This is a genomic window from Ornithinibacillus jepli (genome assembly GCF_047228935.1).
Taxonomy (GTDB): domain Bacteria; phylum Bacillota; class Bacilli; order Bacillales; family Amphibacillaceae; genus Ornithinibacillus.
Window position 1 is genome coordinate 1 of record NZ_JBFEGG010000002.1, and the last position, 461,373, is coordinate 461,373.

471 protein-coding genes, 4 pseudogenes, 5 riboswitches and 2 other annotated features (1 of these 482 only partly in view) are annotated in these 461,373 nt (G+C 37.4%); of the genes and pseudogenes, 131 read left to right on the forward strand and 344 right to left on the reverse strand.

The features are described from left to right. Positions 1–816 precede the first annotated feature (816 nt). The 35 genes from spoIIID to AB1K81_RS08155 all read right to left on the reverse strand — a co-directional run bounded on the left by spoIIID (position 817) and on the right by AB1K81_RS08155 (position 35,704). Positions 817–1,083, reverse strand: a complete 267-nt coding sequence (gene spoIIID, locus AB1K81_RS07985; RefSeq protein WP_412976135.1) for a sporulation transcriptional regulator SpoIIID — start codon at positions 1,081–1,083, stop codon at positions 817–819. 703 nt (positions 1,084–1,786) lie between these two features. Beyond that, complete coding sequence (locus tag AB1K81_RS07990) at positions 1,787–2,791, reverse strand: AimR family lysis-lysogeny pheromone receptor (RefSeq protein WP_412976136.1); 1,005 nt, start codon at positions 2,789–2,791, stop codon at positions 1,787–1,789. A 314-nt stretch (positions 2,792–3,105) separates the two neighbouring features. Continuing rightward, a complete protein-coding gene (spoIIQ, locus tag AB1K81_RS07995; protein WP_489685622.1) occupies positions 3,106–3,972 on the reverse strand; it encodes a stage II sporulation protein SpoIIQ in 867 nt (288 codons plus the stop codon). A gap of 248 nt (positions 3,973–4,220) precedes the next feature. Next, positions 4,221–5,366, reverse strand: coding sequence for a stage II sporulation protein D (gene spoIID / locus AB1K81_RS08000; protein WP_412976137.1), 1,146 nt, complete (start codon positions 5,364–5,366; stop codon positions 4,221–4,223). 161 nt (positions 5,367–5,527) lie between these two features. Continuing rightward, positions 5,528–6,538, reverse strand: a complete 1,011-nt coding sequence (locus AB1K81_RS08005) for an ABC transporter ATP-binding protein (RefSeq protein WP_412976138.1) — start codon at positions 6,536–6,538, stop codon at positions 5,528–5,530. Continuing rightward, positions 6,531–7,487 carry a C40 family peptidase gene (locus AB1K81_RS08010; protein WP_412976139.1) on the reverse strand — a complete coding sequence of 319 codons (957 nt, stop codon included), beginning with the start codon at positions 7,485–7,487 and terminating at the stop codon, positions 6,531–6,533. The genes AB1K81_RS08005 and AB1K81_RS08010 overlap by 8 nt, the downstream gene beginning before the upstream one ends. A 20-nt stretch (positions 7,488–7,507) precedes the next feature. Then, positions 7,508–8,605 (reverse strand): dipeptide epimerase, encoded by a 1,098-nt coding sequence (locus AB1K81_RS08015; protein WP_412976140.1) that lies wholly within the window; start codon positions 8,603–8,605, stop codon positions 7,508–7,510. Continuing rightward, positions 8,586–9,524 (reverse strand): S66 peptidase family protein, encoded by a 939-nt coding sequence (locus AB1K81_RS08020; protein ID WP_412976141.1) that lies wholly within the window; start codon positions 9,522–9,524, stop codon positions 8,586–8,588. Before AB1K81_RS08020 ends, AB1K81_RS08015 begins: the two co-directional genes overlap by 20 nt. Before the next feature lie 245 nt (positions 9,525–9,769). After that, positions 9,770–11,425, reverse strand: coding sequence for a peptide ABC transporter substrate-binding protein (locus AB1K81_RS08025; protein ID WP_412976142.1), 1,656 nt, complete (start codon positions 11,423–11,425; stop codon positions 9,770–9,772). Between the two features lie 16 nt (positions 11,426–11,441). Further along, positions 11,442–12,443 carry an ABC transporter ATP-binding protein gene (locus AB1K81_RS08030; RefSeq protein ID WP_412976143.1) on the reverse strand — a complete coding sequence of 334 codons (1,002 nt, stop codon included), beginning with the start codon at positions 12,441–12,443 and terminating at the stop codon, positions 11,442–11,444. An 8-nt stretch (positions 12,444–12,451) separates the two neighbouring features. Next, positions 12,452–13,405 (reverse strand): ABC transporter permease, encoded by a 954-nt coding sequence (locus AB1K81_RS08035; RefSeq protein ID WP_412976144.1) that lies wholly within the window; start codon positions 13,403–13,405, stop codon positions 12,452–12,454. Between the two features lies 1 nt (position 13,406). Beyond that, the gene (locus tag AB1K81_RS08040; RefSeq protein WP_412976145.1) at positions 13,407–14,339 is read right to left on the reverse strand and encodes an ABC transporter permease; all 933 of its coding nucleotides are present in this window, start codon (positions 14,337–14,339) and stop codon (positions 13,407–13,409) included. A 105-nt stretch (positions 14,340–14,444) separates the two neighbouring features. Beyond that, positions 14,445–15,254: a serine hydrolase gene (locus AB1K81_RS08045; protein ID WP_412976146.1), complete on the reverse strand. Its 810-nt coding sequence runs from the start codon at positions 15,252–15,254 to the stop codon at positions 14,445–14,447. 11 nt (positions 15,255–15,265) lie between these two features. Beyond that, the gene (locus AB1K81_RS08050; RefSeq protein ID WP_412976147.1) at positions 15,266–16,090 is read right to left on the reverse strand and encodes a M55 family metallopeptidase; all 825 of its coding nucleotides are present in this window, start codon (positions 16,088–16,090) and stop codon (positions 15,266–15,268) included. A 395-nt stretch (positions 16,091–16,485) separates the two neighbouring features. After that, a complete protein-coding gene (gene murA, locus AB1K81_RS08055) occupies positions 16,486–17,796 on the reverse strand; it encodes a UDP-N-acetylglucosamine 1-carboxyvinyltransferase (RefSeq protein WP_412976148.1) in 1,311 nt (436 codons plus the stop codon). Between the two features lie 34 nt (positions 17,797–17,830). Beyond that, complete coding sequence (locus AB1K81_RS08060) at positions 17,831–18,544, reverse strand: YwmB family TATA-box binding protein (RefSeq protein WP_412976149.1); 714 nt, start codon at positions 18,542–18,544, stop codon at positions 17,831–17,833. Between the two features lie 98 nt (positions 18,545–18,642). After that, positions 18,643–18,873, reverse strand: a complete 231-nt coding sequence (locus AB1K81_RS08065) for a DUF1146 family protein (RefSeq protein ID WP_412976150.1) — start codon at positions 18,871–18,873, stop codon at positions 18,643–18,645. Between the two features lie 310 nt (positions 18,874–19,183). After that, on the reverse strand, positions 19,184–19,582 hold the full coding sequence (locus tag AB1K81_RS08070) for a F0F1 ATP synthase subunit epsilon (protein ID WP_339213154.1): 399 nt from the start codon (positions 19,580–19,582) through the stop codon (positions 19,184–19,186). 51 nt (positions 19,583–19,633) lie between these two features. After that, entirely contained in the window at positions 19,634–21,037 is a 1,404-nt protein-coding gene (atpD, locus tag AB1K81_RS08075; protein ID WP_339213153.1) for a F0F1 ATP synthase subunit beta, read from the reverse strand. Positions 21,038–21,068: 31 nt separating this feature from the next. After that, positions 21,069–21,923, reverse strand: a complete 855-nt coding sequence (gene atpG / locus AB1K81_RS08080) for an ATP synthase F1 subunit gamma (RefSeq protein ID WP_186868334.1) — start codon at positions 21,921–21,923, stop codon at positions 21,069–21,071. 101 nt (positions 21,924–22,024) lie between these two features. After that, positions 22,025–23,536, reverse strand: coding sequence for a F0F1 ATP synthase subunit alpha (gene atpA, locus AB1K81_RS08085; RefSeq protein WP_339213149.1), 1,512 nt, complete (start codon positions 23,534–23,536; stop codon positions 22,025–22,027). Between the two features lie 18 nt (positions 23,537–23,554). Continuing rightward, entirely contained in the window at positions 23,555–24,100 is a 546-nt protein-coding gene (locus AB1K81_RS08090) for a F0F1 ATP synthase subunit delta (RefSeq protein ID WP_339213147.1), read from the reverse strand. After that, positions 24,097–24,612 (reverse strand): F0F1 ATP synthase subunit B, encoded by a 516-nt coding sequence (atpF, locus tag AB1K81_RS08095; protein WP_412976839.1) that lies wholly within the window; start codon positions 24,610–24,612, stop codon positions 24,097–24,099. Before atpF ends, AB1K81_RS08090 begins: the two co-directional genes overlap by 4 nt. 128 nt (positions 24,613–24,740) lie before the next feature. After that, a complete protein-coding gene (gene atpE / locus AB1K81_RS08100; RefSeq protein WP_412976151.1) occupies positions 24,741–24,956 on the reverse strand; it encodes a F0F1 ATP synthase subunit C in 216 nt (71 codons plus the stop codon). Positions 24,957–25,048: 92 nt separating this feature from the next. Next, a complete protein-coding gene (gene atpB, locus AB1K81_RS08105) occupies positions 25,049–25,771 on the reverse strand; it encodes a F0F1 ATP synthase subunit A (protein WP_412976152.1) in 723 nt (240 codons plus the stop codon). A gap of 17 nt (positions 25,772–25,788) precedes the next feature. After that, positions 25,789–26,163 carry an ATP synthase subunit I gene (locus tag AB1K81_RS08110; RefSeq protein WP_412976153.1) on the reverse strand — a complete coding sequence of 125 codons (375 nt, stop codon included), beginning with the start codon at positions 26,161–26,163 and terminating at the stop codon, positions 25,789–25,791. Between the two features lie 3 nt (positions 26,164–26,166). Next, complete coding sequence (locus tag AB1K81_RS08115; RefSeq protein WP_412976154.1) at positions 26,167–26,385, reverse strand: AtpZ/AtpI family protein; 219 nt, start codon at positions 26,383–26,385, stop codon at positions 26,167–26,169. 395 nt (positions 26,386–26,780) lie between these two features. Continuing rightward, the gene (locus tag AB1K81_RS08120; RefSeq protein ID WP_412976155.1) at positions 26,781–28,979 is read right to left on the reverse strand and encodes a S8 family serine peptidase; all 2,199 of its coding nucleotides are present in this window, start codon (positions 28,977–28,979) and stop codon (positions 26,781–26,783) included. Between the two features lie 94 nt (positions 28,980–29,073). Next, on the reverse strand, positions 29,074–30,189 hold the full coding sequence (wecB, locus tag AB1K81_RS08125; RefSeq protein ID WP_412976156.1) for a non-hydrolyzing UDP-N-acetylglucosamine 2-epimerase: 1,116 nt from the start codon (positions 30,187–30,189) through the stop codon (positions 29,074–29,076). Between the two features lie 22 nt (positions 30,190–30,211). Beyond that, complete coding sequence (upp, locus tag AB1K81_RS08130) at positions 30,212–30,841, reverse strand: uracil phosphoribosyltransferase (protein WP_412976157.1); 630 nt, start codon at positions 30,839–30,841, stop codon at positions 30,212–30,214. A gap of 574 nt (positions 30,842–31,415) precedes the next feature. Further along, positions 31,416–32,651, reverse strand: a complete 1,236-nt coding sequence (gene glyA, locus AB1K81_RS08135; protein WP_412976158.1) for a serine hydroxymethyltransferase — start codon at positions 32,649–32,651, stop codon at positions 31,416–31,418. Between the two features lie 28 nt (positions 32,652–32,679). Further along, entirely contained in the window at positions 32,680–33,255 is a 576-nt protein-coding gene (locus tag AB1K81_RS08140; RefSeq protein WP_412976159.1) for a TIGR01440 family protein, read from the reverse strand. A 52-nt stretch (positions 33,256–33,307) separates the two neighbouring features. Beyond that, on the reverse strand, positions 33,308–33,754 hold the full coding sequence (gene rpiB, locus AB1K81_RS08145) for a ribose 5-phosphate isomerase B (RefSeq protein WP_412976160.1): 447 nt from the start codon (positions 33,752–33,754) through the stop codon (positions 33,308–33,310). A gap of 26 nt (positions 33,755–33,780) precedes the next feature. Beyond that, on the reverse strand, positions 33,781–35,073 hold the full coding sequence (locus AB1K81_RS08150) for a methyl-accepting chemotaxis protein (RefSeq protein ID WP_412976161.1): 1,293 nt from the start codon (positions 35,071–35,073) through the stop codon (positions 33,781–33,783). A 31-nt stretch (positions 35,074–35,104) separates the two neighbouring features. Beyond that, a complete protein-coding gene (locus tag AB1K81_RS08155) occupies positions 35,105–35,704 on the reverse strand; it encodes a low molecular weight protein arginine phosphatase (RefSeq protein ID WP_412976162.1) in 600 nt (199 codons plus the stop codon). A 344-nt stretch (positions 35,705–36,048) separates the two neighbouring features. Here AB1K81_RS08155 and AB1K81_RS08160 point away from each other — a divergent pair, with 344 nt between their 5' ends. Then, positions 36,049–36,243 (forward strand): DUF2187 family protein, encoded by a 195-nt coding sequence (locus tag AB1K81_RS08160; protein ID WP_412976163.1) that lies wholly within the window; start codon positions 36,049–36,051, stop codon positions 36,241–36,243. Between the two features lie 50 nt (positions 36,244–36,293). Here AB1K81_RS08160 and AB1K81_RS08165 read toward each other — a convergent pair whose 3' ends face one another. The 28 genes from AB1K81_RS08165 to AB1K81_RS08300 form a co-directional block, all read right to left on the reverse strand. After that, entirely contained in the window at positions 36,294–36,830 is a 537-nt protein-coding gene (locus AB1K81_RS08165; protein ID WP_412976164.1) for a manganese efflux pump MntP, read from the reverse strand. 164 nt (positions 36,831–36,994) lie between these two features. Then, positions 36,995–38,026, reverse strand: a complete 1,032-nt coding sequence (locus AB1K81_RS08170) for an L-threonylcarbamoyladenylate synthase (RefSeq protein WP_412976165.1) — start codon at positions 38,024–38,026, stop codon at positions 36,995–36,997. 226 nt (positions 38,027–38,252) lie between these two features. Further along, on the reverse strand, positions 38,253–38,654 hold the full coding sequence (locus AB1K81_RS08175) for a GNAT family N-acetyltransferase (RefSeq protein ID WP_412976166.1): 402 nt from the start codon (positions 38,652–38,654) through the stop codon (positions 38,253–38,255). Between the two features lie 86 nt (positions 38,655–38,740). After that, positions 38,741–39,340, reverse strand: a complete 600-nt coding sequence (gene spoIIR, locus AB1K81_RS08180) for a stage II sporulation protein R (protein WP_412976167.1) — start codon at positions 39,338–39,340, stop codon at positions 38,741–38,743. Positions 39,341–39,488: 148 nt separating this feature from the next. Then, entirely contained in the window at positions 39,489–39,959 is a 471-nt protein-coding gene (locus AB1K81_RS08185) for a GNAT family N-acetyltransferase (protein ID WP_412976168.1), read from the reverse strand. Between the two features lie 92 nt (positions 39,960–40,051). Continuing rightward, positions 40,052–40,909 (reverse strand): peptide chain release factor N(5)-glutamine methyltransferase, encoded by an 858-nt coding sequence (gene prmC, locus AB1K81_RS08190; protein WP_412976169.1) that lies wholly within the window; start codon positions 40,907–40,909, stop codon positions 40,052–40,054. Position 40,910: 1 nt separating this feature from the next. Continuing rightward, positions 40,911–41,981, reverse strand: a complete 1,071-nt coding sequence (prfA, locus tag AB1K81_RS08195; protein WP_412976170.1) for a peptide chain release factor 1 — start codon at positions 41,979–41,981, stop codon at positions 40,911–40,913. Positions 41,982–42,213: 232 nt separating this feature from the next. Further along, entirely contained in the window at positions 42,214–42,837 is a 624-nt protein-coding gene (locus tag AB1K81_RS08200) for a thymidine kinase (protein ID WP_412976171.1), read from the reverse strand. Positions 42,838–43,014: 177 nt separating this feature from the next. Then, complete coding sequence (locus tag AB1K81_RS08205) at positions 43,015–43,260, reverse strand: type B 50S ribosomal protein L31 (protein WP_412976172.1); 246 nt, start codon at positions 43,258–43,260, stop codon at positions 43,015–43,017. A 158-nt stretch (positions 43,261–43,418) separates the two neighbouring features. Beyond that, positions 43,419–44,699 carry a transcription termination factor Rho gene (rho, locus tag AB1K81_RS08210; RefSeq protein ID WP_412976173.1) on the reverse strand — a complete coding sequence of 427 codons (1,281 nt, stop codon included), beginning with the start codon at positions 44,697–44,699 and terminating at the stop codon, positions 43,419–43,421. A gap of 497 nt (positions 44,700–45,196) precedes the next feature. Next, positions 45,197–46,168, reverse strand: coding sequence for a class II fructose-bisphosphatase (gene glpX / locus AB1K81_RS08215; protein ID WP_412976174.1), 972 nt, complete (start codon positions 46,166–46,168; stop codon positions 45,197–45,199). A gap of 338 nt (positions 46,169–46,506) precedes the next feature. Continuing rightward, complete coding sequence (murA, locus tag AB1K81_RS08220; RefSeq protein WP_412976175.1) at positions 46,507–47,793, reverse strand: UDP-N-acetylglucosamine 1-carboxyvinyltransferase; 1,287 nt, start codon at positions 47,791–47,793, stop codon at positions 46,507–46,509. 160 nt (positions 47,794–47,953) lie between these two features. After that, entirely contained in the window at positions 47,954–48,601 is a 648-nt protein-coding gene (gene fsa, locus AB1K81_RS08225; RefSeq protein WP_412976176.1) for a fructose-6-phosphate aldolase, read from the reverse strand. 125 nt (positions 48,602–48,726) lie between these two features. Further along, a complete protein-coding gene (fba, locus tag AB1K81_RS08230; protein WP_412976177.1) occupies positions 48,727–49,581 on the reverse strand; it encodes a class II fructose-1,6-bisphosphate aldolase in 855 nt (284 codons plus the stop codon). A 123-nt stretch (positions 49,582–49,704) separates the two neighbouring features. Continuing rightward, positions 49,705–50,067, reverse strand: coding sequence for a response regulator (locus tag AB1K81_RS08235; RefSeq protein ID WP_412976178.1), 363 nt, complete (start codon positions 50,065–50,067; stop codon positions 49,705–49,707). 253 nt (positions 50,068–50,320) lie between these two features. Continuing rightward, a complete protein-coding gene (gene pyrG, locus AB1K81_RS08240) occupies positions 50,321–51,928 on the reverse strand; it encodes a CTP synthase (protein WP_412976179.1) in 1,608 nt (535 codons plus the stop codon). Positions 51,929–52,068: 140 nt separating this feature from the next. Continuing rightward, positions 52,069–52,209 carry a hypothetical protein gene (locus tag AB1K81_RS08245; protein ID WP_412976180.1) on the reverse strand — a complete coding sequence of 47 codons (141 nt, stop codon included), beginning with the start codon at positions 52,207–52,209 and terminating at the stop codon, positions 52,069–52,071. A gap of 101 nt (positions 52,210–52,310) precedes the next feature. Next, positions 52,311–52,871 (reverse strand): DNA-directed RNA polymerase subunit delta, encoded by a 561-nt coding sequence (gene rpoE, locus AB1K81_RS08250; protein ID WP_412976181.1) that lies wholly within the window; start codon positions 52,869–52,871, stop codon positions 52,311–52,313. 482 nt (positions 52,872–53,353) lie between these two features. Beyond that, entirely contained in the window at positions 53,354–56,596 is a 3,243-nt protein-coding gene (gene icmF, locus AB1K81_RS08255; protein ID WP_412976182.1) for a fused isobutyryl-CoA mutase/GTPase IcmF, read from the reverse strand. Next, positions 56,574–57,236, reverse strand: coding sequence for a TetR/AcrR family transcriptional regulator (locus AB1K81_RS08260; RefSeq protein ID WP_412976183.1), 663 nt, complete (start codon positions 57,234–57,236; stop codon positions 56,574–56,576). Before AB1K81_RS08260 ends, icmF begins: the two co-directional genes overlap by 23 nt. A 4-nt stretch (positions 57,237–57,240) precedes the next feature. Further along, entirely contained in the window at positions 57,241–58,173 is a 933-nt protein-coding gene (gene meaB, locus AB1K81_RS08265) for a methylmalonyl Co-A mutase-associated GTPase MeaB (protein ID WP_412976184.1), read from the reverse strand. Positions 58,174–58,189: 16 nt separating this feature from the next. Then, positions 58,190–59,329 (reverse strand): acyl-CoA dehydrogenase, encoded by a 1,140-nt coding sequence (locus AB1K81_RS08270; RefSeq protein WP_412976185.1) that lies wholly within the window; start codon positions 59,327–59,329, stop codon positions 58,190–58,192. A 12-nt stretch (positions 59,330–59,341) separates the two neighbouring features. After that, positions 59,342–60,475, reverse strand: coding sequence for an acyl-CoA dehydrogenase (locus AB1K81_RS08275; RefSeq protein ID WP_412976186.1), 1,134 nt, complete (start codon positions 60,473–60,475; stop codon positions 59,342–59,344). Between the two features lie 37 nt (positions 60,476–60,512). Then, a complete protein-coding gene (locus tag AB1K81_RS08280) occupies positions 60,513–61,358 on the reverse strand; it encodes a 3-hydroxybutyryl-CoA dehydrogenase (RefSeq protein WP_412976187.1) in 846 nt (281 codons plus the stop codon). A gap of 518 nt (positions 61,359–61,876) precedes the next feature. Then, entirely contained in the window at positions 61,877–63,064 is a 1,188-nt protein-coding gene (locus AB1K81_RS08285; protein ID WP_412976188.1) for an acetyl-CoA C-acetyltransferase, read from the reverse strand. A 106-nt stretch (positions 63,065–63,170) separates the two neighbouring features. After that, a complete protein-coding gene (locus AB1K81_RS08290; RefSeq protein WP_412976189.1) occupies positions 63,171–65,276 on the reverse strand; it encodes a (Fe-S)-binding protein in 2,106 nt (701 codons plus the stop codon). Between the two features lie 282 nt (positions 65,277–65,558). Continuing rightward, on the reverse strand, positions 65,559–67,229 hold the full coding sequence (gene argS / locus AB1K81_RS08295; RefSeq protein WP_412976190.1) for an arginine--tRNA ligase: 1,671 nt from the start codon (positions 67,227–67,229) through the stop codon (positions 65,559–65,561). Continuing rightward, on the reverse strand, positions 67,229–67,657 hold the full coding sequence (locus tag AB1K81_RS08300) for a YwiB family protein (RefSeq protein WP_412976191.1): 429 nt from the start codon (positions 67,655–67,657) through the stop codon (positions 67,229–67,231). Before AB1K81_RS08300 ends, argS begins: the two co-directional genes overlap by 1 nt. Positions 67,658–67,808: 151 nt before the next feature. On the opposite strand from AB1K81_RS08300, the gene AB1K81_RS08305 reads away from it, so the two are divergent. Beyond that, positions 67,809–69,854 carry a transglycosylase domain-containing protein gene (locus AB1K81_RS08305; RefSeq protein ID WP_412976192.1) on the forward strand — a complete coding sequence of 682 codons (2,046 nt, stop codon included), beginning with the start codon at positions 67,809–67,811 and terminating at the stop codon, positions 69,852–69,854. 471 nt (positions 69,855–70,325) lie between these two features. Here the strand turns inward: AB1K81_RS08305 and AB1K81_RS08310 are convergent, their stop codons facing one another. The 4 genes from AB1K81_RS08310 to AB1K81_RS08325 all read right to left on the reverse strand — a co-directional run bounded on the left by AB1K81_RS08310 (position 70,326) and on the right by AB1K81_RS08325 (position 73,311). After that, entirely contained in the window at positions 70,326–70,823 is a 498-nt protein-coding gene (locus AB1K81_RS08310; protein WP_412976193.1) for a hypothetical protein, read from the reverse strand. A 106-nt stretch (positions 70,824–70,929) separates the two neighbouring features. Further along, a complete protein-coding gene (locus AB1K81_RS08315; RefSeq protein ID WP_412976194.1) occupies positions 70,930–71,430 on the reverse strand; it encodes a YwhD family protein in 501 nt (166 codons plus the stop codon). Between the two features lie 72 nt (positions 71,431–71,502). After that, positions 71,503–72,006, reverse strand: a complete 504-nt coding sequence (locus AB1K81_RS08320; protein WP_412976195.1) for a YwgA family protein — start codon at positions 72,004–72,006, stop codon at positions 71,503–71,505. Further along, complete coding sequence (locus AB1K81_RS08325) at positions 72,007–73,311, reverse strand: HD domain-containing protein (RefSeq protein WP_412976196.1); 1,305 nt, start codon at positions 73,309–73,311, stop codon at positions 72,007–72,009. A 99-nt stretch (positions 73,312–73,410) separates the two neighbouring features. Between AB1K81_RS08325 and AB1K81_RS08330 the strand changes: the two genes are divergently transcribed. Beyond that, a complete protein-coding gene (locus AB1K81_RS08330; RefSeq protein ID WP_412976197.1) occupies positions 73,411–74,268 on the forward strand; it encodes a lipoate--protein ligase family protein in 858 nt (285 codons plus the stop codon). On the opposite strand, the gene AB1K81_RS08335 is transcribed toward AB1K81_RS08330, so the two are convergent. After that, complete coding sequence (locus AB1K81_RS08335) at positions 74,265–74,912, reverse strand: Type 1 glutamine amidotransferase-like domain-containing protein (RefSeq protein ID WP_412976198.1); 648 nt, start codon at positions 74,910–74,912, stop codon at positions 74,265–74,267. The two genes, AB1K81_RS08330 and AB1K81_RS08335, sit on opposite strands and share 4 nt — an antisense overlap. Before the next feature lie 85 nt (positions 74,913–74,997). Further along, entirely contained in the window at positions 74,998–75,966 is a 969-nt protein-coding gene (pta, locus tag AB1K81_RS08340; protein WP_412976199.1) for a phosphate acetyltransferase, read from the reverse strand. 293 nt (positions 75,967–76,259) lie between these two features. On the opposite strand from pta, the gene hemQ reads away from it, so the two are divergent. The 4 genes and pseudogenes from hemQ (at position 76,260) to AB1K81_RS08360 (ending at position 78,560) form a co-directional block, all read left to right on the forward strand. Next, the gene (hemQ, locus tag AB1K81_RS08345) at positions 76,260–77,009 is read left to right on the forward strand and encodes a hydrogen peroxide-dependent heme synthase (RefSeq protein ID WP_412976200.1); all 750 of its coding nucleotides are present in this window, start codon (positions 76,260–76,262) and stop codon (positions 77,007–77,009) included. Between the two features lie 476 nt (positions 77,010–77,485). Then, a pseudogene (locus AB1K81_RS08350) lies at positions 77,486–77,598 on the forward strand (cell wall hydrolase); the annotation flags it as partial. A gap of 168 nt (positions 77,599–77,766) precedes the next feature. Beyond that, positions 77,767–78,240 carry a spore coat protein GerQ gene (gene gerQ / locus AB1K81_RS08355; RefSeq protein ID WP_412976201.1) on the forward strand — a complete coding sequence of 158 codons (474 nt, stop codon included), beginning with the start codon at positions 77,767–77,769 and terminating at the stop codon, positions 78,238–78,240. A gap of 68 nt (positions 78,241–78,308) precedes the next feature. Beyond that, positions 78,309–78,560, forward strand: coding sequence for a hypothetical protein (locus AB1K81_RS08360; RefSeq protein WP_412976202.1), 252 nt, complete (start codon positions 78,309–78,311; stop codon positions 78,558–78,560). On the opposite strand, the gene AB1K81_RS08365 is transcribed toward AB1K81_RS08360, so the two are convergent. The 3 genes from AB1K81_RS08365 to AB1K81_RS08375 all read right to left on the reverse strand — a co-directional run bounded on the left by AB1K81_RS08365 (position 78,555) and on the right by AB1K81_RS08375 (position 79,524). Then, complete coding sequence (locus tag AB1K81_RS08365) at positions 78,555–78,923, reverse strand: DUF423 domain-containing protein (protein ID WP_412976203.1); 369 nt, start codon at positions 78,921–78,923, stop codon at positions 78,555–78,557. The genes AB1K81_RS08360 and AB1K81_RS08365 overlap by 6 nt on opposite strands. Positions 78,924–78,937: 14 nt before the next feature. Further along, positions 78,938–79,246: a YwdI family protein gene (locus AB1K81_RS08370; protein ID WP_412976204.1), complete on the reverse strand. Its 309-nt coding sequence runs from the start codon at positions 79,244–79,246 to the stop codon at positions 78,938–78,940. A gap of 146 nt (positions 79,247–79,392) precedes the next feature. Further along, complete coding sequence (locus tag AB1K81_RS08375; RefSeq protein WP_412976205.1) at positions 79,393–79,524, reverse strand: hypothetical protein; 132 nt, start codon at positions 79,522–79,524, stop codon at positions 79,393–79,395. A 306-nt stretch (positions 79,525–79,830) separates the two neighbouring features. On the opposite strand from AB1K81_RS08375, the gene AB1K81_RS08380 reads away from it, so the two are divergent. Next, complete coding sequence (locus AB1K81_RS08380) at positions 79,831–81,177, forward strand: YjiH family protein (protein WP_412976206.1); 1,347 nt, start codon at positions 79,831–79,833, stop codon at positions 81,175–81,177. Positions 81,178–81,282: 105 nt separating this feature from the next. Here the strand turns inward: AB1K81_RS08380 and AB1K81_RS08385 are convergent, their stop codons facing one another. Then, a complete protein-coding gene (locus tag AB1K81_RS08385; protein WP_412976207.1) occupies positions 81,283–82,296 on the reverse strand; it encodes an acyltransferase family protein in 1,014 nt (337 codons plus the stop codon). 639 nt (positions 82,297–82,935) lie between these two features. Beyond that, entirely contained in the window at positions 82,936–83,775 is an 840-nt protein-coding gene (gene ku, locus AB1K81_RS08390) for a non-homologous end joining protein Ku (RefSeq protein ID WP_412976208.1), read from the reverse strand. Between the two features lie 107 nt (positions 83,776–83,882). Between ku and AB1K81_RS08395 the strand changes: the two genes are divergently transcribed. Both AB1K81_RS08395 and AB1K81_RS08400 read left to right on the forward strand, forming a co-directional pair. Continuing rightward, positions 83,883–85,694 (forward strand): DNA ligase D, encoded by a 1,812-nt coding sequence (locus AB1K81_RS08395; protein WP_412976209.1) that lies wholly within the window; start codon positions 83,883–83,885, stop codon positions 85,692–85,694. A gap of 58 nt (positions 85,695–85,752) precedes the next feature. Continuing rightward, positions 85,753–86,259 carry a hypothetical protein gene (locus tag AB1K81_RS08400; protein WP_412976210.1) on the forward strand — a complete coding sequence of 169 codons (507 nt, stop codon included), beginning with the start codon at positions 85,753–85,755 and terminating at the stop codon, positions 86,257–86,259. Here the strand turns inward: AB1K81_RS08400 and AB1K81_RS08405 are convergent. From AB1K81_RS08405 to chrA, 4 genes are all read right to left on the reverse strand, one after another. Beyond that, the gene (locus tag AB1K81_RS08405; protein ID WP_412976211.1) at positions 86,256–86,516 is read right to left on the reverse strand and encodes a hypothetical protein; all 261 of its coding nucleotides are present in this window, start codon (positions 86,514–86,516) and stop codon (positions 86,256–86,258) included. The genes AB1K81_RS08400 and AB1K81_RS08405 overlap by 4 nt on opposite strands. 139 nt (positions 86,517–86,655) lie before the next feature. Beyond that, positions 86,656–88,050 (reverse strand): L-cystine transporter, encoded by a 1,395-nt coding sequence (locus AB1K81_RS08410; RefSeq protein ID WP_412976212.1) that lies wholly within the window; start codon positions 88,048–88,050, stop codon positions 86,656–86,658. Between the two features lie 200 nt (positions 88,051–88,250). Continuing rightward, complete coding sequence (locus AB1K81_RS08415; RefSeq protein WP_412976213.1) at positions 88,251–88,691, reverse strand: OsmC family protein; 441 nt, start codon at positions 88,689–88,691, stop codon at positions 88,251–88,253. 38 nt (positions 88,692–88,729) lie between these two features. Next, positions 88,730–89,905, reverse strand: coding sequence for a chromate efflux transporter (gene chrA, locus AB1K81_RS08420; RefSeq protein WP_412976214.1), 1,176 nt, complete (start codon positions 89,903–89,905; stop codon positions 88,730–88,732). Between the two features lie 148 nt (positions 89,906–90,053). Between chrA and AB1K81_RS08425 the strand changes: the two genes are divergently transcribed. Further along, entirely contained in the window at positions 90,054–91,022 is a 969-nt protein-coding gene (locus tag AB1K81_RS08425) for a DUF4003 family protein (protein WP_412976215.1), read from the forward strand. A 43-nt stretch (positions 91,023–91,065) separates the two neighbouring features. Here AB1K81_RS08425 and AB1K81_RS08430 read toward each other — a convergent pair whose 3' ends face one another. Then, entirely contained in the window at positions 91,066–92,793 is a 1,728-nt protein-coding gene (locus AB1K81_RS08430; RefSeq protein ID WP_412976216.1) for a phospho-sugar mutase, read from the reverse strand. 185 nt (positions 92,794–92,978) lie between these two features. Here AB1K81_RS08430 and AB1K81_RS08435 point away from each other — a divergent pair, with 185 nt between their 5' ends. Beyond that, entirely contained in the window at positions 92,979–94,061 is a 1,083-nt protein-coding gene (locus AB1K81_RS08435) for an AI-2E family transporter (RefSeq protein ID WP_412976217.1), read from the forward strand. Positions 94,062–94,197: 136 nt separating this feature from the next. On the opposite strand, the gene AB1K81_RS08440 is transcribed toward AB1K81_RS08435, so the two are convergent. Further along, on the reverse strand, positions 94,198–95,046 hold the full coding sequence (locus AB1K81_RS08440) for a GNAT family N-acetyltransferase (RefSeq protein WP_412976218.1): 849 nt from the start codon (positions 95,044–95,046) through the stop codon (positions 94,198–94,200). A 98-nt stretch (positions 95,047–95,144) separates the two neighbouring features. Between AB1K81_RS08440 and AB1K81_RS08445 the strand changes: the two genes are divergently transcribed. Continuing rightward, the gene (locus AB1K81_RS08445) at positions 95,145–95,324 is read left to right on the forward strand and encodes an SE1832 family protein (RefSeq protein WP_412976219.1); all 180 of its coding nucleotides are present in this window, start codon (positions 95,145–95,147) and stop codon (positions 95,322–95,324) included. A gap of 125 nt (positions 95,325–95,449) precedes the next feature. On the opposite strand, the gene AB1K81_RS08450 is transcribed toward AB1K81_RS08445, so the two are convergent. Then, complete coding sequence (locus AB1K81_RS08450) at positions 95,450–97,276, reverse strand: cation:proton antiporter (RefSeq protein WP_412976220.1); 1,827 nt, start codon at positions 97,274–97,276, stop codon at positions 95,450–95,452. Positions 97,277–97,564: 288 nt separating this feature from the next. Between AB1K81_RS08450 and recQ the strand changes: the two genes are divergently transcribed. Next, positions 97,565–99,712 carry a DNA helicase RecQ gene (gene recQ / locus AB1K81_RS08455; protein WP_412976221.1) on the forward strand — a complete coding sequence of 716 codons (2,148 nt, stop codon included), beginning with the start codon at positions 97,565–97,567 and terminating at the stop codon, positions 99,710–99,712. A gap of 115 nt (positions 99,713–99,827) precedes the next feature. Here recQ and AB1K81_RS08460 read toward each other — a convergent pair whose 3' ends face one another. From AB1K81_RS08460 to AB1K81_RS08470, 3 genes are all read right to left on the reverse strand, one after another. After that, on the reverse strand, positions 99,828–100,256 hold the full coding sequence (locus tag AB1K81_RS08460) for a hypothetical protein (RefSeq protein WP_412976222.1): 429 nt from the start codon (positions 100,254–100,256) through the stop codon (positions 99,828–99,830). Positions 100,257–100,511: 255 nt separating this feature from the next. Further along, positions 100,512–101,585 carry a DUF4179 domain-containing protein gene (locus AB1K81_RS08465; RefSeq protein WP_412976223.1) on the reverse strand — a complete coding sequence of 358 codons (1,074 nt, stop codon included), beginning with the start codon at positions 101,583–101,585 and terminating at the stop codon, positions 100,512–100,514. Beyond that, positions 101,585–102,157: a sigma-70 family RNA polymerase sigma factor gene (locus AB1K81_RS08470; protein ID WP_412976224.1), complete on the reverse strand. Its 573-nt coding sequence runs from the start codon at positions 102,155–102,157 to the stop codon at positions 101,585–101,587. The genes AB1K81_RS08465 and AB1K81_RS08470 overlap by 1 nt, the downstream gene beginning before the upstream one ends. Positions 102,158–102,345: 188 nt before the next feature. On the opposite strand from AB1K81_RS08470, the gene AB1K81_RS08475 reads away from it, so the two are divergent. Beyond that, entirely contained in the window at positions 102,346–102,666 is a 321-nt protein-coding gene (locus tag AB1K81_RS08475) for a hypothetical protein (RefSeq protein WP_412976225.1), read from the forward strand. Positions 102,667–102,876: 210 nt separating this feature from the next. On the opposite strand, the gene AB1K81_RS08480 is transcribed toward AB1K81_RS08475, so the two are convergent. The 3 genes from AB1K81_RS08480 to AB1K81_RS08490 all read right to left on the reverse strand — a co-directional run bounded on the left by AB1K81_RS08480 (position 102,877) and on the right by AB1K81_RS08490 (position 105,305). After that, positions 102,877–103,656, reverse strand: coding sequence for a class I SAM-dependent methyltransferase (locus AB1K81_RS08480; protein WP_412976226.1), 780 nt, complete (start codon positions 103,654–103,656; stop codon positions 102,877–102,879). A 57-nt stretch (positions 103,657–103,713) separates the two neighbouring features. Further along, positions 103,714–103,917: a hypothetical protein gene (locus AB1K81_RS08485; protein WP_412976227.1), complete on the reverse strand. Its 204-nt coding sequence runs from the start codon at positions 103,915–103,917 to the stop codon at positions 103,714–103,716. A gap of 113 nt (positions 103,918–104,030) precedes the next feature. Beyond that, a complete protein-coding gene (locus AB1K81_RS08490; protein ID WP_412976228.1) occupies positions 104,031–105,305 on the reverse strand; it encodes an aminopeptidase in 1,275 nt (424 codons plus the stop codon). A gap of 191 nt (positions 105,306–105,496) precedes the next feature. On the opposite strand from AB1K81_RS08490, the gene AB1K81_RS08495 reads away from it, so the two are divergent. Beyond that, the gene (locus AB1K81_RS08495) at positions 105,497–105,814 is read left to right on the forward strand and encodes a winged helix-turn-helix transcriptional regulator (protein ID WP_412976229.1); all 318 of its coding nucleotides are present in this window, start codon (positions 105,497–105,499) and stop codon (positions 105,812–105,814) included. A 52-nt stretch (positions 105,815–105,866) separates the two neighbouring features. Here the strand turns inward: AB1K81_RS08495 and hutG are convergent, their stop codons facing one another. The 7 genes from hutG to cls all read right to left on the reverse strand — a co-directional run bounded on the left by hutG (position 105,867) and on the right by cls (position 115,543). Continuing rightward, positions 105,867–106,817 carry a formimidoylglutamase gene (gene hutG / locus AB1K81_RS08500; protein WP_412976230.1) on the reverse strand — a complete coding sequence of 317 codons (951 nt, stop codon included), beginning with the start codon at positions 106,815–106,817 and terminating at the stop codon, positions 105,867–105,869. After that, positions 106,814–108,022 (reverse strand): imidazolonepropionase, encoded by a 1,209-nt coding sequence (gene hutI, locus AB1K81_RS08505; RefSeq protein ID WP_412976840.1) that lies wholly within the window; start codon positions 108,020–108,022, stop codon positions 106,814–106,816. The genes hutG and hutI overlap by 4 nt, the downstream gene beginning before the upstream one ends. Before the next feature lie 50 nt (positions 108,023–108,072). Continuing rightward, on the reverse strand, positions 108,073–109,725 hold the full coding sequence (gene hutU / locus AB1K81_RS08510) for a urocanate hydratase (protein WP_412976231.1): 1,653 nt from the start codon (positions 109,723–109,725) through the stop codon (positions 108,073–108,075). Next, positions 109,722–111,245: a histidine ammonia-lyase gene (gene hutH / locus AB1K81_RS08515; RefSeq protein ID WP_412976232.1), complete on the reverse strand. Its 1,524-nt coding sequence runs from the start codon at positions 111,243–111,245 to the stop codon at positions 109,722–109,724. Before hutH ends, hutU begins: the two co-directional genes overlap by 4 nt. Positions 111,246–111,980: 735 nt before the next feature. Continuing rightward, positions 111,981–113,402, reverse strand: coding sequence for an alanine/glycine:cation symporter family protein (locus AB1K81_RS08520; protein WP_412976233.1), 1,422 nt, complete (start codon positions 113,400–113,402; stop codon positions 111,981–111,983). Between the two features lie 154 nt (positions 113,403–113,556). Then, positions 113,557–114,072: an acyl-CoA thioesterase gene (locus AB1K81_RS08525; protein ID WP_412976234.1), complete on the reverse strand. Its 516-nt coding sequence runs from the start codon at positions 114,070–114,072 to the stop codon at positions 113,557–113,559. A 34-nt stretch (positions 114,073–114,106) separates the two neighbouring features. Then, on the reverse strand, positions 114,107–115,543 hold the full coding sequence (cls, locus tag AB1K81_RS08530) for a cardiolipin synthase (protein ID WP_412976235.1): 1,437 nt from the start codon (positions 115,541–115,543) through the stop codon (positions 114,107–114,109). 145 nt (positions 115,544–115,688) lie between these two features. Here cls and AB1K81_RS08535 point away from each other — a divergent pair, with 145 nt between their 5' ends. After that, complete coding sequence (locus AB1K81_RS08535) at positions 115,689–116,246, forward strand: Rossmann-fold NAD(P)-binding domain-containing protein (protein WP_412976236.1); 558 nt, start codon at positions 115,689–115,691, stop codon at positions 116,244–116,246. Here AB1K81_RS08535 and megL read toward each other — a convergent pair. Next, a complete protein-coding gene (megL, locus tag AB1K81_RS08540) occupies positions 116,218–117,432 on the reverse strand; it encodes a methionine gamma-lyase (RefSeq protein ID WP_412976237.1) in 1,215 nt (404 codons plus the stop codon). The two genes, AB1K81_RS08535 and megL, sit on opposite strands and share 29 nt — an antisense overlap. Positions 117,433–117,787: 355 nt before the next feature. Here megL and rarD point away from each other — a divergent pair, with 355 nt between their 5' ends. The 5 genes from rarD to AB1K81_RS08565 all read left to right on the forward strand — a co-directional run bounded on the left by rarD (position 117,788) and on the right by AB1K81_RS08565 (position 123,451). Further along, positions 117,788–118,699: an EamA family transporter RarD gene (rarD, locus tag AB1K81_RS08545; RefSeq protein WP_412976238.1), complete on the forward strand. Its 912-nt coding sequence runs from the start codon at positions 117,788–117,790 to the stop codon at positions 118,697–118,699. A 56-nt stretch (positions 118,700–118,755) separates the two neighbouring features. Beyond that, positions 118,756–118,873: riboswitch (SAM riboswitch) on the forward strand. 98 nt (positions 118,874–118,971) lie between these two features. After that, positions 118,972–120,675 carry an O-acetylhomoserine aminocarboxypropyltransferase/cysteine synthase family protein gene (locus AB1K81_RS08550; protein WP_412976239.1) on the forward strand — a complete coding sequence of 568 codons (1,704 nt, stop codon included), beginning with the start codon at positions 118,972–118,974 and terminating at the stop codon, positions 120,673–120,675. Positions 120,676–120,698: 23 nt separating this feature from the next. Next, positions 120,699–121,742 (forward strand): homoserine O-acetyltransferase MetX, encoded by a 1,044-nt coding sequence (gene metX, locus AB1K81_RS08555; protein WP_412976240.1) that lies wholly within the window; start codon positions 120,699–120,701, stop codon positions 121,740–121,742. Between the two features lie 176 nt (positions 121,743–121,918). After that, positions 121,919–122,803 (forward strand): SGNH/GDSL hydrolase family protein, encoded by an 885-nt coding sequence (locus AB1K81_RS08560; RefSeq protein WP_412976241.1) that lies wholly within the window; start codon positions 121,919–121,921, stop codon positions 122,801–122,803. A gap of 18 nt (positions 122,804–122,821) precedes the next feature. Further along, the gene (locus tag AB1K81_RS08565) at positions 122,822–123,451 is read left to right on the forward strand and encodes a YpmS family protein (protein ID WP_412976242.1); all 630 of its coding nucleotides are present in this window, start codon (positions 122,822–122,824) and stop codon (positions 123,449–123,451) included. Between the two features lie 60 nt (positions 123,452–123,511). Here AB1K81_RS08565 and AB1K81_RS08570 read toward each other — a convergent pair whose 3' ends face one another. Next, positions 123,512–124,117 carry a hypothetical protein gene (locus AB1K81_RS08570; protein ID WP_412976243.1) on the reverse strand — a complete coding sequence of 202 codons (606 nt, stop codon included), beginning with the start codon at positions 124,115–124,117 and terminating at the stop codon, positions 123,512–123,514. 215 nt (positions 124,118–124,332) lie between these two features. Here AB1K81_RS08570 and AB1K81_RS08575 point away from each other — a divergent pair, with 215 nt between their 5' ends. After that, a complete protein-coding gene (locus AB1K81_RS08575; protein WP_412976244.1) occupies positions 124,333–125,955 on the forward strand; it encodes an ABC-F family ATP-binding cassette domain-containing protein in 1,623 nt (540 codons plus the stop codon). A gap of 292 nt (positions 125,956–126,247) precedes the next feature. Here the strand turns inward: AB1K81_RS08575 and AB1K81_RS08580 are convergent, their stop codons facing one another. Next, on the reverse strand, positions 126,248–127,129 hold the full coding sequence (locus AB1K81_RS08580) for an AraC family transcriptional regulator (protein ID WP_412976245.1): 882 nt from the start codon (positions 127,127–127,129) through the stop codon (positions 126,248–126,250). Positions 127,130–127,382: 253 nt separating this feature from the next. On the opposite strand from AB1K81_RS08580, the gene AB1K81_RS08585 reads away from it, so the two are divergent. Beyond that, positions 127,383–127,640: an Atu4866 domain-containing protein gene (locus tag AB1K81_RS08585; RefSeq protein ID WP_412976246.1), complete on the forward strand. Its 258-nt coding sequence runs from the start codon at positions 127,383–127,385 to the stop codon at positions 127,638–127,640. Positions 127,641–127,933: 293 nt separating this feature from the next. Here AB1K81_RS08585 and AB1K81_RS08590 read toward each other — a convergent pair whose 3' ends face one another. Then, complete coding sequence (locus AB1K81_RS08590) at positions 127,934–128,875, reverse strand: L-threonine 3-dehydrogenase (protein WP_412976247.1); 942 nt, start codon at positions 128,873–128,875, stop codon at positions 127,934–127,936. 32 nt (positions 128,876–128,907) lie between these two features. Continuing rightward, a complete protein-coding gene (locus AB1K81_RS08595; RefSeq protein WP_412976248.1) occupies positions 128,908–130,098 on the reverse strand; it encodes a glycine C-acetyltransferase in 1,191 nt (396 codons plus the stop codon). Between the two features lie 361 nt (positions 130,099–130,459). Here AB1K81_RS08595 and AB1K81_RS08600 point away from each other — a divergent pair, with 361 nt between their 5' ends. Beyond that, a complete protein-coding gene (locus AB1K81_RS08600; protein ID WP_412976249.1) occupies positions 130,460–130,594 on the forward strand; it encodes a hypothetical protein in 135 nt (44 codons plus the stop codon). Between the two features lie 35 nt (positions 130,595–130,629). Here AB1K81_RS08600 and AB1K81_RS08605 read toward each other — a convergent pair whose 3' ends face one another. The 17 genes from AB1K81_RS08605 to AB1K81_RS08685 all read right to left on the reverse strand — a co-directional run bounded on the left by AB1K81_RS08605 (position 130,630) and on the right by AB1K81_RS08685 (position 151,238). Beyond that, the gene (locus AB1K81_RS08605) at positions 130,630–131,364 is read right to left on the reverse strand and encodes a 3D domain-containing protein (RefSeq protein ID WP_412976250.1); all 735 of its coding nucleotides are present in this window, start codon (positions 131,362–131,364) and stop codon (positions 130,630–130,632) included. A 228-nt stretch (positions 131,365–131,592) separates the two neighbouring features. Then, complete coding sequence (opp4A, locus tag AB1K81_RS08610) at positions 131,593–133,470, reverse strand: oligopeptide ABC transporter substrate-binding protein (RefSeq protein ID WP_412976251.1); 1,878 nt, start codon at positions 133,468–133,470, stop codon at positions 131,593–131,595. Between the two features lie 192 nt (positions 133,471–133,662). Then, the gene (locus AB1K81_RS08615; RefSeq protein WP_412976252.1) at positions 133,663–134,565 is read right to left on the reverse strand and encodes an ABC transporter permease; all 903 of its coding nucleotides are present in this window, start codon (positions 134,563–134,565) and stop codon (positions 133,663–133,665) included. A gap of 27 nt (positions 134,566–134,592) precedes the next feature. Further along, positions 134,593–135,555: an oligopeptide ABC transporter permease gene (gene opp4B / locus AB1K81_RS08620; RefSeq protein ID WP_412976253.1), complete on the reverse strand. Its 963-nt coding sequence runs from the start codon at positions 135,553–135,555 to the stop codon at positions 134,593–134,595. 4 nt (positions 135,556–135,559) lie between these two features. Beyond that, positions 135,560–136,492, reverse strand: a complete 933-nt coding sequence (locus AB1K81_RS08625) for an ABC transporter ATP-binding protein (protein WP_412976254.1) — start codon at positions 136,490–136,492, stop codon at positions 135,560–135,562. Further along, the gene (locus tag AB1K81_RS08630) at positions 136,479–137,495 is read right to left on the reverse strand and encodes an ABC transporter ATP-binding protein (protein WP_412976255.1); all 1,017 of its coding nucleotides are present in this window, start codon (positions 137,493–137,495) and stop codon (positions 136,479–136,481) included. The genes AB1K81_RS08625 and AB1K81_RS08630 overlap by 14 nt, the downstream gene beginning before the upstream one ends. A gap of 465 nt (positions 137,496–137,960) precedes the next feature. Continuing rightward, the gene (gene opp4A / locus AB1K81_RS08635; protein ID WP_412976256.1) at positions 137,961–139,787 is read right to left on the reverse strand and encodes an oligopeptide ABC transporter substrate-binding protein; all 1,827 of its coding nucleotides are present in this window, start codon (positions 139,785–139,787) and stop codon (positions 137,961–137,963) included. 83 nt (positions 139,788–139,870) lie between these two features. Next, positions 139,871–140,776, reverse strand: coding sequence for an ABC transporter permease (locus tag AB1K81_RS08640; RefSeq protein WP_412976257.1), 906 nt, complete (start codon positions 140,774–140,776; stop codon positions 139,871–139,873). 24 nt (positions 140,777–140,800) lie between these two features. Continuing rightward, positions 140,801–141,763, reverse strand: coding sequence for an oligopeptide ABC transporter permease (gene opp4B / locus AB1K81_RS08645; protein ID WP_412976258.1), 963 nt, complete (start codon positions 141,761–141,763; stop codon positions 140,801–140,803). A 4-nt stretch (positions 141,764–141,767) separates the two neighbouring features. Continuing rightward, entirely contained in the window at positions 141,768–142,700 is a 933-nt protein-coding gene (locus AB1K81_RS08650; RefSeq protein ID WP_412976259.1) for an ABC transporter ATP-binding protein, read from the reverse strand. Then, a complete protein-coding gene (locus tag AB1K81_RS08655; protein WP_412976260.1) occupies positions 142,687–143,700 on the reverse strand; it encodes an ABC transporter ATP-binding protein in 1,014 nt (337 codons plus the stop codon). The genes AB1K81_RS08650 and AB1K81_RS08655 overlap by 14 nt, the downstream gene beginning before the upstream one ends. Positions 143,701–144,179: 479 nt before the next feature. After that, a complete protein-coding gene (locus AB1K81_RS08660; protein WP_412976261.1) occupies positions 144,180–145,160 on the reverse strand; it encodes an ABC transporter ATP-binding protein in 981 nt (326 codons plus the stop codon). Next, a complete protein-coding gene (locus tag AB1K81_RS08665) occupies positions 145,153–146,181 on the reverse strand; it encodes an ABC transporter ATP-binding protein (protein WP_412976262.1) in 1,029 nt (342 codons plus the stop codon). Before AB1K81_RS08665 ends, AB1K81_RS08660 begins: the two co-directional genes overlap by 8 nt. Before the next feature lie 15 nt (positions 146,182–146,196). After that, positions 146,197–147,120 (reverse strand): ABC transporter permease, encoded by a 924-nt coding sequence (locus tag AB1K81_RS08670; protein WP_412976263.1) that lies wholly within the window; start codon positions 147,118–147,120, stop codon positions 146,197–146,199. Further along, complete coding sequence (locus tag AB1K81_RS08675; RefSeq protein WP_412976264.1) at positions 147,120–148,055, reverse strand: ABC transporter permease; 936 nt, start codon at positions 148,053–148,055, stop codon at positions 147,120–147,122. The genes AB1K81_RS08670 and AB1K81_RS08675 overlap by 1 nt, the downstream gene beginning before the upstream one ends. 311 nt (positions 148,056–148,366) lie before the next feature. Further along, positions 148,367–150,052 carry a peptide ABC transporter substrate-binding protein gene (locus tag AB1K81_RS08680; RefSeq protein WP_412976265.1) on the reverse strand — a complete coding sequence of 562 codons (1,686 nt, stop codon included), beginning with the start codon at positions 150,050–150,052 and terminating at the stop codon, positions 148,367–148,369. Between the two features lie 277 nt (positions 150,053–150,329). Beyond that, positions 150,330–151,238 carry a DUF1002 domain-containing protein gene (locus tag AB1K81_RS08685; protein WP_412976266.1) on the reverse strand — a complete coding sequence of 303 codons (909 nt, stop codon included), beginning with the start codon at positions 151,236–151,238 and terminating at the stop codon, positions 150,330–150,332. Between the two features lie 228 nt (positions 151,239–151,466). Between AB1K81_RS08685 and AB1K81_RS08690 the strand changes: the two genes are divergently transcribed. The 3 genes from AB1K81_RS08690 (at position 151,467) to AB1K81_RS08700 (ending at position 154,469) form a co-directional block, all read left to right on the forward strand. Beyond that, entirely contained in the window at positions 151,467–152,663 is a 1,197-nt protein-coding gene (locus AB1K81_RS08690) for an MFS transporter (RefSeq protein WP_412976267.1), read from the forward strand. A gap of 121 nt (positions 152,664–152,784) precedes the next feature. After that, entirely contained in the window at positions 152,785–154,137 is a 1,353-nt protein-coding gene (locus tag AB1K81_RS08695; protein ID WP_412976268.1) for an MATE family efflux transporter, read from the forward strand. Positions 154,138–154,223: 86 nt separating this feature from the next. Continuing rightward, on the forward strand, positions 154,224–154,469 hold the full coding sequence (locus AB1K81_RS08700; protein ID WP_412976269.1) for a YuzB family protein: 246 nt from the start codon (positions 154,224–154,226) through the stop codon (positions 154,467–154,469). A gap of 63 nt (positions 154,470–154,532) precedes the next feature. Here AB1K81_RS08700 and AB1K81_RS08705 read toward each other — a convergent pair whose 3' ends face one another. From AB1K81_RS08705 to AB1K81_RS08735, 7 genes are all read right to left on the reverse strand, one after another. Continuing rightward, on the reverse strand, positions 154,533–155,705 hold the full coding sequence (locus AB1K81_RS08705; RefSeq protein WP_412976270.1) for an iron-containing alcohol dehydrogenase: 1,173 nt from the start codon (positions 155,703–155,705) through the stop codon (positions 154,533–154,535). Positions 155,706–155,718: 13 nt separating this feature from the next. Beyond that, a complete protein-coding gene (locus tag AB1K81_RS08710; RefSeq protein WP_412976271.1) occupies positions 155,719–156,096 on the reverse strand; it encodes a RidA family protein in 378 nt (125 codons plus the stop codon). A gap of 95 nt (positions 156,097–156,191) precedes the next feature. Then, positions 156,192–156,788, reverse strand: a complete 597-nt coding sequence (locus AB1K81_RS08715) for a lysozyme family protein (RefSeq protein ID WP_412976272.1) — start codon at positions 156,786–156,788, stop codon at positions 156,192–156,194. Between the two features lie 177 nt (positions 156,789–156,965). Then, entirely contained in the window at positions 156,966–158,315 is a 1,350-nt protein-coding gene (locus AB1K81_RS08720) for an MATE family efflux transporter (RefSeq protein ID WP_412976273.1), read from the reverse strand. 101 nt (positions 158,316–158,416) lie between these two features. Next, positions 158,417–160,426 (reverse strand): TRAP transporter permease, encoded by a 2,010-nt coding sequence (locus tag AB1K81_RS08725; RefSeq protein ID WP_412976274.1) that lies wholly within the window; start codon positions 160,424–160,426, stop codon positions 158,417–158,419. Further along, positions 160,419–160,949: a DUF1850 domain-containing protein gene (locus AB1K81_RS08730; RefSeq protein WP_412976275.1), complete on the reverse strand. Its 531-nt coding sequence runs from the start codon at positions 160,947–160,949 to the stop codon at positions 160,419–160,421. The genes AB1K81_RS08725 and AB1K81_RS08730 overlap by 8 nt, the downstream gene beginning before the upstream one ends. 90 nt (positions 160,950–161,039) lie before the next feature. Then, entirely contained in the window at positions 161,040–161,981 is a 942-nt protein-coding gene (locus tag AB1K81_RS08735; protein ID WP_412976276.1) for a TAXI family TRAP transporter solute-binding subunit, read from the reverse strand. Between the two features lie 212 nt (positions 161,982–162,193). On the opposite strand from AB1K81_RS08735, the gene AB1K81_RS08740 reads away from it, so the two are divergent. Next, entirely contained in the window at positions 162,194–163,813 is a 1,620-nt protein-coding gene (locus AB1K81_RS08740) for a long-chain fatty acid--CoA ligase (protein WP_412976277.1), read from the forward strand. 245 nt (positions 163,814–164,058) lie between these two features. Then, entirely contained in the window at positions 164,059–165,351 is a 1,293-nt protein-coding gene (locus AB1K81_RS08745) for a hypothetical protein (protein ID WP_412976278.1), read from the forward strand. Between the two features lie 195 nt (positions 165,352–165,546). On the opposite strand, the gene AB1K81_RS08750 is transcribed toward AB1K81_RS08745, so the two are convergent. The 6 genes from AB1K81_RS08750 to AB1K81_RS08775 form a co-directional block, all read right to left on the reverse strand. After that, on the reverse strand, positions 165,547–166,248 hold the full coding sequence (locus tag AB1K81_RS08750) for a class I SAM-dependent methyltransferase (protein WP_412976279.1): 702 nt from the start codon (positions 166,246–166,248) through the stop codon (positions 165,547–165,549). 194 nt (positions 166,249–166,442) lie between these two features. Then, positions 166,443–167,219 (reverse strand): helix-turn-helix transcriptional regulator, encoded by a 777-nt coding sequence (locus tag AB1K81_RS08755; protein ID WP_412976280.1) that lies wholly within the window; start codon positions 167,217–167,219, stop codon positions 166,443–166,445. Between the two features lie 24 nt (positions 167,220–167,243). Then, positions 167,244–167,819 (reverse strand): LysE family translocator, encoded by a 576-nt coding sequence (locus AB1K81_RS08760; protein ID WP_412976281.1) that lies wholly within the window; start codon positions 167,817–167,819, stop codon positions 167,244–167,246. A gap of 384 nt (positions 167,820–168,203) precedes the next feature. After that, positions 168,204–171,374, reverse strand: coding sequence for a DEAD/DEAH box helicase (locus AB1K81_RS08765; RefSeq protein WP_412976282.1), 3,171 nt, complete (start codon positions 171,372–171,374; stop codon positions 168,204–168,206). A 194-nt stretch (positions 171,375–171,568) separates the two neighbouring features. Next, positions 171,569–172,783 (reverse strand): MFS transporter, encoded by a 1,215-nt coding sequence (locus AB1K81_RS08770; protein WP_412976283.1) that lies wholly within the window; start codon positions 172,781–172,783, stop codon positions 171,569–171,571. 615 nt (positions 172,784–173,398) lie between these two features. After that, on the reverse strand, positions 173,399–173,983 hold the full coding sequence (locus AB1K81_RS08775; protein ID WP_412976284.1) for a superoxide dismutase family protein: 585 nt from the start codon (positions 173,981–173,983) through the stop codon (positions 173,399–173,401). 101 nt (positions 173,984–174,084) lie between these two features. On the opposite strand from AB1K81_RS08775, the gene AB1K81_RS08780 reads away from it, so the two are divergent. Then, positions 174,085–174,459 carry a PH domain-containing protein gene (locus AB1K81_RS08780; RefSeq protein WP_412976285.1) on the forward strand — a complete coding sequence of 125 codons (375 nt, stop codon included), beginning with the start codon at positions 174,085–174,087 and terminating at the stop codon, positions 174,457–174,459. 53 nt (positions 174,460–174,512) lie between these two features. Here AB1K81_RS08780 and AB1K81_RS08785 read toward each other — a convergent pair whose 3' ends face one another. Next, positions 174,513–175,019, reverse strand: a complete 507-nt coding sequence (locus tag AB1K81_RS08785; RefSeq protein WP_412976286.1) for a DoxX family protein — start codon at positions 175,017–175,019, stop codon at positions 174,513–174,515. 340 nt (positions 175,020–175,359) lie between these two features. Between AB1K81_RS08785 and AB1K81_RS08790 the strand changes: the two genes are divergently transcribed. Together AB1K81_RS08790 and AB1K81_RS08795 are read left to right on the forward strand one after the other, a co-directional pair. Further along, a complete protein-coding gene (locus AB1K81_RS08790; protein WP_412976287.1) occupies positions 175,360–176,292 on the forward strand; it encodes an ABC transporter ATP-binding protein in 933 nt (310 codons plus the stop codon). After that, positions 176,285–177,514: an ABC transporter permease gene (locus AB1K81_RS08795; protein ID WP_412976288.1), complete on the forward strand. Its 1,230-nt coding sequence runs from the start codon at positions 176,285–176,287 to the stop codon at positions 177,512–177,514. The genes AB1K81_RS08790 and AB1K81_RS08795 overlap by 8 nt, the downstream gene beginning before the upstream one ends. Positions 177,515–177,761: 247 nt before the next feature. Here the strand turns inward: AB1K81_RS08795 and AB1K81_RS08800 are convergent, their stop codons facing one another. After that, entirely contained in the window at positions 177,762–178,553 is a 792-nt protein-coding gene (locus tag AB1K81_RS08800) for an RDD family protein (protein WP_412976289.1), read from the reverse strand. Between the two features lie 78 nt (positions 178,554–178,631). Between AB1K81_RS08800 and AB1K81_RS08805 the strand changes: the two genes are divergently transcribed. Then, positions 178,632–179,609: a stage II sporulation protein M gene (locus AB1K81_RS08805; RefSeq protein ID WP_412976290.1), complete on the forward strand. Its 978-nt coding sequence runs from the start codon at positions 178,632–178,634 to the stop codon at positions 179,607–179,609. Here the strand turns inward: AB1K81_RS08805 and AB1K81_RS08810 are convergent. From AB1K81_RS08810 to AB1K81_RS08835, 6 genes are all read right to left on the reverse strand, one after another. After that, positions 179,587–180,945 carry a DUF58 domain-containing protein gene (locus tag AB1K81_RS08810; protein ID WP_412976291.1) on the reverse strand — a complete coding sequence of 453 codons (1,359 nt, stop codon included), beginning with the start codon at positions 180,943–180,945 and terminating at the stop codon, positions 179,587–179,589. The two genes, AB1K81_RS08805 and AB1K81_RS08810, sit on opposite strands and share 23 nt — an antisense overlap. Further along, complete coding sequence (locus AB1K81_RS08815; RefSeq protein ID WP_412976292.1) at positions 180,896–181,825, reverse strand: AAA family ATPase; 930 nt, start codon at positions 181,823–181,825, stop codon at positions 180,896–180,898. The genes AB1K81_RS08810 and AB1K81_RS08815 overlap by 50 nt, the downstream gene beginning before the upstream one ends. Next, positions 181,822–182,946, reverse strand: a complete 1,125-nt coding sequence (locus tag AB1K81_RS08820) for a DUF4350 domain-containing protein (RefSeq protein WP_412976293.1) — start codon at positions 182,944–182,946, stop codon at positions 181,822–181,824. The genes AB1K81_RS08815 and AB1K81_RS08820 overlap by 4 nt, the downstream gene beginning before the upstream one ends. Positions 182,947–182,961: 15 nt before the next feature. After that, positions 182,962–183,606 (reverse strand): DUF4129 domain-containing protein, encoded by a 645-nt coding sequence (locus AB1K81_RS08825; protein WP_412976294.1) that lies wholly within the window; start codon positions 183,604–183,606, stop codon positions 182,962–182,964. A gap of 24 nt (positions 183,607–183,630) precedes the next feature. Continuing rightward, complete coding sequence (locus AB1K81_RS08830) at positions 183,631–184,545, reverse strand: hypothetical protein (protein WP_412976295.1); 915 nt, start codon at positions 184,543–184,545, stop codon at positions 183,631–183,633. 199 nt (positions 184,546–184,744) lie between these two features. Next, on the reverse strand, positions 184,745–185,521 hold the full coding sequence (locus AB1K81_RS08835) for a 3-hydroxybutyrate dehydrogenase (protein WP_412976296.1): 777 nt from the start codon (positions 185,519–185,521) through the stop codon (positions 184,745–184,747). A 151-nt stretch (positions 185,522–185,672) separates the two neighbouring features. Between AB1K81_RS08835 and AB1K81_RS08840 the strand changes: the two genes are divergently transcribed. Continuing rightward, positions 185,673–186,509 carry an N-acetylmuramoyl-L-alanine amidase family protein gene (locus tag AB1K81_RS08840; RefSeq protein WP_412976297.1) on the forward strand — a complete coding sequence of 279 codons (837 nt, stop codon included), beginning with the start codon at positions 185,673–185,675 and terminating at the stop codon, positions 186,507–186,509. A 47-nt stretch (positions 186,510–186,556) separates the two neighbouring features. Here the strand turns inward: AB1K81_RS08840 and AB1K81_RS08845 are convergent, their stop codons facing one another. Both AB1K81_RS08845 and AB1K81_RS08850 read right to left on the reverse strand, forming a co-directional pair. After that, positions 186,557–187,024, reverse strand: a complete 468-nt coding sequence (locus tag AB1K81_RS08845) for a GyrI-like domain-containing protein (RefSeq protein WP_412976298.1) — start codon at positions 187,022–187,024, stop codon at positions 186,557–186,559. 57 nt (positions 187,025–187,081) lie between these two features. Further along, entirely contained in the window at positions 187,082–188,113 is a 1,032-nt protein-coding gene (locus tag AB1K81_RS08850) for a MerR family transcriptional regulator (protein WP_412976299.1), read from the reverse strand. Positions 188,114–188,233: 120 nt separating this feature from the next. Here AB1K81_RS08850 and AB1K81_RS08855 point away from each other — a divergent pair, with 120 nt between their 5' ends. Continuing rightward, positions 188,234–189,484: a hypothetical protein gene (locus tag AB1K81_RS08855; protein ID WP_412976300.1), complete on the forward strand. Its 1,251-nt coding sequence runs from the start codon at positions 188,234–188,236 to the stop codon at positions 189,482–189,484. 585 nt (positions 189,485–190,069) lie between these two features. After that, positions 190,070–190,945, forward strand: a complete 876-nt coding sequence (locus AB1K81_RS08860; RefSeq protein WP_412976301.1) for a TerC family protein — start codon at positions 190,070–190,072, stop codon at positions 190,943–190,945. A gap of 90 nt (positions 190,946–191,035) precedes the next feature. Here the strand turns inward: AB1K81_RS08860 and AB1K81_RS08865 are convergent, their stop codons facing one another. From AB1K81_RS08865 to AB1K81_RS08880, 4 genes are all read right to left on the reverse strand, one after another. Further along, on the reverse strand, positions 191,036–192,001 hold the full coding sequence (locus AB1K81_RS08865; protein WP_412976302.1) for a hypothetical protein: 966 nt from the start codon (positions 191,999–192,001) through the stop codon (positions 191,036–191,038). Positions 192,002–192,351: 350 nt separating this feature from the next. Beyond that, positions 192,352–193,395 carry a ribonucleotide-diphosphate reductase subunit beta gene (locus AB1K81_RS08870; protein WP_412976303.1) on the reverse strand — a complete coding sequence of 348 codons (1,044 nt, stop codon included), beginning with the start codon at positions 193,393–193,395 and terminating at the stop codon, positions 192,352–192,354. Continuing rightward, on the reverse strand, positions 193,376–193,801 hold the full coding sequence (locus AB1K81_RS08875; protein WP_412976304.1) for a flavodoxin: 426 nt from the start codon (positions 193,799–193,801) through the stop codon (positions 193,376–193,378). Before AB1K81_RS08875 ends, AB1K81_RS08870 begins: the two co-directional genes overlap by 20 nt. After that, positions 193,798–196,017 (reverse strand): ribonucleoside-diphosphate reductase subunit alpha, encoded by a 2,220-nt coding sequence (locus AB1K81_RS08880; protein WP_412976305.1) that lies wholly within the window; start codon positions 196,015–196,017, stop codon positions 193,798–193,800. The genes AB1K81_RS08875 and AB1K81_RS08880 overlap by 4 nt, the downstream gene beginning before the upstream one ends. A gap of 131 nt (positions 196,018–196,148) precedes the next feature. Beyond that, a riboswitch (cobalamin riboswitch) is annotated at positions 196,149–196,333 on the reverse strand. Positions 196,334–196,636: 303 nt separating this feature from the next. On the opposite strand from AB1K81_RS08880, the gene AB1K81_RS08885 reads away from it, so the two are divergent. Continuing rightward, positions 196,637–197,356 carry an NAD-dependent deacylase gene (locus AB1K81_RS08885; protein ID WP_412976306.1) on the forward strand — a complete coding sequence of 240 codons (720 nt, stop codon included), beginning with the start codon at positions 196,637–196,639 and terminating at the stop codon, positions 197,354–197,356. Between the two features lie 210 nt (positions 197,357–197,566). Here the strand turns inward: AB1K81_RS08885 and nhaC are convergent, their stop codons facing one another. The 18 genes from nhaC to paaA all read right to left on the reverse strand — a co-directional run bounded on the left by nhaC (position 197,567) and on the right by paaA (position 215,225). Next, positions 197,567–198,973, reverse strand: a complete 1,407-nt coding sequence (nhaC, locus tag AB1K81_RS08890) for a Na+/H+ antiporter NhaC (protein ID WP_412976307.1) — start codon at positions 198,971–198,973, stop codon at positions 197,567–197,569. A 52-nt stretch (positions 198,974–199,025) separates the two neighbouring features. Continuing rightward, positions 199,026–199,218, reverse strand: a binding site (T-box leader). 54 nt (positions 199,219–199,272) lie between these two features. Continuing rightward, positions 199,273–199,467: a binding site (T-box leader), on the reverse strand. Between the two features lie 77 nt (positions 199,468–199,544). Beyond that, a complete protein-coding gene (locus tag AB1K81_RS08895; RefSeq protein WP_412976308.1) occupies positions 199,545–200,339 on the reverse strand; it encodes an ABC transporter ATP-binding protein in 795 nt (264 codons plus the stop codon). Beyond that, positions 200,339–201,319 (reverse strand): ABC transporter permease, encoded by a 981-nt coding sequence (locus AB1K81_RS08900; protein WP_412976309.1) that lies wholly within the window; start codon positions 201,317–201,319, stop codon positions 200,339–200,341. The genes AB1K81_RS08895 and AB1K81_RS08900 overlap by 1 nt, the downstream gene beginning before the upstream one ends. 122 nt (positions 201,320–201,441) lie before the next feature. Beyond that, the gene (locus AB1K81_RS08905) at positions 201,442–202,428 is read right to left on the reverse strand and encodes an ABC transporter substrate-binding protein (protein ID WP_412976310.1); all 987 of its coding nucleotides are present in this window, start codon (positions 202,426–202,428) and stop codon (positions 201,442–201,444) included. Positions 202,429–202,599: 171 nt separating this feature from the next. Continuing rightward, positions 202,600–203,613: an alpha-ketoacid dehydrogenase subunit beta gene (locus AB1K81_RS08910; RefSeq protein ID WP_412976311.1), complete on the reverse strand. Its 1,014-nt coding sequence runs from the start codon at positions 203,611–203,613 to the stop codon at positions 202,600–202,602. A 1-nt stretch (position 203,614) separates the two neighbouring features. Continuing rightward, positions 203,615–204,670, reverse strand: a complete 1,056-nt coding sequence (pdhA, locus tag AB1K81_RS08915; RefSeq protein ID WP_412976312.1) for a pyruvate dehydrogenase (acetyl-transferring) E1 component subunit alpha — start codon at positions 204,668–204,670, stop codon at positions 203,615–203,617. Between the two features lie 138 nt (positions 204,671–204,808). Continuing rightward, a complete protein-coding gene (locus AB1K81_RS08920) occupies positions 204,809–205,777 on the reverse strand; it encodes an NAD(P)H-dependent flavin oxidoreductase (protein ID WP_412976313.1) in 969 nt (322 codons plus the stop codon). 9 nt (positions 205,778–205,786) lie between these two features. Then, positions 205,787–206,563 carry an enoyl-CoA hydratase-related protein gene (locus tag AB1K81_RS08925; RefSeq protein WP_412976314.1) on the reverse strand — a complete coding sequence of 259 codons (777 nt, stop codon included), beginning with the start codon at positions 206,561–206,563 and terminating at the stop codon, positions 205,787–205,789. A gap of 119 nt (positions 206,564–206,682) precedes the next feature. Continuing rightward, positions 206,683–207,882, reverse strand: coding sequence for a thiolase family protein (locus tag AB1K81_RS08930; RefSeq protein ID WP_412976315.1), 1,200 nt, complete (start codon positions 207,880–207,882; stop codon positions 206,683–206,685). After that, entirely contained in the window at positions 207,879–208,754 is an 876-nt protein-coding gene (locus AB1K81_RS08935; RefSeq protein WP_412976316.1) for a 3-hydroxyacyl-CoA dehydrogenase, read from the reverse strand. The genes AB1K81_RS08930 and AB1K81_RS08935 overlap by 4 nt, the downstream gene beginning before the upstream one ends. Before the next feature lie 335 nt (positions 208,755–209,089). Further along, positions 209,090–210,610, reverse strand: coding sequence for an aldehyde dehydrogenase family protein (locus AB1K81_RS08940; RefSeq protein WP_412976317.1), 1,521 nt, complete (start codon positions 210,608–210,610; stop codon positions 209,090–209,092). Between the two features lie 13 nt (positions 210,611–210,623). After that, complete coding sequence (locus AB1K81_RS08945) at positions 210,624–211,400, reverse strand: enoyl-CoA hydratase/isomerase family protein (protein ID WP_412976318.1); 777 nt, start codon at positions 211,398–211,400, stop codon at positions 210,624–210,626. Positions 211,401–211,404: 4 nt separating this feature from the next. Next, the gene (locus AB1K81_RS08950) at positions 211,405–212,175 is read right to left on the reverse strand and encodes an enoyl-CoA hydratase/isomerase family protein (protein WP_412976319.1); all 771 of its coding nucleotides are present in this window, start codon (positions 212,173–212,175) and stop codon (positions 211,405–211,407) included. Then, positions 212,168–212,473 carry an EthD family reductase gene (locus tag AB1K81_RS08955; RefSeq protein ID WP_412976320.1) on the reverse strand — a complete coding sequence of 102 codons (306 nt, stop codon included), beginning with the start codon at positions 212,471–212,473 and terminating at the stop codon, positions 212,168–212,170. The genes AB1K81_RS08950 and AB1K81_RS08955 overlap by 8 nt, the downstream gene beginning before the upstream one ends. Before the next feature lie 11 nt (positions 212,474–212,484). Continuing rightward, positions 212,485–212,991, reverse strand: coding sequence for a 1,2-phenylacetyl-CoA epoxidase subunit PaaD (paaD, locus tag AB1K81_RS08960; protein ID WP_412976321.1), 507 nt, complete (start codon positions 212,989–212,991; stop codon positions 212,485–212,487). A 54-nt stretch (positions 212,992–213,045) separates the two neighbouring features. Further along, the gene (gene paaC / locus AB1K81_RS08965; protein ID WP_412976841.1) at positions 213,046–213,861 is read right to left on the reverse strand and encodes a 1,2-phenylacetyl-CoA epoxidase subunit PaaC; all 816 of its coding nucleotides are present in this window, start codon (positions 213,859–213,861) and stop codon (positions 213,046–213,048) included. A gap of 2 nt (positions 213,862–213,863) precedes the next feature. Beyond that, positions 213,864–214,217, reverse strand: coding sequence for a 1,2-phenylacetyl-CoA epoxidase subunit PaaB (gene paaB / locus AB1K81_RS08970; protein ID WP_412976322.1), 354 nt, complete (start codon positions 214,215–214,217; stop codon positions 213,864–213,866). An 18-nt stretch (positions 214,218–214,235) separates the two neighbouring features. After that, entirely contained in the window at positions 214,236–215,225 is a 990-nt protein-coding gene (gene paaA / locus AB1K81_RS08975) for a 1,2-phenylacetyl-CoA epoxidase subunit PaaA (protein WP_412976323.1), read from the reverse strand. A 319-nt stretch (positions 215,226–215,544) separates the two neighbouring features. Between paaA and paaX the strand changes: the two genes are divergently transcribed. Then, positions 215,545–216,378 carry a phenylacetic acid degradation operon negative regulatory protein PaaX gene (gene paaX, locus AB1K81_RS08980; RefSeq protein ID WP_412976842.1) on the forward strand — a complete coding sequence of 278 codons (834 nt, stop codon included), beginning with the start codon at positions 215,545–215,547 and terminating at the stop codon, positions 216,376–216,378. Positions 216,379–216,471: 93 nt separating this feature from the next. Here paaX and AB1K81_RS08985 read toward each other — a convergent pair whose 3' ends face one another. Beyond that, positions 216,472–216,888 (reverse strand): PaaI family thioesterase, encoded by a 417-nt coding sequence (locus AB1K81_RS08985; protein ID WP_412976324.1) that lies wholly within the window; start codon positions 216,886–216,888, stop codon positions 216,472–216,474. Between the two features lie 360 nt (positions 216,889–217,248). Between AB1K81_RS08985 and AB1K81_RS08990 the strand changes: the two genes are divergently transcribed. After that, a complete protein-coding gene (locus AB1K81_RS08990) occupies positions 217,249–218,241 on the forward strand; it encodes an NAD(P)/FAD-dependent oxidoreductase (RefSeq protein WP_412976325.1) in 993 nt (330 codons plus the stop codon). A gap of 54 nt (positions 218,242–218,295) precedes the next feature. Here AB1K81_RS08990 and AB1K81_RS08995 read toward each other — a convergent pair whose 3' ends face one another. From AB1K81_RS08995 to AB1K81_RS09010, 4 genes are read right to left on the reverse strand one after another with little or no spacing between them, the layout of a single operon-like run. Next, positions 218,296–218,499 carry a hypothetical protein gene (locus tag AB1K81_RS08995; RefSeq protein ID WP_412976326.1) on the reverse strand — a complete coding sequence of 68 codons (204 nt, stop codon included), beginning with the start codon at positions 218,497–218,499 and terminating at the stop codon, positions 218,296–218,298. Positions 218,500–218,511: 12 nt separating this feature from the next. Beyond that, positions 218,512–219,243, reverse strand: a complete 732-nt coding sequence (gene cuyB, locus AB1K81_RS09000; protein WP_412976327.1) for a cysteate racemase — start codon at positions 219,241–219,243, stop codon at positions 218,512–218,514. A 38-nt stretch (positions 219,244–219,281) separates the two neighbouring features. Next, positions 219,282–220,775: a Mur ligase family protein gene (locus tag AB1K81_RS09005; protein WP_412976328.1), complete on the reverse strand. Its 1,494-nt coding sequence runs from the start codon at positions 220,773–220,775 to the stop codon at positions 219,282–219,284. A 12-nt stretch (positions 220,776–220,787) separates the two neighbouring features. Continuing rightward, entirely contained in the window at positions 220,788–221,969 is a 1,182-nt protein-coding gene (locus AB1K81_RS09010) for a carboxylate--amine ligase (RefSeq protein WP_412976329.1), read from the reverse strand. Between the two features lie 291 nt (positions 221,970–222,260). Here AB1K81_RS09010 and AB1K81_RS09015 point away from each other — a divergent pair, with 291 nt between their 5' ends. After that, positions 222,261–223,517 (forward strand): GGDEF domain-containing protein, encoded by a 1,257-nt coding sequence (locus AB1K81_RS09015; RefSeq protein WP_412976330.1) that lies wholly within the window; start codon positions 222,261–222,263, stop codon positions 223,515–223,517. Between the two features lie 227 nt (positions 223,518–223,744). Here AB1K81_RS09015 and AB1K81_RS09020 read toward each other — a convergent pair whose 3' ends face one another. The 4 genes from AB1K81_RS09020 to gltB all read right to left on the reverse strand — a co-directional run bounded on the left by AB1K81_RS09020 (position 223,745) and on the right by gltB (position 231,940). Next, complete coding sequence (locus AB1K81_RS09020; protein WP_412976331.1) at positions 223,745–224,389, reverse strand: DUF421 domain-containing protein; 645 nt, start codon at positions 224,387–224,389, stop codon at positions 223,745–223,747. A 197-nt stretch (positions 224,390–224,586) separates the two neighbouring features. Then, a complete protein-coding gene (gene rlmN / locus AB1K81_RS09025; RefSeq protein ID WP_412976332.1) occupies positions 224,587–225,654 on the reverse strand; it encodes a dual-specificity RNA methyltransferase RlmN in 1,068 nt (355 codons plus the stop codon). A 146-nt stretch (positions 225,655–225,800) separates the two neighbouring features. After that, on the reverse strand, positions 225,801–227,285 hold the full coding sequence (locus AB1K81_RS09030) for a glutamate synthase subunit beta (RefSeq protein ID WP_412976333.1): 1,485 nt from the start codon (positions 227,283–227,285) through the stop codon (positions 225,801–225,803). Between the two features lie 17 nt (positions 227,286–227,302). Next, the gene (gene gltB, locus AB1K81_RS09035) at positions 227,303–231,940 is read right to left on the reverse strand and encodes a glutamate synthase large subunit (protein WP_412976334.1); all 4,638 of its coding nucleotides are present in this window, start codon (positions 231,938–231,940) and stop codon (positions 227,303–227,305) included. A gap of 231 nt (positions 231,941–232,171) precedes the next feature. Here gltB and AB1K81_RS09040 point away from each other — a divergent pair, with 231 nt between their 5' ends. Beyond that, complete coding sequence (locus AB1K81_RS09040) at positions 232,172–233,188, forward strand: LLM class flavin-dependent oxidoreductase (RefSeq protein ID WP_412976335.1); 1,017 nt, start codon at positions 232,172–232,174, stop codon at positions 233,186–233,188. Positions 233,189–233,336: 148 nt separating this feature from the next. On the opposite strand, the gene AB1K81_RS09045 is transcribed toward AB1K81_RS09040, so the two are convergent. The 12 genes from AB1K81_RS09045 to AB1K81_RS09100 form a co-directional block, all read right to left on the reverse strand. Next, positions 233,337–233,510, reverse strand: coding sequence for a hypothetical protein (locus AB1K81_RS09045; RefSeq protein WP_412976336.1), 174 nt, complete (start codon positions 233,508–233,510; stop codon positions 233,337–233,339). Positions 233,511–233,640: 130 nt separating this feature from the next. After that, positions 233,641–234,276, reverse strand: coding sequence for a pentapeptide repeat-containing protein (locus tag AB1K81_RS09050; protein WP_412976337.1), 636 nt, complete (start codon positions 234,274–234,276; stop codon positions 233,641–233,643). Positions 234,277–234,335: 59 nt separating this feature from the next. Then, positions 234,336–235,121 carry an ion transporter gene (locus AB1K81_RS09055; RefSeq protein WP_412976338.1) on the reverse strand — a complete coding sequence of 262 codons (786 nt, stop codon included), beginning with the start codon at positions 235,119–235,121 and terminating at the stop codon, positions 234,336–234,338. A 124-nt stretch (positions 235,122–235,245) separates the two neighbouring features. Beyond that, positions 235,246–235,851: an NAD(P)H:quinone oxidoreductase gene (wrbA, locus tag AB1K81_RS09060; protein WP_412976339.1), complete on the reverse strand. Its 606-nt coding sequence runs from the start codon at positions 235,849–235,851 to the stop codon at positions 235,246–235,248. Between the two features lie 77 nt (positions 235,852–235,928). Continuing rightward, positions 235,929–236,939: a C45 family autoproteolytic acyltransferase/hydrolase gene (locus tag AB1K81_RS09065; protein ID WP_412976340.1), complete on the reverse strand. Its 1,011-nt coding sequence runs from the start codon at positions 236,937–236,939 to the stop codon at positions 235,929–235,931. Then, entirely contained in the window at positions 236,917–237,699 is a 783-nt protein-coding gene (locus AB1K81_RS09070) for a MerR family transcriptional regulator (RefSeq protein ID WP_412976341.1), read from the reverse strand. Before AB1K81_RS09070 ends, AB1K81_RS09065 begins: the two co-directional genes overlap by 23 nt. A 105-nt stretch (positions 237,700–237,804) precedes the next feature. Next, on the reverse strand, positions 237,805–238,722 hold the full coding sequence (locus AB1K81_RS09075) for a pseudouridine-5'-phosphate glycosidase (RefSeq protein WP_412976342.1): 918 nt from the start codon (positions 238,720–238,722) through the stop codon (positions 237,805–237,807). Beyond that, entirely contained in the window at positions 238,722–239,837 is a 1,116-nt protein-coding gene (locus tag AB1K81_RS09080) for a carbohydrate kinase (protein ID WP_412976343.1), read from the reverse strand. The genes AB1K81_RS09075 and AB1K81_RS09080 overlap by 1 nt, the downstream gene beginning before the upstream one ends. Positions 239,838–240,034: 197 nt before the next feature. Then, a complete protein-coding gene (locus AB1K81_RS09085; protein WP_412976344.1) occupies positions 240,035–240,637 on the reverse strand; it encodes a response regulator in 603 nt (200 codons plus the stop codon). Next, positions 240,634–241,767 carry a sensor histidine kinase gene (locus AB1K81_RS09090; RefSeq protein WP_412976345.1) on the reverse strand — a complete coding sequence of 378 codons (1,134 nt, stop codon included), beginning with the start codon at positions 241,765–241,767 and terminating at the stop codon, positions 240,634–240,636. Before AB1K81_RS09090 ends, AB1K81_RS09085 begins: the two co-directional genes overlap by 4 nt. Positions 241,768–241,859: 92 nt before the next feature. Continuing rightward, complete coding sequence (desA, locus tag AB1K81_RS09095) at positions 241,860–242,912, reverse strand: Delta(5) desaturase DesA (protein ID WP_412976346.1); 1,053 nt, start codon at positions 242,910–242,912, stop codon at positions 241,860–241,862. 177 nt (positions 242,913–243,089) lie between these two features. Beyond that, complete coding sequence (locus AB1K81_RS09100; protein ID WP_412976347.1) at positions 243,090–243,602, reverse strand: DUF3231 family protein; 513 nt, start codon at positions 243,600–243,602, stop codon at positions 243,090–243,092. A 195-nt stretch (positions 243,603–243,797) separates the two neighbouring features. Here AB1K81_RS09100 and AB1K81_RS09105 point away from each other — a divergent pair, with 195 nt between their 5' ends. Then, entirely contained in the window at positions 243,798–244,415 is a 618-nt protein-coding gene (locus tag AB1K81_RS09105; protein WP_412976348.1) for an NUDIX hydrolase, read from the forward strand. Positions 244,416–244,537: 122 nt separating this feature from the next. On the opposite strand, the gene AB1K81_RS09110 is transcribed toward AB1K81_RS09105, so the two are convergent. Beyond that, the gene (locus AB1K81_RS09110; protein WP_412976349.1) at positions 244,538–246,472 is read right to left on the reverse strand and encodes an ATP-dependent DNA helicase; all 1,935 of its coding nucleotides are present in this window, start codon (positions 246,470–246,472) and stop codon (positions 244,538–244,540) included. Positions 246,473–246,631: 159 nt separating this feature from the next. Between AB1K81_RS09110 and AB1K81_RS09115 the strand changes: the two genes are divergently transcribed. Next, positions 246,632–248,071, forward strand: a complete 1,440-nt coding sequence (locus AB1K81_RS09115; protein WP_412976350.1) for a potassium/proton antiporter — start codon at positions 246,632–246,634, stop codon at positions 248,069–248,071. A 218-nt stretch (positions 248,072–248,289) separates the two neighbouring features. Here AB1K81_RS09115 and scpC read toward each other — a convergent pair whose 3' ends face one another. From scpC to AB1K81_RS09135, 4 genes are all read right to left on the reverse strand, one after another. Beyond that, positions 248,290–249,807 carry a succinyl-CoA:acetate CoA-transferase ScpC gene (gene scpC, locus AB1K81_RS09120; RefSeq protein ID WP_412976351.1) on the reverse strand — a complete coding sequence of 506 codons (1,518 nt, stop codon included), beginning with the start codon at positions 249,805–249,807 and terminating at the stop codon, positions 248,290–248,292. Between the two features lie 123 nt (positions 249,808–249,930). After that, the gene (locus AB1K81_RS09125; protein WP_412976352.1) at positions 249,931–250,557 is read right to left on the reverse strand and encodes a LytTR family DNA-binding domain-containing protein; all 627 of its coding nucleotides are present in this window, start codon (positions 250,555–250,557) and stop codon (positions 249,931–249,933) included. 34 nt (positions 250,558–250,591) lie between these two features. Beyond that, positions 250,592–250,882, reverse strand: coding sequence for a DUF3219 family protein (locus tag AB1K81_RS09130; RefSeq protein WP_412976353.1), 291 nt, complete (start codon positions 250,880–250,882; stop codon positions 250,592–250,594). 5 nt (positions 250,883–250,887) lie between these two features. After that, positions 250,888–251,379 (reverse strand): PaaI family thioesterase, encoded by a 492-nt coding sequence (locus tag AB1K81_RS09135; protein WP_412976354.1) that lies wholly within the window; start codon positions 251,377–251,379, stop codon positions 250,888–250,890. Positions 251,380–251,520: 141 nt separating this feature from the next. Here AB1K81_RS09135 and htpX point away from each other — a divergent pair, with 141 nt between their 5' ends. Both htpX and AB1K81_RS09145 read left to right on the forward strand, forming a co-directional pair. After that, positions 251,521–252,396 carry a protease HtpX gene (htpX, locus tag AB1K81_RS09140; RefSeq protein ID WP_412976355.1) on the forward strand — a complete coding sequence of 292 codons (876 nt, stop codon included), beginning with the start codon at positions 251,521–251,523 and terminating at the stop codon, positions 252,394–252,396. Between the two features lie 126 nt (positions 252,397–252,522). Then, complete coding sequence (locus AB1K81_RS09145) at positions 252,523–253,197, forward strand: SIMPL domain-containing protein (protein WP_412976356.1); 675 nt, start codon at positions 252,523–252,525, stop codon at positions 253,195–253,197. 354 nt (positions 253,198–253,551) lie between these two features. Here the strand turns inward: AB1K81_RS09145 and AB1K81_RS09150 are convergent, their stop codons facing one another. After that, complete coding sequence (locus AB1K81_RS09150) at positions 253,552–254,322, reverse strand: hypothetical protein (RefSeq protein WP_412976357.1); 771 nt, start codon at positions 254,320–254,322, stop codon at positions 253,552–253,554. A gap of 237 nt (positions 254,323–254,559) precedes the next feature. On the opposite strand from AB1K81_RS09150, the gene AB1K81_RS09155 reads away from it, so the two are divergent. Next, the gene (locus AB1K81_RS09155; RefSeq protein WP_412976358.1) at positions 254,560–255,621 is read left to right on the forward strand and encodes an NAD(P)/FAD-dependent oxidoreductase; all 1,062 of its coding nucleotides are present in this window, start codon (positions 254,560–254,562) and stop codon (positions 255,619–255,621) included. 345 nt (positions 255,622–255,966) lie between these two features. Here the strand turns inward: AB1K81_RS09155 and AB1K81_RS09160 are convergent, their stop codons facing one another. The 3 genes from AB1K81_RS09160 to AB1K81_RS09170 all read right to left on the reverse strand — a co-directional run bounded on the left by AB1K81_RS09160 (position 255,967) and on the right by AB1K81_RS09170 (position 258,796). Beyond that, the gene (locus AB1K81_RS09160) at positions 255,967–256,719 is read right to left on the reverse strand and encodes a hypothetical protein (protein WP_412976359.1); all 753 of its coding nucleotides are present in this window, start codon (positions 256,717–256,719) and stop codon (positions 255,967–255,969) included. A gap of 186 nt (positions 256,720–256,905) precedes the next feature. Continuing rightward, positions 256,906–257,052: a hypothetical protein gene (locus AB1K81_RS09165; protein WP_412976360.1), complete on the reverse strand. Its 147-nt coding sequence runs from the start codon at positions 257,050–257,052 to the stop codon at positions 256,906–256,908. Between the two features lie 49 nt (positions 257,053–257,101). Continuing rightward, complete coding sequence (locus AB1K81_RS09170) at positions 257,102–258,796, reverse strand: FAD-binding dehydrogenase (protein WP_412976361.1); 1,695 nt, start codon at positions 258,794–258,796, stop codon at positions 257,102–257,104. Positions 258,797–258,998: 202 nt separating this feature from the next. Between AB1K81_RS09170 and AB1K81_RS09175 the strand changes: the two genes are divergently transcribed. Next, positions 258,999–259,592, forward strand: a complete 594-nt coding sequence (locus AB1K81_RS09175; protein ID WP_412976362.1) for a sigma-70 family RNA polymerase sigma factor — start codon at positions 258,999–259,001, stop codon at positions 259,590–259,592. Continuing rightward, entirely contained in the window at positions 259,585–260,739 is a 1,155-nt protein-coding gene (locus tag AB1K81_RS09180; RefSeq protein WP_412976363.1) for a hypothetical protein, read from the forward strand. The genes AB1K81_RS09175 and AB1K81_RS09180 overlap by 8 nt, the downstream gene beginning before the upstream one ends. Positions 260,740–260,779: 40 nt before the next feature. Here AB1K81_RS09180 and AB1K81_RS09185 read toward each other — a convergent pair whose 3' ends face one another. The 3 genes from AB1K81_RS09185 to AB1K81_RS09195 form a co-directional block, all read right to left on the reverse strand. Beyond that, positions 260,780–260,983 (reverse strand): CDGSH iron-sulfur domain-containing protein, encoded by a 204-nt coding sequence (locus tag AB1K81_RS09185; protein WP_412976364.1) that lies wholly within the window; start codon positions 260,981–260,983, stop codon positions 260,780–260,782. A 70-nt stretch (positions 260,984–261,053) separates the two neighbouring features. Next, positions 261,054–261,965, reverse strand: coding sequence for a fumarylacetoacetate hydrolase family protein (locus AB1K81_RS09190; RefSeq protein ID WP_412976365.1), 912 nt, complete (start codon positions 261,963–261,965; stop codon positions 261,054–261,056). A 203-nt stretch (positions 261,966–262,168) separates the two neighbouring features. Then, positions 262,169–262,750: a GNAT family N-acetyltransferase gene (locus tag AB1K81_RS09195; protein ID WP_412976366.1), complete on the reverse strand. Its 582-nt coding sequence runs from the start codon at positions 262,748–262,750 to the stop codon at positions 262,169–262,171. 189 nt (positions 262,751–262,939) lie between these two features. Between AB1K81_RS09195 and AB1K81_RS09200 the strand changes: the two genes are divergently transcribed. Next, entirely contained in the window at positions 262,940–263,740 is an 801-nt protein-coding gene (locus AB1K81_RS09200; protein WP_412976367.1) for an N-acetylmuramoyl-L-alanine amidase, read from the forward strand. Positions 263,741–263,785: 45 nt separating this feature from the next. On the opposite strand, the gene AB1K81_RS09205 is transcribed toward AB1K81_RS09200, so the two are convergent. Continuing rightward, complete coding sequence (locus AB1K81_RS09205) at positions 263,786–264,352, reverse strand: DJ-1/PfpI family protein (protein WP_412976368.1); 567 nt, start codon at positions 264,350–264,352, stop codon at positions 263,786–263,788. Positions 264,353–264,562: 210 nt separating this feature from the next. Here AB1K81_RS09205 and AB1K81_RS09210 point away from each other — a divergent pair, with 210 nt between their 5' ends. The 3 genes from AB1K81_RS09210 to AB1K81_RS09220 are packed head-to-tail and all read left to right on the forward strand — an operon-like array spanning position 264,563 to position 266,863. After that, on the forward strand, positions 264,563–265,162 hold the full coding sequence (locus AB1K81_RS09210; protein ID WP_412976369.1) for a TetR/AcrR family transcriptional regulator: 600 nt from the start codon (positions 264,563–264,565) through the stop codon (positions 265,160–265,162). A 1-nt stretch (position 265,163) separates the two neighbouring features. Continuing rightward, positions 265,164–266,090 carry an ABC transporter ATP-binding protein gene (locus AB1K81_RS09215; protein WP_412976370.1) on the forward strand — a complete coding sequence of 309 codons (927 nt, stop codon included), beginning with the start codon at positions 265,164–265,166 and terminating at the stop codon, positions 266,088–266,090. Continuing rightward, complete coding sequence (locus tag AB1K81_RS09220; protein ID WP_412976371.1) at positions 266,087–266,863, forward strand: ABC transporter permease; 777 nt, start codon at positions 266,087–266,089, stop codon at positions 266,861–266,863. Before AB1K81_RS09215 ends, AB1K81_RS09220 begins: the two co-directional genes overlap by 4 nt. A gap of 73 nt (positions 266,864–266,936) precedes the next feature. Here AB1K81_RS09220 and AB1K81_RS09225 read toward each other — a convergent pair whose 3' ends face one another. Beyond that, a complete protein-coding gene (locus AB1K81_RS09225) occupies positions 266,937–267,476 on the reverse strand; it encodes a D-glycero-alpha-D-manno-heptose-1,7-bisphosphate 7-phosphatase (protein WP_412976372.1) in 540 nt (179 codons plus the stop codon). Positions 267,477–267,614: 138 nt separating this feature from the next. Between AB1K81_RS09225 and AB1K81_RS09230 the strand changes: the two genes are divergently transcribed. Together AB1K81_RS09230 and guaC are read left to right on the forward strand one after the other, a co-directional pair. Beyond that, positions 267,615–268,268 carry a YdeI/OmpD-associated family protein gene (locus AB1K81_RS09230; RefSeq protein ID WP_412976373.1) on the forward strand — a complete coding sequence of 218 codons (654 nt, stop codon included), beginning with the start codon at positions 267,615–267,617 and terminating at the stop codon, positions 268,266–268,268. Positions 268,269–268,445: 177 nt separating this feature from the next. Beyond that, complete coding sequence (gene guaC / locus AB1K81_RS09235) at positions 268,446–269,429, forward strand: GMP reductase (protein ID WP_412976374.1); 984 nt, start codon at positions 268,446–268,448, stop codon at positions 269,427–269,429. 650 nt (positions 269,430–270,079) lie between these two features. Here guaC and spxA read toward each other — a convergent pair. Together spxA and AB1K81_RS09245 are read right to left on the reverse strand one after the other, a co-directional pair. Beyond that, complete coding sequence (gene spxA, locus AB1K81_RS09240) at positions 270,080–270,475, reverse strand: transcriptional regulator SpxA (RefSeq protein WP_186868124.1); 396 nt, start codon at positions 270,473–270,475, stop codon at positions 270,080–270,082. A 387-nt stretch (positions 270,476–270,862) separates the two neighbouring features. Beyond that, positions 270,863–271,948 (reverse strand): metallophosphoesterase, encoded by a 1,086-nt coding sequence (locus AB1K81_RS09245; protein ID WP_412976375.1) that lies wholly within the window; start codon positions 271,946–271,948, stop codon positions 270,863–270,865. Between the two features lie 223 nt (positions 271,949–272,171). Here AB1K81_RS09245 and AB1K81_RS09250 point away from each other — a divergent pair, with 223 nt between their 5' ends. The 6 genes from AB1K81_RS09250 to AB1K81_RS09275 all read left to right on the forward strand — a co-directional run bounded on the left by AB1K81_RS09250 (position 272,172) and on the right by AB1K81_RS09275 (position 278,764). Then, on the forward strand, positions 272,172–272,729 hold the full coding sequence (locus AB1K81_RS09250; RefSeq protein ID WP_412976376.1) for a CDP-alcohol phosphatidyltransferase family protein: 558 nt from the start codon (positions 272,172–272,174) through the stop codon (positions 272,727–272,729). A gap of 310 nt (positions 272,730–273,039) precedes the next feature. Continuing rightward, a complete protein-coding gene (locus AB1K81_RS09255; RefSeq protein WP_412976377.1) occupies positions 273,040–274,056 on the forward strand; it encodes an ABC transporter ATP-binding protein in 1,017 nt (338 codons plus the stop codon). After that, positions 274,031–275,008, forward strand: a complete 978-nt coding sequence (locus AB1K81_RS09260) for an ABC transporter ATP-binding protein (RefSeq protein WP_412976378.1) — start codon at positions 274,031–274,033, stop codon at positions 275,006–275,008. Before AB1K81_RS09255 ends, AB1K81_RS09260 begins: the two co-directional genes overlap by 26 nt. Positions 275,009–275,046: 38 nt before the next feature. After that, positions 275,047–276,732 carry an ABC transporter substrate-binding protein gene (locus AB1K81_RS09265; protein ID WP_412976379.1) on the forward strand — a complete coding sequence of 562 codons (1,686 nt, stop codon included), beginning with the start codon at positions 275,047–275,049 and terminating at the stop codon, positions 276,730–276,732. 88 nt (positions 276,733–276,820) lie between these two features. Then, entirely contained in the window at positions 276,821–277,822 is a 1,002-nt protein-coding gene (locus tag AB1K81_RS09270) for an ABC transporter permease (protein ID WP_412976380.1), read from the forward strand. Between the two features lie 93 nt (positions 277,823–277,915). After that, positions 277,916–278,764, forward strand: a complete 849-nt coding sequence (locus tag AB1K81_RS09275; protein ID WP_412976843.1) for an ABC transporter permease — start codon at positions 277,916–277,918, stop codon at positions 278,762–278,764. Between the two features lie 51 nt (positions 278,765–278,815). On the opposite strand, the pseudogene AB1K81_RS09280 reads toward AB1K81_RS09275, so the two are convergent. From AB1K81_RS09280 to AB1K81_RS09290, 3 genes and pseudogenes are all read right to left on the reverse strand, one after another. Continuing rightward, positions 278,816–278,869: pseudogene (locus tag AB1K81_RS09280) on the reverse strand (YvbH-like oligomerization domain-containing protein); the annotation flags it as partial. A 5-nt stretch (positions 278,870–278,874) separates the two neighbouring features. Then, positions 278,875–279,366 (reverse strand): DUF4188 domain-containing protein, encoded by a 492-nt coding sequence (locus AB1K81_RS09285; RefSeq protein ID WP_412976381.1) that lies wholly within the window; start codon positions 279,364–279,366, stop codon positions 278,875–278,877. A gap of 12 nt (positions 279,367–279,378) precedes the next feature. Next, positions 279,379–279,921: a PadR family transcriptional regulator gene (locus tag AB1K81_RS09290; RefSeq protein WP_412976382.1), complete on the reverse strand. Its 543-nt coding sequence runs from the start codon at positions 279,919–279,921 to the stop codon at positions 279,379–279,381. A 171-nt stretch (positions 279,922–280,092) separates the two neighbouring features. On the opposite strand from AB1K81_RS09290, the gene AB1K81_RS09295 reads away from it, so the two are divergent. Then, entirely contained in the window at positions 280,093–281,340 is a 1,248-nt protein-coding gene (locus AB1K81_RS09295; protein ID WP_412976383.1) for an MFS transporter, read from the forward strand. 34 nt (positions 281,341–281,374) lie between these two features. Here AB1K81_RS09295 and AB1K81_RS09300 read toward each other — a convergent pair whose 3' ends face one another. Together AB1K81_RS09300 and AB1K81_RS09305 are read right to left on the reverse strand one after the other, a co-directional pair. Next, entirely contained in the window at positions 281,375–281,653 is a 279-nt protein-coding gene (locus tag AB1K81_RS09300) for a hypothetical protein (protein WP_412976384.1), read from the reverse strand. A gap of 9 nt (positions 281,654–281,662) precedes the next feature. Then, a pseudogene (locus AB1K81_RS09305) lies at positions 281,663–281,899 on the reverse strand (hypothetical protein); the annotation flags it as partial. An 86-nt stretch (positions 281,900–281,985) separates the two neighbouring features. Here AB1K81_RS09305 and AB1K81_RS09310 point away from each other — a divergent pair. Both AB1K81_RS09310 and AB1K81_RS09315 read left to right on the forward strand, forming a co-directional pair. Continuing rightward, on the forward strand, positions 281,986–283,797 hold the full coding sequence (locus tag AB1K81_RS09310) for a LysM peptidoglycan-binding domain-containing protein (protein ID WP_412976385.1): 1,812 nt from the start codon (positions 281,986–281,988) through the stop codon (positions 283,795–283,797). A 130-nt stretch (positions 283,798–283,927) separates the two neighbouring features. Beyond that, a complete protein-coding gene (locus AB1K81_RS09315; protein ID WP_412976386.1) occupies positions 283,928–285,628 on the forward strand; it encodes a methyl-accepting chemotaxis protein in 1,701 nt (566 codons plus the stop codon). 378 nt (positions 285,629–286,006) lie between these two features. On the opposite strand, the gene pstB is transcribed toward AB1K81_RS09315, so the two are convergent. From pstB to AB1K81_RS09335, 4 genes are all read right to left on the reverse strand, one after another. After that, positions 286,007–286,807: a phosphate ABC transporter ATP-binding protein PstB gene (gene pstB, locus AB1K81_RS09320; protein ID WP_412976844.1), complete on the reverse strand. Its 801-nt coding sequence runs from the start codon at positions 286,805–286,807 to the stop codon at positions 286,007–286,009. Positions 286,808–286,859: 52 nt separating this feature from the next. Further along, positions 286,860–287,744: a phosphate ABC transporter permease PstA gene (gene pstA / locus AB1K81_RS09325; RefSeq protein WP_412976387.1), complete on the reverse strand. Its 885-nt coding sequence runs from the start codon at positions 287,742–287,744 to the stop codon at positions 286,860–286,862. Position 287,745: 1 nt separating this feature from the next. Next, entirely contained in the window at positions 287,746–288,651 is a 906-nt protein-coding gene (gene pstC / locus AB1K81_RS09330; protein WP_412976845.1) for a phosphate ABC transporter permease subunit PstC, read from the reverse strand. 159 nt (positions 288,652–288,810) lie between these two features. After that, entirely contained in the window at positions 288,811–289,833 is a 1,023-nt protein-coding gene (locus AB1K81_RS09335) for a phosphate ABC transporter substrate-binding protein PstS family protein (protein WP_412976388.1), read from the reverse strand. A 252-nt stretch (positions 289,834–290,085) separates the two neighbouring features. Between AB1K81_RS09335 and AB1K81_RS09340 the strand changes: the two genes are divergently transcribed. After that, on the forward strand, positions 290,086–290,649 hold the full coding sequence (locus AB1K81_RS09340; protein WP_412976389.1) for a YpjP family protein: 564 nt from the start codon (positions 290,086–290,088) through the stop codon (positions 290,647–290,649). A gap of 33 nt (positions 290,650–290,682) precedes the next feature. Here the strand turns inward: AB1K81_RS09340 and AB1K81_RS09345 are convergent, their stop codons facing one another. Together AB1K81_RS09345 and AB1K81_RS09350 are read right to left on the reverse strand one after the other, a co-directional pair. After that, positions 290,683–290,862: an H-type small acid-soluble spore protein gene (locus AB1K81_RS09345; protein WP_412976390.1), complete on the reverse strand. Its 180-nt coding sequence runs from the start codon at positions 290,860–290,862 to the stop codon at positions 290,683–290,685. A gap of 13 nt (positions 290,863–290,875) precedes the next feature. After that, a complete protein-coding gene (locus AB1K81_RS09350; protein ID WP_412976391.1) occupies positions 290,876–291,067 on the reverse strand; it encodes an H-type small acid-soluble spore protein in 192 nt (63 codons plus the stop codon). Between the two features lie 170 nt (positions 291,068–291,237). Here AB1K81_RS09350 and AB1K81_RS09355 point away from each other — a divergent pair, with 170 nt between their 5' ends. After that, a complete protein-coding gene (locus AB1K81_RS09355) occupies positions 291,238–291,711 on the forward strand; it encodes a hypothetical protein (protein ID WP_412976392.1) in 474 nt (157 codons plus the stop codon). Positions 291,712–291,732: 21 nt separating this feature from the next. On the opposite strand, the gene AB1K81_RS09360 is transcribed toward AB1K81_RS09355, so the two are convergent. From AB1K81_RS09360 to AB1K81_RS09370, 3 genes are all read right to left on the reverse strand, one after another. Further along, entirely contained in the window at positions 291,733–292,875 is a 1,143-nt protein-coding gene (locus tag AB1K81_RS09360) for a glycosyltransferase family 4 protein (protein ID WP_412976393.1), read from the reverse strand. An 18-nt stretch (positions 292,876–292,893) separates the two neighbouring features. Next, positions 292,894–293,418, reverse strand: coding sequence for a phosphatase PAP2 family protein (locus AB1K81_RS09365; protein WP_412976846.1), 525 nt, complete (start codon positions 293,416–293,418; stop codon positions 292,894–292,896). 265 nt (positions 293,419–293,683) lie between these two features. After that, entirely contained in the window at positions 293,684–294,088 is a 405-nt protein-coding gene (locus AB1K81_RS09370; protein ID WP_412976394.1) for a hypothetical protein, read from the reverse strand. A 143-nt stretch (positions 294,089–294,231) separates the two neighbouring features. Between AB1K81_RS09370 and AB1K81_RS09375 the strand changes: the two genes are divergently transcribed. The 3 genes from AB1K81_RS09375 to AB1K81_RS09385 all read left to right on the forward strand — a co-directional run bounded on the left by AB1K81_RS09375 (position 294,232) and on the right by AB1K81_RS09385 (position 297,124). Then, positions 294,232–294,705, forward strand: coding sequence for a GyrI-like domain-containing protein (locus tag AB1K81_RS09375; protein WP_412976395.1), 474 nt, complete (start codon positions 294,232–294,234; stop codon positions 294,703–294,705). Positions 294,706–294,825: 120 nt separating this feature from the next. Next, entirely contained in the window at positions 294,826–296,340 is a 1,515-nt protein-coding gene (dacB, locus tag AB1K81_RS09380; RefSeq protein ID WP_412976396.1) for a D-alanyl-D-alanine carboxypeptidase/D-alanyl-D-alanine endopeptidase, read from the forward strand. A gap of 229 nt (positions 296,341–296,569) precedes the next feature. Then, positions 296,570–297,124, forward strand: coding sequence for an NADPH-dependent FMN reductase (locus tag AB1K81_RS09385; RefSeq protein WP_412976397.1), 555 nt, complete (start codon positions 296,570–296,572; stop codon positions 297,122–297,124). 77 nt (positions 297,125–297,201) lie between these two features. Here AB1K81_RS09385 and AB1K81_RS09390 read toward each other — a convergent pair whose 3' ends face one another. Both AB1K81_RS09390 and AB1K81_RS09395 read right to left on the reverse strand, forming a co-directional pair. Next, the gene (locus AB1K81_RS09390; RefSeq protein WP_412976398.1) at positions 297,202–297,321 is read right to left on the reverse strand and encodes a DUF4023 family protein; all 120 of its coding nucleotides are present in this window, start codon (positions 297,319–297,321) and stop codon (positions 297,202–297,204) included. A gap of 149 nt (positions 297,322–297,470) precedes the next feature. After that, the gene (locus tag AB1K81_RS09395) at positions 297,471–298,289 is read right to left on the reverse strand and encodes a pentapeptide repeat-containing protein (RefSeq protein ID WP_412976399.1); all 819 of its coding nucleotides are present in this window, start codon (positions 298,287–298,289) and stop codon (positions 297,471–297,473) included. 210 nt (positions 298,290–298,499) lie between these two features. Between AB1K81_RS09395 and AB1K81_RS09400 the strand changes: the two genes are divergently transcribed. Beyond that, positions 298,500–299,363, forward strand: a complete 864-nt coding sequence (locus tag AB1K81_RS09400; protein WP_412976400.1) for an AraC family transcriptional regulator — start codon at positions 298,500–298,502, stop codon at positions 299,361–299,363. Positions 299,364–299,574: 211 nt separating this feature from the next. On the opposite strand, the gene AB1K81_RS09405 is transcribed toward AB1K81_RS09400, so the two are convergent. The 6 genes from AB1K81_RS09405 to AB1K81_RS09430 all read right to left on the reverse strand — a co-directional run bounded on the left by AB1K81_RS09405 (position 299,575) and on the right by AB1K81_RS09430 (position 304,550). Beyond that, a complete protein-coding gene (locus AB1K81_RS09405) occupies positions 299,575–300,822 on the reverse strand; it encodes a hemolysin family protein (protein WP_412976401.1) in 1,248 nt (415 codons plus the stop codon). 92 nt (positions 300,823–300,914) lie between these two features. Continuing rightward, on the reverse strand, positions 300,915–302,081 hold the full coding sequence (locus tag AB1K81_RS09410; RefSeq protein WP_412976402.1) for a TraB/GumN family protein: 1,167 nt from the start codon (positions 302,079–302,081) through the stop codon (positions 300,915–300,917). Between the two features lie 582 nt (positions 302,082–302,663). Next, complete coding sequence (locus AB1K81_RS09415) at positions 302,664–303,080, reverse strand: Spx/MgsR family RNA polymerase-binding regulatory protein (protein ID WP_412976403.1); 417 nt, start codon at positions 303,078–303,080, stop codon at positions 302,664–302,666. Positions 303,081–303,120: 40 nt separating this feature from the next. Continuing rightward, positions 303,121–303,408, reverse strand: a complete 288-nt coding sequence (locus tag AB1K81_RS09420) for a hypothetical protein (protein WP_412976404.1) — start codon at positions 303,406–303,408, stop codon at positions 303,121–303,123. A 25-nt stretch (positions 303,409–303,433) separates the two neighbouring features. Beyond that, positions 303,434–303,859, reverse strand: coding sequence for a YwnF family protein (locus tag AB1K81_RS09425; RefSeq protein ID WP_412976405.1), 426 nt, complete (start codon positions 303,857–303,859; stop codon positions 303,434–303,436). A gap of 19 nt (positions 303,860–303,878) precedes the next feature. Then, positions 303,879–304,550 (reverse strand): zinc metallopeptidase, encoded by a 672-nt coding sequence (locus AB1K81_RS09430; protein WP_412976847.1) that lies wholly within the window; start codon positions 304,548–304,550, stop codon positions 303,879–303,881. Positions 304,551–304,928: 378 nt separating this feature from the next. After that, a riboswitch (TPP riboswitch) is annotated at positions 304,929–305,034 on the forward strand. Positions 305,035–305,116: 82 nt separating this feature from the next. Here AB1K81_RS09430 and thiW point away from each other — a divergent pair. The 5 genes from thiW to thiE all read left to right on the forward strand — a co-directional run bounded on the left by thiW (position 305,117) and on the right by thiE (position 308,679). Next, entirely contained in the window at positions 305,117–305,623 is a 507-nt protein-coding gene (gene thiW, locus AB1K81_RS09435) for an energy coupling factor transporter S component ThiW (RefSeq protein WP_412976406.1), read from the forward strand. Positions 305,624–305,630: 7 nt separating this feature from the next. Continuing rightward, positions 305,631–305,731: riboswitch (TPP riboswitch) on the forward strand. A 65-nt stretch (positions 305,732–305,796) separates the two neighbouring features. Further along, positions 305,797–306,480, forward strand: coding sequence for a thiaminase II (tenA, locus tag AB1K81_RS09440; RefSeq protein ID WP_412976407.1), 684 nt, complete (start codon positions 305,797–305,799; stop codon positions 306,478–306,480). A 2-nt stretch (positions 306,481–306,482) separates the two neighbouring features. After that, complete coding sequence (gene thiD / locus AB1K81_RS09445) at positions 306,483–307,307, forward strand: bifunctional hydroxymethylpyrimidine kinase/phosphomethylpyrimidine kinase (RefSeq protein ID WP_412976408.1); 825 nt, start codon at positions 306,483–306,485, stop codon at positions 307,305–307,307. After that, on the forward strand, positions 307,288–308,058 hold the full coding sequence (thiM, locus tag AB1K81_RS09450) for a hydroxyethylthiazole kinase (protein WP_412976409.1): 771 nt from the start codon (positions 307,288–307,290) through the stop codon (positions 308,056–308,058). Before thiD ends, thiM begins: the two co-directional genes overlap by 20 nt. Before the next feature lie 3 nt (positions 308,059–308,061). Then, positions 308,062–308,679, forward strand: coding sequence for a thiamine phosphate synthase (gene thiE, locus AB1K81_RS09455; protein WP_412976410.1), 618 nt, complete (start codon positions 308,062–308,064; stop codon positions 308,677–308,679). A 59-nt stretch (positions 308,680–308,738) separates the two neighbouring features. Here thiE and AB1K81_RS09460 read toward each other — a convergent pair whose 3' ends face one another. Together AB1K81_RS09460 and AB1K81_RS09465 are read right to left on the reverse strand one after the other, a co-directional pair. Further along, positions 308,739–310,100 carry a sensor histidine kinase gene (locus AB1K81_RS09460; RefSeq protein ID WP_412976411.1) on the reverse strand — a complete coding sequence of 454 codons (1,362 nt, stop codon included), beginning with the start codon at positions 310,098–310,100 and terminating at the stop codon, positions 308,739–308,741. Beyond that, positions 310,093–310,767, reverse strand: coding sequence for a response regulator transcription factor (locus AB1K81_RS09465; RefSeq protein ID WP_412976412.1), 675 nt, complete (start codon positions 310,765–310,767; stop codon positions 310,093–310,095). Before AB1K81_RS09465 ends, AB1K81_RS09460 begins: the two co-directional genes overlap by 8 nt. Before the next feature lie 155 nt (positions 310,768–310,922). Here AB1K81_RS09465 and AB1K81_RS09470 point away from each other — a divergent pair, with 155 nt between their 5' ends. From AB1K81_RS09470 to AB1K81_RS09480, 3 genes are all read left to right on the forward strand, one after another. Beyond that, positions 310,923–311,708, forward strand: coding sequence for a CAP domain-containing protein (locus AB1K81_RS09470; RefSeq protein WP_412976413.1), 786 nt, complete (start codon positions 310,923–310,925; stop codon positions 311,706–311,708). Positions 311,709–311,888: 180 nt separating this feature from the next. After that, complete coding sequence (locus tag AB1K81_RS09475; RefSeq protein ID WP_412976414.1) at positions 311,889–312,356, forward strand: DinB family protein; 468 nt, start codon at positions 311,889–311,891, stop codon at positions 312,354–312,356. A 246-nt stretch (positions 312,357–312,602) separates the two neighbouring features. After that, entirely contained in the window at positions 312,603–313,673 is a 1,071-nt protein-coding gene (locus AB1K81_RS09480) for a helix-turn-helix domain-containing protein (RefSeq protein WP_412976415.1), read from the forward strand. Positions 313,674–314,097: 424 nt separating this feature from the next. Here AB1K81_RS09480 and AB1K81_RS09485 read toward each other — a convergent pair whose 3' ends face one another. Next, positions 314,098–314,847 carry a class I SAM-dependent methyltransferase gene (locus tag AB1K81_RS09485; RefSeq protein WP_412976416.1) on the reverse strand — a complete coding sequence of 250 codons (750 nt, stop codon included), beginning with the start codon at positions 314,845–314,847 and terminating at the stop codon, positions 314,098–314,100. A gap of 147 nt (positions 314,848–314,994) precedes the next feature. Between AB1K81_RS09485 and AB1K81_RS09490 the strand changes: the two genes are divergently transcribed. The 3 genes from AB1K81_RS09490 to AB1K81_RS09500 all read left to right on the forward strand — a co-directional run bounded on the left by AB1K81_RS09490 (position 314,995) and on the right by AB1K81_RS09500 (position 316,609). Beyond that, positions 314,995–315,165, forward strand: coding sequence for a hypothetical protein (locus AB1K81_RS09490; protein ID WP_412976417.1), 171 nt, complete (start codon positions 314,995–314,997; stop codon positions 315,163–315,165). Between the two features lie 541 nt (positions 315,166–315,706). Next, positions 315,707–316,087 (forward strand): nuclear transport factor 2 family protein, encoded by a 381-nt coding sequence (locus AB1K81_RS09495; protein ID WP_412976418.1) that lies wholly within the window; start codon positions 315,707–315,709, stop codon positions 316,085–316,087. Positions 316,088–316,123: 36 nt separating this feature from the next. After that, entirely contained in the window at positions 316,124–316,609 is a 486-nt protein-coding gene (locus AB1K81_RS09500; protein WP_412976419.1) for a tetratricopeptide repeat protein, read from the forward strand. Positions 316,610–317,032: 423 nt separating this feature from the next. Here the strand turns inward: AB1K81_RS09500 and AB1K81_RS09505 are convergent, their stop codons facing one another. Genes AB1K81_RS09505 through AB1K81_RS09520 form a run of 4 tightly spaced genes read right to left on the reverse strand, consistent with a single transcriptional unit; the run spans position 317,033 to position 319,374 of the window. Beyond that, entirely contained in the window at positions 317,033–317,227 is a 195-nt protein-coding gene (locus AB1K81_RS09505) for a hypothetical protein (RefSeq protein ID WP_412976420.1), read from the reverse strand. A 16-nt stretch (positions 317,228–317,243) separates the two neighbouring features. After that, the gene (locus AB1K81_RS09510) at positions 317,244–317,738 is read right to left on the reverse strand and encodes a GNAT family N-acetyltransferase (protein WP_412976421.1); all 495 of its coding nucleotides are present in this window, start codon (positions 317,736–317,738) and stop codon (positions 317,244–317,246) included. Beyond that, entirely contained in the window at positions 317,728–319,017 is a 1,290-nt protein-coding gene (locus AB1K81_RS09515; protein WP_412976422.1) for an NAD(P)-binding domain-containing protein, read from the reverse strand. Before AB1K81_RS09515 ends, AB1K81_RS09510 begins: the two co-directional genes overlap by 11 nt. 18 nt (positions 319,018–319,035) lie before the next feature. After that, entirely contained in the window at positions 319,036–319,374 is a 339-nt protein-coding gene (locus AB1K81_RS09520; protein WP_412976423.1) for an ArsR/SmtB family transcription factor, read from the reverse strand. Positions 319,375–319,559: 185 nt separating this feature from the next. On the opposite strand from AB1K81_RS09520, the gene AB1K81_RS09525 reads away from it, so the two are divergent. From AB1K81_RS09525 to AB1K81_RS09560, 8 genes are all read left to right on the forward strand, one after another. Next, on the forward strand, positions 319,560–320,594 hold the full coding sequence (locus tag AB1K81_RS09525) for an NAD-dependent epimerase/dehydratase family protein (protein WP_412976424.1): 1,035 nt from the start codon (positions 319,560–319,562) through the stop codon (positions 320,592–320,594). Positions 320,595–320,637: 43 nt separating this feature from the next. Continuing rightward, a complete protein-coding gene (locus tag AB1K81_RS09530; protein ID WP_412976425.1) occupies positions 320,638–321,120 on the forward strand; it encodes a DinB family protein in 483 nt (160 codons plus the stop codon). Positions 321,121–321,189: 69 nt separating this feature from the next. Further along, positions 321,190–322,377, forward strand: coding sequence for an MFS transporter (locus AB1K81_RS09535; RefSeq protein WP_412976426.1), 1,188 nt, complete (start codon positions 321,190–321,192; stop codon positions 322,375–322,377). 92 nt (positions 322,378–322,469) lie between these two features. Continuing rightward, positions 322,470–322,697: a hypothetical protein gene (locus AB1K81_RS09540; RefSeq protein WP_412976427.1), complete on the forward strand. Its 228-nt coding sequence runs from the start codon at positions 322,470–322,472 to the stop codon at positions 322,695–322,697. 18 nt (positions 322,698–322,715) lie between these two features. Continuing rightward, positions 322,716–323,561, forward strand: a complete 846-nt coding sequence (locus tag AB1K81_RS09545) for a class I SAM-dependent methyltransferase (RefSeq protein WP_412976428.1) — start codon at positions 322,716–322,718, stop codon at positions 323,559–323,561. A gap of 221 nt (positions 323,562–323,782) precedes the next feature. Beyond that, positions 323,783–324,727 carry a type I pantothenate kinase gene (gene coaA / locus AB1K81_RS09550; RefSeq protein ID WP_412976429.1) on the forward strand — a complete coding sequence of 315 codons (945 nt, stop codon included), beginning with the start codon at positions 323,783–323,785 and terminating at the stop codon, positions 324,725–324,727. Between the two features lie 388 nt (positions 324,728–325,115). Next, positions 325,116–325,817 carry a class I SAM-dependent methyltransferase gene (locus AB1K81_RS09555; protein WP_412976848.1) on the forward strand — a complete coding sequence of 234 codons (702 nt, stop codon included), beginning with the start codon at positions 325,116–325,118 and terminating at the stop codon, positions 325,815–325,817. A gap of 18 nt (positions 325,818–325,835) precedes the next feature. Next, on the forward strand, positions 325,836–326,366 hold the full coding sequence (locus AB1K81_RS09560; RefSeq protein ID WP_412976430.1) for a hypothetical protein: 531 nt from the start codon (positions 325,836–325,838) through the stop codon (positions 326,364–326,366). A 334-nt stretch (positions 326,367–326,700) separates the two neighbouring features. On the opposite strand, the gene AB1K81_RS09565 is transcribed toward AB1K81_RS09560, so the two are convergent. Then, entirely contained in the window at positions 326,701–327,900 is a 1,200-nt protein-coding gene (locus AB1K81_RS09565; RefSeq protein WP_412976431.1) for a M20/M25/M40 family metallo-hydrolase, read from the reverse strand. A 148-nt stretch (positions 327,901–328,048) separates the two neighbouring features. Between AB1K81_RS09565 and AB1K81_RS09570 the strand changes: the two genes are divergently transcribed. Next, positions 328,049–328,378: an ArsR/SmtB family transcription factor gene (locus tag AB1K81_RS09570; protein WP_412976432.1), complete on the forward strand. Its 330-nt coding sequence runs from the start codon at positions 328,049–328,051 to the stop codon at positions 328,376–328,378. A gap of 52 nt (positions 328,379–328,430) precedes the next feature. Here AB1K81_RS09570 and AB1K81_RS09575 read toward each other — a convergent pair whose 3' ends face one another. Beyond that, complete coding sequence (locus tag AB1K81_RS09575) at positions 328,431–329,831, reverse strand: SpoVR family protein (protein ID WP_412976433.1); 1,401 nt, start codon at positions 329,829–329,831, stop codon at positions 328,431–328,433. Positions 329,832–329,988: 157 nt separating this feature from the next. Between AB1K81_RS09575 and AB1K81_RS09580 the strand changes: the two genes are divergently transcribed. Next, positions 329,989–331,032 (forward strand): metal ABC transporter solute-binding protein, Zn/Mn family, encoded by a 1,044-nt coding sequence (locus tag AB1K81_RS09580; RefSeq protein ID WP_412976434.1) that lies wholly within the window; start codon positions 329,989–329,991, stop codon positions 331,030–331,032. Between the two features lie 191 nt (positions 331,033–331,223). Here the strand turns inward: AB1K81_RS09580 and AB1K81_RS09585 are convergent, their stop codons facing one another. The 8 genes from AB1K81_RS09585 to htpG form a co-directional block, all read right to left on the reverse strand. Continuing rightward, positions 331,224–331,637, reverse strand: a complete 414-nt coding sequence (locus AB1K81_RS09585; protein ID WP_412976435.1) for a DUF3021 domain-containing protein — start codon at positions 331,635–331,637, stop codon at positions 331,224–331,226. Further along, a complete protein-coding gene (locus AB1K81_RS09590; RefSeq protein ID WP_412976436.1) occupies positions 331,634–332,092 on the reverse strand; it encodes a LytTR family DNA-binding domain-containing protein in 459 nt (152 codons plus the stop codon). The genes AB1K81_RS09585 and AB1K81_RS09590 overlap by 4 nt, the downstream gene beginning before the upstream one ends. Positions 332,093–332,496: 404 nt before the next feature. Then, entirely contained in the window at positions 332,497–332,649 is a 153-nt protein-coding gene (locus AB1K81_RS09595) for a hypothetical protein (RefSeq protein ID WP_412976437.1), read from the reverse strand. Between the two features lie 797 nt (positions 332,650–333,446). Continuing rightward, positions 333,447–334,010 (reverse strand): GNAT family N-acetyltransferase, encoded by a 564-nt coding sequence (locus tag AB1K81_RS09600; protein ID WP_412976438.1) that lies wholly within the window; start codon positions 334,008–334,010, stop codon positions 333,447–333,449. 76 nt (positions 334,011–334,086) lie between these two features. Next, entirely contained in the window at positions 334,087–334,755 is a 669-nt protein-coding gene (locus tag AB1K81_RS09605; RefSeq protein WP_412976439.1) for a DNA alkylation repair protein, read from the reverse strand. A gap of 263 nt (positions 334,756–335,018) precedes the next feature. Next, a complete protein-coding gene (gene vanY, locus AB1K81_RS09610) occupies positions 335,019–335,900 on the reverse strand; it encodes a VanY-A/VanY-F/VanY-M family D-Ala-D-Ala carboxypeptidase (protein ID WP_412976440.1) in 882 nt (293 codons plus the stop codon). A 111-nt stretch (positions 335,901–336,011) separates the two neighbouring features. After that, a complete protein-coding gene (locus AB1K81_RS09615) occupies positions 336,012–336,677 on the reverse strand; it encodes a VOC family protein (protein ID WP_412976441.1) in 666 nt (221 codons plus the stop codon). Positions 336,678–337,016: 339 nt separating this feature from the next. Next, positions 337,017–338,900: a molecular chaperone HtpG gene (gene htpG / locus AB1K81_RS09620; RefSeq protein ID WP_412976442.1), complete on the reverse strand. Its 1,884-nt coding sequence runs from the start codon at positions 338,898–338,900 to the stop codon at positions 337,017–337,019. Between the two features lie 162 nt (positions 338,901–339,062). Between htpG and ymzB the strand changes: the two genes are divergently transcribed. After that, positions 339,063–339,413 carry a protein YmzB gene (gene ymzB, locus AB1K81_RS09625; RefSeq protein WP_412976443.1) on the forward strand — a complete coding sequence of 117 codons (351 nt, stop codon included), beginning with the start codon at positions 339,063–339,065 and terminating at the stop codon, positions 339,411–339,413. A gap of 68 nt (positions 339,414–339,481) precedes the next feature. Here the strand turns inward: ymzB and AB1K81_RS09630 are convergent, their stop codons facing one another. From AB1K81_RS09630 to AB1K81_RS09655, 6 genes are all read right to left on the reverse strand, one after another. Then, positions 339,482–340,159, reverse strand: a complete 678-nt coding sequence (locus AB1K81_RS09630; protein WP_412976444.1) for an ABC transporter permease — start codon at positions 340,157–340,159, stop codon at positions 339,482–339,484. After that, positions 340,152–341,075, reverse strand: a complete 924-nt coding sequence (locus tag AB1K81_RS09635) for an ABC transporter ATP-binding protein (RefSeq protein ID WP_412976445.1) — start codon at positions 341,073–341,075, stop codon at positions 340,152–340,154. Before AB1K81_RS09635 ends, AB1K81_RS09630 begins: the two co-directional genes overlap by 8 nt. 138 nt (positions 341,076–341,213) lie before the next feature. Next, positions 341,214–342,149, reverse strand: a complete 936-nt coding sequence (locus AB1K81_RS09640) for an ATP-binding protein (RefSeq protein WP_412976446.1) — start codon at positions 342,147–342,149, stop codon at positions 341,214–341,216. A gap of 2 nt (positions 342,150–342,151) precedes the next feature. Then, positions 342,152–342,847: a response regulator transcription factor gene (locus tag AB1K81_RS09645; RefSeq protein WP_412976447.1), complete on the reverse strand. Its 696-nt coding sequence runs from the start codon at positions 342,845–342,847 to the stop codon at positions 342,152–342,154. A 311-nt stretch (positions 342,848–343,158) separates the two neighbouring features. Continuing rightward, positions 343,159–344,328 carry a sporulation protein YhbH gene (gene yhbH, locus AB1K81_RS09650; RefSeq protein WP_412976448.1) on the reverse strand — a complete coding sequence of 390 codons (1,170 nt, stop codon included), beginning with the start codon at positions 344,326–344,328 and terminating at the stop codon, positions 343,159–343,161. A gap of 267 nt (positions 344,329–344,595) precedes the next feature. Continuing rightward, on the reverse strand, positions 344,596–346,491 hold the full coding sequence (locus AB1K81_RS09655) for a PrkA family serine protein kinase (RefSeq protein WP_412976449.1): 1,896 nt from the start codon (positions 346,489–346,491) through the stop codon (positions 344,596–344,598). A 940-nt stretch (positions 346,492–347,431) separates the two neighbouring features. Between AB1K81_RS09655 and AB1K81_RS09660 the strand changes: the two genes are divergently transcribed. Continuing rightward, the gene (locus AB1K81_RS09660; RefSeq protein WP_412976450.1) at positions 347,432–348,151 is read left to right on the forward strand and encodes a YebC/PmpR family DNA-binding transcriptional regulator; all 720 of its coding nucleotides are present in this window, start codon (positions 347,432–347,434) and stop codon (positions 348,149–348,151) included. 60 nt (positions 348,152–348,211) lie between these two features. Here the strand turns inward: AB1K81_RS09660 and AB1K81_RS09665 are convergent, their stop codons facing one another. Both AB1K81_RS09665 and AB1K81_RS09670 read right to left on the reverse strand, forming a co-directional pair. Then, entirely contained in the window at positions 348,212–348,838 is a 627-nt protein-coding gene (locus AB1K81_RS09665) for a hypothetical protein (RefSeq protein WP_412976451.1), read from the reverse strand. Between the two features lie 10 nt (positions 348,839–348,848). Then, positions 348,849–349,625 (reverse strand): hypothetical protein, encoded by a 777-nt coding sequence (locus AB1K81_RS09670; protein ID WP_412976452.1) that lies wholly within the window; start codon positions 349,623–349,625, stop codon positions 348,849–348,851. A gap of 334 nt (positions 349,626–349,959) precedes the next feature. Here AB1K81_RS09670 and AB1K81_RS09675 point away from each other — a divergent pair, with 334 nt between their 5' ends. Further along, the gene (locus tag AB1K81_RS09675) at positions 349,960–350,112 is read left to right on the forward strand and encodes a hypothetical protein (protein ID WP_412976453.1); all 153 of its coding nucleotides are present in this window, start codon (positions 349,960–349,962) and stop codon (positions 350,110–350,112) included. A gap of 89 nt (positions 350,113–350,201) precedes the next feature. Here AB1K81_RS09675 and AB1K81_RS09680 read toward each other — a convergent pair whose 3' ends face one another. The 4 genes from AB1K81_RS09680 to gccF are packed head-to-tail and all read right to left on the reverse strand — an operon-like array spanning position 350,202 to position 354,388. Continuing rightward, on the reverse strand, positions 350,202–350,612 hold the full coding sequence (locus AB1K81_RS09680) for a thioredoxin family protein (protein WP_412976454.1): 411 nt from the start codon (positions 350,610–350,612) through the stop codon (positions 350,202–350,204). Between the two features lie 26 nt (positions 350,613–350,638). After that, positions 350,639–352,774, reverse strand: coding sequence for a peptidase domain-containing ABC transporter (locus tag AB1K81_RS09685; RefSeq protein WP_412976455.1), 2,136 nt, complete (start codon positions 352,772–352,774; stop codon positions 350,639–350,641). Between the two features lie 32 nt (positions 352,775–352,806). After that, positions 352,807–354,132: a glycosyltransferase gene (locus AB1K81_RS09690; protein WP_412976456.1), complete on the reverse strand. Its 1,326-nt coding sequence runs from the start codon at positions 354,130–354,132 to the stop codon at positions 352,807–352,809. A gap of 43 nt (positions 354,133–354,175) precedes the next feature. Next, positions 354,176–354,388: a glycocin F family RiPP peptide gene (gene gccF, locus AB1K81_RS09695; RefSeq protein ID WP_412976457.1), complete on the reverse strand. Its 213-nt coding sequence runs from the start codon at positions 354,386–354,388 to the stop codon at positions 354,176–354,178. 154 nt (positions 354,389–354,542) lie between these two features. Between gccF and AB1K81_RS09700 the strand changes: the two genes are divergently transcribed. Further along, positions 354,543–354,944, forward strand: coding sequence for a disulfide oxidoreductase (locus AB1K81_RS09700; RefSeq protein ID WP_412976458.1), 402 nt, complete (start codon positions 354,543–354,545; stop codon positions 354,942–354,944). A gap of 129 nt (positions 354,945–355,073) precedes the next feature. Here the strand turns inward: AB1K81_RS09700 and AB1K81_RS09705 are convergent, their stop codons facing one another. From AB1K81_RS09705 to AB1K81_RS09725, 5 genes are all read right to left on the reverse strand, one after another. Then, positions 355,074–355,736, reverse strand: coding sequence for a GNAT family N-acetyltransferase (locus AB1K81_RS09705; protein WP_412976849.1), 663 nt, complete (start codon positions 355,734–355,736; stop codon positions 355,074–355,076). 20 nt (positions 355,737–355,756) lie between these two features. Continuing rightward, positions 355,757–356,611, reverse strand: coding sequence for a carbon-nitrogen hydrolase family protein (locus AB1K81_RS09710; protein ID WP_412976459.1), 855 nt, complete (start codon positions 356,609–356,611; stop codon positions 355,757–355,759). A gap of 128 nt (positions 356,612–356,739) precedes the next feature. Further along, positions 356,740–356,883 carry an anti-repressor SinI family protein gene (locus tag AB1K81_RS09715; protein WP_412976460.1) on the reverse strand — a complete coding sequence of 48 codons (144 nt, stop codon included), beginning with the start codon at positions 356,881–356,883 and terminating at the stop codon, positions 356,740–356,742. Between the two features lie 150 nt (positions 356,884–357,033). Then, positions 357,034–358,566, reverse strand: coding sequence for an alpha/beta hydrolase (locus AB1K81_RS09720; RefSeq protein ID WP_412976461.1), 1,533 nt, complete (start codon positions 358,564–358,566; stop codon positions 357,034–357,036). A 125-nt stretch (positions 358,567–358,691) separates the two neighbouring features. Next, complete coding sequence (locus AB1K81_RS09725; RefSeq protein WP_412976462.1) at positions 358,692–359,345, reverse strand: TerC family protein; 654 nt, start codon at positions 359,343–359,345, stop codon at positions 358,692–358,694. Positions 359,346–359,516: 171 nt separating this feature from the next. Between AB1K81_RS09725 and AB1K81_RS09730 the strand changes: the two genes are divergently transcribed. Both AB1K81_RS09730 and AB1K81_RS09735 read left to right on the forward strand, forming a co-directional pair. Next, a complete protein-coding gene (locus AB1K81_RS09730; protein ID WP_412976463.1) occupies positions 359,517–360,728 on the forward strand; it encodes a PLL family lectin in 1,212 nt (403 codons plus the stop codon). 137 nt (positions 360,729–360,865) lie between these two features. Beyond that, positions 360,866–362,245, forward strand: coding sequence for an amino acid permease (locus tag AB1K81_RS09735; protein ID WP_412976464.1), 1,380 nt, complete (start codon positions 360,866–360,868; stop codon positions 362,243–362,245). 57 nt (positions 362,246–362,302) lie between these two features. Here AB1K81_RS09735 and AB1K81_RS09740 read toward each other — a convergent pair whose 3' ends face one another. Next, positions 362,303–363,076, reverse strand: coding sequence for a tyrosine-protein phosphatase (locus AB1K81_RS09740; protein WP_412976465.1), 774 nt, complete (start codon positions 363,074–363,076; stop codon positions 362,303–362,305). 131 nt (positions 363,077–363,207) lie between these two features. Here AB1K81_RS09740 and AB1K81_RS09745 point away from each other — a divergent pair, with 131 nt between their 5' ends. Beyond that, entirely contained in the window at positions 363,208–363,915 is a 708-nt protein-coding gene (locus tag AB1K81_RS09745; RefSeq protein ID WP_412976466.1) for an N-acetylmuramoyl-L-alanine amidase, read from the forward strand. 44 nt (positions 363,916–363,959) lie between these two features. Here the strand turns inward: AB1K81_RS09745 and AB1K81_RS09750 are convergent, their stop codons facing one another. Next, positions 363,960–364,796 carry a manganese catalase gene (locus tag AB1K81_RS09750; protein ID WP_412976467.1) on the reverse strand — a complete coding sequence of 279 codons (837 nt, stop codon included), beginning with the start codon at positions 364,794–364,796 and terminating at the stop codon, positions 363,960–363,962. Positions 364,797–365,001: 205 nt separating this feature from the next. On the opposite strand from AB1K81_RS09750, the gene AB1K81_RS09755 reads away from it, so the two are divergent. The 3 genes from AB1K81_RS09755 (at position 365,002) to nadE (ending at position 368,422) form a co-directional block, all read left to right on the forward strand. Further along, the gene (locus AB1K81_RS09755) at positions 365,002–365,826 is read left to right on the forward strand and encodes a manganese catalase (RefSeq protein ID WP_412976468.1); all 825 of its coding nucleotides are present in this window, start codon (positions 365,002–365,004) and stop codon (positions 365,824–365,826) included. A 152-nt stretch (positions 365,827–365,978) separates the two neighbouring features. Continuing rightward, a complete protein-coding gene (locus tag AB1K81_RS09760) occupies positions 365,979–367,445 on the forward strand; it encodes a nicotinate phosphoribosyltransferase (protein ID WP_412976469.1) in 1,467 nt (488 codons plus the stop codon). A gap of 149 nt (positions 367,446–367,594) precedes the next feature. Further along, complete coding sequence (nadE, locus tag AB1K81_RS09765; RefSeq protein ID WP_412976470.1) at positions 367,595–368,422, forward strand: NAD(+) synthase; 828 nt, start codon at positions 367,595–367,597, stop codon at positions 368,420–368,422. Between the two features lie 276 nt (positions 368,423–368,698). Here nadE and AB1K81_RS09770 read toward each other — a convergent pair whose 3' ends face one another. The 4 genes from AB1K81_RS09770 to AB1K81_RS09785 form a co-directional block, all read right to left on the reverse strand. Further along, positions 368,699–369,682, reverse strand: coding sequence for an aminoglycoside phosphotransferase family protein (locus AB1K81_RS09770; RefSeq protein ID WP_412976471.1), 984 nt, complete (start codon positions 369,680–369,682; stop codon positions 368,699–368,701). A gap of 82 nt (positions 369,683–369,764) precedes the next feature. Continuing rightward, positions 369,765–370,154 carry a hypothetical protein gene (locus AB1K81_RS09775; protein ID WP_412976472.1) on the reverse strand — a complete coding sequence of 130 codons (390 nt, stop codon included), beginning with the start codon at positions 370,152–370,154 and terminating at the stop codon, positions 369,765–369,767. 23 nt (positions 370,155–370,177) lie between these two features. Next, entirely contained in the window at positions 370,178–370,909 is a 732-nt protein-coding gene (locus AB1K81_RS09780; protein ID WP_412976473.1) for a MerR family transcriptional regulator, read from the reverse strand. Between the two features lie 157 nt (positions 370,910–371,066). After that, positions 371,067–371,510: a YndM family protein gene (locus AB1K81_RS09785; RefSeq protein ID WP_412976474.1), complete on the reverse strand. Its 444-nt coding sequence runs from the start codon at positions 371,508–371,510 to the stop codon at positions 371,067–371,069. Positions 371,511–371,744: 234 nt separating this feature from the next. On the opposite strand from AB1K81_RS09785, the gene AB1K81_RS09790 reads away from it, so the two are divergent. Then, complete coding sequence (locus AB1K81_RS09790; protein ID WP_412976475.1) at positions 371,745–372,113, forward strand: hypothetical protein; 369 nt, start codon at positions 371,745–371,747, stop codon at positions 372,111–372,113. Between the two features lie 213 nt (positions 372,114–372,326). Beyond that, positions 372,327–372,827 (forward strand): universal stress protein, encoded by a 501-nt coding sequence (locus AB1K81_RS09795; protein WP_412976476.1) that lies wholly within the window; start codon positions 372,327–372,329, stop codon positions 372,825–372,827. Positions 372,828–373,022: 195 nt separating this feature from the next. Here the strand turns inward: AB1K81_RS09795 and AB1K81_RS09800 are convergent, their stop codons facing one another. Together AB1K81_RS09800 and AB1K81_RS09805 are read right to left on the reverse strand one after the other, a co-directional pair. Further along, positions 373,023–374,549 (reverse strand): malate:quinone oxidoreductase, encoded by a 1,527-nt coding sequence (locus AB1K81_RS09800; protein WP_412976477.1) that lies wholly within the window; start codon positions 374,547–374,549, stop codon positions 373,023–373,025. 166 nt (positions 374,550–374,715) lie between these two features. Then, positions 374,716–375,360, reverse strand: a complete 645-nt coding sequence (locus AB1K81_RS09805; RefSeq protein ID WP_412976478.1) for an RNA polymerase sigma factor — start codon at positions 375,358–375,360, stop codon at positions 374,716–374,718. A gap of 94 nt (positions 375,361–375,454) precedes the next feature. On the opposite strand from AB1K81_RS09805, the gene AB1K81_RS09810 reads away from it, so the two are divergent. After that, positions 375,455–375,883 (forward strand): VOC family protein, encoded by a 429-nt coding sequence (locus AB1K81_RS09810; protein ID WP_412976479.1) that lies wholly within the window; start codon positions 375,455–375,457, stop codon positions 375,881–375,883. A 538-nt stretch (positions 375,884–376,421) separates the two neighbouring features. Here the strand turns inward: AB1K81_RS09810 and AB1K81_RS09815 are convergent. Next, positions 376,422–376,754 (reverse strand): zinc ribbon domain-containing protein YjdM, encoded by a 333-nt coding sequence (locus AB1K81_RS09815; RefSeq protein ID WP_412976480.1) that lies wholly within the window; start codon positions 376,752–376,754, stop codon positions 376,422–376,424. Positions 376,755–377,014: 260 nt separating this feature from the next. Between AB1K81_RS09815 and AB1K81_RS09820 the strand changes: the two genes are divergently transcribed. The 5 genes from AB1K81_RS09820 (at position 377,015) to AB1K81_RS09840 (ending at position 382,731) form a co-directional block, all read left to right on the forward strand. Further along, the gene (locus AB1K81_RS09820) at positions 377,015–378,094 is read left to right on the forward strand and encodes an ABC transporter ATP-binding protein (protein WP_412976481.1); all 1,080 of its coding nucleotides are present in this window, start codon (positions 377,015–377,017) and stop codon (positions 378,092–378,094) included. A gap of 9 nt (positions 378,095–378,103) precedes the next feature. Beyond that, positions 378,104–378,997, forward strand: coding sequence for a carbohydrate ABC transporter permease (locus AB1K81_RS09825; protein WP_412976482.1), 894 nt, complete (start codon positions 378,104–378,106; stop codon positions 378,995–378,997). A gap of 15 nt (positions 378,998–379,012) precedes the next feature. Continuing rightward, positions 379,013–379,840, forward strand: coding sequence for a carbohydrate ABC transporter permease (locus AB1K81_RS09830; RefSeq protein ID WP_412976483.1), 828 nt, complete (start codon positions 379,013–379,015; stop codon positions 379,838–379,840). Positions 379,841–379,912: 72 nt separating this feature from the next. After that, positions 379,913–381,265 (forward strand): ABC transporter substrate-binding protein, encoded by a 1,353-nt coding sequence (locus AB1K81_RS09835; protein WP_412976484.1) that lies wholly within the window; start codon positions 379,913–379,915, stop codon positions 381,263–381,265. 71 nt (positions 381,266–381,336) lie between these two features. Next, positions 381,337–382,731 (forward strand): MBL fold metallo-hydrolase, encoded by a 1,395-nt coding sequence (locus AB1K81_RS09840; RefSeq protein ID WP_412976485.1) that lies wholly within the window; start codon positions 381,337–381,339, stop codon positions 382,729–382,731. Positions 382,732–382,849: 118 nt separating this feature from the next. Here the strand turns inward: AB1K81_RS09840 and yeiL are convergent, their stop codons facing one another. After that, positions 382,850–383,521: a transcriptional regulator YeiL gene (gene yeiL, locus AB1K81_RS09845; RefSeq protein WP_412976486.1), complete on the reverse strand. Its 672-nt coding sequence runs from the start codon at positions 383,519–383,521 to the stop codon at positions 382,850–382,852. Positions 383,522–383,601: 80 nt separating this feature from the next. Between yeiL and AB1K81_RS09850 the strand changes: the two genes are divergently transcribed. Beyond that, the gene (locus AB1K81_RS09850; RefSeq protein ID WP_412976487.1) at positions 383,602–384,774 is read left to right on the forward strand and encodes an MFS transporter; all 1,173 of its coding nucleotides are present in this window, start codon (positions 383,602–383,604) and stop codon (positions 384,772–384,774) included. Positions 384,775–384,836: 62 nt separating this feature from the next. Here AB1K81_RS09850 and AB1K81_RS09855 read toward each other — a convergent pair whose 3' ends face one another. The 21 genes from AB1K81_RS09855 to AB1K81_RS09955 form a co-directional block, all read right to left on the reverse strand. After that, complete coding sequence (locus tag AB1K81_RS09855) at positions 384,837–385,352, reverse strand: SRPBCC domain-containing protein (protein ID WP_412976488.1); 516 nt, start codon at positions 385,350–385,352, stop codon at positions 384,837–384,839. Positions 385,353–385,370: 18 nt separating this feature from the next. Continuing rightward, positions 385,371–385,697, reverse strand: a complete 327-nt coding sequence (locus AB1K81_RS09860) for an ArsR/SmtB family transcription factor (protein WP_412976489.1) — start codon at positions 385,695–385,697, stop codon at positions 385,371–385,373. 318 nt (positions 385,698–386,015) lie between these two features. Further along, positions 386,016–386,306, reverse strand: a complete 291-nt coding sequence (locus AB1K81_RS09865; protein ID WP_412976490.1) for an RNA polymerase alpha subunit C-terminal domain-containing protein — start codon at positions 386,304–386,306, stop codon at positions 386,016–386,018. A gap of 67 nt (positions 386,307–386,373) precedes the next feature. Beyond that, the gene (locus tag AB1K81_RS09870; protein ID WP_412976491.1) at positions 386,374–386,751 is read right to left on the reverse strand and encodes a hypothetical protein; all 378 of its coding nucleotides are present in this window, start codon (positions 386,749–386,751) and stop codon (positions 386,374–386,376) included. Between the two features lie 20 nt (positions 386,752–386,771). Then, the gene (locus tag AB1K81_RS09875; protein WP_412976492.1) at positions 386,772–387,206 is read right to left on the reverse strand and encodes a hypothetical protein; all 435 of its coding nucleotides are present in this window, start codon (positions 387,204–387,206) and stop codon (positions 386,772–386,774) included. 86 nt (positions 387,207–387,292) lie between these two features. Continuing rightward, positions 387,293–387,922 (reverse strand): class I SAM-dependent methyltransferase, encoded by a 630-nt coding sequence (locus AB1K81_RS09880; RefSeq protein ID WP_412976493.1) that lies wholly within the window; start codon positions 387,920–387,922, stop codon positions 387,293–387,295. A 37-nt stretch (positions 387,923–387,959) separates the two neighbouring features. Further along, the gene (locus AB1K81_RS09885; protein ID WP_412976494.1) at positions 387,960–388,130 is read right to left on the reverse strand and encodes a hypothetical protein; all 171 of its coding nucleotides are present in this window, start codon (positions 388,128–388,130) and stop codon (positions 387,960–387,962) included. A gap of 53 nt (positions 388,131–388,183) precedes the next feature. Continuing rightward, the gene (locus AB1K81_RS09890) at positions 388,184–388,447 is read right to left on the reverse strand and encodes a hypothetical protein (RefSeq protein ID WP_412976495.1); all 264 of its coding nucleotides are present in this window, start codon (positions 388,445–388,447) and stop codon (positions 388,184–388,186) included. Positions 388,448–388,664: 217 nt separating this feature from the next. Beyond that, positions 388,665–389,129 (reverse strand): glycine zipper domain-containing protein, encoded by a 465-nt coding sequence (locus AB1K81_RS09895; protein WP_412976496.1) that lies wholly within the window; start codon positions 389,127–389,129, stop codon positions 388,665–388,667. Between the two features lie 82 nt (positions 389,130–389,211). After that, a complete protein-coding gene (locus AB1K81_RS09900; RefSeq protein ID WP_412976497.1) occupies positions 389,212–389,430 on the reverse strand; it encodes a PspC domain-containing protein in 219 nt (72 codons plus the stop codon). A gap of 54 nt (positions 389,431–389,484) precedes the next feature. Continuing rightward, positions 389,485–390,018 (reverse strand): YfiT family bacillithiol transferase, encoded by a 534-nt coding sequence (locus AB1K81_RS09905; protein ID WP_412976498.1) that lies wholly within the window; start codon positions 390,016–390,018, stop codon positions 389,485–389,487. Between the two features lie 72 nt (positions 390,019–390,090). After that, on the reverse strand, positions 390,091–390,900 hold the full coding sequence (locus AB1K81_RS09910; protein WP_412976850.1) for a nucleotidyltransferase domain-containing protein: 810 nt from the start codon (positions 390,898–390,900) through the stop codon (positions 390,091–390,093). 38 nt (positions 390,901–390,938) lie between these two features. Then, positions 390,939–391,193, reverse strand: a complete 255-nt coding sequence (locus AB1K81_RS09915; RefSeq protein WP_412976499.1) for a hypothetical protein — start codon at positions 391,191–391,193, stop codon at positions 390,939–390,941. A gap of 277 nt (positions 391,194–391,470) precedes the next feature. Continuing rightward, positions 391,471–392,118 (reverse strand): uridine kinase family protein, encoded by a 648-nt coding sequence (locus tag AB1K81_RS09920; protein ID WP_412976500.1) that lies wholly within the window; start codon positions 392,116–392,118, stop codon positions 391,471–391,473. A 124-nt stretch (positions 392,119–392,242) separates the two neighbouring features. Then, positions 392,243–392,737 carry a hypothetical protein gene (locus AB1K81_RS09925; RefSeq protein WP_412976501.1) on the reverse strand — a complete coding sequence of 165 codons (495 nt, stop codon included), beginning with the start codon at positions 392,735–392,737 and terminating at the stop codon, positions 392,243–392,245. A gap of 73 nt (positions 392,738–392,810) precedes the next feature. After that, on the reverse strand, positions 392,811–393,446 hold the full coding sequence (locus tag AB1K81_RS09930; protein WP_412976502.1) for a FusB/FusC family EF-G-binding protein: 636 nt from the start codon (positions 393,444–393,446) through the stop codon (positions 392,811–392,813). 224 nt (positions 393,447–393,670) lie between these two features. After that, positions 393,671–393,943 (reverse strand): CD3324 family protein, encoded by a 273-nt coding sequence (locus tag AB1K81_RS09935; protein WP_412976503.1) that lies wholly within the window; start codon positions 393,941–393,943, stop codon positions 393,671–393,673. 305 nt (positions 393,944–394,248) lie between these two features. Next, positions 394,249–395,661 (reverse strand): polysaccharide deacetylase family protein, encoded by a 1,413-nt coding sequence (locus AB1K81_RS09940; RefSeq protein ID WP_412976504.1) that lies wholly within the window; start codon positions 395,659–395,661, stop codon positions 394,249–394,251. Positions 395,662–395,757: 96 nt separating this feature from the next. Next, entirely contained in the window at positions 395,758–396,234 is a 477-nt protein-coding gene (locus AB1K81_RS09945; RefSeq protein ID WP_412976505.1) for a methylated-DNA--[protein]-cysteine S-methyltransferase, read from the reverse strand. Continuing rightward, positions 396,218–397,135 (reverse strand): DNA-3-methyladenine glycosylase family protein, encoded by a 918-nt coding sequence (locus tag AB1K81_RS09950; protein WP_412976506.1) that lies wholly within the window; start codon positions 397,133–397,135, stop codon positions 396,218–396,220. The genes AB1K81_RS09945 and AB1K81_RS09950 overlap by 17 nt, the downstream gene beginning before the upstream one ends. Beyond that, positions 397,122–397,694, reverse strand: a complete 573-nt coding sequence (locus AB1K81_RS09955) for a bifunctional transcriptional activator/DNA repair enzyme AdaA (RefSeq protein ID WP_412976851.1) — start codon at positions 397,692–397,694, stop codon at positions 397,122–397,124. The genes AB1K81_RS09950 and AB1K81_RS09955 overlap by 14 nt, the downstream gene beginning before the upstream one ends. Before the next feature lie 264 nt (positions 397,695–397,958). On the opposite strand from AB1K81_RS09955, the gene AB1K81_RS09960 reads away from it, so the two are divergent. Next, positions 397,959–398,981, forward strand: a complete 1,023-nt coding sequence (locus AB1K81_RS09960) for a DUF2804 domain-containing protein (protein WP_412976507.1) — start codon at positions 397,959–397,961, stop codon at positions 398,979–398,981. Positions 398,982–399,087: 106 nt separating this feature from the next. Here the strand turns inward: AB1K81_RS09960 and AB1K81_RS09965 are convergent, their stop codons facing one another. Then, positions 399,088–399,522, reverse strand: coding sequence for a hypothetical protein (locus AB1K81_RS09965; protein ID WP_412976508.1), 435 nt, complete (start codon positions 399,520–399,522; stop codon positions 399,088–399,090). Between the two features lie 231 nt (positions 399,523–399,753). On the opposite strand from AB1K81_RS09965, the gene AB1K81_RS09970 reads away from it, so the two are divergent. Beyond that, complete coding sequence (locus tag AB1K81_RS09970; protein ID WP_412976509.1) at positions 399,754–400,113, forward strand: hypothetical protein; 360 nt, start codon at positions 399,754–399,756, stop codon at positions 400,111–400,113. 195 nt (positions 400,114–400,308) lie between these two features. Here AB1K81_RS09970 and AB1K81_RS09975 read toward each other — a convergent pair whose 3' ends face one another. Beyond that, the gene (locus AB1K81_RS09975; RefSeq protein WP_412976510.1) at positions 400,309–400,899 is read right to left on the reverse strand and encodes a LysE family translocator; all 591 of its coding nucleotides are present in this window, start codon (positions 400,897–400,899) and stop codon (positions 400,309–400,311) included. Positions 400,900–401,008: 109 nt separating this feature from the next. Here AB1K81_RS09975 and AB1K81_RS09980 point away from each other — a divergent pair, with 109 nt between their 5' ends. After that, complete coding sequence (locus AB1K81_RS09980; protein WP_412976511.1) at positions 401,009–401,563, forward strand: helix-turn-helix domain-containing protein; 555 nt, start codon at positions 401,009–401,011, stop codon at positions 401,561–401,563. 158 nt (positions 401,564–401,721) lie between these two features. On the opposite strand, the gene hpaB is transcribed toward AB1K81_RS09980, so the two are convergent. Further along, a complete protein-coding gene (hpaB, locus tag AB1K81_RS09985; protein ID WP_412976512.1) occupies positions 401,722–403,176 on the reverse strand; it encodes a 4-hydroxyphenylacetate 3-monooxygenase, oxygenase component in 1,455 nt (484 codons plus the stop codon). Between the two features lie 251 nt (positions 403,177–403,427). On the opposite strand from hpaB, the gene AB1K81_RS09990 reads away from it, so the two are divergent. The 5 genes from AB1K81_RS09990 (at position 403,428) to AB1K81_RS10010 (ending at position 406,841) form a co-directional block, all read left to right on the forward strand. Further along, a complete protein-coding gene (locus AB1K81_RS09990; RefSeq protein ID WP_412976513.1) occupies positions 403,428–403,742 on the forward strand; it encodes a hypothetical protein in 315 nt (104 codons plus the stop codon). Positions 403,743–403,878: 136 nt separating this feature from the next. Beyond that, complete coding sequence (locus tag AB1K81_RS09995) at positions 403,879–404,193, forward strand: hypothetical protein (RefSeq protein WP_412976514.1); 315 nt, start codon at positions 403,879–403,881, stop codon at positions 404,191–404,193. A 200-nt stretch (positions 404,194–404,393) separates the two neighbouring features. Further along, on the forward strand, positions 404,394–404,927 hold the full coding sequence (locus AB1K81_RS10000) for a GNAT family N-acetyltransferase (protein WP_412976515.1): 534 nt from the start codon (positions 404,394–404,396) through the stop codon (positions 404,925–404,927). Positions 404,928–405,433: 506 nt separating this feature from the next. After that, positions 405,434–405,958 (forward strand): sigma-70 family RNA polymerase sigma factor, encoded by a 525-nt coding sequence (locus AB1K81_RS10005; RefSeq protein ID WP_412976516.1) that lies wholly within the window; start codon positions 405,434–405,436, stop codon positions 405,956–405,958. Further along, complete coding sequence (locus tag AB1K81_RS10010) at positions 405,951–406,841, forward strand: LCP family glycopolymer transferase (protein WP_412976517.1); 891 nt, start codon at positions 405,951–405,953, stop codon at positions 406,839–406,841. Before AB1K81_RS10005 ends, AB1K81_RS10010 begins: the two co-directional genes overlap by 8 nt. A 185-nt stretch (positions 406,842–407,026) precedes the next feature. Here AB1K81_RS10010 and AB1K81_RS10015 read toward each other — a convergent pair whose 3' ends face one another. Both AB1K81_RS10015 and AB1K81_RS10020 read right to left on the reverse strand, forming a co-directional pair. Then, positions 407,027–408,088, reverse strand: coding sequence for an NlpC/P60 family protein (locus tag AB1K81_RS10015; RefSeq protein ID WP_412976518.1), 1,062 nt, complete (start codon positions 408,086–408,088; stop codon positions 407,027–407,029). 370 nt (positions 408,089–408,458) lie between these two features. Then, positions 408,459–408,692 (reverse strand): hypothetical protein, encoded by a 234-nt coding sequence (locus AB1K81_RS10020; RefSeq protein ID WP_412976519.1) that lies wholly within the window; start codon positions 408,690–408,692, stop codon positions 408,459–408,461. Positions 408,693–408,934: 242 nt separating this feature from the next. Here AB1K81_RS10020 and AB1K81_RS10025 point away from each other — a divergent pair, with 242 nt between their 5' ends. Continuing rightward, positions 408,935–410,440, forward strand: coding sequence for a glycine betaine uptake BCCT transporter (locus AB1K81_RS10025; RefSeq protein WP_412976520.1), 1,506 nt, complete (start codon positions 408,935–408,937; stop codon positions 410,438–410,440). Between the two features lie 65 nt (positions 410,441–410,505). Here AB1K81_RS10025 and AB1K81_RS10030 read toward each other — a convergent pair whose 3' ends face one another. The 4 genes from AB1K81_RS10030 to AB1K81_RS10045 all read right to left on the reverse strand — a co-directional run bounded on the left by AB1K81_RS10030 (position 410,506) and on the right by AB1K81_RS10045 (position 413,448). Then, a complete protein-coding gene (locus AB1K81_RS10030; RefSeq protein ID WP_412976521.1) occupies positions 410,506–411,045 on the reverse strand; it encodes a VUT family protein in 540 nt (179 codons plus the stop codon). Between the two features lie 12 nt (positions 411,046–411,057). Then, positions 411,058–411,558, reverse strand: a complete 501-nt coding sequence (gene queF / locus AB1K81_RS10035; protein WP_412976522.1) for a preQ(1) synthase — start codon at positions 411,556–411,558, stop codon at positions 411,058–411,060. 94 nt (positions 411,559–411,652) lie between these two features. Further along, a riboswitch (PreQ1 riboswitch) is annotated at positions 411,653–411,699 on the reverse strand. Positions 411,700–411,787: 88 nt separating this feature from the next. Beyond that, a complete protein-coding gene (locus tag AB1K81_RS10040) occupies positions 411,788–412,420 on the reverse strand; it encodes a copper homeostasis protein CutC (RefSeq protein ID WP_412976523.1) in 633 nt (210 codons plus the stop codon). A gap of 11 nt (positions 412,421–412,431) precedes the next feature. Beyond that, positions 412,432–413,448: an asparaginase gene (locus AB1K81_RS10045; RefSeq protein WP_412976524.1), complete on the reverse strand. Its 1,017-nt coding sequence runs from the start codon at positions 413,446–413,448 to the stop codon at positions 412,432–412,434. Between the two features lie 563 nt (positions 413,449–414,011). Here AB1K81_RS10045 and AB1K81_RS10050 point away from each other — a divergent pair. From AB1K81_RS10050 to AB1K81_RS10065, 4 genes and pseudogenes are all read left to right on the forward strand, one after another. Then, positions 414,012–414,332 carry a PadR family transcriptional regulator gene (locus AB1K81_RS10050; protein ID WP_412976525.1) on the forward strand — a complete coding sequence of 107 codons (321 nt, stop codon included), beginning with the start codon at positions 414,012–414,014 and terminating at the stop codon, positions 414,330–414,332. A gap of 20 nt (positions 414,333–414,352) precedes the next feature. Then, positions 414,353–414,694 (forward strand): DUF1048 domain-containing protein, encoded by a 342-nt coding sequence (locus AB1K81_RS10055; RefSeq protein WP_412976526.1) that lies wholly within the window; start codon positions 414,353–414,355, stop codon positions 414,692–414,694. 213 nt (positions 414,695–414,907) lie between these two features. Next, positions 414,908–415,680 (forward strand): annotated as a pseudogene (locus AB1K81_RS10060) (ABC transporter ATP-binding protein). After that, entirely contained in the window at positions 415,670–416,419 is a 750-nt protein-coding gene (locus tag AB1K81_RS10065) for an ABC transporter permease (protein WP_412976852.1), read from the forward strand. Before AB1K81_RS10060 ends, AB1K81_RS10065 begins: the two are co-directional and overlap by 11 nt. Before the next feature lie 118 nt (positions 416,420–416,537). Here AB1K81_RS10065 and AB1K81_RS10070 read toward each other — a convergent pair whose 3' ends face one another. Next, on the reverse strand, positions 416,538–416,747 hold the full coding sequence (locus tag AB1K81_RS10070) for a DUF4386 family protein (protein ID WP_412976527.1): 210 nt from the start codon (positions 416,745–416,747) through the stop codon (positions 416,538–416,540). 441 nt (positions 416,748–417,188) lie between these two features. Between AB1K81_RS10070 and AB1K81_RS10075 the strand changes: the two genes are divergently transcribed. After that, complete coding sequence (locus AB1K81_RS10075) at positions 417,189–417,794, forward strand: TetR/AcrR family transcriptional regulator (protein ID WP_412976528.1); 606 nt, start codon at positions 417,189–417,191, stop codon at positions 417,792–417,794. 66 nt (positions 417,795–417,860) lie between these two features. Next, complete coding sequence (locus AB1K81_RS10080; protein ID WP_412976529.1) at positions 417,861–419,240, forward strand: MFS transporter; 1,380 nt, start codon at positions 417,861–417,863, stop codon at positions 419,238–419,240. Positions 419,241–419,403: 163 nt separating this feature from the next. Here AB1K81_RS10080 and AB1K81_RS10085 read toward each other — a convergent pair whose 3' ends face one another. The 7 genes from AB1K81_RS10085 to AB1K81_RS10115 form a co-directional block, all read right to left on the reverse strand. Continuing rightward, on the reverse strand, positions 419,404–420,279 hold the full coding sequence (locus AB1K81_RS10085; protein WP_412976530.1) for an EamA family transporter: 876 nt from the start codon (positions 420,277–420,279) through the stop codon (positions 419,404–419,406). 81 nt (positions 420,280–420,360) lie between these two features. Further along, positions 420,361–421,062, reverse strand: a complete 702-nt coding sequence (locus tag AB1K81_RS10090; protein WP_412976531.1) for an AraC family transcriptional regulator — start codon at positions 421,060–421,062, stop codon at positions 420,361–420,363. A 111-nt stretch (positions 421,063–421,173) separates the two neighbouring features. Next, complete coding sequence (locus AB1K81_RS10095) at positions 421,174–421,863, reverse strand: N-acetylmuramoyl-L-alanine amidase family protein (protein ID WP_412976532.1); 690 nt, start codon at positions 421,861–421,863, stop codon at positions 421,174–421,176. Positions 421,864–421,972: 109 nt separating this feature from the next. Continuing rightward, on the reverse strand, positions 421,973–422,794 hold the full coding sequence (locus AB1K81_RS10100; RefSeq protein WP_412976533.1) for a polysaccharide deacetylase family protein: 822 nt from the start codon (positions 422,792–422,794) through the stop codon (positions 421,973–421,975). A gap of 165 nt (positions 422,795–422,959) precedes the next feature. Beyond that, a complete protein-coding gene (locus AB1K81_RS10105; RefSeq protein ID WP_412976534.1) occupies positions 422,960–424,807 on the reverse strand; it encodes a sensor histidine kinase in 1,848 nt (615 codons plus the stop codon). Beyond that, complete coding sequence (locus AB1K81_RS10110; protein ID WP_412976535.1) at positions 424,804–425,487, reverse strand: response regulator transcription factor; 684 nt, start codon at positions 425,485–425,487, stop codon at positions 424,804–424,806. Before AB1K81_RS10110 ends, AB1K81_RS10105 begins: the two co-directional genes overlap by 4 nt. A gap of 209 nt (positions 425,488–425,696) precedes the next feature. After that, positions 425,697–425,912 (reverse strand): hypothetical protein, encoded by a 216-nt coding sequence (locus AB1K81_RS10115; RefSeq protein WP_412976536.1) that lies wholly within the window; start codon positions 425,910–425,912, stop codon positions 425,697–425,699. 396 nt (positions 425,913–426,308) lie between these two features. Between AB1K81_RS10115 and mgtE the strand changes: the two genes are divergently transcribed. Further along, positions 426,309–427,667, forward strand: coding sequence for a magnesium transporter (mgtE, locus tag AB1K81_RS10120; protein WP_412976537.1), 1,359 nt, complete (start codon positions 426,309–426,311; stop codon positions 427,665–427,667). Positions 427,668–427,858: 191 nt separating this feature from the next. Here the strand turns inward: mgtE and AB1K81_RS10125 are convergent, their stop codons facing one another. The 17 genes from AB1K81_RS10125 to AB1K81_RS10205 form a co-directional block, all read right to left on the reverse strand. Continuing rightward, on the reverse strand, positions 427,859–428,281 hold the full coding sequence (locus AB1K81_RS10125; protein ID WP_412976538.1) for a VOC family protein: 423 nt from the start codon (positions 428,279–428,281) through the stop codon (positions 427,859–427,861). 21 nt (positions 428,282–428,302) lie between these two features. Continuing rightward, positions 428,303–428,842 carry a nucleotidyltransferase domain-containing protein gene (locus AB1K81_RS10130; RefSeq protein ID WP_412976539.1) on the reverse strand — a complete coding sequence of 180 codons (540 nt, stop codon included), beginning with the start codon at positions 428,840–428,842 and terminating at the stop codon, positions 428,303–428,305. A 25-nt stretch (positions 428,843–428,867) separates the two neighbouring features. Continuing rightward, positions 428,868–429,197 (reverse strand): hypothetical protein, encoded by a 330-nt coding sequence (locus AB1K81_RS10135; protein WP_412976540.1) that lies wholly within the window; start codon positions 429,195–429,197, stop codon positions 428,868–428,870. Between the two features lie 159 nt (positions 429,198–429,356). Further along, entirely contained in the window at positions 429,357–429,698 is a 342-nt protein-coding gene (locus AB1K81_RS10140; RefSeq protein WP_412976541.1) for an NIPSNAP family protein, read from the reverse strand. Between the two features lie 39 nt (positions 429,699–429,737). Beyond that, complete coding sequence (locus AB1K81_RS10145; protein ID WP_412976542.1) at positions 429,738–430,202, reverse strand: NUDIX domain-containing protein; 465 nt, start codon at positions 430,200–430,202, stop codon at positions 429,738–429,740. Between the two features lie 106 nt (positions 430,203–430,308). Further along, positions 430,309–430,533 (reverse strand): helix-turn-helix domain-containing protein, encoded by a 225-nt coding sequence (locus tag AB1K81_RS10150; RefSeq protein WP_412976543.1) that lies wholly within the window; start codon positions 430,531–430,533, stop codon positions 430,309–430,311. A 233-nt stretch (positions 430,534–430,766) separates the two neighbouring features. Then, a complete protein-coding gene (locus AB1K81_RS10155) occupies positions 430,767–431,498 on the reverse strand; it encodes an ABC transporter permease (RefSeq protein WP_412976544.1) in 732 nt (243 codons plus the stop codon). Continuing rightward, entirely contained in the window at positions 431,495–432,232 is a 738-nt protein-coding gene (locus AB1K81_RS10160) for an ABC transporter ATP-binding protein (RefSeq protein ID WP_412976545.1), read from the reverse strand. The genes AB1K81_RS10155 and AB1K81_RS10160 overlap by 4 nt, the downstream gene beginning before the upstream one ends. Beyond that, a complete protein-coding gene (locus tag AB1K81_RS10165; RefSeq protein ID WP_412976546.1) occupies positions 432,232–432,663 on the reverse strand; it encodes a helix-turn-helix domain-containing protein in 432 nt (143 codons plus the stop codon). The genes AB1K81_RS10160 and AB1K81_RS10165 overlap by 1 nt, the downstream gene beginning before the upstream one ends. Before the next feature lie 201 nt (positions 432,664–432,864). Further along, positions 432,865–433,602, reverse strand: a complete 738-nt coding sequence (locus tag AB1K81_RS10170) for an alpha/beta fold hydrolase (RefSeq protein WP_412976547.1) — start codon at positions 433,600–433,602, stop codon at positions 432,865–432,867. A gap of 79 nt (positions 433,603–433,681) precedes the next feature. Beyond that, positions 433,682–434,641, reverse strand: coding sequence for an acetamidase/formamidase family protein (locus AB1K81_RS10175; RefSeq protein WP_412976548.1), 960 nt, complete (start codon positions 434,639–434,641; stop codon positions 433,682–433,684). Between the two features lie 23 nt (positions 434,642–434,664). After that, positions 434,665–435,720 carry a hypothetical protein gene (locus tag AB1K81_RS10180; protein ID WP_412976549.1) on the reverse strand — a complete coding sequence of 352 codons (1,056 nt, stop codon included), beginning with the start codon at positions 435,718–435,720 and terminating at the stop codon, positions 434,665–434,667. A 462-nt stretch (positions 435,721–436,182) separates the two neighbouring features. Then, positions 436,183–436,890: a hypothetical protein gene (locus AB1K81_RS10185; protein WP_412976550.1), complete on the reverse strand. Its 708-nt coding sequence runs from the start codon at positions 436,888–436,890 to the stop codon at positions 436,183–436,185. Then, complete coding sequence (locus tag AB1K81_RS10190) at positions 436,887–437,738, reverse strand: ABC transporter ATP-binding protein (RefSeq protein ID WP_412976551.1); 852 nt, start codon at positions 437,736–437,738, stop codon at positions 436,887–436,889. The genes AB1K81_RS10185 and AB1K81_RS10190 overlap by 4 nt, the downstream gene beginning before the upstream one ends. A gap of 319 nt (positions 437,739–438,057) precedes the next feature. Beyond that, positions 438,058–438,429 (reverse strand): hypothetical protein, encoded by a 372-nt coding sequence (locus AB1K81_RS10195; protein WP_412976552.1) that lies wholly within the window; start codon positions 438,427–438,429, stop codon positions 438,058–438,060. A gap of 158 nt (positions 438,430–438,587) precedes the next feature. Continuing rightward, positions 438,588–438,869 (reverse strand): hypothetical protein, encoded by a 282-nt coding sequence (locus tag AB1K81_RS10200; protein ID WP_412976553.1) that lies wholly within the window; start codon positions 438,867–438,869, stop codon positions 438,588–438,590. A 282-nt stretch (positions 438,870–439,151) separates the two neighbouring features. Continuing rightward, on the reverse strand, positions 439,152–439,568 hold the full coding sequence (locus AB1K81_RS10205; protein WP_412976853.1) for an AAA family ATPase: 417 nt from the start codon (positions 439,566–439,568) through the stop codon (positions 439,152–439,154). A 448-nt stretch (positions 439,569–440,016) separates the two neighbouring features. Here AB1K81_RS10205 and AB1K81_RS10210 point away from each other — a divergent pair, with 448 nt between their 5' ends. Then, positions 440,017–440,223 carry a DUF4177 domain-containing protein gene (locus AB1K81_RS10210; protein ID WP_412976554.1) on the forward strand — a complete coding sequence of 69 codons (207 nt, stop codon included), beginning with the start codon at positions 440,017–440,019 and terminating at the stop codon, positions 440,221–440,223. 268 nt (positions 440,224–440,491) lie between these two features. Here the strand turns inward: AB1K81_RS10210 and AB1K81_RS10215 are convergent, their stop codons facing one another. From AB1K81_RS10215 to catA, 8 genes are all read right to left on the reverse strand, one after another. Continuing rightward, the gene (locus AB1K81_RS10215; RefSeq protein WP_412976555.1) at positions 440,492–441,028 is read right to left on the reverse strand and encodes a dihydrofolate reductase family protein; all 537 of its coding nucleotides are present in this window, start codon (positions 441,026–441,028) and stop codon (positions 440,492–440,494) included. Between the two features lie 564 nt (positions 441,029–441,592). Next, positions 441,593–441,811, reverse strand: a complete 219-nt coding sequence (locus AB1K81_RS10220) for a hypothetical protein (RefSeq protein ID WP_412976556.1) — start codon at positions 441,809–441,811, stop codon at positions 441,593–441,595. Between the two features lie 12 nt (positions 441,812–441,823). Next, positions 441,824–442,228: a PH domain-containing protein gene (locus AB1K81_RS10225; protein WP_412976557.1), complete on the reverse strand. Its 405-nt coding sequence runs from the start codon at positions 442,226–442,228 to the stop codon at positions 441,824–441,826. Between the two features lie 275 nt (positions 442,229–442,503). Next, on the reverse strand, positions 442,504–442,668 hold the full coding sequence (locus tag AB1K81_RS10230) for a hypothetical protein (RefSeq protein ID WP_412976558.1): 165 nt from the start codon (positions 442,666–442,668) through the stop codon (positions 442,504–442,506). 269 nt (positions 442,669–442,937) lie between these two features. Beyond that, the gene (locus AB1K81_RS10235; protein WP_412976559.1) at positions 442,938–443,387 is read right to left on the reverse strand and encodes a GNAT family N-acetyltransferase; all 450 of its coding nucleotides are present in this window, start codon (positions 443,385–443,387) and stop codon (positions 442,938–442,940) included. A gap of 306 nt (positions 443,388–443,693) precedes the next feature. After that, a complete protein-coding gene (locus tag AB1K81_RS10240; RefSeq protein WP_412976560.1) occupies positions 443,694–444,281 on the reverse strand; it encodes a hypothetical protein in 588 nt (195 codons plus the stop codon). A gap of 154 nt (positions 444,282–444,435) precedes the next feature. Beyond that, on the reverse strand, positions 444,436–444,816 hold the full coding sequence (locus AB1K81_RS10245; protein ID WP_412976561.1) for a hypothetical protein: 381 nt from the start codon (positions 444,814–444,816) through the stop codon (positions 444,436–444,438). A 253-nt stretch (positions 444,817–445,069) separates the two neighbouring features. After that, positions 445,070–445,720, reverse strand: coding sequence for a type A chloramphenicol O-acetyltransferase (gene catA / locus AB1K81_RS10250; RefSeq protein WP_412976562.1), 651 nt, complete (start codon positions 445,718–445,720; stop codon positions 445,070–445,072). Positions 445,721–446,088: 368 nt separating this feature from the next. On the opposite strand from catA, the gene AB1K81_RS10255 reads away from it, so the two are divergent. Next, complete coding sequence (locus AB1K81_RS10255) at positions 446,089–446,448, forward strand: DUF4180 domain-containing protein (RefSeq protein ID WP_412976563.1); 360 nt, start codon at positions 446,089–446,091, stop codon at positions 446,446–446,448. Between the two features lie 209 nt (positions 446,449–446,657). On the opposite strand, the gene AB1K81_RS10260 is transcribed toward AB1K81_RS10255, so the two are convergent. From AB1K81_RS10260 to AB1K81_RS10315, 12 genes are all read right to left on the reverse strand, one after another. After that, positions 446,658–447,494, reverse strand: a complete 837-nt coding sequence (locus AB1K81_RS10260) for a nucleotidyltransferase domain-containing protein (RefSeq protein WP_412976564.1) — start codon at positions 447,492–447,494, stop codon at positions 446,658–446,660. 267 nt (positions 447,495–447,761) lie between these two features. Further along, a complete protein-coding gene (locus AB1K81_RS10265; RefSeq protein ID WP_412976565.1) occupies positions 447,762–448,664 on the reverse strand; it encodes an aminoglycoside phosphotransferase family protein in 903 nt (300 codons plus the stop codon). 95 nt (positions 448,665–448,759) lie between these two features. Continuing rightward, the gene (locus AB1K81_RS10270) at positions 448,760–449,155 is read right to left on the reverse strand and encodes a hypothetical protein (protein ID WP_412976566.1); all 396 of its coding nucleotides are present in this window, start codon (positions 449,153–449,155) and stop codon (positions 448,760–448,762) included. Positions 449,156–449,275: 120 nt separating this feature from the next. Then, positions 449,276–449,542 (reverse strand): hypothetical protein, encoded by a 267-nt coding sequence (locus AB1K81_RS10275; RefSeq protein WP_412976567.1) that lies wholly within the window; start codon positions 449,540–449,542, stop codon positions 449,276–449,278. Positions 449,543–449,836: 294 nt separating this feature from the next. After that, positions 449,837–450,352, reverse strand: coding sequence for a GNAT family N-acetyltransferase (locus tag AB1K81_RS10280; protein WP_412976568.1), 516 nt, complete (start codon positions 450,350–450,352; stop codon positions 449,837–449,839). Positions 450,353–450,561: 209 nt separating this feature from the next. After that, a complete protein-coding gene (locus AB1K81_RS10285; protein WP_412976569.1) occupies positions 450,562–451,032 on the reverse strand; it encodes a DinB family protein in 471 nt (156 codons plus the stop codon). 226 nt (positions 451,033–451,258) lie between these two features. Further along, positions 451,259–451,507, reverse strand: a complete 249-nt coding sequence (locus AB1K81_RS10290) for a hypothetical protein (RefSeq protein ID WP_412976570.1) — start codon at positions 451,505–451,507, stop codon at positions 451,259–451,261. 67 nt (positions 451,508–451,574) lie between these two features. Beyond that, complete coding sequence (locus AB1K81_RS10295; protein WP_412976571.1) at positions 451,575–451,829, reverse strand: hypothetical protein; 255 nt, start codon at positions 451,827–451,829, stop codon at positions 451,575–451,577. Between the two features lie 311 nt (positions 451,830–452,140). After that, positions 452,141–452,569: a GNAT family N-acetyltransferase gene (locus tag AB1K81_RS10300; protein WP_412976572.1), complete on the reverse strand. Its 429-nt coding sequence runs from the start codon at positions 452,567–452,569 to the stop codon at positions 452,141–452,143. A 64-nt stretch (positions 452,570–452,633) separates the two neighbouring features. After that, the gene (locus AB1K81_RS10305) at positions 452,634–453,506 is read right to left on the reverse strand and encodes an aminoglycoside phosphotransferase family protein (RefSeq protein WP_412976573.1); all 873 of its coding nucleotides are present in this window, start codon (positions 453,504–453,506) and stop codon (positions 452,634–452,636) included. Between the two features lie 64 nt (positions 453,507–453,570). Next, on the reverse strand, positions 453,571–454,119 hold the full coding sequence (locus AB1K81_RS10310) for a hypothetical protein (protein WP_412976574.1): 549 nt from the start codon (positions 454,117–454,119) through the stop codon (positions 453,571–453,573). 43 nt (positions 454,120–454,162) lie between these two features. Continuing rightward, a complete protein-coding gene (locus tag AB1K81_RS10315) occupies positions 454,163–454,642 on the reverse strand; it encodes an immunoglobulin-like domain-containing protein (protein WP_412976575.1) in 480 nt (159 codons plus the stop codon). A gap of 261 nt (positions 454,643–454,903) precedes the next feature. Between AB1K81_RS10315 and AB1K81_RS10320 the strand changes: the two genes are divergently transcribed. Further along, positions 454,904–455,752 carry an MBL fold metallo-hydrolase gene (locus AB1K81_RS10320; protein WP_412976576.1) on the forward strand — a complete coding sequence of 283 codons (849 nt, stop codon included), beginning with the start codon at positions 454,904–454,906 and terminating at the stop codon, positions 455,750–455,752. 241 nt (positions 455,753–455,993) lie between these two features. Here the strand turns inward: AB1K81_RS10320 and AB1K81_RS10325 are convergent, their stop codons facing one another. The 5 genes from AB1K81_RS10325 to AB1K81_RS10345 form a co-directional block, all read right to left on the reverse strand. Beyond that, entirely contained in the window at positions 455,994–456,572 is a 579-nt protein-coding gene (locus tag AB1K81_RS10325) for a hypothetical protein (protein ID WP_412976577.1), read from the reverse strand. 187 nt (positions 456,573–456,759) lie between these two features. Next, positions 456,760–457,044, reverse strand: a complete 285-nt coding sequence (locus AB1K81_RS10330; protein ID WP_412976578.1) for a hypothetical protein — start codon at positions 457,042–457,044, stop codon at positions 456,760–456,762. A gap of 302 nt (positions 457,045–457,346) precedes the next feature. After that, positions 457,347–457,856 carry a DinB family protein gene (locus AB1K81_RS10335; protein ID WP_412976579.1) on the reverse strand — a complete coding sequence of 170 codons (510 nt, stop codon included), beginning with the start codon at positions 457,854–457,856 and terminating at the stop codon, positions 457,347–457,349. Between the two features lie 521 nt (positions 457,857–458,377). Further along, complete coding sequence (locus AB1K81_RS10340; RefSeq protein ID WP_412976580.1) at positions 458,378–459,235, reverse strand: hypothetical protein; 858 nt, start codon at positions 459,233–459,235, stop codon at positions 458,378–458,380. 180 nt (positions 459,236–459,415) lie between these two features. After that, the gene (locus AB1K81_RS10345) at positions 459,416–459,919 is read right to left on the reverse strand and encodes a DinB family protein (RefSeq protein ID WP_412976581.1); all 504 of its coding nucleotides are present in this window, start codon (positions 459,917–459,919) and stop codon (positions 459,416–459,418) included. A 188-nt stretch (positions 459,920–460,107) separates the two neighbouring features. Here AB1K81_RS10345 and AB1K81_RS10350 point away from each other — a divergent pair, with 188 nt between their 5' ends. Together AB1K81_RS10350 and AB1K81_RS10355 are read left to right on the forward strand one after the other, a co-directional pair. Further along, positions 460,108–460,932, forward strand: a complete 825-nt coding sequence (locus AB1K81_RS10350) for a VOC family protein (protein ID WP_412976582.1) — start codon at positions 460,108–460,110, stop codon at positions 460,930–460,932. Positions 460,933–460,950: 18 nt separating this feature from the next. Continuing rightward, a protein-coding gene (locus tag AB1K81_RS10355; RefSeq protein WP_412976583.1) for a MerR family transcriptional regulator crosses the window boundary here: on the forward strand, positions 460,951–461,373 show its 5' portion. Its footprint extends 333 nt past the window's final position; the window shows 423 of its 756 coding nt (coding positions 1–423); it begins with the start codon at positions 460,951–460,953; the stop codon falls past the right edge of the window.

Below are 461,373 nucleotides of genomic sequence, written 5' to 3' on the forward strand. Positions count from 1 at the left end.
TTCGGGGGCATCTCTCCCCTCCTCGGGCTCATCTACTCCTGCTTCGGGGGCATCTTTCCCCGCATCGGGCTCATCTCCTCCCGCATCGGGCGCTTCTCTCCCCTCCTCAGGCTCATCTACTCCCGCATTGGGCGCTTCTCTCCCATTTTCGGGCTTATCTCACCCCGCATTGGGCGCTTCTCTCCCATTTCCAGGCTCATCTCACCCCGCATTGGGGGCATCTCTCCCCTCCTCGGGCTCATCTACTCCTGCTTCGGGGGCATCTCTCCCCTCCTCGGGCTCATCTACTCCTGCTTCGGGGGCATCTTTCCCCGCATCGGGCTCATCTCTCCCACATTGGGCGCTTCTCTCCCCTCCTCGGGCTCATCTCACTCCGCATCGGGCGCTTCTCTCCCCTCCTCAGGCTCATCTCCTCCCGCATTGGGGGCATCTCTCCCCTCCTCGGGCTCATCTCACCCCGCATTGGGCGCTTCTCCCCACTTTTCGGGCTCATCTCACCCCGCATTGGGCGCTTCTCCCCACTTTTCGGGCTCACCTCACCCCGCATTGGGCGCTTCTCTCCCCTCCTCGGGCTCATCTCACTCCGCATCGGGCGCTTCTCTCCCATTTCCAGGCTCATCCCACATTAGAAGCACCTCTTTCATCACCCCAACACTAAAAAAAACGCACCTTCAAAGGGTGCGTTTTCATAGTTCTGCTGACATACCTCCCCATGTCAAAAGTACAATACCTGCTAACCAAAACCTTTCTATAACTTAAGTACTCTCCCTACCATTCACCTCCTTAAAGAGGATTATGATATATATTTGGAATTACTTAAACTGAGGCCTTGCTTTCTTCGGTTTTGTATTTTTTACGGGTTGCTTCTCCACCTCTTAAATGGCGGATGGATTTGTGATACTCTAGGATTTCTTTTACCTTTTGTGCTAATTCTGGGTTGATCTCTGGCAGTCTCTCTGTTAAATCTTTATGGACTGTGCTTTTGGAAACACCAAATTCTTTTGCTATCACCCGGACGGTTTTCCTCGTTTCCACGATATGTTCACCTATCCTGATAGTTCTTTCTTTGATGTAATCGTGCACACCGTTCGCCTCCCTATGTTGAATATTTCTGAGGTGTCAAATTTGAGACTAGGTGATCTGAAAAATGAGCACTTGTCATTTTCCGAGTGTCCACCTTTAGTTCGTATAAAGATGGAATTACAGTGGCTTAGTTGTATGTACAGTGATAGGGACTTAGTTACATATGTGGTAAAATTTTCTGAAATAAATATAGAGGCTGTTACGATAAAATGTATGTATATTTGTAATTGTGCTGGGAAATCGTTACGTTGTAATATGTAATCAAGCAAAAACGAATATATTATTGCGGAGCCACATAAGCTCTCACCTCAGACTTACTGAATGCTTGGTTTGTAACATTTTATTATCAGAACGGTTGGATTATGATTAAAAATCCTCGGAATCGCTTGGGGGACAAGATGTTTTTTTATTTTATTTCGAAAATTGCTTCAGTTAAGCGTAAGCAGGCAAAAAAATAACCAAAAGCACTAATAAGTACTTTTGGTTTTATATGAAAGGATTCAACTTAATATGTTCAAAACTTTCATTTAATCTACATCACCATACTCGGGGTCTGCCAACAATGGGCTCGCCGGTTGAATTAACGTGAAGAGTACTAATAAACCTAGAAACAGAGCAAACGTAAAAGTTTTAATTTTCTCCATTTTATTCCTCCTCTCCATTTTTGACATTAAAACAAAAAGCTGAATCCTATCATAACCATTTATGATTGAAGATTCTGGATCGCTGACATCGGTAATCGGCTAAAGAAATAATCACTTCTTTCAATGAACATTTTGCATGCTTCTGTTAAAAGATTTTTGTCCTGTTTTGCAAGTCCCATATAATACGTCTTAAATGGGCTCTTAGTATATATATCTTTTAATAACTCAATTGCCTTTTCACTATTTCCTCGTGCGATTTCGAGATGAGCTTGTTCACTAATGTCATCAGTTGTAACTCCATTTGTTTTGCCAAAATGGGCTGCTAAAAATGGGATGGAATAATTCTCTATTTTGCGGACATATTTTGTTAGATTATGTTGCTTGGCAATTTTCAAACCTTCCTTCATGTGATACATCCCTTGATAGTACGTATCAAATGTGTAGGTTAATCCTAGATTTATATGGAGGCTTGCTTTCGTTGATGGGTTATTTGTTTGATTTAATGCACGGAACGCATATTTTCTAGCCATAATTAATTCATTTCGTTTCCAATAATAGAAAAATAGTTTTTGAAACAGCCTTAAATTTAAGCTAGCTAGCATAAAATTGTCTTGTATTGGATCAAATAGTTCGTACTGTATTTCTAGGAAGTTACCTATTTTACCAAAATCCATTTGATTAAAGTAGGTATCTACAATGCTTAACTCGATTAAACATCTCAATTCAGGCTCTGATGTTTGAATTTCGAGCAATCTCTCTCTCATCTTTCCAGCAGAAGAAATATTATTATCTGTTCGTCGTTCTAACGTTATTTGATAAACTTCAGCCCATAATCGATTGGAATGATCATTGGAAAGTGAGTTTTTGGCGATTAAGATTCTTAGATCTTCATAAAATCCGTTAATATATAAAAACTCCATACCCTTTTTCTGGATTTCCTTTGAGGAGGATTGTAAACAGAATTTGCGGGTTAGTTCTAATACTTCCTGTTCATCATGTTCCTGAGATAGTAACAACATAACTTGTCCTATAGTCAACTCCGGACTATCCTCAATAGACTCCATGTTTTCCCTAATTAGGTTTATGTTTCCAAAACTCATTATTCGTTAGACCGCCCTTTCAAACTTGTACAATATATCACGGAATTCTATGTTGATCACATTTTGATAGAGTTAGATGTAAATGTAATATATTAAATTCTAGTATTTTTAATAACTTAATATTACCATAGAATCTACTTAAAAAGTTCCCTAATCGTTCGACATATTTTTCAAGAAAAATAGCGAACTGTTGAGATTTTTGGCGGATTGCTGTTTGCGTTTTTGGAGAATAAAAAAAGAAATCCTAGTCTTTCATTTACTAGGATTTCTTTTTAGATTTACTCTTCTGTGTCAGTGGATGAGTCGTCAGAAGGGTCTTGCGGATCTTCCGTATCTTCCCCTTCGCCGTCACTACCATTTTCAGTTGACGGTTCATCATCCGGATTTTCTGAATCTACTTCTTCAGATGTAATGCTAGAAGTATCTTGTTCTTCAGAAACGTCTTCTGTGTTTTGCTCTTCAGCTAGCTTACTTACAGGTTGATTGAAGAATGTTTCAGGGTTAAACACTTGATCATCTTTTCTAATTTCAAAGTGTACATGTGTACCATGGTTTTGACCGAAGATATTCTCTCCAGCTGTACCAATTACATCACCCTGTTTAACTTCATCACCTTGTTTAACGCCAACTTCTCCTAGACTAGCATAGTACGTTGTTACTCCATCGTTATGTGATAGAACAACAACATTACCTAGTAATGGATCCTCTTTTACTTCCATAACCGATCCACTAAGTGCTGCTAATACATCAAATGCTTCACCGTCCGGATAAACGATGTCAACACCTGTGCTTTGGTAATAGCGGTTGTTATGAAGGATCAGTGCATTTTCTTGATCTTCTTGGGATGCATTGTAATCAAAGAATTTCGTTACGATTTGCGCTTGTTCTTGATCGGCAACAGGTAACTTAATAACTTCTTCATTTTCCATTACTGGCTGTGCATCCTCATCATTTGGATTAGGAGAATAGTTGTCTCTTAATTCTTGGTCATCCCCAGCCTCTGGTAATTGATTATCCAAATTTTGATACCAAACTACTACTGCTAATAGAATTGCAGCAATCGTTAAGTACACTGCAGGGAAGAACCACTTTTTACGGAAAATACTTTGCCCGCCTTTTTTTGGCGCTTTGTTTTCCTCTTTCATCTATCATCACCTCAACAACCATTCTGAACAGAAAAAGAAAAAACTATACATTCCCGGAAAAAATTTTTATATTTTTATGCATTTTTTTGTTAATTTGGGGGATATTAAGCCTTTTTACAGGATGGTGGTAGGTTATTAAGGGATTAGTAGAGGGTGTTTAGTAGATTGGTTTGGGGGAAGGGTAACATTTTGTCGGGATGCTTCAACCAAAAAGTATAGCCCCCAGAAATCCATCTGGAGGCTACTTATTACTGCATTACCAACGCTGGAGCTGTATCATCCAGGTTACTTACTTGAACATCTTTGTAGTAATATTTCACGATTTCTTCATAAGTTTTTCCTTCTTTTGCCATTCCGTTCGCGCCATATTGACTCATCCCGACGCCATGACCGTTTCCTTTTGTTTTGAAAATCAAATAGTTATTTTTTTGTTCGATAGAAAAGTCGCTCGAGCGTAGTTTTAGTTTTTCCCGTACTTCTCGACCTGTAAACAAGCTTCCCACTAAGTTTAGTTCATCTACTCGATTACTTTCTGTTCTTGTTATTTCTATTGAAAGTTTCTCGTTATCTGGTAGATCAATTCCAAGAGCTGTTTCCACCTGTTTAAATGTAAATGTTTCTTGATCTAAATAATATGGGGAGGCTTCGTCCCATGGGCTTGGTACGCTTCGTAAATATGGAATCTCGTTTTTATAGTAGTCTTCAGAGTTCTCGGTATAGCCGTTACTTGTTGAGAAAAATTGTGGATCGATTGGTTTATCTTGATAGGTAATAATCTGACCTTTGGTGGCGAGTACTGCTTCGGTGATTTTGTCCATATTGTTTTGGTAGTTTTTCCCCCACTTAATCCGAAGCTCGGCGTCATTTTTATACACTTGGTCCTGAATGGTATCGGTCACGTCAGATGAAACTTCCTCTGATTTATACAGCAGCTTATTTACAACATAGGTTCTCGCTGCTAACGCTTGTGCCTTTAGTGCTTCCGTTTCAAATTCCACTGGCATCTCAGAGGCGACAACTCCAATAACATACGTTTCTAGTGGGACATTTTCAATTTGGTCGGTTTGTGTGCGCATCACGGCAACTTCCACCGCAGAATCATCTACTACCGCTTTCTCTTCGTCCGGTGAGCTCTGTTGATCAACGGATTGTGATAGCACTTCACTATTTGAAATAAACGGAAGGACAATTAATGTCGGAACAGCCAGAATGATAAATGCTACACTAAATATAAATGCAGCAGGGAATTTCCATTTGAAGCGCCCTTTAGTTAGTGCGATAGGCTTTGTTTTCGTTACGGTTGTCATTCGCTTCTGTAGTGCTTGATGTTTCATTATAGCTTTTTTCTTCTTCATTTTTTGAATTTGTTTGATGGAATTTTTACGATTTTTCAAGGGGCACCCTCCTATCCTAAACTTTTTCGTTTCTAGCAATCCTACTAATATACTTATACAGGTATCGAAAATAATAGAACTACAATTTTAAAAATCTAGTGATGGAAGATTTAGTAGGACAAGCTCATAAAAAAAGATGCCCAACTAACGGGACACCTCGGTTAACGAATATGGACTACGGGCTCATGCTGTTTATCCTTTTTCACATTTTCATTGTATAAATGGCATGCGACAAAATGGTTATTTTCTACTTCTTGCCAGGCCGGTTTTTCTTGTCCGCAAATCTCCATCGCGAATGGACAACGGGTACGGAATACACAGCCGCTCGGTGGGTTAATTGGGCTTGGTAACTCTCCTTGTAAAATAATTCTCTCGCGTGACTCTTCAATATCTGGATCAGGAATCGGTATTGCTGAAAGCAAAGCTTGTGTGTACGGGTGAAGTGGATTTTCATATAAATACTCACTTTCCGTTAGCTCTACCATGTTTCCTAAATACATCACTCCGATCCGGTCGGAAATTTGTTTCACCATTGATAAGTCATGTGCGATGAATAGGAAGGTTAGCCCTTTTTCCTCTTGCAATTGTTTTAATAGATTTACTACTTGTGCTTGAACGGACACATCAAGTGCCGATATTGGTTCGTCGGCAATAATGAACTCTGGATTCAAAGCTAAAGCACGGGCAATACCGATTCGTTGGCGTTGTCCACCACTGAACTCATGTGGATAGCGGTTGGCATGGTCCCGGTTTAATCCTACCTCTTCCAGCAATTCGTAAACTCGTTCCGTTTGCTCTTTTTTCGAATTATATAACTTGTGAACTTCCATCGGTTCGGAAATGACTTCACGAACTGTTGAGCGCGGATTTAATGATGCATAAGGATCCTGGAAAATCATTTGCATTTTTTTACGGAAATGGAACATATCACCTTCATTTAATTCATGAACGTTTTGTCCATTGAAAATCACGTCGCCATCCGTTTTATTATAAAGTCCGATAATCGTACGACCAATCGTGGACTTCCCGCAACCAGACTCCCCTACTAGGCCAAAGGTTTCTCCTTTATTCACATGAAAGGTCACATCATTAACTGCTTTTAATATCTGGTTTTTCCCTAAATGGAAGTGTTTCTTTAAATTATTGACTTCTAGAATTCTTTCTTCAGCCATTTGTTACACCTCCTCCTTCCCAGTATCGTCTCGCTATACAAAGCTCTTTTTCATATGTGGTATCTTTCAAACTAATAATCTCAATTCCTCTTCCCGTCATCGGGGAATGAATCATTTTTCCGTCCCCATAGTAAAGACCTACATGGTGAATACTACCTTTTCCTTCTTCATAGGCAAAAAATAGTAAGTCGCCAGGGAGGAGCTTATCAAATGGGATCTCTTTTCCAAACGCTGCTTGGTCGGATGCATCCCTACTAATTTGGTAGCCGTTTGCTTTGTGCATATTATAGGCAAAGCCTGAGCAATCATAGCCAAAGGAACTCATGCCACCCCACAGATAATCTAATCCAACATACTCTTTTGCTTTCTCAATAATACGAAGTCCATCCCCTTTTGGTCCGCCTTCTCCGGTAGGGAAAATTTCCACGTCCTCTACTGGTAAAAATCCTCGGGCAATTGGGGTTATCACCTCTACTCTTTCATTTCCGACCTGTACAACAGGCAAACAGGTCATATAGCTCAACTTTATCTGCTTTTCACCTAATTCATCTTCTAGCCAAGCATGTTTGGAGCTTATTGCGGCCGTTTCGGGTTTGAGCCAATCTTCTTTTGCCACTTTTTTCAGCTGATTAAGAGGTACCCAGCCCGGATAACCTAAAGCATCCTTTTTCGATGGCTGGCTTGGGATTGTCACCTTCGCCCAATCCCCATTTATCTCTGATACGATTACAACTTCCCCATATAAAAGCTGTGTCTGTACACGATTGTCATTACATAAAGCTACTTTTTCCTCATTAGATAAATAATCAAGCCATTTTTCTATATTTGTAGGATTAGTAATCCCTGGTTCGTCTATTTCTCTAGCAGATTCGGAATTAGTCCAGACGGTTGCGACTTGAACCGAAGCGACATAAAATGAATCTGGCAGTGAAAAATCATGTTTAAACATACGCTTTGTGCCCCCCCTTTTTAGCTTTTAACGATGTATTGCTCATTCAACCCGTGAATCCCTAGCCCTGTACTATCACCTAACGAGATAGCACTCTTTTCATAGGTGATCCCACCTTGGACTAAATCACCTGATAACATTAACGGTGCGTCAAAATCATAATATTTCACATTGGGCTGGCTTGTAGCAAAGTGGGCGGCTGCGGTAATGCCGATCTTCGTTTCAATCATACTACCAACCATACAAGTTACCCCGTAAACATCTGCTAGTTTTACAATCTTTACGGCCTCATGAATTCCCCCGGACTTCATTAACTTAATGTTAATTAAATCTGCTGCACCTTTTTCGAAAACTTCTCTAGCATCTCGTGCAGAGAAAACACTTTCATCAGCCATTATTGGAATGTGGGTATGATCCGTGACATATTTCAATCCTTCTAGGTCGTAGGCTTTTACTGGTTGTTCGATGAACTCTATTCCGAGTACTAAATCTTCCATCCTTTGAATTGCCAGAACTGCTTCTTTCGGATTCCAGCCTTGATTGGCATCTAACCTAATCGTAACTTCAGAGCCGACCCGCTCCCGAATTGCTTGTATACGTTCGATATCCTTGGCGATTTCGTCCTTCCCAACTTTTACTTTAAGAACGGAAAAGCCCTCCTTCACATAGCCCGCTGCATCATCCGCCATCTCTTCGGGGGTATTAACACTTACGGTATAATCTGTTTCGATATTCGATTCGTATCCACCTAATAATTGCGCTAGACTCATGTTAGCATGCTGAGCGAGGCAGTCATAAATAGCCATATCCACTGCTGCCTTTGCGCTTGTATTTCCGATTATCACCGCATTGATTTTTTCAAAAATTTGTTCCCGCTCTAGGCACGACATTCCTACAAGGGTTGGCGTAAGAATTTTATTTATGGTATAGGTGATACTCGCTAATGAATCTCCAGTAATTACATGGGTTGGAGGTGCCTCTCCATACCCTACGATTCCGTTATCACACGTAACCTTAACGACTATCGTTTCAGCAACAGTGACCGTTCGAAGTGCAGTTTTAAACGCTTTTTTCAGTGGTATGGCTGCCTTGAATGTTTCAATCTGCTTTATGAACATCTACTTGCACCCCCGGACATATTGTGAATGTTTTTTCTTTAGAACATACAGTTGCTTGAACACCAAGTGGTACAGCAAAATGCGGGAAGCAATGACCAATTTTAAACCCCAACACAACAGGACAAGGCAACTCGCCTAAGTAATGGCGGAAAACCTCTTCCAAGGTTAAGGATGGTTTATCTTTTGGGTCAGCTTTAGCAAAATCACCGACGACAACTCCTGCTAGCTTACTTAGTTTTCCTGCTAGCTTCAATTGATTTAACATTGCATCTATTTTGTATGGAGGTTCATAAATATCTTCAATCAAAAGGATTTTTCCATCCGTATCGATTTCGAATTCTGTTCCAAGTGTGCTAATAATGAGGGAGAGATTCCCTCCTACTAGTTGCCCTGAATCCGTTCCTTCTACTAGCACATCAAGCGGAGATATCGTTTCGTCATATAGTCTTATTTCTGGTTTAAATAATTGTTGAAAGGATGCTTGTGACACAGCATCAAAATTAGTGTCTGCGATATCGGATGCAAGCATTGGACCGTGGAAGGTAACAAGGCCCGCCTTCTGCATAATCGCTATATGTAAGAATGTAATATCACTATAGCCCCAAATAATTTTTGGTTTGTTTCGGATTAACTCATAATCAATTGATGCTGCAATTCGTCCGACTCCATAGCCACCTCGGGCAAAAATAATTGCTTTTACTTCATCATCTCTCATCATCTCGTGAAAATCTGCCAGACGCTGTTCATCTGTACCAGCTAAATAACCGTATTCTTGATCTATATATTTTCCTAATTTAACATGGAGGCCTAAATTAGTGAAAAAAGGAATTGCTTGTTCGAGGCGTTTCATATCAGGAGGACTACTAGGGGCAATCACACCAATGGTATCACCCTTACTTAAAGCATTAGGTAAAAGCATCGAAATACCTTCCTTCTGTGTAAGTAGTATGTATTTATTGAATGAAAAAGGAGCAGCTCATCTGATATGATGAGCTATTCCTTTTTACTGTCTAGCCAAGTCTCTAGCCTGAATATACGGAGAATCCCTTGAGGCAAGGTAACCATAGATGCGAATCCAAGATTTAGTCTGGCTTACCAGCCCCCTTAGGAAAGCGTAGTGTATTCAGACTCTTGTCGTTACCTCTTTCCCACATTCTCTAATCTTTATTTCTTATCCGCATACTTCAAATCAAAATATCCAACTGGGTGGCGTAAAATTCCTTCTACCCCATCCGCTTCAAGAACTACCGTATTGTAATAGCGAATCGGGAATGCTACCATTTCATCAGCTAGCATTTTCTCCGCTTCATATAATGCATTCCAACGCTCTTCTTCATTTGTCGCTGATTTACCCGTTGCAATTAACGCATCATACTCTTCACTAGAAAAGCCTGTACGGTTCATATAAGAATCCGTAATAAAACTTTCTAAGAAGTTAACCGGGTCATTGTAGTCATTAATAAATGAACTACGAGAGAACTGAAGCTCTAACGCCTGTTGTGCTTCTGAGAATACATTCCACTCTTGATTCTCTAATGCCACTTCCACACCTAAGTGTTCCTGGAACATGCCTTGTAACGCTTCTGCTACCGCTTTGTTAGAATCACTAGTATTATAAGTTAATTTGATTTCTGGTAGTTCATCGTACCCTTCTTCCGCCATACCTTCTTCTAGTAATTGTTTTGCTCTTTCTGGATCAAATGGTACAAGGTCACCATTTACTTCACGGAAATCTTCCCCTGTTGGGCTTGTATAACCAGGGTTAATAAAACCAAATGCTGGTTCTACACCATTTTTTACAACGTACTTAGCAATGTCTTCACGGTTAACCGCATAGGCGAATGCTTGACGTATCTTCTTATTTTGGAATGGTTCCATTGTTAAGTTGAAACGATAGAACTCTAGACCACCATATGGACCGATAAATACATTGTCGCCATTAATTAATTGGTCAGAAAGCTCTGCTGGAATACTCGCCGTATCAAGGTCACCACTTTCGAACATCTGATACTGTGTATTCGAGTCGTTAACCATAGCAAAGTTAACTTTGTCTAGCTTTACTGCACCAGCATCCCAATAATGTTCGTTTTTCGCGAATACCATTTCTACATCATGTTCCCATGACTCTAATTTGAATGGTCCATTACCAACAAATGTATCAGCTTCTGCATGCCAGTTAGGGTTTGCTTCAGCTACTTGTTGGTTGATAGGGAAGAAAGCTGGGTTTGTTAATACATCAAGGAAAAATCCTGTTGGCTGTGCTAACACTACCTCTAATGTCTTTTCATCAAGTGCTGTAACTTTTACATCATCAACAGAACCTTCACCACTGTTGTAGCTTTCAGCACCTTCAATAAAATAGCCTAAGAACGCTGCTGGAGAGCCTGTTTCCGGATTAAGCATATATTTCCATGCATATTCAAAATCACCTGCTAAAACAGGATCACCGTTTGACCATTTAGCATCTTCACGTAGATTGAATGTGTAAGTTAATCCATCTTCAGAAATTTTCCAGTCCTTCGCTACCCCTGGAGCTGCTCTATGATCTTCATCTAGTCTTGTAAGACCTTCCATCAAGTTATTAAGCGGATCCCAAGATACCGCATCGAAACCGATAGACGGGTCAAGCGAAGTTGGCTCAGTACCATTATTTAAATAAAGCACCTTTCCACTTGTTTCTTCATTCGTCGTTCCATCATCTTCACCCGGCTCATCAACGTTTTCTTCTACCGGATCTTCCCCTGCATCTTCATTGGCAGTACAAGCAGCAAGGACAAATAAGGTTAAAGCTGCCAATAATAAAAAGAGAAACTTCTTCATTCTTTTTCCCCCTTGTTTAGTTTGTGACCATCGTGGCCAATAATTGTTTAGCCCGTTCATCTTGCAACCAGCAATTCACGCTGTGTGAATCACTCAGAACGCTCGATTCTGGGTAAACTTTATTACACACCTCCATCGCCAAAGGACATCTAGGAGCAAATGGACATCCTTGTGGAGGTGAGAATAAATCTGGTGGTGTTCCATCAATTGGTTTTAACTTTCCTTTCGTATCCAATCTCGGAACAGAATTTAATAATCCTTTCGTGTATGGATGTTCTGGGTGATAAAAGATTTCTCGCTTTGTTCCTGTTTCGATAATTTTGCCTGCATACATCACCGCAATACGGTCAGCTATCTTTGCAACAACCCCTAAATCATGGGTAATCAGGATAATCGATACTCCTGTAACTTCTTGAATTTTTTCGAATAGCTCTAGAATTTGTGCTTGGATAGTTACATCTAATGCTGTTGTTGGCTCGTCTGCAATCAGTAATTCCGGTTCACAAATTAAAGCAATCGCAATGACAATTCGTTGTCGCATCCCACCACTGAACTGATGGGGATACTGTTTCATTCTTTCAACTGGATTAGGAATACCAACTAGTTCCATCATCTCCAGTGCTCGTCGTTTCGCTTCTACTGGCGAAATCTTTCGGTGTTGCTTTAAACCTTCTATAAGCTGCGTTTCTATTGTTAGCGTCGGATTTAACGCAGTCATCGGATCTTGGAAAATCATCGATATATCCACACCACGAATCGAACGTGATTGTTTTTCTGTTAGCTTCGTTAAATCTTTACCTTTAAACAAAATCTTCCCAGCGGTAATTTTACCTGGGGGGCTCGGAATAAGCCGCATGATAGCATTTGATGTAACACTTTTTCCACAACCAGATTCGCCAACGATTGCGAGTGTTTCGCCTTTATTTAAATGGAAGTCAACACCTCTTACTGCCTGTACGGTACCTCCATAGGTCGTGAAGGTCACGTGTAAGTCTTTTACTTCTAGAATTTTTTCCATCACAACACCTACTTCCTTAATTTCGGATCCAGTGCATCCTGTAATCCGTCTCCTAAGACGTTAAAGGCAAACATCGTAAATGATATGAAAAATGCTGGGAAAAATAATGTCCACCAATTTCCAGATAGAATCGCACCTAAGGAATCATTAGCCATTACTCCCCAGCTGGCATTCGGTGAAGAAATCCCAAGTCCAATAAAGCTTAAGAAGGCTTCTGCAAAAATGGCTGACGGTACGGTTAATGTCATTTGCACGATAATAGGTCCCATTATATTCGGTAATAAGTTCTTCCGGATAATTCGTGGCGTTTTCGTTCCAAATGATTTCGATGCGAGGACAAATTCATAATTTTTAATTTGCATGACCTGCCCCCGCACAATCCTGGCCATGCCCACCCACCCAGTGACGGTGAGGGCGATTATTATGGTTGAAAGACTCGGACCTAACACAACGAGTAGTAAAATAACCACTAATAAATACGGAATTCCGTATAAAATTTCTATAATACGCATCATGATATTGTCGGTTCGACCACCTTTATAACCGGAGATTCCCCCCCAGATTATCCCTATGGTGACGTCAATAAGTGCTGCCATGAACCCAACAAATAAGGATATTCTTGCCCCATGCCATGTTCGCGTAAACACATCTCTACCAGCACCATCTGTTCCAAACCAATGCTCTGCAGATGGTGGCTGAAATTGTTCAGATAAAGACTGTTTATTTGCTTCATAAGGTGACAAAATCGGGCCAAATATAGCCATAAAGATTAATAAAATTAAAAAAACTAGCCCTGCCATAGCTAAATAGTTTTTCTTAAGTCTCCGCCATGCGTCCCCCCAGTAGGAAAGGGACGGCCTTGCAACTAATTCTTGTTCGTTAGCATTTCTTTGACGCCATGTAAACCATTCGTCGGGTATATTTTCTCTACTATGTGTTTGGGGATTTTGATTTGATTTCATACTACTCCCCTTCCTTCTTGGACACTTTAATTCGTGGGTCTAATATTCCGTACGCTATGTCAACCAAGAAAAGCATGATGATTAAAAATGCACTATAAAATACCGTTGTTCCCATGATGACTGGAAAATCACGATGGTTTATACTTTCCACAAAATATTTCCCCATACCTGGAATAGCAAAAATTTGTTCGATAACAAATGATCCGGTCATTATACCAGCAACTAATGTACCCATAATCGTAATCACGGGCATGAGAGCGTTGCGTAGTGCATGTTTAAAAATGATTTTCCATGGGGCTAACCCTTTTGCTCGTGCCATTTTTATGTAATCTTGGGTTAAGACCTCCAGCATGGTCGATCTCGTTAACCTCGCTATAACTGCCATCGGACCAGTTGATAAGGCTAATACTGGAAGCACCATATGCATAGTGCTTTTCCAAGTCGCAACCGGGAAAATCTCCCAATCTACCGCTAATTTTTGAATTAACAATGTAGCTAGAATAAAGTTTGGTACTGATATGCCTAGAACGGCAATGCCCATTGCTAAATAATCGATTATCCCGTTATGCCTTAGCGCTGCCAAAACCCCTAATATAATCCCAGAAATGACCGCAACAATAATCGTCACAATCCCTAACTCCGCAGAAATTGGAAACCCTCTTCCTAATAAATCATTTACCGTCTGATTTGGTTGTTTAATAGATGGTCCAAAGTCTAATGTGACGATAGATTTTAAGTAAAGTAGGTACTGAATATGGTATGGTTTATCGAGATTATAATGCTTGGCTAAATTTTGTTGGACAATCTCGTTGGAGTTTCCCTCACTGTTAAAAGGTGAACCTGGGACCGAAACCATCAGTACAAATGTTAGCGTGACGATAATCCATAAAGTGATAATCATGATGAGTAGTCTTTTTAAAATATATTTGAGCATTGCCTCCAACTCCTGTATCTTTTACGCAACTAATGCGCAGATAATGTAAGAAAAGCTTCCCCTGAAAATAAGCTATGACAACTTCCCATTGTTTATGAGATAATCCTACTCTGTTTGTTTTAAGTATTGATAGATTTCCAGACCAACCTTCCCAATCCACTCTGGCGAATCAAGATCATTTAAACCTTTCGTTAATACCGACGCAATGAAATTTCGTTTTCCTACATAAAAAATCCCTATGTCATGACGTATTCCAGAAACATTTCCTGTTTTATTCGCAAGCTCCCATTCCGTTAGAGAACCAATAATCTCTTCCTCCGGCTCTGGAATTTTTACCGGTAATGAATTTCGGATTTGTTGTTTTTTCATGATTGCAATCATTTGCTCACAAGCATAAACCGAGATAACTTTTCCCGTAACCAGTTTCTTTAGCATTTCTGTCATTTCATGAGCTGTGATGATATTTCTTCCTTCACGATCTACCTCTACGGTCATCATTTTGTGATAAAATTTACTTTTTTCAAGACCTATATCTTTCATTACTTGTTGGATGTTCTTTACTCCAAGTAAATCAATTAGCATATTGGTAGCTGTGTTATCACTTTGGATGATCATGAAAGTGATTAGGTCATAGATGGTAATTTGGGTGCCTGGTGTGGTATGTTGCAATACCCCACTACCAGCTACAATATCCTCGCGCTTTAGCTCGATCTTCTCACTGAGTTTCATTTCACCTCGATGGCTTGCAGCAAATGCAGCGATCATAATTGGTACTTTAATGACACTAGCAGAGTAAAAAGGCTCCTGTTCATTAGTTTCCCATGATTCATCCGTATTTAGATCATAAAGTGATATTCCCCATGCTCCACCAGCTTCTTCGATTATCTGTTGAATTCGGTCTGTAAGCTTTTTCAAAGTCGCTCCCCCTATGCATATTTGGTATCGTAAGCAAGCTCAACCATCACGAGTAATGCCCGGTATGCCTCTAAAATATCTTTTGCCTGGTACTCTACTATTGTCGTACCAGGGATAATCTCTGTTCCTGGCATCATATGTGCAAGTTCTGCCGCCCCATAATTAACAAATTCCACTTTTAAATTCGGGTTATCTGGTGGGGTTAAAGGTTTGACAAGATGACGATTTTCAACTGCCTGTTTCACTTTTTCTTTTAGAAGCTCCCCAGCTTTCTTCGGCGTCAGACTTTTCGTAGCTGACCTAGAAACTGCTTCCTTCACAACAGCGGTCGTTATATTTGGAATAAGTGCTTCAGCTTCTTTTGCTGTTTCATCATCACCAGAAATAAGCAGAACTGGAACTCCGTGGTAGCCGGCAACCATCGCGTTCATACCGATTTCCCCAACCTGTAAATCATTAATATAAAAATTACGAACCATATGTATCATAGAATGAGACATCACTCCTGGCATTCCTGCTCTCGAATGATACCCGATAAACATTGCCCCGCTAAAACTACTATCAAGACCATGCACCATCGAATAGGTTTTGATACCTCCCGTGATCAGCTGTGCATCCGGGTGCAATTCATCGATTAAAATATTGTTCATTTTCATATGACTGTCATTAATAAGCACTTCTTGACAACCTGTTTGAAAAGCAGCATTCACGACAAAATTAGTTTCCTCGGTCATGATTCTCCTTGCACGCTCATAATTGTGCATGGAAGCGCTAACAAATGTATAATCTGGTAAACCAGTTATCCCTTCCATATCTACTGATAGATAAAGTTTCATAACATGTCTCCTTTAAATATGTTTGCTATATTATATGATTGGATTTACTGTTAAATGATTGGTTAAGTAGAGGAGTCTTGCATAAAAATAATAAGGAAAATCACGAGTTTAGGAGAGGATTTCAACATAGGTGATATGGCAAAACTCGACATATTTTCCACAGGATACTAATCTGTTAATTTGATAATATTTTACCTTTTATTCTATTTAATTGCAAGATAATTTGTAATATTTATCACAATTTAGAATTGGTAGAATATGGGTGTGGGTACGGTGTTGAATATACGAAATGGTTGGCGCGGTGGTGGTCCCGGTTGATGTCTTCAACCAAAACACTCTAACAAACTAAAAAGTGGAGCACTATTATGTGCTCCACTCTATCTATCTACTATTTATTATGACAATTCGGCTACATAGTCAATTTCGTATGGGTTAACAATGTCGCCATCTTCATTTACTCGTTCGATGTCTGCACCAAGGCTAGCTAGTTTACCGGCAAAGTTTACATAGCCACGATCTAAATGTTTTAGTTCGGTAACTCTTGTTAATCCATTTGCACGAAGGCCAGCAAGAATTAATGCAGCTGCTGCACGTAGGTCTGTCGCAGCGACTTCTGCACCTTGAAGTTCAGAAGGTCCGTCAATGATCACACTACGGCCTTCAATTTTCATTTTTGCATTCATACGGCGGAATTCTTCCACATGCATGAAGCGATTTTCAAATACTGTCTCGGTAATTACACTAGTTCCGTGTGCACATAACATTAATGCCATCATTTGTGATTGCATATCGGTTGGGAATCCTGGATGTGGTAATGTTTTAATATCAGTTGCTTGAAGAATATCTGGACCGATTACGCGGATTCCTTCTCCTTCTTCAATTATAGTTGCTCCCATTTCCTCCAACTTGGAGATAAGTGGACGTAAATGTTCACTAACTGCATTTTGAATTAAAACATTTCCTCCAGTAATCGCTGCTGCAACCATAAAGGTACCAGCCTCAATACGGTCAGGAATAATAGAATGCACTGCTCCTTGAAGTGATTCAACACCATCAATACGAATCGTTTCAGTTCCTGCACCTACAACGCGTGCACCCATTTTATTTAAGAAATTGGCTAAATCTACAATTTCTGGTTCTTTTGCAGCATTCTCAATGAAGGTTCTTCCTTCAGCTAAAGTAGCTGCCATCATAATATTTTCCGTTGCACCAACACTTGGTACATCAAGATATATTTTAGCCCCTTGAAGTCTTCCGTCAACCTCAACTTCAACAAATCCATTCCCAACATGAACTCTTGCACCCATTGCTTCAAAGCCTTTAAGATGTAAATCAATAGGACGTGAGCCAATTGCACATCCACCAGGCATTGCTACATTTGCATGACCGAAACGTGCTAATAATGGACCTAAAACAAGAACAGAAGCACGCATTTTACGGACATACTCAAATGGCGCTTCCGTTTTTAATTCCTGTGAAGCATCTACTATCACTTTATTATCTTTAAATTGAACATCTGCATTCATATTTCGTATTACTTCATTAATTGTATAAACATCAGCTAGAACTGGGACATCATGAATTACGCTACTGCCCTCACTAGCAAGAATACTCGCAGCAATTACGGGTAACACGGCATTTTTCGCACCCTCTACACTTACATTACCATTCAATTGCTGTCCGCCTCTTACGATGATTTTATCCATATTCCAAATCTCCTTCAGATCCAATTTCCCTATATTAATATTCATTTATTAGGATAGGTGTTCCAATCGTAAATTGGACATCACCACTAGCAAGTGTTTTCGTAACGAATTGTACGTTAACTGGCTTATCCTGAATGGCAATTTTCTGACCCCATAATGAGGTATACCCATATATATATTCTACATTTTTTGTCGATTTTAATGTGTCGTACTGTGTCTTTTTATAATGTAATTTAAAGTTTTTCGTAAAATTATCAACGATGTCATCTTTTTCAATTATAGCATCCGCTCTAGTAGTCATACAAGAAAATATTTTAACGTTTTTAGAAAAATATTTCCCAGTATAACTAGACACAAGCTTATTATATGTAGCTTCCACGTCTGGAGTCCAACTGTTACCATTAATTACTACTACTAACTCTGACTTATAACGCTTATCCTTTGGGAAAATTACATTATACTTTACGTTGATTGTACCCTTTTTGTGTGTGTCTTTAACTAAATAGATAATACTGTTTTTATTTTCTTGTCTTGTGACTGTATGACTAGTACTTAATCCCTTTACGATTTCTTGAAGCTCATTAGTTTCGATATATTCTTTCATTGTTACTTCCCATCCATCAATCTTTAGGTCGTTTTGTAACATAAAATTTGCTATATCCACTAATTCGTTTTGATGCAATTGTTTTGCTAAGGCAGTATTCGTAATACATAATATCATGAGACAAATAGCTAAAGCTCTTTTCATAACAAATCCCCCTTGTTCAACTTATCAACAGTATGAACAAGAGAGAAAAATATCATACATTATATTTCATAGTTTAATAGATTTAACCTTTTCTTTAGCTACAGAAGATATGATAGGTCAAGTGACCATTGTAAAAACTCAAGGAAAAATCTACTTACGCCAGTCCCAATTACGATGGTTATAAAAAGGATCAGAATTTTTGCTTCCATGCCTCTTCCTTTTCGGATTAATGGTTCAAAATTAATCGTCTGAATGAGCCGCCATGTAATATAGATAAATATGATATGTGAGATAATGCTCATCATTGCTAATTGTCCTATTGATAACATAAAAACCACCTTATATTCATTGTCTCTCTTAAGAAGATGCCATGTAACGCCTAAATTGTCAAATGGATTGAAGGTATATTTCTTCGACAAGATTTGGATAGGAAATATTTAATTTTCGCATTTCCCGGGAAATATCGACATGGATGATGAAGATTGTTTTATTTTTAGGTTGGAAATGAACTTTGATGTCTAATGTAGAACACTCACAACCCGTATACATTTCGTCTCACTTTTAGTTAAAAGAACCTCGAATTCTTTCCATAAGAAAAACCACACACAATAGTGCGAGGTTCTTCACGTACAATATTTATTATCTTTGAGCAACGTCCAATCGGTTCGCTGCTCTTCTGAGTGCTAATTCTGCCCTTACTCGATCGATATGATCTTCTTTTGATTGAAGACGGCGTTCTGCACGTTCTTTTGCTGCTTGAGCACGTGCAACATCAATATCTTGAGGTCTCTCTGCAGATTGAGCAAGAATTGTTACTTTATCTGGACGAACCTCTAAAAATCCACCGTTAATAGCTAGCTTGTCTTCACCTGAATCACGTTTAAGGCGAACGCCTGAGATTGCAAGTGGAGCAACCAATGGAATATGCCCTGGTAAAATACCGAGTTCACCATTTTCTGCTTTACAGCTAACCATTTCATACGTATCTTCTAAAACAGGGCCATCAGGAGTAACAACACTCACAGTTAGTGTTTTCAATGTAACCCCTCCTAGAGACTTACGGGGGATAATCCCCCTTTAGCCTACATATTATTCCATGCTTTTCGCTTTTTCAACTACTTCTTCAATACGACCAACTAGACGGAACGCATCCTCAGGAAGGTCATCATATTTACCTTCTAAAATCTCTTTAAATCCTTTTACAGTTTCTTTTACTGGTACATATGATCCTGGTTGACCAGTAAACTGTTCTGCAACGTGGAAGTTCTGTGATAAGAAGAACTGGATACGACGTGCACGAGCAACCGTTAATTTATCATCATCTGATAATTCATCCATACCTAGGATAGCGATGATATCTTGTAATTCACGGTACTTTTGCAGTGTAGCCTGTACTTCACGTGCAACTTCGTAATGCTCTTGGCCAACAATTTCAGGGTCAAGGGCACGAGATGTTGATGCAAGTGGATCCACCGCAGGATAGATACCTTGCTCAGAAAGTTTACGATCAAGGTTTGTTGTTGCATCTAAGTGAGCGAATGTTGTAGCTGGAGCCGGGTCAGTATAGTCATCGGCTGGTACGTAAATCGCTTGGATCGATGTAACAGAACCTTTATTAGTAGATGTAATACGTTCTTGTAATTGACCCATTTCTGTAGCAAGTGTTGGTTGGTAACCAACGGCAGATGGCATACGGCCAAGTAGGGCTGATACCTCTGAACCTGCTTGTGTGAAACGGAAGATGTTATCGATGAATAATAGTACGTCTGCACCTTGTTCATCACGGAAGTATTCCGCCATTGTAAGACCAGTTAACGCAACACGCATACGTGCACCTGGTGGTTCGTTCATTTGTCCGAATACCATGGCAGTTTTTGCGATAACGCCCGAGTCTTTCATTTCATAGTAAAGGTCGTTTCCTTCACGAGTACGCTCTCCTACACCAGCGAATACGGAGATACCACCATGCTCTTGAGCGATGTTGTTGATTAATTCCTGGATTAATACGGTTTTACCTACACCGGCACCACCGAATAAACCGATTTTACCACCTTTAATATAAGGTGCTAATAAGTCAACTACCTTGATTCCAGTTTCTAGAATCTCTGTTTCAGTAGATAGTTCTTCAAATTTAGGAGCAGGACGGTGAATTGGATCTAAACGGATTCCTTCTGGAAGATCTGGATCCAAGTCAATTTTATCTCCTAATACGTTAAATACACGTCCTAATGTTACTTCACCGACTGGTACAGAAATCGGTCTACCTAAGTTCTCGACTTCCATTCCACGTTTAAGACCATCTGTTGATGCCATCGCAATGGTACGAACAGAATTGTCACCTAGATGAAGAGCAACTTCTAGTGTTAACGTTCCACCACCATTTGCTTCTTCAAGTTGGACTGTTAATGCGTTATAAATTTCAGGAAGCTTGTCGTCATCAAATCTTACGTCAACGACTGGTCCCATTACTTGAGTAACGTGTCCTTTGCTCATCGATTTCCCTCCTAACTTACTTTCCTTAAGACTATTCTAGGGCGCTTGCTCCACCAATAATCTCGGTAATTTCCTGTGTGATTGCTGCTTGGCGAGCACGGTTGTAAGACAAGGATAAATCATCGATTAAATCAGATGCGTTATCACTTGCACTACGCATTGCCGTCATACGTGCAGCATGTTCACTTGCTTTTGCATCCAGTAATGCACCATAGATTAAACTTTCAGCGTACTGTGGTAAGAGCACTGCTAAAATTTCTTCTTCACCTGGTTCATATTCGTACTGGCTGCTAGATCCAGCAGTATTCATATTTTCTATTGGCAATAGCTGATTCGTTGTAACAACTTGAGATATTGCACTTACATAATGGTTGTAGATGATTACTAACTTATCAATTTCTTCATCACTGTACATTTGTACGGTTTCAGAAGCAATCTCTTTAATGAATGCAAATGACGGCTGATCTGGAAGACCAATAATACTTTTAGCCATTGGAAGATTGCGCTTCTTACAGAAGTCAACTGCCATTCGTCCGATTGCAATAATCGTATATTCATCAGAAGATTTGTGATTTTGTTGAATTGTATTGTTTAAATTACGTAAAATGTTCGCATTATACGCACCTGCTAAACCACTATCCGCAGTGATGGCAATATAACCCGTCTTTTTCACTTCACGTGTTTGTAGCATCGGATGAGTTGCATCGGTATTTTTAGCAATGTTTGCTACAACCTCTTGCATCTTTTCACTATAAGGAACAAATTTCTTCGCATTTTGCTCTGCTTTGTTCATTTTAGCTGCCGATACCATTTCCATCGCTTTGGTGATTTTTTTCATTTTCGTAGTTGAATCAATACGCTTTTTAATATCTCTAAGTGATGCCAAGCTCTTTCACCACCCTTTCGTAGGCAGAGTGCAGGAGGTAAAAAGCTTAAACGTTTCGGTAAACCCCTAAGCTTTTTACTCTTCACTCTTAAAGGTATTTATTAATTGTCAGATGTGATAAATGTCTTTTTAAATGCTTCAATTGCACTGTTTAAATCTTCTGTTTCTGGTAGGTTACCAGTGTCGCGAATTGTAGCAAGTAACTCTGGTTTATTAGAATCTAACCACACATTGAATTCAGACTCAAAACGAGTAATATCTTCAACTGGGATATCATCTAAGAAGCCTTTTGTTAGTGCGTAGATAATCATGACTTGATATTCTACTTTAAGTGGCTTATGTAAGCCCTGTTTTAATACTTCTACTGTACGTGCACCACGGTTAAGCTTTGCTTGTGTTGCCTTATCAAGGTCAGAACCGAACTGTGCAAATGCTTCTAGTTCACGGAATGAAGCTAAGTCAAGACGTAATGTACCTGCTACGCTCTTCATTGCCTTGATTTGTGCGGAAGTACCAACACGTGATACAGAAAGACCTGGGTTAATCGCTGGACGTACTCCAGAGAAGAATAGGTCAGATTGTAAGAAAATTTGTCCATCTGTGATGGAGATTACGTTTGTTGGAATGTATGCAGAGATATCGCCTGCTTGTGTTTCAACAAATGGAAGTGCAGTTAGTGAACCAGCACCAAGTGCGTCACTAAGTTTCGCTGCACGCTCTAGTAAACGTGAGTGTAAGTAGAATACATCCCCTGGGAATGCTTCACGACCTGGAGGACGACGAAGTAATAGGGAAAGCTCACGATATGCTGATGCTTGTTTAGATAAGTCATCATATACAACAAGTACATGCTTACCATTGTACATGAATTCTTCACCCATTGTTACACCTGCATATGGTGCTAGGTATAATAATGGAGCTGGGTCAGATGCACCTGCAGCTACAACAATTGTGTAGTCTAATGCACCATAACGGCGGAATGTTTCCACTGTTCCACGAACAGTTGATTCTTTTTGACCAATGGCAACATAGATACAGATCATGTCTTGGTCTTTTTGGTTAAGGATCGTGTCAACTGCAACAGTTGTTTTACCAGTTTGACGGTCCCCAATGATAAGCTCACGTTGTCCACGTCCGATTGGTACTAATGCATCAATCGCCTTAATACCAGTTTGTAATGGCTCATGAACGGATTTACGATCCATTACCCCTGGAGCAGGAGATTCGATTGGACGAGTTTTCGTCGTTTCGATTGGTTTACCACCATCAATGGCTTGCCCTAATGGGTTAACAACACGACCAATTAGCTCCTCACCAACTGGTACTTGCATGATACGTCCTGTGCGACGAACTTCATCGCCTTCTTTAATTTCTGTGTAAGGGCCTAGGATAACGATACCGACGTTAGACTCTTCTAAGTTCTGAGCCATACCCATTACACCATTCGAGAATTCAACAAGCTCTCCAGACATGACATTGTCAAGACCGTGAGCACGTGCGATACCGTCACCAATTTCAATAACTGTTCCGACATCACTTACTTCAATATCTGAATCGAAATTTTCGATTTGCTGTTTTATCAGTTTACTGATTTCTTCAGCTTTGATGCTCATACCATTTCACCCCTATCATCAAATGTTCGCAAGTTTAATGTTTTGCTCAATACGGCGTAATTTACCACTGATTGTTCCATCATAAATCGTATTACCCATACGGATTTTAACGCCACCAACCAAGTGTGGGTCTACTACGTTTTCAAGCTTGACCACTGATTTGTTTAAACGTTTGGCAAATGAGTTTTCAAGCTCCGTTTTTTCCGCATCCGATAACTCACGAACAGAATATACTTTTCCTTGCGCAACGCCGCTAGCTTCGTTAACAAGCGATTCGTACGTATCTACAACGTCAGAGATCCCACTTACTCGATGACGTTCAACAAGAAGCTTTAATGTATTTAGTACATCTGTAGAAACTCCCTTGAACACTTCATCTAAGAAGGCACGCTTTTTATCATTTGTAACACGTGGATGTGCTAAAAATGCTTGTAATTCCCTGTTCTCATTGAATACTTGTCTTACAACACGCAACTCTTCTAACACTTCATTAAGTGTTGCTTTTTCGCTTGCGAGTTGGAAAAGAGCATCTGCATAACGTTTGGCAACTACTGCTTCACTCATCGCTCTTCTCCTACCTCTTTAATGTATTCGTTGATCAACTTCTCTTGATCTTGTGCACTTAATTCTTTCTCAATTACTTTACTTGCAATAAGAACAGATAAGGACGCAACTTGATCTTGAAGTGCTTGTAGTGCTTTTTCTTTTTCGTTTTGAATTTCTTCTTGTGCTGCTTTTTTGATGCGTTCTGCTTCGTGTCTAGCAGCTTCGATAATATCTTGCTCCTGCTTCACACCTGCATTTTTAGCATCTTCAATTATTTTTTGTGCTTCTAATTTCGTTTGTTTTAACTGCTCAGTTGCTTCTTTTGCTGCCTTTTCAGCCTCTAGACGGCTTTGTTCTGCAGCTTCGATTTCACTTGCTACATATTCTTCACGCTTTTTCATCATGTTCATTACTGGTCCCCAAGCAAACTTGCGGAGTAAAAGTAATAATACTGCGAAGAAAAAGAGCTGTACTAACATGTCTCCAACATGAAATCCACCAAGCGATGCGTATATAGTGAATCCTTGCACTTTATTCACTCCTTTCAACCTGATTCATACATTCAATGTTCTATTAAAAACTAATCATTTCAATACTCAGGTAAAAACAACGGCGAAGTTTTATGGGAAAATCTTCGCCATTTTCTATTAACTATTAATTAGCTACCCATTACCATTAATGCGATAACTACTGCGATGATAGGCATTGCCTCTACTAGACCTACACCGATGAACATTGTAGTTTGAAGTTGACCTTTAAGCTCAGGTTGACGAGCGATCCCTTCAACTGTTTTACTTACGATTAAACCGTTACCAATACCTGCACCAAGTGCGGCTAAACCTACTGCTATTGCTGCTGCTAATGCTCCTGTCATAATATAAAATCCTCCTTAGAATATAAATATAATTTTTTAATAATAATTTCCGGTTTTAACAGATTACTATTAAAACTGGTTAATTAAAGAGTTTAATGTTCTTCACTTACTTTATGCGAAATGTATACCATCGCAAGCATTGTGAAGATGAATGCTTGGATACCTCCGATAAATACAGAGAATCCTTGCCATGCTAAGAATGGAATTGCTCCACCTAAGAATCCCCAAACTCCGTTAGCAGTTAAACCAACAAGTAATGCTAGTAATACTTCACCGGCATAAAGGTTACCGAATAGACGAAGACCTAACGTTAATGTGTTAGAAAACTCCTCGATAATCTTAATTGGGAATAGTGGCCATAGTGGTTGGAAATATGATTTAACATATTCTCTTCCACCACGTAGTTTGATTCCATAAAAATGTGATAGAATAATTACCATTGCTGCTAATGTTAGGGTAATACCTGGATCAGCTGTTGGTGATTTCCACCAAACTTCATGATTATATACTCCATTTGTAATAACACCTAGCATATTACCAACTAAAATGTAAGAAAATAGTGTCAATGCTAATGGTAAGAATAGCTTACCTGTTTTCCAATCCATAGTATCGTTTACGATTCCTTTAACGAAATCGAGAATCCATTCCATGACATTTTGTGCACCAGTCGGTTTCATTTGTAACTTTCTAGCACCAAGCACGGAAAGAATAAATACTATTAAGGATGTTACAATTATCATAAATACGTTCGACAAATTGAAATCAAGCCAGCTAATTCCAAAGACGTCGTGTACTATCGGCGCCCCATGATCCATACTTATTCACCCCTCTTTCAAGCGCTGTCCTTATTTTTGTACATCATAAAATCTATCATAATGACCAAATAAGAAGTCATTAATCCAATTATTACAGCAATCACATGAAAGTATTCTTCATAGCGTAGTGCTATGATGATTGCTAACGCAACTGCGGCAAACCTTGATATTGTACCTAGTCCTCGTGCCTTCTCTTTTTTCGCTATTGCTTCTGTAAATTCGATTGATTTCTTTTGTAAAAGGTATAGATTGTAGAAACTAATGGCACTTCCTAATAGAAGCCCGAGGAAAATACGTAAATAAGGAGTAAATCCTGCCCCAAGTACGAGAATTGCTAGAAGGTAAAACATCCACTTTCGCTGACGGGCATATTGTATTTTGATGTTGGTCATTCCCTACTCTTCTCCCGCTTCCGTGAATTTATTTACAGATTGAACCATTCCATAGATTCCCGCAAGTAGTCCTAGTAAGAGTCCAATTATCATAAAAATTGGTTTTGTAGATAGTAGTTTATCAACATACATACCTAGGAAAATCCCAAGAATCGTCCCACCTGCTAAACTAGCAGAAACCGTACTTACTAATACAATTGCCAGATGTGGTTTCTTCCCCATCCTGTCCACTCCTATTCCAGAGTTTTTCGGGGAGTTAATTTTTTGGAGGGGCTTTTATCAACATATCCATATGTAAGCAAAAAAAATTTGACCTAGTCAAGATATATTGATGAAAACCTTATCATTCCACACTAAGTCAGTTTACCTTAGCCAACCTTCTCTTGTCAATCGGTTTCCTTGGAATTTTGACATTTTTCATACATTCCAATTTTTGTATTGGAGATGGATGTTTTGAAGGTTTGTGAATGAGGTGCTTCAGTTTTATTATATCTGAATTAAGGTATATATTTGGTGACAGTTTTGTGAACATGAGCCACGTTTTTGTTCATTTTCATGGTGATTTCATGTAAAGTTCAATACCTGCAATCTAATCACCTCATTCACAAATTCCTTCACTACAAACCTGGTCCAATAATCAATTCTGTTTCATAGCTTTCAAAACTACCATCTTCTAGCTGTACGGTGATGACTGCTAAGTATCTACCTGGTTCGCCTAGGTCTCTCTTCTTTAGATAGCCTTCATTCATCCCGATTTGCATATCGTCCATTTTAATTAGAGTTCGGTCATAAATTAATGTTGTTGGATTGTATAACTCTACGGATACATTTCTTGTTTCTTCGGTCACATATAATCGGTAGACAAATTCGTCATCTGAAAATGGTTTTAATGTGAATTCAAACCCAGTTGCTTTTGGATAATCTGCCGTTTCATTGATAAACAAATATGGGAGATGATACGTTTCACCTTCTGATGTTAATTCCAGCCATCCTTGGTGGATTCCTTTTTCAACTTGCGGAGATGTAATGCTTAGCTCTACCGGTATTTCTACTTTCTCCCCTGCTTCAACTGAAAAAGACATGGGTAGATCCCAGCTTAATCCTTGTTGTTTCTTCGGTATATGAAAGTAATATTCCCGCTCATTCTTTGATGTGTTTTCAATCGTTAGTGTTATCGTTTCTGATTTCCGATAATCGTTTACTTTTCCAAAAGACAAGGATGGATTGTAAATAATCGTTGGTGTTTCGATAGCCCGCTTCGGATTTATTTTCCCGGTACCCTGCTCGATTGGGTCAACTGGTTTTCCAGTTTTATCCTCTATCCTTAGTGCTGTCGTTTTTAATGCACCAAAAATTTGTTCATTCGTCCACTTTGGTTTTGCTTCCTTCATTAATGCAATGACCCCTGCAACATGTGGTGCTGCCATTGATGTTCCTTGTAGTGGCATATATCCACCTGGAACGGTACTTAAAATATTCGTTCCTGGGGCGAGGACGTCGGGCTTAATTTCCCAATTAACTGTTACAGGCCCTCTCGAACTAAAAGAGGCAATTCCACTATCTGTATGTTCATAAATTGTATCGATATAAGGATATTTCTCTTTTTTTGCAAAGTCACGTAGCCACTTGCCATCTTCTTTCGATACCGACACTACCGGAATTTGAATTTGTTCCTCCCGACCGGAAATCGCTCCTTGAAAGGCTCCTTCTTCATTGTTATAAATAATAACCCCAATAGCTCCCTTTTCTTCTGCTTTCTTCGCTAAATCATAAAAAGGAATGTCCTCGCGTGGAATTAATGCTATTTTCCCTTTTAGTTCCTTTTCATCTTTAAGCGCGATTTCATAGTCTAAGGAAAAATCCCATGGATTAGAGCCTATCATCGAAGTAAGTGGTATTTTTTTACCTGAGAGAGTGTCATATAGCATCGGAATCGTTTGTGAATTAGCAAAAGCTCCTACGGCAAGTGCATTGGTTGCTGTTGCTGGAGCTCCTACTGTCCAATTATCTGGTCCACTATTTCCGTTAGCGATGACTACTGCTATTCCAAAATCGGCTGCGCGATTTACCGCAATACTTGTCGGATAATCTGGTCCATTTACAGAATTTCCGAGGGACAGATTAATTACGTCGACACCATCCTTCACCGCTTGCTCCATTGCGGCAATTACTTGTATCGATGTCCCACTTCCACCTGGCCCTAGTGCTCGGTAGGAGCGAATCTCTGCATTTGGAGCGACGCCTTTTAAATTTCCATTTGCCGCTATAATGCCTGCTACATGACTGCCATGGTTCGTAGGCATCCCTTCTGTTTCTAACGTTTCCATTGGATCTTCGTCTAAGTCTACTAAATCATAACCACCAGTATAATTAATCTTCAAATCTGGATGATTATAATCTATCCCGGTATCTACTACACCTACCGTTATTCCTTTACCGGTATATGAAGTGTTATTCAATGTAGAAGGGAGAACGATTTCTGGGCTGTTTTTCACGATATCCTCAATAGATTCAAATGGTTTTTCAGCTTGTGTTGTCTGGTAAGTTTGGACCGTATGTACGGCTTTAACGAAATCTAACGTCCCCATTTTTTCCAGGTCATCAGGAGAACCTTGTAATGCTAAGCCATTAAATAGTTTGTTATAAGTTGCTATAACATGAATATACGGATGATATGTTTCTAAGTACTGCTTATGTTCAAGCGGATCTCCTTCTACTTCGATAATAATAGACTGCTCTTTATCAATTGCTAAACTTTCATTAGGAATCAACATGATGGAAATGACCAGCGCAATGGTTAATACTAGATATCGCATTCAATCCCTCCTTATCGTTAGCATTTGTAAAAATCGGGTGATTGATACATCAGATAGACAAAGAGACTCCCAACGTTTGGAAGTCTCTTTTGAGTTACTTATTAAAGTATCCTATAATCGCATCAGCAATTCTACGTGATGCTTCCCCATCTCCATACGGATTAGAAGCCTTAGCCATTTTGTCATGGGCTTCATGGTCAGATAAAAGCTCATCTGCAAGACTAAAAATCGTATCTTCATCCGTTCCAGCAAGCTTTAACGTCCCTGCCTCTATCCCTTCAGGTCGCTCAGTCGTATCACGTAACACTAGTACTGGTACACCTAAAGATGGTGCTTCCTCTTGAACACCGCCAGAGTCAGTTAGAATTAAATGAGCTCGCGAAGCAAAGTTATGGAAATCAACTACATCAAGTGGTTCTATTAATTGAATCCGGTCATCATTCCCTAAAATCTCATTTGCTGTTTGGCGAACAACTGGATTTAAGTGAACGGGATAAACTACTTGAATATCTCGATGTTTTTCCACTAAGCGCTTTATTGCCCGGAACATTTGCTGCATATTTCCCCCTTGATTCTCCCTACGATGAGCTGTCATTAGCACAAGTCGCTTACCATTAAGGGCATCCAGGATAGGGTGTTGATAATTTTCATCAACTGTTGTTTTTAATGCATCAATTGCCGTGTTACCCGTAACAAAGATTTTTTCCTCTGGTTTGTTTTCATCTAGGAGGTTTTGCCTAGATTTCTCCGTCGGGGAAAAATGTAAATCCGCCATTACTCCCGTTAGCTGTCGATTCATTTCCTCGGGGTATGGGGAGTACTTATTCCATGTACGAAGACCTGCTTCCACATGGCCGACTGCAATTTGGTTATAGTAGGCTGCAAGGGACGCAGCAAATGTTGTGCTCGTATCACCGTGAACTAAGACGATATCTGGGCTTGTCTTTTTCATCACTTCGTCTAGCCCTTCTAGAGCACGAGTTGTTATTTGCGCAAGTGTCTGGTTTTGTTTCATAATGTTCAGATCAAAATCCGGTGTGATGTTAAAAATCTCTAAGACTTGATCAAGCATTTCACGATGTTGAGCCGTTACTGTAACGATTGGCTCAAATTCATCAACTCGCTTTTTCAATTCGAGAACAAGTGGTGCCATTTTAATTGCTTCTGGCCTTGTCCCAAAAATTGTCATAACTTTGATGCGTTTTGGCAACTGTATCCACTCCAACTATATATTATTTTGTACCAAATAAACGGTCACCAGCATCGCCAAGGCCTGGTACGATGTAGGCATGATCATCTAATTTTTCATCAAGGGCTGCAAGATAAATATCTACGTCTGGATGTGCTTCTTTAATCACTTCCACTCCCTCTGGGGCTGCGATTAAGCACATTAGGCGAATGTTTTTCGCTCCACGCTTTTTAAGTGATTCAATGGCATCATTTGCGGAACCACCAGTTGCTAACATTGGATCTATAACAATGAGTTCACGCTCTTCAATGTCAGAAGGTAATTTTATGTAATATTCAACAGGCTTTAATGTTTCTGGATCACGATATAACCCAACATGGCCAACCTTTGCAGCAGGAATTAATTTTAGCATTCCGTCCACCATTCCTAGTCCTGCACGTAAAATCGGCACTAAACCAATTTTTTTACCAGCTAACACTTTTGTTTTTGTTGTTGTTACTGGCGTTTCAATTGTCGTTTCTTCTAGTGGTAGATCACGGGTTATTTCAAACGCCATTAACATAGCAACCTCATCCACTAATTCACGAAATTCCTTCGTACCTGTATTTCTGTCACGAATAAATGATAATTTATGTTGGATCAACGGATGATCTAGAACATGTACATTTCCCATTTGGCGACCACTCCTTCAAGTTTTAATTATATCTTTAAAATTGTACTGAAAATCAGTTGGTTATTCAAGGTAAAGGTTGGAATTGTTAACAAGATGTCATAGAATCTGGTTTGAGGTTCGACAAGAAATGTTCTGGATGTGCCTTTTTCATTTTTGCATGTGACCTCTATAACTCAGCTTGTGCCCTTTTTCCTTTTGCATGTGACCACTATAACTCAGCTTGTGCCCTTTTTCCTTTTGCATGTGACCACTATAACTCAGCTTGTGCCCTTTTTCCTTTTACACGTGACCACTATAACTCAGCTTGTGCCCCTTTCTCTTCTACATGTGACCTTTCACTCAGCTTGTGCCTTTTTCATTTTTACATGTGACCACTATACAACAGCTTGTGCCCTTTTCCTTTTACATGTGACCACTTTCATCCAGCTTGTGCCCTTTTTCCTTTTGCATGCGACCTTTTCTCTTTTACATGTGACCTCTATCACCCAACATGCGCCCTTTCTGAATATTCATGTGACCGGAGCTCCAACCAAACCACCCAAAAAAGAGGACACCCTAAGGTATCCTCTAACGTTTAAGCATATAATGGTGACTTCTCTGTTAATGCTAATACTCGTTCCGCTGCTTCTTTTAATACGGCTTCATCTTCATGGTTCTTTAATGTCATTGAAATAATTGCTGCGATTTCACGCATTTCATCTTCTTTAAAACCACGTGTAGTAACAGCTGGTGTTCCGATACGGATACCGCTTGTTACAAATGGACTTGCTGTATCGAATGGAATGGTGTTTTTGTTAACGGTGATTCCAATCTCATCTAGCACGTGTTCTGCAACTTTACCGGTGATACCAAGTGGTGTTACATCAAGTAATAATAAATGGTTATCTGTTCCGCCTGAAACGACACGGATTCCCTCTTTTACTAACGCTTCACCTAGCGCTTTAGCATTAAGGATGATTTGCTTGCAGTACACTTTAAAATCATCGGCTAGTGCTTCTTTAAATGCTGTCGCTTTTGCTGCGATAATGTGCATTAATGGTCCACCTTGCATTCCTGGGAATACTGCTTTATCGATTTTCTTTGCAAATTCTTCTTTACAAAGAATCATACCACCACGTGGTCCACGTAATGTTTTATGGGTTGTTGTTGTAACAAAATCAGCGTATGGTACTGGGTTTGGGTGTAATCCAGCTGCAACAAGGCCTGCAATATGAGCCATATCAACCATTAAATATGCACCAACCTCATCCGCAATTTCCCGGAATTTAGCAAAATCGATCGTGCGTGAATAGGCACTAGCTCCTGCTACGATTAATTTGGGCTTTACTTCTTTTGCCTTTTCTAATACAACATCATAATTAAGCTGTTCTGTTTGTTGATCAACACCATAGTCTACGAAATTGTACAATGTACCACTGAAGTTAACAGGGCTACCATGTGTTAAGTGTCCACCATGGCTTAGGTTCATTCCAAGCACCGTATCACCTGGCTCAAGAATAGAAAAATAAACAGCCATATTCGCTTGTGCTCCAGAATGAGGTTGTACGTTAGCATGTTCTGCACCGAACAATTCTTTTGCACGGTTACGAGCTAGATTTTCTACCACATCAACATGCTCACAGCCTCCATAATAGCGTTTGTCTGGATATCCTTCTGCATATTTATTTGTTAAAACAGAACCCATTGCTTCCATGACCGCTTCAGATACAAAGTTTTCAGATGCAATCAGTTCGATTTTTGTTTGTTGACGTTTCTTTTCTGCTTCCATTGCTTCGAATAATTCCATATCTGTCTGCTTTAAATGTTCCATTGGTAAAATCCTCCCTGTTTTGACTGTATTATGTACAAGAATTTGTATCATTTACAACATCGTAAACTGCTCGCACACCGCCTATTAGTTTCGGACGGGTTTTTGCAGTGTTTACTCTTGCTGATCCAATGTAGCGCTGTTTTAGTCGGATAGGTACCGCTACATGTTTTAAATGCATACCAATCATCGTTTCCCCAATATCAATACCAGCATGTGCCTTAATGTGTTCCACTACTACCGGAGCTTCCATATGTTTATAAGCAAAAGAAGCCATAGAGCCACCTGCTTTTGGAACTGGAACGACGGATACTTCTTCTAAGTGATATTTTTCCGCTGTTTCCCGTTCGACGACAAGGGCACGGTTTAAGTGTTCACAGCATTGAAACGCTAGATGGATTCCTGTTTTCTTTTGTAAGTCTTTTAGCCCTGAAAACAGTACAGCAGCAATATCCTCACTACCTGCCGTTCCAATATGTTGACCTGCTACTTCACTCGTTGAACAGCCAACAACAAACATGGTGTCTTTCTTAAGATACGCTGCTTGTTCTAGCTCTGCTACAACCGCTTGCAAATCACGTTGTATTTCCTTAAGTTGTTCCTGCATACATATCACCTAACCTAATACGAGACGAAGGAAAAACCCTTCGTCCCATTCATTAAAAATTTTTATCTTCGTAGGCTTTAATTTTGTTCAGACGATTTTCATGTCGTCCACCTTCAAAATCGGTTTCTAGCCATGCTTTTGTAATTTCTCTAGCAAGTCCAGGACCTAGTACACGCTCACCCATTGCAATCATATTGGCATCATTATGCATACGAGTTAGTTTTGCACTATATACATCAGAAAGGAGTGCACAGCGAATTCCTTTTACTTTATTCGCTGAAATAGACATCCCAATTCCTGTTCCACAAACGAGAATTCCACGATCAAACTCGCCATTTGCTACACGTTCTGCGGCTGGAAGAGCATAATCAGGATAGTCTACAGATGTTTCACATGAGCAACCGATATCCTCATATTCGATACCCATTTCTTCTAATAAGTTCTTCACTTCATTTCGAATAGTCATCCCTGCATGGTCACCTGAGATAATAACTTTCATTCTATTAGCTCCTTTTCTAGGTTGTGTTAGTTTACTTTAAATTTTTGGATCTGTTTGTTTAACCCTTTTGCTTGTTCTTCTAAATCATGTACTAATTTATCTACTTTAACAATAGTTGCTGCTTGTTCATGAATAGAAGCATTTACTTCTTCTGCTCCTGCTGATGTTTCTTCTGCAATTGCTGCAACCTCTTGAGATTGGGAAGCAGTTGCTTGAATAGAAGCTAACTGTTTGTTTACGATTTCTAAAATAGCTTCGATTTCGTTTGCAACTTCTAAAGCTGAACCAGACATTTGCTCAATTGAAGCATTTGTCGTTACACCACTATCCGCTTCTTTCATCGCTAACTCTACATTTTCATTTATCTTCTTCACTACTCGATTCACATCATCTTGGATCGCGGTAATTAGTTCAGAAATACGCTGAACCGCTTGAGCACTTTGGTCAGCTAGCTTACGGATTTCTTCTGCAACAACAGCAAATCCTTTACCATGTTCTCCTGCTCTTGCCGCTTCTATGGACGCGTTTAACGCAAGTAAGTTCGTTTGCTCGGCAATTTCACCTACCATAGTAATAATTGACTCCACCTGAAGAGCATTTTCCTTCAAATGATCCACGTCTTTCAAGGATAATTCTTGATCATTAGCCAGCTTTTGAATGCCTTCTACTAATTGGTTAACGACTTTCTTACTATTATTTAATGTATCAAGCATGGTAATAGATTTTTCACGTGATTGACCAGCTTTTTCTTGAACATGTTCAGCTAACGTAGATGCTTCTTCAACTGCCTCCACCGTTTGTTGAATTGCTTCTGATGAATTTTCGGCACCTTTCGAAATATCATCTACTGATGCACTAATTTGTTCAGAATGCTGTGACACTAAACTGGAAGCTTCACGAAGCTGGATAACAGATTCATTCGTATTTTTGAAATGTGTATCTATATTATGTACCATTTCCTGCAAATTTGTTAACATCGTGTTAAATGAGGTACTAAGTGCACGGATTTCATCATCTGATTTTGGAATATCAACTTCTTGATTCAAGTTTCCATCTGCCACTTTTGATGCAACTTGTGCTAAACGATTTAATGGCTTCGTGATAAAACGAGCTGCTAAGTAAGCTAAAATTCCTGACCAGATAATACCTAATGATAACGTAATTATCGTGTAGACTTCCATGGAAACTTGCCAAAATTCCGTTACGTAATCATATAGAAAATAAAGGAAAAAAGCACTAGTCGTGTACGTTATGATTGCTAAAATAGTGGTAAATAGGACAAGTTTAATCCTTAGCCCAAAGCGATATTTTTTGTTCATCTCGTAATCCCCCAGATTTTTTTGTCTATTATTATATTTTTTTAATTAATAACGAAATGTAGTCCTCTAATTCTTCCAATGTTTTCTGGTATGTGCTTAAATCCCCTCCGAACGGATCAGATATATCATAATTAATTAAACTACTTTCTAGCTGATTAATTTTTTCTATATCTGGTTGAAGATGTCTTTTTAATTCTTCTTCTAATTGGCTAGAACTCATTTTTTGTTTATTTTGTTGAACAAATTGGGAACGCTTTAACTCATAATCTGCATAAAGCGATTTTAATTCGTCCCATACCTTTTTATCGGCTTCAGATACGAATTCTTTCAATGTAAAATACTTGTCCTGAAATTCCGGAAATTGCATCATTAAAGACTGCTTGTGCCCCGTTGTCATCGTTAACACGACATCTGCCCAATTTAGAAGCTTTTCTTCAACAGGCTGAGACTGATGATTTAAGATGATTCCTTTATTCTCAAGTGCAACGATTGCATTTTGACTGGCACGTTGATTTTTTGCTGCAAAAATACCTGCCGATTTTACTTCAACATCTGGCAGCTTACTCTTTAATAGAGCTTCTGCCATCGGACTACGGCACGTATTCCCTGTACAAACAAACAAAATCTTCATGAAAGGTCCTCCAATTCCAGGCAAGATGATGTTTCTACCTAAAATATAACATAGAATAAAGGGAGTTGACAGAAAAAGAATAAATGAATATTTCGAATTACGAAAGGTAGTACCTATGACAAATTACCTAGTTAAATTTGAGTAAATTGTCAAAAAATGATATAAAAGTATGGAAATTATATACTAATAGTATTACTATTAACATAATAAATTTAATACCTAAGATAATATTTATCTATACGCACACTAAACATGTCACTTTTCACTACATATTCATAGTAATTTTTTTATAGAATATAAAGAAGTCTCATTTAGGTATTATCCTTTGGGAGGGGTTTAATTTTATGAAGAAAACTGAAACAGCGAGTATTGGAGATACAGTTCTTTTTGACAGAAGAAACGGGCAGTATGAAGGAAAAGTATTTCAAGTAAGGGAAAATAGCGTTTTAGTAGAATTATCAAAGGATGCCGCAAAAATATTAGGCTATGAAATGCCTAACACGGTAGTGAGACATGGAAGATACAGTATTATTTCTTAAATAAAATTGATTAAAGAACGGACCCTCAGTTTTTAGGGTCCGTTTTGCTTTTAAAATATAATATATAATCCAAATCCACAGAGTATACTGCCTCCTAATATTTCACTATAAGCACCTAATACTCCATGTACTTTTCTTCCGATTATCATCCCCGCCCAAGTGAGAACCATGCTTGCCGCACCGAATAAGCAAATGGTGAGAACTGTTTTTACTCCAGATAGTCCAAGGCTTAATCCAACAGAAAAACTATCAATACTAACGCTTAAAGCGAATATGATTAGACCAAGTCCTGCTGTTTGCACCACTTTTCCTTCTTCATGATTAAATGCAGAAAAAAGCATATGTGCACCGATCCCAAATAACAAAAGGCCACCAGCTAATGTCGTCCATCCCCCAGTTTGGGTCGAGATTAACTGACCCCCAACTATTCCGAGAAATGGCATAATCATATGAAAAAGGCCAATGACAATGCCAATAAACGCAATTCTTTTTAATCTAATTCTCTGCATCCCCAAGCCTAGGCTAACAGAAAAAGCATCCATCCCAATTGCAATTGCCATAATGAATATAGATATAATTTCTCCCATGAATAATCCCCCTTGGACATGCTTTTACACTATATGCTTTGATTGAGGGGATTATGATTGATTTGGATGGGGTGATCGTTTTGTGATTATAGTTGATAGCAAATAGTATTCGGTTGATACACTAGTCCCTCTAATAATCATAAAAAAAGAGCAACCATAATTGGTCACTCCTCTATATAGCGACTAGCCGCTTTACGTAATCGGTTCATGATAGCTTGTCCGATACCGTGTTCAGGGTATGTATCACATAAAATGATATCCACTTCGGCTTTTCTAAACTTTCGTAAACCATCGTAAAGGTTTGCTGCAACATCTTCAGGTGTTTCACCAAGAGAGATAGCATACTCTACGTTCATTTTCTCTAATGTATTGCGATTAGCTAGCACTCCGACACGCTTACCACCTGTCACTAGCTCATTATACACATCTTGTATTTTCTCACTTCCACCTGCAACTAACCACATTGGCACTTCTGGTGCATAATGTGTATACTTCATTCCCGGTGCTTTTGGTGTTATTCTTTCATCCTCACCAGACAAGGCTGGATCGAATGATACCATTTCCACAACCTCTTCCAACTCTTCCTTAGATATTCCACCCGGTCTTAGGATAATGGGGATATCTTGTGTACAATCAATTACGGTCGATTCAACACCAACTCCTGTAGCTCCACCATCCACAACCCCGGCAATTTTCCCAGCAAGGTCCTCCCAAACATGGTCAGCTGTTGTTGGGCTTGGTTTACCAGAAGTATTTGCACTAGGTGCGGCAATTGGTATATTACAATTCTTCAAAAGGGAAAGGGCTACTGGATGGCTCGGAATCCTGACCCCCACTGTCTGTAAGCCAGCGGTCACATTTTCAGCACACGTTCCATTACTTTTCAACACATATGTGATAGGGCCTGGAGAAAAGTGATCAATTAATCTGTATACATAGTCCGGAATATCCTCCACTAAATTGATTAATTGTTCCTTTGTCGCCACATGGGCAATTAACGGGTTATCTTGCGGACGGCCTTTTGCTTGGAAAATTTTCTCCACTGCTTTTTCATTCGTTGCATCTGCACCTAACCCGTAAACGGTCTCTGTTGGAAAGGCAACTGTGTTACCATCCATTAGAAGTTGTGCTGCTTCTTTTATCATCGCTTCATTATTTTTACTTTTTATGACGTTCCAACGTTTTGTATCATTCATAAATACTACCTCTTTTCCTTTCCCCATTTTATCTAAATGAAGAAGGATTCGCAAAAAATTATGTTATCCACAAACAAAAAAGAAAACCCACGTCGTTATCCACAGGTTTTCTAAACAAACGTTTATTTAAATCACCTTATCCACAGTTAATCCACCAGAATTTGATTTATCGACAGTTTTTTCACAACTTGTTCACAAGAGCTTGTGGATTATGTGCATAATTTCATTAAGAAACTTCGTATGCCCACCAATTGCCTTTTCTCTGGTCCAATTTCAGCATACCAGACACTTCTTTATCTGGACGAAATTGCATTGCACCAAGTAATATATCCACAACCGGTTGGTGACTATGTACATATACCTTTTTTGCTTCCTTTGTTTTTGCTAAGACAATAATCGTTTCTAATAGAACTGGAAGTTTTTGTGCCTCTTCTTTTGCAATATACAATTGTTTCAGCCAGAACATACCATCTTCCACTGTTGACAAAACAAAGCATCCTTTAATTTCATTGCCAATCTCTACTACATAACCGTCTTTTAATAGACTTTCTTTGTTTACTTGATCTGTCGTACTTAAAAACTCATCCATTTTATCTTTCGGAACATCACTTGCGATAAATAATTTCATTCCTACACCCCTACTATAATAGAATTTTTTAGAACGATATTTAGTAGAATCTCGCTTTTCTATCATTTTATGCATGAGGTGATGACTTATGACAATCCGAGCCATTCAAATAGAAAAAACTTAATCTTTAGCCCTCTATCTTGTTCCACTTCATCTTCAAAGCCACCAGAACTTGCTTCTGCGACACTAATTCCATTGGCAAAGTCTAAAAAGCATAAGGGCGGAAAAAGTACACACCACCAATTGGCTCCTTCTCCTTCCCCAATTGTTATAAGAATGGCTTCATATTCACCAGCAGGATAAAGATAATTACCATACACTTTCGTTGGAAAGCTTACACTATCATTGTATTCCACATCGAAGTCACGATCTTCTCCTTCTTCTTCTAGCGTTTGTTTAACTATCTCACTTATTTCCGGAATCCTACTTTCTAATAAAGCTCTTGCTTTGTCTATATCCTCAATTTCTGCAACCCATTCTGTTATTTGAGCATTGACTTTATCTCGCACAACTCGCTTAATTTGCTGATCAGCTTCCTTATCACTATTGGCCAAAATGCGTAAGCGAATCGCATCATCCGGTATTACTTGATAATCATCAAAATTCCCCTCATTGCCCTCGCCATATACAGGTAAAGATATTGCGATTATAATTAAAACGATTAAAATAAGTACAAATTTTTTCATCACAATCCGTCCCCCACTTTTTGATTTAATCACAGTATGGACAGATGCGATGATATTTAAACTAGTAATCTAGTATTTTTTATATAATGTTATAGATTGGTACATGGAGTAGGTATGCAAAGATGATTATTTAGAGCATTCATTGTGATTACAGCTTCATACTCATAATCCACTGCTCACCAATTGGTCCCATTTTCCTTTTCCCTGTATCTTGAAAGCCAATGTTTAAATATAGCTGTTGTGCGGCAATGTTTTTGTGATTAACCGCCAATACAATCTCATTACAATTAGGAAATTCAGTGGTTACAAAATCTTTTAGTAATAACATAGCTTGTTTGGCATAGCCTTTTCCTTGTTCAACCCGATTGATAGAAAAGGAAGTTAATAGCATTGCCTTTGAATTAGATGAGTACTCCTTTACTCGTTCGGTTGCGTGTAGCAAAAAGAATCCTACTGGTACTAAATTGTTCAGAATTACAACCCGGTGCTGTCCTTCTGTTACTTCTATGTATTTACGTGGTAATGCTGTAAATTGTAATTGCTCATCAGGTAATTGAAAAGTGCTTAACGCCTCTATGTATTCCTTAGTATAATGGCTTAGTTTAATTGAATTGTCCAAGGCTAAATCTCCTCCTTATTTAAAGGATAATACAGGAACATACGTTTGTAAATATGGTATTTTAAAACCAGTCAATAGTGATCGACTGGTTTTTATAATGACAGATTTTTAGCGGAAACGATTCTATCTTTCCCGTTTATATCCTTTATCACAGATACACTACTATGAGGAAAAGTCCACTTGATTAGCCCTTTAACGGCATCACCCTGTAAATGGCCAATTTCAAAAGCGACGCTTCCTCCGGTTACGACCGTGTTAGGAAGTTGAGATACGATTTTTTTATATGCAATAAGCCCATTATCTTCTGCAAAAAGAGCTAATTCCGGGTCGTAGTTGACTACGGTGTCTGAAAGCTCTGCTCTTTCCTCTTCAGAAATATATGGAGGATTAGAGACTACGATGTCTGCTTGCAAGCCTTGATTGATAAACGGTTCTAAAAAATCTCCTTTTAAGAACGTGACATCGGCTTGTAAACTTTTCGCATTTTTCTTCGCCATCATCAGTGCCTCTTCTGAAATATCAATAGCATAAACCTTCGCATTCGGTAGTTCCAACGCCAACGTAATAGCAATGATTCCGCTACCTGTCCCAACATCTACAATGGTAATCGGTCTATCTTTTGGCGCATGGTTTATGACATGTAGAACGAGCTCCTCCGTCTCTGGACGCGGGATTAAAACATGATGATTAACGGAAAATTTTCTTCCATAAAACATTTCATATCCAGTTAAATGTTGGATTGGAACTCCTGTTTCGGCATGCATTTTTATATCCTTTTCGAATTTTTCCACGATATGCTCTGGAACTTCGTCACGCATTTGGGCAAAGTATTGTGTCCTCGTCACATTCAAATGGTGCTGCAATAGCAACTCCGCAACACGAGTTTCCCGGTTGTTTTTTTCTAAAAAAAGAGAAGCCCACTGAAGGACTTCGTATTGTTTTTTGGTCATGTTATTCACCAATTTGTTCTAATTTTTTTGCTTGTTCTTCCATGATTAAGGCATCAATGACTTCATCAAGCTTACCTTCTAAAATTTGATCAAGCTTTTGAATGGTTAGTCCAATACGGTGGTCTGTCACACGGTTTTGCGGGAAGTTATATGTTCGAATACGCTCCGAACGGTCCCCAGTACCAACTGCCGATTTACGGTTTTCATCAATTTCTGCCTGTGCTTCTTGTTGAAACTTATCATACACACGGGCACGAAGAATCTTCATCGCTTTTTCTTTGTTTTTAATTTGTGATTTTTCATCCTGCATAGAAACAACGATTCCAGTAGGTAAGTGGGTTAAACGAACAGCAGACATCGTCGTGTTAACACTTTGCCCTCCAGGTCCACTAGATGCAAATGTATCGACACGAATATCTTTCTCATGAATTTCTACTTCTACTTCCTCTGCTTCTGGAAGTACGGCTACAGTTGCAGTTGACGTATGGATACGGCCCCCTGATTCGGTTTCTGGAACACGTTGCACACGGTGGGCACCATTTTCATATTTTAGCTTGGAATAAGCGCCATTCCCTTTAACCATGAAAATGATTTCTTTATAGCCACCGACACCTGTCGTATGAGCTTCCATTACTTCCGTTTTCCAGCCTTGGCTTTCTACATAGCGGCTATACATACGGTAAAGGTCCCCAGCAAATAACGCAGCCTCATCTCCTCCTGCTGCACCACGAATTTCCACGAACACATCCTTATCATCATTCGGGTCCTTCGGTAAAAGGAGAATCTTCATTCTTTCTTCTAACTCTACTTTTGATTCGGATAGCTCTGCGATTTCGGATTTAACCATTGCATACATCTCTTGGTCCAAATCATCTTCTAGCATTTCCTTTGCATCTTTTAATTGTTCCGTTACATCTTTATATTCACGATAAGCTTGCACGACATCTTCCAGTCCCGCTTGCTCCTTCGAATAATCACGCAACTTTTTCGTATCACTAATAACTTCTGGATCACTTAATAACTCATTTAATTTATTATAACGATCTTCCAATGATTGCAAACGATCTATCATCACGGTCACCTCACTCAGATTAACATTATAATTATAGTATAGTCAGGGCTTTGGGTCAAAATTCTTTTTGGGATGGTTGGTGGAGTGGTGTGTTCTTGCGGGGTAATAGCGGTGTGGTTCGGCGATAATCAGTATAAATTCGGGCATTTCCTCGTTATCCTCGGCGATTTCCCCAACTGGTTTGGTGTTTCCCATCCCAAACAAAAAAGCACCCTATACTAGGATGCTCTTATTACATTTCCGTCACATTCAAAACCTTCTCCATCCCCGCACTTACTGGGCGATTCGGGACGTCATGGTGGTGGCGGCATCTTGGTTCATAGGATTCAGATGCGCCGACTAGTATGATCGGGTCGTTATAGGATGCTGGTTTTCCATTGATTAAGCGTTGCGTGCGGCTTGCGGGAGATCCGCATAGCGGACAGATTGCATTCAGTTTTGTTACAGATTCCGCAAGTGCCATTAAGACTGGCATTGGGCCGAATGGTTCACCGCGAAAGTCTCTGTCTAAGCCAGCAGCGATTACACGGATACCTTGGTCAGCAAGTTGTTCTGCTACATGGATGATGTCTTCATCAAAGAATTGTGCTTCGTCAATTCCAACGATTTCCACACCGTCTTGAATTTTGTTTAAAATATCTTCGGAAGAATCCACTGGGGTTGCCGTTACGGAATTACCATTGTGGGAAACGACAGCGACATCGTCATAACGATTATCAATTGCCGGTTTGAATACTTGTATCTTTTGATTTGCGTAGGTTGCTCGTCTTACCCGACGAATTAGTTCTTCGGATTTACCTGAAAACATGCTGCCACAGATTACTTCTAGCCAGCCACTTTGCTTCATAACATACATGTTTTTGGATCTCCCTTCATTTCTTCTATGTTTTTATAAGAATATTAGCCATTTATGTTGAAAAATTTAAATAAAAAACAGGCAAAGCATAATAGATTTGCCTGTTCTTTCGGCATGAGTAACCTCACCCTAATGTGTATCACGTAGGTTTCCTACTCAAAGTAGTGAAAGCCCATATTATTTCATATTATATTTCTTCTTGAAGCGATCTACACGTCCACCTACTGTATCAGCTTTTTGCTTACCAGTATAGAAAGGATGTGATTCTGAACTGATTTCCACACGAATTAATGGGTATGTGTTACCATCTTCCCACTCGATTGTTTCGTCTGAAGACTTAGTTGAACCGCTTAAGAATTTGAAGTCTGAGCTAGTATCAAGAAATACTACTTTTCTGTACTCAGGATGAATTCCTTCTTTCATGTCTTTCACTCCTTCTGCCCTGAATCCTTTGGAAACAGAGTTATTTTAAGAGCCACAATTAGGTATACACCTTTTCTAAACTCACTAGAAAATTATATCAATCAGTGGCACGATTTGCAAGTAGCTATTGTCATATTTAGTAGAGAAAATATTCTTTATTATCTGCTTGTACGTTTACGTTGCATTTCTTCTTCCAATTTTTGTAAAAACTCATCATTATTCTCAGAAGCTTTTAGTTTTCTTAAGAAACGCTCAAGGAAATCTGGCGAGTCTTGCATCGTCTTACGAATTGCCCACATTTTATCAAGCTGTTGCTTATCGACTAAAAGCTCTTCTTTACGCGTACCTGAACGTAAAATATCAATAGCTGGGAAGATACGGCGGTTTGCAAGGTTACGATCTAAATGTAATTCCATATTACCGGTCCCTTTGAATTCCTCGTAAATAACGTCATCCATACGAGAACCTGTATCAACTAGTGCTGTTGCTAAAATAGTAAAGCTCCCACCTTCTTCAATATTACGAGCAGCTCCAAAGAAACGCTTTGGACGGTGGAAAGCCGCTGGGTCAATACCACCAGATAACGTACGACCACTTGGTGGGATAACTAAGTTGTAAGCACGTGCTAAACGCGTAATACTATCCATCAGAACAATAACGTCACGCTTGTGCTCAACTAAACGCATTGCACGTTCAAGTACTAATTCAGATACTTTAATATGGTTTTCCGGTACTTCATCGAAAGTTGAGCTTACTACATCTACATCAGGGTGTACAGAGCGTTCAATATCGGTTACTTCCTCAGGTCGCTCATCAACTAGTAAAATGATTAGTTTTGCTTCAGGATGATTGATGGAAATACTATTTGCAATTTCTTTTAAAAGCATGGTTTTACCAGCTTTTGGTGGTGCAACAATTAAACCACGTTGCCCAAATCCAACTGGAGCCATTAAGTCCATAATTCTAGTAGAAAGCTTGTTTGATTTTGTTTCAAGCTTCATGATTCGGTCTGGATATAATGCAGTTAGTGCCGGGAAGTGAACACGTTCTTTTGAAGAATCTGGATCCTCACCGTTTACAGCATCTACGTGAAGTAATCCGTAATAACGCTCATTTTCCTTAGGTGGCCTTACTTTACCAGAAACTTTATCACCGTTACGCAAATCAAAACGACGAATTTGTGAAGCAGAGATATAAATATCCTCTGCACTTGGTGAATAATTTATCGGTCTTAAGAAACCAAATCCTTCTGACGGAATAATTTCTAATACACCATCCATAAATAAGAAACCGTCTTTTTCAGCTTGCGCCTTTAAGATGGAAAAGATTAATTCTTTTTTGGTTAGTTTTGCATAGTAAGATACTTTATATTCTCTTGCTAGTGCATAGATTTCTTTTAATGTTAGTTCTTGTAGCTTACTTAATGTTAATTCAGCCATATTCACCACGCCTATTCATATACATATTTACTATTTTGATAGATACGTCACTGATTATGTACCACATAAATACAGCAAATTATCTTTGAAAACGGAATTTTATTACTTGATAAGGCTTATCTGATTAGTATTAAAATGAAATTTTTGCTTCTTTGATGTGAAATCTTTTTTAGAAGGGAAGAAATGTTAGAAGCTAGAATAGAAGTTTTCGGCTTCTCTAGTAGTAAAGAAGGCGATAGATTTAATTTTTCTTATATTTTGTATATTAACCAAACAACACTTATCTTAAACATTTACAATGTTAACTGTTTTAATAGGATTATTCAATACTTTTTTTACGTTCGGAAATGGAATTTCTAATAGTAGGATAGCGTAATGAATGTTTTAAAGAGACTATTTAGGTATTTACGAGGAATGTTACCTACAGTCTAGCCTAACCTAAATAGGGTAGTTGGAAAACATTAACATACTACCAATGTTTTCCAACTAGGTTTTCATTAATCAGGCTGTATAACTAAATTTGGCTTTTTCTTCAAGCTATGTTCGCCGTCAATGAATCGAACGGTTCCACTTTTTGCCCGCATGACAACGGTTTGGGTTTTTGCTTTTGTACCTTTGAATTGTACGCCTTTCAGTAGTTCCCCATCGGTTACCCCTGTTGCTGCAAAGATCGCATCATCACCTGCACAAAAGTCATCCATATAAAATATTTTATCTATATTGGATATACCCATCTTATGGCAACGAGCAATTTCTTCATCATTTTGTGGAACAAGCTGACCTTGCATTTCTCCACCTAAACATTTCAATGCTATGGCAGCAATAACGCCTTCTGGAGCGCCACCTATCCCCATAAATAAATCAATACCTGTTTCATCAAATGCTGTATTGATTGCAGCTGCAACATCACCATCTTGAATAAGTCTAATTCTCGCCCCAGCTTCGCGAATTTCTTCGATAAGCTTATGATGACGTGGACGGTCTAATAAAATAACCACTAGGTCTTCTATATCTTTATTTTTCGCTTTTGCAACTGCTTTTAAGTTATTTATTGTTGGGGCATTAATATCTATTTTACCAACGGCTTCTGGTCCAACTGCAATCTTTTTCATGTACATGTCTGGAGCATGAAGGACTTTGCCATGGTCACCAATTGCGATGACGGTAAGGGCATTTGTGGTTCCTTTTGCTACGATATTGGTGCCTTCTAGCGGATCTACTGCAATATCTACTAAAGGTCCTGTTCCTGTGCCCAGCTTTTCTCCTATGTAGAGCATTGGTGCTTCGTCCATTTCACCTTCTCCAATGACGACTGTTCCTCGCATTGGTATGGTGTCAAAAACGTCGCGCATGGCGGTTGTTGCTGCATCGTCTGCTTCTTCTTTTTTTCCTCTTCCCATCCAGCGGGCGGAAGCTAGTGCTGCTGCTTCTGTGACGCGGACGATTTCCATTGTTAAGCTTCTTTCCATGGTTTTCATCTCCCTTTGATAAATAACCTCATCCCAAAAGGTATTTATTAGGGTATTTCTAGCCAGACCCGCGGTCCGAATACACTTCCGCTTTCCTGCGGGGGCTGGTGAGCCAGGCTGCTACTTGAGTTAACTTCTCTGAAGCCTTGCCCCGAGGAAGCTTACTGCGAAGCGATACTAGAAGACGCAGGGGCATCAACGGGGTCTCACCTAGGCCACTAGTCCCGGGAGAGTCTCCGTGTATTCGGACCGCTCAGTGCATTGGCAATAATCTATTTTTTCTCCTAGAATCCCTTGAAAAAATATCTATTTATCAAACATGTAAAGATAAATCTCACCTAAGAATTCTGGAATTGGATTATTTCTTCTTCGGACATGTCTTCTCGCCAAACGTTGGCGCCGAGGTTGTTTAGTTTTTCAGTCATGTTCTCGTATCCTCGGTCGATGTGTTCTAGTCCGGTTATTTCGGTGAGGCCATTTGCCATGAGGCCAGCAATGACGAGCGATGCTCCTGCTCTTAGGTCGCTAGCTTTAACTCGTGCTCCTTCAAGTTGCACAGGGCCAGTGACAATTACCGAACCACCTTCTACTTTAATATCCGCATTCATTCTTCTTAATTCATCTATATGTTTCAGCCTTGCTGAATATATCGTATCCGTTACAACTCCTGTATTACGTGCCTTTGTTAAAAGACTAGTAAACGGTTGTTGTAAGTCAGTTGGAAATCCAGGATACACTAATGTTTTAATATCCACGCTTTTTAATGGGTCCCTTGATGCTATATATAGTTGGTCGTCTGAATCTTCTACGGTAACTCCCATTTCACGTAGTTTTGCAAGTAGTGATTCTAAATGCTGTGGAATGACATTATCTAGGATAACTTCATTACCAGCTGCAGCAGCTGCAATAGCATATGTTCCTGCTTCAATTCGATCTGGTATGATCGTGTGTCTGCAACCATGCAACGATGAAACACCTTCAATACGAATTACATCGGTACCAACACCTTTAATCTTAGCACCCATATTCGTTAGTAGAGTTGCTACATCAATAATCTCTGGCTCTTTTGCAGCATTTTCGATAATGGTTTTACCTTTTGCTCGAACGGCTGCAAGCATAATATTTATGGTTGCTCCTACACTAACTACATCTAAATAAATTCGGGCACCTGTTAGTTCATTTGCTCGAAGATAGATTGCACCTTGTTCATTTGTTACTTCAGCACCTAATGCTTCAAACCCTTTAATATGTTGATCAATCGGACGAGGACCTAAGAAACATCCACCTGGTAAGCCAATTACTGCTTTTCCAAACTTACCAAGCATCGCACCCATGAAATAATATGATGCTCGAAGCTTCTTCACTTTCCCATTTGGTAATGGCATAGAGATCATGTTCTCCGGATCGATATGTACCGTTTGTCCATTCCAACGTACATTTCCTCCGATTTCTTCTAATAAATCACCAAGTGTATATACATCCGAAATTTGAGGCAGTCCTTCTATTGTAACCTCCGAATCAGCTAAAATAGCTGCTGGTAGGAGAGCTACTGCGCTGTTTTTTGCTCCACTGATGCGTACTTTACCATTTAAGACATGACCGCCCTCAACTATCATTTTCTGCATGTCAAAACCCCGCTTTTGAGGTGAGCGTGTATCTTCATACACCCTCCACTTATTTAAATATCATTTCAGCTATTTATACCCATATTTCTTTCATTGAAACGATAAGTAGACAATAGCTAGTTGCTTACTTTTAGTTTGTCTTAGGTGTCTATAATCATGCTTATTGATTTGCTTTATTCCAATCTGCTAAAAATCTTTCAATACCTTGATCTGTTAATGGATGCTTCACTAGTGAGCTTAATACGTTATATGGTACCGTTGCAATATGTGCACCGTGAAGTGCAGCATCCGTTACATGTAATGGATGTCTAATGCTAGCTGCAATAATTTCGGTTTCAATACCATGACGGTCAAAGATTTCGGAAATCGTAGCAATTAATTGCATTCCGTCATGACCGATATCGTCTAAGCGTCCTAAGAAAGGTGATACATATGTAGCCCCCGCTCTAGCAGCAAGTAGTGCTTGGTTTGCATTAAAAATAAGGGTCACATTCGTTGTAATACCTTTATCACTAAAAGCTTTTACAGCTTTTAATCCTTCCAGAGTCATCGGCACTTTAATTGTAATGTTTGGTGCAATAGCGGCAAGTTCTAGTCCTTCTTTAATCATTCCTTCAGCATCTTCGGCAATTACTTCTGCACTCACTGAACCTTCTGTTACTTCTTTGGTGATTTCTCTCAGTCGATCATGGAAGGATACCCCTTCTTTTGCGACTAAGCTTGGGTTTGTTGTAACACCAGCCAAAATACCTAACTCATTTGCAGATCGAATCTCTTCAATGTTTGCTGTGTCGATAAAAAACTTCATCATGTTACCTCCCCTAATTTGTGATTACTGCTTTTTTTACAGGAATAGCCCAATCTATTCTTCATCCTACATATAGTATACGTAGAATAACTCAAAACAGAGAGGGCATTTTTAATCATTTTTTATTAAGCTTTGTTAGATGATCCAAATTCTCGCATTTTACCGATTACCGTTTGCTTAATTGCTTCTGTACCTGGTCCTAAATATTTACGTGGATCATAAAGTTCCGTTTTTTCATTTAACACTTGACGAATAGCTTTTGTTTGAGCCATTTGATTCTCTGTGTTCACATTAATTTTAGCTGTTCCAAGAGAAACTGCTTTTTGAATGTCCTTAGTAGGAATTCCAGTACCACCATGTAATACTAATGGAACTTGTGTTAAGTTTAGAATTTCTTCCATTTCTTTAAATCCTAGGTTTGGTTCTCCTTGGTAAGGTCCGTGAACAGAACCTAATGCTGGTGCTAAGCAGTCAATTCCTGCTTCTTTAACAAGACGTAAACATTCTTCGGCATCTGCATAATTAATTCCACCGATAACACCGTCTTCTTCTCCACCAACTGTTCCAACCTCTGCTTCAACAGATACTCCGTGGATGTGAGCTAGTTCTACAACTTTTTTCGTTAATTCGATGTTTTGCTCAATTGGAGAATGAGAAGCATCGATCATAACAGAAGTAAATCCTGCATGGATAGCTTGGGCACATTTCTCAAAGCTTGAACCATGGTCTAAATGAATTGCTACAGGAACCGTAGTACCGTACTCTTCCATTAATGATTTAACCATCGCTACAACTACTTTGAAGCCGCCCATATATTTCCCAGCACCTTCAGATACACCTAGAATTACTGGTGATTTCTCTTCTTCTGCTGCTTGTAAAATAGCTTGTATGTACTCCAAGTTATTTATATTAAATTGCCCAACTGCATAACCATTGTCTTTCGCTTTATTTAGCATTTCTGTCATTGAAACTAATGGCATTTGACTTCCTCCTTTGATATATCAAAATCCTTAACTTAGTTGTTATTTCAGTATAAGAATACCAAAGTCCGTTAGCTTGGTGCAAGATTATAGCAGTTAGAGTGTTATTTTCAAATATTTGTACTAATCTGCAAGTAATTCATTTATGTATTTCCTTACTTCCATTACGTCAAATGGCTTGGATAAAACCTTCTTTATATTAGGGATTTTATAAATTTCATCTGGTAAATTTTCCGCTAGTCCACTCATTAACATGATCATTAGTTCTTTTTTATCTTTTTCTAATTGCTTGATCACTTCTATTCCGTCAATGATTGGCAGCTTATAATCAATCATCATTAAGTCGATAGGATGAGTTCCTATCATTTCTAAAGCCTCTTTACCGTTTTCCGCAGTATAAACCTTATACCCATCAGCTTCTAATAGATCTTCTAGTAAAAGTCTAATCCCTATTTCGTCATCTACAACCAATATAGTTTGCCTCATTTTGACAAAATCCCCCTCTGTGTTTATCTATTCGATATAAAGCACTTCAAACCCTTCTTTTTAACGAACAAAATGCATGGTATTATTTGGTAATATATCGGTAAAAAGGATTAAAATATAAAATGCCTCTTTTATATACCCTGTTGTCCAAAACATAAACTTTAATTTGAATATATCAAAAAAGCCGCGAATCGTACCAATTTGGGCACGAAATGCGACTTATTTACTAGTTTATTATGTTGATTTTTGTATATTACTGGTTACTTTGCTCTACAGCTGCCCCGATAAATCCTTTAAATAAGTTTTGTGGTCTTGTCGGACGAGACTTGAATTCTGGGTGGAATTGACATGCGACAAACCAAGGATGATTGGCAATTTCGATTGTTTCTACTAAGCGACCATCTGGGCTCGTTCCAGAGAAAATAAATCCTTTTGCTTCCATTTCTTCACGGTATTCATTATTGAACTCATATCGATGACGGTGGCGTTCTTCAATCAATTCTGCACCATCATATGCTGCTTTCGTTTTCGTTCCATCCTTCAGTTTACATGGATATAAACCTAGACGTAATGTACCTCCTAAGTCTTCTACATCTTTTTGCTCTGGAAGTAAATCAATAATCGGATGTGTAGTATTTGGATTAATTTCAGCTGAATGTGCATCACTATATCCTAGTACATTGCGTGCAAATTCTACAGTAGCTAGCTGCATACCTAAGCATATACCTAGGAATGGAATGTTATTTTCACGGGCATAACGAATTGCTTCGATTTTTCCTTCAATTCCCCGATCTCCAAAGCCACCAGGAACAATAATTCCGTCAACTTGAGATAGTTTTTCTTGAATAGCCTGTGCATCTAATTTTTCGGAATTAATCCAATGAACTTGTATATCAGCATCAAAAGCATATCCTGCGTGTTTCAATGACTCAACTACTGAAATATATGCATCTTGTAATTCAACATATTTTCCAACTAAACCGATATCGATTTTTTTCTTTAAATTACATACACGGTCAACTAGTTCTTTCCATTCACGCATGTCTGCAGGTCCAGCATCTAATCCAAAGTGATCACAAACGATTTGGTCTAGTTGTTGATTTTGTAATGCTAACGGAATTTCGTATAGATTTGCAGCATCACGCATTTCAATTACTGCTTCTTCACGAATGTCACAGAATAGGGCGATTTTTGCTTTCATATCTTCACTAATTTCATGCTCTGTACGTAATACGACTGCATCCGGTTGAATTCCTAGTGAACGTAGCTCTTTTACACTGTGCTGGGTAGGCTTTGTCTTCAGTTCTCCTGCTGCTTTAATATATGGAACTAATGTACAATGAATGTACATAACATTTTGCTTTCCAATATCACTTTTCACTTGGCGAATTGCTTCTAGAAATGGAAGAGATTCAATATCCCCAACTGTACCACCAATTTCCGTAATAACGACATCTGCACCTGTTGCTTCACTTGCACGGAAAACTTGGTCTTTAATTTCATTCGTAATATGTGGAATTACTTGAACAGTTCCACCTAAATAATCACCACGTCGTTCTTTACGAATAACATTAGAATAAACTTTACCAGTTGTAATATTACTATATTTATTTAAATTTTCATCGATAAAACGTTCATAGTGTCCTAAATCTAAATCCGTTTCTGCACCATCATCTGTTACAAAAACTTCCCCATGCTGATAAGGGCTCATTGTACCTGGGTCTACGTTAATATACGGGTCAAATTTTTGAATGGTAACTTTTAAACCACGGTTCTTTAATAAACGTCCAATTGATGCTGCTGTAATTCCTTTTCCTAAAGATGACACTACGCCACCTGTGACAAAAATATACTTAGCCACAACTAATCCCTCTTTCTATTTATGATAAGTAAAATAAGTACGACCACTGTTTACATTTATTGTGTGCACAATTTCTTATTAGAACCAGAAACAATAAAATAAACAGTGAACTGTTGGAATGGATTTTATGAGTTTCCCCTTTAAAATGACAACAACCCATGAAAATCTGCTTTTAAAAATAAAAACAAGAATCGTTGCCAGTATGTAGAAAAGAAACACAACTTCACTTCTTTTCCGCCACTAGGCTTTAGATTCCCATTAAAAGCTTGTTTAAAACACAAAAAGCGCCTCCCCATGTAAGGGGAAACGCTTTGAATAAGTAAATTTAAAGAGCCCAATACAAATTGTACTAACCTACTTACTAAAAGTCAAGCAGTCAAATTTATTTATCTTCGTCAAAATCCTCATCTATTTCTTCTTCAGCAATCTCATTTAAATCTTCTAACTCATCTTCTATTTCATCGTCATCATCATCAAATTCATCGAAGTCATCATCATCTAGATCTTCATCGAAATCTTCATCATCTTCGTCATCGATGTCATCAAAGTCGTCATCAACTAGAAGATCATCGTCGTCATCTAAATCAAGATCTAAGTCGTCATCGTCGATATCAAGATCATCATCGTCAATTTTCTTCTTCGCTTTTTTCTTCTTCTTCGGTTCATTATGGATGTCTTCGTCGATTTGTTCAAATGGATACCAACGCTTTAATCCCCACATATTAGCACCTAGCGTAATGAATCTGCCATCGACGTTTAGATCTGTGTAGAATTGTGCTAGCATGTCTTCTTTTTGACTTTCAGTGAAGCCTTTTAGTTCAGCAATTTTGTTGAAAATATCTTTAAAATCTAGTGCTTTTGTTTCTTCCATTAAAATTTCTTTTGCCAATTCTAGCATTGACATTTTTGTGATTTCCTCGCGGCTAAGATTATCCAAGCTCACAATACCGCACTCCCTTTTCATTAATATAACGATTTCTAATAAAAAGTGAATCCTTTGTAGGGATTACTCTTGTTGAATTAGGTTATGTATGTTGTTTTTAAAAGCTATGATACATTATAAACAAATTGTGTAGGAATTATCAAATTTATTTTCTTGATTCCTGAAGTTATTTGGAAAAACTTTTTATATTGGGCTAGCTGGATTATAAAGCCCGCGGCTGGAATACACTCCACTTTTTTGCGGGTGACCCGTGAGCCAGGCTGCTACTTCTTGAATTAACTTCTCTGCATCCTTGCCCCTAGGAAGCCCGCTGCGAAGCGTAACTTGCAGACGCAGGGGCATCCCAGGGGTCTCACTCTAGTCACTTCTCCCGCGAGAGTCTCCGTGTATTCCAGCCGCTCAGTGGTACTACTATTTTTTCTAAAAATCTTATATTCATTTCCCACAGCTTCCGGATTATCACAAATAACGTAACTTTAAACCTACATATTTCTTCTATACTTACCGCCGACTTCGTATAGGGCGGTGGTGATTTGGCCTAGGGAGGCTACTTTAACGGTTTCCATTAGTTCTTGGAAGATGTTTCCGCCGGTTGTGGCTACTTGTTTTAGCTTTTTAAGTGCTGGTTCTGCTTCGTGTTGGTGTTTGTCTTGGAATTTCTTTAGTTCGTTAATTTGGTGCTCTTTTTCTTCTTTTGTTGCTCTTGCTAGTTCCATGGAATCGATTTCTTCTTCTGATGGTGGGTTTGGGTTTAGGTATGTGTTTACACCAATGATAGGAAGCTCTCCTGAGTGTTTCTTCCCTTCATAGTATAATGATTCCTCTTGAATTTTACCTCGCTGATATTGGCGCTCCATAGCCCCTAATACGCCACCACGGTCATTAATCCGTTCGAATTCCTGAAGAACAGCTTCTTCTACTAAGTCGGTTAACTCATCGACAATGAAAGATCCTTGTAGCGAGTTTTCATTTTTCGTAAGTCCGAATTCACGATTGATAATCATTTGAATCGCCATTGCTCGGCGAACAGATTCTTCTGTCGGTGTTGTAATAGCCTCATCATAAGCATTAGTATGAAGTGAGTTCGTATTATCTTGGATCGCAATTAGTGCTTGTAAAGTTGTACGAATATCATTGAAATCAATTTCTTGTGCGTGCAAAGAACGACCTGATGTTTGAATATGATATTTTAACTTTTGGCTACGTTCATTTGCCCCGTATTTATCACGCATTGTAATTGCCCAAATTCTTCTCGCTACCCGACCAATCACCGTATACTCCGGATCTAAGCCGTTTGAGAAGAAGAAGGATAAGTTTGGTGCAAATTTATTAATATCCATTCCGCGGCTTAAATAATACTCTACGTACGTAAAACCATTCGCAAGGGTAAATGCTAGCTGTGTAATCGGATTAGCGCCAGCTTCTGCAATATGGTAGCCTGAAATCGACACGGAGTAATAGTTGCGGACATTTTTTTCGATAAAGTATTCTTGTATATCTCCCATCATACGAAGTGCAAATTCTGTAGAGAAAATACATGTATTTTGTCCTTGATCCTCTTTTAAAATGTCTGCTTGGACAGTGCCACGTACAACGGTTAACGTGTCTGCTTTTATTTTTTCATATTCTTCATTAGAAGGATTTCTTCCATTATCGGCTTTAAACTTTTCGACTTGCTGGTCAATTGCCGTATTAAAGAACATCGCAAGAATAATTGGAGCCGGACCATTAATCGTCATTGATACGGAAGTTAGTGGGTCGGTTAAATCAAAGCCTTTATATAGCTTCTTCATATCCTCTAGTGTACAAACATTAACACCACTCTCACCTATTTTCCCATAAATATCAGGACGATATGCCGGGTCCTCACCATATAATGTTACCGAATCAAAGGCAGTAGATAAGCGTTTCGCATCATCATTACGGGAAAGGTAATGGAAACGGCGATTCGTACGTTCTGGTGTTCCTTCACCCGCAAATTGTCGTGTTGGATCTTCACCCTTACGTTTGAAAGGGAAAACTCCAGCCGTAAAAGGGAATGCTCCTGGAACGTTTTCTTTTAACTGCCAAAGCAAACGGTCTCCCCAGTCTACATATTTTGGAAAGGCTACCTTAGGAATTTTTAAGCCTGCAAGTGATTCGGTTGTAAGCTCCATTGTAAATTCCTTATCACGAACTTTATAGGTATACGTATCACCAGTATAGCTTTCTTTTGTTTTGTCCCAAGATTCTAGTAATTTTTTTGCATCTGGAGAGAGCTTAGCCTCGTACGTTGTATATGTTGATTGTAACGTTGCCTTCGCATCCTCATCTTCCACTAATTGAACCGCACCATGAATTTGATACATCTTTCTAGCAATCTCACTTTGCTCTTTTGCTACCTGTTTATAGTTCCGAACGTGATTGGCGATCTCCCGTAAATAATGACGGCGCTCATTGGTTATAATTAGATTCTGCTTTTCCGAAATCGTATGACGGTCAAAGTCGACTTGTTCATTCCAACCGTACTTCTCGTTCAACTTATCAACTAATGCTGCAAACAGTGCATTTGTACCACTATCATTGAACTGACTAGCAATCGTTCCGAAAACAGGGAACAATTTCTTATCTTGGTGGAATAACATATGACTGCGTTCATATTGTTTACGTACTTGATTCAGCGCATCCTCAGAGCCTTTTTGTTCAAATTTATTAATGACAATAAAGTCAGCGAAGTCTATCATGTCTATTTTCTCAAGCTGTGTTGGTGCACCGAATTCTGAGGTCATCACATACATGGACATATCGGTAATTTCCGTGATTGCAGCATCACCTTGCCCAATTCCACTCGTTTCCACTACGATAAAATCATAGCCAGATGCACGAACGACTTGAATCACATCTTCAATTGCTTTTGATAACTCACTTCTTGAATCTCTTGTAGCAAGTGAGCGCATATAAACCCGGTCTGTAAAAATTGCATTCATGCGAATACGGTCACCTAATAGTGCCCCACCAGTTTTCCGCTTCGTCGGGTCAATGGAAATGATTGCAACTTTTCGATCTGGAATTTCGTTTAAATAACGACGAATTAGCTCATCGGTTAGCGAACTTTTTCCAGCTCCACCAGTACCAGTAATACCGAGTACAGGAATGTTCGGATTGGATACTTCCTTTAAAGCTTCTAATACTTTATCCTTTACAGAGTCCTCGATTTCTTCATTCTCCACAAAGGTAATCAGTCTCGCCATTGCCTGACGATCCCCCGCTTGCAATTGCTCTATCTGCTTTTCTAAATTAAATGGTGGTAAAAAGTCACATTCTTCTAGCATGAAGTTGATCATTCCTTGAAGACCTAATTTACGACCATCTTCAGGAGAGAAGATTCTCGTTACCCCATATTGATGGAGTTCCTTTATTTCACGAGGGATAATAACTCCTCCACCGCCACCAAATACGTTAATATGATCTGCTCCAAGTTCTTTTAGAAGATCCACCATATATTTAAAATACTCTACATGCCCACCTTGATAAGAGGAAATCGCAATTCCTTGTACGTCCTCTTGAATCGCGGCATGTACTACCTCTTCTACAGAACGGTTATGACCGAGGTGAATGACCTCTGCTCCACTTGATTGTAAAATACGACGCATGATGTTAATAGATGCATCATGGCCATCAAATAGACTCGATGCGGTAACAAAGCGAACAGGATGCTTTGTTTTAATAGGTGCTACTTGTACCATCATCAACCCTCCAATTTATTTGGTTTATATCTAAACCCATAGCAGCAAATGAATACGAAAGCTGCTTTTCGATATATTCCGCTAACGTGAATTCCTTTTGTAACATCCATCTACGGAAGCCCCACATATGACCTTGAATTAGTATGTTATTTGCGATAAGTGTAGTATCTTGTTTTGGCAATGGATCGGGAAGGCATGTCACAATGGCTTTTTCTAGCATTGCTGCCATCTCCCGTTCCTTATCTAAAATAGCGCTTCTCGTTTCTTTACTTAGTGATTTAACCTCTTGATATAAAATAAGAATTTCTTCCTGCATATCATCCATTAAACGGAAAAAAGAAGTAATCACATTACAGAGCTTTTCTGTTGAAGGTTGGTTTAGATCTACTACTTGCTCTAAACGCTTTTTTACTTCGCCATGAATCGATTCACAGACAAGATACAAAACATCTTCCTTCGTACGAATATATTCATAAAGGGTACCAATACTAAAGCCTGATTCTTTGGCAATTTCTCTAGTCGTTGTGCGGTGAAACCCTTTTTCCTTAAATAGGCTCAAGGCACCTTTAATCATTTGATCGCGCCTTTTCTTAATTAATTCTTCGTCCTTTACAGAAGATAGAACCTTATTCTCCTTCATACGGCTATCTCCCTTCTTTTTTCCATTTCATATATAAGCTACTTGCTAGATTGTACGGGTCAGTATTTGTGAGATTACTAGAAAAATCCGGATGGCTTTGGACATATTGATACACATCACGCCAAATTTCATCACGGATTAGTTCGAGTACTTCTAGCTTTCGCTGTTCTTCAAGACGTTTTTTGCCTTCAGAACTTGCATACACATAAGCATGATGTTCTTTCAGTTTTTCCCAAAGTGCTTCTATACCTTCGTTTTCCGTGGTGATGGTCTTCACAATCTGAGGCTGATATCTATCTTGTTTCGTCATGTGAATGAGCTCTCTAAGCATTGCTTTCAGCTTTCCAACCCCTGGTAAATCCGCTTTATTAATAACAAACAGATCCGCAATCTCCATAATTCCTGCTTTGAAGATTTGCAGGACGTCCCCACTATTTGGGGTTAAGACAACTGCTGTAGTGTCCACAATTTTCATAATATCGAGCTCAGATTGGCCTACCCCAACGGTTTCTACGATGATGACATCAAAACCAAATGCATCACAAAGTCTTAACGCGTCTTTGGTTGCACGGGCGAGGCCACCGAGACTTCCCCGTGTTGCCATACTCCTTATAAAAACCCCATCATCGGTAAAATGCTCATTCATGCGAACCCGGTCACCTAAAAGTGATCCACCACTAAATGGACTAGTAGGGTCAACCGCAATCACTGCTACAGTTTTCCCTTCAGTTCTGATTTGGGAAATAAGACGGTTTACTAGTGAGCTTTTTCCGGCACCTGGAGAACCAGTTAGTCCGATATACATCCCATTCTTCTTAATCGAATAGGCGTCTTGCATGATTTGTAGTTTTTCTATCGAATCATTTTCTACAAAGGTAATGGCTCTTGCTAAAGCACGTATATCTTGATTTGCAATCTGTTCGACTAACTGGTGCATCCGAATACCTCACTTTCTATTTCGTTACCATTCTACCAATGACAAGTCGTTGTACTTCTTGTGTTCCTTCATAGATTTGAGTAATTTTCGCATCACGCATGTAGCGCTCTACTGGATAGTCTTTTGTATAACCATAACCACCAAATATTTGCACCGCTTCAACCGTTGTTTTCATTGCTACATCACCGGCGAAAAGCTTAGACATCGCAGAAGCTTTCCCGTATGATTTACCAACAGACTCTAACCAAGCAGCTTGATAGGTTAATAGTCTTGCTGCTTCAATTTCGGTTGCCATATCTGCTAGTTTGAACGAAATACCTTGATTGTGAGCGATTGGCTTACCAAACTGTTCACGTTCCTTCGCATAGCTTGTTGCTGCATCTAGTGCACCTTGTGCTATGCCAACCGCTTGGGCAGCAATTCCATTACGTCCACCGTCAAGTGTTGTCATCGCAATTTTAAAACCCTCTCCCTCTTCACCAAGAAGGTTTTCCTTTGGAACACGGCAGTTTTCAAATATTAATTCTGTCGTAGGTGATGAACGAATCCCTAGCTTTTTCTCTTTTTTACCGAATGAAAATCCGTCTGTTCCTTTTTCCACGATAAAGGCACTGATTCCCTTATGACGGGCATCCACATCTGTTTTGGCAAACACAACATAAATATCAGCCACGCCACCATTGGTAATCCAGACTTTGCTTCCGTTTAACACATAATGATCACCATCAAGTCTCGCTGTCGTTCTCATGGATGCAACATCACTTCCTGCACCAGGCTCCGATAGTGCATATGCTCCTAACGCCTCTCCTGTTGCTAACCGATATAGGAAGTTTTTCTTTTGCTCTTCATTGCCGTATTTATAGATCGGCCAGCTCGCTAAGGAAAGATGTGCTGACAGGGTAACCCCGGTTGATGCACATACTCTTGACAACTCCTCCACTGAGATGACATAGCTTACGTAATCTGCACCGATTCCGCCATACTCCTCTGGCCAAGGAATGCCTGTTAATCCTAGTTCCGCCATTTTATTAAAAATTTCTCTGTCAAACCGTTCTTCCTCATCACGCTCAGCTGCTGTTGGTTCAACTTCATTTTTCGCAAAATCCTGTACCATTTTTCGTAGCATTTCTTGTTCTTCCGTTAGTTGAAAATCCATCTTCCTTGCCCCCTATTTCAGTAAGTTATTGGCTACAACCATATGTTGTATTTCATTTGTGCCTTCGTAAATTTGCGTGATTTTCGCATCGCGGAATAACCTTTCTACCGGATACTCCTCGGTATATCCATACCCTCCAAAAATCTGTACTGCTTCTATTGCCACTTGCATCGCGGTATCTGAAGCAAACATTTTTGCCATGGATGCTTCTTTTGCACACGGTATATCTCGTTCAATTAATGAAGCAGCACGATAGACTAGTAGTCTTGCTGCTTCAATTTTGGTAGCCATGTCTGCTAGCTTAAAAGATATCCCCTGATTGTGTGCAATCGGTTTTCCAAACTGTTCTCGTTCTTTTGCATAGTTTGCAGCATGCTCAAAAGCCGCTTCCGCAATCCCTAGAGCTTGCGCTGCAATTCCAACTCTACCTTTGTTTAAGTTTGCCATCGCAATTTTGAATCCGTCCCCTTCAAGCCCAAGCAACTGGCTTTTCGGAACGCGACAACCTTCAAAGGTGAGTTGGACGGTATTGGAGCCGTGTAGCCCCATTTTCTTTTCTTGCTTTCCGATTATGAAGCCTTCTGTATCTTTTTCCACGATAAAGGCACTAATGCCACTTGCACCTGGTGCTGTTCGAGCAAACGTAATATAAACATCCGCTGCTCCACCATTTGTAATGAATACTTTAGAGCCGTTTAGTATATAGTGATCACCATCAAGTTTTGCTGTTGTTTTCAGGCTTTTTGCATCTGAACCAGCATGTGGTTCGGTTAAGGCAAATGCACCTAGATATTCCCCTGTCGCAAGCTTCGTTACGTACTTTTGCTTCTGTTCTTCTGTCCCGAAGAACAGAATCGGGTTTGTTCCAACTGAAGTGTGCACCGATAAAATAACACCTAGTGCTGCACTTACCTTAGACAGCTCATGAATCGCGATAATATAGGAGGTGTAATCCATTCCAGACCCGTGATATTCTTCTGGAATTGGGATTCCCATAATACCTAGTTCCCCCATTTTACGAATTAGCTCTATTGGAAAACGCTCTTCTTTTTCCATTCTTTCTATTTCTGGTAACACTTCTTTCTGGGCAAAGTCTTGAACCATTTTACGCATCATTTCCTGCTCTTCAGTAAAATGAAAATGCATGTGGTTACTCCCTTTCTTTTGAAGTGTAGCTGTAGCGCTAGTCATACTGATAAAATCCTCTACCAGATTTTTTCCCAAGCCAACCTGCTTTTACATACTTTCTTAATAATGGGCATGGGCGGTACTTGCTGTCACCAAATCCTTCATGCAGTACTTCCATAATATAAAGACATGTATCTAGTCCGATAAAATCCGCAAGTTGGAGTGGCCCCATCGGATGGTTCATCCCAAGCTTCATCACTGTATCAATATCTTCAACTGATGCTACACCTTCATAAAGGGTATATATAGCTTCATTAATCATTGGCATAAGGATTCGGTTAGAAACAAAGCCAGGGAAATCATTCACCTCAACCGGTGTTTTGCTTAAGCTGTATGTCAGATCTTCAATTGCTTTATATGTTTCATCACTTGTTTGCAGTCCACGGATGATTTCTACTAGTTTCATAACTGGAACCGGGTTCATAAAATGCATACCGATGACCTTTTCCGGCCGTTTGGTAACGCTTGCAATTTCGGTAATAGGCAGTGATGATGTATTAGATGCAAGAATGGTATGTTCTGGTGTTATGTCATCTAGTTGCTTAAACACAGCTGTCTTAACATCCATATTTTCAACTACTGCTTCAATAACAAGATCACAATTTTTAGCATCTTGTAGGTCTGATGACGGTGTTAACCTGCCTAACGTTTCTGTCTTTTGGTCATCCGTTATACGACCTTTCTCAACCGCACGGGTTAAGAGCTTTTCAATATTTTTTAGCCCTTTATTTAAGGCCGTCTCGTTCATATCGTTTAAATAAACTTGAAATCCTGATTGAGCACAGACTTGAGCAATCCCTGATCCCATTTGTCCTGCTCCAATTACCATAATTGTTTTCATTAAATTAGCACCTCCTGAGAGTTGTAGGTTGCCAGAAAAGTAGATTTGTTACGTTTGGATGGCTTTTCTGGCTGGGTGTTTTTTGTTGTGACTTGGTGTATGTGACTATTATTGTATTGCATGTGCCCGTTTTGGTTTTGCATGCGACTGATTGTTTTCGGCATGTGCCCTATACTGGGGGACATGTGACCGGGGGCTCGCGGCATGCGACCTTTCCTGTGGTACATGTGACCGGGGGCTTGCGGCATGGGCCCTTTCACGCGGTACATGTGACCGGCGGCTTCTTACATGCGACCTTTTCCGCGGTACTTGTGACCAGGGGCTCGCGGCATGCGACCTTTCCTGCGGTACATGTGACCGGGGGCTTGCGGCATGCGACCTTTCCTGCGGTACTTGTGACCGGGGGCTCGCGACATGCGACCTTTCCCGCGGTACTTGTGACCGATTACTCGCGACATGCGACCTTAACTCAGGGACATGCGACATTTCTCCAGGGACATCAACCGTTATGCTAAAACTTACTCCCCTTTTACTTCAATTAAAATCGCATCACCTTGGCCGCCTCCGCTACAGATAGCTGCTATACCAAGTCCGCCTCCACGACGTTTTAGTTCATGGATTAATGTTAAGATAATGCGGGAGCCGCTTGCTCCGATTGGGTGGCCTAGTGCAACTGCTCCACCGTTCACGTTTACTTTTTCTGGGTCTAAGTCTGCGATTACACTACTTGCTAAAGATACAGCTGAGAATGCTTCGTTAATTTCATATAAGGCGATATCGTCTCTCGTGTAACCTGTTTTTTCTAGCAATGCATTTATGACAATTCCTGGTGTTTTCGGGAAGTCTTTTGCTTCTACAGCAACTTCGGCATGACCTAAAATAGTGGCTAAAGGTTTTTTACCAAGTTCTATAGCTTTTTCGTCAGACATGATAACAAATGCTGCAGCACCGTCATTGATTCCAGGTGCATTTCCAGCAGTAATTGTTCCGTCTTTATCAAACGCTGGTCTTAGTTTTGCTAATGCTTCCACACTCGTATCTTTTCTAGGTGCCTCGTCTTTTTCTACTAAAATTGGGTCACCCTTACGTTGAGGAATTTCTACTGCCACGATTTCTTCATCAAATTTTCCTTCTTCCATCGCTTTTACTGCACGCATATGGCTTCGGTATGCCCATTCATCTTGCGCTTCACGTGTTAAATTGAATTCATCTGCAGTGGAGTTTCCATATGTCCCCATGTGTACACCCGTAAAGGAACATGTTAATCCGTCGTGAACCATCATATCGACGACCCGTTTATCGCCCATGCGATTGCCCCAGCGTGCATCTGGTAGAAAATATGGTGCATTGCTCATGCTTTCCATCCCACCAGCTACAACAACGTCTTCTTCACCTAAACGAATTAATACATCTGCTAGCGTTACACTGCGTAGTCCTGAAGCACATACTTTGTTAATTGTTTCTGTCTTCACTTCCCACGGTAATCCTGCTGCACGTGCTGCTTGGCGTGAAGGAAGCTGTCCTTGACCACCTTGCAACACATTCCCCATAATAACCTCGCCTACCTCTTTTGGGTCCACTCCTGCTCGATCTAAAGCCGCATTAATTGCTCTCCCACCTAACTCAGAAGCAGTTAGTGGTTTTAATGCTCCACCAAATTTTCCAAATGGAGTTCTTGCGCCAGAAACTATTACAGATTTCTTCATTCTTTTTCCTCCTAATATGTTAAATATTAAATTATTACGATTGAACGCTCGCTCAGTTTCTATCTTGAAGTGAAGAGGGGCACACTCGGGAACCCCTCTTTTCAACTTAGGCTGTCTTTACTTCTTCTTCCACTAAAACAGATAATGCAAGAATTTCTGCAACATCCATTGTGCTGATATCTTCCTCTACCTCTTTTGCTTTTGTTCCATCACTTAGCATCGTTAAGCAATATGGACATGCACTAGAGATAACGGTCGGTTCAACTGCTAAAGCTTGCTCGGTTCTTGCTACATTAATTCTGTTACCAGTCGTTTCCTCTGTCCACATAAGACCTCCACCAGCTCCACAGCACATACCGTTATCACGGTTGCGATCCATTTCCACTAGCTCCAGTCCTGGGATAGCACGAAGAATTTCTCTTGGTGGATCATAGACACCATTATATCTTCCTAGATAACAAGAATCATGATACGTTAATCTTTCATTTATCGCTTTAGCCGGCTTTAATTTCCCTGCCATGACAAGGTCATAAAGTAGTTGTGTATGGTGATACACTTCACCCTCAAAACCAAAGTCCGGGTATTCGTTCTTGAAAATATTATATGCGTGAGGATCAATCGTTACGATTTTCTTCACATCATTTTTCTCAAATTCACTAATGTTCTTCTCTGCGATTTCTTGGAATAAAAATTCATTCCCAATACGTCTTGCCGTATCCCCTGAGTTTGCCTCTTTGTTACCAAGAATGGCAAAGCTGATTCCTGCTTGGTTCATTAATTTTGCAAAAGCAAGCGCGATTTTTTGGCTACGAGCATCAAATGAACCCATGGAGCTAACCCAGAATAAGTATTCAAAATCTTTTCCTTCTTTTTTCAGTTCTTTTACAGTTGGAATGTATGCAGATTCATCGATTTCACGCCATTTAATACGGTCTTTCTTCGATAATCCCCAAGGATTTCCTTGACGTTCAATATTCATTACCGCACGTTGCACTTCTGAGTCCATCTTTCCTTCTGTCATTACTAAATAACGGCGTAGATCAATAATTTTATCTACGTGTTCATTCATAACTGGACATGCTTCTTCACAGTTACGGCAAGTTGTACAAGCATTGATTTCTTCTTCCGTAATGACATCACCGATTAAGCTAATATTTTCAAATGTTGCTGCCGCTTCATTTCGAGCGCTTTTTGCTAGCTGGTTGCCTTGTGTGCTTGAGAATGCATAAGCTGGAACCCAAGGTGATTTACCAGTAACCGCTGCCCCTTTTTCAGTTAAATGATCACGAATTTTAATCATTAAATCCATCGGAGAGAGCATTTTTCCAGTACCAGCAGCCGGACATACATCTGTACAGCGACCACATTCTACACAGGCGTAGAAATCTATCATTTGGATTTGTTCAAAGTCTTCTACTTTCCCTACCCCAAATGATACTTCTTCTTCACTATCTTCATCAATCTCGAAGTCTAGCTTTTTTAATTTTCCAGGTACACGTTTACTTAAGAACACGTTGATTGGTGCTGCAATAAGGTGTGCGTGTTTGGACTGTGGCACATATACTAGAAATGTTAGTAATGTCAGGTTATGAATCCACCATGCAACAAAGAAGATAACGGTTGCTGCTTGTGGAGATAGAAATCCAAAGATTGTTGCGAAAAGACTTGCAACAGGCTCAGTCCATGTTGCGGACTCCCCGTGCCAAATCATCGCCATTCCATTTCCAAGTAAAACAGAAAGCATTAAAGTCCCGATGAAGATTAATACTAATCCTGCTTTTAGTCCGCGCTTTAAGCGAACTAGTTTTTCAATATAGCGACGGTAAAATGCCCAAATTACCGCTACAAGAATGGTTAATGTTACGATTTCTTGGAAGAATGTAAATCCAGGATATAAGAAGCCAAACGGCAAGTGATTTCCTGGAGATATTCCTTTTACAATAAAATCAATTGCGCCAAATTGCACTAAAATAAATCCATAGAACATCATGACGTGGATGGCTCCGGACTTTTTATCCTTAAGTAGCTTGGATTGTCCGAATACTATGGTGATAATTCGCTTTACTCTTTCCTTTATATCCCCATCAAACTCGGACTTTTTCCCTAATCGAATATAGGCTACCCGTGTTGCTATTACTCTACCAAACAAGTAAAATGCATACAGTGTGATGGCGATAAAAAATAACGTATTAATTAATATAAATGTGTCCATCAGCTGCTCCTCCTGACTGTCTCTAGTTCTTTTTCTTAATGTATTAATTCTTTTTTCAAGTATTACTCTCGAGCCCAAATGGTAGCGATTGCATTTTTCCGAAAATAAAAAAGAGTATTTCTTCTACTACTATAAATTATGAATGACTATTCAGTCAACCTATTTTTGAAGATATTAGACTTTGTATGGATGGTAAGAATTAACATATTACCAATAAAAAACTCGCACAGAATTTCATAGGCGAATTTTTCTGTGCGAGTATTACGTTCCATATTACTTTAATTACATTTTCTCAGGCGCATTGACACCGATTAATTTCAGGCCATTCGCAATCGTTGTACGAACTGCTTTCATTAAAGCAATTCTTGCATTCGTTAATTCTAATTTTTCTGTGTCTAGTACTTTTTCTGCATTATAGAAGCTGTGCAGTAATGATGCTAAATCAAACACATATTGGGTTATTTTTTGTGGTGCATGTTTTTCTGCTGCATCGACGATTACTTGTGGGAACTCTCCCATCTTCTTCATCAGATCAAGCTCTTTTTCAGAAGTTAATAAAGATGAATCAAACGTTTGTTTAAGTTCAATTCCTTTCGCTTCTGCCTGTTTTAGCATTGTACAAATACGAGCATGTGCATACTGTACATAGAAAACCGGATTATCATTTGACTCGGAACGAGCAAGCTCCACATCGAAATCAAGCTGAGAATCATTAGAACGAGCAACAAAGAAGTAGCGTACCGCGTCAACACCAACCTCATCCATTAATTCTCTAAGTGAAACTGCATTTCCTGTCCGCTTACTCATACGAAGCTTTTCTCCACCATCAAATAGATTTACCATTTGAATAATTTTTACGTCTAAACGTTCCGGGTCATAGCCAAGCGCTTGAATAGCCGCTTTCATCCTAGGGATATACCCATGATGGTCAGCACCCCATACGTTGATTAGCTTATCAAAGCCTCGATTCAATTTATTTTGATGATATGCAATATCTGGTGTCAAATACGTAAATGCTCCGTCATTTTTCACTAGTACGCGATCTTTATCATCACCGAAATCGGTTGAACGGAACCATGTTGCATCATCTTTTTCATAAATGTAGCCTGCTTCTTTTAACTTCTCGAGAACTTCTGAAATCTCATCATTTTTATATAAGCTTCTTTCTGAGAACCAATTATCAAAATAAACACCGAAATCATTAAGATCCGTTTTAATTTTACCTAGCGTATGCTCTAGGCCAAATTCTTTGAAGAAAGCTAAACGCTCTTCCTCTGATTTATTTGCCCACTCATCCCCATGTTCTTCAGCTAATTGCTTCCCAATTGCGATAATATCTTGACCATGGTAGCCATCTTCTGGCATTGCTACATCTTGCCCTAAGGCTTGTAAGTAACGAGCATTAACCGATAGAGCTAGATTATCAATTTGATTACCGGCATCATTAATATAATATTCACGTTCCACTTCATATCCTGCAGCACTTAGTACATTACATAGCACATCTCCATAAGCTGCTCCACGAGCATGTCCTAAGTGAAGATTTCCGGTAGGGTTTACCGAAACAAATTCAACTTGAACCTTTGTCCCTTTTCCGTGTTCTGTTTTTCCATATTCTTCACCCGCATCTAAAATAGTAGGGATTAAATCAGTCAGGAAATCATTTTTCATAAAAAAGTTTATAAAGCCAGGTCCTGCTATATCAACCTTTTCAACGGAAGCTTTTGATGCATCTAGACTTTCCACGATTGCCTCCGCAATTTGTCTTGGAGCTTTTTTGGCAACACGTGCCAGTTGCATGGCAATATTCGTTGCAAAATCACCATGGGATTTATCCTTTGGCTTTTCTAAAATGATATCCGGAATTTCCGTTTCTTGTGCTAATTCTGCATTTACTACAGCTGCACGTATTTGCTCTTTTAAATTATTCTCTGTTTGTGCTAAGACGTTCATTATTTATCCTCCTCGTTAATTTTAAGCGTAAGTGTATGATTACGTTCATCTTGTCCGTTCAGTTTTACTGTATATTCTACTTTTAAATGACCTTCTTGTTTTTCAACCGGTCTTTGATAATCGATCGATTTTGTAAAAGTTTCCATATGAATATGACCATGTGGATGGGAGTAAACATTCTCGGTCACTTTTTCTGAAAGAAATTGCTGATTCATCGAAACAACTCCGGACCGCTTAATATTCACCTTCCCTGGCTGGATAGTAATCATACTTTTAATCAATTGATTACCTTCCAGCTCTTCTTCAAAAGCAATAACATCCATATTATTCTTTTGAAAATAGTTACCCTTCTGTTTCACAGTACTTGCTTCCTCTAATCCGTTATCTTCAATTACAGTATGTAAATGAATGATCACTTCTTTTTTCATTTCGTCGCCCCTACTATTTGCTCATATTGTACTATTATAGCGACAATCTAAAGCATATTTCAATATATATAATTTGAAGTTTATTTCCTCTTTACTTTTCCCATAATGATATTAAATGACAATATACGACAAATCAATTGGAGATTCGCACATGGAGAAAACTATTCTATCTAAGAAAATCAAACGGCTTTTACTAAAAATGGTATTTGGTATGACATTATTTTGTATATCTGGATTGCTACTCATTTACCTTTTCGCCCTTTTACTTGGTCCACCTAACTTGTTAAATGATCAAAAAACGACCTATTACAGTGTTAGTGGTGAAGTCATTGGTGAGGAGCACGGAGTAGAAAATCGCCATTGGGTTGGACTTGAGAAAATGTCTCCTAATATAGTAGAAGCGACCTTGATGATTGAAGACCAACGTTTCTATAAGCATAACGGCTTTGATATAAAACGGATTATTGGCGCTATATTAAAAGATATCAAAACGATGTCCTTGAAAGAGGGAGCCAGCACACTTACCCAACAATATGCACGGAACCTATTTCTGTCTCATGAAAAGACATGGACAAGGAAACTGAAAGAAGCCTTTTACGCAATAAGGCTAGAAATGTTTTACTCCAAGGAAGAAATTTTGGCAGGCTATTTGAATACCGTTTACTACGGTCATGGTGCTTATGGGATTGAGGCAGCTAGTAACCATTTCTTCAATAAAAGCGCTGATGAACTAACAATTGCAGAAGCTGCCATGCTTGCCGGTATTCCTAAGGGACCGACTTATTATTCTCCACAGAACGATTTAGAACGTGCTCGGAATCGTCAACAGCATATCTTAACTATCATGCACGAAAAAGATGTCATTACAGATGAAGAGTATTTCTTAGCCAGCAGGGAGCACCTCACCTATGCTGATCCGAAAGATAGAGAACAGTTAAGTGTTGGCCCATACTTTCAAGACACCGTCCTATCAGAAGCTATGAATCGGTTAGAACTTGACCAAGAATCTATTCGCTCTGGTGGGTATGAAATTTATACGACATTAGATAGTAAGCTACAAAAAGAATTAGAGGAAAGTGTATCGAAGACGATTGCTGATTCAAGTGACATGGAAGTTGGAGCTGTGGCGATCGATCCGAAAAACGGTGCTATCCGTGCTTTAGTTGGAGGGCGGGACTATGCAAAGAGCCCTTTTAACCGAGCAATCCAAGCAAAACGAATGCCTGGCTCAGCCTTTAAGCCATTTCTTTATTATGCTGCTTTGCAAAATGGCTACACCGCAACAACCATGCTTATGAGTAAGCCGACTACCTTTGAAATTGGCAATGGAAAAGTATATCAACCGAGTAATTTTAATGGCTATTATGCAGACGAGCCAATTACGTTAGCACAAGCTATCGCTCTGTCTGATAATATTTATGCGGTGAAAACGAATATGTATTTAGGGACAGATACTCTTGTTAACACTGCTCGGAAATTTGGAATCAAGAGTAAACTACCTTCCGTTCCGTCTCTTGCGCTAGGAACTGCAACAGTAACCGTAGAAGAAATGGTATCTGGATATGGGATGCTAGCTAACGGTGGTTATTCAATAGACGGCTATACGATTGAAAAAATTGTTGATCGAGAAGGCAGAACAGTCTATGAGCGGGATCATGACAGAGAGTTAGCCTTAGATCCACAAAAAGCCTTTATCCTAACCCAGCTAATGACTGGTATGTTTGATGAGTCACTAAATGGCTATATGTCTGTAACTGGGGCTTCCATTGCCGATGATTTGAGCCGTACTTATGCTGGAAAAACCGGTTCCACCGATTCAGATAGCTGGATGATAGGTTATAGCCCATCTCTTGTTACTGGCATCTGGACTGGATACGATGACAATAGAACGATTACTTCGATACCTGAACGCTCCTATGCCAAGGAAATCTGGTCTGCGTTTATGGAAGAAGCACATGAAGGAAAGTCGGAAGAACATTTCGAGGCACCCGAAGGACTAGTCGCCGTACCAGTTGACCCTTCTACTGGTTTGCGTGCTACACCACAATGCCCAACTAGTACCGTCATGTTTTTCGAAGAAGGCACCGAACCTGACTTCCATTGCTCAGATCACTTTTATGGGGATGAGGAGGAGCATGGTCATGAGGAAGTAGAGGAAAAGGGGTTGTTTCAACGGTGGTTTGAGGTGTTTTTTTAATTAGCTAATTGCCTATACATGAGGAATTCTTGTATGTTATGGGTTGGAAATCTATTAGATCTTTTAGGAGCATGTGCCTTGCTATCGGGTACATGCTCTAAACAAATGGGCCCATGTGCTCCAATCTTAGGTGCATCTACTTTTTTATTGGTCTCATGTTCTTAACTAAGGGGCCAATGTATTCTATCTTCAGGTAGAAGTTCCTCTCTTTAGGGTCGATGTCCCCTTCTTCCAGGCACATGTTTTTTACCTTTAAGCCTTTTCATCCCATTATTCCACACGCCAAACAAAAGAAGCCGACAACCGCAAGTGTCCAGCTTGCAGGTGTCGGCTTCTTTTTTGTCCTAGTAATACATGAGTAAGCCCATGTAATAATTAGTTTACAAATTTCTGAAGCAAAGTACAAGATTTTATTAAAAGTTTCATTTTTCAGACACATTTTGTTCACTTTTCTGTTCTGTCGTATTAAAACTACTCTTCTATTATCTCAATGTCTTCAAAAAAATCTGGAATAATATAGGAATAAGCAATCCAATATGTCTTTTCAATAGTAACTCCTTCCATTAGATTATCATGATACAGTACCTTCCTTGCCGTCTTCCCAAATACATTCACTTCTTTTATATTTGATGTTTCCCGAGGTTGATATAAGGTTACGATAGGTGCATCTTCTTCTCCCACAATCAGCGTTACAGGAGAGCTACCATCTGCGTTATGTCTCAACTCTAGTCCATCTGTAGTGTTCTCAATACTAGCTACTCCTAAAGCATTTCCGATTTCATTTAGTTGATAGATGACAAAGATATAGTTATCTTTTAGGTCATATTCTATAATGTCTTTGTAGTTAATATCATTTTCTTCAAGTAAATTAATGACGCGTTGTTCAAGCGTTAACCCAGTCTCAAGTGTTTCTTCTGAACATCCAAACAATGCGAAAACTATACAAACCACGAAGAATCCTTTTATCAACTTAATTGATATCGCCCCCTTCCCTTTTTATTACGTATATGCAAGAAATTTGTTTCACCAAATAAAAAAAGACTAGCAACCAATTCTAGTTGCTAGTCTCTTAAACCTATTCTAATGCTTCTTTTAACTCATCAGTAGAATTCTCCCAGAAGTCAGGTTTGAATTCCTTTAAAAAGTCGCGTAATAAATGTCTTGATTTTTCATCCATATGTTCTACAATAACGTGTCCTTTCAGGGACTTTTCCATATGTTTCACATGCTCTGGCATGGATTTATAGGCTATTTTATTTGGACGGTCAACTAGTATTTCACAACCAGTTACCCCTGCATAATATGGACCATTCTCATTACGGGCAACATTTACCCAAACAATCCAGTATAACAGGCCATTTGGCACCTTCGTACGATCTGGTTGGAATTTCACTCGACGTTCAACATCACTTCGAGCATGCATTGCCCCCATATCCACATAGGCTTTATTTTCATTCGGATCCACAATAACCGATGACATGTTTTCCAGACTAATGGCCCCTACGCCATAGCCACCATGCCCGTCATTGGAATCATCTTTTATAATTGTAAATTGATTTTTATTATCCCCGCTCATTGGCAAACCTCCTAAGAAACTGATTATCCACTATTGTAGCACAGCTTGATAATCCATTTCACTCCTATAGGTTTAGTGAAGCTTTTTATTTAATTCATCCATTAACTTCCATGCATCAGCAATCTCTTCGTCACTAAACTTTTGTTTCGGTTTTACCGCATGTACTTTTTCTTCTACTTCATTCTTTGGTAAATCTTTAAAATATAGCATCGTAGATACGAGCTCAAGGAAACGAGAGCTTTTCCCCTGCAAAAGCTCAATACTCCCCGAACAGTTCGGCATATCCACTCCAAATTGATTTAAAAACGCTGTCCCGTCATTTGTTAACGTATAATGGTATTGAAAATAATTACTTTTCACTTCTTTTTCTTCTTGAATAAATCCTAAATTACACAACTCTTCTATACGTAAAGAGAGCTCTTCTGAATATGGCCCGTAGAAGTGAAATTGAAACTTTTCCTCAAAAGGAACACCAAATGATTGTAAAATATAGACCATTTTTTGTAGCTTTTTTCTCCCTGTAATCTTCTTTGCTTCGGAAAAAAACTGCATTAATTTTGCATGATTTTCAAGCATTTATTCCATCTCCTTGCCATATAGAATTTCTGTGATTTCTTGTACAATGGTTTCGTCTTTGATTGCGTATAAAAAGTCTTTCGGAAAATATAATTTATGATCAGTTCGTTTCTTACCTGAGATGGATTCCACTATATCTGACTGTCTAGAAAGCTCTTTTAAGGAGCCGTTTGGCATTAGTAAATGAATTGGAAGTCGTTCCTCTTCTTCACCTGGACGGTAAAAGTCATACGGTAAGTCGGAAGAAGAATCCACTACAAGATAATAATCAGGGTCAATCCCCGCTCCTTTAAACAACTCAATTAGGCGAAGTATATCGTTAAACTGTTTGTTTGGATTAAATTCCACATACTTAAATAAACGTCTATTCATAAATCGCTCACATAAATCACGTAATATCTCATCATCTTCCTCTTGCCATAGCTGGAAGTAATAATGCACGATAGACTCATCTAACTTTAAATATTCATTTAAAGACACATCTCCAGAAAAGAACGATAAAAAATGGGTCGGTTGTAACTTAAAGCTATACTCTGATTCATAGAGATGTTTAGCACGGTGCAGGATTTTCGTTAAGATAACCTCTGCACTTCTCGTTACCGGGTGGAAATATACTTGCCAGTACATTTGATAACGGCTCATGATGTAATCTTCCACCGCGTGCATCCCAGAAGATTTAATGACGACCTGGTCTTCCATCGGACGCATCACACGTAGAATACGCTCCATATCGAAATGACCGTAGCTAACCCCGGTAAAATATGCATCACGTTGTAAGTAATCCATTCTGTCCGCATCTATCTGACTGGAAATCAAGCTAACTACTAGTTTGTTAGAATGGGTTTTTGCGATGACATCTGCCACTTCTTGCGCAAAACCAGGACTCACGCGTTCTAAAATTTTATTTACACTTGTATCACCTAAAATAATAGCTTGGGTAAAATATTCATGATCCAGTTTAAATACTTTTTCAAAGGAATGAGAAAATGGACCATGTCCTAAGTCATGTAGTAATGCTGCAGACATACATAGTAATCGGTCTTCATTATTCCAATGTGGTCTATTTTGGAAATTTTCGATAATACGGCGGACAATTTCATATACACCTAAAGAGTGGTTAAAACGGCTATGCTCTGCCCCATGGAATGTAATATTCGTGGTTCCTAATTGCTTTATTCGACGGAGGCGTTGGAATTCAGGTGTTGCAATCAGATCCCAAATGACGCGGTCACGAACATGGACATATCTATGTACCGGATCTTTAAACACCTTTTCCTCATGAAGCTTTTCATCTTTGTAGGCCACAATGTTTCAACTCGTTTCTATTCGACGATTTTGTTATCATTATATAATAGATATTCAGGCGAAAAAAGACATTTTTCTGAAATAGCAAAGGAGAACAAAATGAAAAAATGGCAGGAAATCATACATCATACGACATTTCGCTACATTGACCATACGAAAGAAAATATTTTTCATAACGTGTCGAATACAGCCTTAACCGCATTTGCAATCGATGATGCACTTGCAACTTCTGTTAGTTTAGATAAGTCTCCACCAACTATGCGGCTTTGGGTGCATCCAAAAACCATTGTACTTGGTATTCCAGATGCTCGTCTTCCCTATGTAGAAGATGGGGTTAGGCTATTAGCTAGTCACGGTTATCACGTTATCGTCCGGAATTCCGGAGGGCTTGCGGTTGCATTAGATGAAGGGGTATTAAATCTTTCGCTCGTACTTCCGGGTGTTAAGCATTTATCGATTCATGAATGCTACGAGGCAATGGTTCGTTTTGTGCAATATATGTTGAAAGACGTTACAGAAGAAATTGAAGCATATGAAATTGTGGAATCTTACTGTCCTGGAGACTATGATTTAAGCATTGGCGGGAAAAAATTTGCAGGTATTTCCCAGCGTAGAGTTCGTGATGGGGCAGCTATTCAAATTTATCTTGATATTGAAGGGAATAGCCATGAGCGTGCTTCTCTCATACGGGAATTTTATAATGTTAGTATAAAAGGTGAAGAAACAAAATTTACTTATCCGAATGTAAATCCAGAAGTAATGGGTTCATTATCAAGTTTGACCGGATATCCGCTTTCAGTAAAGGACATGAAACAACGAGTTAAAGCTACGTTACTAGAATTAGGTGAAGTTGTTGAGATGGCGTTTTCTGATGACGAGATTCATGAGTTTGAAAAGCGTTTGGAACAGATGGTGAAAAGAAATGAGAAAATCATAGAAATGCTAAAGGAAGCTTAATGTAACTGGATTAAGCTTCCTTTTTCCAATGTGAAGACATGGCCACCATCAAATGCATGTATGATATCATTTTTAAAATAAATCCCAGTTTGCTCATCTATCCCATAGTTATAGATAGTTTCCATATCACTTGTAATCTTTCTAAGATGCTCTTCTTCATTCCACTCTGAGAAATGTACCGCAATTAATGTGTCCTTTAGTAAACCTAGTCCATTTCGCTTCAGATAGTGTTCCCAACCTCCATCTCGAGCAGAAATGACACATATTTCTGTGCTAATAAGCGCCCCAGCAGAAAAACCTGCAATTGGTATACCTTTCGCAAAAACATCACGCACCGCATCGGCTATCTTTGTATCAACAATACATTCTGCATATTTAGCAGATTCACCCCCACAAATAATAAGACCTGTACAACTATTTATTATGTTAATAGTGTTCTCCACTGATGTAGAAGGCATAGGTATGTAGGAAAAGTCTTCTTGCCCTAACTCTTCTAACCGGTCCGTATATCGATGGACGATTGGTTCTCCACCATCTAAGAAAAGAATCGCCACTTGACCACCTGAACTTAAATCTACAAATTTCTTGGCAAATCTTTCAGTAAAAGGTGACCCGCCACCAAATAGGAATAAATGCTTGTCCATCTCCCTTCCCCCTTTCTAAATATTTTGAACTAGTATAGCATAAAAAAAGCCTGCAACAGATTTTTCTATTGCAGACCACTATTGATTACAATGCTTGAGCAGCCGTAATCAATGCTAAATTATAAACATCTTCCGCACTACATCCACGAGATAAATCATTAACCGGTTTATTTAATCCTTGTAAAATCGGACCAACCGCTTCGAATCCACCTAGACGTTGGGCAATTTTATATCCGATGTTTCCAGCTTCAAGGCTTGGGAAAACAAATACATTCGCATCACCCTGAATGACAGCATCTGGAGCCTTTTTAGCCGCTACACTTGGAACAAACGCTGCATCAAATTGGAATTCCCCATCAATGACAAGAGATGAATCTTTTTCTTTGGCAATCTGTAATGCTTCCACTACTTTTTCTGTTTCAAGTGATTTAGCAGAACCTTTAGTAGAAAAGCTTAGCATGGCTACCTTTGGATCAACTCCAAATAGTTTTGCTGTAGTAGCTGATTCAACTGCAATCTCTGCTAAATCATTACTGTCTGGTGCAATATTAATCGCGCAATCTGCAAACACATATTTTTCATCACCACGTACCATGATAAAGACACCCGACGTTTTCTTCACGCCTTCTTTTGTTTTGATAATTTGTAGCGCTGGGCGTACAGTATCTGCAGTTGAATGAGCCGCTCCACTTACAAGCCCGTCTGCTTCATTCAAATACACTAACATTGTGCCAAAGTAGTTTTCGTCTAACAACAAGTTACGAGCATCTTCCTCTGATGCTTTTCCTTTACGACGTTCTACAAATGCTTGAACCATTTCATCAAATTTTTCATAGTTGTTTGGGTCAAGAACCGTAGTTGAGCCTAAGTCTAGATTGAGTTCATCCGCTTTTTTCTGAACAGCTTCTTTATCGCCAACTACAATGGGCTCAAGAATTCCTTCCGCTCCAAGCTTACTAGCAGCAGTTAAAACTCGTTCGTCTAACCCTTCCGGAAATACGATCGATTTATTTTTACCATTTACTTGTGATTTTACTTCATCAAATAAGTTCATATTATTACCTCCAATTGTTGTATGTACTTAATATGTATCAACTAGCAGGAAATGTTGCACATATCTCGATGTCTAGACCATTATCATCATAGTACAAATACTACTCGAATGAAAAGCAATGACACATCGGAAGAAATCGACAATATCGTGACAAACGGGCCGAAAACACCTATAAACGTTGATATATCGGGGTTTTTATATCACTTCAACAAAATGTCTCTTCCATGATTATGAGATTCATTTGTGATATAGTAAACTTATGATTATGATAATACTTTTAAGGAGAGATACATATGGTAGAAGCTGTCGAAACAATGGATGGTTGGTATAGCCTACATGATTTCCGCACAATAGATTGGACTTACTGGAAAACTGCAACTCCAGAAGATAAAAAAGAAGCGATAGAAAGCTTTGAAGCATTAATTGCAAAATGGGATGCTGTTGAAGAAGCTAAAAATGGCTCTCATGCTATGTATAAAATTGTAGGTCAAAAAGCAGATTTAATGTTTATGTTCCTACGTCCTACTATGGAAGAATTAAACGAAATCGAAACAGAGTTAAATAAATCTAAATTTGGTGAGTACCTTACTCCAGCACATTCTTATGTTTCCGTTGTCGAGCTGTCTAAATATCGCCCTGCAAAAGACGGTATTGATCCAGAAACATTACCAGAAACCCAAGCACGCTTAAAACCTATTTTACCAAAATGGGAGCATGCTTGTTTCTATCCAATGGATAGACGTCGTGTAGGTGAAGAAAACTGGTATACATTAGAAAAAGATGTACGTGGTAAATTGCTTTATGAGCACAGCAAAACAGGACGTAAATATGCTGGTAAAGTAAAACAAATCATAACGGGTTCTATCGGTCTAGATGACTGGGAATGGGGCGTTACATTATTCGCACATGAGCCACTTCAATTCAAAAAAATCGTGTATGAAATGCGTTTTGATGAAGTAAGTTCCCGCTATGGTGAATTCGGTGAGTTCTTCGTCGGCAATATATTTAAGAAAGAAGAAATTACTAAATTCTTGGAAGTTTAAATCGAACATTGGAGACTTTCTGTTTCGACAGGAAGTCTTTTTTTGTGCAAAATTTCAAGTGAATGCAAAAATAGTGAGGTTTTGTCGGATATTCTTCGGAGTAAAGCCGGTTAGTTTGAAGGTATCAGTTGTTTTAGAGTGAGCTTCAACTGAAATGGTTGGAACATCAACTAAGATTCTGAGACAATCCACTTTTTGGGAAAATCATCAACCGAAATAGCAAAATTTCAACCGTTCTAGGAACTTTTCAAGTTACTAGTTACCCTTAGTCATATTATGTAAACAATATCTTCCCCTACAATTTTTTCCTAATTATTTTCTCTAGGCATATCACTTTCCGCCTATACATACATATAATCATAGTAGACCTTGGATAAAGATGAGGTGTACGTGTGGAGTAATACCATTAAACAAAAGCGACGTATACCTATTAGCATGACTAATTTGAACTGGTAGAAGGTGATAGTGTTGAATAGATGCTAATGGTTGGAAACGTAGGAGTAAATCGAGTTATGGCAGATTGCCTTGATTTTGTAGTTATAAGAAGTACTAACATATGGTATATCAACAACCTGGAATCTTTGAAGCTAAAGGGTAAAGGTTTTATCCTGAAGTAATGTGTAATGGTTTTTAGACTTGAAGGGGAATGTCCTGCTCAGTGGTATAATCAGTGAAATATCCACTACCTTCGCTTCTTCTTCCGTCTGCAACTGATTATCCAATAGTCTTTTAAATAATTTTTAGGAGGTTTTATTAAATGACTGACAACAACCAAGGAAATTCACAACAAAATGCGAATTTTGGTTATCAACCGTATTACTACTTCCCACAATCCTCTCCAGCATTTTACCCAGCATTTAATTATCGTCAATTCATTCCACAAGGTCAACAGCCTGTGCAGCAGCAACAACCGCAATCGCCATTTATCGATGTTCCGGGAATGTTACCATCGGAACAATCATTTATTGAGAACATTTTACGTTTAAATCGTGGTAAGGTAGCGACTGTTTACATGACTTTTGAAAACAATCCTGATTGGAACTCTAAAGTATTTAGAGGTGTGGTTGAGGCTGCAGGTCGAGACCATATCATACTTAGCGATCCACAAACTGGAAAGCGTTACTTATTATTGATGGTTTACTTGGATTATATTACGTTTGATGAGGAATTAAACTATGAATACCCATACGGTGGCGGCAACCAAAACCTAGCAACATTTCCTCCAAGGTAATGAAGGATACTAAAAGGATGGTTTAACGTACCATCCTTTTTACATAATGTTAAGTGTGAGGCGATTTCATGCGACATCCATATGAAAAATTTATTCGGGGTGAATTAGTAGCAATAGTACTTGCTATACTATTTGGACTTATAGCATTAATCCAAGGAGTATTCTTACTCATCATTCTATGTCTATATCTAGTTGCAGTAAGTCTTATCTTCGATGGGCTAATTGCGATGAAAATGCGTCATCAAACCCATGGCATCAAACAAATGCTGAGATCTGCCATGCTGTTTTTATTTGCTACGTTTTTATTAATTTTCCTATAGAAATTTAACTATAGTATATCCAAGTATAATCCAAGCGATTAAAAAGGCAATCCCACCAAGAGGGGTAATCATCGCAAACGTCTTGATTCCGGTAGTAGAATAAATATATAGACTACCTGAGAATAGGACAATCCCTATTAAGAATAACCACCCAGCCCAAGAGAGACTTCCGGTTTGGATTTTCATTCCGATTAATCCTGTTACTAACAATGCCATAGTGTGGAACATTTGATAATTAACAGCCTTTTCCCACGTCCCTAATTGTTTTTCTGTTATTCTGCCTTCTAAACCATGTGCACCGAATGCCCCGAGGGCTACAGCTAGAAAACCATTAATCACACCTATTAGTAAAAAAATCTTCATATACTCTCGCTCCCTTAAAAATCAAAAATAGAATCTCCGTTACCTTCATCATCAAGCTCTATCGATTTCTTAAACTTTTGTTGAGAAGTGGAGATCGATTTACCCGTCTCCCCAACCATCGCTTTTAATTCCGCCTCATTAATTTCTGGTTTATTTAAAGTTTGTACTGGTGGTGAATCTTCACCTTCTGGTATAAACAAATCACATAATAAACGGATGTTTTCAATATGTTTAAGCATTTCGTTCTGGTTATGCAGATTATTATTTGCTTCTTTTAGTTCAGCCATCATTTTTTGCAAAATCCGCTCGTCACTAACTGCCACTTGCGACACCTCTCTTCTCTTAAAATCATCCTTCTATATCATACCGAAAAGTATTACCTTCTTAAAGAAAAATAGACTTTACATACAAATTAAAAAAGCCTTGATGATTCAAGACTTAACCGTTTTTCTATGGGGATATAACATTTTTAAGCACTTTGATCTTTATTCTCCTCTAAATAGCGACTAAAAACCCATTGCAAAAATTGAACTTCATCATTTGTTAGCCTACGATCTAATTTAACTTCTATGTCCTTGTGCATTTGCAAGTAGTTTTTCATACGCTACCCTTCCCCCTCTGTTATACCTATTAACTATATATTACAATTTTTTGAATATATACTCAACATGTATTTGATGAATTAGTTATTTATTACTACCCCGCCGATAAATAGCAACAAATTATTACATAAATCCATAGGATTTACACCTATTACTTTCATCATTTGTTGTTCTACTGCTATAAATCTAGCATTTTAATAAAAATACATTTTGACAAATATATATACAGTATTTATACTAATAAAAGTGATTTAAAAAATACCTATAATAATATACTAATAAAAATACACATAAGGTGGTTTATCATGAGAAAATCTTACTCTATTGGGGAGCATTTAAAATTTATCATCCCTTCCATAATAGGAATACTTCTATTTATTACTCCGATGAAAACCGAAGATGGCTTCACGATTCCGATTGCTATTTTAGCGAATTGGGTACAAGATCAACTTCAAGACCAATTGTCCCTAATCATGATGATCATTATTACAATAACAGCACTTTTAACTATTCTCGCTCGAGCCCTCGGTAATGAGAAGATGGCTAAAACACCATTTTTCCAGAAATTACTTTTCGTTAATTGGTTTTGGACCATTACGAGAGTACTTGCTGCTGTATTTGCAATAATGGTTTATTTCCGAATTGGACCAGAGGCTATTCATGGCGAAAATACAGGTCAGCTATTATTAGATAGTTTATTACATGTGTTATTTGCTGTATTTTTGTTTGCGGGTATTTTTCTTCCGCTGTTAATGAACTTTGGACTGATGGAGTTATTCGGTACGCTAACAACGAAAATTATGCGCCCATTATTTAAGTTACCAGGACGTTCTTCTATTGATGCTTTAGCATCATGGATTGGTGATGGTACGATTGGAGTATTACTGACTAGTAAACAGTATGAGGATGGCTATTATACGAAGCGTGAGGCTGCTGTAATTGGTACGACCTTCTCCATTGTTTCAATTACCTTTTCATTAGTTGTCATTGCTGAGGTCGGACTTAGCCATATGTTTTTACCATTCTATATTACTGTACTGATTGCAGGACTTGTGGCAGCACTAATTATGCCTAGAATTCCGCCATTATCTAGAAAATCAGATACGTACGTAAATGAACGAGCTACTGGAATAGAGGAAAAAATTCCAGAGGGGCATAATTCATTTACCTTTGGTTATGAGAAAGCGATTGGTCGGGCGAAAAAGGAATCAAGTTTTTATCAGTTTGTAAAAGAAGGATCTCAGAATGTTTTAGATATGTGGATGGGTGTTGCGCCTGTTGTAATGGCGTTTGGTATTGTAGCACTTATTATTGCGGAGTACACGCCTGTTTTTCAATGGCTAGGTACACCATTTATTCCGATATTAGAGCTGATGCAAGTACCTTTTGCACAGGAAGCGTCACAAACCATTCTAATTGGTTTTGCAGACATGTTCTTACCTGCTGTGATTGGAGCATCGATTGAAGCAGAAATAACAAGATTTATTATCGCTGCCTTATCAGTGACCCAGCTTATTTACATGTCTGAGGTTGGGGGACTATTACTAGGTTCAAAAGTTCCCGTTTCTTTTAAAGACTTAGTCTTTATTTTCTTACTACGTACGATTATCACATTACCAGTTATCGTATTGTTTGCTCATATTATTTTTTAATACAAACGGCTGTTTAAACCAAAGAGCCAAACCTACTTTTAATGAAGAAGGTTTGGCTCTTTTTATATTTCCTAGAAAAAGGGGGGCTACATATATATACGTATATTATCTCGAAAAAGTTTCATAGGTTCTATAACTTTTAACCATTTTTTTCATATTTGTCATTTTACATTCTATTAATGGCTGACTCATGGTTAGAACTGGTTTACTTGATAGTCCTAATACAATAAGCATGGAAACCCCCGCAAGCCCGATCACATCTAGTACATTATTTACTTCAAATACATCATATGCTCGGAAGTATTGAACGAGAAAGCCATGTAAGAGATAGACATATAACGTTCTTTCCCCTAGCTTCGTCATACTATTTCGCTTAAATGGTACCCATGCAAGGACACTAGCTGCCATTAATGTTGATGTCAAGTAAACAAGTAGTCTCGCTACCCCACCAAACTCTTGCATACCAAGATCAAAATACGATTTAGAGGCGAGTAACCAACCTGTATTAATTTCAGGGGCAAAATATATACAAATAGCGATAGTCACCATAACTACGACAGATAGAACTTTCGCACTGCGACGTTTCAACAGTAAAATATGCTCTTCTTTTAGCCAATATCCCAATAAGAAAAATGGGAAGAATACAAATGTCCTGGATAAACTAAATGAATGCCCAATTGCTGCTAAATATCCTACAGTTATCCCTAGTAATATAGCGACTAGTAAACTAGCATACACTGGTAGTCTTTTAAACAAAATTAATAACATATGCCAACTAAATAAACTGATTAAAAACCATAAAGACCAGTGTGGATAAAACATATCGGTTAACCAATTTGATTTACCGATAACGTAATAATAGGATGAATAGATTAACTGAAAGATAATATATGGAATTAAAAGCTTCTTTGCTAATTTTAAAATATATCCTTTATCTCCAAACCCTTTTGCGAAAAATCCTGATAAGAAAATAAATGCTGGCATATGAAACGTATAAATCCACGTATACAACGTATGCATTCCCGTTGATCCGTCAATATAAGGCTGGATTACATGCCCAAACACCACTAAGAAGATTAAGAGTACTTTTGCATTGTCAAAAAAGGCGTTACGTTCCAAGGTGCTCATTCCTTTACTATTTTTTTTACATGCAGAATCTATAATACTCCTTTACCCGCTGCAAAAAAATAATACGCATTATCTGACCAATTTTAGTAGGGTTGTTAATGACATGTAAAGGCAATGAAAGATTGAAAATGGAATGTAATGTATATAATTGGAAGTATTTGGTGGGGACTGATGTTAATTAGGAATTTTTGGGCTCTTCTGTGGCAACTCGGGCTTATCTTTTCGTTCTTAGGGCACATCTTGTTCAATAACGGGCGCATCTGCGGCAGCTTGGGCTTATCTTTTCGGGTTTTGGGTACATCTTGTTCATAAATGGGCGCATCACCACCATTTTTGGGCTCAACTGTGGCAACCCGGGCTTATCTTTTCTCCTTTTGAGCTCATCTTGTTTAAAAATGGGCGCATCTGCGGCAACCCGGGCTTATCTCTTCTCCTTTTGGGCTCATCTTGCTCAACAACAGGCGCATCACGGCCACTTTTGGGATCATCTGCCACCAACCCGGGCCCCTCTTTTCTCCTTACGGTCTCATCTTGTTCAACAACAGGCGCATCACGGCACTTTTAGACTCATCTGAATTTACTCCCTATAACGAAAAGCCCTAACCATAAAAAAGGTGAGGGCTTTTTTTATTATTTTGCAGCCTTTTTCTTTGCTGGGGCTTTCCGCTTCTTCGGCTGTGAGGGTTTTGGTTTATCCTTTTTAGCTCGATCTAGAGATGCTTGGAGTGCTTCCATTAAGTCTGTAACATTATCCGGCTTCGGCTTGTCCTTTGCGGTCGTCGTTTGATCTGTATTTTTCTTTTCTTCAATTAAATCTAGTAACGCAGTTCGGTATTCATCCTTATACTTTTCCGGTTCAAATTCTGTTGTTAATTGATCGATTAACATTTTCGCTGTATCTAATTCCTTCTTCGCAATTTCCACTTTCTCCGGGATATTCGGAACCTCTTTTACATCCCTAACCTCGTCTGGGTAATGGATGGTTTCCACAACTAAAGCATTTTGATAAATACGTATAACAGCAAGCTGCTCTTTGGAACGAATCATCATTTTAGCTACGCCGATTTTTCCACTTTCCTCTAGTGCTGCACGTAATAAACCATACGCCTTACCCCCACCTTCATTCGGTGATAGATAATAGCTCTTCTCAAAGTATATTGGATCAATATCTTCTAATTTCACAAAATCTATAATTTCTACTGCTTTATCCTCTTGTTCTTTCTTTAATTCGGCAAGGTCATCCTCGTCTAAAATAACAAATTTATTCTTTGCATATTCATACCCTTTGACAATATCATCAGTTCCGACTTCCTTTTCGCAAACTGGGCATACTTTTTCATATTTAATTGGTGATTTACATTCTTTATGGAGCTGCCTTAGCGAAACATCTTTATTTTCCGTTGCCGCATGCATTTTTACCGGGATATTCACAAGTCCGAAACTAATTGTACCCTTCCACATCGTATGCATTCGAATTCCTCCCTTTTCCATAGTTTGTCGTAGTTACCGATTTTTAATCCTAGCCTGATTATTTTACTCGTTTTTCATCCATCTTATTAAGGAAGGGAGTTATACGTATGGATGTTATGAAGCCTATTGCAACAAAAGATATACCTAAGGGAAAAGAGTGGCTCTATGAAGTGAAATATGACGGATTTCGTTGTGTACTTCATTGGGAAAAGAATGGTGATATTAAGCTAATTAGTAAAAATAAAAAAGATTTAACACCGCAATTTCCTGAAATTGTATCCTTTTGCAAGGAAAAAGAAGCTTCCTTAAAAAAGCTACTTCCCTTAAAACTAGACGGTGAACTTGTAATATTAAACAATCCATATCAGTCCAATTTTTCTAGTATTCAAAAACGTGGACGTTTAAAAAACAAAGATTCCATTCAAAAAGCTGCTTCCAGAAGGCCCGCGACACTGTTAGCCTTTGATCTGTTAGAAGTATCAGGATTAGATTTGTCCCAAAGGCCTTATGAGGTACGAAAGAATGAACTTCATTCCTTCTTTCAAAAGGGCGATTTCCAAATAGATGTGTGGGATCGCATTGGCTATGTGGAAGCTTTTCAGGATCCAAAGGAATTATGGAAGCTTATATTTGATCACAAAGGAGAAGGTATGATTGCGAAGAGCAAAAAGAGTACATATCGTGCCGGAAAGACCCACCAGGACTGGTATAAGATTAAAAATTGGAGGCTGATACACGGTTTCTTAACGGAATATGATAGTAAGAATGATTATTTCTCCGTGCAAGTTTACCAGGGAGAGAATCTATATTCCGTTGGCAAATGTAAGCATGGGTTAAGTGATACTGATTTTGATACAGTTAGGAAGCTTTTTGTAGCAAATGGAGATAAACAAGGAACAAACTTTAAACTACCTCCTGCAGTAAGTTGCGCTATTCATACGCTAGATATTTACCAAGGTGAGCTTCGCGAGCCTGAGTTTAGCCGGATTGCTCCTGATATAAAGCCAGAGGAATGTACGATTGAAAGATTAGAATTAGATTTAGCGATGCTGCCGAAATCAATTGATTTTGCTAATACGGATAAGTATTACTGGCCAGATGTTCACTTTACGAAGGGGAACTTCTTGCGTTATATGCGTGAGATTTCTCCTTATATGCTTCCATTTTTAGAAAATCGCGCCCTTACTACAATCCGATGTCCAGATGGGGTTCATGGAGAATCTTTTTTTCAAAAGCATCTTCCCGCCTATGCACCAGATTTTATTAAAGGGGTTGGAAAAGGTGATGAGAAATTAATGATTTGTGACTCGCTTGATTCTCTAATGTGGTTTGCAAATCACGGTGCATTGGAATTCCATGTACCATTTCAAAATATAACTAGTAAGCATCCTAAAGAGATTGTTTTTGACTTAGACCCACCTAACAAAGATGAATTTGCTTGGGCAATAAAAGCTGGATTAATTATTAAACAGCTACTTGATGACCTTCAGTTAATTTCGTTTGTAAAAACGTCCGGGAATAAAGGGCTTCAAGTTCATATCCCTATACCAGAAGGAAGCATGACTTATGAGGATACAGGGGTGTTTACTCAAGCAATCGCCTATACCGTGGAAGGTCAGCAGCCCGAGCTATTTACGACCGAAAGAATGAAAAACAAACGGAATGGAAGACTGTATATTGATTATGTCCAACACGGAAAGGATAAAACTTTGATTGCTCCCTATTCAACAAGGAAAACATTAGATGGAACAGTGGCAACACCGCTTTATTGGGAGGAAATAACGGAACAACTACGACCAGAAATGTTCACGATAGAAAATGTAGTGGATCGCGTGCAAACTAGTGGATGTCCATTTCGTAATTTTTTTCAAATCGGTGAAAAACAAAATATGGATTTAGTTAAGAAGTTAATTCATTAAAAAATTCCCTCTTTTCATGTATGATAGTAGCAAATAATGCTTTATTGGAGGAGCTAATATGTCTAGAGGGAAAATTTTTCTCCTTATATTACTTTTAACAACCATTATTTATAGTGTCATGTTCGTTATAAATGTAACGGCAGAACCTAAATTCATAACAGAAGCTACATTGTCTCATGTGGATAAAGAGATAATTGATCCTTACAAACAATTTAGTGATAACCCGAATTTAACTGTTGAAGATGTACGCCAGTTATCTATACAAGTAGAAGTGAAAAAGAACTGGAGTATGTCTAATATTGAAATAGAAATTCCTAATTTAGTGACCACAATCGATCACTATAACAATCAAATTCGTTCTTTGAAAGCGAGCTACCGTAAAGGTTCTACCGAAGCTATTTCATCGGTTATATTTAATTATCAACAACTAACGGTAGCTGATTTGAAAGAAATGTATCGAGATGATCTCATCAAGATAAAGTGGGTAGAAAACGGAGAAAATAAACAACAGGAAATTAGCATATCTAGCTTAATAACTGATGGACGAGGTGGAACTAAGGATTAGTTACCACCTTTCCTTATTTTCTTCTTTCTGTATACTAGAAACCACACTCTAGTTATTGCCCCAATTAACAACACCAAAATCGTAATCGTAATCATTTGGTACTTACCTATTTTTTCTTCTGAAGGTTCATTTATGCTTGCTTTTTCTGCTATGAATAAATTAGAAGAAGCCTCAAATTCATTAGTACTAGAAAAGCCTACAGGTAACCCAATCACAAAAATGAAAGCGAATAGTAACAGTATCACTTTCCTTTTCAAACACATCATCCTTTCTTTATTGATGTCATAGTTGAAAGTCATTTTGGTGAATTAAATTTTTGCTATGTTATGTATATATAGTTTATTTCAAAAAAAATATAACCGTTCCTGATAAGTCCAGGAACGGTTCATGTTAAAATTATAGTGATTTTGCTTCTTCTATTGCAGTTTTATCATTAAATACTTCAGTTTTAAAGTTACCTAGGATGCGAGATGTTAATGTTCCCGTAACCATTGCACCGTTAACATTAAGAGCCGTACGTCCCATGTCAATAAATGCTTCAATGGAAATCAATAGACCTGCAAGACCAACCGGTAATCCCATAGAAGAAAGAACGATTAGTGCAGCAAATGTTGCACCACCACCAACTCCAGCAATACCAAATGAGCTAAAGCCAATGATTAATACTAATGGTACTAAGAATTCCCATGTTAATGGATCAATTCCAACAGATGGAGCAATCATAACCGCAAGCATTGCTGGATAAATACCAGCACATCCGTTTTGCCCCATTGTCGCTCCGAATGATGCTGACATATTGGCAATCCCTTCTTCAACACCTAAAGCATTTTTCTGTGCAGAAACGTTAAGCGGAATCGTTCCAGCACTAGAACGTGATGTGAAGGCGAAGCTTAATACTGGTAATACTTTTCTCACATAATTTAATGGGTTTAGACCAAATACCCCTACTAAAATTAAATGAATAATAAACATAACTGCTAGTGCTAAATAAGATGCTAACACAAATTTACCAAGCTCTAAAATACCTGCAAAATCAGTAGTTGCTACTGTATTTGCCATTAAAGCTAAAATACCATATGGTGTTAAACGTAATACTAAAGTCACGATACGCATCACAACACCATAAACTGCATTAACCATTTTCGTAAAGGTTTCTGCTTGTTCTGGGTTTTTCCTACGTAACCCTAATACGGCAACCCCAACAAAGATAGAGAATATTACTACTGCAATAACGGATGTTGAGCGTGCACCAGTCATGTCTAAGAATATATTAGACGGAATAAAGTTTAAAATACGTTGTGGTGTAGAGACAGCTTCAACATCTGTTGAGTATCTTTCCTCTAATGAAGCAGCGCGTTGTTGTTCAGCTTCACCAACAGAGATTTCTTCAGCATTTAAATCAAAGATTGTAGCAGATGCTACCCCAACTAATGCTGCAATCATCGTTGTAACAATAAGTAAACCAACAATCCAACCAGCCATTTTTCCTAATTGGGCTGTTTTTTCTAGGTTAGTGATTGCTTGAATAATCGATACCATTACTAATGGTACAACAATCATCATAAGGAAGTTAATATATCCACGACCAACAACACTATACCAATCTGTTGTTGAAACTAGAGTTTCTGATCCACTTCCATAAATCCATTGTAGTAATGCTCCAAGTACTATCCCAAGACCTAGACCAGTAAATACACGTTTCGTAAAAGAAACATGTTTACGTTGCATGTATACTAATAACGCGATAATTGCTACTAAAACAGCAATATTTAAAATGACCATCCAATCCATTTATAATTCCCCCTTATTATTTTGTATAGAATATGCTTTCTAGATGGTTATCGTAACTAAAATATATTAATCCGATAAATTTAGTATGACTTTAATAAGATACATCGCATTTAATACGATGTCAAGAGAATGAATTCGCGTAGACTGACAAAAAGTAACTAAAAAGAGACACTACTTTAACTGGTAGTGTCTCCTTTTTTCTATAAAATATTTGCCTGTAACTCAAGCTCCACGTTCCCTTGAATTGCTCGGGAGATCATACAGCTCTTTTCTGCTTTTTCAACAAGTTTTTTTAATAATTCATAATTGGCTTCACTTGCTTCTCTAGTTAAGGAAACGGTCGGGCGATGGATAATTTTCTTATAGGTAAATACGCCATTTGTAACATCTACAATGCCTTCCGATTCTAGTGACATTTCTTGTAATGGCAGTTTCGCCCGTTCAATCATCGCAGCTAGGGTAATAATATAGCAAGTTGCTGCTGCACCAAGAAGCATTTCATCAGGATTTGTCCCTACTCCTGGACCATCCATTTCAGGAGGAATCGATATTTTGGTTTTCAAATTCCCTGCATCGATATATCCTTCACTATTACGTCCGCCTGGCCAATCCGCTTTCAAATGAAAATGATGTTCTGCCATCCTAACTCACCTCACGTCCATTCTAACGGATAACCGATTTAAATGAAAAGGTAATGCATAACTTCACCTAGTACAACACCAATAATGACAATTAGCCATGCAGGAGTTTTCCAGAAATAAAGTAATGCAAATAAAATAGCGGCTAATGAAAAGCTTGCAGCATTTGTAATAGAACTTGTAAAGACCGGATCGTAAAATGCAGCTAATAAAATTCCTACTACACTAGCATTTACTCCTGTTAAAATTCCTTGAAAGCTTTTATGCTTACGTAATTCACTTAAGAATGGTAGTGCACCTATGATTAGAAGGAATGATGGTAGAAACATTGCGATCGTTGCAATTATTCCACCTAAAAGACCACTCGTCATCGTTCCAATATAGCTTGAAAATGTAAATAACGGACCTGGTACCGCCTGAGCCATACCATAACCAGCAAGAAATTCACTGCTCGAAAGTAAACCCGGTACAACCTCTTGTTCTAATAATGGTAATACAACATGTCCGCCCCCAAATACAATCGAACCAACTCGGAAAAACGTATCAAAAATATTTACATATTGATTGTTCAAAAGCTGGGCTAACATTGGCAGACCAATTAATAAAACTACTAACAAGGATAACGATATAATACCTTGCGTTTTTGATATGGAAATGGAGAAAGTTTTTACTTTCGACTCCGCATTTTTAGAAAATAGAAAATAACCTATAATGGCAGCCCCAACAATAATGGCTATTTGCACAATTGCTGAAGGAAATAACAGCATGATTAACATCGCAACAACTGCGATAGCTATACGAGGCTTATCTGGTGTAAGCGTCTTTCCCATACCAAGGACAGCATGAAGCACAACGGCAACAGCTACAATCTTTAAACTAGTTATAAATGTCGCATCACCTAACGAAAAGGATTGAAATGCTAATGCAAAAAGAATAAGAATAAGGACAGATGGCATGGTAAAACCAAACCAAGATATGACACCACCTAATAATCCACCTCGTAACATTCCAATCGAGATACCAACCTGACTACTTGCGGGTCCCGGTAAAAATTGGCATAAGGCAATAATATCTGCATACGTCTTATCATCAAGCCACTTTCGCTTATCGATATATTCATTTTTAAAATACCCTAGATGTGCTATTGGTCCTCCAAACGAAGTTAAACCTAGTTTTAGAGACGTTCCCAAAATCTCTAGTAACGAATTTTTCTTCATTGTTACCTCCAAACATTTATTTTTTCTAAAGTAACATATTCTATTAAATTACGCTTTAAATTTACATAAAATTTACAAAGCAGTCTGTCTGAAACTTTTAATTCATGTATTTCGTATATAAATTAACCAAGTAAAAAGGAGCATACCTATGAATATGAAATTGGATAATTATATACAAACGTTTGAACTATTAAAAAGGAACTTGAAGTGGAAAGTTTCTGACAAACGGATTTTGATGACCATTTCTTCTATATATGTTCTTAACGGAAAAACATTAGATGTAGATCGATTTCTCCAATTAGCTGATGCTATCCAGAGTAGAGCTAGTCTCTTTTCTCCTTTACGTTCTTACTCTAGATTCACAACCGCTGCAATGTTAGATGTAAAGTTTGAAAACCCTGAGGATAAGATAGAGGAGCTCTTTCAGCTTTACGATTTATTCCGGGAAGAAAAATTTAGTAGTGGCGTGTTTACTTATATTGCGGCAACGATTTTATTAACTAATGAACAGAAAAATTCAAAGGCAACCATCCAGCTTACTAAAGAAATATATGATGGAATGAAAAAAGAGCATTCCTTTTTAACAACAAGTAGTGACTATCCATTGGCTACGCTTCTTGCTCTCGAGTCTAGATCAAATATTATCAGTCATATCGAAAGCTTCTATGATGAGCTTGCCAAACATGGATTTCGTAAAGGAAATGACCTTCAGTTTTTAAGTCACATTTTAGCGCTTGAAAAAGATGCTTCTAAAAATGTGTTAATTAATCGCGTTATTCAAGTGATGGATTCGTTTGTAACATCAGGAATACGGGCAAAACCAATGTATTATCCATTTATTGGGATGCTAGCTTTACTTCCACAAGAGGAATATAAAGTAGCACCTGTTCTTTCCTTGTATGAGGAGTTAAATAATCAAAAGGATTTTAAGTGGTATAAAGAGATGAATTTGATGATGGCAGCTAGCTTTTTTGTAAATGAAAAAACGGAACAAAAAGGGCTAGCTGAAACTAGTCTAAGCACCATACTAGAAGCTATCCTGCAAGCACAACAAGCGGTAATGATTGCAACTGTGGCAGCTACTGCAGCTGCAAGCTCTAGTAGTAGTGGGAACTAATAGAAAGAAGCCCTCATGTAGTATAAGGGCTTCTTGATTATTACTATGAAATAATCTCATTCATCACTTCGTTCATTTTTTCCTTTAATACTGCTAAGGTTTCTTCACTTTCTGCAAGACTATGACCACATGTTCCGAAATAGCATTTAATCTTCGGCTCGGTACCTGAAGGTCTTAAACAAACCCAGCTATTATCTTGTAACACAAATTTCAATACATTTTCTTCTGGTAGTTCGATTGTTTCCTTTTTACCCGAAGATGTGATTAAACGTTCCCTCACCAAGTAATCTTCAAACAGTTCTACTTTATATCCAGCAATTTCTTTAAACGGATTTTTGCGGATCGTATCCATAATCAGGGCTATTTTTTCCGTACCTTCTATCCCTTTTAATGTCAAGGATGACATACCTTCACGATAGTACCCATGCTTTTTATATAAATCTTCTAACGCATTGAGTAATGTTTTACCTTGCTTCTTCCAGTAGTATGCCATTTCACTCGCCATTACAGCGGCTTGTACAGCATCCTTGTCCCGAGAAAAGCTGCTAATTAAGTAGCCATAGCTTTCCTCATAGCCAAACGCAAACGCTTCACCTGTTGAATCAAATTGATGAATCTTTTCACTAATATATTTAAAACCAGTCAGAGTATTTATCGTTTCTACCCCGTACGATGTAGCTACCGCTTGCCCTAACTCAGAAGTAACAATCGTTTTTAAAACACGAGCATTAGGAAGGAGTACTTTATTCGTATGGAATAAAATGTAATCAATTAAAAGCGCTCCTAGTTGATTACCGGTTAATACGGTATAATCACCCATGTCATTTTTAACTGCTACGCCTAATCGGTCTGCATCCGGGTCAGTACCTAATAAAATATCAGCATCCACCTTTTTCCCTAGTTCAATCGCCATCGTAAATGCTTGGTGCTCCTCTGGGTTAGGAGATTCTACAGTAGAAAATTCAGGATCAGGCTTCACTTGTTCCTCTACGACAGAGACCTTTGTAAAATTTAACTGTTCCAACCCGTTAGTAACTAGATGATAAGCTGTCCCATGTAAAGGGGTGAAAACGATATTAACATCCTTTTCTTCTTGTATTTCTTCATCTGGAAGCTTGGAAATTTGTTTTAGGTTTTCTAAATAAGCATTATCGACTTCATCGCTCAGCCAGACGAGTAATTCTTTTTTCTCCACTTCATCTTGTTCTAAAACAGGAATCTCTAGCTCATTATCGATCTGTTGAATGGCTTTAATAATTTTATTCGCCTCATCTGGAACCATTTGTCCACCGTCTTCGTTATACACTTTGAAGCCATTATATTCAGGTGGATTATGGCTTGCGGTAATCATAATTCCTGCAGCCGTTCCTAAAAATCGTACCGCAAACGATAAGAGTGGTGTTGGTCTTAGCGATTTAAAAATGTACGTCCTAATTCCAAACATACCTAACGTTTTTGCCGCCTCAACAGCGAATTCATAGGACATATATCGAGAATCATACGCTACAACGACACCACGGTCTTTCACATTAACAGAATTATTTAGCAGATATTTAGCTAATCCGTAGACTGCTTTTCTTATCGTATATATATTCATTCGGTTTGTTCCTACGCCGAGTACACCGCGCATTCCGCCTGTTCCAAATGATAGTTCTTTATAAAAAGCATCTTCTAATAGATTAGATGGTAATGTTGCTAGCTCTTGTTTCAGTTGTGAATCTAAACCTTCATAAGCATTCCATTTTTCATACGCTGACTTCCAATTCATCATCAGAGTTATCCCCCAGTATTTATTATGACCAAATTTTATCATAAAAAGTTTTAATAATCTAATGGACAGTCATTCTAGTTTATTCTTCTTATTTTTAGGAAACAATTATATTTATAGATTTCATTAATGCGGAATGGTCTTTAATATTATATGATTACCTTATAAAGAAAGAAAGTGTGATGTTCATGTTTAGTAAGCGTTGGTTTCAAACGCTAGTAGCGTTTATATTAGTTTTTCTATTAATCTATTTAATGTATTTAACGCGCTTCATCTTTGATCCTGTCTTAAAATACATCGGAGCAGTAGCCTTTCCATTCATTGCTGCAGGACTACTTTTTTATTTAACGAGGCCATTACTTAGAATTTTAATGAAATATAAAATACCACGGCTAATAGCTATACTACTTGTGTTCATTACATTAATCGGTGTCGGGTATGTATTTACTATCTTCGTCATTCCTATTGCACAAGACCAATATACAAGATTCGTGGAAAACATCCCTGCCATGATGCGAGGGGCCGAGGATGTCATTAATTACGTTCAAGATAACCAGAGTATCATTCCAGATGAAGTGTATAACACGATTGATAATATTATTGATAATATGCAAACGTATATTGAAGGGTTTATGGCTTTCCTATTTAGTTTTATTAGTCAGCTGATTGGTTTTGTCTTTGTCCTTGTCTTAGTACCGTTCTTCCTGTTTTTCATGTTGAAGGATGGGGAAAAATTTGTACCATTTGTAACGCAAATATTCGAAGCTAAAAAAGCTAGTAATCTACGTAACCTATTACGTAAAATTGACCATACGCTATCAGCATATATTCAAGGACAATTGCTGGTAAGCTTAAGTATCGGGGTTATGTTGTTTATTGGGTATCTAATCATTGATTTGAATTACGCCTTATCTCTTGCACTTTTTGGCATGATTATGTGTGTCGTTCCGTTTATCGGGCCATTTATTGCTGTATTACCGGCATTAATCGTTGGTGTATTTGAAGATCCAATGAACGTGGTGTGGATTGCGCTTATTATGGTTATTGCACAACAAATTGAAGGAAACTTTATTTCACCAAATATTATGGGTCATGTCCTACGCATACACCCGCTAACGATTATCACTGTTATTTTAGCTGCAGGTAGTATTGCAGGATTTGTCGGCATTCTGCTAGCCGTCCCATTCTATGCAGTAGTAAAAGTTATAATAGTTCATTTCTATGAAACGTTTCAGGATACGAGGAAGAATAAAGAGGATGCCTTAATATAGAAAAAACAGCGACTTTAGGGGTCGCTGTTTTTTGTGTTTTGTAATTCGGTATGTAGGATGGTCGTTAATGTTCCGGCAAAGTTGGTATTTCTGTTGAAAGCCCACACCACTAGTCCAAGCTTTCCACTCCAGAAAATCATTCAAAATAAAACTCCACAGACTCCCCAACCTCATCAAATCCTATCTTACGGTAAATGCTGTTGGAAGTAGGGTTTGATAGATCTGTATATAAACTACAAAACTTATATCCGTCATCTAATAGTTTTTGAGATAAAGCTGCTACTACGTTCGTTGCATAGCCTTTTCGCTTATGTTTATCTGGTGTAAAAACAGCATTAATTGTCGCACCATTTTTCGTTTTCCTTGAGTTATTTGCCATGGACACTATTTCTTGCTCCACTTCCCAAAGGTAAAGAGACTGATTTTGGATATAGGTTCTAGCCATACTATCAGCTTGTGGTTTGGTAATGCTAACATTTGCTTGTTCCCCAAACTGATGTAGCCAATCTCTCACGATAGGCAAATGCTTCTCCAATGCAGGGATTAGTTTACCATCAGAACTCAGTGACACCTTCACCTCATCCAGTTGGTAGATTAATTGTTTCATATGTAAATTGGCATTTTTTCTCGATACATCTTTCCACAGGCTAACAAATTGATTCGCTTGTTCATGTTGTCCGATAACCCCTGGAACAGGATATTTATGTCGATATAAAAATTGAACGATAGCTGGAATAACATTTTCATCTATATCTTTTACACTTGCAAGAATCCACTTATTTGGAGGTGTCTGCATAAATGCATAAATTGGCTCCCCATTCTCCTCCACAATTCCTAGCCGAATTCCTTCTGAGAATACTCCTAGTGTCTCTTTTCCTCTTTCCAGCAAGCCTAACATGAGATTATTTAACACTTCTTGCTCTAGAAGTAAGGCCTCAACACGATCTAAGTACCGCTTAATCGATGTTTCCAATAGTACTTTCATGCATTTATGCTCCTTTATAAGATAATTTAATTTATTTTACACCAATCAGTTGTTTTGTAAAGAGGTACACGCTAAACTTAATATAAGAGGTGAATGTTATGAAGAAAAAAGAACTTCAAGATAAATTAGATGAACTTAAATCCGATTACGTTCGAATTCAAAGTGATTTAGATAAATTAGTATACGTACGTGGCAGAGCATCCTCTGCCCAAGAACAACTAGCCCGTATCGAAGACGAAATAGCAGAAGTCTATAAAAAACTAGAAGCCTTTGAATAATCCTGGGACAGGGGGACAGGTCCGTTGACCCACCCACCGACTATAAACGACAAAAAAACTCTGTAGATCTCATTCTACAGAGTTTTTTCAGAAAGTTGTGGGACAAGGAACCTGTCCCCCTGTCCCTAATTTCCTATTCTTGCTTGAATTCTAGCTTTTTCTTTGTTTGGTGGCATTAAGCTAACGATAATGTCTCCTGTGCTTGGTACGGTTCGCATTTCTTCTGAGTAATATTTGATTATTCCAGATGGCTTAATGATATATAAGAATACTGTCTCTTCATCTTTTTCATCTAAATATTGCTTATAAGAGTATTGCTCCGTGATAGTCGTTTGACGGAATACAAATCCGTTATTAATCTTCTCTATTAAATCCTCTAGATTAACTTCTTGTTTAAATAAAATTCTACCTCCGACTTTTGACACGATGTCAGTGGATTTGTAGACTTTATCATAAGGACTAACTTTAAATACATTCGTACGACCATATTCAGGCATGAAAGTAGTACATACTAATGAATTATACGAATTACTATCCGTAGCTGCGATTAAATACTCGTAAGGAATCGTATCTAAGTGATGCTCTGTTTGCTCAGAAAGAAATTCCTCATGGTAAAAAGGTACTCCAGCTTCTCGAGCGAGTTTCAAATTCTCCCAAGAACGATCTACAATAATTATCGGTACATTTACCTTCGCTAGTGATTTCGCTAACTCAACAGTAAACTTATTACTACCTACAATTAACGTACCAGGTCTACCTTCCATCGATAGATTTAATTTCCTAGCTAACCAACCAATGGAGAACCCATGGGCAATAACTGTAAAGAATACAAGACCGAACGTTAAGGTTATTAGAATCTCCGCCTCTTCATATCCAGCCTCCAGTAAAACAGTGGCAAAATAACTAGCTACCGTTAAGGCAACAATACCCCTTGGAGCAATCCACCCTACTAATAATTTCTCATTAAACGTAAGTCCGCTTCGGAAAGTAGAGAGGAATATCGATAGAGGACGAACTAAGAACATCATTAGTAATACATAACCAATAATATTTGGACTAAAGATTTGTAGAATCGTTTCAATTTGTAAGGAAGCTGTTAGCATAATAAAGATTGCTGAAATTAACAGAATCGATATATTTTCCTTGAAGTGACGCATATCATGAACAGATGAAATTCCCATGTTAGCAAGCGTAATCCCCATTGCTGTTACAGACAACAAGCCTGTTTCATGCATAATTTCATCAGCAACAGTAAAGCAAAGAATAACTACAGTAAATACTGCAGGAGATTTCAGGAATTCTGGTATATGTCCTCTTTCAAATATAAAACCAATTCCACGTCCACAAGCCCAACCAAATATCGCAGCAAAAAGAGAGGCCGCAAAGAACATAACTAGTGCTGTACCATCAGGATCACTAGCAGTTAAATAAACAATAATTTCAAAAGCAAAAACAGCTAGTAACGCACCAATCGGGTCAACAATAATTCCTTCCCACTTCAAAATCTTGGCTGGTCTCGGTTTTAGTTTAGACTGTCGAAGTAATGGCATAATAACAGTCGGTCCAGTTACGATGAATAAGCCACCTATAACAAATGCAACCGGCCATGGTAAACCAGCTATATAATGTGCTGTTAAAGAACCAAGAATCCATGCAATAAAGGCGCCTATCGTGGATATTCTAAAAACCGGTTTCCCTAATCCACGCAGTTCTTTGAAGCTTAAGTTTAGGCTACCTTCAAATAGAATGATGGCAACTGCAACAGATATAATCGGACTATAAAGATTACCAAAATCTTCTTCTGGGTTGATGAAACCAAATATCGGACCAACAACTAGACCCGTTACGGCCATGACAACAATTGCTGGCATACGATAACGCCATGCTACCCATTGTGATCCAATACCTAAAAAGAAGATTAACATAACCTCGAATAATAATGACGGTACCATCACATGCCCCCTTTTTTTAAATATACGGTCATTCTATATTCATAAGTAAAAAAAGTAAACTATAATCACCTTATATTTTCGATACAAACATGTAACAATGAATATTTATATACATAGTATCCTCATTATTCATAATTTCATTATACATAACTTTATTGAAGCATTTCTCTATTTTCTGCAAGAAAAATAGTCTATTATTCAGATAAGAATTTGCTATAAAATTAAATTTTACCAACTCGTTAACTACTAATTTTTATGGTAGGATTAACAAATGAGAGGTGGAAAGACATGATATTAGAGCAAGAAAAGATTCTAAAAACTTATTTCGGTTACGAAACCTTTAGGCCAGGTCAAAAGGAAGTAATTGAACGAGTATTGGACTCAACTAATACACTAGCTGTTATGCCAACTGGTGGTGGTAAGTCAATCTGTTATCAAGTCCCTGGTCTTACACTCGATGGAACAGCTATTATCATTTCCCCGTTAATTTCACTTATGAAAGACCAAGTTGACTCTCTCCTAGCATTAGGGATTCCCGCAACCTTTATCAACAGTTCATTATCTACGGAAGAACAAGAAACCCGTATGAGTGAAATTGCCGATGGACGCTATAAGTTTGTTTATGTTGCACCGGAACGCTTTGAATCAAATGGGTTCATTCACGTGATCAGACAAACTAAACTTTCCTTAGTAGCCTTTGATGAAGCACATTGTATTTCACAATGGGGCCACGATTTCCGACCAAGTTACCGGTCAATCGTTCCTAACTTGAGAAAGATTGGGAATATACCTGTATTTATGGCTCTAACAGCTACGGCGACAGAAGAAGTTATTGCTGATATTCAGGAGCTTTTAACTATTGAGAAGCCCAATGTGATAAACACTGGTTTCGCCAGAGATAATCTCGCATTTCATATTGTGAAAGGAAAAGATCGGACAAGCTATATTCGAGCATTTTTAGAAGAACATAAAGAGGAGTCCGGTATTATCTATACCGCTACACGTAAACAAGCAGATACACTTTTCGATCAACTATCTAGCCGCGGAATGGAAGTAGCCAAATATCATGCCGGCATGTCCGAGCAAGCTCGCAAACAGGCTCAAGCTGCCTTTATTCATGACGAAAAGCCAATTATGATTGCAACAAATGCATTCGGTATGGGGATTGATAAATCAAACGTTCGTTATGTCATCCATTATTCCATGCCTATGAATATAGAATCCTATTATCAAGAAGCTGGTAGAGCTGGTCGTGATGGGGAAGCAAGTGATTGTATTTTGCTATTCTCTCCACAGGATATTCAACTGCAAAAATTCTTAATTGAACAGTCCCTTATGGATGAAGCAGCGAAACAAAATGAATATATGAAACTACAAGCAATGGTAAATTACTGTCATACTCAAGGTTGTCTAAGTGCTTTTATTTTGGATTATTTCAATGACAAGTTAACCTATGAAACTTGTGGCAAGTGCAGTAACTGTGTAGAAAAAGTGGAAAAGACAGATATAACGGAAGAAGCACAAATGATCCTATCCTGTGTGAAGCGAATGGGCGAACGTTTTGGTGTCAGTATGACTGCAAAAGTATTAAAAGGATCCAATGACAAAAAGGTCCATGAATTCCGTTTACACATGTTATCTACGTATGGCCTTTTGTCCGCTTATACAGAAAAAGAAATAACTGAGCGAATTCATTTTTTAGTAGCAGAACAGTTACTTTCAACAGAACAAGGTAAATTTCCTACGTTAAAGCTAAACCAAAATTCTGTCGAGGTGTTAAAAGGGAAAAGGACAGTCGAAATGTATACCGCTCCTATTCCTACTGGAAAAGAAGAAGATTATTACAAAGACTTGTTTGAAGAGTTACGTGCTCTGCGTAAAGAGATGGCTGACGAACTCGATGTACCACCTTATGTTCTATTCTCAGATGCAACCCTAAAAGAACTCAGTCGATACTTCCCTGACACGAAGGAAGATATGCTGGAGATTAAGGGAATCGGTGAGAAAAAATATGAACAATACGGAGAAGCATTCCTGACAGTAATTCAAAAGTGGCGGGGAAAACATCCTGAAGCAAGGACTAGAGTGAAAATTTCTGGTGCAGCCGCTCCTCCGAAACCAAAGAAAAAAGAGGAGGAAGGACCAAGTCATTTAGTTAGCTATAAACTATTTCAGTCTGGGAAATCCATCAAAGATATTGCAGTGATCCGCGAAATGACAACGATGACAGTTGAAAATCATTTATTCAAAGCATTTCAAGAAGGTTATCCAATAGCTTGGAATATCTTTTTCAACGAGGAAGAAGAAGCTACTATTTTAGCTGCCAGAGAGAAGACTATAGAAGAACCAAAATTAAAACCGTTAAAAGAAGCTTTACCAGAGGATTATGATTATACGAAGATTAAGGCTGTGTTGGTGAAGAATGGTTTGATGTAAATAATAAAGCTGATTTGCATCGCCCCTACTAAGATTTTGAGGTGGCGGTGCAAAATTTTTATTTTCTACCAAACTTTAGATACCATTATTTATGAAGAATGAAATAGGGAAATTATTAACTTCCCGATATCGTATCAAACGTTGACTCAATCCCATTATGAAATAGCTTAATATATTCATAATCTTGATCTACATCCACCTTATAAAATAATTCGTATGCTAATGACGAATTATTACGTTCTGCCGTTTCTTCACTTTTATATAAGATGTTTAGGATGTCATGATCTCTTTCCACATCAAATCCAGTAAAGTGGATTGCTTCCTCGCCTTGTGTCACATTAAACCCGTTTAAGTACACATATACTGCTTCATTCTGATTGTCATAGTATAGGTGAACTCCATTTTCCTGTTTCACACGATCAAAAAATGACTGGATATCTTGATGAATACTTTGTTTACTAAGTTCTGAATATGTTAAAGATGACTCTAGATTACATCCTGACAACAAAGCAATCCCGATAAATAATACGAATATCTTTCTCAAATAGTCTTCCTCCTCCAAGGCTACTTAGTCCTTAGCTAAGTATACAATTTCACCGCTACTCAAATCTCAAACATTAGATGTTCTCGAAACTCTCACTACCATCTTATGAAAAATTCGATACTAACTATAGTTTAGCATTAACATAATTTCCCAAATAAAATTAACAAAAAATAAATAACTGAAATTAGATGTTATTATTTCTAGAGGCTTTCATTCTTGATAAGGCGACATGCAAACAGAAGTATCGCCTTATCATTAATTAATTTCATTACTATCCTTATCCCGAACAACAATTTTATAAGGTGTGTCGCCAACAACATCCTTTAATTCTTCCGATTGTAAAAATGTTTGAATTGCACTTTCAATTTTGTTTGCTAAGTCAGGTGCTTTACTGTCCGATTTTTTGATGGTAGTTGTAATATAAATATGCATCGTACCATCTTTAAAGGAATACCCGACACCTTTTGTTTTGTACTCTTTCTTATTTAACATGCCTTCCCAAATGATTGGGAGAATATCCGCGGTCCATTTCCTCTCGATTTCTCTATTCGTAACATTAAATGGATGAAATTTAACCGTAACCTCATTAACTAAATCCTGTTTATTAACACTTTCAAGTATAACTTTTTCGATTTCATCGGTACGCTTTTCCGTATCTTCAATATCTACATCTATCCGTATATCCTCGCTCTCTGGACTAGGATATCCAAGTCCATATTGATGAATTTTATAACCTTGCTTTTGTAATTCAGGTATTAACTCATTTAGTTCCTCAAGTAAAAACATCGATGCTTCCTTTCTAGGCTCATTTTCATGTTCAACCATATAATCCGTAACCTGCTCTTTCTCAACCTCAACTTTAAAACCGTCATAGCCCCTTGAAGAAATTATAGTTTCTACCAATTCCTCAAGCTCATCTTTTACTTGATCATAATAATCCTCTGTTCCCTTAACTTGTACAAAATATGTTTTTTCCCGGACACTGTAACCAGCCCCTGAGATTTGATATCCCTTATCAATCAAATCATTCATAAGGGTATCTGTAACCGGCTTCTGTTCAAAAATCTTATTCAAAAATGGTATTTTCGAGGCCACTTCTGCCATTGCAGGTGATACAAATGTAGAGCCTATAAAGATTCCTAGTAATACTACACAGGTTGCCGTTATATAAGAAATTCTTTTTGCTAGGGACTGTCGCTGTTTTTCCTTTGGATACGAATCGTTATTCCTAATCTTTTGCTGAACACCATCTTTTATTCTGCCATCGATTTCATCACTATAATAATTCTCTTGATAATGTTCATGAATCTTCTTAAGTTCGTCTTCCACTAAAGCACCTCCCCTTCCTTAGCAACTATTCTCCGCCTCAACAGCTCTCTTCCTCTCGAAAGTCTGGTTTTCACAGTGTTTGTATTTAATTCTATAACGGAGGAAATTTCATTTATTTTTACATCATAAAAATAGTAGAGCACAATAACTACACGATATTTCATAGGCAATGCTAAAATTGCTTGTAGCAGTTCCTCATAGCGGTTAGCGGTAAGAAACGCTGTTTCCGTACTTTCAGTTCCCTTGACATTTTCTAGCCAACTATTTTCCAATAGTAATTGCTTTAAGCTTCTTTTCTTCAGAAAGTCTTTGGAAGTATTAACGGTAATCCGATATATCCAAGATTTTAATGTTGCTTCTGCTCTGAAACTATCTAAGTATTTGAATACCTTAAGAAAAACCTCTTGCGAAATGTCCTCTGCTAAACTACGATCCTTCACAAAGGAATAAGCAAGTAGATAAACTTTTTCAGTGTAAAGCTCCATGAGTTTCTCCATCACCGTTTCTTTATCTAGTTTTTCGATATCGATATCATCAATTGAGTACATTGCATGTAATTCCTTATTTCCCACTGTGTACCCCCTTCCTTACACTTTTTAGACATAGTAATTTTATAATTAGTTTCATTTTTTATTAGCCTTTTGTTGTAACATCATACTTTACTTAATAAATATGGAAATTTGTTTTTTAGTAACTCTTACTTCTAATTTACAAGGAATGGATGTATAATATAGAGCACTACTTAAGAAGGGGTGATTTGGTGAAAAAACTTATTACCCTTTTGGTCCTATTAACGGTTACTGGACAATTTTATTATGCTAATATCGATGGAAAACACGAGAACCAACTATTCACGCAAGAGTACGAGGCCCCTACGAACTCATCTTCAGCTGACTTTTCTCCATTTTCTAGTGGAGATGGAAAACTAAAGATTTCATTTACGTTATTTGGGACCTTCCTTGTTTTTGTATCCATACTTTCATTATCATGTAGCCCTTTCGTTCTAATGGTTAAAAGGCGAACGGTGCTATGTCCAAAATTTTACCAAGCCAATTATCTCGTTCATTCTCCTTTAAAATAAAAACTTTATTTTAGAGAAGGAGGATGTCATATGATGTGGGCACGTTTCATTATGATGGGAATCTTTTCCGTAACTGCGGTTTTCTTGATGTCATACCAAGGTACAGAGATTTACCATGCGTTCGTAGATTATTTCCGAAAAAACTAATAGTCTCTACGTAACTAGTTACTGATTATCCCGTATCACTAATCATAGTGGTACGGGATTATTTTATTTGGGACACTTTACCGCTCTCGTCGCTATAAACGTCTTAATATGGTGATCTAGCATTCTTCTACCACCAAAATCATCCTCATAAAATCCCGTAATGACAAATCCTGCGTCAATCTGACCTTGAATTTGATCCTCTAACGAGTGACCGAATTCAAATGCTCTTTTCGATTCACGATACTCCGCTAATTTTTCCTCAGATAACACTTCCAAATCCGAGTAAGGAATTTTATGGCGAACAACTAAATTACCTTTGTCTTCCTCTTCTTCATCGAAAATATAAAGTAATGGATTCGTAATGCCGGCGATTAGGATACCTTTTTCCTTCAATACTCTTGAGGCTTCCTGCCAAACTGGTAAAATATTATCCACAAATACATTGGAAACTGGATGAACAATCAAATCAAAAGTCTCATTTTCGAAAAAGTGAAGGTCTAACATACTGCCATGAATCGTCTTTAACGTTAGCCCCTCTCGTTGTGCAACGTACCGATCCTGATCGAGCTGTTTTTGAGAAAGATCCACTACTGTAACATCTGCGCCTGCTGCAGCTAATATTGGTCCTTGTTGCCCACCACCAGATGCTAAACATAATACCTTCAATCCATCAAGTGACTCCGGAAACCAATTTCTCGGTACTTTTTTCGTTGTCGTTATCGAAATCTCAAAGTCTCCATTTCTACTTTTTTCAATCATCGCTTTACTAACTGGCTTTGTATAAGCTACTCCATCCTCTACCTTTTTATCCCAAGCAAGGCTATTTTGCTTTAAAATATCCATTCTGTTATTCTCCTTTAATTACCTCTAGTGCCTTCGTAATATATTCGTCTTTGCTTTTTAACTCCATTTATTGTCAAACGCTTCGATATTCATATACAGTTGTTCATCTGTAATTGGTATCTTTTCTGCTTGTCCATCTTCACTTTTTATATCGGTATGATTCGCTTCCTCCTCACCATTAACAGGAAAAACAAAAATAATTGTTACAATCGCTAGTATAAAAATTAATAATATAATCGATATTCGCGTATATCGCTTCATGTTGTAAACCCCTTTGTATTTTTTTCTGAGCCCCCTTCTTATTACGAATTAATCAATAAAATGTTTCAATATTATAAAAATATTCATTTTGGAAATAAAAAAACTGCTACACCTTAAAGTGTAACAGTTCTATTAACTCTTTTTAATTTACCTTTAATATCTAATGCCCATGTTCCATTACGGAATACTGGCTCGGTTGTACCATCATATTTTACACCATCAATGTTTAGCTCTTCTGAACCGAACATGAAGTCAACGTGAGTTAAGCTGTCATTTACTCCATGCTTATCAAGTTCTTCTTCACTCATACTAGAACCATCTTTAATGTTTGTTGGATATGCTTTACCTAACGCAACATGGCAAGATGCATTTTCATCAAATAACGTGTTATAGAATAGTAATCCAGATTGTGAAACAGGAGATTCATGTGGTACTAGTGCAATTTCTCCTAGACGGCTTGCACCCTCATCTGTTTCTAGTAGATGTTTTAATGTATCTTCACCTTGTTTCGCTTTGAAATCTACTACTTTACCGTCCTTAAATGTTAACGTAAAGTTATCGATTAAGCTTCCACCATAGTTTAATGGCTTCGTGCTAGAAATTGTTCCATTGACACCATATTTATGTGGCATTGAGAATACTTCTTCTGTAGGCATGTTTGGATTAAATGTAATACCTTTTTCAGAAACAGCAGATCCACCTTTCCAAATATGACCTTCAGGAAGTTCCATTTCTAGGTTCGTACCAGGAGCTGTAAAGATAAGTTTTTTATAATTTTTGTCATTTAAAATTTCGCGAGCTGTTTTTAATGTTTCGTTATGTGCATCCCAAGCTGCAATTGGATCTTCTTGGTCGACACGTACAATCTTCACAATGGATTCCCAAAGGCTTGCGACTGCATCCTCTTTAGACTTATCAGGGAAGATTTTTTGTGCCCAATCCCCAGTAGGAATACTAATGATAGTCCATGTAATTTTATCGTTCATTGTGTATTTACGGAAATTAGTCATCGCTTGCGCAGCAGCCTTATTCGCTTTTGCTACTCGAGTTGGATCTATATCTTTTAGAAGGTCTGGGTTTGTTGAACGAATGTTTAATACCGCTGCCCCATCCTCTGCAAACGTATCATGAAGCTTAACCTTCCACTCTGGATAATCTGCGATTACCTCATCTGGTGCATATTGATATTTTAATAATGTTAACTCATCATCCACCCAGTTAATATGTACATCTTTTGCGCCTAATTCATAAGCTTTACGCACAACTAGCTTCGTGAAATCTAATCCTTCTAAAGGAGCGTTAATCATTAGAGCTTGTCCTTTTTGTAAATTTACACCTGTACGTAAAGCTAGTTCTGCATATTTTTCTTGAATTTGTTGAGATACCATTTTGTAACCTCCATAATTAATTATTCACATATTGCTATTATTTCACAAATTAACAAAATATCCAACTACATGGCTTATATTCTAACGGTATTTTTTGGGTTTTACTCATAGATAAGGTTATGATACAATTTAATTAGTTACTTTTTGTAAGCTAATGAACCGTTTCGATTCCATATTAATGAGGTGATTTTATGAGTGAATTATGTCCACGCTTTGAAAAAGCTATGCAAATTATTAGTAAACGTTGGGTAGGATTAATTCTTTTTGAATTATTAGATGGACCGAAACGCTTTTCCGAGATGGAATCGAATTTACCAATAAGTGGAAGGCTTCTCTCTGATCGACTTAAGATGCTGGAAAAGGAAGGCATTGTTATTCGTGATATTTATTCCGAATTTCCAGTACGTATTGAATATTCCTTGTCTAAGAAGGGTGAGTCACTTCGTCCTGTTATTCAAGATATTCAAAATTGGGCTAACGATTGGATTTCAGAGAAGGAAGTAGAATAGACATAATAGGGGTCTGTCACCATAGTGGGGCAAGACCCCTTCTCACTATCCTTTAAGCACTTCTTTTCCCCTTCATATACTCAAGCAATACATATGCCGCTACTCTGCTTGTCATATTTCGAAAATCGATAGTAGGGTCAATTTCTACGATGTCTAACGCTTTTACCGATTGATGCTGACTTGCAAGGTTTATCCCTTCTAAAAGAGTGGAGCTATCCATCCCACCCGGGCCAATTGCTGGACATCCTGGTGCAAAGGCTTGGTCTAGAACATCCATATCGACAGATAAATAAATATGTTCTACACGGCTAGAAAGTTTCTCCAGTTCGCTCGTTAAAATTGTGTTTAGCCCTTGTCCTCTTACATCTTTCATCGTATATACCGTGACGCCATTTTCTACCGCATAATTGTGATAACCTGCTGCATTCGTGAAATCTCGTATACCAATTTGAACTAAATCTTCACCAGATATAACCCCATTTTCTAATAACCTTCTAAACGGTGTCCCATTTGTAGGTCCACCATCTTCCGTATTTCTTAGATCATGATGCGCATCAAACTGAATAATTCCTACTGAGCCGAACTGCTCTTTACATGCTTTAATTGCAGAATAGGTAACAGAATGATCCCCACCTAAGAGAAACCAATTTTTTGCGGCATCTGTCTTAAAAATATCGGATAGCCCTAGATAGATTCTCTCCTGACTACCTGTAATATCTGTCGGATGCATCTCAATGTCACCAAAGTCGATAATCTCCTCCTCTAAATCAAACGTTTGTTCACCAGAGTAAACTGTATAACTTTGTAAGGAATCTCGTATAGTACTTGGGGCTGTAGCTGCACCCGAATGACTAATCGATGGCTTCGATAAAGGAAGTCCGACAATGCCAAAGGAGGCTGTTTTCCCTGTTGACCATTCGGTTAATAACTCCTTAGCCTTTTTCGTATACCGATCTTTAAATATTGCTTTGCCAGCAGGCTTCAAATAACGAAATTTAGTCATCGGATACCCTGCCTTTCATAGATGACTTTTCCATTTTTAATAACCGTATTCGTATGATTCACCCCGTAATGATACGGTATATAAAGATAGTTCGGTGCATCCCACACGACAATATCAGCCTTTCTACCAACCGCAATCGAGCCAGCGACTTTTCCTCTTCCAATAGCGTATGCCGCATTTACTGTAACTGCATGCCAAATTTCTTCCGGAGAAAGTTTCAATTTAAGTGCTGCAATAGACATAATCAATTGCAAGTTCTCCGTCACAGAGCTTCCTGGATTAAAGTCTGTTGAAATAGCTATCGCTGCACCAGCATCAATCATCTCGCGCGCTCGAGCATAGTCATCTTTCCCGAGATAAAAACTAGTTCCTGGTAAAATAACACCAATTGTATTCGAGTTTGCTAATCTTTGAATTCCTTCATCCGAAGTCACCGCTAAATGGTCCCCACTTATAGCACCAAGCTCAACCGCAAGCTCCGTACCACCTAAAGGATCAATTTCATCTGCATGAATTTTTAATCCAAATCCCTTTTCCTTTGCTTTCATTAAGTATCGACGGGATTGGGGAACCGTGAATACTCCTGTCTCCGTAAAAATATCTACAAACTCAGCTAAATTTTCTTGCTTTATTTCATCCAATAGGTCACTCATCTCTTGCAAAAATGCTTCCGGGTTATCCTTAAAATGTGCCGGAATTGCATGTGCACCTAAGAATGTAGAGACAATATCTATCGGATGCTTTTCATTCGCTTCTTTCGCCACTTTTAATTGTTTTAATTCCGTTTCCCGATCAAGCCCATATCCGCTTTTCGCTTCAACGGTTGTAATTCCATATGAAGCCATTCGATCTAGATGGAATAATGCTTTCTCTAGTAGATCTTCAAATGGTGTTTCTTGTGTTGCTTTTACAGTGGATAAAATACCTCCGCCTTGCTTTAAAATCTCTAAGTAAGGTACACCTTGTTGTTTCAGTGCCATCTCTTTTTCTCTGGATCCACCAAATACTAGATGTGTATGTGGTTCAACAAGTCCTGGGGTTACTAATCTACCTTTAGCATCCATCACTTGATTAGCTTCTAGAATCGTAGCTTCTTCCGTTGAACCTAACCATACAACCGTATCCCCTTTAATCCCGATTGCCGCATTTTGCCAAACCGTTAATTCAGACATATCCGCACCTTTTACCGGGCCTTTTTTATCCATTGGTAAAAGCTCACCAATATTTGTTATTAATAAATCTACTTGCACTATGATTACCCCCTCATCGGTATCGTGATATCGTGTTCATCGGCAAATGATTGTGCATCCTCATAGCCTGCATCTGCATGTCGAATAATACCCATTCCAGGGTCTGTTGTTAATACTCTTTCTAGTCTTTCTTTTGCGAGATCTGTTCCGTCCGCTACCGCTACCATTCCGGCATGTAAAGAGTAACCCATGCCTACTCCTCCACCATGATGGAAGGAAATCCAAGAGCCGCCAGCTGCCGTATTAATTAGCGCATTCAGCACTGCCCAATCCCCTACAGCATCACTACCATCTTTCATGCCCTCTGTTTCCCGGTTCGGTGAAGCAACTGAACCACAGTCTAAATGGTCTCTACCAATAACTATTGGTGCTTTTAACTCACCATTTCGAACCAATTCATTAATTGCTAACCCCATTTTTACTCGTTCTCCGTAACCTAACCAACAAATGCGCGAAGGTAATCCTTGAAAGGCAACTCTATCTCTCGCCATATCAATCCAACGAATTAATGCTTCATTTTCTGGGAAAAGTTCTTTTATTAGCTGATCCGTACGATAAATATCCTCTGGATCACCCGAAAGTGCTGCCCAGCGGAACGGTCCTTTTCCTTCGCAGAACAATGGGCGAATATATGCTGGAACAAATCCAGGGAAATCAAAAGCATTAACAATCCCTTCATCCTTCGCCACTTGTCGGATATTGTTCCCATAGTCAAATACTATCGAACCTTGCTCTTGATAGGTTAGCATCGCATCAACATGTTTCGCCATACTTTGCTTTGCTAGAATCATATATTTTTTAGGATCTGCTTGTCGAAGTTCAGCCGCCTCTTCCACCGTATATCCCAGTGGAATATATCCGTTTAATGGGTCATGTGCCGATGTTTGGTCAGTAACAATATCGATTTTAATGTCCTTATTTAAAAGCTCATGATGAACCTCTGCGGCATTCCCAAGTAATGCGATTGACAAAGCTCTTCCTTCAACTTTCGCTTCATTCGCCAGTTTAATTGCTTCATCTAGACTATCTGTCACCACATCACAATATTTAGTCTTTATTCGCTTTTCAATTCTGCTATTGTCTACTTCTACGGCTATTACGACCCCTTCATTCATCGTTACCGCTAAAGGTTGTGCTCCACCCATTCCGCCAAGTCCAGCAGTTAAGGTAATTGTCCCTTGTAAAGAGCCACCAAAATGTTTTTTCGCCACTGCTGAAAACGTCTCATATGTTCCTTGCAAAATCCCTTGGGTTCCAATATAGATCCAGCTACCAGCAGTCATTTGTCCATACATCATCAGCCCTTTTTGGTCCAGTTCATGAAAATGCTCCCAATTTGCCCATTTCGGCACTAATACGGAATTAGACAGGAGAACTCTTGGTGCATGCTTATGGGTTTTAAATACCCCTACTGGCTTACCAGACTGGATAAGCATTGTTTCATCATTTTCTAACTTCCGTAATGTGTTTACAATCGCATGAAATGCATCCCAATTACGTGCCGCTTTTCCAATCCCCCCGTAAACTACTAGTTCTTCCGGATTCTCAGCAACTTCCGGATCTAAATTGTTATAAAGCATTCGAAGTGCTGCTTCCTGTTCCCAACCTTTACATTCTAATTCAAGCCCCTTTTTAGCACGTACCTCTATTCTTTTCATACACTCTTCACCTCTCCCTTTTGTTTTATTACATCACTTTCCTCTGATTCTTTTAACCAATGTGTCACGTTTTCAATATCCGTAGAAAAGACACGATCTTTTGTAATACTTGGGACAATTTTTCTAGCCTTGTTATAAAACTCCTTTGTTTTTGTGGCCATTTTTTCAACACCTCGGAATTCTACTGCTTGCATAGCACAAATAAGTTCAATGGCTATGACACGTCTAGTATTTTGCAACATTGTAAGTGCATGTCTTGCCGCAATTGTCCCCATACTCACATGGTCCTCCTGATTGGCAGATGAAGGAATCGAATCAACACTTGCAGGATGTGCCAACGTTTTATTTTCTGAAACAAGTGCTGCTGCACTATACTGCATGATCATGGCTCCTGATTCTAATCCTGGATTAGGACTTAAGAAAGCTGGAAGATCATTTAACTGTGGATTAACAAGACGCTCGATTCTTCTCTCGGCAATATTTGCTAGTTCAGCAATACCCAATTTTAAAAAGTCCATTGTAAATGCAATCGGTTGACCGTGGAAATTACCTCCCGATATCACTTTTACATCCTCTGAAAAAATTAATGGATTATCGGTTACGGCGTTTATTTCTGTCGTCAGTTTTTCTTCTGCATAATGAAATGTTTGCCAGCATGCACCAAGCACTTGAGGAATACAACGTAACGAGTACGCATCCTGTACCCGAACCTCACCTTGGGAAGTGATTAAATCACTATCTTGTAACATTACACGTATTCGTTCTGCAACATCCATTTGTTCCTGGTGACCTCTTACTCGGTGAATATCGGCATCAAAAGCATCAATAATGCCATTTAGCCCTTCCATTGTCATCGCAGCGGTTAACTCACTTTGGTGTAATAATTTTTCCAACTCTAAATAGGTAATGACTCCTGTCGCTGTCATCGCTTGGGTCCCATTAATAAGAGCTAACCCTTCTTTTGCTTTTAATGTAATTGGTTCTAACCCTACAAGCTGAAATGCATCCATAGTTGACATTTGTTCTCCATGATAAAAAACCTCACCTTCACCCATAACGACTAGGGCAAGATGGGATAACGGTGCTAAATCCCCACTTGCACCAAGCGAGCCTTGTTGTGGTATAACTGGATGAACATTCGCGTTCACTAAATCAATTAACGCCTGAACTAGCTCAGGACGTACACCTGAATATCCTTGCGCAAGGGCATTTGCCCGAAGCAGAACCATTGCCTTACTAATTTTTTCATGAAACGGCTTCCCGACTCCACAAGCATGGGAATGAATAAGATTTAATTGAAGTTCCTCTAAATCTTCATCTTGTATCCGTTGTTCACTTAGTTTTCCAAAACCGGTATTAATACCGTAAATGATTCTTTTAGCGGATAACATTTCTTCAACGATTTTTCTATTTTGCTTTATTTTTTTGTATTGCTGATCACATAGAACGACATGTTCATTTTGAAATACAACTTTTTTTATATCGTCTAGTGTTAACGAATTACCTGTTAAAACAACCATTCCCCTCACCCTTTCGTAGTATTACTTTACTAAGATAAAGTGCGCAAACTAAAAGGAGGCTAGGTACACTACCTAACCTCCTTGATATTTACACTCGAACTATATTGATTGTAATAGGATCTCATAACTATGCCCCATTTTTAAATATTCTCACTCTTTATTGTAAGCGTTTTCTGACAATGATGCAATAGAATATTGTAGTAATAATATCAGCACGAATAGATGGTTGCGTTCTATTGGGTTTCGCTGTCCACTCTGGGTTCGGCGATTTTTTCCTGATGTTCAGCCGGGGGCTCTTCTCTTCGGCGACTTTCTGGTTTACTTCGGTGATTCTTCCTGTGGGTTCGGCTCTCCGCTCCGGGTTCGGCGATTCTTTCCTGAGGTTCGGTCGGGGGGCTCTTCTCTGCGGCGAATTTCTGACTTACTTCGGTGATTCTTCCTGTGGGTTCGGCTCTCCGCTCCGGGTTCGGCGATTCTTTCCTGAGGTTCGGTCGGAGGACTCTTCTCTTCGGCGACTTTCTGGTTTACTTCGGTGATTCTCCCTGTTGGTTCGGCTCTCCTCTCGGGGTTCGGCGATTCTTTCCTGAGGTTCGGTCGGAGGGCTCTTCTCTTCGGCGACTTTCTGGTTTACTTCGGTGATTCTTCCTGTTCGGCTCTCCGCTCGGGGTGGTTTGGCTTTCTATTCAGTGAAACAAATAGGCATCCGCCAATTAGACGAATGCCCACTGATAAAAATTATTTTTTTCCTTCTACCTGTCCAGCTTCCCAGAATTCTACTCCACTTGGATCATCCAATATTTCTTTATTGAAGACTGGGTCTTTACCGGCACGGCGTTGATCGCGATAATCTTGTAACACGCGATGAACAATTTTATACAACCTTGTAATAGCATAAAGGTTAATTAATGCCATAATAGCCATCGTTAAGTCTGCCAATGCCCATACAAAATCGAAGCTTGCTAATGCTCCAAAGGCAACCATTGCTAACACCGCAACACGATAGACAAATAGCCATACTTTACTATCTTTTATATAGCCGATATTACTTTCACCATAATAATAATTTCCTAATATAGAGCTATAAGCAAATAGGAATATTGCAATGGCAATAAAGATTCCGGACCAATCACCAACATGTTGGGCGAATGCATTTTGCGTCAATTGAATACCATCTAAATCACTACCAGCATAACCACCTGCAGAAATAATGATAAAACCAGTTGCTGAACAGATTAATAACGTATCAAAGAAAACTCCTAACGCTTGTATTAATCCTTGTTTTACCGGGTGAGAAACCTCGGCAGTTGCCGCAGCATTTGGTGCACTACCCATACCAGCTTCATTGGAGAATAATCCACGCTTTATCCCCATCATAATCGCAGCGCCAAATCCACCACCAGCAATCTCCCTTAGCCCAAACGCATTGGCAAAAATAAGAGAAAAGATTTCTGGAATGGCAGTGATATTAACAAGTACAACATAAAAAGCGATAACTAGATAAATAATTGCCATTACTGGAACTATTACTTGTGAAACATTTGCAATACTTTTAAGTCCACCAAAAATAACTAATGCTACTAAAATTAATAACACAATCGCCATCGTAGATTCGGAAATATGAAATTCACCTTCAAATGCAAGACTAATCGTGTTCGATTGTACGGAGTTAAATACAAGACCATACGTAAACGTAATCGTAACGGCAAAAATAATTCCTAACCAACGACTGTTAAGCCCTTTTTCCATATAGTAAGCCGGACCACCGCGATATTGATTTTTATCTGGAACTTTATACACTTGGGCTAATGTACTTTCCACAAAGCCAGATGCTGCACCTAGTAATGCAATAATCCACATCCAAAAGATCGCACCAGGTCCACCTACTGCAATAGCTGATGCTACCCCAGCAAGGTTGCCAGTTCCTACTCTTGATGCCGCACTAATGGCAAAGGCTTGGAAAGATGACGTACCCTTCTTTTCCGAGGCATCGATACTTCGCTTATCAAAGATAACGCGAAACATTTCTGGTATGTTTAGAAACTGAACAAATTTAGTCCTAATTGAAAAATATAATCCTAACCCAATTAAAACGATGATTAATACATACGACCATAATATATTGTTGGCTTCACCAACTAGGTTTTCGATAAATGTCATTTATGTAACCCCTTTCTATGATGTCTTAACTACATACTTATTGCTTAGGATAACCAAATATGAAATTTTCCCTCATAATAAAGAAAGAAGCCCTAGATAAATAGACTCCTTTTCCTAGTAAAAACGCACATTTAATTATTTTACTTTAAAATCCTTAATTATTCCACGGATATGTTGTTCCAAACCTTTCCGCAAACTCTCTTGAATATTTTCTACGTTCCCTACGACGCTCTGCTCGTAGCGGCGCACCTTCATATAATAACTTCTCTGATTCAGTCTCTGGATAGACTTCGGGTACTGGAACAGGTCGTAAGTTTTCATCTACGGCTACAAAGGTTAAAAAGGCAGTTGCACATACTTTCCTATCCCCCGACAGCAAGTCTTCCGCTACAGCCTTTACAAATACTTCCATTGACGTGTTACGTGTCCAGGTTACAAATGCCTCAACACAAATAGAATTTCCTTGTTTGACTGGTTCTAAAAAGTCGACTGAATCGGTAGAAGCCGTAACGACTGCTTTACGACAATGGCGTACAGCCGCGATTGCTGCCACATCATCAATATGCGCCATCAGTATCCCACCAAATAAAGTACCATGGTAATTCGTGTCTGGTGGCAATACGTGTGAGGTTTTGACCGCTAATGAACTAGAACATGGTCTTTTTTCCATTTAATAATCACTCCAATTTAAAAAATTACTTAACCTATAGTATCGGCGATAATAACCGTGATATTGATTCTTTAATACGGATGCCTATCGAACGTTTGTTATAAAGTTTCTTCGTCATTTGGGTAGAGTTTTCTACATCTTCATGAAATGCTTCAACTAACTTGGAAGCTAGAGCTCGATCATATAGAAATGCATTTACTTCAAAATTTAAACGGAAACTACGAACGTCAATATTAGCTGTTCCAACTGAAGCTATTTTCCCGTCCACTACAATCACTTTCGAATGTAAAAAGCCTTTTTGGTATATAAAAACTTCTGCCCCTGCCTCTAGCATATCCCCTACATAGGAAAGGGTAGCCCAATAAACAAATGGATGATCTGGTTTATTTGGAATCATAATCTTTACCTTTACACCTGATAAAGCTGCAATGCGGATGGCATCCTTTAAACTTTCATCCGGAATAAAGTAAGGTGTTTGTATATACACATACTCTTTTGCTGACATAATCATTTTGATGTACCCGTTTTTAATCTGTTCCCAGTCGGAGTCAGGTCCACTCGAAACGATTTGCACACCAGCTTTACCATATGTTTCAGAAGAATAGAAACGGTCATGGTAATGAATATCATGTTTCGATGCTTGATTCCAGTCCAATATAAAGCGCGTTTGCATACCTTGCACAGCATCCCCACAAATCCGTAAATGAGTATCACGCCAGAAACCAAACTTTTTACTTTTCCCTACATATTCATCCCCTATATTAAAGCCACCAATGTAACCTATTTTTCCATCAATAATAGCAAGCTTCCGATGGTTACGATGATTTACTTTAAAATTAATCTTTGGGATTATCGATGGGAAGAAGGCTTCTAATTGTACACCAGCCTTTTTAAGAAGTTTGATAAATTTCGGCCGTAAATAACGGGTACCTAATGCATCATAAAGCACCCTAACTTCCACACCCTCTTTAGCCTTTTTCATTAACACGTTGGCAATTTTTTGCCCTAATTCATCATTGCGAATAATGTAATAGAGTAGATGAATATGATTAGTTGCCTTTTCCATATCGGCTAATAGTGATTTAAACTTCGATTCACCATCTACAAATATATCGATCTGATTGTTTTGGGTAAAGATAGCATCATCATTTCGTAAATGTAAATAGTATAAGTCCTTATATTCCTTCAAATCATGAAAAATAAATTCATCTTTTTCAATGGATCTAAGCTGTGATTGAACAATCTTTTTTACCCCAAGTTTTGCCTTTAAATCCCAAGTGAAGATTCGCTTTCCGCTTATTCTTCTTCCAAAAATCAAATAAACTAAGAACCCGACTACTGGGATAAAAAGTAATACCATTAGCCATGCCCAAGTAGCTGACGCATCCTTACGCTCTAGAAAAACAATAGAAATCCCTAATGCAATGTTAAAAATAATAATAGCAAATAACAAATATGGCATGAATTCCATACCAATTACCCCTTTGAGTTTTATTAATAAAAATTGATACTAGTTACCACACTAATTCATATAAGTAACTTTAGCATACTACTGGAATGCTCGATTATACAAAACTACTCATTATATAATAATATAACAGAAGGGAGATGAAATCATGAGTAAAGATTTATTTGCATTAGTAATTGGTGGAACTGGCATGTTAGAAAAAGTATGTCACTTTCTAGCCATAGAAGGCTATGATGTATATGTTGTACATCGGGATAAAACGAGATTTCAAGCGATGCAATCAAGGAGTACACATCCTGATAAGCTATTTTCTATTAGGGTTGATTACCATGATGAAAAGACACTTCAAAAGAAAATTCAAGAGACAATCCAAATTAAGGGTTGTTGCCCGGATATAATCGTAAGTTGGATCCATAATTCTGCACCGAATGCATTACCTACGATATTAAAAGAAGTTAGCGTGAGGAAGAAACCGTGGAAGCTCATCCATGTTCAAGGGAGCTCTTCATTTTTCGTAAAAGAAAACACGACTGTACCCGAAGTGTGCGAATACAGACGTGTCTATTTAGGCTTTGTTTTAGAAAATGAAAACGCTAGGTGGCTTACTCATGAAGAAATCGCAAATGGCATCATTAAAGTTATTCATGGTGATTATAAAGAAACCGTTATAGGCACGCTTAAGCCTTGGAATAAGCGTCCGAGTTAATATTAATTTGATTTAGGGCACTCTCTAAGTCTGCCCAAATATCTTGCCAAGCTTCAAGTCCTACTGACAGACGGATTAATTGATCCGTTATCCCCATCTTTTCCCTAGATTCTTCTGGTACTACTGCATGGGTCATCGTAGCTGGATGCTCAATTAATGTTTCGGTGTCCCCTAATGACACGGCTATTTTTAAGAATGAGAGCTGGTTTAAGAAGGCTTGTGCGTCTTGCTTTTCTCCTTTTATTTCAAAGGAAATGACTCCCCCACCACGCTTCATCTGTCTTTTCATAATAGAATAATCCGGATGAGCTTCATCACTTGGATAGTAAACATTCGTAACATTTGGGTGAGTCTTTAATCGCTTAAATATCTCTTCCGCATTATCACAATGTCTCTCCATCCGAACAGGCAACGTCTTTATCCCTCTTAATAATAACCACGCATCAAAAGGAGCCATGACACCACCGATGTCCTTTAATGTTGTCATGGCAACTTCATTTAAAAATTCCTTTTTCCCCACGGCAAGACCGGCTATGACATCTCCATGTCCACCAATATATTTCGTTGCACTATGAATGACCACGTCACAGCCCAACTCTAATGGATTTTGTAAATAAGGAGATGCGAAAGTATTATCCACGACAACTGGAATACTGTATTCTTTGGCAACCCTTGCTACCATTTGTAAGTCAATTAGCTTCATCGTTGGATTAATTGGAGTTTCTACATAAATACATACGGTTTCTGGTTTAATTTTGGAACGTATTTCTTCCTCTGTCTCCATACTGGAAAAGTCATGTGTAATATTATATTTTTCTTTCATCATCGTTAGTAATCCGAATGTACAGCCATAAAGTCCTGAAGAACAGAGAATATGATCATTAGCCTTTGTTAAGGCAATTAGAATAGCAGAAACCGCTGCCATTCCTGAACCAAATGCAAGTCCTCTTTCCCCGTTTTCTAACGCAGCAATCCTTTCTTCCAGTATGGTTACGGTTGGATTTCCGAGTCGTGAGTAAATATAGCCACCTTCGTCACCGGCAAAGCGTCTTTCCCCTTGCTCTGCAGTGTTAAATGTATAGGTTGAGGTTTGGAACAATGGTGGGGTAAGGCTTCCTAACATATCTTTTGAATCGTACCCTTCATGAATAACGGATGTTTCCATATGCTTATATGAACGTGCCATTTTTCTCCTCCTCTTAGTAATAAAATAGATTTTTTTAAAAATAAAGAAAAGGTATTTTGCTCTGAGCAGCCCGTATACACGGAGACTCCTGCGGGAGGATAGGCATCGGTGAGACCCCGCAGGAGCGATAGCTCTGAGGAGGCTCACCAGCCGCCCGCGGAAAGCGGAGTGTATACGGGCTGCGGACCCGGTAAGGAGATTCTTACCAAAGGACCTTTTCTAAAAATAACTCTACTAATATCATATTCTATTACACCTAAAAATGAAAGCGTTTTCTTTTTAAGCCTTTTGATTGCGTTTTTGTGAAATCAGTTCTACAATTGTCTTTATTTATTATTAGAAAAGAAGGGGTAAGATGGAGCAGAAAACAGATAAAATTGGGGTTCTTTATGCGGCCTTTGCGTACGTCGTTTGGGGGCTTCTTCCGATTTATTGGAAGATTATTGATGATGTCCCTGCTGGGGAGATTTTGGCACATCGAATTATATGGTCCTTTATTTTTATGATTGTTGTCGTGCTAGTGATGCGAAAGTGGCGTGGGTTTATTAAAGAATGTATTCGTATTATGAAGGATAAGAAAAAGCTAATCAGTATTACACTAGCTTCTGTCGTAATCAGTTTAAACTGGTTAATTTATATTTGGGCTGTTAACAGTGACCATGTACTCCAAGCGAGTTTAGGGTATTATATCAATCCATTAGTTAGTATTTTACTAGCAATCATTGTACTGAAGGAAAAGCTAACGAAGAGCCAAACGGTTTCCGTTATTTTAGCAGGTATTGGGGTTTTATATTTAACGATTAGTTATGGTGTTTTCCCATGGGTATCGCTCGTTTTAGCTTTTAGTTTTGCATTATATGGGTTATTTAAAAAGATGGTCGATATTCCAGCCATGTATGGATTAACAATTGAAACGATGATTGTAACACCGATTGCGCTAATCTATTTAGGATTCATACCAGTACATTCTTTCTCTGTACAAAATATCACATCAACGGAAAATCTCTTTTTAATCGGTGCTGGTGCCATGACCGCCATACCGCTGCTCCTATTTTCTAGTGGAGCAAAGCGTATTCCACTTGCAATGGTAGGCATCCTGCAATATATTGCTCCAACTTTAATGTTATTCATTGGTGTATTTATGTATCATGAAACATTTACTACGGAGCATCTCATTGCATTTAGCTTTATTTGGGTCGCTCTAGTTATTTATTTAGGATCGATTTATCGATTCCCAATCCGGAAACTGAAATTACCGGAGCGCTAAATTTATTATTGACATATCATAGCCATACCGATAATATAATATTCAATAAATTAAATCTCTTATCAAGAGTGGTGGAGGGAATAGGCCCTATGAAGCCCGGCAACCTTAGGTGAAAGCAAGTCTTTCCTTAAAAGGTGCTAAATCCTACAGGTCAATTGATCTGGAAGATAAGAGGAGGAACGGTTACTTTTAAATACGTGCCCTCTTCTTAGGAAGAGGGCTTTTTGTTTCTCTTCTACCTCCAGATAACTAATCTTAAGGAGGAATTTTTTATGGAAAATTTTCACGTTGAAAAACTAGAGACAACATTACTTCACGGAGGGCAATTTCCTGACCCGACAACCGGTTCAAGAGCAGTACCTATTTATCAAACTACTTCTTATGTATTCCGCGATACCGAGCACGCACAAAACCTGTTCGGTTTAAAGGAACCAGGAAATATTTATACGCGAATCATGAATCCTACAGTTGATGCTTTTGAACAGCGGGTAGCATTACTGGAAGATGGTGTAGCAGCAGTAGCGACATCCTCTGGTATGGCGGCGATTACACTAGCAATTCTGAATATTGCAGGTACTGGAGATGAGATTGTTGCAGATAGTAATTTATATGGTGGTACATATAATCTGTTTGCAAAAACCTTACCGAAATATGGTATTACCGTTAAATTCGTAGATGGCACGAAGCTTGATGAAATAGAACAGGCCATTACGGATAAAACAAAAGCGGTTTTTGGTGAAATAATTACGAATCCTAGCTTGAATGTATTTGATGTGGAACAGGTCGCAAAAGTATGTCATAAATACCATGTCCCTCTTATTATAGATAATACTTTCGGTACCCCTATTCTTTCTAAGCCACTTACTTGGGGGGCAGACATAGTAGTACATTCCGCTACTAAATGGATTGGTGGTCATGGCACTACGATTGGTGGAATCGTTGTAGACGGTGGACGGTTCAATTGGAATCATCCTCGCTTCCCAGAATTCACTGAGCCGGATGAAAGCTATAATGGCCTTCGCTATGCAGATATTGGGTTAGCTGCTTATGCTACTAAGCTCCGGGTGCAGTTATTACGTGATATTGGGGCAAGTTTAAGCCCGCAAAATGCCTTTTTGTTACTCCAAGGTTTAGAAACGTTACATTTACGAATTGAACGTCACGTTGAAAACGCGAAGCTTGTTGCCAATTATTTAAACGAACACCCAGCTGTTGAATGGGTAAACTACCCAGGTCTTGCTAATCACCCGTCCTATGAATTGGCCCAAAAGTATTTGAAAGGTAGCTTCGGTTCCATTATAACCTTTGGTATTAAAGGTGGTAGAGAAGCGGGAAGAACGGTAATCGATTCTGTTAATCTATTTTCCCATGTAGCAAATGTAGGTGATGCAAAATCATTAATCATTCATCCCGCTTCCACTACTCATCAGCAATTAAACGTAGAAGATTTGAAGAAAAGCGGTGTATCCGAAGAACTAATTCGATTGTCGATCGGGATTGAATCTGCGGAAGATATAATCCTTGATTTGGATCAGGCAATTGCCAAGGCAACAAAGATTTCAGCAAACGTATTAGACACTGAATCAACTGTCTTGGAATGGCTAACTTCATCTCCATTTGAAAGAGCTAATGGTTCAATTCGAAAAAAGGTGATTGCCACTCTAAGTAATAGTCAACCTGCTGAATTTAAACAAACGATTGAACGATTAACTCAATATGGCTATACGGTGACCGATTTAGCAGAAACCGATCAAGCTGATATCCTCTATGTTCATGACAATGCCCTACCTCCAACAGTAATTGAGGAGTTAATAAATAAACAAATAAAAATCCTTTGGGTTGAAAAAACAGATACACATGACATCGTATTACAAAACGCAAAAGCAGCGGGGATTACAATCATTTCAAATCGGTTCCTATTAGATGCAATTTATTCTTCACGAGGAATTGAAAACAATCCTATACCAGCCGGGTAAATAACGTTTGAGGAGCAATATTAGTGAATACAACCTCCAAAGTAGCAAATATTGATATCGGAACACTTTTACTCGATTCAAGAGAAGAATTACCTGCTGTAACGCTAACATATGAACAAGTAGGTACTAAACAAGCACCGGTTATTCTAGTCTGCCATGCCTTAACGGGGAATCATATAGCAGTAGGAACACATGAAGCACCTGGATGGTGGAGTGGATTAATCGGCAACCATTTATCAATTGATACTACGAAGTTTCAAGTAATCACCTTTAATGTGCTCGGTGGCTGTGATGGTTCTACCGGGCCATTATCCATCAATCCGATTACAAATAAACCTTACCGATCCGATTTCCCAAAGATTACCGTACGTGACATAGTTAGAGCCCAACAAATTGCCTTAAAACAATTAGGTATTGATTCTTTATATGCAGTCATTGGTGGTTCGTTAGGTGGCATGCAGGCAATGGAATGGGGACTACTATATCCTAATATGGTAGAGCGACTCATTCTTCTAGCAGCAACTCCTTATCTTTCTGATTATGGGATTGCCTATAATTATATTGCCGAACGCTCTATCAAATCGGATCCATTATGGCAGTCTGGACATTACGACTCTTCTAACCATTTGAAAGGTCTTGAAATCGCTAGAATGATTGGGATGGTAACATACCGAAGTCCGAAACTTTTTGAGGAACGCTTTCGTAGAGAGATTACCGATAAAGGTTATGAAGTTACTTCTTACTTGCAATATCAAGGTGAGAAATTGGTTAAACGGTTTGATGCGAATAGTTACTTGTATTTACTTGATGCGATGAATACACATGATATCGGAAGGGATCGCGGTGGATGGGAAAATGCTACTACATTATACCGCTCTCCAGTTTTAGCGATAAGTTATGAAGAAGATTTAATATATGAACCTACTTCGATTTCCGTTTTTGCATCACTAATCCCTCACTGTACGTATCATCATATTGATACGAGGTTTGGTCATGATGGATTTTTAACGGAGTACGAAAAATGGGGTAACAAAATAGCATCTTTTTTAACGAAAAGGGCAATATGATTGAGACGTCAGTTTTGACGTTTTTTTCTTTTATATGACAATTTCACCATCACGCTTTTAAAACGAACAAAAAATGGGTATATATAATAAAATCAGTAGATTTGTATTTTATGCTTTCATACATTAAAGTAAAAGCGAATTGTATACAAAATCGAACAGCATAGGTGTGTTCCTTTATGAAGAAAAAGAAAATCATCACGATTACTACACTTATTTTAACAATAGTTTTAATAGCCAGTGTCGGACTATACGCTAATAAAGAGTTATCTACTTCGCCTGTAAAAGAATCCAAAACAACACAAGAAGAAAGTCAGGAAGTATCTGATAAGGATACGGAAACGAATACAGAAGAGGAATCCTTCAGCCCTTTCAAAGAATTAAGCAAAGAGTTTAAAGAGGCGATACAAAGTACGGTGAGCTTATTCACCAGTGAAGAGAGGCACATCGTAGCTATAGGCGATTCTTTAACACAAGGAGTTGGAGATAATTCAGAGCAAGGTGGCTATGTGGGGATACTAGATAAGCATTTAAATGCGGATAAACAGGTGGTAACCTTTGAAAACTACGGAAAACGCGGAAATCGATCGGATCAATTACTGAAACGGTTGAATGACCCAGAAATTGCAGAATCGATAACCACCGCTGACATTGTCATTATCACCATTGGCGCTAATGATATTATGCAAGTATTGAAGGAAAACTTTACAAATATAACATACGAAGCCTTCTCTAAGGAGCGAGGAAATTATGAACAACGATTACAGCAGATTTTTAAGAAGCTAAATGAACTAAATCCTGAAGCAAGTGTATATTTGGTCGGCTTTTACAACCCTTTCGAGCAATACTTCAATTATATAAAAGAGCTAGATATGATTGTCGATGATTGGAATAATACAAGTAAACAAATTGCCGAGGAAAATGGGGCTACCTTTATTCCAACAAAGGATTTGTTTATGAGTACGGAAGAAGTAAATTTGTTTGCTGATGATCATTTTCATCCGAATTCGTATGGTTATCAGCTAATGGCAAAGAGAATATTAAACTACTTAGTTGTAGATTAGATTTGAAGGTGAAGCAGGATGGAACAAGGTAATATGAAAAAAAATAAGTGGAAATGGGCTTTTATTGTCCTAGTCCTTTTGAATGTTTCTGTACTGCTAATTATTGCTGTATTAATTTTTTGGCCAGTTGAACAAACGAAAGTTCCCACAACCGAACATCAGACAACCCAAGAAAGCTCTGAATTCATCATAAGAACAACTAAGAAAAATCTAAATGAACTTATTAATGCGTATATGTATGAGTATTTAAAGAACTCCAAACATAAATATAGTGTTTCCCTAGAGGAGGATGTCCAATTAGTTGGGGAGTTACCCGTTTTCTCTACAACGGTTCCCGTATCAATCCGGTTTGAACCGTTAGTCCAAGACAATGGTGATGTTGTCTTAAAGCAAAAATCTATCACACTCGGATTACTCGAGCTACCAAATAAAAAGGTAATGGAGTATATGAGTAAACATTTGCCGGTGCCGCAGTGGGTGACGATTAATCCAGATGAGGAAGAAATTTATGTCGCGGTCACACAAATGGATATAAAAAGTAATTTTCATGTAAGTGTAGAGCATATGGATCTTGATGCAAACAATCTTTCTTTTAAACTAAAAGTACCATATGAAACTTTAGGTATAGAGACATTTTTACAAAAGTAATAAAATGGGGTCGAGTCTCCTAACTTTACGTTAGAAAAACTAGACCCCACATAACTTTATCTATATAAATCGTTTTACTTTTTTTGTGATTAAGTTGATTAATGAATCCTTTGGTAAATCAATCACTTCCTCAGCTAGCCTATGCTTCGGATAGTCTCCTAATCTTCCTTGATAGATTAATTGTAATTCTGTATTTTCTCGGATGTCAGATGGTGTAACAAAGTTAGTTGGTTTAGATAGTTTAAAAGAATCGGTACCCTGCATAACCGTCGCAACAAATTGAGAACAGAAAAAAGCATTCTTTCTATGAATCTCAATTTTTAAGGCAACACCTAATAACCCAATAAAGTTATATTTATAGTTTGAAGCTTGTGATTCAAAATCTTTAACATGATGGCGAATTTTCAAATACTCATTCTCCGTTACATTTAGAGCATATATTGCACTCTTAGAATGCTTTAAAAATTCTCCTCTAATATCTTCCCGAACAAAACCACCACTAAACGGATTCTTTGGATTAACGCGACCAAAGCTATATACTTCTTTTAACTCATGATCAAAACCAATTGATACATGATTTAACGGTTGATTTGTATATAAATTAATCATTCTTGAAAGGTATGTCCCAGTATCTGTAAAGATAAAGTAGATAGTCCTTTCTCTCATGTTTTCCCCTCCACTTTGACACTTTCACCGAGCTTTTTCTCTATAAAAACGGATATATCAAAACTTTACCGAAAAAACAACAAATATACAAGATAATTTTGAAACTTTATTTCTGTAATTATGGTAAATACTAGATAAATCAACGTTTTACATTGACTAAAGTCCTTAAATCTCGTAAGCTTACGGTAGAAATATTATTGGAGGAAAACCTATACATGATAACTGTAACGAATGTAAGCTTACGATATGGCGATAAGAAATTATTTGAAGATGTTAACTTAAAATTCACTCCTGGAAACTGTTATGGCGTTATTGGGGCTAATGGTGCTGGAAAGTCAACTTTTCTGAAAATATTGTCCGGTGAAATTGAACCCCAGACCGGAAATGTTTCCATGTCTCCTGGAGAACGACTTGCTGTCCTTAAACAGGATCACTTTGCCTATGAGGAACACCCAGTATTAGAGACTGTTTTAATGGGACATGAAAAACTATATGCTGTAAAGCAAGAAAAAGACCAAATTTATATGAAAGCTGAATTCACAGAAGAAGATGGCATGCGTGCTGCAGAGCTTGAAGGTGAATTTGCTGAAATGAATGGTTGGGAAGCTGAATCTGATGCTGCAATCCTTTTAAAAGGACTTGGTATTGAAGAAGGCCTTCATGATAAGTTAATGTCTGAGTTAACAGGAGAGCAGAAAGTAAAAGTTTTACTTGCTCAAGCCCTATTTGGAAATCCTGATATCCTATTACTGGACGAGCCTACTAACGGTTTAGATATCCAAGCGATCCAATGGCTAGAAGAATTTTTAATTAACTTTGAAAACACTGTTATTGTCGTATCCCATGACAGACACTTTTTAAATAAAGTATGTACGCATATCGCAGATGTTGACTTTGGTAAGATTCAAATTTATATTGGGAACTATGATTTCTGGTATGAATCTAGCCAATTAGCAAGCAGAATGGCACAAGAGTCGAACAAAAAGAAAGAAGAAAAAATTAAGGAATTACAAGCATTTATTGCTCGATTCAGTGCTAACGCATCGAAATCAAAGCAAGCAACTTCTCGTAAAAAAATGCTGGATAATATTACATTAGATGATATTAAACCATCATCTAGAAAGTATCCTTATATAGCCTTTACTCCGGAACGCGAAATCGGAAATGATCTACTTCGCGTTGAAGGATTAACGAAAACTATTGGTGGAGAGAAAGTTTTAGATAATGTTAGCTTCATCATGAACAAAGACGATAAAATTGCTCTTGTTGGTAAAAATGATATCGCTAAAACAACTTTATTTAAGATTTTAGCTGGGGAAATGGAGCCAGATTCTGGTACGTATAAATGGGGCGTCACAACTTCCCAATCGTATTTCCCAAAAGATAACAGCGAATATTTTCAAAATGGTGATTTAACCCTAGTAGACTGGTTACGCCAATTTTCTCCAGAAGATGAAACGGAAACCTTCTTACGTGGATTCTTAGGAAGAATGCTCTTCTCCGGTGAGGAAGCATTGAAGAAAGCAAACGTACTCTCAGGTGGAGAAAAAGTTCGCTGTATGTTATCTAAAATGATGCTATCAAAAGCAAACGTCCTTCTTTTAGATGACCCAACGAATCACTTAGACTTAGAATCTATCCAAGCATTAAACAATGGTCTAATTAAGTTTAAAGGTTCTATTCTTTTCACTTCTCATGACCATCAATTCATCGATAGTATCGCAAATCGTTTAATCGATATTACACCAAACGGCATTATCGATAAAGAAATGAGCTACGATGAATTCGTTCAAGATAAGGAATTACAGAAACGTATTAAAGAGATGTATGCTAGTTAATATTGTTGGTGCCCCCCTGTTTAAGCAGGGGGTTTTTTATTATGACTTTAGTTTAACATCATATAGCTATTGCTTCTGCAAGGTCTGGAATTACTCATCTATATAATGATATAGTCAATGCCAGATTACACCAAGGAGTTAAATGATTGAACAATACTTGGAATAAGGCTGATGCACAACTTTTAGGGCGGCAATACAAGAGTAGGATTATAAAAAAACTAAATTGTCAGGGGATAAAATTGTTTAAAATGAGAAGAATCCATTGGAAAACTAGTGGCTATCCATTGGCTCTTTAAAACGTTTCTCGCAAACGTTCTAGGTCTCTCATGGGGGACAAACCGAACTTTCGGCTATATTCCCGACTAAAATGGGATGGGCTTTCATAACCTACCTGGAACGCAGCCTCAGCCACCTCTAAGTTTTCTGTTAAAAGTAGTCGGCGTGCTTCCTGGAGTCGGAGCTGTTTCTGATACTGGATCGGGCTCATCCCAGTAGCTTCTTTGAAGTAATTGTACAAGGATGAAGAACTCATTCTTGCTTCCTTAGCTAACTCCTCCACTCTCAACTGCTGAGCGAATTCACGGTTAAGGAGTTCAATTACCTTCGCGATTCGCTGTGCTTGACTACCAACCAATGCAAAATGCTTTAAAGTTCCATCCTGATCATTTTGAAGTACCCGATAAATAATCTCACGTTGGATACCAGAGGCAAGGACTGGAATATCGTCGGGAGATTCTATCAGTTTAATTAGCCTTAAAATTGCGTCAAGAAGTGAGTCATTCATTTGCTTAATTTCCAATCCACGTCCAGATAAACGTTTAGAAATCGCTGGATTCGATAATTGAATAACTTCGAAAACTTTTTTCATGTCCAACTGTAAATTTATACATAAATAAGGTTTCTCCAGTGAGGCATTTATGACCTGACCCGTAATTGGTAAATGAACAGAAGCAGTTAAATAACTAGCCGAATCATACTTATAACTCTCTTCTCCAAGTATAACCATTTTTGACCCTTGGGCTACCACACATAAAGATGGTTCGTAAACAGAATGAATTGGTTCAGAAACCCGAGATGTACGAACAATGCTTAAGCCTGGAATTGTAGTTTCATGCGTGCCATCCGATTTTACAAACCTTTCTATTAACTCTACTAATTCCTTTGTACGCTTCACGGCTACTCCTCCATCTTTTTCCTATTACTTTTTATACTATAATCTTTTGGAGGATTAGGCAATAATTGTATAACTTCCGACTACCGCTCTTTGTTCCTATCAGTTCATAATGAAGTTGTGGTCATACATTTTCATTTTTTGGGTAAGGAGTGACTAAAATTCTGCTAATGGCTATATTGCTAAACCTATTAAATATCGATCTTGCCAAGACAGAAGTACCAACCCCCATTAAAACACGAGAGGAGATTGTGAGATGAAAATAGGGTATCAAAATCTGCATCCATATGTCGGCATGTGGGTCACCGCGGATGGTTATATTCGACACGAACTACTACCTAACGGACGGTACGATGAAGCTCGTGGACACCGCAAAAGCGCTTATCAAGGCAATTATACCGTTAAAGGTAATTATATTGAATATGTAGATGATACAGGCTTTACTGCAGACGGTGAATTTGTCAATGGAGTGTTGTACCATGCAGGCATGGTACTATATCGTGAAGATAAGTAAAGGGGGCAAGGAATGATAAATTAAATGAAACCTTTGCAGTAGTATTGACATATGACTAAATTTTCAGGGGGCTAGGTGGATTATCCTCTTCTGGCCTGGGGTACATCTCAGGCTTCAAGAGGATCATCTGATTCTAACTTGGGTACATCCTCAGACTCTTGTGGGCTCATCATCTTTGGTAGGATGCATCTATCTAAGAGCCTAGGGTCTTGCTCTTGTTAATGTTGTAGCATTTCACTATTCATTACCAAATAAAAACGCTCCCACCTACATGGGAGCATTACTTCATATTATTAAACCTTCTCTGCAATTTTCTCTAGCATTTCCTTCGTCATACTATCAATATCGTATTTTGCTTTAAAGCCCCATTCCGCTTCAGCTGCGGACGAGTCAATATTGTTTGGCCAGCTATCGGCTATTTTTTGCCTAACTGGATCGACATCGAATGAAAGTTGAAACTCAGGGATATGCTTTTGAATAGCCTTTGCAAATTCCATCGGTTCAGCAGAAATTGCTGAAATATTAAATGCATTCCGATGAATAAGCTTGGTTGGGTCAGCTTCCATCAATTGAATAATTGCATCTAATGCATCTGGCATGTACATCATATCCATATATGTTCCTTCTGCTATATAGGATGTATACGCTTTTTGTTTAATTGCTTCGTAATAAATCTCCACTGCATAATCGGTTGTACCTCCACCTGGTGGGGCTACATACGATATCAAGCCTGGGAAACGGACACCACGAGTATCAACTCCGTAGCGTTCAAAATAATAATCACAAAGTAGTTCACCAGCTACTTTGTTAACACCGTACATTGTCGTTGGTCTTTGTAACGTGTCCTGCGGAGTATTATCCTTTGGTGTTGAAGGACCAAATGCCCCAATAGAACTTGGAGTGAAAAATTGTAAATTTAGTTCACGAGATACTTCTAAGGCATTAACTAGTCCACCCATATTAAGATCCCATGCAACTCGAGGCATTTTCTCTGCAGTTGCGGATAATAGAGCAGCTAAATGCATCATAGTATCTACTTGATACTCCTTCGCTACTTCATAGATGCGCTTTTCATCCGTTACATCTACTATTTCAAAGGGACCTTTAGCTATCTCCTCTTCTGATGAACGAATATCTGTTGAAATAACATTCGCATCCCCATAAATATTTCTTAACTTCGTAACTAGCTCAGATCCAATTTGTCCCCGAGCTCCTGTGACAAGTATCTTTTTCATAACTTTCTCCTCTACTCGATTCTAAAAGTTGCCTAAATTAATCCCATTTCTATTCCAACTTTTTCATAAGCAGCTATTGCTTCGTCAAGCATTTCCTTAGTATGTGCAGCAGTTGGCATGTTACGAACGCGACCAGTACCTTTAGGAACAGTTGGGAATACGATCGATTTCGCATAAACACCCGCTTCTAGTAGGCGTCTACTGAACTCTTGAGCTGCTTTTTCTTCCCCTATAATACATGGGGTAATTGGTGTTTCACTATCACCGATATTAAAACCTAGCTTTTGTAGCTCAGCTTTTAAATAATTTCCATTCTCCCATAGCTTATCATGTAGTTCTGTACTTTCCATTAAAATTTCCACCGCTTTTTTACTTGCAGCTGCGTCTGCTGGTGATACTGCAGTGGAGAATAGGAATGGACGAGAACGTACTTTTAACCAATCAATTAGATTTGCTTTACCAGCAACATATCCTCCAATTACACCGATTGCTTTAGAAAGTGTCCCCATTTGAAAGTCTACTTTGTCTTGTAGACCGAAATGTTTTACCGTACCGGCACCTTTACCTAGAACACCAGATCCATGAGCGTCATCTACATACGTAATTAAGTCAAATTCTTCCGCGATTTCTACAATTTCTGGAAGCTTAGCTACATCCCCATCCATTGAGAATACACCGTCTGTAATGACCATAATTTTATTGTATAATCCAGATTCTACTGCTTCCTTAGCCTTCTTTCGTAAATCAGCCATATCAGAATGTCCGAAACGGATGATCTTCGCTTTAGATAAACGACAACCGTCAATAATGGAAGCATGATTAAGCTCATCTGAAAGAATTGCATCATTTTTATCCATTACGGCAGAAATAGCTGCCATATTACAATTAAAACCTGATTGATAAGAAATTACTGCTTCTGTTCCTTTAAATTCTGCCAATTTCTTTTCAAGCTCAATATGTAAATCCAACGTACCGTTAATCGTACGTACGGCACCTGCACCTACTCCATGAGATTCCACTGCTTCTTTAGCTACTTTCTTTAATCGTTCATCAGTAGCTAATCCAAGATAGTTATTGGAAGATAAGTTAATTAGCTGTTTACCGTTAATCGTAATAACAGGACCATTTGCACCTTGAACTGGATCAATTTCATTGTATAGGCCATTTGCCTTTAAATCCGATAAATTATCATTCAAAAATTTATCTAGCGTTTTACTACTCATATTTAAATACCTCCTAATTATCTAACATTAAGTAAAATGTAAGCGTTACCAAGTTGCTAATCATATTAAGTTTATCACAATGCGCTTTAAATGTTTAGAAAGACATACATGATTTAAATATGAAATCTATCCCATATCCTATTATAATAGAAAAATACTTCTACGTAGACTAAAAAATGCCTCTATAAGCTTCTATTAATTCTAATAATCCTAGGTAATATTATGATTAAAAATCCTGTCTTTCCTATTAATTCATTTCTATGAAATTATTACCGAAAATATTTTTAATATAGTAATTGTCTAGTGTCTAGTCTATCTATTATACTATCATTATGTGACATATTTTATGGAGGAATTAGCTGTGAGAAAGATGTTAGTTGCGCTATTTTTAATCATAATAATCGGCTTTGGAATTGTTGGCGTAAACCAGCAACTAATTGAGCCTGAGGAAGTAATAAAGCCTGCCAATCCAAATACTTTACAAACACAATCATAGAAAAAGGAAGCATGTAACATGCTTCCTTCTACTAGTTATTCTACAATTGTTACCTTTACTTCTTTTACTCCCCAGTTCAACGCTTCTTCTGTAGTTGGAAGGTGAATATCAATTCTATTTCCTTTAATTGCCCCACCAATATCTCCTGCAATTGCATATCCATATCCCTCTACATACACTTTTGAACCTAATGGAATAACATTTGGATCTACCGCAATTACTTTCGCATTTCTATCCTCATTTAAGTTGATTCCAGTATACGTTATACCTGTACAGCCTTCACATTCAGCTGTATAAGCTGTAGCGACAACCGATAATGTCTTACCTTCTGGTTGTTGATTTTCATCCTTATTAGCAGTGCTTGATTTAACTTCGGTTGGTTGAATCGACTTTGCAGCAGCGACAGCCTTCTCTTCATTATTCTCTTCTGCTTGCTCAATAATTAGTTCTTGTCCAACTAATATTAAATCTGATGTTAGCTCATTCCAAGCTTTTAACTCTTCAACCGTTACATCATGCTGCTTCGAGATACCGTATAATGTATCTCCTTTTTCTACTAAATACTTTTTGTAAATAGCTAGTTTTTGTTTTGGATAGATTAAATCTGAATCAAGATTATTTAACTCATATAGTGAATCTACTGTAGTATCATATTCATTTGCGATTCCCCAAAGTGTATCACCTTTAATTACTTCGTAATCAAATGCATAAGCGTTTAGTGGGGATGCTAGGATAATTCCTGTAGCTAATGTTGCTACGATTTTCTTCATAGTAGTCCCTCCTTAATTTCCGGACAAAGCCTATCGTAACATAGGTTACTAGACTCTGCGGTTACAAGACTTTTAAAAGTCTGTTACAAGGATGGCCAAAACTACTAAATTTTATTACAAAAATATAGATTTTAATACAAAAGTAATAGTTTAGTACTTTTGTATTATGTATTTCTCTTGGAAAACAAAAAAAACGAAGAAGCATAAAGCTTCTTCGTTTTCTATCTATTAATCTTCGTGTTTAAACGGCTCTTCTTGAGTTACTGCAAGATCGTGAAGTCCATATGGGCTATCATAAGCGATTGAGTAGTTAAGAACACGATTATTAACTGGATTTAATACTGCACGATATAGAGTTGGGAATACTGGAATTTCATCAACCATTAGTTGTTGCCATTCCTTGTAAATTTGTTTACGGTACTCAATATCAAATGCTTCTAAAGAGTTACCAGCTTTAAGTAATTCACTATTCTTCTCTGACTCATAACGCGGGAAGTTGAATAATTGGTCTGGACCGTATAGACCATAAGGGTTTACGTCAGAACCAGTTCCCCATGCACCTTGGTATACATCAATATTAGGATCATCTTCACCATTTTGACCTACACGATCATAGAACGCGTTGAATTCAAGAAGACGACCATCAATTAATTGAACGTTTAGACCAACGTTTTTCCATGCTTGCATGTAGTATTGTGCTAATGGCTCAGCTACATCTCCACCTGACATAGATGCAAAGTTAATTACTAACTCTTCTCCATCTTTGTTTTCACGTAATCCATCACCATCAACATCTTTATAACCAGCTTCATCTAAAATACGATTAGCTTCATCTGGATCATAAGTTGGCGTTTCAATTGTTGGATCATGGTAATCAGCAAATGGTGGAATGATTAATGTCGTTGCATTCCAACGTAATCCATTATAGAACTGCTCACCTACTGCGTTATTATCAACAGCATACCACATCGCACGACGTAAGTTTACATCTGCCATCTTCTTATCAGGATCCATCACTACTTTTCCAGCTTCCGCATCCCAATGTCCTAATTTAAATCCTGTGTAAGAATATGCTAGGTCAGTAACACCTAACCATTCTACGTTAGACATATTAGCATTATCAACGAATTGATCTACTGGGAAGCTATCAACCATATCTACTTCACCAGTTTCTAAAGCTTGAACTACAGTTGCAGGAGAAACGACTTTAAGTACTACTTCATCTAGCTTAGGCTCTCCTTGCCAGTAGTCTTCGAATTTCTCAAATACTACAGACTCCCCAGGAGTGATACTTTTAACTTTAAATGCTCCCATACCAATTGGGTTTTTACGAACTAAATCGCTCTCAGCCATTTCTGCAACTGGGATATCCTTGAATAGATGCTTAGGCATTGCGTATGGCCAAACACCACCAGTTAGTAGAGATGGTTGAGATTCTTTATACGTAATCTTTAAAGTTTTTTCATCAACAATTTCAATACCAGAGATTGAATCTGCTTCTCCAGCATTGTACTCATCCATACCAATGATACCAGAGAAATCCGGGCCGTAACGTACACCAGTATAGTCAGGGTGTCCGATTACTTCAAATGAGAACGCCCAGTCTTCTGCTTTTACAGGCTCTCCATCGTGCCAGTTAACATTATCACGAATTTTGAATGTGAATGTTACACCGTTTGGATATTCTTCTGTCTCATAAGGCTCAGTTTCGTATGTTGCAGCACCATCATTTGTGTAAGTAAAGTTTCCATCCATATCAAGTAGTGATTCATCGAACCAAGATAGTACTTGTGAATCAGGGTCACCTGAGTAGAAGTTCCAGTTTAAAGTACCTTCAAATACAGTATCCGATACTAAACCGAAGTTTAAAGTTCCGCCGTCAATAGCTTCACCTTCGTTTGTTTTATCTGTTGGAAAATCATCGATGCTGTATAGACCATCTTCTGGCTCGTCAGCTGGCTCGTCATCACCAGGCTCTGTTTCACCATTACTTGGCTCATCAGCTGGATCAGCTGAGTCACCGTCGTCACCACTACATGCAGCTAATACTAATAATAAAGCAAGCATTAGTGCAAATAGCCATTTTGTTAAGTTTGTCTTGCTCATGCTAAATACCCTCCCTTTTTTTATAAACCCATTTGTTTGTCGAATATTCCGACAATTTATACTCAACATTAATACAATCTGTGTATTAATGTAGGTAACAATTAATACGACTTACCTTCACTTTTCCAAGCCTCACCTCCCTAAAAGGTTTGATAGTCTTAGCTGATTAGTTAAGAAAGCTTTGACTAAGAATTAGCCTCTTCTTTGTCTAGCATCTGTTGCACGTTTCAATGCTTGACCTACGTTATTAACACTTAACATTAATAGTAGAATCATTAATGAAGCCGGTACCCAGATCCACCATCTATGTTCCAATGTTTGTGGATTAGTTGCATAACTTAATAGTGTCCCTAAACTTGGAGTACTTTCAGGGAAACCAAATCCTAGGAAAGATAGACCTGATTCTAATCCAATATTCGAAGCTAAGTTTAATGTCATGGTTACAATTATAAGTGAGCTACAGTTAGGTAACACGTGTTTAAAAATAATTTTAATATTCGATGTACCTAATGTTTTTGCTGCTTGAATATAGTCTAACTCTTTCTCTTGTAACGCTCTTGATCTTATAAGTCGAGCAATTCCCATCCACAAGAAGGCAGTCATAATTAATGAAAAGGTCATAACACTATACTTTGGAACTATGGCAACGAAAGCAATAACAATCATCGTGAAAGGTAGTATTTGGAAGAAGTCCAACACACGCATCATGATGTTGTCAATATGTCCTCCAAAGTAACCAGATACTAAACCAAAGACTACACCAATAATCCCGATTAATGCCGTTACAATAAATGCTATAGCTAGCGAATTACGTGTACCGATAATTAACTGTCCAAAAACATCACGTCCACCATAATCGGTTCCTAAAATAAACTCGTCTCCCGGTGGTTCATATATAGCAAATAAATCAACTTTTACAATTTCTTCTTGATCAAGTACAAGTGATACTCCAAATACATAAGCCGTTATCCCTACTAAAAATATAAGAGAAATTAAAGCCAATTTATCTCGAACAAGTTCACGCCATATAATACTAAAGCCTGATGGACTTTTTATTACTTCCTTTTGTTTTACTTCAACAGCATTTGCTTCCAATTTTTTCACCTCACTGTTTACTAAGAGTTATTTTATTCGAATACGTGGGTCTATAATACTTAAGATTATATCTGAGAGTAATGCTCCAACAACGGCGGCAACTCCGAATAATAAAGTTGTTGCTGTAACTACACTGTAGTCTCGTAGTCTAATAGATTCTATTAACAATTGCCCCATACCTGGATACCCAAATATATTCTCAATAAAAATGGATCCACCGATTAGAAAAGTAATCTCATACCCGAAAAACGCTGCAACTGGTAGTAGTGAGTTCCTAAAAATATGACGATTATAAACTCGTCGTTCAGAAGCACCTTTTGCTCTTGCTGTTAAAATAAAGTCTCTCTGTTTTGTATCTACAATGTCATTGCGCAAATATTGAATGGTATTATAAGTAACTATAAGTGCTGTGGATATAGCAGGTAGCAATAAATGATAAAACTTACTCATAACGTACTCAAATGTTCCCGGTTCTAAACCAGGTTTAACACTTCCACTTGTTGGGAACCAACCGAGCTGGAAACCAAATATCCAAAGCATAACTAATGCAAATATAAATATTGGTGTAGCAAAACCTACGTAGGAATATCCAGTGATTAATTGATCTTTCCAAGTATCATTGTATCTACCACTAGTAATACCTAATGGGATTGCTATTAAGTACGTTAAAATTAACGTTGTTACTGAAAGCCAGAATGAATTGACCATTCGTTGTCCCATCAACTCCGTAACAGGCATTTTAAAACGGAAGGACTGGCCTAAATCTCCTTGAATTACTCCTCCAATCCATTTAGCATATTGCTCATGCCATGGATCGTACCAACCCATTTGAATGCGAAGTTCTTCAATACGCGCAGGATCGATATTCGGGTCAATTGTTCCTGATAGTGCGTCCCCTGGCATCATTTTTGCAAGAACGAATATAAGCATACTCAAAAGTACTAGTTGAGGAATCATTATTAAAATACGACGTAAAGAAAATTTCCACATAGTATCAACCTTTCTCTGGTAAAGCCACTAAATGAGAATCACTTATTGGTTTTAACCCATAAGCTAAACCTTCCTCATCAAAATAATCATTATAGGCTTGTTCATATTCTGTATTAACCTCTTCACGGAAACGTTTCATTTCATCTCGTTTTCTCGGGTCAATGTCTGGAATCGCTGCAACAAGTCGTTTGGTATAAATATGTTGAGGATCATTAAAGATCTCATCTGCGGTTCCTTCTTCAACAAAACGTCCTTTATACATAATGCCGATATGGTCACACATATGTTTGATAACGCCAAGGTCATGACTTATGAACATGTAAGTCAAATCTAATTCGTCTTGAATTTCTTTCATAAAGTTTAGGACTTGTGCTTGAACGGATACATCCAGTGCCGATACTGGTTCATCCGCAATGATTAGTTTTGGCTTTAAAGCGACAGCTCTTGCAATTCCGATACGTTGACGCTGTCCCCCAGAGAACTCATGTGGGTATTTCAAGATGCTTTCTGGATTAAGTCCAACAAGCTCTAAAAGTTCTTGTACACGAATTCTTTCTTCTTTTCTGCTTAGCTTTTCAAAGTTCCTTAACGGTTCTGCTACTATATCGATAACTCTTTTTTTAGGATTTAAGGAAGAATAAGGATCCTGGAAAATCATTTGAATATCTTTTCTAATATCTGTCTTAGCTCTTCTTATTCCAGTTATATCTTTATCTTCAAAAAACACTTTTCCACTAGTGATATGATTTAAACCAATGATTGCTCTACCAGTAGTTGACTTTCCAGAACCAGATTCACCAACTAGACCGTATGTTTTCCCTTTTTCCAAGTTGAAGGTAACACCATCTACAGCTTTCACATGTCCAACTGTTCTTCCAAAAATACCGCCCTTTATTGGAAAATGTACTTTTAAATCTTCTACTTTAAGAAACCCCATGGTGTTCTTCCTCCTTACTCTCTTCTGGGAAGCTAAAATGTTTGTAACAAGTACAACGTACGAAATGTCCTGGTTTTACTTCATGTAATGCTGGGTGCTCTTCGTGCGCCTTTTCTCCAACCCAAGGTATTCTTGGCGCAAAGCGACAACCTTCACGGGGTAAATTTTGTAAAGAAGGTACAATCCCTTGAATTACATGTAGCTTTTCTTGTCCCTCCTGCGCATTTGGTACTGAATTAAACAACGATCTTGTATATGGATGTAATGGTTCTTCAAATAGTGTCATGACGTCAGCTATTTCCACGATTTGCCCTGCATACATAACAGCAACTCTATCTGCCATCTCAGCTACTACTCCTAAGTCATGGGTAATAAGTACTATACCTGAATCCATGTCATCCTTTAAATCTTTAATTAAGTCTAAGATTTGTGATTGAATCGTAACATCAAGTGCAGTAGTTGGCTCGTCAGCAATTAATAATTCTGGTTCATTCGCTATTGCTGTTGCAATAACAACCCTTTGCCTCATTCCCCCGGAAAGCTCATGTGGGAATTGCTCATATACATGTTCTGGACGAGGTATACCAACTTTTGTTAGTAACTCTATCACTTTTTCCTTACGTTGATTTTTAGAAAGTTCTTTATTATGGAGAAGTAAAGCTTCCCCTATTTGGTCACCGATTTCCATCAAAGGATTTAATGCAGTTAATGGATCTTGGAAAATCATTCCCATATCTTTACCGCGAAGTTTATTCAATTTTGAAGTAGCCATTCCGACTATGTTTTCACCTTTGAATAATATTTCTCCTTCCATCTTTGCGCGATTATGTAGACCCATTATGGAGAAAGCTAAAGCACTTTTACCACATCCTGATTCCCCTACTATTGCTAACACTTCATTTTTGTTAACATTAAGAGAAACATCATCTACTGCAGCATAATAATCGTCCTTAATACGGAAAGATGTTTTTAAGTTTTTGATTTCCAATAACTTCTCTGCCAAATTAATCCCCCTAACTAAAAATTGCAAAAATTTAATATATAAAACTCTAGTAAATTAATGATTAACATAGTAAAGAGCAGAAATTCGTGGTGTCAATAATCTAGTATGTATCTGCCCCGTCTAATTAAAAAGTATTAATTTTCAAAAAAATTATGATTCAATTTATTATCGAATTTATGCCATATAGCCTATCTTCGTAATGAAATTGTAATATATGATTTATTTTTTTAAAGTATATATTATTTTCAGAGTTTTAACAAGCTTTTTTTAAACTTTTTATTAAAAGTATTTAGATAATTATTTCTATTAAAAATAGCATAAAACACTTTCATGATGAATTTAATAGGGGTTTCAGAACATTATTATGTGAAGTTTATGTAAAGAAATTTACAAGAGTAGATGGAGGAATTATCTATTTTCTACACAAAAAAAGAAGAAGCCGTGAAGGCTTCTTCTTTTACATAATTATTCAGCTACTACAGATTCAGCTTCTGTTACACCAATTTGGTAACGACGAAGATCTGAAGCAGGGTCAAGTGTGTAGTTCGTTACACGGTTGTTTACAGGAACAAGTACAGAACGATATAGAGTTGGGAACATTGGAATGTTATCAACCATTAGTTGTTGCCACTTGTCGTAAACTTCTTTACGATATTCAGTATCCATAGCTTGCATAGAAGCACCTTGAGCTAATAGCTCATCATTTTCTTCATTAGTCCAACGTGGATAGTTTGCAGGTGAATTACCAGCAAAGATACCTGCAGGGTTCACGTCAGTACCAGTACCCCAAGCACCTTGGTAAATATCGATAGCAGGATCGTCATCTTCTACACGATCATAGAATGAGTTGAACTCTAATAGACGACCATCAACTAATTGTACTTTAAGACCTACTTTTTCCCATGATTGGATGTAGTATTGAGCTAAAGGCTCAGCAGTGTCCCCACCAGACATAGATGCGAAGTTTATTACTAACTCCTCACCATCTTTGTTTTCACGGAATCCATCACCATCAACATCTTCATAACCAGCTTCGTCTAGAATACGGTTAGCTTCTTCTGGGTTGTATGTTGGTGTTTCAATATCAGGATTATGATATTCTGGGAAGAATGGAATGATTAATGTTGTAGCGTTCCAACGTAAACCATTGTAGAAGTTGTCACCTACAGCGTTGTTGTCAACCGCATACCACATAGCACGACGTAGGTTTACGTCAGCCATTTTAGCATTTGGATCTACTTCAACTTTACCTTCATCAGCATTCCATTTACCTAGTTTGAAACCAATATACGTGTAAGCAGCGTCTACTTGACCTAGGAATTCAACATTAGACATATCTGCGTTATCAACGAATTGATCTGTTGGGAATGAGTCAACCATGTCAACTCCACCAGTTTCTAATTCTTGTACTACAGTAGAAGGAGAAACTACCTTCACTGTAACTTTTTCTAAAGCAGGTGTACCTCTCCAGTAGTCTTCGTTTCTAGTTAAAACAACAGACTCACCAGGTACGATAGAATCAACTTTGTAAGGACCGAATCCGATTGGGTTTTTACGAACTGCGTCAGATTCAACCATTTCAGCTACTTCCATTTCACCGAAAATATGTTTAGGTAAAGCATATGGCCAGATTCCTCCAGTAATTAGAGAAGGACCGCCTTCTTTGTACGTAATTTGTAATGTTTTTTCATCGATTACTTCGATACCAGAAATTGTATCAGTTTCACCTGCATGGTATTCTTCCATACCTACAATGTTTTCGAAATCAGATCCGTAACGGATACCAACATAGTCTGGATGTCCAATAACATAATGAGCATAAGCCCAATCTTCAGCTGTTACAGGCTCACCATCATGCCAGTTAACGCCATCTTTAATTTGGAAAGTGTAAACTTTACCACTTTCATCAACTTCCCAAGTAGCAGCTCCATCTTGCGTGTAGGCATAGTTAGCATCAGAGTCGAATAAAGGCTCATCGAACCATGCAATTACTTCATAGTCAGGTGCAGCAGAATAGAAGTTGAAGTTAAATGTTCCTTCAAGTACAGTATCAGAAACGACACCGTAAGTAAGTGAACCATCTTCAAGTGCTTCACCATTGTTTGAAGCTGTCATGCTGAAGTCTTCAATATTGAAGATTCCATCTTCATTTGCTTCAGCACCTTTGTTATCTTCTGAAGTGTTTTCCCCTTTGTCATCAGAAGACTCATTATCGCTATCGCCGCCACAAGCAGCAAGTGCAAGCAATAATACTAGCATTAGAGCTAAAAGCCATTTGCTTGTCTTTTTCATCATAGTTGCCTCCCTATTTTTATAGATATGATTTCCTTGGCCTTTCTTTGGCGCGGCCAAGATTTATTTATTATAAAACCCCATTACCCTCTTCTTTGTCTTGCATCTGTTGCACGTTTAAGTGCTTGTCCAACGTTATTGATTGATAACATTAGAAGTAAGATTAATATTGACGCTGGTACCCAAATCCACCATCTACTTTCAAGTGTTTGTGGATTAGTTGCATAGCTCAACAATGTACCTAAACTTGGTGTACTCTCAGGAAAACCAAATCCTAAGAAAGATAGACCAGATTCAAGTCCAATGTTAGCAGCTAAATTAAGTGTCATCGTTACAATAATTAATGAACTACAGTTAGGTAATAACTGCGTAAAAATTATTTTGAAATTAGAACTACCGAGCGTTTTAGATGCTTGAATGTAATCCAGTTCTTTTTCCTGTAAAGCCTTGGATCTTATTAGTCGAGCTATCCCCATCCATAGGAACGCTGTCATAATAAGAGAGAACGTCATAACACTGTACTTCGGAACAATCGCTACGAAAGCAATAACAATCATCGTAAACGGTAAGATTAAGAAGAAATCTAGAATACGCATCATGATGTTATCAATATGGCCACCGAAGTAACCAGAAATTAAACCGTATGATATTCCAATGATTCCTGTCATTACAGTTACCAGTATCGCAATTGATAATGAGTTTTTTGTACCGATGATTAATTGTCCAAAGATATCACGTCCACCGTAATCAGTACCTAAGATGAACTCTTCACCAGGTGGTTCATAGATGGAGAACAAATCTACTGTAACAATTTCATCTTGATCTAAAATTATTGAAATACCGTATACAAATGCCATAATTAATATTAAAAAGATTAACGAGATTAAAGCTAATTTATCTCGAACTAATTCTCGCCAGATTATTCTAAAGCCAGATGGACTTTTTATCGGTTCATTCGATTTTACTTCTTCTGCTTTTTTGTTTCCCATTTATTTTCACCTCACTATTACCTATTATTTAATACGAATTCTTGGATCAACAATACTTAAGATAATATCCGATAGTAATGCACCTAGAATGGAAGCAACACCGAATAATAAAGTTGTTGCAGTTAAAACAGTGTAGTCACGTAGACTAATCGATTCCACTAATAGCTGTCCCATCCCAGGATAACCAAATATGTTTTCAATAAAGATGGAACCACCAATTAATCCCGTAATTTCAAATCCAAAAAATGCTGCGATTGGTAAAAGTGAGTTTCTTAAAATATGGTGATTATATACTCTTCTTTCAGATGCACCTTTTGCTCTTGCTGTTAATATAAAGTCTTTTTGCTTCGTATCAACAATCTCATTACGAAGATATTGAATCGTACTATATGTTGTTATAAGTGCCATAGAAAATGCTGGTAAAATTAAGTGATAAATTTTGCTCACCAGATAGTCGAACGTCCCTGGTTGAAGTCCTGGTGTCACACTACCGCTAGTTGGGAACCACCCAAGGTTAAATCCAAACAACCAAAGCATAACAAGGGCGAATATGAATAATGGTGTTGCAAACCCAACATACGTATATCCTGTAATTAATTGATCACGCCAAGTGTCATTGTAACGTCCACTAACAATTCCAAGTGGAATAGCAATTAAATAAGTAAAGATTAATGTAGCGACAGATAACCAGAACGTATTCATGATACGTTCTCCAATTAATTCTGTTACTGGCATTTTGAATCGGAATGATTGTCCTAAATCACCTTGCAGAACGCCACCCATCCATCTTGCGTATTGTTCATGCCAAGGATCATTCCATCCCATATTTTCACGAATTTCATCTAGTCTTGCCGGATCTACTTCTGGACCAACTTGACCAGATAAAGCATCCCCTGGCATTAATTGACCTAGTACAAAGATTAAGATACTAAGGACAATTAACTGAGGAATCATGATTAACGTTCGTCGTAATGTAAATTTCCACATATTATCAACCTTTCTCAGGTAAAGCCACTAAGTGTGTTTCCGAAACTGGCTGTAGTTTATAGGCTAAACCTTCTTCATCAAAGTAATCATTATAAGACTGTTCATATTCCGTTTTTACCTCTTCACGGAATTGACGCTTTTCTTCACGTTTTTTAGGATCAATATCAGGAATTGCTGCTACTAAACGCTTTGTATAAATGTGCTGCGGGTCATTAAAGATATCATCCGCAGTACCGGCTTCTACATAACGACCTTTGTACATAATACCGATATCGTCACACATATGTTTGATTACTCCTAAATCATGGCTAATAAATAGGTAGGTTAAATCAAGTTCTTTCTGAATTTCTTTCATAAAGTTCAGTACTTGTGCTTGTACTGATACGTCTAATGCTGAAACTGGTTCATCGGCAATGATTAGTTTTGGTTTTAAAGCAATTGCTCTTGCAATACCAATACGTTGACGTTGACCACCTGAGAATTCATGTGGATATTTCAAAATACTTTCAGGACTTAACCCTACTAATTCAAGCAATTCTTGTACCCTCTTACGTTCTTCTTTTCGAGTAAGATTTTCAAAGTTACGTATTGGTTCTGACACAATATCAACCACACGTTTTTTAGGATTTAGTGATGAATAAGGATCTTGGAAAATCATTTGGATGTTTTTACGCGCCTCAGAGCGACCACGTGCAATATCGGTGATATCTTGACCGTCAAACATTACTTTTCCGGATGTAATATTATTCAATCCAATTATTGCTCTTCCAGTCGTTGTTTTACCTGAACCAGATTCTCCTACTAAACCGTAAGTTTTACCTTTTTCTAATGAGAACGATACACCATCAACTGCTTTAACATGGCCTACGGTTCTCCCGAAAACACCACCCTTAATCGGGAAGTGAACTTTTAAATCATTTACCTCAAGATAAGACATGTTGTTCCTCCTTGCTTTCGTCAGGGAAGCTGAAGTGCTTATAGCATGTACAACGTACATGATGCCCTGATGATACTTCTTTCAGTTCCGGATGCGCTTCATGAGCAGATTCGTCAATCCATGGTATTCTAGCGCCAAAACGACACCCTTCTCTCGGTAGATTTTGTAATGAAGGAACAATACCTTGAATAACATGTAGTTCATCCTGTTTCGCATTTGCATTCGGTACAGAATTCAATAATGATCTTGTATATGGATGTAGTGGATTTTCAAATAATGTTTGCACATCTGCAATTTCTACGATCTGTCCAGCATACATAACTGCTACACGGTCAGCCATCTCTGCTACTACTCCTAAGTCATGAGTAATTAAGATAATACCGGAATCCATCTCATCCTTCAGCTTATTAATTAAATCAAGAATTTGAGATTGAATCGTAACATCTAGTGCTGTTGTCGGTTCATCTGCAATTAGTAGCTCAGGCTCATTAGCAATTGCCATTGCGATCATAACACGTTGGCGCATCCCACCTGATAATTCATGTGGAAACTGATTAATTACATGCTCCGCACGAGGAATACCAACTTTATTTAATAAATCTAAAACTTTCTCCTGACGCTCGTTCTTAGACATGTTCTTATTGTGTAAATATAATGTTTCTCCAATTTGCTCCCCAACTTCCATTAATGGATTTAATGAGGTTAACGGATCTTGGAAAATCATTCCTAAATCTTTACCACGAACTTTGTTTAACTCAGAAGGTGACATATTAGCAATGTTCTTTCCTTTATAAAGGATATCGCCTTCAATTTTCGCACGAGTATGAAGACCCATAATAGAGAATGCTAATGCACTTTTACCGCAACCTGATTCCCCAACGATTGCCAGAACTTCATTCTTATTAACAGTTAAAGATAAATTATCAACAGCAGCATGATAATCATCTTTTATACGAAATGATGTTTTTAAATTTTTAATTTCTAACAGCTTTTCCGACATTCTTAATCCCCCTATTTTTTAATTGTAGGCCCAAGACATTATGCCTTTTTAGGGTGTACTTTTTTATAGTATTTATGAGACACGTTAATCTTATCATTGTTTAAATTATTCTGACAATTTAGTGTTATTGGAATTACGTGATGAAAACTATTATACTACCATTTTTTTAAGATTGCACCAATAATTTAAAAAAAGATTTAAAAAACTTTTAAAAGTTTTTCGCATAAAATCCCCAAAACCCTTATAATTCAAGGCTTTTTGGGGTGTTTATTTTTCGACAAAAACCGATTATTTTTTTATGGTAGTTATATTTAACTACTTTTGTTTTGTAATGTTCAAAATTTTTAGTGTCGTTAAATAACTGTTTTTTCTAAATATTATTAACTGGCATCTAAACCTTTCCATCTTTTTTAAATACAAAAAAGCTAGTTCAAAAGCGATAAATTCGCCTTTGAACTAGCTAGCATACAAAGCTATTATTAATTTTTATTTCCATATAAATGGCATGCCACCCAATGATCTGGTTGATGTTCAATAAATTCCGGCTGGGCTTTGGAACATATCTCCATTGCCATTGGACATCTGGTACGGAATGGACAGCCACTTGGAGGATTTATTGGACTTGGTACATCACCTTCTAGAATTACCCTTTCTCTAGACCGTTCATACCCCGGGTCAGCAACAGGGATTGCACTTAAAAGTGCTTGTGTATAAGGATGTAATGGCTCTTGATACAATCCATCACTAGTTGCTATCTCCACCATATTACCTAAATACATGACCCCAACTCGATCACTAATATGTTTGACCATGGATAAATCATGAGCGATGAATAAATACGTTAATCCTCTTTCCTTTTGTAGTCTTTTCATCAAGTTAACTACTTGTGCTTGAATCGATACATCAAGAGCAGATATTGGCTCATCAGCTACAATAAAATCAGGATCTACTGCTAACGCCCTTGCAATCCCAATCCGTTGTCGCTGTCCACCACTAAACTCATGTGGATAGCGGTTTCTATGATCTGCATTTAAACCAACTGTCTCAAGTAGTTCAATGACTCTGTCTTCACGCTCTTTTTTAGTCTTCGCAAGACCATGAATATCGATTCCTTCTGCAATAATATCTTTTACCGTCATCCTAGGGTTCAAGGAAGCATAAGGATCCTGGAAAATCATTTGCATCCGTCGATGTATGTCTCTTTGTTCCTTTTTCGATCTTTTAGCATGGACACTAGCACCTTTAAATACTACTTCACCACCGGACGCTTGATATAATCCCATAATTGTTCTGCCAGCAGTAGATTTACCACAACCCGATTCTCCTACAAGGCCAAAGGTTTCCCCTTTAAAGATATCAAACGTGATACCGTTAACAGCTTTTAATTCATTTTTACGATCTACTTTAAAATGTCTTCTTAAATCTTTTATTTCGAGTAATTTCTCTTTTGTATTAGCCATGGACTTTCGAACCTCCTACATTTACATATTCTGGCGGTTCTACTTTTGGCGCTCGCTCATCTAGTAGCCAACAAGCTGTCTTTTGGGTTGCCGATAGTTCATAGTATTCTGGCATATGTTCATTACAAGCCTTCATTGCATATGGACAACGTGCCGCAAAAGGGCATCCTTTAGGTGGATCTGCTAAATCAGGCGGTGAACCAGGAATTGCTTTTAATTCTTCATCATTGCCGTCTACTTTAGGCATTGATCCTAACAGTCCCCATGTATACGGATGTTTTGGATTATAAAAAATTTCATCTACAGACCCGGTTTCTACTATTTTACCTCCATACATGACTACTACACGATGAGCCGAATTGGCAACTACACCTAAATCATGCGTAATAAGGATAATGGCAGTACCGGTTTCTTTCTGTATCTCTTTCATTAAATCTAGGATCTGCGCTTGAATCGTTACATCTAATGCAGTTGTAGGTTCATCCGCAATTAATATCTTCGGGTTACAAGCTAAAGCGATAGCAATCATAGCTCTTTGTCTCATACCACCTGAAAACTCATGCGGGTATTGTGTTATACGCTTTTCTGGGTTAGGTATACCAACAAGCTTTAGTAATTCCAATCCCCTGTTAAATGCTTCTTGCTTAGACATATTGTGGTGCTTAATTAATCCCTCTGCTATCTGTTTTCCAATCGTCATTGTTGGGTTTAGTGATGTCATCGGGTCCTGGAATATCATCCCAATTTCTTTTCCTCGGATGCTTTCCATTTGTTTTTCGGATTTTTCTATTATATCTTCACCGTTAAATGTAATCGATCCACCTACAAATTTACCAGGAGGCATAGGAATAAGACGCATTACAGATTGTGCGGTAACACTTTTACCTGATCCTGATTCTCCAACGATTGCTAGCGTTTCCTGTTCATGTAAATCAAAAGATATATCCCTTACTGCCTTCACTTCTGCATTGTACGTATTAAACGATACAGACAGATTCTTAACACTAAGTATTTTTTTCATTTCGCATCCTCCTTCCTACTTCCTTTCTTTCGGATCAAGTGCATCTCGCAGCCCATCACCGATAACATTAAACGCTAGCATCGTTAAACAGATGAAAAAGGCTGGAAAGAATAACTGATATGGATAATAGTGGAACGAACTTAGTGCCTCACTAGTCATAACACCCCAACTTGCAAGTGGTGCAGGTACTCCAAGTCCAAGAAAACTCAAGAATGCCTCTGTAAAAATAGCAGACGGAACTGTTAAGGTTAACGTAACAAGAATCGGACCTAATGTATTAGGAATCAAATGTTTAAATAATAATCTGGATTTACTAGCACCTAACGCTCTTGACGCTAATACATATTCCTCTGACCTTAGTTGCATTACCTGTCCTCGTACTATTCTGGCCATATTAATCCAGCCAGTAATAACCATGGCAATAATCATCGTCCATAACCCTTGGGGAAGTACTACCATTAGTAGAATTACAACGAGTAGGTATGGAACACTTGAGAGAATATCTGCAAACCTCATGATATACTCATCTGTTTTTCCACCGACAAAGCCAGCAAAAGCCCCTAATATTACACCAATGATTAAATCTAATGTCGCTGCCATTAGACCAATAAATAAAGAAATCTTCGCACCTTCCCATGTTCTCGTAAATATATCTCGACCTAAACTATCTGTACCAAACCAGTGCTCTGCAGTTGGAGTTTGGTTACTATTAATTAAATCATTAGCTTTATAGTCTTGTCCTGAAATAGTTGATCCCATTAAAGCCATAACTGCTAATAATACAATAACGACAATTCCAGCTATCGCAAGTTTATTTCTACCAAACCTTCGAAAAGCATCTCTCCAAAAGGAGGTACTTTTTCCAACGATACGTTCTGATTCTTCGTGATCAATATGAAGGGGTTCAAAATCTACGTTTGTTAACCGTGGTTGTGCCATTATTTTTCACCCGCCTTTGCAGCTACTTTAATTCTTGGATCTACTAATCCATAAATCAAATCGACAATTAGGATGGAGAATAATAGTAGCACACTATAGAAGACTGTAGTTCCCATAATTACCGTGTAATCACGATTCGTAATACTCGTCACAAACTCTCTACCTAGACCAGGGATACCAAAGATTTGCTCGATAACAAAACTACCTGTCAGAATACCTGCTACTAATGGTCCTACATAAGAAATAACTGGTAGCATCGCATTTCGAAGTCCATGTTTATAGGTCACAATACGTTGGCCCATTCCTTTTGCTTTAGCTGTTTTTATATAATCAGAGTTAAGGACATCCAGCATACTTGATCGCATTAATCTAGCAATAAAGGCTAGAGGTGTCGTTGCTAATGCTAATGCTGGTAGTATAGAGCCCCAGAATGTTTCCATTCTTGCAATCGGGAACCACTCAAGTTGGGTAGCAAAGATGTATTGCAAAATAGTCGCCATGATGAAGCTAGGGACCGAAATACCAAGTACGGCAATTACCATTGCAGAATAATCACCAAATTTATTATGTTTTAATGCAGCAAACACACCTAATACCACACCTATCGCAATTGCAACAAATATTGCCTCTAAACCTAAAACTAACGAGTAAGGAAGGCCACGTAAAATTATATCCATGACTTCTTGTCCTTCATATTTAAAAGATGGTCCGAAGTCAAACGTTATTGCCTTAACTAAGTAATCGGCATATTGAACATAAATCGGGTCATTTAAGCCGTAGGCATCATTCATTTGCTGCTCAATAGCAGGGGGAAGTTTTCGTTCAGAAGCAAATGGTCCACCTGGTGCAGCTTTCATGATGAAAAATGTTACTGTAATAATTAAGAAAAGGGAAAGTAGAATATATGCCAATCTTTTTAACAGATACTTCGCCAACAGGTACACCTCCAATTACTTGAAATAAAAAAAGGGGAGAATTAAGCCCCCCTTTCACTATTCTCTTTCATTTCAAAAAAAGAGAATAAGTTTTAAATATGCAAAGAAATACTATTGTTGCTGTATTTCTCATCGGGAGTCTAATTTTTGCGCTAATTACATATTCAATTGTTATTCTCAAAATATGAGGAAAACTTCGTAATATTATAAAAATTATTCCCATAAAGGAAGCAACCAAGATAGTAGACACATTTATCCATGCGTTTCCTATCTTGGTTATTTGCTTCTTGTTTTTAAATTGTCATTGGGACTTATTTTTCAATATAGCCCCACTTGTATTGAACCCCACCAAGTCCGGATACTTTCACGTTTTTCACATAATCTTGATTAATCCAAACGTTTGTATAGAAATAAACTGGTGCAATCGGCAATGCTTCCATAAAGATTTCTTCTGCTTGACGTAGAATTTCTTTACGAGCAGCAGGATCTGTTTCAGTTCTTGATTGAGCTAATAATTCTTGGTACTCAGCATCTTCCCAGTTCGTGTAGTTATTTCCACCAATAGAGTTGAAGATTTCTAGGAAGTTAATTGCATCGTTAAAGTCTGCAAGCCATCCCATACGTCCAACTTGGAAATTACCTGCTCCCATATTGTCTAGGTATACGTTCCATTCTTCATTGCTTAGTGTTACGTCAACACCTAGGTTAGTACTCCACATGTCTTGCACCGCTTGGGCAATTGTAGCATGTGCTTCACTAGTGTTATAAGAAAGTGTAATCGGAGGAAGTTCATCCAAACCAAGCTCTTCTAGTCCAGTTTGTAAGTACTCTTTTGCTGTTTCTACATCGTTATCAGCAAAATATCCTTCTGTGTTTTCTTCCCAGATTGAAGGAGGTACTAGCGCCATCGCTGGTTGCTGTTCCCCTTTCAAAATGTTTTCAACAATACCTTGACGATTAATTGCTAATGCAAATGCTTTACGAATATTTACATTGTTAAACGGCTCTTCTTCCGTGTTAAATGCATAATAGTACACTCCAGCAAGTGGAGAAATATTTAATGAACCTTCTTCTTTTAACGCCGGAATTGCAGCTAATGGAACTGAGTCAGTTGGTGATCCAACCCAATCTAATTCTCCTGCATTGTACATTTGAAGTGCGGTATTTTCATCATCAACCATAACCATATTAATAGTTTCAAGTTTTACAGTATCTGCATCCCAATAATCTGGGTTTTTCTTAAGTACAACCTTGTCATTGTGCGCCCAAGAGTCAAGTAAGAAAGGACCATTTGTCACATAATCATCACCTGCTTCAAGTGCCCAATCAGGGTTAGCTTCAGCAACACTTTGGTTAACTGGATAATAAGTATAGAAAGCTGTTAAATCTAAGAAATATGGAGTTGGCTGTTCTAGTGTAACTTCTAGCGTTTTTTCATCTAGAGCTTTTACACCTACATCATCTAAAGACGCGCCCTCTTCTTTTGCAGCTTGAGCGCCTTTAATTACATATAATTGATATGCGTAATCCGTATCTGGGTTATCTGGATTTAATACCCATTTCCAAGCAAATTCGAAATCGTTCGCAGTTACAGGGTCACCATTAGACCAAACTGCGTCATCACGGATTGTAAACGTATACGTTAATAGGTCCTCTGATACCTCTGGCTCACTTGCAGCCATTGCAGGTTCCACTTCACCTTCCTGATTAATACGCATTAATCCTTCAAACACTTGGTCTAATACTGCTCCAGATGTTGTATCTGATGCAAGACCTGGATGTAGCGAAGGTGGTTCTTCTCTAATATTTATATTTAGTACTTGTTCAGCTGTGTCGCCTGTTTCTCCTTCAGTATCACCTTCAGTGTCTCCACTAGGTTGTTCTGTTCCTTGATCTTCACTATCACTATCAGCATCTTCACCACCGCTACAAGCAGCTAAAAATAAGCCTATAGCTAGTAAAAGAACTAACAGTAATGACCATTTCTTAAACTTCATGTTAAGACCCTCCTATTTTTAAAAGATTGTTCAAACAATTCAAGATAGTCCAAATCTTGAACTTGTTTTTCCATTATACAACCTATTCAAAAAATTTTCATCATATTTTATTAAAAAATTTTATTTATTATAACTAATCTACCTATTTAATTAATACTAAATACTCATTATTACCCAAATAAATAGTTAATTCATCCTCGGTCAAATGGATTATTTTTAGTAAAAAAAAGACCACTTTCCTTATATAAGCCATAGGAAGTGGTCCTAAATTAATATTTTATTTAAATAAATTGGAAAAGAAGTTTCCAATAGCATCAAAGAGTTGCTTGAAAAAGTTACCAACATTATCCCAAAATCCCTCATCCGCCAAAATATCCTCAAGTTGTCCTTTAACTTTGGAAGCAATATCATTTAACTGGTTCTTCACTTGATTGAAATCAATATTTAAGTTTCGCATTTTCTCAAACAAGTCAATTAGTAACTGTCTATCAGCTTCACTTAATGTAATTTCTAGTTTATCAAGTTGTTCTTGAACAATTCGTTCAATGTCCTCTAATGAAGCTGGCTTTTGTTCTGCAATAGCTTGTTTAATTTGTGTTATTAATTCACTAACTTGTTCTGAAGTTAATCCTGAATCTTTTACTAGATCTGTGGCAACATTAAGCTCCTCATTCGCAAGTTCCATTCTTTCCTTATCAAGCTCTACACCTTCTGCATCATATGCTTTATAAATTCCTGTTAATGCAGAATGTCCTGTAACTTTAACCGGCGATGCAACAATAACAGTAGCATTTTCTACCCCTGCAGTTAATAATGCGTTCATATACATTTCACTTGTAACTTCAGTAATATTTTCTGGAGTGATAATGGAAACATTCAAACCAGTACCATTTTCTTCCATTGTAATTTTTGCAGAAGAAAACATTCGAGATTTAGCGTTCCCACCAATATATTTTGCAAGATCTTCACCAGTAACGGTATAGCTATCCACCATTTCCGGATCACTTATTTCTAATAGTTTTTCTGTTTCTACTTTTTGCTCATCCGTTAAATTCCCACCATATACAACAATTGGCACTCCGAGCTTCTCATTTATCCCTTCATCAGCACTTACAGGTATGACAAAGACTAGCAATAAACTCATTATCAATGTAAACACCATTGTTAGTTTCATCGATCTATTCATTTGATTAGCCCCTTTCCCTCTATCATTTCCACTACTTGTCTATCAAAATATTACTCTTTCACTTTGATTATACCCAATATCACAAAAATAACACCTTTTATCTAGGTAAAGTTTAACACTTTAAATTTATTTCGGTTTTCGGTATATTTAAGTTACGAAATAAATTTAAGAAGGAAGGCTTTTGCAATTAATACTGAAAACACCAATGTTAAACGCAATTTATTTATCATGTGGTTTGCCAATTTCTTTATAGCAGGTAGTACCACGATGGTAATACCGTTTTTATCCTTGTATATTGATTCTTTCGGTTCATTTTCCGATGTATATGTTCAAAACTGGTCCGGATGGGTATTTCTCGTTACATTTATCGCAGCTTTCATCTTTTCTCCTATTTGGGGTAGGGTTGGGGACAAATATGGTAGAAAAAAACTATTAATCTTCTTTGCTAGTGGTATGGGAGTATCCGTATTTTTAATGGGCTTTGCTACCAATGTATGGCAATTATTAATACTTAGATTATTAATGGGGATTTTTACTGGTTTTATCCCGATGTCCCAAGCGTTAATTGCAACAGAAACACCGAAAAATGTTGCTGGTAAAGTTCTAGGAACATTACAAACTGGTAGTATCACAGGTTCTTTAATGGGACCCTTACTGGGAGGAGCTTTAGCTGATGCGTTTGGTTTTTCCACTACCTTTAAATGGGTATCGATCGCTATTATACTTTCTGCACTTATCGTATTATTTGGTATTAAAGAAAACCGTTTGGAATATGCAGCAGATAAAGAACATAAACTTTACTCTCGTAAGGAAGTAATCCTGCATATTATTAAACATCCCGTACTACTTGTTGTCATGTTAATTTCAGCCCTAGTACAGATTGCTCACTTTAGTGTTCAACCTATATTATCTTTATATGTAGAAGAAATCCATGGGGCAGCTAACATTGCTTTTTTCTCAGGGATTGCGTTCTCAGCAGCTGGTGTTGGTAATTTGTTAATGGCTCGTAAATGGGGAAAACTAGGTGATCAATATGGATATATTAAATTCCTTATTGTTCTATTATTTGTAGCAGGGATTGTGTATATTCCAGGAGCATTTGTTTCCTCTATATGGCAATTAGTTATAGTTCGTTTCTTACTAGGTGTATCGATCGGTGGAATTATCCCACTTCGAATCGCTTATATACGGCAAGAAGCACCACTATCTATGCAAGGAGAAGTCCTTGGTTATAATACTAGTCTCCGATTCTTTGGGAATATTATAGGTCCAGCTATCGGAGGTTTTATTGCTGGATTATATGGAATTTCAACCGTATTCTTTTTCACTAGTGCTTTACTTCTATTAAGCGGGGGCTTCTTACTTGTAGCATGGTATAAGCATGAGTACGCTTCTCAGAAGAGCCAAACTATTTCTTCTCACTAAATTAACTACGAAGCTAGTACTAGTTTCGTAGTTTTTGTTTAATTTTTCAGATTCCCTCTTTTTATTTCTATCATCCCGTTGTAAACTATTCGTATTGCTTATTAAGAAAGAAGGTTACAGCTTGAATAATCATAATGCAAAAAAATTAACGTTGTTCGCTATTACTTGGCCTATCTTTATTGAAATATTACTCCATATGTTAATGGGAAATGCAGATACATTAATGCTAAGTCAATACTCTGACAATGCAGTTGCTGCGGTAGGCGTTGGGAATCAAATTTTATCCGTTGTTATAGTTATGTTCGGCTTTGTCGCACAGGGCGCCGCAGTATTAATCGCTCAAAATATAGGAGCAGAGAAACCAAAAACAGCTGGGCAAATTGCATTGAACGCTTTAGGAATGAATTTATTATTTTCACTTGCACTTAGTATTGCCTTATTTTTATGGGCAAAGCCAATCTTAACCATGATGGATCTGCCGCATGAGTTAATGGACGAAGGTTTAGCTTATATGCAAATTGTAGGTGGTTTAATCTTTGTTCAGGCTTTAATTATGACTACTGGGGCAATTCTTAGAAGCTACGGTCATACAAAGGATACGATGGTTGTCACTATCGGAATGAACATCCTCAATGTAATTGGTAACTACTTTGTTATCTTTGGACCTTTTGGTTTTCCAGTACTTGGTGTGGAAGGGGTTGCCTATTCCACTGCAATTAGTAGATTTATAGGATTTATTGCACTTGTGATTCTATTAATCAAACGAACAGATGGTGAGCTTAACTTTAACAATCTATTTCGTTATGAAAAAAGTCATGTTAAGAGTTTGTTAAAAATCGGTATCCCATCAGCTGGGGAGCAACTATCCTATAATGCTAGTCAAATGGTTATTACGTATTTTGTTGCACAGCTCGGAACTATTGCAATTACAACTAAAGTGTATACTCAAAACATCATGATGTTTATCTTTTTATTTTCCGTTGCCATTGGTCAAGGAACACAAATATTAATTGGCCATATGATTGGTGCAGGGAAAATAGAAGATGCCTATGAACGAGCACTTAAAAGTTTAAAGATTTCTATTTTTATTTCCCTAGCGACAGCTGGTGTTGTTTATCTAGTCGCAAAACCATTCTTAGGGATATTTACAGATAATGGATCCATTATTGAAGCAGGTACGATGTTATTACTTATGACGATAGTATTAGAACCAGGTAGAGCATTTAACTTAGTTATGATTAGCTCCCTGCGTGCTGCCGGTGATGTGAAGTTCCCTGTTTATATTGGTATAATGGTTATGTGGGGTATCAGCGTAACGTTCGCATGGTTCTTCGGTATTTTCCTTGGACTTGGATTAATTGGTATCTGGATTGGTTTTATTGCAGATGAATGGTTACGAGGCGTTTTAATGCTAAGACGTTGGAAACAACGTAATTGGGTTAGAATGAGTTTTGTAGAAAAAACTAACGACTGATGATAAGCATGAATATTGAAATGATGATTGGGCAATGCTATCATTCAATCATTCCATTTATTTTTTTGGAAAGAATGTGATACTACATGGGTATAGTCGTTGTTGAAATATGTGACGGTAATGCTATAACGGCATTAAACTTAGAAGAACTATTAGAGAAGGAATTTCCTGAGGTTGCAGTCCTTACCTCTGATTGCTTGTCTTTTTGTGGATTATGTCGTGTTAAGCCGTATGCATTAGTGAATAATAGACGTATCTTCGGAAAAACACCAGAAGAATGTTTAGATAAAATCCGTACAGCTATAAAAGAAGAACTAGCCGTTTATCAATAGGCTAGTTCTTTATTATTCGACATTCTTTATTCCCCGGGAAATATTTTGTCAAAATATCGTATTTTATAAGCTTGATTTAAATATTTCAACTGAATCTTGTTTCGTTAACTTTTTAAAATTGCCATATTCTACATTTGCCACGACAGTCTTCTCTGCCATTAACTCTACTGAACTTTCATCAATGTCGTAATCAGCTAGCTTAGATGGCGCGCCGATACTATTCCAAAATTCACGTAGCTTATCAATTCCCTCTAACGCAACTTCTTTATCAGTTTTTCCTTCCGTATCTACTCGGAATACTCGTACAGCCAGTTTCTTAAAGCGGTGTACATTATTTTCATCCAATACATGCTTCATCCAGTTCGGGAATAGGATGGCTAATCCGCCACCATGTGGAATATCATGAACGGCACTTACCGCATGCTCAAGATTATGGGTTGCCCAATCTCCTCGGAATCCTATGTTCAGCATATTATTTAGCGCTAACGTCCCTGCAAGCATAATGGTTTCTCTCAGTTCATAATTTTCAAGGTCGTTTAGTAATTTCGGTGCGGTTTCCATAACGGTAATTAGAATCGATTCACAGAATCGGTCCTGTATTAATGTATTTGTTTCTTGGTGGAAATAATGCTCCAATACATGAGACATCATATCCACAATTCCGTAAATTGTTTGATCTTTTGGCACAGAGAACGTATGAACTGGATCTAGAATAGAAAATTTAGGATAGGTGTAAGGAGCTAATCCCCAGCCGTGCTTTTCATTCGTTTCCCAGTTTGTAATAACAGAACCACTGTTCATTTCAGACCCTGTTGCAGAAAGCGTTAATACTGTACCGAATGGAAGTGCATCGTTTGCTGATGCTTTCTTCGTTACGATATCCCACATATCTACATCTGTCTTAGCGCCGACAGCTATAGCCTTTGTACAATCAATCGTACTTCCTCCACCTATGGCAAGTAGAAATTCTATTCCTTCTTGTTTACAAATCTCCACTCCCTTACGTACAGTTGAAATTCTTGGATTTGGTTCTACTCCAGGTAACTCAAATACTTGTGCATCAATTTCAGCTAATTTCGCTAAGACATTATCATAAATACCATTTCGTTTAATGCTTCCTCCACCATAAACAATCAGTACCTTCGTTCCATATTGTTTCACTTGCTCTGGAAGTGCATTTAATTGCCCTTTACCAAAAATTAATTTTGTTGGGTTGTAATATGTAAAATTATCCATTATCTTGTCCTCCTTATGATTTCACTACAATAGCATCGATTTCAACTAGCACATCCTTAGGTAGACGGCTTACCTCAATTGTTGCGCGTGCTGGATAAGGCTTTTGTAAATAACTACCATAAATTTCATTGATAGTTGCAAAATCATCCATTGAAGCTAAGTAGATGGTGAATTTTGCCACCTGTGAAAAGTCAGTACCTGCTTCTTCTAGAATATGTTTTAGATTATCCATAACTTGTTTAGTTTGTGCCTCAATTCCAGTTTCAACCAGACCAGTTTCTGGATTTATACCAATCTGTCCGGAAACAAAAATTAGGTTGCCTGCTTCAATTGCTTGTGAATATGGCCCGATGGCTGCTGGTGCTTTTTCTGTGAAAATTTCTTTTGTCATTTCAAACCTCCTTATCTTTTGCATTACAACTGTATTTCTTAATTTAATTCTATAAGCTGCAATTTATTAAAACAAATTTTTAGCTTATGAATGATTTAGTTGGAAGAATTAATCTCCTCTAGATAACTCATAACAGACTGTACATAGTAGATATCCCCATAACAAGCATTGTATTGTTTTGCTTCTTTACGTAAACAAGTATAAATTGACTTATCCGGGGCATTTTCATACATTTGTTTTGAAAATTGGATAGCTGCTTCTTGTGAATAAGTTCCAGCAGTGTTATGGACATATGATATAAAGCCCTTACCAAAATTGTAGGACTGTATAGCAAGTTCTAAATCGTAGCCTGCTGCTTTAAGCGTTTCTGAAAAGTAGTAGACTCCTTGCTTAATGGAAAGTTCTGGATCATCTATACAACCTATTTGTCCGCAATAGCTTTCAGAGGATTGCATAGGATCTGTTCCTCTACCACCTGATTCTTGCATCATCATGGCTAAAATGACATCCACATGAGTAGCTACTTGGTATTCTTCTGCATATTTTTCTACTAGTGGTTTATATTGAAGAACTTCTTCACTTACCATTGGTTCTCTGTCTTCTGAAAAAATAGAAAGTAATATAAATATGGCTATTAACCCAACAACTATATACATAGTTTGCTTAATTGCTTGTTTTGTTTTCTTCTTCATTTCCCTCAACCCATACGTATAATATAGTTATCCACAAATTCTTCTGGTTCACTGTCAATATCTCGTGTTTTTTGTCTATTTCCAATACAAAATATTGCGTTTATCCTCAAACTATCCACAAATTGTGTATAACTATCTTTTTATCTTGTACTAGCCGACCCCGCGAACGAAAACTTGTCACGATGTAGCCTTCTTTTTAAAGAGTACTTTTTCCCGCCATTTGCCGAATTTAAAGTAGAGAAAGGCAAAGACACTACTAATGACAAAACTAACGCCCATTCCGATTGCTATCCCTGTATCTCCTAGTAGCTTGGAGAATAGAAATGTTAGTGGATATCTTAACACCCAGAACGATAGAATGTTTAAAATAAGCACAGGATACATGGCACCCGCAGCTCGAACTACGCCGTTTAAAATGAAGTTTATCCCCAAGAACGGATAACATAAAGCAATAATCTGTAAGTATTTTGTAGCAAATTGTACTGCGTCTTCCTCTCGTATAAATAAGCGTACTGCATACTCTGCGAATAATACTACTAGTAGACCAACTATAACCATGACCGTAAAGTTATACACAACACCATTTCTTGCAATCTTATTAACACGGTCCCAGTTTTTCACTCCGATATTTTGACCAGCCATACTACCGACAGCTGTTCCTAAGGCATGCGCCGGAAGCATTATGATACTATCTAAACGCTGCGCAGCACCAAAACCACCAACAACAGATGGTCCAAATGATGTGACAACACTCATTATTGCTGCTGATCCAGCCGAGATAACGGACATTTGTAACCCTGATGGAATACCGAGATGAAGTATAAGTTTAATCTCCTCCCATCGCGGGAGCTTCGGTAAGGTAAATGGAGCTAATTTTTTCCTCAATACATGAATGATTCCATAAAGAAATGCAAATCCCTGCGAAATAATCGTCGCGAACGCAGCACCTTCTACTCCAAAATCTAAGACGGATATGAAAAGTGGATCCATCACTAGATTTAACAAGACCGCTATTGTTACAAATCGGAGTGGTGTTTTACTATCTCCTAACGCTCGTAAAACGGTACTAATAAAGTTATAACCAAATAAGAATAGCATCCCTAGGAAGTTAATTTGTAAATAAGATTTTGCTAAATGTAATATTTCCACTGGTGTACCTAATAGCTTCAGTAATTCTTCTGCAAAAATAAAACCAATTATACCTAAAGATATCGCCATGATTGAAAGTAGTACGACAAATGCATTTAAATATCGCTTTAAACCATCTGTATTTTTCTTCCCTTTTTGTTGGGAGAGAATGGTTAATGCCGCATTGTTTAGCCCAATGATAAATGCTAACACTGTAAAAATAAGCGTACCCGAAACAGCTATGGCACCTAATGCATCTGCACCTAATAGATTACCAACCCATAAACTATCTACTAATTGATAGGAGGTCTGTAGTAAATTAGCGAGCATGATTGGTCCAGAAAAGACCAGCAATTGTCTCCAGATATTCCCTTCCGTAAAATCATGTTGCTTTTTCAACGTAAAAACAACCTTTCATTATCATTTTTCATCATTATTGTAACACTTGAATTAGAAAAGGGAAGATTATCAGCTCTCCTGAAAATCTTCCCTTAGTTAAATTACTTATTTCTTCCCTGTACTTTCTCTACTGGTTCCCGGTTACCTTTAAAGATATACTGGTAAACCAATAACAGAACAAACGCTACTAGACCAATGATATCTGTATGACCTTCTGGATACATAAGTAAGAGACCCGTCAGTACTGATATCATTCTTTCAAATATATTTAAATGTTTGTACCAGAATCCGATAAGTCCAGCACCTATTGCAATCATACCGGTTAGTGCCGTAATTAATATCCAAATAACTCCACCGATAGTCGTTTCAATCATTAGCATTTCTGGATTCAATACGAACATATACGGAATAATAAACGCTGCTATCGCAAGCTTCGACGCATTAAATCCTGTTCGTATCGGCTCCCCACCAGATATTCCGGATGCAGCAAATGCGGCGAGCGCAACCGGCGGTGTGATGTCCGCTACGATACCGAAATAAAAGACAAACATATGGGCAGCTAATACTGGTATCGCAAATTCCAGCTGATCATTTAACGCCAAGATGGCAGGTAAAGCAATCGTTGATGTAATAATATAGTTCGCTGTAGTAGGTGAACCCATTCCCAATATGATAGAAGCAATCATCGTAAAGAATAACGTTAATAATAATTGGATGTTAATATTTGACGTTAATGCTCCAGCAATATCAACTATCCCATTACCTAGTTTTAATCCAAGACCAGTTTTTGTTACGACACCTACAATAATACCCGCACTCGCAGTAGCTGCTGCAACACCTAATGCTGTACGAGCACCTGATGTTAATGCATCTACAAACTTTCTAGGAGTCATTCTAGTCTCTTTTAAGAACATACTAACGATAATAGCCGATGCTATACCTAATAGAGCCGTTCTATTAATACTGTAGCCCATGAACAAGAACACAATAATTACTAGAATCGGAATTAGTAAGTGGATTTTCTTTAACACTTCTCTTTTAGGTGGTATCTCACTCTCTGGAAGTCCAGTTAATCCCGTTTTCTTCGCTTCCAAGTGAGTCATGATCCAAATTCCAGCGAAATATAAAATTGCAGGGATTAATGCCGCTTTAGCAATTTCCCAATACGCAACTCCGGCGAACTCTATCATTAGGAATGCAGCAGCACCCATTATCGGCGGCATAATTTGCCCACCAGTCGAAGAGGCAGCCTCTACCGCTCCAGCGAATTCTTTACGATAACCAAGGCGTTTCATTAACGGAATTGTATAAGAACCTGTAGTAACCGTGTTCGCTACAGAACTACCTGAAATCGTACCATTTAATGCACTAGAGAAGATCGCCACTTTTGCCGGTCCACCAGTTCGTCTTCCAGCAAGTGAAATAGCTAGATCGTTAAAGTACGTACCGACACCTGTTTTAACTAAAAATGCGCCAAACAACAGGAATAAGAATATATATGTTGAAGATACTTTCAATGGTGTACCTAGTATACCCTCTGTCGTAAAGAACATCGTATTTACTAATTGGTTTAAGCTTAGCCCTCTATGCCCTAACATACCTGGCATGTAAGGTCCTAATAAGGAATAAAGTAAAGCTGCACCAGCAATAATTGTAATCGGAAGTCCTACGGCACGTCTTGTTGCTTCAAGCGTCAAGAGAATCGCAATTCCACCGATAATGATTTGTGCTGTTGAAATCGAACCAATTTGTTGAACAATTTCATTATAAAATACTGGCCAATATAAGCAGACTATTAGCGATAAACCTGCTAATACATAATCGTACCACGCTATTTGCCGTTTATTTCCATTTTTCTTCGCAGGGAACAGTAGAAAAATTAATACTAATGCGAAGCCTAAGTGAATAGTACGTTGAATGTAAGCAGTATATGCCCCAAAGTAACCTGTATACAATTGGAATAATGAGAAAGATAATAAGAGAACAAATACAATAATGGCAGCCGCACCTTTTAGGTTACGAGTATTTGATTCTTGATCATATTTCTGCATTAAGGCTTCCTGTTCTTCCGCGGTTAATTCCGCTTTAACGTTTTCATTTTTTTCACTCATGAATTTTCACTCCTTTCAATATTTGCCATAAGGAAAGCTTATCTACTTTAAGAGTAAACTTAGCGCCTTTCTCAAAATAATCGTTAAACCACACCATATGTTCACCCTCTTTACCCCACACTAATCGATGTCTCGGAACTGTTTTTCCGTTGCGTAAATTAATATAAGGAAAAACTCTATTCATATCTTTTATATGAATCTTTTCATCTTCATATACAAATGTTCCACCATCTATATCATTAGCAGGCATACCAATACCATAATGCTCATAAATAATTTCATTTTGCCTAATCGAATCGTCCGGTAGAATCTCATAGATTTCGACTACGTCAGTCAAGTGTATGGAATGTGTAAATATAATTTGAAATGAGTCCCCTTCTTCTATTGGAAGGTATGCCTCAATGTGACTTGTATTTTGTGTGTAAAATACTAAGGCATTTCGGAAAGGAACGAAAAGTATTAATGATAGGACAAGCAGTAGGAGAAAACTAATAATATATCGTTTCTTCATAGACTTTTGCAAGCAATCACAACCTAAAAAAATGGGCAGCCGGCTATCAAGCCCTATTCAGGCAAAAAGCCGGCCACTCCATCATACTATATTTTAACTTTTTTAGTCTAGTAATCCTTCTTCTTTAAAGTACTTCTCAGCACCTGGGTGGAAGTCAATTCCAATCCCATCAAGTGCAGATTCTTTCGTAATCAACGCACCTTTAGCGTGTGTAATTTTATCCGCATTTTCATAGATAGCTTTCGTCATTTCATACACTTCATCTTCTGATAAACTATCTGTTACAGCTAGCATTGCTAGAACTGCAACAGTCGTTACTTCACTTTCCAGACCATATGTTCCAGCTGGAATTGTATCCGCTGCATAGTATGGGTAATCTGCAACTAATGCATCAATTTTATCTTGTGCAATTGGAACAATTGTAATATCTGTAGTAGCAGCTAAACCTTCTACACTACCAGTTGGTGTGCCAGCAGTAATGAATGCCGCATCGATATTTCCATCTTGAAGACCATCAGTAGACTCATCAAAGTCTAAGCTTTGAGGCTCTATATCTGCTTCAATGTCTAGTCCGTGAATTTCTAAGATTTGTTGAGCATTAACATACGTACCTGATCCTGGTGCACCAACAGATACTCGCTTACCTGCTAAATCCTCTACAGATGTAATACCAGAGTCAGCTGTTGTTACGATTTGAATAGTTTCTGGGTATAAAGATCCGATAGCTAATACGTTATCAACTGGATTTCCTTCGAATGAATTCGTTCCTTCTACTGCATTTGCCATTACGTCTGTTTGTGTAAATGCAATATCTGCCTCATTTTCTTGAAGTGCAGCAATATTATCAGCTGATGCACTAGAAGATGATGGAGTTACGTCTAAATCTGTTTCATCTGAAATAATACCAGCAATTTCGCCACCAAGCGGGTAATATGTACCACCCGTACCACCTGTTAGCATGGATAATTGTGTGCTACCACAAGCAGCTAGAACTAGTGATAGAACTAATAAAATGCTTATTGATAGAATATACTTCTTCTTCATTAAATTTCCCCCTTAATTAAATTCCTAAATTTTATTCTACTTAAAAGTACCTATTATTGTCAAACTATTAATAAAAATGAAAGCCGTTTCAACAGTGAAGTCTCTTGAAAAAACAACCTTTGAAGGTAAATTTTAATTTTATTACAAATTATCAAAATAATATGATATTATATAGGCAAATACCTATATTAAATTATAAGGAGATGATATGCATGATGCAAGTACCATTACTGGTCGGGTCATTATTAGAACATGCTGAACAGTTCTTTTCAAAGAAAGAAGTAATCTCACAGACCCATGATAAGCTTCATCGGTTTACCTACGGTGAAATTGGCCAACGAACGAGAAGATTAATGAGTACACTAAATGAACTCGGCATCAAAAATGGCGACCGGATAGGCACATTAGCATGGAACCATCATAGACATCTAGAAATCTATTTTGCCGCACCAGGTATGGGGGCTGTCTTACATACTATCAATATTCGCTTATCCCCTGAAGATATCATCTATATTATTAACCATGCCGAGGATAAGGTTTTATTTATTGACGAAGATATTCTACCTCTCATCGAACATATACACACGCATTTAACTACTGTTGAAGCTTTTGTTGTGATGACGGATAAAGCTGAACTTCCGGACTCTACTATTCAACCACTTTACTCCTATGAAGAATTACTATCAATTGGCGACCCAAACTATGAATTTGCAAAAGATATTGATGAAAACCAACCAGCAGGAATGTGTTATACGTCTGCAACAACTGGTAAACCAAAAGGTGTGGTTTATTCCCACAGAGCTATCGTCTTGCATAGCTATGCATTAGGACTTGTTGATACTGCAGCGATTTCAGAATCTGATGTTTCCATGCCTGTTGTACCACAGTTTCATGTCAATGCATGGGGGACTCCATTTGCTTGTACTTGGTTCGGCTCTACTCAAGTGATGCCTGGGCCACGCTTTACACCGAAACGATTAGCAGAATTTATTGAACGGTTCAAAGTCACGATTACAGCTGGAGTACCAACGATTTGGCTTGGATTACTAAAGGAACTAGAACAAGGAAACTATGATACCTCTAGTCTACGAGCTGTTTTATGTGGTGGATCAGCTGCTCCACTTGGCCTAATTAAAGCTTTTGAAGAGAAACATAAAATACCATTTTATCATGCATATGGCGCAACGGAAACTACTCCATTAGTAACGATTTCTCGTTTAAAAAGCTATCAACAAAATCTATCGAAAGAAGAGAAATTCGCCGAGCGTGCAAGACAAGGTATTCTCGTACCTGGTTTGCAAATGAAAGTAGTCGGAAATAATGGTGAAATCGAATGGAATGGGAAGGAAATGGGAGAATTACTATTAAAGGGCCCATGGATTGCAGACGAATATTATAATGATGCTAGAAGTGATGATGCTTTTATAGAAGGTTGGTTCCATACTGGTGATGTTGTAACAGTTGACGAAGAAGGAACGATTAAAATTGTCGACCGTACTAAGGATTTGATTAAAAGTGGTGGCGAATGGATTTCTTCGGTCGAAATTGAAAACGCTATCATGGCGCATGATGCTGTTTTTGAAGCTAGCGTAGTAGCTATTCCAGATGAAAAATGGCAAGAACGACCTGTTGCATGTGTTGTGTTACACGAAGGATTAGAAGAAAAAGTAACCAAAGAAAATATCTTAGCGTTTTTAACACCACATTTTCCAAAATGGTGGTTACCGGATGATGTTCTCTTCTTTGAAGAAATCCCTAAATCTTCAGTTGGCAAATTTCTAAAACGTGAACTACGCGAACAAGTAAAAGCAAGATACAGTCCACAAGGATAAAATAAATAGCTAGGGGTCACCTCGCAAGTTGACACCTAGCTGATTGTTTTCATAAAAAACCAAATCATTTATTAACTTGACAATATTGGGAAAATTTCTTAGAATAGGATAAATTAGCGAAGGTGTCGTTAATTAGTTCGCTAATTAAGCATGACGTACGAATTAAATTGACAGAATTTTCTTTACTATAAGATTACTATACTCATAAAAACATAAAAACATCTTACTCTAGGGAGGGAAGATTGGTGAAAATAAAGGTTGCTGTATTTGGAAGAGATATCTTAATCGATCGGTTTCAACAATACCTTTCGAACCAGGATGAAATGGAAGTAATTCCATTTATTTATAAAAAAGCAAGTGAAGCTTGTGAACTTATCGAAAAAGCATTCATGTGTGATGTTTATTTATTTTTAGAAAATCTCCCATATTTGTATGCAAGTAACAAGATTAAAAAGAAGCGTTTACCAACGGTTCAAGTTGATTTTGATGAATACATGTTACTAACGTCTTTCTACCATTTAAAAAACACACACAATCAACAACTTCGCAGATTATCAATTGACGTCCTTGATGACTGTAGTGTTACAGAGGTATTATCGGAGTTAAATTTAGCAAGTGATGGCATTTATACATATAGTTATAAACATGAAGATGATACGAATGTAAGTAAAATCGTGGATCACCATAAACAGCTTTGGGATGAAGGTAAGATTGATTATGTACTTACCTCTTTATATGAAGTAGGGAAAGATCTACAAGAACAAGGTATTCCTACCTATCAGATGGATATTCCAAAACGAAATATCGATAATGCGATAGAAGAGTGTAAAAACATGACAGTCTTAAACATGAGTAAAAGTGCTCAAATTGTTGCAGGTTATATTCGTATAAAAAATAGAGAAAAGATAAAGGAAGAAAAAGGAGAATTACACCTTAAGGAATTACATCTTCAACTGTATCAAATTTTACTGAAATTTGGACATAAAACATATGCATCCGTTTTAACGAATAATGAAAATCAATATGTTGTTTTCGGGACTAGGGGCGTCTTAGATCATATTACAAATCATTTTCGAGATTTCCCACTAATTAAAGAAGTCGAAAATGCCCTAAATACCCCAATTGAAATTGGGTTCGGTTTAGGTTTAACAGCAAAGCAGGCAGAGGATCATGCAAAAATCGCATTGGATGCATGTACACATAACACGAATAGCAGTTGCTATATTGTAAATGATCGTCAGGAGACAATTGGTCCTTTAGGTATTAAAAAGCATTTCGATACTTCTCGTCTTTATCAAGCACTTATTCATAAGGCGAAGTTAAATAACGAGCTCTCATATAATTTTATTGATTTTGTTCAACTACGTAATAACGAGCCTTTTTCTTCTAATGATATTGCAAATTATTATCGGGTTACGAAAAGAAGTGCAGAACGTACGGTGAATAAGTTATTAAACGGGAATGTGATTAAGATTGTTGGCGAAGAAAAGCCTTATGTGAAAGGTAGACCTAGGAAGCTTTTTCAAATAGATATTTGATAACTTGTTTAGCAAGTGAATTAGCAACGTAATTCACTTGCTTTTTTATTTAACAACGTTTTTACACATTTGACAACGAAATAATCGAACCGATAAGCCTATATTTGAAACGGACTCCAACAGTTTTTTAATTCTAACATAGAATCGAGGACTAATTTTACCGTTGTTATGATACCCTTTACTTAAATTCTACTATTAGTTTCTTACAACATAGGTAATAGCATTTGTTTTTAATAATACTTCTTTTTCATCACGAACAATTTTATATTCTAACGGCTTAACTAGCATGTTTAAGACTTCCCAACCTTCATAACTTCTATTTAATATATTTACCATATCTTCAGTATTGATATTTATCTCCATCATAGCATCTAGCTTTTTGTTTGATTCTATATCAATTTCTTCCACTTCTGAATTAATAATAATACAGTTTATTCCCTTATTTTTTGTACCTGATGCCATTTTTCTAATAACACATTCCAATATTTCTTCTGATTCTACGTGTTCTAAAGTCGATACAGCAACTATGAAGTCATATTCATTTTTTGTAATATCGTATTGTCCTATATCCGCTTTTTTTGTTTCGATTACGTCTGATACGTTATACTCTTTGCTATAAAATTTCAATTTGTCTAATGCTGAATCTAATATATCTACGCAAACGACTTTTCCATTCTTATTTTTTATTCCTTGAGCAATTGGGATACTATTTCTCCCCACTCCTGAACCTAAATCTAGTACCTGGATATTTTCTTGATTATGAAATAAAGGTAGTAAATCTATTACTGTTTTAACTGGTTTAAATAACCAAGAACCTTCTTCAAATAATTTGTAGTTCTCATAACAAAAATCATGATATTTCTTTTCTTCCTTACGAATTAATTCAAGCCTACTCAAGTGTACATCCCCCAATAATCATATAAATATTGCAGCTACAAAGTCTAAAATAGTATAGTAGCAGCATTTCCTGATTCTTATTTCGAACATTAATATGCATAACATAAAAATTATTCTGTATTTTTAAGTTGCAACTTTATCTTCATTACTCATTCACGCCTTAAGATTGGGGTCGTTATTCCATAATTCTAACTTCAACCTAAATGTGACATATATTCATATGCTGTAATTCCATATACTCGCTTAAAATGCTTATTTAAATGAGTTAAATCAACAAAATCACATTCAGCTACTGTTTGATATATATCTTTATGTTTATCTATTAATTGCTTGGCACGTTGAATCTTACAGTTAAGAAAGTATTGATATGGCGTTATACCAGTATGAGACTTGAACAAACGAATAAACTGAAATTTTGATAGATAAAGTTCCCTGCTTATCTCATCAAGTTTGAGAACATTCCCTAAATCAGAACGAAGCATATCTTTCGCTTTATTAATTAGCACATTATCTTTCGTAAAAGTAGTTGAGAGATTTGTTTGAATAAGCGTATCTGTGAGGGATATGAATAGTTCACTACATAATGCCTCATCTTGTTCTTTTAGTATGGCATTAGCTAGACTTAATACGCGTTGCTCAAGTGTATAATCATACACTACCGGGGTCTCGAAACTTACCATGTCTTTGTTTCCCGATACCTCTAAAAGCAACTGTGGATCAATATAAAGTATAACATAATCAAGACCCGTCTCATCGTGTGCCATTCCGTCATGTGTCTGTTCTGGATTAAAAAGCATTACTCCATTAGGATAGGATAATTGTAAACTGCCATCCAGGTTATAATGTTGAATACCACGCAAGGTTACACCAATTGCATACTCCATATGACAATGCTTTTTATACTTAAAATCAGTGATACTAGCAGACAGCGCTGTAATATTAGCAGCCTTTTTATAGAGAAATTTATCCACATTATTCACCTCTTTAAAATCTATCTATACCCATATCATGATGGTAGCATAGACTAATCCTAATGCCATGATTACATTAACAATCCTTGTATGCTTTTGTAAAAACTTTTTGAGAATTGTACCGAAAAGAAGCCATGAAAATAATGCTATAAATCCAATAATAGTTATCACGATAACACTTAACGTAACAGTAAGTGTATCGGTATGGTAGGTTAAAACAAAGCTAGGAATAACCGTCATAGTAAATACGATTACTTTCGGATTTAAAAACTGCATAAAGAACCCTGTAGAAAAAGTACCGGTTTTGTTGTCTGTTGATTCTGATGTATCCATTTTATAGATTTGATAAGAGAGGTATAGCATATAAACTGTACCGATAATCTGCATACCTATTATAATTTTTGGAATAACGGTTATCATCACTGTATTCAACATTGCAGATATCGCAAGTAATAAGCCAAAAGCGATTATTGCTCCACATGTATAATTCATTGCTTTTCTGGGCCCATAATTATGTACAGTAGATAAAATAACTATATTAGTCGGTCCTGGAGTGAAAGTTACAATAAAGCAGTATATTATAAATGATGTCATATCCATGGTGAAAACTCCTTTCAGTGTTTTCACATAAATATACTTCAAAAAATAAAATTGGATATAGTATATTATTGCAGAATTTAAGAAAAATCAATTAGATTACTACCTATTAATCCATTCTATTTCATTTGGTAAATATCTCTCGCCCATGATACCCCTCCCTTAAATATAAGATTTATATATAACGTATCCTCACCAATTGACAACTAGTAAAAAAAGGCTCCGTCATATTCTATGACGAAACCAAAGTTAAATGATTGTAGTACTTATTTCCCCTTCACAAAAAACTTAATTTCAGATTGTATGTTGCAATTTCAAATTTTTATTCTAACGGGGCTGTTCACTTTTTAATAATACGAAATACGAAGTTATTTTTTTAAAACCTTATTATATACTCAACAACTCTCTCACATCATCTTCACTTAAAGAGGATAACATCGTTTCTCCTGGTTGAATTACTTTGTCGATGAGTTCTCTTTTCTTTTGTTGTAATTCATATATTTTTTCTTCAATCGTTCCTTCGGTAATAAGGCGGATGACTTGGACGACATTCTTTTGGCCAAATCGGTGTGCCCTTCCTGTTGCTTGGTCCTCAACTGCTGGGTTCCACCATAGATCATACAAGATAACTGTATCTGCCCCAGTTAGGTTCAGACCGGTACCACCAGCCTTTAAGGAGATTAGGAATACGTTTCTTTCCCCATTATTAAAGCGTTCACTCATCTCGACTCGTTCACTAGAAGGGGTTTGACCACTTAAATAAAAATAATCAATTCCCGCTTCCGCTAACTTTCCGATAATAATTTCGTGCATGCTAGTAAACTGAGAGAAGACTAACATCCGCTTTCCATTTGCAATCGCATTGTGAATCGTTTCCATTAATAACTCAAGTTTCCCAGACTGCCCCTCATAATTCTCAATAAATAAAGCAGGGTGGCAGCAAATTTGTCTTAACCGAGTTAATCCAGCTAATATTTTCATTCGGTTTTGCTGGAAGCCACTTTCTTTGATTGACTGAGCCGTTTCCTGTTGTAGTTGTCTCAAATACCCAACATATAGCTCTTTTTGCTGGTTTGTAAGCTCTGACACACTAACCGTTTCAATTTTATCTGGTAGCTCTTTTAAAACATCCTTCTTTAATCGGCGTAAAATAAATGGCTTCGTGATAGCAGCAATTTTTTCATGTGGAAGCTGTTTGAACGTCTTTTGATTTGGCATTAGTCCTGGTAAAACAACTTGGAATATCGCCCATAGTTCATCAATCGAATTTTCAATTGGTGTCCCACTTAACGCGAATCTCCTACTTGCTTTTATTTCTCGGATCGCTTTTGATGTTTTCGTTGCATAGTTTTTTATAAATTGTGCCTCATCAAGTATTAACGCTTGGAAATCGAGTTCACGATAATGCTCAATATCCTGTCTCAATGTTGCATAGGAGGTAATCCACACATCTGAATCTTGATATTGATTGATTCGTTCATGACGTTCCTGTGGAATTCCCGTCATAATTGTCACTTTCAAACTAGGTGCAAACTTTTCAAATTCATTTTTCCAATTGTACACAACAGATGAAGGTACAACAATTAAATGTGGGTTTTCCCCAAGTTCTGATGCAAGATAGGCTATACTTTGCAAGGTTTTTCCTAATCCCATATCATCAGCCAGTATTCCGCCTAGACGGTAATGGCTTAATGATTTAAACCATTGATAACCGGTATTTTGATAGGTTCTTAATGATGCATTCAAATTACTAGGAAGCTCGTAATGCTGTTCTTCAGGTTCCTTTAATTGATGAAGTAATTGTCTAAAGGCAGGGTCGTAGCTTTTCTTCGTATCAATTAAATCGTCGATCTGTGTTCCTCTATAGACTGGCATATGAATTTTTCCGTCTTGCACATCACTTTTCTTAATGTCCATATCTCGGAAAAAGTTTTGAATGGATATGAATTCTTCCCCTTCAAGTGACAGCATTTCTCCACTTTGCAGGCGATAGTAACGTTTCTTCTCGATAACAGCATCTAGAATTTTGTTAATCTCCTCATCATTTAACCCTTCCATATCAAAGCCAATCTCTAACAGATTGCTAGACCCTTCCATTCGGACACTAGTTCTTGGAACAGGCTCATTTTCGATAATAAAGCTTCGGACCTCTGAAGTTAAGAATAGCTCAACATACTCATCTAACACAGGTAGAACTTTATAAAGGAAATCATATAGCTCCTCTTCATCTGCATCGATAAATAATTCCCTACCATTATAATGAAAGTTCGCATACTCAATGAGCTGCATAATTTGTTTTTCTTTATCCACATCTCGTATAATGATGACTTCATGATCATCGCGACCACTAAATGGATCAATGATATGATCTCCGTAGTGATATTCCAATCTTCCCGTAATCCATTCATCCTTCGCTTCCAAATACAATTTCGCTCGTAATGGGAGCTGGATAATCTCTGAAGATACTTGATCCGAAATTTCTACCTCCCCAACTTTTTTCAATGATGGGAGTACTTCAGATAGAAACGTATCAGCTTGTTTTTTTGAAATCGGTAATTTTTGATCAATCTTACCAAAGGAACTAACGAGCTCTAATATTGGGATTTGTTCTTTTAATGGGAAATAAAAAGTACCTTTATAGAACAATATCTCATAATTTTTTAAATATACACCGTCTTCAACCTCGTGCATTGTTAATAGCAAGTCATTCCGTTCATTTTTATTTAAGGCAAAGTGATATGGTAATTTCCCCTTCTCTATCGTTATATTAGAAAAGGTCTGGTTATTCCCTTCAACAGTAAAGTCACGGCTAATTAATTTTTCTATTAAGTTTTCAGCGACTAACGGGGGGACAATTAGTGACCGCTTATCGTTCACATTTCCTCTATAATGATAAACATGATAGCCATCGTATATCTTTTCATTCTTTTGAATCGATCCAAGGATTTCAAAAATCTCCCTATCTTGAGGAAGTAAATCGTGTTGACCAGGGGAATAACTAAACATTTTCGTAAAGAAGTGTTCATTCCCTTCTAGCACATCACGTAAAAATTCATGAATATCTTTTACTACGTAATCCCTATTCGTTCCAGCCTTTAATTCTATTAATAGATTTTTATCATAGGACCATTTCATAATGTATTCTACATGTAGTTGTTCTTTTTCTGGAAGAATGTCGGTCACATCTGAGGGATCCCCAATATTACTAAGCGCACGAATAAAACGATTCGTTAAGTCATAATCGTAGTTCGATAATGCTTTCATTTCGGGTACTTCCTTATTTACAATACCAATCAAGGTCGCGACAATATGCTTACAAGATCCGAATGATTCAAATGCTGGACAATCACAATAAGTATCCACAGAACCTCTCTCTAAATCTTTCATATTAATCTCAACAAAATAATCTTCCGTTCCACGAACCGTCGCCGTCCAGACATTATAATTCATGTCATATGCTAAGTCGGTCACATTACCACGATTATAATATTCTAATCCACGTTTATAGATTAAAGATGGGAACAGTCTTTGGATATTTATATCACTAAGTTTTTTCAAAATCTATTAACCTGCCTTTTAGAAAAGCTCCGAGTACCCGAAGCTAGACACCTCTGAATTTTACTTCTTGCTAATATGAATACAATGCTTTTCCCTATATTGTATAGGAGATTTCTATATTTTTAAACTATCTTATTCTATTAATTAGAATGGCGAAAAACGGGCTAGATTATACTAAAAAACGAAGCAAATAATTAAATTTGCTCCGTTTTCATTTTGTTTTGTTCATTTCTCGCTTTAAATACTAAAGCTAGGTAGACAATCATCGAAATGAAAATCGAACCAGCTCCAGTAATATAAATCGTACCGTAATTGAAAAGGTAGGCAATTTGCCCGAATGTTAACGCTCCAAATCCAATACCTAAATCGAAGAAAGAGAAAAAGGTCGCATTGGCCATTCCTTTTCGATTACCTGGCGCCTTTTCAACCGACCAAGCTTGTAATGCAGGTTGTACAGATCCAAATCCTAAACCATATAATCCCCCAGCAAATAGGAGTACAAAAGTGCTAGGTAACCAGGCTAATAGAATCATAGCTACTAGAATCATAAACGTTCCTGGTAAATATACATATAAATGCCCTTTTTTATCATAGATTTTCCCAGCAAAGGTGCGGGAAATAAATAGAAATGCAGCGTAAATAAAGAAGTATAGTTCAATACCATCAACTTTATGCTCGATAGCATGTAATGGTAAGAAGGTTGCTATTCCACCAAATGTAAAGGTAATAAAGAATACTAAAATAGATGGCTGTATTGCTGATTTTTCAAATATATCAAATCTAGGAGTAACTACTTTATCAGTTCTTTCTTCTACTTTTTTATACCGAACCTTTGAGGAAAGAAGAAGAGCAACTAACCCTAAGCCAGCACATATTAAAAATAATGTTGTAAAGGAAATTTTCCCTACTAATGCAAGTCCTAATCCTGGTCCGAACGCTAATGCGATATTTCCCGAAAGGCCAAAATAACCTAAACCTTCTCCACGTCTACTCGCAGGGACGATATCAGTTGCTATCGTTCCTGTCGCTGTGGTTGATAATCCCCAGCCAACTCCTTGGACCACTCGTACAACAAATAGTAATGCAATACTTGCAATAAATGCTAAAGAACCAACGGAGATAACAAATATCCCCAATCCAATCATATAGATAAATTGGCGACCTTTCGTCTCCAGTGCGTGACCTGCATATGGTCTTAATAATAATGCAGAAAAAGTAAAAATACCGACAATAATACCGACTAATTGATCACTTCCACCTAATTCTTTTACAAATAAAGGTAGTGTCGGCAATGTCATCTGAAATCCAAAAAAGATAAAAAAATTAGCCAGACATATTAGAATAAAGTCTCGCGTCCAAATCTTCTCTTTTATCACTTCATCTTGTTGTACTTCCAGTTGTGCACCCATCGTTATCTCCTTTCTTTCGATACTCGAAATATATTATACATGAGTAAGATTAGAATGAAAATGGGTAGGAAAAATAAATTTGGTTTACGTTCGTTATAATATATGTAAATTTATGGTATAATTAACTGTAAATTAAGAGCCCAGCGGCCACTGGACTCTTCGATAAGCGGTTCCCATTTGGGCTTAAGCTATTTAGACTGGAATAGACCCTCCTATAAGGTTGGGTCTATTTTAATTTCTGTTTATCATACTGAGAACTAACGCTATTAGCGTTAGCAGTAGTGTACCAAAGTTGCCAAGTACAATCATTACTTCATAAATCCTCAGTGGCATCACCTCCACTTAGTAAAGATGAGCTAAACCCACTATGGAACATTATCTTGTCCTTGATTATAGCACATCGAGAACAAAAACTCGAACATATATTCGTATTTTTGTTCTCGTTTTTTGTTTGTGTATGTTATCATCGGGTAAATTTATTACAACTTCGGGTAAACCTGGACAGTCTTCTGGTCTTTTATATTAAAATTCGGGTCATTTTCGAAAATCTTCGGGTTTTTTCATATCCAACCAGAATAAAAAAAGCCCCGAGCCAGATACTCGGGGACCTTACCTTTATTCCGCAATCACGCCACAAGCTATCCGGTCACCAGCATTACCGGAAGGCTGTGATTTATAATCGTCTGGGTTAGAATGAATCATAAGGGACGTACCACCTTCACGTAATAATGAATTATCTTTGCCCTTTTGTAATGTCACCATATCCGCTACCACTGTGGTTGTGACTGTACCATATGCCTTTACTTGAATATTAGGTAAATCTCCAGCATGTGGCCCTTCTGGATGGTCGAAACCATGCTTTGCTTTTGTTGGATTAAAATGGGCTCCAGCTGATTCAAATGTGGGTGTTTCACAGGATCCTTTCTCATGTATATGAAATCCATGTGTTCCTGGTGGTAAATTGGAAGCGTCTAAACTAATGCTTACGCCATCTTTTGTTTCTTCCAATTTTGCTTCACCAACTTTTTCACCATCGTTATTGATCAAGGTCACTAATAGGGGGCCCATTGTTTCCTTTAACATTCCAGTCGTTTCAATACTCGGATTCTCTTCTTGGCTAGGTTTATTGTTAGTCAAAATAAAAGCCAGAAATAATACAACTACTATTGAAAATAATACAACTATATTTTTTCCATTCATTTTTTTCCCTCCGGTTGTATGTAATCTTTTATATTGTTTACATGAATCAAATGTGCTAAACATATAATAAGAACGATTTTTTAAAATGGGGAGGGGATAATATGGGAATTTTTGATGGCTTGATGGGAAATGCATCGGAAATTGATAATAAAACCATAGAAAAAGAATTAGGAGAATTATTATCATCATCGGAACAGGTGGAGCATGCTTATAAACTGATTCGAGACCTTTTCGTGTTTACAAACAAACGTCTTATATTAGTTGATAAACAAGGGGTAACAGGGAAGAAAGTGGAATACCATTCCATTCCTTATAAAAGCATTACACATTTTTCCGTAGAAACTGCTGGTACGTTTGATTTAGAGGCGGAATTAAAGATTTGGGTCTCTAGTACCTCGACACCTATTGAAAAAACATTCAATAAGCAATTAAATATTTATAAAGTACAAAGTGTACTTGCAGAATATGTATGTTAAAAGGAAAGCTGGCCATCTAATTTGAAGATGACCAGCTTTCCTTCTTTAATTATTTATACAGCTGCAACTTTCTTTGTAGTTTTACCTACTGGTGTGTGTGCTTTTAAGAAGGGAACTACCCATCTATCTAAGCCGTATCTTCCTGCGTTGAATCCTGCTACTACTAAGAATACTGTAAGTAGAACCATTTGTGCGTTTGTGCTTACTGTTCCACTGAATAAGAATGCGAAGTTCATTGTCATACCCATTAATGCTGCGAAGTTAGTAAAGATGCCCAAGATAAGGGCTAATCCTACTAAGACTTCTCCCCACATCACCATAAAGCTAAAAAGCTCTGCATTTGGAAGCGCAACTTTTTCTAAAAATACTGCCCACCACCCTTGTACTGCAGGATGATCTCCACCTGCACTTGCGATGGCACCTTGTAAGAAACCACTTGCATCAAATCCACCACCACTAATTTTACCAATCCCTGCTGTTAACCATGCATAACCAATATAGATACGAATGATTGCTAGAATCCCTGCTGCTACTTTATTTTCTCTAATGAATTTTAACATTTGAATCCATCTCCTTTTATCCATTTTATTTGCTCACTATTTCACAATATATTGTAAGTGTGTTTCCTTATTACACTTTGATAATAGCACGTAAAATTTATTGTGTAAATATATTTTGTGCATTATTTCACATTATCCTTTACGAAATTGTGAACAAGTAAAAATAACCCATCTTTTACCACTCCAATTTAATTGTTAGAATAATAATTAATAGAACATCACTTTCTCTATTTATAGTAGAATGGGGTTGAAATTTTTTAGAAACCTTTTACGTTTCAATTCGTATTACATAACGGTCAAGAAAAAAAACTGTATATCCAAAATTAGGAGGAATACAAACATGGAAGTTATGCTTACAGTCGATGGATTGAAAAAATCCTTCAAAGACAAACAGGCACTTAAAGGAATTTCCTTTGAAGTAAGAAAAGGCGAAATCATGGCGATTCTAGGTCCAAATGGTGCCGGGAAATCTACTACAATTAGAAACATTATGGGGATTATGTATCCTGACGAAGGTTCCATCACCTTCCACAACCACCAAGGAAAAGAAATACCGCGCAACAAAATAGGATATTTACCGGAAGAACGTGGTTTATATAAGAATGTAAAAGTAATGGATATTTTATTATACTTAGCTGATTTAAAAGACTATCCATTAGATAAAGCAAAAGAGCGCGTTTTAATGTATTTAAAACGGTTTGATTTAGAAGGGAAAGAAAATGTTTCCATTGAAGAATTGTCAAAAGGTATGGGACAAAAGGTGCAATTTATTGGCTCCATTCTGCATGAACCAGAACTTTTAATTTTAGATGAACCATTTTCTGGGTTAGACCCTGTTAGCCAAGAGTTATTTAAAGAAGAGATTCGTAGTTTAGCTGATAAAGGCACTGCGATACTTTTATCTTCTCACCAAATGAATCTAGTGGAGGAAATGTGTGACCGCTTATTTATGATTCAAAATGGTCAAAAGGTCATATACGGAACATTAGATGAAGTGAAAACGAAATATGCTAATTTCAAATGTACGATTCGTGGAAAAAATGAACTTACAGTTTTAGAAGGCATTCCTTCTGTGCAACGTGTAGAGGAGAGAGATGAAACAGCGATTCTTTATCTGAATCCAGATGTTGAACCAACAAGCTGGCTAAAAAATCTACCAACAGGTTTACGTGTGCAGGAACTAAAAATTAATCGTATTTCACTACATGAAATCTTCATCGATATTGCGACGAACAGGAATTTAATTCAGGAAGCAGGTGATTTAGATGCGTAATTCCATGAAAGTAGCAAAATGGGAAATAAAACGGAACTTGAAAAATAAATCATTTATTATCGGGTTATTTTTGACACCAATCTTAATTTTAGGGTTTGGTTTATTAGGAAGTTTATTTGGATCTGATGGTGATAATGAAGAAATAACGATATTTGTTAATGATCAGATAGAAGTTTTTGATTTATTAGTAGAATCAACTGAACAATATGAATTGGACTGGGTGTTAAATCGAACTAATTTAGCTGAAAATGAAATTCAGGATGAGCTAGAAAAGGGGGAGAATACAGCATACATCTTCATTAATTCGGAAAGTTTAGAGTCAGGTAGCATTCCGGTTTACACGACTGAAGATATGCCATCAAGTTTCAGTGGGGAAGTTAACCTGCTAAGCAGTGCATTACAACAGTATAGATTATCTCAATTAGATTTATCTGAAGAGGAATTAACCATTATATCTACTGGGGTAATGTTTGAAGAAGTATCTGTCGATGATATTGCTAGTGGAGATGGAGAGCAATCTGTTATAGAGGAAAATCCTTTGGAAAAATTCGTCCCTGGTCTTTTTGCAGGAATTATTCTATTTGCTATCGTGGTAACTGGTATGATGATTTTCCAAAGTGCTTCGCAAGAGAAAAAAGATAAAATCGCAGAAATTATTCTTTCATCCGTTACACCTGGTGAATTAATGAACGGTAAAATACTCGGTTATTTTGTCCTTGGAATAATCCAAGTAGCTGTCTTACTTATATTTGTCGTACCATATGCAGCATTCCAAATAGATGAGCCGGTAATTGAGTATTTACTAGTTCCACAAACATTATTATTAGTATTAATCGCTATTTTAGGTTACCTACTATTTGCAGCAATTTTCGTTGGAATCGGTGCAACGATGGCTGATATGTCGACAAGTGGGAACTTCCAAGGATTAGTGATGATGCTTCCATTCTTATCGTTTGCTTTAATTGGACCTGTTATAGGTGATCCGAGTGGTATTGTTGCGAAAGTTGCATCTTTCGTTCCATTCACCTCTCCTGGTGTGCTCATTATGCGTCTAACTGTTTTAGATGAATGGCCGTGGATTGAAATTATGATTGCACTTGCTGTTCTAATTATTAGTATTGTTATCTTTATGAAGCTTGCTGGGAAGATCTTTAAGGTAGGAATTTTAATGTATGGTAAAAATGCAACACCTGGCGAGATTTGGAAGTGGATTCGTTCGTAAAGTTTTATAGCGGCTGAGACAAAAGTTTTTTAGTCAAACGAATAACCGAATGTAGTGCACCTACGACGCACCGGAAATATACTGCGCTTTCCGCGGGCGGCTGGTGAGCCTCCTCGTGCTAACGCACTTGCGGGGTCTCACCGATGCCTTTCCTCCCGCTGGAGTCTCCGTATATTTCCGGTGCTAGTATGGTGAATCATCCGGCTTTACTTCTGTACAATTTTGTTATGTCCCAGCCTCTATTTTTTTATAATTCATACTCCCACTCATCCCGAGCTATTAAATAAAGTGTAAGGAGGATATTTTCTTGTTCGGTAAAATGCTTACCACCAATTTCAATTCCTACTTTAGGAAAAAGCTTTTCAGCTAAATATTTAGTTAGCCGCATTCTTTCGGTTAGTTTGACGTTCAGGAATTTTCTACTATAGGCTTTTAATAATTCCCATTCTTTATCTCCTAAAGATTTTATTGCCCACTCCTCTAATTGGAGACTTTCTTTCGTTAGGCCACGTCTTTTAATTTCTTTATCAATTCTAGAAGTCTTTTCTTTTTTTGCTCTTCGTTCATGAACGACAATCGTGCCCGCGACAATATCGCCGAGTCGTTTATGCTTAGAATGGAAGAAGATGAAAATCATCCCTACGAAATAAGCAGATGGAAGCATATCGATAATGCGAAGTAGGTTTCGGATTAAACTGGATAAAAGGGTGAGGCTATGTCCATTTTCTTGGATAGCTCGAATTCCTACCCACTTTTTACCGAGCGTTTTTCCGCTGAAGAAATATTCACATACAAAGAAGTAACCCCAATTAATAAAAAATATAACCGCAATGGCGATCGCAATTGGTAGCCACGAATCCGCAAAGTAAAATGCATTGGAGAGGTTTGTCATCACTAAAACAAGATAGATTAGTATATTCGTTATAATAAGAAGAAGTTGATCAATAAGCATAGCTGCTCCGCGACTACCTAATCCTGCTACCTGATATTGAAGGGAAACGAATTCGGGTGTTTTTATATCGATTTGATCTTGGTACATTCTAAATCCCCCTGTTGATGTTTCGCTATTCTATAATTATACTTAATGTAATGATTATTCGGAAAGAAGGTTCTGCTTTTGGATATTAAACAATTTATTAAGCTCCATCGTGAGGATTGGAAAGAGCTTGAGCACTATATAACACTATTAAGTAAAAGTAGAAAACATATATCGAGTGCAACTATTTCAGAGTTTGACCGTCTATATCAGAAAGTAAGTCAGCATTTATCCTATAGCCAAACCTATTTCCCAGATGATGATGTTACCTTTTACATAAATGAGCTTGTTGGTAAATCTCATAATCTACTATATAAAAATCAAGTGACTAGTGGTAAACAAATTCGTGATTTTTTCACAAAAAAGTTTGTTGGTCTATTATTTGAGCAATGGAAGTTTATTATCACTGCTGCCTTCTTATTTTTTATCGGTGGTCTTGCTGGATTTCTTGCAATTATGGAGGACCCACTACATTTATACTCTGTTTTACCTTCTGATGTATCACAAAATGTTGATCCAGAACGTTTAGGTGAAGGTCATGATGCTGTTGATTCTTCGCTTATGTCCGCTGAAATTATGACCAATAATATTCAAGTTGCCATCTTAGCATTTGCTAGTGGGATTACCTTTGGTCTTTTGACTGTTTATTTAATGGTATATAACGGACTCCTCGTTGGTGCGCTAGCTGGGCTATTTTGGCATTATGATATGTCTTATGAATTCTGGGCTTATATCGTACCACATGGGATGATTGAATTAACGGCAATTTTCATCGCTGGTGGTGCTGGACTTCTTATGGGCTATAAGCTTTTTGTACCTGGTTCTTACTCCAGAGCCTACCAGTTAAAATATCACGGGAAACGGTCCGTCCAGCTCTTTCTCGGTACCGTTCCACTATTTGTGATTGCGGGTATCATTGAAGGCTTTATTACGCCAGCCTCTATCTCACTGGAAGCAAAATATATTGTTGCAGGAATTACCGTCATTGGTATGATTGCATATACCGCGTTAGGTAACGTATTACTTAATCAAAAGCCTAAAGTAGGCCTTGATTCATAATTTGGATGTATTGGGAGACGGCATCAGTTGCTAGCCGCTCTTCCTTTGCTTCTACCATCAAAAATCCTTGTTTTTCCCATTTTGCCTTTTGACGCTTCTTATATAGAATCTGTTGTTGGGCAACACCTTTAATCATCGCTTGATTAACATCATTTATTTCTGTTTTTGCCCGTTCCACTAGCAATTCATCTTGTACCGTTATTAATAAGAATAAATGACGCTTCTTAATTCCTTCAAAGTAAAACAAGGTCCGGTCTTCCTGAAGGAATGTTTGCATATCACTAAATAATAAAATTAAGCTGCGCTTTTTCTGTACGGCTTGTAAGTAGTTTAATGCTTGTAGATAATTAGACTCTGAAGCATCTACCTTCACGTTATATACAGCATCTAGTATTTTAGTAAGCTGCGCCATTCCTTTATCTGGTGGGACAAAGACAGATACTTGTTTAGAAAAAGCAATGACTCCAACATAGTCCCCATTTCCGAGTGCTGCAGCAGCCACTGTAATCGAAGCCTCGAGTGCCTTTTCTAAACGATTAGACTTTTTAAGCTCGGCTCCCATCATACGACCACAATCGATTAACAGCATCACGTGCTTCCCGTGTTCAGGTTCAAATTCGTTTGTCATCACTGCTTGTAATTTAGCCGTCTGACGCCAATTAATTTTTCTAGGGTCATCCCCTACTACATAATTTCGAATTTGCGAAAATTCACCTACACCACTTTTTCGTTTCCGAACTTTCATTCCTTCATGCATTAGGTAGTGTTGGGCGTCTTCCAAATACTTCTTCGTCTCCGTTAAATCTGGAATTACCTTGACCTCATCTACTATGGTTACTGCGGTTTGTTTTTGCCATAGTCCGAGAGAGCTAGTGAACCGAGCGTATAGTTTTTCTAATGGATATAAACCACGAACAGGAGCAACTATATCATAAGTCGCGGTCACCTTCTCTGAACCAGGCACCTCTATTTCCAAAGGAAAATTCGCCCTAAAAGATTGTGGTATTCCATCAATTAATACGATATGACAATTTTGAGTAGCATGATTTTCTATCTCGATCGCAACCTCATAAGGTAGACCTCTTTCCAGTTGCTTCGTTATGTTTCGTTTAAAAACTAGTTGGCTACGTTTTGGTGTGAACAAGACGTCTACTAAACTAATAAGCAAGAACACTATATTTATCAATATGACGGATATCCAGGATGAGCCACCAAGTGTTAACAACGTAACCATTAACGATATGACAGCATATCCGATAAGAAATTTTCGAGTTGGAACAATCCCTCTATCTTGGAACAGGAACCGATCCCACAAGTTCTTCAATAACTTGGTCAAGTGTAACTCCCTCCAATTCCATATGTGGAGATAGCTGAATACGGTGTCTTAGTGCAGGTTTTGCAACCATTTTTACATCGTCTGGTGTAACATAGTCTCGGTCAGATAAATATGCCCAAGCTCTTGCCACCTTACCTAATGCAATTGCTGCACGAGTACTTGCTCCAAACCTGATAGATTCGGATTCTCTTGTACGACGAACAATTTGCATAATATAAGCTAATACTTCTTCACTTAATGTAACAGCCGCAATCTCATTACGAATGGAAAGGAAGGTTTCCATATCTATAACCGATTGAACTTCCTCAAACAAGCTCTTATCTTCCAATACATGTAATAAAACCTTTGTCTCCTCTTCCAAAGAAGGAAACTGAATGTGTAATTTTAGTAGAAATCGGTCCTGTTGAGCTTCTGGAAGTGGATACGTTCCTTCAAATTCTATCGGATTTTGTGTAGCTACAACAAAGAACACGTTTGGTAGTGGGTAGGTTTCTCCTTGGATTGTAACTTGTTTTTCTTCCATCGCTTCTAAAAGTGCAGCTTGTGTTTTCGCTGGAGTACGGTTAATTTCATCCGCTAATAATACATTTGCAAAAATTGGTCCTTTTAATGTTTGGAATGAACTATCTTTCATATTGTAAATCGTACTTCCAGTAATATCACTAGGTAGTAAGTCTGGTGTAAATTGAATTCGGTTAAATTCGCCACCTAAAAGATTTGCTAGTGTCTTTACCATTTGTGTTTTACCAGTTCCAGGCACCCCTTCTAATAGTACATGCCCGCCTGACAATATAGCTGATAATAACAGACGTAGATTAGTAGATTGACCTAAAATACGTTTTTCATAGTTTTCGATTAAGGATGTTAACTCACTTCTCATCCTAACTCCACCTCTTTCCGTAAACGATCAATACGTTTTGACCATAATAAGTATTCTTGCTTTGTTACTTCATGTTTTTGTAGTACTGCATCTATTTCGAGTAAGAAGGAATTTAACTCCTCCTCCTTCATCATCGGTAACTTTAGCGATAGTTGCTCCTTCAAATCCTTCCAGTCCTTTTGGTAGGAAATCCCCCATTTTTCCCGAAGGATTAAGCGTAAGTACTCAGCCTGATCGTTTAATGATTCGATATAAGCTTTGCCTTTTTTATACCATGCAGCAAGTGCTGTTATTCGCTCATCACTATAGCGAACGTACTCTTCTCTTAGAACTCTAATTGGTCCAAACCGCTTGCCCTTATACCATAACCAAAGTAACGTAAATAGGATAAGCTGGATAGATGCTACTAGTAACCACATTGGATAAATGTCGGTAATAGACTGTGAGGCTGTGGAACGATGTGAATATTCATCGAAACGTATGCTGCTCCAGTTCTCCTCTTCCATTAAGCTAAATAGGACGTTTAGGTTTTCTGCTTCTACTATATATTGGTTCGTCACCCAATCTGGTGAGTTTACCGCAATAAGATTCCCATTACCATAAGCTCTCTTTATAGCTACGACTCCTTGATCGTCCTCTAATATAACTTCATCTTCACTACTTGGTAATATTCGCATTTCGGAAAACATCGTCGTTTCAAATATTGCTCCGTATTTATCTTCTATTACTACAGTATCTTCTGTTGGAGTCGCATATGTGGTACTAATTTGAAACATACCTTCTAAATTATTTTTCAATAAAAGAATCGTATTTCCCGCTTCCATAAAAGAAATATAGTCATTCATAATTCTTTGTTCGGAAATTAAAGAAGGTTCAACCATGATGAGAAGCTGATTATCACTATTTTTCAACTTACTAGGTACTCCTTCAAACCGATCAACGGAATCCACTTCTTCATTTAAATATGTATAAAAGCCTTTCACCCCTAATGGTGATGGGGATGTCGATAAGTAAGGTGGGTATTCCTTAAGCTGGTTTGCACTTAAAAAATAGCTTAATGTAACAAAAATTAATAGTACTACTAAGAGCAAGACCCACGTCTTCTTTATTGATTTTTGCAATATCGAGTGCCTCCCTTAGCCTTCTACCTTTTCTTGATCTGGTTCCGTAATCCACTTCATAATGGAATTTTTATACGAAACATAGGACGCTTTATTTACTTGTTGTTCCCCGTAAACAACTGCATCAAAGATACTCGCAAGCTTATAAAAGTTTTCTGCTCTATCGTTTTCTAGCTGTTTGATTTCCTCATAATACTCCCAGTTGGTTTTCCAGATGCGTGCTTCTACAAAACCTTTTTCATGGAAATTTAGTAGTAGCGCTAAAAATAAATGTCTAGTTGCAAGCTGGAGATTCTCATCTCCCTCGTTCTTACTAGCTTCAGACAAATGATCAAGGTATGTCCAATTCTTTTCCTCTTTCGTATAAAGAGATTTGCGTTCCTGATAATATAGCTTCCTCCGATAAGATCGCACAAGGAAAAAAACAGCACTTACTACTAAAATAATGACCACAACCGTCATGATAACCATTACACCTGTCGCCAACCCATTTGCTGGTGCTAAAGAGCCAAATACCTTACCAAGAAGCTCTTCTAACCATTCCAATACAGAGTCCCACCATCGTTCTATGAAATTACGATTATCCTCATAATAAATCTGGTATTCGTCAGTATGGATTATTTTTTCTATTTTATCTCTTGCTTGATCCAAATCAGTCATATTCATCACCTTAAAAGTTTAAGCTTATGCTTTAGGAGTATCATAGTCTTCAATCATATCCATTAAGTCATCACCATCATTACGAAGCTTTAAGTCAAAATAGATTAAACCATATCCTACGGAAAAGAGCATTGTTGTAATCATCGTAATGATATTGAGTAGCACCGTATATAACACACTATAGCCAAATAGCATCGTTAAAATCATTTCAAATACGGAGCTAATAATGATTGCAATCAGACCAATCACTACGATTAACCCAAAAGTACGCCAAAAGTTTCTTCTCGTTAGATCCCAACTTCTTCCAAGTCCTGGGGCACATCGTTCAAATACAACAGCTGGTAAGTACAATCCCCATCTTGTTAAAAGATAAGCAATAACAGCTGCAGCCCCAAGAAATAAAACTACACCAAATGTTATGCCTACTACTGGACTAAACACTGCCCCTATCGAAGAAATTATCGTAATAATTAATATTGGGAAGAAAATTAAGCCAAACACGATAACACCGAATAATAAAGAACTAGCAAAGATCGGCCAAAATCTACTAAATGCTTTTTTAATAACCGTACCTGCTGTAAATTCTTCTCCTTTTCTAATCGCTTTAATTGCTAAAATAACTGCCGCCTGTGCAATTGGATATAGCACTATCGTTGCAAGACCACTAACTATCGTACCTAAATCTTCAGCTATTGTTGTCGTTCCATACAACGCCTCATCTACTGTATTCGTAAGTTGCTCTAAGAAGGAGCCACCACTTGCCACATCTCGTATAAGACCAGATCCCCCTATTAATGAAATAAGTGCTTCTAATAATACAATAGGACCTACTACTATTAAAAAAATAAGAAAGAACGTAGCAAAGTGATTTTTACTAATTCTAAACGTAAGGTCTAGCACTGAACCAAAGCTCTGTGGTGTAGATGATTTATCTTTCATATGTATCCCCCTAAAATTGAAAAGATGAAATATTTTACATATACTATTTATTTTAACATTAATAGTAAATTTATTGAGAATTAATTGTTTGTAAAATTCTGTTTGAGTGGTGATAATTAATATTTATAATTACAATTGAGTCTCTACTAAAAACAATCCACATCACTAATAAAATGAAATGGATTGTTTAAGTCTAGTATTATTGCGCGGTGTAGCCTCCATCTAGTACTGCTGCTTGGCCGGTTATGCCTTTTGCTTTGTCGCTTGCTAGAAATATAGCGTAGTTGGCTATTTCTTCCACGTCTAGTAGTCGCTTTTGGGGAACGAGTGGGTAGATTACTTCTTCTAGTACTTGTTCTAGTGGGACGTTTCGTGTCTTCGCCAAATCTTCTAACTGATTTCGAACAAGTGGTGTGTCCACATACCCTGGACATATTGCATTTACCGTGATGCCTTCTTCAGCGCCTTCTAAAGCACTTACCTTTGTTAGCCCAATTAAGCCGTGCTTTGCGCTATTATACGCTGCTTTACCTGCAAAACCAATTAACCCATTTATGGACGCCATATTAATAATCCGTCCACTTCCCTGTTGTTTCATCAATGGAAATACATGCTTTGTAGCGATAAAAGGGCCGACTAACATGATTTTAATCATGCGTTCAAATGTTTCTGTCGGGAAATCTTCAATTCTGGATACATGCTGCATCCCGGCATTATTGATTAGAACATCTAACCGACCATATTCCTCTATTGACTGATCAATTGCGTCTTTTATTTCCGTTTCACTAGTGACATTACACTTCTTAGCCGAAACTTCAAGTCCCGTTTTCTTAAGATCCGATACTACTTGATGAAGTTTTGGTTTATTCATATCCGAAAATATTACTTTTGCACCATGCTTAGCAAACTCCGTTCCAATTGTATATCCAATACCACTTGCTGCTCCTGTTATAAATACTACTTTATTTTCAACCATCTTCATCCCCCTAGAAAGTTTTCCAAAAATCTATCCTTACCATTTCTCTCTAGACGGTGAAAAGTCCTGCCAATATAATGCAGAAAAAATTTGTTTAAATTTAGCGATTTAAGGAAAATCTTACATTGGAATACTTTTTAAGGAGTCTATCATGAAATATAGCAAATGTCTTATTTTATTTAGTACGTTTTTGTTTTTGTTTTTCTTTTCGTTTTCTTTACAAGCTCATGCAGAAATCTATGAAGTAGAAGTAGATTGGTTAAATATGCGAAGTGAGCCAACAACTACTGCCTCCATTGTTGGAAGGCTATCTCATGGCAATAAAGTTTCTATCTTTCAAAAAAGAAATGGTTGGGTTCAAACTTACTATAATGGGGAAAAAGTATGGGTAGCTGCACGACATTTAGCTCCTGCTCATGAGGAGAAAGTTTTTCTTGCAGAAGGATTATTATCCGGATATACGATTGTCATTGACCCTGGTCACGGTGGAAAGGACCCTGGAGCAATTGGGCATAATGGCGTATTGGAAAAAAACTTAATTTTGGAAACATCTTTAAAAATAGCGAAGGCTCTAGAGGATAATGGAGCTAAGGTGATTTTAACGAGGGCAGATGATTCCTTTGTCACGTTAAGCGATCGAGTTTTTATTAGTAATCAAAATTCAACCGATGCTTTTATCAGTATTCATTTCAATGCATTTGACGCTGACTATGTTGGTGGTATCAATACGTATTATCACATGAATGGCAAAAGGCTTGCCAATGAAATTCAGATGGCACTTTCTAAAGAGGTTCCTTTGAAAAATCGAGGAGTCATTCAGCATGATTATCGGGTGCTTCGAGATAATAAATATCCTGCTGTATTACTTGAACTGGGCTTCATAACGAATACAGCAGAATTAGCAACCTTACAAACGGATGATTACAAAGATAAAGTTGCCAGAGCGATTTCAATAGCTTTAATTAGCTATTTTTGGAATCAAAGATAAAGAGATGTCTCAAATAGGGAATCTTCCCTCTAAGACATCTCTTTCGATTATTTAATCGGAATATTTATGATTAATCTTGGTCGTTCATTGATTGGATGATAACCTGCTGGGTAAATTTCTAGATGTTCTAACGACGCTTTCTCATCTACATTGTACCCATTTTCTTCAATCCACTCATACACTTTCGTATAGGAATCACCAACATTTTCTTCTTCACTATGCTTATAAGTTGCATACGTCAAACCAGGAACTGTAATTCGTTCCATTCCGTCTGGGAGTTCCCCAACAGAATCTAGAACTTTACAGCAAAGATAGTATGTAAAACCTTCCGCTGAAACATCATAAGAAATACCGAAAACTGATGACGTATCTGTACCATTAGGTAGTTCCTCTAATCTCTCACGGAATTGTTGCATAAAAGTCCGAATCTCTCCAGCCTGAGCTTGCTTAAATGTACCTTCCCAGCGCACACCAATTGCATCAAAACTCACTCGCTCCGTTACCGTGATCTCCATCTTCTTCACTCCAGTGATATTTTATTTCTTTTATACTAACCTTGCATTTAGAATATTTCAACTATAAATACAGATTATTCCTAATATGTCGTTTAGTTGTTTGGTTTCTACTTTATAGCCATTTTCTTTTATCCATTCCACTAGTAGCGACTTATCGGCATAGTACTCATCCTCTATTGCGTCAATTGCAATACGATTACCCGATTTTTCAAATCCTTCTAGAACTACTTTGCGGTGGGTTTCATCTGCAAACATTAAATCGGCAATGCAGATTTGACCATGTGGCTTTAACACGCGAATCATTTCGGCTAAGGCAAGCAGCTTCTCCTCATCAGGAAGATGATGTAACGCATAGCTTGAAACAATGGCATCTACCGATTGATCTAATAATGGTAAAGCGTGGAAATGTCCTTTTCGTGTCTCTATTTCTGGATGCTTTTCTCTACATATTTCAAGCATTTTTTCAGATTGATCAATTCCTATAACCTTATTACCATTAGTTAAAAATCTAGAACCTAAATTCCCTGTCCCAATTCCGATATCTACAATAGTACTATTTGGCTCCAAACGGACTTTTTCAACTACTAAACTAAGTGCTTCATCATAGCCCTCATGTACATTAAAGATATGTCCTTCTTTTTTAATATGGTCATCATAATCTATTGCTTGTTCATCGAAATTCCAACGGTCATGCCATTTATTCCGAATCTCCTTCATATTTTTTAAATGATTGGCCAGTTGATGAATGGCTTCGAACGAATTGGGTGCAGTAGATTTTTCTAACATTTGATCAATTGTTTCAATCATGTCACGCATCTCTAACCACTGTTCAAAAAGTGCTGAACGTTGGATATCAAGATATTGTGTAATACTTAATTCTGGATTATCTAGTATCGTTTTTATATCTCTTATAGAAACTCCTATTTCTCTTAACGCTAAAATAGTACTCAGTCTATAAAGATCCGTTTCTGAAAAATCACGATATTGGTTGCTTTTATCTTTTTTCGGTGTGATTAACCCTTTCTCTTCATAGAATCGTAATGCCTTTGGTGTTGTATTTAAAAACTTTGCGACTTCTTTAATTTTCAACGTGACCGCTCCCTTCCCCTTCACTATAAACGTTACCCTTAGGGGAAGGTAAAGACTTTTTTTAAAAATAATTTCATCTCTGTTATAATGTTAGCGAATCCGACAAAGTGAGGGATAAGAATGAACGAGCAAATAAAAGAGATTGCTGAGACGGTTCAAGAAAAATATGGACTTGATCAATATGTTTTAAAAAGAAATCATATTTATATGGAAAAGAGTTTAGATAGTCAAACAAATTACATACTTTCACTAGAGTTATTCCCTAAAGAACATGCTGAAGGCGAAGGAGATTATAATCCAGCAGGAACGGCCGTCATAGAAATGAACCTTCATACGAAAGAGCTGAAGCAAATTATTTTTGTAAACAACGTATCCTTTGCAAGTGGTGATGGGTTTCCTTCTCCTGAAATCGAGGATGTGATCGAATGGGTAGAAGAAACGACTGGGATGATGTTCGGAAGACAATTTAAACTTGTCCATGAAGACGAGACAGATTTTGCTTTCCAGGCAACTGTAGATAATATGGAGGTTGCACCAACTGGTCATATTGAATTAACTTATAATGATGACAAGCAACTAACGCAATTTTCCATTGATGGTGTGTTCCCGTCAGAAGAAGATGTAGAATGGGAGCCATTTTCTTTAACAAAAGATGATTGCATAGAAGAGATTAAGCAGCATTTAGCGTTAATAGAAACGCCAATCGAGGTAGAAGAAAAATGGATGAAGCTTTGGACCTTTAAGCCTTTTTACATCCGAAATGATAAAACCAAGATTATTTTACCCGAAGCTGTTTATCAATTAGATACGTATAAAGATTTTCATTTAAAGTTAGAATGGAATGAACCTATTGAAAGAAAATTCGACCCTATGGAAATTGATTTTTCAACGGAGATTACGTATGAAGATGCCGTGGCAAAAAAACAGATTAAGCATTTGACCGATAAAGAAGTACAAGCATGTGTAGAGGAAACGCGAGACTTTTTAAGTAGTTTATATCCGGATGATTCCGGTAAATGGACACTTACTGGTATGTACCCAGAAAAGGATTTTATTATTTCTGAGCTTAAAACTGAATCTCTGAAAGCATTAGAGCGCAAAATCAAAATTATTATTCACCGAGAAAGCTTGAAAACAGCTAATTACTGGGACAGTAAGTTTCTTTTAGAGGTCTTTGAATCGTATACAGGGGCAGAGGAAGCTAAAATTGCGGAAGATGAAGCATTTGAAAAAATGATTAGCCATATTACCGTTACACCTGTTTATGTAAAGGAAGCTAATTCTGATCAATACTATCTTTGTGGAAAAGTAGATTGTGATGTAGTCTTGGATAGTGCGACTGGGGAAGTTATTGGAATAGATGATCTTTAGTTTGGTGCGTTTGGAGGTATCTGTTACCTTTTGGATGTGCTTTTCTCGGGATAAGGGCTTAGACAGCTGTTGTCAGTTACCTTATAAAAATGCTTTTCCTGGATAAGGACTTAGACGACCGTTTCTTGGTACCTTTTTATGCTGTTGTTTCCGATAATTGGGCTTAGAGCAATATTATCGTTTCTTTTTTCATCGGCTAAAATCCGAAAAGAGGCCAGAGAACTCTCTCCCCTATTTTTTAACTACCATTCCATTATTTACATTTGTTTAAGTGGGTACTCTTTGAATACAAAGAGGGTAAACTTCTAAAACTAACCATAGGTAAGGGCACTCACCCATTAACAAGACAATTTATTGACAGATTTTCGAATTAATGATTAAATTAAAATATAATTTCAAAGGGGAGTAGCTTTAACAGTTATGTCGTCATTTCAGAGTATCTTGTATACTCTCGGCATTTCTGGCAACTCGGTGTTGTTAGCAAGACCTTTGCCGACTTGGTAAAGGTCTATTCTTTTTTAGAGGCCTTTACCATGTCAGGTGGTTAAGACCTCTATTTTTTATGTTGGAAGGGAGAAATTTTACGTGGAGTCAATTTGGTTAGAGTATGCCTGGACCCTATTAATTTTAATTGGGCTAGAAGGTATATTGTCTGCTGACAACGCACTCGTTTTAGCAGTTATCGCAAAACATTTACCAGAAGATCAGAAGAAAAAAGCTATTAACTATGGTATTTTTATGGCGTTTCTATTCCGATTCGCAGCACTATTTGCTATATCTTTTATAGCTAATGTATGGCAGGTGCAAGCAATCGGTGCCGCTTATTTAATTTATTTAGGTTTAAAACATGTTATTCAAGATCACTTTGCAAAAGATAAAGGGGATAAGAAGGAAGCTGAGAAGGAATCTGCTGGTAAGGGTTTCTGGCCAACTGTAGGTAAAATTGGTTTAGCTGACCTTGCATTTGCTATCGATTCTATCCTAGCTGCGGTTGCACTTGCAATCGTTCTGCCAGAAACTGGCCTAGGTCACTTCGGTGGAATGGATACAGGACAATTCCTAATTGTTGTATTAGCCGGTATCGCCGGATTAATCTTAATTAAATTTGCAGCCGGATGGTTTGTTCAACTGTTGGATAAAAAACCTGGACTGGAAACAGTCGCTTATCTGATTGTTGCTTGGGTCGGGGTGAAATTAGCTGTTATTACTTTAAGTCATGACAGAGTACACATCCTACCACATGAATTCCCACATAGTACTGGATGGACAGTTGCTTTCTGGGGAGTACTACTTGCAATAGCCATTATCGGTTGGTTTGTGTCTGGTAAATCAGATGAGAATGTAGAAAACGGAGATAGTGAAGTAGTCGAAGAAGTTAAAGATGATGTAGTAAACGAAGAGAATGAAGAGAACAAAAATAATAAAGAAGTTTCAAATGAAGGTTCATCATCTGAAACATAAAATATCAAAAAACCAAACCCGTATTACAGTACAGGTTTGGTTTTTTTACATTGACTCTGTGGCTCTACTTAGCTTAAACACAGTTCTCCGTTATTTCTCTCTACTCAGTGCTCTCCGGCGATCATGTAATACCATCAAGATGACAGAACCCATTAATACTCCTAAAACACTACCTAATTCTGTAGAAATCACATGGGCTATCGGAGCTTCCAGTACAGGTTGTGCATCTGGTCGGGTCGAGGATAATCGATTGAAGAGATTAAATGAGAACAGCATTCCTGACGAAACCCACGCTGCTATCATAGGAGGATAAAAACTCCTCGAACCGCGGCCAGTTGTCAGAACCAACACTCCCCACGCTCCAGCAAGAGCCCAGACACCTGTACTAAGCGATAATAAGTGCCACCATAAATCACGACTTTCTAACAGGCTATGGTTCATGCCTATCGTTCCACCAAATGACCAGTATAGTTTGATCACTCCAAGTAGAACACAGCCTGTCGCAACAAGCCGGGCAATTGAAACTTGAAGTTTTTGGCTATTATGTGGAAGTGATTCCATGTGTAATGGACCGATAATTGACTCTGGCCAACGTTTTCTAACGTATCCAGCTACTGCGAAAGGTAGGCAGATTCCGACACCAACCAATGAGATCATTACCAAAACCTGCTCCAATATCCAAATATCAGCTGACCCTAGCTGCTGATCACGTATCATAGCAGCAGGACCAAGAACTGGTGCTAGCAATACCATAGGGACGAGCAAACCTGTACCTACCCATATAGGTAAGGCAACCAACCAAGCGGGTAGCTTTTCTCCCCATTTCATACTAAATGCTAAAGATAATAGGATACCAACAAGAGCAAGAACCAAGGTTACGGCATTTGCAGTTCGCCAACTAGGGTCACCCATATGATCTGTCGGCATGAAGAATCCAAATGTCCAAGCAATTTTTATTAACAGGTAAGGTGATATTGCTATTGCCGCAGCATAACCCCAATTAATTCTACGCTTTCCTACAAATTGATAACCACGCTTTTCTTTTACTATTGACATAGGAACACCTTGACTGGATCCCCATGACGGTTGATAATTTCTATCTCATTGCCCTTTAGAAACCTCTTTTCGACTGGTTCTAGTGTCATATCATGTAACGCATATACCATTAAATTCCCCCTCATTCTTCTTCCACTTATTTACCATTAGGTTAAATGTCTAATATTCAAAATCTTATACGTATTTTAACATATATTAACAGCCATCTATACTATATTTTTGAAAATCATTATTTGAATATAACCATAAAAAATAGCCCTCTGCGCTCATATGAGAACAGAGGACTATTTTTTATGAAATGGTGAAATTACACTTTTATTTAACCTTGAACAAGGGTTGAAGTACATTTTCTACAAATCGTCAAACCCATTCAAATCACTAGTTTTCGTATACTGCCTTGATTTTTGTTCAAAGAAATCTGTTTTCGTACCATCTATATTATCTACATAGGCACGAATCCATCTCATCGGATTTTCCACAAAATCTGGATATATCTCACTTAACCCAAGCAGACGCAACATTTTATTTGCGCGGTATTTTATATAGCCAAACATTTGATCAAGCTCAATTCCTTCCACATCTGCAAGTACATACGTTGACCATTCGATTTCCATATCGACTGCTTTTCGAAATTCTTCATATACCCATTCCATGAAGTCCGCATGATTATGTTCTGGGTATTCAGCTAATGTCGCACGGAACAGCTCCGAGATAAATTTACCATGCTCAAGCTCATCCCGGTTGATATAACTAATCATCGTTGACGTTCCAACCATTTTATTTTCCCGTGCAAGATGATAAAAGAAAGCAAATCCCGAATAGAAAAAGAGTCCTTCCAGTAGCGATGTGTAAATAAGTGTCTTTAATATATTTTCAACCGTAGGCTTTTCTACAAATGCATTATAACCTGTTATTAAACGTTCGTTCCGTTTTAATAAAATAGGGTTCTTTCTCCCTAATTCAAAGGCTTCCTTCTGCTCTTCTAATGAAACGACCGATGATAATACATAGGAATAGCTTTCATTATGAACTGCTTCCTGCTGCGAAATTACCGCCAGGATAGACTGAACAGATGGATCGGTTGCATATAATGACAACAATAATGCGGTTCTCGTTTGTGGTGCATCTAGTGTTGACAAAAGTCCTATAATTTTCAAATACGCATCCTGTTCTGTCCTAGTTAGCATCGGGAACTGTTTAACATCGGAAAACATATTGATTTCGTCTGCTTGCCAATAATTCCCAACCAATCGCTTATACATCTTATACCAATGGGGATATTTAATATCATTCCAATTAAGGATACCACTTGATTTTCCTCCAAATACTTTCGTTGCTTTATTCGGATTACGCGGCTCCATTGTTTTGGCTTTTTCAAGCAATGTTTCTGCCATACTGTAAAACTCCCTCCAGCCAATGGTCAATCTTAATCTCTTGTGACCCTCTTGGTGATTGTTCAATCTTTAATCCTTGCCACTTACTTCTGTAAAACTTCGTTAACTTATCTACAGCCCCACAAAAGTATTGAAACTGGGTATCTCCTGTTCCGAAAACAGCTATATTATCCGGCTTATAGCCTATTTCTAAAACGAAATCCTTTACTTCATCAGGTGTGCTGCCATTATCCCAAGTAAACGTCCCTAGAAAGACTACATCATAATGGCTTGGGTTAATTGGTGGATCAATACCAATTCGATGCATGTCCACCCACGCTCCCCTTGTTAAAAGCTTTCTTTGAATTAATTCCGCTGTTTCTTCGGTATTTCCGCTAAACGATAAATAAGCTATTAAAGTCCTCAACTTGAACACCACTCACATTCTTCTACATCATTAGAGGTAGAACGTACATAATAGGTTGTCTTCAAGCCTTCTCTCCATGCTTGAAGGTGTAAATCAAGTAGCACGCTAGCTCGAATCGTGTTTGGAACATAAATATTAAAAGAGATACTTTGATCAATATGCTTTTGGCGTGCTGCATTCTGCCTTACCGACCAGCGTTGATCTACAATATAAGCGGAACGACGATATACGTCGTACGTTCTATGATCTAACTCTGGTGCAGCCGTTGGAATTTTGAAGTCCTTTTTCTCTTCGTAATAAAACGGCTTAAAAATTGGATCGATACTTGCTGTTGAACCTGCTATCATCGCAGTCGTGGAGTTCGGTGCCACTGCCATTAGATATCCATTTCGGATTCCTTTTTCTTTTACAGCATTTTTTAATTCCTGCCATTCCTCATTTACATAGCCTTTTTCATTAAAATAAGCACCTGTATTCCACTTACTTCCAGGATATTCCGGGTAATGTCCTTTTTCTTCACTTAGTTCCATACTGCTTTTTATCGTTAGAAAAGCAATTTTTTCATAAAGCTCATCTGCAAACTGTACTGCTTCTTCTGATTCCCAAGCAATACGCTTTTTCGCAAGTAAATGGTGCCACCCAAATGTACCTAAACCAATTGCGCGATATTTTTGATTGGTTCTTTGTGTCTGAATAAGCGGCAATGTATTGATATCGATAACGTTGTCCAGCATGCGCACTTGAATTTTAATCAAGCGCTCTAGTACTTCATCTGGAACTGCTTTACCTAAGTTGATAGAGCTTAAATTACATACAACAAAATCACCCGGCTTATATCGTTTCATGATATAACCATTCTCATCAGTAAATTCTTCTAGAAATTCGGTAGGTGATTGGTTTTGCGTTATTTCTGTACATAAATTAGAACAATAAATAATACCAGTATGATTGTTACTATTTTGACGGTTCACTTCGTCACGGTAAAACATAAATGGTGTACCTGATTCTAGCTGAACCATCATAATTCGCTTCATAATTAAAATTGCTGGTATCTTTTTCTTGGACAGCTTCTCATTTTGAACACATTCTTCATACTTTTGTCTAAATGTGCCATTGCCTTTTTCCTCGTCATAGAAATCTTCAAGAGAGTATCCCATTACTTCACGAACCTCATGTGGATCAAATAGGTACCAATCCCCACGCTTTTCCACCTGTTCCATAAACAGGTCAGGGATACATACCCCAGTGAAAATATCATGGGCACGCATGCGGTCATCCCCGTTATTTAGCTTTAAATCCAAAAATGCTTCAATGTCTAGATGCCAAACATCTAAGTACACTGCAATAGCACCTTTTCTTGTCCCTAGCTGGTCAACACTAACAGCCGTATTATTTAATTGTTTAATCCATGGAACAACACCACTACTCATCCCTTTAAACCCTTTAATCGAGCTTCCACGAGCACGAATTTTGCCCATGTATACGCCTATTCCTCCACCATTTTTAGAAAGCTTGGCAATATCGGTGTTGCTATCGTAAATCGATTGCAGGCTATCATCGACAGTATCGATAAAGCAGCTTGATAATTGCCCATGGGTTTTACCTGCATTTGCTAAAGTAGGCGTTGCAACGGTCATATATAGGTTACTCAATGCCCAATAAGCTTCTAGTACAAGATCCAAACGTTTTGTCGAGTCTTCATCTTGCATTAAATGCATGGCAATAATCATCCAGCGTTCTTGTGGTAATTCATATGTATGTTTGTCGTGATTGGTTGCCAAGTATCGGTTTGCTAGTGTATATAAGCCTAAATAAGTAAATTGTAAATCTTGGTTTGGATTTATGTTTTTTGCTAAAGTATCAACTTCTTCTTTTGTATACTTTTTTAGTAAATTTGGTGTATAAATTCCTTCTTCAGTTAACGCTTCAATTAAGTGATAAAAGTTTCCATATTTTAATTCCGGGTCAAAATTACGATTATTCGCGGCCTGATAATATAGCTTTTGCAGTAAAAGACGCCCCGCTACAAAAGTCCAATTTGGATTTGCTTCATCTATATTTTCTAACGCTCTTTTAATCAGAACATCAATTGATTTTTCAAACGTGTAGTCATCGGAAATAGTTGTATTTAACTCCGATATGTTTATATGTAAGTTTTCTGTTGCAAATTGTAAAATGTGATTAAGATAATCTTTTGGTGATTTTACTGTTACCATGATATTTCCTCCTAAAAAATATATAAAAAACCGCTCACCTTAGGGATGAACGGCATAAATAAAAACGACAGAATTTATACAAAAATGTATGATTACTCCATCGTCTCACGCTCTTTCAACCCGAAGAATGATGAAACTATAAGTTAATGGCAGGTCTCCTGGCTTGCGCTTCACTCTACTAAAGTCCTTCCCATATCCTAGATGCATCGATACAGTGGATTTCTCTTTCGTCGGCACTTACAGTTGCGGGGACAGCTCCAGATTTTCACTAGATTCCCTATTAAGACAAGTATGTCACCATTGCTTATGGCACTATATATAGTATGTATATTTATTGAAATCACAATATATTGTATTATTACCCTATCATAGTTCTAATCTTTTTGCAATCTATATATTAATAGATTTTTAGATTTTTACATAAGAAAAACCTCCAAAGCTTGGTAGTAATAGGGTAAATAAAAATAATTTTATTTCTTACCATTCGATAAAATTTTCTCGATAGTAGAACATGTACAAATAAAAAAATACAAATCAACGTAATACCCTATCCCAATAAACTGGCAAGGCATAGTTTCATTCAGTACAATATTAAATAATACTCTCGGGTGGTGAAATAATGGAAAAGATCATCGATTTAATACAATCATCTAGTTACACGATTGTTTTCACAGGAGCAGGAATGTCTACCGAAAGTGGATTACCTGATTTTCGATCAAAAGATAGAGGGCTGTGGGAAAAATTTAACCCTGACGAATTAGCAAATGTACATGCATTGGAGCACAGCTTTGAAGAATTTACGGAGTTCTATCAATTCCGACTAGGTGAAATAAACAAATACAAGCCACATGAAGGTCATTATATTTTAGGAAGATGGGAAAAACAAGGTCTTATCAAAGGAATTATTACACAAAATGTAGATGGATTTCATCATGATGCAGGGAATGAAAATGTGATGGAGCTTCACGGTACATTTCGGAAGTTTTATTGTAATCGATGTAAAAGAGAACAGAAGAGAGAACGGTATATTAATGGGGAGCATCAATGTTCCTTCTGTGATGGATCTATTCGCCCAGGAATCGTTCTATTTGGGGAAATGCTTCCTGAGGATGTTTTTTATAAGGCAGAAATAGAGACTGGCAAGGCGGATTTGTTTATCGTCCTTGGGTCTTCGCTAACAGTTAGTCCAGCAAACATGTTTCCAATGATTGCAAAGGAACATGGTGCTAAGCTGATTATTGTCAATAGAGAGGTAACTCCGATGGATTACTACGCAGATTTTATTGTTCGGGATAAGAGTATTCGAGAGTTTTTGGTTGAGATGGATTTGAATTTGTAGGATCGGTTTTTCTTTTTTTCTCATTGGTAAGAATTAGCACGCGAGATATCAATATACCACACCGCGTACGCCTAATTTCTCTATCATTCCATTATTGATAGTTCAGGAAGTGACCTGTTACTCCTTGTCGCTTCCTGAATGGTTTAGTTTCCTTGTTTCGTCCATTATAATTGAGAACTATCAAATTAATTGTGAGACCGGTAGTTACAATTATCTTTGTTTTTCTACCTCGGCGTAAGTGGAGTAATCTTTTTTAGTAATAGTCCATCCAGTAAAACCTAATAGGATATTAATAAGTGGTACTAGAAAAACGAAGAATGCATATGGAATAAATTCCGCTGGGGTAATCCCATACATCCCCGCAATAAATACAGCTGGTACACCCCAAGGGACTAAATTGATACCTACTGTCCCAGCAGCCTCAACAGCTCTAGAAAGATTTATCGTATCGATATTCATGGACTTAAACTTGCCAACAAAGGTTCTTGCTGGCAAGATAATGGATAAATATTGTTCTCCTGTTGTAAATCCAACCAAGAAGCTGGAAAGAATGGTAGATCCTATCAAAGAACCAGTTGATTTTACTTTCTCCATGATTGTTCTTGTTAGCACTTGAAACGCGCCTGTTTCTTCTAATATTCCACCTAGAGCCGTTGCAAGTATTACCAGTGCAATCGTTTCAAACATCGCCATAAAGCCTCCACGGTTCAATAAGGAATCAATAGCTTCACTTTCTGATTCCCCAGTGAAGCCATTAGTCATCGTATGAATAATAGTAGAAACGGAGTCACCTTGTACTACGATTGCTAGTAAAGCACCTAGTAAGCTCACACCAATTAATGCTGGAATAGCTGGTACTCGCTTCAAAATTAAAATTATCGTAAGTATTGGCATGACAAATAATAACGGATGTATGACAAAAAGATTATCTAATCCTGTTTTTATTTCTGTAATAGTATTCACATTAGCATCACCATTACCAATACCGGAACTACTAATCACCCAAAATATGACGAAAGATAAAATAAATGCCGGAATCGTATCCCATAGCATGTGCCTAATATGACTAAATAGATTGGATTCTGCCACCGCGGGAGCAATATTCGTTGTATCGGATACTGGTGACAACTTGTCCCCAAAAAACGCACCTGATATAACCGCACCTGCAACTATACCAGCAGAAAATCCAAGTCCTTCTCCAATGACCATAAATGCCAACCCAATCGTAGCGATTGATGTAAAAGAACTTCCTAATGTCAACGAAACTATACCAGTTACTAGGGCAACCATCGGTAAAAATATGTCAGGCTTAATAAATGAAAGCCCATAGTAGATGATGGTTGGGATTACCCCACTTGCAATCCAAGAACCGATGATTGTACCGATAATCATTAATATAAATATAGCTGGCAAAGCACGTTTTACCCCACTTACCATCATGTTTTGAACGTCTTCCCATTTCCAGCCACAAAATATACTAATCATCGCTGCTATGATAATGCCAATTATTAATGGGAAATGCATACTAGTCTCCCAAATAAAAACAGAAAAAGACGCGCTCACAATAATAGTTATAATTGGTAGTAATGCGAGTAATACTGTCATATTCTTATTCATAAAAAATCCTCCTCAAAGATGCAGATAAATAAAAAAAGCTTCTATCCCCATAAAAAGGGACGGAAGCTCCGCGGTACCACCCTAGTTAGCAGAATACTCTGCTCACTTGTATTAGATAACGGCCGAAACCGGATTAAACAGCTCCCTATTTGTACTTCGTTATACACCTTGCCTGATTCACACCAACCATCAGGTCTCTGGTTTCAAGAATTGTAAAAACTACTATAATAGTTCATTGCTTTTTTACTATGAAATTGTTCAAAAGATAGAGTAGACAACAAAAAGAGCTTCCATCCCCAAAAAGGGACGGAAGCTCCGCGGTACCACCCTAGTTAGCAGAATACTCTGCTCGCTTGTATTAGATAACGGCCGAAACCGGATTTAATCTGCTCCCTATCTGTAATTCACCATACACCTTGCCTAGTTCACACCAACCACTAGGTCTCTAATTTTCAAGAGTCGTACAAGCTACTATGATAGTTCAACGCATTTCCTTCATGAAATTAGACTTATCATATTCCATCTTCTTAGATATGTCAATGGAATATTTCCTTCTCTTTCGAAAATTTGATTACCCCAACACTGCGCGGTCGCTTTCAAACTGCTCTCCACGGATGCGCTGGAATTCCTTTAATAAATCTTCAATCGTTAAATCTTGTTTTTTGCCACCGTTAATATCTAAAATAATTTGACCTTTATCCATCATGATTAACCGGTTGCCTAAATCAAGCGCTTGTTGCATATTATGAGTAACCATTAGTGTGGTTAATCCATGCTCCTCCACCACTTCTTTGGTAAGCTTCGTAATCAGTTCAGCTCGTGACGGGTCAAGGGCTGCGGTGTGCTCATCAAGCAACAAAATATTCGGGTTTGTAAATGTCGCCATTAGTAAGGATAATGCTTGTCGCTCCCCGCCAGACAAAAGTCCAACTTTAGCGTTTAAGCGGTCCTCTAATCCTAAATTCAATGTATTTAAATGTTCTCTAAAATCTTTCTTCCGCTGTTTCGTTACGCCCGGTTTTAGTTTTCTTTTCCGGATGCGTGAATATGCCATTGCTAGGTTTTCTTCAATAGTCATAGAAGGTGCCGTTCCTGCCATTGGATCCTGGAATACTCGGCCAATATAGGCTGAACGTTTATATTCAGGAAGTGTCGTTACGTCCTTGTCACCGATAATTACTTCCCCAACATCTGGAACTAAATTACCAGAAATCACATTCATTAAAGTTGATTTCCCGGCACCATTACTACCGATTACGGTGACAAATTCTCCTTCTTTAAGCTCCAAATTAATTCGTTGTAATGCTTTCTTTTCATCAGGAGTGCCTTCATTGAATGTAATCGCTACTTCTTGTATTCGTAACATTAGGCACCCTCCCTTAACTCTTTCAGTTCTGCACGTTTTTGTAGTCGCCGTTTCTTTTCTTTTCGAGCTTGAATGATTTTAGGGGAAACTAATGCAATGATTACAATAAAGGCTGTAATCATCTTCATATCTCCAGTATCTAGAAAATCCACACGAAGGGCAATCGCAACTACAATCCGGTATAGAATTGCTCCACCAATTACAGCTATCGTTGCAATAGCTATTGTCTTCTTACCAAATAATGCTTCTCCGATAATAACAGATGCTAAACCAATAACAATCATCCCAATCCCCATATTAACATCAGCAAAACCACCATTTTGGGCAATTAAGGCACCACTAAGTGCAACCATCGCATTAGATATCCCGACTCCTAATACGATTAAATTGTCTGTGTTGGCAGATAGACTTCTAATCATTCGTTTGTTATCCCCAGTTGCTCTTAATGCTAAACCAACTTCCGTTTTCAAGAATGCATCGGTGAAAAATTTAATGAACAATGTAACGATAATCATGATAAATAATATTACCCATGTTGCTGGTGCACGGCCTGTAAGAATTGCTGACCATATCCCGTTTAAAAACTCATCCATTCCCGCTGGCCAAATATCCCGAAGTTGTGAGAATACCGTTGATTGATTGTGTAATGATATGGTAGGCTGTCCCATTATTCGTAAATTTATGGAATATAATGCTATCATCATTAGGATCCCGGATAATAGGGCATTAATTTTCCCCTTCGTATGAAGAAGTCCTGTTAAACATCCTGCAATAAAGCCGGCGACGATAGCCATTAATGTAGCTATAATTGGGGAAATACCATTTGCGATCGAAATAGCCGCAACACCTGCACCGGTTACAAAGCTCCCATCAACGGTTAAGTCGGGAAAATCTAATACTCGGAAGGTTAAATATACCCCTAAAGCCATTAAGGCATAAATAACTCCAGATTCAATCGCATCAAATATAGATAAAGCCATGTTTCATTTACCTCCTTTTCCACTCACTTACAAAAAGTGGAAATAACTCATTCATTAGAATAGAGAAGCAGGCCAGTAGCCTGCTTCAAAATTGGACTTATATTAAGATAAATTCGTTTCTATTACTGTGCTGTTTCTTTAAATTGAGCGGTTTCATCCCATTCCGTATTCCACTCAACCCCTTGTTCTTCTGCAGCACCTTTGTTGATGAATAATTGAATTTCAGGTGGGTATTCAACTGGAATATCTTTTGTTGATTTACCATCTTTCAAGATTTCAACCGCCATTTCACCTGTACGATATCCAATTGTGTAATAATCAATTCCGAACGTTACGAATCCTCCCTTTTCTAATGAATCTGGCTCTCCTACTACTAATGGGATATCTTGCTCATTCGCAACTGCTACGACACTATCAAGAGCAGATACTACTGTGTTATCCGTTACAATATAGAATACATCTACTTCACTTACTAAAGAAGTTGCTGCTTGTTGAACTTCATTTGAGTTAGCTACCGTACGTTCTACAAAGCTTAGAGAAGTCCCTTCACCAGCTGCCCTTACAGCTTCAATTTGTGTGACAGAGTTTGATTCACCCGCATTATAAATTAAACCAACAGATGAATTCGGGAAGTACTGGTCAATAAAGTTCACTGTTTCTTGAATCGCGTCTGGATGCAAGTCGGTCACCCCAGTGATATTTTCCCCAGGTTCATCCATTGCTTTTACTATCTCAGATGCTACAGCATCTGTTACTGAAGTGAATACGATAGGAATATCTCTTGCATCTTTAGTTGCTTCAAGCGCCGATAATGCTGCAGGTGTTGAGTTAGCAAATATCAAATCCACATCATCTGCAACAAAGCCGTCCGAAATTGGCTTTAAGTTATTTGGATCACCTTGAGCGCTTTGATAGTCATACTCTACTTCAAGCCCCGCTTCTTCTAAGGCAGCTTGAAACCCTTCGTATGCCCTATCCAATGATGGATGCTCAACAATTTGCGATGCACCGATTTTAAATGTATCGCTACTTCCATTAGTAGTACCACATGCTGCTAAAACTACTAAACTAATAATTGCTAAAACGATTAATTGAAGCCCTCTTTTCACTCTCTACTCCCCCTTAGACTCTTCTAAACTATAAGTATAATTTGAGAAATTATAACATACTGAATACTTAAGTCAACCCTATTTTTTGATAATTCTTGCTATTTGCAAGCGCTTACTCTTTTATTCTGTTAATGCTTTTCATGATTTAATTTTATTTCTGATACCTCCTCATTAAAAATGGACTACTTTTTCAATACCTTTTATAATTCGCTCTGGTGTCGGTAAATAATGATTTTCTAAACTTGAGAATGGGACCGGTACATCAAAACCTGTCACCCTCTCCACAGGAGCTTTTAAATATAGGAAAGCCGTATCATTGATGATGGATACAATATCATTTCCTAGCCCACCTGTTTTTTGTGCTTCATGTATAATAACTGCTCTACCTGTTTTTTGAACAGATTCAGCAATTATCTCCTCGTCAATGGGATATAATGTACGGAGGTCAATCACTTCACAGCTAATGCCGTTTTCACCAGCCTGTTTAGCTACTTTCTCCACTAAAGGCACCATTGCTCCCCACGTGATTAACGTGACATCATCACCATCCAAACGCTTTTTACCCTTACCTAATTCAACCGTATAATAATTATCTGGAACCTCTTCTCGGAAGGAACGATAACTATGCATTGGTTCCATATAAAGTACTGGATCTGGATCCTCTACTGCTGCAATTAGTAACCCTTTTGCATCATACGGAGTTGCTGGACAAACTACTTTAATCCCTGGCATATGGGTAAATAAGCTCTCGGCACTATCGGAGTGAATTTCTGGCGCTCTTACCCCAGCTCCAAAAGGTGCACGAATAACCATTGGTACAGAGAACCTCCCCATCGTACGAGACCTAATTCGCGACACATGGGTCATGATTTGATCATACGCTGGGTATATAAAGCCCATAAATTGAATCTCTGCAATCGGTTTAAATCCGTTGACAGCTAGACCGACAGACGTTCCAATAATTCCGGACTCTGATAAAGGCGTATCGATTACCCGTTCTTCACCAAACTCCCCTTGTAGTCCATCTGTTGCCCGAAAAACACCACCATTTTTCCCAACATCTTCCCCCAAGATCAGGCTCATTTCATCTCGCTCTAAAATGGTTCGCATACCATCATTAATCGCTTGTATCATCGTCATCGTTCTTGTCGCTGTTTTCTTCGTTTCTGTAAAGTCTGTCGTCATTCTACTTCCCCCTTAACAGTTGAAGATAGGACTCTTTTTGTCTAACTAGCGAATCTGGGAGCTTTGCAAAAACATGGTTAAATAAATCTTCTACATTCGGCTTTGGATAATTCTCCATTTCTTTTACCGCTAATTCAATTTCATGCTCTATCTTTTCATGGGTAGATTGGATAAAGTTTTCTTCCCAAAATCCTTCATTTTTCATAAAACGCTCCAAACGAATTAAAGGATCCACAATATCTTTTCCTTTATCCTCCGGACGATATTTCGTTGGATCATCTGCTGTTGTATGGGCACCGGTTCTCCAGGTCACCGATTCAATTAATGTTGGACCGCCCCCATTTCTTGCACGTTCAGCTGCCTTTCGCATTTCAAAGTACACAGCAAAAAAGTCATTACCATCTACTCGTACACTTGGAATTTCATAAGCTACTCCTTTTTGAGCAACGGTTCTGGAATTCATTTGTCGCTCAAATGGTACTGAGATAGCATAGCCGTTATTTTGATTAAATAGTATGGTCGGTGTTTGAAATACACTAGCAAAGTTTAACCCCTCATGAAAATCCCCTTCTGATGTAGCCCCATCTCCAAAATAAGCGATTGCAATATTATTCGTTCCTTTTCGCTTCTCAGCCCAAGAGGCCCCTACTGCATGGAGTATTTGTGTGGCAATCGGGACAGCAGCAGGAAATATATTTTTCCCTTCTGGTGGAATACAACCTTCTAATCTACCATTCCAATATAAAAATGTCCGTGTCATATCTGCCCCAAACGTCAGCATCGCACCATGGTCACGATATGTAGGAAAAAGCCAGTCATTTTCTCGTAAGGCAAGCGCGCTACCTACTTGGGAGGCTTCTTGTCCTTGAAATGGTGGATAGGTTCCGATTCTCCCTTGTCGTTGTAAGCTTTTTGCCTTTTTATCAAATGTGCGAATGCGATACATATGGTAGTAAGCCTTTTGTACAAGTTCTTGATCAATCAAGGATTTACTAGCTGCATCAAGTAAATTACCTTGGTCATCGATGATTTGCTTTAATGGATATCCATTCTCCATCAAATAACCTCCAATACCGGTCTTTTAACCTATTCTTGTTAGCGCTTACACATAATAATATGACGTTATTTCAACGTAATTTTATCATTATGTAATATATAGGTCAATTCATTATTTGTAAAATATAAACTTTTCAAACTAATTATCACTTACTACTGTTTCTATTGATGTTAACCCGAATTTTAACTGTGCCTTTGCAGTCTGTATCATATTTTCCATTAATTCTTGCACACTTGGTATGTCTTCCATTAACCCTGCAACTTGGCCACCATTGATAAATCCTCTTTCTAGATCCCCATTGATAGCACCGATTAGGTGATGCTTTTCCGTCGTAAGTTCACTAAACTCCTGTAACGTAATACCATTTTTCTCTTTTTCTAATAGATTTCTAACGTAGGCGGTGTCTAGTACTCTTCTGATTCTGCCTAAACTTCTACCGATAATGACAGCATCTGTACCATTTGCTTGAATGAGCTGATTTTTGTAGTTCTCATGGAAAGGAGCTTCCTTCGTAGCGATGAAACGCGTCCCGATTTGTACTCCTTCTGCCCCTAACATTAGAGCAGCCGCTAATCCTTTCCCATCACCTATTCCACCGGCTGCGACGACTGGTTTGGTCACGTTTTGAACAACTTGCGGGATTAACGTGAACGTGGTTAGTTCTAAATTGGAATTGATTCCGGCAGCTTCATAACCTTCCGCTACTAATATATCTGCACCTGCAGCTGCTGCTTTTTGGGCATGTTTAACAGATGCTATAATCGCCATTACTACTTTCCCATGCTCGTGAAGCTTCGGTATATACGGGGCTGGATTTCCAGCTGAAAGAGAGATAACCGGCACGTTATGTTTAATACATAGTGCAATTAAATCATCTACAAATGGCGTCACATTTATTGCAATATTTACCGCAAATGGTTTAGTTGTTAATTGCTTCGTATCAAGGATGATGCTTTCCACCTGTTCAGGATGCATCGTTCCACAGCCGATCGTACCTAGTCCCCCTGCATTCGAGACAGCTGATGCTAGTTTAGCATTGGATATATTACCCATGCCTCCTTGTATAATTGGATACTTAATATGTAATAGCTCGGTAACGATGTTCATTTCTCCTTGCTACCTCCCCTTGAACTTAGGTGTTCGCTTTTCACTAAATGCTTGTAATGCTTCTAATCTATCTTCAGTAGGAATCGTGAGTTCATAGGCCTTTGCCTCAATATCTAAACCAGTCTTTAAATCGGTGTTCGTCCCAAGGGTTATCGCATACTTTGCTTGTGTTACTGCTACTGGGCCATTCTGTAAAATCTGCTTCGCCAACTGTTCACATTCTTTTAGTAAAGCGTCCTTTTCTACTACTTTTAATAAGATCCCCAGTTCCTTAGCCTCAATGGCTGTGATCTTTTTCGCAGTAAGAATAAGTTCTTTTGCCTTCATTTCACCTATTAATCTAGGTAGTCGCTGCGTACCACCAGCCCCCGGAATAATCGCCCAACTCGTTTCTGTAAGACCCAGTTTGGCATCCCTTGTTGCAAAGGCAAAATCACACGCTAGCATCAGTTCAAATCCCCCACCAAAGCAATATCCATTCACTGCTGCAATAGTTGGCTGTGGTAAATTAGCGATTGAATCAAAACAGTCACGGATCGCTTTCACATTTCTTCTGACTTCTGGTTCCGTTAACGTCTTTCTTTCCTTTAAATCTGCTCCCGAGCTAAATGCTTTCTCCCCTGCTCCAGTAATAATAACGGCTCTTATATCGCGGTCAAGGTGAACTTGATTTACTGTATTTTGTAGCTGTGTAAGCATTTGATAGTTAAACGCATTTAAGGCATCTGGACGGTTTAACTGGATATATGCGATATGGTTCTTTTTTTGGAAAAGGATGGTTTCCATTGGTTTCTCCTTTCTTTAGGTGTGGTTTTTCTCGTTGGTATTGGCTGCGAACTGTTGGTGTAGCATAATTCAGGTTGATCGTCTTCTCATTTCAGTTGACAGCTACACCAGTAAATAGACTACATCCCCTCTACAATCACCGAAATTCCCTGCCCAACCCCAATACACATCGTCGCTAACCCATACTGAACATTCCTTCGCTTCATTTCATGAACTAGTGTCGTTAATATCCTTGCACCACTAGCTCCAAGTGGATGGCCAAAGGCGATTGCTCCACCATTTACATTCACAATCTTTGAATCAAGTTCTAATTGACGGATGCATTCAATAGATTGAGAGGCAAATGCTTCGTTTAGTTCTACTAAACCAATGTCTTGAATAGATAGCCCTGCACGGGTTAACGCTTTTCTCGAAGAGTAGATTGGACCTAGCCCCATGATGGCTGGCTCAAGCCCTGCTGTTGCTCCTACCACATACCGAGCTAGTGGTTTAAGACCTAGTTCCTTCGCTTTATCCGCACTCATTAATAAAAGTGCAGATGCACCGTCATTGACTCCGGAGGCATTTCCTGCAGTTATCGTTCCATTCGCAAATAATGGCTTTAGTTTTCCTAACTTTTCTAGCGAAGTATCCAGACGCGGATGTTCATCATGATCAATCCGTATTTCCTTCCCTTTCCGGTCATAGTAGACAACCGGCACTAGTTCACGGGAGAATTTATTTTCCTCTATCGCTTTTTTCGCACGCATCTGACTTTGATAGGCAAACTGATCTTGTTCCTCTCTACTAACCCCGTAGTGCTTTGCTACATTTTCAGCAGTTTGCGGCATGGAATCGGTGCCATACATTTCCTCTAGTTTTGAATTAATGAATCGCCAGCCGATCGTAGTGTCATAGAGTTCCAAATTTCCTCTAGGAAAATCTTTATCTGGTTTCGGCATAACAAATGGTGCCCGCGTCATGCTTTCCGTACCACCCGCAATGAAGCAGTCACCTTCACCTACCGCTATCGCTCTTACCGCATACATGACCGCATCTAACCCTGACCCACATAGACGATTGATCGTTGTCCCAGAAACCTCGACCGGAAGTCCTGCAAGTAATGCAGACATTCTTGCTACATTTCGATTATCCTCGCCAGCTTGGTTCGCGTTTCCTAACACAACCTCTTCAATTTCATTTGGAGGTAAGGAAGGATTTCTATCTAACAATGATTTGATAGCTATCGCACCTAAGTCGTCTGGGCGGATATTCTTTAATACACCTTTATATTTACCAATAGGCGTTCTTAATGCATCGACAATTACAACGTCTCTCATTTTTTAATCATCTCGCCATCTTTAGAATAGTCATAGACCCCACGTCCTGTTTTTCGACCAAGCCTTCCTGCTTTCACATATTGCTCTAATAAAGGGGCTGGTCGGAATTTTTCTCCTAACGTTTCATGCAAGTATTTTAGGTTATTTAACCGCGTATCAAGCCCAACGAGGTCGCCAAGCTCAAGTGGCCCCATTGGGTAATTCAGACCCAGTCTAATCGCTTTATCAATATCCTCCGCACTAGCAACCCCTTCTTGAAGCATATAAAATGCTTCATTACCAACCATGGCGCTAATTCTGCTTGTCACAAATCCTGGAAACTCATTTACTTCCACCGTATCTTTATTCATTTTTTCTGCTACCTCGCGAATGACTTGGATGGATTCACTATTTGTTTCTAGCCCCTTTACTATTTCAACAAGTTTCATTCGATGAACTGGATTAAAAAAGTGCATTGCGGCTACTTGTTCTGGCCTCTTCGTATAGGATCCTAATTCGGTTGGGCTAATCGTAGATGTATTGGATGCAATCACGATATGGTTAGGTGCATGGGTATCGACTGTTTCTAACACATGCTTTTTTAATTCGCGTTTTTCAGGGACTGCTTCGATTACAAAATGGGTATCACGTACTGCAGTAGCTAATTCTAGTGAGGTATGTAAATGGTTAAATACATTGGTTACTGCTTGAGCAGTTAGTTTGTTTCGGTCAACTGCTTTTTCTGCTAGGTGGTGTAATTCGGTTAGGGCATTTTTTAGTTGTTGCTCGGATATATCTACTAATGTCGTTTGAAAGCCGGCAAGGGCAGAGACATAGGCTATGCCCCGCCCCATCACACCAGCTCCAACGACGGTTATTTTTTCGATCGTCATCAGTAAGCATTCCTTTCTTTTAGATCCTTCTAAAAGATATCTTTACATGGAGATATGCTTTTGGTAATTCTCTGAGCTGTCCGAACACACGGAGACTCCTGCGGGAGGATAGGCCTAGGTGAGACCCCGCAAGATGCCCCTGCGTCTGCAAGTAACGCTACGCTGCATGCTTCCTCGGGGCAAGGCAGCAAAGAAGTTTACTCAAGTAGTAGCCTGGCTCGCCAGCCGTCCGCGGCAAGGTAGACACTGCGAGGTAGTTTCGAGCAGATGTCGCCCCTGTGCTGGAAGTAAAAGCTGAGTGTGTTCGGACAGCGGATTCGGCAAGGAATCTATCTTTACACTCCAAACGGATTAATTGGTTTTGGTCCGTAATAAGCTAGGACGCTTTTGTCTTCCATGTATAAATCTAATGTTTCAACGGTTAGTTCTCTGCCGAATCCGGATTGTTTGTAGCCGCCGAATGGGGTTCCTGGGAAGGCGGAGAATGGGCTGTTAATCATGACAATCCCTGCCTGAATTTGGTGAGCTACACGAGTTGCTCTTGCTTGGTTTGTTGTCCAAACTGCAGATCCTAAGCCGTACTCCGTATCATTTGCCCGCTTAATTACTTCACGTTCATCAGAGAATTTCTCTACCACAACAACCGGCCCAAAAATTTCTTCGCGAACAACCTTCATATCTGGTGTAACATCGGCAATAATAGTCGGCTCATACCAATAGCCATTTTCAAAGCCTTCTATTTTCAGTTCTTTTCCACCAGTTAAAATTGTCGCACCATCTTCACGAGCAGATTGCACATAAGAATCAATCGTTTCTAACTGACCTCGGCTAATGATAGACCCAACATGAGTTCCTTTATCAAATGGATCACCTAGCTTTAACTTCTGTGTTCTTGCCACGAACTGATCCATAAATTCATCATATATATCTTCATGGACAAAAAGTCGTGATCTCGCTTCACAAGACTGACCTGTATTGAAGAAAATCCCAAATAAGGATCCTGCAACAGCCGCTTCTAAATCTGCATCTTCAAAAATAATGCTCGGTGACTTCCCACCTAACTCCAGTGTCAAACGCTTCAGCGTACTAGACGCCTTCTCCATAATGTCTCGACCAGTTGGTGTTGAACCAGTAAATGCCACCTTATTAACATCTTTATGGGTAACTAAGTAATCCCCAACAACTTGCCCAGCACCAGGAATGGTGTTTACCACTCCTTCTGGAACACCTGCCTCGTGACAGATTTCATTTAAAATTAGTGCTGTTATCGGTGTTAAGCTTGCTGGTTTTACAACAACCGAACAACCGGCAGCAATCGCAGGCGCAATCTTCCAAGCTGCCATCATCATTGGGTAATTCCACGGAATAATTTGGGCACATACTCCAACCGGCTCTTTATGTGTATAATTAAAAAATCCGTTCGGCATATTGTTTACCGTTCCTCTATGTCCAACAATTGCCCCTGCATAAAATTCAAAGTCTTCTATTGCTTGATTTATTTGGACTTGGGCAGCACCAAGCGCTTTTCCACTATTTAGCACTTCTAGTTCAACTAATTCATTAAAACGACTCTGCATAATCTCGGCAATTTTATTTAGTACACGAGCACGTCTACCTACTGGATATTTACGCCACTTCCCATTATCAAAGGAATTTCTAGCAGCTTGAACTGCTCTTTCTGCATCTTCAATTTGGGCTTTTGCTATAGTAGCAATTACTTCCCCTTTTGCCGGATCATACGTTTCAAACACTTCACCTGATACACTTTCTACTCGTTCACCATTAATAATCATCCCATAATGACTTCGTTTCATTTCTCCTACCGATGCAATTTTATCGGATACTACTTGTTCCATTTCGTTCTCCTCCTTATTTCCCTACAAAATTGGGTTTTCGTTTTTCGATAAACGCTTGGAGTCCTTCTTGGTGGTCCTGTGATAAGCCCGCAATTCTTTGGGCAAAGGCTTCTTGTTCTAAGAAAGTTTCATAGTTTGTGTGCATACTATCGAGCATATATCGTTTAATTTGGGAAAATGCTTTCGTTGGAAGACTTGCTATCTGTAAAGCAAATTTCTCTACTTCCACGTCCCATTCTCCCTCGTCCACTACTTTTGTAACTAATCCAAGTCCCATAGCTTCTTCAGCATTCATTGGTTTTCCTAGTGTAGCGATTTCTAATGCTTTGGCATAACCAACTATGCGAGGTAGCATATAAAGGAAGCCTGAATCCGGCACTAACCCGATATTCATAAAAGCACTAACCAATTTTGCCGTACTTTTCATCACTCGAAAATCACAGGCAAATGCCAAACTCATCCCTGCACCAGCGGCAGTCCCATTCATTGCTGCAATAACAGGCTTTAGTGTTTCCTTAAGTGTTTTTAGCATCGGATGATATCGTTCTCTTAAGAATTGTGCATGGTTCGTATTTTCATCCACTCCAGCTAAATCCTGGCCCGAACAAAATGCTTTCCCACTCCCAGTTATGACAATGCATTTCACTTCATCATCTTTTGCAGCCTGTTTTAATGCTTTGCCAATCTCCTGATTCATCTGTTCCGTAAACGCATTATAAGCTGTAGGGCGATTAAGAGTTATGGTTGCCACATGGGTATTTTTCTCATATACAATTGTTTTAAAGACCATACGATCACTTCCCTTTAAACGAAGGAGTGCGCTTTTCGGTAAATGCACACATTCCTTCTTTTTGGTCTTCTGAGGAAAAGGCGAGATAAAAGTTTTTCCGTTCTAATATTTTCCCCTCTTGCAGCGTTACATCCGCTGCTGCATGCACCGCTTCTTTAATTAGTCGTATAGCAATTGGGGCCTGCTTCGTCAGTTGGTGAGCAAGTCGCATCGTTTCCTCTACAACTAGTTCCGGTGCAACAATACGGTTAATTACACCATAATGTAAAGCTTCTCTTGCCGTCATTTGTTCCCCTAGCCATATCCATTCCAATGCCTTCCTAACACCCATCGCCCTTGTTAAAAACTGAGTTCCTCCTGCCCCCGGTAGGACACCTAGCTTCACTTCTGGAAAACCAAACTTGGCATCTTCACTGGCTATGATTAAATCACAATGTAGGGCTAGTTCAAAGCCACCGCCTAGTGCAAAGCCATTAACTGCAGCAAGTATCGGTTTTTTGATTAAACTTATTTTGTCCCATTCAGCAAATGGATTTAAGAGCTCTAGCGAAAGCGGTGTTTCGTTCATCATTTCTTCAATATCCGCACCTGCTGCAAACGCCCTTTCATTCCCCTTCAAGACGATTACTCGAACCGAATCATTACGATCAAAGCTTTCTAACTGGGAGACAATTTCATCCACCATCTGCCTGTTCAAGGCATTTAACACCTTTGGGCGGTCTAGTTGAATGATACCGACGCCATCTTCCGAATAAACGTTGATAAATTTATTCATGTACCTCTTCACCAATCATAAGCGTGACAATATCGCCCGCAAATTTCATGACATCTCTACCCGAAGCCTTCCCTTCATCCGTTCTCATAGCCTTTTGTAGGGACTCATGGTCGTCATAATACATTTCACACAAAAGGTAATACTCGCTTTCTCCCATTGGGGAACCTACTATTCTCGTAACCTCCATTTTCCTTAATCCTGGAATTTTACTTGTGATTGGTGCATGGGTGTTGAAGTAATGTTCATCAAACTTTTCCTTATCTGCTGGCTGCTTGTATAATGCAATAAGTTTTACCATTCTTTTTCCTCCTAATAATTAGTATGAAGTGGTTTTACCACTGGTTTCATTGCCTCAAAAGGATTCCTGCAAGCACTACAATATAAAATGCTCCTGCATGCCGTTGGCCCGAATACATTCTCCATCGAAGTGTAGTCAGAGTCACAGTACGGGCAGTTCACTGTCCATTCATCACCTGGGCGGTAATTTTCAGGAGGTGGTGCAATCCCGTGCTTCTTTAGCTCCTCTTTCCCTTTATCTGTAATAGCATCTGTTGACCATTGATGCTCCATCGTAAATTTCACCTTACATTCTGTAACCCAATCCAGTTCTTCAACTGCCCTTTTTACTTTACCCTCGATAAAATCTAATGCCGGACATCCCGCAAACGTTGGAACCATTTTAATTTCCACATGACTTTCATCAATCGTTATACCGTGTATCATCCCTAAATCATACACACTCACAGAAGGGAGTTCCGGGTCATCGACAGTTTTGAGCACGGCATAAGTTTCTTCTAATCTAGTAATCTCTTTCAAACGTCTCTCCTCCTCTCCTTCATATTTATTCCTTTCATGTCCAAGTAATGCTTATTACCAAGTTGCAGTTTTATCACTGTTATATACTTCTGCCAATGTATCAAGTGCCTGCTCTAAATCGGCCGTATGCTCTTTGTTTCGACCATTTCCATATTTCTTTCCAAGTGGTCGTTTTGGCATTTCCACTAGAACTTCTTCTACTTCCTTAATCCACCTATCCTTCATATCCTTTTCACCTATTGCAATTAATTGATATTTTTTCATATCTGATGATAAGGAACCTAGCTCTAGTACATCGGCAAATTCATCCCAAGCTTCTTCCACACGATCCTGAATCCGTTTCTTTGCTTCAACAGTTGCGTTCTGAAGCTGGCTCATCCAAATCTTCCAATGTGCCAAGTGATATGGATGCTCCATTAACACTTTTCTTGCTACATGAGCAAGTGGTAGATAGGAGCTGTTTGCAATCGCTTCCAATTTAATCTTTTTGAAAGTTTCATAGAAGTAATTCCTTACTACTGCTAATGCCCAGTCATAATATGGCTCTTCTAAATACTTCCCTTCACCATTGCGTTTTTCCAAGTAACACCCATTACGGCGTTCTTCTGGTTTACGATCATGTGCTAAAATATCTGCATTTCCTTCGCCTAAATCTTCTAACAGGTTATAGTACATGACCGCGTGCCCCATCGTATTTTGTGTGATGGAGGAATAAGCAACATCTTCTTCAATATGTGGTGCTAACCCTAGCCACTCTGATCCTCTAAAGGAGATTAGAAAGTCATCATCTGCTAGCTGAAATAATAGCTCTCTTAAAGCTTGATAATATGAAGCATCTTGTTTTGCTTGTTCTGGTGTTTCGATTATCATGCTCACTTTTTCTTCACCTCTTTCCAAGACATGATTTCTTTCTCATCTAACATGCCTTGCTCTTTCTCCTTCCACTTTTGCCGAAGATAGCCATATCCCTTCGTTGTACGATACTCCTTATTGTCCAAACGTTTAGTTATACTCTGTCTTTCTTCACTGCTCATTTTTCGGATATCACTTTGTTTCACGACCCAAATATCCACAACATCTTCCCGTCGCATGAAGTTTTCCTGTGCCATCATCATGGCCATTTCTCTATTTGGAGCTAATAAACTAAATTGGTGTTGCATTGGTGCTTTATTGCCTCTTCTACTAAACACTTCATAAACCTGATAAAAATCGGATTCCTTAGTCATTTACATTCCTCCCCCCAGTTACACCGTGACAGGTTCCTCTCTAAGTGCTTGACGTACCCAGCGGTTATTGCTGTATGCAATCTCCCTTAGGCGCAGGCGCTCTTTTGATTTCGGCCCTTTGTTGCGAATAATTTGCTTGAATTCATCCCAGTCAGGCTGTTTATACACCCATTTTTCTTCTTTTTCATCATAGTGAATCGTGTCATCCGGAACTGTTAACCCAAGTGAAAATACTCTTGGTAAATATTTTGATAAAAATGCTTGGCGTAATTCCTCATTCGTACTCTTACGAATCTTGTATTTAATCATGATGTCTTGTTTGGAGGACCCTGTTGTTTCAGCAGAAGCTGGTCCAAAGAACATCAGAAGTGCTGGCCACCAACGGTTCAGTGATTCTTGTAAAATACTACGTTGGTATTCGTTCCCTTCAGCCAGTGCCATAATAATGGATTCACCATGCTGTGCATGAAAAACTTCTTCCTGACAGATGCGTTGTAATGCCCGTTGGTATGGACCATAGGAAGCATCTAACATATTCGTTTGTGACATGATCGCTGCCCCATCAACTAGCCAGCCAACCATACCAGCATCAGCCCACGTTTTCGTCGGCATATGAAATACATTATGAAACTTTAAATCACCATTTAATAAATCTTCCATTAAGTCTTCTCGTGTCTTCTCGTAAGGTTTCATTAAATCTTCCGCAACACGCAATAATAATTGGCCATGCCCCATTTCATCTTGAACTTTAGCCATAATGCCAAGCTTTCTTTTCAAAGTTGGAGCCTTTGGAACCCACTCTTTTTCTGGTAGTGCCCCCATAATTTCGCTAATGCCATGCATGGAAATAAGCTTAATCAGTGCCTGACGATAATCAGCAGGCATCCAGTCATCTGCTTCAATTTTTTCACCTGCTTCAATTCGGGTCATAAATGCATCGTATTTCTCTTGATCGTGCTCTACATAAGCAGTTGTCTTGGAATCTCCATCTTCCACATAGTTATACATCGTACCACCCTTTCATAACGTATCTTTAACGTTATGATATCAAAGTGTCATATGTATGACAATACGATAATTTTAAATTTTCATAATTTAACCCGACACTATATGCTGTAATGGTTTTCTATATTACAAATTCCATCTCCATTGAATTAGCAGATGACAGATTTTTATAGAACGTTTTATATTTGTTATTTGACGAAGTTCTCGGAAATACCTATTCATTTCCCACCATTTTTGTTAAAATTTGAACAAATGAAGATTACATATGAAATGTACATAAGAGAGGACGTTTTAGTTGGAGAAGCAATTTAATACAAGGTCAATGATTTTTACTCTTTTCGGGGATTATATTAGACATCACGATAACGTCATTTGGATTGGAAGTTTAATACGATTGCTTGAAGAATTCGGGCACAATGAACAGTCTGTCCGTGCAGCAATTTCCAGAATGAGTAAGCAAGGATGGGTACAATCTGAAAAAATCGGAAACAAAAGCTACTATTCCCTGACCAAACGTGGTAAAGCAAGGATGGAAGAAGCGTCTAAAAGGATATATAAAACTGAGCACCCTTCTTGGGATGGCAACTGGCGCATACTCGTTTACACCATTCCAGAGAATAAACGCCATCTGCGTGATGAGTTAAGAAAAGAACTCGTATGGAGTGGTTTTGGCTTATTGTCTAATAGTTGTTGGATTACACCGAATCCTTTAGAAGAACAGGTCCACCTTCTAATTGATAAATACGATATTCATGAATATGTATCCTTTTTCCATGCATCATATATCGGCACGAATAACGAAGAAGAACTCGTTCAAAAATGCTGGAATCTTGATGAGGTGAATGATAAATACCAAGCATTTATTCAAGAATATAGTCAAAAATATGTTATCGACAAAAATAAAATCGAAAAAGGTGAACTTACAGATGGGAGTTGCTTTGTTAAATCAGCACTTTTAGTTCATCAATACCGTAAATTTCTATTCATTGATCCGAACCTGCCTCAAGAATTATTACCGAAAAAATGGTTAGGAGACTCTGCTGCTTCCTTATTTACGGATTACTATAAAATGTTAATCGATCCGGCTAGACGATTTTTCAAGGAAGTCTATGAGCAAGGGGAAATAGATAAATTACAAGAAAGCTTGAAAAAATAGGAGTACAGGATTGAACAGGATAATTTTTAAATGAATAAAACTGCATCTCCATTTAGAATATTTCTAACTTGGGGTGCAGTTTTTTTTATAAGATTATGTTTGTTGTACTAATAACGACGATACACAAGTAGCAACTTTTTTCTCATCCTGTATGAGGTCTGCTACTACATACGCTAATGTTCTCCCCATCTTTTCTACTTTAGCTATTACCTCTATTTCTCCCTCGAAACCTGGTCTATGGAACGTTGTATCTAAATCAATAGAAACAAACCCTTGTGTATCAGTTAGTTTCGAAGCAATCGCATATGCCATTAGGATATCTGCTGCAGATGATAGAAACCCACCCATGACAACTCCTAAACCATTTATAAATTTTTTATCGACTTTCCAAACACCCTTAGCCACACCGTCTTTTGCATAATCTACTCTCACCTGCATAGTTAGATCACAAGGTGGAGGAGTTAATCCGTTAGTTACTACTTGTTGCAAGTCTGTAATTGAATATTTCATTATTCCCACTCCTCTATTTCCTTACAATTAAACATAAAACAATAATTTAACAACCGTTTTATAAACGTTTACTAAAGTTTAAATTCTATATCATTCATTGTCAATATAATCTAAATTCAATTAACTTAATATGAATTCTATTTATTATGATAAACGGGTATTATTAACCGGTTACACCGCAAAAATACAGGTTAAATGTATGGAAAGGTGCTTTATTTTTAAAATTTCAGAAATATGATTGACTTTTATTTATAATATTCTTATTATTTATATATCGATATTTTGATTAACGTAAAAATAACGTTATAATTAATAATCGTGAAATTTAAGATATAATTTTATCAAAAGGGAGACATACAGATGGAAGAAATAGTCGATATCACCATAATCGGTGCAGGGCCAATTGGTTTATTCACTGCTTTTTATGCTGGGATGCGGGAAGCTAGTGTAAAAATGATCGACAGTATGCCTGAGGTGGGAGGACAATTGGCAGCTTTATATCCGGAAAAGTATATATATGATGTTGCTGGATTTCCTGGAGTTAAGGCGAAAGACCTCGTGAAAGAGCTTCATAAACAAGCATTAACCTTCTCACCAACACTATGCTTAAATGAGCAAGTACAGGATATTATCCGATTAGAAGATGGCACTTTTGAAATTCATACATCTAAAGCCACTCATTGGTCTAAGAGTATTATTCTATCTGCAGGTGCCGGAGCATTTGAGCCTAGAAAATTAAAACAGGACAATGCTTACCTTTTTGAAAACAATACACTGCACTACTTTGTGAAAAATTTGGAAAGTTTTCGTGATAAAAGAGTATTAATATGTGGTGGCGGAGATTCTGCAGTTGATTGGGCACTTGCATTAGAAGATATTGCCAGTTCCGTCACCATTGTCCATCGCCGAGATGCGTTCCGAGCACATGAGCATAGTCTAACACAGCTAAAAAATTCAACTGTCATGATTCAAACTCCCTATGAAGTTACTGAGATTATTGGGGATGCTGGTCAAATTAGTCGTGTTAAGATACAGAAAATCAAAGAGGATAATAGAAAGACTATTGAGGTAGACGAGGTTATTGTTAATTATGGTTTCATAACCAATATTGGTCCAATTAAATCTTGGGGATTAGATACCACTAAAACAGCTGTTATCGTAAACGGCAAAATGGAGACGAATATTCCGGGAATCTATGCTTGTGGAGATATTTGCTATTATGAAGGGAAACCGAAGCTGATTGCTACTGGATTTGGGGAAGCTACAATTGCAGTGAATCATGCAAAATCTTATCTAGATCCAAAAGCAAAACTAAGTGTTCATAGTACGCATCTATTCTCTACGGCTAAATAAAAACGAGGATGTTTCTATAAGGGGTAACCTTTCGAAACATCCTCTAATCCCTTCTTATTTTACACCTCGTGTATCTACTTCATACCATTCCTTCGATGATGTATTTAAGCAGTCTTGTATTTTCCGAAACTTTACTTTTGGAATTTTAATTTTAATGTAATTTGCCTCTTCTTGGGAAAGTCTTAATTCGCGTATGCTTCTTCCATCTTTGAAAGACTCGAGTAAGAATTCATCAAATGCTTCTTTATTAGATAACATGAATCTCCCCCCTTACGCTTTATTAGAGACTACTGCTCGATTTTTTATTTTCTTTCCCGAGAGAACTATGGATTCATTCACTAATACTTGCATTGCATCTACACAATACGGTCTTAAGTGATCTGAGATATCTATACAAGAAAGCTCTGTACATCCCAAAATGACACAATCACATTTCTCATTCTCCATCAGATTAGCAATAATTTGTTCAAATCCGTATACATCAACCGGTTTATCTGCTTTAAAGTCATAAATCGTCTGCATAACTTTTTGTTGGTCATGCACATTTGGAATATGAGCCTTCATATTATATTTATGACATTCTTCCTGATATATACCTGTATTTATCGTCCCATCAGTCGCTAAAATTCCTACTTTCGCATTACTTCCGAATTGCGTACGGATGAAGCTTACAGTTTCTTCAATCATATTAATAATATTGATGGAGGTCATTTCTTGCATTTCATCAATAAAATAATGTGATGTATTACACGGAATAGCAATATTATCTATTCCAGCTACTTCAAATATCTCAAAATCTTTTTTAACCGCCTGTAAAAATGGTTCTTTATTATCTTCCAGTATGGCCCTTGTCCGATCTGGAATCGTGGCATGGTTAAGTACAACCATGTCAATGTGGTCTTGGTCCTTTGAAGCTACTGTATTTTCAATCACTCTTTCAAAAAAAAGCGACGTTGCTGCAGGTCCCATTCCACCTAATACTCCGAGCTTTTTCTGTTTCAATCAATCCACCTGCTTTGTATTCTGCTGTTACTAGAAAGTTATTTTACTTCAACATTTTCTTTATTTAATGCTTCTAATGCAATACCAGCACCATAATCCATACCTTGGCAACCTGCAAGTAATACTAAATCACCTTTATTGGCATTAGATAGTGCCAAGTGAATCGCATCAGGTAATTCATCATATAAATGAACTGTAATATTAGCTTTATCCATCACTTCTAAAAATGCTTTTACTTCATCATCTGTTACTTCATCTTTGGAAGTAGTATGGGAAACACTTCTTGTTGCGATGACTTCTTTAATTTTTAGCTTATCAGCCCATTCTACAATAACCTCGGCATTTTCACGGTTAATAGTAGCTCCTCTTTGTCCACGGATAGCATAGACAAGCTGTAATTGTTCATAATCCATAAAGTCTAATGTTTGTAACGTAACATTAATATTCCCTGGGTTTGCGAAATGGTCATCTACTACTTTAATGTCTTGCTCATAAATAAATTCAAATCGGCGTGGAACCCCGGTAAACTCTTTTAATGTTTTTTGAATCGTACTTATTCTGACTCCACTTATTAGCCCAGCAATAATAGCCACCATTGCATTATAAACAGAATGCAAGCCAGGTACAGCCAACTCTACTTCAAATTCACTTGGCTCATACGTTATACCATTTGCTTCAAAAGGCTTTAATATTTCTACGGTAAATTTACCTCGACCAGTGGATAAGTCTAGGTTTTTACAATGAATATAACCATTCTTGTTTTCAATTCCGAATGAAATTACCTTAGCTTTTGTTTTATCCACTAATAATGCAGAATATTGATCATCTAAATTTAAAATTGCAAAACTATCCTCAGATGCATCACGAATTAAACTAGATTTCACTTCAAAATACCGTTCGAATGTACCATGCATCTCCATATGTTCTTTACTCATATTGTTTAACGAAACGATGTCATATTTTACGCCTTCCACACGATATAATTCTAATGCAGCTGAAGAAACTTCCATTGTCACATGGGTTACATCATTTTGAACCATATCATGTAAATAACGCTGTAAATCTAATGATTCAGGAGTTGTAAGCTCTGCTGGAATTGATTCATCACCATTTTTCACGATTACGGTTCCGATTAGCCCAGTACGTCGGCCTTCATTTTCTAAAATTGCATTTGTCATATAAGTGGTCGTTGTTTTTCCATTAGTTGCCGTAATTCCGATCATGTTTAGTTTAGATGACGGATCTTGATAAAAACGAGCACCAAGTCTAGCTAATGCTACACGACTATTCTTCACGACAAATTGCGGAATATCGATATTTTCTTGAACATCTTCTACTACAGCAGCAACCGCACCACGTTTCACTGCGTCTCCAAGGTATTTATGACCGTCTGTCTTATATCCTTTCACACAGACGAACAAATCTCCTTCTTGCACCTTCTGAGAATGATAGGAGACATTATGGATTTCTAATGGCTCAACTTCCCTACCATTTGTGATTTCGATTGCATCTAGTAATGCTGTTAATTGCATCTAAACTACCTCCTATCCTTTCCTTCGGTTGAATAGCTTTCCAACCCTTGTTTTCATAAATGACATTGCTGGCTTAGGGTCGCTAAAACTAAAAATCGCATAAGCTTTCGGGCGAAATAGTGATTTCAACACTTCTGAAGATTTCAGTTGTTTTGTTTTCACATAATCTTTCACGGCTAACATATCTTCATAGCCATACCAAAATGCTCGATTGGTCGTTTCTGTAACGGCCTTTGGTTCTAATGGTTCTCCAATCATTTCCCGGTACGTAATATAAGGGAAATTCAATCCAACCTTATATAGTAAATGATTAAAATTCGTAATCCTAGCATTGATTTCAATTAAATAGAATTCACCTGTTTCTTCATCTTTCTTAAACTCAATTTCAGCAAATCCTTTATAACCAATTTCCTCTAAAAACTTCGAGCCAATCTCGAAAATTTTAGGGGTGTACTTTTGAATTGTATATACACTAGCACCAAAATTAATTGGGTATTGACGTAACTTCTGACAAGTCGTCCAATGGGTTACTTTAGAATCTTGATTTAAATAAGCATCAAATGTGTACATATGGTCATCAAAACCAGGGATTATTCGTTGTACAAACACTTCCTGATTAGCTGATTTAGCTTTCTCCAGTGCTTCCTCAAGCTCTTCCATATTATGAACTTTAAAGATTTTCTTTCTAAATATCGATACAAAGGTCGGTGAATCAAAAGGTTTCACTAAACATGGAAACTTGATTTCCTCTTCAACTCGTTCTTTGAAATTCGGTTCATTGATCCTAACTGTCTCAGGCACTTTGACACCATGTTCTGTCGCTAAGGCATGTAACGTGTCTTTATTCATTACCTTTGTTGCTAAACCTTGTTCTGTTTGTGGAATTAAATAATATTCCTTAATCCGATGTAAATAAGCATCTATCACCTCTAGATATGTATCATGACACGGAATAAGAACTGGCTTTCTTTCTTGCTTTTTCGCATAGTCAATTAACGCTTCAATAAAACCTTCCGTATCCTTTTTATAGTGTGGTAATAGTATTTTTTCCGAGCAATATTTCGATGCGGCACCGTAGCGATCTTCCTCTGAATAATCAGCCGCTACCGTATGCACACCTTCCTTACCTAGACTTCTTATCGCACTTAGTCCTATATAATAATTATTTCCTAAAATAACTGCTTTATGATTCATATTCGCTACTCCTATATGGGTGTTAATATCCTATTCATCTATTTGTATTTTTATTTAGCTATGATTATTTCAATGAAGAGTATTCCTCTCATTATATACTCACCATTATACGCCTGTAAAAAGTTAACTTCAATCTACAATGTGAGCGAATTTCCACTAGTATTTACGCTTTACTTTTAAAACTATTAATTTTCCAAAAATTATTGCTGATAAGCCCAATAATTATGATATATTTATACTTAGGAAAATTTACCCATTAGTCTACTAGCTAAAGGAGGAGATAATTAGCCAATGCGTTTTGATAAAATCTTTATCACATTATTATTTATTATATCTGTTATCGTTGCATTTCACGATACTAGTATAAAAGTAGAGTTAAAAGATTATCTTATAGCTCTTTTTCTTTTCTATTCCTTTTCATCACTGTATTATCACTTAAAAGTAGCTGTAAAACAGGGTAATTCAACGATTGACTATACCATTCCTTATAGTCTTGGAATAGCACTATTTGTCGGTCCACTTGGTGTATTTATTTTTGAAGCCTTGTATATGTTTACGGTATTCGCGATTCGAAAGGTAACTAAAATCGCTGATAAAGAAGAATTATTACATACTTTCTATAATACAGCTGCCTTCGCTCTAAATGGTGCTATTGGATATTATCTTTTCCAAGCATTATATCCGATATTTGATCAAGTACTGTTCGGATTTTGGATTTTAATTATTGCCATTGTAATTGTAATGTCCTACTTATCTCATTCCTTTTTAGCAATCGTTTTTTTACTAAGTGGCGATATTAAAACACTTAATGAAGCATTTACGTTTATGAAAGGTAGAAGTATTTTAGATATCGGCAAAATAGCCTTTTCCAACGGTTTATTATTTGTATTCCTGGAAAGTAGACAATGGGAAATGGTTGTTGGACTATTCATGTTAAATTATCTCGTCAGTCGTTCTAACATCGCGATTAATCTATCCCTCAGGCATAAACTGGAAAGGGATAAGTATGAGCAAATGGCCTATACAGATTTTCTGACCGGAATACACAACAGAACCTTTATGGATAAAAAGATGGATGAATTGAATAATTCCAATGAACGAATTGGAATTATTGTTTGTGATATTGATTCATTCAAGAAAATCAATGATTCCTATAACCATGCGGTCGGTGATCTGGCAATTCAGCATTTCGCTTCCACAATAAAGAGCTACCTAAAGGAAGGTGATTATATATTCCGTAGTGGTGGTGAAGAGTTTACGATTTTTTTAAGGAATCGAGACTACGAGGAATGTCTTGCCTTAGTTGATGAAATCCGGGACGGAATTAAAAGAACACCCGCAATTGCTGAATATAATAATAAATCAATCCACATAACACTAACAGCATCATTTGGTCTTTATTATTACAGAACGAATGAATCACTAGATATTAAAAAGGCTTATGTATATGCTGACCAATTATTAATACAATCCAAGGATTTAGGAAAAAACAGAATTTCTGCAAAGAATGGGATGAGTAATGTACCATTGTCTCAGCGATTTGAATGAATCAAACCTTCTTCTCCATATGTAGATTAGACGTATTTTTTCTAGAATTGGATTCAGAAATTAGATTTTTTTATTATAGATAAATGAAATTGTTGGCACAGTGATAATAAGAGAACCTACAAACAGCAAACTAAATCTATCCGGAAATATGTTATCTTCCCTTCAGTACTCGAAAGAATCTTTTCTTTCCATCTCTGGTGTATGTCTATTTCCGGATTTAAGTTTCTTTATTGTAAATGTTTAGGTACCTGCTTTTCGTGACTACCATTAACTGATTCAGTAAATAATGTATCCTGCAAATCGAACTTCTCTAGCTGCTTTTTCACATTTTTTATTTGTTTATCCACTTCCATTACCTTTTCATTAGTGAAAGATATTGTTTCTATTAAGTTCAGAAGTTGCTCGAAATCCTTTTTCGTTACCGGTTGGGCTTCGGGCTTTAACGTGAATCCAATTTGTCCATTCGATTCGAGGGTAGCATATTGAACGTCGGATATTTTGGTAACATTTCTCTGACGCAAATTTGCTTCAAGCTGATCAACCGTTAATCGAACTTTCTTCAAATTTGTTTCATTGATAACACCATTTTGAATTAGCACTTTAGACCTTCCTGCAATGACTTTCTCAAACCAATCCCCTTTTATTTCGATGTACTCCATTATGATTAATGTTAGTACTAGAATTCCCCCCACACCGATAGTCACCCAAACATTTTTACCTGCTACGGGTTGAACTAATAAAGAGCCAATTCCAATCATAATGACAGTTTGCGGAAGCGTCATTTGAGAAATTGATTTTCTACCGGCGAATCGTAATAGAACTGTACCTGCAATCACAATGAGTACTGCTTTCCATATCCAATCTAGTTCCATTTTAATCTCCCTCAATTCATCTTATATACTCAGTTTCCTTAGTTGGGAGATTATTATTCAATAAGACTCAAAAATTGTTCTATATAGGGTACAACAATACCCGAGCAAAGCCTATGATTCTTTAACAACTTTAATTCATACAACATACAAAAAAAGACCAACTCAAGTTTACTTGAGTCAATCTTATTCTAAAATTGCTATACAATACTCTGCTTCTTAATTTGCTTACTTCGTAACTGGCCACATGCTGCGTCTATGTCAGCTCCGTTTTCCCAACGGACTCCACTGTTAATACCATTTTTCTTTAATACTTCGTGGAATGCTTGGATAACGTTCGTTTCACTTCGTTGATATTGTCCATGCTCTTCAACAGAGTTGTAAGGAATTAGATTCACATAAGAAAGATGGCGTTTACTACGTAATAATTTAGCCAATTGTAATGCTTCTTCTTCGTGATCATTAACATCCTTAAGCATAATATACTCGTATGTGATTCTTCGGTTTGAGTTTTCTAAATAATAATCTACAGCTTTCATAAGCTTCTCTATTGGAAAAGCTCGGTTAATTTTCATGATACTAGTTCTAAGCTCATTATTTGGTGCATGTAATGAAATGGCTAAGTTCACTTGTAAGCCAGTATCAGCAAATTCGTAAATCTTATGCGCTAAACCACTTGTTGAAACAGTGATATGGCGTTGGCCAATTTTAAGACCTTTTTCATCATTCACAACGGTGATAAAGTTAATCAGATTCGTAAAGTTATCAAACGGTTCACCGATACCCATAACAACAATATGGCTTACACGTTCGTCTTTACCTTGTTCATCTAAATGCTTTTGTACCTTCATAATTTGTTCAACGATTTCGCCTGCGTCTAAATCTCTAGACTTTCTTAACAATCCACTCGCACAGAAAGTACATCCGATATTACATCCGACTTGTGTCGTTACACAAACTGATAGACCATAATTGAATCTCATTAATACCGTTTCGATTAAGTTACCATCTGCTAGTTTGAACAGAAATTTAACTGTTCCATCTTTAGATACTTGTTTAATTTCTTCTTCTAATGTTTCAATAACAAAGTTCTCTTGTAAGAGTTCAATGGTTTCTTTGTTTACATTTTTCATATCTGAAAAATTACGAACACGCTTTTTATACAACCAATCCCACACTTGTTCTGCACGGAATCTTTTTTGACCTTTTTCAACTAACCAATCTGTTAGTTGTTCCATCGTTAATCCATAAATGGACTTTAATCCCATCATATATCCTCATCTCCAAATTACTATATCGAACTAGATAACTAGTATTATCTTTTCCTAAATTACTTACTAATCATACTTGATATAATGATGGGAATCAAATTAATTTTTTTCCTTTTTGCCTTATGGGATAAAGCTTTTCCGGTTTATGGTAAGTCTGATTCACCCATTAAATACTTGTCACATTCTTTAGCTACTTCTCTGCCTTCATGAATGGCCCAGACGATAAGACTTTGTCCTCTACGCATATCTCCCGCTGAAAATACGCCATCTACATTTGTCTTATATTCCCCGTAAGCTGCCTTTACCGTAGAATTGTTATTCCGTTCTAGGTTTAACTGATCAAGTAAATACTGTTCAGGTCCTGTAAAACCAATAGCGATTAACACTAAATCTGCTGGCCATACTTTCTCGGTACCCTTTATTTCTTCTCGAACTTTTTTACCGTTTTCTATTTTATTCCGCACATTGATAGTATGAACCTCTTTAATACGTCCGGACTCATCTCCAACAAACTTTGTTGTCATCACGGCAAATGCCCGTGGGTCTTTCCCTAAGCTACTAGCTGCTTCTTTATGACCATATTCCACTCGATGGATGATTGGGTATTGTGGCCATGGATTAGTCGCATCATCGCGTTCTGTGCCTTTCTTTTCATATATATCGAATTGTGTCAACGACTTGCAGTTATGACGAACTGCAGTCGCTAAACAGTCTGTACCTGTATCGCCACCTCCAATGACGATTACATCCTTCCCTTCCGCGGATATATATTGGTCATTGGAAAGATTCGAATCTAATAAGCTCTTCGTGTTTTGATGAAGAAAGTCCATTGCTAAATGAACTCCCTTCAATTGATTTCCTTCAACATCTATATTACGATGTACCGTTGCACCAGTTGCTAAAATGATTGCATCGAATTCACTTTTGAGCACCTTAACGGATATATCCTTTCCTACCTCTGTATTCGTTTTAAACGTTACTCCCTCTTGCTCCAAAATATCTACTCGTCTTTTTACTACCTGATAAGAGAGCTTCATTTCTGGTATACCATAAGTTAACAATCCACCGACACGGTCATCCCGTTCAAATACTGTAACATAATGTCCTGCCTGATTTAATTGTGCTGCAGCGGCTAAACCGGTAGGACCAGAACCTACGATGGCTACTTTTTTACCGGTTCTAAATTTAGGAGGGTTAGGTGTAATCCACCCTTCTTCAAACCCTTTTTCAACAATTGCTCTTTCGATAGACTTGATCGCAACTGGTGGGTCACTTATGCCGAGCACACAGGCACCTTCACATGGAGCAGGACATGCAATTCCGGTAAATTCCGGAAAGTTATTTTTAGCATGAGCACGGTCTAGAGCTTCACGCCATTTCCCCTCGTAAACTAAATGATTCCATTCTGGTATTAAATGATTTAATGGACACCCTGTCGTTACCCCATTAATCTCCATCCCAACATGACAAGTAGGTACGCCACAACTCATACATCGGGCACCTTGTATTTGGGCATCCTTATCATGAATCGGAGCGGTATAATCATTCCAATCCCTAATACGTTCCATAGGTTTTCTTTCGGGTTGTGCTTTCCGTTCATACTGCATAAAACCTGTATGATTTCCCATAACAATCCCCCTTCAGGTTAAAAGCTCGGAAGTATTTCTGACTTTATACGTTCGTTAGAATTTAACCGTTTTTCTTCCATAACCATACTGTTTTGTCCATGGATTTCTTGAAAGGCCTGCATCTCAGCTTCATTTTTACGTATGCCTTTTGCCATTAATTCTTTAATTCGATCTTGAATTTTCGCATATGATTTAGGGATAACACGGAGAAACTTCTCTGCATTATTTTCCCAATATGTTAAAATTCGCTCCGCATATATGCTGTTCGTATATCGGACATGCTTCTCTATTAATTCATACACTTCATCAGCTTCTGATAAATCTTGGAGTCCTTGGACATGAACCATATCTGGATTTACTTTATCTCGGAAACTCCCATCGACGTCATAAATATATGCAACCCCTCCGGACATACCCGCAGCAAAATTCTTTCCGGTGGATCCTAAAACGACCACTCTACCACCAGTCATATATTCACAGCCATGGTCTCCAACGCCTTCTACTACAACATTAGCTCCACTATTACGGACAGCAAATCGTTCTCCAGCAATACCTCTAATGAACGCTTCACCAGAAGTTGCACCATAAAATGCGACATTACCAATGATGATATTATCTTCTGGCTGGAAGGTTACAACAGGATCAGGGTGTACGATGATTTTTCCACCAGAAAGTCCTTTTCCAACAAAATCATTGGCATCTCCTATGAGCCTCAATGTAATACCCCGTGGTATAAAGGCCCCAAAGCTTTGTCCGGCTGAACCACTAAAGTTTAGTTTTATCGTATCCTCAGGTAAACCAGCATCTCCATATTTTTTGGAAATCTCACTACCTAGTAATGTTCCAGTTGCACGGTGAATATTGCGAATGGCAGTCGTAAACTCAATTTGTTTTTCTTCTTTAAATACTCGCTTACAATTCGGAATGAGCTCCTCATAATCTAGGGTAGAATGAATTCCGTGGTCTTGTTCTACTTGCTTATATCGGCCCGTCTTACCAGAAACAGACTCCGCTTGATACAAGAGCCCCTTAAGGTCAATCGTTTTTGCCTTCCAATGATCGATTTCTTCATTAATTTCTAATACATCTGTACAACCAACCATTTCTTCAATTTTTCTAAATCCAAGCTCCGCCATGATTTCCCGTGTTTCCATCGCAATAAATCGCATAAAATTGACGACATGCTCCGGCTTACCGGAAAACTTTTTCCTTAGTTCTGGGTTTTGTGTTGCAATACCTACTGGACATGTATCTAAATGGCAAACACGCATCATTACACACCCTAACGCGACTAACGGAGCGGTAGAAAACCCAAATTCCTCCGCCCCAAGTAGCGCGGCAATAACGACATCTCTACCGGTCATTAATTTCCCATCCGCTTCCACTGCAACTCGGTCACGTAACCCATTTAACATTAATGTTTGATGGGTTTCTGCTAGACCAATTTCCCAAGGAAGCCCTGCATGTTTTAAACTAGTATATGGTGCGGCACCTGTTCCACCATCATAGCCACTAATCAGAATGTGATCTGCACGTCCTTTTGCAACTCCTGCTGCAATCGTTCCAACACCAACTGCTGATACTAGTTTTACACTAATTCTTGCATTTGGATTGGTGTTTTTTAAGTTGAAAATTAATTCCGCTAAATCTTCAATCGAATAAATATCATGGTGTGGTGGTGGGGATATTAACTCCACGCCCGGTGTTGAATTTCGCACTTCGGCAACCCATGGATACACTTTCTTTCCTGGTAAGTGTCCTCCTTCACCTGGCTTTGCCCCTTGGGCTACTTTAATTTGAATTTCTTCTGCATTGACTAAGTAGTTACTCGTTACGCCAAATCTTCCTGAAGCAACCTGCTTTATTGCACTTTTACGAGAATCCCCATTTTCGTCTAATCGGTAGCGATCACTGGATTCGCCGCCTTCACCTGAATTACTTTTTCCACCGATTCGGTTCATCGCAATAGCAAGTGATTCATGTGCTTCCTTACTTAAAGCACCAAATGACATTGCACCGGTTTTAAATCGTGCACAAATAGATTCCACTGATTCTACTTCATCAATAGAGATTGGCTTTCGTTTTTTAAATTTCAACAAACCTCGTAAGGACTGAAGATTTTCCTCTTCATCCGTTAACATGTTTGTATACGTTTTAAACAAGTCATAATTTCCTGACCGTACAGCATGCTGAAGTGTGTAAATAGTTTTCGGATTGTATTGATGATCTTCCCCATTTGTACGGTACTGATAATCATCTCCGTCCTCTAAGACGGGTAATGATCCTCTTTTAAGCTTAAATGCTTTCTCATGCCTTAACCGCACTTCCTTCTCCATCACATCAAGACCGATACCACCTAAACGCGATGCCGTACCTGTGAAATATTGCATAATCACTTTATTGGAAATTCCAACAGCTTCAAAAATCTGTGCACCCATATAACTTTGAATCGTCGATATTCCCATTTTTGATAATACTTTTACAATGCCATCTGTTACGGAATGAATGTAATGGTTTGTAGCTTGTTCAATCGTACTTGAAGAAATTTCACCTTTTTCTAGTAATGCCTCAATTGTGTCAAAAGCGATATACGGTGTTATCCCTTCCGCCCCATAACCAATTAATGAGGCAAAATGATGAACTTCTCTTGGCTCACCGGACTCTATCAAAATACTTACCTTTGTACGTAGTCCTTGACGGATTAGATGATGATGTAGTCCACTTACCGCCAGAAGCGATGGAATTGCTACTTTAGATTTCGATATACCTCGGTCTGATAAAATAATAAAGGTTGCCCCTTTTTCAATTTCACGAACCGCTTTATCTAATAAATTAGTAATCGCCTGTTCCATATTTATATTTACGTCAAATAAAGTAGAAATCGTTTTAGCGCGATAACCGTGAACGCGATTATTACGTAACTTCTCTAGCTGCTTTTTAGTTAGGATTGGCGTATTTAAACGGATTTTTTTACAGCTATTTGCATCAGGACCTACAATATTTCCTTCTGGCCCGATAGTTGTCGTAGTCATCGTAATCATTTTTTCCCGGATGGCGTCAATTGGTGGATTGGTTACTTGGGCAAAGAGTTGTTTAAAGTAATCAAATAAAAGTCTCGGTTTCTTAGAGAGAATCGCTAATGGTGCATCATACCCCATTGAACCGATTGGATCCTTTCCTTCTGATACTAGTGGTTTAATAATCTTTTCTATTTCTTCACGTGTAAACCCGAATGCAATTTGGTTCTCTAATAATTTATTCCCTTTGTAGGTAGGTTTCTCGGTAGAAGAATTCGGAATATCATCAATATCCTTTAACTCCATTAACCATTCTTTATAAGGTTTTTCCGTAGCTACTTGAAGTTTAATTGTCTCATCTGGAACAATGATTCCTTTCTCTAAATCAATGAGTAACATTTTTCCTGGTTCCAGACGCTTTTTATATAAAATATCGTCCGCAAATATGTCTAATGCACCAACTTCAGACCCGAGTACAATCATGCCATTCTTCGTTACATAATAACGTGCAGGCCTTAAACCATTCCGATCAAGACATGCCCCGATTTGTACCCCATCGGTATAAACAATAGCACTCGGACCATCCCATGGCTCCATGAAGGTACTATGAAACTCATAGAAATCTCTTTTTTCATCGGCTATATGTGGATTGTTTGCCCACGGTTCTGGAATCATCATCATTGCTGTATGGGCTAAGGAATAGCCGGATAAGTGTAAGAATTCAAAGGTATTATCAAAGATGGATGAGTCGCTACCATCTGCATCGATAATTGGTAATATTTTTTCTAGATCATTGTCATCAAAATAGCTTGACACACATGCCTTCTCCCGCGCTTTCATCCAATTTACATTTCCTCGAATTGTATTAAATTCACCATTGTGGATAGTATACCGATTCGGATGAGCACGCTTCCAACTTGGAAATGTATTGGTACTAAAGCGGGAATGCACCAACGCTAACGCGGATTTGAATTCAGGGTGGTTTAAATCGATGTAGAAGGAGTCTAACTGTTCCGGAATTAACATCCCTTTATATACGATTGTTCTAGATGATAAGCTGCATATGTAAGTATCGTTATAAGAGGTATTCTGATTCATTGCTTTTTCTATTCGTTTGCGAATAACATAAAGCTTTCGTTCAAAACTTTTACTATCTGTAATCTCTGGAGCTTTTTGGATAAAGCCTTGTCTAATGGTTGGCTTTGTTTTCATAGCTAGTGTTCCGATAAAGGAGTCATTGAGTGGAACCGGTCTCCATCCGAGGAATGTTTGGCCTTCTTCCTCAACAATAGTCTCGATTATTTCTTTGCATTCCACACGGGTTTCTAATTCATTGGGTAGGAAAATCATTGCAATGGCATACTCTCCTGCTCGTGGTAATGTTACACCTTCTTTTGCACATTGCTTTTGGAAAAAACGATCCGGTATTTGGGTTAATATCCCGGCTCCATCCCCAGTACTTGTATCAGCCGATTGACCACCTCTATGTTCCATATTACAAAGCATATTTATCGCATTTTGGACAATGTTATGCGTTCGTTTTCCATTAATATTGGCAATCATTCCAATACCACAAGCTTCATGCTCAAATGCTGGGTTGTATAACCCTTGTGCTTCAGGGTACTTGAAGTCTATCATATTTTTGCTCCTTTCTGGATAAACCTTTTTTTGCGCCAAAGTAATTTATATTATAGCATAATTACAGTCAATACACAATATTCAGAAAGTTATATTTATACAAATCCTTTTATATCGGGCATTGTAAACGCTAACACAATATGTTTTTTTGCTTTAAGCGTTTAATTGGACTCTATCATTTTTTATATTTATTATTGCTTACTAAGGAGAGTTAATAAGGAGTGAATAAACTTGAAATCCAATCATGCAAAGATATTTAATCATATACCACTTTCTGTTTTAGACCTTGCACCAATCACAGAAGGCAGTAATGCCAGTGAATCTTTCAAAAACAGTGTTGAATTAGCGCAACATGTGGAAAAATGGGGATTTAACCGTTACTGGTTAGCTGAACATCATAACATGGCTGGGATTGCTAGTTCTGCTACCTCTGTAGTAATTGGTCATATTGCTGGAAAGACGGAACATATACGTGTAGGAGCAGGTGGTGTTATGCTACCAAACCATGCGACTCTTGTAATTGCTGAGCAGTTCGGAACACTAGATGCCCTGTATCCAGGAAGAATTGACCTTGGATTAGGGAGAGCACCTGGAAGTGATCAGGCAACTGCCTATGCATTACGAAGAACGTTAAATGCTTCTGTTGATGATTTTCCAATGCAAGTAAATGAATTACAGGATTATTTCTCAGATGAACCTGTCTCACGAGTGAAGGCAATACCTGGCCAGGGAGCTAATGTACCGCTTTGGTTACTTGGATCAAGTGGGTTTAGTGCACAGCTTGCTGCACACAAGGGACTACCATTTTCTTTTGCGAGTCACTTTGCACCAGCATATTTACATCAAGCATTAACATTATATCGTGACAACTTCAAACCTTCTGAAGCTCTAGAGAAACCTTATGTTATGTTAGGTATTAATATTATCGCTGCCGATACAGATGAGAAAGCGAACTTTATCGCCACATCTCAAAAGCAACAGTTCTTAAATTTACGACGAGGTAATCCTGGAAAACTACAGCCTCCAGTTGATAATTTAGAAGAATTGTATTCACCAGCTGAAATCGCGGCAGTGGAGGAAACTTTAAATCCAAAAACTACTATTGTCGGTAGTGCTGACACGGTACGAAGAGGGTTAGAGAGCTTTATCGAGGAGACAGGGGCAGATGAGTTAATCATCGGGTCACAAATTTTCCATCAAGAAGACCGGTTGCGTTCATTCGAGATTGTAGCTGGGATGATGGCGTAAAAAAAGGAGGCCCCTGCTTTAAAACGTACGACAAGGCTTGAGCCAATGCAAATAGCACAAAAAGCTTGAGGAATTTTCCAACCTCAAGCTTTTTGATTTAAAGTAGTATGTTGGTTCATTAATTCATGCACCTATTGATTCATGATGATTAACTTCCCATTTTACGGCGGGTCATACTCGGTTTCTTCGCGAGTTGACTTTTCATATGCTTTGCTGATCCATTGTTATTCATGGCATTTCTATTGTTTGCTTGCGCCTGCTTTTTCCGTTCCAGCTGCTGTTGAACAATTTCTTTGGTACTAAGCTTCTTTTGCTCGGACATGTTATTTGCCCCCTTCATTCATCATTCTTTTATTATAATGACTTTTGTAACTTATAGCTACCTTATATATTTAAAGTTTAGGGTACAATAAATTAAGGATGTAATCGCATTTACGAGATAAAGATTTTAATTACTCCTTAATCTCTAACCCTAACAATCTCGCAAATCCTAATGCTTGTTCGGTGGATACGATGCAGCCTTGCATGCTTTCCAGGGAGACTTGTAACCTCTCAAATTTACAAGTAGATAGGTCCACACCACTTAGCTTCGTATTCGTAAAATTTGCCTCATCAATATCTGATAGTTGTATATCTACCTTTTGAAACGTACACTCGTAAAAATCACTAGTCTTCATCATGCATTCTTTAAATCGAACTTGCTTTAGTTCCGAATAACCAAAGGAACTAAAATTCAACTGACTATTATCAAATAGAACATTACCTAAAGTTGATTCTGACAACCCTGCTCCGATTAGTTTAGAATGGTTAAATTCTACTCGATGAATGATTGTTTTGGAGAAATCAACATTGGATAAATTGCATTGATTAAATATACAATCGGTTAATTCCATGTTCGAAAAGTCCCCTTCAAATGTAACCCGGTCAAACTGCACTTGATCAAATCGGATCCGCTCCAAATCATCCCTGGTTATGACACAATCTTTAAACGTGCAATTATCATAATACCCGTCTTCGTTTACTTGAAAGAGTACAATTGGCAACTCAACTGGAAGCTTAGGTTGTTTTATTTTTATTTCTTTCCCCATCATATCCTCCTTATAATAAATTCCCTCTTATGTTTATCATTTAGAGGGAATTATGATTATTAAGATTTCTTTTTTAAAAGTTCTTTAATTTCGGCTAGTTCCTGTTGAAGTTCGGCTAGCTTAATATCAGTTGGAGATGGGCTTTCTTCTCTTGATGCCTCTTCAACATTATTCACAATAACACCAACAAATAAATTTACTATAACAAAAGCACCAATCATAATAAAGGATACGAAATACCACCAAGCAGTTGGATCTAGTGCTAATATTGGCCTCATGACACCACTAGCCCAAGATTCTAATGTTATCACTTGAAAAAGAGATAGTAGGGAATCATGTAATGTTCCAAAATATTCTGGTGCGATATCGTTAAATAACATCGTACCGATAACGCCATATATATAAAAGAATAAACTAAGTAACAGCACGATCGTTCCCATCGAGGGGATCGTTAGAATTAAGGCATTAACCATTTTTCTGAGGGAAGGAATAATAGATATTGCTCGGAGTACACGCAATACTCTAATAATCCGAAGTACTGTTACATAATGACTTCCAACTAATACATGACCTAATCCTACAATGACAATATCAAATATATTCCAAGGATCTCTTACAAAATCTTTAATCGATTTCCTACCAATTAGGCGGATTATAATTTCAATTGTAAATACCCAAAGTAATAGCCTGTCCGCAAAATAAATCCAGTCGTAATATTTACTTGCTATACTTGAATAAGTCTCAAAACCTACTAATATAGCATTTATCATTATTAACACAATTATTGTATTCGTAAAAATAGAATGTTCAGATATTCTAGCACATGTTTTTCTTATATGATTCATTGTAGCATCCTCCCTTATAACATTTTACGGAATACACGATGTTCTGTCATCTTTAAAAGAATCTAGAAAATAAAAAGTGGCATAAGGATGTCAATCCTTATACCACTAGTTTCGCTATCTATAATTAACTTCCAGCTACCTTTTGCGCGATTTCAACTGTTCGCCTTGCCTGATGTTTAACAGCAGCTTGCACATCTTCCACCATTTTTCCATCCTGCCCCTGTGAAACACTCGTACCATATGGATTACCACCAGCACCGAACAATACTTGATCGGTATAACCAGGTGGTACGATAATCGCTCCCCAATGCATCATGGAGGTATATAACGCTAAGACAGTAGCTTCTTGCCCACCGTGCGCGTTTTGTGCAGAAGTCATCGCACTGACTACTTTATTAACCGTCTTACCTGATGCCCAAAGCCCACCTTGCATATCTATGAACTGCTTCATTTGGGAAGCTACATTTCCAAATCGCGTTGGTACACTAAAGATGATAGCGTCTGCCCATTCTATGTCATCACTTGTTGCTTCTGGTACATCCTTGGTCTCTTCAACATGCGCTTTCCATGCAGGGTTGGATGCAATAGCCGCTTCTGGAGCAAGCTCTGGTACCTTTACAACTTTTACCTCGGCACCTGCTTCTTTACCAGCCTCCTCTGCCCATTTAGCTAGCTGATAGTTCGTACCAGTAGAGCTATAATAAATCACCGCTAATTTAACCATATACATTCTCCTTTTTGTAAAATCATTTTCACGCTTCTATTATTTGCCATAAGAAATCATTTACTCATAAGGAGAGAATTTTTTTAATAATCGATTTCTCCAATTATCGTCCCTTTTACCTTGATATCACCATTTAGCCACTTGTCCAAAGAAAACGTTATTGGATTAGCATTTCCACCTATTCCAACAATCACCTCTAAAGTATTCGGCAAATAAATTACGGTGTGTAAGGTCCCAAAAAATTGACGATATTCGTTATAGAACAGTGGGGAATTTTCATTGTTGAATTTTTTAAATGCAACCTCTAGTGGATAAGCATTGGATGATAATGTTTGGAGAAATTCTTTTCGATGTATGGAGCCTGCAATAGTAGTTCTATTTTTTACTTTTAACAGATCGGTTTCAAAGTGATTCGTACACATCAAAATAGGGCTCTCGTGTACGATTTGTTTTTCCGGAGACGCTTCAACGATACATTTTCTTCCCTGTTTATCAACAAGAGAATAATTATAACAATATCCATGAGGAAGCTTCATGATCAAATTTACGGCTTCTTCCGCATTCCTACACTGCTCTAATACTAGCCGTACAATCGTTGTAGCTATAAAACCAGTTCCAGTATAGTGCTCATTTACTAAATGTAATCCCACCATAAGTCCATGCTCATTCATACCATCAAGTCTGCCTACAATCTGATCACTAAATCCTACACTTGCGTAACCTTCCTCTGGCTTATGAAAAACGAACCGAGCATCATATATCTCTGGGGTAAAATCGTAATTTCGAATATAGTAGTTGTCATGAGAAAAAGAAGTACATCCCATTGGCGGCACTGGCAGATTATAGCCACTATACATTCTGAGGACTGTATCAAAATCTATTTTCAAGCCATCAGCTATTCCTCTTAGCTCATCTAAAAAGCCAGGTGAAATGTCTTGTAGAATCACTTTAACCTCTTTCGAATTAGTATTTTTGGAGATGGCTTTTAGCAAATAAAAATGATCATTTATTGCTATCTGGTCACCTTGCTCTACCCCGATTTGATAATTCGATCCGATAAATTCTTCCACATCAACTTGAAGCTCCCGTTTCATTATCTTTCCCTCCTAATCTCATCACTGGTATTAGAATCGTAACACTATCCATATTCGTCCCATGGTACATCTCCATCAAAGAACCAGTTGGAATATAGTGATGCTCACTAACGTACTTCACAAGTTCTCGGTATGCTATTTCGATCTTCGTAAAATCGCCTTGAAAAGATGTCGCTACACATAAGGAATAAGGTAATCTTTCTTCCCTTTCAAATAAGCTTAAAGTTGAAATATCACAATCAGAAGCAATCCCAAAGCCAATCCATACTTGAATTTTTTCCATTCCCGATACATATTGGAGATAGCAATGTTTAATGGTTATAGCATTCTTTTTTAATTCCTCTTTTCCTTTTAAAAAATACGGGGCAAATTCCCCTTTATTACCTTCTGCGAATAGCCACACAACCCTTTCAGATTGCCTTTCCATTAAATAGATTTGTTCACCTAAGATGTCACTTTCTAGGAATGTTATTTGGATGTCCAGTAGTTGTCTTTGTTGTTTCAACGAATAAATCCAAGCTTCTTTTATGTCCTTCTGTTCCTGTCTATTCGCCATGATATAGTTTTGAATTTCACGTAACGGTACGTTTGCTGCGCGAAGACTAGCAATGAATCTTGCTAGTTCAATTTGCTCTTCTTCATACAGTCGATATCCATTTTCCTTATCTCGGATTGGAATTAAGAGTTCTTTTTCTTCATAAAAACGTAAAGTGCTTTTAGGTATACCGGTTCTATGTGAAAATGCTTGAATACTTAACATCTCTCTCCCTCCTATCTATAAGATAAACCTTAAAGTAACTTGAAGGTCAATAGAAAAATAAAAAAGACCAAATAATATCCGAACTATTATTTGGTCTATACTTCATTATTTATTTAAATTCTGCAACTCCACAGCCAATTTAGCCCCTAATACCGCATTATTTTTTACTAAGTCAATATTGGAATCTAAGCTTTTACCTGCAGTTATTTCTTTTATTTTCCCTAATAGGAATGGGGTCGTATCTTTGCCTGCAATTCCTTTGTCATCAGCTTCTTTAAGGGCTGAGGCAATTGCCGTATTAATTACTTCTTCAGGCATGGCATGCTCTTCTGGAATTGGGTTTGCGATTACTGCACCACCTTGAAGATTTAAGTCCCATTTTGCCTTTAATGTATTTGCGATTGTTTCTACTTCATCAGCTCTGAAATTAACTGGATAATCGCTTCTTCTCGTATAGAAAGCAGGTAATACATCTGTCTCATATCCAATCACTGGTACACCTTTAGTTTCTAAATACTCCATTGTTAAACCTAAATCAAGAATAGATTTAGCTCCGGCACATACTACTGCCACATTTGTTTGTGCTAGTTCTTCTAAATCAGCAGAAATGTCCATCGTTGTCTCTGCTCCACGGTGAACACCACCAATTCCACCCGTTACAAATATTTGAATTTCTGCAAGTTCTGCACAGATCATTGTAGCGGCTACCGTGGTTGCCCCCTTTTGTTTTGTCGCCAAAATATATGGGAGATCGCGACGTGAGACTTTTGCTACACCTTGACTATTTCCAAATTGTTCTAATTCATCATCTGTTAAACCGATTTTTATTTTGCCATCGATTAAAGCTATAGTAGCTGGTACTGCACCATTGTCTCGAATTATTTGTTCTACTTCTCTTGCTGTTTGCACGTTTTGTGGGTATGGCATTCCGTGTGAAATGATTGTCGATTCTAATGCAACGATTGGCTTTCCTTGTTCTTTAGCTTGTTTTACTTCTTTAGAGATTTCTAGAAAGTTTTTCATTATAATTCCTCCATATCTAATGTCAATTGTTGAGGGGATAGATTTTGTCTTACGGTATAATTGGTTTGTATCGTTTTTGCAGAATTAACGGCTCCTGTCTTAGCAATGTATAGAAGGCTTTTCCCTTCTAACCACGCGTATATAACGCCTGCAGAAAAAGCATCTCCAGCACCCGTTACGTCGCGAACGTTAGCTACTTCTAAAGCTGGAATATGGTGAATTCCTTCTTCTTTATTCCCAATTAACGCTCCATTTTTCCCATTGGTAACGACTACATTTTCAATTCCTAATTGAAGCCATTTGTGAACAGCCTTTTCCCAGTCTTCATCATTTTCAATATCCATATCGAAATAGGACGCTGTTTCTTCACAATTCGTAATAAGCCAGGTTAAGCCTTGTAAGTCCTTCGGCAGCCTGTCCATTTTTGGTGCAGATACGGTAATAAAGACTAAGGGAATATTCCTACTTAAAGCAAATTGTTTAATATAGGCTAACGTTTCTTTAGGCAAATTTAAATCAACTACGAAACATTTAGCTTGTGCATACTTCGTAAGTTTAGGTTGTAAAACTTCCGGTGTTATCGCATCATAAATATCCATATCGGCTAAAGCTAATACTAGCTCCCCAGAATGATCAATTACTGCTGAATAGGAACCAGTTGTTTCTCTTACTAATGGAATGACATCGGATAAATTGATATAGGTAGAAGAAGCTTCCTCAATAAAGTTCCACTCCGCATCAATACCACTAGCAGTTAGCATGGATACGTTCTTTCCAAGACGCCCTAAGTTTTCTGCTACATTTCTAGCTACACCACCAGCACTTTGCACCGACCTTATCGGATTGGAAGTTCCATACTGTAGCTTCCCTTTTATGTAAAACTTCCTGTCCACATTTGCTCCACCTATACAGACTATTTGTTCATTGTCCCCTACAATATAAGCCTTACCGTGGATGTATCCCTTTTTCACCAAGCCAGAAATGAGGTTCGCAACCGATGGTCTTGATAAGTCCATCTCGTCTGCTAGTTCTTGCTGAGAAATGAAAGGGTTTTTCTTTATCAAATTGAATAGTTTTTGCTCATTATCATTAAGTGAATAATTCATGTTTACCACCTAACTAAACTTTTGTTTATGTTTTAAACTTATGTTTACAATATATTCTTTGATTTGAAAAATGTCAATTATAAAATAAAAGAGTCTTAGACAAAAGTATTTTAGGCAAACAAAAAACCGAATATAGTGCACCTACAACGCATTATTTCGGCTATAAATCTGTACTATTTTGTTATGTCCCAGTCTCTTTACTAAATTTATTTAAACCAACCCTTTTCCCTAAACCGGGAAATAGCTTCAATTCGATTGCTAACTTCTAATTTATCTAGGATTATGGAAACATAATTTCGGACAGTTCCTTTTGAAAGATAGAGTTGCTTTGCTATTTCTTCTGTATTCTTACCTTCTGCGATTAAATGAATGACTTGATCTTCCCGCTCTGATAGTGGGTTTTCCTCTTTTTCAAATGCAATATCGATTAACTCAGGAGAGTAAATTTTTCTCCCTTCCATAATGACACGGATGGAGTGTGCTAATTCTTCACTCGGGCTATCCTTTAATAAATATCCACTTACATTTGCATTTCGTGCACGTTCAAAATACCCTGCTCTTGCGAAAGTGGTTAGGATAATGATTTTACATGATGCATCCTTTAATTCCTCCGCTACATCTAGACCACTCTTTAAAGGCATTTCAATATCCATCATACAAATGTCTGGGTCAAACTGCTTTACTAATTCAAGCGCCTCTGCCCCATTTTTGGCTTTTCCCACTACTTCCATATCATTCTCTAAGTCTAGTAAAGACCCTAATGCTCCGAGTAGCATCTGTTGATCCTCTGCAATAACTATTCGAATCATGATAACCTCACCTCTGATTGAGCTTGAATAACATTGGGCACCTTTATAGAAAGGATAGTACCGTTATGATTATCGATTTCCAATGTTCCGTTTACAAAATCTAATCGTTCTTTCATACCACGTAACCCATTTCCGTGTAAAGTTGTTATATCCTTCATTCCAATACCACTATCATGTACAATAATACAAACCTCACTTGGCGACTGGTCAATAATGACTTTGCAGGACTTGGCATTGCTATGCTTTACAACGTTCGTTACTGCTTCTTTTAAACACATGCTTAGTACACCTTCTACTAATAATGGTGTATGTTGAAGCTTTGGATCACCTTCTAGAGTGTATTCCATTTCCGCCGCCTCTAGCACTTGTTGAACATGTCTTACTTCATCTACTAACCTCGTACTACGCATATCAGATACCATTTCTCTCACTTCTTTTAGCGCGGTTCTCGCTGTTTGATGAATATCGAGAATCTCTTTATGCACCTTATCAGGGTACTTGTATAGTAGTTTTCCTGCCAAATCACTTTTCAAACCAATTAAGGAAAGTTTCTGCCCTAACGTATCATGTAAATCCCGAGCAATACGCTGTCTTTCTTCTAACACCATCAATTGGGAAATTCGTTCATTTGCATCCTCTAACTGGCCTTCCAGCTTTTCCCCTTTAATCCGATAAAACATATTAACTGGAACGAGTATGACGCCAATAAGACTTATAATAATAAACGGTAATTGTGAAAAGAAAATTTGGCTTTGAATAATAAATCCTAGGATGGTTGCTGAAACAGTGGTGACTAGATGAACAACATATAACGTAATAAAGCCTGCTTTATTTTGTATATTCCCTATAAAAAATGCAAGGAATAGGGAAAAGTAAACAAATCCAAACGATATTGTCATTCCAATGCTAATTGCCATCTCAATCGCAATAGAAAGATACACGGTCCAGCCTTTCTTTATAAACGATACTCGATAAGCAGTAAAAAACAAAGCTACCATGATTACTCCAACTAAAATTCCGACCGGTGTGGAGTACCGAATGATGAAATAGAAGGGTAGAATACAAAATACTATCCACATATAAATGCTAAGTCCTGTATTCTTGTATATAATTTGGTACCATTTTTGCATTTCTTTCCCTCCTATGTTCTATTCCCCTGAGTATAGCAGATTACTTGTAGCACAAAAACCCTTTCATTTGGAATAAAAGGGCTTTTCTAACATTATTTTTCTTCCACACTAGTACGTCTAGTAGATAACTGCAGGTTAGACTTCTGTGCTTTTACTTGATCTTTAATTTCTTTAAAGCTAACAAAAGTTTTACTTCTTTCATCATACAAACGAAAACGTATCGATTTTAAGCTAGTCGCTAACGTAATGGTCGTTGCTTTCTGTAATGGAGGCGTCGATACATGGGCTTTTTCTAAATTATAATTCGGTACTCTCGGGCTCAAATGATGGACATGATGATAACCGATACTACCTGTTAACCATTCGATTACTTTCGGAAGTTTATAATAAGAGCTTCCGTCTACAGCAGCTTTTACATAATCCCATTCCTCTTCATTTTCAAAATAGGAATCTTCAAACTGATGTTGAACGTAAAACAGCCAAATACCCGCGGCTCCTGCGATAAACAGAATCGGTAATTGAATAATTAAGAACGCTTGCCAACCTACCGCCCAGATTAACAGGGCATAAATTGCAGCAATGGAAAAATTAATTAAGTACGTATTGAACCGTTCTTTACGCTTGGCACCTTTACGATTAAATCTATTGGAGATTAAGAATAGATAAAGCGGCCCAAGTCCAAACATGACGATTGGATTTCTGTAAAGACGATAGGAGATTCTTTTCCAAACGGATGCTTCTAAATACTCATCCACCGTCATAACCCAAACATCACCGATTCCGCGTTTATCTAAATTACTACTTGTTGCATGATGGATGGAGTGACTCCATTTCCATTTTTCGAAAGCAAAGTGGGTTATAATACCGGCAATTGTTCCGACAATACGGTTTGCCTTTTTATTCTTGAAGAAGGACATATGGGTACAGTCGTGGAAAATGATAAAGGTGCGTACGACAAATCCTGCTGCAACTATGGTTAGAGCAATTGTTAGCCAAATCGATATGGAAAGACTTTGATATGCTAGGAACCAAAGAAGAAAAAATGGAATAATCGTGTTTAGAATTTGAATAATACTTGCCTTTGTATCGGACTTTGCAAATGGTGTAACACTTTTTCTTAATTGCGCTTGTTTTTCTTTACTCATCATGTGCCTCCCAATTTTTCTTAGATTATTATCATAATAGGTGTAAAGGCATCATTTTATAAGTCATATCCGTCAGTAATTTTATATGACAAGTGTCATGTTTTAAAAATCGCCAAGCATAAATGAAAAGGCGATGATTTTCATCACCACCTTTTTTCATCACTTTCTATGCTTTAACTATTCTTCATTCCCACTCGATGGTTGCAATGGTGGCGGTACGAGCCAGCCTTTTTCTTTATTCAATCGAAGTAGTTTTGCACAAAACGTTGCTTTTTGGGTATGAATAGTTCCAAAGAGTGTCGCAATATCTTCACGTATGGATTGACCAATCATCGTACTAGCAGCTACTAATCCTGCAGCAACATCTGCTGACATTTTGGCAGCAATTTCATTGTCCATAAAACGAGCACCCGTAGGAATAGATTCTAAATCCGCATTCGGGCGTTCCGGAGGCGTAGGCGGTAATCCGACTCCATTGTCCTTTAGTAGTTGCTCAATACTAGCTGATTCCTGTTTTCCAAGCTCAATCGCTTCTTGTAATAGTTTTCTTAAATCTTCGTCACCCGCATGGTTTAGTAATGTTTGATACGCCACAATCATGGCTTTACATGTACTAACCGCAACCCATGCACCATATACTTCTCCATAATGCATTGGTTCGTCTTGTGGATTTCCACTTAAAATTCCCATTGTCATCCTCCTTATTATATTCATGTATTGTACCACCTTCCTTACTTCCTTAGGTTGTCTATTCTCATAGAAAAAAAACATAAATTTATTTACTTCCTTTATCCCTTATTCCATTGGAAAAGATGAATATCATTGGTTTTCTATGACCATAAATTAGTATAATGATGAAAAGAACAAAGTACTGGAGGGGAAAGCATGAATATCCAAGATATATTAAATCAATTGGCCTATAAGGAGCCTGGTATTATGGGAAGAGAGAATTTTAAACAATCTGCTGTTCTCATTCCGCTTGTTGAAAAAAATAATCAAGCACACTTATTATTCGAAGTTCGTTCGATGAATTTACGTCGACAGCCTGGGGATATCTGCTTTCCTGGCGGGCGGATTGATCCAGATGATTCGACACCTATGGACTGTGCTATAAGGGAAACTACAGAAGAGTTGGGGATTCATTTTAATCAGATAACAGATGTAACTCCTATCGACTATGTTGTCGCTGACATGGGGAGAATCATTTATCCTTATGTAGGCAGGATTTCTGACATTAATACTATTAGACCAAACGAGGCTGAAGTGGGGGAAGTGTTTTATGTTCCAATTTCCCACCTTCGACAAACGACACCTGAATCCTACAAAGTGAACATAGAGGTAATCCCAGAAGATAACTTCCCCTTTGACCTAATCGTAGGTGGAGAAAAATATAACTGGCAGACGAGGCATTTTGAAGAGTTATTTTATCGTTATGAAGATAAAGTAATTTGGGGATTAACAGCGAAGATATTGAGTCACTTTTTATATTTGTTAGAAGACTAAATTTAGTTTTTTTACATCAGTTAAAACCTAAACCCCACCTGTCAACACATACAAATAGGTGGGGTTTTTCTCTATCGTTTTAACTTTCCTTCAGGTAATTTTCAATAACTTGGAGAGTTACCTCAAGAATTCCAGCGCATCGCAACTGGAACTACTCCATTGATTACCTCTTCATATTTCTCTCTTTCTTCTTTTTTCATCCATATATGTACAGAACCATAATCATCGCTTGTCCGGATTAGCCGACCAATTCCCTGGCGAAGGCGCAGTAACATATATGGACCATCGACTTCTTTTTCTGGGTCTAGTGCATGTTTTCTTTTTGCCTTGAACACTGGATCTTTAGGCGGAAACGGTAAAGAAGCGATAATGACTTTTGTTAATGCTTCACCTGGAATGTCTAAACCTTCCCATAAATGATATGCACATAGAACGGATTGTTTGTTTTCCTGGAAAGCTTTTACCGTTACACTAATTTCCTGTTCTCCTTCAAAATACATGTCAAACGGCCATGACCTCCCGTTAGCCCAACTTCTGAATTCATCCATTTCTTCTACATTTGAAAATAACACGAGACTACTCCCTGTATTTTGTTCCATTTGCTTTTGTATCGTATGCCATTTATCTTCTTTTGTTTCTTCAATATGGCCATAGAGCTTCATTTGCTCGGCATAATCGAATGGTGAATCAACAGAAAACGACTCATAGGAGTCTATCCCTAAGCTATTAGCTAAATAAGAAAAGTCTCCACCTTGTGAAAGTGTTGCAGATGAAAATATAAATGGAATATCCTTTGAAAACACTTCTTTCTTCAACACTTCTTCCACTAATCGAGGCATCATGACAAGTGTTGTTGTATCCGGCGTCTCCTCTATCCAAAAGATCCCTTCATCTTCTTTTAAAAAGATGGATAACCCGTAATGATAGAATTCTAAATACTCCTCAATAATTTTAAGGTGATATTCATCTATCGTAAACATCTCGGAATCAAACACGAGCTGGTCTAGAAGTTTTTCCACTTTATCAAATAGTTTTGAAGCGATACTCAACATACTTTCGGACAGTTCTATTTCTTTTCGATTAGAGCCGACTACGCCTTTTGCCACATCACTCAGTAGGTCAAACCAATCTTCATGCAAGGTTAAAATATCCTCAATTAAATACAGTGACTCTTCTCGCACGTCCTGCCCCATATATCCAGTTAGAACATTATGTAATGTCTCTGAATGGAAGCGATAGGTTAACCCTTTTTGCGCTGCAAACTCTAACAGATGTCCCTCATCAAAAATGACCGTACATGCTTCTGGTAATAACGGAATTTGCCCTTCACGTTTACGTGATTCTTTCGTCCATACATGTTCCATATAAAAGTCATGAGAACAGATAATTAAATCTTTAGCATGTCTGTAGTATTCCCTGTTTAATGTTTGACCACTGCGGTGTCTTAACTCACATGTTGAACATTGCTGCAAAGGATCCCAAGCAATTTTCTCCCACGTTTCATCAGATACCCACGGATATTCCTTCCTATCACCATATCGCTCAAAGGTTTTCTTGGAAGAAGTGTAGTCATAAACAAATTCAGGAATTTCATCATGAACTCGGATGATATCCTCGTTTTCTGTTATTTCTACGATACGATCTAATTTTCTAGCACAAACATAATTTTCCCTGGCCTTTGCAAGTCTTACATCCACTTCAAGACCAAGTGCTTTTTCAAGCTTTTCAATATCTCCGCCTTTTTTCACAAGCTGCTCAATAAGTGTTTCATCGGCACAGGAAATGATTGCAGGGATTCCTTTATATCTTGCATAACATATAGCATATAATAAATAAACAAAGGTTTTTCCGGTTCCAACTCCCGCTTCCGCAAAGATAGTTGTCTTTTTCTTAAATGCTTGTTCCAATTGAAAAGCCATATAAATTTGTTCATCCCGTAATTCATAACCTTGTTCTGGTAAAATATCATAGAAAACATCTCCAACATAATCTCCTAGACGGTCAAAGAAATTCTCCGTTTTCGAAATAGTGAATGGTAGTGCATTAATTTTCGTCATATTTACGTCCCTCTTTACGGTTTATCATGAATCATATTGTACCATGTCGGCGGATAGTATTCTCGAAATAACAATTATCCTATAAAAAGTTGCTTATAATTTATTTTTTATCAAAAATTGTTTATCATAAATATAGTACCTATGCATCGGAGGAATCATATGGACTTAAGTATTGATACGTTAATCTTTTTATTTTCCGCCATGTTAATCATCGGTGTTTTAGCCACTAAATTCTCTTCTCGTCTTGGTTTACCTGCACTAATTCTGTTTCTTATCGCTGGAATGCTTCTAAATAATTATTTCTATTTTGATGATGTTAAACTAACACAATTAATTGGGATTATGGCATTAATTGTTATCTTATTTGATGGTGGTACACAGACGAAGTGGACCAGCATTAGACCAATTATTGGACCAGCAAGTGTTCTAGCTACATTTGGTGTGCTACTCACTACAGTTATAACAGGCTTTGCTGCTATGTATATTTTTAATCTCTCTTTATTAGAAGGCATGCTGTTTGGAGCCATTGTTGGTTCCACAGATGCTGCTGCCGTATTTTCCGTATTAGGAAATACGAACTTCAAAAAGCGTTTAACGGCAACACTAGAAGCAGAGTCTGGATCAAACGACCCGATGGCTGTGTTTTTAACTGTGGCACTAATTGAAATCATACAGACACCTGATGCTTCTATTTGGCTTGCTGTAGGTAGTTTCTTCCTTCAAATGGGGTTAGGATTAGTTCTCGGTTTAATCTTTGGAAAGCTGACAGTTTCCGTAATCAACAACATTAAACTCGATACGTCTGGGTTATATCCGGTTCTTGCGATGGGATCTGCTATCTTTACGTATGCACTAACAGATTCTTTAGGTGGTAGTGGGTTACTTGCTGTTTACGTGATGGCTGTATTCGTTGGAAATAGTGATTTAACCTATCGCTTTACCATTACCCGTTTTAATGAAGGATTTGCATGGATGATGCAGATTGTCATGTTTACATTACTCGGACTACTAGTATTCCCTAACCAGCTAGTATCTGTTATATGGCAAGGAATACTGCTTGCATTAATTTTAATGTTTGTTGCTCGTCCGGTGGCTATATTTATTAGTATGCTGTTTATGAAATATGACTTAAAAGAAAAAGTTTTCATTTCTTGGGCTGGGTTAAAAGGTGCTGTGCCAATCGTTCTAGGTACATATCCAATTATTGCAGGGATAGAGAACAGTGAATTGATTTTTAATGCTGTTTTCTTCGTCGTTTTCTTCTCTGCACTTATTCAAGGTGGTACACTTTCTTGGCTTGCGAAAAAGCTTGGACTTGATCATGATCAGGAGGAAACAGCTCCTAGTATTGAATTGATCAATCTTGGAACGACAGAGTCTGAAATCATGAAAATGACGATTGTAAAGGGAAGTCCTGCGAACGGTGTTTCACTGCATGCTCTTTCATTACCAAAGGATACGTTGATTATTGGCGTTACGCGGGATAATAAACTTATCACACCTACTGGAGATACGGTTATCCAAAAAGGCGATACAGTGTATGTCCTTAGTGATAAGGAAAGTAGGCCAAAGGCGAAGGAGGTTTTGGTTGGGAAATAAGGTATATATTCTTGATATTCCCTTACCCCTCAGATGCTTTTTAAAAGCATACAGAATTAAAAACCGATTTTCTCTCTCCCCAGAAAGAAAATCGGTTTTTTCGTTCTATATGAAACAAACCCCTTATGTAAGCAATCAAGCTGCCCACAAGATTGCTTTTTAACTTATAATTGGCTACTTTCAAGGTAGCCAATTATCCTGCCCCTTTTTCTATCAAACTATTTTGTTACTGTTCCTTTTTCAAGCATGGATCCGTGTTTCGCATAGTTTTCATGCCATGAGAATGCTTTTTCAAGCACATGTGGGGTCTGCCCACCCCGTTCTAGTGCTTCCTCGTAATACTGCCAAAGCTGTGCGCGATACATTGGATGTGCACAGTTTTCAATGATTAACGGTACACGTTCACGTGGAGCAAGACCACGTAAATCTGCATATCCTTGCTCTGTAACAACTACATCAACATCATGTTCTGTATGATCCACGTGGGATACAAACGGAACAACACTTGAAATGTCTCCGCCCTTTGCAATGGATTTCGTAACAAAGATTGCTAGTCTGGCATTACGGGCAAAATCACCTGAGCCACCAATACCATTCATCATTTTCGTACCAGATACATGTGTCGAGTTTACGTTCCCATAAATATCAAATTCTAGTGCTGTGTTGATGGAAATGAGTCCGAGACGTCTAATAATTTCTGGATGATTGGAAATTTCTTGTGGACGCATAATCAACTTGTCACGATATTTTTCGAAGTCATTATATACTTGATGCATCTTTTCTTCTGATAATGTAATAGAACAACAAGATGCAAAGTCTACCTTTCCAGCATCAATTAAATCGAACACAGCGTCTTGTAGCACTTCCGAATACACTTCCAAATGCTTAAATTCGGATTCAACCATGCCATGTAATACCGCATTCGCTACAGAGCCTATACCAGATTGTAGTGGTGCTAACTTTTCGGTTAAACGACCTGCAGCTATTTCTTTACGCAGAAAGTCCAGTAAGTAGTTGGCCATGATTTGTGTTTCTTCGTCTGGTGGAACGATCGTTGATGGCGAGTCTAGTTGATTCGTAAATACGATACCTTTTATTTTGCTACTATCTATAGGAATACCTATTGTTCCAATTCGGTCATTTGCCCTTGTTAACGGAATTGGATCTCGATCTCCCTGTTTACCTGGGCTGTACAAATCGTGCAGGCCTTCTAGTAGTTCGGATTGTGCAAGATTAATCTCCACAATAATCGACTTCGCATTTTCCGTAAATGCCATCGAATTTCCAATCGAAGTAGTGGGTATAATCATACCATCTTCCGTAATTGAAATTGCTTCTAAAATTGCGTAATCCACTTGCTCAATTACATTCCCTCGAAGCAATTCTGCCGTGTGTGATAGATGATGATCAACAAACAAATGCTCCCCAGCATTTATCTTTTTCCTCATGGTTGGGTCAGCTTGGAAAGGAAGACGTTTATTAATGATTCCAACTTCTGCAAACAATTTATCCACATCAGACCCAAGTGAAGCACCAGTGAATACATTCACTTTGAACTTTTCGCCCACTTTAGCACGTTTTACTAATGCCATAGGCACTGCTTTAACGTCTCCAGCACGGGTAAATCCGCTTAACCCTAATGTCATACCATCTTGTATCCAAGAGGCCGCTTCTTCAGCCGAGACCACCCGTTCTAACAAGCGAGGATTTTTAATTCTTTCTTGAAATTTCTCCATACCGAACCCCCATTAAAGCGTTTTCAAATATTTTAACGCATTAAATTCAGAATTCGGGGAATTTTGGTGGAATAACTAAAATTTTGTTTAAAGCAGAAAAATAGGATTCTAAAACAGCATATTTTAGAATCCTAGCATTTTCCTAAAATAACTAGAATAGGATTGACTGACCGGTATACTATCGCCATTTTCTATTTCTAGTAAGAAAGTAGAATGTGTATCTGGAAATATCTCCCTTATATAATGGACATTTACAATAAAGGAACGATGACAACGGATAAACATATCTCTAGGAAGGTTATATTCAAATTCTTGTAACGTATTTTTATGTGTCCCGGAAAACTGTTTTGCATAAACATGGGTTTTTCTATCCTTTACTTCTAAATAATAGACTTCTTGAAACGGAATTGGCTTCCATCCGTCATGAGATTTCAAGGTTATAACGGACTTTCCATCGGTGTATGTAGGATAAATTGCAAGTACACATCCAGCGACTTTACCATTTTCATGAAACGGTACGGCCATTCCATGATAAGGCACTCCAAATACATTACGGTCAATGAATTCCGATACTTTTTGATTCGTTACAAATGCTTTATGGGCAATCGTTCCTTCTTTAACCGGATCTCCTGGACTAATTTTCAAATCTATCCGCTTACTAGGTCGATAATAAACGTATTCTTGTCCATTGGAAACGGCAATCGATATTTCATCTGAAAAAAGCTCCCCGATTATGTCTAAAATCTCCATCTGACTTAGCCCCCTAGTTGAATCGATTAACCATTTATTTTTCTATTAATGTTAAACTAAAATCGCCTACCGCATTTTCTTCGTATAAATTCGTAACAGAAGTAGAATAATGCTGAATCTCCGCATGAAATTCTAGCCTTTCTGATGGAACTTTAACTAGAAAATCATTTTTATATAATTCAACGGTAACATCATGGTAATCCTCATGTGTTACTTTAAAATCTAGCTTTACAACGGTTAAAGCCTTTCCATTTACTTCCACCTTCGACACATCCACACTGTCAGGGTTAATCTTAAGTTCGTTAATCCAGATGGTATTTTTCATGCTGCTCACCCCTCTTCATTTTTAAGAAATGTATTCGGCATAATAACTGCAATTACTTCGCCCTTTGCACAACAATTGTCCGCTGCATAAACTTCCGTAGTGACTTTCCATTTTTTCGGATGAATTTCTTCTATTATGCCAATTGCCTTTAATGGTACACCATGTGGAGTAGGTTTTACAAAGTCTACCTTTAAGGAGGCCGTAACAAAGCGAGGAGGCTCTATTCCATCTCCAGGTTCATACCCATTTTTACGGTGTAATGCAAGTGAAGCTGAACCTGTCCCGTGGCAATCAATTAGTGAAGCAATGAGTCCACCATAAACAAATCCAGGTATTGCCGTTTGCTCTTTAAGAGGAGTATAAATCGTGATCGTCCTTTCTCCGTCCCAACCAGTTCGAAGCTGTAGCCCTTCTTGATTTAACCGTCCACACCCATAGCACCAAGCATAATCATCTGCATATTCATCTTGAATTGCGTGGATAACCTTTTCCATCATAAACTTTTTCCCCTTTCTGAATAACTTGTCTTATCGTTTCATATATTGATTCCAAAGATGACAACAACTGTGTTTGCCTATATAATATATGTAATACTGTTGTGAATACAATTTTAAAATTTCAAATAGAAAGGTGAGAATATGGGAAAGAGAATTTTTTATTTCTTACTAACTAACGTACTAGTTTTACTGACAATCAGTATAATTTTTAGCATTTTACCAATTGGAAGCTATATTGGTAGTGATGGAACACTTCAATTAGGAACTCTTCTTATCTTTAGTGCAGTAATTGGTTTTACAGGTTCCTTCATTTCTCTAGGTATGTCCCGCTGGATGGCTAAGAAAATGATGGGCGTTAAAGTCATTGATCCAAATGGTCCAATGAACGAATATGAAAAAGCAGTTGTGGAAAAAGTACACCGTTTATCAAGAGCTGCTGGCTTAATGCATATGCCTGAGGTTGGCATCTATCAATCTCCTGAAGTGAATGCTTTTGCTACTGGTCCATCTAGAAAACGTTCTTTAGTTGCCGTTTCTACTGGTTTACTACAAGAAATGGATGACGATGCAGTTGAAGGCGTTATTGCCCACGAGGTTGCCCATATCGCAAATGGTGACATGGTAACGATGACACTTCTACAAGGTATTGTGAATACATTTGTTGTGTTCTTATCTCGTATTGTGGCGTTTGTTGCATCCCGCTTTGTAAAAGAAGAGCTTGCTCCAATCGTACATTTCATTGCCATTATCGTGTTCCAAATTGTCTTCTCTATTCTAGGAAGCATTGTCGTATTTGCGTACTCTAGACATCGTGAATACCATGCAGACCGTGGTGGTGCTGATTTAGCAGGTAAAGATAAAATGCGTCATGCGCTAGAAAGCTTAAAAGCTTACACAAGCCGCATTAAGGGTGAAGATGATACATCCATTGCAACATTAAAAATTAACAACAAACGTAAATCATCACTATTCTCTACACACCCGGATTTAGATGAAAGAATTAAACGATTAGTATAATAAACAATGGAAATGCTCATTTTAGGGGGGCATTTCCTTTTTATTTATCAATTACTATATTTATGAGTCTATTTTTACACTTTTATCCAACTAGAAACATATAGTTAACCTAAAAGAGGTGAAAATATGTACTATTATCCTAATCTGTTCAACCGAGGGCAAGTTCCGGTAAGAGAAAGTGACAAAGTGATTAAGGTGTTTGGAGAAGGTGTCGTCTTAGCAAGACCCGACCAGGCAATCGTCACCTTAGGGGTTATTACAGAGGATAACAATCTTCAGCAAGCACAACAAAAGAATGCACAAGATTCTACTAACGTTATCAATGCAATCGTAAATAGTGGCGTTTCTCGTGAAAACATCCAAACGACGGATTACCGAGTCGATATCCAATACGATTTTCAAAATGGGCAACAAGTATTTCGGGGATATCGGATAACTAGTATACTTACAATCAAAATAGAAAATATACAATCAGTCGGGGAAATTGTGGATATAGCTGTGGATAGCGGGGCAAACACAGTACGAAATATTGATCTTACGATTTCCAATCCAGATCGATATTACCATCAAGCATTCGAAAAGGCGATTCAAAATGCGAAAGCCAAAGCCGATACTGCAGCATCGACACTTGGAGTTATAGTCCCAGACGTACCTGCACGTTTAAAAGAGTTATCTAATTTAACACCTGAACCCCCTAGACCATATGTTTTAGGAGTATCCACGGAAAGTGCCGTCACTACACCAATTGAAGCAGGCCAAAATCAAATTCGAGCATCTGTTGAGGCAACATTTAACTATTAAAAAATTGGCTGGGCAAAAGTATTTTAGTCAAACGAATAACCGAATATAGTGCACCTACCACGCACCGGAAATATACTACGCTTTCACTTCCAGCACAAGTGCGACATCTGCTCGAAAAGACCTCGCAGTGTCTTCTTTGCCGCGGGCGGCTGGAGAGCCAGGCTACTACTTGAATAATCTTCTCTGTAGCCTTGCACCGAGGAAACCTGCTGCGTAGCATTACTAGCAGACGCAGGTGCATACTTGGGGTCTCACCGTTGCCTTTCCTCCCGCAGGAGTCTCCGTATATTTCCGGTGCTGTTAATGTGCATTACTCGGCTTTACATCTGTACTACCTAGTTATTGCCCAACCTCTTAATCCCTATCTTCCATATAATGTTCCAAATAAAACTTATCTTTATTATCTTCAAAAGGAAATACTTTTAACTCCTTCGCTTTGCCTACATAATCGTTAAAGATTTCATTTAGAATATCTTCCGGATTTTTTCCTTCTGTATCGATTCCTAATTTTTCAGCCGCTTCATAAATTTTTGCCTCATGGATTTCCATGACAATTTCATGTTCCTCTTTCCCATCTGTATCCACGTTATAGGCTTTTGCTTCGTTTTCCAATATAGCAGTTTTTACTTCCTCCAGTAATTCTTCCTTCTCTTTTCCCTCTGTACCGATTCCTAATTCTTCCGCTTTCTTCTGAAGCTTAACTTCCATGACTTCTTCTGCTAATTGCTTAGAATCTTTTCCTTCTGTATCAACCCCTAGCTTCTCCGCTTCTTTCATTACTTTTTTATGATGAATTTCTTTTGCGAGATTGGCTAAGTCCTTGCCCTCCGTTTCAATCCCTAATTCCTCAGCCTTTTTCAGTAGTTTTGCTTCTTTTACTTCTTTAGCCAAGACATGAAGATCTTTACCATCAGCTTCAATTCCTAATTCTTTCGCTTTATATTTAATCCAAGCTTCATGTTTATGTAGACCTTTATGTTCCTCATGTTTCTGCTCCACTTTTTCCTCATCCTTTTTGAAAAAGTCGAACCAAGCCTCGTCCTGTTTTTCCCCAAACACGGTGGAAACCTGCCATGATCCGGCTATAATAAGAGCTACCATGATTAATATGAATTTATTTTTCATTTGTTATCTTCCTTTCAGTATTCTTTATTTTTCATAAAATCATTAGTTACTATTTCCAAAAAATGAAAATACATGAATAAAACTTTCGGATGTTTTGGTCTGTTTTTTTCAAAGTCTTTAGTATTTCTACTAGTCTAACAGGCATTTCTTTGATACTCTTAAAGATGGAAAGCGTTTCCGGATATAAAACCCAAAATACTAGCATTCTGATTTCTAGCAGGGGATGGGGGTAAAACAATGAGAAATTTAGTAATACTAGGTGGTGGCTATGGAGGCATCAAGGTTGCATTAGGTTTGCTTGATAAAGGCTTACCAGAAGATGTAACGTTAACAATTGTCGATCGCAATCCATACCAATCATTAAAAACAGAATTCTATACAATTGCAGCTGGCACAGTTGCTGATCGAGACGTGCGAGTTGATTTCCCGAAAGATGACCGTATCCAATATGTGTTTGCCGAAGTGGAAAAAATTGATGTAGAAAACAACCAAATCGTGTTCCAGGATATTAGAGAAGTAGTTTCGTATGATTATTTAGTTGTCGCATTGGGGTGTGAAGATAACTATCACGGTATTGAAGGGGCAGATCGTTATACAGAGAGTGTACAAACTTTTTCGAAAGCCCGAAAAGCTGGACTTGCAGTCGGAAACTTAAAAGCAAATGGAAAAGTTACGATTGTTGGTGCAGGCTTAAGTGGAATAGAGGTAGCTTCCGAAATACGTGAAAGTAGAGAAGATCTAAATATCCGTTTACTTGATCGCGGAGGCTCTGTCTTAAGAGCATTTGACCCAAGAATTCAAGGATATGTTGCCGATTGGTTTAATAAAAATGATGTAGAAGTATTACATCACGCAAATGTAGAATATGTAGAAAAAGATGGGGTTTGTAACAACGGGGTTTGTTATGTCAATGATGTAACGATTTGGACGGCTGGTGTTCGTCCTAATAGGGTCGTAAGAGAATTACCCTTCCAAAAGGACCAACACGAAAAGATTGTAGTGAACGACCTTTTCCAAGTACCAGAAGAGCCAAATGTATATGTAATTGGTGACTGTGCTTCTTCTATTCATTCGCCAAGTGCACAGCTAGCTGGTATTCAAGGGGAACAGACAGCGGCAGTGTTACATTGTATTTTACGAAACAAAGAACCGAAACAGCCAAAAGAAATTCGCTTAAAAGGAACTTTAGGATCACTTGGTAAAAATGATGGCTTTGGTAGTATGATGAAGCAGCCTATGACTGGAATAGTTCCTAGACTTGTGAAATCAGGTGTATTATGGTTAAATAAACGCCACTAATTATGTTGCAAGGATTAAAAGAATAGAACTTGATACAGCCGAATACTGCACCTTACTAGCACCAGAAATAAACGAAGACGCAAGCAGGCATCGGTGAGACCCATTGATGCCATCTAGTCTGCAAGTGATGCTCCATACGTAAGATTCCTCGGAGCTGCACCCGGGGCAAAGAAGACACTGCGAGGTACTTTCGAGCAGATATCGCACTTGTGCTGGAAGTAACCGCAAGTATATTTCCGGTGCGGGGCAGGTGCACTATATTCGGTTATTCATTTGACTAAAAATACTTTTTTTAGCCAATCCCCTTTTCCTTAAATTCCTTAGAATATGTCTTATTCTCCGCTTCTACTCATTATTTTTCTTTTCCCGATTTTGATCCATCATAAGTAATGTTAGTGGTTTGTCGCTTCCGGATAAAAATTTATACAAAGCAGATGAGGTTAGCTGATAGCTTTCTTCTATTTTTTCCGCAACGAAGCTTGTTCTTTCAAACAATATAGATCGTAATGTACTTAATTGGCGGTATGATTTCTCCATTAATGCTTCTTGATTTTCTAACCGGTCTATTACGTTATTTTGCTTGTCATCTTGTTTCATAACTTGTTCTGCTATTGATTTTTGTTGGTCAGACAGTTCATCCATTTTGTTGGAAAATTGTTCATTTGCTTGATAAACATTCATGATTTTCTGCATAATCTGCTCATTTGATTGATGAATTTGATTGATTTCCTTTAAAATATCTTCATTAATTGTACTATTAGCCTCCACAATACGATGAAGTTCCTGACTGTTACGTTCTAACATTATCATCCACTCCCTCGTTTGTTTCTCAAAAATTTGGTGTTGTTTATTCTTTTCCTTTATAAGTTCCAGATTCTTTGAAACTTCTTGCCATCGTTTTGACTCACTTATTTGGTGGCTTTGTAAGGATCGTCGTAAATCCTTCATCGATTTTTGAAAGGAATGATTCACTTTGTCCTGCTCTCTTAATAACTCCTTTAAATAGTCACTTTTATAATAAGATTGGTTTGGTTCTGACAGCCGGTCATTATTTTTAAAAAGATTTGGATGTGTTTGTGTGTTCATAAATAGACTCAAAGCTTTTCCTCTCTCCCTTCTCCTTCATTCCATTACATTATCCTATGCTTACGTGGAAAAAACCGGGACAGAAATCCATGTAAATTGTTGTAGTTTCGAGAAATAATAGTAGTTGTGGGTAATTGTTTCCAGTACATGACAAAAGGGCATTCACTTATCGTTAGCGAATTGCCCTTTCGATCCTCATTAATCTTTTCGATTTAAGTACTCATCTGGCTTATCTCCACCATGTGCGGAGCTATTTTTATATTGACTTTTTCTTCCATTACGGTGCTCACCATGATTTTTATTTTCCTTAAACATATTATTAAATTCTTTTTCTTTATTAACCAAGCTATTCCCTCCTTCTTATTTCACTTTAGTTTTTGAACAAAGGAATAACTTATACATTCAGCTTTTCTTTACTTTCCTGATCCTTACTCTCTTCTAAATACTTTGCGACGCTTCTTCCTGCCGTTCTCCCGGAGAATAAACAACCGCCGAGGAAGGTTCCTTCTAGGGAACGGTAGCCGTGTACACCACCACCACCAAAACCAGATACTTCTCCCGCCGCGTATAGACCTGGGAGTGGATTTCCTGCCTCATCCAGCACTCGAGCAGATAAGTCAGTCTGCAAACCTCCAAGCGTTTTTCTACTTAAAATATTTAAGCGAACTGCGATTAATGGACCATTTTTCGGGTCTAAAATCTTATGCGGTGGTGCTACTCGGATGAGTTTATCTCCTCGATAATTTCTTGCACCTCTAAGCGCTGTAACTTGGAGATCTTTTGTAAACGTATTATCTATTTCACGGTCTCTTGCAATAATTTGACTTTCTATTTCTGTTGCATCTAATAAATTCTCCCCTGTTAATTCATTCATACCTTTTACTAGATCAAGGATATTATCCGCAATAATAAAATCTTCACCATGATCCATAAACGCTTTTACCGGTGCTGGTGGTCCTGGTAAAATTCGTTGTAAAATTTTGCGGATACTCTTTTCGGTTAAGTCCGGATTTTGTTCTGATCCAGATAAGGCAAACTCTTTTTCAATGATTTTCTCGGTCAAAATAAACCAGGAGTAATCATAACCAGTCTTCTTGATTGCTTCAAGCGTTCCTAATGTATCAAAGCCTGGGAAATTTGGAGATGGGAATCTATTTCCTTTTGCATCTAGCCAAATCGATGATGGACCAGGTAATATCCTAATCCCATGGGCTGGCCAAATGGGATTCCAGTTTTTTATTCCTTCTGTATAATGCCACATCCTGTCACGGTTTACGATTCGGCCACCTGCTCGTTCAGTAATTTCCAACATCCGACCATCCACATGAGCAGGGACTCCGGATATCATACGTTCAGGAGGATTACCCAACCGCTCTGGCCAATTTTTGCGGATTAATTCGAAATTCGCTCCAATTCCACCACTTGCTACGATGACAGCTTCGGCATAATATTCAAATTCACCAATGACTTCTCGAGAACTTGCCTCACCTCTTTCAACATCACTCGGTTCCAAAATAGACCCTCCTGCCCCAGTTACACGATTCTCCTCCTGAATGAGGCGATCAACACGATGTCTAGGTAAATATGTTACATTTTCCTTTTTAATATACTCACGTACTTTATTAGCAAATGGCTCTACAACTCCCGGACCGGTTCCCCAAACAATATGAAATCTCGGAACTGAATTGCCGTGTCCATCAGCAAGATATCCACCACGTTCTGCCCAGCCTACAACTGGAAAGATTTTAATGCCTAGACTTCTTAGCCACTCTCTTTTTTCACCTGCCGCAAAGTCAACATAAGCTTTTGCCCACTGTTTTCCCCAATAATCCTCATCCTCTTCTCGGTCGAACCCTGCTGTTCCAAGCCAATCCTGCCATGCTAATTCTTTAGAATCTTTTATCCCCATTCGACGTTGCTCTGGTGAATCCACTAAAAATAACCCACCGAAAGACCACCAAGCCTGTCCACCTAAAGAAGCTTCCGGTTCTTGGTCTAGTAATAATACTGTTTTCCCTGCATCAGCAAGCTCAGTGGTTGCGACTAAGCCTGCAAGTCCTGCCCCAACTACTATTGCATCATATTTCATCTAAATCCCCCCGTTACGCAATTCTTTACTATCTAGTATATTCGTTGGAAAGCGCTACCACAATAATTTTAGAAAATTTAAAACAGAATTACATTTCTCATACAGTATGGTAGACTACAAATAACAATAATTTGTACCGAGATGAAACATATTGTGCAACGATTACGTCTTATAAAAGAATAGCAAGTTAGGAGGAAATAGAGTGGGCCACTCGAAAGCTTTCCATCCGACGTACGATAATGAGGGCATTAAGGAACTGCAGTCCAACCCTGCCCAGGCCATTGAAACAATTATGGATACGTATGGAGATGAAATAAAGCGCTTAGTATTTGCATATATGAAAAATTCCGCAGACACCGATGATGTCACACAAGAAGTTTTTGTGACAATCTATCAAAAATTACATTCTTTCCAAGGCAATTCTTCCTTGAAAAGCTGGATTTATTCGATTGCGATTAATAAATGTAAGGATCATTTACGAAGCTGGCAATCAAGGAATAAACGGTTAATGGAAAAATTAATCACGTCTTCTCATACGAGTATAAAAGAAGAAATAACGCCAGAAGAAATGGCGCTGCAAAAAGATAGTTCTAGTGCGCTGTTCCAAACAGTAATGAATTTACCAATAAAATATCGTGAAGTTATTATTTTATTCTATTTTAAAGATTTCTCTACAAAGGAAATTGGAGCGATATTGAATCTGAAAGAGTCTACCGTGCGCACCAGACTAAACCGAGGTCGAGAGAAACTGAAAGAATGCTTATCTTCTGAAAAAGGTGGTGTTAGCCATGGATAAGCAATTGAAAGAAGCAAAAATACAATTTGAACAAATTCCAACATCTTTTACAGAAAAGGACAAAAAAGCGATACGACATAAATTGGATCAACTCGATTCTAGCCCAAAAAGGAAAGTATTTCGTTTCTATCCAAACCTATTAACCGTTGCGGTATTGGCAGCTGCCTTCCTTATTTTCATTGTTACCATCAATGATCAGACAAACTTATTTTTAACTAATAATGATTCTGCTGACAGTAGCATGGAAATGGCTGTTGAGAAAAATTCTTTAGAAGGCGAAGCTGGAGCATATGAATCAGAAGTCTCAAGCTTAGACGATGGATTAGGCAACTCTTCCATGAATGATGAAGCGTTTAGTGGGAATGTTTTCCACCCTGACACTGTTAAATATAACAGTAATTTCCCTGTCCGTAATGTGGAGGAAGATGGCGATACTACGATTATTACTTTTGAAGGGTACCAATTAAACGGTAGTTTCCTTCATGATACGCCACTATCATTTGAACCTAGCGAAGAATCTTGGAGTCAGATTCCCATTGCAGAGGGAGATATAGATAACGATATCCCAATCTACATTTCCAATGAAGAATTTGTTCGAAGCGCCTTTCTACTAGGAAATGAGGACCTAAAAGATATCTCCATTTTTGTTTCCGAGTTAACGTACCATTATTCGCCAGATGGTTCTAGCATTTATCTGAAAGTAGCTGACTCATCTGGATTGGTTGGTATCTCCATGAATGTTCACAATGAATCTATAGCATTATCGGATTCTTTGATGGAACGGTATGAACAATATAAGGAAACGTTACATGATAACGATTTAAAAGGTCTCACTGCTTTCGAGATTTTTAAATTATACCACTATGCAACATACCAAGGTGATTTGGAAGTAGAGTATGCGCTTTTCTTTAATAAAGAGAATCATTACGTCCCAGATAAAGATACTTTCTTAGCAGAAGCTAATTATTCCGAAAAGCAAGCAGAAGATTTTTATAATGCGATGTTAGAATTGGAACGATACGAGGAAATTTTCCTTACCGAAGACGAAGTGATTATCCGGTATACATTGGACCATACCATTGGATTTAGACTGTATAGGGATAAAGAGTTAGATGTTTGGAAAGTATCTTGGATGCCCATACAATAAATAAGAAGATCCGTAACCCGACAAAGGATTACGGATCTTTTTATTTTGCCCTTGGAGCACTTTCGAAATCGATTTTCCGATGTGTTCCATCACAAAATGGTTTATTAGCAGAATGACCACAACGACATAAGGAAAAACTTTTCTTCGTTTCAAACACATTACCGTCAGCATCGACTAGTTCCACATCACCGGTAATACGGTATGAACCATTATCATTTACTTTAATGACGACTTTTTCACTCACGTTGTCCCTCCTTCGTTAGGTTAACCTTACTACCATCATACGTTTCACATGTTAGAATATGATGTTTAGATTAACGGCTATCACGAACGACATTTTCCATACGACCGATTCGTTCGATTTCTAACGTAACCATATCGCCGTCCTGTAAAAACTTCGGTGATTCCATTCCAAATGCCACCCCATCTGGCGTCCCTGTCATAATGATATCTCCTGGATTTAACGTAATTAAACTCGAAATAAATTCTATTAAATAAGGAATATCAAAAATGAGCTTTTCTGTATTGGAAGCTTGACGCTTTTCCCCATTAACATAGCAGCTGACATCGAGCTTACCCGGGTCCCCTACTTCATCATGTGTTACAACCCAAGGTCCGATTGGGGTTGAATTATCGATTGTTTTCCCTTGTAGCCACTGTGGGGTACGTTTTTGTAAATCGCGCGCTGAAATGTCATTACCAATCGTATAGCCAGCAATATAATGAAAGGCATCTTCTTTTTTCACCTTAGTAGCTTCTTTCCCAATAACAACTGTTAGCTCCACTTCATAATCGAGTTTATCAGTAAAGGCTGTTTTTTCAATCGCGTCTTCTGGCCCAATTAATGCATTGGCAAATTTCGCAAACAATACCGGATAATCTGGTACATCGCTTTGCATCTCTAAAGCATGCTCTACGTAGTTTTTTCCAACACAAATTATTTTCGACGGTTCTGGAATAGGAGTACCTAGATATACCGCTTCTCTATCATACTTTACCATTCGTTCTTGCGCTGTATTAATAAAAGCTTCACGCGCCTTTTCTATCACAGGAAAGCCTAATTTAAAGAATACAGTCGGGTCGGCAGGTATCAAACTATCACTAGAGGATTCTAGCTGATGGTAAGACTGATATAACTTTTGAGCATCCACTATGTAGTTTTCCAATGCAATACCTATACGTAGGGGACTTGTTTCATTTTTTAATCGATAGCTAACTAGTTTCATTATGCACCTCTCATACTTCTATTTGGATAATCTATTTAATGCGCTTAACCCAAGTTTAAACAAATTACTACTAATAGATATATACAGCGATAAGCTCTGTAAAAAACTAATTCATCTTTAGGTCTTCAATCCAAAGGAGCCATTTAATTTATTATATAGTTATCTAATAATTATGTAAATTATCCAATAGCTCTTGGTACAAGCTAGCTAAGTTTATTCTTTCTTACCTCATACTCTTCTTTTAACATAGAATATACAACTGTATCGTGAAACGCTTCACCATCAAAGTCTGTATCTCGGAGAACGCCCTCTTTTGTAAACCCGAATTTTTCTAATAGCTTTCTTGATCCATCATTTCGTGCAAAAATATCCCCTACTAGTCTATTGAGCTTTAAGGAATCAAACACAAATGGTAGAATCACCTGTATGATTTCCGTCATCACACCACGGTTTTGATAGTCGTCTCGAATCACCGCTCCCATTTCTGCTTTTCGGTGCCATAGATGTACCTTATGTAAACGGAACTGTCCGATAAGATCCCCATCTTCTTTGTGGATAATGACCCATGGGATTTCCTTCTGGTTATCAAATTTTGTTAATGATTCTTTGATTGCCTCTTTTACTTCTTCTTCACCCTGAACCGGATGGGGTGTAATATTTTTCATCGTTTCTTTATCACGTAAAAATCTATAAAGATTACTAGCATCCTCTATTTCTATTCCCCTCAATAGATACTTTTCCGTCTCTAAAGTTGGGACTCTAGTAAACCACTCACTATTATTCATATTCATCCTCCAAGTCATATTGAATTACCTTTAGAATAATCTTACTGTTCTTCGTTATAATTTTCCATCCATTAAAGTAATCCTTTCCTACAAACGTGGAAATTAAGGAAACACGAGACGTTTGTCCAAAAAAATAACTACGTACTCGAATATTCTATTACTGTAATAAAAAAATTAATAGGAGGGAAAATGATGAAACTATATCTTGACCCTGGCCATGGTGGATCTGATCCTGGCGCACAAGGAAATGGATTAGTAGAAAAGAATATAACCCTTGATATTGCACTTAAGATTAGGAATATCATTACATCCCGGTATGAAGGCGTCACAGTAAGAATGAGTCGTACCAGTGATACTACAAAAAGCCTATCAGAGCGGACGAATGACGCAAATGCTTGGGGTGCAGATTATTATGTTTCTATCCATTGTAACGCCTTTAATGGTTCAGCAGAAGGGTATGAAGATTATATTCATAGCAATCTATCCGACACTTCACAAACTGCTAGATACAGAGATATTCTTCATGAAGAAATTACTAGAGTAAACGGATTACGAAATAGAGGAAAGAAAAAGGCAAACTTTCATGTATTGCGTGAAACAACAATGCCCGCTATTCTTACAGAAAATGGCTTTATTGATAATGCTCATGATGCAGCATTAATGCGAGATAATTCATGGAGACAACGTGTTGCCGAGGGACATGTAAATGGAATTGCTAGAGCATTTAATCTTCAAGCCGCTTCCCCTGACCCATCTATCATGTACCGCATTATCGCAGGTTCCTTTCAATCCCGAGAAAACGCAGAAGAACGCGCAAATTATTTGAAGCAAAATCAAATTGATGCTTTCGTCATTCCGGTTACCGTTTCAGGCAACCAATGGTACAGAGTTCAAGCCGGGGCCTTTACGGATCGCGAGAATGCAGAAAGCCACCTAGAAAAAGTTAGACGTTATGTTCCGGATGCATATATCGTTCAAGAAACTGCATAAAAAAAGTAGGAGTAGCTCCTCTTTTGCTACTCCTACTTCTATTTTTTAGGCCTCTACCCCAACACCATTCACTTGCTTTACAAATTCTTTCATTAAACCAGGTAAATCTGGCCAAGCATGACCTGATATTAGATTACCATCCGTATGGTTTGGTTCACTCACATAAGTAGAACCAAGCGCCTCCACTTCCGGCTTACAAGCGATATAAGCAGTTAATTCTCTACCTTTCATATGCTCCTTCACCGTCGTTAACACTTGAGCCGCATGACAAACTGCCGCAATCGGCTTATCCGCTTCAAAGAAATGACTCACAATTTTCGGTACATCCTCATTTAAACGCATAAACTCCGGAGCACGACCACCTGGAATTATTAAGCCATCATAGTCCTCCGGCTTAATATCAGCAAAGCTCGCTGTTGCTTCAATTAAGTATCCTTCTTTCTCTGTATATGTTTCCCACCCGATGAAGTCATGTACAACAGTATGCAATTTCTTAGGTGATGATGCTGCAATCGTCGTTTCATACCCTTCCTCTAAACAACGAAAGTATGGATAATAAATCTCCAATGCTTCTACTGCATCTCCAGCAAGAATTAATACTTTTTTGGACATGTTAACTCCTCCTTATTATTTTTACTACATATAAATACTATATTCTATCTACACGTTTCATAATCCTTCTCAAAACTTTAATTCCAAAAAAGTTAATCTAATTCGATTGGTTTCTACATTTTTTATTGGAAATTATTAGAAGTTCATGTTATATTATTTGTGAATATAAAAATAAATTATTCATATATTCAATTAGAGGGGTGGGAACATATGCCAAAGGGATTCAATAATCACGAAAAATCAGTAATAAAAGAGGCATTAATCGAGCATGGGAAAACTTTGTTTCGTTTATATGGTCTACAAAAAACTAGTGTTCAAGATTTAACGAAAAAAGTTGGGATTGCAGCTGGAAGCTTTTATAAATTTTATCATTCAAAAGAAGAACTTTACTTTGAAATTATTGAAAAAGAGGAGGAGCAAATAAAGGAGGTACTATTAAGTCTTGAGCTCGGGGACACACCTAAGCAAGCCATGAAAAACATACTTTTTAAAATGATTCACTCTATAGATAAATCACCATTCATGCAGCAGCTTTATTTAGTGGAAAATATGGAAGTACTAATGAGAAAGTTACCACCTGAAAAACTAGAGGATCATTTTAAGAAAGACACGGATTTCCTATCACCATTAATTCATAAATGGCAAGATCAAGGAGTTGAATTTACAGAACCACCTGAAATTATTGCAAGTATCTTACGGTCATTAGTTTTACTTTCATTCCAAAAAGAGAAAATCGGTGAATCCGAATATCCTAAAACCATGGAATTTCTTATTCATACAACGGTTGAAGGTTTGATCAAGGAGGGGTAATATGCCAGCTATTATTGAAACGAAAGATTTATCTAAAAATTATAAAGGATTCCAAGCTGTAGACAAGGTTTCACTTCAAGTGAACAAAGGGGAAATTTATGGTTTCATTGGGTTAAATGGCGCAGGTAAAACTACGATGATTCGGATGCTTCTCGGAATGATTCGTCCTAGTGATGGAAACTGTTACATCAATGGAAAGAAGGTCCAACTCGAACATTATTCGATTTGGGATGATGTCGGTTATATTGTGGAAACACCGTATGGTTATCCAGAACTCACCGTTAAAGAAAATCTAGAACTATTTCGTGGCCTGCGCTCCATTCGCGATTCACATTCGGTCACATCCATTATGAACAAGCTAAACTTAACGAAATACGCTAACAAAAAAGCCAAAACGCTTTCCTTAGGTAATGCACAACGTTTAGGAATCGCAAAAGCTTTATTACATAATCCAAAAATATTAATTTTAGATGAGCCTGTGAATGGATTAGACCCTGCTGGAATAGTAGAGGTTAGAGAATTATTACATGACTTAGCCATGAATCATGGAGTGACGATTTTTATCTCCAGTCATCTACTTGGAGAAATTGCTAAAATCGCTACGAAAATAGGAATCATTCACGATGGGAAATTACTTCAAGAATTAACATCTACCGAACTTACCCAATTACTAAATCGCAGACTCCTTATCAATACTCAGAATCAAGCTTCAACTCTAGAAACATTACAGTTAAATGGATTTAACTCGAAGATGTCTACGGATGGGTTAATTGAAATACATACGAAACAGGCGATTGAGCATCCAGAGGAAATTGCCCGAACTCTCGTAGAAAGTGGACATTTGCTTACAAAGCTAACGGTGGAGGAAGAAGATCTCGAAAGCTACTTTTTACGTGTTATTAAAGGAAATGGAGTTGATTTCACATGAATCCCATTATTTCAGCACTTCTTACCGAAGTGTATAAACTACGAAAATCAAAAATGATATGGATCACTTTTTTAGCATTTTCGCTCGCACCGTTTATAGGTGGGCTTTTCATGTTCATTTTAAAAAATCCTGAATTAGCGGAAAGTGCGGGGCTTATTGGTACGAAAGCACAAATTGCCGGAGAGGCTACATGGCCATCCTATTTTGGATTACTATCACAGATGATTGCGGTTGGGGGAATCCTTATTTTTGGCTTTGTGACGAGCTGGGTTTTCGGACGGGAGTATACGGATCGTACAATTAAGGATTTAATTGCACTACCTTTTCCGAGAAGTACAATTATTGCAGCTAAGTTCTTAACGGCCTTTATTGCCAATATGCTACTTAGTATTTATGTTATGGTTATTGGTATTCTAATTGGGCATTTTATTACCCTTCCTGGTTGGTCGAGTGCTATTTTTACAGAAGGGGTCATGACGCTTATCGTCACGGCACTTTTAACTGTTATGTTAAGCACACCTGTTGCACTATTTGCTTGTTTAGGCCGTGGATATCTAGCACCTTTAGGGTTTGTCGTTGGTATGGTTGTTTTCTCTCAGATTATTGCTGCATTAGGTTATGGTGCATATTTTCCGTGGGCGATACCAGCGCTTTATAGTGGAATTAGTGGTGATGCCGGTATTGGGCTTGGCCATCTTGGGATCGTAGTATTTACAAGTATATTAGGATTAGTAGTTACATTTCAATGGTGGAGACTTGCTGATCATACTTGATGATTGCCTATAGCTAGAATACAGTGGATTGCACCTCATGGTCTCCGTGTATTCTAGCTAATCCCACTCGTGTTTATTTCGAATTATTCTCCCTCACATACCATGTAGAAAATTCTAGTAAGTTTTTGAAAACCTTGTCAGCTTCTTCAAAGCTCCCTTCACGGTTCCCAACTAAAACCGTCGTCGTACCTGCACGTTTTCCCGCTTCGATATCTGGCTCTCTATCTCCAATCATGTAGCTATTCGTTAAGTCTATATCGTGTTTTTTAGCTAAATCAACTAACATTTGTGGTTCTGGCTTCCTGCAGGCACAGCCAGCATGGGGTTTATGCGGACAGTAGGCAATGTCATCAATACGGGCTCCGAACTTAGCTAAGTCTTTTACCATCTTTTGATGTACTTGGTCCAATGCCGATTCCTTCATAAGCCCTAACCCAATACCACCTTGGTTTGTCACGACAAATACTTTACACCCTGCATCATTTAATAACTTTATTGCCTCACCAACACCATCTAGTAAATAAAAATCTTTCGGCTTATTTACGAACTTCACTCGATGAGATAATACTTCATTTATCACGCCATCCCGATCTAAAAACATCCCTATATGCATGTTATCACCATCCCATTTCATCTATATACCAGTATAACCGTTAACCGATGGATTACTACATTGACAACGAGAGTAAACAACGGTACTTTCAATGTATACGTTATTCGGAAACGGTTTTATTTGAAAGGAGTTTTCCAGTTGTCCATTATCGATAAATTAAAATTAACAACGTATCAAAATTTCGTCGTACTAAACGAACCGAAAGACTATACGGTATTTACTGATTATCCTACAACACTAACCAAGCACCATGACGCGATCTTTATTTTCACCGAAACGTTAGAAGAATTAAAGCAACAAACAAGAAACATAATTGATAGTCCGGAACTTCTTGAGGAAAAAGGGTATCTTTTCTTCGCCTATCCTAAAATGGGGAACAAGCGCTATAAAACGCATATTCATCGTGATGAACTATTCCCGGCTTTAAAGGTTGATTCCGACGGATATATTGATGGTAGTGACATAAAATTTGCGAGAATGGTAAGTATGGATGACGTGTTCACGGTAGTTGGCTTAAAACGGGAAAAGAAAAAAGCGAAAAAAACTGCCCCTGCTAGTCAACGTGTTGGTGATTACGTAGATCATATAAAAGATATTGAAGCTATTCTTAGTAATCATCCAAATGAACTTGCATTCTATCAAAACTTAACACCAGGTTACCGAAAAGACTGGGCGAGGCACATCTTTTCAGCCAAACAACAAAAAACCCGTCAAAAGCGTATTGAACAAATGATAGACGTTCTATCACAAGGCTATAAAACACTGGATTTGTTTAGAATGGGAAAGAAATGATATTGCATAAACACCTTTTTATCTTAAGAAGGTGTTTTTATTTTTGTTTGATTTTTACTTAATTAGCATAGCCTAATAAACAGAATTTGACATACATAAAAATTTATAGTAAATTAGCTAATGGCGAACAATGAAAAATAACTTTCATTAAAATATTCGTTTTTAGGAGTGTTATTTATGGAAAACGTATTTGATTACGAAGATATCCAGTTAATTCCTGCAAAATGTGTTGTAAATAGTCGTTCTGAATGTGATACATCGGTTACATTCGGTGGCCGTCAATTTAAATTGCCTGTTGTGCCTGCCAATATGCAGACCATTATAGATGAGAAAATCGCATTAACACTAGCGGAGCAAGGTTATTTTTATATTATGCACCGCTTCCAGCCAGAAAAGCGTATGGATTTTGTAAAAGACATGCAAGCTCGTGGTTTATACGCATCCATTAGTGTTGGTGTAAAACAAGAAGAATATAGCTTTATTGATGAACTAGCAGCAAACAATTTAACTCCAGAGTATATTACCATTGATATAGCTCACGGACATTCTAATGCTGTAATCGAAATGATTCAGCATATCAAAAAGGTTTTACCAGAAAGCTTTGTTATTGCTGGTAATGTTGGAACTCCAGAGGCTGTACGTGAATTAGAAAACGCTGGTGCTGATGCTACTAAAGTTGGAATCGGACCTGGTAAAGTTTGTATAACAAAAATTAAAACTGGTTTCGGAACTGGTGGATGGCAATTAGCTGCTCTTCGCTGGTGTGCAAAAGCAGCAAGCAAGCCAATTATTGCTGATGGCGGTATCCGTACTCATGGCGATATTGCTAAATCGGTACGCTTTGGTGCTTCTATGGTAATGATTGGATCATTATTTGCTGGTCATGAGGAGTCTCCTGGTGAAACAGTTGAACGAGATGGCAAATTATTTAAAGAATACTTTGGATCTGCATCAGAATTCCAAAAAGGTGAGAAAAAGAATGTAGAAGGTAAGAAAATGTTAGTGGAGCATAAAGGTTCGCTAACAGATACACTTATCGAAATGGAGCAAGATCTTCAATCTTCTATCTCATATGCAGGTGGAAAAAAACTTGATGCAATTCGAAATGTAGATTATGTAATAGTGAAGAACTCAATATTTAATGGAGATAAAATTTATTAAGTAACAAATCTGGACTACTTGAAAAAGAATATAAGTTAATCAGCGGTCGTACTTTGAATAACTAAGGAGCATGATTGAAAAAGAGGTTGGGACATAACAAAATTGTACAAAAGTAAAGCCGAATGATTCACCATACTAGCACCGGAAATATACGGAGACTCCAGCGGGAGGAAAGGCATCGGTGAGACCCCGCAAGTGCGTTAGCACGAGGAGGCTCACCAGCCGCCCGCGGAAAGCGCAGTATATTTCCGGTGCGTCGTAGGTGCACTACATTCGGTTATTCGTTTGACTAAAAAACTTTTGTCTCAGCCTCTTTTCCATCTAATCTAATTGTTATTTGTATTTATAAGGGTTTATAGATGATTTGTCTGTTACTTTTTTAATTGCTGTCGCTTCATTTCGGGTTTAGATAAGCTCTATCTGTTACCTTTTCAACTTCCTCTGCTTCATTTTGGGTTTAGATAACCTTTATCTGTTACCTTCTCAACTTCCTCTGCTTCATTTCGGGTTTAGATAACGCCGTACTCCCCACTAACCCCAACAGGATATTGCTTTGCATATAATTAAAATGCCACAGTGATCCATACTGTGGTAGAAGCGGAATTTTATACTAAAAAAAGGTGAGCAGTTAAATTGCTCACCTTTTCTATTTAGTCGACCATTTTTTGAAGCTGATGTAATTGGAATGTACGAACTGATCTTGGTAAGAAACGACGAATCTCATCTTCGTTATAGCCAACTTGAAGACGTTTTTCATCAATGATGATAGGTCTTCTTAATAATCCAGGATTTTCTTGGATTAATTGATACAGCTCTTTCATCGGTAGCTGTTCTATATCTACGTCGATCTCCTTGAAAACTTTAGAACGTTCTGAAATAATTTCCTCAGTTCCGTCTTCTGTAAGGCGTAAGATACCTTTAATTTCTTCAAATGTTAACGGTTCCGAAAAAATATTTCGTTCCTTGTACGGTATATTGTTCTCTTGAAACCACGCTTTTGCCTTTCTGCAGGATGTACAACTTGGTGTAACGTAAAGTGTTACCATGTAATTACTTCCTTTCTCTCGAGAAGAGATTTAACAAAAACTACTCCACAGATGTATTTCCTGTGGTTTTTAATCTTAACAGACTAAATTATTCCCCATATTTATATCTATATTATTCTATTTATAAATATCTTTAATTCAATATAATTTTATTACAGCTATTCAGTGGTGTCAACCTTACTTCCTTTACTCATTAAAAATTATATTTTTATTATAACACACTAAAAAGCTACATTGGAAAGTATGCCCAAAAAGAGTTGTAAATTATGCATTAATTTTTTTATTTGACTGATTTGATCTAATTCATTCTGCCGTGACCGTAGCCCAAATTTTATGAATCTGCCAATTCAATTGTATTTCTATAAAATTTCAATCCAAACCTTAAAATCAAACACACTCTCTTGGTATCCAGCCTACTTCTCCTGATGTGTTTTTAACTAGGATGTATCCTTCGCATTGGTTATCTATTAGTTTGACGGTTTCGCCTGTTTTTACGGTTAGGAAGGTTGTGCTTAGGTCATTTTTGCAGAAGGTTTGACCGTCTTTTTCTATTACATATTCATTTTTGATCCATTGGGTAATCCTAAGATTTATATTGTCACATTTGGTAAAGTATTCGCCTGTCTCTACTATGTTCATTTTATAATTAGGATATGTAACCGTACCAATTCTGTTATAGGTATCTAGGTAATCTTTTTTGATTTGGACTACTTGTTCAAGATTATCAACATATGTATAAGTATATTCCCCATCTTCTATTATTAACGCGTTTAACTGGCCATCTTTTTTGATTTGATTACCACCGTCTATCGAAATAATTCGTTTCTCGAAATCTATTAATGGGTTATGGCTACTTACTTGATAGGAACGGTAGTTGACTACTGGCCAATGTCCAACGATGACGTTTTTATCCGCTTGGTGTTCTTGTTCATGAAATGCTTTTGCATAAAGTGCAGTATCACTATCGGTATGATGCCAGTCCTTATCATGCACAACCCCTGCATGAATGATAATACAATCTTCTAACTCGTACGCTTCTGGAAGCTCCTCCAACCATGTTAGCATGTCGTTAAAGTTTGCACGGTAAAAATCCGCTAGTTCGGAGATATTATGAAAATCGTCTATGGATTTGTTGTGTAGCGTCATCATTTCATTAAGGACAGAATGTTTTCGTTCTCTTATGTAAGGTAAAATCCCTTCATTCCCACTCATGACATACCGATGAACGACATCGCAATTCCCTTTCGTTATAAAAACATTACTAGTTTCTTTTTCCATATTCCGAACATAATCTACTACTTCTAAACTATTCGGACCTTTTTCACATAAATCACCATTTATAAATAGATAATCTTCTTCAGAAAAGCCTACTTTGGTTAATAGTTTTTTCAAGAGATGGAGATTTCCATGGACATCGGAAGTAATAATCATTCTTCTAGATTTATTAAGCGATAATTTTCTAACATCAAGCATGTCATATTCTCCTATTCCTTATCATATTCATGTAGCTTTTAGATTTGTTATGACAAGCTAATCATAGACTTACCAATAACAATTACTAAAAGTTTACCACTAGCATTGTTTCTTTCCAATTGTATTTTTTCCTGCATTCTACTTCCCAATATTATCCAGAAACAGTACAATACCAGTAGGAACAATTTACTAGCTTAGTTACGCGCTTCTAGGGGGAAATGATATGAAGCTTACGTCAAAAGAAATATTTTCAATACCTAATATTCTATCTTATATAAGACTACTTTTAATACCTATTTTCGTTTATATTTACATAACCTCAGACAACTCAGCAGATTATTATATAGCGGCATTTATTATTCTATTATCCGGTCTGACAGATATGTTTGATGGTCTTATCGCACGTAAATTTAATCAAATTACGGAATTAGGTAAAATGATTGATCCGGTTGCAGACAAACTAACCCAGGCAGCTATTGTCGGGTGTTTAATGTTTCGTTATCAATATATGTGGATATTAGTCGTACTACTTGTAGTCAAAGAATTGTTTATGGGAATTAACGGGCTAATACTACTAAAACGGGGAAGAAAGCTAGATGGGGCGATGTGGTTTGGGAAAGTCTCAACCGCTGTATTCTACTTAGCGGCATTTATCTTAATTGCATTTCCAGAAATCAGCTCATATTATGCTTCCTTGTTAATGCTTGTTACCGGAACTTTTCTCGGGTTATCTTTTATCTTGTATATACCAGAATTTTTGAAGCTTTATCGAAGAGCATAGTTTTTAAGACTGCCAATTCGGGCAGTCTTTTTATTTTTTCCTCTCATTACTTCTATTCCTCAAAACTTTACAGGACCACTACGACAAAATCCGATGTCGGTTCTTATCGATTTATAAGAATTATTGTAATGTTTCGACATTTCGCAGGAATTTTGTTTTACTATGTGGAATATGTACTCCCAAGGCAAGAAGCGTGTTAGTTTGTGATCTGTCAGAAGTGATAATTATATTCTTCAAGTAATATCTATTAAAAATTAATAATATGCTACTTAAAAGGTCTAGAAACTTACAACTAAAGGAGGTTCTTTACGTGTCAGAAGTAGTACTAAAAATTGAAGACCTACACACTCATTTCTTTACCGAGCGAGGAGAGATTCCTGCAGTGGATGGCGTAAGTATTACAGTACATAAAGGAGAAGTAGTCGGCATAGTTGGTGAGTCCGGCTGCGGAAAGAGTGTTACCTCCTTATCCATTATGCAGTTAGTACCGAGTCCACCCGGTAAAATTGTCGGCGGGTCCATTCATTTTAAAGGAGAAAATCTTCTAACAGCTTCGAAAAGAAGGATACGCGATATTCGCGGAAATGAGATATCTATGATTTTTCAAGAGCCAATGACTTCATTAGACCCACTTTTCACCATCGGAAACCAGATACGTGAGGCTATTCAAATCCATCAAAAGGTTTCCAAACAAGAAGCTACTAAAAAATCGATTGATATGTTGAAGCTAGTTGGAATACCACGTGCAGAAGAAGTAATGAATGAATACCCCCACCAATTATCCGGTGGAATGAGGCAACGAGTTATGATTGCTATAGCAATGGCTTGTAACCCAGAGATATTAATTGCGGATGAGCCCACCACTGCACTTGATGTAACCATACAAGCTCAAATACTAGACCTCATGAAACAATTAAATAAAGAAAAAGATACTGCCATTTTAATGATCACGCACGACCTAGGAGTAGTAGCCGAAATATGCGACCGAGTAATCGTTATGTATGCTGGTCAAGTAGTAGAAGAAGGAACCACACGAGAGATTTTAAAAGACCCAACACATCCCTATACAAAAGGACTAATCCGCTCCATTCCAAAACTCCATGAAAAAAACCAAAAACTATACTCGATACCCGGTACGGTTCCAAAACCCCAAATGGGTATGAATGGCTGTAGGTTCAAAGACCGTTGTGAATTTGCCTTTGATCGCTGCTTTACAGAAACTCCTGAACTAATTTCCTTAAATCACAATCGCTATAGTCGCTGCTTTTTATTAGACGATTCAGAAAGGACGGTAGCTAGCGATGCAGAGTCCAATATTGGAAGTTAATCATTTAAAAAAATACTTTGACATTCGTGGGGGTGTTTTCGGAAAGAAAATCGGGGAAGTAAAGGCAGTGGATGATGTTTCATTTTCTGTGAATCCAGGAGAAATATTAGGAATTGTTGGGGAGTCTGGGTGTGGGAAGTCCACTACAGGTAAGAGTATTCTCCGTTTAATAGAGCCTACTGAAGGCGAAGTAAAGTTTGAAGGACAAGACCTTACCACATTAGGTGCTGAAGCGATGAGAAGACTGCGACGCGATATGCAAATGATTTTCCAAGATCCATATGCTTCCTTAAATCCGAGACATACCGTAGAGAAAATCATTGGGGAGCCACTTCTTATCCATGGCATGAGCAAAATGGAACGTAAATCGAGAGTTAAGGAACTGCTTGAGGTTGTTGGCCTAAGTAGTTATCACGCATCCCGCTATCCACACCAATTTAGTGGTGGTCAGAGACAACGGATTGGGATAGCTAGGGCTTTAGCGAATAATCCAAAACTCATAATTTGTGACGAGCCTGTATCCGCGCTTGATGTTTCCGTACAATCGCAAATTTTAAACTTAATGGAAAGCTTGCGAGATCAATTTAATTTAACTTATGTGTTCATTGCACATGATTTAAGTGTTGTAAAACATATCAGTGACCGGGTTGGCGTTATGTATTTAGGTAGATTAGTAGAGCTCACTGAAAAAGATAAACTTTATGATGATCCAAAGCATCCATATACAAAGGCTCTTCTATCTGCGGTACCAGTACCAGATCCTGATGTAGAGAAAGAAAGAATTATTTTAGAAGGTGATGTTCCAAGTCCATCTAAACCACCATCCGGTTGTGCTTTCCATACAAGATGCCCAATGGCGATGGACATTTGTAAACAAGTAAGACCAGAAGTTGAAGAAGTTGAGGTTAATCATTTTGTTGCCTGTCACCTATACAGTGAGACAGCGCAATAAAATATAACAATATTTAATAATTCATTAGGGGGATTTGTATGAAACTTAAGAATTCAATTTTCATGATGCTACTTCTAGTATTGCTGTTATTTTTAGCAGCATGTGGTGATGACAATGAAACAGGAGGTACAGAAAATCCTGCTGACCCTGATTCTACTGAAACAGACGGCTCTGGAACAGATGATCCAGTTGATGAAGCAAGTGGAGATGACCAAGTATTAATTTTTGCTCGTGGCGGCGACTCTGAAAGTCTGGATCCAGGTAGCACGACAGATGGGGAGTCATCAAGAATAACAAAGCAAGTTTTAGAAAGCCTACTTAGTTTTGATAAGGAATCTTTTGAAGTAGTACCCTCTCTCGCTCGTGATTGGGAAGTTTCGGAAGACGGGCTAACATATACCTTCTATTTAGAGGAAGGGGTCACATTCCATGACGGCTCTGAATTCAATGCGGAGGCAGTAAAAATTAACTTTGAACGTTGGGCAGATCCAAGCCATGAATATGCATTTAGTGATGATGGCTATGTTTATTCCATGTATGGAACCATGTTTGGCGGATATAAAGGTGATGAAGGACACGTTATAAAAGAAATCAATGTTGTGAACGACCACGAGATTCAATTTGTATTAAATCGTCCACTAGGATTCTTCCTACAAAACATGGCGATGACCTATTTTGCTATTACATCTCCTAAAGCATTGGAGGAGTTTGGGCCAGCCATTAATGAAAACCCTGTAGGAACAGGTCCATTCAAATTTGTTAGCTGGAGTAAGGATGACTCGATTGTTTTGGAGAAATTCGAAGATTACCGTGTAGAAGGACAACCGAAATTAGACCGAGTAGTATTTACCGTTATTCCAGATAATGCCGCTCGATTAATTGCACTACGTTCTGGTGAGATTGACATTATGGATGGATTAAATCCAGACGATGCTGCTGGCGTGGAATCTGATGAAAATCTAGTTCTATATGAACGTGCAGAAAACAACTTCGGATATGTAGGATTTAACGTCCAAAAAGAACCCTTTACGAATAAAACATTACGACAGGCAATTAGCCATGCTATCGACCGCCAAGCAATCGCGGATGCACTGTATGCAGGCTATGCGGTACCAGCTAAAAACCCACTACCTCCAAGCTATATGGGGTATAACGATGAAGTAGAAGGTTATGAGTATGATGTTGAAAAAGCGAAGGAACTATTAGCAGAGGCAGGCTATGCTGATGGTTTGGAAATCGAACTTTGGACGATGCCAGTTGCAAGACCTTACATGCCAGATCCAGAAACTGTTGCCGTTATTATCCAAAGCAACTTAGCAGACATTGGAATTACAGCAAACATTGTCCGTGAAGAATGGGCACCATATTTAGAGAAAACGATGAACGGGGAACATCAAATGTATATGCTAGGTTGGTCTGGAACAAATGGTGACCCTGATTATTTCTTAAGTAGTTTACTTCACGGTAGTAATGTCGGAACAAGTAACCGTGAATTCTATGCTAATCCAGAAGTTGACACACTACTTGACCAAGCGAAAGTGGCTGTTGACCAAGAGGAACGCGCAGAACTTTACAAACAAGCACAAGCACTTATTTTGGATGATGCACCAATGGTTCCACTGGTTCACTCTAGACCAGTATTAGCTACTTCATCTGCCGTTAAAAACTATGTGCCACACCCATCAACAAGCGAATCATTAGCAGAAGTAGAAATTGAGAATTAATACAACAAGGGATATAGGGTAGTAGTCATTTCTACTACCCTTCTCTATTACTAGATTCGGAGTTCCCGAGAAGATCTGAGGTGAAATAATGCTCTCCTATACATTCCGTCGACTATTAATGCTCATCCCCGTCCTAATTGGAATGACATTAATTACATTCTCTATCGTTCATTTAATACCAGGTAACCCAGCTCAAGTAATCTTAGGAGAAACGGCTAGCGAGACAGCAATTAAAGACTTAGAAGAAAGTATGGGCCTTAACGAACCATACGTGACCCAGTATACGATATATGTGACAGATCTACTTCAAGGAGATTTAGGCACTTCATTAAAGACCAAAACACCAATATCAAAAGAAATTTGGCCATATATTGCAGCTACTTTTGAATTAACACTCTTCGCTATGTTGTTCGCAATCATTATTGGAGTTAATGCTGGGATATTAAGTGCATGGAAACAAAATTCATGGTTTGACTTTCTTGCCATGTTTATTGCTTTAATCGGTGTATCCATACCAGTATTTTGGCTAGCGCTTATGGAACAGTGGATTTTTTCCCAGGAATTAGGCTGGTTCCCTTCCAGCGGAAGACAGGATAGCCGAGACCCAATGGAGCCTATTACATACTTTTATGTGTTGGATTCCATTTTACATGGTGATTTTTCAAGAACTATTACGATACTAAAGCATTTAGTTTTACCTAGTATTGCGCTAGGAACTATTCCAATGGCCATTATCGCAAGAATGACCCGCTCCAGCATGTTAGAGGTCATGAAATCAGATTACATTCGAACAGTACGAGCAAAGGGCTCTGGTCAGTTCTTAATTATTTATAAACACGCGTTAAAGAATGCGTTAATTCCTGTATTAACCGTCATCGGACTTCAAACTGGTGTGTTATTAGGTGGAGCTATCTTAACGGAGACAATATTTAGTTGGCCAGGCATTGGTAGATACATTTATGAAGCCATTACATATCGAGACTACCCAGTTATACAGTCTGGTATATTAATTATCGCATTTATTTTCGTCATCATTAATCTGGTTGTAGACCTTCTCTATAAATTCATTGATCCAAGGATTAATTACTAAGGGGGGCAGGTCATGAAATTAAAAGATGAAAAACTAAATTCCAAACAAAATGACAGTAATCAGGTAGATAATAGGCAACCAGAGCAAGAGGATATGGAAGCTGTATCTCCATGGAAAGACTCATTAAGGCAACTGAGGAAAAATCGGTTTGCTATAGCTGGAATGGTCATTATCGTGTTCTTTATTTTAATCGCGATATTTGCACCACTTATTACATCATACCCATATGATAAAATCGACCCAGTTAATCGCCTTCAGCCACCTTCTGGGGAGCATTGGTTCGGTACTGACGATGTTGGAAGGGATATTTTTTCTAGAATTGCTTATGGAGCAAGGATATCCTTAATGGTTGGGTTCTTTGCTGTAACTGGCGCCCTTTTATTCGGTACTATACTGGGCATTATTGCAGGCTATTTCGGTAGATGGATTGATATGTTCATTTCACGTATCTTTGATATTTTGCTTGCTTTCCCTAGCATTCTACTAGCTATTGCGATTGTAGCTATTCTAGGAGCATCCCTTCAAAATGCGTTAATCGCCATCGCGATTGTTAATATTCCAATATTCGGTAGATTGATTCGTTCCAAGGTTATTAGTTTAAGAGAAGAGGAATTCATTATGGCAGCGAGGGCGCAAGGGATGAAGAATGGTAGAATTATTTTCCATCACATTCTTCCAAATAGCGTCGCTCCGATAATTGTTCAAGCAACATTAAGCTTCGGTACCGCAATTCTCGAAGCAGCTGCACTTGGCTTTTTAGGTCTTGGTGCACAACCTCCTAGGCCAGAATGGGGTGCAATGCTAGCAGGCGCAAGGGACTTTATCCAATTAGCACCTTGGACATTAATTTTCCCTGGAGTGTCCATTATGTTAGTAGTATTAGGCTTCAACCTAGTTGGGGATGGGTTACGGGATGCACTTGACCCTAAAATGAAGAATTAAAGTTCAAAAAGGGATTAGCACCTAATTTTTTCAGGCTAATCCCTTTTTCTATTAATTATTAATATATTTCTCAAACACGTCACTGAAGTCTTTTTTATAATACTGTTAAATTAATTAATAGCATTTTTTTGTTTAGATAATCGTTTCTTAGCAGTTCTTATATCTGGCGTGATTAATCGGTGTTTTTTCGCTTTAGCCAAACCAAACAACGGCATATTGCCATACACTGTTTCATAATTGCCTTTTGGAACGGAATAGGTTTCATGATATATTCCTACCGTTTCACTATCTCCGATTTTTTTATTAAATTCCCTCCATGCCTTTAAATGTTTAGCACCTCTTGCATAAGCGAGTAATTCATCCGTTGACTTCCAATACGAGATCATAATCGTTGTTCTGAGTCCAAAGAAGCTCTCCAATGACAGAAATCCTAACTCCTCTTTATTTTCATATAATTCCCGAATCATCCCTGGCATAGCTGTAAAAACAGGGAACCATTTATGAACTTTCCACCGTTTATTAACCCTCATACCAATAATAAATACCACTACCTCTTCATCGTTGTCTGTCGTATACCTGCCCGGATATACTTTCTGCCCCATATGAAATCCTCCTTAATTTAATTTTTCGATTGTAGCATGACACCACTCAATCTCTGCTTTGGTAATTCTTTTTCCATAATCTAGTGTAAATAGCCAGTACTTTGCATCAGCCTTATCTATCGAATGGATTTGAATTAATTGTTCAATTTCTTCATACGTACGAAGTCGTTCCTGTAATATCTTTTGGTAATGTGATATAAATTCAATGGTTTCCGCTTTATTCTGATGTCTACTGAAAAATAGCTTAAGGAGTACTTCATTTTTTGCTACTGGTATAGTTTCTAATGGTGAGGAAAGCCAGTTACGAAGTTCCTCCTCTCCTTTTGTTGTAAGATAGTACTCTTTAATATCTGGTTTACCATCTTGAGTTGTATCCTGAACGGTTGCCAGTCCCTCCTCCACTATTTGCTTTAGCGTTGGATAAATTTGTCCGTAGCTTATTTTCCAGAAATGGTTCAAACTCGTGTCCATCATTTGCTTCATTTGATATCCGGTTCTACAGCTTGTTGTTAATAAACCTAATATCGCGTATTTTGTATGATTTGTTTTTGCCATATTTACACCTATCTTCTTGATATATATCTTTATGATATATATAATAATATAACTTTTAAAAAATTACAACTTATTTTTATTTATTAATTACCACCCTTTTACCATTTACTTTTCGACCAATTGATTGTATATTACTTAGGGACACGAAATATCAGGAAAGGCGACACTTCTATGGCGATATTCCTTAAAGAATGGTCTGAACAGCTAAAGACCTACAATCAAAATATTAAACTAGCAATATGGGCCAATATCTTTTCCCAAATTGGGATGGGTATGTTTATGGTCATTTATAATATTTATATTCAAGAGCTTGGGCTGAAGCATGATGTTAATGGTCAAGTTATCGCGTTAACCGCTTTAGCTACTGCTATTATTCTAGTACCTGCTGGGATCATGAGTGATAAGCTAGGTAGAAAGCGCGTTATGTTATTCGGGGTGCTTTTGTCCGGAATTATTCTTGTTTTACGTAGTATTGTAGAAATGCAGTCACTCTTATTAATAACTGGATTTGCAACAGGAATTTTTACTGCATTCCTTCAAGTTTCCTCTATTCCCTGGCTTGCAGAAAACTCTAATCCAAAGCAGCGTGTACATCTATTTAGCCTCCATTCAGCGATTATGACCGCCGCTAATGTGGTTGGTAGTTTGCTAGGTGGTACATTAACTGACTTTTTCACATTGTTTACGACAGATTTAAGTGCTATTCGATACACATTGATTATCGGAAGTATCTTTTATTTAGTCGCTTTCTTCCCTATTCTAAAAATGGTAGAGAAGAAGAAAGTAAAAGTAAAAAAAGAGGATAGGCTTCCGTTTCGGGAGTTTGTAAAGGTTAATAAAGTTGGATTTAAAATTATTGCTTTATTTGCTGTTGCACAACTATTAATCGGTTTTGGTAGTGGACTTGTTATTCCTTACTTAAATTTATACTTCGCAGATCGATTTGCGGCTTCTAACTCGATGATCGGACTAATTATCTCGTTAGGTCAGGCCGCTACAGCGGTGGCGATGTTTATTGGACCGGTAGTTGTGAAGAAGGTCGGTGAGGTAAGAGCAGTTGTATATTTACAACTTTCCTCCCTTCCATTCTTATTGCTTACGGCTTATACAGAAAACTTACTTTTAGCGAGTCTCGGGTTCTTATTCAGGCAAGCATTGATGAATGCGGGGAATCCAATTCAAGCATCACTTATGATGTCTAAAGTGGATGACTCCATGAAAGGGTTAGCAAACTCCATTAACCAAATGGTCTTCCAGCTCGGATGGGCGTTTATGGGTCCAGTATCGACATCGATTGTCGTGATGTATGGCGACTATTGGGGCTATGCACATGTTTTCACGATTACAGCAGGATTATATTTAATCGGATCATTATATTTCTTGATTGTATTCCGGAAAATCAAATCTACAGAAGAGTAAAAAGGAATGTCCTCATCTTAAGGACATTCCTTTTTTATAGTTTAATAGTTATTTGGGAACCTTTTCCCTCTTTTACATCTACTATGGTAATTCCGCGGTAATGTTGCATTTCCTTAATGCTTTTCTTAAGTAGTGGTTTTATTAGTTGTTTTTGCATTGGAGGATATATATTCGGTAGCGTGTCTGTATTTTGTGTAATCTGTTTCCATACTAAGTTGGAACAAATAATAGATGTAGTGCAATGTAGTACAAAATAAGGTACAGGAATGGTAATTCTAAAAGACTTTTCCGTTTTTAACCTAATCTTTATCATCTTTTCACCTTACTCAATAAATACGGCGACTTTATCCCCATCACCGGAAGTAATATCGATAATCTGCCCTTCAAGCTCTTGGTCAATTGCTTCTAGGATTAAATCGATATCGATATCCTTCACATATTTTTGTGACTCTGGAATATTAACGGCGATACCATGGCCAGCTTTTAGTAATACTTGAACTAGTCTAATTGGTAAATTAATATTCACATTATCATTTTCTTTAGAATTAATTCGTATCTTATCTATCCCTCTTTAAAAGTCCCTCAGAACCCATTTCTATCTAGGTGAATATCCTAACTTATAAATACTTTTTTCGGAGGGAGAACATGCAAACTTTTTATACTGTTCAGTCTGGTGATACATTAAGTACTATCGCAAACCGTTTTGGGGTTTCGATTGCTTCGATAGTTGCTGCCAATAACCTATCTAATCCCGACCAGCTTTTTATTGGTATGCAGCTTTCTATTCCACCAGGAGTTAATCGATATCGAGTACAATCTGGCGACACACTTTATCTCATTGCTTCACGGTTTAACATTCCATTAACTACTTTAATCCAGGCAAACAATTTACAAGCCCCCTATACTATTTTTCCAGGACAGTTATTAGAAGTGCCTCCTGGAGTTCCATATTATATCGTTCAGCCAGGCGATTCATTATATTCCATTGGATTACGTTATAACGTTACAACAGCCGGAAAAGTAAACGTAAAACTCATCCAAAATGTTAATCAATTAGCTTCAACTACCATCTACCCAGGAATGAGACTCATTATTCCATATGCACCGCTTGGTGAGGATGGGATCATTGCGTATATCGCAGGAGAATCTAATCGTTTTGATGTGTGGCTTTATGATGTTGCAAACGGGAATACACATCAACTAACAAATGGACTAGCAGAATCTTTTTCCATCCCGTTCTGGTCCCCAGATAGTGAAAGGATTGCTTTTGTCGGAAGAGATTACATCATCTATATCATCGAGGTGACTACAGGCAACATTACACGAATTGACCAATTATCCGAGCAGGATGGAGCTTTTCTAGATTGGTCTCCAAATGGGAGAAGGCTCGCATATACGAAAGGAAACACGATTTATCTTTACGATATTTCCTCACACACTATCCAAACTATCACACAAACAGATGCAACCGATGTACAATGGTTTCCTGATGGCTATCATTTACTTTTCCAAGCACCAGATGAAAATGGAATAAGTCAGTTATACCGAATTCGAATTAATGGAACGAATCTAACACAACTCACTACCAATACAGGTGGTAGGCTGAATTACGTCAGACTTTCACCTGATGGGCGTTATGCGTTATATACCTCACCTGGTGTAAGTGTATCGATTATCTATATCGTAGACTTATCAACCAGCGAGGTAAGAGAGGTTCAAGGTGGTCCTTTAGGGAAAAATTACTTCCCAGATTGGAGACAAGATTCCAATCTAATTGCATTTAGTGCGACTGCATTCGAAGAACTTGGTTATCATTCCTTAATTAGGACCACGACGAATCAAGGAACAGATGAAATGACCGTCGCGATTTCAAATTGTTTTACCGCACCATTGGATTGGTCTCCGGATGGAGCAAAGATTGCTTATATTTCAGGTTGTAATGTGGATACCCCAGGAACAGAGCTATGGTTAGTAAATATTCAGGATTATACCGTACGAAAGCTTCTTACCCATCCCAATATAATGGCAGTACAATGGGCGCCAGTTGTCAAAGGAAAACGAGCAACCTATCAAAACACCATGTATCAAATAAGACTTCAATACCCTGCAAGTTGGGTGCAAGTAACGCCTAATCGATTCGAGGGGACGGATGGCTTTTTTCAAGTTGATGCCATCTCCTCACCTGGATCAATTGAATCTGTCTGCCATAATGAAGCATTCCACCAACTTATGCCATATGGAACTAACCCAACCATATTGCATACGAGTATTCACAATCAAGAGGGCTGCTATATCTTCCCTTCTCCCGATCAAATTCCAGAAATGGAGAATCAAGCAGCCTTCATCGTTCGCTTTCCAAATCCAATTTTGATAAACGATCAGGTATATCAATATTTTATTCTTTGGTCGAATGAGCTGCATATTAGGGATATTGCAGAATCTATCGAATTTATCTAGAGACGAGGGAGGTTCTACTCACCTCCCTATAAGTCAAAAGCACTAGATTCTTCACACTAACTTAATATTGTATTTACAATGCATTGGTATAATTTACTATATAAAACAATTCTAGTGTGGAGGTTTAACATTGAACACGGATAAGAAAATAAGCCGAAACAAACGAGAAAGAAGCCTAAGAGCCCGTATCCTTACTATCTTCATAACTCTATTAACGCTCACAGTCGTTGCAGTAGGAGTAAGTTCATACACTATTTCCCGTCATACAACAATGGAATCCATAGAAAATAGACTCATACGAGAAGCAGACTTAATGGAAAACATTGTGGATAGTTTAAAATTTGTCTATCCTAGTGAAGATCAATACGATTATTTCATGCAGCAAGTAAACATGAACATACGAGATCAACAGACAAAGCTTACCAATGATGAAATTGTTTCGGATTATTTTTACATACAAAATAATGAGGTTATTCCTTTTAAAGTAAGTGAGAATACACTACCTAACATATCGGAATCTTTACTAGAAGAGATAGCAAATGCAGAAGACGGCATTTTATATACTTCCATAGACGGTGAAAATTTCACACTAAGTATTAAGGATATGGAAGACCTTGGTGCAAAATATGTATTGCTCGTACCGACGCAATCGTATATGGGGCCAATTAATCAAATGGCTTATATTATGATTGGAATAATTATCGTAAGTATTCTAATAGGGACATTGGTGATTTCGATATTTGCTAATAACATCTCGAAGCCGCTTTCTATCTTGAGAGAAAAAATGAAAAAAGTACGGAACGGTGATTTACGAGATGACGAGACCGTTATCCGTACGAAAATACCTGAGATTTCTTCTTTATATAAAAGTTATAATGCAATGATTACCCATATGCGCACGATGCTTCATCAAATTAAAGACACCACCATTAGCTTGGAACGTACCGGTACAGAACTACAGCATTCTTCTGAGAGCACCCTTGCATCTAGTCAGGATTTAATCAATGCCATACATATGGTGAAATCCGGGGCGGAACAAACGGCTAGTAGCTCGGAAGGAAGTTCTGAATCTTTTAGAATGATGAAGGAAAAGATAGAACAAATGATTACTAGCATGGAAGACATTTTTGCTAGCGCAGGTCAAATGGACAGCTCCGCTCAACATGGAGAAAAGAGTATGACAGAGTTAATTAGTACGATTGATACATTTAAACAAGAGTTTGAGCACTTAACGAAAACAATTCAGCATGTTCAAACCTATTCTAAATCAATTAATCAACTTGTCGGATTAATTCAAGGAATAGCCGAACAGACCAAATTATTATCATTAAACGCATCGATTGAAGCTGCACGTGCAGGCGAGGCAGGTAAAGGGTTTGCAGTTGTTGCAAGTGAGGTCGGCTTACTTGCAGCACAGTCCTCTAGCGCTGCGGAACAGATAACCGAGTCCATTACCAATATGGAAAAAGTAACCCAAACTGCAACGGAAGAATTTGATACGATGTTAAAGAAAACGACGAATACATTAGTAAAATCTAATGAAGCTAAGTATTCCATTGATGAAATGATGCAGGAAATATTTGAGGTAAGTAAAGAGCTTCAAGGAGTACAAGGTGAACTAAAAGATTTAAAGCAATTGTTACCATCATTAGAAAAAGAAACAATCGGCTTTTTATCAGTCTCACAAGAAACATTAGCGAGTGCTGAGGAAATGCTGGCAAGTAGTGAAAGTCAAATGAAACAAATGGAGCATACCCATGAGGTTGGTTTGAAGCTTACAGATATATCGAAATCACTTACTAATAGTACGAAGCAGTTTCATATTCAGTAGTGGCTTCAGTTGTGATACTTGGGAGGGAACAGATCGATTAAGGTTTGTTCCTTTTTTATTTCAATTTAGCTCTTAATGGGAATAGATAGTGGTTGACTGTTGTTTCTGATTCTTGGAAAAGGTAATAAACTTGGCTTATCTAATACATATTTAATCACTCATAATTGAAAAGGGATTAGATGAAGCTTGTCTGTTTCCTTTTTGTAGATTCAGCTGTGAAAAGGAATTAGATAACGTTTATCTATTACCTTATCTAGTTCTCCCACCATGAAAAGGGAACAGATTCATCTAAACTTAAACAAAACACAAAAAGACTGGCCAAAACAGCCAGTCTTTTCTATATTCATCAAAGGGGGAAGATGAAATTCATTATATAGTTTACCCAAAACGACCAGAAATATAATCTTCCGTACGATTATCTGTTGGTTTTGTGAAAATTGTATCGGTTTCGTCCATCTCTACCACTTCTCCATTTAAGAAGAAAGCAGTGCGATCAGAAATACGAGCCGCTTGTTGCATATTATGCGTTACGATAATAATGGAGTAATCCTTTTTAAGCTCTTGAACAAGGTCTTCAATCTTTAACGTAGATTTCGGGTCAAGTGCAGATGTTGGTTCATCCATTAAAATAACGTCTGGCTCAATTGCTAGTGTACGGGCAATACATAGACGTTGTTGCTGTCCACCAGATAGACCATAAGCATTTTCTTTTAATCGATCCTTAACTTCATCCCAAATATAAGCACCTCGTAAGCTTTTCTCAACAATCTCGTCTAAGATTTTTTTATTGCGGATACCGTGGATTCTTGGTCCGTAAGCAATATTATCATAAATCGATTTTGGAAAAGGATTTGGCTTTTGGAATACCATTCCAACATGGGTTCTTAGATCTTCTACTTTAAACGAACGATCTAGAATACTTCTACCTTTATACGTAATTTCGCCAGTTGTCCGCACTGTTGGAACTAGTTCTACCATACGGTTTAACGTTTTTAAATACGTTGATTTACCACAGCCTGATGGACCGATGATAGCTGTAACTTCTTTCTCATTAATAGATAGGTTAATATCTTTTAAAGCATGTGTCTCCCCATACCAAAGGTTAAGGTCCTTTGTATCAAAAACAACATTCTTATTCGCTTGTGCAGATTGTAATACTTCTATATTACTTTTTACCATACTACTATTCTCCTTAACTGTTAACAGACTCAAAACGCTTTTCCTCCTTTGCTTAGAAACGTTGTTGGAACTTATTGCGGATGAAAATTGCCGCAGAATTCAATACGAATAATAAAACTAATAAGACCACAATAGTTGCTGCTGCAAGGTTGGCATATTCCGCTACTAATGATGAATCTAATGTCCAATAATAAATTTGCATTGGTAGTGCTGTAAATTTATCGAAGATGCCTTCAGGAAACGGAATAATTAATGCTGGAATTCCGATTACAGTTAGTGGTGCAGTTTCCCCAATCGCACGGGATAATGCTAAAATTGCACCGGTTAAAATACCTGGTAATGCAGCTGGTAAAATGACATTTTTAATCGTTTGCCATTTCGTTGCTCCCATGCCATAGGATGCTTCACTTAGGAAACCTGGCACCGCACGAATAGCTTCTTGTGCTGCTACAATAACAATCGGTAAAATTAATAGGGAAAGCGTTAGACCACCCGCTAAAATAATATTTCCTAGTTCCATTGCACGTACAAAGATCGTTAATCCTAATATTCCATAAACAATAGAAGGAACTCCGGCTAGGTTGGCAATATTTGTTTGAATTAGCGATTGAAAACGTCCTTTTTTCGCATATAACTCCAAGTAGATTGCCGTTCCAATACCTAGTATTAAGGTCACAGGTGCTACAACTAGCATCATCCAAACGGTACCGAGGATGGCACCCATAATGCCTGCCCGTTCTGCATCTGTTGATAATCTACCAGTTAAAAAGTTCCAATCAATCCATCCTAAACTATCGACTACAACTCGGTAAATTAGGATTGCTAATACAATAAGTCCGAATACTGTTGCACCAAAGAATATATATTTTAATAAATTATTTTTCGCAATTCGTGTACCCATACGTTTAGATACTTGTTCTGCATTAATATATTTCATCTTAATATTCCTCCCTGAACTTACGAGAGACATACCTAGCAAGTAGATTCATAATAAGTGTAAAGACAAATAGTGTCATTGCTACTGCGTATAGGCTGTAATAAATAGTTGTACCTGCAGCCGCTTCACCACCAGAAACTTCAACGATATAGGCGGTCATTGTCTGCATCGACTCGGTAATATCAAAGGTAAAGTTTTTCGAGCTACCACTTGCAATCGTTACGATCATCGTCTCGCCTATTGCACGGGAAATACCAAGTACAAAAGATGCTATAATACCAGATAACGCTGCTGGCATAACAACCTTAAATGTCGTTTCCAGTCTTGTCGCACCAAGCCCTAGCGCACCTTCACGGATGGAATTCGGTACTGATGACATCGCATCCTCAGATAACGAGGCAATCATTGGAATGATCATAATCCCCATTACAATACCTGGACTTAAAATGTTCGTCGCACCAACTTCCGGCCAAATAGAGCGAATTAGTGGCGTAACAAATGTGAAAGCAAAGAATCCGTAAACGATTGTCGGAATACCTGCTAGTATTTCAAGCATTGGCTTTAGTACTCTTCTTACACGATCGGATGCATATTCACTTAAATAGATTGCCGCCATTAGTCCAATTGGTCCTGCAACTAGCATCGCAATCAAGGAAGAAATAATCGTTCCATTAATAAGTGGTAATACACCAAATTGTGGATCCTGGCTAATTGGTTTTAACACCGTACCGGTAAAGAATTCCCAAATAGGAACAGCCTTAAAAAATTCAATCGTTTCCGTGAGTAATGTCATTACAATACCAACTGTCGTGAGTACCGTTATAATCGCAAACAGAAACAGCAGTATGGGAACAATTTTTTCCGTAATTGCTGAGAAACTCTTGGATTGCTTATTTTTCTCTATCATACTCTTAACATCTATCGCATTATCGCTCTTAAGCTTGCTGTTAGCTGCCAATTCCGTCAGCTCTCCTTCCAAATCTAAAACTCACAATAAGATGAGAGCATACTTAGCCCTCATCTTATGGTATTTGTTTAGTAAAGTTCTATGTTAGTTACTATTCAATTATTTTTTTAATGCTTCAAGCTCATCAACTAGAGCTTGTGCTTCTTCTTCAGGAATTGGAGCAAATCCAGTTTCACCAGCTAATCTATTGTTGTTTTCCATTACATAGATAGCATAGTCAAGAACTTGTGCTTTTTCTTTTGCATTGTTTACATTCAAGTAAGTGAATACTGGACGAGTGTATCCTGCATAGTCGCCATCTTCAGCAATTGTATCTAGTGAAGGAGCTACAGGACCATCACCAAAGTCGATTGATACAGCGTTTAGACTGTCTTTGTTGCTGTCATAGTAACCAAATCCGAAGAATCCAATTGCATTTACATCTTCTGAAACTAATGTTACTAGAGTTGAGTATTCTTGTTGAAGATTGATATCACTTGCTAAATCTTGTTCTTCAAGAATTGTTTCATAGAAGAACTCATATGTTCCGTGGTTTTCATTTGGACCATAAGTTTGAATCTTTTCATTTGGCCAGTCCGGATTTACGTCAGACCAATTCGTATACTCACCAGTGAAAATAGAAATTACTTGTTCCGGAGTTAATTCAGTAGCCCAGTCATTATCCGGGTGTGTTACGATTGTTAAACCATCAAGAGCAACTTTCATTTCTAAAACTTCAATACCTAACTCTTCAGCTTTTGCTTTTTCTTCATCTTTAATATAACGTGATGCATCGTTAAAGTCTGTTCCGTTTTCTTGTAAGAACTTTTCAAATCCTGCTGAAGTTCCTGCACGGCTTACTTCAACTGAAACGTTTGGTTGTTCATTTACCATATATTCCTCAGCGATTCTGGACATTAATGGGAAAACCGTACCAGATCCATCGATTACTACACTACCTTCTAATTCTTCAGAAGCATCTTCACCTGAATCAGTTTCACTTCCGTTATTTGTTTCTTCAGAAGCATTGTCTGAACCACTATTGTCTTCTGAGTTGTTATCCCCTTCGCTATCCCCACAAGCTACTAGCATTACTGCTAAAGCAGCTACAAATAGGAACATTAAATACTTTTTGAATTTCATCTAAATTGTCCTCCCCAAAGTGCAATTTATGTTTTTAAGTTAAGAGGTTATCCCCTCTCACATGTCTAAGTATAAGAGACGAATATTAAGTAGATATGTTGTAATTGTAAAGCGTTTGTAAATTTCTACTTGAATTTACTAGATTCAATTTTAAGTCTATTTTCCTATTTTTCTATTTCTATCTTTTCCGCAGTAGACATCTTTGAAAATATCGTGATAAAATTTACTAAGAAGAGAAAAGGGGAATTTATGATGAATCTGTGGATGAGAAAATTAGCCGTAGCTTTAATCGCAATCTTAACCCTTGGATTATATACGCCTACTTATTTAATTGCCGATGAGGATAATAACGAGGTTATAAGTCCAAAAGATAATGATACTCGTGCAATTCCTGTTAACATTCAGACAGAGATTGTAGAAGAAGCAGATACCATCAGCTCCTTAACGGAAAAGGCTCGAGAACAAAGCTTAGCGAAGTTCGGTCCGAAAATTTATGAAAAAGTAGAAGATGAATTCAATCAGGTCATCTTACCTAATATTGAATTGGCATTACAATCTATTCTTGCAAATGAAGATTTAACATATATTTCTATTACAGAACAACCATCTAACGGTTATGGTGAACGTATTTTTAATGTATTTAATGAGTTGAAAAATGAAGATATTGCAAAGTTTCACGTAAGACGTGACAATCGACCACAAGATGGTTATTGGTTTAACTTCCATTACCATTTAAAAGACGACAATTTTGAAACACATCATCTATTAGGGGAAATCTATTGGGATAAAAACACCCCACCAAAATGGATGGCATAAACAGGCAGAAAACCTCCTATTTTGGGAGGTTTTTTATATTTGTTCATACAGATTTGTAAGCTGCACATCCATTTCGCTTTCCGGATCATCTAACGGGAAGATTCTTGCGGTATTATTATCATTTACTTGCTGAATATAGACTTGTTTTCCGTTATATATTACATTTTTCATTTCTGGTGACTGCGCGATTTCTTCCGCTCTCATACGATGCATTTATTTTCCCCTCCTAATGTAAAATAATTGGACCAGTTTCACTAAGCCCATCTAAATCAACTTCTTGCACTTGATTAATGGCATCTAACGGAAATATTTTAGCTGTGTTTTGATTCACTTCCTGAATATAAACTGGTATTCCATGATAATGAACGTTTACAAATACATCCGAGTTAACAATCTGTTCTGCGCGTTCTATATCCAATACTCTCTCCTCCTATTTTCTCCTTTGTAAGTATAGTTTTGACTTAACAAAACCGTACTATGCGAGGATTAATTGAGCTTTTTTGAAACATTTTTCCAATGGATAAGTATCGGTCAATCCACTCCTTTCATATATTGTTTTGTGTTGAGAATGTATGAAGGGAGAAAGTCATGAAAAAACTTGTTTTTAGCTTTATTGGATTGCTGCTTTTTGTATTCTTAGCGGCATGTGGTAATGAGGAAGAAAGCTCGAGAGAATTTGAACACGCATCAGCAGAAGTCGCTTTTACTTATTATGACAAGATAAAAGAAGGTAATTTCGAGGATGCACTGGATTATATTTCACCTATGTATTTAGAGTATATCGGGTTTACCGAAAGAGATTTTATCAATACATTTAAGGATAGACAAACATTAGATGGATGGGGTATTGGAAATATTGATATCCGGTCAACCGAAGAGATTACAGAGGATGTGTCTGTTGCACCACAGTTCGAACCATTATTAGGTGCTAATGAAAACTACTTGGTTATTTTGGATTTAGAAGTGGAATTGGACGGGGAAACAATGGGTGTCGTGGACCATGTCCTTGTTTCAAAGGATAACCGTGATGAGTGGAAGATAGTTGGTATAGTATCATATTAAAAAAGCCTTCATAAGGCTTTTTTAAGCAAGGACACCCATTTTTCTATCTTCTATGGCTACTTCATAATTAGTTAACAACGCTTCAAAGATGCTGTCCCATGTTTGTGTTAATGCGTATTGTCTGCCGTTTAAGCTCATTTCTGTTCGCTTTCTTCTATCTAATAGTAACTCCGCTATAGCACTTGCGAAGTGTGTGATGTTTTTTTCTCCACATAAGAGACCAGTTTGTTTATCTTTTACGATTGTCCGTACTCCCCCGGCATTGGCACAAATTGCCGGTGTTCCACTAGCAAGTGCCTCGAGTACGACATTTCCGAATGTTTCAGTTGGTGATGGGAAAACGAATAGATCACTTCCTGCATAAACATGCGCAAGATCTGGACCTGATAAAAATCCAGTAAACGTCATGTTGCCTATCGCTCTACTCATAAGTTCCTCTTTACTTGGCCCTTCTCCTACAATTAGCCAATGAACGTCATCTTTTATATTGTCCGGCAGTTGTTCATGTATATCCGGGAGTAGCAATACATCTTTTTCCGGTGCAATTCGTCCTACATATAATAAGATATACTTTTCTTTTATTTGATATTTATTCCGAATCGCATTTGGATTCAAGTTCGGATGGAACGCATTGCAATCAATCCCTCTTGGCCAAATATCCAAATTAACAAAACCGTGTTTTTTTAAATTCTCTAATGTATCCATGGAAGGAACAAAAATTTTTCGCATTGGACGGTGGAACCAGCCCATATAACGCCATAGTACTTTAGTTAAGAACTGCAAATCATAATACTCCAAATACTTATCAAAGTCGGTATGGTATGACCCAACGAGCGGTATATTTAACTTTTTTGCATAATGTAAGCCACATAAACCAACATTAAATGGCGTTGCAACATGAATAATATCTGGTTTGAATTGAAGAAGTTCATCGCGAACATGAAGCATATTAGGGAGAGCAAGCCTAATTTCAGGATATAGGAAAAATGGGAGGCTTTTAAATCGATGTATATCACTTGAATATAGGCTTTGGCTAGCACTTTTTGGAGCAAAAACTCGATATTCATACCCTTTACTGCTTAAGTAATCGGTAAATCGTTTCAACGTTTTTGCGACCCCATTTACATCTGGTACAAACGTATCCGTAAAAATTGCGATTTTCATGCTTAATTCCCCCTAATTTTAATAAACAGCCGTTCCATTTACTAACAAGTAAAAACAGATTATTCCAGAGCTTACACCTAGCATACTGCCTACAATAATGTCGGACGGGTAATGTAAGCCAAGATAAACACGAGATAATGCTACTAGAAAAGCTATTGGAAGTAAGGCAATAAGAAGAATCGGATATAGTAAAATGAATGGCGTAACAACCGAAAAAATCGCTGTCGTGTGGCCCGAAGGAAACGAGCAGTCAGTTAACGGGTTTTCCATGACATGACTATTTTCTAAAACTAAATATGGTCGTTTGCGTGGATATAGCTTTTTCATAATTGCTACAGGAATATGACTAATTGCTAAAGCTAATGCGCTGGCGATGGCGGTTGTTCGTATTGGTCCAGAAGAAAGTAGGATAAGAAGTAGTACTGCAGTAATTGTAAAAGTCGCCCCACCAAGATTAGTAATTGTACGAAAGAAAGGATTTAACCGTTTATGATCAAAATGCTGATTAATAAAATGAAATGATTTACAATCGAGTGCGTACATATGATAAAAGTATTTCAAAACGGGTCCCCCCTTCTTAATAAGTAATGTAAATTAATATGACGGAAAGACAAACACTTACCTTGAATAGGAATTTCATTTATCTCACCCCTTACACGTTAGTAACTACCTTAAGTGTAAAAGAGTAAGTTTAAGTTATCGCTAAGCAATCGTGAATTTTCTGTAAATTTAAAGCTAAAAATAGATGATGTGACTGCTTTTCCATAAAAAAAACTAGCTAGAAAACACTCTAGCTAGTACATAACATTTATTTTTCACTCGTAAACGTCTCCTTGACTACTATCGTTTGGGTAACCCTTGTTTTTTTAATATCTTTGAAATCCTCTTCCTCAACTAACCCTAACTTGATAGCTGATTCAAGCTTTTCTGTATCCGGTATTTTTGTCTCTATAATAAATTCTTTCAAGTTTAGTTCTTCTAATTTCGTTACCGTTCCCATATCATCATAGCTAGTTGACGTTCTTATTTGTCGTTGTAGCTTATAATTACCTTGCTGCAGCTCGCCCTTTGCTTGTTTTCCGAAAGATGTATCGAATACTTCATGAAACTTTTTCTTTAAACGGTTCATCTCGTCTTCAATTTCTTTTTTCTGCTTATTCAATTCAAAATACTGCTTTAACTCCTCTTCTGTCACCGTTAGCACTTCTTCCATCTCACTCGCCCCCCAAAAATATCGTTTTATACATTTCTATGCAAGAATCCCTACATCATTCCAAAATTAGGACAAGCTGTTTAGGCATATTTTAGGGGTCGTCAGAATATGAATGGTGGATAAAAATATGGAGGTGTATCAGCTTGGGACCAAAAATTATTAAGAAAAAATCGTTTCAACTCATTGGATATCGCCTTCCCACCAATCTTTACGACGAACAGGAAAGGGAAGTCATCCAGCAGACGGTTTCTCGCCTTAAGTCTATTTCGGAATCAATACCAAATAAAGTTGGTCAAGATGTATTAGTCGTTCATATTTATCCGATGATGGAACAGTTTAATCCATTTAAAAGTAAGGAAAGCTTAATTATTGGCTATGAGGTGGAAAGCATGAATAATGGTCCTGATGATACAGGTCTTTACACGATAGAAGAAAATATGTATGTTAATTGTAAGCATACAGGATCAAAATCGGATCTATATAAAACTTATGATTTCCTCTACAATAAGTGGCTACAAGAAAATCGCCTATTTCCATTAGGTTATGACCTCGAAGTTTGGAATGACAAAAGTGAATCAAATGTAGATATTTGTATCGCTATTAATAAAATTTCTTAAACTTCTACACTGTTTAAACCGTTTCTTCCATTGGAAATACTACCAAAGTATACTTTATACCTAGGATAAGCTATTCCGTCATTTCATATATATGTAAAAAATGTATAAAGGAGTGAAGCAATGAATACAGCAAAGAAATGGAAGTTAGGGTTAATTGCCGTATTATTTGTTTTCATCATAACGGTTCCATTCATCATCCAAAATGAAGCCCAGCCTGTAAACGCCTCCAATGAAGAGACTAATGTAGAATCGTTAGCGGATAAACTGAATGAAATTTTACGAAATAACGCATTAGATGGATCAACTACTGGGGTAAGCGTTCGGGATGCGGATTCAGGAGAGCTATTATTTTCTTATTTTGGAGACCATCGTTTACACCCTGCATCGAATATGAAGATTTTAACTAGTATCGCAGCACTGGAAACCCTTGGTCCAGACTATCGATTTTCAACGGAAGTGTTAACCGATGGGACTATTAAAGGCGGAGTACTTCAAGGAAATCTGTATTTAAAAGGAAAAGGGGATCCGACTTTATTAAAGAAAGACTTAGATCAATTAGCAGCGGATTTAAAGGCAAAAGGGATTAAAAAAATTAAAGGCAATTTAATTGGAGATGATACGTGGTATGACGATGTCAGGCTTTCTCAAGATTTAAACTGGTCTGACGAACCATTCTATACAGGGGCACAAGTTTCCGCACTAACGCTATCTCCTAACGAGGACTATGATGCTTCTACCGTCATTGTGGAAGTTTATCCTGCCAAAGAAGTAGGCGGAAAACCCATTGTAAAGCTGACACCTCATACGGATTATGTCACGATTATCAACAATGCAAATACAGTAAGCTCTGATCACAGCCGGGCTATTTCTATTGAAAGAGAGCATGGATCCAATCATATTGTTATTGAAGGCGTAATACCGGTCGAAGGCTCCATGGCAAGGTCTTGGGTCTCCATTTGGGAACCAACTGGTTACGCGCTTGATGTATTCAAGAAATCACTTACGGAAAACGGTATTATGTTTATCGGAAACAGCAATGCGACGACTGGAGTAACACCAACGGATGCGAATGTATTAGCATCGAAACAATCGATGACACTAGAAGAATTACTTGTACCATTTATGAAGTTAAGTAATAACGGGCATGGTGAGACACTTACAAAAGAAATGGGTAAGGTCGTACATGATGAAGGTAGTTGGGATAAAGGGCTTGAGGTTCTTAAAGATGTCGTTACCCAATATGGCGTAAACGGTAATACGATTTTACTGAGGGACGGTTCTGGTATGTCCCATAAAAACGTAATCCCAGCTAACGAGCTTTCCCAATTACTTTATGCGGTGCAGGACGAAGCATGGTATCCGGCTTTTGAACACTCTTTACCTGTCGCAGGAAATTCAGAGCGTCTTGTAGGTGGTACACTGCGCTACCGCATGAATAACACCCCAGCAGCAAATAATGTAAAAGCTAAAACCGGTTCTTTAACAGGAGTATCTTCCTTATCTGGTTATGTAACAGCAAAGAATGGTCAAAAGCTGATATTCTCGATTATGGTCAACAATTACTTAGGCTCCTCTAGTAATATTAGAAGTATAGAAGATGCAATCGCTACTGAGTTAGCAAATCATGAATTTTAAATAGAAAAAAGCTATTCTTTACTCTATTTTTAAAAGGGTGAAGAATAGCTTTTTCTCCTTAATTACTTTTTGTAAGTAAATAATAAATAATCATTCATTATAGTTGCAATTTTACCGATGGACATGATAAGATAACTAATGTTGAATTCATATATCTTGAATTAATGATAATTAGTTATGAATTACCGTTAATTCAATCGATAAACACAACTATAGAGGAGGAATTTACATGTTAAAAATCGGTATTGTTTTAGGTAGTGTACGTGAAGGACGTAATGGTCAAGCAGTTGCTGACTGGATGGTAAACTTCGCAAAAAATCGTAATGACGAAGGTGTAGAATATGAGTTAGTTGATCTAGCTGACTATGATCTAGCATTCTTAGGCTCTAAAGCTTCACAAAAAGAAGAACATCAAGCTGCAGCAAAAGCTTGGTCTGAAAAAATGGCTTCTTTTGATGGTTATGTATTTATCGCACCTGAATATAACCACACTGTTGGTGGCGCATTGAAAAATGCACTTGATTACTTAAACCCAGAAGTGAACAATAAAGCTGCTGGTTTCGTTGGATACGGTAGCCTAGGTGGTACGCGTGCTCATGAAAATCTACGCCTAATCTTAGGTGAGCTTCAAGTGGCAGATGTACGTACAGCTGTAACATTCTCACTACTTGCTGACTTTGAAAACTTCTCTGTATTCAAACCAGCTGATTACCATGCAGACAATGCTAACGGTATGTTAGACCAAGTTATTGCATGGAGCCGTGCATTAAAAACTGTACGTTAATTTTATATAAATGAAAAAAAGAAGCGAGGGCTCCATAAATAATAAGCCCTCGCTTCTTTTTAGTTAAACTGAATAACTCAATGTCGTTTATTAGGCAAACGGTCAGAACGATTGCCTCCACCTTGTCTTTTCCTATTTAGATCATCTTTTCTTTTCCGTTCATTAAATTTTGTTACAAAGGTAGATGTATCTTCCATTTCACTTCTCCTTTATACTTTTTATTTAGTATAACCTAAAAGCAAATAGTTTATGTCTACTTATACATACCTTATGATAAGGCCGTTTCTATGTTTATTTTACCGAACAGTTGCTACTTCCTTCTAAGTTCACCCATTATTGACATTATTTAGGAAACGTTTTTTGTAATCCAATGGGCAGGTCTTTCTAAGTAACTAGGAATCTTTGTATGCTCATCCCCCATGGCTGAATTAATCTGTGACTGTGTAAGAAATAAAACCTCTGTCAAATCAGCCCCACTTAAATCAGCATCTCGAAGGTCTGCACCAATAAAATCAGATCTCCTCAGATCACTGTGACTTAAATCTGATGCCATCAACAGTTTCCCCCGAAAATCTTCACCTTGTAAGTTTAGCCCTTTAAGATTTGCTCCTAAGTAATCTATTTTCTCCCTCAACTTTTTACCTTTTATATTATTGTGGGATCTATACAATTTACTTGACTCTATTAATAAAGCACTAACCTTACTTCTATGTGCAACAAGATCTATTTTTAAAATCTCTTCTGGCTCTTTTTCGGTTAATTCTACTGTTTCTTCATAAATCTTTTTCAGGTATTCTTGGAGTGACTGTGCCTCCTTTAACGTTAGAGCTTGTTGGAGATACCAAAGCATCTCATGTAGTTGTTGAACGACAATAAATACATCGAACATTTCTTTGGCGTGTTCTTCGTTCTCACGCCAATCTTGACCATTATAAATAGACTGTGAAACATGCTGGCCAGCACCGAAGCATTCGTATGATACACACCCCTGAAAACCTGACTCCCTCAGTTTGTCATGTATAGAACATAAGTTGTTTGAACATAAATTTCGGCACGGTTCACCACTTGCTTTATTTAGTGGAAAATCAGCAGATTTCCCATAAGGCAATGCTACACAACACAATCCGAAGCAATTTTTACAATCCGACTTTAAATTCTCCATCACCATGAACACTTCCTAAAATGAATATAGTTAAAATTAATACTAACATAACATTCGCAAAATATAGTTAACAACATATAAGCAATCCACTTTTACGCTCCCCTCTCTAGTCGCGAGTTTACTTAATCGCTAGTGTTCGATATTATTTGTATTAAAAATGTCGAGTATTTGAAAAGTAGCTTTGTTATGATAAGTCCTGAAAGGAGGGATATTTTGTTAAAGGAATTAAACCTAGTGATTGACTATATAGAAGATCGTTTAACAGATGACCTATCTCTTGAAAACATTTCTGAATATGCAGGGGTTTCCGATTATCACTTTAGAAAGATATTTCTTTATCTTTCTGGTCTACCGCTAAGTGAATATATTAAAAACAGAAAATTATCGGAAGCAAATAAGGAGTTATTGAACGGAGAGAAAGTGACGGATGTTGCTTTTAAATATGGTTATCAATCGGTCGACGGATTTACTAGAGCTTTTAAAAAGTGGAGTGGCTTTTTGCCTTCAGATGTGATCAAAAAAGGAGTAAGCAAATCATTTCCCAAACTTTCATTTGTAATTACAGTTAAAGGAGGAGTTTCAATGGAATATAGAATTGAAGATAAACCAGCTTTCAATTTGGTCGGTGTAAGTAAACGCGTACCTATGCAATTTGAAGGGGTTAATGACGAGATTGTAAAACTTGCGAAAAGCATAACTGACGAACAAAAAGAAGAAATGCATTCCCTTCAAAATATCGAGCCTTACGAAATAGTAAATGCTTCGTATGATGCTGATGCCAATTTCTTGAAAGAAGAAGGAGATCTAACTCATTTGATAGGGGTTTTAACGACTAAAAATGAGGTAAGTGACCAATTAGTTAAAGTTCCGGTCAAAGCACTCACCTGGGCAATCTTCCCAAGTGAAGGACCTTTCCCATCTACATTACAAGATACAATGGCAAAAACATATTCAGAATGGCTTCCTTCTTCTGATTATGAAGTGGTGAATGCCCCATCTTTTTCGTTTACTAAAATGGATGAACATAAGAAGGATTATGCTTATAGTGAGGTTTGGATTCCAGTTAAAAAAAAATAAATATAGGACACTAGAGTATGCTGTAAGAGTAGGAGTAACACTATACATTTGTGTTGCTCCTATTCTACTTTTATTAACTGTAAGTACGTTTCTGATTTAGCTTATGACTACTATAAAAAGGGCTCCGTCAAAAATGACGAAGCCTATGATTTTAAAAAGTTATTTACTTTTTTATCCCTAATCTAATTTCCCTTTTATAAACTATCCAATATTATCCTTCTTCCACTTCTGCTAAATCATCTTTTAAAATTTGAATTTGCTTTAGTGTTCTGCCGTCAACTTCTAGTATTTTAAAGATAAGATTATCTTTTTCTAGTACGTCACCTTGCTGTGGAAATTGATTAAACTCCGTTAATAAATATCCAGATAATACATCTTCTTCCTCTGGTATTTCTGTATTGAAGATGGAGTTTAACCGGTGTAGAGTGATTTTACCGTCACAAATGATTTCGGAATCGGTTAATTTTTCTACTAGCTTCTCACTCTCTAAGTCCATCTCATCTTCAATTTCTAGTCCAATCATAGCTTCAATAATATCTTCATGAGTTATAATACCTTCAGTCCCACCGTATTCATCTAATACTACGGCTAAATGCTTTTTTTCCCTGGTCATTTGATGGAATACCATTTCAATAGAATGAAACTCGAAGAATACCATCGGATTTAAGTCACAATAAGATTCCAATGTGTTCTCCGGTTCAATCGACCAACTTAATAGATATTTAGAATGGAAAACCCCGACAATATTGTCGATTTCGCCTTCATATACGGGATATCTTGTATATTGATTTTGGATCACGATATCCCGAACTTCTTCATAAGTTGCATCATGTGGAACCGCAACAATATCAATACGAGGTGTTTTCATAACATCCTTCACATTTAAATCTTGGAAGTCTAATACACCTTTGATACGGTAAGATTCTTCCTGCTTGAACGTTCCTTCTGTTCCAGCAATATCAACCATCGCTCGTAAGTCTTCTTTCGATATCGATACATTTTCTTCATTACCTTTTGATAATAATTTAATAATCAAACCAGTTAGCCCGTTCAACAGTAGCGTAAACGGTTTAAAAATAATGGTAAAGAATCGAATGGCAGGGTAGACGATATATGAAATTCGATCTGGAAATGTTGCAGCAACTGATTTCGGAATTACTTCAGAGCACACAATAATTGTAATCGTTAATACAGCAGATGCTATCGCCACGTTAATACCATAATCAATGGCTACCATTGTAACCAACGTAGGTAAAAGTATATTTGCAATGTTATTCCCAATTAAAATCGTCGTAATAAACTCACTCGGATTCGAAACTAAATCCAATAATTTCTCGGACTTTTTATCATTATTACTTGCTTTTGTTTGTAATTTCATCTTATTAGTTGCAGTAAGGGCAGTTTCACTCCCTGAAAAGAAAAATGATACAAACAATAATATGATGATCGCAATGATCACTAGATAGTTCCCCCTTAAAATTTACAAAAACTATATATTTAATGGTTACTTTAACTTTAAAATATTTAGAACATAGTTAAAAGAAAAATGTCTTACAGATGCTCTAAAAATAAGCGAATTACATCAGCTCCACCAATAAATGTCCCAATAGAACTTCCGATATTGGCAAAGATAACAACTAATAGAACTCGTGTAACCCTATTATTCCAAAATCCTTTAAAACTATGGACGTCATCTGACAAGTTTTCAAAGTCCTTTACACTCGGCCGTTTAAAATACGCTTGGACAAAACCAGCAAACCAGCCTGCTGCAAGAAATGGCTCTAATGATGTTATCGGTGCCGCAATAAATGCCGTTAGAACAGCGAGCGGGTGCCCAAATGCAATTAATGTTCCAATAGCTGATAAGGAGCCATTCCAAAGAACCCAGCTTACGACTTGAATCCATCCAGCTTCATGATTCGTCATAAAGGTTAGGACGATTAGTGTTAAGATGATTAATGGAATTGTCCATCCGATTATTTTGGGAATTTTTGATTTAGGAGGTAGTTGCGACAAAGTTTTAAGATCATGGTCAGTCTTAATTTGCTCCTTTATTCCAGGTACATGTGCTGCACCTAATACCGCAACGATTTTATCTCCTGGCGCTTCCTTAATCTTTTGTGCAAGATATTGGTCACGCTCATCTATGAGAGGCTTTTTTAGTTTCGGAAAGCTCTCGGTAAATTCCTGTAACATGGAATCAATCATATCCTGTGACTTCATTTTCTCTAGTTCTTCTTCAGATATCGATTCTTTAGTGAAGATACTTGCGATAACTTGTGCTAAAAGCATTAATTTTCCTTTTAACCCAATGTTTCGCCAAATCCGTGAAAATGTTGTTTGGATATTGCGGTCAGCTAGTACTAGATTTGCATCGATTTCTTTTGCTGACTTAATTCCTTGAATCATTTCTTCACCAGGATTTATACCGAACTGGCTAGCCATCCGCTTTTGAAAAGAGGAAATAGCAAGGTTCATCAGTAGTAGTGTTGCTTTTCTATCTTTAATAATTTGAAAAATATCGGTTTCTTTCCATTTGTTTCCTTCTGTTATCGATTTGTACCTGCCTTGATCTAATTCTACACAGACGGAATCTGGTTGTTCTAATTCTATCACTTGCTTTACTTGTTCTGCGCTAGTTTTGGATACATGTGCTGTACCGATTAGAATGATTTCTTTACCATTTATCTCTAAACGCGATATATTCTCTTCCGACATAGGTACCTTCCTTTATATATATCTATATAAATTTAATAATAAACTAGTTTGGTATAAAATTGAAATAAATTTATTGTGAGTTAGAAAAAGAGCTTGGGATAATGGTATTCCGAGTACAGAAAAATTCGAATGACTATGGATTGTGCACATAACCCGCTCCGGAAATATACTTCGCTTTCACTTCCAGCACAAGTGCGACATCTGCTCGAAAGTACCTCGCTGTGTCTTCTTTGCACTTCACAGCACAAGTGCGACATCTGCTCGAAAAGACCTCGCAGTGTCTTCTTTGCACTTCACAGCACAAGTGCGACATCTGCTCGAAAAGACCTCGCAGTGTCTTCTTTGCCGTAGGCGGATGGTGAGCAAGGCTACTACTCGAATAAACTTCTTTGCAGCCTTACACCGAGGAAGCCTACTGCGTAGCGTTACTTGCAGACTAGGTGCATCTGCGGGGTCTCACTTAAGCCTATCCTCCCACAGGAGTCTACGTATATTTCCGGAGCTAGTTTAGCGTTTCATTCTGCTTTTCCCGAAATATTTTAGTTAAATACCAACCTCATCAATTCTATTCTAGAACTTATTTCATTTCACAATCTCTGTCATTGGAAGGTAGTTCATGCGCCATTGGAGCCATTGGCGTTCTCTTGTTTTTCTTGGTAAGAATTGCCTTATGTCATCAATGTGAAAGCCTACTTGAAGTCTTTTTTCGTCTAGCATAATTGGGCTTCTAAGTAGTCTTGGGTGTTTGTGAATCAATGTTAGTAATTCTTGTAGAGGTAGGGAATCAATATCTACTTCTAGTTCTTTGTACACTTTTGATCTAGTGGAGATTATTTCTTCCGTTCCTTCTACCGTTCTACTTAAAATTTGCTGTAATTCTGGAACCGTTAAAGGATCTTTTAAAATATTTCGTTCAATATAGTTAATATTATTTTTTCTAAACCAATCTTTTGCTTTTCTGGTTGATGAACAAGCTGCACCGTATATCATGACAGTCATTTACCATTCCCCATTTCTACTAGTTTTGAAAAGCTATTGTTTACTCTTTTACTCTCTGTTTAAAGATTTCAATAAAATGTGTTGGAGAAGATTTCAACATATAGGAAAAAACCCCGCGAGTTGTATGTAGGTAAAGAAGTCCAGCACCTTCCCCACCTATTTCCCGATAGGAAATATCTAGTATTTCTTCGATTGGAAATTCACGATGCTTACTCTTAATTTTATCTGGATATAGCTCTAGATAACGTTTATGTTCTACATCAACTTGCGTAATTCTATCTACTTTTCGTTCCACCTTAAAGTATTCCTGTTTTGCTAGTAATTCCACGAAACCCCTCCAAGTTTGATAGATACTACTCCATCAAACGATTCTCTTCTTCTAGGAATTTAATAAAGTGATTCATCGCAAATGCTGGCTGCTCTTTCACCTTTTGGATATAGCGGTCTTTTACAAGTTTTGCGACTATTTCACTTTTATTAATGCGCTTAATGATGAAATCCTCACTCACTTTTAAAATTTCCTTGCGCTGATGTTTCGCTTCTTTTGATAGCGCAAAACCAAACGCCCCCATTACCGCGTAAATGATTAAGGCTACGGTACTTCGCGTGTCTGGCATAGCAACTAACATAAAAAATAAATTTATAATCGAAAACGCAATGAGCGGTAATGCCCAGAATGAGTATTTAGATACTTTCTTGATGAAAGGAGAAATTGTTTCATTTAATTTATCCACTTCTTTTTTAATAAAGTTTGGCATATCAGTCATGGGTAAATTCAAAATATATCCCACCTTTTTATTAATTTTGTCTTTGTCTGAAAATCATAATGTATTTGATAAGCTCTAAAACAGCAATCAAGGTACTTGCTACGTATGTTAGCGCGGCTGCATTTAGCACTTTACTTACGCCTCTTTCCTCTTGATTCGTTATCATGCCTAATTCTATTAGTTTATTTTTTGCTCGTTTTGAAGCATCGAATTCAACTGGTAAAGTTACAAGCTGAAATAATACTGCTGCTGAGAATAAGATAATCCCGATTCCGATTAACATTGCACCTTGCTGAAGAAGGAATCCTGCTATTAATAGGAAAGGTGCTAACTGTGAGCCGATATTAGCAAACGGCACAAGTTTATGTCTTAAAACTAACATCGAATAATGATTCGCATGTTGTAGCGCATGACCAACTTCATGAGCCGCAACAGATAAGGATGCAATCGAGTTCCCACGATATACAGGCTCCGATAATCGAATTACTTTCGCTGTTGGGTCATAGTGATCGGAAAGTGTTCCTCTCCTAGAAAGCTCAATTCGAACGTCAGATAACCCTTCACTGTCTAATATTCTTCTAGCGACCTCTACACCGGTCATGCGAGAGGAAGCTTGTATTTTAGAACCCTTTTTAAAGTTCCCTTGTACTTTTGTTTGGGCCCACATCGCAAGTCCAAAAGCAATAAGTATTAGAAAATCCATTGGATGAAAAAAAAGCACCGACAATTCCCCCTAGAAGTGTCTCTTATTCTATAAGACTTGCCAATATCATCCCAGATTTATACTTTTTATTTCGATTACACTAATATATACGAAATAACTTTGTGTTTTGTTGCACAAATACGAAAAAAGTTAAAATTTCTGGGTGTACATTTAGTATAAAAAATAATTATGAACTGAATATGAACTACGAAAATAATGTTATTTTATTTTTCCGAGGCTATGCATTTCGCGTAGTCTACTGATAACGAAAGGACATTCCATGCTCACTTTATGTCAAATACATATCAATTGCTTTCTTCTGGTGACAAACACCAATTCATTTGTTATGATTTAGTTGTAGCTACATAAAATAATAAAAAACACTACTAGGGGCGCCCAAGTGCGGGCTGAGAGGAATAAGTGTTCCGACCCTTATGGACCTGATCTGGTTAGTACCAGCGGAGGGAAGTAGTATGACGAAACGTCAATCTATTAATCTCTAAAGCTTAAGCCAGGTCCATCGATGGATCTGGCTTTTTTGGTCCCGTTTTTAGAAAGGAGGAGTTATGAAGAAGACTCAACTTATGACAACAATGGCCGTTCTAATTGCAATCGGAACGGTAACCGCACAGCTTATATGGTTTCCGGCTGGTGTCGCACGTGCCTACCCTATGCAGCATGTCATTAATGTTCTAGCAGGCATTCTTCTAGGACCAGGACCGGCAGTAATCATCGCCTTTATCATTGGCCTACTTAGAAACTTACTTGGTCTTGGTACGATACTTGCCTTCCCTGGTGGAATGATAGGAGCGTTTCTTGCCGGTTATTTGTATAAAAGGTCAGGAAGAAAAGGCTTAGCTGTCATAGGAGAAGCTATTGGCACTGGAATCATCGGGGCTTTATTTTCTGTCCCTGTTGCCTATTTATTTATGGGTAGTACAGCTGGCGCTTTTGCCTTTGTGCCTGCATTTCTTGTAAGCAGTATCCCTGGAGCCATCATCGGATGGTTCGTCGCTACTCGAATCACAAGGTTACGTACTACACAAGCAAGTCCATTAAAGAAAATTAACTAAATACAATGAAAACTACTAGGGGCGCTTTTTGCTGAGATAAGGTCTATCCTTTGTCCCTCATTACCTGATCTAGATAATGCTAGCGAAGGGAAGTAGACGGAGTCCTCATTTACCCTTCATTTATCTACGGTACTCTCTTAGTAGCTTTCGCCATTCTAAGGAGGAATTTGTCCATGTTATTTACTGAAAAACTACGCGAAGAAAATCATGATATCTTTCAACTTATTTTTAACCATCCATTTGTAGAAGGGATTGGGAAAGGCGATATTCCAAAAGAATCCATTGCTCATTATATAAAGGCTGATTTCGAATACCTTAATGCCTTTATGAAAGTATATGGTCTCGCTATTTCAAGATCTTCTAGCCGAGAGGATATACGGTACTTCTTTAACAAAATGGAATTTATTTTAAAGGATGAAATTCACCCACATCATAATTTCTGTGACTATATTGGTGTTCCGTATGAGTCACTTCAAGGTCATCCTTTACCTCCAACCGCGGATCATTACATTAAACATATGATGCATCATGCACAAACTGGTTCCATGGGTGAGATACTTGGTGCATTGCTTCCTTGTCCATGGACTTATTTAGAAATTGGCGAGGAATTGCTGAAAGCATATCGCCCATCACAGGACCATCCTTTTTATCAATGGATTACATTCTATGCTGATGCAAGTACGAAAAGTATAACGACCGAAATGCGAGAACGTTTAGATGTATATGCCAAGGAAGCTTCTCTTGCTGAAAAGGATCGTATCCGGGATGCATTTCGTAAAAGCTGTGAGCTTGAATTAGCTTTTTGGGAAATGGCTTATACGTGTGAAGAATGGCCATCCACCAAGGCGGTGAAATAATTATGAACCAGGTAGCATGTGCATTAACGATTGCTGGCACAGATCCAAGCGGTGGTGCTGGCATCCATGCAGATTTGAAAACGTTCCAAGAATTACAAAGCTACGGAATGTCCGTGATTACCTCTGTTGTCGCACAAAACACAACTGGTGTTCAAGCAATCCATCACATTCCACTGGAAATGATTGAACAGCAACTTGACTCGGTTATTTCGGATATGCCGATTCATGCATTCAAGACAGGGATGATTGCAAATATCGATATGATGAAAATCATTGCAAAAAGAATTAGCAACCTGAACGCACCATATGTTATGGATCCTGTCATGGTAGCAACAAGTGGAGATGTTTTAATAGAAGAAAATGCTCGTGACTTTTTAAGGGAGAGCCTTTTACCAATGACAACCGTTGTCACTCCCAACATACCGGAAGCTGAGTTCCTAGTGGAGGAGAAGATTAACACGGTAGACGATATGAAAAATGCTGCAAAAATAATTGTTCATGATTTAGGTGCTGGCGCTGCACTTCTAAAAGGCGGACATTTACAAGGAGACGCAATAGATTTTCTTTATGACGGAAGCACATTCTATCCATTTTCTGCTGAGCGAATCGCTACTAAAAATACACATGGTACTGGATGCACATATTCCGCAGCGATCACCGCCTATTTAAGCCAAGGAGACTCCTTACTTGAAGCTGTTGAAAAGGCAAAGCATTTTGTCACGTTAGCTATAAAACATTCCTTTTCACTTGGCGCTGGGAATGGGCCAACTAACCATTGGGGAGTTCGAAAGGAAAGTAGTAGTCAATATGAACAGACAAATTATTGAAGAAGTACGAAGAAATCAGCCATTAATACATCACTTAACAAATCAAGTGGTAATGAATTTTACTGCAAATGGTTTATTAGCATTTGGTGGATCACCTATTATGGCCAAGGCCGAAGAAGAAGCTCCGTCTATGTCTACCATAGCAAATGGAGTGTTAATTAACATTGGTACACTACAGGCGAACGAATTACATGCGATGATTGCTGCTGGAAAAGCGGCAAATCAGAAGGGCATTCCCGTGGTACTAGATCCGGTTGGAGTAGCTGCAACCAGTTTTCGGTCGAATGCAGTAAGCCAACTATTAACCGAGGTCCAGCCAACCGTCATGAAGGGGAATGCTGGTGAACTGGCTCATCTTGTTAATATACCTTGGCAATCAAAAGGTGTGGATTCATTCGGTGATGGAAATGTGGAAGAAATAGCGGAAAAAGTAGCAAAAGAATATAAAACCACTGCTGTTCTAACCGGCAAACGTGATGTCATTAGCACTCCTGACATGACTAGAATAAATGAAACTGGTCACCCGATACTGACCAAAGTAACAGGTGCTGGATGTTTATTAGGATCCATTATAGCTGCTTGTTTAACAACAAGCGACACACCTATACAACAAGCTCATACAGCGGTAGCCTTTTATGGATTGGCTGCCGAATATGCCGCAGCACAAGATCATGTTAACGGACCTGGAACGTTTATTCCATCGTTTATTGATGCACTTTCCATGGATGTTACACAGCTTGAAAGGATATGATGGATGATGAATAAACAGCTTTTACGCAAATATTTCATAATGGGAAGTCAAAATTGTAGTAAAGATCCTGTAAGAATTCTTGAAGAAGCTCTAGAGGCAGGAATTACTGCGTTCCAATTCCGTGAGAAGGGAATAGGCTCTCTACAGGGAAAAGAGAAGGTGGAGCTTGGAAAGAAATTAAGAGAGGTTTGTAAAAGGTATCAAACTCCTTTTATTTTAAATGATGATATTGAATTAGCTGACATTCTTGAGGTGGATGGACTACATGTTGGGCAAGACGATCAACCGGTGGAAAAAATTCGCAAAGCGTATCCTGATTTAATGATTGGATTGTCGATTTCCAATCAAGAAGAGCTTCAGCGTAGCCCTATTCATTTAGTTGACTATATTGGAGCAGGCCCTATTTTTCCTACTACAACCAAAACTGATGCGAAAAAAGCAGTTGGAGTTAAGTGGATTCAAACGTTGCGCAATCAATATCCCCATCTTCCTATTGTTGGAATCGGTGGTATACAAATTGATAATGCTAATTCTGTCATGGAAGCTGGAGCCGATGGGGTTGCTGTAATTTCTGCGATTACGGAAGCTACGGATATTAAAGTAAGTGTGGAGAAACTATAAGGAAAACAAATGGTTCCATTACCTAAAGGATGGAACCATTTGTTTCGTTATTTCTTTATTTACTGACTGATGGGGATGTAAACCGTAAAGGTAGAACCTACACCTTCTTCGCTTTCTACCCCAACACTAAAATTGTGAATGGATAGGATTTTCTTAACAATAGATAACCCAAGTCCGTTTCCTTCAATCGAACGATTTCTTGACCTGTCCACCTTATAAAAACGGGCAAAAAGATTTGGCAGTGCTTCTTTCGGGATACCAATTCCATAATCCTTCACAACTACTGTGATCTTACTTCCAATTATATTAATCGCTATTTCGATTACTCCATTTTCATCTGAATACTTAATTGCATTCGTAATCAAATTTAACCAGACCTGCTCCATTAAATCTTTATCCGCATAGATTTCCACTGGCTCAAGGTCTAACTGAATATCAATATGCTTTTTATTCCACTGTGGTTCTGTCGTTAGCACAGAATTTCGGATTTGTTCATCTAATCGATAAGAAACTGGATGATATGGATGATGCTCCGAGTCAAGGGAAGCAATGCGCAATAAGTTCTCACTTAACCGCGACATCCTTTCAATCTCTTGATAAATAATGTGTAAGTATTCCTTTTGATTTTCTTTAGGTACAACATCGTCCATAATCGCCTTCGTAAACCCTTTAATAGACGTTAATGGCGATTGAATTTCGTGTGACACATTACTTACAAAGTCAGCACGCATCGTATCAATCTTCTCTATCTCCGAAGTCATGTGGTTAAAGCTATCGATTAACTCGCCAACTTCATCCCGATGTTTACCTTTTTGTTTATCCACCCTTACGGAAAAATCACCTTTTGCAATTTGACGTGCAGCAAAGGTTAATTTTCGAATTGGATTGACTAAGTAACGCGAAGCAAGGAAAATCAATAAGCTTCCAACTAATAAAACTAATAATAATGATATAAAAATCCCCTGTTGCAAGTCCTCAAATTCATCTTCATAATCAATTCGAGCGATTAAAGCGTACTGTTCTCCAGAAACATTTATTGGAACACCAACAATTCTAGCTGACCTATTATTTTTATCTACTAATACGACAGGGTCATCAAAGGAGTGACTTAATATTTCCTCAACATCTTCCATCCGAATGGGGATAGAGGACTCCCCCTTCTTTTTATAAAAAACATCTTCCCCATTCGTTATTAACACTTCAAAATCAATGTCATCAAACTCTTCCATCAATTGTGGAATATTCTCTGGACCAGTCATTTGAATAACTTCCGCTAAGCCAATAGAAATTTTCGATAGCTCTTCTTTAAAAATAACTTCTTGATTAACTGAGTAAGGTGTTAAGACGTAGGACAAGCAGATACTTACGATAACAACAGAAATAAAGGTACCTACTATTTTTAAGTACAAGCTTCTAAACATGACTTTCCTCCAAGCGGTATCCTAATCCTCTAACCGTTGTAATCGTTATATCCTGAAATTCCTCTAATTGTTCTCTTATACGTTTAATGTGGACATCAACCGTCCGCTCATCACCTTCGTAATCATATCCCCAGATTTTTTCAATTAATTGATTACGGGTAAAAATTTTCCCAGGTGAACTAGCTAAAACGGCTAGCAATTCACATTCTTTCCGTTTTAAGGTAACCGATTTATCACCTGATTGTACTACTAATTTCTCTTTATCAATAATTGTATTAGTAACTTTCACGGTTGTTTCCGAACGGATATTATACCTTTTTAATAAGGCTTCCACACGCAGGATTAATTCAACCGGATCAAATGGTTTTACGAGGTAATCATCTGTTCCTGCACGAAAGCCTTTTACTTTATCCTGCGACTCGCCTTTTGCCGTCACCATTAAAATAGGAATATCTAAGAAAGAACGGATGTCTTCTGTAAGCTCATAACCATCAATATGTGGCATCATCACATCGACAATAGCTAAATCAATTTTCTCTTTACCAAGTAAACCAAGAGCCTCTCCGCCATCTTCCGCCTCTATTACACCATAATTACTGTTTTCCAAATATAAACGAATTAACTTCCGGATATGTGCATCGTCATCTACAACTAGAATTGTATTCATCTTCGTTCACTTCCTATTTTTTTACTAATTTCAGTTTATCGCAGGACGACGTAACCGTAAATTCTGAGGTACGCATGATAAAAAGCAAAATTTATTATCAATATTTTCCCAGATATGACTAATACTATGAGCAAACAAAAAAAGGAGTGATAAAATTGAAAGGCAATATAGTCAAACTACTTTTTGGAATCTTGCTGGTCTTCGTGCTTACTGCATGTAATGCCGATAATGCGAATGAGGCAAACCGTAATAATGACAATCCAAATATCTCCAGTATGAGTACTGATCAAACTAGCGATGATTACCCTCATACACAGCCAGTGAAAAAACAGGAAGCGAAATATGAATTCCGCGAAGTACCACAAGGGCAAGATGTCCCTGATGGAGACCGAGTACCGAATACAAACAACATTTCCATTAGGTCACCTGAGCTACAAATGCCTCAGCAAAACCAGGCAGAACAGGCTCCTCAACAGGGGAATCAAACTCCTGAACAAGGTGGACAAACACCGCAGCAAGGCGGGCAAGCACCACAACAAGGGCAACAGGAAGGTAATTACGGTTTAAGTAAATTTGAAAATGATGTCGTAACATTAACGAACAAGGAAAGAACACAAGCAGGATTAAATCCTTTAGAAATTGATACAGCCTTAAGCCAAGTAGCTCGCGAGAAATCGAATGATATGCAGGCAAAAAACTATTTTTCACATACAAGTCCTACCTATGGTTCACCTTTTGATATGATGCGCGACTTTGGAATTTCGTACCGCTCTGCCGGTGAGAACATTGCTGCCGGACAACAGACTCCAGAGGAAGTAGTGCAAGCATGGATGAACAGCCAAGGCCACCGCGAAAACATCCTAAATGCCAATTTCACGCACATCGGAGTTGGCTATGAATCCGGTGGAAACCATTGGACACAGATGTTTATTGCGAAGTAGTTGATGAAAGCTTATCCATATAAATAACTAATGGCATACCATATCACAGGTTGATTGGTATGCTTTTTTAGTTCTTGAATGTACATCATTTTTTAAAGATTACGAAAATATTGTGTTAAACTAGTATGGATAAAAGTAAGTACTTTAAAGCGTCAGAACTTATATTAAAGGAGTGAATGTATGTCACGCATTAAGGAGCTTTTAGTAGATCAATTTTTAGCAAACGCTAACGACCCTAGCTGGTATCTCCCATTCGCTGATGCAGTTGAAGATGTCTCAGAAAAAGAAGCATTTTGGAAGCCTACTGAGGGTAGTCATTGTATAGCTGAAATTGTACAGCATTTAATTTACTGGAACGAGACATGGCAAACAAGATATCAAAATTCGGATGTAAAAGCAGTTCCGTCTATTGATAACAATGATAAGAGCTTTGTTGTTCCAGAAAATAAGACGTTCCAAGAATTAAAAGAGAGACTACTATCCGTATTGTTACAATGGGAAAAAATACTTACAGATGACCAACTCGAAAGGAATGCAGATGGTTTTCCTGTACCTGCAAAATGGTATGATTTACTCGGAAATGCTATTACGCATAACGCCTACCATATTGGTCAAATCGTATATATTCAGAAGCTACAAAAAGGTTAGATGCAAACTAAGCTCCTAGTACGTAATTCCACAAAGGAGGGAAGATAGTGGATTTATTATTTGGGATAATAGTTGGTTTCATTATAATTACTGATATCGGATACCTTTCCACACTTTAACTCTACCACCAGTTGAATCCCATTCTCCCTCAATTCAACCAACAGTTGATAGGCTAAACATCACCCCTATGCTATTCTACATATAACAGAGCGCGCTGCTGATTTTACATTAGAGGGAGACAATTTCATGTTAAACAGTCAATTAATTGGATCTTATATTTCAAAGCTTAGAAAAGAAAAGGATTGGACACAGGTTGAGCTTGCCGAGAAGTTAAACGTCAGTCACCAAGCAGTTTCCAAATGGGAAAAAGGAGATTCTATTCCTGATGTAGGTACGTTAATCGTATTGGCTAACGAGTTTGATATTTCTGTAGACGATATTTTAAATGGTGGGAAAGAGAAAAAGCGATTTACAAATGTTGGAACGATTGTCCATAATATCGTAAACGAGGAAACCGACAAAGCTGCAGAAGTGATAAATCAAGAAGAAACTGGGATAGATGAACTTATTTCTATCGCACCCGTATTAAAATCACGTTCAATTGGTAGCATTACGAAAAATCTTGATGATAAAAAGTTATCTATTTCCCATATCGTACAGCTGGCCCCATTCTTAGATGAAGAAAACTTAGAAGAACTATTTCATAAATTACATGCAGATGATGCTTATTCGGTGAAGGATGTTGTCAGGCTTGCTCCATTTATAAAAAGCGAGACGCTTACGAAGCTACTAATGGAAAAACGGGATACATTAACTATTGAGGATATCTCAAGAATGGGGCCATTTATAGGTGATGAGATTAATGACTTTATTCTTGAATTAGATATCGAAAGTGTTCGCTGGAATTTCATTACGGGACTAGCACCTTTCGTCAACCTTGAAGTGCTAAAAACTTTAGTCGATAAGGCGCTAATGGATGAGATTTCTTTTGATAAAGTAGTTGCTATTGCACCATTTCTAGATCAAGGTACGACAGATGAGCTTGCTTTAAATTTGAGGAACCAAGAAGGGAAAATGCATCATTTAACTGCTCTTGCTCCCTTTGTTAGTAAAGGAGTTCTAGCAGAAATTGCAAAGTCCATTCCTTTGGATAGCCACTCATTAATTAGTATCGCACCGTTTCTTAGTAGTGAGGAATTAGAAAGGTTAATGGAGGAAGCTGATTTTAAAGAAGTAAGCCCACAGACTATTACGGCTTTAGCACCATTCTTAAGTCAGGAAGGGTTAATTAAGCTGCTTTCTAAAATGACTCATTAAGGAAAGAGGCTGAGACAAAAGTTTTTTAGTCAAACGAATAACCGAATGTAGTGCACCTACGACGCACCGGAAATATACTGCGCTTTCACTTCCAGCACAAGTGCGACATCTGCTCGAAAAGACCTCGCAGTGTCTTCTTTGCACCTCACAGTACAAGTGCGACATCAGCTCGAAAGAACCTCGCTGTGTCTTCTTTGCCGCGGGGGGCTGGTGAGCCAGGCTGCTACTTGAATAATCTTCTCTGTAGCCTTGCACCGAGGAAACCTGCTGCGTAGCATTACTAGCAGACGCAGGTGCATACTCGGGGTCTCACCGATGCCTTTCCTCCCCGCTTGCGTCTCCGTATATTTCCGGTGCTAGTATGGTGAATCATTCGGCTTTACTTCTGTACAATTTTGTTATGTCCCAGCCTCTTTATCTATCCTTATTTTTTCCTAGCCTTAATAATAAAGGTAGCCGGAATTAACTTCGCTTTTTCAACCGAATACCACCTTAAGTCATTTCCTTCTGGTACTTCATCTGGTAACACGACATCATCAATCACTTTCTCAATCTCAAAGCCAACTTCTATAAGTGTATTAATATACGTGCTTAGTTTTCGATGAGGGATGATGACAGTATTATGCCAAGCTTCATTGTATTCAGGTCCCTCGTTTAAATACGACTTATCGAACACAAATGTATTATCAATTCGCCTCACCCGGTCATGAATTGGATGTTCCCAACTAAATATGAACGTTCCACCCGGTTTTAAATAACTATGTATATTTGTTAATGTTTTCTCCAGTTCTACGGTCCAGCCTAGGGCATAGATGGAATAGGCGATATCAAAGTAATTCAAAGGTAGTCCCGGATTTTCTTCCATTGGTGATTCAATTAACATAACAGGAACCGGTTGGTCTTGAAGTAGTTTACGTGCGGTATCTATTTGTTTCGTTGTAAGATCTAGTCCCCATAATTCCTTTGCCCCATTGTTCCCCATGTACTGTAGAGAATGCCCACTTCCACAGCCGATATCAAGCACCTTTTTATCCGCTATTTCACCAAATAAATTCAACTCTTGCTCTGTCGGTGCTAACGGACCTAATTCCGGCAAGGCGGTTCTCCCAAAGAAACGCTCCGCTGACTTCTCCCATCCAACCTTGTTAATATGTAATATCTCTTTTGTATCCACTCTCCATGCCCCCTATTGTTTGATAACATAATTGTAACGTAACTTGTGCGATTATAAATAATTAATTATGGAAACTTTAACGGACTTCTTTCGTAAGAATAGTAAGGTTCAAATGGATTACTGTTATATTTTTTTAGGAGGGATTTCATGGGAGGATTTCATATAGGGGACATGTTAGTTCAATTACTTTTTCTATTAATTATTGCACTAGTCATCATCGTTTTGGTAAAATTATTCCTTTCTTCTAGAAAGCGTAAACATCAATTAGACCGCCTCGAGGAAAAAGTGGATACACTTGAGTCTAAGATGAATAAATAGGACATTATAATCATTCTTCAACCTATGACTATCGGATGATTACCAACTGTATAGTTTCGGCTACAATAGTAGTAAGCATGGTGAGTCGTTAGGGTGGGATCTTCACTTCCCTCTTGAGCCATTATATGGTGAAAGGAGGGATGCCTTTGGATTTAGTAATATCAATTTTGATGTTACTAGTCGCAGCGGGTTCATTTTTGATATCTTTGCTGGATTTTATTAGGCGGTTAATTGACGACAAGATTAACAATAAGTGAACCCCCACCCGTGACGGCTAAATCACTTTTAGGGTGAGGGTTCTTTTGTTCATTTTTCAATCGTTAAATGTTCAGAGGGAATTCCACACCTGAACTTCTTAACCATGTGCGGGCCGGGGATGAACGGAAACATCCTCGGTTCATATTATGCTAATTTGGCTATTATTATACATACTACTTCGATTTCTGTCTATATTTCACCAATAAAATCCCCCTCACTCCCTTATTCTTTTTTCAGAATATTTATGATACTATGTACTTAAAAAGGAATAAGGAGCACCGTCATGCGTACATTTGAACATACCCTATCCAACTACTACGATAGCTGGAATGAAGGATTCGTTACAAAAGATGCTTCAAAAATAAGAAGCTATATGTCAGAAAAGTTTGTAGGGATATTCGGCTATTCATCTATCGAAGTACCTGAAGAGTATCACTACAACTATGACATCAAGTCTATATTAAAACAGTACAATGAAAAAACGAGAAAAGAATTTGAAATTATTACGTCAATGGAAAGAAAAAACGGAGAAAATTATGTTGTGCTTGGATTAGAGACAAGTTTTATAGATGGTAACCCACATCGTGCACAATGCATGTATGTCTGGGGGTTAGAAGAAGGGGAATGGAAATTACTTCGGGAGTTTATTGAGATTGAACAGTAAGAGATACTGTGAATCAAAAAGGAGAAAACGAGTATCATGATAGAACAACTGAACCAAGCGATTGTGCTTAGAAAAGAAGGTCTACTTAAGGAGTCAAATTCCATTATGCTTCAGTTGGCAAATGCATATCCAAATGATGCAAAGGTCCAATATCAATGTGCATGGAGTTTTGATGTATTAGGTGAAGAATCTAAAGCTGTTCCACACTACGAGAAAGCAATTAAACTCGGTTTAGCTGGTGAAGATTTGGAGGGTGCTTTGTTAGGATTAGGGAGTACCTACCGCACACTTGGTGAGTACGAGAATTCAAAACGAATCTTTGAAAAAGGAAAAAATCTCTTTCCGAACAACCGGGCCTTCGATGTATTTTTTGCAATGACCTTATACAATTTGAACCAACATGATCAAGCAATGGAGAAGTTATTAACTTGTTTAGTGGATACAACGGAAAATAAGGATATTAAGGCTTATGAAAAGGCAATTCGGTTTTATTCAGATAAATTAGATCAAGTATGGGAGTAAAGAAAAGAGGTTGTCCTAAAAGTATTTTAGGTAAAGGAAAAATCGAATAATGAGCACCTCCCCCGCTCCGGAAATATACTTCGCTTTCACTTCCAGCACAAGCACGACATCAGCTCGAAAAAACCTCGCTGTGTCTTCTTTGCACTTCACAGTACAAGTGCGACATCAGCTCGAAAAAACCTCGCTGTGTCTTCTTTGCCGTGGGCGGTTGGTGAGCCAGGCGGCTACTTGAGTAATCTTCTTCGCTGCCTTGCCCCGAGGAATCCTGCTGCGTAGCATTACTTGCAGACTAGAGGGGCATCAACGGGGGCTCAACGATGCCTATCCTCCCACTGGAGTCTACGTATATTTCCGGAGCTTGTATAGTGTTTTATTCGGTTTCACAATTCATCCTTTTACTTTTGGGACAACCTCTTTTTCATCCTATCGTAACGATTCGTAAGCTATGATAAATTTTTGATAGCTTTCCGCCCCTAACGTATCTACTTTACCTCGAAATAACCTTTGAAATGTCATTTCTTTCGCTTCATTTAACGAACAGTCTCGTGTATTCATAATTAGTTTCATATAGGAGGCAAAATAATCGGTACTTAACGCACCACCGCGATTTAATAACATTTCCAAACACCCCAAATTAGAATCTCTTCTCCAGTAAGATAACATCTCTCCATATGCCATCTAATTGACCAATCCGCTCGCGATACCCAACTTCACGGAAGCCATACTTTTTATGCAACGCTAAACTTGCTTTATTTTCCGGAAAAATACCGGATTGCAGCGTCCAACAACCATTCTCCTTAGCAGAATAAATCGTAACTTCCATTAACTTCGAGCCGATTCCCTTTCCAGCGTACCTCGGGTCGATATAGATACTTAGCTCTGCCACTCCCCGATAAACGTCACGTTTAGAATATGGTGATAGAGCACTCCAGCCAAGTATTTCACTCTCCTCTTCCGCCACAAAGCGACTATGTAGTAGATGGTTTTGATCCCAATCTACCCATGTAGGTGGTTGCGTTTCAAAGGTGGCATTCCGTGTTTCGATACCTTTATGATATAAATCTAGAACTGCATGACAATCCTCATCTTTCATCGGACGAATATCGATTTGAATTTCCTTAACAGCCACAACACTTCGCCCCTCCATTAAAATCAACAATTTGGAATTGCGTCGGTAATGGCTCCACTTTACATACACCTGTTTCTGGTAATTTCAGTTGAACCTGCCTTGCAGATTCTACATCCCCTGCAATAAAGGCCGCAATGGAACGTACTTGTTCATAGCCTGTAGCCAGTAGGAAAGTTGGTGCTCGACCGTAACTTTTAACACCAGCAATATAAAAATGCCTTTCCGGATGACGTAATTCTGCCTCTCCATGCGGTCTTACCGTACCACAGCTGTGAAGATTCGGATCAATTAACGGTGCGAGTGCTGGTGTGCTTTCTACCGCTGGGTCCACCGCTAAACGGAGCTCACTTAAGAAAGTAAAATCTGGTCTTGCACCTGTATTTACGATAATTTCATCTACACCACTTACTTCCTTACCTTCTGTAGAAATAATCGTATAGCCCTCACCACTCTGGAGGATCTCTTCCACGTAAAAACTAGAGAATACTTCCACTACGCCATTATTTACTATGTTGTGTGTTTTCGAACCAAGCTCCCCTCTTGCAGCTAACGCATCATTTTCTTCTCCACCAAACGCTTCTTGAACATGCTGTTTCCGGACAATCCAGGATAGCTTTGTTTCAGGATATTCTTCTTTAAGTTTCGCTAAATCAATTAATGTGTTTAATGCAGAGTGACCACTGCCGATGACAGCGATATGTTTCTTCTTAAAGGTTTCCGCTTCTCTTTTCACATTCGGGATAATGGTCGTTAGTTGTGATTTAAGCTCTTTATTACGCCATACCCCATCCGCAAAAGGTGGATTTGGGTTTTGCCACGTCCCACTCGCATCAATGATTGCTTTTGCTTCTATTTTCTTTGTCGTGCCATTTGAGGAAACATAAAGGACAAAAGGACTTTCCTCGCGAGAGTCTGACTTCATTTTATCTTTATTTTTTCTCGTAATGGCGGTAACTTCTGTATGGTAAAGAATCTTCTCTGCAAACTCTGGGAGCTTGGAAAGTGGTTCTAAGTATTCTTTTACGAGCTCATTCCCAGTTGGGAGTTTTGTTGCTTCAGGCTCTGTCCATCCACTAGAAAGTAATAAGTTTTTAGCAACTGTATCGATGTTGAATTCCCAAGGTGAAAATAGTTGAACATGGCCCCATTCTAAAATATTACTGCCTGCTTGTGCTCCTTTTTCTACGACTAAAAAGTCCTCATTCCGTTCATAAAGCTGAGCCGCTGCTGCAAGACCAACCGGCCCTGCACCAATTACAACAGTAGGTAAACCGTTCATACATTCATCCTCCTTTTTTTAACAGCCACAAGATACATCCGTATTATTAGAACTTTTACGGAATAAACAACATAATTCCTCAGATAGCGTCTTATTCATGACCTCATGATTGATGGAATAATAATGCCAAGTGCCCTTCTTTTCTCTTTGAATCAAATCTGCTTGCATTAATATTTTCAAATGATACGAAAGCTTCGATTGCGCCATCTCCATCTCTTCCTCTAAATCACATACACAGCAAGAGTCTTCTGTTGATACAGCTAATAAGTTTAGTAGCTTTAACCGTTTCTCATCGGCTAAGGCTTTAAATATCTTTTCGTATTGCTGAAACGTTTCTTGCAATTCCGCTGTTGCCATTTATATCCTCCTTTAATACATCAATTATTTTTGATATTTAAAGTATACATCAAATATTTTTGATATACAACTATCTTAAATCAAATTTTTTTGATATTTTAATTATATTCCACTTCATAAAGGAATAATGGTTACCTGTACCGAATTTATCTATAAAGAGAATCAAAAAGAAACGAGGGAAATCAATGGATATTCTTGTCTTAGGGGGAACGCGTTTTTTAGGTAGGTTTATTGTGGAATACGCTTTGGAAAAAGGGCATAGTGTAACACTTTTTAATCGAGGGAATAACACAGATATCTTTCCAGATTTGGAGCAATTAATAGGAGATCGTAATGGTGAGTTAGAAGTGCTGCAAGGGAGAGCTTGGGATGCGGTGATTGACACTTCTGGGTTTATCCCGAAGCAGCTTGAGACTTCGGGTCGAGTACTAAAAGACGTGAACCATTATACATTTATTTCTACTTGTTCTGTTTATCAAAATAATGCTGACCCTGGAATCGATGAGGGTGGCGATGTTCTTACGTTATCAGAGGAAAAGCTAGCAGAAATAACGAATAGCGAGGACAAAGCACAACTAGGGCAATTTTACGGACACCTAAAAGCAATGAGCGAGAAAACTATCGAGAAGGAGCTTCCGGGCAAGGTATTAACGATTCGTCCTGGTTTAATTGTAGGGCCATTTGATTATACCGATCGTTTTGCCTATTGGGTTAATCGTGTTGCAAAGGGTGGAGAAGTTCTTGCACCTGGAAGACCAGAGCGACCAATACAGTTCATCGATGTGCGCGATTTAGCTAAATGGACAGTTGAATTAGTAGAAAGAAAGGTTACAGGAACCTTCAATGCGCTAGGACCAGATTATGAACTGCCAATGAAGGAGTATCTGGAAGCTTCTAAAAAAGTTTCGAACAGTGATGCCACATTTACATGGGTTCCTGAGAAATTTTTACTCGATAATGAGGTTGGTCCATGGGGCGAAATGCCACTTTGGGTTCCAGAGGATTTCCCTCTTGTTGAGGGAGAGCGACCTTGGAGAGGGTTTATGGCTTTTTCGAATAAAAAAGCAGTTGTTGAGGGGCTAACATTCACTCCTATCACAGAGACAGTTCAAGCTGTATTGGAATGGGAGAAAACCCGGGAGCCATCTGAACAGAAGCTAGCTGGAATGAAGCCGGAGCGTGAGGTAGAGTTGTTGAAGTTGTTTAAGGAAACAAAGTAAGACCTTAAAGATAACTTGGAAAAGATCAAAGGTGGGATAAATGATGAAATCTATGTTTGAATATAACTGGCAAGTTCGTAATGAATGGTTTTCCTGGTGCGAGGAAGTACCAAAAGAGGAATTACTGAAGGAAAGAATTGGTGGTGTTGGCGGAATCCTTAAAACGCTTTATCATATCATCGATGTGGAATATAGCTGGATTTGCGAAATGCAAGGTCAAATACCGAAAAAACAAGAATTTCATGCGCCGTTCGAATCATGGGCTACACTAGAAAAAATGAAAGATCTATCTAATTTGTATCACCAAAAGGTAATAGATTTTGTCTTAGCATGGGACCCCAAGATGGAACAAGAGTATATTACCGAGCAAAATGCAGATGGAGAAATAGAGATTTTCAAGTTTGGGGAAATCATGCGTCACGTCATTGCACATGAAATACATCATATTGGTCAGTTATCTGTTTGGTCACGAGAATTAGGAAAAAAGCCCGTAACAGCCAATCTAATCCGCAGGGGGTTGTTTTAACTAAAACAGCTTTAAGTGAAGCTAAAAGGTTATTTTGGGTGAAATTTTTTGTTGATTGGAGTATGTAATGTGTTGAAATTTACTAGTTTTCGTTCCATTTGGTTAGGAAACGCGACCTCCGAATTAGGAGGTGCGCTGTTTACGGCTTGTATTTCCATATTAGTCTATGAATTAACGGGATCTACTACAGCACTTGGGTCGGTGTGGCTAATCTATTACATCCCCTCTTTCTTCATGCAGCTTTTTATTGGGCCTTATATTGACCGGTTTAGCCGGAAGTGGATGATGATTCATTGCCAGCTAGTTCGTATGGTTCTAGCAGTGTTGTTATTACTTCTCCTCTCTTTTAATAGTTTTACGATTTCCTTTATATTTATCATTCAGGTAATAGTTGGGCTGATTATGCCTATTTTTAGCCCCGCTAATCAAGCGATCCTCCCCACTGTTATGGAAAAAGAAAAGTTAGCTAAAGCTAACGCTTCTCTAGATAGCACCCGCCAAGTGATGGTGATTATGGGGCCAATTATAGCCGGATTTTTTGTAGATTATTTGGCGGTAGAATGGGTTTTACTTATCATTGCGGTTGCTTTTGCGTTGAGTGCTTTATTACTAGTTTTCGTAAAGGAAAACTATCAGAAATCAAGTGTAAGGAGACCTTGGATCAAAGAATTCCGCGAAGGTCTGGCGTCTTATTTTGAACATAAATTGATCGTTTGGCTTGGGGTGTTTTTCGGATTTGTTCAGTTCGGTGTTGGGGTAACGATTGTCACGACGATTCCTTATATAACAAGTATTTTAGAACAACCATACTCTGCTTACGGGATATTTATGGCTGGTTTTCCAATCGGTTACACGATCGGCGCTATCATTAATCGCCAGTTCTTGAATGTAAAAGGGATTGGCATTTTATTTACCGCTCTCTTTATTGGTGGATGTACGTATCTTGCATTAGGCTTTACTCCATGGTACACACTGGCTGTTCTGACGGAAGTAATTGCCGGAATGGTTATTGCGATTTTCAATATCTATAACATTACCTTAATCCAACAGGCAATCCCGAATCATCTCATGGGGAAGGTTACTTCGGTGCGTTTATTAATTATGCGGACGATGCTGCCTCTGGGGATATTGTTTGCTACTTTGATTTCTCCTTACGTTAGTATTCGAACATTATATTTCGTAATTGGTAGTGTGATTTGTGTTACAGCAATTTCTGGTTATTTCTATTTAAAACAGAGAAATGTGGTAGTTACCTGATTATGTTCAATCGATTCAAGGATTTAGCGTTTTAATTTTCTAATTATGATACTATATAGTTGAAACACAGAATACATAAGGGGGATGTCTTCATGACTAAAAAAAGTTACATCGCCTACTGGATTATTGGGGTAATCATTGGACTATTTATTTTACCAGCCTTTTTAGAATGGTTAGGGGTTCCGTCATTTGCGGATGTCTTGGAATTGGTTTTCGGTGAACCGAATCTTGTTAATAGATTAATAGTAGGGGTATTGCTAGTAATCTCGTTAGTTTGGATTAGCCGGGTTATATATAAAGGTTATAAGAACATAGCCTAGCAGGGAGGAACATGACCTATGAGCGACTGTAAAATCGAAACTATTGTGGGGTGTATGGGAACTACGGAAGAAACTTACCAAATCCAAAAGATTCAAACCGAACATCGGATTAGGCTAGTTGATTCTTGGAATATAAAAGCTGGAAGTAAAATCCTCGAAATCGGTTGTGGACAGGGTGATACTACAGCTGTGCTTGCATATTATACTGGTGAAGAGGGCTTTGTTCAGGCAATTGATATTGGCTCTCCTGCATATGGAGCTCCAATTACTCTTGGGGAGTCCGCAGAATACTTGATGAATTCTGCGCTTGGTAAGCAGATTAAGATTGAATTTAATGTAGATGTATTATCTCCAGATGTTCATTTTCTTGAGCTTGAGTTTGATTATATTGTGTTTTCCCATTGTTCCTGGTATACGAAGTCTACCGATGAGCTGTTACAAATACTGAAGAAGGTTAAATCATGGGGCAAGCAACTTTGTTTTGCCGAGTGGAGCACTACCATTAGTTCGATTGAACAGTACCCACATCTACTTGCGATTCTGATTCAGGCACAGTATGAATCTTTTAAAGAAGAAAGTGTCTCGAATGTAAGAACATTACTGACTCCTAAAGATATCAGAGCGTTGGCTGAAGAAGCTGGATGGAATGTACAAGATGAAATAACGATCGATTCCCCTGAGTTACAGGATGGTAAGTGGGAAGTGGATATGCTTCTGTATGATGTTCATCAGGAATTAAATAAGCTAAATAACATGCCGGCTAAGTTAAAGGATTTGATTCGGTCTGAGGTTCAGTTGCTGGAGGCTGCTTTGGAAACTGGTGAGATTAAGCCGCTTTCTGTTTATAGTTTTATTGCGGAGTAGATATAGGAAAATGAATATTCTTATTTGAAGGAGGATACAGTTTCTGTACCCTTCTTTTTAACTTTTAATGTATTCAATCGAGAAGAAGCGTGTTAAACTAACGAAAGTGAGATAATCTCTTCGTTAACTTCATTGTAGCAGCATACAGGATGACCTTTTTATTGACGTTACGGGAAAGGAATAAACCGATGAGCATAATAACTGAGGATAGCAGGAATACCATGAATACTAAACAGCATTCTACCTATATTTCATTATCTAGAGAAGAATGGTCTAATCTCTATACTAGTCCTCCTATTGATTTGTCCCAAATTGATATTAAAAATTTGCAAGGAATCGTAGGAACGCTAACGAAAGAGGAAATATATAAAATTTATTTACCACTAATTCAATACTTGTCTGTTAATATTCAGGCTACTAATTATTTGCATAAAGCTAGAAACGAATTTTTCAAGATGGATACGAAGAAGCTACCTTTTATTATCGGGGTTGCAGGAAGTGTTGCTGTCGGTAAAAGTACGACATCACGAATTCTTCAATCGTTACTTTCTAATTTACCAGATAAACCAAAGGTAGATCTGGTGACTACTGATGGATTTTTATATCCTAATGCTGTTCTGAAAGCTAAAGGGTTATCTGATAGAAAAGGGTTCCCGGAGAGCTACGACTTAAAAGCATTACTCGACTTTTTAACAGAAATTAAGTCTGGTAATCCATTTGTCCAAGCACCTGTTTATTCCCATTTACACTATGACATCTTGCCGGATGAATATCATGATATTTGTCAGCCAGATATTGTGATTATCGAAGGAATTAATGTGCTGCAGACACCTAAACCTGTTGGAGATAGTATTCCGAGCAGATTTGTATCGGACTTCTTTGATATTTCTATTTATGTCGATGCAGATGAACCGCATATTCTCGAGTGGTATTTGGAACGATTTAAATTGTTAAAAGAGACTGCTTTCGCACGTCCAGAATCTTATTTCCATCGTTATGCGGATTTAACGGATACCGAAGCAGAGGCTACTGCAACAGATATTTGGAATCGCATTAATAAAGTGAATTTAGAGGAAAATATTCTTCCTACTAAGTACCGTGCAGATATTATTATAGAGAAGAATCGTGAGCATGCGGTCGAGAGAGTTCGGGTTAGGAAGATTTGATTAACGAGGCTGTCAAAGAAGACAGCCTTTTCGATTTTAAAACAATTATTCTACCTTTAATTATAGTCACCTTATTCTTCTCATTGGACCCTTTGTAACATTTCTGTAATACTTGTAACATTATACTCCTAAAATCTTAAACCTCCATCTCCTTAAATAAACATAGCGGCTCTTTATTGATGTTAATTTATAACAAATAGGATAATTCATTTCACGTAAACAAATTTATGACAACGTCAATTAACCACCATATAAATGAAAAAAATACCCATTCCGCAATTATAATAACTAGTTAACTTAATCTACTCTTAATATTGCATTAATAAAGTTTCTTGTAAAAACCCTTACAATAAAAGAGTAAACACTCTTGATAAGAAGGTGAAAAATGATGAAAGAAACTATCTATGACTATGAAGATTTATTGGAAATGCTAGACTCACTTTTGAGAGAGCCTGCACAGTTTTGGGACAACTTTTACTCTGATCGGAAGAAGGGAATTCCTTTCTTCGTCAATTCTCCGGACGAAAATTTAGTATCTTATTTTGACAAAGAGATGATATCACCAGGTAAAGTTCTGGAACTTGGTTGTGGTCCGGGACGTAATGCAATCTATCTTGCACAAAGAGGGTGTAAGGTTGATGCCATAGATTTATCCGAAGAATCCATTAAATGGGCAAGAGAGCGTGCTGCCGAAAAACAAGTGGAAGTAAATTTTATTAACGAAGACATTTTTGGTTTTAATTTAGAAGAAGGTTCCTATGATATTGTTTATGATTCAGGATGCTTTCATCATATTACACCCCACCGGAGGATGAGTTACATAGATTTGGTCAGAAAAGCTTTAAAACCTAATGGCTACTTTGCCATCACTTGTTTTCTTCAAGGCGGTCAGTTAGGTGGAGCAGAAATATCAGATTGGGAGGTTTATAGGTTACGTAGCCTTCAAGGGGGATTGGGTTATACAGAGGAGAAATTAAGGGAGATATTTAAGGAATTTAAGGAACTTGAAATAAGAAAAATGATGGTCTTTGAACAACCTCATGCCCTATTTGGTGTACCAGACTTTTTGACTGCTATATTTCAAAAATAAGCCTCCTATAAGTTATAATTGTATAAATCTATTAATTCAGTTCTTGCTGTATTAATTACGGGGGTTTTCATCCTGAGAATAATAAAATATAGTTTACTTGTCATAGTAATAGTAGCAGTCGGAGCAATATGGTTCTTTAATATATCATTAACTTCTTTACCTACTACGTTTTCAAGCGTGTTAAAAGAAGAGCTTACCAATAATGATCATATTGTTTTCGATATTGATAATATTGACTATGAAAGAATTCAAAACTTAGAAATTAAAAAGGCATATGAGGGTGAACCTGTTTTAATTGAGGATAAGGATGCAATTCAATCCATTCTTAATAGGTTATTTCATAACGACTTACGCATTTATGATGGTGGTAGAATCGATTTTGATAGTATCGAGTATGATTTATCAATCAACTTTTATGGTTATAATTATAGAATAATTGTTGGTGATGATTATATTCATAGTAATGAAGAGCTATACAAAGTTTTGGATGAACAGAACGATTTATATGATTATGTTGAATCGTTGTATTCCGAGAAAGAAAGCTTTTAATGTACCGATGACTTAGTTATCGGTATATTTCCCTTATAGACATAACACTCTTGTCTACCCTTCTCACTCAATTAGTGGGTAAAGTAATCTGTTGACGACTTTACCCAACTAATCTCATTTAGTATGCTAATTAGCAGCAACATGATTCTTCTTTCGCGTTAGAAGTTCCGCAACAAGAATCTTCATTTATTACTACTGCCTCTTTAGAATCGACACTACAACAGCTGGACGTTTTAACCTCTTGGGATGTTCCTTTTTTAATAAAGTTCATTTTAACATCACCTCCTTTCATTATGGTTATAAATCCAAAAAAATTGATTTAATGTCGTTAGGTTTACAACATACTAGGATTTTTCACTATATGAAACACAAGGTCACTAACGATTTCCAGAGCCTTATAGATTGGTTGGACGTATAATTGCTGGAACGTATCCTCCGGTGTATGTATTCCTCTTTGGTTTGGATCTATTGGTTTTTGACCTAATCCGATCGCTGGGATTTGCTTTTCCTGGAATGCTACGGAATCCTCACTTCCATATATCCAAGTTGCTTCTACTTCATGTTCGGAGATAATTTTTGCAGATAAGTCAGCTAGCCACAACCCAGGCTCCTTATGTCCAGTTCGCATTTTACTTAACTCTGGCTCATATCCAACTCCGTCAATATTAATTACTGCCGAAACAGGAAGTTGCGTATTTTTAACAAAATGTCTTGCACCTAGTAAGCCTGATTCTTCCCCAGTAAAAAATGCAAAGGTTACATTAAATGGTAGCTCTTGTTGCACCAGCCTTCTCGCCATTTCTAATACGATCGCAACACCTGAACCGTTATCAACCGCTCCAGGAAATCTATGTCCGTCTGGGTCATCACCTAAATGGTCGTAGTGAGCAGATAACACAAGCGTTTTAGAAGAATCTCTTCCAGGTATATGGCCAATTACATTCTGACAGGTTTGATAATCCGATATTAGCGGTAATTTAATCTTTACTTTTTCCCCTTGTAAATCTTCTAGTCCTTTAACCAACGATTTCCGAACCCGTAACACAGGAATACTATCTTCTTTTGATCCGTGTAATCCTTTTATGAACCATTTAGGTTCTCCACCTTCAATTAATAGTGCTAACACACCCTCTTCCTGTGCCCCTTTGACAGTTGCAGCCATATCTAACCCATCTGGCTTTTCTGGGATTAAAACAACCTTATTTTTTAGTAAGTTTGAATCCACCTGATCACCATCACGTACTACTAATAGTTCTCCTTCTACATCATTACCCCTTTGACTTAAAAATCTTGAAACCTCTCCGAAATCAACACGATGGGTCAATGTTTTCCCACCAATAGATACTTCCACTTTTCCATGTAACCTTGCCGCAAAAATATCTATGTAAGAAAAGTATTCATCCTCTCCCGCTGGACTAATCCCAAGTGAAGATAATTCACCGGCAATATATTGGGCTGCTTTTCTTGCACCTTCCGATCCCGATACCCTTCCTTTTGTTTCTTCCCCTGCTAAGTACTCCAGATCCTTTATCACGTTTCTTCCCCCTTATTAATCAAAATAATTTGATTAATATAAGAATATCTCACTTTAATCTTCGGCGCAATAAATAAATCAAATTTTTTTGATTTATTTATTGACCCACGACTTCAATGATCTTAAAATAATACAAAGAGGTGATTTTATGAAAATGAACATTCCTTTACAAGATATCTCAAAAGAAAAAGTTTTTGAGAATTATGAAGCAAAGTTTAAAGCAATTGCCGATAAAAAACGATTACAAATCATGAACATTCTTACTGAAAATGGCGAGATGTGTGTTTGTGATATAACACCATTAATGGGGATGACCCAATCAAAATTATCGTATCATCTAAAAATATTATTAGATGCTAATATCATTACTAAGAGAACAGAAGGTACGTGGAGTTATTACAATTTGAACCAGACAGAAATTAATCGCTTATTGTCAGAAGAGCTCTGCTGTTTATTCCGACCAACTTCTTGTTGTTAAGTAAAACGTGAAAACACAGCTAGTTAAAGTCTAGCTGTGTTTTTGAACTTACTTACCTCTTAAACACCCGATCCCCATCATAACTATACACCGTCAACTTATCATCCACATACGTCTCCATATAAACCTTCCTACCCCACAGCTGATAAATATAAGGCAGTACATTTTCTAAATAATGAAGGTCAAGCTCCGTACCCTCATACCCATGCACCAAGTAGAGCTCGCCATTGCGCAAATAATCTCCATCAACAACACTGATATAGGGGAAACCACCATTCACACGCATAGATACCAGTTGGTCACGGACATTTTCATAGTCCTTATCCGAGATTCGATAGTAAGCACCCTGCTTTTCAAATAAGTACAGGTCCTCTCGCTCCACTAATTCCTTCGTTAAATAGTTTCGGATAAAGGAGATGTCTGATTCAATCTCGCGTACTTCAAAAATCTTTTCTCGACCAGAGCCTGGTTTTACTCCTCGTTCTTTCATTTCTTCGGTTGGGTTGTTGTAGCGTTCTTCGATATCTTCAAAAATTTTTAAGCCTAGGTAGTACGGGTTGATTTGTTGTTTGGACGGTTGGACAACGGCGGAGTTTAGTTTGGCGAATTCTACGGTTTCATCGGATGTTAGGTCTAGTTCTCGCATGATACGTTGGTGCCAGTAGGAAGCCCAGCCTTCGTTCATGATTTTCGTCTCTAACTGTGGCCAGAAATACAGCATTTCCTCCCGCATCATCGTTAAAATATCACGCTGCCAATCTTCTAACTCACGACTATAATGCTCAATAAATAACAACAAATCCTTCTCCGGCTTAGGCGGGAACTTCTTCCGCCTTTTCACTCTCGGTTTCTCCTCTTCTTCCTTTTCATCTAGATCCCATAAATCATCATAAGGAGATGCTGTCTTTTTAACTGGTGACTCCTCCTCATCCCAAACATATTCCGGAAGCTTAGGACGAACGATAGACGGATCGATATGCTCTTGGATGGCAAGAACCGCATCCAGGAATTTCTCTACTTCTTCTCTTCCATGTATTAGTTCATAATGTGCGATTCGTTCGGCGGTCGCGGTCATACTTTCGACCATATCTCTTCTCGTATTGGAAAAACGAATATTATTTTTAAAGAAATCACAATGTGCTAAGACGTGTGCAATAATTAATTTATTTTGAATCAAGCTATTCGTGTTTAACAAGAAGGCATAACACGGATCTGAATTTATCACTAGCTCGTATATTTGACTTAAGCCTAAATCATACTGCAGCTTCATCCGGTGAAATTGTTTTCCAAAACTCCAGTGGGAGAATCGCGTCGGCATACCATATGCTCCAAATGTATAAATGATATCAGCAGGGCAAATTTCATAGCGCATCGGGTAAAAATCCAACCCAAAGCCTTCCGCAATCTCCGTAATATCTGCTATTGCTTTGTGCAGCTCTTTTGCATCGGTCAATGATGATCCCTCCAAAATATGCTTTATACAGTTTATGAGAGAAAAGAGGAATGATGAACAAGAGAAATGAATATGCATAAATCGTAACAATTACTATTTACAAATCGTAACCATTTCGATATAATTAAGTTTGAACTAATTAAGGGAGCGGTTTAATTTGAAAAATACCTGGATTTTTACTAGTTTGATAGGTTTACTATTACTTTTAGCTGCATGTGGCACTACTGGGGAGAATACATCTTCAGCTGGTGACGCTCAAGATACAGTAACGATTGTTACATCCATTTATCCATTAGAAGATTTCACGAAAAAAATCGGTGGAGAACATGTTCAAGCGACGACACTTATCCCTCCTGGGGCGGACAGTCATACGTATGAGCCTACTTCTAAAGAAATCTTAGAAATCGCAAAGGCTGATGCATTTATTTATAACGGATTAGGTATGGAAACGTACGCAGAAAAAATCAGTGAAACATTGAAAGATGAAGCTGTTGTCATGGTGGAAGCTGCGCATGGTATTGAAGCTATTGCCCATGAGCATGAGTACGAAGGTGAAGAAACGCATGAACATAGTGAGGAAGAAGCTCACGATCACGAGCATGATGAAGAGGAACATGACCATGAGCATGAGGAAGATGCAACTCATGAAGAGGAGCATGATGACGGTCATAACCATGGCGATCAAGATCCGCACGTTTGGATTGATCCTTATCAAGCTATCGTTCTTGCAGAAAACATTAAAAATACACTTGTTGAATTAAAGCCAGAAGCAAGTGATACGTTTGAGGAAAACTTTGAAACATTGAAACAAGACTTATTAGAACTAGATGAAACGTTTCATCAATTAGTAGATTCGAAGGAAAATCCTGAGATGATTGTTTCTCACGCAGGATATGGCTATTGGGAGAAAAGCTATGGGATTAAATCGATTCCTATTGCCGGATTATCATCTAGTCAAGAACCTTCCCAAAGCGACTTAACTAAACTTATTCAAATTGCGAAAGAAAAGGAATTAAAATACGTTATCTTTGAACAAAACGTAACTCCGAAAGTTGCAAAAGTAATCCAAGATGAAATTGGTGCAGAAGCACTTTATTTGCATAACTTATCTACATTAACGGAAGAGGATATTGCAAATGGCGAGGATTACTTTAGCTTAATGGAAAGAAATATCGAGACTCTAGATAAAGCATTGAGATAAATTTCGAACAAAAACACTTGGAAATGGGGACCGATCCCAATTCCAAGTGTTTTTATATTCTCCCTATTATATTCCCTCTTCCGCTCCAGCGGAATTTCAGCTATTTTGATTCTATTTTATATACAGATTTCCAATTGAAAGGGTATGGATTACATTTTATTTTTTTATCATCTAATCTAATCCCCTACTAATCAGCAAAATTTCCGTAAATCATCATTTAATTTCCGTGCTTGATCTTTGAAGTAAAGATAGAAGGCAATCCAAAAAGCTGCAAATACGACGGCGGCGATAAGGATTGCAAGTAAAATATTTGTTGTTGTAAATGACATCCATCCAATACTCAATGCTAGAATTAGGTACAAAATGAAAACTGTTAGAAAATGAAGAATCGTCTGCTGCATAAGTTTCAATTTTCTAATGTCATAGTATAAGGAACCGATAGTAATAAGCCATCCAAAGATGATGGACCCTATTGAATCTTTCAAAAACATACTTCCATCAATTGAATCAAAGCCGCCAACCAAAATATATAAATTGGTGGTAAAAACTGCAATAAAGGCTCCGAAGAAAATACCGATGAAGCTACGAGTGATAAATTTTTTCATTCTACTTTCCTCCTATTTAGTTTCAACACTTCTTTAATCATAGGGACATACGTACGAGACACATATTCTTTTGCTCCAGATTTGAAATAGACGCAGAGTGTACCATTAAATGACGCTTCAAATCGACTCAATTCATGCAAATTGGCAATAACCGACTTAGATAGACGGATAAACTCATTAGATGGGAGTAGAGCTTCAAGCTCATATAGCTTCTCCTTCAAAGTAAAAGAACCGTTTTTCGTTACGGCCATAACCTGTTCTTTTTCCGTATGGAAATAGTGAATTTCTTCCGGTTTCAGGATATGTTGCATTTCTCCTCTTTTCCCAACGAGAAATTCTATATCTGTTTTATGAATGAAATCTATGATATCCTGCACATTCTTATCTAGCTCAGGGCTTTCAATCGTGATTTTCGTATCTGTAAATGTCCTGTCGATATTTAATACTAATTTCAAATTTCAGACACCTCTTTTCACAACAAGTATAATCTTTTTTTGTAGTGTATGCCCATTTAATTCATTTCACCTCCTGTGCATTTTCTAACCAAATTATATGTAGAATTTCATTTTAGGTCTGCATAATTTAAGTAAGTGGAAGAAGACGAAGGGTCATTTGTCGAAAGGGGATGGTCACTTACATCGGATGGCATTTCCTTCTGGTAGGGATTCCAGTTAATGTAAAGTTATGAGATCTACGTAGTAAGACTGTAACAAGAGTTTTATCAAAAAGCATTTTTAAAAAATAAGAGCAACGCAGATTGTGTTAGCGTTGCCCTTTTAAACTATGGTACCTGCAAATTTTTATTTATTTTGTTCAACAAATTCTTTACAACCGCAATTAATGAAGAAATTCTTTAATTTTATTCGTTCTGCTCTTCTTGATATTGCTCTTCTAATTCCTGCTCTTTTTTACCTTCTTTAATTTCTTCTTTTGTCATAGGAGTAGTTTTAATACGTGGAATATTCGGTAAGGTGACGTCAACTGTGTATCTAGTACTGTTTTCATAATCCATAAAATGAGCTATATCTTTAGTTTGGTCAAAACCCAATTCCATTATAGACGAATATAAGTAGAAGAAGACAAAGTACTACAGATATAATAAGTATTTTTGTGACTTCATTTTTCTACCTACACTTCATAATTTATTGTTAGACTTCTTTCCCTGTTTAGCACAAGACCACTATAGACTTATAATAACATAATATTCAGAATAATTATCCCAAAAATAAAGACCACCAATTTGATGATCACCTTATTTAACTATTGATCCTGTAATTCTCCACTCCACCTTTTACCCATTTAATAATTAAATTGTACTTACTCCCCTCTTCTGAATATGGATTCCCACTTTCTTTCACCATTACACTCATAAGATTAATAAAATTATCGTTTATTTAAAGCAAGTCTTATTAAAATAACTACAAATAAACATAATTGAGATTGACCCCACCTCAAATAATATGTTGCAAATAAACTAGTATTTTCTGAGGACATTCCATGTTTAATAGGATTTACAGCATCCACTTTATAATAAAAATAACCAACAATTATAACACCTATTATGATGAGAATATTCAATATCCGTTTCCACGTTTTTCTCTGGTTAATATTTTCACCTCATTTACCTCTAAAGAGTCCATAGTTCTTCAACACTTTACTCCGTTAGCATAACACCTTGTAAAACATATCTGTTATACCTATCACCACTTACCTTATCAATTAAAAGCCTCGTTCAACTCCACTAAACAAATAAAACTTAGTTCTGATTCCAGAAACGCCCCAGTTTGTTTAAGTAAATTGTTCACTTCATTACTTTATGATTGAATAAATACAAATGTCAGTTAGCTTGCTGCCATCTGCGGATAAGTCATCATTTCTTAAGATTCCTTCTAATTTAAACCCTAATTTTTCTGCGATCGAACGACTACTAAGGTTTGTTGATTCACATCTTATTCCAATTCTTCTAAATTTAAGTTGTTTAAAGCCAAGGTTAATTAACTCTCTTACCGCTTCTGTCATATATCCTTTCCCACTAAATTGCGTGTTAATCCAGTATCCAATTTCACATTTAGAGACCTTCCAGTTAATTGCGTGTAAGCTAGCAGTTCCAATAAATTCGTTAGTATCCTTATGAAAGATAAGATAACGAAAGCTTTCTCTTTTCAAAAAATCTACATGGGCATTCCTCAGGATAATCTCTGTTTCTTCAACAGTAGGAATTGTTTGGAATAAACTTAACCATTGCTTTAACTCATTAATTGAATCCCTTATAGCTTCGTAGACTACATCCCCGTCACCAGCTTGAAGTGGTGCTCGAAGAATCAATCTGTCTGTTTCTAGTTGTAACGGAACATCTAATAAAATAGGATTCATATAAATTCCCCTCCCCAATACTGCTTTTTATACTCCTCACTTAACTAACCTGCGCTTAATTCAAGTTTCACTAGTTTTAGTTTATTTTACGTTTATTAACTTCAATCGTAATGAACTCCGGTAAATAGCTGGGAGTACATCCTTTTTCTACTATTTCATCTTTGTAAAGACCCGTCTTCTCACCAAGTTTCATACAACGCGCACGATTCTTTTCATCGTATACGCCTATCCAGCCTGCGGTAAAATTCATTGCCCATTGAACTTCCGGTTCCTCCTGCGTAATAGTAGCTTCTATTGCAGAAAGTAAGTCTGCAGTGTTATCAGGCGGTGTTTGTCCAGTCCATCTCAATCGCGCTTGATAATACCAGAAAGCTCGCCTTTGTAGGGCAGAAGGGCTATTTTCCCATGACTCCATCAAGATGATAGTCTTCTTGTCTTTGGTAAGCTGATTAGCCATTAACCAATCCATCAAGTTAATTCGCTCATCAAAAGTGTGAGTCTGCATATCCTTATCAAGCTTATTTAGCAAATCTTGCGTGAGAAGTTTTTTATCCATAATTAAAATTGCTAATAGTCTTGGCAAAAACTCTTCGGTTAACCAAAGTTCCATAGCTAGTTCGTGATCTTTTTTTATGTCCTTCGCAATCTTTCGTAAGTCACCTAGCTTAGTTTTACTATTGATCTGAGATAAAATGGATTCTGCTTTTGAAAGGCGTTTTATTTCGGTATCTTTATTTTCAGTCATTTTATACCACTCCTTTATTAAAAGGTACCGCATGTTGAAAGCTTTTAAAGTATTATTTTTTATCTTTTAAGTAAGGAATGATTCCAATAAATAGTATCCCCCCTATAATTTCTCAACTTCCAGCTACATTGCTTCTTAGCACAACAATTTCACATTATAATATTAACACAATATTCAAAACATATATTATAAAATTAAGGATCATCAAATTTGATGATCCCTTATATCACTACCGCTCCCATTTGTGGAATATCTTTCACATATCATTCGTAAACAGTCACTATTACTCCACCCATATTGTCACCTGAAATCACATATTCCTTATCTTTTGGTATATCAATGGTCATGTTTTCAGAAAAAGGGTAATAAGAAACAGTATAGTTTTTACCTTCTACCTTAGCCGAAACGTTCTTATTCTCCTCCAAGTAATCTAAGTATTCTTCTAAAACGAAATTCTTTTTCTTCATAATCGCACTATGCGGCAACCCGACATAGCGGATATGCCATGGTTCATATTGAATTCCCGTTATATCCGATTTATCCTCTGGATAACGTAAAATGAACCCGAATTTCCAAGCGTTGTTTTCTATCCACTCGCCTTCAGGTGCTTTAGCCATCGTCGTTTGAGTGGTTCCTACATCAAGCGATAACCCCAAATTGTGTTCGCTATATCCGGCAGGCAACGCTGCATTAGATCCCATTTCTTGATAAAGTTCCTTTTGCTCATCAAAGCTCCGGTAGCCACTAGTAATCCAGAAATTATCAACTCCATCTTTTTCTGCGGCAGCAATCATTTCCGAAAATTCAAGTGCTATATCCTCTGACAAATAAGTATCGTTATATAATACTCCGTATCCCTTTACCAATTCATTGCGCTTAAAAAGATTGACGACATCTGATTTAACACCTTCCTTTCGAACAGGATATTCACTATTGACTAAAAGCAGATTTCCTTGATATATCTGTTCTTTTGTAATTTTTATTTTTTGGGTATTATCAGCGGTCCCACTATCCTCTACTTTAGCATTTTCATATTCTACTACTTCTACGTTTATATCTACTTTTGGTTCAAAAATAGAGCCGTAATTTATGAAAACAACACACCCGCACACTAGTAATACTATTAAAAATCCCCACTTCTTCATTTTTCGGCTACCTCCTAAATCTTCCATACTTAAAAGAATAGCCAAAACTTATTAAGAAAATAGTAGGATAAATCTTAAATTTTTCTTAAGTTCATGTATTATCTTGCTTTTTCAAGCCTCTACCTTTATTTTATAAGGATAATTCGGAATAGTAATGAGCTTCGTATTATCTCCATTAATTGTCACGCAGATTTCTGAAATAACTGGGGCTCTATTACCCATAAACCACTTTCGTTCTTTATTGACAACGATAAATAATCCATTTTCATCACCCAATGCTTTGAACTGTTCAAAATCTCGAAACACAGGAATATTAAGATCATTTAACAGCGTTTTGAATTCCTCTGGATTATCTACTGGAATACCAATTTCACTTATATTTAACAATGAAGTACCACTAAACTCTTCATCGACAAATTGATTAAGCCTTTCTCTTTCAATTAATTCCACAATATTCCCTGATGGATCCAAAAAGTAAATGGCTTTTGCGTCCCACGGACTAGGAAAATGAATTATTTCTTCTCCATCCTCTGTTAATATTTCAGTCCTCTCCTCTAGCCAATTCTTTGCTTCCATCAATCTCTTGTTCGGGATATTAAATGCAAAATGATAAAAAGAATCTTCATCACTATCCACAAATTCAAGTTTTGAATTACCAATCTTCAATGTAAATGATTGCTCATTTTCTATATACAATGGGATGCTTAGTTTTTCAACGTAAAATCTTTTCATTTCTTCTAGTTTAGATGTTAATAATGATACTTCCTTTATTTCCATACGAAACCCTCCATTCACCCTAATCGTTTTCTAAATTTTACCATGTAACAAAAAATTTCAAAAATACGAATTTCCTTTCTTTATCGATAAGTTTTTCTTATATAGTACAGACGTTCATAAAATGATATACTCCGATACTATTAGGGGTTTTTAAAAGTTTTCATCCATGTGTTGATATCTTGGGTAGGCTATTGACATACTAAATAACGAACCAATTCACTTGATTATTTCGGAGCGTTTATCATATAACCATTCCAACAAAACAAAAAAATAGTGCCAAACCCTATAGAGTTTAGCACTATATTCATACTGTTATTACTAATTACGATTTTTAACCACTCAAGCTGTAACCATCACTTTACACATATTATTCGTAAACTCAACCGGATCTTCAACAGGTAGTCCCTCGATTAGCAATGCTTGGTTGAACAGAATATTGATGAATAAGTCTAATCTTTCTTTATCCTTCTCAAAAGCATCCTTCAATGTTTGGAAGACCTCATGATTTGGGTTAATCTCTAGTACTTTATCCGCTTTTACGTGTTGATTACTATCTGGCATTGCGTTAATTACTTTTTCCATTTCAATCGAGATTTCCCCATCTGCCGTTAAACATACAGGATGAGACTTTAAGCGCTTGGAAATACGAACTTCTTTTACTTTTCCAGCTAGCTTTTCTTTCATGTATTCGAAAAGCTCCTTGTTTTCATTCGTTTCTTCCTCAGTCGTCTTATCTTCTTCCGATTCAATGCCTAAGTCCTGACTAGAAACGGATTTAAATTCTTTTTCTTCATAGCTCATGAGCATGCGAATCGCGAATTCATCAATTTCTTCAGTGAAGTAAAGAATTTCATAGCCTTTATCCGCTACAAGCTCGGTTTGCGGAAGCTTGTCTATACGGTCAATGGAGTCACCAGTTGCATAGTAAATATACTTTTGATCCTCTGGCATTCTGGATACGTACTCTGCAAGTGTTACAAGCTTTTTCTCTTTAGAAGAGTAGAATAGCAATAGATCTTTTAATGTATCTTTGTTTGCACCAAATTCGTTATAGACTCCGAACTTCAACTGGCGTCCAAATGCTTCGAAGAACTTCTCATACTTTTCTCGGTCATCTCGCTGCAGGCTTATTAGCTGTTGTTTAATTTTCTTATTAATATTTTTCGCAATAAGCTTCAATTGTCTGTCATGCTGGAGCATTTCTCGGGAAATGTTCAGCGATAAGTCCTCCGAGTCAACTAATCCTTTCACAAAGCTAAAGTGGTCTGGAATTAAGTCAGCACATTTTTCCATAATAAGCACACCATTGGAATATAACTCAAGTCCCTTTTGATAATCCTGTGAGTAGTAATCAAACGGACGATTTTCAGGGATGAATAAAATCGCATTATATCGGATACTTCCATCTACACTTAAATGAATGTGTTTTAACGGCTTATCAAAACCATATCGTTTCTCACGATAGAAGTTTTCATAGTCTTCATCGGTTAGCTCACTCTTATTCTTTTTCCAAATCGGAACCATGCTGTTGATGGTTTCTTCCTCTTTGTAGTCTACATAATCGTCGCCGTCTTCTTCCTTCTTACTTTTCGTTACATCCATTTTGATTGGATAACGGATAAAATCGGAATACTTTTTAATGATTTCTTTTAGTCGATATTCTTCTAAGTACTCATCATACTTCTCATCTTCTGTGTTTTCTTTTAGCTGCAACGTAATTTCGGTACCGACTGTATCTTTCGTTGTTGGTTCAATCGTGTAACCGTCCGTTCCTTTCGACTCCCATCTAAATGCTTCGTCACTGCCAAGTGCTTTACTTACCACTGTTACGACATCAGCAACCATAAAGGCAGCATAGAAACCGACACCAAATTGCCCGATAATATCATGGCCATCTTTAATTTCATTTTCATTTTTAAAGCTTAAGGAGCCACTTTTTGCTATTGTACCAAGATTTTTCTCTAGTTCTTCTTGGGTCATCCCAATACCGGTATCGATAATTTTTAACGTTCTCGCTTCCTTATCTGCTTCAATCTTTATATAATAATCACTTTGATTAAACGTTAAGTTCTCGTCTGTTAATGCCTTGTAGTAAATCTTATCAATTGCATCACTTGCATTTGAAATGAGCTCACGCAGGAATACCTCGCGCTGTGAATAAATGGAGTTGATCATTAATTCTAATAATCGTTTTGACTCCGCTTTAAATTTTCTTTTTCCCATGCTTAACACTCCTTGCATTGATTAATTTCTAGCACTCTTTAGACGAGAGTGCTAACACTACCAAATAAATACCATATTTCATGAAAAGGTGTCAATTGGAAAGGGTGAATTTCGTATATTTCTATTTCGTTTAGGAAAATTTAAAGGCAGGAGGGATTCGTAATGGAGCATCAATTTTTATCTGTTGAGGAGTTTAATCAGCTTATTCAACAGTGGAGCGGAAGACAAGTGAAGATTACGAAGCACGAAATGGATGACGTGGATCAAATTGTACTAAACCTGCAGAGTGTATCCTATGATCGTAACACCCGAAGAATTGATGACTATGTACCAATGCATAGTCTACAGTTAAATGGAAGCGGGCAGATTGAAACGCTTGCAACAATGAGCAACCAACCACTCCCTTCTCCTCAATATGAAATTCCACTTCAGGATAGTACAATGTATGAGTTTGACGGGGAGAAGTTTTTTATTACGACAGAGCGTGGGGTTTATAAGATTGAATTAGTATAACGCTAATACCTCAATTAAATCATCTCACCAAATGTTGAGATGATTTAATTGAATTCTTCCAAAACCGATTAAATTTCACCTATTATCTCAGCAAATTTAATAGAGAAGTAAATACTAATGGCTCCTAATATAGAGAGTATTACGATGACAAGATCCTGGTTCAAATTAAATATTGGCGAAAAATTAGGAAGCTGCATCACTAAGATGGCACAAATTACTGTTGGTATAACCGCTCTCTTCCAAATTGCAAGGTAGAAAAGCGGGATAAAACTAATCAAGGTTACAAGGAATGAGCGAGCAATCATGTCACCCACATAACCCCATATGTCGGAACTAGTTATCCCTACATGTAAAACAGAAAATATTTCATCGATAACCATTGTTGTCACAACGGTTAACACAAAAGAGATAAGCGTAGCAAGGAAGATAAAGATGCCGATAAAAAGAACTTTTGATAGAAACAATTGCTTCCGACTGATTGGATAGCTGTAGGAAAGAGCTATTGTCTTATTCTTAAATTCATCAATAAATACTTGACTAATAAGAGATGCCCCTAATAGAACAAATCCTACTTGTACCGATAGTATAAGGGTAAACAATGCATCAACACTCTGACCAAAATCAGCACTTACCATTTTAATAAAAAACACCGGTAAAAACATAAGAATTACCCAATAAATAACGAGTTCTCGAATAACGGATGCCTGTTTTAATTTTCTCCATTCCAGCTTCATTAAATTAGCCAACTCTTCCACCCCCATTAATTTGCTTATAGAAATAGTCTTCTAAAGAACTTACATGTTTTTGAATAGCTTCAATCTCAACATCGTGAAGAATAAGCATTTTAGAAATCTCACTTTGCGAATAGGTTAAATCATAAATTCGAATTCGGTTCCCTTGGATCATTTTCATATTGGAAATTTCGAGCTCATGTTCCAGTAAATAAACAGCCCTATCTACATTAGTTGTAACGAGTTCGATATAATCTGTTTGTTGCTTTCGGATTTCTTCTAACGTAACTTCATTTAAAAGCTTTCCTCCGTGAATGACACCGATTCTGTCTACCACTTGTTCCATTTCTCCTAAAATATGGCTGGAAAGAAGGAAGGTGATTCCATATTCTTTGTTAAGCATCAGAATTAAATCGCGGATATCTTTTATCCCAATTGGGTCAAGACCATTTGTTGGTTCATCTAAAATAATCAATTCCGGTTTTGTAATAATTGCTCTTGCAAGCCCAAGGCGTTGCTTCATTCCAAGTGAAAAGTCCTTAACAATATCGTCTTCTATCCCTTTCAAATGAACCATATCTAGAGCTTGTTGAATTCCTCTTTCATCATAGAAACCAAGGTATTCACAATGTAAGGTAAGGTTCTCTCTTGCTGTTAAATGCTCGAAAAAAATTGGGTATTCTATAATACTTCCTACTCTTTTTAATACATTTTTTGACTTCTCGGAAAAACTCTGGCCGAATAATACGATTTCTCCGTTCGTTGGTCTAGTTAAACCAGTTAACATTTTCATGATCGTGGTTTTCCCTGCCCCGTTCTGCCCTAGAAATCCGTATATTTCTCCTCTTTTAATATGAAGATTTATGTCTGAAATGATTTCCTTGTTTTTTACCTTTTTTGTCAAACCAATTGTTTGGACTACATAATCCATAATCGGTGCCTCCCTCAACGTTATCTTCTTCTATCATAACCACCGAATTTATCTTTTTTCTTTCTTATTCCTTACTTTTTTCTTAAGTTTTAAAAAAAGAGAGGTTGTTCCCCAAAGGAATCCTCTCTTTTGAAGGCATTAGTATGTAATTCGTTTAAATACACAGGTAAACACTGTTTTTTCATATGGTTTACTCTCTAAATGGATGGAACCCTTCATTGCCTCTGTCAACCGCTTCGTAATACTTAGACCGAGACCACTCCCTTGAAATTCAGGATTTCTTGCATCATCTAACGTATATAACCTTTCAAATACGCGGTCTTGATTGGCTTCGGAAATCCCCTTTCCTTTATCCCAAATGTCGATCGCAATATTATCTTCATCTTGGCGAAGAGTTAATCCTAATACCTTCCCATCGCTTCCATACCGAATAGCGTTCGAGATTAAATTATTCAAGATACGATGGAGTGCTTCTTCGTTTCCAAGGATGTAATACGGACGTTCGGGGATGGAGATTTCCACCTCCATCCCTTTTGATTGAAGCAAGTCATAAAATTCCAGCACATTTTTTCGGCAAAGTTCATTGATTTCGATCTTACTTAATGGAATCGAATATTCATCCGAGTCGATTTTAGCAAGATCGAAAAATTGATTTAATAACGAGATGACGCTTAACATTTTTTGATGTAACCGGGAAATAGTCTCTTCGCGCTCCCTCAGGGTCATTTTTTCATCTAGCTGTAATTTCTCAACATACCCTAAAACAACGGTTAGGGGGGTTTTTAAATCATGGGACATGTTGGAGAGCATTTTCTTTAAATTTAGTTTTGTTCTTGCGTAATCTGCCATGACCTTTTGATTGTAATCTAACAGTCTATTAATTTGGACGAGAAAACGCTGCACTATTTGTTGATCGGTTTGAAGCAGTAATTTTTGGGATGTGCCATTTTCTACGATATGGGCTAAACTATGGTGTATTTCATCTAACTCTCTTTTTAGCTTCCTTCGAGAAAAAAATTGCCATCCATTCAAAATTAGTAAAGCGATTAATATAACAATCAATAATTGAATCATAACTACTCCCCTAATTTATAACCGATTCCCCAAATCGTTTGAATATATTTTGGGTTAGACGGGTCCTCTTCAATTTTTTCGCGAAGTCGTCTTATATGTACGTTAATGACATTTTCATTTCCGTAATAGTCATCTTCCCAAATCAACTGGTAGATTTGCTCTTTGGTAAAGACTCTACTAGGATTAGCCATAAATAACTTTAACATATGAAATTCCTTGGATGTCAGCTTGATAAAGTTACCATTTATTTGCGCTGAAAATGTATTTAGGTCCAGCGTAAGATCTTTATGCTGAAGGGTATCGGAAACGGACGGATTATTTACTGTTTGATACTGTGTTGACCGACGAATGGCCGCACTTACCCGTGCCGTTAATTCAATCATGGAAAATGGTTTACTAATATAATCGTCTGCTCCAAAACCGAGTCCTAAGGCTTTATCAATGTCGCTTCCTTTGGCTGAAATGATTAAAACAGGAGTTAAGCTTTTTTCTCTTATCCGTTTTAAAAAATCCATCCCATTTAATTTAGGTAGCATTAAATCAAGCAAAACTAAGTCAACTTCTTCCTTCTCAAAAACAGCTAAAGCTTCCTCCCCATCAAAAACAGATAATACTCGAAAGTTTTCCCGTTCCAATTGATTGGTTACCAAACCATTAATTTCTCTGTCGTCCTCGACTAAGAGAATACTTTTTTGCATTTTCTCACTTCCATCCATTTGTTAGCTATTCTTACTAATCGGGTTGTAAATTCCGCCTTGAAAATTCCCTTTAAGAAACGAATTTTTTAGTCACATTTTTTCATTTCATGCATATAAATAAGATTGGAGTGTAATTGGAGTTAGTAATTCCTAGGAAGCGATTAACTGACTCATGAGAACTATAAATATTTCTCATTACACTGACTATTAAGATAAATACATTCTATCATTTTCTAATTCATCGAAACAAGTTAATCTCTAAACAAACAAAAGATCCCCAAGACTTTATTCATGAGGATCTCTTATATAATTTAGGCCATGACAGTTTCTCTCTGAAAGAAGCTTTTCATTGCATGATACACATCCCGTTTTTCTTTTAAAATAAAGTGGCGGAATTTCGGATCATCAATGGAATTATATGCCCGCATCAGTGTCGAGTGACGGTTATAAATATTAACCTCTGCGTAACCAAACATATTGGATACATCCATAATTTCGTTTACGAGGCGAATACATTTTGGATTGTCGGAGGTAATATTTTCACCATCAGAAAAGTGAAAAGGATAAATATTATAGCTAGAAGGATTGTAGCGGTCTTCAATTAATTCGATTGCCTTTGCATAGGCGGAAGAACAAATCGTGCCACCACTTTCTCCTTTCGTGAAAAATTCTTCTTCGGAAACTTCCTTCGCTTCCGTGTGGTGAGCAATAAAGGCGATATCCACATGCTCGTATTTCGTATTAAGAAATCTGGTCATCCAGAAAAAGAAGCTTCTTGCCATATACTTTTCAAAAGACCCCATCGATGCACTAGTATCCATCATTGCGAGAACAACTGCTTTGGACTCCCGTTTCACTTCTTCATTCCACGTCTTAAAGCGTAAATCATCATTATAAATTGGGGTAATACCAGGGGTTCCTTCTCTGGCATTTCGTTTTAATGCGGTGAGAATCGTTCGCTTTTTATCAATATTTCCCATTAAGCCCTTCTTCCGGACATCATTAAACTCAATTTTCTCTGTTACAATCTCGGCCTTATCCTTTTCTTGTAAATTAGGTAATTCTAATTCTTTAAACAGGGCCTCTTCTAACTTTTCTAACGATACCTCAGCTTCATAGTAGTCATTCCCAGGCTCCTCGCCTGCTTTCTTTCCATCGCCAGGACCTTGCTTCTGTTGTCCTTTTGCATTTGGATCTCTTGCTACTACATCTCCAACTTTGCTATCTCCGTTCCCTTGCCCTACATGCTTAGATTTGTTGTAATTGTACCTGATTTTATACTCGTCTAAAGAGCGAATTGGTATTTTGATGACATCTCGGCCATTGGACATCACGATGCTCTCTTCACTAATTAAATCGGGTAAATTATTTTTAATGGCTTCCTTTACTTTATCCATGTGACGTTGTTGATCTTGAAAGCCTTTGCGATGGAGGGACCAGTTTTCCTCAGAGATGACAAAGTTATGTTTACCTTCCTGCACAACATCCCCTCCTATTCTATTGATTAGAAAAACTCACATTCGATTGCCATTTATCGAATGTGCTAGTTTTTCTTATGCAGACGGGAAAGATGATAATCCTTTCCTATCTGCTTAAAAAATATCGCTCTCCTCGTAGGAAGATTACGATACTTTCCTCTATAATATGCAACTTGTCGCATAATATTGCATTCTATTTAAAAAAATGGTTTACAAAAAGGTAACAAGACTAGCCTATTTGCTGAGTCTCGTTACCTTTCTATTGTATAATTATCTATTTAACAAGCTTCCTACATAACGTAATAATTCGTTAGCGGAATTAGAGTTATAGCCATATTCATCTATTAATCTAGCAATCACTTCATTAATTTTCTTCAGCTGTGACTCATCCGGTGTCTTAGATGACGTGGTGATTTTAACGACATCCTTTAAATCAGCGAATAACTTCTTTTGAATTGCTTCCCGTAGGCGATCATGTGAATTATAGTCAAATCGTTTTCCTTTTCGTGCATAGGCGGAAATACGAATTAAGATTTCTTCTCGGAAGGAGCGCTTCGCATTTTCTGAAATACCAATTTGCTCCTCAATTGAACGCATTAGCTTCTCATCTGGATTCATTTCCTCTCCAGTTAATGGGTCTCTCAGCTTATTCTTATTACAGAATGCTTCTACGTTATCTAAATAGTTATTCATGAGCGACTTCGCGGATTCTTCATAGGAATACACAAATGCTTTTTGTACTTCCTTCTTTGCAATGTCGTCATATTCTCTTCTCGCTATAGAGATATAATTCATATATTTCTCTTTATCTTCATCCGATATGGACGGATGTTGATCTAGCCCTTCTTTTAATGAGCGCAATACATCTAGTGCGTTAATCGATGGTACTTCTTTGCGAATAATTGCAGAGGAGATTCGGTTGATCACATAACGAGGGTCAATTCCTTCCATTCCTTCTGTCGGGAATTCCTTCTTTAACTCCTCTACATCAACTTGGTTAAAGCCTTCTACATTTTCCCCATCATATAAGCGCATTTTCTTAAGCAGGTCCATACCCTGTTTCTTTGATTCTTTTAATCTCGTTAAAATGGAGAAAATCGCCGCCACTCGTAATGCATGTGGGGCTATATGAACATGTGCCATGTCACTTTGGTTAATCATTTTTTCATAGATACGTTCTTCTTCACTAACTCGTAAGTTGTACGGGATTGGCATTACGATAATCCTAGAATGGAGTGCTTCATTCTTTTTGTTGGAGATAAAGGAACGGTACTCGGATTCGTTCGTGTGAGCGACGATAAGCTCATCCGCTGAAATCAGCGCGAACCTTCCCGCCTTAAAATTCCCTTCCTGTGTTAGCGAAAGTAAATGCCATAGAAATTTCTCATCACATTTCAGCATCTCCTGGAATTCCATCATGCCACGGTTTGCTTTATTTAATTCCCCATCAAATCGATATGCCCTTGGGTCAGATTCTGAACCATATTCGGCAATCGTTGAAAAATCAATACTTCCAGTTAAGTCAGCAATATCCTGGGATTTCGGGTCGGACGGGCTAAAGGTTCCTATTCCAACACGCTTATCCTCGGATAAAAAGATACGCTCTACTTTAACATCCTCAACACGACCGCCATATTCTTGTTCCAGCCGCATCGTATTAAGTGGTGATAGGTTCCCTTCAATTCGAATGCCATAATCTTGGAAAAAGTCTTCCCGTAGGTGGTGCGGGATTAAATGCAGGGGATCTTCATGCATTGGACAGCCTTTAATGGCATAGACAGCACCCTCATCCGTACGAGAATATTTTTCCAATCCTCGTTTTAGCATGGTAACGATAGTAGATTTACCACCACTAACCGGGCCCATTAGTAACAATATACGTTTTCTTACATCAAGTCGCTTTGCTGCTGGATGAAAGTATTCTTCAACAAGTCTCTCGATTGCCTCCTCCAGGCCAAAAATCTCCTCACCGAAAAACTCATACATCTTCCGACCATTGCGCTCCTTAACCCCAGCCGCTTTAATCATATTATAAACACGGGAATGGGCAGTTTGTGCAACTTCTGGTCGCTCCTTCACTATTTCCAGGTACTCCGCGAACGTACCTTCCCATCTTAAGCGATTTTCTTCCTCGCGATAGCTCTTCACCTTGTTTAGAATATCCATGTTAGTCTTCCCTCCATCTTGGACGCGGTTTATATAGCTTATGCATAAATTTGTGTCGTGATGCCGATGAGTTTTAGGGACAGGTTTATGAGGGGGGCTTTGTTTCTTTTAGGTGTCTTGCCGTGTGGGGGTAACTGTGCTTGGTTGGGGGCATCTTGTTCGGGGGCGGGCGCATCCCCTTGGTGAATGGGTGCATCTTGTTTGGGGGTGGGCGTATCCTCCTGGTGAACGGGTACATCTTGTTCGGGGGTGGGCGCATTCCCCTGGTGAACGGGTGCATTTTGCGCGGGGGCGGGCGTATCCTCCTGGTGAGTGGGAGCATCTTGCGCGGGGGTGGGTGCATCCTGGTAGTGGTTGGGCGTATTCCCCTGGTGAATGGGCCCATCTTGTTCGGGGGTGGGCGCATCTTCCTGGTGAATGGGCGCATCTTGTTCGGGGGCAGGCGTATCCTCCTGCCGAATGGGCTCATCTTGTTCGGTTTGGGCCGCATTCTCCTGGTGAACGGGTACATCTTGCGCGGGGGTGGGCGTATCCTCCTGGTGAATGGGCGCATCTTGCGCGAGGGTGGGCGCATCCTCCTCCCGAATGGGCCCATCTTGTTCGGGGGTGGACGCATCCTCCTACCGAATGGGCCCATCTTGTTCGGGGGCGGGCGCATCCTCCTGCCGAATGGGCGCATCTTGCACAGGTCTGGGTGCATCCTCCTGCCGAATGGGGCCATCTTGATCAGAATCGGGCGCATCCCTAACCAATATGGGGCTATCTTCCCGACCCAAGGGCACATGCTACATTTGTAAAACCTGCCATTCTATCAATCATCCAAAACTTACCCAAGAAAAACTCTCCCATTTGGTGTATAATAGTAAAGTCTAAAAGTTGAAACAGCATAAATACTATATTAAAATTCAAACAGATATCAATAGAAAGCGAGATGTTCTTTGTGGGACGTAAGTGGAATAATATTAAAGATAAAAAAGCAGAAAAAGATAAAAATACGAGTCGGATTTATGCGAAGTTCGGTCGTGAAATCTATGTAGCTGCTAAACAAGGAGAGCCGGATCCGGAATCGAACCAAGCGCTTAAAGTAGTTTTAGAGCGTGCGAAAACATACAGTGTTCCAAAACATATTATTGATAAGGCGATTGAAAAGGCTAAAGGTGGATCTGAGGAAAGCTATGATGAGCTTCGTTATGAAGGGTTCGGTCCTAATGGCTCGATGGTAATCGTGGATACATTAACGAACAATGTAAACAGAACGGCATCTGAGGTTCGTGCTGCTTTTGGTAAAAACGGTGGTAACATGGGTGTGAGTGGTTCTGTTGCATATATGTTTGATTCAACTGCGGTATTTGGGGTTGAAGGAAAATCAGCGGATGAAGTGCTTGAGCTTTTAATGGAAGCGGATATTGATGTTCGTGATGTACTAGAAGAAGATGAGATTGTTATCGTTTATGCAGAGCCAGACCAATATCATGCTGTACAAGAAGCGTTTAAAAATGTTGGCATCACAGAATTCACAGTAGCTGAGTTGACGATGCTTCCACAAAATGAAGTGACATTAGATGATGATTCAAAAACACAATTCGAAAAATTAATTGATGTTTTAGAAGACTTAGATGATGTGCAACAGGTATACCATAACGTGGATTTAGGGGAATAATTCCGTAATCTCTAAAACCAAATGGCCTTCCTAGCAATTAGGAAGGCTTCTTTTATGTATTTATTCTATTGCCCATTTAGGCAATTCCTCTTCTTCTTTGAGATACGTTTCATAATCAGCTTCTATAATATTGAACGCTTGCATGATAGTCTTGGTCACATAAAGCATGGATATGATTGAAATAAAATCTAATACATAATAAGCTAAAATCAGATTAACATTTATAATTACAACTTCCATTATCAATCTTTCCAAGAAACGTGTCCCTATGTATAGAAAGTAATATATAGGGAGTAATTTAATTAGTTTTCTCCCAAGACTCTCTAGCGCTGGATAGCCTTTAAAATAATATCCCATCGTGGAATAGATATTCCACATCCCATATAAATTATAAAGGGGTATCATTATCCTTGCTAGAGCACCACCAGGCTTTATCCTGTAATATGGATTTAATCTTTTTAAATCCACGTGTACCTTAAAAATCCATATTAAATAAAAAATTATTAATAAGACCCATACGATTTGATTAAGACTAGATAATGCTTGATCGAAAATCAATATATTTTCATATATAGGATATGCGTATGTATAGAAGAATGCTGTAATGACTAATAATCCAGTAATGACAACCTCTACTACTAAAAATGCCTTCAGCACATTACCCATTGTTTTGTATGAAAAATTCACGTAATCCCCCCTATGGTAAATTCTCTAAGAAGTGTATTGCTTCATTTAATGTGGCTACCGGTACAACATTTAGAGATAGATTTTCTTCTTTGAGAACCCTTTCTGCCTCTACTTCGTTGCTAATTCGTATGTCATCATAATAATCTTTATCTTTTGGTATAAAAAAGTAATCCACATTAAAAAGTGAAGCTGTTAATAACTTTTCTCTAATTGCACCTACAGATCCTACCGTTTGGTCTACTTCCATTGTTCCAGTACCTGCAATGATGTATTTCCCTTGCTTAGAATAATCCTGATTATTCATTTCTTCTATCAACCCGATTGCAGACATTAAACCCATGGAGTCCCCATAATAGCCTTCTGAATACTCGATGATTTCTTGTATCCGATAGGAAAATTCTTCTGAAAACCCATATGTATTACTTTCCACGAACGCACTGACTACAGCATTTTCGATTGTTTCTTCTTTATACTCGTCTGTTTCATCCGAATAATAATCCTCTAAATAGTAAACTTCCTCATCGGTAAGTGGGATAAAACTTACATCATCATAATGCATGAACACAAGTAATTCTTCATATCGATTTGTGGTAATACCGCTTTCCACATACGTAAAATTCACACTACCATCAATTCCTAGCTCCTGTACTGGTACAATCCCCCCAATAGCAGTGAACTCTTTACTCAGTGGCCAAATAATAAATAATGTTCCTAAGATTGCTATTGTCAGGCATGTTACTACAATAATATAATCTTTTCTCTTGAAGAATGTTTTGATTAAGTTCATCTGCAAATTGGCTTACTAGTTATGCCTTCCCCCCTTGATATTTTGATAATTTTTAATTCCTTTATTATATCGCCACTTCTGCTATAAGATTAATAGTGCTTGTAAAATCCACTTACCATTAACCCCCTCATGACTGAACATTTCAATTGTATTCTAGCCTGTGAGCCCTACTCTCTCCCAAGCATTTCTTCCTAGAAATACCAGCTAAATTAGGAAAAAGGACCTACTAATCGACAAAATTTTCAGATAATATCTTTACACTCTCTTTAAAGCCTCTTAATAATTAGGCTGTACAATGGAACTCGAAACAAATAAATTTAACGAGGTGAGTGAAATGAAATTGAAAAAATTATTACTTACATTACTTATCATGTTTCTTTCAACAGGGGTATTATTTGCATGTTCTGCAGAAGATGAGGAAGATCCAGCAACAGATAACGGAACAGAGCAACAAGACACAGAAGATGTTGAGGAAGATCAAGAGTAATTTAAAAGAAACCAGGGCGGAATCTGACCGCCCTGGTACTTTCATTTCTTCTAAAGTATAAAAACTACTTATCTATAAACCTTAGAATATCAATTCACTGTACTTGCTTTATCTGAGAACTCCTCGATATCAAATACGGTTGTTAGCCTTTCAATTTCTTCTCCGCCCTTAAAAAAGATAACCGTAGGGGTGCCTTGAATTTGTAAATCTTGAATTAACAGCCCTTTGTCTTCTGCGGCATCTATATCAATTCCATAAATGATTTGATTTTCGCTTTCTATATAATCATTTATTACCGTCTTTACTTTTTTACATGCCGCACAGGTTTTTGAATAAAAGTATGTAATAAATGTGTCGTTATTCTCTATCTTACCCGACAAATTCTCAGTACTAATATCGGTATATAGCTTTTTCTCACTACTTAGTAGGCTTGATAGTGATATAAACGCTACTACTAAAATTAGACAAATAGAGAAAACGATAACTATTATTTTTTTCATTCTCTTCCCGCTCCTTCAGCGTTTATTTATAGATCATCATCGTTTAATACTCTCAAGATATCTTCTTTCTGCATTTCTTTGTCTTTTTCCATTCTCATTAAGTTACCTTTATGGATAACATAAATTTCGTCACAAGAGAAAGCTAAATCTATATCATGTGTTATAAAAATATTGATGTTACCGTTTTTTAATAGGTAGTCGATAACTCTTTGCTTTTTCGTTAAGTCCAAACCATTGGTAATTTCGTCAAATATACGTATTTCTGTATCGGATAAGATAGCTCTTAAAATATTTAATAATTGTGTTTGTCCCATAGACAGGTTGACACCATTTTTGCCAATTACTGTATCATACCCTTTCGGAAAACTCCTGGCGATTGAATCAAACCCAATAGATCTAGATTCTTCTATAATTCTATTAACGTCAATTTGCCTCCCTACAGTAATATTTTGGGTAATGGTATCAGAGAATAATTGGATATTTTGCGGGACAAACAATACCTTCTCCCTTATGGAACCATTTCTAATAGTGTCATAACTCATGTTATTTATTTCTATCGTTCCATGTTCAATAGGATAATAATTAGCTATTAATTTTCCGAGAGTAGTCTTTCCTGAACCACTGTCTCCTATAATAGCAATATTCGTATTATTCCTTACTTCTAAGTTAAGTCCTTGGAGAATATAGTTGTTTATTTCATAGGAAAATGACAGATTACTTATTTTCAAATTAGACACTCTTTCTATATCATGTTCTCCGTCATCTTTTCTATTACTAATATATAAAATGTCTTCATACCTTTTAGTTGCAACTTTTCCTTGCTGAAGTGTAGCTTGGAGGGATGTAAGTCTTAAAAATGGATTAAATACATTCATCGCTAAAGAATTAAACATTAGTAAAATACCTGAGGCAATATTATCATTAATTACTAAGTAAGCTCCTAATGAAAAAACGAGTATATTAAATAGTTCCAGAAGGCTATTCTTTAAATTCGATTGTAATATTTCAAATGCAAAAAAATCCTCAGAAGTTTTTAACAGTTTCTTTAATCTTTTATTTATCTTTTCCTCTGATTTTTCCGTTACTAAATACCCTTTAAGAATTTCTATATTATCGATTGACTCTATTAAAGACGTATTGAAAACTTCGTTATATTCAAATAATTTATTACTCAATTTCTCGATTCTCTCCTGAGATAGGTATAAGATTAATAGAAACGAAATCATCGGAATTAAAACAAGTAAGGATAAATAAAAATTAAATCTGAGAAGAATAAACATGGTAATAAGAACAATAAACAAATCTATAGGCATCGATTGTATTAAATAGATCATTCTTTCCCTTATTTGTGAAACATTTGTAAATCTAGTAATTAATTCACCACTTTTATATTTTTCAATAATTGAAAAGTCCTTATTAAAGAAACTACTTAAAAGTTGAGAAATTAATTTTTGATCAATTTTATTATTTATTTTTATCGTTATTTTAGCGTTTATATAATTTAGTATTAACTTTAAGGAAACTAAAATAATATAAAAAATTGCAGTCTGTACAATGATTTCTGCAAATTTATTAGGAATAATCATATCAAAATATACGGTAAACATCCCCGCAAATATTATGCCCATTCCTACTATTAAGATGGATAATACCCAAGAAAGGACAATATACCATTTTACAAGAAGTACGTTTTTTAAAATACTTGGTCTCTTAAATGAATAATCTTGCAATCGCTCGTTATCTATTACTCCTGTTATGATTAAGACAAAGGGTATCCAGTATCCTAAAAAATCGCTCTTCTTAATTTTCTTTACCCTATCCTCCAAAGGGTCTGCTATGTATAGACATTTTTTTGTATGACCATGAATAACGACAAAGTGATTCTCTCCATTACGATTTATCTGTGTCAGAAACGGATACTTTATTTCCTCAAAGACTTCCACTTGTCTTTCACATTGTAATACCTCACTTGTTATTCCAATATTTTTTTCTATACCTTTTTTAATATTGAAGAAATTAGTCCCGTTTGCATTAGCGTTAACTATATTGGATATTTCTCCTATTGGTAAATCAATGTTAAATAGTTGTTTTAATATAATGTACAAGGATGCTGGGCCGCAATCCGAGGAATCAAATTGTTTTATAAAAGAATACTTTGGCATCATTAAAACTCCTAAACTTTTCTTAATCTCTATTATTCTATATATTCCTTTAGTGCCTGAGACAAGTATATGAATTTATCCTTAAATCCCTCGTATTTATTATCCTCTAATTTTGAAAGCAACTTAAATGCTCTCTGATATTCTCCAATCTCAAAGAACAGAATAGCTATTAGCATATCGATATGAAATAGATTCGAATTGATACTTCCAAACTCGATTGACTTGGAATTTCGGTAATTTATTGATTGCTCAAGTAATATAGCATATTCGCGTTTAAGTTCATTTATCTTTATTAGCGTTTCATAATAAAAAACATCACTAAAATCATCCACGAGTTCTTTTAATTGTGTAATATAATACTTTGCTTTCTTACTATCATTAATGTCTATGTGGAATCGAATAAGATCACTTATTGCCCTAATCTTATATTGTTCGTAATATTTGTTGTCATGACATAATTCTATTGTTCTTTTCAGTAACAATAGATATTCTTCAGAACCCAGAATAGATTGTCCATCTCTTGCATAAAAATATACCCACCTAGGGTGCTTCTCTTCGATTACTACCATATCTTTTAATAATTTTGTATTTCTTTTAATCTTATTCTTTTCTTCCATAACGTGCGTCTCATATCCGTCATGGTGAAGAATAACGTTATCAAACGAAATCTCATTAATGTCCTGTCCGTATTTTTTTATATCTAATCGTAACTCTTCATGAATGGAACCAAAGTATTGAAATTCTTCACTTCCCCTGAATATTCTTCGTACTCCCCTAACAATATGACCATTAGAGTTAGCAATAATGGGATTTACACATATTTTTTCTAATCCTAAAAACTCAATCACCTTCAAGTAATGCTTCAATGTATGTAAAGAGTTTTCCTCTAAATGCTCATCAGCATCAATAAAGAAGATCCATTTTTTGCTTGATACTTTTATACCGTAATTTCTGACTTCAGCAAAGTTATCCTTCCATTCAAGATGCTTTACTTTAACCATAGGATAATGATCTAGGACGATTGGAATGGTATTATCAGTTGATCCAGTATCAATCAAAATAATTTCGTCCTGATTGTCTGTTTGCTTGCTAATTGAATCTAGACATCGTTGAATAACTCGCTCTTCATTCTTACATATAATGATTATAGAAATGTCCACTGAGATATTTTCTATTTCTTTTATCAAATCAATATGTTGATGCTCATTATTAGGTGTCTCAATTCCATCTTCTAATAGATCTTTATGTTTCATTGATATAGATACAATATGGTTATAAAAGTCATCGAAATACGTAGTATACCTAGTTAAATGAGGATGATGTTTTTTAATAAAATCGATATTCCTTTTATTGTACATTTATTTCACCCTTTCAAAAAAAACCTCAAAAATGAGGTTTTTTTTACTGACAAGTACAAGTACCACAGCCGCCGCCACCGCCGCCACCGCCGCCGTAGCCGCACTGGGAGAAAATCCAACTACAAGTTCCTGAGTCATACCCACTTGCACAAAGGGCCAAATAATAAGTACACCAAGCCGGATCTCCTACTCCTTTAGCATTTTCAGTGAAATTCAAAATTTCATCATCACTAAGTCTTTTCACCAAGCCTTGCATATCTCCACCTCCTTATCCAATTGGTATATTGTATTCTAAAATTTATAAATAATACCATAAATCTTTTTAATATATTGAACTAAAATAATTGGCATATTTCGTTTGGTAAGTTTGTAGATATATAATAAGAAAATTATTAAAGTAGGTAGAATCCATGTCAAAGAAGTATCTGTTTGCATTTATAATCTCAATCATTGCTACCATTGGTAGTTTATATTTCAGCGAAATTAGGGGATTTATTCCATGTAAACTATGTTGGATACAAAGGATATTCATGTATCCTATTCCTATTCTCCTTGGTATAGGACTTTTAACTAAAGACAAAGGGATTAGTAAATATATATTATCTCTATCAATCCCTGGTCTATTTATCGCTCTTTACCATTTTGCTATACAAAAACTACCCATTAACCCTAAACCTTGCGATGTTAATGTACAGTGTACAAGTGAATATATTAACTGGCTTGGATTTATAACCATCCCACTTCTTTCACTAGTAGCGTTTTTTCTAATATCTATTCTTCTATTCTCTATTAAAAGTGAAAAAAACAAGTAAACCGATACACTCTAGTCCGTATAAAAAAGGGCTGTCTCAATGGTCACTAGTTACCTCGAGACAGCCCTCTCTACTTTATGATCGTTTTTATTATTTGCATGTAGTTTTATCCTTTGCACCTATTAACGACTACTTAAACGGATTCCTCCACTCCATTAATGCAGCATAATTCAAGGATTCCTCATCCTCTATATAATCTTCTACTACACCAATTGGCAATCTTCCCACGTTCAATAAGAAAGTTATAACCGGATCTTTCAACTTTCCAGCTACAACCTCTTGTAAATACTCTTCAGCAGTTAATCGCTCCGCGTGTCTATGATACCCTGGCATTCTCCCCCCGCCAAGAAGCCTATCTAAGCCTTTGAAAATAACAACCTCGTACATCGACTGCATTAGTATTTTCCCTAAGGCTAATTTGCGATAATCAGGACGAATACAAATATCCACGACATATAATGTATTTCCATTTGGATTGTGGTTCCTAATATACCCATCATCCGTAATCTCTTCCCATGTGTGAACTGGATGTTGTGGGTCGAACTCCACAATCAGCCCAGTCATCGATCCAGCAAGCACACCGTCTACTTCCACACATAGAGCACCCTCTAGAAATAATGTAACATGATTTTCCAATTGCTCTTTATTCCACCAAAGCTCAGGAGGAAATGGAGGTGGAAAACTTTCCGCCTGTATAGCAATTAATTCATCATAATCTTCCCGTCTATAATTTCGGACTACACCTTCTACATAACCTTCATCACTTTTTAGCAAGACTTGCTTCCGATACACCACAAGACGTCATTCCCCTCTTATTTACTAAGATCTGGATATAAATCTAAGCGTCTATCGTTCCAAGTAGTTACCGATCCTTCTTCTCGTACTTTGTATAAAAGCTCTAGATCTAGGTCTGCCGTAATAATCATATCGTGGTTGAATTCACCTTCCATTAAGATCCCGTTTTTAGGGAATGGAATGTCATTCGGTGTAATGACCGCTGCTTGCCCGTAATTGGCACGCATAAAGTCGACATTACGTAATGCACCGACTGTACCGGTCGTCACTACATATACTTGATTTTCGATTGTGCGTGCATGACACGTGTAACGAACTCGGTTAAATCCATGTAGATCATCCGTACATGACGGGGCAAAAATAACATCTGCTCCCATTCCGCGCACCATTCGAACAATCTCAGGAAACTCCATATCATAGCACGTTAACAACGCTATTTTTCCTTTTTCGGTTTCAAAAATTTGAATCGATTCTCCTGGCGTAATATTCCAATCCTTTTTCTCCGTTGGTGTCATGTGAAGCTTTGGTTGCTCAGCAACTCGTCCGTCTGGATAGAAAAGATGTGCGGTATTATATAATTTATCGCCTTTTCGAACGACATGCGTTCCACCAATAATATGCATGCCTGTATCCTTGGCTAGACCTTTAAATAGTTCAATGTATTGTGCAGTAAATTCAGGTAGCTCATCTACTCGGCTCACCGTGCTATCTGAAATGGAAAGTAATTGAGTCGTAAAAAACTCTGGAAACAGCACAAATTCAGAATCATATTCTGCCGCAGTCCTAACATGATGGGTCACCTGTTCTGCAAATTCCTCAAAAGAATTTATTTTTTCTAAGTGGTATTGAACCGCTGATACACGTAATTTCATAGGGCCTTCTCCTTTTATACCAATTTATATTTGTACTATATTGGATTGATACATACATTTCAACTATAAGTATTTCAAGGCAAAAAAAACGCCCTTTCTCTTAGAAGAAAAGACATACCCACATAACGCTATACTCTTTGTTGTTCTAGCTTAATCATATCCTTATCATAATCCTCTTTACGCAAGAACTCTTGAATTTCTTCCAAACTGATTCCTGCATTTTTCGCATCCAATATTAATAGTACCCACTCCATGTCCAATCGACTGCTCAAGTAACATCCCCCCATTACAAGCTAACCTAGGTATTCGTTCTCATAGCTCCCCCGAAGACCTAGGAACGTATATGTGTTTATCCGCTTATGTAACTTATGAGCTTATGAGCTATATCGTATCATTGGCCCCGTTACACTAACATTACATATTCATCTATTTTGAATTTTCTTGAATTTATTTCTTAAATGTTCTATTCGTTTTGTGAGCATATAATCATCGTCATAGTATTCCATCGCTATATGGCAGTAGTAAAGAGCTTGCTTATAATCCCCATTTTTCTCATAATAATCGCTTAAAAACTTTAAAATATCTACCCATTCCTTTTCAAGCCAATTACGATAATTGAGAAACCAAGGTTCAAATAAACCAGGGAGTGGATTTTCTGTTCGATTTAAGATTATGTATTTATAAAGTTCAACCCGTTCAGCCGTGTCTTCCACTTGATGTGCTCGTTTAATGGCAGCCACATGCATCACAATATCGGATTCTACATTGGCTCTGAGAAAGATGTGTTCTCTTTCTGTAACGAGAAGTAATGGCTCCTCTAATGTTGGATTGAGTAGTTTGTTCAAATAGTGAATCGAGACACGCAGTCTACTTCTAGCGGTCTTTAGATCCACATCAGGCCACATGAAATCACATAGCTCTTCTCGGGTTGCGGACTGTTGAATGACGAGGTACATGAGAAGTTGCTTTGCCTTTCGTTGCCCCCACCCATCCACTAGCCGTTTGCCATTTAAATACACATCTAATCCTTTCATTATATTCACACGTAATGTCACTTCTGCTGGTTCCGATTCCTCTATCATCTTATTTCGAATCTCTCGGTACATTTCTGCATATAAGGTGCGGGCGTAACTGGAGGCTTCATCATCTGCGGGCCTGTTCCGATTCTTCACGATAAAATTATGGATCCACTCTGCCGTTAAAGCGGTCTGATCCATTTGAATGAGGAATGATGCATAGGGAACGGTGTAGTATCTAGCATTAGGGTTAAAATTTAATATGGCTAAATTTAGCTCTGGTGGAAATGTTTCATCATCAGACCCGGATAAGACTAAGATTGGAATCGTAATTTCTTTAATGTTCTGTTGTGCGCGGTCTAATGATTCTACATTAAATATCTCAAAATACACACTTGGCGATACTTTTTCAAACGCGCTTAATATACGCTCTTTACGTTCATCAGTCGGATAAAGCATAAACTTATCCAATATCTTTTGACTCTTATACAACATATTTTGATGGCCTTTTACTTGTAATTTTCGTTCGGTAACGATTTTATTACCTAGCTCTCGCGGAAAATGAACTGGTACCGCAAGTAGGATTAAGGTTTTTAGCTTCTTACTTTTCCTTGCTGCAAACTCAATCGCAATGACACCACCAAACCCTTGGGCCACAATATGGTAGGTTTCAAGCTGTAACGTTTCTACCAAGCGTTGGATATCATCCGCTAGTATCGAAATGGATAAATCTTCCTCCCCCACCGTAGATTCTCCATGTCCTCGAAGGTCATAGCGCAAAACATGATAATTTTCCTGAAACAACGGAATGATTTCATTCCAGCAATACTTATCGAGCCCCGTCGGATGGATTAAAATAATTGTCTCCTGTGCTTGAGGATTTTTAGACTCGATTTTTTCATAATGAATTTCCGCATTGCCATGTTTTAAAAATGCCATTCCAACAGACCTCCATTATTTGAAACTCCTACCTTGTTTATATTCTGTAAAACATTTGAAAATCCTTTTTTTACCATTAGATATAAAAAGGCTCGAGCCCACTACAAATGGGAGAGCCAAGTTTGTTATGAACGGTACTTCCTTTGGTAACCACCTATTGCTAATGTGGCAACAATTATTCCCATTAATAGAACGGTTTCCATCGATGTACCTGAAGGAATATTTTGTTGGATAAATTCTTCTTTTATCATCATTTCCCCAGCTGTCCAAGCAAGTAACCCAGCACCAAAGTACACGACAACAGGAAAATTTTCCATCAAACGCAAAATAAACTGGCTGGCATAGAGCATAATCGGAATGCTCAAGATGACCCCAACGAAAACGAGCATCATATTGCCATCTGAAACAGCGACAATTCCTAGCACATTATCTAAGCTCATCAGTAAATCGGCTAAAATAATGATTGCGATTGCTTCCTTCAAAGAGTTCCCTACTCTAACCGAGCTTTCCTCGCTTTCTTTAGCAACGAGAAGTTTATACGCAACTATTAGTAGTAAAAGTCCTCCTACTAAATGGATGAATGGTAGATTTAGTAAGTACATGACGATTACGGTAAAAATGAGCCGGAAAAGTACTGCTCCGAACGTTCCCCAAACAATCGCCTTTTTCTTCAAATCCCCCCTTAAATTACGACTAGCCATCGCAATGACAATCGCATTATCACCACTAAGTACTAAATTGATCAATAATATTTTTAATAAAGGCTCTAAAAACTCCAAAAGAGAACCTCACCCCTTCAGTAAATCTACTTGTCCTAAAGTACTAGATAATTATATGTATGTCCTAGTCGTATACATCATTACAAATTTTCTCCTCATAGAAATGGGCTAAAAGTTACGCTCAAGGTTAGAACCCTTTGCATATTCTAGTTAAAAAGCGGAGGAATGCACATGTTTTATTACCAGTATTACTTTCCACAGTTTGTACCTGTTCAATATTACGGGCAACCTTTATACACAGATATGAGGCAGCAACCCACTGTCCAGCAAGTTTTACAAACGATTCGTTCCCAGCATAATAATCTCTATACACAGCTAACAAATGCCGGGATGAATCGTCAAGTTGTGGAATATGTCTTTTTCTTCATGGTGAACTATACTTTAAATCAAGCTAATACGAATCAAACAGCAGCGCAAATCTATAACCAATTCCAAAGACAGGTTCCTTGGTTCAACGTCCTTTTTAGGCAAGCAAATGTACCACAAAATGTTGCGGACCAAGTGATGCGAAGAGTGATTCAAGTTACATTAGATCAAATTGCTGGTGGCGGTCCTACTCCTAGTCCTGGTCAAGGATGGTCTAGCTGGGAAGACTTAGGTGGTACTATTACATCCGCACCAGCTGTTTCATCATGGGCTCCAAATCGCTTAGATGTGTTTGCCCGAGGAACGGATAATGCGTTGTACCATAAATGGTGGGACGGTTCGAGATGGAATGATTGGGAAAACCTTGGCGGAACCTTAACGAGCGCACCTGCTGCAGTTTCTTGGGGACCGAACCGTATTGATGTATTTGTAAGAGGAACCGATAATGCGCTTTATCATAAATGGTGGGATGGCACAAGATGGAGTGATTGGGAGAGCCTTGGGGGCACGCTCACTAGTGGACCAGCCGTTTCTTCTCGTCGTGCCAATCAGTTAGATGTGTTTGTTCGCGGTACTGGTAATCGACTATATAAACGGACATGGAACGGTTCTCGATGGGAGGACTGGGAAGATCTTGGTGGAAACTTAAACTCGGAGCCTGCAGCAGTCTCATGGGGACCAAACCGTATTGATGTCTTTGCAGGAGGACAAAACAATGATCTAATTCACAGATGGTGGAACGGTACCCAATGGAGCAATTGGGAAAGTCTTGGCGGCACACTTACTAGCGCACCGGCCGTATCTTCACGCCGTGCAAACCAATTAGATGTGTTTGTCCGTGGTACTGGTAACCGACTATATAAGAGAACGTGGAACGGCTCTCGATGGGATGACTGGCAAAACCTAGGCGGCAACTTGAACTCTGCCCCTGCAGCTGTTTCCTGGGGACCGAATCGAATTGATGTCTTTGCAAGAGGGCAAAATCAAGCATTGATTCATTCTTATTGGGGAAGATAACTAAGAAAGGTTATAGAAATTTGCTGCACGAAGGATATATAAATAAAAAAGGGGTACTTATCTAAAAAAAGATTTGTGCCCCTTTCTTTTATGTAATACAATAGATTCTTATAAAATAGTAAAAAAGAGGGTTTAATGTGAATAGACTGAAAAAGAAAAACATCCATGACTTATTAGAAACTAAAGGCGTTAAACTAAACCGGACTCTTGGCGGATTTGATTTAATCATGCTTGGTGTTGGGGCAATTATTGGAACGGGAATTTTCATCCTTCCTGGTACGGTAGCTGCATTACATGCTGGTCCTGCTATTATTTATTCGTTTATTATTGCAGCTATTGTGTGCTCGTTTGCCGCGATGTGTTATTCCGAGTTCGCATCTTCCGTACCGGTTACGGGAAGTGCTTATACGTATAGCTATACGGTATTTGGTGAGATTGTTGCTTGGATTGTTGCCTGGGCTCTAGTGCTAGAATATGGACTTGCTGGTGCTTCAGTTGCAACAGGTTGGTCTGCTTACTTTGTATCCCTTTTAGAAGGATTCCATATTACGATCCCTACTGCTATGACTGGCCCTTTTAATCCACAGGAAGGTACATTTATTAATCTACCAGCCGTTATTATTGTTTTTGCTTTAGCATTCTTATTAACATATGGAATGAAGGAATCTGCTCGTCTGAATAGAATCATGGTATTTGTAAAAGTTGGCGTTATTTTACTATTTATTGTAGTCGGCGTGTTCTATGTTCGTCCGGAAAACTGGCAGCCATTTATGCCCTATGGTTGGAGTGGCGTTTTCTCTGGTGCTGCTCTTGTATTCTTTGCTTACTTAGGCTTTGATGCAGTATCGTCTGCTGCCGAGGAAGTAAAGAATCCACAAAAAAATATGCCGATTGGAATTATTGGTTCGTTACTTGTTTGTACTGGGTTATATATTGCCGTTTCACTTGTATTAACTGGAATGGTTTCTTATACAAATCTGAATGTTAGTGACCCGGTTAGCTTTGCCATGTCCATGGTGAATCAAGATTGGATTGCTGGGTTCATTTCCCTCGGAGCAATTGCTGGGATGATTACGGTTATTCTAGTACTACTTTACGGCGGAACACGACTTCTTTTCGCCCTTGGTCGAGATCAGTTGTTACCGAAAAAGATGAGTAAGTTAAATAATAGTAATATTCCAGTGTTGAGTACGTGGATTTTTGCTAGTGTGGTTGCTTTTTGTGCCGGGTTTATCCCACTTTCGAAACTCGCAGAAATGGCGAATATGGGAACGCTACTTGCTTTCACGATCGTTTCCATTGGCATTTTGTTTTTGCGAAGAAACCCTACAATACCAGCTGGCGGATTTAAGGTACCACTATTCCCTGTCATTCCGATTTTATCGTTTGTGTTGTGTATCTTTTTAATGACACAACTCTCTGGTCAGACGATAGTCGCATCGGCGATATGGTTCTTCATCGGTTTGGTGATTTATTTCGGGTATGGGAAAAGACATAGTTTGATGAATAAGGAATAAAAAATAAACCTCACCCTTTTGTTGCACATGAACTAGGGTGGGGTTTTTTATATCTTTCTATTCTAAATAATATTCCTTTATTAATTCAATCTCTTTCTCTGTTAACCCAATTCCATTTCTTAAGTAAGAATCCACAGTGTCGTATTGATACTCGATTTCATTAAATAATTCACGAATATATTCAATTCGTGCTTCATATAATGCCGCTACTATCTCTTTATCAATCACATCTGGTAGTGTATGTCCGATTGCTTCAAATCCTGCCTCTATTTCGTCTAACACGTTATTCGTCATTAAGTAATCTTCTTCTATTATTTCACGAGGTACTTCTAGTAAACTAAGTAGTAATGCAGCAAATGAGCCTGTTCTATCTTTTCCCGCCATACAGTGGAAAAGCATTGGTTCTCCCGGGGAGTCTAGTAATACTTGAAAAATTTTCCGGAACCCTTTAGTATTGGAAACTAATTTCCGATTTAACGACATGAGCATTTCACCAGGCTTACTATTCAGTAGCTTATGTTCAAAATGATTTAGATCTCCTGGTTGGCGTACTACTTCTTCATCTTGAATTAATGAAATGTGATGCCACTGAACCCCTTCCATTTCCGGATCTGGGTGCTTCGTCACTTCATCAAGATCCCGTAAATCACATATATTTTTAACCCCTAATCCTTTGAAAACTTCGATGCCTTCTTCTGTTAATCTACTTAAATTACCCGAGCGAAATAGTGTTCCTTTTTTCACACGGCATCCGGAAGCTGTTTCATACCCGCCTAGCTCACGGAAATTAAAAGTCCCTTCTACTTTTATCTCTTGTAAAATATCTTTCATCCAATCTCCCCATTTCCCTTGATACTGTATTCTATTATACAAGAAAAGCTTTTAGATTTGTTTAAGAATAAATTCTATCAGGCATACCAAACTAAGAAGGATGTAGTTTAGACAAGAAGGGAATTTAGTCCATGAAACGAATAGTGGGTTTCATTTTGTTAGCTAGTATCATTATCCTGTTGCCAATAGAGTTAAATGCTGTAGGCAAAGAAAGTGACACATTAAACCTGAACAAGCATGGGCAGCATATTTTAATGACAAAAGAGGAATTTAAGGAATGGCTATCCAATCAGCAAATTACTAGGGAAATTCGTGTCATTCAACATCACCACACTTGGAAGCCTTCCTATAAGCATTTTCATGGAGATAATCATTTTCAGATGTTAACTAGTATGCAACATCACCATATGAAAACGATGGGGTGGCGTAATATCGCCCAAAATATCACCACTTTTCCAGATGGGAAGATAGCAGTTTCCAGACCACTTAACATGGCACCAGAAGGTTCGATTGGTCCAAAAGCAAACATGTATGGGATTGCCATTGAAAACGTCGGGAACTTTGATAGTGGGCAAGATGAGATGACAGAGGAACAAAAGGATTCGATTCTATTTGTAACAGCCTTACTCAGCTTGAAATTTAACTTAGAACCTTCCATTGATACGATTACATACCATCATTGGTGGCACTTTAAAACGAAGGAAAGAGTACTAGATCATGCCAAGAGCAATGAAGTGAAGAGTTGCCCTGGAACGAATTTTTTTGGTGGAAATTCTACAAAGGCAGCTGAGGCATATTTTTACCCATTAGTTCGAGAAAAAATGGAAGAACTGCGTTAAAAAACACTCGCCAATTGGTTAGCGAGTGTTTCCAATTATTTACATTAGCAAAGGTTTGGCTTTGGTCCAGGCATCGTATCATGAATGGAAGGTGGTGCTAACGTTTGGCCGACTTTCCCACCATGTGGTACAGGTTGGGCGACATATTGGAATGTACTGCATCCATCCATACTTGGGCCACTAGCCCAGCGACCTGTTTTACTTGCTTCTCCTCTTGAGAAATTCATAAACTTATAAGCAAATTCTTGTTTCTCTAGTTTGCGTGGGAATGTAGCCGGAACTACTTTACCATCTTGCGCTTCTAATTCCGCGATGGCTGCTAACCATTGATTCTGGTGCATCGTGTCACGGGCAATTAAGAAAGAAAGCATATCCTTTACACCTGGGTCATCCGCAAGCTCATATAAACGTACTGCTTGAAGTCTCCCTTGTGATTCTGCATTCAAGTTTGCGCGGAAGTCAGCCAGCAAGTTTCCACTTGCTATGGTATAACGGGAATTCCAAGGATATCCGACGCTATCTGTTGGTGTTGCTCCAAGACCTGAAACGATGATATGTTGTGGATTCATCCCTCCAAGTGCCGCTTCTATAACGGGGTCTTTCGCTGCTTCCTCTTGAGCTGAGGCAGGTGCCCCATCTAGCAATCTAGCTATCATCGTTGCAAGCATCTCTACATGGGCCATTTCTTCTGTTCCAATATCAAAAAGCATATCTCTATACTTTTCTTCTCCACGACAATTCCACCCTTGGAATAAGTATTGCATCATGACCGATATCTCACCGAATTGCCCACCTAGAATCTCTTGAAGTTTCCTTGCATACTGAGGATCTGGACAACTTGGTTTTGCATTATATTGCATCTCTTTGATGTGATAAAACATCAAACCATTCCTTTCTCTACTTTAATGCAATTCATTCCTAATCATTCTATGAAAGAAATGGGCAAATATAGTATGTCTTCCTCACATTTTTCAATTTTTTTACTAAGAGATATTTATTTTAACGTTTTTATACAAGGAAATTTATAGAATAACCTTGTTCAAATAGAACATAATAACTCTAAACCTATATAAAGGAGTGATTCATATGTTCTACCATATTAAAGAACTTCAATATAACGCAAAGCCCGATCGTCCAGATCCTGTGTATGCTAAGAAGTTACAAGAAGTGTTAGGGGGACAATTTGGAGAAATATCGGTCATGATGCAATACCTGTTCCAGGGCTGGAACTGTCGCGGTAATCAAAAATATCGTGACATGCTATTAGATATCGGTACAGAGGAAATTGCACATGTAGAGATGTTAGCAACGATGATTGCACAATTATTGGACAATGCCCCTGTTGAGGAACAGGAAAACGCGGCAAAAGATCCAATAATAGGTGCTGTAATGGGAGGCATGAATCCACAACACGCTATTGTTTCTGGTCTAGGAGCAAGACCTGATGATAGTGAAGGGTATCCTTGGAATTCTCGTTATACGATAGCAAGTGGGAATTTGCTGGCCGATTTTCGTGCTAACTTAAACGCGGAGTCACAAGGGAGATTACAAGTCGTCCGCCTTTATGAAATGACCGATGACAAAGGGGTACGGGATATGTTATCCTTCCTTATTGCTCGTGATACGATGCACCAGAATCAATGGATGGCTGCCATCGAGGAACTTGAACAAAACCAAAAGGCAATTGTTCCTGCTACTTTTAATCAAGAGTTTGAGAAACAAGAGGTTTCCTACTCGTTCATGAACTTCTCCCAAGGGGAGGAAAGTAAAGCAGGTCGCTGGGCAAGTGGTCCAAGTATGGATGGGCAAGCTCAATTCGAATATATTAGTGAACCAAAAGCTATGGGGCAAATCCCCGTTTTAAATCCAGCGCCTGGATATATTCACGGAACACCACCACTAGCTCCTTAACAATCTACTATTTTCTAATTAGCATGTATTTCATTGGGAGGCTACCTCTAATGAAATACATGCTAATTTCCTATTTTATCTCCTTTGACTATAATTAAAGTGGGACAAAGAACCTATCCCACCACCTGCGTCCCATGAAGGAGGGAATGTTGATGCACTTTACTGATGATAGTTTTATGCTTCACACCGATTTATATCAAATCAATATGGCGGAAACGTATTGGGCGGATAACGTTCATAATCGCCGAGCTGTGTTTGATTTATATTTTCGGAAGCTACCCTTTGGTAACGGATATGCGATTTTTGCCGGCTTAGAAAAGGCAATCGACTTTATACAGAACTTTACATTTAGTGATAGTGATTTGAAATATTTGCGAGAATTAGGTTATCAAGAAGACTTCTTAGACTACTTAAAAGGTCTTACCTTTACCGGCTCTATCAAGTCCATGCAGGAAGGTGAAGTTGTTTTTTGCAATGAACCATTAATTCGCGTTGAAGCTAACTTAGCCGAGGCCCAACTACTTGAAACGGCACTTTTAAACATCATTAACTACCAAACATTAATCGCGACAAAAGCATCGCGGATAAAACAAGTTGCCAATGGCCAAATTTTAATGGAATTTGGCACACGAAGAGCACAGGAAATGGATGCAGCGCTTTGGGGCACACGCGCCGCATTTATCGGCGGATTTCACGCAACAAGTAATGTTCGGGCAGGGAAATTATTCGGCATCCCCGTAAAAGGCACCCATGCCCACTCCATGGTGCAAGCGTACCAGGATGAATATATTGCTTTTAAAAAATACGCCGAACGGCATAAAGATTGCGTCTTCCTAGTTGATACATATGATACGTTAAAATCAGGAGTTCCAAATGCGATTCGCGTTGCTAGGGAATTCGGGGATAAGATTAACTTCCTCGGCATTCGCCTAGATAGCGGAGATTTAGCTTATCTTTCTAAAAAAGCTAGAAAGCTGTTAGACGAAGCTGGCTTTAAAGATGCAAAAATTTACGCATCAAGTGATTTAGATGAATCCACTATTCAAAGTCTCCAAGCCCAAGGTGCTCAAATCGATGTTTATGGTGTCGGAACGAAATTAATAACCGCTTACGACCAACCAGCATTAGGAGCTGTTTACAAACTCGTAGCAATTGAAAATGAAAACGGGAAAATGGAGAATACCATTAAGATTTCCGCAAATCCAGAAAAAGTGACAACACCTGGTATGAAAAAAGTGTATCGGATTATAAACACAAACAATCATCGCTCTGAAGGAGATTACATTACGTTAGAGGATGAAGATCCGAATCAGGAGAAAAAAATAAAAATGTTCCACCCGATTCACACGTACATTAGTAAATTTGTAACTGATTTTAAAGCAATTAATCTACATCATGATATTTTCCAAGACGGAAAATTAGTCTATCAAGCACCGAGCTTAGAAGAAATTCAAGCTTATTCTGAGCAGCAACTTGATTTATTATGGGATGAATATAAACGAACTATCAATCCAGAAGAGTATCCAGTTGACTTAAGCACGAAAACTTGGGAGACTAAAATGAAAAAGATAGAAAGTACGCGGGAGAAAATTGAAGAACTTGCGGAAAAGCAAGTATAGGCAAGGTCAGTCTTGTTTTAAACTAGAAATTGCTTCCGTTAGAATGATATGCTATCGGAATTTTTCTAATGAGGACAAACTTCGCTAATGTATGCAAATATGTTGTTATAATAATAGCAAGGAAAATTTTACCGAAAGAGGGGAAACAAATGAGCACTTTACAAGAAGTCATAATTACTGAATTGGGTGTAAAGCCTACCATTGATCCGAAGGAAGAGATTAGAAAACGTGTTGATTTTCTAAAGGAATATCTAGTAAAGAATAGCTTTGCTAAAGGATATGTTCTTGGTATGTCAGGTGGACAAGATTCTACTTTGACCTCTAAGTTAGCGCAAACTGCGATTAATGAACTAAACGAGGAAGCTGGAGAAGCAAGCTATCAGTTTATTGGCGTCCGCCTTCCGTATGGAGTGCAATTTGATGAAGAGGATTGTCAAGATGCGATAGATTTTGTGAAACCTAGTAAAGTAATTACCGTCAATATTAAAAATGCTGTCGATGCTAGTGTCGCGTCTTTAGAAGAAGCTGGTGTTGCAATCAGTGATTTCCTTAAAGGGAATGAAAAAGCTCGCGAGCGAATGAAGGTTCAATATAGTATTGGTGGAAGTCATAATTTATTAGTACTAGGTACAGACCATGCGAGTGAAGCTGTTACCGGATTTTTCACCAAGCATGGGGATGGCGCTTGTGACTTGATTCCATTATATGGGTTGAATAAGCGTCAAGGGAAGATGTTGTTAAAAGAATTAGGATGCCCAGAACACCTTTACATGAAAAAGCCAACTGCTGATTTAGAAGACGATAAGCCAGCACTACCAGACGAGGTTGCGCTAGGGGTAACCTATGAAGAAATCGATAATTATTTAGAAGGAAAAGAAGTTGTAGAAAGTAGTAAAAACAAGATTGAAGAATGGTATTTGAAAACGAGACATAAGCGAAATCCTGCCGTGACAATTGCGGACGATTGGTGGAAGTAAAACGTTTAGTGGATAGAGAGCATTGGATGGTGATCCAGTGCTCTTTTTGATGTTGATCGTTATATATGGGTCGCTTTTTCGGTTGTATAGTCTCAGAAAGGAACTGAATGGTACTATCTATTTCCTTTTTTGAACCTGGGACCTCAGTAAGGGAACTGATAAGCGCTATCTATTACCTTTTCAGGAGACTTTTTCTTTAAAAGGGAACAGAATGGCGTTATCTAGTCCCTTTTGGAGCCGTGGGACCTCAAAAAGGGAACTGACACGCGCAATCTCTTACATTTTCCCTACTAAGGAGCGATGTTCCAGTAACAATCGCAGCCATTGCGCAGGTCGATTAAAGGACTCCTCTTTCTTTTCCCTGTGGGGCGTCATATATACATGCCAGCTTAGAGCCCGTTGTACACAAGCAAGTTCATCTGAAATACGTGATGCTTTCACTAACTGTTCCATCGGTACATACTCTGCCCATGGCTTTAAATAATATGGTCGAAACGCTTCTACCATACTTAACCACTTTGATTGATCATCGATTAATTCGTCTAATGCATGCCAAAATATACGGGTGCTGAAAAACGGATGAGACACGGTGGCATCTCCCCAATCAAAAAAGACAATCCGATTATCTACTAATCTGATATTATTTGAATGTAGGTCACCATGCTCGATGGAGTCAGGGATAATGGCATCTAATTCATCACACATAGCTAATAACTCTGGCTGAAGTGCCATTACTCGTTCTGTTTCTTTCGCTGAAAGACCTGTCGCACACATATCTTCTAAATTCTCCTCTATTTCTCTTTTAAGAGTGGGCATCCGCCTATCAGGAACACCAATAGAAAGTAGTTCGTTTACGTGTTGAATCTGTGAAACCTGTAATTCTGCATATTCCTGCAGAGCTCGTTTCCATAGCTTTTCATTCGGCAAACGACGTAATGATTCTCCGTCTATATCTTTCATCAATAGCCAGCCATTCGTCTTATGAACGGCCACGGTGGTAACAGAGTTTTCAGGTGACAAAGCGGAAATATGCTTTGTTAATATTGCCTCATGAGCAGACGATTGGTTACTTGCTTTAAAGTACAGATCCCCTTCAGCAGTCGGGATTCGCTTAATAAGACTGAGATCTGTTTTTTTCACGTCCTCTATTCTACCTACTATGCTATCTCCAGATTCCTTGATAACAGTTTGTATCCACTTATTAGCTCGATCATCAAAATCGGGATATAGCCATGCAGCATGTACTTGATTATTGTCCATAGGAATACCTCTCCGTCCTAATTCATTCTATTTAAACTAATCATTCCACATCGATGACTGGTTATCCTTCTTACGGAATACGTTATGTTAAAACGATTATTAAACATAGGATAAATGTGATACCTGAAAGTGGTGTCATTACCAATCGTTCCTTTTTACTTCGAGATAATACATTTGCAATAGTATTCAAACCGAGAAAAATGGTGATAATCCAGACTAATAGATTTGTAGAGATGAAGTTCATCCAATTTATGACATTTGTATGTTGTAGAAAAATAACACCCATCATCAAAAGAATTAACCCATTTATTCCACTTATAATACGTAATTTTACCGGTAAAACTTTGTAATACCCACCCATAGCAAACTCGCCTAACGGGTAACCTAGTAAAAGCAACATCTGAAACACAGCAACTAGTGCAAACATAGTTGCGACAATGATGGTTAATATGTGGATCGTATCCAATTCCATATAACTCCTCCTAAACAAGTATTTTACTTGAACTCCTCATGTGCTTTTGAGACACGTTTTAAAAATTCAACAACCTCTTTATCCATCGGGTAAAAAGCAATACTTTCATCTAAATTTTGCAAGGACTCCCACAAGCTCCCAAGTAGCTCTTGGTCATTCCCAAACATCTTTTCAGCCTGATTTAACCAACGCCTGGCAAGCTTTATAGCCAATTCCGAACTCGGGTCAATATCACGGTATTTTTTAATATCGTAAATAGCTCCCATCCATTCGTGAACATCTTCCTCAGTCATTTGTGCATTCACATCTACAATCTTTTTAATCTCATCTTTATTTAAGATGTTGTTATATTGCTGTAGGATTTCATCTGGGTCTTGGTGGTAAAATTGAATAATACTGTAAATAATAGGCCAACTAATTTCTTCTTCAAAAACAATGGAGTATGATACCCCAAGCAGTGCTTGTTCTAACATCTTTAACCGTTCTTGTTCCTGTCTAACCATGTCTAATTGTTGGTGGATGGACTCCTGCCAATTTAATGTGGAGCTCTTCAAGATATCTTTAATCTTTTCCAACGAAAAGCCCATATATTTCAATGCCAGAACACGCTCTAATCGCATGACGTCATCCTCACTATATAACCGATGGCCACCACTGGTTCTTGATGAAGGTTTTACCAACCCAATTTCATCGTAATAACCTAATGTTCTTACTGTTACCCCAGTATGTTTTGATAATGTTCCAATGGTGTACATAACATCACCCTCCCACCCCTTTTCTTAAGTATAAAACAACACGTTACGTGTGGTTCAAGAATGAATTTCGAAATAATTAGATTTTTTATCAAATGAAAAAGCAATCAAAATCTTAGTTGATCTTGATTGCTTGGTGGGACAGGTAGGCAGGTCCAGTTTAATCCCAGAATTTGTGGTCGTCTTCTTCTGTTAGTTCTTCGGAGAATTCGGTTTGGTATTGGTAATTTCTTGGTTTTTCCACAGTACCTTTATCTTCATTAGGTAATACGTGATTTGCTAGGTAGCTGTGGAAAAATGCTTCAAAGATGCCTACTGCTATGGCAGCAATTAGTGAAGCGATAATCGGGTTATCTGCAGGAGTCATTGTGTCTGTGAACCAATAAATGATAGCCCACGCTAATCCAAAATCCGCTATTGTTGCAATGGTATTATTCGTTCTCGGTAGTATTAACAAATCCCCAATTACATATGCGGCAACACCTAATACTAATGATAAAAGGAACACCTCTCCAAAATCCATTCCATAGATGAGACCGAGAATTAAATAAAGAAGAATAAGAGAGCCTACAAATTTTATTAATAGCGCTTTTACATGTTTCATGTTTTTCCACCTTTAAACGTTTTATAGTTTAGAACTGCCAAATTTCCATTGTATTGCTTCATTTTAGATTGCACATTTTAACAGCATATTATTCTTTTTAACATCCGTATAAATACGTATCTCGGATGTATGTTTTATATTGTTAGTTATAGTTATGATGCTAATTTCAAAAATGCAGGATAAAGAGGAAAATAAAAGGCAAATTATATATATCACATAGAAAGGAGATTGATGATGACACATAATGCCAATCAAATTCTTAGTCAAATTACACAAATCGCAAATCAGCTAGCACAACAAGAAACACAGAATGCCCAGCAGCTTCAGCAAGGACAAGTAGATTCTAGTGCACAACAACAAATGGCAGGTCTAGAACAAAGTGCCGCTCAAAAATTAGACCAAATTCAGCAGTTAATTCAACAGTATCAGCAAGTAAGCCAAACAGAGCAAAGCTTCCAAGCTTCAACTGGCGCAAGTGCTAATACTGCTACAGGTGCACACTCTGCATTACAACCAGGGTTTTCTGGAACAAACGCTGAGGAAGTTAGACAGCAAAATCAACAATCCGCACAAAATCAAAGTGGTGGAAATACATTTAGTTAACATATTAAGGAAAAAACCATAATTCCATGAGAAATTATGGTTTTTTTTCGAGCGATGGCACTCTTTCATTCATTCTTTTACTTTTTTATAATCTCCCCCTTGTAACACCCCTGTTACTTTTCCTTAACATGTATTTAAGTTTAGCAACTGCTCAGAACGTGAATATAAAAAGTAAACCCTTCACCATAAAACTCACAGTTAGGAGTGGAAAATATGGAAGGTTTTAAACAGATTGTGCTAGCATTTGACGGATCTAAATACAGTGTCCGAGCGTTACAGACTGCAGAACATATAACTAAACTAAGTGGTGCGAAGTTAACAGTAGTTGTTGTACATGAACCATCCCTTGATACTACTGTTACTCCCGGTGTTGTGACGGGGGATGGCGTACAGCTTTACCATCCACATATTGGAGCACTTCCACCACATCATGAAGGAACACCGAGCGAGATGAATAATACACCGTTGCAAGATGATAGTGCTGATAAAGTTATTGATGACGCCTCTATGAGACTATCAAAGCTTACCGAAGTAGATTACGAGATATTATCAGGGAAACCAGCTGAAAAAATTATTGAATTTGCAGAGGAAAAAGATGCAGATCTTATTATCATGGGTAATCGAGGACTTAGTGGAATTAAAAAGCTTGTTATGGGGAGCGTAAGCAAAAAAGTATTAACCGAGGCAAGCTCACCAGTACTCGTTGTGAAATAGTGGGACAGGGGGACAGGTTCGGTGTCCCACTACCCAACTCATGTCTCTATAATCATAACTTATCAAAATACTATCTGTACTCTTCTCCTTCATAAAAAATGCTCTGCAGACATCAGAATCTACAGAGCATCTTGATCGTAAACTATATAAAGCTCTGGGACAGTGGACCTGTCCCCCTGTCCCAAACTTGGACCATTAATCTCTGGGACGAGGAACCTGTCCCCCTGTCCCAACCTCTGTTCCATTTAGGTGGAGTGTTTGGGCTGTGTTTTGTAGGATTTTTTCTGCTAGTTCTGGGTTTTCGGTTAGAGAAAGTCCGTATGATGGGATCATTTCTTTAATCTTTGGTTCCCAGCTTTGCATTTGGTCTGGGAAGCATTTGGATAGTACTTCTAGCATGACGTGTACTGCTGTTGAAGCTCCTGGTGATGCTCCTAATAAAGCAGCAATTGAGCCATCTGCAGCACTTACTACTTCGGTACCAAACTGAAGCGTTCCCTTACCACCTGATTCTGTTTCTTTAATCACTTGTACACGTTGTCCAGCAACGACCATATCCCAATCTTCACTTCTTGCTTCTGGGATAAATTCACGTAATTCTTCCATACGCTTTTCTTTTGTTAATAAAACTTGCTGAATTAAGTATTTCGTTAATGAAAAGTTCTTAACTCCCGCTCCGATCATATTGACCACATTGTGCGGTTTCACGGAACGAATTAAGTCAAGGTAAGAACCTGTTTTTAAGAACTTCGGAGAGAATCCTGCAAACGGTCCGAATAGTAATGATTTTTTATTATCAATATATCTCGTATCTAAATGCGGTACAGACATTGGTGGTGCACCAACCTTAGCCTTACCGTACACTTTTGCTTGATGCTTCTCCACAACGTCTGGATTATTACATACCATGAACAATCCACTTACAGGGAAACCACCAATTCCTTTGCCCTCCGGAATGCCGGACTTCTGTAGTAAATGTAAGCTTCCTCCACCAGCACCTAAAAAGACAAACTTAGCAGAATGATGTTCTACGGTTCCGCTTTCAAGATTTTTTACTTTTAATTCCCACGAACCGTCACTAGTACGCTTCATATTTTTCACACTATGTTTATATTTAATTTTTACGTTCTTTTCTTTTAAATGGTCAAATAATGTACGGGTTAATGCTCCAAAGTTCACATCCGTACCCGAATCAATTTTCGTTGCCGCTATCGGTTCTGTAGACGCTCGGCCTTCCATAATAACTGGAATCCATTCCTTTAACTTATCCGGATCATCTGAGAATTCCATTCCTTTAAATAACGGACTTTCTGATAGCGCTTCAAATCGCTTCTTCAAAAATTCAACGTCCTTCTCCCCATGAACTAAACTCATATGCGGAAGTGGCATGACAAATTCTTTTGGATTCTTAATTAAATCCTTATTCACAAGATAAGACCAAAATTGTCTAGAGAGCTGGAATTGCTCATTAATATTAATCGCTTTCTTAATATCAATGGATCCATCTGATTTCTCAGGAGTATAGTTCAACTCACATAATGCAGCATGCCCCGTTCCTGCATTATTCCATTCGTTCGAGCTTTCTTCTCCTGGTTTTGCAAGTTGTTCGATCACGGTAATATCCCAATCTGGTGCTAATTCTTTTAGTAATGAGCCTAACGTCGCACTCATGATGCCGGCACCAATTAAGATAACATCTGTTTTCATTTCATTGTTGCTCATTTTCCCCATCCCTATCTTCTAGAAGTGCTAAATCTTTTCTTATTTAATTATACCATATTACTAGTTTATCTAAGATTGTTATTCATTACTATTATAAGATAGTCCTAGATTAATTGAAAGAAAGTGGTTTCAAATATTCCTATTAATGAGATATGAATACTCCCTTTTACTCTACGACCGCTACCTCCAGTATATTACCGTCCGGGTCTATCACATGATAAACTGGCCTCTTTGCACTTCTCCTTACACGAAAATGATTCGCTTCAAGCAGCCTGTAATAATGAAAAATCCTTACTGGGTCGGATTGTTTAATCGCTTCTGTTAAGCCAATTACCAATTCATCAGGTGGTAATTCCCCCTCATTCTCTGGGGCAGCCTGAAGCTTTTTCCTCGACCGGTGAAGTGCTGTCTTAACCACCTCATTACTCACCCGAAGCATCGCAGCGATTTCTCTAGAGCTATAGCCAAATACATCCTTTAGTGTAATTAGCATGGATTGTTTCAAAGGTAATCGCGAAAGTAAAATTTCAATTAAACTATCAAGCTCTAAAGAAGAATCTACCTCCCCATATACATCCTCATACTCCACATTCCCTGCTTTTTCTTTCCTTTTTTCATCAATAAAAAGGTTTCTAGCTACCGTACAAAGAAAAGAATGTGTCAATTCTCGATGTGGATCTGCTTCTTTTAGCTTAAAAATTTTTAACATCGTTTCCTGTACAATATCCTCCGCTACCCAAGGGGACTTAGTAAGTTTCAGGCAATATTTATATAGCTTCTGAATCATTAATTCTAAATCTGGAATATTCATTTTCTGCACCTTTTAAAAAAATATTTTTAAATCATGTAACTTTTAGACTATTATATACGTTATAAGGAGGAATTTCATATGAAGGAGGAGAGTTATGTTCAAAATAGGTAGTATTTTTATTCCAGTAACAGACATCGAAAAGTCCACAGCATGGTATGAGAGATTTCTCGGGGTGAAAAAAATTGATAGTTGGGAAGAAGGAGCTGGATTTTATTTACCGATCGGCTCTACGCAGCTCGCTTTAATCCAGGTGGAGTCTCAACAGCCGACTGAGTTTACGATTTCGGGCAGTCAAAAGAATAGCTATTATAATTTTGTTGTTGACGATATTGAAGCGACCCATCAACATTTCAAAAATAACGGTGTCGTAACGAGTGAAATAGATGACTTCGGAGGCATGAAGTTCTTTGACTTTTTTGATCCGGACGGGAATCCGTTTAGTGTCGTGAATGAAGTGGAAGGTTCGCCTTACCATTCCGATAACGTTAGAAAAATGCAGGAGAATGATTTGAAGGTGAAGTAGCGAAAAGAGCACGGGACAAAACTCAGTAAATAAAAAGAGTGGTTTCACCAAAACAGGTGATTGCCACTCTTTTTTACGTACACCAAAAGGTTCCATTAGGTTTAAATTACATTAATAGCAATCTCTTCCAAAAAATACTTCTCAATTAAAATGCCCTAGAAACAGATGCAAATCATCGTTTAATCTGAATTCTAGGGGCGTCCCTTTTGATATGATTAAATTTGTTTTGCATAGACCTCTTAATTGTTCAAAAGCTAGGTTATGAATTATTAAATCAAGGGTAAAATAATACTGAATATGTAAGGAAATGGTCCATTATACATATTTCATAGTACTATGTATAATATAAGTCATAATAATAAAAAACCGAGAATGTTGGTACCATTCCCGGTTTAGCATGATACGGATGTTCGGGCGGGTTCCCTCCTGAACACACTGTTTCTAGGAAAAGAACCTCACCCTGAATTTGATTTAGCCATCAAAGGGTGGGGTTCACTTTTTATTGACTAAAATAATTTTTTCCTAGCCTCTATCCAATTTAAACTTTCTTCACAAACTCCGACTTCAACTGCATCGCGCCAAATCCATCAATTTTACAATCAATATTATGGTCTCCATCCACCAAGCGGATGCTTTTCACTTTTGTTCCTTGTTTTAACACAGAAGAACTTCCTTTTACTTTCAAATCTTTCACAACGGTAACCGTATCCCCATCTTGTAACACATTGCCATTCGCGTCTTTAATGACATTTTCATCGCTATCTTCTTCTTGATTTAACATCCACTCATGACTACATTCCGGGCAAACGAGCATTGCACCATCCTCGTATGTATATTCCGAATTACATTTCGGGCAATTAGGTAAATTCATTGTAGTATCTCCTTATCGGTTAGTTAAACTTTTGACCATTATACCATTGTCTGTTCTAAATTGGGCCATATGTCCTTGCTGTTACCCCAGATAAAACATTAAGCGCCTCAGCAAACTAGAAGCAATTTTATGTTTATATGTCTATCCATCTAAATTACTAATAATTTACATGATTCTTACACCTCCTTTACATTTCCTTAGTACAACTTCTTTATAATGAAGTGTGTTGAGTTGACTTGGTATTTATAGGAGGTTACAGCTTGAAATTAGCGCTTCATAATATCTCAATGACGTTTGAAGATATTACCGCTGTTGACAATTTAAATGTCACGATCAATGAAGGAGAGCTTGTTTGTCTTCTTGGTCCGAGCGGCTGTGGAAAAAGTACAACATTATTTATGTTAGCGGGATTATATAAACCATCTTCAGGTGAACTATACTTTGGAGATAAACTAGTGAATGATGTGGAACCGGAGGACCGTGGGATTGGAATGGTTTTTCAAAACTATGCACTCTACCCACATCTATCCGTACTAAAAAATATTATGTTCCCATTAAAAATAGCAAAGGTATCGAAACAAGAAGCAGAAGAACGAGCAATTGAAATGGCCAAGCTCGTGCAAATCGAGCATTTATTAGATCGAAAACCAAAACAGCTATCAGGTGGACAACAACAACGTGTCGCTATTGCCCGAGCACTAGTAAAAAAACCAAATCTATTATTACTAGATGAGCCACTTTCAAACCTAGATGCTAGACTTCGTTTGGAAATGCGGGAGGAAATTCGCCGTATTCAACAGGAGGTTGGAATTACTACGATTTTCGTAACCCATGACCAAGAAGAAGCAATGAGCATTTCCGACAGAATTTTACTCATGAAAGATGGGAAGTATCAGCAATATAGCCCACCACAGGATATGTATGATTTTCCAGAAAATGCGTTCGTTGGTAAATTCATGGGAAGTCCGCCAATCAATATGATTCCAGTTAGCCTAAATGAAGGAACGATTTCGATAAAAGATACAGATCAATCCTTTGCAAACAAGCTCTCGTTACATAACTCTACTGTAGTGGATGCACTATTAGGTGTACGGGCAGAAGATTGGGCAATTGCTCAAAACGATAGTGAGCGTCTCTTAACAGCTCACGTAGAATTAGTCGAAAGAATCGGTCGGGATACATTACTTAGCGCAAGTATTGGAAGTCATTCCATTCGCGCTCTGGTTGACCCAGAATTTACTATTCAGCCTGGCGATAAAGTGGAATTAACAATCCGAAATAATCGTTACCACCTATTTGATGCTAATACGGAAGCGAATCTAGGATTAAAAAATGAATAAGGAGGGCTTATGTTGAACCAAAAACCAACATTATCCAGTACGCTAAAAGCTCTTCTTTATTTATTACCAGCACTCATTATATTAGGTGTTTTCAACATTTATCCAATCATTAAGTCTTTTTTAATGAGCTTTTATACCGATTACGATTATTTCAACGATGTAGTGAATGAGTACGGATGGGACAATTTTTCTTATATCTTTCAAGACCAAGAGTTTTGGACCTCTGTTAAAAATACATTCATTTTCGTTCTTGGAGTAGTACCCGCCTCCATACTAATTTCATTAGGAATCGCGATTATGCTCAATTCCAATATTAAATTACGGGGGATGTTCCGTTCGATTTACTTCATCCCGTTCGTAACTTCTGTAGTGGCGATTTCAATTGTTTGGCGTTGGATCTATCATACGGAGTACGGATTAATGAATTACTTCCTAGGAATCTTTGGAATTGATCCAATCAAGTGGTTAACTGACCCTAATTGGGCGATGCCCGCACTTATCATTATGAGTATTTGGAAAGGGTTAGGCTATAACATCATTATTTTCTTAGCTGGCTTACAAAATATTGATAAACAATATTACTTAGCAGCTCAAATTGATGGAGCAAAGCCATTTAAACGATTCTTACATATTACGGTTCCGTTATTATCGCCAACTACTTTCTTTGTCTCAATAGTAGCGATTATTAATAACTTTAAAGTGTTTGACGAGATATTTGCATTATTTGGCGGTAAACCAGGGCCCGCTTATAGCGCCCAGACAATTGTGTATTACATTTATGAGAAATTTTACAATGAATGGGAATTCGGGATTGCCTCTGCGGCAGCTTATATATTATTTATCATCATCTTCATCTTTACCCTTGTCCAGCTATACATCGGTAAACGCAGGGTGAATTACTAATGGGGGGGATTAAAGGTGAACAAAAAAGCTGCGTTATCTAAAGGGTTTATCTATTTAATTTTGACACTTGGTAGTTTATTAATGTTATTACCTTTTATCTGGATGCTTAGTACCTCATTGAAATCTTCTGGTGAAGTAACAGCATTGCCACCCGTGTGGATCCCGGAAAACCTTCAATGGGAAAACTATTCCGAAGCTTGGTCGATAGCACCATTTCTTCGTTATGGGCTAAATAGTGTCATCGTTACCGTTCTATCAACCGTTGGTGAAGTACTTACCACGATACTTGCAGCCTATGCATTCTCTCGCATTAACTTCTGGGGGCGTGACGTCGTATTCGCCATTCTTTTAGGCACGATGATGGTTCCAGGCGAAGTGCTTCTCATTCCAAACTACGTAACACTGGCCAATTTAGGTTGGATTGACCAATATGAAGCATTAATTGTTCCATGGTTAGCTAGTATTTTTTCTATATTTTTATTACGCCAATTCTTCCTCGGGATTCCGAAAGAATTATCTTATGCGGCGAAAATTGATGGCTGCCGTGACTTTCGCTTCCTATGGACCATCATGGTTCCATTAGCAAAACCAGCAATCATTACGATTGTCCTTTTAAAAGCAATCGGAAGCTGGAACGCATTTTTATGGCCATTAATTGTAACCCAATCTAAGGAAATGCGAACACTACCTGTTGGACTAACCTCCTTCAGTACAGAAGCTGGCACGATTTACGAATTATTGATGGCAGCTTCCACGATGATTATTTTACCAATGATAATTCTTTATATTATTTTACAGAAATACATCATTGAAGGTGTTGCGAAAGCTGGAATTAAAGGTTAATAGTTTTACAGAATTGGTTTTACAAGGGATGACCCTTATAAAATATAAAACAAACTCTAGGAGGAAACTACTTTGAAAAAGCTTTTATTAGCATTACTTATTTCACTTTTTGCCGTTGCTTTAGTTGCTTGTGGTAGCAGTAACGAAGATGAAGGTAACGAGGAAAATACAGGCTCTAACGAAACTCCGACGGAAGAAGGTTCTGAATCTAGTATCGTCACCTCTTTAGATGAGCCAATTGAAATTGAATTCTGGCATGCGATGAGTGGTGGTCACGAGGAAGCATTAACAAAAATTACTAACGATTTCAATGAATCACAAGACAAGATTACCGTAAAATTAGTTAACCAAGGTAGCTATGATGACCTATCAACTAAAAACATGGCTGCAGCAAAAGCAAATAACTTACCAGTACTTACACAAGCTTATGAAGACTGGATTACAGAATACCTTGAAAATGATTTAGTAGCAGATATGACTCCTTATATTACTGATCCTGAGATTGGATTCTCAGAAGAAGAGTTAAATGATATCGTAGAAGTTTTCCGCGAAATGAACATTTGGGATGGAAAATACTACGGATTACCGTTCAATAAGAGTACACGTATTATGTTCTACAATGTGGATTACTTAGAAGAAGCAGGTGTTGAAGTTCCGACAACTTGGGACGAGCTTCGCGCAGTTGCAGAAGCGACAACAGGGGAAAAAGACGGAAGAAATGTTATTGGTCTCGGACTAGAAAATTCTGTAACTTTAGAATTTAACCAATGGGTACACCAAGCTGGTGGAGTATACTTCGATGAAGAAAATGGAACATTTGAAATGAACTCTGCAGAAGGGAAAGAAGCATTAGAATTTGTAACGAGCATGATTGAAGATGGTATTGCACGTACTGCTGGTGAAGATGGTTATATGTCTGAACCGTTCGCACGTGGGGATGTTGCACTTTACATCGGTTCATCTGCTGGTATTCCTTACGTAGCAGCTCCTGCGGAAGAGAATGGTATTAATTGGGCAGCTACTGTATTACCTGCTGGTGAACAAGCAGCAACTCCATTCGCTGGTACAAACGTTTCTGTATTCAGTTCTGCAACGGAAGAAGAAAAATATGCAGCTTGGGAATATATGAAATTCCTAATTAACACAGAAAACACAACTTACTGGGCAATGCAATCTGGTTATTTACCAGTACGTTACTCTGCACTTGAGAGTGATGAATGGAAAGCATATACTACTGAAAACCCTGAGTACGGTGTAGGGGAACAACAATTTGATGCTGGATTCTATGATCCTCGTATTAAAGGTGCTTATGCACTTAAAAACGCAGTAGCAAAAGAACTTGACCGCGTACTACTTGGTGAAATTTCAGTTGAAGAAGGTCTAGAAAACGCAGAAGCAGCTGCAAAAAGAGAACTTGGACAATAATTAAACAGTTAAAAGTAGAGGAACCTGTCCCTTCAGGTTCCTTCACTTATTCTACTAGAGGTGAAAACAATATGAACCAAACAACTTTAATTTTCCACGGCGGACTACGTACTATTGGCGGAACGATTGTTAGTTTGCAATACGGAGAAGACCGTGTCATTTTTGACTTTGGACTAGTTTATAATCCGCAAACAAATATTTTAGATGCGCAAATAAAGCTGCGAGAAAGTGCGAAGACTCGTGACTATTTAACATTAGCTATGATTCCTCATATAGACGGCATATATAGTAAAGCCTCGTTACCAAAGAGCTCTTCCCTCATTCCAGCAAATCAGTTTCCGGGAGAAACTGCTGTTCTCATCTCCCACTTACACTTAGATCATATTGGGGGAATGGGCTTAATTGATCCATCCATACCTATCTATATGAGTAAGGATTCCTATAACCTGTATCAAACATTAGCATTGATTGGAGAAGGGGTGGACGGCGACAGAACGTATGAGTCTTGTGAATATAATCAGGCTTTCTTTGTCGGGAACATAAAAGTAACCCCACTTCAAGTGGACCACGACATCCCAGGTGCATGCGGCTTTCATATTGAAACACCAGATGGGGCTATTCTATATACTGGGGACCTTCGTTTACACGGGAGCCACCCAGAACGAGTGGAATCTTTTATAACAAACGCCAAGGCACTTGGATTTGACGTGTTGATTATGGAAGGAACTACCTTACGAAGTGAGGATGAGCTTCCCGAGGAATTACTTGTTGCAAGTACAGACTTTCCTAAAACATTAATTACTGAAAACACGATTCCAACACTTTTCACTGAACTCCTTCAAGACAAGAAAGGAATTGGTATTTTTAATATATACCACCGAAACGTGGACCGGATTGCCGGTGTTATACAAGCAGGGCGTTTACTTAATCGCAAGGTCGTCTTAGAAATTGGCACTGCCCAGATTGCATCAGACTTTCTACCGGATGAAACTTTTTACATTTATGAATCAGAAATGCTTAGACAGCGTCAAGCGAATAACAAACTAGAGAACTGGCAAACTCGTTTATTAGCCGCTTTTCCTATTATTTCAGCTGAAGAAATTAATAACAACTCACATGAATATTTAGTACAAAATTCATATGACCAATCATTAGAGCTGTTTGATTTACATACTGAAGGCGGGCTTTATTTGCATGCGGATGGGGTTCCTTTAGGTGATTACGACCCAGCCTTTCATAATTTAGAGCGCATACTTAATCTTATCGGTCTACCAAAAGCATTTGTTGGAACAGGTGGCCATGCGACACCACAGCATTTACAATATATTTTAGAGAAGCTGGACCCGAACGTGTTAATCCCACTTCATAGTTTTCATCCTGAGAGATTAAAGCCTAAGAGAGGAAAGCAATTATTGCCTCAATACGGGAAAACATATCTGTTACAGCGTGGGGATTTAATAGAGTGAGGAACGTGTGCGGTCTCGGATGATTTTAGCGATTCACAGCACAAAGACTAGGAGTTAGACATCTAATAAAGGGACGGGCTTTAAGATTGCAGGTGCCCGTTCCTTTTCTGTAATATAATCACTTATTCTCTATCACCCTACCAAGCTCAAACAATGCATCATGCGCTATCACCTGATAGTTCCGCCCTACTTTTTCCAAATAGTTCTTTTCACAAAATTGATTGAGCACATAGAGTAAATGACGATAGGACACCCCTAAATAATCACAAACCTCTACATGCTTTTCCCTATAAACGCCATTATCAGCCGTTTGTAAAATAAAATCAGCCAGCCTATTCTCAAGCGGGAATGCAAGACTCTGGGAGTACTTCGCTGCCATATTCGTTGCCTTCACACTCAAGAACTTTGTCAGCTCTCTTAAAAACTTCGTATCTTCTAGCAACTGTTTCCGGTAATAATGAATGGGTAGCGCAAAGCAAATTGTCCTCGTTGTCGCTTGAATTCCTTTTGTATAATACACATCATGTAGTAATTCCATTTCTCCAATGTATTCGTTCTTATTAATAAAATTAATTAACGAAACTTTTCCGTTTTGATGGGTAATATAAATTTTAGCCTTTCCTTCTACCACATAAAATAAATAATTCGGACGCATTCCTTCTTGAATAATCCAATCATCCCGGCTATACTCATGGACTTCTAAGTATTCTTCGACGGAAAAAGAAAATAAATGGCTGATTGATTCCTTTTCCATAAAGTCCCGCTTCTTCTCACCTTTATAAATTTCCATTTCCCACCTCACAAATAGGAGATACCTCATATTTTTATCCTTACTTCCATGATATCATGCAATTAACGAGGAGGATACGAATGAACACACAACGCTGGATGAGTATGCAATTTTTTAGTTTCTTTTTAACGTGGGGAATTTTTCTACCTTATTGGTCTGGGTGGATGATAGATACAAAGGGTATTTCGGTTCCAGAAGCTAGCTTGATAATGAGCTTCGGACTGGTTGCAAGAGGTTTATCTACATTATTTGCTTTTCCTTATTTATCAGGAAAAATTAGTAGTAGATTACTTTTACGTATTGCAGGAATTGCGACGCTTATTGCGATACTTTGTTATATTCCAGCAAGCTCCTTTACGAGCCTATTAATCGTTACGATCGGGATTCATATATTTTATCCGACACTAATGCCTGCTTTAGATAGTGCAGCCGGTGTTTTAATGCAAAGCAAACAACTGAAGCATTATGGTAGGGCCCGTCAATGGGGTTCAATCGGATTTGTTTCGATTGGAATGGTTTTAACGATTTTCACTGGAGCGTTTGGTGATGAAGTGATTTTATGGGCTTTACTAATTGGAATGGTTGGGTTTGTCGGTCTAGGCTTTATGCAAACACCATCTGTTTTAGCAGAGAAACCGCAAGTTAGCACGTCCCGTAGTGGGATGCTGCAGTTATTTCGGATTAAACATTTTGCCTTAGTATTAATTATCGTTATCTTACTACAAGCAGCACATGCGACGTATTACACGTATGGCTATATCTTTTTACAAGAGATTCATGCACCGATGTATTTAATCGGGCTGATTATTAATATTGCGGTTATTGCAGAAATCATTTTCTTCTCTATTGCGGATAAAGGGTTTCAGAAGTTCTCTGTAGGATCATTACTAACACTTTCAGCAATTGGTTCTAGCTTACGCTGGGTATTAGTATTTGCCTTTCCGAATGTGATTGTATTTTGTATTGCACAAACCTTACACGCACTCTCATTCGCAATGGCACACTATGCATTTATGAAATACGTCATCAACTATATTCCAAATGCACAAATTGCTAATGCACAAGGAATGTATTCCGCACTTGCACTTAGCTGGAGTACAGCGGTATTTACGATATTCGGTGGCTTTTTATATGAAATCGAGCCACGATTCGCCTTTATCGGTATGATTGTTTGTACGATTCCGGCTATGATGCTTGCGTTAGTTTACCGAAATGTGGAACTAAAAAGAGAGAAGGTTTCGGTTGAGGTTTAATGAAAAGCAATAGACAGGCTATCTTAAAGATTAGCCTGTCTAGTTGTATCTGCTCGAATTCATTATTTAATTTCGTTAAGATGCTTTTCCAAGCGATCCCAAGTTTCGGTAATTCCTTGCAACATGCCCATATCCATCACTGTCTTGAGTGCTTCCGGAGACTGATATTCTGCACGGCTAACAAGCTTCGTCATGCCATCCATTTCAATAAATTCTAACGTGATATCAGAAGACGGCAGCGATTCATCAACATTAGCATCCGCATCCGAGAAATAATCGGTATAACTAAACATTTCTGGCTCGTTAATTTCGTGATAAACCGCTTTTCCCCAAGACTCCATTCCGTAGAACTCCCCTTGATTCTGGTCGATACACTTCATACAGTAATGCCATGAACCACCCGGTCGGAAATCCACGTTACAAACTGGGAGTTCCCAGCCAGAAGGTCCCCACCAATGCTTAAGATGTTCTGGGTCTTTAAACATTTGAAACACAAGCTCACGCGGTGCATCAAAAACACGCTCTAAGATTAGCACCTGATCTTTCTCTACACTAGATTTCATTTCGTAAACGGACATTTTCATTCCTCCACTTTATTAATTTAATGGTTTCTTTCCTTGTAACACATTAAGATAATCGTCTAATCGATCCATCCGCTTTTCCCATAACCTGCGATAGTCATCTAGCCACTGGTCCAATTCTTGAAGTGGTTCTGGTCTTAGTTTGTAGATTCTGCGATTGGCTATCGGCTGTACTTCTACTAGCCCTGCTTCACTCAATACACGAAGGTGCTTGGAGGCTTGGGGTTGGTTAAGGTTCAGTTTTTCAGCAATCTGTCCTACTGGAAGTGGCTCCTCTCGAAGAAGGTCAATGATGGAAAGTCGATTTGGTTCTGCTAGTGCATTAAATGTTTGTACGTTCATGATGATTCTCTCCTAACATGTTAGTTTCCCAAAATTTGATGTTTATAAAGAATATCTCCTCCTCGTTTTCCTTTAGACTTATGTCGTGCTATGTTGTTGTTCTTATTATTCCATATGAGGAATATTCCCATCAAGGAATATTTAGATTTTTTTTAAAAAATATTTTTTAGGAGATGTAAGGAGTGTGTTTCAAAAGAGTAGGGAGACTCAAGCGAAGATTAAAATATAGCTAATGTAGTAATGGATTGGGATCATTATTTTTAGAACGGTTTCGAAATGATTATGTACAGAAGCTACTCACCTTTCGAAACCGTTCATTTAATCTTTAAAGGTTAGTCCTGCTTCTGCTAATGAATTTCTTAGAATCGGTAAAGAAGCCGGCCCAACACCATGCAGTTTTAATATTTCTTTTTCCGTATACTTGGATAGCTCCTCCAACGTGTCAATCCCTTCGTGAACCAATGCATTTCTTGCCGGTGAACTTAGTTTTGACAGGAAGCCACTTTTAGGCTTATTCTCTTTATCACAAGTAGGGCAGCTTGCACAATCACTGCTTTTGTAATACGTATGTCCTTTTTCACAAACTCTTAACGTTTTTTCTGCTGGCATGATAACCCCTCCGAATTAATTCATTTGATTACGTGATTTACCAGAACCAAAGTACTTTTCATATATGCTAGAGCATTTGACATTCCACATTCTTGGCCAAAACCCAACCATTCAATCCATATGAGGCTAAAATGATGTAATAAGAATAATGTTCTTCCTCAAGCTTATGTTCCAATTCTTTCACATCATTATAGTCTATTGGCCAACAATAATCTTTTTTCTCCTTTAACAACCCTCTATTTTGCCCGAAGAATTGTCCAAGGTCCTCTTCCTCAATATCTAGAATAATACTCCCATACAGATGATTTCTAAATACATGTGCCAGAACATCTGTGAACACAACATTGACCAATCTACCATCCACTGATTTAGTATGTAATACTATAACCTTATTTTCTAGATCTACCTTGTACGAATTAATAATGTTATCATGAACGTTTAACATGGTTGAATCACCCTGTCTTTCTATCTTTCCAGTATCAAATAATCTTTCGTTTTAACTACAGCTATACCGTACTTATCAGCATAAGCAAATATTTCATCATAGATGGTCTCTGGATGGAAGTTCATAATTCGTAAATTAAAGCCCTCAGCCGATTGGACAATGACACACTTTTTATTCCAGCCTATACGCTTAAACTTGATTCCAATTATTTGTTCCGGCTGTAACTTTTTACGATAAACTCTCATTCTGAATAGAAATATTTCAAACGTTATGGACGACTCTATTATTTTAATCTTAAATTGAATAAATAAGCATAGTAGAATAAACACAATAATTGTAATTAGATAAATTTGATAATAAATAATTCCAGATGAAAAAGTCATGGCTAGTAATAATAGCATCATAACGAATAAAAACAACAATAATCCTCTTTGCGTTTTTGCAGTGAAAGTCATATTTTATCCTCCTTTTCATATATTTTAGCCTAACTAGATATATGTTCAAGTAATATTCTTATTATTCTAACAATCTATTACTAGCTCTATTTATTTCTCAATATAACAGACTGAAAAGAATGAAAGTGAACATTTCCCCCAACGATTTCTTTTGGTACCACCTTAAAATACTCTATATGAAAGCTCTCTGAAAGTAATTCTTTTAAAGAATCATCTTCATAGAAAGAAAAGAATCGTTTAGGAGAATAATGATCATCTTCCCAAATCCCTTCCGAATTCTCTCCGCCATAAACACCTAAATAGAATAATCCTGATGGTTTTAATACTCTTTTTATCTCGCTTAATACCTTTTTCATGTCTTCTTTAGGAACGTGAAGTAGGCAGTTAAGAGCCCAAATGGAATCAAAATGGTGGTCGGGAAAATCTAGATTATAAAAACTCATAACGCTAGCATTTAGCCCCTTATCCTTACATAGCTTTATCATTTCTGGTGAAATATCGATGCTGAAGGTATCTAAACCATTTTCTTTAAAATAGAGACTGTCTTTCCCTGGTCCTGCCCCAATCTCCAATAAACTGCTACAATTTTCATTATGTATGTAATGTAAAAAGACTTCTCTTTCTTTAACCTTCCAGTCCTGTATATCATTTGCATTTCTTTCAACCGCCTTTTTGTTGTATGACTCCGTAATCTGTTTTTGAAATGTGTGGTTCATTTTTCACTTCCCCTCCTTATCAATCTTTTATCCTAGATCACTCATCTTTCTCATCCGTCTTCTTCTTTGCTATATAAAATGCCAATATGATCAGCGGAATAAAAATAAACCAAGGAATAATAATATGACTTTGTGTGAGTAGGGCAATGAAAAACAATACCACTACTCCAACTATAATGTATAAACAACCTCTCCCAAACGTTTCCAAATAGTCACCTCCGAAAACTTATTCAACTAGTGTGATTAGTAAAAGCAACAACATTATATAAACAGTAATAAAGCAAGAAGCACCAAAATTACAAAACAGCAACCTCTAAACAACATCCTTTGTGTTTTCGTGATACCCATCTTAACCTCTGTAAAATTAAAGTAGGAAACAAGAAAAACCAATCCTAATAAAGTCAGCCCCATTCCTAAAGAGTCGTCGTAAATAGCTACTTGCCTCAGCATCGCTACTCCTATAAGCAGCATAGCTAAATATCCTAGGAATAGATGGAGGTATTTTTTTCTATTCTCTTCATTCATATTTAGCCCCCTCCCAAAAATAGTTAAATATAGGCAATTCTCCTTATTTTTATCATATTCTTTAAAAAACACTAGATATCTATTTTTCTTATTTCATCATCCTGATAATTAATAACAACACAATTTTCTAACTATTTACTGTAAAGAAAAAAGTGACCTCACTGGATCACTATCAATCTAGTTATAGAATCCTTTTTAGATATCCGATTTTCTCAATTTACAAAACCAAATCCTTCTTCTTAGCATCTGCATCTAAACTTGATCCAATTCCCAAACCAATACAGAGGCCAATAGGTAATCCTAAGGCAATATTATCTAAAAATAGCAATCCAAACATGAGTCCTAAACTCGTTCCAAGGGACATATATATACTAAGATAATACCCACTCGTTATTAGCTTGTGCTGTTTTGTTAGATGAGAACTAATACTAGTGATTATTTGTCTATGTTGTTGACTATCAAATGAATCTATATGTTTAATCTGCTCTCTCATTTCAAATACATGTTTCTCCATTACAGGAAATAGTTGCTCACATTCCTCGCAATCTGGTGAAAAAGAGGCTAACCTTTCAACGATACGATTACACTTATCTAATTCAAGTTTGGTAGCAGTTTTCTCATCTGCTAAAGTTTTAATTTCATTAAGAATTTCTTTAAGTTCATCAACTCGTTGACTTTCCATCGTTTTACCTCCTTTTGTTTTACTCGTCACTTTTAAGGATATTATCCGAGGATGTATGCAGTTAGAAGAATTAGTAGGTTCATTATAATGTTGGAGGACTGTAAGGAAGCGCCACAGCGAGGATGACATAAATAACCAAATTAGCCGGAAGAAAAATAAATATTAGTCTTACTGCCAAAGATGATATCCCAAAATATTCGGCAATACCTCCACATACCCCCGTTAGAGCCCTATCGGTATAGGATTTTCTTAGCCTATTATTCACCTTCACTCCTCCTAATCGCTTATGAAAACGAAACATTCTCTACTAAAGTTATACGTATTTCTAATCAAAATGTTTCATTTATAACGTGTACTAATCTGGCTTCCTTCCCCAGCCTTCTTGATTACACAATGAAGTAATATGTGCTAGATGATGTCGACCGTGCCAAGCATAGATTCCGATATTTTCGCCTAATGAGACTTCACCTGAATCTGGGTGAACAAAAGACTTTTCCAGGTCAGTAGGACTTAGACTTTGTAAAAGGTTGGCCCAGCGTGTATGTAAGGCTTCTAATAGAGAAAGTGAAATATCAATTGGTAATCTATAATCGGAAAGCTCCGCCCATTTCGCTTCATCATATGGCTTAATCACTGGTTTTTCTTCCGTGAGAGCCAATTTAAAGCGAATATAGGCATTCAGATGACTATCCGCAAGATGATGTATTACTTGTCTTACGGTCCACCCTCCTACACGATACGGCGTATCAAACTGTTCATTATCAAGGTATTCCACAGTATCTCGTAATAATCTGGGTAAATCTTCTATTTCATTTATCCAACCTTTGATAATACTACTCGTAATCTCTCCATTGAATTGAAATTTACCAATTGGATATTTCTCATTCATTTATATTCCTCCCACAAAGTCATATTTTTTTGCTACTAGTCATGCCCACTAATATTTATCAATTGTACCCGTTCAAGAAGAACGTTTGGCTTCGTCTACAAAGTTTACACTCGCCCACTCTCCCTCGCTCTTAAACAACTTATAGACAGCCTCCTGATTCGTTATCGGCTCCTCTATCCATTTTAATAGCGTTTGAATAATCGGTTCTTTATCCGGGAAATAGTGAATAATGACCTCACATTGCTCATGTAATCGTGTTGTCCACACTTGAGAACGCACCATCACCATCGAATAATATGTTCGTATCAGTTTACGAGCAAAGCCCTGTACGTATGTTTTAAAATCTTCGTTAGAAGCTGTTTTTAACCGATGTAGTGCCCGGTGAAGTGACTCCTTAATATCTCCATTAAAGCTAATCGCAATCTCTGAAGTTAGTGTATACGGACCAAATCGTTCTCCTAAGTCCTCTCCGTACACACAAACAGAAATTTCCTTAAGAAAAGCATTTTCGTAATAATTCGCAGGATCCATTGTATAGTCGTAATCGGCAACAGCTATACCAACATCACGAACTAGATGTTGATACTTTTGTGTTAGGTTACTAGCAAGTTTTTTTAATTCATTCAATTCATCAGGATTTAAATTGCCAGTAAAAAGAGCGATAAGATCTAAATCTGATTTTAAAATTACCGCTTCACCCCTTGCAACGCTGCCATACACATAAACACTGTGCAATCGTTGGGGAAATAACCGTTTAAGAAGCTCGATAGACTCTTGAATACAAGGTTGATAGACTTTATCTATTTTCTCTAAACTAACATCACTTACGATAAATCCATTGGGGTCTAGACCATATCCTGGTTTAAGTTTCTTTATTTCTATCTCCTCCTTCTATATTATTCCTAGCTACTGCTAGGTATCTAGTTTTTATTCGTTAAAAGCTTTTTCGCCCCATATACTAATAAAACTATCCCTAGAATAAACAGAAATCCAACAAAGAAGTTATCAAAGATACCAGGCATGCTTGGTTCACCAGGATAAGAACCACTCCCGTTTAACTTTACTGGAAAACTTTCGCTTGCGTATTGGAAGACTGCAATGAACCTTTCAATAGTAAATAAAAGACCACTTAATCCTATTAATCCCATTCCTGAAATAAAACTAATCTTCCCCATGTATGTCCCCCTCCAATTTTTTGTTCAGTAATAAAATGTCTTGATTGTAAACATGAACTCTATAGAACCTATTCGTTCAATTCACCTTTTTATCCCAGTTCCATTTAATCGCAAATACTAAAGCAAGTATTTGGCATAAGATCCCTAAGCCCCACCCAATTATCAGTGCATAGCTTAATAACGGCCTTAAAGCAAACCCGATACCTATAAATGAAGAAGCTAATAAAATAAATACAATCGTTAATTTCTGATTCCTATTTATTGTCCTACCCCCTATCTAAATACCCTCCAATGCATTTTTCTCAACCCGAATCCCTTCCTTAGTACCTTTAACCACAACATCAAAATGACTACTATACGAATGCATAAATACCTCATACTGAATCCGTCTTTCATGATGGGATAACAATAAATACTCCATATCCGCTCCTCTATCTTCAATATCCCGAATCGATCTTCTCTCCAGCTCCGTATCGCCATCGGTATAAAAATAAATTAGTAAGTCAAATAGTTCCGGATCAGCAAATGCAACGCACATCCCTTCGACAATCGAGATTTTGTTTTGACCGGAAAGCACTTCACTTTTTAAATAATGCGTATCAATCGTACGCAAATCCATATTTCCCTTCAGCATCCGTACATCTCTTTCCAACGAAAGAATGTGATGTGCTGCTGGGTGGCATGCTGTCATCTTGAAGCGGTGTTCTTCCCCTTTATAGGTGTAGTCGATTTTGGCATACCTTCTTATATCCGAGCTCACAATGTATGGGTCTGTATTCATATAGTTCACTTCACACTTTAACTCTTCCATCAATTTATGGGCAAAAGTCGTCTTTCCAGCAGCTCCATGACCAGAAATCCCGATAATTAGCTTCTTATCTGCATGATGAATCCAACGTATGACTTCTTGAATTAATGTATTCATCCTTTACCCTCTTTTCTATAATTTTCAAAATGCTCAAACTACATCATACCATAAATTGGAATCACTTTTTTCACACAAAATAAGCCTACCAATTACTAATATAATTGATAGGCTTATACCTATTTTATTCCTCAAAGACTTCCTTATATTCCTCTTCCGTCACTGCATGAAACGAAAGCCTCTCCTCCGCTATCCAACATGACAATTCAAAACGCTCTGCCCCACCTTGGAATTCTCCTTCTAGTTTGGTTGATTCCCCATCTAAGGTAGTATAAAGCTCTAGAATTTTACCGTCCGTAATGCCGTTTACATCATAGTACGTTTCTTTAAAAGTTCCATCATTTGCTTGCTCCCTTACTAAAAGAGACCCGGTTAGTTCTCCCTCAAGCAGTGCCTCATCAAATGTTATAAATACCCGAAACTGTTCTTCCCCAGCGTAAAGGTAACCATATTGCCCTCTAAGCTCGGTGAAAAAATTCCGTATACGCTCTTGTTCCTCGTACTCTGCATGATCATCTACCTGGGCATCTTCCTGTCCATTTCCTTGAACCAACCAAATGACCACAACACTCAAAACAACGATAATTATTGCCATTCCCCATACTCTTTTACCTTTCATCCTGCTTCCCTTCCTAATATAGAATATATTGACAGAAACAAAATTATCGATGACTATGAAAAAATCGCTATGATTAAGCCTTCAGACGCTCCACAAACTCCTCTAATTTATCTAGAGAGGTCATATTATGGTTACAAGCTTCACTATCGCGGCAAATATAATTTCCGCGCTTTGTAAATGTCCCTTGCACCTGACCTTTTTTCTCAGCTAGAAACAGTCCTACTTCTTCATGTCCATTACAAAGCGAACATATCCCTTTCTGCTGTATAGGGTCAAATGAACCGTAAACCCCAAGCAGTTTGCCATTAGATTGGATCACGATGAACTTTTTATTCGAACTATAATCGATCCAACTTAGATAACATAATTCCTGTAAATCTAACTTTTCTATAACGGGTGGCTTTAGCTTTTTCACTTTAGGGAAAAGCTTCTTCATTCCTTGCTCCGTTACCTTAAACGGTATGACGAATTTCTTTAGTTGTGCCAAATAGACTTCTTGATCTTCCTTATCCTTAATCGTAATAATAGGCTGCAGGAGCTCTTCCTGTTCCGCTGTTAATTCAGGAAAAAGTGCTAGCACTCTTTCTATTGCCATTGATTTTATTGTTTGTTTAACACCTTTATCATTCGAAGTTGCGTGACCATTCACTAGGTTCCTCGCCTGCCGGGAGATAAAATTAAATTGATCCACGCGAATAAATGGTTCCATACTATCACTCCATTCTCATTACCACTATTATAGAAAAGAACCACTAACGTTTCTATGTAAAAAATGATTAGAAAATAATTATTACCTTTTATAAACAAAAAAGAACCCTACCCTTTAATCGTTACATCACAATAAGGGTAAGGTACTTCCTTTGTTTACTCTGTGTTCAAACCCGCTTGAACATCTATATCTTGCTAAACTGATCATGTATCAACATTCTCGGTTTATTTATTTTTATTCGTATAAACAATCTTTTTAATACTATCTGGCGAAAGATAATATTCAGTTGCTAAATCCTCAATCGAACAACCCGCCTGATAAGCCTTTTTAATCATAGCATTTCTTTTTGCTATCGACTTTTTTGCTCCTGATTGGGTTCCCCATTTTTGATAATTTGCTTTTGTCTTTGGAATATATATCGTTTCACCCTGTACAAACTTCTGAATTTCTTTTAATAGCTCTTCCGGCAAAATTAATTCCGCTTTATGATAGCTCATGATAACTGCTCCTTATCCTAAATTTAGATAATAAGGTAGCAAAGCCTATCATGACATTAGGCGAAGACCATTACCTCATGCAAAGTTTCACCTATTCACAACCAGGCTTTGCATGAGAAGCTACAATATAAGGCATCTTAACTGCCATACCATCACCTTCTTCACAGGTTTATAAAGATTACTATAATAAAAAAAGTCAGGATTTTCAATATTTGGCCAAACTGAAAAGGTAATGTAACACGGCACTTTTTAAGAGGAAAAAGAAAAACGGGTAAGGTTCTACAATTAATTAATCGAGGTAACGATTAGTTGATATTCGAAACCGTAACGAATTCATAGCCTTCTTCATCTAAGAAATTTAATACAAGCTCAACTGCTTCCACAGTAGTAGCATGGATATCATGCATGAGGATGATGGACCCGTCTTGAATATTTTCCTTGACGATGCTTAACACTTGATCTGGATCATGTGATTTCCAATCCAATGAGTCAATCGTCCATAAGGTAGCTGGCATGTCTATTACATTATCTACCTGTTCATTTCTCGCACCATACGGCGGTCGGAACACAGTGGGTGATTTACCAATAGCATGTACAACCGCCTCATTCGTTCTCTGAAATTCCAGTTCCATCTCTGCCTCACCAAGTGTGGTTAAATCCTTATGACTCCACGTATGATTGCCAATTTCATGACCTGCATCCGCAACTTCTTTTGCGATATCAGGATAGAAATCCACCCTGTTCCCAAGCATAAAAAAAGTAGCCTTTGCATCGTGTTGATCGAGTAATTTTAGAATTTGCTCCGTATTAGTCGGGTGTGGCCCATCATCAAACGTAAGTGCCACTCGTTTCTTCCCAACAGGAACTTCCTCTTTTAGTTCAGACTCAGGATTTTCCCCCTTATTCTGTTCTGGAGGATTAACTTTTTCTGCAGTTTTATCCTCAAGATGGAGTTTTTCTCTCCATTCATCCGTTATCCATTCTTGTATTTCCTTAATAGGTATCGCAATTTCTGGGGACCCTGCAGCACCTGCCGTCACCTCATATTTATTAAATTTAAAGACAACCGCTTTATCCGTTACATACATATTGGAGAAAGTATTATTCTCATCACGAATCCATTCTTCTAGCTGTTCTTTAAAAAAGTAAGTACGATATTCTGTGCTTTCAAATTCCTGCACTAATCGATCGTATATTTCCTCTTTACTTTGTTCATCATTTCTTAAAATATCGGTTTGCGTAATGAAATGATGATTCGCCGTATCTGCTATAAATACCTTTGAATTCTGCAGACCATTGGCACCTCCAAAATAACTATCATTAGTAAAAACTATGGAGTACACATTTTCAACGACTCGATAGATATCAAACGATAGATTTAAGGATGCGGTTCTATCATCAAGGAATTCCTTATTATCCTCCACCCCTAGGAAAAATTCATCCTTCGTCTCCGCAATAAATTCCAAGATTTCCTTATTTAACTGCGCATCCTCAAACTCTGGGTAATGGATGGCAATATTGTAAGTTTCTTCATCCGACACTTCCGTTTTGATGTTTACTCCAGGATAAGCCGACTTTGCGGTTTCTATTCCTTTATCTATTGGTTCTTTCGTTATGTCTTCATCATTTTCGCTTTTTGAAAAAGTGAAAAATAACAGTAGCCCTACTAATCCTATTAAAATGACCATTATAATCATAGATATTTTCCGTTGCTTCAAATCTAACACCTTCCACACTCTTTTTACGAACAATAACCATTATACGCTTCTGAAAAAGAGTTAACAAAGAATGTGTAGTAAAAGTTTAAAGACATTTTAATTATGAGACCTCTCATGCCGAAGTAGCCATTCCTTTCTCCATAACCCTCCCGCATATCCGGTGAGCTTTCCGCTTGAGCCTATAATTCGATGACAAGGAACTACAATACTTAATATATTTTTCCCGTTAGCACTTCCTACTGCTCTAACCGCTTTTTCGTTTCCTATCGCCATGGATATATCTTTATACGATCCCGTCTCGGCATATGGTATTTCAGTAAGCGCGTTCCACACGTTTTTTTGAAAATCTGTCCCCTTCATTTCATACGGGAACGTAAACACCTTGCGATTCCCTTTAAAGTAGTCGTCTAGCTCGTTATAACACTTTATTAGAACTGACGGTAGATTAGGATGGCATTCGTTCTCTATATCCTTTTTTTCGGAAAATAGTATCGATGTAATCATTTGATCTGTTCCTTCTATTTCTAAGACACCAATTGGTGATAAATAATCTACGCTATATCGCTTCGTCATATAAAGACCTCCAAAGGTAAAAAGTTGCATACGCTTCCCAACCGCTCCAATTAGCGGCATATTCCTTTATTTCCTCGATAGATGGTTTACGCTCTAAACCTAATATATTCTTTAATGCATTATGCAATCCAACATCGGCAATTGGTAAGGAAGAAGTATCATGTAGACATTTCATCATTACATAATTCGCTGTCCAATCCCCAATACCTCGTATCGAGACTAAGGACTTCTTCACCTCATTGAAATCTCGTTTTTGAAGTAACTTTTCTTTTGATAAGTTACCACTGACCATCTCTTCGGCAATGCCAATAATATATTCTGCCTTCCTAACCGTGAATTGAAGTTCTCGCAAATCATCCACCTGCAAGGAAGCAATTTTCTCATAGGTTGGGAAAACCCAATATGTTTCACCCGCAAACATTAAACTTTCTCCAAAACGCTCCACAAACCGTTTCTTTAACGTATAGGCAAAAGTTAAATTGATTTGTTGTCCTAAAACGGCCCAGACTAACGCTTCAAATAAATCAGGAATACACATGATTCGTAACCCACTATAGCTCTTTGCAATTCCCTTAAGAATTCCGTCGTTACTAGCTAATTGATAAAACTCCTTTAAGTCTGCTTCTAAATCAAACCATTCCCAAATAAACTTAGCTACTAGAGAACATCCCTCTTTCTCTGGCTGGCGGTCTGGGAAATCAACCTTAATGGCATTCTCCTCATAACGAATCCTGCATAAAACTAAGGAATCTTCAATCTTAAGTAGTTTATAGATACTTCCATCTTTTATTTGATGAAGAACCTCCTGACTAGATCGGCTCAAGAATGCAATACATTCGTAAAAACTAAATTCTTTAGGCGGGTAAACCTCGATATACGTTTTTTTATCATACCACTCCATTTTGACATTCCTTTCGATATGCACTAGGAGATGAATGGGTTATCTTTTTAAATACTTTATAGAAATTGGACGTGCTTTGAAACCCCACCTCATAGCAAATCTCTAAGTTCGTCATGGTGGTGTGTCTTAGCAAGTGGGCAGCTTTATCAATACGGATTTTTTCTAAGTAGGTGCGTGGGGTCTCTGTGGTTTCTTGTTTAAATAAACGCTCCAAATAAAAGGGACTTATCCCAACACCATCCGCTATATCCTTTAGCGTTAACCGCTGTTTATAATGGTTGACTAGGAAGGTAATCACATTTCGAACAAGCTCCACATGTGGGGACTCTTCGACTTCAGGCTGACATCTTTTACATGGACGATAGCCTCTAGCTTCTACTTCACTCTGGTCCAAGTAAAATTCAACATTTATTTTCTTCGGCTTCCTTGAGCGACAGGAAGGGCGACAGTATATTTTCGTTGTTTTTACAGCAGTAAAAAATAACCCATCATACGTACGATCACAGGCAATAATTTTATCCCACATTTCTTCAAATGACAGATTGATACTGGTTACCATGTCAGGAATCGTCCTTTCTTTACTATCTATTGTTAGCATATTACATTCGTCATTCAATGGAAAGGTATTTTGAATGAACCGGTTTATTGGTGTCATTTTAACAAGTAATTTCCTCCATTTCGTCCTCATTCTTGCTCTTATGGTCTATGATCAGGTAAGCAGCCCTCCATAAGAGCATTATGTTGTAAAAATTACGAATCTATTAAGTTAGGGAAATATTTGGTATAATGATGGGAAATAATCTATGTAAGGGGTTACATTCCTATGAACCAAGTAGTTAATAACAACGAAAGCTCTCATTCGAATAACCAGCTTGTTGTTGACGGCGTTCGTCTTCATGGCAGGTTCGCTGCAAGACCACATGATGTTGATCCACTAGACGAGTCATCTAAATTCCCAAGGGCTCTCCGCAAGTTTCGTCTGAAGGAGTGGGTAGGATTTACGTTGATGCACCCTGAAATATCGTCTTCGATGATTCTTCAGGACGCACACTATCTAGCAAGCTCAGAAATTTATGTTCGCGACAAGCAAGGGTTAGTAGAGCATAGTCGTAATGTTCGTGGTGGGTCTTTAAATCTATCACATGTATTATTCCCAAGCGCCATGGCTATCGATTCCAAAGGATACCGAATTGCCTATGACTGGGCGGACAAGCCAGAAGGACGTCACCGAATTAACGTTACTGTTGAGGCAACAGAAGATCAAGAAGCGATTACGATGAACCTTGAGCTTGATGGTTCCAACGCATCGGCACCGCTATCTGTCAGCTCCCCACTTCCTGGTGGCTCAATGTACACACATAAATTGGCATATCCCGCTTCTGGTACCGTAACCGTTGGTGATCGGACCTATACATTCGATCCATCGCGAGATCTTGCTGTTCTAGATGAGCACCGGACTATTTTACCTTACCGAACCACTTGGGTATGGGGAACGTTTGCATGCAACACTCCAGATGGGATAATTGGTGCGAACTTCGCAGAACGCCCAATTGTACCAGGAACAGATGAAGAATCTTGCCTATGGACACCGGGAGAATGTGAGCCACTTGCGGACATCACCTTTACCAAAACTTCCCTTGACCCGCTTGCGCCATGGCGGATGACTTCTGCTGATGGGCGACTAGATGTCACCTTCACGCCAGAGGACAGAAAAGGTGTTAAGCACCAGCTTGTCCTTGCTTCTATCGACTACTGGCAGATGGTTGGGACATATTCTGGAACGGTTGCTGGATATGAAGTGAAGGATGCACGCGGGGTTTGTGAGTCTATGAAGGCTAGACTATAGAGGATGTTTTGAATAAAAGCTCTTTATTAACATGTTTAATGAAGTAGTTTAAAAAAGTGGACATAAAAACGCTTGGAATAGTTCCAAGCGTTTTGTTCAATTAACCTTATTTAGCAAAGTTCAAACAGCACTTAGAAAAGATTGTCTCTTGGAAGTTATTTTTCCTTAGCAGCTCATCTATTGTCCAAAATAATAATGCCGTTATGGAAGCGAAGATTATTGCTGTATCAATTTCAACACCGTATAATGAAAAACTCGCATTAGATGGAAAAATAAAGCCAAACAATACACCAAATACCAAATGAACCATAAAAGCAACCGAAACTCTTACATTCCCCACGAATCGCCTACCAACATAATCTGATAGGAAGGTTACTGGTATAGCGTAAAGGATTATAAATGGCGCTAAATATATACTAAACATTGCTGTCATTGTGACTAATTCAAAAGGTTGTTTCCATTCCCCAAAGAATACTGCAAAAATAACTATTAGTGACATAGGGGTTGCTAATAAAGTTGTTACTATCTTTCTCTTTATCATCAAAATCCCTCCTAAACCTTCTTAATCTACTTTATATTTATTTTATCATAAAATTTACCTTTCTCGAAAAAGGGTCTCCAAATCAAGCATACATCCTTGAACTAGAATTGAATACGCATTATTGGCTAAGCCATTTGCTAATGTAAGAAGGTAGGAAAAAAGCAATCTAGAAGAAGCAGGGAAAAACAATAGATGCTATGGTAAACATAGAAGTTAAAGGAGGTAATCTGTATGGAAATGCCAAAGGTAGATTTCAAAGGTGGTAATAACATCGCTCTAAAGATTCCTAAATTCAAGTACAATGAGACAGTCAATTTTTATAAGGAAGTGATAAAGCTACCATATTTGGGCTTCATTTCTGAATCACATGCCTTTCAGTTTGGGGATGCTACGCTGTGGTTAGATTGCATGGACAATTATTCCCAACAAGATGTATGGTTGGAAATTCAGACTGACAATGTAAAGCTAGCAGCAGAATATTTACACGAGAATCACATTAATAGAAGAGACGAAGTGGAGGTACACGAGAACTCAGAGGGTTACTGGATTTCCGATCCTTGTGGAACAATCCTTAGAGTCAATCCTCGATAAAAAAATAATCCATTTGTATAGTAATTATTGTTCCACTAAACAAGGTGATCATCGATATTGGTCGCCTTTTCTATTTAAAAATTTCCGGAAATGTTATGGCAGCATTGAAGTGACAGATATTGCAGTAATAGTGAATCGTAAATCGATAAATCTACCTAACCTGAATTAGCTGCTAATATAGATAAAATTGAGGAACTAATGGTTAATAATGGCTATGGCACTGTAAACTAATAATGATGCCATTACAATGTTAAATACCTTTCTATATTTAGGTAAAAATTTCTGAAAAACATTCCCAAACAAACTCCAGATAGTTGAACTGACAATACCAATACCCCCTAAGAATAAAGAACAGATAAAGTATATAAAATATGATTGGTAATAAGGAAGAATAAATGTAGAAACTACTGTAATTCCAAATAGTATCCCTTTTGGATTAACAAACTGAAGGAAGAACCCCATGACAATAAAATTACTACCCGCATTATTTTCCTTATTATTATTCTTTGTTTCTTTGTCCCTAATAGTTATAAATGCTAAATATAACATATAACTGACACCCAAAATTGTTAAGGGTGTTTTTATTGTTGGCATAATTTTTATAAGCAGATCGTTAAATGAACTGCATAGTAAAATAAGCGTAAAAAAACCTAGACCAACACCTAAACAAAATCTGAGCGTCTTCTTAAATCCATACCTAGATGCAAATGACATTGCCATAAAATTATTAGGTCCTGGAGTAAAACTGTTTATTATTACAAATAAAAGAAACGGTAATAACGGCATAATGATTGAACCCCCTTATACTTACGTTATATTGTATTATAATACGTTATATTATATACATTATATTATATGTTTTGGATGTTATAATGTAAATATTGGAGGTGATATTATGGAAGAAATCCAGAAAATATTAGGCAGAAATTTAAAGTCCATAAGAGAGAAGCAAAACCTAACATTAGAAAAGGTCTCTAACTTAAGTGGCGTAAGTAAAGCTATGATAGGTCAAATTGAAAGAGGAGAATCCAGTCCAACCATAACAACCATTTGGAAAATAGCGAATGGGTTAAAGATTTCTTTTACATCATTAATAAATGTTCCAGAACCTGAGGCTAAATTAGTGTTGAGAAGTGATGTCCCTTTCTTATCGGAGGACAATGGGAGGTATCGAGTTTTTCCTACATTTCCATTTTCAGAGGATAAGAAGTTTGAAATATACTCCATTGAAATAGAGCAAGGGGGGAAGCTAGATTCCGTCGGACATAAGGAAGGTACAGAGGAATATATTACAGTATTTGATGGCGAAGTCCTTATCCATATAAATGGGTCGGACTATCAGTTGAAAAATGGTGATTCCATTAGATTTAAAGCCGATAGACCACATTCATACTTCAATACAGGTAATAAACTAGCTCGTTTAAGCATGACAATCTATTATCCAGATTAATTATAAAAAGCGTACAGATGAGCGTGCAAACTGGGTTATCTCGTTATGGAAGAATAATAAGCAAGGAGAACTGTGTCGTACAGTTCCCCTTGTTTCGTAATAGAAATCTAATTGGCAAGAATCCTTTAAGCATGCATAAAATTACAAATGACCCCTCGTTATTCTTTCACTTCCAAATCTATGAAATTGCTAACTTCTTTTACATAGTCCGTAAGTGGATAGGCTTTGTATAGACGGCCAGCTAATCGGATAGGATCTCCGAAAAAGTACCTCTCATATTGCGTTTGTCTCGTTCCAAATGAACTCATCGTCATATCCCAGGCTAACCTAAATATTTTCACTCGATCCTCTGCAGTTCTAGTTGCGGCTTGAAGATACTGATCGAGATCATCTCGAATCGAAGAATGAAATGCATTTTCTGTAGGCAAACCGACAAGACCACTAGCCCCGATTAATTGAATGATTTCAGTAAAGCGAGGATAAATTTTGGGGAATATATTATTGGCAACTTGTAGTGGAACAATATTTGGACGCATTGTTCCCCACTGATCCAATGCTGCATCATGTTCAGACTTCTCCAATAGAGCCTTCATTGTTTCAAGACCAATGATGATTTCTGACAGCTTTTCTTGAATATGTTGATACTCGCACACGTTAATCGTTTGTACAAGTAGCTCAGCGAGACCTAACATGTATTCGGTTTTGACAATTTGTCTGGTTATGGCTTGATGGGCTGTAAAATGGTGAAAAGAACTTTGGAGTGTGAAGTCTACGGCTGCCATTGCATTATCATAATAGAATACTCGATTCCAAGGAACTAATACATTGTCAAAAACAAGAATGGTATCCATTTCTTCAAATCGGGAGCTTAAGGGATGATTAAAAAGAGAATCTCCACCAACATATGACTCTCTACAAATAAATTTTAACCCCTTTGTATCGGAAGGGATTGAAAAAGCAAAAGCTTCATCCTCATCAAGTATGAAATTAGGATTACTAAAAACTAACACCTCGTCGGTTAATCCGCCCTGAGTAGCTAAGAGGCGTGCTCCTTTAATAACGATTCCTTCTACATTTCGATCAACCACCCGGGCCACAATAGGTTCTTCTTCAGAGGATTCTAGATAGGACTCGGAACGGTTTACTTGTGGTGATACAAATGTATGCGCGAATGAAAGGTCTTTTTCCATCGCCATTTCATATAAGGATTGGATATTTTCCGGAAAACAATTGGCTCTACCCTCTAATAAGGGAGAGGAAGAAGCGAAACTCATCACAGCGGTATTGAGGTAATCCGGGCTTCTTCCCATAAAGCCACCCGTTTTTTTGGCCCAGTGCTCGCTTACCTTTCGTCTTTTGATTAGATCCTCCTTCGTTTTGGGCATCAGGAAGGACAGCCCGACAGAATCTCCCGTTTCTGGTGAAAGGAAAGTCATCTCATCTTTAAAATTAGGATTGTGCTGCATATCATATAGAGAAGCCTTTGTCTGAAGAACCCCTTTAAAAGCAGGGTGCTCAGAGATCTTCCCTTCTATTTTTTCTCCATCCAGCCATATCTCCGTATTTAGCTGGTTTATGCGGTTTATAAATTCCGTTCCATTAATAGCTCCCATAATAACACTCCCATACCTATTTATTATGCAGCGTTACGCTATCGTACTATTTTATTAGTCTATTCGTTAACCAGTTCCATTGTTTCTAAATGGATAATCTAGTATGCTCTACTTCTATTTATTCGATAGCCTCATTGAATTACATGATTAGGAGATACTGGTTCAAAGGAGAGAATATTAAGAAACTTTGAACTTGTGTTTTCCGTAGTAATAGATAAGAACACTAAAACTCAGAAAGGGTGTTTATGTATATGCCGTATGAATTTCTTACAGCAATCGTAATAGCTTCAATTGTATCTTTAATTCTATCAATGGTTTATAAGAACAAAGAAAAGCAAGATACCGGATTTGTCCTATCTTATTACAAATTGAGTTATAGACGAAAAATGATTCGCACCTTATGGACTCTTCCAATCGTAGTTATTGCCTTAATTGTTATGTACTTCCATGTAGGTCAAAACGTAACCTACTTTCTAATTTTCTCCATTTTATTATTGACTCTCTTTCTCATACAGTTCTTTTATAACTATCTTAAGTGGAAAAAATATGAAAAGGGATTTTCATAACATGTGTAGGAGCGATTAATATACAAGCGCCAATTTTCTTTTTAAATTGCAAGTAAAATAGTTCAAATATTATGTTAGTATTGAGTTGAAAGATATCAGATTAATATATAGTTTCATTTGGAGAAGGGGGAATTGGATGGAGAATCTTTCTTCTATCATTATTTTTATCATTATGTTAATCCCTCTGTATGCTACATTAATTTGGACATATATTGAACCTGAAGAGAGTTTATTATTTGGGAAAAGATGGATGTACAAAGAAGATCCAGTACCATCCACTAAAGCTATACGTTATACAAAATTTTCTTCCATGACGGTAATGATTGGACTTCCTATAGTTATCATAAGCTTTCTCGTAGACGTGACTATTCTTAGAATGATGCCAATAGTGTTATGTTTTGTTTTGGTCATTGGAGCTGCAATCATTTTTACTAGAGAAGATGAGAACTAACTAGATTTTAAGTGGACTTTAAAAAAACTTATATCTAAAGAAAGGATCTAAACATGACTAAACTATTAGTTCCAGCAATTCCAAAAACAGAAATCGGAGAAGATTAGTACCCATCTTACAGAATTACTTCAAACGGAAATGAAGAGGAATTTCAGATGATTATTCAGTCGTTAGAGTAACTTCTTTTAGGGGGGGAATTTATGACAACACTAGGAGAAACAATGTTACATAAAAACGAGCTACTTATTAGACCTATGAATTCTAATGATTTTGATGTGATGGTTAAATGGCTAAATGACCCGAAAGTTTTGAAATACTATGAAGATCAACCAATGGATTTAGAAAGAGTGAAACACAAATATGGTCCAAGAATTGACGGAAACCATTATGTAAAACCTTGTATAGTAGAATACAGAAATCAACCAATTGGTTATATGCAATATTATGAGATTCAGGAAACCGAATTACAAACATACGGCTTAACTAGAAATCAAAACATCTATGGTATTGACCAATTTATTGGTAAAACGGATTTATGGGGTAAAGGAATAGGAACGGAAATGATACAAATGATGTTACATTATCTTCGTAATAAAGGTGCCACAAAGGTTGTATTGGAAGTAAAAAATAGTAATAACAGAGCCATTTCAAGCTATAAAAAATGCGGCTTTAAGAGTATTAAAGATTTAAGCAACAACCTAACCCTTATGGAATGGACACCAAAACCTGTTTAATTTTTAGATGATGTAGATATCAGAAACCAACTCGAAAAATTGGAGAGACGGTTCTACTTTGTTAATTTTCCTATTGTTGGTAGCACCCTTGCTCGGAACTTTATGGTTTTTCAATTTCACAATCTTTTTGAAGAACTTAAAAACGAACAAAGATAAACATAATCAAACGGTGTTGGGGAGTATTCTTACATTTAGTTTTATTTTTTCGGTAATGTATGGTTTTGTGGGGTTACATTAAATCCCATGGTACATAACCCAAATCAAAAGGCATGGAATCTCATGCCTTTTTAATATGAGATGAACCACTCAATAATCTGCTTACTAAACAGATATTTCTAGACTAATAAGGGTTTTGTAATGCATTTTCCATAATGCTTCTCCCTTAAACGTTGAATGTGCCCATAAACTCTTCATTAATAAAAAATAGATGTAAAATCTGAAACTATATTTAGTTGGCTATCGTCAAAGGGGAAAAGTCATTAAAGAGATTGGAAAAGAGGGGAGTTATGGAACAAGATAGAAAAAATGATTTATTAGAAGAAATTATGATAGAACATGGAACAGATTTGGTTCAATTGGCATTTAGTTACGTTAAAGATAAAGAAACCGCTAAGGATATGGTTCAGAATACCTTTATCAAATGCTATGAAAATTTGGATTATTTTCGCTATGATTCTTCCATAAAAACTTGGTTATATAGAATCACCATTAACCAGTGTAAGGATCATTTAAGAAGTTGGCATTATAGGAAAGTACAGACCAAAGAGGCTTTTGAGAGTGCTCTTAAATCTCTTTTTCCTTTAACCGAAGATTCCGTTATCCAGGCTGCGGAATCTGAAGAAATGAAGGATTTGATCTTTTCTTTACCTAAAAACTATAGAGAAGTAATCTATTTGTATTATTACAAATCCTTATCACAGAATGAAATAGCTGAAGTAACAAATTTAAACCTTAACACCATTAAATCCAGACTTCGCAGAGGAAAACAAAGGTTAAAAATTTTATTAGAGGAGGCTGGTATTTATGGATAATAAGTTAAATCAAGAAAAGTCCCTGCAATTACAGGATCAAGATTTAACCTTTACTATGGAAGACCGAATAAAGACCTTTCATAAGATTCAGGAGAATAACCAAAAGAAACAGAGGAATGCCAAATCATCTTTCTATCGTTTGAAGCGTTTCACAGGTCCAGCATTAGGCTCTATTTTAACTTTAGTCCTGTTTTTCGTCTTACTTGTACCGAGCCTACATTTAGGAAATGAAGAGAGAGAAGATAGCAAAAATAAAATATTATCCAACCAACAAGAGCCGATATCCTATTCTGTCTTACTAATGGGGAAGGATTCAGCTGATTACAGCAATAGGAGAAGTTCCTTAAATATTTTAATGACCTATAATGGGAAAAGAAACAGTATAAAATTAGTACCAATACCGAGGGATACCTATGTTACGATTTTAGATTCAAAAGGAAAAATAGCAAGCAAAGATAAGCTAATGCATGCATCAGCTTTGAACACAAATCCCGAAGCAGTTTTGAATACAGTATCAAATCTATTCCATAACATTCCTATCGATTACTACGCTACTATTCCAGAAGAAGAGTTATACAATGAATTAGGAATTAGTAAAAGTGATGCTAGAGAAAATCGTTATACAATTGATGCTGTTGCAGAGTTAATAAAAGGACAGTTAACCTATTCCGAAATAAGAGATCTTCTATCATCAGCTGAAACAAACATCCCAAGTGAGATCCTTAATAATAACGTGAAATTAAAATCCGAATCCATCGAAGTGATTAATTTGAATAATGGATTAAAAGAAACATATATTGATGGTATCTATTTTGTAAGACTGGATCCAAAGGTATTAGAGGCCACATCTATATCGTTAAAACAACATTTAAATCTAAATTAAGCTGCCTAATAATAAAATTATCAGTTGAAACAGAAAATTTTATTCCCCCCTATCTAGCTGATAAAAAGGGAGGGAAAATATATACACGAGTAAGCCGATCCAATTTTATAAGAAATGGGACGAAACAAATTAAAAGGCATGGAATAGGACAGTTACCTATACCATGCCTTTAGAATGTGAATCAACTACTCAATAACCATCTTACTAAACAAATAATTCTTAGACCAATAAGGGTTTTGTAATACATTTTCCGTAATGGTTACTCCCTTAGATGATGAAGCGTGAATCATGGCACCATTGCCCATATAAATACCTACATGTCCAACCCGTCCATCTGAATAAAGGTCAGGCGTAGTAAAGAACATTAAGTCCCCCTTTTCGAGACTAGATACTTTTGTACCAATGGAAGCCTGGTCTCTTGATACTCGTGGTATCTCAACCCCATTATTTAAAAACACCAACTGTGTATAAGAGGAACAATCAAATAAATTAGGAGCCTCAGCTAGAGTTGCACCGAATTTATATTTGGCACCAATGTATTTTTTCGCCTCTGCTATCAGCTTATCCGCCAAGTTTGCGCCACTTGGCTTTTGGATAATCTTCGGCTCTTCATGTTCCTTTTCTGGTTCACGTTCCTGTACTTGGTCTTTTGGTGGTAATTTTATCTTTTGTCCAATGTAAATTGTATTTGAAGTTAGATTATTTACTGCTTTTAATACATCTAATTTAGTATGATATGCCTTTGCTATTCTCCATAATGTGTCCCCTTTTTGTACTAGGTGGAAATTCGCAGGGGTGGTGATGCGGATGGAGCCGTCAGATTTTTGGAAAGTAATGTCTGCATTAAATAGTACACTCGCACTGGATAATGGTAAATATCCCGTCTTATCCACCTCTGTCCATAATGGCGGTTTGATATTAATATACCCATCTCCGCGTTTTGCCATCGTTCCACCCATCGTCACTCTGATCATCGTGGAACCGTCTGTCAGTTGATATGTTTTGGTCCCTTCTTCGAAAATGATGTGGTTATATCCCAGTATTTTGGAAATGTAAATTATCGGAACATAATACTCCCCATTATATAAAATAGGATTAATACCATTAACAATCTTTCCATTGACATATACTCCAGCAGTAGGCATTTGTTTAAATTCTGCATTTACGGCATTAGGACTGGAGAATAATGTGGAAAAAACTAAGGATATAGCTAGAACTAAGCATAAGCTTTTTACTTTCAACCTCATACGACATCTCCTTTATTAAGATAAAGTCTACATATTAAATATTTGTTATTAACAAATATTTATACTGAAAAAGGAGATATTGCATATTTAGGCTGGTGGATGTGTTTTAGAGGGAGATACTTGATTCAACTACGTAGGATAAAATATAGATAGGAGTGGGGTCCTTTCTTCCCTTTTAGACAGCACTTTAGATGGAAAGGAGGGATGCTAAAGAAGATTGTATTATCTATCTTGATGGTACTTTTTTAAAGCTGGTGCTTTTTTAGTGTCACTGTTAAATTTCATTAGACAGTTAATTCATGAGTTGATTAATAAAAAGTGAACCTCACCCTTGATCGAAAAAATCATACTTTGCGCCAATATTCCCGGTTTAGCTTGATATTGATGTTCGGGTGGATACCCTCCTGAACCATATGTTTTTTTGTCTGTTAGCTTTTTGGTATACTGGTACAGTCAAACCTTGCTCACTAGCTTTCTTTTCACCGATATCCCCTACTTCCCGAAATATGGCTTGATTAGAAGTAGCAGATAGGGAAATGGGATTATACAGAAAAGAAAACAAAACGATTATTCCTGTAACAAATAGATAAGACATCAATTTCATTAGCATTCCTCCTATATGCTTGGTATCATTTATATTGTTACCAATAGAAGTAATAAAATCTATTATGATGGAATTATCAAAATAAGGTAGTGGCAGAAAGAAAAAGGGGACTTCCTATAGAACAACAAGTAACATCACACTAGTTGGTAGCTCATACTAGAAAAAGATAATCTCTTGTTTACATTAATGTAAATACTAAAGTTCATACTACAGGAAGTATTACATACATAAGGAGGTAACTGATGAAACAACGTTATATAGTGCTTTACGTTTCAGTATTTATTCTTTCTTTAATCGTTCTGGCGGGTATCGTTATTCCGGATCAATTAGAGCGAGTTACTGAAAATATTCAAACGTTCTTTTCCAATGCATTTGGTTGGTATTATCTAATACTAGTTACTATTATTACGATTATCTGTCTTTATTTAATCATTTCACCTGTAGGCAGAATTAGACTCGGGAAGCAAGATGAAAAACCGGAATTCTCTACTCCTACTTGGATTGCGATGTTATTTAGCGCAGGGATGGGGATTGGTCTTGTATTTTACGGAACGTCAGAACCAATTAGCCATTATGCTATTAGTTCGCCAACAGGTGAAGTTGGAACCGATCAAGCAGTAAAGGATTCACTCCGGTTTACATTCTTTCATTGGGGGATACACGCCTGGAGTATCTATTCTATTGTTGCTTTAGCAATTGCATACTTTCATTTCCGGCATAAAAGATTAGGCTTAATAAGTGCAACATTACACCCGATTTTGGGTGATAGGGTGAACGGTGTTACTGGAAAAGCTATTGATGTCTTTTCTGTATTGGCAACTGTACTTGGGGTTGCTGCATCGCTTGGGTTTGGTGCTGTTCAAATTAATGGTGGCTTATCCTATTTATTCAATCTACCTAATACGGTTTGGGTACAATTTATCATTATTGCCATCGTTACCGTACTATTTCTAATTTCGGCATGGTCTGGATTAGGAAAGGGAATAAAAATATTAAGTAACGCTAATATGATTTTAGCCACTGCTTTATTGGCTCTTATGATCATATTCGGTCCAACATTATTTATTTTACAATTGTTCACTAATACGATCGGTACTTATATCGAAGCATTACCTCGTATGAGTTTTAGAATGGCGCCCCTAAACGAAGACATTCATGAATGGATTAATGGATGGACTATATTCTATTGGGCTTGGTGGATTGCATGGTCGCCATTTGTAGGTATCTTTATTGCCCGAGTTTCAAAAGGAAGAAGTATTCGGGAATTTGTTTTTATGGTATTGCTAATACCGTCCGTAGTTATCTTCTTATGGTTTTCAGCTTTCGGAGGTTCGGCAATTTTCCTTGAACATAATGGTACTGCAACGATATCAAGTTTAGCTACAGAGGAATCATTATTTGGTGTCTTCTCCCATTATCCATTGCCATTAGTAACATCTATTACAGCTATTTTACTGATTGGATCTTTTTTCATTACATCTGCGGACTCCGGAACGTATGTATTGGGAATGATGACAACAAATGGGTCTCACCAACCTGGTAATAAGATCAAGTTCACCTGGGGGATTTTACTCTCAGCAATCGCAATGGCACTTCTCTATACAGGAGGGCTTCAAGCATTACAAAATATGATGATTATAGCAGCTCTACCATTTTCCGCTATCATGGCGTTAATGACAATTAGCTTAGTAAAAGGGCTACGTGAAGAAGCAAAACAACTTGGAATAGGTCGGATAAAGGGCAGATAGGATGTCCGGATCCAGAATAAAAAAACAGGCGGAAATTTCCTGTCTGTTTTTTTATAATTACTATATTATTGAACAACTATATTCTTTTCCTTTACTAGATAGGCCCGATTTAAAATCAGTGCACCAATCATCTGCACAATCGTCTTGGCAATAATTTGTCCTGCAATGGCTCCAGGTATTGCAGCCCATGGTAAAATATTAGCACCAATCGGGCTTAAGCCAACGATGACAAATACAACTGAATCTAAGAACCCACCTACAAGACCGCTATAGAACACTCGCCATGCGATTGGTAGTTTTAGTCTGGAGTATATTTCGGTATCTGCCGTTTCGGAAATTAAAAATGAGAGTGCGGATGCCGCGACAATCATTAACGTATCTCCAAGAAGATAGGAAGCAATACCGGATAAAATTAGTGCTGTAAAAATAATAAAATACGTCTTCTTTCTACCGTACTTATTTTGCACGATGTCTCGAAAAATAAAGGTCGCGCCAATAAACAACGTCCCCATTGGAATAATAAACATGCCAAATACTAATGGAGCAAATTTTGCCGTTACCACATTCGCAATGACAATCGATACTAAATATAGCAATACTCTCATCATGATGCCTCCTTAACGATTATCAACTTTTTCCGGATTCAGATCATGGTTCATTAAACGATAATTCGCCATTTCTTCATACTTCGTACCTGGTCTACCGTAATTACACCATGGATCAATGGAGATACCACCACGTGGTGTAAATTTGCCCCACACTTCGATATAGCGCGGATCTAGTAGCTTGATTAAATCATTCATAATAATATTCACACAGTCTTCATGAAAATCCCCGTGGTTTCGGAAGCTAAATAAATATAACTTCAACGACTTGCTCTCTACAATCTTCTTATCTGGTATATAGGAAATGTACATTGTCGCAAAATCTGGCTGCCCCGTAATCGGACATAGACTCGTAAACTCTGGACAATTAAATTTTACGAAATAATCTCGGTTTGCATGAAGATTATCTACCGACTCTAATACTTCCGGTGCATAATCAGAAGGGTACTTCGTGTTTTGATTCCCTAATAGATGTAAGTCATGTAAACCTTCTTCATTTGTTCTTGGTGCCATAAAAAAACCTCCTTGCAAAGTTTTTACCTTCACAAGAGAGGCCATAGCAATTAATCTAGTAAAAAAAGAAAAAACTATGCCCATATGGACATAGTTATCCATAGTTTTTTATAGAGGGTATCCGCTATGAACCTCTCCCGAACGGGTATGCAATTGTTTTCTATTATACAACGCTTGCCGAACATGTCAATCCTTTTTCTCTATTAAACAAAAACAATATCTCTCATTTTTATCCAACTATTCTCGTCCCATGTGCTTCACTAATAGGTAGTACTGCTACAAGGGCGTCTACATTTTGCTCCGTAATCCCACCACCAGGTAAAATAACGATTCTCCCAGCAGCACAATCAATGTATTCCTTCAGGCGGTCTACATTGTCCTTAATCGGAGAACCAGCAGGACCACCGTGCGTCAAAATACGATCCACCCCATATTCCACCAGCCAGTCTATCGCTCGAAACTGATCTTTTGGATTTATTTGGTCAAAAGCCATATGAAATGTGATCTCAAGTCCTTCCGACAACGCAAGCAAACTTCTCATAGCTGCTTCATCAATCCAATTCGAGTTATTCAAGCAGCCAAACACGACGCCAGATGCTCCTAGCTCTTTCATCTGGAACAAATCTCGCTTCATGATTTCGAGCTCTGTATTACTGTAAATAAAATCCCCACCTCGTGGCCTAATCATCGTCATCACTGGAATATTTTCACGACGGCAGTAATCAATTGTATAAGCCGCAACACCATAACTAACTGTCGTCCCGCCTACAGCGAGGTTATCACAAAGCTCCACACGCCCTGCTCCCTTGGCGATTAACTCCGGAACCCTCGTAAAATTTTCCACACAGATTTCTTTTATCATAAGCATCTTCCTTAAACCGTTTCTATCTTACTTAGTACGAACTTTTCTAACACTTGACCTACCTCTACACCAGCATCATTTTTTACAATCGACGGTTTTAAAGCTCGCAAATTAGCAATCATTTGGTTATTTTCATAGCCAATTTGCTCGAGAATACCTGCAATAACTATTGGCCACACATCCTCCGAGCCATTTAACACTTTTAACGCAAAGCCAATTCTCTCCTTCTTTAAGCCAAAGCAGTACACCCCTTGTGCACCGCCTTTTGCGACGATATTCGTATCATTAAGTAAGGTTGTACAAATAAACTCTTCTGAAGCGACCATTCTTGAGTGCTCATTCATCACACTCGTCATTTTTATTACAGCCTCCTGTAAATCACGATTTTGTATTTGATCGGGGCAAGCTAATTTCAAATACGTTAACGCCATGTTTTTTAGCGGAATCGCAAAGACCGGTACACCACACCCATCCATACCGATATGTATTTCAGAAACGGGTAGTTCGGCAAGTTCAGCGAGGTGGGTTAAGATTTGCTGCTGCAATGGATGCTCCACTTCCCAGTAACCTTCAACTGGATAACCTATCTCGCGACAAGCCATAATAAACCCCATATGTTTTCCAGAACAATTATGGTACAGCCTTCTTTTCGCTTTATTTTCCCGAAGCATTTTCTCTCTCGGCTTTTCATTTAATGGATAGGCAAGCGGGCAAAATAGCTCCTCTTCCTCGACTGGAAGTTTTTTTAACATCGATTCCAGTGCAGCAATATGATAATCTTCACCACGGTGAGATGCAGTAAATAAAGCCGCTTCCTCGTTTGTTAAGTCATATTTTGCTATACAATCTGTTAAGAATACAGGCAAAGCTTGGATTGGTTTCGATACTGAGCGATAGTAGGTAACATGCTCGGTATCTCCTGCATGATAGATTATTTCGATGTTTTCATTCACACCACAAATCATTCCGATGTGGACATCTTCTACTATACCTGCTCTAGTTTCTTCGACTAAGGTTACAGACTTCATCTTTGCATCTCCTCTACTTTGAGCACTTTTTACTTTTAGTCTAGTGGTCTATTGGAGAAATAGCAACTTGGATTTCAATCTGTAAAATGATAAAAAATATGAAGAAATTATAAAGCAAAATAATGAATTCAGGCAGGAAATAGAAAGGTTAAGACAATTGATTAAGTAATACATAAATTAATTTTTAAATTCCCCTTGACAGATACATCTACTCTGCATTACTATGTAGTAGTAATAAGTAATACAGAATATCAGTAACACAAAATACCGTCTGTCATAGAATATGAAGTAACGAAGCAACATACAGATTGTAGGGGTCATTTTTAGAAGCATAAAACAACCATGCAAATTATAAATGATCTATTGCTGTTAATGGCTTACAATGCACATAAAAAGTGCAAAAACAAAAAACTTTATAAAAAAGAAAATTTATTATTGACAGACCACACTACTCTGCGTTACTATGTAGTAGTAATAAGTAATACGGAATACCAGTAATACAAAATACTATCAGTCATAGAATCCGAAGTAAATTAGTAAAATACAGATTGGAGGGGTAATTTTTGGAAAATATTACAGAAATGTTGAAAGGGGTGCTAGAAGGTTGTGTACTTGAAATTATCAGCCGCGGCGAAACTTACGGCTATGAAATCACACAACAGCTGCGCAATCTTGGCTTTACTGACGTAGTAGAAGGCACCGTTTATACGATTACAATGCGGCTTGAGAAAAACAATCTAGTGGATATCGAGAAAAAACCGTCCACTATGGGACCACCTAGAAAATTTTACACACTCAATGCTGCAGGGCAAGAACAACTTGAAGTCTTTTGGAAAAAATGGGAATTCGTTTCAAGCAAAATTAACGAGCTCAAACAAAAATAAAATAAAAAAGGAGAATTACTATGAGTTTATTTGAAAAAATTATCGGAAGTCTAGAAGAAAAAAAAGAATGGAAAGAAATGGAGACACGTGCAAAGGAACTACCAGAAGAGTACTACACTGCTTACAAAGCAATCCAAAAATATATGTGGACAGCTGGTGGCGCCCCTACAGAATGGGAGGATAGCAAACGTATCTTCACCGGTATTATCGAACTTTTAGAAGAAGGTGCTGCCCAAGGTAAGAAAGTTACTGATCTAACAGGTGAAGATGTTGCTGCTTTCTGTGATGATCTAGTGAAGGATGAACAGTCTTGGAAAGATAAATACCGCAAAAAGTTAAACGATACAATTGGTCGCGGCTAGTAGGGAAGCAATGTATCGTGACAATTTGAAACTGAATATGAAACAAAAATAAAAAAATGAATTCAATAAATAACACAGACTGATTAGCTAGTTCAAATAGACGTTTCATGCTATTCAGTTATTTTTTAAACCAGTACTAAGTATTACTGATTATCAGCATAACTAAATAGTTATATGCTCTGCAAAAACAACTTTTATAAGGAGGAAGAAAGTATGAGTAATTCAGTAATTTCTGTTAAAGGGTTAAAGAAATCCTTTAAAGACAAAGAAGTTTTAAAGGGAGTAGATTTTGACGTAAGGCGTGGTGAAATTTTCGCATACTAGGCTCTAATGGAGCTGGCAAGACGACAACAATCAACATCCTCTCGACATTGATGAAACCAGAAGGAGGAGAAGCAAGTATATGCGGCTATGATGTCCAACGCGATCCGGACCATGTTCGCCAAAGCATCAGCTTAACCGGACAGTTCGCAGCTTTAGATGGCGTGCACACAGGGCGGGAAAACTTGAAAATGATCGCCAAGTTGAGAGGAGTTTCCAATCCCGCTCAAGTCGCCGACGATCTGCTTGCAAAATTCAGCCTGACCGAAGCTGCCAACCGCCGGGCGGACCAATACTCAGGAGGGATGAAGCGACGACTTGACATCGCTATGAGTCTAATTGGGAAGCCTGAAGTTATTTTTCTTGATGAACCAACGACAGGGCTAGATCCTGAAGCACGGATTGAAGTCTGGAATACTATTAAGGAGCTTGCTGGCAGTGGCACGACAATCTTGTTAACAACACAGTATTTAGAAGAAGCCGAACAACTCGCGGATCGTATCGCCATTTTGCATGGTGGAAAAATCATCACGACCGGTACGCTTACTGAGCTCAAAGAGATGTTCCCTAAAGCGAAAGTAGAGTACGTCGAGAAGCAACCGACATTAGAGGAAATTTTCCTTGCGATTATTGGTAAAAAGGAGGAAATGTATAATGAAAAATAAAACTGGGGTATTATTAGGACGATTAATGCGCAACATCATGCGCAGCCCGGATACGATTATCACGGTGGCGATTACACCGATTATGTTGATGCTATTGTTTGTTTACGTGTTTGGAGGTGCCATAGAGACCGGCACTGGCAATTATGTCAATTATCTATTGCCAGGAATCTTGCTAATAGCAATCGCTTCCGGTATCTCTTACACTTCTTTCCGGCTGTTTGACGATGTGAGGAGTGGGCTAATGACGCGTTTTATTACTATGCCTATCAAACGCTCGTCGGTATTGTGGGCTCACGTGTTAACATCACTTGTTTCCAATGGCCTTACGCTTGTGGTAGTTTTCTTAGTCGCGCTCTTAATGGGCTTCCGTTCTAGCGCTACTATTCTAGAATGGCTCGCGGTTTGTGGTATACTTGGATTGTTTACCCTTGCACTAACATGGGTTGCTGTCATCCCTGGATTGACAGCAAAGTCTATGGAAGGAGCAACAGCTTACTCATACCCATTGATTTTCTTACCGTTTATTAGCTCAGCCTTTGTTCCAACCGAGACGATGCCTACTATTGTCCGTGTGTTCGCCGAGAACCAACCAGTCACTTCTATCGTAAACTCGATTCGTGCTCTCTTATATCAAGGGACTGTCGGCAGCGATATATGGATTGCACTTGCTTGGTGCGTCGGAATCATGATAGTCGCATACTTCTTTGCTAGTAAAACGTTTAAACGCCAGTTAGGGTAAGTCGGCGGTTTGCGCTAATATCTTACTCGTAACCGCTGATATTAGAAAAGCTTGAGGTTATCTATCCCACCTCAAGCTTTTTTACTGTTTTCTATTACCCAATCCCTTAGACACATCACTAATTTTCTCTCAATTCCTTAAGCTTCCCTATATGAAACCCCTTTACGATTAACCATACAGCTAAGCTTATCTCATAAACACCAACTGGTAAGGCTATTAATCCTTTCACGGCTGAGAGAGGTTCAACCACTCCGAACATTTCTAATAAACCAGCAATAAATACCATGACAGCGGTAACCATACCAAACGCTGCTAAGCCTTTTGGCACTAAGCCGGATCGAAAAAGCAAATAACTATAAAGGAAAGTGTTTACCCTAGCATTAAATTCGGCCCTAACATAAACGTCCAACTATGAAAAGCTTGGAGAGCCGTTCCAAGTGCCAACAGATTTGCATCACCGCAATAAGCAACATATCAAACCACACACCCTCTCCTTTCTATTACTTCGTTAACTAAAAGATAGCATGTTGAAGTTGATCCTTACTTTCCAAATCTTGCGGTAATGTACTTTGGACAAAAACGTTACCTTTACGGTTCGATTCGTAAAAGGCTTATGAAGTTTTTATTTTTTGCGCATTTATAAATATGAGAACGTTCGATTTGTAAGAGCCTCTTGTTCCATTAGTTAGAATACTCGCTCACTAAACCCTTGACATTAAATTTAGTATGGCATATATTGATGTTAGTCAGTACTGACATTATTGAGAGGGTGAAATATTCGTTCATGGCTTCCACTCGTAAACAAGATACCACTGAAAAACTTATTACAGCTGCAATCGAACTTTTTTCTAAAAATGGATATAGCGGTGTTACAACTGAAGAAATAGCGAAGGAAGCAGGCTTTAGTGAAAAAACATTATTTAGACATTTTAAAAGTAAGCAAAATTTATTAGAGCAGGCTATTGATCGTTATCATTACGCTAATGAAATGGGAGCTATTTTTAGTAGTAAGCTTACTTGGAACCTCTATGATGATTTGATTTTAATCAGTCAGAATTATCATCGAATTATGTATCGAAATCGAAAAATGCTTAAACTACTGATGAAAATAGGAGAAAATGTTCCTGGTTTACATCAATATTCTCACAAGCACCCACAAGCTTTAAAAGAATACTTAATTAAGTATTTTGAAGAAATGAAGGAGAAAAAGAAGATTGTTCCAGTTGATCCAAAAAACGTTGCCGAGATTTATCTTTATCAAAATTTCGGGTTATCACACGGGAGAATGAATGGTGACTTAGCTTCAAATGTTGAAGAGTTTGAGAAACTAATTGAAGATAGTGTTAGCATTTTTACTAGGGGATTAACTCCCTAGTATCTTTTTTACACCGAAATGTCAGTAAGTACAGACTAACATTTAATTAAAAAGGAGAATGAACTAATGGAATCAGGAGTGAAAAATCATGCTAGTGAAAAGTTATTGTTTATTGTGATGTTCACTGTTACGCTTTCGTCTATGAGCATCTTATTGTTTAATTTTGTTCTTCCTCTTATAAGTGAAGAGTTTCAATTAACGAACTCTCAAGTGAGCTGGGTTACTTCCGGATATACTCTTATATATGGAATTGGTACAGCAATTTATGGAAAGCTAGCAGATCGTTATAAGCTCAAAAATTTATTGCTATTTGGCTTATCTTTATTTGCCCTCGCCTCCCTATTAGGTTTCTTTTCTAATTCATTCTGGCTCCTACTATTAGCGAGATGCTTACAAGCTGTTGGTGCTGCCACCATTCCTGCTATCGCGACACTTATACCAATACGATATTTCCCTGTTGAAAAAAGAGGAACAGCAATGGGAACGGTTTTTGTTGGTACGGCTTTAGGTGGTGCACTTGGCCCTGTAGTCTCTTCTTTAGTCGTAAGTTTAGTAGATTGGCGCTGGCTATTCTGTATTCCCCTTCTCATTCTATTTACATTACCTTTCTATCTAAAGTATTTAGGTGATGAGGAAGGAAATAAAATTAGCCTTGATTGGTTAGGTGGAGGATTGTTGGGATTAACCGTTGCCCAGATTTTGTTAGGTGTTACCAATAACACGGTTTGGCTTTTAGGGGGGATTGTTACATTTCTATTATTTATCCTCCGAATTCGTCTGGCAAAACATCCTTTTATAAAACCGGAGTTATTCAAAAATAAACAGTACACATCCCATTTAGCTCTTGCATTTTTTGTAACTGGAATTGGTTATTCCTTCTTCTTCTTGAGTCCTTTATTATTCGCAAGCGTCCACCAGTTACCTGTGAGTATTATTGGATTGGCAATGGTACCAGCTACAGCCGCAGCTGCTATTTTGAACAGGAAAGGTGGAAAAATTGCAGATTCTAAAGGGACACCTTACCTATTCTTTATCGCTTCTAGTCTATTAATTACTAGCTTTTTCCTACTCTCCACCTTCATTAACGTAAATGCTGTGTATATAGCGATTTTCCTCATCTTAGGGAATGTAGGGCAATCATTTATCATGATTGTGATGTCTAAAACTGTCTCTTTAACGTTACCTAAAGAAAGTTCTGGAGTTGGGATGGGATTACTGATGATGCAAAACTTTATTGCCGGTTCGATTGGAATTGGGATTTATGGGAGAGCAATCGATACACAAATGAGTCAAGCATGGAATCCATTGCTTCAATCGTCAAATGGCGCCATTTTCAGTAATATATTTTTTGTTTTATTTTTATTGCATATTGTCATTTTGTTCCTATATAAGTTTAAAATTGATGGAAGTGCAAGGACTACTATTGATCCACGTACGATAAAATAACTAAAGTTAATTCTTTAGGATAGCGATTGACCGGTAGAATGTTATAAGCTAAATGAAGTAATCGCTTGACTAAGTCACAGGGCGGTTACTTCGTTTTATTTAGAAGCTCGAAAGTCACAGCTAGAGTTAATCCTGCTGTAAAGCATAGTAAACTTGTTCAAATTTATTCTCTCCCATCAGACTTCTCAGAACCCCTCATTAACATCCCAATCCCGACCAATAACAGCACCAGCCCTATCCAAGAAACAAAGCTTAACGATTCTCCCAAGACGAAAACACCTAATAATGCAGCTGTTAACGGTTCTGCTAGGGCAAGCGTAACGGCAGTCGATGAAGGCACGCGGGTAAGTCCTTTGACAAATAGTAAATAAGCAATCCCCGTTGCAACGATTCCAAGATGGAGACTTACACTTAAACCTCGTAGACTCGTTATCCAAGCCATATCATATATAAACAAAAATGGGGATAAGAAGACAGCACTAATGCTGAAGACAATAGCGACTACCGACAAAGATGAATAGTGATCCACTAGTTCTCTACTCGCTAACGTATACCCCGCAAACGATAGCCCCGCTCCCAAAGCCATGACAATCCCAAACGGATCCACCTGTACGGAATCCTTATTCACAAATAACAAAAGACAACCTAAGATAGATAGAAAAGTAGAAAACCACCAAATCATACGAGGACGTTTTTTCAAAATAATCCATTCCATAAAACCGGACAAAACAGGAGCGCTCCCTATGGCTACTACTGTCCCAATTGCCACTCCAGTTATCGTAACTGCAGAGAAAAATAATGGTTGGAACACAGCCATACAGAAAGAAGCTAGTAATGTTGGCTTCATTGGCCAGTTTTTGAAATTCCACTTCCCGGTGATCAAAACAATAAGCAACAAAAATAAGCCACCCACTGCCAGTCTCGATGCACCTATCGCGATCGGGTGTGCAGAATCTGGTGCAAACGCTTGGGTTGTCCCGGTAGTTCCCCATAGGATGCCTGCAAGTAATATAAGAAAAGGAGAAAGGTTTCCTTTCACATAGCTCACCTCAACAAAAAAGATATAAACTAATCGTAGAAAATTCCAGGAGAATTTTCTTTACGAAGTTTAATATCCTTTTTATCCATTTATAAGCATTCTATATTTCTGCGGGGATACACCTTCGCATCCAACGAACCATCTCGTAAATGAGGAAGAATTTTCAAACCCTAATTCCTCACTAATCGCAGACATGGACCAATCGCTCGAAAGGAGAAGATGCTTTGCCTCTTGTAAACGCAGGTCCGAAATATATGCTTTCGGACTCTTCCCAGTTTTTTTCTTAAACCAGGCGGAATAATAAGTCGGGTGGTAATGCTCTAACATGGCTAATGTTTCGACTTTAATAGACTCCTTATAATGCTTATGAATATAGTCTATGGAAGGAGAATTCGAGACTTGAAGTTTATTCGTGACATATCTAGTTAAATCCACTAAGGAAGAGTTGTCGTTTCCCCTTCTCGCTTCTTCTAACAACAAATACCGGATCGCATCCCACTGTTTATCTAATCGTATGTACATACTGCTCGTTTCTTCTGGTAAATACCGGATTGGTATATCTAAAATAAGGAACTCATTCCGGTCCACGGAACGGTAAAGATGATCACAATTTGGTGGAAGGTAAAAGCAATAATCCGAATTCAGATTGACCGCTTGCCAATCTGTCTGTATATCTAACGTACCTTGTAATGGAAAAAGAAATTGACCGAAATCATGTTGGTGGGATTGGAACTCTTTGGTGTAGGTTCGTTTTTCGCAGATTACTTGATGGAGATGTTGCATGTAATCCCTCCTAATTTTATTGTACTATTTATATATAATTATACCATTGCATATTCACCAAAAATAAAAAAGAAAAGACCTATGTAATATAGCCCTTTCCTTATTTGTCCACTATTTACTTAAATATTCTAATATCCCATCTCGAATAGCTTCTGCAACTGATTGTTGGAAGTCTTCTGACAACATTCTTTCCTCATCGTGAGGATTCGTTATATAACCAACTTCCAACAATACGGCAGGCATCGTTGTATCTTTTAAGACAAAATAATTCTCCCTCTTCACCCCTCTATCGCGAAACCCTGTTTCCCTTACTACATGCTTATGTAAGGTATTCGCCAACTTTTTGGAATTTTTATGGTAATAAAAAGTTTCCGTCCCCGTTACTGCTGGATCCTCAAACGTATTCCCATGTATCGAGACAAACAAATCGGCTTGTTTACTATTAGCAAAGTTTGGCCTCTCTCTTGTTTCTGCTGATAGAAAAACATCTTCTTTCCGAGTCATATAAACCTCCAGCTCCGATTCTTGTTCCAATAATGCTTGTACCTTTTTCGCTAATTGTAATGTGAAATCTTTTTCATAGGAACCACTAGCTCCAATAGCTCCTGGATCTTCACCACCATGACCTGCATCAATCACAACCTTGTAACTTTCTCCTGGAGCTTTTTCTATTATATTTTCGTGATTAGTAATATGGCCTATCTCCTCTATCATTTCATTTGAATCGTCTTCATCTTTTAACACAAAAAATAGCAGAATTACTAATAATGTACCTACTATCCACTTCATCCATTTGTTCATCTATATTCTCCTCTATATTCCCGTGTAGTTAATCTTGATATGAATAGATTAAGGTCACGAAATAAAGACAAGATGAAGATTAAATGAATATGAAATTAAGTTTTTAATTTTATTCCTCATCAACGGGGTAACAACGATCATAACAATTAAAACTATAAGACTCCATATGCTCGTCTATTACTCCTGTTTTATATCCATGCTCCTTTAAATAGGCTAGTAATGTTGATAAATGATGTGCTGTTCCATCTTGATCATGCATCAAAATAATCGGCGTTATTCCATATTTATCTAGTTCTTCTATTTGTGAAATAACTTGCTGTACATATTCATCCTCCATTAAATTCCAATCACTACTATCGACATTCCAATCCCATAATCGAAAACCATTATGATTAAGTACATCTCGAAAAGATTCTGTCAAATATGGAACACTTCCATAAGGTGTACGAATCAGATGAGTAGTAACCCCCGTAATACGTAGAAGCGTTTCTTGTGCTGTCTTCATTTCACTTAACGCAGCAAGTTCAGATTGATAGAATTTATTTTTATCATGGGTCACGCCGTGTAGCCCAACAGCATGCCCTTCCATAACCGTACGTTTTACCACGTCTGGGTTTACCCTCATTGCTGGGTCAAGCATAAAAAAGGTTGCTTTCGCATCAAACGTCTTTAGCGTATCCAATATGTCATTAGAAACTGGACTTGGCCCATCATCAAATGTTAGGTACACTATTCTGTTGCTTTCTGTATCTGGTTGTGATTTCCCCTCTCTATTTAAAGGAACATTCTTAGGCTCTAAATCTATCATTATATTCCTATTAGCCTCTTCAACATTATAAGAACCAACTCTTATAGAACTTATCCAATCTACTAATAAAAATAACAATACAATAATGACCATTATCATAATAGGCAATCCATATTTCTTCACTTCTACTTCCCTTCCCTCTACTTCATCTTTAAATTTCTATGAAAGTAGCGTAATCAAATGAAATAAAGATAAAGGAAAGATAGTATAAATATAAGGTAAAGATTAAAAAGCCATCTAGCTTTGATCACTTAATCCTTCGCTAAACGGCTCTTCCATATTACTTATTTATTTTTTATTTAAATAAAAGTAAAAGCAAACACCTAACTCCGTGTTATATACCCCATACGCTACACCATGTAATTCCAAAATATTCTTAGAAATCGCAAGGCCAAGCCCTGTCCCTTCCTTCGAGCGTTGATCCTTGTCGCCTTGGTAAAAGCTATCCCATATTTTCTCCAATTGATTTTGTTCGATTGGATTACCCTCATTTTCAATCTCTATTTTTACTTTTCCGCTCACTTCTATAGTAGTAATCCTAATTTGACCCGATTCTGGTGTATGACGTATGGCATTATTCAAGAAATTTGTAACCACCCGTTCAATCCAATGTTCATTAGCTACAACTTCTATATCATTTTGATTTAAATGAACCTTTAATCTCTTATCACGGGCTTTAATGAGAAGTTGCTGATATGATCTATTTATCAGTTCATCCAAACGAAACATGTCCATGTTCATTTTATAAGTTCCTGATTCAAACTTTGCTAACTCCAACATATCAACTATTAATCGGTCCATCCGCCTTACTTCTTGACTCATCGCAGAGAAATAATATTCCCTTTTCTCAACAGCAACCTCATCTTGAAGTATATCAATACAACTTCTCATAATACTCAACGGCGTTTTTAGTTCATGAGATACACCTGCAATAAAATTTTTACGTGTCATTTCTAGTTGTCTTTCTTTCTCAATATCCTGCTGTAATGCTTGAATATAAGAATGCATTGTATCGGATAAAGAGTTAATATTCTTAGCCAATTCCCCAATCTCATCCTTGGATTTAACAGGTACCCTTTCCGCAAAATCTAAATTAGCTATCCGTTTTGCAGTATTATTAATTTTTAACAACGGACTCGTTATTTTTCTTGAATAATAAAAGGATACTAGCAATGTTAAAATGATGACCGCAATAATTATGTAAACATAATAATCCTCCATCATCTCTACCGCTTCATTAATTGGTTGTAAAGAAGCCATGGTGAAAAAGTATATCGTTTCTCCATTTCTATCCTCTTCCTGATCGATCAAAATTCGGTAATTAATCCCATTTTCCTCATACTCAAATTCATTAGACACCGTAGCTGGATTACCGTTTACAATAAGATCTATTTGGAATTGCTTAATTCTTTCTAGAAACAATCGGTTGGAAAATGTTGATGCATACAACAAATTACTACTTGGTAATTGTATATCACCTATACTACCATATATGATTTCTTTTCTAACATGCTCCGTTTCATGAAGTTTATCTACCTCCGTCATTAGCACGTTATTCTTCCAATAGCTTACATTTTCAATACTATTATTCCACATAAAAGGGTTAGAAGAAGGAATTTGTGTTTCATACGTGAACTCCTCTTTGCTTAACATTAATTCATAAGGGTATATCTCCCCATTTTTATTAATACTATGAATTTCTATTAAATGATCCTCTTTCCCCTCAAAGTAATCAATTCGTTCATTTTCTTGGTACGTATCCTCTAAATAATAGATCGGTATAAAAAACTCCTCTTCTGTAAAGGTTAGCAGGTCACCCTCACCAACAAAAGCTCGCTCCAATTTGATATGATAATCTTTTGTACCTTTTATATACCCATCTTGATCTAACACCGTTATCCAAGCATTATTTTCTTGATAAAACCTTTGCTCTATTTCTTGGCGCTTCATTTCATCTTCTTCTACCTGTTGGTAATCATGCTTGAACAAGTCGACAGCCTCTGATAGCTGCTCCATTTTATTATGGGCATAATAATCTTCAAAGAGGATGGTTTGTCCTACATAGATACTCCCCAATATAAGTAAGCATAATGCCGATGTGAGTAAAAACAGCTTGACTACAATACGATTCCTCATTCTAATTCCTCAAATTTATACCCCGCACGAACAATGGTTTTAATTTGTTTGGCACATGCACCTAACTTATGGCGCAAATTCCGGATATGAGTATTAATCGTTCGATCGTCCCCATCATAATCATATCCCCAAATGTTAACAATTAATTGCTCCCGCGAAATGACGATATTTTTATTTTTCATTAAGTACGTTAATATTTCAAACTCAGTATGTGTCAATGAAACAGGATGACCCTCGACTTTTACGGAGTGTGAACGGAGATCCACTTCAAGGTGTTTACTGATTAAGAACGCATCATGATCTTGTAAACTCTGACTAGCCGGAGAAGTGAGTAAACGCATAGCTCGTGCTAAAAGAACTCTAGGACTAAAGGGTTTGGTGACATAGTCATCTGCCCCAAGTTCAAAACCTAACAAGGTATCCTCTTCGTCAGATCTTGCCGTTAACATGATAATGGGTACAGTTGACGTTTCACGTATTTTTTTACAAACTGACCAGCCATCTAGTTTCGGCATCATAATATCCAACACGACCAAATCTACTTCGACATTTTCAAATAAGGTCACTGCTTCTGCACCATTTCTTGCCTCAAGCACATCAAAACCTGCATCTAAAAAGTAATCTTTATTAATCTCTCTTAAAATATCTTCATCTTCTACTATTAATATAGTCTCTTTCATATTATTCATCCTCTAATGGTATAACCTTACTATTTTCCTAAGTACTAAAGATTATATCAATAAGATGTAAAGATTAGATAAAGAATAGTAATAAATACCATATTGCTTCACTAAAAGTTTTTCTTATGCAGGCGGGAAATGGTTTTCAAATATCCTATCTACTAAAAATAGGCATCGGAAGCTTCTTTAGCCCCAATGCCTTTAATTTCCTACCAAAAGTTAATCAACTTCAATATTCGGTCAACCATCTTCTCACTAATCTTCCCTTGAGAGAAGCGAGGAATCTGGCGAAAAGGCATGTTCATGACGAACATGACATTATTCGCTAGTCGGATAACTAGCAAGAATTTCTTGGTAAGTAAAACAATAAAATAGAGAAGTATTCCAAACCCCTTTTTATCTACCCTGCCTAACCCTAATTTCAAGAGCTCCTTCTAGGACAAATAAAATTTCCATATCCTCATGCCAATGATATGGAAAGCGTTCTACTGTATGGGTAAATACATTAATAGCCTCTTCCTGACTAAATATTAAATTCACTCTAGCATAGGAGAAATATTTTTACAATTTGATACGAGATTGGAAGTTAATCACGCTCAAATAAAGGATAGAAGGAATTTACTAAATCATTAAAACGATTCTTGAAGCAAAACTCAAGTATTGCTCTTTTCCTACTTACCATATATCCTTACTAATGTTAAAAGAAAATCATGAGCAATCTTCATATCATACACACTTTTCATCTAAGCACGTTATGGGAATAATGTAATGAGGATTTTTTATTCATATACCACGTAACATTATAAAAGGAGGGGATTCTTATGGCATTAAACATGACCGAGGAGAAACTCGCACTTTTAATTATACAGGCACTAAAAGACGGAAAGAAACAAGCATTCCAAGAAATTATCGATGAACTACAGCCGTACGATATCGCACAGCAATATCTGGAATTACCGGTTAAACATCGTAATAAATTTATCATCTATTTATCCATTGAACAGCTGACTGAGTTCATTCAAGAGCTGGAAAATGAAGAACAACTAGACGTTCTTCAAAAGTTGGGCATTGAGAAGTCGACTAAAGTTCTCGATTTAATGGAAAACGATGACCTAGCGAGTATGCTAACGAACTTAGAGCCAGAGAAAATCGAAGAACTGCTTTCTGAGATGAAGCAGGAAGAATCGCAAATCGTCCAAAATTTAATGAACTATCCTCCTGAAACCGCTGGTAGAATCATGAATAACCGCTATGTTTGGATTCCGAAGCACTACACCATCCGAGAAGCAGTTGATAAGCTAAAGCACTTTGCCGAGCTTGCGGAATACTTGAACTACCTGTACGTCATTGATGAACAAAAAAATCTCGTCGGCGTTGTATCGTATAAGGATTTACTGCTCGGGGAATTGCAAGATAAGATTGAAGATATTATGTATAGCAGGGTTGTAAAAGTTGATGTTCTTACAGACCAAGAGGAAGTTGCTAGATTAATTTCCAACTACGACTTTGTCTCCATTCCGGTTGTGGAAGAGGAAAACAGATTAGTTGGGGTAATTACAGTCGATGATATTATCGACGTCGTGATTCAAGAGGCAAACGAAGACATTGAAAAATTATCCGCATCTGGTAAGGCGATTGATTTTAACACGAAGCCTTTTGTTGCTGCTTATAGACGCTTACCTTGGCTAGTTTTACTTTTATTTATTGGACTTATATCCGGTAGTATTATCGACGGCTTTTCCGCGACATTAGAACAAATTGTCGCCCTTGCCTACTTTATGCCGATGATTGCTGGGATGACCGGTAACACGGGAACACAGTCACTTGCCGTTGTCGTTCGAGGATTAGTATCCAAGGACTTGGATTTTAAACAAGTTGTGAAGCTCATTTCCCGTGAATTATGGGTTGGAATCATTATAGGTGTTACGTGTGCCATTATGATTGCTGGTATTGCCTATGTGTGGCAAGGCAATCTAACACTCGGCATAGTAGTAGGAAGCTCCTTGTTGATTACGCTGATTATTGGGACACTAGCTGGAACGATTATCCCTTTGATTCTTTATAAATTCAAAGTCGATCCTGCTGTTGCTTCTGGCCCGCTCATTACAACGATTAATGATATTTTATCGCTACTTATTTATTTCGGCATCGCGACGATGTTTTTATCGAAGTTGATGTGATGGCGGAGGCTTAGCCCACATTAACTTAAGAGGCGTAGCTTTAGCCAGAGAGATTTATTATTCCACATCTTGACAGGTAATGCAGATGGTTTAACCTATGTGATTTTTTTAGAATTGTTGGAGCGCGGTTAAAAAGCCAGATGCATTACCTCGTCCTTCATTGCTTTAGGAAAACGTTCCTTAGCATTTCCCTATTCCGTCATTTCCCAAGCAGGATTCCAAACTACTTCCCATACATGTTCGTCCGGATCTTGGAAATATCCAGAATATCCTCCCCAAAAAGTATCGTGTGCACGTACTGTAATCTTTGCACCAGCTTTCTCCGCCTGCTCCATTACGATATTGACTTCTTCTTTGCTCGCAACATTATGACCAATCGTAAATTCAGTCGGACTAATCGGGGACAGTTTTATACTAGTATCATGGGCTATATCTTTACGATTCCAAAGTGCAAGCTTCAGTCCTGCTTGTAATTCAAAAAATGCAACAGCACCATGCTCAAATTCTTGTCCTACTATCCCATCTGTTTGCAGCCCTAGACCATCTCGGTAAAATTTTAACGACCTCTCCAAATCATCTACCCCTAATGTTATAACTGAAATTCGTGGTTTCATCTTAATACCTCCTAAACACTCTTAATACAATCCTTCCTCTATTACTCGCTGTAAAACCTTTTTACTGTTGGCATCTTTCTGTCTAGGAACTCGCCCAATTTGTTCATAAACCTCTTTTTCTTCTAAAAGTTGTGTTGGATGCAAAACACGAGCTGACACCCCATTCAGCATAAAGGTTTTGTGAAGCAAGGAATCCGGTCTCCATACCCATTCAGGTAGTCCATTCAATATAAGATTTTCATCCTCTTTCAGAGTTATATAGCTAAACGTGATTTCTACATCACCCTTACAAAAATCAGACTGTCTATCACGAAATTCTTCTTTAACAAACGTCCTCTCATAACCTATTTTTATCAGTTTATTTTCCAGTTGTTCTCTATTTTGTATCCATGTTACTACATCAATATCATCGTGCGGACGTGTAATCTTGCCAAGTAAAAAGTCAATTGCCCATCCTCCACGCAACCAGAAATCCACTTCAGCTGCCTCAGAAACAGCAATAATTTCCTTCAAGACGTTCAATTGCGATTTTGTCAGTGTATCAAGCTCTTCATATGTCATGGTATATCTCCAATTCCTCAATATATTAATTTGCTCGTCCAGATTTTCTACTCTTCGAAAATGAAAACAACGCGATTACTAAGCACAACATACTCAATGCCCATACTAACCCAGAAATACCAATTTGAAAGGAGATATTTTCTGGTGCCATTGGGTGATTATAATCAAATCCGATAACTTTAAGTGCTAAATATATTGCAATCGAAAATGTTAGTAGGTGTAACAATGTCCAGATATACCCCGAACTATTATTTTTATTTTTTATCCAAAGCATTACAGTCACTACTAAAGTGATTCCCATAACAATAGTAAATCCACCAATTAATAAACCCATTACCCCTTCTTCTAATGGCATAAAATTTTCCTCCTTGATTTATTTCCTGTAACTAAAATATCTATAATGATAATTCCATTCGATTGGTTCTATTTTTCATTCACATTGACTTGTATAGCCTAACACCGGCTTCATTACAGGCATATACGTCCAATCCAACTGCTTCAGCATTCATTGCTCTTAATTATACAACGTTGACTTCAACTCTTCATTGCGTACTTCTAGTAAATAATTTTCAAAGACATAATCTCTTCCCCCATGTTTATCGAACCATTCGTTAACCCTACTCACATGCTCTTGATCACTCCGTACATTTGCCTCAATCTCTTTATATTTCTCATAACTGTCATATTCCCAAATAGCAAATATTTCGGTCGTTGTTTCATCATTCGGAATCATCCATCTTCCTACTAATCTTGCCCCATGTTTTAGTTGATTAGGTAAATTGTTCTCATTAAAATGAGCATTGAAAAACTCAACAAATTCATTCTTCACAATGTAAATCTTCCTTCTATAAAACAAGCTTTTCACTCCCATAATCTTTCTTCAAACTAACCCTTATTAGCCCATATCGCCTACATAAACCTGGGTCTTTTCATTACGAATACCATTTATTAAATGAGGGATTATTTTTGAGGGATAAAACTCATAGTTTGATAACTCTACTATCGGCAACCATTCTAAGGCCACTTGTTCAGGGTCTGTTTCACTACCTTTATTGAAACCTTTTTCATCTATTATGGAACAGAGAAAGAGATGAGCAACAACATGAACATGAGAATCCCATTCAGCGTGTTGATGATTTTTCCCTATATATTCCGACACATACAAGAGTTCCTTCGCCTCTACGATTAAACCTGTTTCCTCCATACACTCCCTCACAACTGCTTCTTTCAAGGTTTCACCATGTTCTTGCCCACCCCCTGGCAAAATGTACATAGTTTTGTTATCATAAGCGACTTTCTTAACAGTCAGGACTTTTTCATTTTTTACAATCACTGCTTGTACAGAACTTCTAATTTGCATTATCTCTCCCCCATCTCGTCTTGTTTTTTTCGTGTATCTTGCTCGATTAACACAAATCTTAAGTATAATACTAACATAATATTCCGAATATACTATCGGTATTTTACTAAAAGAAAAGCATTCTTCTTAGAATAAGTAGTACGGATAACGAGACTAAACCAAAAGACAGACAATCTCTTATGGCAGCTAGCTTAAATTCCTTTGAATACTTTTTCCAAGTAGCAGAATCCTTCAGACCTTCTAAACCATATTTATCATACTTGTGTTTCCATTTTAAAACGGTTGAATGATGCACGTTATATTTCAAGTTCATACGTTGAATAACGCTCATCTAATGCCTTTTATATCTCGGATTTCTCTTCTACAGCGTAAGATCTTTTGGACATAAATAAATACTCCCCCATAAGCACCCAGATTCTTATTTTTTAATCTGTCTACCTATAGGGGAGCATATCATTTTCAAGTGTTTTCTTTTTATTATTCTTATTCAACTAACGGACCAATTAGTTTAGCTACATTCATATAATTGTTAGCTTTGAATTTTGGTAATCAATATTCATTAACCTAAACTTCTTGAGTTTTCCTTTTAAAGACAAATATTGAAATAACCATGATTATAACCGCATAACTAATTACCCACCAAATATGTGGAAACATGTTTGTATAATATCCATCCAATACAGATTTGCCGACTTCAACCGCATGGACAAATGGCAGTATATTGGCGATGTCCTTAAAAATTCCTCCTACTAACTCTAAATCAAACCAAACTCCCGATAACCATGCCGAAACATTAGTAAGGAGAGCACCACAAATTCCTATTGCTGCCTTTTCGCTAAACAATGTTCCACAAATCAGACCAATGCCAATATATATTAACGCCATTGGTATTAACATCATAATTGTTGCAAAAATCGTAATGGTAAAATCAAGCCCTAGAAATAATGCAGCAAAGAGGCAAAATGCTATTTGTATAACTGACATTATTATCAAAGGTAACATATATCCTAAAATAAAATTATGAGCTGTCATCGGTGTTGTAAATAATCTGGTTAAAAAAGAACTAGCACGATCTTTTGCTAATACTTGAGCCGCAAACAAGGCCATAAAGGAAAGACCAAACACAGCAATACCCGGAGCTAATAAAGCTATATTAAATAAGTCCACAGGGATACTTCTGTTAATCGCCGATAAAAGTATTAGTAAAATGAGAGGAAAGGCCAGGCCAAAAAACAATGATATAGGATCCCTAATAATTTCTTTCATTACTCGATTAGCAAAAACAAATGTTTTCATGCTAACCCCTCCTCCCTTGTAACAATTTTTACAAAGGCATCCTCAAATTTTTCAGAGTTTGTCATAAGTGTCATTTCTTCGACTGTCCCTATCGCCTTTACTTCCCCTTCTTTCATGACACAAATACGATCACATAAGGTTTCTGCTTCTTCTAAATAATGAGTTGTTAAAACAATGGTTGTTTTTTCTTTCAATTTTTTAATTAGTGCCCATAATTCCCTACGACCTAAAATATCCAAGCCTAGTGTAGGCTCATCTAGAAATAGAATTTTAGGTTCTGAAATGAGTGCAAGAGCAATACTGAGTTTCCGTTGCCAACCACCGGACAATTTTTTACTTTTTTGATTTTCATATGGTTGTAGTGAAAAATTAACAATCATATTAGCTGTTTTTTCTTTTACCTCTTTTTTTGTGTATCCATGAATGCCGGCCATTAATTCCAAGTTTTCACGAACTGTTAAATTAGGGGCAATTGCGGTTTCTTGCGGGGAGACTGCGATAATTTCCTTGACTTGTTCTTGATTTTTTTTAATATCATATCCTAGTATAGAGGCCTGACCGCTTGTAGGAGATAATAAGCAACACAACATTTTGATTAATGTTGTTTTCCCTGCTCCGTTTACACCTAATAATCCAAACAACTCCCCCTTTTTTATGGAAAGTGATACATGATCAGCCACAGTTTTTTCCTTGTATTTTTTCGTTAAATGATTAATTGAAATTGCATAATCCATCATTCATCCTCCTTATGAAACGGTGTTTGCAAAAGATTTAAAAATGCATACATCATCTTTTCAGGTACAATTGCAAGACCTCGTTCTTCATCTCCTAAAATAACAAGAGAGTCCCCAGGTTTTATTTGAAATACATCACGTGCCTTTTTAGGAACAACGATTTGCCCACGGTCTCCTATTTTTGCAACGCCAAAAAAGTACTTTCCCTTTGGAGGTATAATCAAGTTCGAATCTTCTCCGTCAAAATTCACTAAATTATCAAGAGAAACGTTATACAATTTAGCTAACGCCTGACAATGCCCTAAATCAGGTGTTGATTCACCCTTTTCCCATTTAGCTACCACCTGTCTTGACACATTAATCCTGAAAGCAACCTCTTCTTGTGTTAATTTATGATGCAATCGTAGTTTCTTCAAATTCGTACTTATCATATTTTTCATACCCCCTATATTTAGTATGGACCGTTATTAAACTGTTTTCTACCAACTTTCAGTTACACCAATGTTAATATTCGTAGCATATTAATTAAAATCTTAAGCTGAAATGAGAAAGGTAAAAACACTGGAGAAGTCTTTCCATACTGCTTTAGTACTCCTCATAAAAGAAAAACCCCTAAAAAGGGGCGAAAGTTCTCATAGTTCTGAATGACAATTATTCATAAACAAATCTATAGTTTGTATGAATTTATCTAAGTTGGGTTCAAAAATATTATGATCCGATTCATCAAATACGACTAAGTTTGCTTGGGGCAATTTCTCTAAATATTGTTTTCCGGCTTCTAATGATAACGCTCCTCCATGTTTCCCGGCACGAATAATAAGGACGGGGCATTCAATTGATGATAAATCATCCCAAAATATAACTTGAGCAGACTCTTTTTGTATACCAAGCAATGCTGTATGACTCATTCTTTGAGATAAAGGTTTTCCCCTCCAAGGCGGTAAGGATGAGAAAAACTCAACCCACCCTTGAGGGAGTTGTGTATGAATAGCAGGATAGTCACCAATGATTAATCCTTTAACTAAGTTTTTGTTTTTTAGCGAGTATTTAAGTACATATGAAACACTTCTAGAGTAGCCGAATAAAATAAAGTCTTTCAGCTCCAGATACTTAACAACAGCTTCTATATCACTGATATGATCATCCAAACTATATCCAGTTTCTGGCGTGTCGCTTTTGCCACGCCCCCTAAGCGTGATACAGATACAGTGTCTAGGAGAGAGATTTTCAATTACCGAAATATAATCTTCTGCCGATTCCGAAAGTCCAGGAATAATTACCAAAGGAGCCTCTCCCTTTAAATTAGCATTTATTTCCACATAGTGTATGTTAATACCGTTATTATCAACCCAACTATCGTTATAAATCATTTGATCATTCCCACCTTTTTTATAAAATAATAGATTATTTTATTTAGCTTGAACATACGGTGCTGATGATTTGAATCTTCTACTTTCCTAATGCGTGAAAAGGTAGAAATGCATGAACACCTTTGCAAACATTAACAATTTGAGTTATTCGTAGGTCAACGACCATCGTAGCGTATGCATACGCCTCTGTTCGTGATATCTTATATAAAGATGACATTAAATCAAGCATCTCACTTAAAGCTAACCACATAGCTTCTTCAAGATTTTCATGAAACCCCATTGTTAGCCAACCAGTATTTGTTTTTGCTCTAGGCATTTTAATCTGAATATCATGTCTTACTGTAAAGGTTATATTTACTTTTTCCATAGGACATTCTAATGCGGGCCCGCTAACTTCTCCATCTCCCTGCACAGCATGCCCATCTCCGGTAGAAAACAGCCCTCCATCTACCTCAATAGGTAAATATAATGTACTTCCTGCTTGCAACTCTTTACAGTCCATATTCCCTCCCGTCGCCCTAGGTGAAATAGTTGTATGTTGTCCAGGTATACAGGGTGGCATTCCCATAATTCCCATGAAAGGATTTAGCTTTACAGTAAAATCAAAATTTCCAAATTGACTTCTTCCAATCATTCGATTAATATCTAATTCAAAATCTAGCATCACTTCTTTTTCCTCGACCATTTCTAATTTCTTATTCCAGTAGCTAGGATATCCCCCTGCTGAAGTCCATCCCCATGAGCCAGGTATAATTTCATTAATCTTAATTTCTAAAGTTTGACCTGGCTTTGCATCCCTAATGTAAACTGGGCCGACTAATGAATGGCCAAATTGTTTTGGCATCCGTGAAGGTTGAACATCACTGAATCTTTTTCTAGGTTCCCCTAATGCTTTCCGCTTCTCGACACCCCACGCACTGTCTAGTGTTTGAAAATGAACTGTATCCCCTGAATCTATTTCTAAAGCAGGTTCTAAATCTTTACTGAAGAAACCGTGGAGTGACTTTGAACTCGGGTTTAATCGATAAATTTTTGACATATGTGAAGACCTACTTTCAAATCCTAGGATTGTAAATTCCCAATAAACTCTAATTCTGATACATTTTTAGAATCAACGGCACTGTTCATAATTTCTTTCACATCATTCAAAGTATCTTGAAGACCAACAGCTTGGCCTGGTTTCTTTGTAAAGGGCTCGGCAATATAAAAAGGCTGAGTTAAATATGCTTCAAGTCTCTCGCCTCTTCGATATGTTTGTAACTCAGAAGTCGGAATCCGTTCAATCCCGCTAACATTCACTAATGAACGGAGTTCCCGATAACGGCGAAGAATTTTTAGGGCCTTTTGTTGAATTGTAAAGTGTTCCTGATCTAGATGAGCTCCTTCGAGAACCGATGATGTTGAAATTAAAGGATTAACGGCTGGATAGCGATGTCTTGCAACAAGGTCAGCATCGAATTGCCATAATGTTTCAAGTGGTCCATAAGGTAAATCTTCATCAACAACTTCGCCTGTCAAATCAACGAGGAAAGTTGTAACAGAATGAATTCCAATCTCTTGAAGATTATCCTGCAGTTGTTGGATGCCTCCTGTAATAACATGTGTTCTGTCTGCAATAAAGATAACATCTTGGTCTCCACCAATATTCACAATATTGTCATATGTATCTTCAATTGTGTTTGTAATAATTTCTGCGTTTTCAATGACATCATTTAATCCTTGGTGTTTACCTTCAGGCATTAAAAAGATTGTTTTATATACATTCTTAAACCGATAGAGTAATTCTGCTAATACAACGAGCTGCCCCATTCCTGGGCGAGCAACCAAACCAACAGTACCCCCTTTTGCTAATGGAGCAAATAAATCTAAAGTTTTAATTTGGGTTTCTATCATTTCGGTTTTCTCCACTTTGATAATCAGATCATCTAAACTGCAATCGGCTAATGATGCCAGTGCAACTAAGGTTCGAACCTCTGCTCTGCCAACAGGTATTTTTCCAGTGCATAGATTAGAAACGGTAGCTGGTCGCAAGCCAACTAGCCTGGCTGCACTTGTTAGATTCGGTACTTTCCTACGTAATAAACTTACATTTAGTCTTAAGTCATCTACTTTTTCCATAACCTACCTCCTTTACTTTATATAGTAAAATATTTTTCATTGTAAAGCAACAGTAAATTACTCTTTAATTTAATTTTAATTACTTTATGAAGTAAAATAATAAGAAAGAGGTGCGTTAATCACAACATAAAGATAAATAATTTTATCGTTCAAATTATTGTGCGAATTGATAGCCTTAGCTTAACAAGCCAAATTAAAAAGTCGGTTCCCTTAGCGTGCAGGAATTCGACTTTTTTAAATTGTTGAAAACAAGTTATTCATTCATCTTTAACTAAACTGCTCCGTTAGCTTAATAGGATCTATATAAATATTGACACAATATTCCGAAAACAAAATTAGTATTATAACCACATAAAAAAGGGTGGCCCCCACTTGGATCCCCCTCTATAACTATAGCACCCTATAGTTTAAGTACATTGTTTCATTATAAATCCGTATTTGATTTAGCTTGAATTCATTTTGTTATTTTTGAAGCCTTTTTGCTAACTTTAAGAACAAATATAATAGTAATAGTGAGTAAATTATTATCCAAATAAATGGAAATAAAGAAAGATCCACGACATTTTCACCATTCCAATTGATTAGAGGGATTTGTGTACTTGTTGCCGGGGGAATTAGCCAAACTATACTTTTTAGATATGAGGGCAGTGCATCATCAATTCCTAGAGCTGCTAAAGAAATAATGATAGTGAGTGCTAACCCCCCATATGAATTAATAGCACTTTCTGTTATTATTTTGCTAAATAAACTTGCAATGCTAATTCCTAATATCGATAGAAAAATATGATTTCCAATGGATACCATACCAATAGTTAATGTTACCGAATCACCAAACATGCCAAAAATAATCGGATAGATAAAAGCATAAAGTGTTAGTATCAAGGAAATTAACCAGACAGATACTAATTTTGATAAATAATAGCGATTCTTACCACCAATATGAAGAATCATAAGTTGTCTTTGAACAGGTGTGTCTAGTGATAATACACTAATACATAACCAAGCAGAAATAATATATATAATTATTGCCGTTACAGCATAACTATCAATAATCGGATTTGGTTTATAAGAATAATTGACAGCTATTAAGATAATGAATGTTGAGATAGGTGGAAAATACTTATGGGAACGAAGATAATCATGTAAACTATATTTTATAAGTGACTTCATCGCATTCTCTCCATATCTTCATCAACTATTACTGTTGATACAGCCTCAATACTTCCTTCAAGTTGAAGAACTCTTGATAGAATCAAATCACTCTCTTTTATCGGAACATAAAGGTATAGTTGTTTGTCTTTTTCTTCCACTTGAATTATCTCGTTCCACTCTTTAACGAGTGATTTCTCTACGTCTCTTACTACCAATAGTTTAATAGATTCCTTTTCAATAGATTCTGCCTCTGAAATATTTCCATTCTGTAAATAAAAAGTGTTATCTACTATTGATTCAAAAACATTAGATTCATGGTAGGTTAACAATATAGTGGTTCCTTGCTGTTTCAATTCTCCTATTATGTTCACTAACTCGTCCTGTGATTCGGAATCAAGTCCAGATAAAGGCTCGTCTAAAATTAGTAGGTTGGGCTTCTGTAAGATTGCCTGGATAAGACCAACTTTTTGAATATTACCTTTCGACAGTTCCATTATTCGTTGTCTATCCAGTCCATCTAGTTGAAAGCGATGTAATAAATCATCAATTCTTTTAGTAAGGTAATCATTTGAAGATCCATTCAACTTCCCCATGTAAAGTAAATATTCACTTGGGGTAAATCGAATATCTTTTGGAAATCTTTCGGGTACATATCCAATTTTAATCTTTTTGTTAGGATAATAAATTTTCCCTGAACTTGGTCGTTCAATACCCGCTATTATTCGTAATAAGGTGCTTTTTCCTGTCCCATTTTCGCCTAAAATTGCAAAGATTTGGCTTTGGTTGATTGTAAGTGAAATATTACGTAAGACATTTTTATTAGTATAGACTTTACTTATATTTTTAATTTCAACAAGTTTGTCCATAAAACTCCCCATTCTGAAGAAACGAGATTAGTTAATAGTCTCATAATCCCTCTACATTTCCCTGTAACTTAAACAATCCTGCCTCGTTAGTAAAATAACCTTATACATTAATATTAACATAATATTCCAAACAGTTATAAAAAAATAAAGACCATTAATTTGATTACCCCTTACTTCACACTTGTACCCGTTACTTGAATAAGGATTGAACTTTTAATGCAACTTCTTTTGGTAGGCCCCAATAAGCAATCAAATATCAATTAATGTAATAATATAAGCCATACTAACCTCAAGTATGGCTTACATTTATAAATATAATTTATGTAATTTTTATTTGAAACAAATCTGTATTTAAGTCCTTCTCTTCAAGAATATTTTTTACTATATATTGTATTTCAGATTCATTTACTTCATTTATTTTTCCGTTTATTCTAACCTCTAAATTAACTTTGTCTGGGTAAACAAGAATAATTAAACCATTATAGGCATATCCTTTTTCAATCAATTTTTTACCCATGCTATCATTTAAGTTGCTCTTTTCAACTTTCTCTTTTAATTTATTAGCTTGTTCAATTGCTTCTTGTGTATAAGGAATATCTGCATTAGTTTCACCAAATGGGTTAAAGAAAAATATTAAAAGTGATAATAGAATCAGAAAAGTAAACATACCAATGATTTTGTGTTTGTTCAATTAAAGACACCTCCATAAAATGTTAATTTTACACTATGAGTTGTCCTTGAAAAATATGCTAATTACTTTTCAACTAACCTGCTCCTTTAGTATACCTAGTTCTACAAAAATAGCGTTAATCCTTCTTGAATTAACGCAACCATTACTTTTAGAGAAGTTTAGCCATTAACTATATCAGATTTCAGCTTATCAATATAATCTTTCCCCTCTAATAGTGATAGACCTAAAGTTTCTCTTGCCTTTTTTACCGCTTTTACGTCTTCACCGGCCTTAATTAGCTCACGCAGTTCATCATTTATTGGGTTATCGGGGAGTCCTAATTGTTTAGTTAATTGGTCTAAGCTATATTGCATACTTTTCATTCGACCATCTAACTTATCCAACTTAACAGACAAATAAATTATTATGATAAGAGCTATGATTATAAGATAATACTCCATTTAATTGTACCTCCAAATCTTACTTCTTTACGCTAACTTAAATACGAATTAAATAAATAAAAGGTTCACTGTTTTACTAAACTGCCTAGTTAGCGTGATTACTTCTAACTAAAATATTAACATAATATTCTAAGTGAATTATTCTGATCACCTTGCTTTGCTCTTACACGCAGTGATGGGATAAGGTTCTATTTTATTATATATTTTCGATTGTTCATTATTTTATTTACCACATAATCAATATCATCAGAGGCAATTTTACTTGTATCAAAAATATGCTTTTTATCTAATCCTGATTCCATAAAACTCATTAACTAATATTAAACATCTATCACCCATTCTATGCTCAGGCTTCCGCATATTATCTCTATTAACTAATGTCTCAATATCAGTCCATAAAACTACATAATTAACCTCTACATTTAATCTCATAAGATTTTCACTTAACCATTTTGCCTCTTGAGGAAAGGTTACATAATCAATAACTACATCATTACCATACCTAAGAAAGTTTTTTGTAGGACTTAAAATATTGTCCCAAATCAAAGAGGTTTCTTTTTTGCTTTCCCAGGGCTTTTTTCTCCCGTTAACGTGCATATGGCTAACGTAGTCACCAGAGATATACGCACTGTTTTTTGATGTGTTTACGAGTTCTTTTGAAGTTGTTGATTTACCTACACCAGCTGTTCCTGATATTATATAGACCTTATTTACTTCCTTATTATTTTTTTAGAGAAACTCCCCCTAAAAATAATAACCATAAAATATAATTCTTTGTTTTTAAGTAACCTGCCCGTTAGGAAAATAAACATTGGATCAACTTGAACAAACGCACCCATTAATGTAAATAGATTACATTACTAAGTCAGTGACCATAAAGGCAATGTATAGTAAAGTAAGTGTTATAACAGATAATAAAAAGACCTTTAATTTCTCCATATATATTCCCCCTTTAACTCTTCTTCTCCTTTAGTACAATATGCTCTACAAAATATTAGCAATAATCCTTCTTAAATTAACGCACCCGATAGTTGAACAAGCAATTCAGCATTTATTGCACAATATTCTCGTAATGTTCATAAACCTATCTTCTTAGCAGTTCATTTGATAAAATATTATTAGTATTTATAAAAGGAGGTATTTTCTCATGTATGAGTACAAATTCGAAAGAATTTCACTAACATTTCCCTCTATGAGTGATTCAAAACCATCAGAAAATTATCAAGATATTATTCATCAACATGCTAAGGAAGGCTGGAAACTGGTACAGATTTTTGCACCAAGTACAAGGAGTTCGGGAACATCAGGATATTTTGAAATAATCTTTGAGAGAGAAAAAGACGGTAGTTTGTAATTATAGAACCACATGTAGAAAGCGTGGTAATTTCACGCTTTTTTATTTTTTAAATGGACCTTTTTTTATTGCACATCGATAGTCAAATGCGACATTTATAACGAACCACTCAACCTGCTCCTTTACTTTAAGAACAAGGATGCATATTAATTAATTTTAACATAAAATTCCATCTAAACTGTGTGATTATCCAAATAGAAGAAGATCTCCATTAACATATGACGATCCTCTTGTTATACTAAAGCACCCGTTAATGCAAGAAGGATTTTTAATGGTTTTTAACTAAATAATGAAGTTCTACAAACTGATTAAAGTTTCTCATTCCTTTTAACGAAAGGTCTAAATTGTACTCTCCCTCTCTAAATAACGGAATACCATTTCCGATTAGAGTTGGGGCAACCGTTATGATAATTTCATCTACTAATTTTTCTTGTATAAAAGATTGCAATAATTCTCCCCCACCAACAATCCAAATGTTTTTCCCATCTTGACTCTTTAGCTTATCAACAAATTCACTTACATCGTCATTAACAAATTTTACATATTCGGTATCCTCAATAGAAGACCTTGTAAACACATAGCATTCTTTGTTTTTATATGGAAATTCCTCAATATCTTGTTTCATTACCCAATCGTAAGTCCTCTTACCAAGTAAAACCGTATCCACCGTTTCATAAAACTCTAAAAATCCGTTATCACCTTCACCTTCGACATTGAATAGCCACTCAAGTGACTCGTCTTTTGTAGCAATATATCCATCTAAACTCATAGCAATAAATAATACCAAATTTCGTTTATTTTCCATAAAACCCTCCATCATTTAAGAATATATGTTCGTTTTTAACTTTAACAATGAATAGTTCATTCTTCAACTCTTCTGCCCCTTTAGTTGAATAACCTATCTTAACTCTAACATTAAATTCCATTCAATTCACCAGAATATAATAAAAACTTATTTTATTCACCTTAGTGGTGAAGATGTTATAATAATATTTTTGAGAGCGAGCAGTTATGTTATTATCGGAAGACGCAAAGGGTTATGATGCATATAAGAGAATTGAGGGTTTTTCTGTATAAACATTAAATGCTTATAGGTTGCAAGCAAAGCTACTAACGGATTACTTTGGGAATATCGACTCAACTACTGAAGGATTATTTAGCAAAATAGAGTAATAGATTAAAACCTTTAAGTTTGTCACATCGTATTAGATTTTTACGGTCAACAATGAACTACAAGGATATATGCAGAAATAAGTGTTAGACTGCGACAAGAGCTTTATAGAAAATATTTCTAAAATAATAAAGAGCAACCCATATTATAACAGCGTTCCTCTTTTCCCGTTATCGGTACAATGTTTGGTGAATAATTTCAATTTAAAAGTCTTGTGATAAAACCAAAACCATCTTCATCTTTTACTAAAAAATCAAAACCAAAATATGCTGCACTACCAAGTAAAATTGCCCAAGTTGCAATACTCGCTGTCATTAATGCTAACGTTTTTGAACGTGTACCACCAAATGAAATAGCTAGTAGCGCTGTTAAATGACTACCTACAAAAAACGGACCAATGAATGCCAAGCCAGGCAATCCATATTTATCCTAAATATTCTTCGCGCGCTTATTTTTAGACTCTCTTTTTTCTTTATTACCTTTTTTCTTCTTACGCCAATTGCGAATGGAGTCTACAAAAGCAATAAGTAAAAGTATCGTTAATAAATTTCCTAAAAAGGCAATGATGATAACTGGGATTGCTGGAATACCACCAACAACTGCAACTTGTATAAGTTTACTATTATTTTGCGGGAATATTCTTATAACATCGTATTTACCGAAAAGAATCTCGAGCTTATCTACGAATAGAGTAGACGATGTATTTGGATTTTTTATACTACGAATCTTCAATATTTCTTTAATCTTAATCTTACCTTTAAATGGACCAATTCTTACTACTAACAGTTCTCCTTTAACCTGATAACCTGTTCCAAACCAAATCCATAGCAACAAATTTAAAATCAATGCTCCTATGATGATATATCCTGGTATACTTTTGTACGAAATTGTTTTCCTTTTGATGTACTATGGCATCCTCTAGATTCATTAAGTTTAACTGTATCTCTTAGAAAAGCGTACGTTCTTTAACATTATTGATTTGAAAGAATCCCCATATAACTACTAATAATAGCAATACATTCAATCCAATTGAAACTCTAACGAATATTTTTTCTTTTTACTCAATACTCCTAAACCCCACTTATTAAACTCTTCTGTCCCGGTAGAAATTAATTATATATCATATCTGCAATTATAAAATAAACCGCTATCCCAATTGCTAATGCTAGGATTAAAAAAATGGTTGCAATTAATAGATTAAAAGCTATTTTAATTTCTTTTCTTTTTAGAATTGTTGCTATTCTTTTAACCGCCTTCCCCATAATTGCTTTCAAATTTACACCCCTTTTTACGCTCTTTAACCTTTTTGTACTCTGCTTTTCGTAATACCTATAAAAGCTTTTATGCCCACAATCCCAATTTTATCTATTAAGTAGTACATCAATGTCTAGAAGAACGACAATAATCCATTAAAGGTATAACTGTAAAGTCCTCTATTTTCATAGGTTGCATAATAAATTAAAATACCGCTTAGCCTAATTGCCAATGCTCTTGTTGTACTATAGCACCCTATAGTTGAAAAGCACTTTAAAGATCCAAAAAGTTATTTATTCAATTGCCAATAAATCATATTATTATCAGTTTGTATTTTTTTCATATTCAATTTCTCTAACACTTTAATTGAAGGGGTATTATCCACAAGACATTCAGCAGTTATTTTATTTACCATATTGGAGGTAAATGCCCAGTTAATGATACATCTTAATGCTTCCGTTGCAATACCTTTATTTTGTTCTGAAGGTGTAATGCCATAACCAACCTCAACAGATTTGTGTAAGTCAGGCTTACCTTTAAAGCCAATATCCCCGATAATTTTATTCGACTGTTTATCAATAACAAGCCAAACACCCCACCCTAATAGAGATTTATCTTTTTTTAATTCTTTCAGATACATTCCAATATGTGCTCCAAGCTCGTATTCTTCTGTTGAATATGTTGATAATGCCTTATCAGAACAAGGGGTAAGTTTTAATCTTTCTGTTTGTAGCTCCATATTTATTTATTTCCTCACTCTCTCTACTTTCAATCTTTGATAACTTACATAAGAATTTTTAACTGTACAACAATCCTGAACTCTCTATTTGTATATCATGGTTTATAGCTAACAATGATTGTATAAGTCTTTTTTCTTTTTGGGGGGATATTTTATCACATCATATTTACCGATAGAATCTCCAACTTATCAACAGTTATAGAATACAGCGATTGTTCTTCAACTAATGCTGCCCTGTTAGTAGTATTACTACACATTTAGTTGAAGATAGAAAGCCAGATCTTCAACTCTCTATCCGTTTCCTTCTTAATCTATTTTCATCACAATTTCAAGGCCAGTTGGCTCTTCGTTAAAAGAGTCACTATATTCCCTGAAAACTAATTCCTTTTTAGAAACATCGTCAGGTAATGGAGGAGAGACAATGAAATTGTATGTATAATGTCCTGTTGATCCTCCAGCACGGTCCAGTCGGCAATCATATTCTTCACCTAAAAACAATTCAAAATTAGTTTGATGATGAAAGTTCATTGGAGACTCTATCTCTTCATCCCAATCAATATGGAGTTGTATAACACTAGCATTCTCATACTGACGAATAACTGTTATTGAATAAACACGATTACCTTTTTCAATGGATTGTAATACTGATAAATGTTTTCTAAATCCTCTCGGGTCAATACGAGGTTTAAACAAGGCGTCATTTCTCATTGTTTCAAATAACGACTTTAAATAATCTTCATACAAATCATACTTAATAGCCCAATTTGAAAGAACATCATCGGATGGAAAACCAGGGTTATTGTTAGATATTTCATTACGTTTTTTTAACAAAGAATATATTTGCTCATCGATTGTGATTAATCGTTTATCATAATAATCTTTCAATCTTTTCATTTTTAGTCCCCTCCTTAACAAAGCGCAAGTACTTCATATTTAAAAATTAACATAATATTCAAAATATATTATAAAAATAAAGACCATCAAAATGATGTTCATTTATTTCACTCTAGCACACGTTTGTTGAAGAATTAATAATAGATTTGAATCGTTATTCCACAGTCAGTTTTGTACTCACTTCATAAAGTTTATCTGATTCCCAATATCGTCCCACTGCACCATTTCCAAAATTCTGTTCATCTTTACAATAGCCAATCTCAAACAAAACCTCACTATCATGTTTGAAAAGTAATTTATAATCTGGCATTGCCCAATCAATATTTGCAGTTGAATGTGTTCTTGCATTGTCTAAATCTTTTACAAGTTCTTCTATAAACCCTTTATCATCGATAGTAGCGACCTGTTCTTTACTGTCCCATTCATACACCTCGATACTCGTAACATCGTCACTTAGATTTAGATTATTGTTTTGACAACCCATTAAGACAAAAGAAAATAATAAGAGGATGTAAATCAATTTGATTTTTTTCATTAAAGTATACCTCCTTTGCTTAATTCGACGTTATGGATTGATGTACAGTTTCATATTCTTGTTAAACTATCCTGAACCGTTACTTCAATAACTCTAACTCAATAATAACACAATATTCCAAATACATTTTGAAACAAAAAAAGACGATCTGATTTAAAGACCGCCTTGTTCAACTCTTGCACCCATTAGTTTAATAAGAATAGGAGTCGCCAAAACAACTCCTTAGTCATAAGCCTTCACTCATTTGATGGTTTTAAGGTAGCCAATCATGACAATTATTAGCTAATTTCTGTAACTCCTTAATAAATAGACTTGCGTGGTATCCATCGCAAACAGCATGATGAATTTGTAATGAAATAGGTAACAACGTTTTATCATTGTGGTTAAAATATTTCCCACCTGTAACTATGGGTAATAAATAGTCGTTATCGTTATTGATATTAAGGTTAAAACCAGTAAAACTAACCCATGGAATACTTGATATATGAAAAGAATTTTTCGGTACATTATCTTTTGAGTCAAGTTTCTTAACATCAGTGTATTGCTTTATATCTTCTTGATAGATCTTATAAAAGACACTAAATTCATTAGAAAACTCAGTCCATATACTTGAGAATGTTTTGTTATCATGGTGGAAGATTGTATAACTTGGGATTACTTTATCCCAATATCCTAAAGCTCCCTCTTCATTAAAGCTAAATCTAAATTCTTTATGTGAATTTACTGTTTTAGTGACCATGTAAATAAAGGCAGGATATAATTTAATTTCCTTGTTCCGAAGCTGTTCCAATAGGGTTGTGATGTCTACATTTACTGTAATGCTAAAAGTACACTTCTGATTAATAAAATGTTCGAAATACGGTCTTCTTTCCCAATTCTCTCTATCAACTAAATTAAACTTCATTTGATAAGCCTCCTAAAAAAATGTTTTTTTGTTTTTAGGAGGCTAATTGTCTGCTTTTGCCAAACCCCTCACCTCTTAATAAAACGTTTATTAAATCAAGTAAATAGAAATTTTGTTCAACTTATCTACCCCGTTATCATAGTAACATCTAATTAAATACTAACATAATATTCCAAAAATAAAACTTGAATTTAAGCCATAAAAAAAGGCGATTACAATTGGATCATCCTTGTTTCACTATTGCACCCTTTACTTTAATTACAATACTTCACAATCTGACCGGACTGCGACATACTTTATTTATTCATTTACTGTTGTGGCAGTTGTCTATATAATAGATTTAATATTTTTTGATTGGAGTGCCAGTAATGAAAATAAAAACGATACAAGCTAACGGACATAACATTACAATAGCTAATACAGATACTATTGTTCTTTCGGATGAGCAAAGTGCATTAGACTTTATTATGACCATAAGCAGTGAAACGAACAGTAATCGAATTGCATTATTCAAGGATGCAATTTCAGAAGATTTTTTTAAACTCAGTACAGGAATCGCAGGAGAAATCCTTCAAAAGTTTATTAACTACAATATTAAGTTTGCAATTATAGGAGATTTTTCATCTTATACAAGTAAACCACTGAAAGATTTCATTTATGAGTGCAATCAAGGAAATCATATTTTCTTTGTTTCATCAGAACAAGAAGCTATTGATAAATTATCTTAAAAAAACAACTTTCACTTTCAGAATCGGGCAATTAATTTGTCCGTTTTGGAAGTAATATTTACTACATAGTTTATCTCTAATGAGACAAAGGAAATATTCTTCTTATTGTATTATCCTGCCTCTTTAGTACAATAAGTTCTACAAAATATTAGCGTTAATCCTTCTTGAATTAACGCTCCCGTTAATTTAAGTACACTTTTTTACCTTAACTATTTATTTAATAGAATTTCCGTTTCAGAAATAAGTTCTTGAAGTATTTCAAGCCCCTGTCTTGTGCTATCTATGCTTGGAGAAAGTAATGTGATAATTTTATCTATTCTTTTCTTGTATCCCAGTGGCTTCGTATCAAACCCATCAATCATTCGAACTGCTTTTTTCTCATTGATACAATATTCTTCATTCATAGCAAATAAGACTTGATTTAGACATGAGATGGTTCGAAAACAGTGACCTGTAACATACGAAATATCATCCTTATCAACATTATCTTTAGCAAACATTAAAGAAAAGGATGCTTCAAACATAAAGTAACCAATTATTGCATCTTTTAAAGGTTTTGGATATGGCATGGTTTTGGATTTTAGCTTCGCAATTCGATTCGTTTTGTCATCCAGTATTTTGCAGATGGAGACTTCACCCATATACATAACATTCAGATAAGCATGTGGATGTCCAGTATGGTAATGAGTTAAAACGTTACCTAACAAACAATCATCAATTACTTGTTCCACTCTATTGACATCACGAAATATTAAATCAACGTGATAACCCTGAACAACAATCCATCCACCACCATTTATCCAAGCACCCCACTCGCCTAAAGATGTAACTAAATTCTCTCTATGTTCATCATCCATTTTGGTAGCAACTCTACTAACTTCGTTGACATCAAAACCTGCCGATTCATCATAGTATATTCCAATGTCAATATCAGAAGTTGAATGATTAGTTCCTCTTGCTCTTGAGCCTCCTAAAACTATTCCTACAATGCCAGGTAACCCTTTCAGTTCTTTAAATATTTCATTTAAAATATTTTGTGCAGTCATAAATTTTTCAACTCCCATATATTTAATATTATCTATCCGTTACTTATCCATTTCTTCGCCCTCCATTTCATTCAACCTGGCACAGTCGATTATCTTATATATAATTATAATATAAATTCTCTTTTTCAAAGTAATAAACGTATAAATTGGCTTGAAGGTTCTTCAACTCTTCTGCCCCTTTAGTACAATAAGCTATACAAAATATTAGCGTTAATCCTTCTTGAATTAACGCACCCGTTACTTTAAGTACAGTATTTTACAAGCATTCTATTGATACCACTTAGGTTTTAGCCTGTTAAAGTAATCATGATCTTCTAAATATATATAAACTTTATCTAACATCTCATTCATATTGTTTGGAATTGTTTTTAAAGTCCATACTACAGTTGAGAAAACGCACATTGCTAAGTAAAGTGAATACAATCTCCAAAAATCTTCATCTGGTTCTTTATTATTAAAATAACCTCTGATTTGTCCTATTGAAAAAGGAATGCTTACTCTACGACTAAAAATTCCTATCTTCAGAAATTCATGAATAGGATCTCCCCAATCATACCTATTAAAGTCTATAACTCCAGCGAATTTTTTATTATTCACAATGATGTTTCCAAGATGAAAGTCATCATGTTGAAATAAGTTCGGGCGTTGTTTAATGAGATGGATATTATCATCAATAAAATTCATTATTATTTGGTCATTTTTAACCTTGACCTCACACGCTAAGTAAGCATCAATATACTTCCTATGCTTTTCAACTTTTCTTGAATACCAAGAAGAGATATGGTCTGGAGCAGACAATTGATGCATTTTTCTTAATTCTTTTCCCGCCTCAATACCAATATTAAATTGTTCATGTTCTGAGTATTTTAAGATTTCATCCTCAGCATCCTTACCCTCTATGTATGATGTAATCATATACCCCCGATTCCCTACTTCACCAATTGAAATCGGTTGTGAACAAGTAACGTGATAATCCTGCATTTTTTCCATGATAGAGTATTCTGACCTCTTTAATTCCAACTCTTCTAAATTAAACATCCGAAGTAATAGCTTATTGTTATCTTGCGTATGTATTAGATATTTTTCATCTGAGGAAAAACCCTTTTTAATTTCAATTAATTCTTTGCAATTACTTATTAAAGGAATTTGTTTTATTAATGCTTTACTCACACCTTCACTCCCATCTGTACTCGATAAACACAATAACAATTTCTTTTTTAATAAAGTGGATCACTACTAGTTAAACAAAAGCACCCGTTAGTTGATTAAAATAATGGTGAATCAGAATCCCAAAAATTAGCTATATGTCTATCATTTTTTATATCATCTACTGTTTTTTTGAAAGCCAACATTACTTTTTCTAATTTCCCCGCATATATAACTGACAGAAAAGAATTAGTATCGCTTCTACCTTTACTCGTACATGGATAAACGTAAATAATGTAATAATACTTAGTTGGAGCAATTTCGATAAACCAGTGTGTAGCGTATGGATAATCGATATCATATCCTTCTTGATCGAATCTCAATTTATCTTTCTCACCTATTGGGATAAGAGCATAGTCTATGTATCTCATTCCTTTTCGTTTATGTGTTTGTCGTTCAGCTCGTTTTATTAAATTATATCTATTCCCCATTTTTTTCTTTAATCTTTTGTTCATTATTTTCCCTCATTCATCCACTTATTTTCTTCTTCAACTATCCTGCTCAACAGTTGAATAAAGGGTACAATTATTACTTCTTGAAGAAAAGCACCCGTTTGTTGAATATAGATAACTTTATTACCCTTCACCAATTCCAAGGTATTTTAAGATTTTGCCTTCCTCCGTCTCAACGATTAGAATATCTCCTCTTTCCTTTGCTGAGAAAATCTTTGTACCTACTGGTAGCTTATTCGACATTTCATCTATAAAGTCTGTATTGGAATCGTTTCTCATTTTTATTTCACCGATTTGAACGTCTTTTGTTAAAGATAATTCTTCTACCCAGTCAATGTTCGTCGCATAAATTACACCATCATATTGAAATATATCTGCATCAGGATTCATTCTTAAAACTTCTTCAGCTTCAGGATGATCTGTTGTTACATCTACTAATTCTGTTTCTTCTAATTTCTGTTACTTTATTTGTCTGTCCCCGATTCGAGCACCCGCTAATAATAAATAAAGTAATTAAAATTGAAATAAAAAGTAGTCTTTGCATCTTCACATTAATTCCCCCATTTATTGTAAAGACGGTAGTATTCTAATATATGTTCCTTCTTCAACTATCCTGCTCCTTTAGTACAACAAAATATTTAGGATTAATCCTTCTTTAATTAACGCACCCGTTAATGGAATAATTTATGATTTCCATTCCTCTAGTAAAAGTGCATAATAAAACTCATCCCACCATTCATTTCCTTGTGGTATACACTTTTTAAAATAACCTTCTCTTCTCATACCAATTTTCTCCATAACTCTCCATGATGGAATATTCTCAGGTTGACAAGTCGCAATTATCCTATGTAAATTCAATGTCTCAAAACCATATTTTAATACGGAATGTGCCGCCTCGGATGCATAGCCTTTATTGTGATAATTTGGATTGAACACCCAACCAATCTCATAAGTATGACTACCAAAATACTTATGGAATACCATATGACCAATCAACATCTGGTCTTTACGTAACAACACAGGAAAATTCTTAGCCTTTTCCCCACTGTTTTTCATTACAAATTCCTTTGCATCTTCTTCAGAAAAAACACCTTCAGGCATATATTTCATAACGTTACTATCAGATGTGTAACTATGTAAACTTTGCCAATCGCCATATGAAAATTTACGTATTATTAACCTGTCCGTTGTTATGTTCATTTTGTTTTCCCCTCGTAAAATTATAAACTCTTTTTATCTTCCACTATTGAGTTTACTACTCAATAATCTTGCTCCGTAGCTTAATAGCTTCCATCTAGATTCTAACATAATATTCCAAAAATATTAAAAATTTAACCATAAGAAAAAGGCGACCTTTTTGGATCACCTTCTTTAAGTAATGCACCCATTAGCTGAAGAAGCTAAATATTTTATTTATGCTTTTCCCTAAAAGCCTTTTTAACTCTTTCAATTTGTTCGAGATGTCCACGTATATGGTTGACTCGGTATTCCAACAAATCTTTGAATGTCAATCTCGCACCATCTGGATACACTGCAACTCTCTCAAGTTGTTCAGCTGTTAAATTATGGAGAATAGGAAACATACTGGAACGAAGCATTTTAAAAAGTAGAAGGTATTGTTCTCGATCTAATTGTTCATAAAACAGTGAGCTTGCCCAAGCATCTTGATCAGGTGCTGGTAAAAGTGGTTCAGGCTCTGACAAAACCTTTTTCATTCTATGTGTAGCCACTAACTCAGAATCTGTTATATGAATAATTATCTGATGTATACTCCATCTATCCTTTCCTGGTTTGTACCTAATCTCTTCTTCGGATAACTCACTTATGGATTCCCTTAACATCGTAAAGCCTCGACTGTACTCCTCAATTAACGCCTGCATCTTGTGTTCCTCCTTTAAATAATATTTTCAATCTCTCATATTTCAAGATAAGGATTAATATTACCTACTATACTCTGGGGTCCTTCTTCAACTATCCTACCCTGTTACTTCAATAACTCTACAACAATAATAACACAATATTCCAAATACATTTTGAAACAAAAAAGACGTTTTGATTTAAAGACCGCCTTGTTCAACTCTTGCACCATTTAGTTCAATAAGCCTTCTAACCTAAATATACTATTTCACCGTTTTCCTTTTTTGCTCGAATCGTGATTTTACCCAAACATTGTTCTGGATTTTTATAACCATTTTCAACTTCTTGAAATAGCGAAGATAATAAAGTTTCTACTTCACCTAATGTTGTATCTTTAGAAAGTTTATGTACACGCATTAATTCGATACCTTTATAAGCATCTTCTGTACCTTTAACTTGAACCTCTCCAAATGCTCTAACTTCAATTTCTATTTTCATATTTTTTCATCCCCTCAAAACTATTAATACTTTTACGAAATTAACTTCCAAAATGTTTCACTAACCGTTACTTGAATAAGGAATTATTGTTGCACCAATCCTTTTCCATCCTACTCCAACCATATAAGGCGAATGTTAACCCTAATAACAAGCGAATAATCCAAACAATCAACAGCTCAATAAAAGTAAATTCTATTTTAAATGAATTGATAAGAAACTTAATTATATAGTAGTCAAGAGCCAACGGCACTGCTAAAACCAATCCCGACAACAAGACAAATCGTTTCTTACCTTTTTTTCGAATTTGTCCCCAGTTCACCATATTAAGCCCTCCAATCAACAATTTGTCACACTATTATAACTATGTTAGTGAATAATTGTTTTTCGTAAAAAAATAGGTCTTGTTAAAGTAACCTGCCCCGTTAGTTAAAGAACATTTCTTCACAAACTCTTATATTATCATATCATTTTTGTTAATAAATTCTAAATTGCCTTACAACTTATTCTGAGGAATTAGCATACTAAACCGCACATCAATTCGCACTATAAATACCGCTAATAATCCATACAACCATTAATTTGATAACAAAAAAAGTAGTACTAAACCCTATGTGATTTAGCACTACCTTTATACTACAATCTCTTTAATAAAAAATAATGATTGTATCCCTCGGGGTAATCTTCTATTATCCCATAAATCTCATAGCCTAAGTTTTGATAAAAATCAGGGGCTTGAAAACTAAACGTATCGACCTTGATAAATCGGCATTTCTTCTCCATAGCGAAATCCTCTGCCCTTTTTATGAGCTTTCCACCAAAACCTTGCCCTCTAATGCTTTCATCAACCCAAAGAAACTGGATAATTAGACTTTGCATTTTGGTATTACCTGAAATACCACCAAGAATATTGCCTTCTTCATCCATTACTTTATAACAAAAACTTTCGTCAACGAAGTCCACATCTTTTTCTGACAGATGCTTTATATTGTATTCTCTTAATCTTTGTTGAATGTATGGGATATCCTCTGGATTCCATTCTGTGCTAATCTCTAAATCTCGCATCTATTGTACCCCCAGTATGATGAGCATATTTTATATATCTAGAATCCTAATATCTTTTCAACCATTATTCATTCACAAGTACGGCTATAACTTTCTCAGCCTTTCTAACAGCTTCTGACCCCTCGGGTTCCCATACACAGGTAGTAAGTGCCTTCCATAGAGCCCAGCCCCGCGCTCTGTCTTCAGTATCTTTATCTAGTCCAATGGTATTCAAAAAAATGTCTCTGCTTTTACCATCAAAAAATGTCCAAGCCATGGCAAGATCTGCGGCAGGGTCCCCTACTGCCATTACTCCAAAGTCAATAACTGCTGATAATCTACCATTCATTACTAGAAGATTGCCAGGAGCTACATCACCGTGTATCCACACAGGTTCTTTCTGCCATTCAGTGGAGATTGCCCTATCCCATATTTCAAGACACCTTTCCCTATTTACTAATTCGCCTAGTTCATCAAGAGAAGATAACGTCCATTCATGAAATTTAAATTCGGTTAATGGGCACCCTCTATAATAATTATGTAAACCACCAAAAGGACCAGCACTTGCCTCAATAGACTGCAACTCTACTAAAAATCCCCCTAAATCTTTTGCAAATTGATTCGTATCTACTATATTTTCGTGAGTCACTGTCTCTCCCTCTATCCATTTGTATATGGACCAAGGGTATGGATAATCCTGGTTAGGTTTCCCTTTAGCAAGGGGTTTCGAGATTGGTAGGGAAAGATGCTTTGATAACACCGGCAACCATTTATGTTCTTTCTCCACTTGAGAAACATACCCTTCACCACTTGGTAATCTTACACTCATACTTTCACCTAAATGAAACGTTCTGTTGTCGTGTCCGCTGTTTTGAACTGGTTTTATTTCTAACATAGACCATTCTGGAAATTGTTCATTTATTAACCTTTGAACCAAATCAACGGTAATATTCACCATGTTTTTTAATTCCCCCTTTGAGATAACATAATTACTACTCTATAGCTTAAAAAGTTTTTTGACATTACTCTCCTTTCCTATCTAGACTTTCATAAAAATCGTCAACTATAGGATGGCTGTTTGGTTCTGTATGGTAATAGTGTTCGCCTACTTTCGTTAATGAAAATTGGAAGGTCTCTTTAGCTCCTTCGAAAAAGGTAATAGAATAATTAAAACCATCTCGTGCTTCTTGATTTTCGTCTGGAATGAACTTAATTCCCTCTATATTACGTAAAAAGTCCTCTATAACGCTTTTATCTGTAACGACTTTTTCATACCCCGTGTTTCCATCAAAAATGGTTATTTGGGATATATCACCAAGGTTCTTCTCGTAAAAATCGGGAATAGTTTTTGTTTCTAAACCACCACATCCAACTAAAATAAGTAAAATCAAAAAAATAAGCCTAGAGGATCCTTTCAAACCAATATCCCCCCTTATTGTTTTAAGACGTAGAATGATATTATAATGTTTCAACTGTGGTGCTGCCGTTTTGACAATGTCTGTAGCTTTAATAATAACATAATATTCCAAAAATAATATCGAGTTTTTAGCAAAAGAAAAAGGCGATCCCATCTGATCACCTTTCACAATCTACATTACAGATAAATTTATTAAGCTAATCAATTGTAAAATCTGCTTTCAAATGATGCACATCATAGTCCCCAGGTTCTCTAACATTCAATATGCTTTTCGCTATACGGTATTCACCCATACCCACACTTCCATAGAGCCAATCCCAATCGACTGTCCACTCACTAACATTTGAAGAACCTATCTCATAGCCAGGTTCACCAAAGTCGTAGGAAGCCCCGGGGATAAGGGGTACCTCATACCATTTCCCCTCTATTTTCTTTTCCATTAGAAAATCTTCACTATAAATGCACCGCTTGTCGGAGTTATTCTCAAACATTACGGTTAATCCAGTAGAAGATATCGTTTCCTTCTTTACTTTCATGGTTACTCCATCTAATGTATTAGCAGTTTCATATTTTGTCGGTTCCCAATCTTTTGTTTCGGCAGTGTTGTCTGAATCACATGCTGACAATAGTATGAAACATATTCCCATAAAGAATAGTGAATACAAAAATCTCTTCATGCAATCACCCCTTTGAATGGTATTTATTACAAATAATGTTCAAACTGCGAACTATAAATAACCGAAATAAACACAATAAATATTCCGAAATTTCTTAATCTATAGTTTTAGATTATCCTATACTTTTCCTAAGTGAAACAAGGAGGTACTAGTCCAATGGTAAAAAAATGACTCGAGAAAATCTTAAATTATTTTAATAACTTTAGAATCATGTAGATTTTCTCTTTCATAGAATAAGTTTAGTAGAGAGGAAAAAATAACATGTTAAATAAATTAAGTGATACTATTTATTATTTGTCCAATCAAGAGGATAGAGGACGACCGACATTAGGACTGGTATGTGGTGACCGATATAGTCTACTAATAGATTCTGGTAATTCTCCTCAGCACGCTCAGGACTTTTTACTAGAAATCGAGAAACTAAATGTTCCACCAGTTAAATATGTTGTAATTACCCATGCACATTGGGATCATTTTTTAGGAATGAATGAATTTGATGCTACTGTTATAGTGAATAGTCAAACAAACGAAAAGATAAAAGAATGGCAAAGTTTGTCCCTTGACGATCGTTCACTACAAAAGTATGTGACTACTAATCAAATGAGTCCTATGTGTATGAAGATTATACAAAATGATATGCCAAACAGGGACAGTTTTAAACTGCGATCTCCAGATGTAGTCTTTAAAAATGCACTAACGATTGATTTAGGAAATAAAGTGTGCAAACTTGAAAGAATCAAAAGTACTCATACAGATGATTCTACTATCATTTACATTCCTGATGAAAAAGTGCTATTTCTAGGTGATTGTGCATATGGTACAACCACAAATGCATTATTTCATTACAAGCAATCCTTGTTATTGCCTATGATGAAAGACATTCAAAAATATGATGCGGAAATGTTCCTACTTGGTCATGAATCTATCTGTGATTTAAATGAAATGAATATATATTGGGAAGAGTTAACAACAGCAAGTCAAGCTGTAAAGTCCACCTCACTAGAAAATGCGATAGAGTCCTTTAAGGTAGAAAATAAAAGGGACCCTAATGATAATGAATTATTTTTCATAAAAGCATTTGTTAATGACTATATTATTCAGTCACAATAATACTATAGAATATACGGGTCAACTATAAAAAGTAGCCAGCTCATTAAACTTTATAATGAGGTGGCTTTTAATTAGTCGATAATGACGGGTGTTTCTTACTTAAAAATGCTTCGTCTTATTATTCAAATGTGATATAAAAACTCTTCTCTTGTTCAACAAACCTGTCTAGTTAGTAAAAAAGACCGCGTATGGACGATCTCTTTGTTGTGCTAAAGTAACCATTATCTTAATAAGAAAATCGTTACGGATTTGGAACTTTCTCTTCACTGGGATAATCAATTGAATTAGCTATTTTAAGTAATACTTCATCGGCGACCAAACACGAAACTCTTCTATCCATACTTAACATGTATTGCCATTTATCCCTTTCAAAGACTAATGCAAATGCATTTCCAATCTCACTAATCTTAACATAAATTGCTTCATCACCGTTCTTTAGGTTAACCTTTTTAAGAACATATTTATCTGGAACCTTGATTTTATTTTCAATTGGGCGAACATCAATTTTATAATGATTTTCTGGTTCTTTTTCACTAATGAACTTCAATTCTAAAGTGTCGTTTATTTCACCATCAGGATTTTCAAACCTCCCCAGATAATGAGTAAAGGTAATAGGTGGAATTCTAAGAGGTAATTTTAAGTCTCGGTTGAAATGTTCTTCAAATTCTTTTATAGCTTCTTCAGCCGTTGTATATCCTAGTTCGTGGAAAAACTCCTCTAGGGGCTTAGGTTTATCATTAGTATTTGCAGATACTGTTCCTTGGAATCCACAAAAGAAAATACTAAAAGCAATTAGTAAAGCAGAACTACATTTATTCATTTACATCATCCTAAAATTACATTTAGAAATAGTTTGAGCAGTTAATTGACAACTATTCTGTTTTACTAAACTGCCCCTCTAGTACAATAAGTTCTACAAAAATAGCGTTAATCTTTCTTGAATTAACGCACGCGTTAGCAACAAAACGGCAACGACAACTTATGATATGAATGCTCACGTTTGTTAATTATTTTTTGTTTTTTAGCTCTAAAAGTATAGGAGTTATATTTAATAAAATCGATATAATCGTCAAAACCCATAACGCAGTTTCCATCGTAGGCACTACATCTATTAAAGCAGACCAATCTTCCGCCTTTACCCAATCGGACACCGTGCTGTATTGTGCAACAAGTGTTAGAGCTGTAAATGATAATCCCATTGTCATTGCCAATTTATAATTTTTACCTGTTCCATACATATAAAGATTTATAATAGTTGCTACTATAGCAATTAATCCCAATCCTAACCACATAATTATACCTCCATTATTGTTTTATTTTAGATGAACATATGTCTACAAAGATATTTTAAAAAGTCCAGTTATCTAATTTTCGAAATCTGTCTCGTTTGTTGAACATCAGTTAATTATCTCTCTTGCACCATCCTGCCCCATTATCGCAATAAGCGTTTGATCATATTCAACTAACGTACTTTTTAGCATCTGACTCATCTAAGCCAGTGATTGTTTCTCTTGTTTTATCTAAAGTCACATTAAAAAACCTAATTTTTCAGCGTTAAATGAGAAATTAGGTTTTTCCATTAATAGAAATAGACTTATAAGTACTTATCACTAATCACTTTCATATGGTGTAACTCGTGCCCGGCAATGCCATAGGCAATAGTACCTACTGAAACGGTGCTGTTCATTACAGTTCCATTACGAACCCACGCAGCATCATCAATGGTTGAAATAAGGCTTAACGTGTTGGAACGTACCGCGTCTAAACCTGTTAGTAACTGCTCCCAGGATAATTTGTTAAAGTTTGCCTCAGAAACGTATTGATCTTGTTCCATTGCTGGGAGTGGTGCACTTTCATTTCGTGCAATGGCAAGCATTCGATATGACATCACACGTTCTGAGTCGGTCATATGTCCAACCACTTCTTTTAAAGTCCATTTCCCTGGTGCGTACGCCTTCCTTGCTGTCTCCTCTGATACGCTCCTTAAAAGGGTAATGGTCTTCGTTCGTTGATTACGAAGTATTTCTTCAATATCTCCCTCTGGCACAAGACTAACATACCTTTCATGCTCTGGATTTTCAATAAATAACGGTCGTGGACGCACAAGAATCCTCCTCATCGAAATAGTTAATTATGGTTCTAAATTAATATTCGACTGTCAGGAATATATTTCCTTTATTTTTGATATTAATTTCATTACCGCAAAATAATTGCAAACTAAACAACTTTTAGTATCTCTGTACAACTGATTTATACAGTTGCATAATACGGATAATAATCGATTAAGTCACTTCTTATTCCTCTAAACTACCCCGCTAGAAAATAACTCCCCCTCAACACTAACATAATATTCCAAAAACACTCTCAGAATTTTAACCTAAGAAAAAGGTGACCTTTACTTGATCACCTTGCTAACGTACCTTTAGTTGAAGCTTACTTGTGTTCATTTTTTTACTTTATAATGTAATTCAACAATTTGATTAAAGGTTCTAGTACCTTTTAGAGAAAGGTCTAGCTGTTAATCGAAACCGCTAATATAATGAATAATGTGCTAATATCCCTCCAGAAAGCGCCAATATAGGACTATTTCCGCTAAAATCCAGCTCGAAACTGCTGAAAAATACCCTAACCTCGGGTTCTGCTTGCGTAAAATTGGTCTAGTAAAAACGTAAAGAGGTACATACTCCAAATCGAAATGGATGTCGAGATCCAAAACCAGCCTTCTTTATAGATAATCAAATCAAACATCATCGCCACCCCATGCCCAATATAAAGCAGTACAATCACTGTAAGCTTCCAGCCCCAGTGAATTCCTACAAAATATAAAAGCATGAAGATTACACCGAGCAACAGCATATAGGAGCTCGATAATACAACTAGACTATGCTGCTTATCTGCAAGCAAACTGTCACTGAATAGCTGAACACCGCTAAGGCGTAATCCCCAAACAGTTAAGTTTTGATGCAAGGCTACTAAGCCAAGGAAAATAAATAAATAGAACATAAACCCCTTTAATCGTCTAAAGCATAAGCGATAAGCGTGCTTTGTTATCCAAAAAAAGAGCATCGTAAGCAAAAGCGTCATCCAAGATTGATACCAATTTTGCTCATAAACACCCAAAACTAAAAACAATTCCTCAATGACCACATAGGCGATTGCAAAGATAAAATACCAGTAATACCGAAGATTTAAAACAGCAATCAGTAACGCCGTAGCTGGAATAGAGGCTTGTGAAAAGAGATTTCCAGCGATTGAATCATCAGGCGGAGAACTGGGAATGATCATTGGGTAGTATTGATAAGCTTTTAATACCGATAAGATAATCATTTCAAAACTAAATGCCAAGCCACAAAGAGTAAGATAGAAAGCAAAGACAGCTTTTCGGTTTGTTACTTTAGTAAAAATAATGACTAACTCTATCAATGTCGTAATTCCAAGCAAAATAAACCAAACGGTATGAGTCCAAAACGTGACACTCGTCATTTAGAACGCTCCATTCCGGAAAGCCAGTTTGGGTTTATCATGCCTCACTTTAGAGTAAGATATCACATTTTCAATCGGGTTTTGATGTATTCTTGTTAGGAGGAAAATCGGAGTTATCAAAACCCGTACAGTGTCCTGTTGATTTCCTAAGGGACTATCTGCGAAATCATCGTTCAAATTTTATCTCCTATATAGATATAAGCCATAATCCTGCATAACCGATGCATGTCCTTGTTGCCTTAGCATGGTTGCAATATTTCCACGATGATAATTACCGTGTGTTACAACGTGGAGGATAGTCTCAGAAATAGACGTTTTCAATTCCCCTGCATAAGGGTTATTTACCACTATAACTTCATCAACATTTTCTTGATTGGCTAAAAACAATTTGTATTTTCTAGATAAATCGTCATAAAGCACTTCCAATTCTCGCATGTCTTTAGCTTCCATCTGTTCCTTTAATTGAAATGCCTTTGCCATAGCCTCTTCCATAGATAAACCCTCAAAAATATCAAACCAGGTTTGCTCCACAAGATAAATATGGCTGAACACTTCCGCTATAGAAGAGAACCCACTTTGAACATCATGATGATAAACCTCCTTTGGTAGTCCTTTTAAATGGTTAATCATCTCCTGATTCGCCCATACGTTGTAGTCGTACATATCTAGTGTTAGATTTTTCATACGTTCTTCCTCCCTTTCCCTTTTCCATAAATTTCCCACGCTCTAATTATAGTTATTTTTGAAAATTAAGAAAAGATTATTATTTAAAATTTGCTAGAAGACATTAATTTTGAAATTATTTGTTGACATTAAACTAGGTTTAACCTTTATGCTTAAGTTGTACATAAAATTTTAAAGGGGTGTTTTTGATGTATCGTTGGGATGGGGGATTTATAATGGTTGACCCTGAGCACTTTGACAAGGCTGTAGAGTGGTATGAGGAACTATTAGGCTGGAAGTGCTTAGACAAAATAACTTCTTGGGTTGGACGAAAGGCTTTTATGAAAATGCCACGCTCTGGAGTTGTAACGATTAAATCGTTTGAAGGAGAGTATGATCATTTTCAATCTCCAAAAACAGAAGGTAATGTGAAGCTTGTTTTTGTTACCTATGACCTGGATAAGACATTACATTATTTAGCAGATAGAAACGTAAATTTTACCGAAATAAACGTATTACCAAACGGGCAACGGTATTGTGATATAGTTGCCTTTGAAGATACGAAATTAACTATTGCGGAAGAGCCAAGAGGTGAAGATGAAGCAACATATCCACCAGCTGGTATTGTCGGCTTCGGAACGGTGAACACGATTATTCATGTACGCGATCCAAAGCAATCTGCTGAGTGGTATGAAAAACATCTCGGTTTTGAAATCGTAGAAGTAGATTACGACAATGGGTATGCACATCTTCGGACAGAGGACGCCTATGATAGAAATGCATTAGACGAATGCTTTTGGGATCATATTTGGCTTCTACAGACGAATGATGTGGTGGAGAAACCGAATGATAATAAAGCTAGAACCTATTATGATATTCGGCCAGAAGTATTTTTTTTGGAATATAACCAATTAATTAAAAATGGAGTCAAGCCATCGGAAATTGCCGGGGACCCAATTAAAGGCTGGGGAGGGTTCCATATCTATGACCCAGACAATAATCGTATTAACGTTTGGTCATATATCGAAAATTAAGTAGAAGAGGAAGAACTTATGCATTTTACGATACAGGAATTTTCGAATAAGACCGGGATACCTCCGAGTAAGCTTCGGTTTTATGATAAGAAGGGATTATTAAAACCATCTACCCGGTTAGAAAATGGGTATCGGGCATACACACCAGATCAAGTTCATCTTGCGAAAATGATAGATTCATTGCGGCAAGCAGGGATAGCTATGAACGACATCAAGCGATATGGCGATGCGACAGAACTAGAAAAGAAGACGTTACTTGAACAATGGAAAAAGGATTTAGATAAGCAAATGGAAGCCATTATTGCAGCTCGAAAATTTGTGGGCGGGTTAAAAGCAGATAAATCTCAAACCTTACTACTTTCGAAGTGGGAAAAGGAAAAAATCCTCGTATGGCAAAAAGTAGAAACAGACCGAAAAGCCCATCCATTCAAGCCATATTTT

Bases quoted from the DNA above. Each gene is read 5' to 3' on its own strand.
- AB1K81_RS08680 (WP_412976265.1), bottom strand. From the start codon at position 150,052: ATGAAGTTTAAGAAATGGTCATTACTGTTAGTTCTTTTACTAGCTATA.
- AB1K81_RS09530 (WP_412976425.1), top strand. From the start codon at position 320,638: ATGAAATCTATGTTTGAATATAACTGGCAAGTTCGTAATGAATGGTTT.
- AB1K81_RS10330 (WP_412976578.1), bottom strand. From the start codon at position 457,044: ATGTGGTTAGGATTGGGATTAATTGCTATAGTAGCAACTATTATAAAT.
- AB1K81_RS10320 (WP_412976576.1), top strand. From the start codon at position 454,904: ATGTTAAATAAATTAAGTGATACTATTTATTATTTGTCCAATCAAGAG.
- vanY (WP_412976440.1), bottom strand. From the start codon at position 335,900: ATGAAGAAGTGGGGATTTTTAATAGTATTACTAGTGTGCGGGTGTGTT.
- AB1K81_RS08305 (WP_412976192.1), top strand. From the start codon at position 67,809: ATGGAGAAAACTATTCTATCTAAGAAAATCAAACGGCTTTTACTAAAA.
- AB1K81_RS09415 (WP_412976403.1), bottom strand. From the start codon at position 303,080: ATGACTGTCATGATATACGGTGCAGCTTGTTCATCAACCAGAAAAGCA.
- AB1K81_RS08060 (WP_412976149.1), bottom strand. From the start codon at position 18,544: ATGAAAAGAGCTTTAGCTATTTGTCTCATGATATTATGTATTACGAAT.
- AB1K81_RS09720 (WP_412976461.1), bottom strand. From the start codon at position 358,566: ATGGCATTTTTAAAACATGGCAATGCGGAAATTCATTATGAAAAAATC.
- mgtE (WP_412976537.1), top strand. From the start codon at position 426,309: ATGGCATTAAACATGACCGAGGAGAAACTCGCACTTTTAATTATACAG.
- AB1K81_RS09995 (WP_412976514.1), top strand. From the start codon at position 403,879: ATGGAGAATCTTTCTTCTATCATTATTTTTATCATTATGTTAATCCCT.
- AB1K81_RS08785 (WP_412976286.1), bottom strand. From the start codon at position 175,019: ATGTTAAAATTCATTAGAGAAAATAAAGTAGCAGCAGGGATTCTAGCA.
- AB1K81_RS09260 (WP_412976378.1), top strand. From the start codon at position 274,031: ATGCAGAGTCCAATATTGGAAGTTAATCATTTAAAAAAATACTTTGAC.
- AB1K81_RS09685 (WP_412976455.1), bottom strand. From the start codon at position 352,774: ATGCCAAAGTATTCTTTTATAAAACAATTTGATTCCTCGGATTGCGGC.
- AB1K81_RS09595 (WP_412976437.1), bottom strand. From the start codon at position 332,649: ATGGATTATGAAAACAGTACTAGATACACAGTTGACGTCACCTTACCG.
- AB1K81_RS09410 (WP_412976402.1), bottom strand. From the start codon at position 302,081: ATGTCGGAAGAGAATATATCGCGTTTAGAGATAAATGGTAAAGAAATC.
- AB1K81_RS10095 (WP_412976532.1), bottom strand. From the start codon at position 421,863: ATGAACAAATGGATGAAGTGGATAGTAGGTACATTATTAGTAATTCTG.
- AB1K81_RS09770 (WP_412976471.1), bottom strand. From the start codon at position 369,682: ATGGACAATAATCAAGTACATGCTGCATGGCTATATCCCGATTTTGAT.
- AB1K81_RS10150 (WP_412976543.1), bottom strand. From the start codon at position 430,533: ATGAGCGTTATTCAACGTATGAACTTGAAATATAACGTGCATCATTCA.
- AB1K81_RS09225 (WP_412976372.1), bottom strand. From the start codon at position 267,476: ATGCATATAGGGATGTTTTTAGATCGGGATGGCGTGATAAATGAAGTA.
- AB1K81_RS10180 (WP_412976549.1), bottom strand. From the start codon at position 435,720: ATGGAAAAAGTAGATGACTTAAGACTAAATGTAAGTTTATTACGTAGG.
- AB1K81_RS09020 (WP_412976331.1), bottom strand. From the start codon at position 224,389: ATGGAACTAGATTGGATATGGAAAGCAGTACTCATTGTGATTGCAGGT.
- AB1K81_RS09180 (WP_412976363.1), top strand. From the start codon at position 259,585: ATGGATAAGCAATTGAAAGAAGCAAAAATACAATTTGAACAAATTCCA.
- AB1K81_RS09870 (WP_412976491.1), bottom strand. From the start codon at position 386,751: ATGTTAAACGTTCATGATAACATTATTAATTCGTACAAGGTAGATCTA.
- AB1K81_RS08155 (WP_412976162.1), bottom strand. From the start codon at position 35,704: ATGAAGATTTTGTTTGTTTGTACAGGGAATACGTGCCGTAGTCCGATG.
- AB1K81_RS10155 (WP_412976544.1), bottom strand. From the start codon at position 431,498: ATGAAAACATTTGTTTTTGCTAATCGAGTAATGAAAGAAATTATTAGG.
- AB1K81_RS09085 (WP_412976344.1), bottom strand. From the start codon at position 240,637: ATGATTCGAATAGTTATTGCAGAGGATCAACAGATGCTACTCGGAGCA.
- AB1K81_RS08040 (WP_412976145.1), bottom strand. From the start codon at position 14,339: ATGCTCAAATATATTTTAAAAAGACTACTCATCATGATTATCACTTTA.
- AB1K81_RS08840 (WP_412976297.1), top strand. From the start codon at position 185,673: ATGAAATATAGCAAATGTCTTATTTTATTTAGTACGTTTTTGTTTTTG.
- AB1K81_RS09850 (WP_412976487.1), top strand. From the start codon at position 383,602: ATGAACACACAACGCTGGATGAGTATGCAATTTTTTAGTTTCTTTTTA.
- AB1K81_RS08495 (WP_412976229.1), top strand. From the start codon at position 105,497: ATGAGTGAATTATGTCCACGCTTTGAAAAAGCTATGCAAATTATTAGT.
- hpaB (WP_412976512.1), bottom strand. From the start codon at position 403,176: ATGGGAGCTATTAATGGAACGGAATTTATAAACCGCATAAACCAGCTA.
- AB1K81_RS10235 (WP_412976559.1), bottom strand. From the start codon at position 443,387: ATGGAGCTACAAACAGAAAGATTAAAACTTACCCCTTGTTCTGATAAG.
- AB1K81_RS08520 (WP_412976233.1), bottom strand. From the start codon at position 113,402: ATGACATTTATCGAAAACCTAGTTGGTGAAGCCAACAATATATTATGG.
- AB1K81_RS09930 (WP_412976502.1), bottom strand. From the start codon at position 393,446: ATGGAACCATTTATTCGCGTGGATCAATTTAATTTTATCTCCCGGCAG.
- AB1K81_RS09190 (WP_412976365.1), bottom strand. From the start codon at position 261,965: ATGAAACTAGTTAGCTATCGATTAAAAAATGAAACAAGTCCCCTACGT.
- AB1K81_RS08795 (WP_412976288.1), top strand. From the start codon at position 176,285: ATGCGTAATTCCATGAAAGTAGCAAAATGGGAAATAAAACGGAACTTG.
- AB1K81_RS08780 (WP_412976285.1), top strand. From the start codon at position 174,085: ATGGGAATTTTTGATGGCTTGATGGGAAATGCATCGGAAATTGATAAT.
- AB1K81_RS10065 (WP_412976852.1), top strand. From the start codon at position 415,670: ATGAAAAATAAAACTGGGGTATTATTAGGACGATTAATGCGCAACATC.
- AB1K81_RS09635 (WP_412976445.1), bottom strand. From the start codon at position 341,075: ATGGATTATGTAGTCCAAACAATTGGTTTGACAAAAAAGGTAAAAAAC.
- hemQ (WP_412976200.1), top strand. From the start codon at position 76,260: ATGGTAGAAGCTGTCGAAACAATGGATGGTTGGTATAGCCTACATGAT.
- AB1K81_RS08165 (WP_412976164.1), bottom strand. From the start codon at position 36,830: ATGGGAGAAATTATATCTATATTCATTATGGCAATTGCAATTGGGATG.
- rho (WP_412976173.1), bottom strand. From the start codon at position 44,699: ATGGCTGAATTAACATTAAGTAAGCTACAAGAACTAACATTAAAAGAA.
- AB1K81_RS09585 (WP_412976435.1), bottom strand. From the start codon at position 331,637: ATGAAAAAATTTATCACTCGTAGCTTCATCGGTATTTTCTTCGGAGCC.
- AB1K81_RS09250 (WP_412976376.1), top strand. From the start codon at position 272,172: ATGAAGCTTACGTCAAAAGAAATATTTTCAATACCTAATATTCTATCT.
- rarD (WP_412976238.1), top strand. From the start codon at position 117,788: ATGGAGCAGAAAACAGATAAAATTGGGGTTCTTTATGCGGCCTTTGCG.
- AB1K81_RS10165 (WP_412976546.1), bottom strand. From the start codon at position 432,663: ATGATAAGTACGAATTTGAAGAAACTACGATTGCATCATAAATTAACA.
- AB1K81_RS10055 (WP_412976526.1), top strand. From the start codon at position 414,353: ATGAGTTTATTTGAAAAAATTATCGGAAGTCTAGAAGAAAAAAAAGAA.
- rpiB (WP_412976160.1), bottom strand. From the start codon at position 33,754: ATGAAAGTTATTATCTCAGGTGACCATGCAGGGATGACTATTCGAAAT.
- rlmN (WP_412976332.1), bottom strand. From the start codon at position 225,654: ATGGGATTAAAGTCCATTTATGGATTAACGATGGAACAACTAACAGAT.
- AB1K81_RS08585 (WP_412976246.1), top strand. From the start codon at position 127,383: ATGAAAATAGGGTATCAAAATCTGCATCCATATGTCGGCATGTGGGTC.
- AB1K81_RS09700 (WP_412976458.1), top strand. From the start codon at position 354,543: ATGTCAAAGAAGTATCTGTTTGCATTTATAATCTCAATCATTGCTACC.
- fsa (WP_412976176.1), bottom strand. From the start codon at position 48,601: ATGAAGTTTTTTATCGACACAGCAAACATTGAAGAGATTCGATCTGCA.
- AB1K81_RS09205 (WP_412976368.1), bottom strand. From the start codon at position 264,352: ATGTCCAAAAAAGTATTAATTCTTGCTGGAGATGCAGTAGAAGCATTG.
- queF (WP_412976522.1), bottom strand. From the start codon at position 411,558: ATGGCACCAAGAACAAATGAAGAAGGTTTACATGACTTACATCTATTA.
- paaA (WP_412976323.1), bottom strand. From the start codon at position 215,225: ATGTATAACTATGTGGAAGATGGAGATTCCAAGACAACTGCTTATGTA.
- paaB (WP_412976322.1), bottom strand. From the start codon at position 214,217: ATGACTAAGGAATCCGATTTTTATCAGGTTTATGAAGTGTTTAGTAGA.
- AB1K81_RS09915 (WP_412976499.1), bottom strand. From the start codon at position 391,193: ATGGGGAAGATTAGTTTTATTTCAGGAATGGGATTAATAGGATTAAGT.
- AB1K81_RS09065 (WP_412976340.1), bottom strand. From the start codon at position 236,939: ATGAAACGGGAGCTTCAAGTTGATGTGGAAGAATTTATCGGATCGAAT.
- AB1K81_RS08380 (WP_412976206.1), top strand. From the start codon at position 79,831: ATGAGAAAATCTTACTCTATTGGGGAGCATTTAAAATTTATCATCCCT.
- AB1K81_RS08015 (WP_412976140.1), bottom strand. From the start codon at position 8,605: ATGTTCATAAAGCAGATTGAAACATTCAAGGCAGCCATACCACTGAAA.
- AB1K81_RS08290 (WP_412976189.1), bottom strand. From the start codon at position 65,276: ATGGACACATTTATATTAATTAATACGTTATTTTTTATCGCCATCACA.
- AB1K81_RS10340 (WP_412976580.1), bottom strand. From the start codon at position 459,235: ATGACGAGTGTCACGTTTTGGACTCATACCGTTTGGTTTATTTTGCTT.
- atpA (WP_339213149.1), bottom strand. From the start codon at position 23,536: ATGAGCATCAAAGCTGAAGAAATCAGTAAACTGATAAAACAGCAAATC.
- AB1K81_RS09355 (WP_412976392.1), top strand. From the start codon at position 291,238: ATGAAAAAACTTGTTTTTAGCTTTATTGGATTGCTGCTTTTTGTATTC.
- AB1K81_RS10040 (WP_412976523.1), bottom strand. From the start codon at position 412,420: ATGATAAAAGAAATCTGTGTGGAAAATTTTACGAGGGTTCCGGAGTTA.
- AB1K81_RS08715 (WP_412976272.1), bottom strand. From the start codon at position 156,788: ATGAAGAAGAAAACAAAACAAGCAATTAAGCAAACTATGTATATAGTT.
- AB1K81_RS10350 (WP_412976582.1), top strand. From the start codon at position 460,108: ATGTATCGTTGGGATGGGGGATTTATAATGGTTGACCCTGAGCACTTT.
- AB1K81_RS08995 (WP_412976326.1), bottom strand. From the start codon at position 218,499: ATGTTATCTAATAAAGAAGCATTTGATGAATTCTTACTCGAGTCTTTC.
- AB1K81_RS09855 (WP_412976488.1), bottom strand. From the start codon at position 385,352: ATGTCCGTTTACGAAATGAAATCTAGTGTAGAGAAAGATCAGGTGCTA.
- AB1K81_RS09245 (WP_412976375.1), bottom strand. From the start codon at position 271,948: ATGCTTGATGTTAGAAAATTATCGCTTAATAAATCTAGAAGAATGATT.
- AB1K81_RS10185 (WP_412976550.1), bottom strand. From the start codon at position 436,890: ATGAAGTCACTTATAAAATATAGTTTACATGATTATCTTCGTTCCCAT.
- spxA (WP_186868124.1), bottom strand. From the start codon at position 270,475: ATGGTAACACTTTACGTTACACCAAGTTGTACATCCTGCAGAAAGGCA.
- AB1K81_RS08705 (WP_412976270.1), bottom strand. From the start codon at position 155,705: ATGGATAATTTTACATATTACAACCCAACAAAATTAATTTTTGGTAAA.
- AB1K81_RS09805 (WP_412976478.1), bottom strand. From the start codon at position 375,360: ATGAATATTCCAGATTTAGAATTAATGATTCAGAAGCTATATAAATAT.
- spoIIQ (WP_489685622.1), bottom strand. From the start codon at position 3,972: ATGAAAGAGGAAAACAAAGCGCCAAAAAAAGGCGGGCAAAGTATTTTC.
- AB1K81_RS08170 (WP_412976165.1), bottom strand. From the start codon at position 38,026: ATGAATGATACAAAACGTTGGAACGTCATAAAAAGTAAAAATAATGAA.
- AB1K81_RS09505 (WP_412976420.1), bottom strand. From the start codon at position 317,227: ATGTTATTAAATCGCGGTGGTGCGTTAAGTACCGATTATTTTGCCTCC.
- AB1K81_RS08005 (WP_412976138.1), bottom strand. From the start codon at position 6,538: ATGGCTGAAGAAAGAATTCTAGAAGTCAATAATTTAAAGAAACACTTC.
- AB1K81_RS09640 (WP_412976446.1), bottom strand. From the start codon at position 342,149: ATGATTCAATTATTGATTGTTATATTAATCGCTTTACTAATTTTGAAT.
- AB1K81_RS10210 (WP_412976554.1), top strand. From the start codon at position 440,017: ATGTATGAGTACAAATTCGAAAGAATTTCACTAACATTTCCCTCTATG.
- megL (WP_412976237.1), bottom strand. From the start codon at position 117,432: ATGGCACGTTCATATAAGCATATGGAAACATCCGTTATTCATGAAGGG.
- AB1K81_RS08485 (WP_412976227.1), bottom strand. From the start codon at position 103,917: ATGAAGCGATATACGCGAATATCGATTATATTATTAATTTTTATACTA.
- AB1K81_RS08335 (WP_412976198.1), bottom strand. From the start codon at position 74,912: ATGGACAAGCATTTATTCCTATTTGGTGGCGGGTCACCTTTTACTGAA.
- thiE (WP_412976410.1), top strand. From the start codon at position 308,062: ATGATGAATAAACAGCTTTTACGCAAATATTTCATAATGGGAAGTCAA.
- AB1K81_RS09815 (WP_412976480.1), bottom strand. From the start codon at position 376,754: ATGAATTTACCTAATTGCCCGAAATGTAATTCGGAATATACATACGAG.
- AB1K81_RS08920 (WP_412976313.1), bottom strand. From the start codon at position 205,777: ATGAACATCGTTACCGAGCTATTACATATTAAGTATCCAATTATACAA.
- AB1K81_RS08770 (WP_412976283.1), bottom strand. From the start codon at position 172,783: ATGGGTGCACAACTGGAAGTACAACAAGATGAAGTGATAAAAGAGAAG.
- AB1K81_RS09265 (WP_412976379.1), top strand. From the start codon at position 275,047: ATGAAACTTAAGAATTCAATTTTCATGATGCTACTTCTAGTATTGCTG.
- tenA (WP_412976407.1), top strand. From the start codon at position 305,797: ATGTTATTTACTGAAAAACTACGCGAAGAAAATCATGATATCTTTCAA.
- nhaC (WP_412976307.1), bottom strand. From the start codon at position 198,973: ATGAATAAGAATATGACAGTATTACTCGCATTACTACCAATTATAACT.
- AB1K81_RS10215 (WP_412976555.1), bottom strand. From the start codon at position 441,028: ATGGAAAATAAACGAAATTTGGTATTATTTATTGCTATGAGTTTAGAT.
- AB1K81_RS08650 (WP_412976259.1), bottom strand. From the start codon at position 142,700: ATGTCTTATCTTGAGGTAAATGATTTAAAAGTTCACTTCCCGATTAAG.
- AB1K81_RS09900 (WP_412976497.1), bottom strand. From the start codon at position 389,430: ATGTTTCGTTTTCATAAGCGATTAGGAGGAGTGAAGGTGAATAATAGG.
- AB1K81_RS09980 (WP_412976511.1), top strand. From the start codon at position 401,009: ATGGAAGAAATCCAGAAAATATTAGGCAGAAATTTAAAGTCCATAAGA.
- AB1K81_RS09195 (WP_412976366.1), bottom strand. From the start codon at position 262,750: ATGAATAATAGTGAGTGGTTTACTAGAGTCCCAACTTTAGAGACGGAA.
- AB1K81_RS08670 (WP_412976263.1), bottom strand. From the start codon at position 147,120: ATGGCACAACCACGGTTAACAAACGTAGATTTTGAACCCCTTCATATT.
- AB1K81_RS09030 (WP_412976333.1), bottom strand. From the start codon at position 227,285: ATGGGAAATCATACAGGTTTTATGCAGTATGAACGGAAAGCACAACCC.
- AB1K81_RS08035 (WP_412976144.1), bottom strand. From the start codon at position 13,405: ATGAAATCAAATCAAAATCCCCAAACACATAGTAGAGAAAATATACCC.
- pta (WP_412976199.1), bottom strand. From the start codon at position 75,966: ATGAACTTATTTGATGAAGTAAAATCACAAGTAAATGGTAAAAATAAA.
- AB1K81_RS08365 (WP_412976203.1), bottom strand. From the start codon at position 78,923: ATGAAGATTTTTTTACTAATAGGTGTGATTAATGGTTTTCTAGCTGTA.
- cls (WP_412976235.1), bottom strand. From the start codon at position 115,543: ATGGAATTCATGCCATATTTGTTATTTGCTATTATTATTTTTAACATT.
- AB1K81_RS09730 (WP_412976463.1), top strand. From the start codon at position 359,517: ATGTTTTATTACCAGTATTACTTTCCACAGTTTGTACCTGTTCAATAT.
- AB1K81_RS08710 (WP_412976271.1), bottom strand. From the start codon at position 156,096: ATGACAAAAGAAATTTTCACAGAAAAAGCACCAGCAGCCATCGGGCCA.
- AB1K81_RS09430 (WP_412976847.1), bottom strand. From the start codon at position 304,550: ATGGATTTTCTAATACTTATTGCTTTTGGACTTGCGATGTGGGCCCAA.
- AB1K81_RS09790 (WP_412976475.1), top strand. From the start codon at position 371,745: ATGACACATAATGCCAATCAAATTCTTAGTCAAATTACACAAATCGCA.
- AB1K81_RS10080 (WP_412976529.1), top strand. From the start codon at position 417,861: ATGGAATCAGGAGTGAAAAATCATGCTAGTGAAAAGTTATTGTTTATT.
- AB1K81_RS09525 (WP_412976424.1), top strand. From the start codon at position 319,560: ATGGATATTCTTGTCTTAGGGGGAACGCGTTTTTTAGGTAGGTTTATT.
- AB1K81_RS10290 (WP_412976570.1), bottom strand. From the start codon at position 451,507: ATGAAAATAGAAATTGAAGTTAGAGCATTTGGAGAGGTTCAAGTTAAA.
- AB1K81_RS08410 (WP_412976212.1), bottom strand. From the start codon at position 88,050: ATGGATTGGATGGTCATTTTAAATATTGCTGTTTTAGTAGCAATTATC.
- AB1K81_RS08550 (WP_412976239.1), top strand. From the start codon at position 118,972: ATGGAAAATTTTCACGTTGAAAAACTAGAGACAACATTACTTCACGGA.
- AB1K81_RS08300 (WP_412976191.1), bottom strand. From the start codon at position 67,657: ATGAAAAAAGAAGTGATCATTCATTTACATACTGTAATTGAAGATAAC.
- AB1K81_RS08575 (WP_412976244.1), top strand. From the start codon at position 124,333: ATGATAACTGTAACGAATGTAAGCTTACGATATGGCGATAAGAAATTA.
- thiD (WP_412976408.1), top strand. From the start codon at position 306,483: ATGAACCAGGTAGCATGTGCATTAACGATTGCTGGCACAGATCCAAGC.
- AB1K81_RS09050 (WP_412976337.1), bottom strand. From the start codon at position 234,276: ATGGGGAAAGAAATAAAAATAAAACAACCTAAGCTTCCAGTTGAGTTG.
- AB1K81_RS09755 (WP_412976468.1), top strand. From the start codon at position 365,002: ATGTTCTACCATATTAAAGAACTTCAATATAACGCAAAGCCCGATCGT.
- AB1K81_RS10275 (WP_412976567.1), bottom strand. From the start codon at position 449,542: ATGAATCCTGATGCAGATATATTTCAATATGATGGTGTAATTTATGCG.
- AB1K81_RS08490 (WP_412976228.1), bottom strand. From the start codon at position 105,305: ATGGTATCTCAACAAATTCAAGAAAAATATGCAGAACTAGCTTTACGT.
- AB1K81_RS10160 (WP_412976545.1), bottom strand. From the start codon at position 432,232: ATGGATTATGCAATTTCAATTAATCATTTAACGAAAAAATACAAGGAA.
- AB1K81_RS09465 (WP_412976412.1), bottom strand. From the start codon at position 310,767: ATGAATACAATTCTAGTTGTAGATGACGATGCACATATCCGGAAGTTA.
- AB1K81_RS08120 (WP_412976155.1), bottom strand. From the start codon at position 28,979: ATGCGATATCTAGTATTAACCATTGCGCTGGTCATTTCCATCATGTTG.
- AB1K81_RS09970 (WP_412976509.1), top strand. From the start codon at position 399,754: ATGGAAATGCCAAAGGTAGATTTCAAAGGTGGTAATAACATCGCTCTA.
- AB1K81_RS09055 (WP_412976338.1), bottom strand. From the start codon at position 235,121: ATGAATCATATAAGAAAAACATGTGCTAGAATATCTGAACATTCTATT.
- pstB (WP_412976844.1), bottom strand. From the start codon at position 286,807: ATGGTAAAAAGTAATATAGAAGTATTACAATCTGCACAAGCGAATAAG.
- AB1K81_RS09865 (WP_412976490.1), bottom strand. From the start codon at position 386,306: ATGCCAGCAGAAAAAACGTTAAGAGTTTGTGAAAAAGGACATACGTAT.
- AB1K81_RS10145 (WP_412976542.1), bottom strand. From the start codon at position 430,202: ATGCAAATTAGAAGTTCTGTACAAGCAGTGATTGTAAAAAATGAAAAA.
- AB1K81_RS10280 (WP_412976568.1), bottom strand. From the start codon at position 450,352: ATGAACATAACAACGGACAGGTTAATAATACGTAAATTTTCATATGGC.
- AB1K81_RS09570 (WP_412976432.1), top strand. From the start codon at position 328,049: ATGAAAATGAACATTCCTTTACAAGATATCTCAAAAGAAAAAGTTTTT.
- atpD (WP_339213153.1), bottom strand. From the start codon at position 21,037: ATGAGCAAAGGACACGTTACTCAAGTAATGGGACCAGTCGTTGACGTA.
- AB1K81_RS09370 (WP_412976394.1), bottom strand. From the start codon at position 294,088: ATGGAAGAAGTGCTAACGGTGACAGAAGAGGAGTTAAAGCAGTATTTT.
- AB1K81_RS09015 (WP_412976330.1), top strand. From the start codon at position 222,261: ATGCGTTTTGATAAAATCTTTATCACATTATTATTTATTATATCTGTT.
- AB1K81_RS09345 (WP_412976390.1), bottom strand. From the start codon at position 290,862: ATGCATCGTATGAGAGCGGAAGAAATCGCGCAGTCACCAGAAATGAAA.
- opp4A (WP_412976251.1), bottom strand. From the start codon at position 133,470: ATGAGCAAGACAAACTTAACAAAATGGCTATTTGCACTAATGCTTGCT.
- AB1K81_RS09545 (WP_412976428.1), top strand. From the start codon at position 322,716: ATGAGCGACTGTAAAATCGAAACTATTGTGGGGTGTATGGGAACTACG.
- AB1K81_RS09110 (WP_412976349.1), bottom strand. From the start codon at position 246,472: ATGACGAAAATTAATGCACTACCATTCACTATTTCGAAAACGGAGAAT.
- AB1K81_RS08870 (WP_412976303.1), bottom strand. From the start codon at position 193,395: ATGGCAGAAACATTGCTTGAAAAAGCCAAAACAATGGAGCCGCGTAAT.
- AB1K81_RS08275 (WP_412976186.1), bottom strand. From the start codon at position 60,475: ATGCATTTTCATTTTACTGAAGAGCAGGAAATGATGCGTAAAATGGTT.
- AB1K81_RS08760 (WP_412976281.1), bottom strand. From the start codon at position 167,819: ATGGATATGACATCATTTATAATATACTGCTTTATTGTAACTTTCACT.
- AB1K81_RS08825 (WP_412976294.1), bottom strand. From the start codon at position 183,606: ATGACTGATTTGGATCAAGCAAGAGATAAAATAGAAAAAATAATCCAT.
- AB1K81_RS10025 (WP_412976520.1), top strand. From the start codon at position 408,935: ATGAAACAACGTTATATAGTGCTTTACGTTTCAGTATTTATTCTTTCT.
- AB1K81_RS09490 (WP_412976417.1), top strand. From the start codon at position 314,995: ATGGGAGGATTTCATATAGGGGACATGTTAGTTCAATTACTTTTTCTA.
- AB1K81_RS09670 (WP_412976452.1), bottom strand. From the start codon at position 349,625: ATGAACTTAATCAAAACATTCTTCAAGAGAAAAGATTATATTATTGTA.
- AB1K81_RS09645 (WP_412976447.1), bottom strand. From the start codon at position 342,847: ATGCAAAAAAGTATTCTCTTAGTCGAGGACGACAGAGAAATTAATGGT.
- AB1K81_RS09920 (WP_412976500.1), bottom strand. From the start codon at position 392,118: ATGAATACATTAATTCAAGAAGTCATACGTTGGATTCATCATGCAGAT.
- AB1K81_RS08270 (WP_412976185.1), bottom strand. From the start codon at position 59,329: ATGGATTTTCAACTAACGGAAGAACAAGAAATGCTACGAAAAATGGTA.
- AB1K81_RS09745 (WP_412976466.1), top strand. From the start codon at position 363,208: ATGAAACGAATAGTGGGTTTCATTTTGTTAGCTAGTATCATTATCCTG.
- AB1K81_RS08030 (WP_412976143.1), bottom strand. From the start codon at position 12,443: ATGGAAAAAATTCTAGAAGTAAAAGACTTACACGTGACCTTCACGACC.
- AB1K81_RS09955 (WP_412976851.1), bottom strand. From the start codon at position 397,694: ATGGTAACCAGTATCAATCTGTCATTTGAAGAAATGTGGGATAAAATT.
- AB1K81_RS10090 (WP_412976531.1), bottom strand. From the start codon at position 421,062: ATGCAACATCTCCATCAAGTAATCTGCGAAAAACGAACCTACACCAAA.
- pstA (WP_412976387.1), bottom strand. From the start codon at position 287,744: ATGAAATATATTAATGCAGAACAAGTATCTAAACGTATGGGTACACGA.
- AB1K81_RS08830 (WP_412976295.1), bottom strand. From the start codon at position 184,545: ATGAAAGATAAATCATCTACACCACAGAGCTTTGGTTCAGTGCTAGAC.
- AB1K81_RS08160 (WP_412976163.1), top strand. From the start codon at position 36,049: ATGAAGAAAACTGAAACAGCGAGTATTGGAGATACAGTTCTTTTTGAC.
- AB1K81_RS10005 (WP_412976516.1), top strand. From the start codon at position 405,434: ATGGAACAAGATAGAAAAAATGATTTATTAGAAGAAATTATGATAGAA.
- AB1K81_RS08925 (WP_412976314.1), bottom strand. From the start codon at position 206,563: ATGGAAACCATCCTTTTCCAAAAAAAGAACCATATCGCATATATCCAG.
- AB1K81_RS10310 (WP_412976574.1), bottom strand. From the start codon at position 454,119: ATGGGATCGCCTTTTTCTTTTGCTAAAAACTCGATATTATTTTTGGAA.
- AB1K81_RS08800 (WP_412976289.1), bottom strand. From the start codon at position 178,553: ATGTACCAAGATCAAATCGATATAAAAACACCCGAATTCGTTTCCCTT.
- AB1K81_RS08560 (WP_412976241.1), top strand. From the start codon at position 121,919: ATGAAGAAAAAGAAAATCATCACGATTACTACACTTATTTTAACAATA.
- AB1K81_RS08020 (WP_412976141.1), bottom strand. From the start codon at position 9,524: ATGCTTTTACCTAATGCTTTAAGTAAGGGTGATACCATTGGTGTGATT.
- AB1K81_RS08150 (WP_412976161.1), bottom strand. From the start codon at position 35,073: ATGAACAAAAAATATCGCTTTGGGCTAAGGATTAAACTTGTCCTATTT.
- pdhA (WP_412976312.1), bottom strand. From the start codon at position 204,670: ATGGAGAATGGATATCCATTAAAGCAAATCATCGATGACCAAGGTAAT.
- AB1K81_RS08315 (WP_412976194.1), bottom strand. From the start codon at position 71,430: ATGAGCGGGGATAATAAAAATCAATTTACAATTATAAAAGATGATTCC.
- ymzB (WP_412976443.1), top strand. From the start codon at position 339,063: ATGGAGCATCAATTTTTATCTGTTGAGGAGTTTAATCAGCTTATTCAA.
- AB1K81_RS09655 (WP_412976449.1), bottom strand. From the start codon at position 346,491: ATGGATATTCTAAACAAGGTGAAGAGCTATCGCGAGGAAGAAAATCGC.
- AB1K81_RS09800 (WP_412976477.1), bottom strand. From the start codon at position 374,549: ATGAGCAACAATGAAATGAAAACAGATGTTATCTTAATTGGTGCCGGC.
- AB1K81_RS08115 (WP_412976154.1), bottom strand. From the start codon at position 26,385: ATGGGGAAGAAACCACATCTGGCAATTGTATTAGTAAGTACGGTTTCT.
- AB1K81_RS09475 (WP_412976414.1), top strand. From the start codon at position 311,889: ATGTCACGCATTAAGGAGCTTTTAGTAGATCAATTTTTAGCAAACGCT.
- thiM (WP_412976409.1), top strand. From the start codon at position 307,288: ATGAACAGACAAATTATTGAAGAAGTACGAAGAAATCAGCCATTAATA.
- AB1K81_RS09340 (WP_412976389.1), top strand. From the start codon at position 290,086: ATGAATCTGTGGATGAGAAAATTAGCCGTAGCTTTAATCGCAATCTTA.
- murA (WP_412976148.1), bottom strand. From the start codon at position 17,796: ATGGATAAAATCATCGTAAGAGGCGGACAGCAATTGAATGGTAATGTA.
- AB1K81_RS08790 (WP_412976287.1), top strand. From the start codon at position 175,360: ATGGAAGTTATGCTTACAGTCGATGGATTGAAAAAATCCTTCAAAGAC.
- AB1K81_RS08200 (WP_412976171.1), bottom strand. From the start codon at position 42,837: ATGTATGTTATGAAGCAAAGTGGCTGGCTAGAAGTAATCTGTGGCAGC.
- AB1K81_RS09890 (WP_412976495.1), bottom strand. From the start codon at position 388,447: ATGAATGAAGAGAATAGAAAAAAATACCTCCATCTATTCCTAGGATAT.
- AB1K81_RS09285 (WP_412976381.1), bottom strand. From the start codon at position 279,366: ATGGGGCAGAAAGTATATCCGGGCAGGTATACGACAGACAACGATGAA.
- AB1K81_RS10015 (WP_412976518.1), bottom strand. From the start codon at position 408,088: ATGAGGTTGAAAGTAAAAAGCTTATGCTTAGTTCTAGCTATATCCTTA.
- guaC (WP_412976374.1), top strand. From the start codon at position 268,446: ATGGAAAACGTATTTGATTACGAAGATATCCAGTTAATTCCTGCAAAA.
- opp4B (WP_412976258.1), bottom strand. From the start codon at position 141,763: ATGTGGAAATTTACATTACGACGAACGTTAATCATGATTCCTCAGTTA.
- AB1K81_RS08480 (WP_412976226.1), bottom strand. From the start codon at position 103,656: ATGGATATTTTAAAGCAAAATAGCCTTGCTTGGGATAAAAAGGTAGAG.
- AB1K81_RS08895 (WP_412976308.1), bottom strand. From the start codon at position 200,339: ATGTTACGAATACAAGAAGTAGCGATTACATTCAATGAAGGCACTCCT.
- AB1K81_RS08565 (WP_412976242.1), top strand. From the start codon at position 122,822: ATGGAACAAGGTAATATGAAAAAAAATAAGTGGAAATGGGCTTTTATT.
- AB1K81_RS08110 (WP_412976153.1), bottom strand. From the start codon at position 26,163: ATGACCAACATCAAAATACAATATGCCCGTCAGCGAAAGTGGATGTTT.
- dacB (WP_412976396.1), top strand. From the start codon at position 294,826: ATGAATACAGCAAAGAAATGGAAGTTAGGGTTAATTGCCGTATTATTT.
- chrA (WP_412976214.1), bottom strand. From the start codon at position 89,905: ATGAAGAAAAATTCGTTACTAGAGATTTTGGGAACGTCTCTAAAACTA.
- AB1K81_RS09045 (WP_412976336.1), bottom strand. From the start codon at position 233,510: ATGTCCGAGCAAAAGAAGCTTAGTACCAAAGAAATTGTTCAACAGCAG.
- AB1K81_RS08395 (WP_412976209.1), top strand. From the start codon at position 83,883: ATGGATGTTATGAAGCCTATTGCAACAAAAGATATACCTAAGGGAAAA.
- AB1K81_RS09905 (WP_412976498.1), bottom strand. From the start codon at position 390,018: ATGAATGAGAAATATCCAATTGGTAAATTTCAATTCAATGGAGAGATT.
- AB1K81_RS10285 (WP_412976569.1), bottom strand. From the start codon at position 451,032: ATGCAGGCGTTAATTGAGGAGTACAGTCGAGGCTTTACGATGTTAAGG.
- AB1K81_RS08660 (WP_412976261.1), bottom strand. From the start codon at position 145,160: ATGGCTAATACAAAAGAGAAATTACTCGAAATAAAAGATTTAAGAAGA.
- AB1K81_RS09875 (WP_412976492.1), bottom strand. From the start codon at position 387,206: ATGACTTTCACTGCAAAAACGCAAAGAGGATTATTGTTGTTTTTATTC.
- AB1K81_RS09150 (WP_412976357.1), bottom strand. From the start codon at position 254,322: ATGAAAAATAAATTCATATTAATCATGGTAGCTCTTATTATAGCCGGA.
- AB1K81_RS08985 (WP_412976324.1), bottom strand. From the start codon at position 216,888: ATGAAATATTCAATTACAGACTTGCAACAAGTAGTAACTAACGGATTA.
- AB1K81_RS09360 (WP_412976393.1), bottom strand. From the start codon at position 292,875: ATGAAAATCGCAATTTTTACGGATACGTTTGTACCAGATGTAAATGGG.
- desA (WP_412976346.1), bottom strand. From the start codon at position 242,912: ATGAGTAAAGAAAAACAAGCGCAATTAAGAAAAAGTGTTACACCATTT.
- AB1K81_RS09945 (WP_412976505.1), bottom strand. From the start codon at position 396,234: ATGACGAAGCGATATAGCGTAGATTATTTATCACCAATTGGTGTCTTA.
- AB1K81_RS09960 (WP_412976507.1), top strand. From the start codon at position 397,959: ATGAACCAAGTAGTTAATAACAACGAAAGCTCTCATTCGAATAACCAG.
- AB1K81_RS08835 (WP_412976296.1), bottom strand. From the start codon at position 185,521: ATGGTTGAAAATAAAGTAGTATTTATAACAGGAGCAGCAAGTGGTATT.
- AB1K81_RS09710 (WP_412976459.1), bottom strand. From the start codon at position 356,611: ATGAAATTACGTGTATCAGCGGTTCAATACCACTTAGAAAAAATAAAT.
- AB1K81_RS09220 (WP_412976371.1), top strand. From the start codon at position 266,087: ATGAATCCCATTATTTCAGCACTTCTTACCGAAGTGTATAAACTACGA.
- AB1K81_RS09300 (WP_412976384.1), bottom strand. From the start codon at position 281,653: ATGATAAAGATTAGGTTAAAAACGGAAAAGTCTTTTAGAATTACCATT.
- AB1K81_RS08930 (WP_412976315.1), bottom strand. From the start codon at position 207,882: ATGAGAGACGTTGTAATTGTCGATGCATTAAGAACGCCTATTGGTAAA.
- atpB (WP_412976152.1), bottom strand. From the start codon at position 25,771: ATGGATCATGGGGCGCCGATAGTACACGACGTCTTTGGAATTAGCTGG.
- AB1K81_RS09690 (WP_412976456.1), bottom strand. From the start codon at position 354,132: ATGTACAATAAAAGGAATATCGATTTTATTAAAAAACATCATCCTCAT.
- AB1K81_RS10175 (WP_412976548.1), bottom strand. From the start codon at position 434,641: ATGTCAAAAATTTATCGATTAAACCCGAGTTCAAAGTCACTCCACGGT.
- AB1K81_RS09990 (WP_412976513.1), top strand. From the start codon at position 403,428: ATGCCGTATGAATTTCTTACAGCAATCGTAATAGCTTCAATTGTATCT.
- AB1K81_RS09275 (WP_412976843.1), top strand. From the start codon at position 277,916: ATGGAAGCTGTATCTCCATGGAAAGACTCATTAAGGCAACTGAGGAAA.
- AB1K81_RS09675 (WP_412976453.1), top strand. From the start codon at position 349,960: ATGAAATTGAAAAAATTATTACTTACATTACTTATCATGTTTCTTTCA.
- AB1K81_RS08425 (WP_412976215.1), top strand. From the start codon at position 90,054: ATGAATATGAAATTGGATAATTATATACAAACGTTTGAACTATTAAAA.
- AB1K81_RS09070 (WP_412976341.1), bottom strand. From the start codon at position 237,699: ATGTTAAGTATTCAAGCATTTTCACATAGAACCGGTATACCTAAAAGC.
- AB1K81_RS08625 (WP_412976254.1), bottom strand. From the start codon at position 136,492: ATGGGGTTTCTTAAAGTAGAAGATTTAAAAGTACATTTTCCAATAAAG.
- paaC (WP_412976841.1), bottom strand. From the start codon at position 213,861: ATGATAATCGAAACACCAGAACAAGCAAAACAAGATGCTTCATATTAT.
- AB1K81_RS09500 (WP_412976419.1), top strand. From the start codon at position 316,124: ATGATAGAACAACTGAACCAAGCGATTGTGCTTAGAAAAGAAGGTCTA.
- AB1K81_RS09895 (WP_412976496.1), bottom strand. From the start codon at position 389,129: ATGGAAAGTCAACGAGTTGATGAACTTAAAGAAATTCTTAATGAAATT.
- hutU (WP_412976231.1), bottom strand. From the start codon at position 109,725: ATGAAAAGAATAGAGGTACGTGCTAAAAAGGGGCTTGAATTAGAATGT.
- AB1K81_RS09480 (WP_412976415.1), top strand. From the start codon at position 312,603: ATGTTAAACAGTCAATTAATTGGATCTTATATTTCAAAGCTTAGAAAA.
- AB1K81_RS09200 (WP_412976367.1), top strand. From the start codon at position 262,940: ATGATGAAACTATATCTTGACCCTGGCCATGGTGGATCTGATCCTGGC.
- opp4B (WP_412976253.1), bottom strand. From the start codon at position 135,555: ATGTGGAAATTTTCTTTACGTCGTATTTTAATAATGATTCCTCAACTA.
- glpX (WP_412976174.1), bottom strand. From the start codon at position 46,168: ATGGAAAGAAGCTTAACAATGGAAATCGTCCGCGTCACAGAAGCAGCA.
- AB1K81_RS08235 (WP_412976178.1), bottom strand. From the start codon at position 50,067: ATGAGGCAAACTATATTGGTTGTAGATGACGAAATAGGGATTAGACTT.
- upp (WP_412976157.1), bottom strand. From the start codon at position 30,841: ATGGGAAATGTACATGTTCTAGATCATCCGTTGATCCAACATAAATTA.
- AB1K81_RS10260 (WP_412976564.1), bottom strand. From the start codon at position 447,494: ATGACTGCACAAAATATTTTAAATGAAATATTTAAAGAACTGAAAGGG.
- gltB (WP_412976334.1), bottom strand. From the start codon at position 231,940: ATGATAGACTTCAAGTACCCTGAAGCACAAGGGTTATACAACCCAGCA.
- AB1K81_RS08175 (WP_412976166.1), bottom strand. From the start codon at position 38,654: ATGAAATTATTTATCGCAAGTGATGTTCCGAAAGATAAAATGGATGAG.
- AB1K81_RS09680 (WP_412976454.1), bottom strand. From the start codon at position 350,612: ATGAAAAAAATAATAGTTATCGTTTTCTCTATTTGTCTAATTTTAGTA.
- recQ (WP_412976221.1), top strand. From the start codon at position 97,565: ATGATATTAGAGCAAGAAAAGATTCTAAAAACTTATTTCGGTTACGAA.
- AB1K81_RS10315 (WP_412976575.1), bottom strand. From the start codon at position 454,642: ATGAAGAGATTTTTGTATTCACTATTCTTTATGGGAATATGTTTCATA.
- htpX (WP_412976355.1), top strand. From the start codon at position 251,521: ATGGGAAAGAGAATTTTTTATTTCTTACTAACTAACGTACTAGTTTTA.
- prfA (WP_412976170.1), bottom strand. From the start codon at position 41,981: ATGATAGATCGTTTGCAATCATTGGAAGATCGTTATAATAAATTAAAT.
- AB1K81_RS09495 (WP_412976418.1), top strand. From the start codon at position 315,707: ATGCGTACATTTGAACATACCCTATCCAACTACTACGATAGCTGGAAT.
- AB1K81_RS08590 (WP_412976247.1), bottom strand. From the start codon at position 128,875: ATGAAAAAGATACTTGTCACAGGAGCTCGGGGACAAATTGGATCTGAG.
- thiW (WP_412976406.1), top strand. From the start codon at position 305,117: ATGAAGAAGACTCAACTTATGACAACAATGGCCGTTCTAATTGCAATC.
- AB1K81_RS08525 (WP_412976234.1), bottom strand. From the start codon at position 114,072: ATGGAAAAAAGACCATGTTCTAGTTCATTAGCGGTCAAAACCTCACAC.
- AB1K81_RS08440 (WP_412976218.1), bottom strand. From the start codon at position 95,046: ATGAAAGTACTATTGGAAACATCGATTAAGCGGTACTTAGATCGTGTT.
- AB1K81_RS10240 (WP_412976560.1), bottom strand. From the start codon at position 444,281: ATGAAAAGATTGAAAGATTATTATGATAAACGATTAATCACAATCGAT.
- AB1K81_RS08375 (WP_412976205.1), bottom strand. From the start codon at position 79,524: ATGAAAAACTACTTGCAAATGCACAAGGACATAGAAGTTAAATTAGAT.
- AB1K81_RS10030 (WP_412976521.1), bottom strand. From the start codon at position 411,045: ATGAGAGTATTGCTATATTTAGTATCGATTGTCATTGCGAATGTGGTA.
- AB1K81_RS09145 (WP_412976356.1), top strand. From the start codon at position 252,523: ATGTACTATTATCCTAATCTGTTCAACCGAGGGCAAGTTCCGGTAAGA.
- AB1K81_RS09965 (WP_412976508.1), bottom strand. From the start codon at position 399,522: ATGATAAAGAGAAAGATAGTAACAACTTTATTAGCAACCCCTATGTCA.
- AB1K81_RS08285 (WP_412976188.1), bottom strand. From the start codon at position 63,064: ATGAAGAAATCTGTAATAGTTTCTGGCGCAAGAACTCCATTTGGAAAA.
- AB1K81_RS10305 (WP_412976573.1), bottom strand. From the start codon at position 453,506: ATGGTGAATATTACCGTTGATTTGGTTCAAAGGTTAATAAATGAACAA.
- AB1K81_RS09600 (WP_412976438.1), bottom strand. From the start codon at position 334,010: ATGAATCCTATTTTATTAGATGTTCCGTTACAACTAGAAACAGACAGA.
- AB1K81_RS08665 (WP_412976262.1), bottom strand. From the start codon at position 146,181: ATGAAAAAAATACTTAGTGTTAAGAATCTGTCTGTATCGTTTAATACG.
- wrbA (WP_412976339.1), bottom strand. From the start codon at position 235,851: ATGTATATGGTTAAATTAGCGGTGATTTATTATAGCTCTACTGGTACG.
- AB1K81_RS10345 (WP_412976581.1), bottom strand. From the start codon at position 459,919: ATGAAAAATCTAACACTAGATATGTACGACTACAACGTATGGGCGAAT.
- AB1K81_RS09170 (WP_412976361.1), bottom strand. From the start codon at position 258,796: ATGAAATATGATGCAATAGTAGTTGGGGCAGGACTTGCAGGCTTAGTC.
- AB1K81_RS08435 (WP_412976217.1), top strand. From the start codon at position 92,979: ATGTTTAGTAAGCGTTGGTTTCAAACGCTAGTAGCGTTTATATTAGTT.
- atpE (WP_412976151.1), bottom strand. From the start codon at position 24,956: ATGACAGGAGCATTAGCAGCAGCAATAGCAGTAGGTTTAGCCGCACTT.
- AB1K81_RS09100 (WP_412976347.1), bottom strand. From the start codon at position 243,602: ATGGGAATTTTAAGTGGAAATCCACAAGACGAACCAATGCATTATGGA.
- AB1K81_RS10000 (WP_412976515.1), top strand. From the start codon at position 404,394: ATGACAACACTAGGAGAAACAATGTTACATAAAAACGAGCTACTTATT.
- AB1K81_RS09615 (WP_412976441.1), bottom strand. From the start codon at position 336,677: ATGGAAATAAAGGAAGTATCATTATTAACATCTAAACTAGAAGAAATG.
- AB1K81_RS09950 (WP_412976506.1), bottom strand. From the start codon at position 397,135: ATGGAGTGGTATGATAAAAAAACGTATATCGAGGTTTACCCGCCTAAA.
- AB1K81_RS09760 (WP_412976469.1), top strand. From the start codon at position 365,979: ATGCACTTTACTGATGATAGTTTTATGCTTCACACCGATTTATATCAA.
- AB1K81_RS08845 (WP_412976298.1), bottom strand. From the start codon at position 187,024: ATGGAGATCACGGTAACGGAGCGAGTGAGTTTTGATGCAATTGGTGTG.
- AB1K81_RS08945 (WP_412976318.1), bottom strand. From the start codon at position 211,400: ATGGTCTTTAAAACAATTGTATATGAGAAAAATACCCATGTGGCAACC.
- AB1K81_RS09010 (WP_412976329.1), bottom strand. From the start codon at position 221,969: ATGAATCATAAAGCAGTTATTTTAGGAAATAATTATTATATAGGACTA.
- AB1K81_RS09090 (WP_412976345.1), bottom strand. From the start codon at position 241,767: ATGCAAAAATGGTACCAAATTATATACAAGAATACAGGACTTAGCATT.
- AB1K81_RS08690 (WP_412976267.1), top strand. From the start codon at position 151,467: ATGTGGTTTGCCAATTTCTTTATAGCAGGTAGTACCACGATGGTAATA.
- AB1K81_RS09750 (WP_412976467.1), bottom strand. From the start codon at position 364,796: ATGTTTTATCACATCAAAGAGATGCAATATAATGCAAAACCAAGTTGT.
- AB1K81_RS09785 (WP_412976474.1), bottom strand. From the start codon at position 371,510: ATGAAACATGTAAAAGCGCTATTAATAAAATTTGTAGGCTCTCTTATT.
- htpG (WP_412976442.1), bottom strand. From the start codon at position 338,900: ATGGGAAAAAGAAAATTTAAAGCGGAGTCAAAACGATTATTAGAATTA.
- murA (WP_412976175.1), bottom strand. From the start codon at position 47,793: ATGCAGAAAATGATAGTTGAGGGCGGTCATGTCTTAAATGGTAAAGTA.
- AB1K81_RS08655 (WP_412976260.1), bottom strand. From the start codon at position 143,700: ATGTCGGAAAAGCTGTTAGAAATTAAAAATTTAAAAACATCATTTCGT.
- AB1K81_RS10255 (WP_412976563.1), top strand. From the start codon at position 446,089: ATGAAAATAAAAACGATACAAGCTAACGGACATAACATTACAATAGCT.
- AB1K81_RS09215 (WP_412976370.1), top strand. From the start codon at position 265,164: ATGCCAGCTATTATTGAAACGAAAGATTTATCTAAAAATTATAAAGGA.
- AB1K81_RS09365 (WP_412976846.1), bottom strand. From the start codon at position 293,418: ATGTACGCACTCGATTGTAAATCATTTCATTTTATTAATCAGCATTTT.
- AB1K81_RS08360 (WP_412976202.1), top strand. From the start codon at position 78,309: ATGCGACATCCATATGAAAAATTTATTCGGGGTGAATTAGTAGCAATA.
- spoIIR (WP_412976167.1), bottom strand. From the start codon at position 39,340: ATGAAAAAATTTGTACTTATTTTAATCGTTTTAATTATAATCGCAATA.
- AB1K81_RS08815 (WP_412976292.1), bottom strand. From the start codon at position 181,825: ATGAGAAGTGAGTTAACATCCTTAATCGAAAACTATGAAAAACGTATT.
- AB1K81_RS10325 (WP_412976577.1), bottom strand. From the start codon at position 456,572: ATGAATAAATGTAGTTCTGCTTTACTAATTGCTTTTAGTATTTTCTTT.
- AB1K81_RS08910 (WP_412976311.1), bottom strand. From the start codon at position 203,613: ATGACGACAGACTTTACAGAAACGAAGAAAACAGCGACAAGAACGATG.
- paaX (WP_412976842.1), top strand. From the start codon at position 215,545: ATGATTTTTACTCTTTTCGGGGATTATATTAGACATCACGATAACGTC.
- glyA (WP_412976158.1), bottom strand. From the start codon at position 32,651: ATGGAACATTTAAAGCAGACAGATATGGAATTATTCGAAGCAATGGAA.
- AB1K81_RS09810 (WP_412976479.1), top strand. From the start codon at position 375,455: ATGTTCAAAATAGGTAGTATTTTTATTCCAGTAACAGACATCGAAAAG.
- AB1K81_RS09925 (WP_412976501.1), bottom strand. From the start codon at position 392,737: ATGAAAGGTAAAAGAGTATGGGGAATGGCAATAATTATCGTTGTTTTG.
- AB1K81_RS09515 (WP_412976422.1), bottom strand. From the start codon at position 319,017: ATGAACGGTTTACCTACTGTTGTAATTGGTGCAGGGCCGGTTGGTCTT.
- AB1K81_RS10200 (WP_412976553.1), bottom strand. From the start codon at position 438,869: ATGGAGTATTATCTTATAATCATAGCTCTTATCATAATAATTTATTTG.
- gccF (WP_412976457.1), bottom strand. From the start codon at position 354,388: ATGCAAGGCTTGGTGAAAAGACTTAGTGATGATGAAATTTTGAATTTC.
- AB1K81_RS08280 (WP_412976187.1), bottom strand. From the start codon at position 61,358: ATGAAAACAATTATGGTAATTGGAGCAGGACAAATGGGATCAGGGATT.
- nadE (WP_412976470.1), top strand. From the start codon at position 367,595: ATGAGCACTTTACAAGAAGTCATAATTACTGAATTGGGTGTAAAGCCT.
- AB1K81_RS09310 (WP_412976385.1), top strand. From the start codon at position 281,986: ATGCAAACTTTTTATACTGTTCAGTCTGGTGATACATTAAGTACTATC.
- AB1K81_RS08880 (WP_412976305.1), bottom strand. From the start codon at position 196,017: ATGGTAACAGTAAAATCACCAAAAGATTATCTTAATCACATTTTACAA.
- icmF (WP_412976182.1), bottom strand. From the start codon at position 56,596: ATGGTACAAGTAGCACCTATTAAAACAAAGCATCCTGTTCGCTTTGTT.
- AB1K81_RS10110 (WP_412976535.1), bottom strand. From the start codon at position 425,487: ATGAAAGAGACTATATTAATAGTAGAAGATGAAGATATTTTAAGAGAG.
- AB1K81_RS08640 (WP_412976257.1), bottom strand. From the start codon at position 140,776: ATGGGAAACAAAAAAGCAGAAGAAGTAAAATCGAATGAACCGATAAAA.
- AB1K81_RS09290 (WP_412976382.1), bottom strand. From the start codon at position 279,921: ATGGCAAAAACAAATCATACAAAATACGCGATATTAGGTTTATTAACA.
- pstC (WP_412976845.1), bottom strand. From the start codon at position 288,651: ATGATAGAGAAAAATAAGCAATCCAAGAGTTTCTCAGCAATTACGGAA.
- AB1K81_RS08865 (WP_412976302.1), bottom strand. From the start codon at position 192,001: ATGTCAATAGTAAAAGAAAAGCGTGGTTATCAATTTGTAGGAAAGCGT.
- AB1K81_RS09860 (WP_412976489.1), bottom strand. From the start codon at position 385,697: ATGAACGTACAAACATTTAATGCACTAGCAGAACCAAATCGACTTTCC.
- AB1K81_RS08430 (WP_412976216.1), bottom strand. From the start codon at position 92,793: ATGATGAATTGGAAGTCAGCGTATGAAAAATGGAATGCTTATGAAGGT.
- AB1K81_RS09270 (WP_412976380.1), top strand. From the start codon at position 276,821: ATGCTCTCCTATACATTCCGTCGACTATTAATGCTCATCCCCGTCCTA.
- AB1K81_RS10020 (WP_412976519.1), bottom strand. From the start codon at position 408,692: ATGAAATTGATGTCTTATCTATTTGTTACAGGAATAATCGTTTTGTTT.
- gerQ (WP_412976201.1), top strand. From the start codon at position 77,767: ATGACTGACAACAACCAAGGAAATTCACAACAAAATGCGAATTTTGGT.
- AB1K81_RS08740 (WP_412976277.1), top strand. From the start codon at position 162,194: ATGATGCAAGTACCATTACTGGTCGGGTCATTATTAGAACATGCTGAA.
- AB1K81_RS08090 (WP_339213147.1), bottom strand. From the start codon at position 24,100: ATGAGTGAAGCAGTAGTTGCCAAACGTTATGCAGATGCTCTTTTCCAA.
- AB1K81_RS08900 (WP_412976309.1), bottom strand. From the start codon at position 201,319: ATGGCTTTATCTATATTTGATGCGATTGAATCTGGAGTTATTTATGCC.
- AB1K81_RS08725 (WP_412976274.1), bottom strand. From the start codon at position 160,426: ATGAGTGAAAAAAATGAAAACGTTAAAGCGGAATTAACCGCGGAAGAA.
- AB1K81_RS09555 (WP_412976848.1), top strand. From the start codon at position 325,116: ATGAAAGAAACTATCTATGACTATGAAGATTTATTGGAAATGCTAGAC.
- AB1K81_RS09125 (WP_412976352.1), bottom strand. From the start codon at position 250,557: ATGGAGATTTTAGACATAATCGGGGAGCTTTTTTCAGATGAAATATCG.
- AB1K81_RS09520 (WP_412976423.1), bottom strand. From the start codon at position 319,374: ATGGCAACAGCGGAATTGCAAGAAACGTTTCAGCAATACGAAAAGATA.
- AB1K81_RS08940 (WP_412976317.1), bottom strand. From the start codon at position 210,610: ATGGAACAAGTAGTATCCGATAAAATTGCATCGGTAGGAGAAATGAAA.
- AB1K81_RS08330 (WP_412976197.1), top strand. From the start codon at position 73,411: ATGAAAAAATGGCAGGAAATCATACATCATACGACATTTCGCTACATT.
- AB1K81_RS08700 (WP_412976269.1), top strand. From the start codon at position 154,224: ATGGGTATAGTCGTTGTTGAAATATGTGACGGTAATGCTATAACGGCA.
- AB1K81_RS08595 (WP_412976248.1), bottom strand. From the start codon at position 130,098: ATGAGTAGTAAAACGCTAGATAAATTTTTGAATGATAATTTATCGGAT.
- coaA (WP_412976429.1), top strand. From the start codon at position 323,783: ATGAATACTAAACAGCATTCTACCTATATTTCATTATCTAGAGAAGAA.
- AB1K81_RS09880 (WP_412976493.1), bottom strand. From the start codon at position 387,922: ATGAACCACACATTTCAAAAACAGATTACGGAGTCATACAACAAAAAG.
- AB1K81_RS10190 (WP_412976551.1), bottom strand. From the start codon at position 437,738: ATGGACAAACTTGTTGAAATTAAAAATATAAGTAAAGTCTATACTAAT.
- fba (WP_412976177.1), bottom strand. From the start codon at position 49,581: ATGCCATTAGTTTCAATGACAGAAATGCTAAATAAAGCGAAAGACAAT.
- AB1K81_RS09155 (WP_412976358.1), top strand. From the start codon at position 254,560: ATGAGAAATTTAGTAATACTAGGTGGTGGCTATGGAGGCATCAAGGTT.
- AB1K81_RS10125 (WP_412976538.1), bottom strand. From the start codon at position 428,281: ATGAAACCACGAATTTCAGTTATAACATTAGGGGTAGATGATTTGGAG.
- hutI (WP_412976840.1), bottom strand. From the start codon at position 108,022: ATGGATAAAAAAGGCCCGGTAAAAGGTGCGGATATGTCTGAATTAACG.
- AB1K81_RS10270 (WP_412976566.1), bottom strand. From the start codon at position 449,155: ATGAACAAAAGATTAAAGAAAAAAATGGGGAATAGATATAATTTAATA.
- AB1K81_RS09335 (WP_412976388.1), bottom strand. From the start codon at position 289,833: ATGAAATTCAAAAAGTATTTAATGTTCCTATTTGTAGCTGCTTTAGCA.
- AB1K81_RS10130 (WP_412976539.1), bottom strand. From the start codon at position 428,842: ATGACATATGAAGAGCTTGATACACTGACAAAATCGCAATTGAACGTC.
- AB1K81_RS09135 (WP_412976354.1), bottom strand. From the start codon at position 251,379: ATGATGGAAAAGGTTATCCACGCAATTCAAGATGAATATGCAGATGAT.
- hutH (WP_412976232.1), bottom strand. From the start codon at position 111,245: ATGGTTGTTTTAACAGGTAATTCGTTAACACTAGACGATATAAAAAAA.
- AB1K81_RS08955 (WP_412976320.1), bottom strand. From the start codon at position 212,473: ATGGTAAAACTTATTGCATTATACAAGCAGCCAGCAGATAAGGAAAAG.
- AB1K81_RS08320 (WP_412976195.1), bottom strand. From the start codon at position 72,006: ATGCTTGAAAATCATGCAAAATTAATGCAGTTTTTTTCCGAAGCAAAG.
- opp4A (WP_412976256.1), bottom strand. From the start codon at position 139,787: ATGAAAAAGACAAGCAAATGGCTTTTAGCTCTAATGCTAGTATTATTG.
- AB1K81_RS08685 (WP_412976266.1), bottom strand. From the start codon at position 151,238: ATGAATAGATCGATGAAACTAACAATGGTGTTTACATTGATAATGAGT.
- AB1K81_RS09460 (WP_412976411.1), bottom strand. From the start codon at position 310,100: ATGTTTAGAAGCTTGTACTTAAAAATAGTAGGTACCTTTATTTCTGTT.
- AB1K81_RS09075 (WP_412976342.1), bottom strand. From the start codon at position 238,722: ATGAAAAACTTTCTAGAAATCTCTAAAGAAGTAAAACAAGCTAAAGAA.
- AB1K81_RS08010 (WP_412976139.1), bottom strand. From the start codon at position 7,487: ATGTTTAAACATGATTTTTCACTGCCAGATTCATTTTATGTCGCTTCG.
- AB1K81_RS09390 (WP_412976398.1), bottom strand. From the start codon at position 297,321: ATGGAAGATACATCTACCTTTGTAACAAAATTTAATGAACGGAAAAGA.
- AB1K81_RS09840 (WP_412976485.1), top strand. From the start codon at position 381,337: ATGAACCAAACAACTTTAATTTTCCACGGCGGACTACGTACTATTGGC.
- AB1K81_RS08065 (WP_412976150.1), bottom strand. From the start codon at position 18,873: ATGTTATCAATAGGACAATTAGCAATGATGAGCATTATCTCACATATC.
- AB1K81_RS08990 (WP_412976325.1), top strand. From the start codon at position 217,249: ATGGAAGAAATAGTCGATATCACCATAATCGGTGCAGGGCCAATTGGT.
- AB1K81_RS08450 (WP_412976220.1), bottom strand. From the start codon at position 97,276: ATGGTACCGTCATTATTATTCGAGGTTATGTTAATCTTCTTTTTAGGT.
- AB1K81_RS10295 (WP_412976571.1), bottom strand. From the start codon at position 451,829: ATGGTGAACTGGGGACAAATTCGAAAAAAAGGTAAGAAACGATTTGTC.
- AB1K81_RS08935 (WP_412976316.1), bottom strand. From the start codon at position 208,754: ATGACGATCGAAAAAATAACCGTCGTTGGAGCTGGTGTGATGGGGCGG.
- AB1K81_RS08855 (WP_412976300.1), top strand. From the start codon at position 188,234: ATGAACGAGCAAATAAAAGAGATTGCTGAGACGGTTCAAGAAAAATAT.
- AB1K81_RS08950 (WP_412976319.1), bottom strand. From the start codon at position 212,175: ATGAATAAATTTATCAACGTTTATTCGGAAGATGGCGTCGGTATCATT.
- AB1K81_RS10170 (WP_412976547.1), bottom strand. From the start codon at position 433,602: ATGATTTATAACGATAGTTGGGTTGATAATAACGGTATTAACATACAC.
- AB1K81_RS08140 (WP_412976159.1), bottom strand. From the start codon at position 33,255: ATGCAGGAACAACTTAAGGAAATACAACGTGATTTGCAAGCGGTTGTA.
- catA (WP_412976562.1), bottom strand. From the start codon at position 445,720: ATGAAGTTTAATTTAGTTGATAGAGAGAATTGGGAAAGAAGACCGTAT.
- prmC (WP_412976169.1), bottom strand. From the start codon at position 40,909: ATGACCAAAAAACAATACGAAGTCCTTCAGTGGGCTTCTCTTTTTTTA.
- AB1K81_RS09780 (WP_412976473.1), bottom strand. From the start codon at position 370,909: ATGTACACCATTGGAACATTATCAAAACATACTGGGGTAACAGTAAGA.
- argS (WP_412976190.1), bottom strand. From the start codon at position 67,229: ATGAACGTCTTAGCACAAACAGAGAATAATTTAAAAGAGCAAATACGT.
- AB1K81_RS08885 (WP_412976306.1), top strand. From the start codon at position 196,637: ATGGAAAAGATCATCGATTTAATACAATCATCTAGTTACACGATTGTT.
- AB1K81_RS09385 (WP_412976397.1), top strand. From the start codon at position 296,570: ATGTTAAAAATCGGTATTGTTTTAGGTAGTGTACGTGAAGGACGTAAT.
- AB1K81_RS09105 (WP_412976348.1), top strand. From the start codon at position 243,798: ATGAATATCCAAGATATATTAAATCAATTGGCCTATAAGGAGCCTGGT.
- scpC (WP_412976351.1), bottom strand. From the start codon at position 249,807: ATGGAGAAATTTCAAGAAAGAATTAAAAATCCTCGCTTGTTAGAACGG.
- AB1K81_RS08570 (WP_412976243.1), bottom strand. From the start codon at position 124,117: ATGAGAGAAAGGACTATCTACTTTATCTTTACAGATACTGGGACATAC.
- ku (WP_412976208.1), bottom strand. From the start codon at position 83,775: ATGCATACGATGTGGAAGGGTACAATTAGTTTCGGACTTGTGAATATC.
- AB1K81_RS10105 (WP_412976534.1), bottom strand. From the start codon at position 424,807: ATGAGGAATCGTATTGTAGTCAAGCTGTTTTTACTCACATCGGCATTA.
- AB1K81_RS10010 (WP_412976517.1), top strand. From the start codon at position 405,951: ATGGATAATAAGTTAAATCAAGAAAAGTCCCTGCAATTACAGGATCAA.
- AB1K81_RS09295 (WP_412976383.1), top strand. From the start codon at position 280,093: ATGGCGATATTCCTTAAAGAATGGTCTGAACAGCTAAAGACCTACAAT.
- AB1K81_RS09130 (WP_412976353.1), bottom strand. From the start codon at position 250,882: ATGAAAAATACCATCTGGATTAACGAACTTAAGATTAACCCTGACAGT.
- AB1K81_RS08775 (WP_412976284.1), bottom strand. From the start codon at position 173,983: ATGAATGGAAAAAATATAGTTGTATTATTTTCAATAGTAGTTGTATTA.
- yeiL (WP_412976486.1), bottom strand. From the start codon at position 383,521: ATGGAAATTTATAAAGGTGAGAAGAAGCGGGACTTTATGGAAAAGGAA.
- AB1K81_RS09115 (WP_412976350.1), top strand. From the start codon at position 246,632: ATGGACTTAAGTATTGATACGTTAATCTTTTTATTTTCCGCCATGTTA.
- AB1K81_RS08260 (WP_412976183.1), bottom strand. From the start codon at position 57,236: ATGAAGGAGAATAAGGTTCTATCTTCTGTAAAGGACGAAGAATTAATT.
- AB1K81_RS08050 (WP_412976147.1), bottom strand. From the start codon at position 16,090: ATGAAACTTTATCTATCAGTAGATATGGAAGGGATAACTGGTTTACCA.
- AB1K81_RS08535 (WP_412976236.1), top strand. From the start codon at position 115,689: ATGAGTAAAGATTTATTTGCATTAGTAATTGGTGGAACTGGCATGTTA.
- AB1K81_RS08025 (WP_412976142.1), bottom strand. From the start codon at position 11,425: ATGAAGAAGTTTCTCTTTTTATTATTGGCAGCTTTAACCTTATTTGTC.
- AB1K81_RS09540 (WP_412976427.1), top strand. From the start codon at position 322,470: ATGACTAAAAAAAGTTACATCGCCTACTGGATTATTGGGGTAATCATT.
- AB1K81_RS10135 (WP_412976540.1), bottom strand. From the start codon at position 429,197: ATGCCATTAGAAGAAGGGGTAATGGGTTTATTAATTGGTGGATTTACT.
- AB1K81_RS10045 (WP_412976524.1), bottom strand. From the start codon at position 413,448: ATGAAGTCTGTAACCTTAGTCGAAGAAACTAGAGCAGGTATAGTAGAA.
- meaB (WP_412976184.1), bottom strand. From the start codon at position 58,173: ATGCACCAGTTAGTCGAACAGATTGCAAATCAAGATATACGTGCTTTA.
- AB1K81_RS09935 (WP_412976503.1), bottom strand. From the start codon at position 393,943: ATGAGCTATCATAAAGCGGAATTAATTTTGCCGGAAGAGCTATTAAAA.
- AB1K81_RS09740 (WP_412976465.1), bottom strand. From the start codon at position 363,076: ATGAAAGATATTTTACAAGAGATAAAAGTAGAAGGGACTTTTAATTTC.
- AB1K81_RS08205 (WP_412976172.1), bottom strand. From the start codon at position 43,260: ATGAAAGAAGGAATTCATCCTGAGTACAGAAAAGTAGTATTTCTTGAT.
- AB1K81_RS10245 (WP_412976561.1), bottom strand. From the start codon at position 444,816: ATGAAAAAAATCAAATTGATTTACATCCTCTTATTATTTTCTTTTGTC.
- AB1K81_RS09825 (WP_412976482.1), top strand. From the start codon at position 378,104: ATGTTGAACCAAAAACCAACATTATCCAGTACGCTAAAAGCTCTTCTT.
- hutG (WP_412976230.1), bottom strand. From the start codon at position 106,817: ATGACTAAATTTCGTTATTTGAAGCCTGCTGGCAAAGCAATATTTAAA.
- AB1K81_RS10300 (WP_412976572.1), bottom strand. From the start codon at position 452,569: ATGCGAGATTTAGAGATTAGCACAGAATGGAATCCAGAGGATATCCCA.
- AB1K81_RS08445 (WP_412976219.1), top strand. From the start codon at position 95,145: ATGAAGAAAAAAGAACTTCAAGATAAATTAGATGAACTTAAATCCGAT.
- AB1K81_RS09795 (WP_412976476.1), top strand. From the start codon at position 372,327: ATGGAAGGTTTTAAACAGATTGTGCTAGCATTTGACGGATCTAAATAC.
- AB1K81_RS07990 (WP_412976136.1), bottom strand. From the start codon at position 2,791: ATGGAGTCTATTGAGGATAGTCCGGAGTTGACTATAGGACAAGTTATG.
- AB1K81_RS09210 (WP_412976369.1), top strand. From the start codon at position 264,563: ATGCCAAAGGGATTCAATAATCACGAAAAATCAGTAATAAAAGAGGCA.
- AB1K81_RS08735 (WP_412976276.1), bottom strand. From the start codon at position 161,981: ATGAAGAAGAAGTATATTCTATCAATAAGCATTTTATTAGTTCTATCA.
- AB1K81_RS08400 (WP_412976210.1), top strand. From the start codon at position 85,753: ATGTCTAGAGGGAAAATTTTTCTCCTTATATTACTTTTAACAACCATT.
- AB1K81_RS08605 (WP_412976250.1), bottom strand. From the start codon at position 131,364: ATGAAGAAAATCGTAGCAACATTAGCTACAGGAATTATCCTAGCATCC.
- AB1K81_RS08415 (WP_412976213.1), bottom strand. From the start codon at position 88,691: ATGGCAGAACATCATTTTCATTTGAAAGCGGATTGGCCAGGCGGACGT.
- AB1K81_RS09605 (WP_412976439.1), bottom strand. From the start codon at position 334,755: ATGACTGAAAATAAAGATACCGAAATAAAACGCCTTTCAAAAGCAGAA.
- AB1K81_RS09005 (WP_412976328.1), bottom strand. From the start codon at position 220,775: ATGCAATTAACAGCATTACTAGATGCAATCGAAATCACAAATGGTAGG.
- AB1K81_RS09975 (WP_412976510.1), bottom strand. From the start codon at position 400,899: ATGCCGTTATTACCGTTTCTTTTATTTGTAATAATAAACAGTTTTACT.
- AB1K81_RS09775 (WP_412976472.1), bottom strand. From the start codon at position 370,154: ATGGAATTGGATACGATCCACATATTAACCATCATTGTCGCAACTATG.